Raw genomic sequence first — 405,159 nt, 5'->3', positions numbered from 1 at the left:
ACCAAGGGTGATGATATAGTCCGGCTACTGCGAAAGCAGATAGATAAACGTCAAAATCCGATGCCCTTAAAAGCGTGCCGGTTCGAGTCCGGCCTCCGGTACCACTACAAAAAAGCCCAGCTCATTGAGCTGGGCTTTTTGCTTTCTATTGGGGTAGACAAAATAAGCGCAACGTTTTTCGCTGTCCCAGGCTTGTAAGGGCGACAACAGGTGCTTGTTAACTGTCGTCTCGCGGCTCAAAACCAACCGTCCATCCAGTTATTACCTCACCCTTCCAATATTTAAACAAAGTTCCGAATATAAGTTTTACTCCGGTTTCTGAGCTGTAGCCGCTTAAGGCAATTTTGTAGACTATTTCCTTATTTCGAAATAGTTTAATAATAATTAGCCCATCATCGATTTTTAAATTTGTTTCCTTCTCATGGTAAGTATCCCATACCCCATCTTCAAGCTCGTAGCGAAACTTCACGGAGAGATCATCAGATATGAGCAACTCCATTTCTCTTTCAGGCTTATCAGCACCTAATTTTTTTAGTAATTCTAATTGCTCTTCTGAAGGGTAGAGTCTATGCGTCTTCCAAGCTCCAATGGCACTCTCTGCGTTGATAGTTTCGGCAAATGCTGGTTGAAGATTTAATAAGAGGATGCACAGTGTAAATATTTTCCTCATGAGGCTCCTCAGACAGTTAACACCTCAATAACCGGCAGCGTTGTGGCAAAGCCACGCTTTTAGCTGTCCGGCGCCGTAGGCGCGTAGTTAATTGAAACTTACTCGGACAAAACCTTAAAACTTGAAAATATTTGATTGAAAACCTCCCAACTCCTATCAATTAGTTGACTCTTGGTTGGGACATTACGAGCTGAGTTTTTACTAATGTCGATCTCTACCACGTAGAAATATTCTTCGCCAGCAACTAGAGACAATATGAGAAAAGAGCTTTCTGACTCATAGACACTATAGAATGCTCTCTTTGAGAGGTGATCAAACTGTTGCTCGGCGATTGGTCTGAGATTGCTGTTTCGACCTTTCGACTTTCCATCAAAAACTTTCTGGACGTACGGCTCCAGAGGCTGACTCGCTGACTCTTTAATAATTACAGCATGATATAAATTCAAGTCGAATGCTGCCGGGCCAAATACGGCACCCACGACTATGTTATCTTCGTTAATCTCATGTACTTTCGTATAAGTCCATTCATACCTATCATCCTTAGAACGCTCTGGCGGGTGGGGCAATATCACTGAAAATTCCCTGTTTTCAGATATATACTCCCCCTCCGAATTCACCTCTCCTTTTAGAAACTTTGGTGCAGGCACTAAGCCACCAATAATACCCCCAGTACCAGAGCATCCTGCCAAGAAGCAACTAATGACGAAAAGTAGAAATAGTCTCATGAATTACCCCTTGGGTTATAACATTGTAATAGCGAGCACGCTCGATTTATCATTTCTTTGATTTTCATACTGTCACCAAAACTTCTCTGCAGCTGGCATTGCAGGTTAGCGGCCAACAGCTCACAAAAACAAAACGAGCGTGCGCGTTAACCAACCAATTTCCTTTTGTACCTGGCTGGCTTGCATTCCAGCACTCAACACTTTTTATAGCAGACTACCGCAAGGAGTGGCCAGAGCCGGGAGACTGAAGCATTCACTAAATGCTGATATGCGCAAATTACTAGGCCAATCAAGCCAGAAAATTTTCGTCTTAAGAGCAACGATTTGTCATAGGACAAGAATCATACAGAAAAAATAAATTATTTTCTTTATTTTTCAATAGGTTACGAGGCCGCAAATAGCTGTGACGGATTCAAAATCCCCCGCCCTTAAAAGCGTGCCGGTTCGAGTCCGGCCTCTGGTACCAAATTACAAAAGATGCCTCGCACTAGCGGGGCATTTTTGTAATTGTAATTGTAGTTTCAGTCTGTAAAAACTGGGACTTGCTAAGATTGCGCTGCAAATTCATATGGGCGAACTTGCAGCAGAGACTGATGCTGACGAGCCACCCAGAGATCATAAGCATTTTGCAGCCTGAGCCAATGGTCTGCAGATGGTTTTTTAAATACCAATTCTAGCCGCAATGCCATTTCTGGAGTAATAGAACCCCGGCCATTTAAAACTTTAGATAGTGTTTTACGGCTTATATTCAGGTGCTCAGAGACATCAGTAATTGTTACACCGGTTGGCTCAATTACTAACTCCTTAAGAATTTCACCCGGATGAGCCGGGTTATACATACTCATTAGTGATAATCCTCATAGTTAACAATTTCAGTATCCTTACCGGTAAAACGGAAAGTAACTCTCCAATTGTCGCATTTATTACTTTACGAAACCGTAGACAGCTTAATAAAACCCAACACAAACGTAAGGGCAGCGAGAAGCACTGATCCCTACCTCCCCCTACCCTCCGTTAGGCACACAATCTTTTCAATGAGAAGTTAGGTTCTTGCTCCCTGCCCTTCTCATAATCTGCAAAGCCCATTAGACTGCACCCCCATAAAAATACGGGTATGAGCCTTACCGGAGAAGAAAATATGGGTGCTAAAACCTCACTGAGAGTCCTTAATTGCTTGCTAATCAGCGGCAGTTTGATTGCGGCAGCACACGCCGATGAATCACAGGAAAAACCAAAGAAAGAGCAGGCGCTAAAACTGGAAACCCTTTCAGTCACCGCCAACCGCATTGAGCGTGAAGCGCTGCAGGAAAGTCTTTCTATTTCGGTTATCGGCCAAGACGAAATTCGCAGTATCGGCTCCACCCATATCAATGAAATTCTAAACCGCGTACCCGGCGTTTGGATCAGCCGTGGCAATGGTCAAGAGCATCTCACCGCTATTCGTTCGGGCGTACTTACTGGCGCTGGCAGTTGTGGCGCGTTTTATTTTGCCGAAGACGGCATCCCCCTGCGCAGCCCCGGCTTTTGTAATGTAAACGAACTGTTTGACGCCAATAGCGAACAGGCGCAAAGCATTGAAGTATTGCGCGGCCCCGGCACCGCCGTGCACGGCAGCAATGCTCTGAATGGAGTTATTAATGTCATTAGCCCTGCGATTCCGGATGCTGGCGAAAAAACCGGCAATGTCGCCGTTGAGGCCGGCCCTCACGATTACGGCCGCATCAAATTACAGTATGGCGAAGGCCAAAAAGATGGCGGCATGATGCTGAGCTTTCACGGTGAAAGCGATAATGGCTATAAAGATGATTCCGGCTTTGACCAGCAAAAAATGACGTTGCGTCATTTACATAAAGGCGAAACGTGGAATATCACCTCGCAACTGGCGGCGTCTAATCTGAATCAAGAAACCGCCGGCTATTTAAATGGCAAAGACGCCTATAAAGATGACGATCTTAAAAAGCTTAACGGCAATCCCGAAGCCTTCCGGAATAGCTTGAGCGTGCGTTATTTCAGCCGCTTTGAGCGCGAAGGCAATAATGATAGCCGTCTGGTACTAACCCCCTATCTGCGCTACACCGAGATGGAGTTTTTGCAGCATTTTCTACCGAATACGCCGCTGGAAGAAAACGGCGAGCGTAGCGCAGGACTACAAACCATTTTCTTCCATCAGCCTTCAGAAGACCTGACTCTGCACAATGGTTTTGATGCTGAGCTGACCAAGGCCTATTTAAAAGAGACGCAATCAGCGCCAAGTTCTGGCGTTTTTCCTACGGGCAAACATTACGACTATGAGGTAGATAGCATCTATGCCGCTTGGTTTATCGGCAGTGATTGGCAGATTAACGAGTCAAATCAACTAAGCATGGGAATTCGCTACGACATTCAGTTATACGATTACGATAACCTGATGGTTGACGGCAATTTTGCTGAGGATGGAACGCCATGCCCTGTCACCGCTTCAAACCCAACGGGGGCCTGCCGTTTCTCCCGCCCATCCGATGATGTAAACCAGTTCCGCAACGCCTCTTACCGTATTGGTTATTTGCTGAATATGACCGACTACAGCGATTTATTCGTTAACGCCGCTCATGGCTTCCGCGCACCACAGGCCAGCGAGATGTATCGCCTGCAAGCTACTCAGCAAAGTACTGACCTGAATAAAGAATCGCTAGACAGCATCGAGCTGGGCCTGCGCACCAAGTGGTCACGCTTAAGCTGGCAGCTCAATGCTTACTTTATGGAAAAAGACGAGCTGATTATTCAGGACAATAACCGCAATAACTTTAATGGCGGTGCCACCCGCAGTCGCGGTGTGGAATTCAGTATGGATTGGGCACTGACCAACACGGTGAGCTGGGCCTTACAATCGGCCTATGCGAAACACACCTTTAATAATGATGTTCTGGCCAATAAGTACAATGATTTAACTTCTGCCCCGCGCAAAACCGCCAGCACCCAATTAAATTGGAAGATGACCGATTCCAGCCGCCTTACCCTGGAAGCGGCCTATACCGGTGAATATTTCCTCGATGACGCCAATGACCACACCTACCCCGGTCATACCTTGGTGAATCTGCGCTGGCAGCAGGATTACAAAAACAATGCCTACAGCATTATTCGCGTCAACAATTTGGGCGATGTGGATTACGCCGAGCGCGCTCGCTACTCCTTTGGTAATTACCAATATTTTGTTGGCGAGCCCCGCGCGGTATTTATCGAGCTAGGCTTACGCTACTAACAGTATTTCGGTAACCACAGCACAAATAAAAAGGGCTTCTAAATAGAAGCCCTTTTCCTTATATCGTGAACCAGCAATTAGGCGAACGAGGCCAAGCCCACTGCCTTGCGGGCCTTAGAAACCAATTTTGCCGCCTCAGCACGGGCTTTTTCAGCGCCCGCCGCCAGTACGGCATCTAGCTGGGTACCGTCTTCGATAATTTCTTCGTAGCGCTGGCGGGCCTCTGACAATTCACTGTTGATCAACTCAAACAGATCTTTCTTGGCCTGTCCCCAGGCAATGCCCTGCTCAAACTTTGCCCGCATTTCTTGGCGCTGTGATTGATCGGCAAAAGCGCACCAGATTTCAAACACGGTTGAGGTATCGGGATCTTTGGGTTCACCCGGCTCCAACAGATTCGTTTTGATTTTATTAATGTGTTTCTGCAGCTTTTTCTCTGGCAAAAACAAGGGAATGGTATTGCCGTAGCTTTTACTCATTTTGCGGCCATCAAGGCCGCTCAATACCGCTACATTGTCATCGATAACCGCTTCTGGCAGAGCAAAGGTGTCACCATAAATATGATTGAAACGCTGGGCCATATCCCGCGCCATTTCAATGTGTTGAATCTGATCACGCCCCACCGGCACGCGATTGGCGTTGAAGGCCAGAATATCCGCCGCCATCAATACCGGATAACTAAACAGGCCCATGGTGATGCCAAAATCAGCATCTTCGCCCTTGTCCTCGTTTTCCTGCACCGCCGCCTTGTAAGCGTGGGCGCGGTTCATTAAACCTTTCGCGCAAACACAGCTCAGAATCCAGCTTAATTCGGTAATTTCAGGCACATCGGACTGACGGTAAAAGGTGCAGCGATCGGTATCCAAGCCCAGCGCAATCCACGTGGCGGCAATTTCACGCGCCGATTGATGCACAAGTTTTGGGTCCTGGCATTTAATCAGCGCATGGTAATCGGCAAGGAAAAAGAAACTATCAAAGTCAGCACTCTGGCTTTCATTGATGGCGGGACGAATCGCCCCTACATAATTTCCCAGATGAGGCGTACCGGTGGTGGTGATTCCCGTCAGTACTCTCTGCTTTGCTTGCTCTACTGCCATTTCCAATCCTGTTATGAACTTCTTTTGCACGCCGTACTGCGCGCAAATTAAAAGCCGCTATGATACTCGCCCGTCCTGTACGGAACAATTAACAAACCGTGAAAGCACATTGTCGATACAGGCTTTGTATAGCGGAGCCAGCACCGGCCAGGCAAAACGCGCAACATCTGGCTGGGGCAAATCACCACCTTGCTTGTCTTGTAAACGCAGGAGCAACATCTCAAGCACAGCCTCCGCCCCGCCATCGTGTTGATAGAAATATTCTGAGTCAAACCATTCCGGGTAAACCAAGTGATTGGGCAATACTGGCGTACAGCCATGCGCTACCGCCTCTAGCACGGACAAGCCTTGAAAATCATGGAGTGCGGTGGACAACACCACATCGCAAGCAGACAGTAATTGCAGATAGGCTTGTGGTTTCTCGACAAACCCCCAGTCCTTCAATCTCAGACTAGAACTGCTTGAAATCACTTGGTGAATTTTTGAAAACGCCGGCGGCTGATTGCGGAATTGCTGCCCCACAATACTGAAATCCACAGCCAAGCCCGTACGATCACAAGCCTCAACAATCGACAACAACGTGTCTGGCCCCTTGTCATATTCCCAGCGATGATTCCACAGCACAGAGAGCTGTTCACCCGCCATACGCTTGCTCGGAGAAAGGCCGGCCCCAGCAACACCAACGGGAATCACACAGCTGTTTTGCAGTTGCTCATTTACCTTCTCGAAGGGCGCATGATCAGGCATTTTTTTCAGCAGTGCGGTCACACCCTGTATAAAACTCTCCCGGTTATAGTGGCTATTAAAGATCACACAATCGGCACTGAGCGCGCTGTATAGCGTGGTCATTTGGTTTTCCAAACGCCCTTGCTGTTGGCTGGATTCGGGGTAGGCAAACTGATTTTCGTGGCAATACAAGATATTAGGAATACGAGACAGGCTGGGAATAAAACTACGCAGGCCGGTGAGGTCGCACATCGAGGTAGCAATCAGTAGATCGTAGTCCTGTGATAGTATGTCGCGGTTTTCAAATGCCCAGCTCAGGCTATTACCGCGCAGTCGCCAATTAAAATAGCGCGGCGCTAAATGCAGCTCCGTCCAGGAATAGTCAGGAAGGCTTTGCTGCAAACCTTGAGCCCACAGCGCATGGCTTTGAGCGTGATAAGCAGAAAGTAATAAAACGCGCATAAGACCTCTGGGCAACCACAACTTTAGTGCGGTCACACTATACCGCCAAGATGATAAAAACGCTTTTTAAAGCCGGATTAAATAGTCAGTAGACTGGAGAACATAATGAGCCAATTCGACACCCTGAATTACAGCAAATCTGATGGACTGGTTACGATCACCCTCAACCGCCCCAATGCCGCTAACAGTATTAACCTGAAAATGGCAGAAGAGCTTTGTGAAGCGGCCATTCTGTGCGACAGCGATCCAGAGGTGCGTGCCGTTCTATTAACCAGCAATGGCAAAATGTTTTCCGCCGGTGGCGATCTGCCCTCTTTCATTGAAGCCGGCGCTGGCGCAGGTGCCTTGCTGAAAGCAGTAACCACCGCATTACATAGCGCCAATAGCCGCTTTGCTCGGATGCGTGCGCCCTTGGTTGTGGCGGTTAATGGTACGGCGGCAGGGGCCGGCTTAAGTTTGGCGCTATCTGGCGATATGGTGTTTGCCGCAGAGTCCGCCAAATTCACGCTAGCCTATACCGGTGTGGCTCTGAGCCCAGATGGTGGTGCCAGCCACTTATTGCCACGATTGATCGGCATGCGCCGCACCCAGGAAATGCTATATACCAATCGCGTGGTTAGCGCCGCTGAAGCGCTGGAATGGGGAATGCTGACTCGCGTTGTCGCCGATGCCGATTTACTGGAAGAAGCCAGCAAGCTGGCCAAGCAATTGGCACAGGGCCCTACTCGCTCATTTGGCCAGAGCAAAGCCTTGCTGCTGGAAAGTTTTGAAAATGGTTTTGAAAAGCAGCTAGAGCTGGAAAGCCGCAGTATTTCTGCGTTGATCGATGCGGTGGATGGTCAAGAAGGTATTCGCGCCTTTGCAGAAAAACGTAAACCCGTTTTCCAAGGTAAATAAGCTTAAGGGCAAATAAGTTTAGAGAAAGCCGCTCTGGGAAATCCGGAGCGGGTTCTTAAATACTAATAATCTCAAACCAGACGCTGATAAAACCCGCTCAGTACGCGATACAGGCTGCTAGCATCTTTGCTGCCCGCCAGCTCACGAATAGAGTGCATAGCAAAGGTTGGCACGCCAATATCCAGCGTGGCAACACCAATTGCCGAGGCCGTAATCGGGCCAATTGTACTGCCGCAGGCCATATCTGAACGCACCACAAAGCTTTGCACGGTTTCACCCAATCGAGAGCACAGCTCTCTAAAGCTCGCCATGGTGTCGCTGTTACTCGCATAACGCTGATTCACATTCACCTTAATTACGGCGCCCTTATTCAACAGCGGGCCGTGATTGGCGTCATGCTTGTCACTGAAGTTGGGATGAATGCCGTGGGCATTATCCGCAGAGATCATATTGGAGCGGGAAATAGCGCGCTGCCACGCTGTTTCAGTGCCGGCGATACGGCGCAGCACCGATTCCAGCATCGGCCCTTGCGCGCCACTGCTGGACATACTGCCAACTTCCTCGTGATCGTTACACACCAACACGCTGTGTTGGCTTGCATCGCCCTCAAGCAGGGCTTTCAAACCGATAAAACAAGACAGCAAATTATCTAAACGGGCGCTGGCGATAAATTCGTTTTCCCAGCCGATCAGCGCGGCACCTTGTCGGTCGTAAAAACATAACTCGTGAGCCAAGACGTCTGAAACTTCAGTCACACCCTGCTCAAGCAGTAATTGTTTTACCAGGGCAACAAAGCTGAAGTCATCATTGGGCTGACTAATCAATACCGGCAAATCGGTTTGAGGATTCACGCTACGGCTATTATTCGCCTCGCGATCGAGATGAATCGCCAAACTGGGCACCACACCAATGGCACGGCCACTATCAATCAGGGTGCTCTGCAACTGCCCTTTTTGATCGCGATAGTTTACGCGACCGGCCAAGCCGAGATCACGATCAAACCAAGGGTTCAATAATGCGCCGCCGTAAACCTCTACGCCGAGCTGTAAGTAACCCTGCTTTTTAATTTCAGGATTGGGCTTTACCTTTAAACAGGGGCTGTCGGTATGCGCACCCACCATGCGCCAGCCGCTCTCCTCTACCGGCGCGTTGCCGACTCGAAATGCGACAATAGAGCTATCGTTGCGGGTCACAAAATAGCTGCCCGGCGCTAAATCCCACTCAGCGGATTCTTGTAAGCGAACAAAACCCGCCTCGAACAATTGCCGAGACATTTCCGCCACACAATGAAATGGCGTTGGGCTGGCATCAAGGAATGCCAGTAATTGTTGATTAAAAGTATCGCGGGATAATTGGGTTTGAGTCATAGTTTTTCTTGATCGGCTTTTGTTCAAATCTATTTACGGGCAACACTACTATTTCTGACTTGTTGCTTGCAAAGCTAGCAGCAAACTCGAGGTGTCTTTACGCCCACCCCCTAAATTCTGCACTTGCGCATAAAACTGATCGACCAAGGCAGTAACGGGCAAGGATAGCTTTTGTTGGCGGGCTTCATCCAAAACATAGCCCAAATCTTTGCGCATCCAGTCTACCGCAAAGCCAAATTCAAATTCGCCCTGCAGCATGGTTCCAGCGCGGTTTTCCATTTGCCAAGATTGGGCGGCACCTGCAGAGATCACCTCTACCACGGCATTCATATCCAAGCCTTGCTGAGTACCAAAGTGCATCCCCTCAGCCAAGCCCTGCAACAAACCGGCAATACAAATTTGATTAACCATTTTTGCCAATTGGCCCGCGCCACTGTCGCCCAATAATTTATAGCGAGCAGAGTAGGATTTAAGCACCGGCTCAATGCGCTCAAAAGCCGCCGCCTGCCCCCCTGCCATTACGGTTAGTACGCCGTTTTCGGCCCCGGCCTGACCACCGGAAACCGGCGCATCAATAAAATATTTGCCTCTGGCACTGGCCACCTCGGCCATATCGCGGGCGAGCTGTGCGGATGTTGTCGAGTGATCAACCACAATGCCGTTCTCCGCCATTGCATCGAACACCCCGCCCTCGGCGCAAAGCACCTCGCGCACATCCTGATCGGCACCTAAGCAAATGGCAACCACATCAGCCCCTTGCGCGGCCTCAGCTATTGAACCGGCGACCACACCCGCATATTCGGCAGCCCAGCGATCGCGCACTGCAGGATTGCGGTTGAATACCGTCAGCTCAAAGCCCTTCTCTGCGGTGTGGCGAGATAAATGCCCCGCCATGGGAAAACCCATGGTTCCCAATCCGATAAAAGCGACTTTTGTCAGGCTGCTCATGATTACTTCCTGTCAGTTCATTAAAATCGCGAATAGCACCAACGCGAGAATCACCCGGTAAATCGCAAAGGGCATCATGCCAATACGCTCTATCCAACCCATAAACAAGCGAATACAAATATAGGCACACACCGCCGACACCACAAAACCCAGCGACAAATCAAACCAGTCGATCGGCATGGAAGACTGCACCAGCTCAAGTAGTTTGTAGCTGCCAGCAGCGGCGATAATCGGCATAGAAAGCAGGAATGAAAAGCGCGCGGCATCACGGCGATTCAAGCCCATAAGTAAGGCCGCAGTGATAGTAATCCCTGAACGCGAAGTGCCGGGCACCAAGGCAAGGGCTTGGGCAAAACCCACTATCAAGGCGATTTTTATGCCGATATCGGCAATATCCAAGCGATGGCTGGAGGTTTTATCTACCACACCAAGCACCACGCCGAAGACCAAGGTAGTAGTTGCCAGCACCCAACCCGAACGGAGCTGCGTTTCGATAATGTCGTTAAATAACAGGCCGGCGACAACTGCCGGAATGGTGGCGAGAATAACCAGCCATGCCAAACGGCTATCTGCATTGAGCTGGCGTCGCGCGATACTGCCACCCCAAGCCGTCAATAAAACCTGAACATCGCGACGAAAATACCAAACCACCGCTAACAGCGAGCCGACATGCACGGCAACATCAAACGCCAAGCCCTGATCAGGCCAGCCGAGCAATGTTTGCGGTAATACAAGGTGGCCGGAACTTGAGATCGGCAGGAACTCTGTAAGCCCTTGAATTGCCGCTAAGATGATTGCTTGAATCCAATCCATTTCGGTTTTATTCCTTATCTATTTATTTCCAAGCTCTCTATTTCCAAGCTTTTTATTTCCAGGCTCTCTATTTCCAGGCTTTTTATTTCCAAGCAACGCTATCACGCAGATAAACAGCCTGTGCCTGTTCTGGCGATTGCGCCTCTCCACGAAGAAAAGCAGCCAAGGCAATTTGCGCAACCGCAGAGGCTCGTGGAGACCAGTCAGGCAAAAGTGTTTCAATAGCCGGGCTTGTAGCTAAACGTGGCGCATAAACCCACCCGCTACCTAGCGCTGCCGCGTAGTCGGTGCGAGAAAAATCCCACTGCTCCGGCTTACACAGTCGATCTTCGCGCAGCGGCTGGCATAACTGCTCGCCAATAATAAATTCACCGCAATAGACCTCATCCATGCGCGCATCAAGACAGGCGATAATAGCCTCACCCTGACGATCGTGGCCGTATTGATCTGCCCACGCCTGAGCCATGCAGTGCAAGGTAGAAACACCAATCACCGGCACACCCGCAGCAAAAGCCAAACCTTGAACCGTGGCCACGCCAACGCGTAAGCCGGTAAACGATCCCGGCCCTGCGGTATAGGCTATGGCATCGAGCTGAGCAGGTTTGATGTTGGCTGCCGACAACATTTCATCAATCATCGGCAGTAAAAAACGCGTATGGGCGCGCGGTAACTCTCTGAAGTCTTCACGCAATTCGCCATCAATCAACAAGGCAACAGAACAGGCCTCTGTACTGGCATCGACAGCAAGAATTTTCGGTGTGGGATTCGACATGGGAAAAATCAGTGATATAACTGCACAAACCAGCGGATCATAGCACAGCCACATGAATAAGCCTCAGCAAAACACACACCCTTTCACCCTACTTATACTCGCCGGTGGCGAGGGCCGACGTATGGGGGGGATCGACAAGGGTTTATTAGATTGGCAGGGCAAACCCTTAATCTCTGGTGGCGTGAATGCCTTTACACAACTGGCCTCGCAAACCGTGATCAGTTGCAACCGCAACAGCGAACAATATGCGCGTTATGGCCAAGTGGTGAATGATGAGCTGCCTGGATTTAACGGACCTTTAGCGGGAATTCAGTCGGGATTACGACTAGCGAAGGAAAACTGGATATTAGTGCTGCCCTGCGACAGTCCCGCGCCGCCGAAATCATTATTGAATCGCTTATTCGACACCGCCAAGGAGAAGAATGCCTCGATCTGCTATGCCCACGATGGCGCACAGGGGCAATATTTATTCGCGTTGATAAACCGAAATACCCTGCCCGCTCTCGAAACATACTTGGCAGAAGGACAACGCAGTGTCCGGCACTGGTACCGCGATCAAGGGGCGGTCGCCGTCGACTTTTCAGATCAGCCGGATGGATTTAAAAATCTTAATACACCCGAAGATCTCAATTAAATTCGGCCGTTCGCTTATTAAATAAAAAAGGGAGCCTAAGCTCCCTAGCTTAAACCCCCTTTCAATTTTTTACTGCTTCGCTGAAATCTGCGGAGCAATTTTTACATTAGGCTGACGCTTTGGGCGCCGCTTTTTTAGCCGGTGCTTTTTTCGCTACTGCTTTCTTCGCAGGGGCTTTTTTCACTGCGGATTTAGCCGCCGTTTTTTTCGCTACTGCTTTTTTAGCTGGGGCCTTTTTGGCTGGAGTCTTTTTAGTCGCCACTTTCTTCGCTGGGGCTTTTTTCACTGCAGGTTTAGCCGCCGCTTTTTTTGCCGGAGATTTTTTCACTGCAGCCTTAGCTGCGGATTTTTTTGGCGCGGTAGTTTTGCTGGAGAGTTGCTTAACTGCTTGCTTGTGCTTAGCAACCAATTTCTTTTGAATCTGAGAAACTTTGGCTTTGTTTTCTGCCGCACGCTTTTTCATAAAACGCTTTTCAAACAGCGCGACCGCTTTCGCCAAATCCATTTCTGCTTTTTTAGCCAATGCCGCAGCGCGCTCCTGCACCTTCTGCATAATTGCTTGTTCAGAGGCTTTTAGTTTCGCTTCTGCTTTAGCCACAACAACAGCACGCTGACCCATAGTCAGTTTGGCACGGCTCGCTTTCAATTTCGCGCTGGCTTTTGTTGCTGCTGCCGCCGCACGTTTTGAGGCATTTTTGCTGGCTGCCGTTGCTTTGGTTTTTGCGGTGGCTTTAGCCGCTTCTAATTTTTGCTTGGCCGCTGCCAATGCCTGACGATCTTTTTCGATCATCGCTTCAATTTTTTTCAAACCTTGTTCCGCTTTTACCACAACCGGCATAGCCGATACGGAAACGTTCGCCGCAGCTTTTTTTGCTGCCGCACGTGGGGCTTTGGCTTTAGCGCGTACCGCTTTTTTTACAGTAGTGCTGGCTTTTTTAGGTGCGGCTGAAGCTTTACGTTTGGCTTTTGCTGCTGGCATTTTTATTCTCCTTACAGAATAAAGTTTGCAAATTTCTGGCTAAAAATAGCACAGAAAAAAATTAGTGCAAATTTTAATCAGAAAAATCAGAGAGTTTTGCCAACAATCTACACATAATAATTAGAAGGTAGCGCTAAGCTTTTAATGAATCCAAGAACGGCTTACACAATTCCAGCATCAAATCTTGATGTAATTCACTGTCGTTTAAACACGGCAAATATTGAAAACGCTCTCCGCCACTATGCCTGAAAATTTCCTGTCCTTCGCCGTCAATCTCTTCCAGCGTTTCCAAACATTCCACTGCAAATGCAGGGCAAATAACATCTAAGTTTTTTACGCCCCGCGCAGGTAAAGCTTCTAATGTTTTATCGGTATAGGGCTGTAACCACTCGGCTTTACCCAAGCGAGATTGATAAGTTACTTGCCACTGCTCTGCATTAAGTTGCAGTGCATCAGCCAAGTTCTGAGCGGTTTGTTCGCAATGTTGTTGGTAAGGGTCGCCTAAATCGACATTGCGCTTGGGAATGCCGTGAAAGGACATCAATAATTTTTCACCGCGCTCATTTTGCTGCCAATAATCTGCGACCGATTGCGCCAGTGTTTGGATATATGCGGGATGATCGTGGTAATTGCGAATCCAACTCCACTGGGGAATGTCGCGACATTTTTTAAAATAATCTGCCACGATATCCATACACGCTGCCGTGGTGGTCGCTGAATATTGTGGGTACAAGGGCAGAAATAAAAAATTTTCCACGCCCGATTCACGAAGTTCATCCAGCACGCTAGGAATTGATGGATTGCAATAGGTCATGGCGAGGCGAACTGTGATGTCGCGCTGTGGGTACTGCTCTCGGATTTTTTGTTCTACGCCCTGCGCTAGTTCCTGCGAAAAAAATTTGAGAGGTGAAATATCGCCAAACCAGATTTGCTTATAAGCCTTGGCGGCTTTTCCTGATCGAAACGGCAGGATGATTAAATAAAGAATCAACATCCACAGCAGACGCGGCACTTCCACAACTCGGCGGTCAGACAAAAATTCCTTTAGAAACGTTCTTACATATTTACGCTCAGGTTTGTCCGGTGTACCGAGGTTGATCAGAATAATCGCAGATTTCATTGTTGTGCTTTTCCCAGAAGCCGAGTTTAGCGTGCAGTACGCATTTTACTCAGTGACGGATGATCAAGATAAGACTTTGCTGAAACAAAAAAGGCACCGCAAGGTGCCTTTCTCAAATTACATGGTGAAAAAAACAATCAAGCCAGCGCTTCCAGTACGCGGCCAGTGATTTCTTCCACTGTTCCAACGCCATTAATTGAAGCGTACTGAGGTGCCTTGTCGCCAGACAGATCACTGTAGAACGCAACCAGCGGTTTGGTTTGCTCGTGATACACCTTCAGGCGGTTGCGTACTGTTTCTTCGCGATCATCTTCGCGCTGAATCAGTGCTTCGCCGGTTTCATCGTCCACACCTTCTTGTTTGGGTGGATTGAAAACAACGTGGTAGGTACGGCCAGATGCTTCGTGGGTGCGGCGACCGCTCATACGGGTAACGATATCTTCATCGGCAACTTGGATTTCAAGAACCTTGTCGATATCCACACCGGCTTCCAGCATGGCTTCAGCTTGGGGAATGGTGCGTGGGAAGCCGTCAAACAAAAAGCCGTTTTGGCAATCCGCTTGAGTAATGCGCTCTTTTACCAAACCGATAATGATTTCATCTGAAACCAAACCGCCAGTCGCCATGATTTCTTTAACCTGCAGGCCCAGCTCACTGCCCGCTTTTACCGCTGCCCGCAGCATGTCACCCGTTGAAATCTGGGGAATCGCGAATTTCTCGCAAATGAATTGGGCCTGTGTGCCTTTACCTGCACCCGGTGGTCCTAACAGAATCACGCGCATGGAGCGCCTCCTTCCAAAGATAAAAAAACGTTGGCTCTCAAAAGGACAGACCCTCTGAGGTCATTGATCTGGTGGCAATGAAAGCCGGACACAATACACAGCAAAGCCTAATCAAACAAGTCTACTTTTGTCTAAGCGGTGCTTGATTTTTGCTACAGAACCCAGCAAGAAACAGAATTTTAGCCGTCATTTGCGACATTTTCTGTTAGCAATTATGAATTTCTCAGGCCGACTATTAGCCGCTGAATTACAGTCCTGACTGCTTCGCCTCGGTCCAAAACCGATCTAATTGCGGGTTGTGGGTATTATCCAGCACCAAGCCCTGCTCCTTGGCCCGCTGTTCCACAAAGCGAAAACGGCGCTCAAATTTGTTAGAGGCAGCGCGAAGTACCGCTTCTGCATCTAACTTAAGGTGACGACACAGATTAATAGCGGAAAACAGCACATCGCCCATTTCATCTGCCAAGGCGTCTTTATCATTGCTGTGCAGCTCGGCTTCTAGCTCAAACAACTCGGCGCGCAGTGCAGCCACAACATCGCTTACATTCTGCCAATCAAAACCGATCTGGCTGGCGCGTTTTTGCATTTTACTGGCGCGGCTAGTTCCCGGCAGCGCCTTGGGAATATCATCCATTAGGCTGTGCAGTGCTTTTTCGCTGCGCTCTTCCTGTTTGATTTGCTCCCACTTCGCCCAGATTTCCTGCTCATTGGGTGCCTCGCCTTCACGCTGCTCGTCTAAGGTGCCGTTGGGGAAAACATGGGGATGGCGGCGCAGTAATTTGTCAGTAATGCCGTGTACTACTTCAGCAAAGTCGAATGCACCCTGCTCTTTACCTAGCTGGCTGTAAAACACCACTTGAAACAAGACGTCACCAAGCTCACCGGGAATTTGAGCTTGATCGCCTTGTTCAATCGCATCAATTAGCTCGTAAGTTTCTTCTAGTGTATAGGGCGCAATGCTGGCAAAGGTCTGTTTCAGGTCCCAGGGACATCCGGTTTCAGGATCGCGAAGCCGGCTCATTACCGCCAGTAAGTCCTCCATCTGATACATACTCAAGATTCCCTTACCCGCTTAACATTAATGACGTTGGGCAGGCCATTCAGGCGGTTAAACAAGTCGGAAAGCGCGGCAAGATCGCTAATTTCCATACGAATACGCATGGTGGCGGTATGCTCTGATGAATCGCTGAGTGTATTCATGGCGGTCACGTTCACCTTCTCGCTGGCGAGTTGATTGGTGATATCGCGCAGCAGACCTTGGCGGTCGTAAGCGACAATTTCCACATCGACCGGATAGGTGGTTTTCTGCTCGCTGCTCCATTCCACCGCGATAATGCGATGCGGCTCTACACTCTGTAATTGCAGCAATTTGCTACAGTCTTGGCGGTGAACGCTAACGCCACGACCAACGGTGATATAACCTGCAATAGCCTCACCCGGCAGGGGCTTACAACAACCGGCAAAATGGGTCATTAAATTACCGACACCACTGACCCGAATTTGGCCTTCTTTAGCGGAGCTCGGCAGTCGAATCTTGGGCGCAATCTCGTCTTTATCAACGTCCTGACCGGTTAAACGATAGGCCAATTTGATAAGTTGAGCGGTACTGATATCACCTGCCCCCAATGAGGCATAGAGGTCTTCGACGGTGGCGCAATTAAGCTGATCGGCTATGTATTTATAGTCGACGCTATTCAGCGCCAGACGTTTAAATTCTTTTTCGATCAGCGCGCGACCAGCCTGAATATTGTCTTCTTTGGCTTGCTGACGGAACCAGTGTTGCACCTTGCTGCGGGCACGGCTGGTTTTTAAATAACCCAGATTGGTTTGCAGCCAATCGCGACGCGGACTACTTTCTTTACCGGTTAAGATTTCAACGCGCTCACCGGTTTTTAGAGTGTAGGTTAAAGGCACGATACGCCCATTGACCTTGGCACCCCGGCAGCGGTTACCGACCTCGGTATGAATGTGATAAGCAAAATCTAGCGGCGTAGCGCCATTTTGCAAATTGACCACATGGCCTTCTGGCGTGAAAACGTAAACCCGCTCTAGGGTATGGCTGAATTGTTCCGCCACATCGCTGGAGCTGCCGGTCTCTTCATGCCAATCAAGAACTTGGCGAAGCCAAGCGATTTTTTCGTCGTAGGCGCTGGTATTGCGGGCGGTTTTATCGGTGCCCTTGTACATCCAGTGCGAGCAAACACCAAACTCGGCCTCTTCGTGCATGGCACGGGTACGAATCTGAACTTCCAAGACCTTACCGCCCGGCCCGATTACCGCCGTGTGCAATGAGCGGTAGCCGTTCTCTTTTGGGTTGGCGATATAGTCGTCAAATTCATTGGGGATATTGCGCCACAAACCATGCACCAAACCCAGTGCGCTGTAGCAAGATTTGAGGTCGGGCACCATCACTCGCACGGCGCGAATATCATAGACCTGAGAAAAGCCTATGCCCTTGCGCTGCATTTTGCGCCAAATACTGTAGATATGTTTGGCGCGCCCGGCGATTTCCGCCTCGATGCCATCGGCTTCAAGCGCCTTATGCAGGCTATCTATCACATCATCAATATAGTGCTGCCGGTCTAAGCGCTTTTCATCCAGCAGCTTGGCAATTTTTTTATAGGCCAGCGGCTCGAGGTAGCGGAAAGACAAATCTTCCAGCTCCCATTTGATATGACCGATACCCAAGCGGTGAGCCAACGGCGCATAAATATCAAAGACTTCACGGGCAACGCGCTCGCGTTTGTCGGGACGATCTTTTACCGCACGAATCGCCGAGGTCCGTTCGGCGAGTTTGATCAGTGCCACGCGCACATCGTCTACTAGCGCCACCAGCATTTTACGAATGGTTTCACTCTGAGCTTCAGACTGCCCCAATACCGGCGTATCGAGCTGGGCATTGACCTTGGAGATGGCCGCCATGCCCAACACGCCGTCAACCAGCTTGGCTTCAACAGCACCAAACTCATCGCGCAACTGTTCAATACTGAGCTGACCTTCCCGCACCGCACGGTAAAGCGTGGCAGCGATAAGACTCTGCTGATCAAGATGTAAATCGGCGAGGATTTCCACCATCTCAAGGGCGGTAAGAAAGCTGTCGGATTCGACATCGCCATGCTTTTTGGTGGACGGCAATTCGGCACAGCGTTCGGCAAGCTCAAAAGCGCGTTTGAGCTCTTCGCAATCAATATGCTGACGATCTATCGGCAGACGATCAATCCAGCGCTGCAGGTCTACCCTGCCATCTTCGTGCTGGGGATAATCTTCGCGAACTTTAACCATGTAGCTTAACCATAGGCCTTAGGGCTGGAGCGCATCGTTGAAAACACCCGTCGAAAGATAGCGATCTCCACGGTCACAAATAATGGCCACGATCACCGCGTTTTCAACTTGTTGACTCAATTGCAAAGCACCGGCCACCGCACCACCCGATGACACCCCACAGAAGATGCCTTCTTGTGCGGCCAAGGCCCGCATGGTGTTTTCCGCCGTTTGCTGGTCCATATCGATAATCCGGTCAACCCGCGGCGCCTCATAAATTTTTGGCAAATAGGCTTCTGGCCAACGGCGAATTCCGGGAATACTGGAGCAGTCATCAGGCTGCAAACCCACAATTTCGATTGCCGGGTTTTGTTCTTTCAAATAATGGGAAACCCCCATGATGGTGCCAGTGGTTCCCATCGAACTGACAAAATGGGTAATCCGCCCCCCAGTTTGCTGCCAAATCTCCGGGCCGGTTCCCTCATAGTGGGCGCGGGGATTATCACTATTGGCAAATTGATCCAATACAATTCCCTCGCCCCGCGCCTGCATCTCCAAAGCGAGATCACGCGCGCCTTCCATACCTGACTCCTGACTGACCTCAATCAGCTCAGCGCCATAGGCGGCCATGGCCAGCTTGCGCTCCAAACTCATATGGCTGGGCATAATCAGCTTCATTTTGTAGCCTTTGATCGCCGCCGCCATAGCCAAGGCGATACCGGTATTGCCGCTTGTGGCCTCAATCAGAGTATCACCGGGTTTGATATCACCGCGCTGCTCAGCACGACGAATCATACTCATAGCCGGACGATCTTTTACAGAGCCAGCCGGGTTATTGCCCTCCAGCTTAACCAGAATGGTATTGCTGGTTTGACCGGGCAAACGCTGCAGACGCACTAACGGGGTATTACCGACGTAATGCTCGATGGTGGGAAAATCAGCCATAAAAACAACAACCTTGAAGCACTGGCGGCATGGAGAATCCATCAGGGTGGAGTATGATAGTGCGGCCAAGTAAAAAGACGACACGATAATACCACTGCTAGAGGATTCGGCTCCAGCAATGCGCAAACGCCTGAGCATAAGAACACTGATTTTGTTAATGGGCCTGGTACCCATTACCTTGCTATGCCTGATTTTTGGTGGATTTATCGTCAACAACCAAATCGGCAATATCAATAAACTAATGAGCGACCGCGCCGAAGGTACCGTGCGGGAATTTAGCGCGCTGATTAGCCCCATATTGGAAGACACCAGCTCACAGGCGTCGACCAAAGCGGGACTCAGCCGCATGGCAAACAGCTTGCTGGAATCGCCGGGCACAAGAAGCGTGGCGATCTATGATGCTGAGGCCAAATTACTTTTACAAAGCGGCCCAGTGCTGCCCGCGCCAGAATTTACCGAGTCAGCTGAACTCCCCACCAATGAACAAGGCCGCTATTTTCAATTAACTCGACCCGTGTACGGCCCAGCATTAACCCAAGCCGATTTTCACGCGCCACTGGGCTGGGTGCAGATTGGATTCCACAATCACGATTACCAATTATCCAAATATCAGACCTTACTGGTCAGCTCGCTGGGTATTACTGCGGCCTTGTGTATCGCTGCAATACTGGCGCTGTATATCAACCTAAGACTGAATCAAGACACCAAATCTATTCGCCGCGCACTGGAACGACTCATTAAGGGCGAGCATAATTTTTACCTGCAAATTGCCGGCGACGACAGTCTCAGTGATATCGCCGAGCTGGTAAACAATCTACGTCAGGCGCACTTGCAAGCCTTGTCTGAGCTTGAGAACTCTATTCAGCAGGGCCACACCGACCTGCACAACACGCTGGAAACCTTAGAGGTTCAAAACATAGAACTGGATCTGGCCCGCCGGGAAGCGATAGAGGCCAGCCGTATCAAATCTGAGTTTCTGGCCAATACCAGCCATGAGATCCGCACCCCGCTCAACGCCATTATCGGCTTTAGTAATGTCTTGCTGAAAACCGAGCTGGATAAACGTCAGCATCAATCCACTGAATCCATTCGTATTGCGGCGGGTAATCTACTCACCATCATTAACGACATTCTGGATTTTTCCAAACTGGAAGCGGGCAAGCTGGTGCTGGATAAAGGCCCGGTTAGTATTCGTGATGTTCTGGAAGAAACCCTGCAAATGCAGGCCCCCGCCGCCCTAGACAAGCAACTGGATCTGATTCTAGATATTGACCTAGACGTGCCAGAAACTGTGGAATCTGATGCGCTCCGACTCAAGCAGGTTTTCACCAACTTAGTGAGCAACGCCATTAAGTTTACCCAGCACGGCCATGTCATTATCTCGGTCAGTGCGAGCCATTTTGAACAGGGCATGGTCACCCTTAATTTTAATGTCACGGATACCGGCATTGGACTTTCGGGCGAACAGCAGAAGAAGCTGTTTCGTGACTTCAGTCAGGCAGACGCCTCGATTACGCGCCAATATGGCGGCACCGGTTTGGGACTGGTCATCGTCAAACGCATTATTGAACAAATGCATGGCGAAATTGGGGTGGAAAGTGAAACCGGAAAAGGTGCCCTATTCTGGGTTTCACTCAACCTTCCCATTAGCAATACCACCTTAGAGCTGCGCCCATTTAACCGGCTGCAGAACAAATCTGTATCGCTCTATGCTACCCAGCCTCTGCAACAGAACGCCTTGCAAAAACTTCTGCAAAGTTGGGGGATCAAGGTTGTTGCCGCCGACAGTTTAGACGCGATGGACAGTCACACCGACTACCGCCTGCTGGCCTTGGGTTGCAATGATACCGAATCTATTTTGCCGCAAGTCGATCGGGATAATACGGTGGTTATTAGCCCCTGTCCCAAAACCGAATTACCCCAAAAAGCCGCCTTGCTTCCGGCACCAGTGAATCACTGCCAGCTTTTTGATGCGCTTTATCGCGGGCGAAAAGCCCAAACCAATGAACCGCAATTTAGCGGCAACCACGTGTTGTTAGTTGATGACAATCCAGCAAACTTATTGTTTTTGTCGGACGCCTTGAGCCAGTTTGGTATTGCTACCGTCACCGCAAAAAATGGCCCCGAAGCCATTCAACGCTGCCTTAGCGAACGCTTTGATTTAATTTTGATGGACATTCAAATGCCCCAGCTGGACGGCATTGATACCAGCACCGCGATTCGTCATCAGGGCGCGAACACCAATACGCCTATCGTCTTGGTCTCCGCCCACCTTGCGCCAGACGATCCGCTGCAACTGCGCAAGGCAGGCATTAACGACTTTATCAGCAAGCCGGTTACCGACACCCAATTGCGCGTGATCTTTGAGCGCTATTTATTGGTTAAAGAGGTCAATCCATCCGCATTCAATGGTGACACCACCGAGCGCCCAGTCGATATAGAACTGTGTTTACAGCTCGCCAAGCAGCGTCCGGCAATGGCAAAAGAAATGCTCGGCATTATGCTGAACGATTTACCCAGCCAATTGGAACAGCTTCGCCACGCCCAAAACACGAATGACTGGACTTCGATTAGCCAGATTAATCATCACTTAAAGGGCGCGTGTTGCTATACCGGGGTTCCGAAATTAAAAGCCGCCGTTGAAACACTGGAAGAATTACTGGGGCCGAGTTTGGGAAATAGCGTTTTCACTGAGTCCACGCCCGAACTGCAGCGGGCGCTAAAACTGGTTATTGATGAAGCAGAATTGCTCTGTCAATGGCGAGAAGAATTCGATCTAGACGTTCTTTTTGAATAATCAGGTGGATCTACTCAGCACCACAAAGGCGAGTACAAAGGGCGTTTCATCGCTCAGAGACACATGAGCATGGGTGACGCCCAGCGCGTTTGCTGTTTCTGCGGCCACTCCGGTGATTTGCAGGCTGGGAGCCCCAGATGCGCTTTTTACCACGGTAAAATCATGCAAATTTGCCTGCGCCCCAATCCCAACCGCCAGCGCTTTTGAGGCGGCCTCTTTCACAGCAAAACGCTTGGCTAAAAAGTTCAGCGGCTTGCTTGCACGGGCATATTGTTCGCGTTCTTGTTCATTAAGCACGCGATGCACAAAGCGCTGACCAAAACGAGAAACGGTCTGCTCAATTCGCTTTTGATCCAGTAGGTCTGTTCCCACCCCAAGAATCACAGTTTCATCCCCTCTTGAAATAAACGCCGGCTTTGCAGGGGTTTATCTCCCAGCAAGGGCTGCAGCGACATCTGTGTTAATTTTTTTGCCGCAGCTAGCGCCCCCGGTTGCGCCCAGTCTAAATCGCTAAGCGCCAATAGTACCGATCCGGCAAACACGACTTCGTCGTGAGTCTGGGCAGGCCGCAAACCCTGCTCTGGAATATAACAATACTGCCGCTCAGCCTGTACCGCCTCACCACTGTCGGCACACCACCCAAGTGAAAGACCGTAACCAATTTCTTCCAGCAAGGAAAACTCAAATTGACGAAGACAGGCAACCATTTGCAGTTTGGGGTCGTCAGAAAGTTTTAATTCGCCAAGGGCGTTAAGGCACGTTTTATAGGCGTGAAAAACTTCCGGGTGCGGATCGTAGCGATGCAGGGTGCGCTCAAGTAACTCATTCAGATAAAAGCCGCAATAAAGCGCCTCACCGCTCAGAGAAAACCGACTTAGCGGCTGCACATCCAATAGGGATTTCAATTCGCCACGCCCCTGCCAGGATAAGGCGCAAAGATTAAAGGCCTGCAAGGCAGCCCGCCAACTTTGGCGAGACTTACCACTGCCGCGCAGCCCTTTCACCACCAAGCTCAAACGGCCGTGGTGTTCGCTTAAAACATCAATGATGGCACTGGTGTCGCGGTACGGCCGGACGTGGAGGATGAAACAAGGAAGCAGGTCGACGCGTTGCACGGGAACTTATTTTATTTCGGTATAGCCCAGACTTTGCAGGGCGCGTTCATCGTCAGACCAGCCCGATTTGACCTTCACCCACAAGCGTAGCATCACCTTGCAGTCGAAGGCTTTTTCCATATCGCGGCGCGCTTCTGAGCCGATTTGACGCAGGCGGCTACCACCCTCACCAATCAGGATTTTTTTCTGCCCGGCCCGCTCTACCAGAATCAGCGCACTGATTTCCGTCAATCTCGGGCCCGCTTTAAATTCTTCAATTTCCACGGTCATCGAATAAGGCACTTCTTCCCCAAGCTGACGCATAATTTTTTCGCGAACCAACTCGGCCGCTAAAAAGCGCTCACTGCGATCCGTGATCTGATCTTCGGGATAAAAATGAATACCTTCGGGCAAATAGCGGGTGATCATGGCTTCCAGATCTTCCCGATTATGTCCGCGCAGGGCCGACACCGGCATAATATCGGCGAACTTATATTTTTCAGAATACTGCTGAATCAAGGGCAGCAAGGCATTCTTTTCTGCCAAGCGATCGACCTTGTTGATAACCAAGATGACCGGGCACTCCACACCTTGTAAATGACGAAGCACCAAATCATCTTCTTCAGTCCAGCGATCTCGGTCCACTAGGAATAGCACCACATCAACATCATTCAACGCCGAGCTGGCAGCGCGATTCATATAGCGGTTAATCGCCTTCTGCTCTTTCAGATGCAGGCCGGGCGTATCCACATAAATAGTTTGCACCTCGCCTTCGGTTTTAATACCGAGCACTTGGTGTCTTGTGGTTTGTGGCTTGCGTGAAGTGATGCTCAGCTTTTGGCCGAGAATATGGTTGAGCAAAGTGGACTTACCCACATTGGGACGACCGACAATTGCGACAAAACCGCAACGTGATACCGGCTCAACATTATCCATTCTGGCTACCTTCGAGGAGTTCTAAAACCTGTTGTGCCGCCGCCTGCTCCGCTTTTTTACGGCTGCTACCGGTAGCAATAACTGCATTTTTCAACGCAGCAACTTTACAGGCAATATGAAATTGTTGGGCGTGATCCGCCCCTTCACTGGCTTGTAAGGTATAGCTCGGCAAAGCCTTGCCCCTAGCTTGCAGCCATTCTTGCAGGCGCGTTTTGGCATCTTTTTGCGGCTCAGCGAGATCGATTTCTTCCAAGCGGGAGCCATACCAAGTCAGCACTTTTTGTTGTGTAGTGGCAAAATCGCTGTCGAGATAAATTGCCCCGATCACCGCCTCCACCGCATTGGCACGAATCGATGCCCGCTGGCGACCGCCGCTTTGACGCTCACCTTCGCCTAATTGCAGCACCGCGCCAAATTCCATTTCTGTCGCCAACTCAGACAGGGTTACGCCATTAACCAAATTGGCTCTGAGGCGACTGAGCTGCCCCTCTTTGACATCGGAAAAACGGTGAAACAGGCTCTCGGCAATAATCAGGTTGAGCAGACCATCACCGAGAAACTCCAAACGCTCGTTATTATCTGCACCACAGCTACGGTGTCTAAGCGCACGCAGCAACAGCTGTTCATCGGCAAATTGATAACCGATACGACGACAGAAATTTTCGAGCTCAGGAGTCATTAACGTCGCTGAATCTCATAGCGGACTTCTTCAAACTTCACCACCGCATCAATATTAAACAGCAGCGGCACACGCTTTTCATAGGACGCATCAACCAAAATCACATTGCCGTCAGGCTGAATGGTGATGTCGGAAACCTTAATGGTTTCAACGCGGTTGGTGGTGAACTGCTTGGAAATCGCAGTGCGCACCTGAGCCGGTGAGGTCTCAGTATTATTTTGCGCTTCCACAACTTGTTTCAAAATGTTGTTCAGCGACCAGTTATCAATGTACACCGGTGCTAGACGAACACTGCTGACACCCAGCGTTCCCATCACGGCTACAATGATCAAAATACCAACAAGGCCGACGCCTTTTTGTGAATGTTTCATGTGTTATCTCCCTTTTAAAACACCGCCGGTTTCCCAGCCCTTTTACACTTCCGCATAACCTTGCGGCGCTGCGGCACTGCACTCCATTGCGCTAGCGTATCCGTCCTACCCGATCAAAGCCCGGCAATTCCGAAAACGACTGCCAGTGCATCCAGATAGCAAAAGCTTTGCCGACGATATTCTCTTCCGGCACCTGCCCCCACACTCGGCTATCACTGCTATTGTCTCGGTTATCACCCATCATAAAGTAATGACCCGGCTCAACCACCACCTCAAAATCACCACGATAAATGCGTTTATCGTGATGAATCTGATGTTCTACAGTACCCAATTGCTCACGTAAAACTTGCGTAATCGGGTTCATCGGCGGCACTTCAGCCACCAAGGTTTGCGGCACAATTTCGCCGTTAATATAAAGTTGTTTGTTGACATAGCGAACCGTATCGCCCGGCAAACCGATTACGCGCTTGATGAAATAACGCTTGTCATCGGGCGGAAAAAACACCATTACATCGCCGCGCTGGGGCTCGCCCACCTCGAGAATCTTAGTGCCCACTACCGGCAAACGCAGGCCGTAATCAAATTTATTAACGAGAATATAGTCGCCAATTTCTAGGCTGGGCACCATAGAGGCGGAAGGAATTTGAAATGGCTCAACTACGAAAGAGCGCAAGACCAGCACCACCAACAGCACTGGGAAAAAAGAACGCGCATTCTCTGCAATGGGCAGTTGCCCACCAAAATCGTGTTTGAGCGCGGCCTGCTCGTCTTTCATGTAGTTGTGAATATAGGCGGCGACGTTACCCGCGTTTACAAAGGCCTCGCGGGCTTTTTGAAACACGAAACGATCAATAAAGGTGATGATGCCGGCCAAAATGGTTAACACCACCAAGGCCAAGGCAAAATCGCCATCCTTGATCATGACCACACTGATCACCCAAACAAACCAGGCGAAGGCAACTAAGCGAAAGCTCCACTCAAACCAACCAGGATAAGCTTGCAGGCGCAAGGTTGTCGCATCGGTGGCGGTTTTCTTTTCAACACACCACTTCAATGCGGTGCGCATCTGGCTTCGCCCTTTCACTTCTTGTAACACCCAAATCAACAGGGTCGCTACAGAAACCGCCAGTAAAATCAGATTGACCATCGAACTCAAATCCTTAGGAATCCACTTTCAATACAGCGAGGAAGGCTGATTGAGGGATCTCAACATTGCCGACCTGTTTCATGCGTTTCTTACCGGCTTTTTGTTTTTCCAGCAGTTTACGTTTACGAGAAACGTCACCACCATAACATTTTGCAGTCACGTTTTTACGCAGGGCTTTCACAGTTTGGCGCGCAATAACATGGCCGCCGATAGCGGCCTGAATGGCCACATCGAACATTTGCCGGGGAATCAGCTCGCGCATTTTGTCCACCAGCAAGCGTCCACGGCTTTGGGCAAAATCCTTGTGCACAATAATTGCCAATGCGTCTACGCGATCGCCGTTGATCAAGACATCGAGCTTAACCAAGTTGGCCGCCTGAAAACGGTCAAAACTGTAATCCAATGAGGCAAAACCACGGCTAACCGATTTCAATCTATCGAAGAAATCCAGCACCACTTCACTCATGGGAATATCCCAAGTCAGAGACACTTGCTGACCGAGGAACTGCATATCTTTTTGCACACCGCGCTTTTCTGCGCAGAGGGTTAATACATTGCCCAAATGCTCCTGTGGCACAAGGATATTGACCTTGGCGATAGGCTCACGGGTTTCTTCAATCTCACCCGGATCAGGCATGGATGAAGGGTTATCCACCATTACCACTTCACCGTTTTTACGCACCACCTGGTAGATAACCGTGGGGGCCGTGGTGATCAAATCGAGGTCGTATTCCCGCTCCAAACGCTCCTGAATGATTTCCATATGCAGGGTGCCAAGGAAGCCACAGCGGAAACCAAAGCCCAGCGCATCAGATGTTTCAGGTTCGTAAAACAGCGAGGCATCGTTCAGGGTCAACTTGCCCAGCGCATCGCGGAAGTCTTCATAATCATCGGTAGAAACGGTGAACAAACCGGCATAAACCTGCGGCTTCACCTTTTTGAAACCGGGCAGCGCGGGCACTGTTGCCGTGCTGGCGTGGGTAAAGGTATCGCCCACTGGCGCGCCGTGAATGTCTTTAATGCCGGCGATGACAAAACCAACTTCACCCGCTTTAAGAATGCCGGTATTGGTTTGCTTAGGGGTAAAAATCCCGACAACATCGACAACCTGAGGTTTGCCAATGGATTTGCTGATGATTTTGTCGCCGCGCTTGAGCTGACCGTTTTTCACCCGCACCAGCGACACCACGCCCTGATAATTATCGAACCATGAATCAATAATCAGTGCTTGCAGAGGTGCGTCGATATCCCCTTCCGGCGGCGGAATTGTGGCAACCAGATATTCCAGCGCATCATTAATACCCATGCCAGATTTGGCGCTCACGGGCACCGCGTGGCTGGCATCAATACCAATAATTTCTTCTACTTCCTGCTTCACCCGGTCTGGGTCGGCCTGTGGCAAGTCCATTTTGTTCAGGATCGGCAATACTTCCAAACCCTGCTCAATGGCGGTGTAACAGTTGGCCACCGACTGCGCTTCCACGCCTTGGGCGGCATCGACCACCAACAGCGCACCTTCACAGGCAGCAAGCGAACGCGAAACCTCATAGGTGAAGTCGACGTGACCGGGCGTGTCGATAAAGTTTAGCTGGTAAGTTTTGCCGTCTTGCGCGGTGTAATTCAGCGTCACGCTCTGGGCTTTAATGGTAATCCCGCGCTCGCGCTCAATATCCATACTATCCAGCACTTGCTCGGCCATTTCGCGCTCGGACAGTCCACCGCAAGTCTGGATAAAACGGTCAGCCAAAGTGGACTTACCGTGGTCAATGTGGGCGATGATGGAGAAGTTCCGAATCAGGTCGAGATTGGGCACGCTTGCAATACACCTAAGGGGCAGAAAAAACAGGGGCGGATTGTATCGCAAGCCCCGCTCCAGCGCTATGACGGCGAAGCAAGGTATTGATAAAAGAAGGAAAACTTAGCGAAGAGAAAACGGCCAGACAATCAGCCAAAACCGGCGTCAATGTTGAAAATCTAGGGTTTGAACGCCCGCCGCACGGCAGCGCCCAAGCAATACTGTTTGCGCGCGGCCACGGCGCTCCAACCAGCGGTTATAAACCCGCAACACCAGCAGGCCAAATACAAAACCTAAAGCCGCGCCCAAAGCCGCAATGCCATCACGGCTATCCCACTGGCTGATCAGCCCCATACCCGCGATCATGGAAAACAGCGGCAGCAGATACACCATCAAGGCACCAGAAAGCAGCGTCGATTCTTCTACGCCCATTTCGACCCGATCATCAATGGCAAAATCCGCAGCTGAAAACTCGCCCAGCGGCACCTTAAGCTGGTTGCGGCGCCCATCCATTACCCGATTCATCAGGCCCTGACCGCAGCCATTTTTAGCCGTGCAGCTACCACAGGTACTTTTTTGGATCGTTTCTATCCAGAGCGCCTGCTGCTCTATGGCAACAACTCGACCAGTTTCAACAATCATTTCTCGCTCCAGCGCATTGAGTGCGCCACTTCCCGCACAGTCACCAAGGGCACTTCGCCCACCACCGTGACCAGCACCTGCTGATCCGGATAGGCCACACTATAACTTACGGAGGCACCGTGACGCATACCCATATCACGACCGGGATAACGGCTATCCAAAGGTTCGATAAAAATTGAAATTACCGCCAAGCCATCGGTATAACTTTGACTCTGTAAATCACTTGTCGCCGTCTCAGAAAGCTTAAACCCTGCGGGCAACCAAGTAGGCTGCCAAGCCAAATCCGCTTGCTGTGTTTGATTAGGCATCGCTGAGTCCAACAATACTTCAGCTGCATCATCAATCTGCGCCGTATCAATATCCAACATAACAAATTGAAAACGCTCTAACGGATCGCCTTGCAGGCTCAAAATTTCGTTGCGCAGCATCAAACCGGTATCAGCATCGAGCACCATTCGGTAGCCATAGCGATAACTGTCTTTGGGTTGCAGCAGTAATTCCACTGCCTCACGCCCCGCCTGACGCCGATCACCCTGCATTGAAAGCTGATAAGAAGCGTGAAGACCGCCCTCAGATGCATCCAGTTTGACCCGGCGCAATAGTTGGCTATTGGTGTGCTCACAATCCTGCTCTTGGCGCTGCTTGTGAACTTCAGAAGACTGCCCATCCAAGGGCTCAAGACTCTCGTGTTCCTGACCATTTTCCAGCCAGTGGCGAACCCGAAAACTACTTAATTGCTCGCCAACTTGGTAGGTAACGATACCTTGATAGCTGAGCTGGTGATGACTTTGCCCCATGCGCTCAAGCCAGCTCAAAACCTCGCTGTCGGCGGTATTCTCAGACGCCGCTGTAATTAGCGAGAAGCCCAGTAATATTGCCGTCAGCAGTGGTCGCATTGATGTCACTCTGGCTGGGCCACTCGCGCGTAGGAAATAATTCCCTGCCCATTATTTAATGCCGCATTATCCGTGTGCTTACGCAACAGCGCTTCAAAACGCTCCCGCGCCTGCTGAGTCGCCAGCGCATCTGGCGCCGGAGCCGGTGCGATATTAGATTGATTAAGGGGGTAAATTGGCGACTGGCCAAACTCCGCGCTAACCGGAACATTGCCGGTCGCCATTGTCGCCGTAGCTGGGTATACCCGGCCAGAATCTGCCACTGTGGGATTGCCACCACCAAGCTGGCTCAAATTGCCGCCGAACACCACCACCGCTGCCACACTCGCCGCCACCGCCAAACCGCTTAGCGCCTGACGCCAAGTTTGACCGGACGACTCCTGCTTAACGGAATCCAGTTCAGCCATAACGCGTGAGGAAATATCCAAATTGGCGAAGGCCACAGGTTCATGCAGACTGTCGCGATGGCGATGCATTACCGCCCATTGTTCGCGCAGCGCCGGATCGTCACTCTTTAATAGACGGCGCAATTCCAGCTCACTGGCCTCACCATCCATCAGTGCCGATAGCGACTCTTTTAGCAAATCACTCATGCCATCACCTCTTCACCATTCATCTGGGCCTTCACCCGGTTTTCCACTGCTTCTCGGGCGCGAAAAATGCGCGACCGAACCGTACCTACCGGGCAGTCCATCACCTCGGCAATATCTTCATAACTCAGACCATCAAATTCCCGCAACGTTAGCGCAGAGCGCAAATCTTCTGGCAGGCCTTGAATCGCGGTTTGAACCACCCGCTGCAATTCATCACCAAACAGGCGATTTTCCGGAGTCTCGATGTCTTTTAAGGCCGAAGGCCCTTCAAAAAACTCGGCATCGCTGACATCGACATCGCTACCGGGCGGTCTGCGGCTGCGAGACACCAGATAGTTTTTGGCGGTATTAATCGCGATGCGATAAAGCCAAGTATAAAAAGCACTGTCTCCACGAAAACGCGGCAGAGCACGATAGGCTTTTACAAAGGCTTCTTGCGCAACGTCCTGAATTTCGTCCGCGTCTTTGACATAGCGTGAAATCAGGCTGAAAATCTTGTGCTGATATTTCAATACAAGAAAATCAAAAGCCCGGCGATCACCTTTCTTGGCCAGCGCGACCAATTGTTCATCTGTTTTTTCAGGCTGGCTCATATCCCCTCTCGAACCACCAGCCCAATCCAACTTGAGCTGCCACGCAGCGCGTCTGATGGGTAGACACAGGTATTAAATAAAAGTTCTGTCACTTGCATTTTTTGTTCAGCTTTTTTGGTTTGAGCCTATTATCGACTATGAGCCTTTGGTATGCACCCTACTGGCAGTATACTCAGCGCCTTGATTTTTGCGCCTTAGAGACAAAGATAACATGCAGCATTACCACCTCCACGACATTCTGGTGATTGGCAGCGGCGCCGCCGGCCTGAGCTTGGCCTTGCGTTTAGCCGACAAAGCCAAGATCGCCGTCATTTGCAAAGGCGAATTGACCGAGGGTGCCACCCACTGGGCACAAGGGGGTATTGCTGCGGTACTACACGATCGCGACAGTGTTGATGCTCACGTTGCCGACACTCTGGATGCTGGCGCCGGCCTGTGCCATGAAGATGCGGTGCGATTCACCGTAGAACACAGCAGCGAAACCGTGGATTGGCTGCTGGAACAAGGCGTGCAATTCACCCGCTTCCAAAATGATCCGGGCGAACTTCACCTCACCAGAGAGGGTGGCCATAGCCATCGCCGGATTATCCACGCCGCCGACGCCACTGGCCGAGCGGTGTCAAACACCCTGATTCAACAAGCCAGCAAACACCCCAATATCACCCTGTTTAATTTTCACGTTGCGGTGGATTTGGTGCGACGCAACCGCCGCTGCCACGGCGCCTATGTGCTCGACCGCAAGAGTGGCCACGTCGTGTTATTCCAAGCCAAAGCGGTGGTACTGGCTACTGGCGGAGCCAACAAAGCCTATCTATATACCAGCAATCCCGATGGCGCCAGCGGCGACGGTATTGCCATGGCTTGGCGAGCCGGCTGCCGAGTCGCCAACCTCGAATTCAATCAGTTTCACCCAACCTGCCTGTATCACCCCAAGGCAAAATCCTTTTTGATTACTGAAGCCATTCGCGGCGAAGGCGGCAAGCTATTACTGCCCAATGGCCAACAGTTTATGCATCGCTACGATGAACGCGGTGAATTGGCTCCACGCGATATTGTCGCCCGCGCCATCGACCATGAAATGAAACGTCTTGGCAGCGATTGTGTGTACCTCGACATTAGCCACAAGTCGCCAGAGTTCTTACTGGAACACTTCCCCACCATTCGTGCGCGCTGCTTGGAGCTGGGCATCGACATCAGCCGCGAACCGATTCCGGTCGTTCCCGCCGCCCATTACACCTGCGGCGGCATTATGGTGAACGAGCAAGGTCGCACCGACCTGCCCGGGCTATACGCTATTGGTGAATGTTCCTTCACTGGCTTGCATGGCGCCAACCGGCTGGCCAGCAACTCTCTGCTGGAATGCTTGGTGTACGGTGCTGCCGCCGCACGCGATTTATCGGAGCAACTTGCCACCCTGCCCGACCCTGAAATCGCCCCCATTTGGGATGAGTCTCAGGTAACTGATTCAGATGAAGACGTGGTGATTTCTCACAACTGGGATGAGCTGCGCCGCTTTATGTGGGACTACGTGGGCATTGTCCGCACCAATAAGCGCCTGCAACGCGCCTTAAACCGAGCCGTGCTGTTACAGCAGGAAATTGCCGACTACTACTCCAACTACAAGGTCAGCAATGACCTTTTGGAATTGCGCAATTTGGCCATGGTGTCGGAATTGATTATTCGCTCAGCACTTGAGCGCAAGGAAAGTCGCGGCCTGCATTACACATTGGATTACCCGGATCTTTTGCCCAGCGCGGATGACACCGTACTGACTCCAGCAAATTTTCCGGGCTAAGGCCCCCGTATGCTCCAGTCCCTGAATCTCTAGGTTCTTAAGATTCAGAACAAAGCGGCGCCGCATTGCAAAACACGCGAAGCTGGCGCCACTGTTCTGCAGCAAGCTGATCTCTAAAGATAGGGAGATAGCGTCGCCGCCATCGCTGCTGCTCATCCGGCGCTAGATGAAGTACCACAACCCAAGGCAGGATTCTCACTCCAAGCCAAACGCCAATCTGGCGCTCACCCTCTCGCGACATCAACTGCCATTCACCTTGCCGAAAACACAGGCCAATGATCGATCGCGGAAGACGGAGTCGAGCACTGCGCAAGGCCCGCAATAAATAAACCAAACCGCCACCCAACATCACTAGCCCTAGCGCAAGCAAGTGCGGTCGATCGCTAACAACGGTTAACCAACAAAGCAAAATTACCGAGAACACGCCCGCCACAAGCAGCAAGTAAATCTGCAAAATAAAAGAAGGACTTAAATCAAACCTTGGGCTGGCGACTAAACGCATTGATATCAGCCACTATACTGGCTAACTCAGGATCTTCGGGCTGACCTTTACCAAGGAACCACTGGAACAATTCAGTATCTTCACACTCAAGCAAATTAACAAAGCGCTGCTGGTCTTGTTCACTGAGCTGACGGAAGCGTTGCTCAAAAAATGGCACCATCACCAAATCAATTTCCAGCATACCTCGACGGCAGCCCCAGTAAATCCGCTTGATCTCGTTTTCTGAAAGCATTATTTTCCACTGCTTGAATTCATTTACACCTGTCGACAGGTGGTTTTCGCAAATCGCGAGATAATTATAGCGGCTGACACCTCATATCTCACCGATTTTCCGCGCCACACCTCCTTCGCATTACAAGATACCCATAGGACCTCTGCCAAATGGATCAATTTGTTGATCAACTTAAAAGCCAATTTCCTTCTAGCTCAATTAATCAACAGGGCTTTTGGCAAGTCGGTGGTGACTCTGCTGAGCTGACTGGCAAGATCAAACTGACGGTTTTAACCCAATACCAATTACTCAGTGTCATCGGCCCTGATAGCAGCAAGTTTTTACAGGGCCAAACCACCTGCGACTGGCGCGAAGTCAATCTGCAAACCGCTCGCTACGGCAGTTACTGCAATATTAAAGGCCGTATGATCGGCAGTTTTCTGGGATTCTCCCCCGCCGAGGACAATATTCAGCTGCGTATGCGCAGCGACATTATCGAAAGCAGTAAAACCACACTGGCAAAGTACATTGTCTTTTCAAAAGCCAAACTCAGCGTCAACAGTCATAACTTAGTGGGCTTTGGTATTAGCGGAGAAAATTGCAGTGAAGCTCTCAAGAGCTTACTCCAAGAACACCCAGAAGCGGCATTAAGCAGCAACACGGCGGAACAAATCACGGTAATTAAATTGCCGGGCATCGAGGAGCGTTTCGAGTGCTGGGTAGCACCAGAAAAAGCAAACGCAATATGGACAGCGCTCACCCAACAGGCAGAGATTGTTAGCAGCGATCATTGGGAGCTGGGTAATATTCAGGCGGGTATTGGCGAAGTCTGTGCCGCCACCCAAGATTTGTTTATTCCACAAATGCTGAATCACCAATTGATTGGCGCAGTGAGCTTTAAAAAAGGCTGCTATACCGGCCAAGAAATTGTGGCGCGTATGCAGTATCGCGGCAAATTAAAGCGCCATATGTATCTGGCAGAAAAAGCCGGCGCCCTGCCCAAGCCCGGCGATGATGTATTTGTCGATGAGAACAGCCAAAGCATTGGTAATATCGTGTCGGCAGTGAACAGTGGTGAAGGCGTAACATTACTTGCAGTTCTGACCAGTGATGCGGTCGCGCAGGGCAATATCCACCTCGCCAACGATAGCAATACACTAAACGTTGGCAGCCTACCTTATGCCCTAGAAGTTGAAGACTAGAAGTTGAAAATTAGAAACGACTATTCTGCCGGTAAGGACCAATCAATTACCGGCAAGCCTTGCGACTCAAGATACGCATTCGCTTGGGAAAAATGCTGGCAACCAAAAAATCCCCGGTAGGCGGATAGCGGTGAGGGATGCGGCGCACGCAAAACTAAATGCCGCTGCTTATCGATTACCGCGCCTTTTTTCTGAGCATGTGAGCCCCACAACATAAACACCAAGCCCTCGCGCTTGGCATTTAACGCGGCCACAATAGCATCGGTAAATTGCTCCCAACCCTTTCCTTGATGCGCGCCCGCCTGCCCCTGCTCCACAGTTAATACCGCATTCAATAACAGTACGCCCTGCTCCGCCCAGTGTTGCAAATACCCATGATGCGGTTCAGGAATACCGATATCCGTCTGCAATTCCTTAAAGATATTAAGTAAGGACGGCGGCGGAGCTACGCCGGGCTGCACAGAAAAACACAAGCCGTGCGCCTGCCCGGGGCCGTGGTAAGGGTCTTGACCCAAGATCACCACCCGTACTTTGTCAAAATCAATAGCATCCAGCGCCGCAAACCAGTGACTTGGACGCGGGTAAATCACCGCCCCCTGCTCACGACGCTGCTCAAGAAAGGCCTTAAGAGACTGCATATAGGGCTGCTCGAACTCGTCGCCAACTGCGTTGAGCCAAGAAGCGGATAATTGAATTTGTCGGGACATATAAAAAGAAAATGCTTGCAGGAAAATTCCGGCAAGCATAACAAGGAACGCGCCTAGACGAGAAATATCAGGTGCGGATTGCGGTCCAGAAATCCGTAACCAGTCTAACCGTCAAACCGGGCTCTTCCAGCATCGGCAGATGACCACACTCAGGCAGAATCACCGCATTGGACGTTTCTATTTGATCAAGAAAACCATCCACACAGCTAGAGTCCAATACTTGATCAGCATCACCCCAAAGGATAAAAGTCGGCGCTTTAATGCCGCCAAGACAATCCCAAGTTGGTACCAGCGAATCCACCAAGTGTGTGAAGATAAAATCATTCACTGACTTTCGATGCGGCATCTCGCCACCCGAAATCAGTGCCAACAACGCGCCCTGAACCCGGTGTCTGCGGTGCAGACAAATTTGAAAGGTGCGATGCACCCCGGCTCGATCCGCCGGCGAAAGATAATTCACCCCGGCGCGCAGCCCAGCTTCCAACAAGCTATTGTATTTAGCGGGGGCACCGGCGGCATTCATCAACACCAAACCCGCGACTTTCTGCGGATGGCGCGCCGCCAACTGAGCGCAAATACCGCCGCCCATTGAGCTGCCGGCCAGCAGAGTAGACTCGATGCCCAATTCGTCCAACAGCAATGCCAAGCGATCCGCCTGAATATCCAGACGATAATTGCTCTCGACAGAAAAGCTGGAGTTACCAAAACCGGCCAAGTCCGGCACGATCAAGCGGAAAGTCCGCCCCAAGCCCCGGCAAATATTGACCCAGTTTTCCTTGGAGGCACCAAAGCCGTGTACCAGTAATAGCGGCGGTCCATCAAGCTGACCACCCTGCCAAAAGCAAAGCTGCTGATCGCCAACGGCTACCGAATGGGTTCGCATTCCCGCCTGCATAGCCATAAACGGCTGCAAGCGATTCCACAGCGAGCCGGTTTTCGGCCGCCATTGTGCTAATTGCTGGAGATTGCATTGCGCCAAGTCGGTACCCATAAAGGTATCGACGAGGCTTTGTACTTCTGCGCGACCGGCCAAACTCGCTGCGGAGTTCGGCGCGGAAGTCAGTTCGGGATTTATCGTCAAGCTTGAGCCACCTTGTAGTTTTCAACCTGTTTAACCAAGTCGTCCACATTATCAAGAAAGCGGCGGTTATTGTGATCCCAAGGGTGAAATCCCGGTTTAAAGTAGTCAAACCACTCTTTTAGGGCGATCACCAAGGCGCCCGGCTTGATCCACAAAAAACTGAAGCAACGGCCCCACCCTTTCAGGTCAAACAGTTTGCCTTCGCGGCGCACCAAATCGATATGAATGGGAATACACAGGAACCAGAACAGGAACGTTGCCACAATCAGCGCCTGACAGCGGTCGATATAGCCAAACAGGGTTTTACCAAAAGTACGCTGATACACATCGTAAGCCACCGCTTTGTGCTCGGTTTCTTCCAGCGCGTGCCAGTGCCAAATCGCACCGAAGCGCTCTTCAGTTCCCGCCAACACCGCTTCTTTTTGCAGTAGCGAGTTAGCCAGAATGGCGGTCAGATGCTCCAGCGCAATGGTGGTAGAGAGCTGCATACGCTTAGGCACAAATTTTTGAGTGAAGCCCAGCAAGCCATTGATGATTTTCAGGTAACGGGCCACTGGCATGCCACGTTCGGCCAGGGCTTCGTTGTATTCTTCATGTTCGCGACCGTGCATGGCTTCCTGACCGATAAAGCCGCGCACTTGGGCTTTCAGCTCAGGGTCATCAATGCCGTCACGGTAATGGCGAACCGAGTCGATAAAGAAGCGCTCGCCATCGGGGAAGAACAGCGACATTGCATTAAAGAAATGGCTAGTCTGTACCCCGGCAGGGTGCCAATCTGCAATGCGATCCTTCGGTAAATTGAATTCAAGATTGCGGTGAACTGGCGTAATTTGAATGGTCATGTCTAACACCTCTTAAAGGAACATTTTATTATGTTACATTGTTAAATGTAATATTAATGTTACACGTTACGATGTCAAATAAAAAAAGATTAAATTTTATTCAACGAAATTAAATTGGCCCGTAGGCCAACATAGTAAAAATTGAGATCTGCAACCAAATAAACCTGATGTGTTGCAGCAGAAGACTACGGTAGTGCTTTGTTTTTATTATTTTAATTTACTGATAGTTCAGCTTTAACATTCAGCGGATCAAAGTCTTGGTACTTCGCCAAAGGCGCCCTTTCGCGCAGCCCCTGCAAACTATTAAAGGGGTTGTCGACCAGCATCATATTCACAATTCCCGAGGGCACAGAGCCGGCTGGGTCCATGTGCAGCTGATAAACCACCCGCGTTTTTTCAGGCGACAACTGTTGTAATTCGAAAAAACCCGTCAGCTCAGACACCCGCCGAAACTTACTTTTACCCGGCATTTTCGCCTTGGCCTCTGCGGGCAACTCGGCCTCATCAAAGGCCGAGAGATCAATGCGCGCATAGCCTTGCTCAAGGTCATAGCTGATCTTATTGCGAATAATCATATCCCGGTCTGTGGTCGGCCAGGGAAAGTCGATCACCATGTACTGCTGGCGATCTACCAGACTATATTTGTGAATCAGCTCTGACTTGGCGCAATTGTGCATCCACTCCGTAAAGGCTGGCGTATCATCCAGCGCGCCCAGAATTTGCAGCACGCCAGCGTCGATTTCCACCTCTCCACGGAAGGCCTTGACTGGCGAATTGGGCACTTCACGCAGATAAACCTGAATACCCTTGCTGTCTTTGGCTAGCTCCCAGCCGGCATCAAGCGCCCATACCGGCAGGCTCAACACCAACAGCAAGCCCGCACTTAAGATATGCTTTAGTTGTGCTTTCATCCCTGCTCTCCTCCGAATTCAGGCTTACTGCAAGCGATAAACAAACTGCAGCGCCACTGAGCGTGGTGGCTCATAAAACCCGGTGTGGCTGGTAGTGCCAAACAAGGTTTTTGCCAGCGGCGTATCGGCGGCGTACACCATCACCACTTCATCCGTCAGGTTTTTGCCGACCAAAGAAAGCTCCCAGCTATGGTCGATCGCACCGATACCAGCCTTACCATTGACCTTCATAAATCCATCCTGTTCCACACGGGGATCAAGGTTGGACGAGGGGTTGTAGCTGTCGGTGAACACAAAATCCAACGCAAGACCAATTGCCAACGTGTCAGAAATAGGGGCAACAAAGCCGGACATAATGGTGCCAGACCAGTCTGAAACGTATTGGTTCGACAGGCCGGTGTAGTCACAGTCACGACCATTAGGCGCGTCGGGCACTTGATCCTGACGGCACTGGCCATTGGTGAAATCAGTGAATTCGAAGTCGAGCAAAGCTAGCGCACCACCAATCGAGAAATAATCGGTAATCTGCCAACGACCATCAATCTCAATACCTTGGTTGATCGCTTCTTTGGCGTTACCCACTTGGAAGCCAATAGTGCCGTCAAACAGGCTGATTTGCAGATCGTTATAAATGGTATAGAACACCGCCATATTCAGTTCAGCCGCACCATCCAGCAGGCCGGTTTTGATACCCAATTCATAGCTGGTGGCTTTTTCTTCACCGTATTCAAAGGTACCGGCTAGTACAGTTTGGTTAGCCACAACCGCATTGGGATTGCGTGGCGTCAATTCCAGATCAGGGGTCGCATTTGAGCGCGCATCGTAGCCCCCGGCCTTATAGCCTTGACTGGCGGTCGCGTACATCATGCCCTCTGGCGAGAAATCCCATTGCAGATTAATCAATGGCGCAAATTGGGTTTCGCTGCGCTCGCCCTTCAGGTGGTGACGCTCCATCGCGAAGACAATGGCCGCCACAGTATCCACTTCACCGATAGGCAGTTCGTTACCATCCAGATCCGTAATGGTCAGATGACGATCACCGGTTTTTTCTTCATAGGTCAAACGGCCACCCAAGGTCAGGCGCAGTGCATCTTGAATATTGATCGTAGACTGTAAAAAAGCCGAGGCAATTTTGGTTTCACTGGTGAATTTACGCGGGCCAGCAATATCTGAAATCGCATTACCCGCATCACCAATACCGGCCAATTCACGCGGATCGAGCGCCAAGGTGAGCGGATCGATATCGCCCCAGCCGCCGCCTTCATAGAGGTCTGCTGCATTAATCAGGTCAACAACCTGGTTGGAGTCTTGTACCAATTTGTCTTCAAACAACAGATCGTTGTACTGGAAGTACAGACCACCGATAAACTCTACGCGTTCACCGGATGGTGACAACCAGCGAAACTCCTGACTGAATTGCTTATAGTCTTCATGCATTAAAAACTTAAACAGCTCCGCCGAGGTGGAGTCACAGTCACAGAGATCGTTATATTCGTAAGCCATCAAGCCGGTAATCGAGGTAAAGGTGTGGCCGTCCTCGTTATTGTGGGTGACATTAATGGTTATGTTACGGGTGTCATTCTCAGAGCTATTACCATTGCTAGAGGTTTTAAAGTCTTGATAGTTGTTGCGCACTGAGTCGTGCACATCCAGATCAAGAATCCCGGGAATGTAAGAACGATCAAGAATTTCGGCTTGGGTTCTACCCGCCAAGACAGGGTTGGCTGAGGTTGATGGCTGATCATTAAAAATTTCAGCCTGACGACCTACCGAATCAAAGCTACCCAATTCCAGCTTAGTGGTAATCGACGTTTGATCGGTCGCATCCCAATAGGTTTTCACGCGGAAGGTACCTTGATCGTAGGCAGGCCCAGTGCTGCCATCGAACAAGTTTTCCATAAAGCCGCCGTACTCACGCAGGCGAGCGGCAACGCGAATACCAAAGGTGTCGGTGAGCGGTGTGGAATACATCAGGTCTAACACCTTTTCGTCCATTTCCGGCTCATACAAAAAGGAGGCCATGCCATCAACTTCGCCATCTGGCGAAGCGGTAATGATATTGATCGCCCCGGCAATACTGTTTTTGCCCTGCAGAATATTCTGCGGACCACGCAGTACTTCTACCCGTGCTAAATCCAAGAATGGCGCCCGTGCCAACTGGGCACGACCGTAGTAAATACCGTCGACATACATGCCAACGGATTGCTCAAAGCCCTGGTTCATACCGGTGCCGATACCGCGAATATAAATATCAGTACTGATACCGCTCTCGGTCACCGTTAAATTAGGCACGTAAGCCTGTAAATCTTCCATGCGGTTAATACCCGCCTCCATCATTTTCTCGCCACCGATGGCGCTTACGGAAACTGGGACGTCTTGCAGGCTTTGCTCGCGCATTTGCGCGGTTACAACCACCTCTTCCAACTTTGCCGCATAGGCAGAATTAATGAGCACTGCCCCCAGCACCATGCCGGCAGGGACTGTCTTTACAGGGAAACGCATATGACAACCTCGGGTTTTATGGTTATTATTGTCTATTCAGAAATGATACAGACTATTATGTTACATTATGCTGTGTAATATAAATCAAATGAAATCATTGTCAACATCCAAGTGTTTAAAAATCGTTCGCACTCAATTTAGCGACATAACCTGACCAAAACGCTGACCTAAAATCTATGACCCGCGAAAGTATTGCCAAAGAAACCCTAGAATCCGTTGCCCAATTCCTGCCTCAAAGTCAGGCAAGTGAAAAAGCGCCGCGCAGCCAAGAGGGTAATAAGGAATACAGCGTTGAAGAGCTGGCGATCTCTGCCAATACTTCGGTGCGCAATATTCGCGCCTACCAAGATCGGGGCGTGCTCCCTCCCCCCGCATTGCGCGGTCGCAAAGGCATTTATTCCAGCCAACACCTATCTCGTCTGCGTCTTATCGCCAACTTGCTGGAGCGCGGATACACCCTGAGTAGCATCCGTGAACTGCTAAATGCGGTAGAAAACGGCGTAGGGATTAATGAAATTCTGGGGATGGAAACCGCGATCAACTCCCCTTGGGGCCGCGAAGAACCGATCACTGTTTCGATGGCGGAACTGGTAAAAATGTTTGGCACCAAACTCACCCCCGCAGCGTTAAAAAAAGCCTCTGACCTGGGGCTGTTTCAAGCCAGCGGCAGCAAGATGCGGGTGGAGAGCATGAACACGCTGGAAGTCGCGGCCAAGCTCTGCTCCACCGGTATTCCTCTGGAAGAGCTTTTAGAAATTACCGCCAATATGCGCGGTCATATTCAGGGGGTTGCCGACACCTTCGTTAAATTGGTTGCCGAACACGTGCTCAAGCCTTTCGGCAATCAACCGCTGCCACCGCGCGAAGAATTTCCAGCCATTGCGGATTTGGTTTGGCAATTGCGTCCGCTGGCCGAAATTGTGGTGGATGCCGAGCTGGGCCGGGCGATGGATATTGCCGCCGGACGCTTCTTAGGCGACCAACTCGAGCAAATTCTCAAACGCCTGCCCAGAACTGAGGTTCCTAGCGTGCCGGATGATCTCTGCTAAGACTCGCTTTTAGACGTAGCGGAAGTAAATCGATATTCGCTACTGGGAAAAACGGCCAAGCGCTCAAAATCAATAAACGCCGCGCAGCTTGTCATCATTTCTTCGACATGTTTTTGCAAGCGCTCCGACTGCCCTACCGCATCATAAAATGCTGCATCATCAGACATCGCCGTCAAAGGAAACGTCTCTTCGACAATGGCATCAAGCGCGGGAGATGCCGGTGACAACACTGCCAACACCCGATTTTGAATATAGCGCGTGGTTGCCTGAGTTTGAATCGCCACCGAGGTATGCACCTGTTTCCAGTGACCGTACCACTGTTGATAGCTTATTTGCTCGGGGCACTGCAGCAAAGCCACTTGCGTAAAACCCTGCTGCCGCTGACCTTTAACCGCATTTTCGGAAGACTCCAAGGGAATGGCTTCTTCAACCAAATAGCTGTCGTACTCCAGTCCATCAGGCAGCCGCTCTTGCAGCTGCAAGCAGCAACGTGAAGCCTGTGTTTGCGACGAATCTAACCAGAAGCTCAGCAGCGCTGAATAAGCGGCTTCGCCAATTCGACGACCGGCAGCATCGGCAACATCCCGATCGGCAATATTGATTTGCCAACGCAGGATGCCCTCAACTTCGCCAAGCCTTTCCTCTGCAAAGGCTGCCTCTAGAAATGGCTCCAGAGCCTGATTATCTCCGCGGCAAAGTAGCTGCACTTTCAGCACGACAATTTCTCCACAACACTTTCCCCACAACACAGGCTCGTTTTCAGCGAAGATCACACACCGATTGGGGGGGTTGCGGTTGATGCATTATCGATCAGCATTTCCGCTGCATTAACGAAGGAAGATTCATCCGAGGCCAAATACAATACCAGCGCCGCAATATCTTCCGGTTCACACATGGGGTGAGCTTCAGTAGATAAAGATTCGATTTCTTCGCGGGTTGCAGATTCAGCGCCCGTGGCCACTTTGAACACCATCGGGGTTTTTACACCATCGGGGTGGATGCTATTACAGCGAATTCCATTGCGGCGCTCGCGACAGAACAAGGCCACCGACTTGGTTAAGGCCGCCACCGCGCCCTTACTCGCGCTGTAGGCTGCCACAAAAGACATACCGTGAAGGGCCGCAACCGACGACATATTAATAATCGAGCCACCATTGCCCGCCGCTTCCATTGCTGGAATCGCCGTTTTACAGCCCAAAAACACGCCTTCACTATTTACCGCATTGACCCGGCGATAATCTTCAATCGTACAGTCAACTACGCTGCCCAGCGCCATCATGCCGGCGTTATTCACCAAGACATCTAAGCGGCCAAAGGTTTCAACCGTTGTCTGAACCACTTTTTTCCAATCTTCTTCACTGGTGACATCGTGGCGTATAAACAGCGCTTTTTCGCCCAGCGAATTTGCTACCGCCTGACCATCTTTCTCGTTCAAATCCGTGAGTACAACAGAAGCCCCTTCGGCAACAAGGCGCTCGGCGTCTGCTTTTCCCATACCCGATGCGGCGCCCGTTACAATGCACACCTTACCAGCCACTCTTCCCATCGTTTTCTTTACTCCGTTTTTGTACTATTTTTAACCCTAAATTGATCTGAATCTAAGAATCTTTACCCTCGCTAATGCGGTGTGACTCGCAGATGGTTAGAATGCAAATTCAGCTCTAATTTTAACTATGATCGCAAATAAAAATTCACGCCAAATTACTGAGCGACCAAAGGAAAAGAAATGCCTCAAACTGATTACCTCAACAAGATCCAGTAATGGTAATCACCAAGCAGAGCTTTCGAGGGCACATGGAAATGGTTAATGAATAAAACCGCGAGCGCCGCCCATTCCATCAGCTTGTTTAGCAAGCTGAGCCTATTATTGCTGCTCAGCATCAGCACATTAAGCTTACTTGCTGCAGGCTTAATTTATAGAAGCACGCTTGCTAGCCATGACTCTCAAGCTAGCGAAAGCATGATGCATTTAAAAAATGCGTTCTATCTTCAGCTCAATCGCTCGGATAAAGAGCTCCATAAAAAAGCGCGCATGTTGCACTCAAAGCCTGAGCGTGTCGCTCAAGCTCTGTTACCCAATAGCCGCATCTTTAGCAATGTGGACTCTTTTGCCCTGCTTACGCTTGATGGCAAAATCAACAACAGCATCCAATACAGCAACAGCACTTTAGAACCTGCCACACAAACATTGCGCTGGGCGGCGACTCGTATCGCTGAGACTGTACAACCGGTCAGCAACGTAAGTTGTAACAAGCAATGCATGCAAAGTGTATTTTCTCCGGTTGCAGATACCGACTCGCTAATCAACATCAACCGCGATATGGGCGAACTGCTGCGGGAATTTCAAGCCATTACCGGCGCAGAACTGCTTTTGTTCAGCGAACCATCACCCACGGCCGAACACTACCGCTTTTATACCAACCCTCTGAATCGACAGTTACAAAAGCACTATGCTGACTTAAGCAATTATGTCGCCTCAATTGTTGAAGCAAATAAAGGCGCGACAGATTGGGCGGCAAGCTCCGAGAATCTCGCGCTCCCCCTTGGCGAACAATATTTCCAAGTGAGTATTTTCCCGCTAAATACCGCTCAGGGCTTGCACGGCGTGCTTATCGCCGATACCAGCGAACTTCATCATCACAGCGCGCAAACTTTTAAGTACCTGTTATTCGGTGTCGCGCTACAGATTATCGTCACCCTAGGTATTTTATTTTATGTCTTGCGTCCGCCTCTGCAGCGGGTGGAAGCCTTAACCAATATTCTCAAACTGCTGCCGCAACGGGAACATGAACAGGCGGCCAAAGCCTTGTTCGAACTAAAACGCAAAACCCTGTTTCAAGACGAAGTAGATGATCTTCGTGACACCATGTCATTGGTCAATCAATCGTTGCAAACCCTCGACAGCATGCTCGAAAAAAATCGCACCACCCTGCGTAACAAGGTGAGCGACCTCTCCGCCGCCAATCAATTTACCGACACGCTGCTGAATAACTCGCCACTGGTCATTATTGTTCACGATGCCAAGGGCTTTATTCATAAAATCAACGCACTGGGCCAACGCCTTACTGGTATTGGCGAATTAGATGGCAGCGTAAATATTAATAACTACCTGCCGCAAAGCAGCACCGGTTGGAAACTGGCCAAGGAGCTAACGCCACTCCTCTTGGGTGAAACCCAGCAAATGCAGACCGAAACCCCGCTGCTCGGTGTGGACCAAACCTTCCGCACCCACCTGTGGGTACACAGCCAAACTCAGTTTTCCGGGCAAGATATGTTCCTCTCGGTGGGCATGGATATTTCTGAGAGAGTGGAAGCCCAAGAGAGTATTAATTGGCTGGGACAGCATGATCGTATAACGGGCTTGCTGAACCGAAACACCTTTATTGAAAGAGCGGCCGACTATATTCAGCGCCATCAGCATATTCAAAAATTACAGCTATTAATGCTCGATATCGATGATTTTGCCGCCTTTAATGACAACCACGGCTTTGAAAAAGGCGATCGTTTGCTGGGCATTATTTCCGAGCAGCTCTCCAATATTTTGCCTCTTGGCACGCTGATCTCTCGAACCGGTGCCGGCGAGTTTTTGGCTTTGATCCACGACCCTGACATTGAAGATGAACTGCTTAGCAGCCTGACCCAGCTACAGCTGCCCAACAATAATGAAACCATTCGCTGCAACCTCACCGGAGTGATTGATGAGTACAAAGCGGACATCGGTCTGATTGAAGAATGGCTATCCAACCTCACCTCAATTATGAGTTGGGCGAAATTAAAAAATCGCGGCAAGCTGTATCGGATTAACGACGAGGATCAGGGTAGCGATCATCGCAAACAGCGATACCAGATACGGGATGAATTGCTGAAAGCCCTTGAAGATAACCGGCTTATCCTATTCTTCCAGCCCATTTACGACATCGGCAAACAGCGTGTTAGCCACTGTGAATGTCTGGTCAGAATGCGGGACGAACACGGGCAATATGTGCCGCCCAATAAGTTTCTACCGGTTGCCGCCGAGTTCGGCATGTTGCCGCAAATTGACTTCGCGATTCTGGAAATGGCGATGATTCAGTTGCGAGCATGGCAGGAACAAGGCATTAAAACTGGCATTAGCATTAACCTTACTGCGCCCACTATGGAGCAATCTGATTTTCAGGATCGCCTGCTATCCCTTATTCAGCAAACGCAAGTTAATCCTGAAAAACTGATTTTTGAAATTGTTGAAACCGACACCATTGAAAATCTCAATGCCGCTAAAAAACTCTTGCAGGTCTTTAAAGATATCGGCGCCAAGATTGCGTTCGATGATTTTGGCGTGGGCTTTACGTCTTTTGAATATGTGCGCGAATTGCCGGTCGACTTCATCAAAATCGATCAATCATTTGTGCGCTTTATTCAAGATCGGGAAGAAGACCAAAAACTGGTGAAATCCATTGTGGAAATGAGCCATAGCCTAGGTAAAAAAGTGATCGCAGAAGGCGTGGAAAACCGCGAGGCCATGATGATCCTATCTGACCTCGGCGTGGAATATCTGCAGGGCTACTATCTGAGCCGCCCCATGCCCGCAGATAACGTCAATTTAAATCTAAAAATTTAAACCGGCCCCGATTACTCAGACGTTCGCACCCGGCTCACCGCTTTCTTCCAGCCGTGATAACGCTGCTCACGCTGCACAGCAGGCATTTGCGGTTCAAACATGGCCTGTCGCTGCCACAGTGCCGCAATTGACTCTAGGCTATCGAACAAGCCCGCCTGCAAACCCGCCAAATACGCGGCGCCCAGAGCCGTGGTTTCAGTAACTTGCGGACGCTCACAGGAAACCCCCAAGGTGTCGGCCAAACGCTGAACCAGCCAGTCGTTTACCACCATGCCGCCATCTACTCGCAAGGAAGCGATATTTGCGCCATCGCCGCGCATTGCTTCCAATAGGTCGCGGGTTTGATAACAAACCGATTCCAAAGTCGCTCTGGCGATATGAGCAATACCAGTATCGCGAGTCAGGCCCAAAATGGCGCCCCGCGCATCTGGGTCCCAATACGGGGCACCCAAGCCGGTAAATGCCGGAATCATATAAACACCGCCGGCGGTCTCCACACTTTCCGCCAAGCCTTGAGTTTCCGCCGCCGAACCAATCAGTTTTAAACCGTCACGCAACCACTGCACCGCCGCGCCAGCCACAAAAATACTACCTTCAAGGGCATAGCAAGGCTTGCCATCGAGTTGATAGGCAATGGTCGTTAACAAGCGCTGCGAGGAAACCAAGGCCTTATCACCGGTATTCAACACCACAAAACAGCCGGTGCCATAAGTGCTTTTCACCATGCCCGGCACAAAGCACGCCTGGCCAACCGTTGCCGCTTGCTGATCACCAATCATGCTTTGAATCGGTAAACTCGCGCCAAACAAGTCCGGATCAGTACGACCAAACTCGGCGCAATTATCTTTAACCTCGGGCAATATCGCGGCCGGAATATCAAAAATTCTCAGCAATTCCGCATCCCATTGCTGTCTGTGGATATTAAACAGCAAGGTTCGAGACGCATTGGTGGCATCGGTCGCGTGTGACTTGCCGCCCGTTAATCGCCACAACAAAAAACAATCTACCGTGCCAAAAGCCAGCTTCCCCGCCTCGGCACGCTCACGTGCACCGTCCACATTATCGAGAATCCAAGCCAACTTAGTGGCCGAGAAATACGGATCGAGCAACAAGCCGGTGCGCTGGCGAACAAATTCTTCCAAACCTTGAGATTTCAAACGCACACACTGTTCTGCAGTGCGCCGATCTTGCCAGACAATGGCGGGATAAACCGGCTCTCCGGTTTCACGATCCCACAACAAGGTGGTCTCACGCTGATTGGTAATGCCGACCGTCGCAATTTGCTCTGCGCTGATTTCAGCTGCGGCAATCGCCGCCCGACAACTGGCGAGCGTGGTTTGCCAAATTTCTTCCGGATCGTGCTCTACCCAAGCGTCTTTTGGATAGTGTTGAGCAAATTCTTGCTGACCGACACCGCAGTGCTGGCCGGCAGCATTAAACACAATCGCCCGTGAACTGGTCGTACCCTGATCAATGGCAAGAATAAAATCTGACATAACTATTCCTTATTCGTATTACTGGTCGAATACAAGCGCGCAATGACCCCTTTTGCAAGTCATATTGACCAGTTTCGACCTTGGCATCCAAGGTCGCTAATCCTACCTTAATGTGAAATTAAAAGAAGGCTGATTTAGGAGTCTAGTGTGAATTCAGCTGATGCATTCCGTCAGGAAGTACGCACCTGGTTAGAAGAAAATTGTCCCCCTTCACAGCGCCGTCCCATCGTGCGCGAAGAACAAGTCTGGGCGGGACGTAATAAAACTTTCCCCAATAATGATGCCAAACTTTGGTTTGAGCGTATGCGCGACCGTGGCTGGACGGTGCCTGACTGGCCTCAAGCCCTGGGCGGCGGCGGTCTCGACGAGCAACAAACTCGTATTCTGAAAGAAGAAATGAAAGCCCTGGGCTGCCGCACGCCGCTCTATGATTTAGGCATATGGATGCTTGGCCCAGCGGTATTAGAGTTTGGAACCGAAGCCCAGCAACATGAACATATTCCAAAAATTGCACGGGGCGAAATTCGCTGGTGCCAAGGTTACTCAGAACCCGGCGCCGGTTCCGACTTGGCCAGCCTGCAAACCCGCGCTGAAGATTGTGGCGATCATTTCCTCGTAAATGGCACTAAAATCTGGACGACAAATGCCGATAAAGCCGACTGGATTTTCTGTCTGGTTCGCACCGACCCGGCAGCAAAAAAACAGGAAGGCATCAGTTTTTTACTGATTGATATGAACGACCCCGGAGTGACCACCACACCGATTGAACTTATCAGCGGTGAATCCGAGTTTTGCCAGACCTTTTTTGACAATGTCAAAGTGCCTAAAGGCAATCTCATCGGTGAACTGAATAAGGGCTGGTCAGTCGCCAAAGCGCTGTTAAAACACGAGCGCAAGCTGATGTCTGAAATTGGCGGCGACACCCCCGGCCCCAGTTTTGGCCCGGTTCAAGCCGCGCTGGAATATATTGGGTTGGGCGAAGATGGCAAACTTAAAGACTTGGCGCTGCGCGACCAATTGGTTCGCCATGAAATGAATTTTCGCGCCATCGGCCTCACCCATTTCCGCAGTTTTGAAGAACGGATGCACGGCCTAGCCGACCCCAATGTACCGCTGATCATGAAATATGTCGGCACCGAAGAAACCAAAAATAAAGATGAATTATTAGTCGCTTTACTCGGTCATCAAGCACTGGGCTGGGGCGGAGCCGGCTTCAATGACGATGAAATTCTTACTACCCGTGGCTGGTTATTTTCCAAAGCCTTAAGCATCGCCGGCGGCACATCCGAAGTGCAGCTCAATATCATCGCCAAGCGGGCACTGGAATTGCCCGAACACAATGCACAGGCTTAGGAGAACAATATGGCTTTGGTATTAAACGAAGAACAACGCCTGCTTAAAGACACCGCCAAAGATTTTTTAAGCAGCACCATGCCGGTTAGCGAGCTGCGCGCCTTACGCGATTCCGGCGACACTCACGGTTATAAGCCCGATCATTGGCAAGCCATGTGCGAGCTCGGCTGGAGCGGTATTGTATTCCCCGAAGAATTTGGCGGGCTCGATTTTGGCTATCTGGGTTTAGGCGCGATTTTTGAACAAACCGGCCGCACCCTTGCCGCATCACCACTGCTCAGCACCGTGGTACTTTCAGCTTCGCTGATTCAGCTAGCCGCAAGCGAGCAACAGAAACAGGAATTGCTACCGGCAATAATCAGTGGCGAACTGACCTTGGCGCTGGCGCTGGAAGAAGGCCACCACCACGCGCCGACCGCCATTCAAACTCAGGCGGAAAAAACCGCTGACGGCTATATTCTTAATGGCCGTAAATCCGTGGTACTGGACGCCAGTAGCGCAGATAAATTAGTGGTTATTGCTCGCACAAATAAAGATAGCAACGGCAGTGAGGGACTGAGCGCTTTCTTGGTAAATAGCCAAGTAAAGGGCATCACCCAACACAGCAAGCAATGGGTAGACAGCCGCTCAGCCAGCGAAATCATTTTCGAAAACGTGCAGCTAAGCGATGCCGATTTGCTGGGTGAAGCGGATCAAATTTGGCCGGCACTTAATATTGCACTAGATCGCAGTCGTATTTGCCTAGCCGCAGAAATGCTAGGCGGCGCCTTGGAATGTTTTGAGCGCACCGTAGCTTACCTGAAAGAGCGCGATCAATTTGGCCAGAAAATTGGGAGCTTTCAAGCTCTGCAGCACCGTGCTGCCATTCTGTTTACCGAGTTGGAATTGGCAAAATCGGTAGTTTTAGATGCTCTGTCAGCTATTGATGATAAGCGCCCCGACCTCCCTCAATTGGCAAGTTTGGCAAAAGCACGGCTGAACGATGTATTTGAAAAAGTGACCTCTGAAGCCGTGCAAATGCACGGCGGCATTGGGGTGACAGATGAGCTGGAAATCGGCTTTTTCTTAAAACGCTCGCGGGTGGCAACGCAACTTTTCGGCAACTCGGGATTTCATCGAGATCGCTATGCGACGCTCTGCGGGTACTAAAATATAAGCCTGCTACAAGCGGATAATAAAATCTTTACCGTTACGCGGGCGGCCGAGAAAATCTTGCAGGCTTAGATACAATTCTGAATTAGCTTGCGGAGAAACCATAATGCTGCCAGTCGGCTTACCACCGGCTAGCGGCACTCTCACACTGCCTCTCACTTTGGCGGAATTGTCTTCGGCAATTTTCAAATTGATATTTCTACCCTGACAAACGAGGTCTGCCCGCAGTGGCGCAATTTGACTTACCCCGGCAAGATCACCGCTGAGTTGCAATAACTCCAGCTGGCCATCAAATTCGGTACAGCCCTGTTCGCCAAAAACACCGCTTAGCTCTGCACTTAAACGGCCATCAAAACCCATACTTGGCACACCGGCCAGATCCAGCACACTAGCCAGGCTGGCCTTGGCGGCTAAAGCATTCAGCTTTAGTTGCCCTTGGCTAAAGCCCAGCTCCGCATCAAGCTGTACGGGAAACTTAACTTTCAGTTTAAGTGGCGAACCTTGCAAGGCTTTGATCGGCTGTAATTGCCAGCTCACCTGCTCAAGGGTAATCCCCTGATATTGAACGGTACTAAACTCACCCTGCCACAGGCTTCCACTCGCGCTACCCAATTGCAGCTCAGGCGGCAAATGTGAATCAAGCGAATCAACTAATAGCCAAGCCGGCGCTCGCCAGATAACGCAAATCAGAAAAAACAGCAGTGCCGCACTAATGCCTAAAACCCGTTTCACTGCCCGCCCCCAAAGCTGGCACGCAGCGATACCGTTCCCGGCACATCAAGCTGATTCATACTAAGCGACTCTAGCGTCAAGCCCGCGCGCAGCAAAGCATCCACAAAATGCACCGCCGAATTGTAGTCAGCCGCACTTACCCACAAGGTGTAACGGCCGTTGCTCATCGGCTCTATTCGGGTCAAGGTGATGGTATGTTGCGCCGCAGCGGCGGTTATTTTTTGCTGCGGTGAACCACTGGCCACGGTTTTAGCGCCACCTTGGTTAGCCTTAATGGTGGCCGCAGATTGCTGCATCCATTCATAGGTTTGACGGCGTTGAAGCAGCTTTTCTTCGCCACTCGCACGCGCCTGCAACATGGGCTGCCATAGCGCCAACCAAATTAATAATGGCAAACCAAACACAGTACCCAGAATAAGAATCTGGCGCTCGCGCTCAGTACGGCTAGCGAAATATTGTTGAATCGATTTCATTAGCGGCCTCCCTTCACACTGATTTGACCACTAACGCGGTTACTGCCGCCCGCCTCTGCAGCAAAAGCGCCACGCTCAACGGTGAGCCCTTTGGCCTGCAACTTAGCGACCCAAGTATCAACGGCCTCATAACTCGGCGCAGACAGCGACAAGCGGATTTCTCCCGGTGTTGCTGCAAAGTTTAATTGACTAAACCGTATTGACTGACCGCCACCGGATGCCAGGGCAATGGTTTCCAGCCAAGGAAGAAAGCTGGAATCACTTCCGCCCTGCTCCAAGGCGTTCAATTTACTGCGCATCTGACTGCGAGCATTCACCACTCGCGCACCGGGGAAGGTATCGAGATAAACCTGATCAATGGCGCTCTCAAGTTGCGTAATTTCTTTATTTTGCGCAGCAATGGCCAAACCGAGATTCAGCCAATGACCAAACAGTAGCGCCAATAACAAAATAACGGGCCAACGCAGGGCTTTGACCAAAGCCGACTGCTCATCGCGCAAGGCAAACTCGGCACTCAATAGATTAGGCAGCCAAGGTGAGAAATTGGCGGCAATGGCATCGAGGCGTTGGGCAACGGAAAACACATTCTGTGACGGTAGGTTTTCTTTTAACACCACCTCGGCACTTGCCTCACAACAGGTATAGGCAGACATCTCTTCCACACCACCGGCCAACTTAGCCCACACTGGAAAGTTTTTTGCTTGCATTGCTGCCGCGGCAGAAACGCTGTGAGAAATCGCGCGGTGCTGGTCAAGTACCACAATATTTTCGGCAATAGCGCCGTAATCTGGATAAAGCGCTTTCACTTTCAAGCCGCTGTTAAGCAATAGCTGATGCCAAGCAGCCATCAATTCACGCTCCACAACCAGTACATCTGTGGATTGATTTGGCTTAATCACACTGTGAGCAAAATGCACGCCGGACAGATCGGAGCAGAGTCTTTCTTCGAGTTGAAACGGCAAGGCCGACAAACCCACTCGGCCACCTTTTGGCAGCACAATTTGATGACGGCTAACCAGCTCACCGGGGACTAAGGCGTAACAAGGCAAAGCGGAGAATTGATCGGCCAGAGCCGACAACTGCTCAACACTCACGCAGCCGCGATCGCGCACCTGAGAGGTCTCGACATCCCAAACCAGCCAGTTCAGCGTTTCGGGCTCGCCACCTTCCAAGCGGGCAGGCAGTTCGAGAAACAATTGATTACTCAAAAAACGTCTCCGTATTCACGCGAGTAGGCATAGACTTTAGTGCCTTTAATCACAAAGCGACTGTAGACTTTTAATTGGCGCTGCTGGTAAAACACATCCGCCAAGCCCATAAAATAATTCGATTTTACACCCAAAGCGTTCTGCATTTCTGCGCTCAAGGGTGTCTCCTCACTTAATCCCAACGACGCGACAAAGCTCTCCACATCGGGCCAACCTTGAGCGGGCCGACTTTCAAGCATCATTCTGGCTTGATCAACGGTGATCAAATTATCCAGCGCCGCCGCAAGTAGAGCGGCTTGCTCCACTTTGAGTGTGTTGATATTGAGTGTGGTATCCACTTGGGGCAACACACAAAAGTTAGGCCACAACTTGCCCTGCTCACCTTCTTCAAACTCTGCAAACAAGGTCAATTCGCTCAGCGAAGTGAGCAGCGCATTCGGCGGCATAAAGGGATAGTCGCCGCGGTTGTAATTCAAATCCTCCGCCCCGTATACCCCTTCTGGCGAGAAGTCTTCGTCGATCCAGTCTGCCACCCGACCCGCGATAAAATCTGCACGCTGCTGCGACAGCTCCAAATTGGTAAACAGATTTCGAAACAAACGTAACGGCGCCCGATCAGGATCTTCCTCTTCACCATCTTCAGTATTAGGTGGATACAAATTATTGAGGTTAAAACAGGCTTGCTGATCGACAAACCGCCCGGCGATTGAACCGCCATCAATGGGAAACAAAATATCCTCGCGCGCCCAATCTTGCCCCAAGTTCACCGTCTCTTCGTCGGCGATATCTTCTAACGCATATTTGGCTAAGGTTTCGCCGCCCAGGGCATACCAAAAACTCTGCTCCATAAATCGCTGGTTAAGCAAACGCTGACTGTTATAGCGCACCCCATCAACCAGCGACACAGACAAAATCAGCATCACCGCAACTAATAACAGCACCATGATTAGAGCCGCACCGCTCTGATTGGTCACGATTTGAGAAGAGCGGCTTTGCTTACGCGGCCGGAACATTACTCAATCTCCGGTAGCAAAATATTCATGGTGATATCAGGCCACTGAGCCACATCCATGACCACTCGAACGCCGTCGGGCTGGGTCGCGCTAATTTGTGTGTTGGGCGGCCAAAAACTGGTCCAGCGCTTCTCGTAATAAAACTCCACCACAAAGCGACTGACATCATCGAGCATCAGCTGCCGCTGCCACTCGGTATTAGTCGTTGGATCGGCAACGGCGGCGCTATAGCGAACGAGGCTGCCGTCTTCCCACTGATAGCGCACCCGTTCCAAATCACTTTGTAAGATTTGCCCCGGCAATATGCGCCGTCCACCGTGAACAAATTCCACCTCGCTGTGCTCGCCAATTTGCTCTGCACGAATGCGCGCTCTAAACGGATCGCCCTGTTGGTCACGGGGAATGCGCGGCGTGAGTTGCTCAAAATCTCGGCGGATAATTTGCAAGGCCAACGCCAGTTCTTCCAAACGCTGTTGGTGCAGCTCTATCCTTTCCTTATTGTTTAAGGAGCTGTTCAGCATAAAGCCGGCCAGACTACCTAATAAGGCCATTATCGCAACCGCGATAAGCAGCTCCACCAAGGTAAAACCCCGCTGGAGTCGGCGTATTTTGAAATAGCCCTCACTCATGGCTTAGCGTTCCAGATAAGCCGTTCGACTGGCCAGCCGATCGCCGTTTTCAGCGAGCTGGACCAATAAATCCACGCGTTGGATATTTGGGTGTGGGGTATCACTGATTTGGCGCGACCAGGTAAAGTTATAACCGGCCATGCTGGCTTCGCCACTGCTGCGATTTCCGTAGCCTTCGCGAAGTATATCCACCAATAAATTGCTGGCGACTAAATCTGCAAACTGACGCTCTTCAAGCGCCGAGGTGCTGTAAGCGCTTTCACTCAGGCTTTTGGTGAGCGCAACGGCAGCGGTAGCAAAAATCATCAGTGCCACCATCACTTCCAAAAGTGTGAAACCTTGTTGACTCGACAGGCGAGCAGAACGAGAAAACATTCAGCGCGCCTCCTCGTCATCAATCAGTCTCAAGCGTTGATCAAACTCGACAGAATTCGCACCCGCTGTAGACAGACGCCATTCAAAAGCGGAAACCTGACCATCACCAAGAAACACCAGCTGAGGGGTCAAAATCTTATTTTGGCCGCTTGATTGCGTTTCTATTAACTGTCCTGACAAGGTAATTTCCGAGTTAACCGAGGCATCTAGTTCGATGGTTTTAGCAAGTACGCCAGCGGTGATAGGCGCCCAACCACTGCGACTCAGAATGAGAAACCGACCCTGATTACTCTGCCAGAGCAAACCGAGACTGTGCCCACTAAACACCGCTTCTGCTCGAGCGGTGCGCAAAGCACCCAATAATTTATAGCGCTCCTGCACCAAGAGCTGTTCGCCACTGCGTGAGGGAATAGCTAACACAACGGCGGTGCTAAGCAGGCCGATGATGAAAACCACCACCATCAATTCCAGCAGGGAAAAACCCCGCTGGTGGCGTGAATTATTCCTGCCAGTTAACAATATCACCGGCTAAACCCTCGCCGCCCTCTTCGCCATCGGCGCCAGTGGAATAGAGGTCATAAGGGCCGTGCTCACCGGGTTGAATATAGAGGTAGGCATTGCCCCAAGGGTCGTCAGGCAGGCGTTTGATATAACCATCGCTGCGATAGTTTTTTGGCTTGGGTGACAAGGTGGGCTCTTTTACCAAGGCCTGCAGACCTTGATCGGTGGTGGGATAAACGTGGTTATCCAACTTATACATATCCAGCGCTTGCTCCAAAACAGAGATATCGGCGCGGGCTTTTTCAACCATGGCCTTGTCTTGGTTTTGTAAAACATTGGGGGCAACAACCGCGACCAGCAGACCCAAAATCACGATAACCACCATGATTTCCAACAGGGTAAACCCGCGCTGTTGTCTCCAGTTATTCGATTTGCTCATCACTTGCTCCTAAATTTATTAGAACTGTGTCAGATTATTGAGCTGCAGAATCGGCAGCATAATCGCCAACACGATAGACAGCACCACGCCGCCCAGAACCACAATCAACAGGGGTTCAAAGAGGCTGACAAACATTTGCACACGCGCTTGCAGCTCGCGCTCCAGATTGCTCGCCGCACGCTGCACCATGGTTTCCAGCTCGCCACTGGATTCACCACTGGAAATCATATAAATCGCCATTGGCGGCAATACGGCTTCATCCTGCAAGCAGCGGCTGAAACTTTTCCCTTCACGAACCTGATCCCGCACCCGGTCCATGCTTTGCTTTAGATGCAGATTACTCAGGGTATCTCCCGCCACTTTTAGCGTTTCCAAAAAAGGCACGCCGGAAGACAGCAAAATTGCCAAGGTGCGCAACATCCGCGAGGCGTCCAACTCCAGCATTAAATCTCCCCACACCGGCAGTTTGAGGATTTTCGCATGGGTCCATAGTCGGCGCTGATCGTCGCGCATCCACCATCGGGCAAACACAAATAACGCCACAATCAGGCCAAGCATCACGTACCAGTAATTGGCCAAACCATCACTGATCGAGATCAGAATCTGGGTCAAGGTTGGCAGCGCCTGATCGTAGTGAGCAAACTGGGCGGTGACTTTGGGCACCACAAATGTCATCAGTGCGGCGATAACGCCCACTGCCACAAAGGTCAGTACGATGGGATACAGCGCCGCCTGCATAATGACACCGCGCAGCTTCTGACTGTCTTCGGTGTAATCCGCTAACTGGTTCAGTACCAGCGCTAAGTCACCGGATTTTTCACCCGAGCTGACCAGCGCCCGAAACACGGTATTAAATACCTGCGGGTGATCATTGAGGCCATCCGCCAGTGAATGCCCTTCCAAAACCCGCGAGCGCAGATCGAGAACGATTTTTTTCAAGCTGGCTTTACGGGTGTGTTTGGCGGTTGCCGCCAGCGACTCCTCAACAGGAATACCCGATTGAATCAGCGTGGAAAGATGCCGAACAAACAGAGCCAGATCGGCAATACCAATACGCGCACCGCCAAAACCCTTGCGACTGCCGCGCTGTTTTTCACGGGTCTCTTTGATATCCAGTGGGAAAAGTTGCTGTTCACGCAGCTTCTGTCGGGCTTGCCGGGCAGAATCCGCCTCAATCAGCCCTTTTTTATTTCCACCACGGGCATCGAGCGCACGGTACTCAAAGGCCGGCATCACCGCCCTCTCGAACGCTGCGCAGCAATTCATCCAGACTGGTCTGCCCTTCCAACACTAGACGACGACCTTCAGACATTAGCGTAGTCATATTGCAGGCGGCATAACGCAGAATTTCCTGCTCACCGGCGCGGTTGTGAATCAGCTCTGACAATTCGCGGTCGATAACCAGCAGTTCGTAAACCCCCTGCCGACCGCGATAACCGGTATTTTGACAAGCCTCACAACCACAGGCGTTGTAGGCTGTTTTACCTTTGAGGGAAGCATCACCGAGCAGACGCGCTTCGGTTTCGTCCAAGGTTATGGCTTGCCGGCAGTCTTCACACAGGCGGCGCACCAAGCGCTGCGCCAGTACCCCTTTGAGGCTAGAGGCGATCAAATAAGGTTCAACGCCAATATCCACCAAACGGGTAATCGCGCCCACGGCGGTATTGGTGTGCAAGGTCGACAACACAAGGTGGCCGGTCAAAGAGGCCTGCACCGCAATTTCGGCGGTTTCCTGATCGCGGATTTCCCCCACCATGACCACATCCGGGTCTTGGCGAAGAATCGCACGCAAGCCACGGGCAAAGGTCATTCCGACTTTGGCGTGCACCTGAGTTTGGCCAATGCCTTCAATATCGTATTCCACCGGATCTTCCACGGTCAGAATATTGCGGCGGCGATCGTTGAGTTCCATTAAGCCAGCGTAGAGCGTGGTGGTTTTACCCGAGCCCGTTGGGCCGGTAACCAGAATAATGCCATTGGGTTGATGCAGCAGATCGACCAACTGCGTCAATGTCCGTTTGGGCATTCCCAGATGTTTTAGATCAATACGCGCCGCCTGCTTGTCCAGCAGACGCATTACCACCCGCTCGCCGTAATTACTCGGAATGGTAGACACCCGCACATCCACCGAGCGACCAGCGATGCGCAGTGATACGCGGCCGTCTTGCGGCACCCGCTTTTCGGCAATATCCAGCTTGGACATAACTTTTATACGCGAGACTAATAAGGGTGCTAGGCGACGATTGGGGGTGAGCACTTCTTGCAAAATACCATCGACCCGCAAGCGAACCGACATGGTTTTTTCGTAGGTCTCAATGTGGATATCTGAAGCATCGCGCTTCAGGGCTTCGCCAAACAGAGCGTTGATCAAGCGAATAACGGGCGCATCATCCTGCGCGTCTAGCAAATCCTGCGACTCGGGAATTTCCTCGGCCAAGCGATCCAGATCCACTTCGCTGGAAATATCACCCATGGCCGACATGGCATCGCCCTGCTGACGCTGGAAGGTGGCATTGATTTTTTCCAGCAGCGCCTCTTCGTCACTCAGTAACAACTGAAAATCGGAAGACAAAACCCGCTGCACCTCGGCCAAGGCCGCCGGCGGCGTAGCCGTACAACACAGCACAGACAGCGCGCCGTTCTGCTCCGCCTCTACCAATACCCGGTTATTGCGGGCAAAGGCATAACTCAGAATCTGCTCCGGCATAATCAGTTTGCCGCCGCCTCTGCGCGAGGCTCAGCATTTGGCGCTGCAAAAGCGGGCGTGTTAGCCATGGGCTCCGGAACAGGAATGACATTAGGACTGCTGGGCTCCAAACCCGTCCACTCCGGCAATACTTCCATTTTGGTAAAGGGAAATAGACTGATCCCGGCGGCCGCCTTAGCCAATTGCTCATTGCGGATAAAGCTGTATTTACGACCGCTAAGCTCAGACAGGGTTTGCTGATCGCGGACAATAGTCGGGCGGATAAACACCATCAGATTGCGTTTAGATTTAGCGGTGTTATCGGCCCGGAACAAGCGACCCAACAATGGAATATCACCCAGCAATGGCACCTTGGCGGTTTGCTCTGTCACCTGATCATCGATCAAGCCGCCGAGCACGATGGTGGCGCCATCTTCAACCAACACCGCTGTTTTGATAGTGCGCTTATTGGTAATAACATCAGCCGCCGTGGTAGACGGGCTCAGCGAGGACACTTCCTGCTCCAAGCTCAACTGCACCGCATCGCCGTCATTAATCTGAGGCGTGACCAGCAATTTGATACCCACTTCCTGACGCTCAATAGTCTGGAAGGGATTGGTATTGGTGGAGCTGGCCGTAGAGCCGGTAATCACCGGAATTTCCTGCCCCACCAAAATAGATGCTTCTTCATTATCCAGCGTCAGCAAACTGGGTGTAGACAAAATATTCGATTCTGAATCGCTGGAAAGCGCAGTTAACAAAGTAGCAAAACTAAAGCCATTATCACTGAGTTTGCCCAGACCAATTGCCGCGCCGCGAATCCCCGCTGCCGCCGAGGCCGCCACGGTTTCACCGCCAAGCAGGTTAAACACGCCGGGGCTGCTACCGGTACCCGATGCGCCGCCACCAAAGCTGATACCCCCGGCCGGCGTATTGCCCTCGTTGGAACCTTTAAACAGCCATTGCACACCTAGCTCGCGGGCTTTGCTGTCGGAAACTTCAATAATAATCGCTTCTACCAAGACCTGAGCACGGCGAATATCCAGATCATTCACCACCCTCATCAAATCGCTAATGATGTGAGGGCTACCAGACAGCACAATAGAATTAGTCTGTTCGTGGGCTTCAATATTAATGCTGGCCGAACCTACCGCCCCAGCCGCCTTACCCGCCGCCTGCTCTTCTTTAACAATGGTGTCGCTGATGCTTTTCAGTACGGTCACCAGTTCAGCGGCCTTGGCGTATTTCAGGTAAACCACGCGAATATTGGCTTGGCTGGTCACTTCGGTATCGAGATCGGAAACTAGACGGCGAAGATAGCTACGCGCCTCATCGTCGCCAAATAAAATCAGCGTATTGGTGCGCTGATCTGAAGACACTACTGGTTTAGAGGCACCGCGCTTGCGGGTTTGCTGAGACAACACCTTATTAATCACGCGTTCCACTTCTTCAGCGGAAGAATGTTGCAGGCTTACCGTTTCAATTAACTGGGCGTCAACCGAATTCACCGCTTCAATAATCGACATTAAACGGCGAACATTGGACTCACGGTCGGTGAGCAGAATGATATTGGAATCGGAATAGCTGGTGATCACACCCACTTTATTGTCCACCAGCGGACGCAGAGATTTGACCAATTCATCCGCATCGGCGTTTTGCAGTTCGGCTATGCGCGTCACAATCGATTCACTGCTGCCAATACTGGTGCGACCGGACTGTACTTCAATACCTTCAATCTTGGCGGCCTGATTCGGAATCACCTTAAGCATGCCATCGCCGGCTTCCACCACCGAGTAGCCCTCAACCCCCAATTGCAGCAAAAACAACTGGTACAGTTGATTCGCATTAAGCTGGCGCTGGCTTTGCACGGTAATGCGGCCTTTCACGCGACTATCTGCCACAATGGTTTTACCGGTGAGCTTGGCCACCGTATCAATGAACTCACCAATTTCCACATTTTGCATATCCAGATCGAAATGATCTGGCTGGGCAAAAACCGGTGTGGCGATAAGCAGGCTGATGACCAGCCCAAATCGAAGAATCAGTGTGCTCATAGTTCCAATCTTTTACTGAGTATGGTTCCGCTGCGTTCCACTAGCAGTTCAAAAGAACTGGTGTCGTCCAGCATTTCGAGAACTTCTGTCGTTGTCATATCGGCAACGTTTTGGCCATTAATCGACAACACCACATCACCGGGCTGCATATCGATCAGTTCAAATAGACGGGGGTCGCGCCCCGCAGAAACCGCATAGCCTTTAATCCTGCCGTCTTCATTCACTGGCGTAATAGACAGGTAACGCGCCAATTTTAAGGGGCTATTTTTTAAGGTCTCTCGTGGGTCGCCGATTAATTCCGTTACCGCACTATTATTGAGATCCACCAGCTCACCCGCTGAGGACAAACGGCTGCTCGCCATTGTTGACGAGCTTGTGGCAGGCTCAACAGCAGTGACACCGCGAGTTACCGTCTTTTTATCGAGTTCGATTTTTTCCTGCTTGCGGTTATTTTCAATGATGATGTGGTCGGCATAGACGGCAATCAAAATCACCGACCCCGGCACATCCAGCTTCTCGCCCACCGCATAAGCCTTGGTCTTACCGGAATAACTCAGCACCGCCACACCAGATTCACCATCGCCGGCAATTAGCCCTTCCACTTTGATTTTCAATGCGCTTTTACGCACATCTTTCTGGACTTCGGTGCTGGCGGCAACAGGAGCTGCCGGCTTCTCGCCAAATAAAGGCACTGACAGCAGGGTTTGGACACTGTACTGAGCATCCTGACCACCCAAGCGCTCGCCTTTAGCCATTACCACCGGCAATACGGGCTCACGCGCCAATTCTGCCCCCAACCAAACGGTTTTGGACAATTGCCACAAATTGAAAGCAATAAGCGCCAGCACGCTAGCTGTAATAAAGCCAGAATGGCGAAAGACTTTTAGGATTGGCAGATCTTGCACGCCGAACATCACCCCACAAACACGCAGCGCGCCATATTACGTCAGATTTATGACATTTTCCTTAATCGGCTCAGAAAAGGAAAAAACGACTCTCAATGGCGGTACGTTGTCATTATTACGCCCCTTCGACCGAGCGAAAGGCGCTTTTGTTCAATCGTGAAAAAAATGCCCCACAAAGTGTGGGGCACGTTATTTCAAGGAGAGACCACGCTTATTTAAAGGCGCAGCTATTTAAGTATTCTTTGGCCTCGTTGGCGCTCCAATCGCCCTTGGGCTTTTCGCTCAGCTTTTTACACCATGCTTCGCTACCCACCTCCGGGGCACAGGCCGCCAGTCCGAAACTCATTACACACAGCACACAAAGGATTGTTTTTTTCATATTCGCCTCGGCGTCAAATAGTACGCGTCTAGATTTGAACCATATCAAAGTCGTACTTGCTAATGCCACAATCGGGACATTCCCAATCTTCTGGCACATCGTCCCAACGAGTTCCGGGCGCAATGCCATCATCGGGATAGCCCTGCTCTTCGTCATAGACAAAGCCGCAGATAACGCATTCCCACTTTTTAAACCCCTCGCTCATCACACTCTCCTCTATTTATAGATCAGTAATATCAATACTGACCGCAGTATAAGCAACCCCGCGTCGAAAAAATATTAAGGAATATCAATGTATTCGACGGCAATGCCGAGAGTTTAGGGAAATAAAGTTGCGGCTTCAAAGGGGGCGACAAAAATAGTGTCACAATTCCACGCTAGGATGGTGGGCATTCATTCGCCCCATCCTCAGCAGGAACGCCATGCCCAAAGCCTTACGATGGCTACTCGCCACCCTAATTCTTGCCGCTGGCATTATCGGGGTAGAACGCTATTTAGGCTGGGCAGCACTATTATCGGCATGGCGAGAGCTTCCACTCTCCCACCTATTGGGGCTCACCGCTCTCACACTGTGCAGCTATATTTTGCGGGCATTCCGGGTTTATCGGTACTTTATTGACTACACCTCCGGCGCATTTTCCCAAACTTTGCGCCTCAGTTTGTTGCACAACGCGATAAATAATTTTCTACCCATGCGCCTTGGCGAAGCCAGCTTTCCGATTTTGATGAAGCGCCAGTTTTCGGTTTCGCTAAGCCAAAGCACGAGCGGCTTGCTGTGGATTAGACTTGCCGACCTGCACTGCTTGAGCACCTTATTTTTACTCAGCCTTGCCCCGAACCTTGGCCCGATGTTGTTTGTTCTAGCAGGACTTTGGCTACTATTACCCCGCGCCCTTTGGCTTATCTGGCAACGTGGCACACTTCACCTGCCACCAAAATGGCAATCGAAAATCGCCACATTACAGCAATTTTCTCCCACTAGTTTTCGCCAATGGCAGCGAATGTACGGACTCACCACCCTGGTGTGGCTGAGCAAATTATTCGCCTTGTGCGCCATTATGTTGAGTTTTATCTCTATCCCCCCCGCTCAGGCCCTGCTCGCCGTTATCGGTGCGGATTTCAGCAGTGTTTTACCCATACACGGCCTTGCCGGCAGTGGTACTTATGAAGCCGCCATGCTAGTGGCCTTGAGTCCTTTTGACTTACCGAGCAAAGACATTCTTGCCGCTGCGGTTAACGTGCATCTTTATTTATTGGGAACGAGCCTGCTTTCAATCCCTCTGGCTCTACTCATTAGTGAGCGAGCGAGAAACACCCTAGTCACTAATAATTAAGATAACTAATCAGTAGGCTAAATAAGCAGTAAGAATGGAAAAAAGCAGGCGCCACGGGAGGTAACGCCTGCAAAGAGTGTGGTTTTTGAGGCCCGAAGCCGGAGAGATAGTCGCCCCGAGCCATCTGTTTTGCACTATACACAGCCAAATTCCATTTATCAATAATAATTCTCATTTGTATTTATTATTTTTTTACCTCAAGCAATAAAACGGCAATAGAACCGTCACGGAGCTGTCGCTACTCGCCGATAAGATTGCTCGCGTTGTGCAAGACAGAGCTTTGGATCTGCCTTCGCCGTAGTAAATTGTGCGAGAAAATTGATGTCTGTTGTAAACCGCCCCAGCCTATCCATTGTTGTGCCCATGTATCGCGAGGAGGACAGCGTAACGCCGCTTCTTGAGCGCGTTCACGAGGCAATGGAAAGCTACGGAGGCGATTGGGAAATCATCTGCGTGGATGACGGCAGCCCAGACAAAACCACAGCGGCGTTAAAAGCTGGTCGTCAGCGCTACGGTCAGCACGTCAATATCATTGAGCTGCAACGCAACTTTGGCCAAACCGCCGCAATGCAGGCCGGTATTGATGCCGCGCAAGGCGAGCTGATCGTAACCATGGACGGCGATCTGCAAAACGACCCCAATGATATTCCCCGTATGGTTGATGAGCTGCAAGACCGCGATTTGGATCTACTCCAAGGCTGGCGTCAAAATCGTCAGGACGCGGCCATCAGTCGCAAGCTGCCCTCTAAAATTGCCAACCGACTTATTGCCAAGATCACTGGTGTTGAACTGCACGATTACGGCTGCAGCTTAAAGGTCTATCGCGCACAGGTTTTGAAACAAGTCCGCCTATTCGGGGAAATGCACCGCTTTATCCCAATTTGGGTCGCTGGCGTAACTGGGCCGCATCGCATTGGCGAAACGCCAGTTCATCACCATGCCCGGCAATTTGGCGAATCAAAATACGGCATCAGTCGTACGGTGCGCGTGGTCATTGATCTTATCTCCGCCTTCTTCTTTCTTAAATATCGCGCCCGCCCCGGTCACTTTTTCGGATCAATCGGCCTGTTTACCGGTGCGGTTGGCGGCATGATGCTGGCCTGGCTACTCGGTGTTAAATTTCTGCTCGGCGAAGACATTGGCCAACGCCCCATGTTGATGATGGCCATTTTGCTGCTACTTGCCGCTCTGCAACTGATCACTACCGGCGTCATTGCCGAAATGTTGAGCCGGATTTTTTTCCAAGCCTCCGAAGGACGCAATTTTTCAATTCGCCACCAAACTACGGATTCGCTTAATACCCACTGGAAGCGCCACACTCAATCCGTCGACACCTCTCAAGTCAACACGTTGGCAGAACAGGTATGAGCGCCGCAACTCGACTTAGCGGCCTCCCCTTTATTGGCGCCGCATGGCCTCTGCTGTTTTTGTTCTGTGGATTTCTATTCAATCTTTCAGGCGCCCCGCTTTTTGACCTAGATGAAGGCGCGTTCTCCGAAGCGAGCCGGGAAATATTAGAAACCAATGTCTGGTCAGCGACTTACCTGAATGGCGAGCCACGCTACGACAAACCCATTCTCACCTACTGGCTACAAGCCAGTTCGATGGCGGTGTTTGGCCTTAACGAGATCAGTATGCGGCTACATTCGGTACTGGCCGCAATGTGCTGGGGCTTGGCCATTTTTTTATTTTGCCGCGAGTTCTGCGACCGCAAAACCGCCACCGCTGCCCTGCTGATTTTCAGCAGCACTTTACTGGTTACCGTGATCGGGCGGGCAGCCACTGCCGATGCGCTACTCAACCTATTTATTGCACTGAGCTTTTTGGATATTTATCGCTACAGCCAAAGTCAGTCACGCAAGCATTTATTGCGTAGCTGGCTGTGGATCAGCTTGGGAATGCTCACCAAAGGCCCGGTCGCGGCCGGTATTCCACTCATTGCCAGCGGTCTCTGGTTTGCCAGTGAAAAGAATCTGCGCGAGTGGCGCCGCGCCATTTTCCATCCGCTGGGCTGGCTCATTCTTATCGCCATACTTTTGCCGTGGCTGCTGGCTATTTGGCAGGAACAGGGCAGCGGTTTTTTTAAAGGCTTTCTGCTAGACCACAATCTAGGTCGCTTCACCAATACCAAAGAAGGCCACGGTGGGCAGTGGTATTACTATATTGTGTTGCTGCCGATCGCGCTTCTTCCCTACTCCGGCATGTTGCTGAGTTTGCTGGGGCACTGGCGAAGCCTGTGGCGAAAACCGCTTGAACGCCTGCTGCTGATTTGGTTCGGACTAGTGTTTATTCTGGTCTCGCTCTCGCAAACACAGTTGCCACACTACGTGCTCTACGGCATTACCCCGCTGCTGATTTTGTTTGCCAAATATCGACATAGTTTTGCCCGCCACAATTGGCAGTTGCTGCTTCCCGTCTTGTTTTTCGCACTGCAAATCGGTCTCTGGTTTTTTTCCCAAAACGCCGCTGAAACTGAAAAAATCTCTATATGCAGGCACTGCTGACTCGGGCACCAATGTATTTAGATTCCGCCTATTTAATGGGTGCTATCGCTTGTTTATTCATTTGCGGCGGTTTGTATTTTCTACGAACACAGGTTTGGAAAAAGCTGATTATCTCAGGCCTTATTCAAACCCTGTTCTGCTTTAGCTTTTTTATTCCGGCGATTGCCGGCCTGCAACAAGACCCGGTAAAAGCGGCGGCGCTAAAAGCAAAGCAGTTGGAGCAAGACGTTATTGCCTACCGCATCAATATGCCCAGCTTTAGCGTTTATCGAGATGCGATTACCAAACGACGTGATCCATTACCCGGCGAGCTTGTGTTCACCCGCGCAGATAAGCTGGCCGACCTAAAAGCACTGTATCCCAACGCCGAGATAGACATTATTTTTAGCGACGGCGGTATTGTGCTGGCGCGTATTCCAAGCTCGAACGACTCCCCCAACTCGATCACTGAAGAAACCAGCCATGCGCTCATCCAGCCAATTTAAGCTTAGTAAGTCCTTCTCTGCATTGCGTGACTTGAGCAACGAAATGCGCAGAGAATTTCAACGCTCTCCGGTTTCAAAAAGACCTTTCCGCCATTTGCGCGAACTGCCACGCTGGAATTTCACCTGCGGACTTATTTTGGCCTACTGCCTAATAGCTTTTGCACTAGCGGCCGGAATTTATTTTAGCCAGGGTTATCACGGTTTATTTATTGACCTTAATCACGGCGGTGCCTTTCTAGGCAGCGAATTCTGGGCACAACTCACCGTCTTGGGAGATACCCGTGTTGCCTTGGCGCTTCTTCTCATTGTGATCTATCGCCACCCACAGCTGTTATCCGCCACCTTAATTGCTTGCCTTCCAACTACACTGATTATTCAGCTTTTCAAACGCACTACAGAAATCGCCCGACCCTCTGGCTTTCTCGATGCTGAGCTGTTTCACCAAACCGGCAAGGTTTTAAAAATGGGGAGTTTTCCCTCCGGCCACTCCGCCACTGCTGGTGTTTTATTCGGCCTAATGATTCTGATTGCCCATACGCGAACCAATAAAATTCTACTGCTGAGCACACTATTTTTGGTCGCATTAAGCCGCGTTATGGTTGGTGCTCACTGGCCAGTGGATATTTTAGTTGGAAGCAGCATCGGCCTACTGTGCGCAGTTTTTGCTTACTGGCTTAGCCATAAATATCGCCTGTGTTCTGCGGTCAGCAGTCAGTGGAGTGTGGTTGGCTTACTTATTTACGCTGCGATAAGTAACTTAAGCAGCGATAGCGGATACCCCCAAGCTCACATCGGTACTGTGGTTCTTTGCTTCTCAGCCCTCGCTATTTACCTTGCCCACTTTCTCGGTTTTCAACCAGATCGCCGCTGGGCACTGGGCATAGCGCGTTGATCGTCAAATTATGGCCAGCCAAACCTTGTCTAACCGAAATGAGTCGAACAGTACTGCGTCGAACAGCGCCGCCAAAGCAAACCCTTATGAGGTACTGTTTACCGAGCAACAACAACTCAATTCATCGCTGTTTCTCGCCTTTATGGCAGCAGTGGGCTTAAGCCTGTGTTACCGAATCTGGATTACCGCAGCGACACCAATCCCTCTATTTTTTGATGAAGCCTACTATTTGAGCTGGGCGCAACATCTGGACTGGGGCTATTACTCCAAACCGCCGATGGTAGCTTGGCTGATTGCGCTCACTACAGAATTCCTTGGCAATGCCGCTTGGGCGGTAAAACTCGCCGCACCAGTGCTTTATAGCATGGCCGCCATTCTGATCTACTTGTGTGGTTTGCGCTTGACCGGCAATGTCGCCGGTATGATGAGTGGGCTGATTTTTCTGTTTATGCCCTTGGTCGCATTTAATTCATTATTTATCACTACAGATGCACCGCTATTATTTTTCTGGAGCCTAAGTACCTACGCTTTTTTACGCGCCTTAGAAAGCGATGCGTGGATCTGGTGGTTGCTAGCAGGCTTGGCTGGCGGCTTTGGTTTGCTGTCGAAATACACCTTTGTGTTACTGCCAACCGGATTTTTACTTTGGGCCTGCTTCTCGCCATTGGGCAGAAAGCTGCTGCAAAACCCCAAGTTCTGGCTGGCCTGCACACTGGCGGCACTCTGCCTAATGCCTAATCTGTATTGGAACTATCAACACCAATTCATTAGCTTTCAGCACACTGCTGAAATTTCTAAGCAAGCCGACTCCGGCTTTAACCCCTTGGCTGCCTTGCTGCGAACGGGTGAGTTTATTCTTGGTCAAGCACTGGTATTTGGGCCGGTATTTTTTGTGCTTATTTCAGCTTATCTGTTCAAGAAAAATCAAAAAAGCCACGCTACTTCAGCCGCTGAAAGATTGCTTTGGAGTCTGTTTTTACCCTGTTTTTTGGTGATAGGCATTCAGGCTCTCAGCGCAAGAGCCAATGTAAATTGGGCCGCACCGAGTTATATCGCCGCCAGTTTGTTAGCCGGCTTAATATTGAGTAAGCGCGGCTTTGTCAGCCGCTGGTGGCGCTGGGGCATGGCCGTTAATTTGCTATTGATGCTCAGTTTTTATCACTTTGCCGCGGTGACCGATACGCTGGGTATCGAGCGCAAAAAAGGTAACGATCCCTTCAAACGGGTCTTGGGCTGGGACGAGTTGGCTCAGTCTATTCAAGCCGTGATTGACCAAAATGCCGAGCTGCCGATATTGGGAAACAGCCGCAAGGAATTGTCTTATCTCGGCTATTATCTGAAACCCCAGCATTTTGAGCCGCGCTATTTTGACGGCGGTGCCCATATCGACAATCACTACGAACTTAAATATGCCCTGACTCAACAGGATCAAGGCGAATTGCTCTATATCGGCAACTGGCCGCAAGCCCGTCTGGAAAGCTATTTTGAAAAAGTCGAGTTTTTAAGCCAACAGACAATTCAGGTTTACGGCAATTTCAGCCGCACAATCTCTGTTTACCGCGTACAGCAACTTAAGCCGGAGGCACAATGGACAGCCGAGTAAGCAGTAGCCGTAAAAAGGCAGACAGTCCACCACAAGATCCAGCACTACGCCCACCGCTATACCTACGCGTTGACCTGTATTTATGCCTAGCTTGTGCGCTGCTCTTTATACTTTGGCCACAGCTGGATCTCGATATCAGCAGTCGCTTCTACGACCCCATAAGCGGACACTTCAACCCCGACGACTCCCCCGCGCTGGAAGTGATTTATCGGGTATTTGCCAAAATTCACTTTCTGTTTTTATTGTTGCTGATTCCACTATCGATCTATTTTCATCGTCGTTATCGCGGCGCCACGACGCAGGCAGACAAACATAGAAAATACCTGCCCAGCTTATTGCTGTCAGCTCTGTTACTCGGCCCCGGCGTGCTGGGCAATGTGGTTTTGAAAGACAACAGCATTGGCCGTGCCCGGCCCAATGAGGTGGTGCAATTTGGCGGAGAGTCGACGTTTACCCGCGCATTTGAATATTCAGGCGCCTGCGACCACAACTGCTCATTTATTAGTGGGCACGCTGCCATCGGCTTTTATCTGATTGGTCTAGGTTGGATTTTTCGTTCGGCCACCGCCTATTGGCTAGGCTTTTTAGCCGGCGGGATTGTGGGGGTGACTCGAATCATTCAGGGCGGGCACTTTCTGTCCGATGTGGTTTTTGCCTTCTGGTTAATCCACTTCAGCTACGTTTGGCTGGGATATAAATTTAAGCTCGCCCACCCTCTCGGCCGGCAATTGCGCTGGGAAGATTTTGGAAAGCTGGGCAAGCGCTTCTCAAACCCAGACTAAGGCTAGACTTGATAAAACTCTCGATACCAACGAACAAAATTGTTGACGCCGGTTTCCACCGTTGTCGACGGTCGATAATCAACTCGCCCCTGTAAATCCAGCACATCCGCCCAAGTATTTTTCACATCACCCATTTGCATCGGCAGCAGATTTTTTTGTGCTGTCATGCCGGTTTCGCGCTCGATCAATCCAATAAAATTACCAATATGTACAGGCTCCCCACGCCCAATATTGTGAATGCAGTCTGGCGGCGTTGACGTGGGCGGCTTATCTAACACCGCTAAAACGCCAGCCACAATATCGTCGATATAGGTGAAATCGCGGGAATGGTCACCGTGGTTATATAGATCAATGGGTTCGCCTGCCAAAATCGCGCGCAGGAATTTAAACGGCGCCATATCGGGGCGCCCCCAAGGCCCATACACGGTAAAAAACCGCAGGCCGGTCATGGGAGTCTCGTACAAACGAGAGTAGGCGTGAGCCATCAACTCATTGGCTTTCTTGGTCGCGGCATAGAGGCTCACCGGTTGGTTGGTCGGCTGATCTACACTGAACGGCATTTCTGTATTGGCGCCGTAAACGCTGGACGATGAGGCATAGACGAGGTGGCTAACCTGATGATGCCGACAAGCCTCAAGAATATTGGTGAACCCCACTAAATTTGACTGGGTATAGGCACGGGGATTGTCGATGGAATAACGCACCCCAGCTTGGGCAGCCAGATTAATTACTCTCTCTGGCTGATGTTCAGTAAATATCTGCTCAACCAGCTCGGTATCTTCAAGACCACCGAGATAATCCTGAAAACCGTTTCTGACAAGTAAATTCGCCCGCCGCGCTTCTTTAAGCGAAACATCGTAATAGGCATTGTGGTTATCGAGGCCAATGACCGTATCGCCCCGGTCTAATAGTGCGTGACACACCGCATGTCCAATAAATCCTGAGCTTCCGGTAACCAGCACTTTCATCAATTGCGTCCCACGAAAATTGCCTGCACAAATCGGCATTGCAGATATGGGGCAATGCTATGACAGGCAGATGAACAGCAATGGCTGCCCGCTTTTCAGTAAAATGACAAAAGGAAACCGAGCCGACTTTTTTTGGAGATATTTTTGCAATATTGAGCGGAAATTAGCGCCTGACGCGCGTCTGCTGCTGACAAGCTCTGGCACAGCAGGACTTGCAAAAGCCGCCGCCGCACCATATAACACTGTCAACATTACATAATTTGAAACACGAAGATAAAAAATGTCTGTGACCAACCCCTCCAGCTACCACCATGGCAATTTACGCCAGGAGCTGATGACCCTTGCTGAAAAGCACTTGCTCGAAAACGGCAGCAATGAACTTAGCCTGAGAGCCTTGGCCCGCGAAATTGGCGTTTCTCAAACTGCGCCCTATCGTCACTTTAAAGATAAAAATGCCCTGCTTGCCGCACTGGCGACCGAAGGTTTTCAACGCTTTTTTGACTACTGCAAGGCCAGCGAAGAAGAACCCCGCAGCGAACTCGGTTTGATGTATTTCGGTTTGGCTTACGTCAAATTTTCCCAGCAGCATACCGCCCTGTTCCATCTGATGTTTGGCCCAGTTTTACAGCCTCGTAATCAATATCCCGAACTGTTTGCCGCTGGCCGTGAGGCCATCTACAAGGTGCGCCAGCAGGTTGAAAAGGGGATAAAGAATGGTGAGCTGCGCCCCATTGATAATATCGCCTCTGTCGCCCACACCGTTTGGGCAGCCGTTCACGGCGTTACCACCCTGCTGCTTGAACAGGGCGAGACCTTTGGTTATCAGCGCAACCTTGATTTACAAGCGGAGAAATCCCTGCGCATCCTGTTAAGTGGCCTGTGTATAGACCCCAGCATCATTGCCGAGCTACCCACTGAACCCACGGCCTATCCGCCGACAAAATAAGCCCCAAGGCTGTTATCGGCATGTAAAACCCCTAAAATAGCGCCAACAAAGGGGGATACATGCCGCAAAACCAGACACCACTCGCCACCGCCGACTCCAGCCAGCAATGGCAGCAATGGGACCAGCAACACGTTTGGCATCCCTATGCCTCTGCGATTAATCCACCGGTGCTATTCCCGGTTGTGGGCGCGGAAGGTGTTGAGCTGGAGTTGAGCGATGGCCGCAAACTGATTGATGGCATGTCTTCTTGGTGGTCGGCGATTCACGGCTACCGCAATCCGGCGCTCGATAAGGCCGCTCAAGCACAGCTACAACACATGTCTCATGTGATGTTTGGCGGACTCAGCCATGAACCTGCCGCCACCTTGTGTAAACGCTTGGTCGACCTCACTCCCGCCGCCCTGAGCCGGGTTTTTATTTCGGATTCGGGCTCAGTCGCGGTGGAAGTTGCCATCAAAATGGCTATTCAGTATTGGCACGCTAAAGGGCAGCCCCAGAAATCCAAATTACTCGCACTGAGAAATGGCTACCACGGCGATACCTTTGGGGCCATGGCCACCTGCGACCCGGTTACCGGTATGCACCATCTTTTCAGTGATGTGCTTCCAGAACATGTATTTGCCCCCGCCCCTATCAGTCCACCGGGGCAAACCCCAGCCCAAGAAGAATTAGACCAACTCGGCGAAATGATTCGCCAAAACAAAGATACGCTGGCGGCCGTGATTCTCGAGCCGATTGTGCAAGGTGCGGGGGGAATGCGCTTTTATTCCGCCGACTATCTCATTGCCATTCGCCAGTTTTGCGATGACTACGGCGTATTACTAATTCACGATGAAATTGCCACCGGCTTTGGCCGCACCGGTAAATTATTTGCCTGTGAACACGCGGGAATCAGCCCCGACATTATGTGTGTGGGCAAGGCCTTGACCGGGGGTTACCTTTCTTTAGCGGCGACGCTGTGCTCGGAAGATGTCGCCCAAGGTATCTGCGAGGGTGAAGCCGGCGTATTTATGCACGGCCCTACTTTTATGGGCAACCCGCTGGCCTGCAGCATTGCCAATGCCAGCCTCGAATTGCTGCTATCACAAGACTGGCAGGCCAATATTGCGCGCATAGAATCCCAATTAATCGAAGGTTTATCGCCGGCCCGCGACATCCCCGGCGTTGCCGATGTTCGCTGTTTTGGTGCCATCGGGGTTATTGAGTTGGAACAGGCTGTGGATATGAGCATTATCCAGCCACGCTTTGTTGAGCAAGGCATCTGGATTCGCCCCTTCGGCAAACTGGTCTACACCATGCCGCCCTATATTATTTCCGAGCAGCAACTCCAAACGCTGTGCCATAAAATGGTGTCGGTGATTCAGGACTATTTGTCATGAGCAATGCTGAGCTGAAGAAAAAGCTGTACGACATTATCTTTGGCACCGAGCCGGGGCCGGGACGTATTTTTGATGTCGCGCTGATTGTCATTATTATCGCCAGTATTCTGGCTTTGTTTCTCGACTCGGTCGCCAGCATCCACGAGCAATTCGGCGATATTTTGTTCGGTGCCGAATTACTGTTTACCGTGTTATTTACGCTGGAATATCTCGCCCGTATTTACTGCTCACCCAACCGTCGCGCCTACCTGACCAGCTTTTTTGGCATTATCGACTTAATTGCCACCCTGCCCACTTACCTTGCCATGCTGGTGCCCGGCGCCCAGCATCTACTGGTAATTCGCATATTCCGGGTACTGCGCGTTTTCCGGATTTTGAAATTATTTCACTATGTCGCAGAAGCCAATGTGCTGATGCGCTCACTGGTCAGCGCCCGCCATAAGATCTCGGTTTTTCTGATGTCGGTCACCACGCTGGTGATCGTATTTGGCTCATTGATGTATCTGGTTGAGGGGCCAGAAAATGGCTTTTCCAGCCTACCACGCAGTATTTATTGGGCGATTGTGACCGTCACCACTGTGGGCTACGGCGATATCGCCCCGCATACCACGCTTGGTCAAGCCATTGCCGCGCTAGCGATGATCACCAGCTACGCCATTATTGCCATCCCTACAGGTATTTTGAGTGCCGAACTGATTTATGAAAGTCAGCGCAAAATGCAGCGGATGCAATGCCCCGGCTGTGCACGTCGCGCCCACGACAGCGACGCACGCTTCTGCAAACACTGCGGCACTGCGCTTCCCGCAGCCGCTATCAAGCCAGAGGCAACTGCGTCGGAAACTCAAAGCAGCGAATAGCATTAGCGCCCCCACATTTGCAGGATTAAAAATTCGTTAAGCTGGGATTAATTTTGTCTCGCTATAGTAGACTCATCATTCACTACATTAAGAAGAACACTTTGCGATGAAACAACTACAGAAATTCTTCCTTATCGCCAGCCTTGGCTTCAGTTCATTGTCTGTACTGGCCTTGGAACAAGGTCAAAAACTGCCCGAGCTGGCGGTGGACAATAAAGGCGAGTTTGTCCTGAATGGCGACAAAGTGGACTACCGCCCGTGGAACAGCAACCAAATCACCACTGGCCGTCCGGCGCTGGTGTTTCACCTGCCTCCCCGCCTCTCAACAGAAAGCATGATTAATCCACTGCGCGACCGTCTTGAAGCGGAAAACTACGCAGAAGGGGCTTTCCAAAGCGTGACTGTGATTAACCTCAAAGAGGCCATGTGGGGCACCAGCGGCATGATTCTGAGCCGTTTGAGCGAAGATAAGACCAAGCACCCCTCGGCTACTTTCGTGATTGACGACCAGAATCGCGGCGTAAAAGCCTGGGATGTTGGAGCCCGCGATGTGGTGGTGGCTCTGGTCAATACAGAAGGCACGATTACGCATTTGCACACCGGTGAACTGAGCGCCGATGATGTCAACACCATTATGAGTTTGCTTAACGAGCAAATTGCCAAAGCCGACCAATTGGCCGCTAACTGATTTTTGTCGGTAGCTTTGCAAAACAAAAAGGCGCTTTAGTGAACTAAAGCGCCTTTTTTATACGGTAGCGTTTCGCATTAATGCGTTTTCGCACGCAGGTCAGTGAACGGTGCGATCCTGCTCAAAATCGTCCTCATCCTCTTCCAGCACTTCCGCCTGAACCACGCCGTTCATGGCTTCTAGTCCCGCCTGAATCATAATCCGCGCTAGCTCCATACCGGAACCCTGCATATGTTCTTTGGCTTCGTCTGAAAAACGGATGGTAACCAGTGGGGCTTCATCGCCGTCGCTATCCTGCAGGACAATATCGCCGTTCGCGAGCTCAACAAGTTCTAAATACGATAACACTGAAATTCCTATCTACCCCTTGAGGAGTGGGTGAAATACGTCCAATCAGAACGTCTAAACCAGTAGAACGCCTGAATAAGCAAGAACGCCTAGACGGGCTTAGTGTAACAAATCGGAGGGGTAGCGCGCTAATACTCCAGTAGGGTATTGCGATGACGAGTCACCAAGGCACTCAATTCGGTATGTAGGGTCTGTAAACCCGCCATATCATAAGGATTTTCAGCGACGGCCTCGGCACTGTCTAGCAGACCCGTAGCGCGGGTATCCGTGCCAATTAACTCCACGCCATCTGATTCCAGATAGGTTTTTTTCTTGCCGGGTTGCCGCAAATAGGCAAATCCGAGTAGGTCCTGTAACCACCCGGAAACCGCCTCTCGCTCCAGCAACTCACTGAATTCAGATGGGGCATTTTGCAGCTGTATCTCAGCGAGCGAGCTCGCCGTAAAAATACCGCAGGGCAATTGAAAACCGAGGGGAGTTAGCGTCAACAAATCCGCCAGATGAGCGCAGTACGCCAGTTGCAACTGGTGAATAATCGCCTCGGTTTGGGCGCGAACAAAGTGCCCTCCCCAGCCAGATTCTGACTCGGGAGAACTCAAATTTTTAAGATATTGCCCGGCAAAATACAGGTGCAGATTACACTGACCACGATAGGAGTCGGCAGCGGCCATAGTTTACTTCTTACTTGCCGCTTTACGGGTCGCTTTTTCACGCGCGACCCACTTACCGCCTTCGTAGAAAGCAGACCAGCCACTGGGCTTGCCATCAACTTCACTCTGCACATACTGCTCTTTGGTCTTGCGGCTGTAGCGAATTACCGTATCCCGCCCCTCTTTGTCTTCGGTTGGCGCTGAAAACAAGAAGCTGTATTTAGGATCGATTTCACTCTGATGCGGCAGAATTTCTTTTACCGTGGGTGCGCGGGTTTCACGGTTGCGCGGGAAGCCACTGGCCGCCAAAAACAGCCCTGAAGCACCATCGCGCAACACATAATGGTCATCGACCTTTTCGCAGGCCAATTCGGGCATCGGCACCGGATCCATTTTTGGTGGCGCCGCTTCACCATTTTTCAGCAACTTGCGGGTATTTTTACAGGACTCATTAGTACAGCCAAAGTATTTACCGAAGCGGCCTGATTTTAGCTGCATATCCGAACCGCACTTATCGCATTCGATCAGTGGGCCGTCATACCCTTTAACCTTAAAGCTACCCGACTCCAGCTCAAAGCCGGAACAGTCGGGGTTGTTACCGCAGATATGCAGTTTGCGGCTCTCATCAATAATGTAGCCTTCCATCGCTGCATTACACTTTTTACAGCGATGCTTGTTGCGCAGCACCCGAGACTCGGCTTCTTCATCTTCACTATCGATGCTGACGTATTCATCACCCGGAACGAGGTTAATAGTTTGCTTACAACGCTCTTTCGGCGGTAAGGCATAACCTGAACAGCCCAGAAACACACCGGTGCTGGCCGTGCGAATCTGCATATTGCGGCCGCATTTAGGGCAGGCAATATCCGTTTCCGTGGGTTCATTGTTGCGCATGCCACCGTCTGCCGCCTCGGCGGTCGCCAGTGTGGCACTGAAATCACCATAGAACTCGTTGAGCAAGGCCTGCCAATCTTTATCGCCGGAGGCCACGCTATCGAGGTCTTCTTCCATATGCGCGGTAAAACCGTAGTCCAGCAGATGGCTAAAGCTCTCAACGAGGCGATCGGTCACGATATCGCCCATTTTTTCGGCGAAAAAGCGGCGATTTTCGACTTTGACATAGCCGCGATCTTGGATGGTAGAAATAATCGACGCATAGGTAGAGGGCCGGCCAATGCCTCGTTTTTCCAATTCTTTTACGAGTGCGGCCTCAGAATAGCGCGGTGCGGGTTTGGTAAAGTGCTGGCTGGGATCAACTTTAACCAGCTCCAACACATCGCCCACTTTCACATCCGGCAATTCCTGATCTTCTTCTTTTTTACTTGCCGCTGGCGGCTGCACGCGCATAAAACCGTCAAAGCGAACCACACGGCCACGGGTACGCAGCTCAAAATCCCCTGCGGTTACCGTAACCGAAGTGCTGGTAAATTGCGCGGGCACCATTTGACAGGCAACAAACTGACGCCAGATCAAGGTGTAGAGCCGCTCGGCATCTCGCTCCATTCCAGAGAGCTGAGTGGGCTGTACATTGACATCCGAGGGGCGAATCGCTTCGTGAGCCTCTTGCGCTCCTTCTTTACTGCTGTAGAGCTGTGGCGATTCTGGCAAATAAGCGTCGGAGTAGGTCTGGCTGATATATTCACGACAGGCGGCGACCGCATCGGCGCTCAAATTGGTCGAATCGGTACGCATATAGGTGATGTAACCCGCCTCGTAGAGACGCTGGGCCAACATCATGGTTTTCTTAACACCAAAGCCAAGACGGGTACTGGCCGCCTGCTGCAAGGTTGAGGTGATATAGGGCGCGCCGGGGCGACTGCTAGTGGGTTTATCTTCCCGCCCGGTGACCTTGTAGGCATTTTGCTGCAGGGAGGCAACGGCCGCCATTGCAGCAGTTTCATTATCCGGACGGAAGTTTTCGCCCGCCTGTTTTTTCACTTCTAGACGCAACTCGCCAGCCTGACCGCGGTTGTCGGTGTGAATCTGCCAGTATTCTTCGGGTACAAAGGCGCGAATTTCTTTTTCCCGCTCGACAATCAGGCGTACCGCCACTGATTGCACTCGGCCCGCCGACAAGCCCCGCGCCACCTTGGCCCAGAGCAGTGGCGACACCATATAGCCCACCACCCGATCAAGAAAACGGCGCGCTTGCTGGGCGTTTACGCGGTTGATATCCAACTCGCCGGGATGCTCAAAAGCTTCTTTAATGGCTTTGCGGGTAATCTCGTTAAAAACAACGCGTTTGTAGCGGCTGTTATCGCCGCCAATGGCTTCCCGCAGGTGCCAAGCAATGGCCTCCCCTTCGCGGTCAAGGTCCGTTGCCAGATAAACGGTGTCGGCATCTTTGGCCAGTTTTTTCAGCTCACTGACCACTTTCTCCTTGCCGGGAAGAATTTCGTAATGGGCTTTCCAGCCATTTTCAGGATCGACACCCATTCGGGAGATAAGTTGTTCCCGAGATTTTTTTTGCTTATGCACCGCCTTTTCTTCTGGCGACATTTTACGCGTGAGCGCCGCCGCCTTGGCTCGCTCTTTGGGATCGACCGTTTTAGTACCACTGCCGCTGGTGGGCAAATCGCGGATATGGCCGACACTGGACTTCACGATGAAATCTGAGCCCAGATACTTATTGATGGTCTTCGCCTTGGCGGGCGACTCCACAATTACCAGCGATTTTGCCATTTTTGTCCTATTCGAGCTGTCTATGACCGCCAGCAGAACGCTGGCAAGGCCGACATATATAAGTGTTCATTTTAAGCGGGTCAAGGCCGAAGTCCCGATTCCCTGCCAGAGCCGTTAGCAAATTCAAGGAAAGCCACGGCTTAAAGTGCCTTGGTAATTTCCTCGGCCAGCGCAAAGCGCGGACGCTGTTCGCCATTGATTTCTATGGTTTCAATAAACATGGAGTACGGCCTAACCCACAGCTCACCCGCACCATAGAGCGGGCGATAAACCACTAAAAATTCTTCCGACTCACTGTGCCTAGCGACACCGTAAACCTGATACTCCCCGCCTTTATAGTGAATATAGCGACCCGGCGCCAGCGACGGAAGTTGTTGCAATGACTCAGTACTCAAAACCCAATTTCTCCAATATGTTTTTTAAGGCGACAGCCAATTGCTCAACCGAGCCCAGCTCTAGGCCACGCTCCAACCAATAAAGCCGCAAGGCTTGGCCAGTAAACTCCAATTGCAAGGCATCCTTTGGCCAGAATGCTTGCTGAGCTTCAATGATCGCCAATAATTCTTGCGGCAGTGCGGGAGCATCGTCCTCTGCTGCCGCAGCCTCGGAAAACCAATAGCGCCAAGGGGCCGTGCTATTGCGCTTTACCAGCGGCAGGGAATAGCACACGCCCTGCTCTTCCGCTTCTTTGCGAACTTTCTGCCGCCGGGTTTGCGGTTGCGCTAGCATCTGCACCTGCAAACCTAACTGTCTCGCCCGCTCGCGAAGCCGCGCCTGCTTGGCCTGCCGTGGCGTTGGAATAATCCAAACCAAGGGCGCCAGCATAAATGCGATAACCGCAATCGCAATCAGCCATGTCATAGGGCGAATAATCCTTTCAATTTACTGATCTCAATCAGTGAAACGCAATTTACAACAACACCTTGCTGGACAGCTCGGTTTGTATGTACCTTAATAGAAGCGATCTTATTTAGCATGCCCTCGAGGAGAATCGGCTATGCCCAATTATCACCGTATTTTGGTTGCCGTAGACCTGACCGAAGAAGCCACTCCGGTTTTGGAGCGCGCCGCCGGCATGGCCCGACAGCACCAAGCCGAGCTGCATTTGATTCACGTTGTAGAACCCCTCAGCCTCGCCTACGGTGGCGATATTCCAATGGATTTCTCAGGGATTCAAGAACAACTTCAAGAACAGGCCGAACAACGCATGGCGGAGTTTGGCGAGCTTTACAATATCGCCAAAGATAACCGGCACTTGATGGTTGGTCGCCCGGAAAGCCAAATTCATGAATTGTGCGAACAATACCAAATTGATCTGGTGATTGTCGGCAGTCACGGCCGCAAGGGGCTGGCCTTGTTATTGGGGTCTACCGCCAACGCGGTGCTACATGGCTCACAGTGTGACGTACTGGCAGTGCGGGTGGGCAGCCAGTAAGCCCACCTCTTATTCAGACAAGTCCATCCAGCGCTCCATTGCCTCATCCAACTGGCCCTGTAATGTGGCCAGTTGCTGCAAGACTTCGGTCACCTTATCTCCATCCTGCTGATAAAAGGCAGGATCGGCACTGAGTTCCGAAATACGCGCAATTTCACTCTCTAGCTCATCAATTTTATCTGGCAGGCTGTCTAGTTCGCGCTGGTCTTTGTAGCTTAACTTGCGTTTTGGCGCTGACGCTTTTGCCGCTGGCGCTTGTTCAGAAGTACTGGCAACTGTAGTCGGCTCCGGCTTTTTGTCTGCAACACCACCAGCCGCTTTACGTTTTGCCAGTCGCGCCTGATACGCCGCAACTTCGCTGAAACCGCCGACATGCTCAGAGATCACCCCATTGCCCTCAAACAAGAGGCAATTACTGGCCACATTATCAACAAAAGCCCGGTCGTGGCTCACCAAGAGTACGGTGCCCTCGAAATCCACCAGCAGACTTTCCAGTAATTCCAGCGTTTCCATATCGAGATCGTTAGTCGGTTCGTCGAGCACCAAAACATTGGCTGGCTGACTGAACAGGCATGCTAGCTGAACACGAGCGCGCTCGCCCCCGGAGAGCACCCGAAAATGACTGCGCGCCCGCTGTGGTGTAAATAGAAAATCACTGAGATAACTCATGATATGTCGGTCTTTGCCATTGATGGTGACCATATCCGAGCCCTGACCGACAATATCTACCACCCGCTGATCTTCATCCAAGCGATCGCGGAGCTGATCAAAATAGGCAATATTCAAATTGGTACCGGATTTAATGGTGCCCGAGTCCGGCTGTAACTCACCCAATATCAAGCGCAGCAGGGTAGTTTTGCCGGCCCCATTCGGGCCAATCAGCGCCAACTTATCACCACGTTGCAACAGCAGCGAAAAATTATTAACCAGGTTTTTACCGCCAATGCCGTAACTGACATTTTGCAGCTCCGCCACCATTTTGCCGCTGCGCTCGCCCTGATTAACACTTAGATTCGCAGTGCCCTGACGCTCACGGCGCTGGGAACGCTCATCGCGCATTGCCTTCAATGCCCGAACCCGGCCTTCATTGCGGGTACGGCGGGCTTTAATACCCTGACGAATCCAGGTTTCCTCCTGAGCCAAGCGCTTATCGAACAGGGCATTCTGCTCCTCTTCCACTTCCCATTTATGGGCGCGGCGCTCTAAATACGTTTGGTAATTGCAGTCGTAGCGTTCCAACTTGCCGCGATCCAACTCCAAAATCTGGTCAGCCAAGGATTCAATCAGCGCCCGGTCGTGGGTAACGAATAACACGCAGCCGGGAAAATCCCGCACACACTGCTCCAGCCAGAGAATGCCCTCTAAATCCAAGTGGTTGGTGGGCTCATCCAGCAGCAAAATATCCGGCTCAGACACCAAGGCCCGCGCTAAAGCAACACGGCGCAACCAGCCACCCGACAATCCCCCAATCCGTGCCTCCGGATTCAATTCTAAGCGAGAGAGAATCGACTCAATACGCTGCTGATAACGCCAGCCGTCCAAGGACTCAATTTCCCGCTGCAGGCTTTCCAGCTCTCGCAGATCATCCAATTCCGATTGAATTAGCTCGTGATAACGACGCAAGGTGCTGCCCAAGGCCTCTAAACCATCGGCCACCACATCAAAAACGCTGGCATCATCAGCGGCAAAATCCAAATTCTGGTGCATCCGCGCCACTTTCAGGCCCGGCTTGCGCCATACCTCGCCGCTGTCGGCCTGCGTACTGCCATCCACCACTTTGAGAAGTGTCGATTTTCCGCAGCCATTTCGCCCCAGCAAACACAGCCTTTCGCCAGCTCTGAGCGTTAAATCCAGCTGATCAAAAACAATTTGCTCACCGATATTGAGCTGAAGTTGAGAGAGGCGGAGCAAAGGCATATAGTGTGACCGATATGTAATTTCTTAGGTTTGAATACGGTTTAAATCGAGAATGGAGACAAGAGAAAACCAATTATGAGCATCCACCAGGGACGATTTCGCAAAGGCCTGTTTGTTCTACTGCCTTTACTTTGCTTTACCCAGTTCGGCCTGTCCCAATCTGTTTCGGACACGTCGTCCCCAGACCAGTCGACCCTGCAAAAGCAGCGCGAAGTATACCGCGAAGCCCTCTTGGACATAAGTCAGGGCAGACTAGAAAAAGCGGAAGCCGTCGGCCCGCAGCTCTACGACTACCTTCTCTACCCTTACTTTGAGCTAGAGCTCATCAAGGCTCAAATCGATACCGTTTCCAGTCAGACCATCAAATCTTTCCTCCAGCAATATGATGGCAGCTTGGTCGCCGAAAACCTGCGCGCAAGCTGGATCTACAAACTCAAAAAACATCAGCAATGGCCAGAGTTTTTAGCCTATGTCGGCGATAAGCCTCCCGCAAATTTAGAGTGTGAATATATTGCCGCCATTCGCAGTCAGGGCGATGAACAAAACGCCTTGTTGCGCAGCGAGAAGCTGTGGCACACCGGCGTACCACTGGATACGTTTTGCACAAACGTAGTCGATCAATGGCTGCAGACTCTAACACCCGAACAACAACAGCGCGCTTACTGGCGCCGCGCCGATATGGCTGTCGACAAAGGCTACGACAAACTCGCCAGCTTTCTGCTGAGTAAAATTTCCGGCACGGAACTCCAGCAACGCCTACTGAATCACCCAGAAGCGCTGTATAAAGAATCGGCAAAGATTAAGAACAACGCCTTCAACCATCAGCTTGTCGTATTCACATTGAAACGACTGGCCCGAGGTGACTATCTGGCCGCCAGCGAACTGTGGCAATCCCTGCAATTGCAATTTAATTTTAGCAGCGCCGAAAACTACAGCCTGCGCAATGCCTTTGCCCGGCAGATGATTGCCGACAATGGCCGACTGGCACGGCAATGGCTCGCCGAGCACGATGATGAATTTGAAGACGCTTACCTCACCGAGTGGCGCGTACGTTTAGCCCTGAAAGATCGCGACTGGAAAAAAGCACAACACTACATCGCCTCGCTACCCGCCGACTATCGCCAAAAGTCTGACTGGCAATACTGGTGGGCTCGAGCCGATAGAGCCATTCACCGCAAACTCACTGAACCCGCCAAAACAATATTGCAAAAACTCGCAGACGAACGCGGCTACTACAGTTTTCTAGCCGCTGACCTGCTCGGCCAGCCATACCAATTAGGCCATATTCCAGCGCTGCCCTCAGAGTTAAATGAGCCGTTCCAAGCCAATCTCGGCCTACAGCGGGCACGTGAATTCTACATTCTCGGCGATTACGGCAAAGCGAGTAGTGAATGGCGACGCGCGATCCAATTCTTCAGCAAGCCCGACCGGCTGGCTGCGGCAAAACTCGCCCTGGATTGGGGCTGGGCAAATCCCGCCGTTGTTGGCGCCATTCAGGCCGGCGCATGGAATGATCTCGGCTTGCGTTTTCCCCTCGCCTACCAAGATGACTTTGTAAGCAACGCCAAGGCCAATGAAATTGATTTAAAGTGGGCCTTCTCTATCGCCCGCCAAGAAAGCGCCTTTGCTGAAAATGCCCGCTCTCCGGTTGGCGCGCGGGGGATTATGCAGCTGATGCCGGGTACGGCTCGCGATACCGCTAAAGCGATGGGAGCACCCAAGCCAAGCAGTCAGGACCTAGAGAACCCGCAAATTAATATTGCTATTGGCACCTACTATCTCGGCTCTTTGCTGCGGGAATTTAACGGTAATCGCATTCTCGCCACTGCGGCCTATAACGCCGGCCCCAACCGGATAAAACGCGTATTGGAAAAACAGGAAGCAATACTGCCGGCCGATATCTGGATTGAAAATCTGCCCTATAGTGAAACCCGGCACTACATTAAAAACGTGCTGGCCTTCAGTGTGATATACGGTGAAAAACTGGAACTGAACCAGCCCTTGCTGAGCAAAAATGAAAGGCTGATACGGCCTAGCCAAGAATTGGCGCAAAATCAGTTTTAGTGATATTAACCCGGTCGAGGGCCTTATCTTAAAACCTCGACTAGCTTAAAACCTCGACCGGCATTCCCACTGTCAACAAACTCGTCTTCGCCGAACCCGAATCCTTAAAGCGCAGCAGCGCATTCTGGCCAAAATAGACCTCTCCATCGTCACCCAGACAATGCTGCCTTAACACCTGAAAGACCTCTTTCTGGCGTACGCCATCTTCAAGTCGAATCGTTGGAATAGCACATCGCGAACAAGGTTTAACTAACTCAAGCTCCATATCGCCAATGCGCAGGCGGGACCAGTTATTTTCTGCAAAAGCCGCCCCGCCATCGACCACAATATTCGGCCGAAATCGCCACATGCTAAGTGATTCCTTCCACCCGGTATCCGCAAGGCTACCCTGCAAAACGCGCAAACTTGCCATATTAGCGATTAATACCGGAAAGCCATCCGCAAAACCGACATCATCACCGGGCTGAGCGTACTTTAGATCAACTTGGCGATGAGTCATCGCAGGGAAATACACCAGCCTGACGGTGGCCTTCAAACGCGAGGAAAACCAAGCACTGATCTCATCGCCAGCATCTAGCGCCTCGACAGAATCGCCCCAGACCTGCACTTGAGTGCGCTCCGCGCCGCACAATTGATCTGCATTTATCATCACCGACTGATCACTAGTCAGACAATGCAGTTTTAGATAAACGCCGTGTTCATCCGCACTTTCAGCATGAATTCGGCAAAGCTGCGGAAACTGCCGCTGAGTAACAAACTTGCCCGCCTCATCCACCAGCATCCAACGCCGATCCGCAAAAGCTCCTCGCGCAGAAAATGCCAACTCATCCACGGGTGTTGCCGCCAGGGACTTCACCGGAAAAGCACACAGCCCGCTTACCAAAAGACTCATTTTGTATTTTCCGAATAAACAAAGCGGAGTACGGATTCGGCGTCAAACGGCCAATTCAGTTCTCGACCATCGGCAGCACTAGCGAGCACTGGAATACGGGTTCCGTAGCGATCAATCATGTCATCGCTGTCGGCAATATCAATCAGCTCAATTTGCCAGGGCTGTTCAACCAAAAATTGCGCTAGCAGCGCTTCCGCCTCTTCACAAAGGTGGCAAGCACTGGTGCCATAAAGACTCAGAGTAATAGTTGGAACCACATCAGACATCACATAATCCAAAGCAATAAAAAAGCCCGGACAATGCCGGGCTTTGACAAGCTATTAAAACGACCTAGAGATCATACCCCACTTCATTGTGACAAGTGATATCCAAGCCTTGGGTTTCTTCTTCGGCGCTTACCCGCAAGCCCACCATCATGTTCACAATTTTGAACAAGATGTAGCTCACTACCGCGGTATACGCGAATGTCGCCAGAATACCAATAACTTGTACTTTCAACTGATCGGCAATGGCAACGCCCTCGGCCAAACCTTGGCCGCTGAATAAACCCAACTCGCTCGAGGCAAAAATGCCCGCCATAAACGTACCGAGAATACCGCCAACACCGTGCACCGGAAACACGTCCAGCGAGTCGTCGATTTTGAATTTCTGCTTGATCGCCAGCGTGCAGTAAAAACACACAATACCGGCGACCAAACCAATAACCACCGCTCCAGCTGGGCCAACATAACCCGAAGCCGGAGTAATGGTACCCAAGCCCGCAACCATACCGGTTACTGCACCCAAGGCGCTGGGCTTGCCGAAACGTTTCCATTCGATCAGTGACCAAGTCAAACAACCGGTTGCCGCAGAAAGATGGGTAACCAGCATTGCCATACCGGCATCGCCATTACTCGCCAGTGCACTACCTGCGTTAAAACCAAACCAGCCCACCCAGAGCATACCTGCGCCGGTGAAGGTCATGGTGAGGTTATGCGGTGGCAAAGGTGTGTGACCAAAACCCTGACGCGGCCCCAAAACCAGGGCTGCAACCAGTGCCGCAACACCGGCGGTGATATGCACCACTGTACCGCCTGCAAAATCCAACAAACCCATTTGACCTAACCAGCCGCCGCCCCAAACCCAATGGGTTACTGGCACATATACGGCAAGAATCCACAGCGCTGAAAAAATCATGACCGCAGAAAAACGAATCCGCTCAGCAAAGCCACCAATGATTAGCGCCGGCGTAATAATGGCAAAGGTCATCTGAAACATAACAAACACGGTTTCAGGCATATCGCCGCTCAAGCTGCCTTCCATCACCTTGGCCAGCATGATGTTGTCGAGACCACCGATAAAGCTATTACCCTCAGAGAAGGCAAGGCTATAACCAACAACCAACCACAGCAGAGAAGCAAGGCAGGTAATACTAAAGCACTGCATCAAGATACTCAGTACATTTTTACTACGCACCAAGCCACCGTAGAACAGTGCCAAACCGGGCAAGGTCATAAACAGCACCAAAGCGGTCGCCGTTAATATCCATGCAGAATTACCGCTATCCAGACCATCAGCCAAACTGAGCTGTGGCAAGAACGCCAAAGCTGACACAGAGAGAGATTTTTTATTTAAAAAACGAGAAAACACAGCAAGTCCCCAATTCAATCAGAACCATTGGCACAAAAAAGCACCAAAATACGTCACGCGCACCATATTTGAGCAATATGATTTCGACAAAGAAAATCTATTTTTTATAAATATATCAATTAGTTAATAATTTATGACTAATATTTATACAATAATAGTGCACGATTTCACCACAAAAAGGCACCCCAAATCGAGCGCGCACAAAAACAAAGCAATATGCGTACCGTTTTTGTGCAAACGCACTATATTGATTCATTTCTAGCTATGTTTTATGTAGATCCTTTTATCAATTGCCGTAGTAAATAGCTTTTAACGCCCTTTTCGCCCTCTAGCCCAAGCCGCGCAATAATTTGCGCCGCTTGTTCAGAGCGGACTCCATAGGACTTTATTAACGCTTTTATTTTTTGTCCGGTCGTGCTGCTAGCAATACCTTTTAAGCAACGCGCCGCCGCCAACTCCTGCTCCGTAAAATCACAGCCAAAGGGATAGGGCTTAAGCTGCGCTGATGACTCAGCGACCTTTGCAGAAATAATGTGGGGATAATTTTGTTGCCGAGAAACCGGCAGTTGATAGCTCGGGCTCAATTTCCCCGCCGCCACAGCAGCCTTAATCAAATCGGCTTGAAAACGGGAGTCGGCAATTTCAATCAACGCCGCAGCAACCTCGCCATCGGTTTTGGCGCGCAAATCCGCAATACCGTATTCGGTCACCACAATATCGCGTAAATGCCTCGGAATTGTGCAAGCGCCGTATTGCGGCAAAATATTGGAGACGGCCTGACCATTCTGAACGCGACTGGCGCGAATCATTAATACCGAACGACCATCACCACTACTGGCGGCGGCCTCATCGAGCTGCGGCTGAAGCTGATGGGCCATAGCCACAAAATTGTATTGGCCACCCACACCGGAAACCACCTGCCCATTTTCCAGTGTGTCTGACGCCACCGCACCGTTAAGTGTGATATTCAAACCGGTATTAATAAATCGCGCGTCTCGGCGCTGAGCGCGGAACAGGCGCGGATTTAAATCGAGTTGATTGATTTTTTCCACGCCACACATGGCCAATTGCTGACGTTGTTCAGCGGGCATTTCGCGCAGGCAATCGTAAAACCATTGGCTGCCAAGGAAAAAACCACCGTGCAAAACACAGCCATTGCGCAGCGATTTACCGAGGCAGTGTTCAGCCATAAATTGCTGACTCACCGGATTGGCCATATTGGCAAAACAGGATTCACCGCTTGCGCTATAAAGCTGCCCCTCTGCATAGCGGCAATCGTCCCGGAAAAATCCGTGATATTGCAGTACTTCAAAATCCTTGCCGCGCAATTCGCGAACGCCTAGCTCAGCAAGTTGTGTTAGGTTCTCGGCAATTAAATGCTGGGGATCGCAGAGCCCGGTATTGATCAGGGTTTGCAGCGCCCAAAAATCAAACACCTGACGACGCAAAATATCCGCCTGATACAAATGCAGAAAGCCTTCAACAAACATTTCCGTTGCTGCATACAAGCCCTGCTCAAAAGGCGTCGTACCGCCCACCGCTGCAACCAGTGGCGCATTGTTTTTCAGCACTGCAAAGCGCTCTAACAATTGCTGATACGCGGCGTTGTTCTGATCACGCAATATTATCGACTGCACAATGGCATCCCCCATCGCACCGATACCCAGCTGCAAGGTGCCGCCATCCTTCACCAAGGTGCTAGCATTTAAACCAATGGCGTAATCTGCCGCCGGGATGGGCAATAAGCGCGGCACGGGAAATAAGGCTTGCCCCTGCCCTGCCTGCTCCATTACCAGATCAAATTCGGTTTCAGCTAACTCGGCATCGCCGTACATATAGGGCAAATCAGGATGCACAATTGCGATCGCCAAATGCTTGCGTCCCAGCATTTGCAGGCGCCGTTTTAGCTCGGCTGAGGTATCCGGGTTACAACTGGCGCTCAATTTTCCCGGCCGCTGTGGATCACGGGCGACCAACTGCATAAGCACATTGGCACCTCTCGCCGCCACATCGCGTGCGGCGTGACTGTAATTTGAAGAAATATAATCCGCTTGGGCTGAGGAATTACCGATACGGCTGCCCGCTTTAAAATAAAATTCGTGGACTTTTATATTGTCTGGCAAGGCCCCATTGCGTTGATCAGTTAAATATTGAGGCTCGCAATAATTTCCAAACAGACGGTCAAACACAGGATTTAACAAGCGCTGACGAATGGGGTCATGCTCAGAAGGTTTTTCCAAACTTAGTGCAGTGAGGATTTGCAAAGAAATAGTGGAATCTTTCGTGGCCCGTCGATACAGCGCATCCATCAAGCCGACCGGCTTACCCAAACCGAGGGGTAAAGCCACTCGAATATCCGTACCGAGTTCAGCGAGAATGCGATCAACACATTGCTCATAATGTATTTCCGCCTCGCCGCCATTACCTACTGGAGACCCATCGCTCACAGGAGACGCCATTGCTTATGTCCTTTTTAAAATTCATTTATAGACACTAGCTAGCGAGATCGTACTACGTCAAGGCAGGCGAGATTTTAGGTGCGGGGTAAGGCGTCGCGATTAAGGAGCTCGGTTAGCGAGCGCGCTTTTCGAGCATACGCTTGAGTGAACGCAGCATACTTTTTACGCCTATACGCAGCAGCGGACTCACCACTGGCATGATCACAAGGCTGACACCTTTGGGCTTCATCGCCATTGTCCAAACCAAGCGACAGCGATCTTCCGCCAAGGGCGTAATTTCATAGCGTTCGGCAAAAGAATCGACATTGGGCTTGCTGCAATGGGTAAAGCAAAACGCCATCTCGCGGCCGCGCTCCCAGGCAATAAACTCTTCATAGCCGGTCATACCGCCACTCATAAATACCGTACGCGTGGTGCCAATACCGAAGGGCTGGGGAGACGTCCATTCCACTTTCTGAATAGGTTTTGCCCAGCACGGCCAATCTTCAGCGCTCTGCAGAGAACTGAATAGGGTTTCTGAGCTCACCGCGATCTCCTCCTCTGCCACATAGACAAAGGGAGCGCGCTCAAAAAATGTCATATCAACTGGAGTACAAGCCAAACGCAACACGTACACAACCTCAATTATCTTATCTGCGTATGCTTAGATTTCAGACGCGATCTTCTGTAAAACCGGCCAAACTTATTCGGAATAAGCCATAATAGGAACAATCTAACACCAGCCTGATTTTTCGAACAAGATTTAGACGCAAAGATGACAAACTCTTCATCTGAAAGGCCTTCCATCCTGTCCTCAGAGACCACTATCGCCAAAGATGGGGGCACGGAAGAACACAATAGAAATACCTTGGTCGAAACCGAATCGTTAGAGATTCTTTACCGTGACGACTCACTGATTGCGATTAATAAACCCAGCGGTCTATTAGTTCACCGCAGCCCAATTGACCGCCACGAAACCCGCTTTGCAATTCAGTTGTTGCGCGATCAAATTGGCCAACGTGTTTATCCCGCCCACCGGCTCGACAAACCCACCTCCGGCGTATTGTTATTTGCTTTGGATAAAGACACGGCCTCTAAGATGGGCGAAGCGTTTCGGCAGCATCAGCTCAGCAAAACCTATTTAGCCGTTGTACGCGGCCACTGCCCGGATCAGGGAACGATAGACCACGCCCTGCGCGAGGACCCCGACAGCCGAATAAAGCGGCAAGAGGACGCACCCGCCCAAGACGCCATTAGCCATTACCGCTGTTTGGCGAAAACCGTATTAGATGTGGAAATTGAAACCTATCCGCAATCGCGCTATTCGCTGGTTGAGGTAGAACCAGAAACCGGTCGCCGCCATCAAATCCGGCGCCATTTAAAGCATATTTCACACCCGATTATTGGCGATGCCAAACACGGCCGTGGGCGACACAATCGCTATTTTGCGACCGAGCTGAACTGCCCGAGGCTACTGCTTCACGCCCAGCAACTGAAGTTTGATCACCCAATCACTGGCGCAAGTATGATCATCAACGCGCCACTGGATGATTGTTTTTATCAGTTATTGAAACGTTTTGATTGGCAGGATCGGGTGGAAAAGACATTCCACCCGGAAAAGTGACTCGGCTTACTTAGCCAATGCTCCCATCGCACCTTCTAGGCCAGCAAGCGTCAGCGGGTACATTTCCCCTTCCATGATCTCTTCAACCATGCGAATAGATTGAGTCCAGCCCCACTCCTGGGGAGATACCGGATTAATCCACACTACTTTATTGAAGGTTTCTAAGATCTGACGCATCCAAAAAATGCCCGGCTCTTCGTTCCAGTGTTCGACACTGCCACCGGCCTGAACAATCTCATAGGGCGACATGGAGGCATCACCAACAAAGATCACTTTATAGTCAGCGCTGTATTTATGCAGAATGTCCGCCAATGGCGTGCGCTCATTGTGGCGGCGAATATTGTTTTTCCACACTGACTCATAAATGAAGTTGTGGAAGTAAAAATACTCCATGTGCTTGAACTCACTGCTGGCCGCAGAAAAGAGTTCTTCACAGGTTTTAACGTGGGGATCCATCGAACCGCCAATATCAAAAAACAGCAACACCTTCACCGCATTGTGGCGTTCGGGCACCATTTTCAGATCAAGCAGACCGGCGTTACGCGCGGTTGAGGCAATGGTATCGTCAATATCCAGCTCTTCGGTCGCGCCGGTGCGAGCAAATTTTCTCAAGCGACGCAGCGCCACTTTAATATTGCGCGTACCCAGCTCGATACCGTCATCGAGATCGCGATACTGGCGCTGTTCCCAGACCTTCACCGCTTTCTTATTGCGGCTTTCACCGCCGATACGAATCCCTTCCGGGTTATAACCACTGTGACCAAAGGGCGAGGTGCCGCCAGTGCCGATCCATTTATTGCCACCGGCATGGCGCTCTTTCTGTTCTTCCAAGCGCTTTTTAAACTCTTCGATCAGCTTATCCAGCCCACCGAGCGATTCGATTTTGGCTTTTTCCTCATCGCTGAGTTGCTTCAAAAACTCAGTGCGCAGCCAATCATCGGGGATCAATGCCTCAATCACATCGTCCAGACTTTCCAGCTCACTAAAGTAAGCGGCAAAGGCTTTATCAAAACGGTCGTAGTATTTTTCATCCTTGACCATGCAGACCCGAGCCAGCTGGTAAAACTCATCCGGATCGAGAAACGCCAAACGCGCCTCGAGTCCGGCGAGCAAATCCAACAGCTCGCGAATGGTCACCGGCACGCCGGTGTTGCGCAGCCCGTAGAAGAATTGAACCAACATGGATTAACGGCTTTCCCGACGGTGCATAAACGCCAGACGTTCCAATAGTTGAACGTCCTGCTCGTTTTTCAACAGCGCGCCATACAGTGGCGGAATGGCTTTGCTGGCATCGCGGTTTTTGAAAATCTCGTCGGGAATTTCATCCGCCATCAGCAGTTTCAGCCAATCAATCAGCTCAGAAGTTGAAGGTTTTTTCTTAAGACCGGGAATTTGTCTCACTTCAAAAAACACTTCCAGCGCTTCCTGCACCAACTCTTTGGCAATATTCGGGTAATGCACGTCCACAATTTCCTGCATGGTGGCGCGATCAGGGAAATTGATGAAGTGGAAGAAGCAACGACGCAAAAAGGCGTCTGGCAGTTCTTTTTCGTTGTTACTGGTAATGATGATAATTGGGCGATGTTTCGCGCGTATGGTTTCGCCAGTCTCGTAAACAAAGAACTCCATACGATCCAATTCGACCAAGAGGTCGTTCGGGAACTCAATATCAGCCTTATCAATCTCGTCGATTAGCAATACCACTTGCTCATCCGCCGCAAAGGCTTCCCAGAGCTTGCCGCGCTTGATGTAGTTGGCAATATCGTGAACCTTGTCATCACCCAACTGTGAATCGCGCAGACGCGACACGGCATCGTATTCGTACAAGCCTTGTTGGGCTTTGGTCGTGGACTTGATGTGCCACTGGATCAGTTTTTTCCCCATGGCGGAGGCCACTTGCTCAGCCAACAGGGTTTTACCTGTGCCCGGCTCGCCTTTAATCAGCAGCGGACGCTGCAAGGTCACCGCGGCATTCACTGCCATGCTCAAGTCTTCGGTAGCGACGTAGGATTCGGTTCCAGTAAATTTCATTGTTCTCGACCTGTAAATTTGGGAGCAATCACACCCAGACATTCAAAATTAGCTAGTGCGCAAGTATACGCTAATGGCAGAGCTGACTAAACAGCACTGTTTAGTTATTGGCGGTGGCCGAAACTTCAGGCTGTCTCTTCAACCACTGATGACGCAGCAATACAAATACTAAGCTCAGCACGATTGCGCCAATTTGGGCAAACCCCATCACCAGTAAAATGGGCACGGTTTCTTTTAAACCATGACTCATCCAATGCATCACCATGGCAACACTACCCGGTACCAACAAGCCCTCTACATCTGGGTGGGCGACGGGTGTAAACAGGAATGCAACCGCCATCAGAATCAACAGCACTTTGAGACCGGTGACTTTCAGCTTCCAGATTAATAGCGCCCACAACAATACTGCTACGCCACCAACGGCCAGATAAATTTGCCAGGCAAATTTCACGTCTTCGGGATTCATCGATCTTTCCTTATTTTACCCAGCGCACAATGTAGTCTTGATAATCTTCATTTTCACCGACCTCAAGTTCACTGACACAGCGCTTTTTAATGGACTGCCCGGCCCGCAACACTGACACACTGTCACCGGAAATCAGCGGATGCCAGCTCTCTAAGCCTCGCCCTTCGGAAACCCGGCGATAGGCGCAACTTTCCGGCAGCCAACCCAAGTGGGCAACGTCTTCCGATTTGAGCTGCACACAGTCATGTACCTGCTCCAAGCGATTCGCATAATCACTGCAACGGCAGGTTTTTAAATCCAGTAATCGACAGGCGATATTGGTGTAGTAGACCTTGCCGGTATCTTCGTCTTCCAGCTTATGCAAACAACATTTTCCGCAGCCATCGCAGAGTGACTCCCATTCGGTCTCACTCATTTCCGACAGGGATTTTTGCTCCCAAAACCGGGGTTGCGCTGTCATTCTGGGCGATCTTCCCGAGGGTTTAACACCTCTGCCTGAGGCGGTAATTGCAGATAAAAACCCTGCTCGGCAATCGCCTCTAAGACCTTTGCGGCATCGGCACGCGCCAGTTTTTTCTCTGCATCAAGCAGCAACACCATGGCATGTTCAGCGCGACCAAAGCGTTTTAATAATGGCTCGGGGACACGGGTAAGCGCTTCAGCCTTATCCACATAAAGGTACATCCCCTCATGGGAAGCGCTGCGAAAAACACTGCAAATGCGTTTCATGGCTGATTATTCTCCAATAGGCCGCGCTCTGAACCCGCCCCCTGCTGCATACGCTCAAGTAGGGCATCACCCATCACGGGCTTTCGCCAACCCGAAAGGCCCGCAGGCAAGATTTTTTCCTGCACCAAGGCCTCCAAATCACGTTTCCGTACTAGCAGTTCAACGGGTAAGCCAAGGGCTTCCGCCCGCTGCTCACCAAATTGGCGCAGATCTTTAAACAGGCCTTTTTGGGGGCCATTCAAGGGTGTATTCACTGCCGGCAAGCCCGTTTGTTCATCGGCTTGAGATTGCTCGAGCAAGGCCAAAATAGTTTCACCATCACGGCGCACCGCCGCTGGCGGAATATTTTTTATACGCGAGAGAGAGCCCGCATCTCGAGGCTGACGAAAGGCAATATCAAAACAAATTTGATCTTTCAAAATACGTCCGCGCGGAATATCCCGGCGGCGAGCTTCGTGTTCGCGCCACTCACACAACATTTGCAAACTCAGGCGCTGCCGAGGACGCAACTTCCATTCATTTTTTATGCGCTGATAGTAATCCGCTAAAGGCGCAGGATTTTCGGCCTGATTAATAAGACGGTCGCACTCTTCCTGCCACCAGCCAAATCGCCCCTGCTGCTCAAGGGCTTGGCAAAGTTTTGGTGCAATGCGCTGTAAATACAGTACATCCAGCGCGGCGTATTCACACTGGCTTTCAGTTAGCGGGCGCTGTAACCAATCGGAGCAGGTCTCACCTTTATCAACGTAAAGTCCCAGCCCATGCAAGACCAGATTTTGGTAGCTTAGGCCAAAGCCCCAGCCCGCCATCGCCGCACCAATCTGAGTATCTAATAAGGGTTTAGGCAAGCAGCCCAGCAGGCGCTGAAAGACCTCAAGATCCTCACTGCAAGAGTGAATCAATTTGATCACATTAGGTGCGGTCAGCAATTCAATCAGCGGCGACCATTCTGTAATCGTCAGAGGATCAACGAGCGCACACTCGCCTTCGGCACCCAATTGCAGCAGGCCCGCGATGGGATAGAAGGTATCGCGGCGAATAAATTCGGTATCAATCGAAAGGTAATCGACGTTTATCCAACGTTGGCAAATCGCCGCCAAGGCATCATTGCTTTCTATATAGTGATATTCGACCAGCTTACTCAAAACGCTGCCGTCCCTTTAATGCGTGGGCTAACGTGCCACTGTCCACATATTCCAACTCACCACCAAGGGGGACACCATGAGCAATACGGCTCACCGGCACCCCTAGGCGGCGCATTTGTTCGCTAATGAAATAGGCGGTGGCCTCCCCCTCAACAGTGGGGTTGGTTGCCAGAATGAGTTCACTCACTCCCAAGGCTTTCACGCGCTCCACCAGCAGATCAACGCCAATATCTTCCGGCCCGATACCGTCAATGGGAGAAAGGCGGCCCATCAAAACAAAATACAAACCCCGATAATCGCCGCCCTGTTCAAAAGCCAACACATCAGCGGGCGACTCCACCACACAGATGGTTTGCTGGTCGCGCCTGGAATCGGCGCAAATGGGGCACTCTTCTCGTTCGGTCAGAGTACGGCAACTTCTACAGTGGCCCACTTGTTCCGCTGCTCTGGCCAATACTGAGGCCAAACGCTGGGCACCGGGTCGATTGCGTTCAAGCAGTTGAAAGGTCATGCGCTGAGCGGATTTGGGGCCAACACCCGGCAAGCACCGAAGTGCCTCAATCAACTCGTCAATCAGGGGACTAAACTGGCTCATACCATTGATCGCTTGGATACAGGAATTGGAGATATTGAATTAAAACGGCATTTTGAAGCCGCCCGGCATACCCATGCCCGACAACATTCCGCCCAATTGATCCTTGTTATTGGCTTCAACCCGACGCACCGCATCGTTTACCGCTGCTGCCAACAGGTCTTCCAACATTTCCTTGTCTTCGCTCAGCAAGCTGGGATCAATAGTGACCCGACGCACATCATGGCGCCCGGTCATGATGACTTTCACCAAACCGGCACCGGCTTCACCCGTCACTTCTTTATTGGCCAGTTCCTCTTGCGCCTTCTGCATTTTTTCCTGCATCTCAGCCGCTTTTTTCATTAAATCATTCAAATCTGCTTTCATATTTGTTCCTCAAGACTCCGCCAACCGCAGGGAATCCAGCTCGAGATGGGCATCAAATTCTACCAGCAGTCGCTTTACCTGCGGGTTGTTTTCTATATCGCTGCGCAACTCGGCCAGCTTTTCTTGCTGCCGTCTACGCGCATATTCGAAAGGCGTTTCCTCATTAAAATCAGCAACTTCAATTAATACTTTAAGCTCTAACTCAAAGTATTCGCCAAGCTGTTCAGCCAGCTTAAGCGGGTGCTGATCGTTGAGCAGCCCGGTGTTGCTTTCGCTGATCACAAAGCGAAGCTGGGTATCTTCCTTGCTCGCAATCTGACAGTGGCTAGCCACGCTACCCAACATACCCGACAGAGCAAAACTGGAAAACTGTTCTCGCCAAGTAATGGTTGTGAGCTGCGCATAGGCGAGTTTTTCCACCGGCGCCTCAGCTTCAGAAGGCGCCGCAGCTTCAGAAGGAGCCTCAGCGTCAGAAGGTGCTATAGCCTTCGCTTCAACTGATGCTGGAGGGGCCAGTTCTGGAGAGACCGGTTCTGGAGAGGCAGTATTTAGCGCGGGCGCACTTTCTATTGCGCGCTCCGGCTCACTGACCACCGATTGAGTTTGCTGTGTCGCGGTCGAAGTTATCGACGCACTAGACGGCTCCGCTAATGGCGACTCGCGCCCAAATTGCTCGGACGCAGAAGGCTCATGCTTTGAAGGTTCGAGCTTTGAAGGTTTAGCATCAAACTGAGCAAGCACTGCGGCGCGAGCATCATCAGCAGCAGGGTTATTGGTTTGAGGACGATCTGGCGGCGCACCAACAGTCGGTGCACTAACCGGCTTTTTTGCGGGGCTGGCAGCCCCCTGCCCTGCATGAATGGGTTCCTGCGGTGGCGTCAGTACGCCTTGCGGACAAAAAGCCAGAATGCGCAACAATAACATTTCTAGGCCCGCTCGCAGATCCGGCGCCAAGCCAAGATCACGGCGTCCGTTCAGTGCCATTTGGTAATAGAATTGAACTTGCTCACCCGTAAGGCTGGCCGCTAATGTTAGCAAGCGTTCCCGATCGCCAAGGCTATTATCCAGCCCCTCGGGTACGGTTTGGGCGATCGCCAAACGGTGTAACACGGTCAGTAATTCTGTAGCAACCGCCGCAAAATCTACGCCCAACTCGGCCAGCTCAGCAACAATCGCCAATAACTGCGCACCGTCGCGCTGGGCAAGCGCCTCAATCAAGCGGTAAACCGCACCGTGATCAATGGTGCCCAGCATCTGGCCTACATCGGATTCACCAAGCTTACCTGAGCCAAAAGCAATCGCCTGATCCGTCAAGCTCAAGGCATCGCGCATACTGCCATCCGCAGCGCGACCCAACAGCCACAAGGCGGGCTCGTCGTAGGCCACCATTTCTTGTTCAAGAACGGTTTTCAGGTAGTCGACAATGCGTTCCGCACTGAGATTTTTCAGGCTGAACTGCAAACAGCGAGACAGGATGGTCGCGGGAATTTTCTGAGGATCGGTGGTCGCCAGCAAAAATTTCACATGTGGCGGTGGCTCTTCCAGGGTTTTCAGCAGTGCATTAAAACTGCTGCTACTGAGCATATGCACTTCGTCGATTAGGTAAACCTTGTAACGCCCGGCGGTGGGTGCGTACTGAACATTGTCTAGCAGTTCACGGGTGTCTTCGACCTTGGTACGCGAAGCAGCATCAACTTCAATCAGATCGACAAAGCGCCCTTCCGCAATCGCCACACAAGACGGACATTGGCCGCAAGGCTCAGAGCTGACGCCGGTTTCGCAGTTAAGGCATTTCGCCAGAATACGAGCAATGGTGGTCTTGCCCACACCGCGGGTGCCGGTAAAAAGGTAGGCGTGATGGAGGCGATCGTGATCCAGCGCATTAATTAACGCTTTGAGCACATGTCCCTGCCCGGCCATTTCCCGAAAGGTTTTAGGACGCCACTTTCGCGCCAGTACCTGATAACTCATTAATACCCGCTGTTCTGCTATTTAAAATCGGTATCTGCAATAAATTGCGAGGAGTGAAGGATACACTAGAGCAGCTTTTCCAGAAAAGGAAAGCACGCAATAAAGCCATTACAGGAATGATTTAGAAACGAAAAAACGGGAGGGGGCGCTAATGGGTGGCGGTCCAAGCAGCCGCACCCCGGCACACGAGTCAATAACTACCGTTGCTCCCTTCCGGGCCTGGCGGGGTTCGCTATCTATCATTGCGAGGGGACCGATTGGACCACCATAACGTTCAAACTCGCCGCACTGTTGACTCGGCAAATTTGAGGGGCGCTATTGTCTTTGAAAGTGATGTGGCTTGCAAGCCAAGTTCGCCATTTCCCCGGCTATTTCTGCACCACGCCCGGAGGAAAGTTCTGAAGAATCGCCGCAACGGTCTCTTGAATATAGATCGCCCGCTCTTCTGGCGAGCCCATACTTAGCAGTCGACGCTGGCTTGAGCCTCGCCAAACCAGAGCCTTGGCTTCGGGTTCAACAAAATCAATAACGAGACTGTCTTCGTTATAGCTGCGCTGATCGTAGTAATCAAAACGCGAGCCATAATAAGGGAAATGCGCCGGGTGACGATAACAGGAATAACATGAATGAGGATAAGCCCAGTGCGAATCAATACCGTAGGCCCAACGATCTTCGCGCTGCTCTTCAATACCGCGATGATACGTTACCAATACGGAGTCAGCCGTGGGCGCATCTAATTTTTTCCAGCCACGAGCCTGTAGCTGGGCATCGATAGCGTCGACAATTCGCTGATGGCTAAGATCACTCTGCAACTCAATGTTCTGTGTGGCTGAAGCCTGCGGAGCTGGCGCCAACCAAACATAACTACCTACCCCGGCAAAATCATAACCCGGCTTAAAGTCGGTGGATACCGGCAAGGTACCGCAAGCCGAGAGCAAGAGGATAAATCCCGCTAATAGAAATCTCATTTCTTAATTTCTCCCGGCTGTAGACGATTTATTCGGCCTTTAAAACCACCCAAGTGGCATAGCGGCCCCGCACCACACGCAATAACATGGCTTCGAGATTCTGGTCAGCGACCTCTGCAAATTCGCGCAGATCTTTAACCCGCTGACGATTTACCGAGACAATAATGTCGCCGGCCATTAGCTTACCAAAGGCTTTAGCCTCCGGGCTAACTTCACCGACAACAATACCCTCATTGCCTTCACTCTCGCTAAGCGACACCCCGGTTAATAAGGGGTGTGAACTTTTACCCGCCGCATCAACGCCGCGATTTACCTCACCCAGCTCGGCTTTAATGACCTTAACCTTGCCTTCGCGCAGCACTTTCAGGCGGACTTTATCGCCAACCCGGCGCAAGCCAATTTGATTACGCAGCTCTGCCGAACCAGCCACCGGCTTATCGTCGATAGCAATAACGATATCGCCCTCTTTCAAGCCGGCCTTATCAGCCGCAGAGTCATCCTGCACATCGGCCACTACCGCACCACTACGCTGATCTTTCAGATCAAAGGCCTGCGCCAACTCCGGCGTTAAATCCTGAATCACTACGCCAAGCTGGCCGCGACGCACCTCACCGTGCTCGATTATTTGATCGATACTGGCCATCGCCATATTGATTGGAATCGCAAAACCAATACCCACGTTACCGCCGGATGGCGCCAGAATAGCGGTATTCACCCCAATCAGTTCGCCGCGCAAATTGACTAATGCACCACCCGAATTGCCGGGATTAATTGAGGCATCGGTTTGAATGAAATTCTCATAACCTTCAATGCCCAAACCGGTACGCCCCAGGGCGCTGACAATACCCGTGGTCACGGTTTGCCCAAGCCCAAAGGGGTTGCCAATAGCAGCGACAAAGTCGCCCACTTCGAGCTTTTCTGAATTGGCCAGTGGCAAGTCACTGAGTTGGTCAGCCTCAATCCGCAGCACCGCGATATCGACATCGGGATCGCTGCCAACCAGCTCTGCCTTAAAACTACGCCCGTCTTCTAGCCCGACTTTGATTTCATCTGCGCCTTCCACCACATGATGATTGGTCAGCACAATGCCCTTCTGCGCATCAATGATCACCCCTGAGCCCGCACTTTGGGTGCGCTGCTGCTTAGGCTGCTGTTGCGGCGGTACGTTGAAAAATCGACGGAAAAACGGGTCGTTTAACAGTGGATTCTGCTGCACCCGGCGAGTACCGAAGGTGGAGATATTCACCACGGCCGGATTCACCTTTTTCAACATTGGGGCCAAAGTTGGTAGTGGCTCCCCCTGAGAATCGGCACTGGGGAAAAAAGCATAGGAAGAGGAGCTAAACAGTACGGCAGCCGCCAGCATCAGGCTGATCGCCAATGCTTGCAATAATTTAGATGCCGGTGCTCGAGAGATAACAGTAGACATTGATGACCTCATTGTTCGAATTCCAAGCTTTAGAGCGGGAAAAAGAAAAATGTTTCCCGGCTAGGGAAAAATTGCGGTCAAAAAAATGAATTTCAAGATACCAGGACGGATGTTGGCGACGAAAAGCCTAGCAAATCAGACCAGCCTATAAACCTAAGCTTTTTAGCCCAATTTCTCTCGCAAGGCTTCGCGCACTGCGTTTTCGATGGTGCCACGCAGAGGGCGCATCATCATGCCGAGTTTGATATTCACCTCAACTTGCTGAGCGTCAAAGGTCAACATACCTTTTACACCCGTGCGCTGCAGGCTCACGGTATTTTCTGCCACCCAAGTGGGCACCAGTTGATAACGCTGTTCCATTTTATCCACCACCATCTGCACCAATTCCAGCAGTTCGGATTCAGAGAGAGTGTGAGTTTGGACAATGGCAATGTCTGACACGTTATTACCGCCTGATCAAAAAACATGAAGACAAAAAAAAGCCGTCCCAAACGGGACGGCTTTTTAATACTAGCAATTAACGCTAGAAAACTTGGTGGAGCTAGACGGGATCGAACCGTCGACCTCTTGCATGCCATGCAAGCGCTCTCCCAGCTGAGCTATAGCCCCAAGAGGCTGCGCATATTAATGAGCAAGCCGGGGCTTGTCAACAAATCCCCGGCAAAAAATACCGCGCCAAAGCACAGCCGGTATTTTCAAGTCGCCACCGATCCAGCTAGCGAGTAACTAGCTATATGTTTAGGCATATGTGTAGCTATGCTTGGCCGGCCTGCTGGTCGCCACCACGCAGCGCGTCTTGATAGGTTTTTTCAAGTTTTTTCAGGCGTTTTTTGCCAACGCCACCGAGCACTTCAATTGCATGGCGTAAGCGCGCACGACTGATCTCTGGCCCCAATACTTCCATAGAATCAACCACGGAAATCGAGGCAGTGGTACCGGCAATAGCGACAAACAAGGGCGGCATAAAATCTTTCATTTTTACGCCCAAACCGTTCGCCAATTGTTTAATGGCCTCAAACAAAACATCACGCTGCCAGTTTTGCTCAGCCTCAAAACGCCACAAGGTACATTGCAGCACCGTGACCAACTGCTCCTCTTCCAAAGCTGACACACTGAAATCTTCCGGCTTTAAGGGCAACATACCGGAAAGGAAGAAGCCGGCCAAAGGCGCGATATCGGTAAACACTTCAATACGCGGCTGTAGATGGGGAATCATCTTCATCAGCGTATCGCGATTCAGCGCCCAGTCTTGCAGGCGTTCAACCATCTGCTCCGGACTGAGGTTTTCGCGCAACCAAAGCCCGTTGAGCCAACGCAGTTTTTCCACATCAAAAATGGGGCCACCGAGACTCACGCGCTGAATATCGAAATTGGCAATCATCGTTGCCAGATCAAATTTCTCGCTCTCATCGGGCATTGACCAACCCATGCGACCCAGATAATTGAGCAACGCTTCTGGCAGGAAACCCATGCGCTGGTAGTACAAAATGCTGGTCGGGTTTTTACGCTTACTGAGTTTGCTCTTGTCGGGGTTGCGCAGCAGCGGCAGGTGGCACAGCACCGGCATCTCCCAGCCGAAGTATTCATACAGCAATTTGTGCTTGGGTGCGGAGTTGATCCACTCTTCACCGCGCAGCACATGGGTAATGCCCATTAGGTGATCGTCTACCACATTGGCCAGATGGTAGGTGGGCATACCGTCAGATTTCAGCAGAATTTGCGCATCGACCTGCCCCCAATCCAGCTCAATTTTGCCGCGCAGCAAATCATCAATCTCACAGCGACCGTCATCCTCAGGCACCACCATGCGAATAACAAAGGGCTCTCCCGCCGCCTCACGGCGCGCTTCCTCTTCCGCAGGCAAACGCAAGTCGGAAGGTTTCAGTGCGGTAAATTGGCCTTCTGCCTGACGGCTTTCACGCAGAGCATCCAGCTCTTCCGGCGTGCGGTAGCAGCGAAAAGCCAAGCCTTTAGCAACGAGCTGTTCGCAGTGCTCCCGATAAATTTCGCTGCGCTCACTTTGGCGATAGGGGCCGCAAGGACCGCCTACATCCGGGCCCTCATCCCAATCCAAACCCAGCCAACGCAGCGAATCTAAAATAGCTTGCTCTGATTCCGGCGTAGAACGCTGTTGGTCGGTATCCTCGATACGCAGCAAAAACTCGCCACCCTGACTTTTGGCAAAGCAGTAATTGAACAGTGCGATATAGGCAGTGCCGACATGCGGATCGCCAGTGGGAGAAGGCGCGATGCGGGTACGGATTGTCATGCGGAAGCATCCTTAAAAGGCATTAAAAAATAAGGGAGCGAGTTATAAGGGCTGCTAAAGCAATAAAGCCAATATAACGCCTCGCCGAATAAAGCCGGGTATTATACGTTGCCCGGCGCAATCAGCCAGCGCCATCATGTACAATGAGTGCATTCTCTTTTAGGTTACACAGTTTGAAACCCCCTAGCTCTTCACCCACTGACAGCTCGCACCGTCTCACCAATGGCAAGGCAGAAACTTTACTCAACCGCCGTTTTTGCGCCGCCCCGATGCTGGACTGGTCAGACCGCCACTGCCGCTACTTCTGGCGACAATTAAGCCAACACGCCGTACTGTATACCGAGATGGTCACGACCGGCGCCCTACTGCATGGCGACCCTGAGCGCCATTTAAATTTTTCGGCGGAAGAATTACCCCTCGCCCTGCAATTAGGGGGTAGCAATCCAGCGGAGTTGGCCCACGCCGCAAAAATGGCGGAAAACTGGCACTACAGTGAAGTAAACCTAAACTGCGGCTGCCCTTCTGACCGGGTTCAAAACGGTTTTTTTGGCGCCTGCCTGATGTCTCGCCCCGAGCTGGTAGCAGACTGCGTAAAAGCCATGAAGGACGCCTGCGATATACCAGTCACCGTAAAACACCGGATCGGCATAGATGATCAGGAAGGCTATGAACCCCTGCGGGATTTCGTTGGACAAATTCAAGCCGCCGGCTGCGATGCCATTATTGTACATGCACGTAAGGCTTGGCTGCAGGGATTAAGCCCCAAGGAAAACCGAGAAATCCCACCGCTGAACTACCCGATGGTCTATCAACTCAAACGGGATTTTCCCGAGTTGGAACTGATTATTAATGGCGGCATCAATACCTTGGACGAGGCTGAAGCACATCTGTCACATGTGGATGGCATTATGCTCGGCCGCAGTGTGTACCAAAACCCTTGGCTATTGGCTGAAGTTGACGCCCGCTTTTACGGCGAGCCACAAAAAAACCTCGACCCATTGAGCGTGGCCCGCCAAATGGGGGACTATATTGAACAGCAATTACAATCTGGCGCTAGATTGCACCATATTACTCGCCATATGCTGGGGCTGTTTAACGGCATGCCGGGAGCGCGCCAGTTCAGACGCCACCTCAGCCAACAAGCCTTCAAGCCGGAATCTGGTATGGAAGTATTGGAAGCCGCGCTAACAATGGTAGAGTCAGCGATTGCCCATAATGAGGAGCGCGCTTCACAACTGGCCCAGCGCGAACAGAACTAAGCAGAATTAAAGGAAAACAAGAATGAGCAGTAAACTGGATCAACTGCGTGGCATGACCGATGTGGTTGCCGACACCGGCGATATCGATGCCATTAAGCGATTCTCGCCGCAGGATGCCACCACCAATCCCTCGCTGATTTTAAAAGCCGCGCAACTGCCCCAGTACAAAGCCTTGATTGATGAAGTGGTTGCAGAAACCAAACCCAGCAGCGCGGATACCGCTTCAGTAAAAGCCGCCGGCCTACTACTCGCCACGCGTATTGGCGGCGAAATTACGCAACTAGTGCCGGGCAAGGTTTCTACCGAAGTGGATGCTCGACTGTCTTTTGACACTGACGCTACCCTTGCTGAGGCCCGCAAAATCATTGCTTTGTATCATGAGATGGGCATCGACAAATCGCGCATTCTGATCAAAATTGCCTCCACTTGGGAGGGCATTCAAGCGGCAAAAATTCTCGAAGCCGAAAATATTGAGTGCAATTTAACCCTGCTGTTTTCTCTCACCCAGGCGGCAGCTTGTGCCGAAGCGAATGCCACCCTGATATCACCCTTTGTTGGCCGCATTCTCGATTGGCACAAAGCGCGCGGACTAGAACCCTCCACCGCCTTTGACGACCCCGGCGTGCAATCGGTTAGCCAGATTTACAGCTATTACAAACAGCACGGCTTCAACACCGTGGTGATGGGCGCCAGCTTCCGAAATATCGGTGAGATTGAAGCACTCGCAGGCTGTGATCGACTCACCATCAGCCCTCAGCTACTCGAAGAATTGGCCACCGAGCAAGCCGAGCTTCCACGTCAGTTGAGCCCGGCTCAGAGCTTCGCGCCACTCCCACGGCTACAGCATAATGAAGCCGACTTCCGCTGGGCGATGAATGAAGACGCGATGGCCACCGAAAAACTGGCCGAAGGTATTCGCGCCTTCGCCGCCGACCAACAAAAATTGGAAGCCATGCTGATCGACTGGCAGGCGTAGATCGCAAACTATGTTTGATGTCATAAAGAAATTTTTCAGCGCTGATGAGGCGCCAGAAGAGAGCATGAGCCTGGCCTTGGCTGCCGGCGCCTTGCTAATGGAAGTTAGCAAGGCCGACTACAGCCAGGACGCAAGCGAAGTCGACAAAATTCGTGAGCTGTTAGTCCAGCACTACCAAATCTCCCTGCAGGAGATCGAAGGATTTATTGCCTCTGTACAGGGCACCGCGAGTGACAGCACCGCGCTCTACCCCTTTACCCGCTACATCAATGACAATTGCAGCATTGAAGAGAAGTACCAGCTAGTACACGCACTGTGGACGGTCGCAGCGGAAGATGGGGTAATCTGCAAATACGAGGAACATCTGATCCGTAAAATTTCGGATCTGATTTACTTACCGCATCGGGAATTTATTCGCGCAAAGCTGGACGTTACAGACTCGCTGTAAGCCTAGTGTCGACAAGACCAGCGCTGAGCATAAAGCTAGAAAGCGTAGTAATGCATCGGCTGAATCTATGAAGCGTTGACTCATATCGCGAATGAGTCAACGCTCCCCAGTTAAAAGCACTGGCCTTCTAGGAGGGTCACCAACTCTCGAAACTTAGCCTTATTACTCTCACTCAGGCCCATCAGTACCCGGTGGGCTTCCAGCACTTTATCCCGCACGCCCTCTTCATCGGAATCTAGCATAGGCAATTCGCCAAGATCTTCATCGTCTAGCAGCGGTTCCTGACGAATACGAAAGACCTTATCGAAGCCCATGCTTTCGAGCACGCGGGTAATATCGGGATTGGTCGAGAGAATCAGGGGAACAAAGCAATGTGCGGCTTTGGCCTTAATGGCCAGCTTAGCGAGCAGACCGAGGGTAGTGCTATCGACATTGACCGCATCGGCCAAATCAATAACCACACTGGCAAACCCCTGGCTTGCCAGCATTTCATCAAAAAACTCGTCCATGGTGGTACATAAGGTCAGGCGTACATCGCCCACCAGTTTCACCACAAACGCGCCATTATGTTCCGCAACTAGAATTTTACCAGGCTGCATCAGCCTATAACCTACTTACCACGAGAATGGCGATATCGTCCGGCGCTTCGTCCATTTCGTCAAGTCCGAAAGCCGTGAGCAATTCACTAGAACGCGTCTGCCCGTTTCCGAGTAATTCCAGCAGCGCATTTTCCTTTTTCTCCACGCTCTCTTCATCGATCACTTCAAGAATACCGTCAGAGAACAGGGTCAATACCGCCCCCTTGGGAAACTCAATAACGTGGTCGGTGTACTCGGCCTCGGCAAACAACCCCACCGGCAGGTCGTGCTCAGACAAAAACGTGGCTTCACCGTCAAGGGCAATTGCCGGTGCAGGCAAATGCCCGGCCACCGCATAACAGAGCTGATGAGAGCGTAGATCAAACACCCCTACGCACATGGTTACGTGCTTACCAATGCCCATTTCCAGCAATTCGCGATTAGCGATATTCAACATTTTGGCAGGCGACAAAATGGCCTTTGAATCGCGGTGCAAATAATCACTGCGCTTGCGGGCAAACAGGTTTTTCAAAAAGATAGTGACAAAAGCCGAGCTGGCCCCATGACCGGAAACATCGGCAATAAAAAAGGTCGCGTGGGTCTCACCGACTAGAAAATAATCGACAAAATCGCCACTCAAATAAAGCGAAGGCAAAATATGGAAGCAGAACTGATAATCCGCAATCTGCTTGGGCGTATCCGGTAACAGCACTTGCTGAACATGCTTGCCGGCTTGCTGATCCATTTGCAATAAGGTGAGGCTTTCCAGCAGGTCGCGGTTGGCGTTTTCTAACTTGGTTCGATAAGCGAGGTTTTCCCGCTTCAGTTCGCAGCGCTCAACCGCCCGGTTCAGCATATGCCGCAGCACATCGCTGCTTTCGGGCGGTAGCATCAGGTAGTCGGTGGCGCCGTGGCGAACAGCTGAAACCACATCGGCCACATTTTTGCGACGAGAAACGCCAATCAGGGGAAGTTCGCGGGGGTCTTCGGCCATTTCACCGAGCAGGTCGATACCCCAGCCCTCGGCGAGATCAATATCGATCATAACGCTGTCGATCTCTTCCTCGCGGAAACAATCGAGCGCAAGCTGCCTATCAGCCACAGAAATGACTTCGACATTTAATGTGTTCAGCGCATCAACCAGTGCAAAATGTACACTGTCCTGATCTTGAACAAGTAATAGCGTATGGGGGTTCATCGCAAAGTCGGTTCAGCTGCCAAAGACCAGCACCCGCCTATTAAAAATCATCAAAGGACTCAAAGTCCTCGCCACCGAAACTGTCTTGAAAAACACCATCACTGATTTCAAAGTCTCGCCGTTGCAGGTAAACACCTTTAAAAAAAGTATAGCGATCACCGCTAATCAATTCATCCGCACCCAGAAGTGAAGCACGAAGCTGTAATAAATCCAGTCCGCTCAGGGCATAACTGGCCGCTTCTGGATCAACCGCGCGATTAGGAGAAGTATAGCCATCGACACCACGACCGACACCGTCACGCAGTGTGCTTGGGCCAAAAAAGGGAATCACCAAATAGGGGCCACTTTCCACGCCCCAAACGGCAAGGGTTTGGCCGAAGTCCTCTGAATGACGCTCAAGCCCGATATTACCGGCAACATCAAACAGCCCCAAAACCCCAATTGTGGTATTGATTAAAAAACGCCCCACCGCCAAACCCGCCACGCTGGGCTTAGCTTGTAAAATGCCATTACCAAAATTGCGCAACTCTTCGAGATTATTGAAGAAATTACCAATACTTTGATCCACCACCGAGGGTGTAACTTCTTTATATCCCTTCGCCACGGGGCGCAGCACGTAGCGGTCGGCGGCGTCGTTAAACTCAAAAATTTTACGATTTAGGCCTTCCCAAGGGTCGCGGGGATCGTCACCGGCAAACGCAAAATTGCTACTGAATAGGGGCGCAAGGAGAAGTGAAAAAATAACGGTTAATAGCCGCGAACAGGCCATAGGGCAACTCAACTTAATGTGTCGTTTTCTGTTATTGATAACCGGGTTAAACGCTTAAACGTTGCCACACGTTAGCGCAAGTTCCGCCACTTTGCCATTACTTATCGGCAAGGTTGGAAAAATTACCGTTGGCGGTCTAGCAACAATATGTCGTTACGATAAAGCTGATGAAGTAGATCAAGGGCAAAACTGGAAATGGCAGACCAAGATTGGCCGTGGCGGTCGCAAAAATCTTCTAGTAACTGCCCCGCCGTTCGTTCCTGAGCAGGTTCGAATTCTCGTACCTCGAATTCCCTTAAAAGCAAGGCGGTGAATTGATTGATCGCCATAAACTTCACTTGCTCATCCCGATTGCGGTACACCACCAGAAAAGTCGCTTCAGCCGGCGGCATTTCCGGCTGAAAATCCGCGCCAATCTGCTGAACCGGAAAGCGGTAAGCCAGACTGTAAGCCAAAGGTGACAGGATCAAATTTGCATCGAAAATAGCCTTTTCATGCAGCTCTGGCTTTTCAGTTTCGAATTCAGCATCAGAAACATCCAACGCCAATTCAACCCATTCGTAATGGGCAAGCTCGTTAAAAAAATCGGGAACAGAAAGGTGTGCTTGCGACTGGTCGAGAAATTCAAGAAAGGTCTCGGCAATGCTTAAAAAATACGGACTGCGGCAAGGATGATCACGCATGAACTGGCGCACCAAGCTGCGCCACTGAGAATCACCAAGAACCCGCCGACATACCGGAAAGGCCTGACTCAAAAAATCGTAAAAATTATTAAAAAACAGATCCTGATAAATTTTCAGGCGGCGGGCCTCAATCCCCTCTGGCGAGTCAATATCCGGATTGCGAATAGCGCGACTGAGCTGCTGCTGACGTAATTGGAAGGATTCCATCACGCCCCTCTTCTCGCATCCACAGATCTAGCATCGGCTGAGCATAAACCTAAAGCCTTAGTTTGGGCCTGCCGGATACGATTAATCTCGGATAACAGCGAGACCATCGGTGGATAATTAAAGTCCCGCTCCAGCAAGGTGGGCACCGGGCCGCAACGCTGATAGGCCAGATCGAGCAAATGCCAAACCGGCTCGATTACATCACTGCCGTGGGTATCCACTCGCAAGTCCTCCGCCTCCACATAATGCCCGGCGATGTGCATATACCCCACCCGCTCCAGAGGTAAAGCATTCAGAAACTCACTGGCATCGTAGCCGTGATTGATACTGTTGACGTGGATATTGTTCACATCCAATAGCAGGCCGCAATCCGCTTCAGTTAACACCGCAGCAATAAATTCAGCCTCACTAAGCTCGGTAGCAAGCGGGGTGTAATACGAGGCGTTTTCGAGCAGAATTTCCTGCTCCAGAAAATCCTGAACCTGACGTACACGCTCTGCCACATGCACCACGGCTTCTTGGGTAAACGGAATCGGCATCAAATCGTAGAGCTGGGCCTCATCGGCACAGGCGGTGAGATGTTCACTGTAAAGTGCACAATCATAGCGACGAATAAAGTCGCGGATGTTGCCGAGCAAATCCCAATCCAGTGGCGCAAAGCCACCGATATTAAGAGAAAGCCCGTGCAGGCTGACCGGAAAACGCTCAGCCAATTCATTGAACTGGCGGCCAAACCGACCGCCCAGCCCAATCCAGTTTTCCGGCGCGACCTCAAAGAAATCAATATCACCGGTTTGAAGTTCACGAAAGTCAGGGATAAGTCCTCGCCGCAAACCCAAGCCGGCTTTTGCGCCGGTAAATTCCTTGGCTATGCTTACATACCGCCGCATTTAGCCTCGCCGCACTTGCCTTCCATCATGCCCTTGGCGTCTTTCATTTCTTTGCTGTGATCGCAACGCGCTTCACCGCAGCTTTCCTCACCGCAAATTTCGCTGCCGCATTTCGCTTCGCCACACTTACCTTCCATCATGGCCTTGCTGTGCTCACATTTACCTTCACCGCATTTTGCCTCGCCGCATTTGCCTTCATGAGCCGCCTTTTCAGCGCCGCATTTCGCTTCGCCGCACTTGCTTTCAGTCTCGGCCTTGCCGCCACAACGCGCTTCAGACTCTGCCGCTTTACCGGCATTGCTGCTGTAGTTAGCCAGATCATAGCCGGCGCTCAGCTCCGTAGCCGCAAAGGGATTGGTATCGGCCATAACTGGGGCGATAGCACCGCCGAGAATAACCGCACCAAACGCTGTAGCCAGAGGCTTCTTATTAAATGTTGCCATGTTGTTCTCCTGTTTGCGCTTTGCGCAGAGTGTAAAATTTAAGCGAATAATTTGCCGGTTCAGCCTAGCTATTCTTAAGATGCCTTGGCTAGCTGAATGTTACATTTGCGGCGATGTCTTTCCACAATATTTTTAGACGCTTTTCAGAAACTGGGGATTGGGTTCCCAAATTCTGGGCAAATAACGACACCCTAAATTCTTCGAGCTGCCAACGAAACTCGGCAACTTGTGCCGATTGCCGCAGCGCTTCTGGGTGTTTCTTTATTAACGTATCGAGCTTTTCCTGGAATCCATCTAGCACCAAAGTCCACTGCCGATCCCGCTGATAATTGCCATTAAGTTTGTCAATACGTTGCAAAATAGCTTGTAAATAGCGCGGCAAAGCCGCCAAGCGCTCACCTTCCAGTTCAGTGATAAAACGCTCGGGGAACAGGCCGGCAAGCTGGCGCTGTATATCGCTAATGCTGTGCATCATGGTCAGCACATTGAGTTTTTTTAAGGCTTTTTGAATCTGGGCCCGCAAACTCAAAATCTGTTCAAGCTCGTTTTTTAAACTGTCTGCCGCTGCCACAAATTCACTGCGCGACTGCTCCCAAAGTGCTGAGAAAGCCTGTGAGTCTCTGGGCAAAGTTTGCGCAGATAAGGCAAAGCAACGCATGGCTGCGGCCAATAACATCGACTCAATCCACGCCTTGCGATTTTCGCTAATAGTCGCAAATTGCAGTTGCGCCGCATTGCCTTGAAACCACTGACTGCGCAGGGTTTTACACTGTTGGGCTAACTTTAATAACAGTAGCCGAGCCACACCAAAGCGCGTGAGATATTGCGCTTCGGCTTCTGTTTCAGCCAAATCCAGCACGACTTTATCGCCCATATCACGCAAGCAGGGATACGCTGTTAAAGTGGCGCCCGCTTGTTTAAATTGATACTCGCGGGGCAGATCGCCAAATTCCCAAGCGGTGTACTCGCGCACCTCAAACCCGCCGGAGGTTTCTGTGGCGATACTGCGTTGTATTTGATCTGCCAACTGGGTGCGCAAACGCTGAAGATCACGCCCTTGCGCCAGTAATTTGCCCGCATCATCTAATACCCGAATATTCATCAGGTAATAGTCATCGATCTCGGCCCCGCCCCACTCCTTAATATCGACTTCAATACCAGAAAGCCGTTTTAAGGCGTGAGCCAAATCCGGCAGCAAAGCCTGTTCCGACGGTTTCAATTCGGTCAGCGCGCGGTCAACATAATCCGGCACTGGCACTAACTGCTTGCGCTGGGATTTGGGTAAGGCCTTGACCAAGGCAATACATTTATCCCGCAACATGCCCGGCACCAACCATTCCAGCGCGCCCTCTGGGACTTTATTGAGCATCGCCAAGGGAATACTGATGCTCACGCCATCGGCGGGATTACCCGGTTCAAAGTGATAACTCAGTGGATAGCTGGTACCGCCAAGGCGAATGGATTTTGGAAACTGCACCGCGCCAAACTGTTCGCTGCGCTGCATTAACATGCTGCGTTCCATAAACAGGCATTGCGAATCTTTTTGTTTGCCTAGCCAGCTTTCAAGGTGCTTGGCGGTGACAATTTCCTCGGGCAAGCGCTGCTCGTAAAACTGAAAAATTTCTTCGTCTGAAACCAGAATATCCCGCCGCCGCGCTTTGTCTTCCAGCTCGGCAATTTCAGCCATCAAGCCACAGTTATGGGCAAAAAACTTGGCCTTGCCTTTGTAGCGCCGCTCCACCAGCGCTTCACGAATAAATATCTCCCGCGCCAGCAACGGATCAATCGGCCCGTAATGCACCCGATGCCGCTCGCGAATTGGCAAACCGTAAAGCAGCGTCTGTTCAAAGGCCATCACCCGACCACTCCGGGCTTGATAGTGCGGCTCGGAGTAATTGCGTTTTAGCAAGCTGTCGTTAATGCCAAACACCCATTCGGGGTCGATGCGGGCCACACCTCGAGCATAGAGCTGCGTGGTTTCAGACAATTCGGCGGCAACGATCCACGCCGGCGATTTTTTGAATTGTGAAGAACCGGGAAAAATTCGCAGCTTTCTACTGCGCGCACCAAGGTATTGCCGGTCTTCATCTTTTTTGGCAAGCTGACCGAGAAAACCGCACAGTAATGCCCGGTGCAGCGAGTTGTAATCCGCCGGCTCGGCATTCTGTTTCAATTGTAATTGGCGGCACATCAAGCTGAGCTGATGATGAATCTCTCGCCATTCTCGCATCCTTGTCCAAGACAAAAACTCCTTTTGGCAGAGCTTGCGCCACTGGCTATTAGACAGCGCTTGTCGCTGCTCTTCGGCGTAATCCCACAAGCTAACGTAGGCGAGAAAATCCGATTCTTCATGCCAGAAGCGGCGGTGTTTTTCATCTGCGGCCTGTTGCTTGTCGGCTGGCCGTTCGCGGGGATCTTGGATACTCAGCGCACTGGCGATCACCAGCATTTCACGCAGGCAAGACTGCTCCGCCGCCGCCAACATTAAGCGCCCGATACGGGGATCAACCGGGAACCGAGCAATATCCTGCCCGGCTTGGGTAAGTTGATCTTTGTCTACCGCACCCAACTCCTGTAACAGGGCAAAACCATCGCGAATAAAGCGCGAGTCCGGCGGATCAACAAAAGGAAAACGGCGAATGTCTCCCAGGCGCATCTGCAACATTTGCAGGATAACGGCGGCCAGATTGGTGCGCTGAATTTCGGGGTCGGTAAACTCGGGCCGGCGCAGATAATCCTCTTCGCTATATAGGCGATAGGCAATCCCCGGCGCGACCCGGCCACAGCGCCCCGCCCGCTGGTTGGCACTGGCTTGGGAAACCGGTTCTATGGGCAAGCGTTGCACTTTACTGCGCACACTGTAGCGGCTAATACGGGCGGTGCCCGAATCAATCACATAGCGAATTCCCGGCACGGTCAATGAGGTTTCCGCCACATTGGTGGCAAGTACCACACGCCAGCCTCGACGCCCCTGCAGGTCAAAAATACGTTGCTGCTCGGCATTACTTAAGCGGGCATAAAGCGGGAGCACTTCCGCACCGGGCAGTTCCGCGCGGCGCAAATGTTTTGCAACATCACGAATATCCCGTTCACCACTGAGGAACACCAAGGTATCGCCGTCGCGGTGGCGGCCTTCGCGCATCAGCTCGCGCAAAACCTCCTCAACCCCCTGCCCCAGATCATTGTCTTCACTGAGTTCTTCCAGTGGGCGATAGCGGTATTCCACGGGAAAGGTTCGACCAGAAACCTCAATCACCGGCGCATTATCAAAGTGCCGGGCGAAGCGTTCTACATCGATAGTCGCCGAGGTGATAATAAGCTTAAGATCGGGGCGTTTCGGCAATAGGGTTTTCAAAAAACCCAATAGAAAATCAATATTGAGGCTGCGCTCGTGGGCCTCGTCGATAATGATGGTGTCGTACTGATTTAAAAAGCGGTCCTGCTGAATGGCTGCCAGCAAAATACCGTCGGTCATCAGCTTGATATAGCTATTCGGGGTACTGACATCTTGGAAGCGCACTTGATAGGCCACCGCCTCACCCAGCGGACTCTGCAATTCATCCGCGATGCGTTGGGCCACCGTACGCGCCGCCAGCCGGCGCGGTTGAGTGTGGGCAATCATACCGCTGATGCCGCGCCCTAATTCCAAACAGATTTTGGGAATTTGGGTGGTTTTACCCGAGCCGGTTTCCCCGGCGATAACAACGACCTGATGTTTGCTAATGGTTTCCCGAATTTCATCCAGCCGCTCGCAAACGGGTAACTCAGGATAACGAATTTCAGGAACACGCTGTCGGCGCTCAATCACGCGCTGCGCAGACTGAGCGATACGGTTTTCCAATTTGGCAATATCTGTTTCCGAGGCTTTGCCCTCGTCAAGCTTGCGAAATTGCTGCAAGCGGCGGCGCAGGGAAAATTGATCGGCCAGCATGCACTGGTCAATTCGGCTTTGCAGGGAATTCCAATCAGGTTTGTCGCTCATCGGCGCAGAAATACAACTCAATAGACATCATTTTCAGGCCATAAAAAAAGGCGCCGTAGCGCCTTTTTCACTTCAATGAAGTGGCTTAGGCAGATTCTGCCCTAAGCTTGGCCAACTCTTCATCACGCAGTGAACGACGCAGCACTTTGCCCACATTGGTTTTGGGCAGCTCGTCGCGCACTTCGATGTATCGCGGCATTTTATAGCCAGTCAAACGCTCACGCAAAAAGCCTTTCAGCTCGTCTTTGTCGATGCTTTGTCCCGCTTTAGGCGCAACAAAGATTTTTACTGCCTCGCCAGATTTCTCGTCGGGCACACCAATCGCCGCACATTCACCAATTGCGGGGTGAGAGCTGAGCACATCTTCAATTTCATTGGGGTAAACATTGAAACCGGAGACCAGAATCATGTCTTTCATGCGGTCAACAATCCGCATATAGCCATCTTCCTGAACCACGGCCACATCGCCGGTATGCAACCAACCGTCTTTAATGGTTTTGTCGGTTTCATCAGGGCGCTGCCAATAGCCCATCATTACCTGCGGGCCGCGTACACAAAGTTCACCGCGCTCACCAATCGGCATTTCTTCGCCGTTTTCACCGGCAATTTTGATTTCAGTGCCGACCACGGCAACACCGATGGTGCCAATCTGGTTGTGACCGCCGGAGTTGATCGATACCACTGGAGAGGTTTCGGTCAGGCCGTAGCCCTCGAAAATTTCCGCACCGGTCAATTCTTGCCAAGTTTTTGCGGCACCCGCGGTCAAGGCCATACCGCCTGACAGGGTCACTTTCACCGAGGAGAAGTCCAAATCTTTAAATTCTGGGTGGCTGCAAAGTTGCACAAACAGCGTATTGATGCCGCTCATACCGGTCCACTTCCAGCGCTTCATTTCCTTGATCACCGTATCCAGCTCACGAGGATTTGGGATCAGTACCGCCATATTGCCTTGCATCATGGTGCTAAAGGCCAGCATGAACGAATAAATATGATAAAGCGGCAACGGTGCGAGGAAGATCTCCTCACCCTCATTTAAACCATAAGATTCAAAATTCAGTTTGCTTTGCAGCACGTTAGCCATCAGGTTGCCGTGGCTGATCATCGCGCCTTTAGAAACACCGGTTGTGCCACCGGTGTATTGCAGCAAGGCCAAATCATCCAACACGGGAGCCGGCTTTTTAAATTGCCCTGACTTCCCTTTAGCCAGTGCCTTGCGCAAGCTCAGGCTGTTTTGAAAATGGAGTTTGGGCACCATTTTCTTAATGTATTTCACCGCGCCATTAATAACCGGACGCTTCCAGCCTTTATGTAGGTCGGCAATCTGGGTGGTAATAACCAATTCAACAGGTGTATCGGCAACCACTTTGGATGCGACTTCCGCGACGTTTTCCAATACCACTAGAGCCTTGGCACCAGAGTCATTTAATTGGTGTTTCAGCTCGCGTTCGCTGTACAGCGGATTAGTGTTTACCACAATCAAGCCTGCGCGCAGGGAGCCAAACAGGGCAACCGGATATTGCAGGATATTCGGCATTTGCAGGGCAATGCGATCGCCAACTTTAAGATTGGTATGGTTCTGAATAAAAGAAGCGAACTGGGCGGTCAGTTGATCAAGTTCAGCATAGCTCAGAGTTTGCCCCATGCAGAAAACCGCCGGCTTTTCCGGATATGTTTTCAAGCAGTGTTCAAACATTTCCACCAGATTCGGGAAAGCCTTCAGATCCGCGTCCTTGGGAAAACCGATTCGCTCTCGTGCTGCCTCAATTGCTGCGGCAACGCTGGTTATTTGCTCAGCCAAAATAAGTCCCTCGTCTTGTTATACTGGTTTCGCCCGAGGATGGGCTCACTACCGATGATTTCACAAACCCGGCAAGTTATCCATTATTGTAATCACTGTCAACACTGTGCTGACAGGCCTATTTACGTCACTTCGGCCAAGCCGCTTCGACGCACTTAACTTACAAACTAGCTTCCATATGCAGCGACAACAAGCGCCGAGTGTATTCATGTTGGGGTGACTCATACACCCGAGTCACATCATCGAATTCGACCCGCCGTCCCTTGTACATCACCGCCACCCGATCTGACATATGCCGCACCACCGCCAAATCATGGCTAATAAATAGCATAGCCGTGTTCTGCGTTTGTTGAATATCTTTCAGCAGCGCCAAAATTTGCGCCTGCACGGAAACATCCAAGGCCGACACCGCCTCATCACAAACCACTAATTTAGGTTCAACTATAAAGGCGCGAGCGATACCCACCCGCTGTCGCTGTCCACCCGAAAGTTCATGGGGATAACGGCCTGCGGCCGCTGAGCTAAGGCTAATACGATCCAGCCAAGCGCGCCCTTGTTGAAACGCAGTCTGTTTGGATTGGCCTTGTAGTAGCAAGGGCTCGGTCAGGCTATCTAAAATTGTGCGCCGCGGATTCAAACTGCTATAGCTGTCCTGAAATACCATTTGCACCACGCCGGAAAAGCGGCGGAACTCGGCGCTGGATGCGTGTAATTTCCGGGGCTGACCGCAGAGCAGCAACTCGCCCTGTTCTCGCGACTGCAATCCGGTAATGATGCGGCCCAAGGTCGATTTACCCGAGCCACTTTCACCGACCACGCCGACCACTTCGCCGGGCAAAATATCGAGATCGACATTATCAACGGCGACCTGTTGATCGCGCCCGCGGCCAAATACACAGCGCAGCCCTCGCGCCTGCAACACTGACCCGGTATTAGTCATGCTGAGCTCCCCTTACCTGCCCTTGCTGCGACAAATAGGTTTGGAAAGCCTCGTGCCAACGCCAGCAGCGATGATCGCCATTGGCATCGTGAAATAATTCCGGCGCTTGATCGCAAATTTCCATCCGCTGACTACAGCGGGCAGCAAAACCACAGCCCGATGGCGGCCTGCGTAAATCGGGAGGCTGCCCGGCAATCCCCTGTAACGGTTTGCCGCCGGATAAATCCGGCACCGCAGCTAATAGCGCCTTGCTATAAGGATGGAGCTCTTTTGTCGTACTACCCGTAAAAAAGGTTTCAACCGGCCCCTGCTCCACTACCTGACCGGCATACATAACCGAAACCGAGTCGGCAATTTTGGCGACAACACCAAGGTCATGAGTAATAAATAAAATGGCCGTACCCCGGCTTTCTCGCAACTCATTAAGCAAGCCCAAGACTTCCTGTTGCACGCCAACATCCAGCGCCGTGGTCGGCTCATCAGCAATCAAAATCTGCGGTTCACAGGCAATCGCCATTGCAATCATCACCCGCTGCAACATACCGCCGGAAAACTCAAAGGGATAACGGTGGGCACGCTTTTCCGCATCGGTAATCGCCAACCGCTCCATCAATTCAATTGCCCGCTGCCAAGCCTGACGCCGGCTCAAGCCTCGGTGAATACACAGCGGCTCGGCAATCTGCCAGCCCACTTTCTGAGTGGGATCAAGAGCGGTCATCGGATTTTGAAAAATCATCGCCAAGCGATTGCCGCGCAGTTTTCGCCATTGGCCATGATGTTGATTGGGAAGCGCCAAGTTTTCTAGCTGGAAACGATCCGCACGCCGTACCGATTTGGAAGGCAGTAAATCAAGCAGACTCAAACCGGTGATCGATTTACCACTGCCTGACTCCCCCACCAATGCGCGAAATTCCCCCTCCGCGAGTGAAAAAGACACCCCGCGCACCGCCTTAACCGAATTTGGTCCTCGACCAATCTCAACCTGAAGGTTTTCAACATTGAGCAAGTTCATGACAGCTCCCTCAAGCGGCTGTCGCCGGCATCGCGCAAGGCATCACCCAAGGTGTTAAACGCCAACACCGCAATGCTAATCATCGCCGCAGGCAGTAACATTTGCTGAGGATGGGAGAGCAAGGTTTTAATACCGTCATTACACTGCGCGCCCCACGACGTACTTGGCGGCGCCACACCCAAGCCAATAAAAGAAAGAAAAGCCTCAGTAAAAATTGCTGAGGGTACGGCAAAACTAAAACTCACCAGAATCATGGGCAAAACATTGGGCAGCATATGACGCACAATAATTTGCAATCGCCCCATCCCCGCCAATCGTGCTGCTTCTACATAGGGCTGTTGGCTTAGGCTGAGCACTTGCCCGCGAATCAATCTGGCGCTGCCCGTCCAACTCATCATCACCATAGCGAGAATCAGAGGAAACACACCGTCTTCACCCGGCCCTATACCAAAAGCGACCCGAAGCAAAATCATAAACAGCAAAAACGGCAGGGCGATAACAAAATCCACCACCCGCATGGCGACATTATCTAGCCAGCCTCCCGCTATACCGGCAAGCGCACCGTAAAGGCAACCAAAGGCGATAAACAAACAGGGCGCGATCAAGCCGACCATTAATGAGGTACGCCCACCGGCCATCAAGCGAGCCAGAATATCCCGCCCCAATGCATCGGTTCCCAGCGGATGCGCCGGCAATATCACTCTCCCACTCTGCTCTGGCAAGCCTTGTAACTGCGCTTCAAACCGAGACATCGCCGGCTCCGGCGTCACCTCCCATTCAGCAAGAACTTTATCTGAACCCTCGGCCTTCACCGTGTAGCGATAGCGAGTTTCTGCCAGTTGCAATTCATCTTGATAATACGCGACTCTGCTCACCGCCAAAGGAATACCTAAGCCTGACTGTTCGGCAAAATTGCGAAACACCTGATAAGCATGCACGCCTTCAACAGCGGGCCACTGCAAGCGCACAAATTCGGTGTTGGCGGAATGCACCACCGCTGTTTGAACCTCGCCACGGGGCTGCCAAAGGGAATCGTTATCTACCAAACGCGCGCTATTCGAAGCCGAAGGCCCCATCGATATTTGCGACAACCACTGCCGGCTGGGGTCTTGCTGCCAAACTAGCGGCCCGATAAAGACAAAAACCAGCAGCAAAACTATCGCCACTCCCGCCAACTTTCCGCTACGGCTAAGTGAGGGACTAGGCATCGCCAAGGGTAATTCGACACTTTCAGGCCCATTGCCGGAACAAGCTCCATCACCAGCTAATGGATAAGTAGTAGACAATGAATAGGGTCGAAACAGATCGTAAGAAAGAGACATCTTCATTAGCGCCCCCTGCTGTATCGAATTCTGGGATCAATGAGGCCGTAGGCAATATCCACTGCCACCACCATAATGACCAGAAAGGCACCATAAAATACGGTTGTGCCCATAATCACCGTGTAATCCAGCTGCTGCACGGCCTGTACGAAATATCGACCCAGACCGGGAATAGCGAAGATCAATTCCACCACAAAACCGCCAGTGGTCAGCGCCGCAATCGCCGGCCCCAATTCGGTAACAACCGGCAATAAGGCGTTACGCAATTGGTGCGACCAAAACAAGCGCCAGCCGTAAGCTCCCTTGGCCCGCGCCGCGAGAATGTATTCGCTATTCGTCACCTCCAGCATCGATGCGCGCATCAAGCGACTTAGATAGGCCATGGTGCCCAAGCCCAGCACCAGAGCCGGCACCCAAAGATGAGAAAAGCCACCCCAGCCAGCCACCGGGATCAACGGCTGACCAAGTCGATTATTAAGCTGCACAATAAGTAGCTGGGCCACCGCTGCAATCACAAACCCCGGCACTGAAATTGCCGCCACCACCGCCATCATCAACAATCGATCTGGCCATTGACCACGAAACTGGGCAGCGATGGAGCCCGCCGCGACTGCACCGATGAAGGCGATAAGTAATGCCGTGATCCCAAGCATCGCGGAGACCGGAAAATGCTCGCGAATAATATCGTTGACCCGGCGATTTTCCTGAGTAAAGGAAATTCCAAAATCGCCTTTCAACATATTGCCCAAAAACAATCGGTACTGCGTAACAAGGGGTTTGTCTAAACCATAACGCTGCTCTAACTGCGCCCGCACCGCAGGTGACATCGCCTTGTCCCGGGTCAGCGGATCTCCTGGTACCGCGTGCATGGCGAAAAAAGTGGCGGTGGCAATAAACCAGATCGTCACTGCGCCGGACAGCAGTCGTTTAAAGGCAAAAGTCCACATTAGCGCTTCCCCTCTGGGAGAGCGATCCACGCGTCGCGGAAATTAGGGTCACCGCCAAAAATAGAGCGCCGCACCCCGCGCAATTGTGGGTGCTGAACATAGAGACTGGCACTTTCGTAGGTTGGCAAAATCGGCACGTCCTCTACGACCAACTCTTGCAACTCGGCCATCGCCTGAAAACGCAATTTGGGATCAGCGGTATTCGCCGCCTGACTTACCAAGGCATCGTAATGAGGGCTGTTATATCGGCCCCGGTTATTGTCATTCCACGAAGAAAACAAATCGGCGAAGGTCATAATATCGTCGTAGTCTGGCCCCCACGCTGCCGCAACAATATCAAAATCGCCCCGGCGCATTTTTTCCAATCGCTGCTTAAAAATCTGCTGGTCGATACGCAGTTCCAAACCTAAGCCCCGCTTCAACACATACTGATAATACTCCGCCTCTTGCAATGCACGAGGGCTGTCGCCTACCAACAGATGCAAGGGTGGAAAGGCGGTAATACCCAGCTCTTTTTTGGCGCGCTCCAAATAATCTCGCGCTTGATCAAGATTGGCCGTCACCCGCCTCACTGGGAATTGATCGCGAAAGTAGCTTGCCTCTCCGGTTGACCTTATCGGCCCCGTGACCGTAGTTGGGAACAGCGAATAGGCCGGCAACACACCCGGCATACCCAAAATTTTATTCACCAATATTGACGGATCGAGCAAGGCTTGCAGCGCCTTACGGAAGGATTTATTGGCGGTAATTCGCCCCTTACGGAAATTAAATTCCAGGAAGAACAGCGCGCCGGTTTGAAATTGGTGAATATCAAATCCCTGCTCCACCGCCTTATCCAATTGCCCGCTATCGAGGCTAGCTAATGCAATGCGCTTATCTCGAAATAAATTAAATTGGGCGCTGGTATCGGCAGTGAAATACGGGAGGTCAATTTCCGCAATCGCAACCTCATTTCGCCCCCAGTAATTGGGGTTTCGACGCAAACGAATCGAGGCCCCATGAATCCACTCGCTCATAATATAGGGACCGTTATACAGCAGCTTATCGGCATCGGCAGCGTAGGCGCGCTGCCAGCGCTGAACCATATCTTCCCGCAGCGGCATATAACTCATAAAGGCGGTCAAACCTAGAAAGTACGGGCAGGGTTTCTCAAACTCAACGCGCAGCTCATGCGCACCAACGGCCCTTACCCCCAAATTTTCAACGGGCAATTCGCCGCGATTAATTGCTTCAGCATTGCGCAGCGGGTAAAGAATAAAGGCGTACTGTGAGGCCGTTTCTGGTTTAAGGGCATAGCGCCAAGCAAACACAAAATCGTCAGCGGTAACCGGCTTGCCATCAGACCAGCGCGCATTTTTGCGCAACCAAAACCGGGCGCCGGTTTCGGTCAATTCCCAGCGTTCCGCCACCCCGCCCTGCAAGCTGCCATCCTGCCCGTAGCGCAGCAGCCCTTCCATCAGGTGCGACAGCAAAAAATTGGCAATGGTATCGGTGGCTTGAGCGCTATTGAGGGTGGGTGGTTCGGTGGCCAAACTCAAAGTAATACGCGACGTCTGCGCATCAACGGCCTGCGCTTGTGCGTAAGGAGAGTGAGCAAAAAACAATGCGCCACAGAATATGGCGACAAAGAATATTAAGAACGGGCTTGGCCTCTGCCCCCAATGTGACTTCACTGATAAACTTCCTTCTGCCGTCGCAGCGCCGACCATCCCTGTCGATATTAATTGACACTATTCACTCACACGACGCTATTTGCAAAACTTACCACCTTCAGCATAGTAAAGACATTAACGTTGACACACTCCAAAGAATCCACCGCCGAAAATCCCTATGCCTTACAACCCGCCCAACTGGTGTGGAGCGAAGACGGTTTGCCCAGCGCAGAGGATTACGATGATGTGTATTTCTCAAGAGACAACGGCCTTGAAGAAAGTCGCTATGTTTTTTTGCAGCACAATCAATTGGAACAACGCTGGCGAAACCTCGACCCCGCCAAACCGGGCCGCTTTACCCTAGTCGAAACCGGCTTCGGCAGCGGCCTGAATTTTCTGTTGTGTTGGCAGCTCTGGTTACAAAGCGCGCCTGAAAGTTGGCAGTTGCAGTATTTGTCTTTTGAAAAGCACCCCATGCGCGGTGAAGATTTAGCCCGATCTCAAGCCTATTGGTCAGAGCTCGCACCTTTAGCCGGCATCCTTCAGCAAAACTACCCGCCACTGATTCCAGGCCAACACCGACGCTGGCTATCAAGCAATGCTTCTCGCCACCGCGTTTGTCTTAACTTGGTATTTGGCGATCTCCACGACACCTTGCCTGAACTGCTGGACAGCGACTGGGCCTTAATTAATAAAGACACCCTTAATAAAGACATCCACAATAAAGACACCCACTTGCCAGCACTAAACCGCCCGGTGGTGGATGCCTGGTTATTAGATGGCTTTGCCCCCGCAAAAAATCCCGGCATGTGGCAAGAGCCCCTGTTTAGTTGCATGAACTTACTTAGTGGCGAGCACACTACTTTTGCCACCTTTACCTCTGCCGGCATTGTTAAGCGCGGACTCAAATCAGCAGGCTTCAAAGTAGAAAAGGTGAAGGGCTATGGCCGCAAACGGGAGATGCTGTGCGGTAAGTGGCAGCCGGATTACGCCCTTACCGAACCCCCAGCAATACCCTCACCCGCCCTACCTTGGCACCAACCTTCAAGCCATGGCGAGATCAAGCATATTGCCATTATCGGCGCGGGACTGGCGGGCTGTAGCACGGCAGCAGCGCTAGCCCAGCGCGGTTATCGCGTCACAGTGATTGAACGCCATTCACAAACCGCGACCGAGGCCTCAGGCAATCCCCAGGGTATTTTGTACACCAAACTGTCACCTGACCCCGGCGCACTCAATCATTTCACGCTATCTAGCTTTCTCTATTCGCTAAACTATTACCGCGAATTGCTGGAGAATAATTCGAGCATTGAGGGTGAGCTTTGCGGCGTTCTGCAATTGGCGGCGAATGAAAAAGAAGCGCTCAATTTTGAATTGCTCGGGCAACAGTTAGCCGGGCAACATTGGCTGAACTTGCTGCCAGCAGAAAGCGATGCACTCAAAAATTTAGGCCTTAGGCCATTTAACCGCCCCGCTCATTTCTACCCAGATGCCGGCTGGTTAAATCCTGCCAGCCTATGTGCGCACTGGTTAAATCACCCCAATATTGAACTTTGCACCCAGACCGAAGCGCTGGCGATCACACTAGGCAACACTAACTGGAAAATTTCAGGGGCGCACGATTTCCAACTCGATGCCGATGCCGTGGTGATCTGCAACGCCAACGATGCCAAAGCGTTTAATCAGTCGGCGTATTTACCCACCCGCGCCATTCGCGGCCAGCTCAGTTATATCCCGGCAGATACTCTGCCGTCGCCACTAAAAACCGTGATCTGCCACGAAGGCTATATCGCCCCAGCGCAGGGCGGCCAATACTGTATTGGTGCCAGTTTTGATTTAAAAAATACGCACACGGAGTTGAACGACAAGGATCATCAGTGGAATCTGGAACAGTTGCGAGCGCTAATACCAGAACTGGCTGAAAAAGACATTCCCATTTTAGGCGGACGCGCCGCCCTGCGCTGCGCCAGCCCAGATTATTTGCCCATTGTCGGCGCCTTACCGAATATAGATGAGGTTGATCAGAGCTATGCTCCACTGCGTAAAGATGCGCGTAAGCACATAGCTGAGACCCCCGCAAATCTGCCAAATCTGTTTATCAATATCGCCCACGGTTCGCGGGGCTTAACATCAACCCCGCTGTGTGCTGAACTGGTCGCCAGCTATATTGCCGGTGAACTTCGTCCTCTACCGAGGAGTCTATGTGAACACTTGGCCCCTACCCGCTTTTTGATTCGGGATTTAATGCGCAACCGGCGATAGGATTCACCTTGATTAAACAGGCCCTTTTCTCAACCTTGTATTTTATTGCGCGACTTTGTCGAGTGGTTGGCTTTCCGCTGGCGGCAATGCTGCTCTGTTTCTCTGCGACCAGCTTTGCCAGCACGGCAACATCTAGCGAGATTCCCAAACTCGACTGGCGAATAATCCAGCAATATCCCCATCAGCCAGCCGCGTTTACCCAAGGACTGGAGCTGTATCACGGGCGTTTACTCGAAACCAGCGGCCGCTACGGCCAATCCAAGTTTTTCTCTCGCCCCTTCCCACCCAAAGACAGCACACCGGCAGAAGTGCGCGGCTTTGCCTTCCCGCCCCAATGGTTTGCTGAAGGCCTGACTATTTATCAGGGCAAGATTTACGTGCTGAGTTGGCGCGCCCAACGCGGGCTGATCATCGACCCAGAACATTTTTCTGTGCTCGGGCAATTCAGCTACCGCGGTCAGGGCTGGGGGCTTTGCTACCACCGCAATTTCGGCGGCGAAGATGGCGCTTTTGTGATGAGTAATGGTAGCGAGCAATTGCAATGGTACTCCCCCAAAAACATCGAATTACTTAAACAAACGCCAGTAGAATTTAATGGCCAACCACTGGATAAATTAAATGAGCTGGAATGCCACGGGGACTATATCTTGGCCAACCGCTGGCTCAGCAATGACATTGTTATTATTGAAGCGGCAAGCGGAAAAGTGATCGCAAAACTTGATCTTTCTGCACTGGTCGCACAAGAGCAACTCACCTGGAACAGCACTGAGCCACCTAAAACCCAACGCCGCGATGCGGTTCTTAATGGCATTGCCTATGACTCAGAAGACGACTCATGGTTAGTTACTGGCAAATTGTGGCGGCATATTTATCGCCTGCGATTTAGCTTGCCGAATACCGCCAGCAAGTAATACGACAGCCAGCAAGTAAAGTGCTAGGCTAGCAGCGTAAGCTGCTCAGCTATGACTCCCAAAATTAGGCCCAACAGAAATAAGGACCGCAATGAACCAAGCCCTCTCATCTGACTGTTTCGACAGCTTTGAACCCGTAAATCGCGAAACCATTACCGCATTGGGTATTGATATCAGTGAGTACCGTCACCGCAAAACCGGAGCCAGTCACTATCACATAAGCAGCGACAACCCTGAAAATGTCTTTATGGTTGCCCTGCGCACCGTGCCCGAAGACTCTACCGGTGTGGCCCACATTCTTGAACATACCGCGCTTTGCGGCAGCGAGAAGTTCCCAGTTCGCGACCCATTTTTTATGATGATTCGGCGTTCACTAAATAGTTTTATGAACGCGATGACCAGCTCCGACTGGACCGCCTACCCTTTTGCCAGTAGCAACCGCAAAGACTTCGACAATCTGCTTCAGGTGTATATGGATGCAGTCTTTTTCTCGCGCCTGCACCCACTGGATTTTGCCCAAGAAGGCCACCGCCTGGAATTCGCCGAGGCCGACAACCCCAACTCAGAGCTCGTTTATAAAGGCGTTGTTTTTAATGAAATGAAAGGTGCCATGAGCTCTATCAATAGCCGGCTCTGGCACACGCTCTGCAAATATCTCTTCCCCAGCGTCACCTATCACTACAATAGCGGCGGCGACCCGGAAGCCATTCCCGATCTGAGCTATGAACAGCTTCAGGAGTTCTACCGCACCCATTACCACCCCAGCAACGCCATCTTTATGACCTTTGGCGATATCCCCGCCGCCGAACACCAGGCCCGTTTTGAAGAGCTAGCTCTGTCGCGCTTTGAATTGCTGGAAGAACATATCGCGGTTCCTAACGAAAAGCGCTACCACGCGCCAATTCGCGCTGAAGAGGCTTACCCCCTTCCCGCCGAAGAAGACCCAGCCAATAAAACCCATATAGTGATGGCTTGGCTGATGGGCAAAAGCACCGATCTCGAAAGTCAGTTGGAAGCCCAGTTACTTGCCGGCGTACTGCTAGATAACAGCGCCTCACCACTGTTGCACGCATTGGAAACCACTCAGCTCGGCACGGCGCCATCGCCCTTGTGCGGACTGGAAGATTCCATGCGAGAAATGGTGTTGGCCTGCGGTATCGAAGGTGGCAATACCGATTCAGTAGAAGCCGTTGAAACCCTGATTCTCGACACCTTGAAAAAAGTTGCCAAAGACGGCGTTCCACAATCCGATGTGGAAGCCGTGCTTCATCAATTGGAACTGCAGCAGCGGGAAATTGGTGGCGACGGCTACCCCTATGGTCTGCAATTGATAATGCACGCCATTGGCAGCGCAACCCATCGCGGTAATCCCGCGGATGTTTTGAACCTAGATCCTGCACTGGAAACCTTACATCAAAAAATTCAGAACCCTGATTACATTCCCAACCTAGCCAAAGCGCTGCTCGATAATCCCCACCGGGTCACCCTGATCCTGCGCCCCGATCAACAGTATCAACAGCGCATGGAGCAGGCCGAAAAGCAACGCTTAAGCGAGCTAAAAACAGAACTCGACGACGCTCAAGTCGAAGCGATTCTGGCGCAAACTAAAGCCCTGCAGGAACGCCAAAATCTCAAAGAAGACGAAAGTATTCTGCCCAAAATTGGCTTGGACGATGTCCCCGCCGACATTCCGGTATTGGAGTTCGATCAAACCCAATTTGGCGAATTGCCCGTTACCCGTTATGCCCAGGGCACCAACGGACTGGTCTATCAGCAAGTGCTATTTCAATTACCCTCGCTAAACGACGCCGAAATTGAGTTGCTGCCCTTTTATTGTCGACTGCTTACCGAGCTGGGCCTAGGCGAGCAAAACTATTTGCAGGTGCAATCTCGTCAAGCGCAAGTGTGTGGTGGCATCTCCGCTTATTCGAGTATGCGCGGCGCCATTAATAACGAGCAGGAACTTGGGGCTTATTTGGTACTGTCTTCCAAGGCGCTATTACGCAATGCCAGTGAACAAGCGCAGCTAATGCGAAAAACCCTTGAGCAAATTCGCTTCACGGAAACCGAGCGCATTGTCGATGTCATCAAACAAATCAGCGCTCGACGTCAATCTTCGATTACCGGCAATGGTCACGGACTGGCAATGACCGCCGCCAGCGCGGGCATGAGCCCACTAGCCCGGATCTCGCAAAAGAACGCTGGACTCGAAGGCATCGCAAGCCTCAAACAACGCGTTACCACATTGGAAAATTCCGATTCGGTTAACGAGCTGAGTACACAACTTAATGCCCTGCACGAAAAACTCATGAAGGGCAGCCGTAGCTTACTACTCGTAGCGGACGCCGAACATATGACCGCCTTGAGTGCCGAACTGGAATCGCTGTGGCAAGGTTTTGAAGGTGCTGAAACTGCCGGGTTCGAGAGTCCCGAACTGCGAGAAACCCGCCGTCAGTTCTGGGTTGCCAATACCCAGGTTAATTTCTGCGCAGCCGCCTATCCCACGGTGCCATCCGCCCACCCTGACGCTCCTGTATTAACCGTACTGTCTGGCTATTTACGCAATGGCTACCTGCATCGCACCATTCGCGAACAAGGTGGCGCCTACGGCGGCGGTGCGTCTCAAGATTCTAATATTGCCGCATTCCGCTTTTATTCTTATCGCGACCCACGCCTGCAAGACACCCTAAGCGACTTTAGCGCCTCTATCGACTGGATGCTAAAAACCCCCGTCGACGAAGAAGCCCTCGAGCAGGCCATTCTTGGCGTGGTTTCCAGCATTGATAAGCCCGGCTCTCCCGCAGGTGAAGCCAAGCAGGATTTCCACAACCGCCTGTTTGGCCGCAATCCAGAACAGCGCAAGCAATTTCGCCAGCGAGTTTTAGAAACCACCGCCGAAGACTTATTGCGCGTGACTCGGAACTACCTCGAAGGCGTTACCCCGAGCATCGCGATTGTCAGCAATGATGCACAGGCCAGCGCACTTAAAGACTGGATTAGCGCCGAAGGACTGGAGATTAAGAAGGTCTGAGTCATAAAAAAGCCCGAAATGTCACCATTCCGGGCTTTTTTATTGCGTTGTAGAACTTATTTTGTCTTTGCCGCTTCCTGCTTGCGAGCATTACGCAAACGGTCGTACTCGTTTTTCTGGCGGGCATTCAACATGCGGTAAAATTCGCGCTGGGTATCCAACCAAGAATGGGTATGTGCCTTAACCACTTCACCCGACAGAGTGCTGAGTTTATTGATGGTTTCCACATCTAACTGAGAGATTTCAACGGTGCGCATCGCCAACTGCAATTTCAACGCCTGCGCTTGAATCTGCTTATGCTTCTGCTGGTATTTTTGCAGCAAACCATCTAACTGTTTTTTCTGTGGCTCAGTGAAACTCAGCTTTTGTGCAAGCTCAGCCAATTTCGGACTGTTATCAATAGAAACCGGCTCTTGGGCATAGGCAGGCACGGCGCTCAATGCACCACACAGTAACAATCCCAAAGTCGCTTTAAGCAAATGACGTTTCACAATAACTCCTTATTTATAGCATTCAGGTTTTCTGCACTTAAGACAGAATCTCATTAATAATACTGGGCGGAAATCCGCGAGAATATAAAAATCGTTGCTGCCGGGCTTTTTCTTTTTGGGCCTGCTTTAGGCCTTCCAGCGTCCGCTCCTCAGCTTGAGGTTTCGGCCAATCACCGAATTTCTTTAATCGGACTTGCTCGCAGCGTTCGAACCAATCTTCAGGGTGTTGCTGAAAATAGGCGTCACCTAAGCTTTGGTCAACACCTCGCTGAGCAAGTTCCATTTTTATTCGCAACGGGCCGTATCCTGACGCCACCCGCTGCCGGCAAAAAGCCTCCGCAAAGCGAGCATCAGACTGCAACCCATCTTCCTGGAGTTGAGCAATAACAACGGTGATTTCATCGCCACTTTCAAACTTGCGCAGCAGTTTATCTTTCAGTTCTTTAGCGCTATGCTCACGTAAGGCCAATAGGTCCATGGCTTTACGGCGTATTTCTACTGTAAAAACCATATGTTATAAAAAGCTCATAAGAATAATTGTGTAATTTAGCACTGACAATTTTCTGCCAAATTTCCTTCGGCAACTACCTATGGCAAAGGTTGTGTGCAAAGTGGATAGTAGCACCAGTGATTGAGAAAAACCCAGTGAAGTACTCGGTCATTCAATTTCAATATGGAGACAGTTAGATGAAAACTATTTTGAACAAATTGACCGCCCTGAAAAATGACGAACGCGGTGCTAGCGCGATTGAATACGCGGTAATGGCGGCGATTCTTGTGGTTGTTATTGCCTTTGCTATTTCCTTGCTTGGCGCGAAAGACGACACCACTAAAGGCATGGGCAAAAGCTTCAACGACATCGCCACTAAGATGAACCCTTAACATTTCCCTATTTTGTATATGACGGCAGGTAGCTTCTATTTATTACTTGCCATCATTGGGATTATAGATTGGCGCAAGCGGCGGATAGCAAATCTGATTTTGCTTCCGCTGTTTGCTGCTGGCCTACTTAAGACATACAGCGAAAACAGCCTGTCTTTTTCAATGACAGCAATCTGTATCGCTTGCGGGCTCGCACTCACCCTACCGGGCTATATCAAGGGTATTGTGGGTGGCGGAGATATAAAGCTAATGGTTGCGCTTAGTCCAGCGTGGCAGATACAGGAGCTTTTGTTTGTCTTTGTATCGGGTGTTCTGGTACTGGCTCCGATATTGTTTTTGGTTAAACCGACTGATTCCAAGGATCGTGATTTACCCCTCGGCACAGCAATCGCCCTTGGCGCATTTGTGCTGTTGGTTTTGCAGTTCGCCCTTCCAGAAAGCCATTGGATGGCAGAGCTAGGGCTTTACGGTTAGTCGCTACAATATTAGTCACTACAAGTATTAGTCACTACAACTAAGAGAATAATGTGGTTTGAAGGACAGAGGTTCCAAATGAACAATTCAGGAAATTCGTCATCACACCGCCCTATGCGTCAACGCGGCTCGGTTGCGATCGAGTTTGCCTTCGTATTCCCCATTTTTTTCTTGATCTTCTACGCTATTGTTTTCTACAGCCTTGCGTTTTTAGTCACCCAGAATTTCACTTTTGCCAGCGAAGAAATTTTACGTAAATCCCTCGCCGCCGGCGAAGAATTGTGCAATGAAGTCGGTTCAACCGTTTGCGATGCTTGCGGGGCCGACGACAAAGAATGTCGTATTGAAAAAACCATCGACGCGCTGCGCATTGAATATACGCAAAATGCCGCAACCAGTTTGATTGTATTTAGCAACGCGGGGCTTGAGTTTTACGGGAGTCAGGGTGCTGCTGCAGACAACTACTGCCAGCCCGCCACTTTTGACCCCAGCAATAATTTTATCTGCCACCTTGAGATTCGAGGACCGTCCCTCTTACCAGCTATAAATATGTTGGGGCTATCTTCGGTTTTCCCAACAACATTAAGTGGTAAATCGAGTCTTCTTTTATAGTTTTCTCGCTGAGAATAGTGAAAAATAAGGCTATTCCAAAACGCACTGCCATTGATAAAGGATGAAAGGCATGCAATCAAAAACCTTAAAAATTATTGCGGCGCTACTGATCATCAGCGCCGTTTTTATGGGGATCATTGGCTATAAGATTAGCCAACAAGAAATTCAACGGGTGGAAAATCAAACCACCAACAACAATACCCCCGCGACCAGTGGCAGTGATTATGTCTACGCGCAAAAATTGCTGATCTCAAATAAAGCCTTTAGCAAAGGCGAAGTCATTACCGCTGAGGATATTCAACTTATCCCCTTCCCCATTCTGGTTGAAGATAGCTACCAAAAAGCCGCAGAAGTGACCGGTAAACCGCTGGAAATTGATTTAGCCAAGGGCGCGATTATTCGCCGCAGCCATTTTGAAGAGCAAAGCACCCTAGCCCCAATTATTGCTCCGGGTTATCGCGGTCTTTCCGTTAAAGTCACTGAGGTTAGTGCTACTGGTGGCTTCCTCAAGCCCGGCGATTATGTGGATGTTATCTTTGCGGCCAAGGCCTCTAAAGAAACTCAGGAAAAGAGTATGACGCGGCGCATTTTGCGCAATGTCAAAGTACTCGCTTTTGGTGAAGCTATTGAGGCCGACAGTGGCCAAATTGTGGATGAAAGCGGCAGCAAATCCGCAAAAGCTAATGACAAGGATTCAGGCAAACGCAGCCGCTCCGCCGTACTAGAAGTCGCCCTCGATGATGTGAATATGCTGATTTTGGCTGAAGAACGCGGCGATTTACGCCTCAGCGCGGTGGGTGACGCCGATCTTGCCGCCGCACTGGAAGCCGATCCATCAGCAGAAGCTAGCGATGAAGAAGACAAAGCCACTTTTATTCGCGAAGTGACGGGGCTTAAGCCTCCCGCACCACCAAAATCTGTCTATGTTTATAACGGCGACAGTGTTGAAACAATTAGGGTACCGAAATGATCAGGCTAGGAACGGATTTTCTTATGAGCAAATTACGCGGCCTTAACCTTTTTGTTTTTGCAGCGCTGCTATTAAACATGGTGTCGATAAGCTTGGCTCAAGCGGAAGCGCCATTCAAAGTTATGCGGATGCTACCCGGTGAGCAGCGTCCACTGGTTACCCAGTACAGTGTTAAGCGCAGTGCGATTGGCAAACCTGACATTGCCACTCTCAAGGTACTTAACTCAAAAGAGTTTTTGATCACCGCCAAGCAAGTTGGCTCCACCCAACTATTGCTGTGGCAGAGCGGATCAACTCCCACGGTTATCCGCATTGATGTGGCCCCAGCCATTAATAGCGCAGCAAACCCCGGTGTAAAACTGGATGTGCGCGGCGATCAGGTCTTTATGGAAGGCCAGGTAAACTCGCTGCAGCAACATCAGCAATTGCTAAACAGCAGCGGCGAAAAATCCATCGACAATACCTTCCAGCCCGGCGCCATCCAGGTACAGACCGACGTTAAAATTGTCGAATACAGCCGCTCTAAACTTAAACAGATTGGTACGGCGCTAAGTTTTGTCGGCGGCGACACGTCAGCGGCTACAGGCTCTACCGCCCTACTCCCCTTGCTGGAAAGTAATCCAGTCGGCGCTCTGCTCGGCGGACTCACAACGGGCAAATCTGCATCCAGCATTTTAATCGGCCATGCCACCGACAATTTTAGCGCTGCTGTAAACGCGCTTCGTCAAAATGGCTATGCCTACACGCTAGCAGAACCATCGCTGGTTAGCCTTTCCGGGCAAACTGCCAGCTTCTTGGCGGGTGGCGAATTCCCCTACCCGGTTTCCAGCCGTGAAGGTCAGGTGCAAATTGAATTTAAAGAATTTGGTGTTCGCCTAAAACTGACCCCAACTGTGTTGAGTGAAAACAGCATTATGCTGAAGGTCGCCCCAGAAGTGAGTGACTTGGATTTCTCCAGCGGCGTGCAGGCCAGCGGTGTTTCTGTACCCGCCTTGCGAGTTCGTCGCACCGACACCTCAATTCAGCTTGCCCCTGGCGAGAGCTTTATTATCAGTGGTCTGATTAGCCGCACCACTTTCAACAATGCTGATCGAGTTCCCGGCCTTGGCGATTTACCCATTATTGGCGCCCTGTTCCGCTCTAGCTATTTCGAGCAGGACGATAAAGAACTGGTGATGATCGTTACCCCGCATTTGGTAAAACCCTTGGCCAAAGGCACTGATATAGGTGAATTACCGGGTGATATTTACAAGGATTACACCCCATCCTTTAGCTCTATGCTGTTTGGCGATCCTATGAAAGGGAATAAGCCAAAACGCAGCGATTCCGCAAAAAGCGCACCCGCTTCTGTCGGGTTTTCGAACTAGGAAAACATACTGAAATGAGACTGATCGATCGAAGAGCGCCGGAGAATATTGTCCCAGCTTCCGATGAGCACGAATCGCTCAAGGCGGCGCTGCACCAGTTTGTTATCGATCGCATCGAAGACGACAAAATTATTTACGACGATAATCAGCGCAAATTAGAGGAAGCCATCACCTCTTATATGCGCCAGTATTGCCGCATTTACGAGGTTAATTTAGGCCGCGAACAATTTCTCGCCCTAGAAAAACAACTGCTCGATGAAATTGTCGGTTACGGCCCGCTACAGGATTTACTCGAAGATCCCACAATCAACGACATCCTGATTAACGGCCCCCGCAGTATTTATGTTGAGCGCAGCGGTGTGTTGGAAAAAGCCAATATCCGCTTCCTTGATAATCGCCATGTGCTGCGGGTTATTCGCCGGATGATTTCTCCGCTGGGTCGCCGGATCGATGAATCCAGCCCCATCGTTGATGGCCGCCTGGAAGACGGCAGCCGGATTAATGCCATTGTACCGCCGCTGGCTCTCGACGGTCCCTGCCTGTCGATTCGTAAATTTCGCAAAGATCCTTTGCGCGCAGAAGAGTTGATCGCTAGTGGCTCCCTAACTCAGGAAGCCCTCGATTATCTGACCGATAAAGTCGTTCGTAAAACCAATCTACTGATTAGCGGTGCAACCGGTTCCGGTAAAACAACGCTGCTTAATATTCTTAGTCAATATATTCCCAAAACTGAGCGGGTGGTGACCATAGAGGACGCGGCTGAGCTGCAGCTGCGCAGTGGTCATGTGGTGCGCCTTGAAACCCGCCCCGCCAACAACGAAGGGGTCGGCCAAATATCAGCCACTGAATTGGTTAAAAACTCCCTGCGGATGCGCCCCGATCGCATCATCGTCGGTGAAAGCCGTGGCGGCGAAGTTTTAGATATGCTGCAAGCCATGAATACTGGTCACTCAGGCTCTATGAGTACCGTGCACGCCAACTCGGCGAAAGATGCGTTGACCCGCTTAGAGATGATGGTCGGGGTTTCCGGGTTTAAAGGGTCGGCTGAGCTGATTATGAAAATGATCGGCAGCGCCCTAGACATGATTGTGCACATAGGCCGTCGCGCCGATGGCAAGCGCCGAGTTATTCAAATTTCAGAGCTGCAAGTCATTAAAGGCGAAGTCTCACTTAAAGATATTTTCAGCTACGACGATGACCGCAACATTCTGGTTCGGGTTGATACCTTAAATGAGCCTCCTGCGTTTCTTGAAACACCCACACTGGGACAGAGAGGCCCGCTGGAATGATCTGGATCGCCGCGGCCCTGTTGCTCGCTGGTCTCGGATTTGTTCTGGTCGTTTTATTTCAGGACGAATCAGATAACACCCAGCCTGACGACGTCATTACTCGAGAGAAAAACGGCAAAGCCCCTGCGGCAATTGTGGAGTATCTCGCTGAAAATGGAGTTGAACTTCCGGCGCTGATCGTAAATGCCTCACTGGCTTTGATTGTGGCCAGTATTGCACTTAGTTTTATCCTCCTTCCTCTGAAGCTGGCAGCAATGGCCTTCGTTGGCATTCTTGCGACAGCTATACTTTTAGTCAAAGTTACCGGCAATAATCGCCGCGCAAAAATGCTAGAGCAACTGCCTTCATTCATCAATCAGGTGACCCGTCGCTTAAGTGCCGGCACCAGCGTCGAGAATGCCTTTGCTGATTCAGTGGAAACTTTGGAGGCTCCATTAGGCACAGTTATGCGCCGAGTAGTGCGCCGGGTACATTTGGGCTTTGACCTGCATCAGGCTTTTGAACGTGAAGCGCGCATGAACAAGATTAATGAATTTGACATGCTTGCCACTGCCCTACGGATAAACGAACAATACGGCGGCAGCATCCGCAATATTCTTGATGATATTGTCGATATTCTGCGTATGCAGGACAGTGGCCGCCGCGAGCTTGCCGCCATGACGGGCGAAACCCGATTTACCGCCTTGGTTCTCGCCCTAATGCCACCCGGCATTGCTGCTTATACTTTCGCTGACAACCCCGAGTTTCTCACTAATATGTGGAACAATGCTGGCGGCCAGCAAATGTTATTTCTTGCGGTGGGAATGCAAGTCACAGGCGTTCTTATTCTGTGGCGTATGGTTAAGGCGATAGGATAAACAGGGATGGAAACATATCACTTCTTTTATATTATTGGCGCCTTAATCCTGTGTACCGCACCGGTATTACTGCTGGCCTTTGCCCATGCAGAAAGTGCTCCCGATGAGCGGGAGGAGCAATTCGGATCGTCTTCAAAAGATATCTGGCGACAGCTACGTGAAGAAAACACCCATATCGCTTCGCTTTCACAATTACTGCGTCGCGCAGGCCTGTTTAATTCCGATCAACAGGTCAATGCCATTACTCTGACGTTAATTGCGATTATCGTTGTAACACTTGGCCTAGCGGTTTATTCCTATTTTATCAATGTACCGTCGACGACCATCCTGATCATTATTACTGCGGGCATTTTTGGCTTTGCTTACCTGTCTTACGCTTTACTGAAAAAAATGGCCGATGACCGGCAGGACAAGCTCGACCAAGAAACCTTAATGTTAGTACAGACAACGCGGATGCTTTGGCGGGTGGGTCTTTCTCTGCCCAAAACTCTTGCGATTATGTGTGACCAGCTTCGTGAACTGGCCCCCACTTGTTCACAAGAACTGCAATTGGCGGTAAACAAAATAGAAGCAGGCCAAAGCCAAGAAGAAGCCTTGTACGAGCTTCTTAACAGCACCAGCGCTGAAGGTTTTAAAGAATATCTGGTTGTGATTCGTCAACAGTCGATTACCGGCGGCAGTATCGATAAAGCCCTTGATGAACTGTACAAATTACTGCAAAACCGCCGCCGCCTAGAACTGATGGAAGCCGTTAATAAAATGTCGGGGAAAATGTCATTGGTCATGATGGCGTTCCTGTTTCCTGCACTATTAATCGTCGTTGCAGGTCCAGCATTTTTAACCATTTCACAGTCTTTAACCGGCAATTAATTAGGCACACAGATGATGCGCAATACTTTAGACACACACAAAAACGTCATCCAAAAGCTGGGTTTACTGTGCTTCAGCCTCGGTCTCTTTGCCTGCGCCTCAAGCCGTGCACAAGACGATTCTATCGCCATGCAAAATAACTGCGGCATACCGCTGGCCAAAGCTGACAATATCAAGCTTGATCTCATCGAGAATCAGGTCAATCAAAAACAATATTACGCCGCCCTCGCCTATCTGGAAAAAGCGATTAACTATCCTCGCGTATTAAAACTGCGCGGTGATGCCCAGCGCCATACCGGTCAACTCGATGCCGCCTTCGATAGCTACCGGGAACTCAGCATGACTTGTTTAGTTGCCGATGGTCATGCCGGCATGGCAAAAATATTGGCCACTCGCGGAGATATCAACCAAGCGCGCCTGCATATGCTAAAAGCTCGCCAGCAAGCCCCCGCTAATGCGGATATTCGCAATGACTTTGGTTTTATTCTACTGGCCTACGGCGACTTTCGCGGTGCACAAAGAGAATTTCTGACTACACTTGAACTAGCTCCCGGCCATTCAGTTGCAATACGCAATATGGTGGTGAGTCTGATTCTGGATCAAGATGTGGGCACCGCAAAACGCATGGCAAAGACCCATCATATCGAAGCGGAAGAATGGTATTCGCTTCTGGATCAAGCCAAAAATTTCAAAAAACCGGCTCTGGCTAATCGCCAGAAAAGTACTCAGGAGCCAACATTATGAGAGCTTCAGCCTTACTAATATTATCCAGTCTGTTGCTAGCCCCCACAGTCTATGCCCAAGATGGTAAAGACAGCGGCTACCAGAGCGAGCGCCCCAATACCCGGGTTGCACAATTAATGGAATTACAGCGCTCAGGCAAACAGGAAAGTAAAGAAGAGCAACATCTGGACGGCCAAACGCGCACTAAAGTTTATACCCGCTATGTCGATAGTTTTGATAGCCCAATCCCCGAACGCTTTACCGGAGACAACTTTACTGCGAGTGAATAGCAATGCAGCTCCGTCGCCTTCCCAGCCAATCTAATCGCCATCAACAGCGTGGCATAACCGCCATTATGGCGGCGGTTATGCTCACAACCGTAGTGGCATTTATGGCCTTGGCGACGGATACCGGCAGATTGTATTTTGAAAAGCGCAGCCAGCAGAAAAATACTGATATTGCTGCGCTTGAAGCGGCATTGCGATATTGCCGGGACAATAGCACCGTTGTTCAAACAGCTGCAACCGAAGCCCTAGATCGCAATTACTTCCCCGGCTTGGATGACGGTAATACCGTAGTAGAAGCGAATCTGAGCGGAGAAAATACCGTCCAAGTCATTGTTCGCCAAACCACCACTCCCTCTTTGTTCGAGCGTGTTATGAGCCTCGACAAAGAAAGCTTGGTATTGGTCACCACCGCGACCGCCAAATCATGTGAGCCCCGCGCCCAGCTTTCCATCAAGCCCAATATCGCTACCGTTGAAGATGGCGTCTTACTTAATTTACTTGGTGCGCCCGACGACTCTGTTGTCATTGGCGGGGATAATCTTGTCAATGTCGGGCTGAACTTACTCGACTTTTTAGATTTATTACAGGTCGAGTTGGGCGTTGCAGATTACAACAGCGTGCTTGGCACAGAAATCTCTCTACTCGACTTGCTCACTATCGCACTAGATGTTCTCCCTCCCGGAGATGCGGCCGATAGCTTAACGCTGCTACTTAATGAAATTCCCTTGGCATCAGTACCGTTCTCAGATATTACCTTAGGAGAGCTTCTTACCATCTCACCTAATACACCAAGAGCTGTTCTTGATACCACGATTGATTTACTACAACTGGTTCAGGGCAGTATTCAATTAGCCAGCGGGGATCACGTTGCAGATATTGATTTACCCGTTGTAGGTATCCCAGGCGTCGCCACTGTTTCCGTTAAAACTACGGTTATCGAACCTGCGCAAATCTCTGCAATCGGCAACCCCAATGAAGACGACATTTCTGTGCGTTCTGGACAAATAAGAGCCTTAGCCACTGTTGATTTAGGCGGCGTCAGCGGACTCACTACTGGTATTACAGATGCACTTTCTCCACTTTTAACTCCTATCGTAAATTTTTTGGATACCGCCGGCTTTGGCGGCCTCAATCTCATTGGCAGCGTTGGTAATTTACTTACTGACATATTTGAATTTTTACTTACTGTCTGCAACGGGAACTGCCCTCAAAGAAATGCAGCTTATGTAGAAGCCGTTTCTCAACCCCTACAAATCAGCATTGAGGGTGGCACCGCGCAAGCTAGTACGGGAACCTTAATAAGCAGCCCAGCTTACCTTTGTGAAGAAACCCGGGAACTCGATGTAGCCTATACAGCCAACCTTCTCAAAATCAATATTGGTGTGATGGATGAAGACCAAGTCTTTTCGAATAATGATATTGATGTGGAACCATACCCGATCGCTGAAATTGGTTACCGCAAAGTTCGCCCGAGAAGCTGCGTATTAATCCTTGGCTTGGGAAGCTGTTCAGATGAGCAATGGGAACAGGACAACGGCAGTTTTGTAACCGATGCTAAATCAACCGCCAAACGCTATGTTATTGCGGGATTAGGTTTACGCCTCAGCAACAATAATTCTGTGACGGACACAAGTACCCAACTACTATCCCCACCACTTTCCAGCCCAGACCTACCCAACGTTGGGGACGGCTTCGAATATCGAGAAACATCAGGGATTAGCCTTGGCGACGTGTTATCTCCAAGCGATATTGAAATAATTCCTTATTCCAGCTCAGAAGCAGGAACTTTGGGTGCAACTTTGAGCGGTACCCTTTCCTTATTAGATAGTGTAGTTGACGCATTATTAACAACCGTAGCTGGTGACGGTGGCGTTCTCGACATTCTTGCCCAAAGTATTGTTGACGAGCTATTAACTACGCTCGGTGTCGGTCTTGTTCAAACTGAAATTGGTGGCGCACTTACCTGTCAAAGCAGCACCGCCCGACTCATTCAGTGAGCTGTATCACTACCAACATCTCCCTAAGCGGCTACACTACCGGTTACTTTTTTCTGAGTAGTATCAATGACCTTTGACGAATACCTAACCATCCTTGCTAAAAACTCAGGCTCAGATCTTTACCTGAGTACCGGCGCTCCGCCCTGTGCCAAATTTCACGGCAAGCTGAAACCGCTGGAGAAGGAACCACTTGGCCCCGGTGAGATTAAAGATATCGCCTATAAGCTGATGGACGGGGAGCAGATCAAGGAATTTGAAGCTGAGCTGGAAATGAATCTGGCGTATAGCATTCCCAATATCGGTCGTTTCCGGGTGAATATTTTCCGCCAGCGCAACGAGCTTTCTATTGTCGCCCGGAATATTGTTACCGAGATCCCTAAAGTTGATGACCTCGGGCTGCCTCCGATTCTGAAAGACGTGATCATGACCAAAAACGGTCTGGTTTTGTTTGTGGGTGCAACCGGTTCGGGTAAGTCCACCTCTCTCGCGGCGCTGATTGATCACCGCAACAGCAATAGCAGCGGTCATATCATCACTATTGAAGATCCGGTTGAGTTTATTCACCGCCATAAGCGCTGCATCATTAATCAGCGTGAAGTTGGAGTGGATACCCGCAGCTATGAACAGGCGCTAAAAAACACCCTGCGCCAAGCACCGGATGTGATTCTGATTGGTGAGATTCGTGACCGTGAAACCATGGAGCACGCGATTGCCTTTGCTGAAACCGGCCACTTATGTATCTCTACCCTGCACGCCAATAATGCCAACCAGGCGCTCGACCGTATTATTAACTTCTTCCCCGAAGAGCGCCGCAATCAGTTGCTGCTGGACTTGTCGCTCAACCTAAAATGTTTTGTTTCCCAGCGACTGGTGCCCACCGTTGAAGGTAAACGCTGTGCGGCGATTGAGATTCTGTTGGGCACTCCCACCGTGGCTCAGGCGATTCATAAAGGCGAAGTTGAGTCGATTAAGGAAATCATGTCCAAGTCAGAAAACCTTGGTATGCAGACCTTTGACGCGGCGCTGTACAAACTCTATGAAGACGGCCGCATCTCGTTCAAGGAAGCAATCAAAAATGCCGACTCTGCGAACAATTTGCGCTTGCGAATTAAGCTGCATAGCAGTCGAGGGATTCCTGCTGATGCCGATGATGTAGAAGTTGAAGAAACCACGCCAAAGAAAATGGAATTGAGCCTGCAAATCGAGGATGAAGGCGACGAGCAGGAAATCTAAATAGCGGCGAAAGTGCAATCCCTTTGCCCTTTCCCCAAAAAAACAAAAAGCCCTGCATTGCAGGGCTTTTTACTACTGGCTTTCTGTCACGCTGAAGCCTATTACTCTTACACTTATTACTCTTCAGCCGCTTCCAGCTCTTCCACCTTCGCATTTTTTTGCGTTGGCTTAGGCAGCAACTGGTCGCGAATGGCCGCCTCAATCTCGGCTGCGATTGCTGGATTCTCACCTAGATATTTAGATGCATTCGCCTTACCTTGGCCAATCTTATCGCCTTTATACGCATACCAAGCACCAGATTTATCAACCAGCCCCAGCTTCACGCCGAGGTCGATAACCTCACCCATATGGTAAATACCTTGGCCGTACATAATTTGGAATTCAGCTTGTTTAAACGGCGGTGCAACCTTGTTCTTCACCACTTTTACGCGGGTTTCGTTACCAACGACTTCGTCGCCCTCTTTCACCGAGCCGGTACGGCGAATATCCATACGCACAGAGGCATAGAACTTCAGCGCATTACCGCCAGAGGTAGTTTCGGGGTTGCCGAACATCACGCCGATCTTCATACGAATCTGGTTAATAAAGATAACGAGGGTATTGGTTTGCTTGATGCTGCCGGTCAATTTACGCAGCGCTTGCGACATCAAACGCGCCTGGAGACCAACGTGGGAGTCACCCATATCACCTTCGATCTCAGCCTTGGGCACTAGCGCGGCTACGGAGTCGATAACGATGACATCCACCGAGCCTGAACGCACCAGCATGTCGGTAATTTCGAGTGCTTGCTCACCGGTATCGGGCTGGGAAACCAGCAGGTCGTCTAGGTTAACACCCAGTTTTTCAGCGTATTGAGGGTCGAGTGCGTGCTCCGCATCGACGATAGCCACGGTCTTACCCGCTTTTTGCGCTTCCGCCATCACTTGCAGACACAGGGTAGTTTTACCGGATGATTCCGGCCCGTAGATCTCAACAATACGGCCGTATGGCAGACCGCCAATGCCCAAAGCAATATCCAGCCCCAGCGAGCCGGTAGACACAGAAGGCATGATCTCACGCGAGCTTTCGCCCATTTTCATGATAGAACCTTTACCAAATTGGCGTTCAATTTGGCTTAAGGCCGATTCCAGTGCTTTTTGCTTATTGGGATCCATGTCTACCCACCCGTTTTGATTAAGTCGAAAAATTTAAACCGCTAATACAAAAGTGAAACTTCATTCGCGCTATTAGCGTACTTTTAGTCCACTTTGCGATACGATGATGGCCGTTAACCCGACCACGCAAACAACTGTATATATAATCAGTATTCAGCTTGAGCTTGTCAATGCCCACTGCCAATTATTTTTGCAGCCGCACAACAAGCCCTTGCTGGCGGCACCTCAGTGCATTCCGTAAAATAATTCGCTTGTTCAGCAAGCCATTACAACGCCAATACCGTCGATGAATTCCAGCGCCAACCTCTCCGATCACACGCCGATGATGCAGCAGTTTCTGAAGATCAAGGCGCAACATCCTCATGAGCTTCTGTTTTATCGCATGGGCGATTTTTACGAGCTGTTTTTTGATGATGCTAAGCGGGCGGCAGAATTACTGGATATTACCCTTACGGCTCGCGGCAAATCTGGCGGCGAACCCATTCCTATGTGCGGTGTGCCCTACCATTCGGTAGAGGGCTATCTAGCACGACTGGTCAAGCTCGGGGTTTCGGTAGCGATTTGCGAGCAAATCGGCGATCCCGCCACCAGTAAAGGGCCCGTAGAACGCCAAGTCGCCCGTATCGTGACCCCCGGTACTCTCAGCGATGAGGCTTTACTGGATGAGCGCCGCGACACGCTGTTAGTGTCGGTTAATCAAAACGCAGAGCAATTTGGTCTGGCCGTTTTAGATATGAGCACCGGGCGCTTTGGCGTGTTTGAAGTTGCCAATGAAGCCGCGCTAATTAGCGAGCTACAGCGCTTACGCCCCGCCGAACTCCTGATTTCAGAAGAGTTGTCGATTGCCGAGTTACCGAAAATGCCGGGGCTGCGCAAACTCCCGCCTTGGGATTTTGAATTCGATAGCGCCGAACGCGCCCTGTGTCGCCACTTTAATGTGCAAGATCTCAGCGGTTTTGGTATTGCCAGCCTGCCCGCTGCCATTGCTGCGGCCGGCTGCCTGCTCCTCTATGTAAAAGATACCCAGCGCACCGAACTGCCGCATATTCGCAGTATTCATTTTGAATCCCGCGACAAGGCGGTCGCCATGGATGCCGCCACCCGGCGCAATCTTGAATTGGACATCAACCTCAATGGCGGCGACAGCAACACCCTCGCCTCGGTTTTAGACCGCTGCCAAACCGCCATGGGCAGCCGCCTGTTCAAGCGCTGGCTGCATCGCCCCCTGCGCGACATGGAGATTCTCAATGGGCGCCAAAGCAGCATCGCGGTACTGATTGATAATTACCGCTTTGAAACACTGCGCGATGAGCTGAAACACATTGGTGATCTGGAGCGAATTCTGTCTCGGGTTGCCCTGCGCTCCGCTCGCCCCCGCGATTTATCTCGCCTGCAACATTCACTCGCCCGGCTACCTGCCCTGCAAGCCCAATTGCGGCCCCTAGAATTTTCGCATCTACAAAACCTAGCCGGTGATATCAGCGAATTTCCCGAGCTGGATGCACTGCTCGAAAACGCCATTACCGAAAACCCGCCGATGGTGATTCGCGATGGCGGTGTTATTGCCGAGGGTTACGATGCCGAGCTGGATGAGCTGCGCAGCCTCAGCAGTGATGCCGGTGATTATCTGCTGGAGCTAGAGCAGCGCGAGCGCGAAAAAACCGGCTTGAGCACCCTCAAAGTCGGCTACAACCGGGTGCATGGTTATTACATTGAAATTAGCCGCGCTCAGGCCGCACAAGCGCCGGTGGAGTATGTGCGCCGCCAAACATTGAAAAATGCGGAGCGCTTTATCACCCCCGAACTGAAAACCTTTGAAGATAAAGCACTGAGCAGCAAGAGCCGCGCGCTAGCGCGTGAAAAAATGCTCTATGAAGCGCTGCTGGAAACCTTAAATGAACAACTTGGTGCCCTTCAGCTTTGCGCTCACGCCCTCAGTGAATTGGATGTGCTCTGCAACTTAGCCGAGCGCGCCGTACAACTGGAGTTTTGCCAACCGCAATTCACCACCCAACCCAGTTTAAATATTGAGCAAGGCCGTCATCCCGTTGTTGAATCAGTATTAGATGAACCCTTTATCGCCAATGACCTCGACCTTCACAATGGTCGCCGCTGCCTAATTATTACCGGCCCCAATATGGGCGGTAAATCGACCTATATGCGCCAAACTGCACTGATTGTATTGCTGGCCCATATCGGCAGTTTTGTACCGGCCAAGGCGGTTAGCCTGAGCATTATGGATCAGATTTTCACCCGTATTGGCTCATCGGACGATCTTGCCGGTGGTCGCTCTACATTTATGGTGGAGATGAACGAAACCGCTAATATTTTGCACAATGCTACTGAGCGCAGCTTGGTATTAATGGATGAAATCGGACGCGGCACCAGCACCTTTGACGGCCTCTCTCTCGCTTGGGCCAGCGCTATTGAACTGGCCGACAAGGTGCGTGCTTTTACCCTGTTCGCCACCCACTATTTTGAACTTACGGTACTGCCCGAAAACCACCCCACCGCTGCCAATGTGCATCTGGGCGTGAGCGAATATCAAGACAGTATCGTGTTCCTGCACCAAGTAAAATCAGGCCCAGCCAACCGCAGCTATGGCTTGCAAGTGGCCAAACTAGCCGGCATTCCCGACTCCGTTATAAAAGCCGCGCGCAGCAAATTACAGCTACTGGAAAATCAGGCGGTCGCCGTTGCCAGCGCACCGACCAGCCAGCCGGACTTATTTGCCGCACCCGCTCTGTCAGCAGAGCAGCAGGCAATTTTTGATGCACTGGGCAGCGCCGATCTCGATGATTTAAGCCCACGAGAAGCGCAAACACTGTTATATCAGCTACAACAAGAGCTTAAGTCCAGCAAAGCAAAGTAGAGTATTGGGGCTACGCCGATGGGATTATTGGAAAACCCGATATGGCAAAGCTAAATTATTCTTAAGGTTTAGGCTGTACCGAAAAAAAACTGCGGTGTTACAATGCGGCCTCGCAAAAAAACTCCAAAAGATAAGGGGACGTCGATAAATGACTTTTGTTGTTGGTGAAAACTGTATCCGTTGCAAGCACACGGACTGTGTTGAAGTTTGCCCGGTAGACTGCTTTTACGAAGGCCCTAACTTTTTGGTTATTCACCCCGACGAGTGTATCGACTGTGCACTCTGTGAGCCGGAGTGCCCGGTAGAAGCCATCTTCTCTGAAGACGAGCTGCCCGAAGATCAGCAAGTATTCCTTGAGCTGAATGCTGAACTGGCCGAAGTGTGGCCAAACATCACCGAGATGAAAGAAGCCCCTGCCGATGCCGAAGAGTGGGCTGGTAAGCCAGACAAGCTGCAATATCTGGAACGCTAAGTTTCCGATTAGCTGCACAAGAACCCCGCCACCATGGCGGGGTTCTTGTTTATAGGCTCCGGCTTTTTCTTTATGCTAGCGCCTTTCTATTCCCAAGTAGCCCCAAGCCATGTCAAAAACTGCGCCCCGCTCCGACTCCAAAGAATACCTTGCCAAAAAAGAGCGGCTCGCACGTCAACTCACTATTTACGGGCGCAAACCGGTATTGGAAGCACTGCAAATGCCCTCGGTGCAATGCAGCAAACTGCATCTTGCGGAAAGCAATAAGCGCGACGGAATTATCAATGAAATTTGCCAACTCGCTGAACAACAAGGCATTGAAATAGCTTGGCACGACCGCCAAGGCCTGTCGCGTATTTCCAAAAACGGCAAACAGGATCAAGGCGTTGCTGCAGATTTGGAATTAGCCACTTATCGGCCCATCCGTGAATTTAATCTAGAAAGTGTCGCACCGGGCACCCGCCTGTTGGCGCTGGATGGCATTCACAATCCGCAGAATCTGGGCATGATTATTCGTTCGGCAGCGGCCAGTAATATTGCTGGCGTTATCCTACCGCGCAAGGGCTGCGCCGCCCTCTCGCCACTGGTGATTAAAGCCAGTGCCGGCACATTATTCAAAGCGCCGATCTTCCATTGTGAGTCTCTCACTGAGGCCCTACCGGCATTAAAAGATAACGGCATGGCCATTTATGGTTTATCGTCCCACGCCAAGACCTCGCTGTTTCAACCTTTAAGTGACAAACCCGCCGTGTTTGTTTTAGGCAATGAAACCGAGGGCGTTAGCCGAGACGTCAGCAAGCTGTGTACTGACATGCTGGCCATTCCAATGGCCAATGGCGTGGAGTCACTTAACGTTGCCGTGACCGCTGCATTGCTGGCCTTTGCTGGACAGTTTCAGCAAGGCTAAACGTTCACACTACCTCATCCATTTGCACTAGCAGCCGTTCATTTATCTATTATCAAAAGCGGCGCGCGTTTATTGTTAGCCCCACAATAACAACGCGGTTTTAAGCTTTTCGATGACTACCCTTTACGACTTTATTATTGTGGGCGCAGGCTCAGCAGGCTGTGCACTGGCAGAAAAACTCAGCGCCGATGGCAGGCATCAAATTCTTTTATTGGAAGCAGGCGGAAAAGACAGCAACCCGATAATCTCCATGCCTCTCGGTTTCGCTTTCACCATGAAAAACCCTAAATTTTCTTGGTGCTATAGCTCCGAGCCGGAACCTCATTTGAACGGTCGTCGCATCGACCAGCCACGCGGCAAAGTCTTGGGCGGCTCCAGCTCGATCAACGGCATGGTGTATATTCGTGGTCAGCGTCAAGACTACGACGACTGGGCTGCCATGGGCAACCGCGACTGGGGCTACAACGACCTTTTGCCTCTATTTAAGCGCAGTGAATGGTATCAGTGTGGCGCCAATGACTATCACGGCAGTGGAGGCCAGCTCTGGGTGGACAAACCCGGCGATATTTACGAGATGGCCCATATGTATATTGAGGCCGCAACGCAAAGCGGTATTCCCAGAAATGAGGACTTCAACGGCGAACAACAGGAAGGCGCGGGGTTTTACCAGCTCAATATTCGCAATGGACGCCGCCAAAGCACTGCGCGAACTTATCTCAAAACCGCATTAAAGCGCTCGAATTTAAAACTCGAAACTAACGCGCTTGCCAGCCATATTCTCTTTGATGGCCGCCGTGTTATTGGCCTGCAGTACAAAAAAGGAAATCAAAAAATCACTGCCCGCTGCCGGCGGGAAATCATTCTCTGCGGCGGCACTATTAATTCACCGCAGTTGTTAGAGCTTTCAGGCATTGGCCAGCAAGACGTATTGAGCCGCCACGGTATCAAAACCGTACACCACCTGCCCGGTGTTGGCGAAAACCTGCACGACCATTACACGGTAAACACCCAGCGCGCCTTTGCCGGTTTGCGAACCTTCTATGAAGATTCTCGCCCCATTCCGATGATGAAACAGCTTGGAAAATACCTTTTTCAGGGCAAGGGCATGTTGGCTCATCCGGCCTCACAGGTTGGGGTGTTTTTCAAAACTGATGAAACCCAAGAGCGCCCCGATGCGCAAATTCATTTCACCCCGGCAGCGGGTGATCAAGATGAAAACGGGCGCATGCTAACCGTGCCGGGCACCACCGCGACCGTCTGCTATTTGCGCCCTAAAAGCCGAGGATGGGTGCATATTCGCAGCGCGGCCCCTGAAACCCATCCAGCCTTCCTCAATAACTATCTGGCTGAAGAGGAAGATCAGCAACGCATGATTGCTGCAGTCAAACGCACCCGCGATATTTTTGAGGCACCGGTGTTCGATGCGTTTCGGCGCGAAGAGCTGGTTCCCGGCGCGCATATTCAAAGCGATGAGGAATTGCTGGAGTTTATTCGCAACACCGGGGAGTCGGTTTATCACCCGGTTGGCACCTGCAAAATGGGCAATGACGATATGGCAGTCGTTAGCGACCGTCTGAAGGTGCACGGCATTGAAGGTTTACGGGTTGCCGACGCGTCCATTATGCCCAGCATTCCCTCTGGTAATACCAATGCCACGTCGGTATTGATCGGCGAACGCTGCGCAGACTTTATTCTGGGTGGAGAATAGTTTTACTCGGCTAACAAGGTAAAACTATTCCTCTAACAGGAAGCCACGTGTCATTTCATTGAAAATCTGCGGATATTCGGCGTGCAGCCAGTGGCCGGCATCGGCAATGGTTTCAATTCTGGCATCGGGAAACTGGCGCATAATGCCCACCCGATTTTCCTCGCGGATATAGCCTGAGCTGCCACCGCGAATAAACAGAATTGGGCCGTCAAAATTGCCACTATCCGGCGCATCGCGCAGGTGGTCATAATTCTCGGCAATGGCGCTTAAGTTCATCTTCCACGCCCAGCTATCGCCATCGCGCATCAGATTTTTGAGCAGAAACTGACGAATCGGCAACTCGGGAACACTCTTGGCCAGGATTTCATCGGCTTGCTGCCGACTGCGCAGCGCCTGCATATCCATGCCCAATAAACCGTCGAGAATCGCGTCGTGACCACGCCCATAACGCACCGGCGCGATATCGGCCACGACTACTTTTGCAACCCGCTCGGGAAAGCGCACCGCCAAATCCATCGCCACCTTGCCGCCGAGCGAGTGGCCTAGAAAATGGGCGCGGGCAATATTCAGCTCATCCAAGGTATGAATCACATCGTCGGTCATCAGTGAGATGGTCATGGCATCGCGGTGCGGTGATTTTCCCTGATTTCGCAAATCCATCCGAATCACCTTAAAGTCCGGCTCCAGCGCACGAGCGACCGAAATCAGATTGCTGGCAGAGCCAAACATGCCGTGTAACAGCACCACGGGATATTGCCCCTCACCACTGATTTCGCTATGCAGTAAGACGCTGTTACGGCGCAGTTCACTTCTCATGCCCATCTCCGGTTGTTAGAATGCCGACGCAATATAACAAATAGGTGCCCCAGTGAAACGTTCTGCCCGACTTTCTATTTTATTTTTCATGCTTTTGCTCACCGCGTGCAGCAGCACCACCTATAACCCCACTGTGTTCAAATACTATATGAGCGACAGCGCCAAAACTCAGCCGATCAAGCGTGTTTTGCTGGCTAGCGTCAATGTCACCGGCGAACCCACCCGCTCTATCCTGCGCGACTCCGACGACAAGGTCGACGGCATGGTGGCTGATTATCTGCGTGAAAATGGTTTTGAAATTGCTTCACAACACCACTTCAACAATGCCTGGCAACAAGCCTTGCTGACCTACGGCGAGTTTTATGACCCTACCACTGGCCGGGTAAACCGCGAGGGCTGGCAGAAAGTTATGACCGCGACCCTGCAGGCACTTCAAAGCCAAAAAGACTGGGATGTCATTTTATTTACCGACCTGATTGAAGATGACGTTCAACACAGCGGTGGTATGAAGCACTACGCCCGCTGGTATGGCGTCACTCGGGAGCCGGCCACCCAAGGCGGCAGCACCTCGGTGTCGGTTGAATTTAATTGGTCACAAATTATTAAGGCAGGCAGCCTGATGGTGACGATGTTTGATCGCCAAGGTCAGCCGATATTCAGCAGCCGGGGCGGTATTGATACCCTCTACGGAATTGATACCCGCAAATCGCAAAAGGGATTTGTCCGCCGCAGCAAGATATTGAACAAATCCAGCTATATTGAGGAAGGGATTCAACTGGCTTTCCATCCTTTTATCAAAATGGATCGCTACCCTGCTCCTCCTGCTGAAAAAACGGCTGAAAAAATAGGGAAGGAAGCATAGTTTTGGCATTTGCCAACATTATTAGTTAGGGAAGCATCATAGGTTTGGCAGAAGCAGAGCTAAATCTAACACCCTAAAAAGACAAAGGCCTGACAAATCAACGAATTACGATTTATCAGGCTCTGTAAATCGCCACGCAACCGGTATAGATACCGGTTTTGATCAGATCAAACAATCGAATGAGGGACACACCGTTCATTTCCACTACTCAGGTTTGGCATAGAGCTGGTGAGATTCGTAAATACGCGGAATGCATTTAGCCAGCCCACACCCTTACCTTCTCATAGACAAAATCCATGGGCAAACGCTCTTGTTCTAAACGCGCACTGCCATAATCACCATTGCGCAGCATTCTAAAAAGCATCAGTTCGCTCTCAGTCAGCGCAACGGGCTCTCTTATTACCGACTCTGGCTCGTCAACCATCCTATCTCGGTAGGCCTTAACGGTCTCCGTGTCCATCATCAGCGGGATAACTGTACTCAACTTGCTGCGAACATCGCTGAGTATGGCAAGCCCTTCAGAATCGATATCGCCCCAATAGGCAACTCGTTTATTGGCAAGCCAATTTACCCTCATCCATGAAACGTTCTTGCCTCCTCCCGACACAGCGATAGTGTCAGGAATATTATCGAGAGACAGGCACGACTGCTCATTCTCAATCACAAGAATATTTTTAGCAGGCAAATCGAACTGCAATAATGTTTCAGAAGACATCCGTAACAATGGCAGTCCTCCGAGGGCATCTGCAGCGCTTTTACACAATGGCTTTACTAACAACCAATCTTTTGGCTTATTCCTGCAATCCAGCCAACTCAATAGACCCATTTCCTTTGCAGAACTGTCAAGGATGGCTGCGGTAACTGACTCAATAAGCTTCAGATTCTTCTCTATGTATTTTGTATCGACAAATATGACAGGAAGCGCCCTTAAATAACTTCCGCGCCCCATGCCCTTGTGAAGCTGGGGAATAAGTTTAACCAGCAATTCCAACTCTAATTTACTAAAGCCGGATAAGATTTCCAGATTCGCAACTAGTGTGGAGAACAATTCACGTTCATAGATTGATCTGATTGGGTGTACAGTGCGCTTAGCAAGTTCTATGGAGAGTGAATCAAAGATATATGAAATTCTGGACTGCCAGCCTTTAAGCTGCTGCTCTTCCGCATCACCAAGCATTCGAGCAAGCGAGCTGATATCAGGTATTGTCAAATAGGTTGGAACCTGCTGCTCAGAAATCGATCTAAATATTACCGTTTCCCAACGGACGTTAACTTGCATAGACTCATATTCAGCCTGTTCACAAAACGACTTCCAGGAATCCACAAACTCCTGGAAATGACTGATATTATTCAGGGCTGCATTTCCTTTTGGCGGCTTCAAAGATATCTGTAACGGAAATTCTGTGTTACCAGCAAGCAAGCTCTTTAAGGTCTTAGTATTCTTCCAATACTTAGCGCGCAAAAGTTCAACGGCATCTTGCTGGATAACCCCCCATGCTGGCCTGCTATTTTCTTCAGACATCACTGGGCTCAACTTCTGTGTTTCCCAGCTCCTTCAGCTCGATTTCACCCGCTATTTCCTTTAACCGGGCTGATTGCTTCTGCTTGGCCATGCGCTGATCTATTTCCTCCCATGTGACTTCGCACAAATGACTTTCATGGAGCGCCGGGTCACGCTCAGCAATGAGTAGCGATCGTGCAGACTCCCTTGCCAGGTTGAGATTTTTATAAGGCGTATTCAAATTAACGTGTATATGCAATTCCTTGAAGACTCGAAGAACTCGACGACTTACAGCTTCGGCAGTATTAGAAAACGCCTCATCCAGAAACACCGTACAGTAAATTGGCCTGTCGTATCCATCGGGTGTTAATACATAAGCAAGACTGGCCGCGACAATAGTGCCAGCAAATGACTCCTTCTCACCACCTGATTTTCCACTGCTTGATTCAAGCACATCTCGAACTTCAAGCGTCTGCGAGTCAATCTCTTCAGCAAAAAATGACATTTGATAACGCGGGTCCAGAAGCCTCTTGCTTTCTTCATTGGTGGATGTGCCCGGCGCACTCGCCTTATTAAGAATATCAACCACGTCAGATAACAGCCTGAATCGAGCTTCATGGTCATCGCTCGTTGCGTGGCTCAGTGCACTTCTGACTTTTCGCTCAAATTCCAGCACATGTGGATATTTTTCACGCTTGGAACCCAGCCTTAAATGGCTTCCTTGTTTAAATTCAGTGCGTTTCAAAACACGATTGATCGTATCTATTCTTTCTAAAATATCTTCTCTTTCAGATTCAAGCTTTGTCTTGATGCGTGCCAATGATTGAGTGGCATGCTTGTTCAAACGCTCTTTAAACTGATCGATTAGCTCCGGAAGCCCTTCCGTCTCAATATAGGTATAGTGCTCCAGATAATATTGAAGCCCTTCGAGCCCTGTAGGCCAGTCAACTGTGATAGGTTGCCACTTATCCTTTCCTCGGAACGACCCCATTATCCCGTTTGCGACATTCTCGGCTGTGCTCTTAGCGGTGCGTATCTTGTCTAATTCGCCATCAATAGCTTTTTCAAAGTCCGCTTGTCGATGGGCATCCTCTAATCGGATATCGCCCACCCTGGATTGAAGCACTTGCCTGACTTCATCGGTCATTCCGGCTGCGGCTAGCTGCTGAAATTTGTCCAGCTGTTCTTGAGCATGGGATTTATCGTTCCCTAGCGACCCTTTCTTCGTTAAAAGCTGGCCCTTGCTTTCCTGAATTTTTTGTAGATGGTCTTTAGCGGCATCCCATCGGCTTCTAGCCACTTCAAGATCACCACCCGATTTTTCCAGTGCATTCAAATCAGCTTTGACGCTTTCCAAGCGCCTTTGCCAGTAGGGTGCATTGATCTGTTCCCATGTGTATGCGCTCAGGCGTTCCCAAAGTTTCTCCTGATCAGAGATCTTCTGGAGTTCATCTAGTGATTTTCTATCCCTCTCTTTTAGCTCAGCACACACTTGCTCCAATTCATTCTTGTCATTGTGAAGAATGGCTAACCGTGATTTATTGGAAAAGCCAAGGTACCAGTCTCTCCTGTTGTCAATTCTGGTCTGGTCCTTTTTCTCAAACCGCCCTTTTTCCTTATGCACCAAACCCTCTTTGGTCATGGAAAAAGGAGTAGCATCCAATTCGTCTGTTCCGGCAACACACTGTAAGTCATATTTGCTCAGGTGCTTTTTAAGCCAATCCCGATAGGCGTGCTCTTTCCAGACAAGCTTGCGAAGAAACCCTTTTTCAGAGAATTCCACGTAGTCACTTTGATTTCCCAAAACAACCTGGACACGAACATGCAACCCCGTATGCCGAACATTTAACCAACGCGTCACCATGGAATAGCTTCTTTGGGGTACTAGCAACGTCAGCTTTAACCCTCCCAGAGCTCGCTCAATCGCGCCTTGCCAAGATCTCTCTTCCTCCTTCACATCCAAAAGCTCGCCGATAAAAACCAAGTCATCCGCTGGCAGGTTCAACGAATCGACGATTTGATCTCGCAGTTTCTGATAGTCTTTATGAATATTAGAATTGGGTCTCGCTTCTATTTCTCGAATGTCATTTTCAATTTCTTTGACAGTGTTTTTATTCCTACTCAGCTCGGCACGAACTTCTGCAAAGGATTCCAGCCCCTGATTTTTTAACTGTTCTAAGTTTTCAGCTTGCCCATCAGCCAATGTTTTATTAGCGAGAAAGGCTGACTCAGTAAGATCTGTACTTAATCCAAGGTTTTGACAATCGCGCTGATAGTTTGATGATTGCCGTATAACGCCTTCGAGGCTTTCCTGAGCATGCTTGATATCCTTCTTAAGCGACTCAACTTTATCGCCTCCGACATTAAGATATTCTTCATGTCTCTTCTCAAGGGATGACTGGGCATCACTTTCGTCAATTTCTACGCTGCGAATTTCCCTTGATATTGAATCTAGCGCTTTGCCTATGTCTTCTAGCTTTTCTGCCCAAAGAATTGAAAGCGCCTCACCAAAGTAGGTCGACAGGTTACTTTTTTCCAGCAGGAGTGAATCCAGGGACTTGGTGGCCTTTGCGATGGACTCGGCCAGCTCAGGCAACCTGCTTAAATGACTGTACTGCTCTTTCGCATCAACCAGCTGTTCATGTATTGCCACGAGGTCGGCAAATTCCTCAACAACATTTTTCGCCTCCTCCTTTACACCACTTGGTTCAAGCACTAACTCACGAATTAATTTGGTCAGATCATCAATCTTCTTTAGGCCAAGCGCTCGCGACAACAATGCAGGGGCGTTCTTGTTGTCCATATAAAGATGCTTTCGATATAGCTCCTGATAATCTGAGAAATTGCTATCGCAATCTGTTATGGCAGGATCGTCCCGTAACCACTGTTTGAGTTGCCTCGTATTACCTTCACCAAAAGCATCGAGAAGTTCCTTAAGTTGAAGACTTCGCTTGGCGACAAGATATACACGCTTTACTTCACTCAGTGTATTTGTAGCGCTTGTAGTCCAGAAAAGCGCCGCCAAAGTGATACAAGAACCATCGTCAGCTCGATAAAGCGCTCTCAGGCCGGTAACAACGCCTTTTTCCCGCTTGCTTTTTACTCGGGTTGATGCCCCATCATGAGCCGAACCAAAGCTTCCGCGCATATAAGACAGGAGAGAACGGTCGGAGCGATCACCTTGTGCTGCAGCAACATTGAATGTTGCTTTACCTGCCGGTAAAAGAAGCGCCATCAATCCATCAATAAACGTCGACTTGCCGGCGCCATTGTCTCCCGTTACCAATGTTCCTTCTGGGTCAATAGCTGCGGTATGTAATCCATGAAAAGACCCCCAGTTAAACACTGACAGTTCAGACAATCTTATTTGCCCCTGAGAAAACAAATCATTTCTGGAGATTGGGTTACCGGTCTCATTAGTAGAAGGCTGAGAGGCGTTTTCGAATAAATCAGTAGTCATTTCTGATCGCTCCCCGCAAGATCGGTTTCGTTGAGCTGCTCTTGGGCGAGCGCAGTGTATTCAGCCAACATTGTCTCTAAAAAACCGGCATTCACTACATAACGAATGATGGGAGTGATTTCGTATCGATCTTCTTCGCCTCTGATCGTCGACAGGACTTTCCGCTTAACCATCTCTTTTACTCTGACCAGCAGCTTTTTTCGATCTTTTGACGCGTGATCCGTTATTGGCAGGAAGGGCGTTAAATAGGATTCCAGGCGTTCGATATCAATCGTGATCTTTTGCTCTCCCGCCGACTCTCGATCCTTATAATGCTTTCTTAATACCAGTAGTATCAATGTATCAAGCAGGGAAAGGGTACGCTTCGGGATCAAGGTGGCTGACTCGTCAGCATCTGTCACTTCATCTTCCAGCCCATCATCTTCAACATCGCCAACATGCTCTGAGGCAATACTGGCCACAAATGCCACGCCAGACTTCTGATCAAGTACTAGCTGGAGGTAAACTTCAGATAGATGCTTACGTATTGCCAATTCATAGCGACAAAGCTGTTCAAATAGTTTCGGTTTTTGTGATGCCATAACGGAACCCTGCCGCATCAGATGAACCAAAATTCGCCGGGCATCATGTGGCATATCTGAATCACCGGATCTGACGCTCTCCGTTATTAGCCCTAGCCCGTCACTTTCCACTGACTGATCTTTGAAGCCTTCATTCGGAGCTTTTGAAGTTTGATCATCTGAAGCATGAGAGTCACCCGCTACCAGGCTGTTTCCTTCATCACCTTTGGTATGTAGCTCTTGATCGGAATTACCTGTCACCATCGAGAAGAAGCTATTGGGTGGCGTGTGGTTCGTCATTGGCTTTTCCTTGGCTACCCGCTAGAGGGCAAGCTCATCAATATCTTCTGGAAATAATTCGGCAGTTAATAGATAGGTGGGTATAGACGCCTTCAGCGTAATACCCTGCTTATCTACTACGATCACGTCCTCTTTTTCATCTAACATGGTCGCATCTACCGCTTTTGCTACTCGCAAATACGCAACCAGCTCTTCCAGCCCTGAGGTCAACGGGTTTTCGTCAGCCAGCCTAGCGATCGACATCGGGCCACGTTCTCTAAGGGTATTAAGAACCTGATAGGCCACTTGCCTCACCTGAACAGCATCGAGACAGTCAAGCACGTGAGCACTTGGCTCTCTTCTATTGGCGTTTTCTTCAACGCCGGATGTATCGAGCTTGTCGTCCGGGCTTCTCAATTTCATCGATTCAGGGGATTTGATCTCTATAGGGCCTACAGGAAGACTAAGCCCCGTTTCCGTTGTCAAATCCAAGCCTTCATCACGCAACAATACGGCTTGTCTCTCCAGCTTTGAAAGCAACCTATCAACCGCCTGATTTTCGGCGGCAGCGCCGCTTTCTATATAGGAACGCAGGCCCTCTTCAGTACGCCGCCTGACACGAAAGACTCTTTCGCTCTCGCGGCTCAACTCACGCATCAGGTGACTAAGAAACTGATGTTGACTACCGGATAACTGCTGACCTACAGGTCTACTCAGAATGCTACGGAGCTGCTCACGAAACTCCATCGAGCGGTTTTGATCACACAGCAACTGAAAAAAACCCTCAAACGCACTTCCTGCGTCAGTAGTGGAAAGCAATGCCTCTCTTTCCATTACGGATAGCAACACATCACCACGAGAGATATCACCCTCAATAATCTTCACTCTAAACTCTTTATCTAAAACTCTGATTTCATCTTCTACACGGCGAAAATCACCCGTCAGCACAGAAGCCAGTTGATAGATCTCTCGGATGCGCTCTCTTTGCTCTGATTCACTTAGAACTGGGACGATCCCCGCTTGAAGCGCCTCGATTTCGCGCTGAATCTCTGCCTTTTTGCTTTCGAGCAAAGTCACCCTTTCATCAACATTAGGGCTAATTGCAACCGCTAAATCACGAACAGCTTCTTGAACAATACGCAAATGTGAGGCAGTGGTGCCGGAATTGCGTTCATCGAGACCTTTACAGAATCTAAGCGCTATTTCACTCGCGTCAGTTTTAGTCAGAGAATCATCCATTTCTCGCAACCAGCCATTCTTAATCCATTGATTCAGATAGGTGGCTGCGGAGGTCTCGGTCGGCCAAATGCCGAGCTCGCGGCTGCGCTCAATCTCGGCATCCAACAAGATTCGGGCTCGACCGTAGGGAACTTCACTTTCTTCCGAAAAGAGATCCGCAATGAACGCAAGGATATAAGGCGCATTATCGACTTTTAACAACTTCCAAGCTGCGCTCTCGACAAATAGCCGCCGGTACTTGGCTTGCAATCCCTGGAAGTTCAATCCCTTTCCCTCATACAAATCTCTCTTTACAGCCTATGGACTCTGATTACCAAACAGCCGCTACGATCAAGAAAGACCCTATCATCATCATTTTGATTATGTCAATGAATACAATTGACACACACCTTGCGTAAATATTACGATCCAGTCTCGTTTCTGAGTACAAACATGCCCGCTATCGGTGAGTGCAGGTTTCAGGGCCCACAAGCTCCAGTCAAAAAAAGAGCATGGCCGTCTCATCAGGCATGTGGAAAGCCCGGCAACTAGAGGTAGTAATTTGAATAACTGCACCCCAACCAAACTTGAAGACATCAGCCAAGCGCAACAAGAGAGGCTATTCCACATAGACTTCAAACTACGTTTTCTAGGGGCGGTTAACAGAAATGATTTAGTCAGTCGGTTTGGCATCAAAGCAGCAGCAGCCACTCGGGATATTGCACTATACAAAGAGCTGGCTTCTCACAATCTTACCTACGACACGAAAGCTAAAACCTATATCGGAACAAACCAGTTTCAACCCCTGTTTCATTGCCAGGAAAGCCAGGCGCTATCTGCTTTGTGCTACGGACTAGGAGATGATCATGTTGCAGGGAGTAGTTCTTTAATTACGGCTGAGTCACCAACACAACTAAATCTTCCCAACCTGGGTGTCCTGGCTGAGATCACCAAGGCTATTCACCAAAAGAAGGCGATGGAAATAAACTACCGCTCACTGTCCAGCGGTTTAACCCAGCGAGAGATTGTTCCCTTTGCGCTGGTAGATAACGGCCTTCGCTGGCATATGCGTGCTTACGATCGCAAACGTAGTCGGTTCACCGACTTTGTGATTAATCGCATTGCCAGTCCGAAATTACTCAGTACCGAAATAACAAAGTCAGAAACCAAAGAAAGTGATATCCAGTGGAACCGTATTGTCGAGATGCACATCGTTCCGCACCCAAACCTTCAGCACCCAGACACGATAGAGACCGAGTACTGCATGACAAACGGGATGCTGAAAATACTGGTACGGGCAGCTGTCGCAGGATATGTGTTAAGGCATTGGAATATTGACTGCTCACCCAGCCATGATTTGCAGGGCCCTGAGTTTCATTTGTGGCTTAAAAACACACCCACCCTCTACGGCGTGGAAAATCTAGCAATTGCACCAGGCTATAAGCCCTCCAGCTAGTGGGCATACAGCCAATGTGCGACCACCTGACTATCGAACAATCTAAATCCCGAGGGCAGCGCCAAGGGGTGACGATTCACAGAAACCTATATGTAACAATGCGTTATGAAGATTATGTTTAATCTTTACTTACATTTTCCGCTACAACTATGGGTACTTCCCTAAAAACTACGGCTGCAAAGTAATGCTCAGTACTCAGAGTTCGCCGGAGCTACCCAGATCGGCGAACTCCAAGCCCGCTCTTGAATTGTTTTGCGATGCTCCGCACTACAACAAGCGGCAAACTCGGGTGCCACATTCTCGGGATCGGCACAATCCACCCCGGCTTTAATGCATAATTGCTGACTCCAACGACAGCTAGGCTGCTCAAGGACGCGCGCGTAGTAATAATTATTGGATTGCGGATCAAAGCTTGGGTCCTGCCAACGCACACAAAGCTGCTGACGCCCCCCACCAGACAATACGCATTGATCTGGATTAATCTCCCGTAAGGGTTCTTGGGCAATATCAATAACCTGCTCTGAGCGCTGCCCTTGTGCATCAACACTGCCTTTGATGATTTGAATACGCTGCAAACTTTGCGCCCCTGACTCTGGGTCTACCGCAGCGGCAACACTAAATACCGGCCCGGCAATATCAGCATCACCCAGTACTAATTCGCTCCCCATAGGCACACCATACTGGTAACCCGACTGGGCATAATCACTGGACGAGCAAATGTCCTCAGGCAAATCTGCACCAGCAAAAAATCGCAGCGTCATCCGCGACCCACTGGTGGCATAAACCTCTCGATTGCGCAGCGAATTAAAAATCGCCTCGCGAGAATTTTCCTCAGCCCAGACTGCCGCCAAGCCGCCTGGATTGTATTCCAAGTCATCGGGCAGCCCTTGTTGCTCGCCCTCTTCCGCCGGCGCACCCGCACCGCCATGACCGGGGAAGTTGGATTCCGATACCGCACCCGGCGCGCCCAAATGCGTATCGGTGCTAGCAATCATGCCCAAGGCGAAGGGGTTTACACCTAAGTCCGATTCAATCTGTAAGCCTTGACCTAGCACATCGCGCACATAGCCCGCTTCGGGTTTAGCCGCTTCACTTAAGGCAGGCAGGATCTTGCCGAGAAATTTATCTTTAAAGCGGGCATAAGATAATTGCTCAAAACTGCACAACTCATCCTCGCTATTGAGTGGCCCGTAGTAACATTCCGAGCTGCCCTTGTGCTGCATTACCTCAACCAAGCGCTCCAGCCGGGCTCGCTGCTGCGCGGTATCGCGATCAAGCGGGCTGCCATCTTCGCGAGTGCTTAAAAACATAAAGCCATCACTCAAATTGGAGTTATGGGGAATTACAAGCACATCGCAATCACCGTCTGCGTCGGTACACTGCTCATCCAAACGCTGCCACAACTGCTCTGCCGAAGGCGCATCGATAAAGGAGGTCGGTAAGCGCGGCACTTGTTCATTAGCAAAAATAATATTGCGGTGCAGATTGCCCAAATTCTCCGAGGCCCCTGTCCACTCATAAGCCACAAAACTGGTAAATTCGCAGGACTCTGTATCATTGGCTTGGGCTGCCGCCTGCTGGATATCCAACCACGGGCCTGCGCTGGCCTCGCGACAATACTGGCCCTCTTCGCCACAGAATCCCAGACGTTTAGTCATGGCCGCCGTAGTATTAAAAAGAAAGAACGCCCCTCTCGGCCAAGATCGATAAAAACGACATTGCCAACTGGTATAGCCAATTTCAGCAGGCGATTGGCAAATGTGAACCTCACCCAATAATTCCGCATGATCGGTGACTGCGGCGAAATCCAAAGGGCGATTTAATTGCAAATGACGCAGCGCGGTGCCATCGGCACGCCAAGGTTGAATACCTATTTCAGCACCTTTGGCAAAGGCGTAAGCCTGCTGTGGTGTAGTGCGGGTATTTTGGGTACTGGCATCGAGGGAATAGCGCGTATGAACATGAAGGTCGCCGAATAAAACCTGTTTATTGGCTTGGTAGTTCTGACAACGGTCGTTCGATTCCTGATTTGAGGTGTTTTTACTTTCAGTTGCTAGAACGAGCTGAGCGGACGCACTTAACAAAAGTAAAATCGCCACTCTGGCGATGAGTAAATTCACGAAACGCCCCCTACTTGGATTTATTTGGGGGCATTATAAGGAGAAAATCTTGCGAGTAAGTGCCGCAGGGCGGCACCTCATCTATTTGCAGCAGATTGGCAACACAAAACGCAGGAGGTTTTATTCACCATAGCGCGTTTTCATATCCGCAAACCAAGCCTGTAAGCGAGGGCAGCTATCTGGAATTTGCCGACGCCCCGCCCAGCCCGCAAAGCCGAGGGTCACGTACAAATCAATATCCGCCTGCGTTAGCTTATTACCCACCAGAAAATCCCTGTCCTGAAGCTCCTTATCCATATTGGCAAAGAAGGCATCCAAACGCAGATTGCCGCGAGTGATCAACTCCGGCAGTTGCGGCATATTAATTGGCCCCGGCATTCCACGGTCTTTAAATGCGGGATTACCATTGCGGAAAATCTCCGCCACCGCGGTCAGCCCTTGCATAAACAGGCGGTGGCACCAGCTCATGACTTTCGCACGCTCTACTCCCGGCTCCCCAAACAGGGCGTTTTCAGGATAGGTATCTTCAAGATAACTGAGAATACCGATAACCTCGGTCAACGCAGTGCCATCATCCAATACCAGCAATGGCACGGTCATATCCGGATTAATCTTGCCGAAGTCTCCCACTAGGTGCTCACCTTTGAGCAAATCCACTTGAATGGTTTCTACCTCAATGCCCTTGTGTTTAAGGTGTAGTAACACCCGACGCGGATTGGGTGCAAAATCATAGCTGTAGAGTTTCATTGGCATACTCCCCTTTGATGGTTATTGTTGTACAAATTCGTTTTTTAAACCTAAAACCAATTTCGGCGACGACTATTCAGTTTCGGTTCAGACACAACTGGCTACGATCTTATCTGAACTAAAGGGAACCTTAACTGAACAAAAAGGAACCGAAATGAGCCCTGCAGAAGGTCGACCATTTTCATATAATCGTCACCTATTAGAATTAACTGTAGATAAACTCACAGACAACACCGTGCTCCAGTGACAACTATGCCTAAATTCTTAAAAATTTTCCCGCTTATTGTCTTGCTTATTTCAAGCCATCAAGTGCTGATGGCAAACCCCTTGCTCAATGGCCTAAATCGCTCACTGGAAAATTCCGGGCTAGAGAACCGTTTTAATGCCAGCCCGGCAGCACCATCTATAAGTGCTCGCGAAGCCGTTGGTATTGCCGAACGGCGCTATGGTGGACGCGCGGTGGGTGCCCGTGAAATTAACACGCCCAATGGCCCAGCATATCGAGTTCGTATTCTTCAGGATGATGGCAAAATTAAAAATGTCATCATCGATGGCTAAAGCACTCTCTTCGCAGCAATAGGAAAATAAAAATGCGTGTACTGATTGTAGAAGATGAAGCGCTACTGCTGGATAAATTGAAATCAGAATTCAGCCGTGAAGGTTTTGCTTGCGACACCTGCGAAGACGGCGAAGAAGCCTTATTTCTAGGCCGTGAAACACCTTATGACCTCGCCGTGGTCGATATCGGTCTACCCGGTATTGATGGCATTACCGTGATTAAACGCTGGCGGGAAGAAGGCATTAAATTTCCCGTTTTGATTCTTACTGCCCGCGGATTATGGCAAGACAAAGTCGCCGGACTGGAGGCTGGAGCCGATGACTACGTCGCCAAGCCCTTTCAAATTGAAGAGGTGCTAGCCCGTGCCAATGCACTGATCCGCCGCTCCGCGGGCTTTGCCAGCCCCAAGCTACAGTTGGGCCCGCTCAGTCTAGACACGGGCGCCAAAAAAGCCGTGGTCGATGGTCGCACGCTGGAACTCACCGCCTTCGAATACAATGCATTGGAATATCTGGCTATGCGTACCGGCCAAGTCGTATCCAAAACCGAACTTACCGAACACCTCTACGATCAAGACTTTGATCGAGACAGCAATGTTATTGAGGTTTTTATTGCTCGCCTACGCAAGAAGCTCGATCCCGACAACTCCCTAAAACCCATCTCCACACTTCGCGGCCGTGGCTACCGCTTTGAGCTGAACGAAGGTTAGCCATTGATGGCAAAACGGCCCAGCTCCATCAGTCGGCGGCTTTTTACCGCAACCTTGCTGTCCATGCCTATTCTGCTGGCAATAACCGGCTTTGCCATTGAACGCGCTTTTTACAGTAGTTTGCTCAACGCCGAGCAGGATCGCCTGCAACTGCAATTTTTTGGTTTATTGGGAGCAATGGAGTGGCGAGAGGGCCGAATTGAAATGGCCGACCGCCTTAAAGAGCCTCGTTTCTGGCAATTCCGGTCTGGCCTTTATGGCGAGATTCACAATGACGGCAAGTCAGTTTGGCGATCCCTGTCTGCGGACACTGTCGATCTCTCAGCTAGCCTACCCAACCCAGCTCCCGGCCAAGCTCTGTTTGGACAAACCCATTTAGATAAAAACGCTTTTTTTTATTATCGGTTTTTAGCTATATGGGAAACCGAAGACGGTAAAGAAATACCACTACTTATTTCCTTATACGCCCAGCGAGACACCTTTCAGTCAGAACTAAACCATTTTCGCCGAGAGCTCGGATTATGGTTAACACTGGTATTAATTTTCTCGGTGCTGCTGAGTAGCTTTTTACTGTACTGGGGGCTTAAACCTTTACGCGGTTTAGCCAAAGATCTAGTGCGACTGGAGCGCGGTGAAAGTCAGCGCTTAGAAAACAGTTACCCTCGGGAATTATCCAGCCTGACAAAAAACCTAAACCGACTGCTGGAAACTGAGCAGCGACAACGCGAACGCTATCGAAATACCTTGGGCGATCTCGCCCACAGTCTTAAAACTCCACTCGCCGTTCTTAAGACTAACGCCGACGATTCCAATGTACGCCAGCAGCAAGTTGAGCGTATGGAAAACATCATCACCTATCAGCTTAATCGCGCGGTCAGCACCGGCCCTCACGCTCTACAACAAGGCACCGCCTTGTATCCGCTGTTACAGAGTCTCACAAATAGTTTGCTCAAGGTTTACCATCAAAAAGACTTGGCGATTGAACTCGCCCTCGCCACTGATTTTAAAGCCGCCGCGGATGAGCAGGACTTATTTGAAGTGTTCGGCAATGTGCTGGATAACGCCTGCAAGGCATGTCAGAAAAACATCCGCATCTCCAGCGAGGACAACTGGATTTTTATCGATGACGATGGCCCTGGCATCAGTGAGGAACAGGCCGAGAAATTATTGGATCGAGGACGACGCGGCGATCAATACGGACAGGGACAGGGTTTGGGACTGTCAATTGTTAGGGAAGTGATAGACAGCTATCAGGGCCAATTGAAAATATCAAAATCAAAACTAGGTGGCTGCCGGATAGCCATACGCTTTAAAGCTGCAGCCACCTAAACTCCAAGCGGTTTACTACCTGCTACAGCGGCTTATTAAAGCTACTTATTGCAACGAGTTACTACTAACTAGCTCGTACTACTTGGCCAACATTTTTACATCAACGTAAACATCTGTTGAGTACATTTCACCCGTAGTGCTGCTCAACACGTCTTTGTCACGAATCGCAAGTTCGAAGCGCTGCGAATCGACACCTTCACGCAACAAGAAGTTTTTGATGCTTGCCAATCGCAGATCAATAAGTTCGTCAGAGGCTCGGTCACTTGTGCCTTTCAGATACCGAATCCGCACGTGAATCTCACGGCTGCCTTTGAGAAAGCTCGCCAATTTACGCAACACGGGCACCGCATTCACTTTTAATTCTGCGCTAGCTTGCTCGAACTCCACCCCATTAAGTGGCAGGGCGTGATCTAAACTAATATGACAACCCCAGAAGAACGCAACCGCATCTGTCGGGGTATCGGGGCAGTAATCTTTTTCATCACAAACACCATCGTGATCAGTGTCTGTACACGACAAAGACTTACTTGTAGGCAACATAATCGTGGTGACTTCAGGTGTAATCAGCGCACCTTCAATATCGGTATTTTGCAGGAAGTCCATGACTAACTGACCATCATTACCATCGAGCAAGACTTGGCTCGGGTCAGTTGTATTGCTGTCGCTTCCATCTAATGGCGCGCCTAATAAAAGAATATCCTGACCGGAATTAAAGCCATCAAAAGAACCACCGAAGACACTGCCCACATCCGTCAAGCCTGCATCGGCTGGTGCACCCAACACCGAGCCACCCGCACTAGGAGCGGTAAATGGGCCGCCCAAGCTGCCGTCGATAATACCCGCAGGGATAACCTGGGCATTGGCAGACTGCATCTGCATGCAAAGCAGCATTGAAATTGCGGCTAACCCAGCTCGTTTTAACATGAAGACCGCACTGAAATTGACATCATTCTTATAAACATCGCAAAGAAGTCCTCTCTCATAGGAGAGTGGCATAAACCACAAGGTATTTCAAAGCAAACGCACACAGCGCTGAAACAAAAAAGCCAACCTTTTCAGGTTGGCTTTAAGCTGTAAAACGCTTAATTAATGGCGGGATTAAACGCCTGCGGCATCAGCCAGTGGCGCCAAAACCATGTCCAGAGGGGTACCAGTTGGGCCACCGCTAGAGTCGCCGCCAGCAGCGAGGATGATTACCAGAACAGAATCCAGAGGCGTACCGGTAGGACCACCTGCAGAATCACCTGAACCACCCGCAGCATCCATTAGTGGAGCTAAAAGCATGTCCAGTGGAGTGCCAGTGGGGCCAGTTGAACCACCTGAACCGCCAGCAGCGTCCATCAGCGGAGCAAGCAGCATATCCAGAGGCGTACCAGTGGGGCCAGTTGAACCACCTGAACCTGCACCACCTGCGGCATCAGCCAGAGGCGCAAGTACCGCATCCAGTGGTGTGCCAGTGGGACCAGCTGAACCGCCTGAACCTGCACCACCTGCCGCATCAGCCAGAGGCGCAAGTACCGCATCCAGTGGTGTGCCAGTTGGGCCAGTTGAACCGCCCGAACCTGAACCACCCGCTGCTTCCATCAAAGGAGCAAGAATCATATCCAGAGGCGTACCAGTTGGGCCTGCACCGGTGCCACCTTCAGAACCACCAGCCGCATCCATCAACGGAGCAAGTACCGCATCCAGAGGGGTGCCTGTTGGGCCAGTTGAAGCGCCGCCGCCAGTAGAACCGCTACCAGAACCACCAAAGATCATCGCTAGGCCATCGGCCAGTGGATCTTTAAGTGGGTTGTTTTCACCGATTGGGCCAGCAAGTTGGGCAATCACAGGAGACAATGGATCGTCTTGACCCAGAACCGCCATCAGATTCAAATACAGATCAGTAATTGCTAGCTGTAGAGAAGAAGTCACACCCAGCAGAGTAACTGGAGTGCCTTCTGGATTTGAAATCAGGCCGTCAACAACATCGGTCACTGCATCAGTCACACCATCGTGACCAGCAACGTCGTTCAGCAGTTCATCAACAGCATCGGTCAACAGCAGCAGGCTTTCTGGGCCAAAAGAGCTGCCACCGCCTGAACCTGAACCACCCGCAGCTTCCATCAGAGGAGCGAGTAACATATCCAGAGGGGTGCCAGTTGGGCCAGTTGAACCACCTGAACCTGAACCACCTGCAGCATCAGCCAGAGGAGCGAGAAGCGCGTCCAGTGGCGTGCCAGTTGGGCCAGTTGAGCCGCCTGAACCTGCACCACCTGCCGCATCAGCCAGAGGAGCGAGAACTGCATCCAGAGGCGTGCCAGTTGGGCCAGTTGAACCACCTGAACCACCAGCCGCGTCCATTAATGGAGCAAGCGCAGCATCCAGAGGCGTACCAGTTGGGCCACCCGCAGAATCACCGCCGGCACCAGCCAGAGCACCATCTACGGTAGTCAGAACACCAACAACGGGCTCAAGCGGAGTGCCGCCAAGTGCGTCAGCCAGTGGGTCGATTAGGGGTTGCAGCGGGCCGGAGACCGCAATTGTAGAAGCAGAGGCCAAAGCCACTGCCAATAATTTTTGTTTGAAACGCGTTTTCACAGCATGTCCTCCAGACGGATTGTTATAAAAGTCCGGGTTAGCCCAGATCTAATGTTTTTATTTCCCAGTCCTGATAATACGTAATAGTACGCATTGCGGAAAGAGGAGCGTATCACAGTTTAAATTTCTTTCTAACCATTTTTGTCTAGCTGCACGAAATCTTTTCCACTATGTCACCCAATACACCTTTCGTGCATTTTCAGCCTTCTATAGCAAGTACTTAAAATAAGACATTTATCTAACTGAAAAATAAAAACCCCGCTTTAGTTGCGGGGTTTTAATGACACTTTGATGAACAAATCTAGAGTATGAGTCAGCCTAGAAAACACACTTCAGGCTGATTTTCGATGAAGGGCTGCGAGAAGCTCTGCCTCTGATGGAGAAATACCGCATTGTTTGGCCAGCTGTGAAAGCTCCGCACCCTGTTCCAATAACGCGATTGCGGAATGATATTGACGCTCATCTAGGCGAGACTTATCTGACTGTGCTCGATTACCAACCATCTCCAAGTATTCTTCAAGAGCAAGAATGCGCTCGCCCATCAGGCTAATGGCCGTATTTTGCCAATCCAAGCGCTGCTGCAATGCGGCTACGGTTTGCTCCAAGCTCAAAGGCGCTTTTTTTTCAGCTCCGGCGTTACCTCTGTTTTTGTTAATGGCCGCCTGCTTTCTGCCTGATTGACGCTGTACCCACGGAATAACAATGCGACGTTGATGAATACTGAATAACAGCACCGCCACACCACTTAATACAACCAAGCCACCGATAAGCTCGTGAGTTTGAAGCTGAGTAAGACTGGCAGAAATTTGATTAAGCCATTGGTTAATATCCATTACCGTCTCCTGATGTATTCAATAGCGCTGCATTGATCTAGGAAAAACAATCTAGGCCGCAACCCAGTCACGCAAACGACTTTGTAAACGTACAATCGCCTGGCTGTGAATCTGGCAGACCCGCGATTCACTAACTTCCAACACTTCGCCGATTTCCTTAAGGTTAAGGCCATTGTCGTAGTACAAGGCCATCACCAATTTTTCTCGCTCGGGCAAGCCATCAATCTGCTCTGCCAAGGCGGACTGAAATCCCTCCTCCATTACCGCCTCAGCCGGAGTTGCGCTCTCCTCATCGGTAATATCCAGGGTCTCTTCGCCATCTTCACCAAAGTGATCCAAGCTAAATAAGCGAACCGAGCTGGTGTCTTGTAACAAACGATGATATTCGTCCAGCGAAATGCCCATTTCAGCCGCGATTTCATTGCCGTGAGCTTCTCGCCCTACGCGGCTTTCAATGCGGCGAACGGCATCGCCCATATCACGCAGGCCTTTACTGACAGATCGAGGTGCCCAACCATCATGGCGGAGCTGATCCAGCATAGCGCCGCGAATACGAATCGAAGCAAAAGTCTCAAAACTTGCGCCTTGGCCAGCTCTGTAGTTACTCCCAGCCTCTAGCAAACCAATCATTCCAGCTTGAATCAGATCATCCACTTCAACTGAAGCCGGCAATCTGGACACCATATGGTAGGCAATACGCTTTACCAATCCGGCATGCTGGTGAACTAGCTGCTCACGGCTACCGTGCTGAACATCGAGATATGCGTTGTGATGGCTCAAACAGCAGCTCCCATTGCTGAATTTGCAGAAACAACTCGGTCGACAAAAAACTCTACGCCGCCTTTAGCGCCAACCGGCAACGGCCATTTCTCAACGGTTTCCGCCAGTGTACGAAAGGCCAGCGAGGCATTCGCCCCCGGATACAACTCCGACACCGCCTTTTGTGCATGATCTGCTTTGATCAACAAAGGATCTCGAGGGATAAAACCGGTGTATTCCAAATTAACATCGAGAAAACGCTGCGCCACTTCTTGCAGGCGCTTAAACCCGTCCACCGCCTGCTCGCGGGTTTCCACCATATTGCGCAGAATCTTGAAATGCCGAATCCCGGCATCGCGGTGCATCACTTTAATCAAGGCATACGCATCAGCCATCGAAGTTAAATCATCGGTGACCACGACTAGCACGTAATGACTAGCGGCACTAAAGGTCACCACGCTATCCGCAATACCTGCGGCGGTATCTACAATCATGGTGTCGTAATCCGCACTTAGTGCACTCATGGCATTTACAATCGCCACGTTTTGATCAGCGCCCAAATCCGCCATTTTTTTAATACCGGAAGCCGCCGGAATAATATCAATACCGTTTGGCCCCTTGATCAGAATATCGTCGATACCACACTGGCCATCGAGCACATGGGCCAAATTCCACTTGGGGCGCAGGCCCAGCATAATATCCACGTTAGCCAAGCCAAGGTCGGCATCCATCAGCAAAACACGCTGGCCTTTTCTCGCTAATTGGCAGGCGAGATTCACCGACACATTGGTTTTGCCCACGCCACCCTTACCACTGGTAACGGCGATAACTTTTACCGGCTTGCTCATATATCGCTCTTCTCTCTTTCTTAAGGCTCTTACGCTATCGTGCAAATCAAACTTGGCTCAACTCAACAAAAGGCATTAAAGCTGCCGCTGGCTTTGGAGGTTGTCTCTTTAGATTGAGAAACCTCAAAGGGCCGCGCCATTTTTATGGCCAGATTGACCAACTTCTCTGCATTTGCAGAGGACAAATTATTAGGGACTTTAGGGCCATTACTGCACCACACTACGGGTAGGCGGTGTTGAATCAAATTGGACAAAGACGCGCCCAAGCGCATAGTTTCGTCTAGTCGGCTTAATACTGCGCCACTGGGTGACAGCGCGCTGTAGGCATTGATGATTTCACTTTGCACATAGGCTTCGCTATCGGACGGCAATACCAAAAAGCGATTTACGCCGGGCAATTGTCCGAGCAGATTTTCAAGCTCAGTAAGGCCCGCCTTGTCACGAAAAGACAAGCCAGTGGTATCCACTAACACCAGTGATTTGTTCTGCAGTAAGCGGAAGGTTTTTGCCGCCTCTTCATTACTGGCTGCGCTATACACAGGAATTTGTAGGATATTGCCATAGGCCCGCAATTGCTCTTGGGCGCCTACGCGATGCATATCCGCCGTTAAAATAGCAATATCATCGCGGCCGTGACGCATCACATGCTGGGTGGCTATTTTCGCAATAGTGGTGGTTTTACCTGCCCCTTGAGGGCCGACAAAGGCAATCGCGCCACGGCTGGGCGGCGTCATAATCGGCAATTTATTAATTAGTAACGCCTTCAACATTTCACGCTGCAAGCGAATATCTTCTTGCTCTGGAATTTCCTTAGCAATATTTCTGGCAACTGCAGGGTCGAGATCGATCGCTTCCATAAACCGGTTTAATTCGCGCTGAGCCGGCTGCTTCTGTGAAGCCTGATGCCAATCCTGTTCTTTTAATTGCCCCAACAGCATCGACTTCATAGCGGCTAATTCTTGTTTCATCGCCAGCAATTCTTGATCCTGTGACCAAGCTAGTTGAGGCGTTTGACGCTCAACTGCATTATCCGAACGCGCGTCGTCACCCATCTGCTGCTTTAACTGAGCGCGAATCGCATTGGCTTTTTGTTCGCCGCCTTTAGCTGCAGCTGAAGAAATACTGTCCGCCTGAGCCTCGTGTTCGCGAGCCTCATTCATGTGAGCTTTAAAGCTAGCTTGGGAATTGGGAAGTTCGAGCGGCGCTGTGCTGATTTCATCGAGGCTTACCACCACCTCCACACCACCGGGCACGTTATAACAGTCGAGGATTGCCACATCGGAGCCGTGGGCACGGCGGATCATTCGCATGGCTTGATCGCTGTTTGCCGCTCGGTATTTCTTTACATTCATCGTTCGCTCCTGTGACAAACCGCGTCACACCCTCTAATTCAATAAGTGCTGCTGTCCTATGGTGGCAAGTAGTTGTACTTGCTTGCTCTCAGGTATTTCGTTGTAAGACAGCACATTCAAATTTGGCACACTGCGGCGAGTAAACCGTGAAACCCACGCACGTATTGCCGGGGAGACCAAAACCACCGCCGGTTGACCGGCAATTTCTTGGCGCTGAGTAAATTCGGCTAGCTGGGTTTGCAGTCTTTCTGCAATGCCCGGCTCTAAACCGACCGCGCCATTGGCTCCTCGAAGCATATCCTGCAACATCTGTTCCAACTCTGGGTCTAGTGCCGAAACAGGGATTTCGTCCGCTAAGCCATTGATTTCCTGAACAATCATGCGTCCCAACGCGACCCGAACCCCTTCCAATAATTCGTCAGGGTTCTTGGTTCTTGGCGCTTGCTCCGCCAAAGATTCGGCGATCATGCGGATACTACGTATCGAGATGTTTTCCTTCAGCAGGTTTTGCAGAACCCGAACCACCACGCTGAGTGGCAATTGCTGTGGCACCAGTGACTCAACCAATTTGGGATCGGTTTGTTTGAGACGATCCAGCAATTGCTGTACTTCTTCATGGCCTAGCAGTTCGTGAGCATGTTGTTTTACAACTTGGCTCAGATGAGTGGCGATAACGGTACAAGCATCAACCACGGTGTAGCCCAGCGTTTGCGCGTAGTCACGCTGACTGGAATCAATCCACACCGCTTCCATACCAAATGCGGGGTCACGGGTCACAATGCCGGGTAGGTCACCCTGAACACCGCCGGGATTAATCGCCAAATCTTTGCCAGACTGAATATCGCCTTGGGCAATGGTGTCGCCCAGTAATTGAATGCGGTAGCTGGAAGGAGGCAATTCCAAATTATCGCGGATATGAACGGGCTGAATAAGAAAGCCTAAATCCTTAGACATTTTCTTGCGCACGCCGGTAATGCGACCAATCAATTCACCGCCCTGATTGCGATCCACTAGTGGAATCAAGCGATAGCCCACTTCCAAACTCACCACATCCATGGGCGTCACTTCTTCCCAATTCAGCTCAGTGGGTTCGTGATTTGCCGCCAGCATGGGCGCCGCTTCATCATCTTCTTCAACAATTTCAGGATGATTGCGCAGGCGCTGTTGAATCATCCAGCCGATACCGGCACAGCTACCACCGAGCAGCAAGAAAACCAAATTGGGCATACCGGGAATGACCCCGATCAAGCACAAAATCGCAGCGGTTAGGTACAGCACCTGAGGGTTGCCAAACATTTGTCCGGAAACTTGCTGGCCCATATTTTCTGAGCGAGAAATGCGGGTCACGATAATCGCGACAGCGGTAGACAACAGCAATGAAGGCAATTGGGCAACCAGACCATCACCAATGGTCAGCAGCGTGTAGTTATGCATGGCTTGAGCAAAGCTCAGTCCGTGCTGACCAATGCCCACACCGAGGCCGCCCAGCACGTTGATAAACAGAATAAGAATACCGGCCACGGCATCGCCGCGAACAAACTTACTGGCACCGTCCATAGAGCCGTAAAAGTCGGCCTCGGTGCGCACTTCTTCACGGCGCTTGGCAGCCTGTTCTTGGGTCAACAGACCGGCGTTCAAATCGGAGTCAATCGCCATTTGCTTACCGGGCATCGCATCCAATGTGAAACGTGCGGTTACTTCAGAAACCCGGCCAGCACCCTTGGTAACCACCACAAAGTTGATAACAACCAGAATGATGAAAACCACAATACCGACCACATAGTTACCGCCGATAACAAATTCACCAAAGGACTCAATCACCTTACCCGCCGCACCGGGGCCGGTGTGACCTTCCAGCAATACCACACGGGTTGAGGCCACGTTTAGCGACAAACGCAGCAAAGTGGTCAATAGCAGCACGGTTGGAAAGACCGAGAAATCAATAGGGCGTTCGATATAAACCACCGCCAAAATCACCACCAATGACAGGGTGATATTGAAGGTAAACAGCAGGTCAAGCACGAAGGGGGGCAGCGGCACAACCAGCATGGCCAAACAGGCAATCAGCAGAATAAGTACGCCCGCCCCACTGCTACTGAGGTTGCGAGTCCATGCGGGCAATGTAATGCTCTGTGCTGCCATGAATGTCTCTCTTAGCCGGAATTACCCGGTCTACAACAAATTTTTCAGATAAATATCATCAATTTCGGGCTGAGGCTGTTGTGGATAATCCCCACCCATGGTCTGCCAGCTACGCAACTGATAAACATAGGTCAGAATTTGAGCTACCGCCAAATACAGGCCACCGGGAATTTCCCGATCCAAATCTACGCTAGCGTACACCGCACGAGCCAGTCGTGGAGACTCCACAATGGTCACGCCGTTTTCACCCGCCACTTCACGAATTTTAAAAGCCAGTACGTCCGCGCCTTTTGCCACCAGCGTTGGTGCACGCATCCGCGCCTCATCGTATTTCAGCGCTACCGCAAAGTGAGTTGGGTTGGTGATAACCACATCAGCGGTAGGAATTTTTTCCATCATGCGACGGTTAGCCGCTGCTTGTTGCATCTCGCGCAACTTGGCTTTTACTTCAGGACGGCCATCAGACTCCTTGGCCTCATCCTTCAGCTCTTGCTTGGTCATGCGCAATTCTTTTTTGTAATTCCAAATCTGCCAAGGCACGTCTAAGGCTGCAATGACCACCAGCGGCAAACTGATATAAAAGAAAAACCACGCCAGCAAAGAGGCGCTACTCACTATCGCCTCAACCGGGTCCTGCAAACCCAGCGCCAGAATATCTTCAGCCATTAATTTCAGCAGTAGCCAGGCGGCAAAGCCGATAAAGCTCATTTTCAGAATCGACTTGGCCAGTTCACCCAAACTACGCAGGGAAAACAGTTTAGCCACGCCTTTGATGGGGTCGAGTCGATCCAGCTTTACGCTGAGATTAAAAGTCCAACCACCCAATACGGTATTGGCAATTATCGCCGCCAAAATAGCGACTAACAGAATCGGCCACATGGAGATAATGCCCGCCACCAGCAGCTCATAAAACTTACCGGGCAACTCCGCCGTTTGGGTCGAAACAATATATTCCGCAGAGAAATTGTGAACCATCATGGCTTCAGTTTGCTGAGCAAGCTGACCGCCAAAAGACAATAAGGCCAAGGCACCGGACACAGTTACCGCCATGGTCGCCAATTCTTTGGAGCGCGGTACCTGACCTTTCTTTCGGGCATCCTCCAGTTTCTTGGCGGATGCCTCTTCAGTGCGTTCTTGTCCGTCTTCGTTCTCAGCCACAGTGTCCCCCTATCGACCCAGCAGGCCTTGTACTGTGAATGAAGCGGAATCCAACATGGCCTGCAGCACCGGCAACAGATTTGGCACCAATTGATCCACCACCAGAAAACCGACCAGCATCGCCAATGGAAAACCGACCGCGAACAAATTCAGTGTTGGCGCAGCGCGGCTGACGACACCCACCGCCAGTTGCACAACCAGCAAAGCAATAATTGCTGGAATAGCCACCCGTACCGCCGCGGCGAATAAATCCGTACCGTGAGCAGCCACCGCCCACATTTGGTCGGCACTGAATGGCGCGCGACCAATAGGCCAATATTCAAAGCTGCGAATCAGCAGATTGAGAAAATCCAAATGGCCATTCAGGCAAACAAACAACAACATAATCAGAATAAGCAGGTATTGGGATAACACCGGCACTTGAATACCGCGCTGGGGATCAACCATCATCGCAAAGCCCAAGCCCATACCATTGGCGATTAACTGACCGCCTAAAATGATGCCGTCGAACACCAGCTGGATAATAAAACCCATGGCCAAGCCAATCACCAGCTCACTGGCCGCCATCAATATGGCCTGAAAACCCAGCAGATTAATCGCCGGCAAGGGCGGCAAAACAGGCAGCACCGCCGCAGTGACAAACAAAGCCACCATCAGCCGTACTCGACGAGGAATGGTGTTACCGCTGAATAATGGCGCGGTCATCATGGCTCCACCAATACGCACAAATGGCAGCCAGGCCGATGCCAGCCATGCCATGATTTGTGCCTCAGTGAAAGTCATCCGATTCGTCCTCAGCCTTAAAAAACCAGGGTGGGAATCATTTCAAACAATTGTTGGGTGTAATCAATCAATTGCCGAATCATCCACGGGCCTGTCAAGCCCAATACAATAACCAGCACCACCAGTTTTGGGATAAAGCTCAGAGTCATATCCTGAATTTGCGTGGCCGCCTGAAACATACCAATTAACAGACCCGCCGCCAGCGCCGCCAATAGCAGTGGCGCAGACAACATCACCACTACATTCATGCTCTGACGCCCAATTTCGATCACAGTATCTGGTGTCATCTTTGCCCCCTAGCGATAGAAGCTGGCCGCCAGCGAGCCCATCAGCAGCCCCCAACCATCCACCAGTACAAACAACATGATTTTAAACGGCAGTGAAATCATCATTGGCGACAACATCATCATACCCATCGACATCAGCACGCTGGCCACCACCAAGTCGATCACCACAAAAGGGATGAACAGCAGAAAGCCAATTTGAAATGCGGTTTTCAATTCACTGGTGATAAACGAAGCCATCAGAATGGAGAACGGCACATCTTCGGGTTTATCAAAGGTTCCTTTGCCGGTGATGTCGGCAAAGCGAGCAATATCTTCTTCACGAGTCTGGGCCAACATAAATTCACGGAACGGCGCAAAGCCGGTTTCTACCGCTTGTTGGAATGGCATTTCCTCGGCGATATACGGCTGAATCGCTTCGTTATAAGCGCGTTCACCCACGGGAAACATAATAAAAATAGTCAGAAACAAACCGAGGGTTAGCAGCACCTGATTAGACGGTGTTTGACCGGTTCCAAGCGCCTGACGAACAATCGACAAAACAATCATTACCCGAGTAAAAGCGGTCATTCCCAACAACAAGGCTGGCAGCAAGGTCAACGCCGTCATGATCGCCAATAGCTGCAGCGATACACTGTATTCGGTCGTACCATCGGCACCGACAGCACTGCTTACCGCAGACATGGACAGTGGCTCAGCTTGAGCGATAACGGGTAACACAAGTGCGCCGAGCAGACATACCGATTTGAAGGCTGTTTTCAAGACGCTCATGGCTGTTCTATCTTGGCTCATGGCTGTTCCACCGTTGGGGTTTTCAGCGCTGTTACGGTATTTGCAGTTGCGCCAAGAGTGGTGTTTTTGAGTAAGCGGGCAAATACCGGTGTTTTGGGCAGGGAATCTTGCTGCTCAGCCGGAGACGCCCAGCGGTGCAAAGTACGCATATTGCCAGCGGCATTGCCCACCAGAATTTTTTCATCGCCAATTTGCAGTACGAGCAGCTTTTCTTTCACGCTCAGCGGAATTTGACTAACGACACTCACTTCACCCGCCGCAGACGGTTGAACCAGCTTAAAGCGCTTCATCAAGAAACTGGCTAAAAATAGCAGGCCAACGATAGCCGCCAAGCCAACAATAGTCTGACTTAATTCGGCAGCACCCACGCCTACCGATTGAGCCGCCACGGGCGTGGCCTTCTCAACTGAATTTGTTGAACTTGCCTCAGAAAATACCGGCATTGAGACAAACATAGCGCCGAACAAAAGTGCGTGCGCCAACTTGATATTCGCTATTTTCATCGTCGCTCCGCTTTATGATTTAGTCTTCGCGCTCAGCATCGTTAACCACCTCGGTTAACATGATGCCGAATTTCTCTTTCACCACCACAATTTCACCTCGGGCTACCAAGGTGCCGTTTACCAGCACGTCCAGCGGTGTGCCCGCTGCACGATCCAGCTCGATAATGGCGCCCTGATTGAGTTCGCGCAGCTCGCGAATACTCATGCGGGCACGCCCTACTTCTACCGAGACATTGACGTTTACATCCATAATCTTGTCGAGATTCATATTGCCCGTCATTTTGTTTAACCCTTGCTTGATCGCGGCCTGAGCCATTTTGGTTTGTTGTTCACTGACTTTTGAGTCTGGTATTTCTGGTGACTGTTCAGTGGCTTGTTCGTGATTCTGCTGTTCTTGATCGCTCATCGCCGTCTCCCGCTATCCGTTTTCGTAGAGCAGCCGGTCAATTTGCAATGCCAGATTGCCGTCTCGGCTTCCGAGGTGGGCGCTAAAGAATGGGGTATCGCCAATTTTCAGATTGGCCTCACCCACACTGGCTAGCGGAATAAAATCACCCGCCTTCCAATTGGCAACTTGCTTTAGGTTTAGTCTTAGTTCCGCCAGTACCGCCACAACATCCACCGGCGCTTGCTCAAGGCCATTCACCATATCCTGTTGCCACTGGGCGTTATCCACACCACGGTTTTGCTTGTTTTCCCCTAGTGAATCCCGCACTGCATCAATGGCACTCCAGGGTACAATCGACCAAAAACCGCCACTGAATTCACCAATACTAATTTCAAAGCGTGTTGCGACCAGTGAGTCCGCTTCGTTAAAGCCGTCGAGCAAACGCGGATCGCTGCACAGCAGTGCCAGCTCCGGCTTGTCGCTCATAACACCTTTCCAGCTCTCAGAAATATCTGGCAGCAACTGCAAATGCAGCATTTCCATCAGATCGGATTCGGCCGTAGAAAGCTGCTCGCGACTTTCCACTTGGCTGGAACCGGTACCACCGAAATACAGATCAACTAGCTGAAAAACCAAGTCGGATTCAAAGGCGATAATCAAACCGCTGTTCAGCGGCATACCGCGCACTACCGAAATACTGCACGGCGCTTCAAGTACGCCCATCAGCTCTTCGAACTTCATTACAGTAATACGATCAGTGCGAACCGCATCCACCACCGGCACCAGGCCGCGCAACTGATCTCTAACCGCCGATGCAAATTGCGACTGAATCAGCGACAGCGCTGGAATCAGCCGCTGAACCGCATAGTCGTGGTGGGCAAAATCGAATTTGCCACTCGCCGATTGGGCACTCTCGCCTTCTTCGGCGTTACCACTCATCAGCGCTTCAATTTCTTCTGGCTCAAGAACACCGCTCACGCTAGTAACCTCACTGCACCACAAACTTGGTGAAATAAACGGCATCGACCAATCTTTCTTGGCCTTCAGACTCAAGCAGATCATTGACCTTGTCAGCCGAGGCTTGCTGGAGTTTTTCGCGGTCTTCTGCGGTAGAAATAGTCTCTTGGGTCTGAGCACTGAAAAGCATATTGAGGCCGTGTTGAATACCGGGCAGATATTCCTCAATGGTGTCTTTGGCACCGGTTTGCCGACTCATAAGCTCAACTTCAACCATCAAAAAGCGCATGGGGCGAGTGTCTTGCAGGTTGACCACAAAAGAGGGAGAAATCGAAATATATTCAGGCTTGGCCAACGGTTTATTCGCAGCGTCAGCGGCTTCCTCCCCCTCGGCGGGAACAGGCTCTGGCGCATCTGGTCTGGTAAACCACCACGTTCCACCGGCGGCGGCTAGCACCAACACCACTTGAATGACGATAAGGATAATTTTGTTTTTCATGGAATAACGTCCGAGTCCTGTATGTGTCAAAAATCCGCCCCAGAAGGCGTTTTCACACAGAATTCAGCAATTGTTATGCCACAATATTTTTTTCTTACTTATCAATATGTTACGAAATACAGGATTGCCAGAGACAAAAAATTGGCAAGCGTTATCTGACGATTAAATGGCGTCACCTAATGGATCTAATAAGGAGCCATGATCTAGGAAGGAAACCGATGCCGGACAACTCCGGCACCGATCATAGATATTGCGATTAAATCAGATTGCCTAGGCGTAATAATCCACACCCGGCTTAAGCTGAATATCTAGCTGTCGGCTCGTATCACCGAGCTCAGTGCCATTTGCACCCGCCGCCTGCCCGCGCCCACCCGCGCCAGACTGCTGTTCTTGAGATTGTCGTTGAGATTGCTGTTGAGACTGGGCCTGAGCTTGAGCCGCATTATCCTGAGAGGACTGGAAGCCGGCGCTGGCAAAATCTGGCTGATGGTTCACCTTGACCTGATCCAGCTTAATACCCTGACTCTCAAAGGCCGAGTGCAGTCGAGGCATTAAGCGCTCGATCATTTCACTGGTGTCGGCACTTTCCGCATGAAATTGCACATTGGCCTGACTGCCATCCATTTTCAAATCAATTTGAATATGCCCCAACTCCTGGGGATTTAAACGCAGTACCGCGCTGCCGACACCTTGACTACCCATCCAATTCAACCGCGCTGAAATGGCTTTATCCCAAGCGGGATCATTCAAGGCATTTTCAGAAATAGTAAATTGGGGCAGTGCCTTAGTTTCCGTCAGCCCGCCAACGCGGTCGCGAATTGCCGTCAGGCTATTTTGTTGATCATCCAATAATTGGGAAAAATCTCCCACCGCTGCGTCCATTTTTACGGTGGAATTCGCGGCAGAATCACCTAGTCCAGACGCTAGTCCAGCCGCCGTTTTGGTCTGTAACTCGTTGGGCAATTTTTCAAAGCCAAACACGCCACCCTCGACTTTGCCGCCCAGTGATTTCAGTAGCGACTGATCGGCAGAATCGTCACCTTCACCCGCGGAATTTGCCATATCGCCAAACTGGCCATGTTGGCTATTACCCGCCAAGGTAAATCCGCTAGTGGAAAGTCGTTCAAGCGCAGAGGCCTGCATAAGTTGATCGGGTGATAAACGCTTCACTTCTGGCAGCGCGTTAGCGCCCATCCCCAATAATCCACCCAGTGTCGCGACGGCTAGATTTTCAGCGGCATCAGATTCTTCACCCAGCAAGTCTTCCTCACTGGATTCCAACTCACTAGAAAGTTGGGTCAATAATTTAGGGTCGACCAGTTTTGACTCAATTAAGCTAGAGTCCTGACCTTCAAGCTGGGCGCTTAATTTGGCCAGGGCATTGCCGGTGAGATGTTGAAAACCGGGGGCTTCGGAATCGAGCAGGCTGATCTGACGTGCCGCAAGCAGCTCATTAAACGGCATTGCGCTTTCTTGGCCAGCGGCGAGTTTGCCCACGCCACTATTCCCACTGAGCGAACTAAAAATATCCAGAGCGTCTTTTAAGCCCTGATGAGCATTGATTGAACCTGTCATCGCCATATCCCGTTCCTTACCTAAGCGCCCCATCAAAGCGGCAAGATTTTGTCGCTTTGGGGCTTATGAACAGTATTTAGCAAGTCTTATGCCAGATGTTAGATAGAACAGCGATCAGGGTAAAAACACATTCGCCGCAGAATTAACACACAGATTCAGCGGCATAGAATGAGATTAGAAGAAAGGTAGAACTGAGGGAAAAAACAATCAGGCGTGGCTGTGTTGCCACACAAAGCGCTGATTATTCATATCATCCATAACTTTTTGTTCGATTCGATCCTGTTCACGCCGCTCTGCGTCGAGATAGCGCTCGGTTAAGGCATTGCGACTCATGGATTGTGAACGCGCCTGAATCCAGCGCTGACGCTGCTTTTTAACCGCCAATTCAGCATCTTTAACGGCAAATTGCTGGCTTTGGATAGCGTTGGACAGGTTTTGTAGAAAACGACGATTTTCCTGCAGGAAATTCAAATCTACATTGCAACGGCGGTCGACCGTCGCCGCTTGTGAATACTCTTTGTGGTATTGACGGAGTTCAGCCAGCTTTTGTTGCTGTTGTTCCACTTTAAGCTGAAGACGAGCCAGCAGTTGGGCCTGAGCCTCTTCTTCACGATCCGCAATCGCCTGAACGGTTTTCATTCGTTGGGATTTTTTCATGCCGCTACCACTCCTTTAGATACCCCACTATCTCCTCTAAAGGGCCGACAGGCTATCCGTGGATTTACGCATTCTGCTGGCTCAGAGCTTGCCACGCTAGTAAGCCACCTCGGCATCCTCACCAACCAACCGGCCTAGCTTGTCTAATGAACCATCCAAGCCTTCGGCCTGATCAAAATCCTGCTGCAAGAATTTCTGCACGCTGGGCCACAGACGAACCGCTTCATCCAAACGCGGATCAGCACCGCGCTGGTAAGCGCCAATGGTGATCAAATCCCGGTTTTGTTGATAGAGCGAATAGGTTTGTTTGAAATGGCGAGCCGCAACCTGATGAGGCTTATCGGTAATATCATTCATCGCTCGACTGACCGATTTTTCGATATCAATCGCCGGATAATGACCAGAATCCGCCAATGCCCGTGACAGTACGATATGGCCATCTAGAATCGCCCGCGCAGAGTCTACGATGGGATCATTTTGATCATCGCCCTCTGCCAGCACCGTATAAAATGCGGTGATCGAGCCGCCGCCCACCTCGCCATTACCGGCACGCTCAACCAGTGCGGGCAATTTGGCAAATACGGAAGGCGGATACCCTTTGGTGGCTGGGGGCTCACCGGTAGCCAGAGCAATTTCCCGCTGGGCTTGGGCATAGCGGGTTAATGAATCCATAAGCAATAAAACTTGCTTGCCCTGATCACGAAAATACTCAGCTACGGTCGTCGCCAATTGCGCGCCGCGCAGTCGCATCAGAGGTGGATGATCGGCTGGAGTGGCAATCACCACTGATCGACGCAAACCCTCTTCGCCGAGAATTTCGTCGATAAATTCCTTAACTTCCCGACCCCGCTCACCGATTAAACCCACTACCACCACATCGGCATCGGTGAACTTAGTCATCATGCCCAGCAACACACTTTTACCCACGCCACTGCCGGCAAATAGCCCCAAACGCTGACCGCGACCCACCGTGAGCAGTGAATTAATCGCTCTAACACCAGTGTCCAATGGCTCGCGAATCGGTTTGCGGGTCAGTGGATTAATCGCCTTGCCGTTAAGAGAGCGGTGTTCTGCGCACTGCAGCGGGCCTTTTCCATCCAGCGGTCTGGCCGAGGCATCAATTACACGGCCTAAAAGCGCATCGCCCATCGGCGCGTCTGAACCCTTGCTCAGAGGAACAACGCGTGCATTGGGGGTAACTCCGCGCAACTCACCGGTAGGCATCAATAAGATTTTGTCGGCACTAAAGCCAACCACCTCGGTTTCCAGCCAGCTACCGTCGACTGTTTCCACTTTGCAATAACCACCCAGAGGGGCGCGGCAACCCACCGCTTCGAGGGTTGTGCCGACAATGCGTTTCAACTGCCCTTCTACCGTGGGCACTTGGCTATTCTGATTAAGGCGCTGGCGATATTCTCTAAACACCTGGCTCAAGGCTTGGCTGCGTTCGGACATGCCTATTGATCCTCGTTCATCAGGCTGTCCAATAAGCCAGCCAAACGGGTTTCAATGCTGTCGTCCAAGGTAGAGTCACCACTGTGAATACGATAGCCACCCTGACCTAAAGAGGCATCGGCAATAAATTGCCACCCATCCGGTTTTTGCGCCGCTTCAGATTCGCTGCCGGCACACACCTCGTTCATGACCTCGAGATCGTTAGGATTGAGATAGATTTGACACTCTTTATTCAGTACTGGCAGTTGCTTGATCGATTTTTCAATCATACTTTTCAAACGCTCAGGCTGAATACTGAGCTCAGCGCGCAGCAATTGTTTAGCCAGTGCCACCGTCATCTGCAACAACTCTTCTTGCAGTTGGGCATCAATAACGGATTGCGGTTCGCGCAGTGCCGTCATCGCCATTTGCAGACGTTGACATTGCTCCGCCAAAATTGCCTTAGCTTGCGCCTCACCCTCGGCCAGACCTTGAGCAAAGGCTTCTTGGTAAGCCTGTTCTTTTAGCGATTCAAAATCGTGTTCTGGAGTTGCAGCGGGAGCTTGTTGACCACTCTGGGCCACAAACACCGTTTGATGAGTTTGCGGAACAAAGCTGCCATCCAGCACTGGCGGCAACCAGCGCTGAATATCAGGATCGCTAAATTGCGGCGCAGAATTGGCAGCATCTTCGGCGGGAATCAGCGTTTTCGCTTCATCGTCCAATTCGATTTTACGTGGCACAAAGGCCTGAAAAACCTCGGTCATAAGAAAACTCAAATATAATCGTCGCCGCCACGGCCCAGTTCAATTTGGCCGCTCTCACCCAACTTTCTGGCAATAGCCAGAATTTCTTTCTGCGCGGATTCAACATCGCTTAGTTTCATTGGCCCGCGGGTATCCATATCCTCTTCCAGCATTTCGCGGGCGCGCTTAGACATATTGCCGAGGATTTTCTCGCGCACCGCACCGTCGGCCCCCTTGAGGGCAACAGGTAGCAAATCAGAGGACACTTCACGCAACAGCATTTGCATGGATTTGTCGGGCAAGCTAGAAAGATTGCTAAACACAAACATCAGCTCGTGAATACGGTCAGACAGTGCCGTATCGATTTTGGCCACGGTTTCCAAAATACGGGTTTCAGAGGCGGTGTCCAAACCGTTGATAATCGATGCCGCCGCCTGAGGGCCATCCAGATTGCGTTTTTTCAGGCTGGTGGTGATCGACAGTTTCTTGCGCAGCACTTCCTCAAGCTGTTTCATGGCCGACTGGGGAATGGTTTTCATATTGGCAATGCGCAATACGATATTGTCTTGTACCTCTACTGGAAAATGCTTGAGTACTTGGGCGGCCTGTTCGTTTTCCATATGCGCGAGGGTGATGGCAATAATTTGCGGATGCTCATCCTCAAGCATACGTGCAATCATTTCTGGCTCTAACCAGCGCAGAGAGTCGATCTCGCGAATTTCTTCTTCGCCCAACACCCGGTCGGCCATATTCGCGCCTTGCTGCTCACCCAAGGTCGTAGTGAACAGCTTGCGCACATAACCCTGTACACCAATGCCCAGCGGGGTTTCTGCTTGCAGTGCTGAATTAAACTCAGCAACCACATTAGCGGCCCGTGCTTTATCCACACGGTTCACATTGGCCATGGCCAAGCCAATTTTCTCTACCACTGCAGGACTGACATGCTTCAATACATTGGAAGCATGGTCTTCACCCAACATCAGCAATAACAGGGCGGCTTTTTCACTTCCACTTATCATAGGTTCACTATTTCCTGCAGCTTGTGGAAATTGAGGCGCAGACGTTGCCGGTTTTGTAGATAGCGCAGCTTGACTCATTGTTCAGACACCCATTGATTTATCACTTGTGCAACCCGTTTTGGGTCTTGGTCCACAGAGCTTTTGACCTGTGTTACCTGTTCTTCTAAATTCACGCCGGCAGCCTGCCCCGGTGCGGCCAAAGCGGCCACCGGACGACCCATCACTTCGCCCTGCATACCCGCTTCCATCGCGCCGGTATTGCCCAGCGCCGCTACCGGACGGTTAGTGAGACTGCGAATAGCCGGACGCAGTACTACCAATACGATAAACAACACCGCCAGGCCAGTTAGGACTTGCCGTAATAGATTGGCAAACCAAGGCTGTTCCCACAGTGCTGGAGCTTCCAGCTCTTCAGTAAATTGATTTTCAATATTGAAATCAGCAGAGATCACAGTGACGCGATCGCCCCGCGCTTCATCAAAACCTACCGCATCTTTAACCAGCAGGATCAAGCGCTGAATTTCTGGATTGGATAGCGGTGTGCTTACGGGCTTACCCTTCTCATCTAGGCTGTGTTTATTGTCGACCACGACCGCCACCGACAACTTGCGAATATCGCCAGCCGAATTGCTGCGGTAGTTCAAAACCCGTTCAATTTCATAATTGCGAATCACCGAGCGGCTGGCATTAGGATTCGCGGCATCGGCCTCTTCTTTTGCCGCAGCCGTACCCAGAGGTTGATTGCTCAGTGCACCGGGAATACCCGCCGCAGTTTCATCTGGACTGGCAACGCCGCGCTCATTAATCTGTTCACTGCGAACAACTTGCTTATCCGGATTCCAGCTTTCACGGCTTTCCTGACTGCGGGTGAAATCCACATCAGCCGACACCTGAACTTGCAGGCGACCAACACCGGTTAATGGTTGAAGAAGTTTAACCAAGCGCTCTTCATAGGCTTGTTCCAATTTTTGGCGATAGGCAAATTGCTTGGTGCTCACTGCCAGCTCGTCTTCGTGCTCATCGGGGTTAGAAAGAAGCTGACCCTGTTGGTCAATGACCGACACATTTTCTGGCGCCATGCCGCTGATACTGGAAGACACTAAATTAATAATGGCTTCTACATTATTGCGAGCCAAATTGCTGCCGGGGAAAATATCGACGACGACCGAGGCACTGGGTGGCTTGCGATCGCGAATAAACACTGACTGCTTTGGAATCGCTAAATGCACTCGCGCACGACGAACTTGATGCAGGCTCTCAACAGTGCGCGCCAGCTCCTGCTCCAAGGCATACTGGTATTTCTTAGACTGCATGAACTCGCTAACACCAAAACCCTGCTCTTTTTCCAGCATGGCCATACCGCTGCCATCATTGGTCAAACCTTGGCCGGCAACTTTAATGCGCGCTTCGTGCAATTGATCCGCAGGAACTTGGATATCGCCGGTGGCATCTTCAAGGCGATAAGCGATTCCAGCAGCGGTCAAGGTATCAATCAACGCACTGGCGCGCTCCGGCGCGACCGAGGCGTATAAGGTGCGGTAGTCTTTGCCCTGCATCCAGAAAACCGATGCCCCGCCAATAGCCACACTGGCCGCGATACCGACTAGCAGTAGCAACTGACGCAACACATCGTTCTTTAACAAAGGTGCCAGCGGGCCCAGCATTCCGGGTTGCTTGCTTGTTTGAACTGCGGTTTCGGCCATGTTTGCTCTCTCAGAATCTATTTGGGTATTGCGTTACTTGTTAAAAATTATTCAATCACCGGCGCTTGCCAAGGGTGATTAAATCGACATCCGCATCACTTCGTTGTAGGCATCGACAAATTTATTGCGCACTTCCACGGCGGCCTTCATCGACACATCGGCTTTTTGCATGTTCACCATTACCTCGGTCAGGGTGACGTTTTTATCACCGCGCTCAAACGCAGCCGCACTTTGCGAGGAGCGCTGCTGGGCGTCATTTACACTGTCGATGGATTGTTTGAGCATGGCGCCAAAATCAACCCGATCACGTGGTGAAACTTCACCAATCTGACCGGTCTGACGAACATCCAAATCAACCGGATTTATTCCCGCTTGCTGGGGTGCGCCGGGCATGGTGGTTTGCTGGCGGATCGCCCGGATCTGATTTAGCAAACTGTCTACGCGCATATCTGACATGACTTACTCCCCCTTAAATCGCACAGCCCTGCTCACGCAGGCGGGCAATTTTGTAACGCAGGGTACGCGGGCTGATGCCCAAAATTTCGGCGGCATGTTTTTTTGATTTGCCTTCTTTCAAGGCCTGATCGATTAAACGCATTTCCTGATCACGCATCGCTGCGTCCAGTTGCGGCTCATGTGCGAACTCATCGGCAACCGTCAAACCCGTATCGCGATGAAAGCCTGTTTCACTCGGTGCGTCCTGGCGCGGCTCAGCAAAAGCATCGGTACTGGCAACCGCACTGTAGAGCGATTCATTGAAATCCAGACCAATATCAAACTGAATATCTTCCGCTTGAATGCGCTGCCCCTGACGCAGAATCAAGGCGCGCTGAATAACATTGTCCAACTCGCGCACATTGCCCGGCCAGTTATAGGCTTGCAGCTTGGCGATGGCCTCGCGGGTCAACATATTGTCGGGGTTATGCACATGGCGATCACGGCTAATGAAATAACTGGCCAGCGGCAAAATATCCGCAGGGCGGTCTTTCAATGCGGGAATCGCGATGGGGAAAACGCTTAGGCGGTAAAACAAGTCTTCACGAAACTCGCCGTCTTTTACCTGTTGTTTAAGATCGCGGTTAGTAGTGGCGATAAGGCGCACATCCAACTTAATGGTCTTAGTGCTGCCGAGGCGCTCAATTTCGCGCTCTTGAATTGCACGCAGTAATTTGGCCTGTAGACCAATATCCATTTCGGAAATTTCATCCAGCAATAGCGTGCCGCCATTGGCCTGTTCGAACTTACCTGGATGTGCAGTTAACGCGCCGGTAAAAGCGCCTTTCTCATAACCAAACAACATTGCCTCAAGCATCTGCTCTGGAATCGCCGCACAATTCACCGCAATAAAGGCTTGTTCACGGCGTGAAGAATGCGCGTGAATAAAGCGGGCGTATACTTCCTTACCAACACCGCTGTGACCGGCCAACAGCACCGTGGCATTGGTTTCAGCCACACGACCAGCAAGGCCTAACACCAATTGCGATTTGGGATCAGCAACAATAAGATTGCTCATGAACGGCCTCCAAAAACAACGGCCTTATCGCTCAACTTCTGGCTAACAGGGGCGGAGCGCGACAGTGATTTCAGAGCCTCAGTCAAAACCGCTTCGCTGTAAGACAATTCCTGCTGAAGCAGAAAATTGCACAGCAGTTCACTACTGAGTGGGGCGTTTGAATTCTGGTTTGGCGTTGCGCTCATCATGCTGCCTCTCTAAGGTTTACAGTCATGATTAAGCAAGGGCTATGCCATTATATTTTTCTATTTATTATCAATAGCTTAGTTAATTTATTAGACTCTGCGACAGTTTTTTGGCAGGGGAAAAATAGCCGCTAGCGGTAGGTTTTTGGCGTTAAAAACAGACGGGCGGAAATAGGGCCGTAGGCTGGCAAACAAGAAAATCTTGAACAACACTACCCGAAATAGATAGGGAGATATCCGGCGGGTAAAAGAGGAATACTCGGAGATAAAACAGACTGCCTTACTCGGCGTCAGCTAGAAATACCCAGCTTTTTCATTTTTTCGGCAAGCGTTGTGCGTTGCAGCCCCAATAACTGAGCAGCACGAGTAATCACGCCCTCTTCACGGCGCAGCGCTTCTTCGATATACCACTTTTCCAGATTTTGGATATGGTCTTTCAAATCGATGCCCGCCTCCGGCAATATTCTCTCCGGCTCACTTTTCTCAGGATGATCTAAGCCAGCAAATGCTTCACCATTAACTACACGCCCAATGGTTAGCGCATCCATCAACGCATCTTGATCCTCGCGTTCATCCAGCTCGTCATCATCAACCAAATCCAGAACGCGATACTGACGCGGTAAATCCTGTGCAGTGACCGTCTGGCCCGAATGGGTAATCGCCATGCGCTCCATCAGGTTTTCCAATTCGCGCACATTGCCCGGCCAGGCATAAATCTGTAAAGCGCGCATCGCACTTTTGGAATACTTGGGCGATTTCATGCCGCGACTGTGCAACTTGGCAATAAATTTACCCATTAGTAACGGCACGTCTTCAACGTGATCGCGCAGCGGGGGGACTTCAATCGGGAAAACATCTAGGCGAAAAAACAAGTCCTGACGGAATGAGCCGTCCTCCACCATGGTTTCTAAATTGCGGTGGGTCGCCGCCAGAATACGCACATCGCATTTACGCGGTTCATTACTACCGACGCGTTCAAAGGTACGCTCCTGCAATACCCGCAGTAATTTAACCTGCATGGGCAGGCTCATATCACCAATTTCGTCGAGAAATAAGGTACCGCCCTCTGCCATTTCGAAACGGCCTTTACGAGTGGCAATGGCACCGGTAAACGCGCCTTTTTCGTGACCAAAGAGTTCGCTTTCAAGTAGATCAGCAGGAATTGCGCCGCAGTTTACGGGCACAAATGGACGGCTGGAACGATTAGAGGCTTGATGAATTTTGCGGGCAACCACCTCTTTACCACTGCCGGATTCACCACGGATAAGCACCAGGGTATCAAACCCCGCAACTTGATTGACAAGCTGATCAACCGTTTGCATGGATGAGGATGTGTTGTCACCCCGATCCATTCGCTTGTCGCTCAATATGACCCCCTGCAAGCTGTCTGCCATTTGCCCCTAACCTAATCACTGCTTATTTCTCAGTATAGTGCAGTTGTCGCAAAGACAAGTTAATACGTAAAATTCCGTGCAGAACTAGGGGAAATAGATCCGATTTGTAGAAACCCACTGCACAAATAACAGCGCAGACAATAAGCAAAACCGGGGAGTTTGGAAAGCCTTACGGATTCAGCAGCCTGAATCCGCAAAACACAGAGGATGGGAAAAGACCGTAATCAGGAGTGCCTAACGTATTCGCCAAGCTGGCGGCCGTTATGACGCTGCTGCTCGCGCTCTTCGACCAGCTCGCTGCGCTGATGGTACAACATTGTGGAAACTTTGCGATCCAGCTCCAAAATCGCCTCAATCACCTGCCTCACTAAACCGCTGTCTTCGAGACTGGTTGGCGTGGAAAAGAAAGCATCCATGTTTTCCCGGCGAATGCGCTGGGTAGCCAAAGCCTGCTTCCATTCACCTTGCTCACCCAAGGTCAATATTTCTTCACTAAAGGCGTAAAGGTCAGCAAGCTGTTGCTGTCGAGCTGAACGTTGCTCACGGGGAGGAAATTGAATAACCATTGTCGCTATCTCTAAAGAATTCTTTGGTGTTTCTAACCTAGCCTAGGTAGACGTCGATCTTAGGCATTCGCCACCGCCATACGCTGCTGAGCACTTTCGCTCATGCCTTGATCCATTTGCGGCGGAATGGCATCCCAGGCTTCTTTCAGCTCGCGCAGCAAGCCGATAACTTCATCAATAATCTCGCAATCGTTATTGATATTGGCCAATAACAAACGGCGATTCATATAGTCGTAGAGATTTTCAAGATTGTTGCTCAGATCTGGATTCACCGAGTGATCCAAGCTCATACGCAGACCGTCAATAATGCCAATAGCGCGGGTGATGCTCTGGGTTTTATTGGCAATTTCTTTACGCACAATTTGACCTTTGGCAATTGCCATACGATCCAGCGCACCGTCCATCAGCATTTGAATCAGGCGATAGGGGCTTGCCGCCGCCAATTTCGATTGTACGCCCATATTGGCGTAAGCCTGGGTTGCTCTACCTGCTGAATAGCTCATTGTTGTTCCTCATAGGCCGCTGTTCTTAGTCTATATAACGGCATTTCTACGGCTTCCTTGATGGCTTTTTTCTAGGTAATAACCCTTAAAACCGCTTAACTTTTCTTAGTCATTCCCGGCAGATTCGACAACTGCTGAGTCAGAAAATCACCGGTGGTAGTCAGTGAACTAATCAGCGAATCCATGGCATTAAACTGTGCGGCATAACGCGCTTCTACAGCCAGCATTCGTCTGTCCAGCGCTTCACGCTGGGTGCCAATTCGACTAATCGCGGCTTCCAAACCGTCGGTGCGGTTATCGAGAATTCCGCCCGTTTTTGCAAAACTGTCAACCGCGGTACTGATTTTTGTGGCAAAGCCATTGTCGCCGCCAAACAGATCAGCAATCGCGTTAAAGTTAGTGTCCATCACCTTGCTCAAGCGGTCACTGTCCAGTTCGAGCAGGCCACCATCGCCGGTGGTAATCCCTATTTCCGCAAGTGAATCCAGTTCCGGATTCAAATCCTTAACCACGCCGCCAATTTCCTGCCGCAAGCGGCTGGCAATACTGCGCGTGGTAAAGTCCCCCTGCAATACACCGGCCGCACCGGTTTCGGGGTCGTAGGAGGTTAGGTTATTAAGGGTGGTCATCAAGCTGTTATAGGTCGACACAAAGTCTTTCACCGCTTTGGTGACTGAAGCGCTGTCGAGCTTTACTTCAAGATCGATGGTCTCACCGGGGCGGGCCTCTTTAATGCTGAAGCTAACCCCTTCAATCATACCTTCCAGGCTTAGGTTAGGGCTGGTCTGGGTAAAGCCATCGACAATCACAATGGTGTCTTTAGCCTCAACCTTCTCGGTCATATCCGAGGGATTAACACCGTCATAGGCAAGGCTGGCCAAATTGCCGGTGTCATTAATATCGGTGCTTGTAGAAATGCTAATGGCATTCGCCGTGCCGCTATCTTTTGCGGTAAACACAAGGTGTGCGCCATTTTCATCATTGACGATGCTGGCAGATACCCCGGTGTTGTCTTCGGCGTTATTGACCGCATCACGGATTGCCGTCAATGAATCACTGCCCTCTTCCACACTGATGGTGAAAGACTCGCCATCCACGGTAAAGGTCAAATCGCCTGTACCCACACTGGTGTCGGCATCAGTAAATGCGGCGGAGGCTAATTTATGCTGGGTTGCCAATTGCTCTACTTGCACCGCGTATTTGCCCGGCGCGGCATTGGCATCAGTGGTTACAGTGAAAACGTCTTTGTCGCTAATCAGGCTGCTGCGTTTTTGAAACGTCTCAGTACTTTTGAGCTTTTCCAAGCTGCTTTGAAAACTGTCCAGCGATGATTTAAGCGAACCAAAGGCAGACAGGCGCGACTGGGCCTTGGCCTCGCGAAGATTCAGGCGATTTTCCTGGGGGCTGCGCTCGGCCTCAACCAGCTGATTAACCAAGCTGGAAATATCGATACCCGAGCCAATTCCTGTTGCTGTTAAACCTGACATAATTCTGTCTCTTTCCTACGTTCAGTATCGCAATCAAATTGCGAGATCAGACCGGTATACCACTATTGTTTCCTGTGTGAGCGCGCCAAACCATCAGGGATTTCCGATGCCAGCCAACAAAATCTGCCGCAATAACGGCAAAAAATTGTCGCTTTGACTGACTTATTTCGGCATTTCAGCCCTTTTCCGACCATTTATCTAAATGAATGCAGTTACCGTACCAAGCCAACTATGAAGTAAAGACAAATCAAGCGTGGTCGTTTAACAGGCCGGTTTTTCCGGTAACGATAAACTCAGCTACCCGCAAGACTTCTTCAGAGGGAAACTGGCGAATCACTTCCTGACTTTGAGCATGCAAAACTTTAAGCACATTCTTACCGGTAGAGTCATCGATCAAAAACTCCAGATCGCGCTCACGGTCGCGCATTAGCTCATTAAGTTTTGAAATGGTGCTACTGGATTCCAGATCGTCGGTTTCGCCATCCAAAACTCGAATAATCGCCCTGGCCATCTCATCCACTTGCTGGCGCGTTTCAACAGAGGGCGCGGACGGCTGACTGGCGTGGACGCGATTTTCAGACGATAACTTCAAGTCTTTTTCCACACTGAAAGTCGAACTATTGGCCGGGTTCATCTCCTCTGCTTTGGAGAGTCTTCCCATACTGCCCACTTGGGTATTGTCGATGCGAACGTTCATCGTTTACCTCCACATCATAAAATTCGGAAACGCCAAAAGAGCCTCCAGGCCCCTCGCTTCCAAATCATTATCGTTTCTCATCGGAGTCAAAAACCCCGCGCCACTTACGCAGCGCGGGGTTTAGGCTTAGCCAAGCAAGCTCAGTGCAGCTTGTGGCAGAGAGTTGGCTTGAGCCAGAACCGAAGTACCAGCCTGTTGCAGAATCTGCGCCTTGGTCAGGTTGGCAGTTTCTGAAGCGAAGTCCGCATCCAGAATCCGGCCGCGTGACGCTGACAGGTTCTCAGAGATAGTCTGCAGGTTGGTAATGGTTGACTCAAAGCGGTTCTGTACCGCACCGAAGGTGCTGCGCAGATCACTTACTGAGCTCAGTGCAGAGTCAATACGGCGGATCATCTCGTTAGAGGCATCCACAGTGGTGACGTTGGCTGCGCTCAGGTTACCAGAGGCTGTCGCATCGCTCAGGCCCAGAGTGGCCGCATCAGTACCACCGAAGGTGATGCTTTCAGAGCCCGCATTGATAGTGAAGGTGCCGTCGTCATTCACTTCCGCAGTTGCATCGCTACCCAGCGCGGTGTTGATTGCCGCTACCAGATCATCGGTAGAGGTGTAGCTGCCAGCCGCTACTGATACTGCATCACCGTCACCAATCGCGATAGTCAGATCGCTTAGGGTTACGCCAGCAGCAACTGCGTCAGCACCATCAGTGCTTACTACGCTACCGGTGAAGTCCGCAACTGCACTTGCTCCATCATTATTAGGGTCATTGTCATAAGCATCAACAACGATAGCGTTACCTGATCCAGTAGTTAAATTAGTGATGGTTATGTTGTTACCATCTGCCGCTACTGAGTAACCACCACCAATTGTCGAACCTATATCTGCCGCCAACTGAGCTGCATCACCAGTGTAATCGGCAGTCAGGGTTACTGTGATTCCGTCGACATCAAATGAAACCTCATTGGTACCGAAGTTAGACAAGAGACCTGCAGCACTCGCATCAAAAACTGCAGTTGCACTAGTCGCAGCAGTACCCGCCATTGCTGAAGTCAGATCAGCTGAAGTGGCTGCAGAGATAGAACCCATTGAATCAAGGCGCATGCTGGTTTGCAGATCCAGACCGATGGTTTCACCCACATTGGCACCGATTTGGAAAGCGGCGCTACCGAAGGAACCGTCTAGAACTTTACGGCCATTGAATGAAGTTTGGCTGGCGATACGATCGATCTCAGCCAGACGCTGTTGCACTTCAGAATCCAGTGCGGCGCGGTCAGATGCAGAGTTAGTCGCGTTAGCAGACTGGATAGCCAGTTCGCGGATACGCTGCATGTTGTTGGTCATCTCGTCCAGTGCAGACTCACCAGTCTGGGCCAGAGAGATACCGTCGTTGGCGTTACGCACCGCTTGGTTCAGACCGTTGATCTGAGTGGTGAAGCGGGTAGAAATGGCCAGACCAGCCGCATCGTCTTTGGCACTGTTAATACGCAGACCAGTAGACAGACGTTGCAGTGAGGTACTCAGGGTATCCTGTGAACGCTGCAGGTTGCGCTGAGCGTTTAAGGACGCGATGTTGGTATTGATGCTAAGTGCCATAATGACTCTCCTTACACGGAACGTATAAAAGACTATCGTCTTTTCATCTAGCGCTAACCGTTGTGGTCTTTGCTTTCACCCTATACATCGGCCTTTGCTGGCAGTTCTTTATTCCGTAGAAACACCTATTTTTGCGTGAGGCTTACGTATTTTTGGGGCGTTTAAGAAGAAATTTGGCAGGTTTTTACTCCTTATCCCCTGATCGGCGGTAATTTCAAAATCTTTAGTTAAAGACATGGGCGCTATATAAAGCCGCCTATTCCAAAACAAAAAACCGCGCCGAAGCGCGGTTTATATTATTGGCTACGGCAAAGTAGCCATCAGGGGAATAATTGTCGATTAGCCCTGCAGTAGGCTCAGCGCTGCTTGAGGCACCTGGTTGGCCTGCGCCAAGACTGAAGTACCCGCTTGCTGCAGAATCTGCGCCTTAGTCAGGTTGGCAGTTTCCGCCGCAAAGTCTGCATCCAGAATACGACCACGAGAGGCAGTCAGGTTTTCCGAGATGCTTTGCAGGTTATTAATCGTCGATTCAAAGCGGTTTTGTACCGCACCAAAGGTACTGCGCAAATCGCTAACTTGGGTCAGAGCAGAATCGATACGCATAATCGCGTCATTAGAGGCATCAACTGAGGTCACCGACACTGAATCCAATGTGGTGCTATCCACCGCGATATTAAATGTTGCGTCTGCCGCGTTAAAGCCCAAGCGCGCAGTCTCACCGGTGATTTCAATACCCTCTGCCGCAGACAAGGTGATATTACCACCGATCACACTGGTGGTATCACCCACGGCGGCATAGCTATCGGAAGCGCCGTCATTAGCAATCACCGCCGCATCGGTAATACCTTGCGGGGTAGTATTGCCAGTGGTGTCCTGGTTGATTTCAATATTGCGGCCGTCCGCCGCTTCCAGAGTCAGCACACCACCAGTAAAGCTGGCGCGGACACCCGTATCATCGGCATGCAAATTAATGGCCGCAGCCACATCACCACCAGTGATATCGCCAGTAGGAATACTACCGTCGAATACATTTACGCCATTGATATTCAGCTCATAGCCGGCATCCGAACCTACTGCCGTAATGGGAGTAAACGCAAGATCCACCGAGGTATGCGCAGATGCTGTCAGCCCAGTGATACCGGCCGCATTAATCGCTTCTACTTTTGAGTAGGCGCTATTGGCATCGCGACCGGGACCACTGCTTGAGAAATCTGCACTGGCAGGAATCGCCACTGGATCGGAATTACCAATCGCAATCAGAGTGCCGCCATCTGTCAGCGCCGCAGAAGTATCAATACCAGCGAGTTGAGCGTCAGTGCTGCCAGAAGAAATCTGACCAATCTGAGAAGATTTCACTCCGGTGTTCAGGTTCACATCAATGGTTTCACCAACATTGGCACCCACTTGGAAAGCCGCCGTACCAAAACTGCCGTCCAGCAGTTTTTGACCATTAAACGAGGTTTGCGAACCGATACGGTTAATCTCCGCAATACGCTGCTGCACTTCTGAATCTAGCGCTGCACGGTCAGAGCTGGAGTTGGTGGCGTTAGCCGACTGTACTGCCAGTTCACGAATGCGTTGCAGGTTATTAGTAATTTCTTCCAGCGCGGCCTCACCGGTTTGCGCCAGAGAAATACCGTCGTTAGCGTTGCGCACCGCTTGGCCCAAACCATTGATCTGGGTAGTGAAGCGGGTAGAAATCGCCAGACCCGCCGCATCGTCCTTGGCGCTATTAATACGCAGACCAGTAGACAGGCGCTGCAGTGAGGTGCTCAGTGTATCTTGTGAGCGCTGAAGGTTACGTTGTGCATTCAGTGAAGCAATATTGGTATTGATGCTAAGTGTCATAATGACTCTCCTAAAAACTTTTTAAACTCTATTTCGTAAACCGCTACATCGGCTAAATTCTTACTCGGGCTGAAACTCATACACTATTCACTCCGCCCTCCTGCAACTTCGCAATTCGCTCATCGTCCCTCCGCTATAAATAGTTAAAGAGGGACAGGTTCTGCAGCTTTCCGAATACGGATTGCGCTGCCTCAAGGCCTGCCATCTGCTGGTTAAATCGAGAGATCGCCTCGGCGTAATCAAGATCTTTAATTTCACTGAGGTTTTCCTGAATTCGGATATTGGCACCGGCATTAATATCGGTCTGGGTTTCCAGAGCGACCATGCGGGCACCGACTTTTGACTGAGTATTAATCAAGTGATCAATCGCCTGATCGATATTGCTGATCGAATTATTTATCGCACTGGTGCGCTGACCCCGCGCCGAGGGCTGATCGATAGCAATCTCAAAGGCATCGGCGAGATTATCCAAAATGCTGAATACATCGGTGGCCTGTGCTGCGCGCAAGTGGAATTGATCACCCGCCGCAGGAGTACCAGAGATGCTCACTGACATGCCAGCCACGGTAAATTCGCTGCCCGCTTTATAGACGCCGGTTTCAACCACAGCGCCACCGGCATCCAGCAATCGATAGTTTTCACTGTCGATAAATTCGATGCTGAAATCACCGCCGGTAAAGGCCGCGTTGTCTACAACTTCGCCAAGAGCGATATAGGCATCACCGGTATTGGCAGCATCTGGTTCGGTAGCAAAACGACCATTGCCATCGAGAATACCCATAAACACTTTGGAGCCCGGATCGCTGTCACCCAGAGTCCGTGCAGGGCCAATTAGTAACTGGCGCTGTCCATCATCGCCGTTGTAGTTAATACCATTGGAGTCATAACTAAAGGGCGCTGCATTTTGGTAGCCACTGAAAATATAGCGGCCGTCATTATCTTGGGTGTTGGCGTAGGCCAGCAGGCTGTCAATTTCCTGCTTAAGCTGAACCAATAACGCGCCTTTTGACTCTTCACTGTGTACCGGATTATTGGCTTGAATAGCCATATCACGAACACGCTGTAGAATTTCAATACTGTTGCCAACAGTTTCCTCTTCGAGTCTTAGGCGACTGTCAAGAATATTAGAATTGCTGGAATACTGTTCGGTGCGCTCCAGTGAACGCCCCAAACCCTGAACCCGAACCGCGCCAATAGGATCATCCGCCGGATTTTGGATGCGGTTACCGGTAGCTAATTGCGCCTGGGTTTTTGAAAGTTGGCTTTGCTGATCCATCATGCTGCGGATACTGGCGCCATATATTTGACTACTTGCGATTCTCATCGAAAGGCACCCATCAGAGATTGGAACAAATCATTGGCGGTGGAAATCGCCTGCGCCGCCGCCGAGTAGGCCTGCTGATAACGAATCAGATTGGCCGCCTCTTCGTCGAGGTTGACGCCAGAAACCGAGGCTTGGCGCTCAGAGGCCAGATACTTCAGGTTTTCTTGAGCTTGAAGATTGACCTCGGTACTGCGGGTATAGACGGCAACTTTGCCGACCAGCGCACCCACCGCGTCATTGATACTTTGGGTGCCGCCCACCAGATTTTTCAGATCTTCAGTAGCCGCCATCGCCATCGCATTGCGGTTATCGCCATTGGCACCCGTGTTGGCCGCAATATTGAAGCTATCGCCGGCATTGGGGATACCATTGATGGTGACTTGATTGCCATTGATAACAATGGGATTGCCGGAGGTATAGGCAAAGCTACCTGCGCCGTTAATTTGATAGGTAGTGGCATCGATAAAGCTGATCGATACCGGATCCATTAAATTTGGATTACTTGGATCAACCACCAGAGTTTCGCTGATCTTGGCGCTACCAGTATTGCTTAGCACAGCTTCGCTGCGGGTTGCTGCTGCCGCCGCAATACGTGAGGGATCGGTCATCACCACACTGAAGCTGCCTGCAGCATCAACGGTAGGCTTGATATAGAAACGGTCACCGGCATTCGCCGCACCGCTAACAGAAATAGATACGCCATCAATCACAAAGGGATCTGCGACGGTACCACTACCGGTAAAACCAGTAATTTGCGCGCCCGATTGCTGATTAAAGGCTTGCCAACTGGCGCCATTAAAACGCAGCTCAATATCCTGTGCGGTTAAGGCGGTGGTATCGGTAATGGTTGCGGTCAGGGCTGCACCGCCGGTATTAGACGATGGCTGAGAAACACGAGGCCCAGCGATACTGAAAATATCCTGGCCGCGCTGGCCGTAAAGATCGAGACCGGCATTGTTCTGATCGTTCAGCGCCGTTGCTACCGAAACGGCAATGCGTCCCAATTCGTTACGGGTGACGTCAATAATTTCGCGCTGAAAACTCAAAGCGCCACCCAAGCTGCCGCCGTTTAGTGAGTCGGTCAGATCAAATCCGGTATTATTCGCCAGCACAATTTCCCGGCGCGCAGGGTCTTCGGCACTGCGAATAGTAGATAGCTCAGTAGAATTACCGCCGAGTACCAAAGCATCGCCACGGCCGATAAAAATATTAATAGAACCATCATCCTGCTCGGCACTGCTGATATTCACCAATGCGCTCAGTTTGAGAATGGCTTGGTCGCGTTGATCGAGCAGATCGCTATTGCCCCCACCCACAACCGCAGAGGACTCGCTGAGCAGCTTATTAATATCAGCTATCTGACTGGTTAAATCGTTAATTTCTGCAACGGCGCTATCCACGCGCTCAGAAATTTCCGCATCTAAGCTGTCGATTTGAGCGGAAACGTCGTTAAAGCGATTTCCCAAGGTCTGCGCTTCGGCCAAAAATAATTGACGCGCAGACAGTGACGCCGGCTCATTGGCCACGTCTTGAATTGAGTTATAAAACTGTGACAAAAAGGCGGTTAAACCCAGATCAGGGTCCGCCAGATTATTGTCCAACTGGGTAGCTAAATCGTGCTGAACTTCCAATTGGCTACTGGCCGCCGTTGCCGCACGCAGTTGCGAAATTGCAAACTGATCGTACATGCGACGAATTTCAGACACCTTAACACCCGAGCCGATAGTCAGCCCGCCGATGCTAGTGCCGTTCTGAGCAGAGAACGAGACTTCTTGCCGCGAGTAGCCTTCGGTACCCGCATTGGCAATATTATGACTGGTAGTCGCCAACGCGCGCTGGTTCGACACCAGTGACGATAATGCGTTGGACAATAAGTCAGCCATTCCGCTTTCCTCTATTTACTAACGGCAGTTTTTTGCCGCCGACCATGAATCATTAACTATCTGTTTTTCGTACCAGTTGGTTTTGAACTGCCATTCCCTCAGCGCTTAGGCTTGAAGCGGAATCCAGCGGCAATTTTTTGTCACTTCCCAACTGTTTCACTATGGTATCTGCAAGCCCTATGCCACCTTTTTCAGACAGACTTAAGGACAATTGCTGATCATGCATTTGCATATAGGTATCCATATTGCTGTTGTCGAACAGCCCGCCCTCTTGCACGCTGTCACGCATACTTTTCAGCATCATTTGTACAAACAGGGATTCGAATTGCTGAGCAACTTGTTTGACCGCCTGATCGGGAGCCTCTTCAATATTTTTCCGCATTTGCGAAAAAACACTAAAGTCATGGACGTTGCTGCCGATAGTATTAGTAAGCCCGCTGGACATAGCTGTTCTCCAGCCCCTTAGATCACAACCAGCTCAGCGCGCAATGCGCCAGCCTGATCGAGGGCTTCTAAAATGGCGACTAAATCGCCGGGAGCAGCCCCAACTTTATTAATGGCCGTAACGATTTCTTCCAGCGTTACACCGGCCTCAAGAAGGAACATGCGCGACTCCTTCTGACTGACATCAATACTCGACTGTGGAGCGGCAACAGTTTGCCCCACGCGGGAAAATGAATTGGGCTGACTGACCGCCACACGCTCGGTAATAGAAACCGTTAATGAGCCGTGGGTAACGGCGGCGGGCATCACCCGAACCTGACCACCAATCACGATGGTGCCAGTACGCGAGTTGATAACCACCTTGGCGCTCGCCTCTGCCGGATCAATTTCCAGACTTTCCAACATCGAAATAAAGGTCACGCGCTGATCGGCATTTTGCGGGCCGCGCACTTTTACCGTGGCGGAATCCATTGCACTCGCCGTTTCCAAACCAAAGCTGTCGTTGATGGTTTCAGCCAGACGGCGAGCCGTAGTGAAATCAGGTTTTTTCAAATTCAGTAGCACTTCACCATTTACCGCCATGGTGCTGGGTGCAGGACGTTCAACGGAGGCCCCGTTGGGGATACGACCCGCAGACGGAATATTGACGGTTACTCGTGAACCATCATTGCCAGAAACACCTAAGCCACCGACCAGCAGTGAGCCTTGTGCAATCGCATAGACTTGACCGTCCGCCCCCATCAAAGGTGCCATCAGCAAGCTTCCGCCGCGCAGGCTGGCCGCATTACCGATAGAAGAAACGGTGACATCAATCGTTTGGCCGGGCTTGGCAAAGGGAGGCAGGCTAGCGTGAACAGTAACCGCTGCCACATTCTTTAATTGTGGGTTTACATTGTCGGGAACCCGCACACCAAAACCAGTGAGCATATTGCGGATACTTTGGATGGTGAATGGCGCCTGGCTGGTCTGATCACCGGTACCACTCAAGCCAACTACCAAACCGTAGCCCACCAATTGGTTTTCACGCACACCGGCGATATTCACCAGATCTTTAACGCGATCGGCCTGAGCAGGAATGGAAATAATGGCGAAAACCAAGGCCACAACAAACACCTTGGTCGCCAACAGCAATACGCTTTCTGTTTTCAATTTCATATCAGTTCCTTAGAAAGGCGACAGCACAGATTGGAAAATGCGGCCCAGCCAGCCTTGGGCATTGGCATCAGCCAGTGCGCCTTTGCCGCTATAAGTAATGCGGGCATCCGCCACTTTGTAAGAAGGCACAGAATTGTCTGCAGCAATATCTTCGGGTCTGACAATACCCTTTAGGCGAATAAATTCTTCACCCTGATTAATCGTCACCCATTTTTCACCGCGAATACGCAGTGAGCCATTACGCAATACTTCAGACACAGTCACGGTGATGCTGCCACTCAGGCTATTGCTTTGACTGGAGCTTCCCTGACCGGAAAAATCCTGCGAGCTGCTGACGCCGGTTTCTAAAATCGGCACACCGTTATGGGTAACATTGCGCCCAAGAATATTGACGGTAGGGACAGAAATTGAGCTGTCTTTACCGGTGGCAGTGCTGGAGGATTTACTGGCATCGGTTTTTTCTTCCAGCAATACGGTAATCACATCGCCAACCTGACGCGCGCGGCGATCCAAAAACAGACTGATGCCATAACCAGCCTGATACACAGAGCCGTGGTTGGCATATTGATCCGACTGGGCAGATTCAACATCGGCTTCCCAGCTTTCATCGGGCTTTTGCGGCGCTTGAGCACAGGCGGCCAGCAGCAGGATGGCGAACAGTGAAATGGCAGTTTTAATCAAATTCACGGCGGCCACCTTACATATTGTTGTTCAGGAACTGCATCATCTGATCGCTGGTGGAGATGGCTTTGGAGTTCATCTCGTAAGCGCGCTGGGTTTCAATCATATTTACCAGCTCTTCCACCACGTTGACGTTAGAACCCTCAAGCGCACCTTGGGCGATACGCCCCAAACCGCTTAAACCGGGAGTGCCGGTTTGCGGCGCACCGCTTGAAGCCGATTCCATATACAGGTTCTCGCCACGGGCTTGCAGACCCGCTGGATTCACAAAATCCGCCAGCTGGATGCTGCCTAATTGAATCGGGGATGACTGCCCTGCCACTGTGGCGCTAATAACACCGTCGCGGCCGATGCTGATGCTGCTGGTACCGGTAGGAAAGGTAATGCCGGGCTCAACGATATAACCGCTATTGGTAACAAGCTGACCCTGATCATCTAGCTGGAACGCGCCATCGCGGGTGTAAGACATGCTGCCGTCGGGCATTTGCACTTGGAAAAAGCCACGGCCTTCAATCGCCATATCCAGATTATTGCCGGTTTGACTGAGCGAACCCTGCTGGAACATTTTCTCAGTGGACACCACGCGTACACCGGTACCCACATTCAGGCCGCTGGGCGCACGGGTTTGTTGTGAGGTCTGACCGCCAACCTGACGAATGTTCTGATAGAGCAAATCTTCAAAGGAGGCGCGATCCCGTTTAAAGCCAGTGGTATTCGCATTGGCTAGGTTGTTCGAGGTCACCTGCATCCGGGTTTGCTGCGCATCCAGACCGGTTTTAGCTACCCATAGTGATGAATTCATCGTCACGACTCCTATTCAATTCGCATCAGGCGCGCTGAGGTTTCTGCCAGGGTGTTGGCATTACTCATCACCTTGACCTGCATTTCGTACTGTCTGGCCAGAGAAATCATTTTCACCATGGCATCAACAGTATTTACATTTGAGTTTTCGATATGGCCGGTTCTAATACTGACACTGGCATCGGCGTCGGCTTGTCCGCCATTACGCAGCCGGAATAAACCGTCATCACCTTTGGCCAGTTGTTTGGTATCTGGATTCACTAAACGAATCCGATCTACGGTTACCAACGTTTCTGCACCTAGGCCTAGCGGCACAATAGAAACCGTACCGTCGGCACCAATACTCAGGCTTTGATGTTCCGGAATGGCGACGGGACCGCCATCACCCATCACCGGCTGACCGGCACCGTTAAGCAACATGCCATCGGTAGTGAGTTTGAAATCACCGCGACGGCTGTAGGCTTCATTACCATCAGAATCCTGAACAGCGAAGAAACCCTCTCCACTAATTGCCACGTCCAACGGATTGCCGGTGGAGACAATTTGTCCCGACTGAAAATCACTGGATTTGCCAACATTAATGGTATTGCTGCGAGTATCGAGGCCCACCCCTTCCACCGGAGCGGCCATCAACGCCTGAAAATCAGCGCGAAAACCGGCGGTGCTGGCATTGGCCAGATTATTGGCATTGATGGTTTGCGCCAGCTCAGTCTGCTTGACGCCGTTCATGCCGATAAAAAGAAGTCTGTCCATATCCGGGCCTCTACTACTCGTCGCTCAACTCAGCATCAGCGCATATTGATGATGGATTGAGTGACTTCATCCGAGGTTGAAATCATCTTGGTGTTAGCTTGGAAGTTACGCTGGGCGGTAATCATCTCAACTAACTGCTCAGTTAAGTCGACGTTAGACCCTTCCAGCGCACCAGCCTGCAGCAGACCAAAGTTAGATGTACCGGCTTCACCAACACGAGGGCCGCCAGACATAAAGGTTTCAGCCCAGGAAGTGTCGCCCTGCTGTTGCAGGCCATTGGGGTTAGAGAAGCTAGCCATGGCGATTTTGCCAAGCTGAGTAGACTGACCGTTGGTAAAGCGGGCAGACACCACACCGGTACTTGAAACCTCAATGCCCGTCATACGGCCAGTGGTGTAACCATCTTGTTGCAGATTGTTAACGCCAAACTCTTTACCGTATTGCGTGGTACCTGAGTAGTCGAAAGTCATATCAAGAGGGGCCGCACCAGTACCTGGGTCGTAACTGGGATAGGTGAAAGCACCACTCGCTGGAGCGGTGAGATTACCGAGGCTGTCAAAGGTCATGCTATTGGCAGCTCCAACCGCATTACCATCCACATACAAGTGCTGCTGCCAGGTGTTTGCCACAGCGTCTTTCACGAAGTACAGGGTGGCATTGTGGGTTGCGCCCAATGAATCGTAGATAGTCATTGAGGTGGCGTGGTTGTAACTATTTGATACCGATGGATCAAAAGGCGTCGCCGCAGGCACTGGCGCATTGGCTGGCAGGTTTACCCCGATTTCACCATCCACTGTCGCTTGTGGTGCGTTCTCACTTACCTGCAATTGCAGATCTTGGAAAGAGCCGGTCGAGAAAGAACCGTCTACTGAAGGTGGAAACACCTGTAGTTTTTCCAGATTGGAGTTAACAACGAAACCTTCACGGTCAACACTGAAAGAACCAGCGCGGGTGTAGTTCACACCAGAGGGACCTTTCATGGTGAAGAAACCCTCACCGCTGATCGCCAAATCGAGGTTGTTGTCAGTAAAGTCGATATTGCCCTGTGAGAATGTCTGGGCAATGGTGTTCAGACGCACACCGGCACCGGGCGTGGTAGCGGTGACGTCGTTGTTAGCGGTGGCGTAAACATCGGCAAAGGAAGCCCGCGAGCTTTTAAAACCCGTGGTATTCACGTTGGCGATATTGTGCGCCGTGATATCAAGATGAGATGAGGCTGCATTCAGACCACTCAGTGCAATTCGAAAACTCATAACTACTCTCCTATGCGATTTCCGCGGTTATTGCCGTGCGTAAAACGCCTCAGCTAATTTCTGCCAGATCGGTAATGCTGACGCTTCCCAATCCTTCAAGTTGAACCATTGGGCTACCGCCCGCCGTTGATACGCTGATACTTTTCACCGGGCTGCGAACCTGGGTTTCCAGCGCTTGATATGTATTGCCGTTGAGATAAGACGCTTGAATGACGTAGTTACCGGGTGGCAGGACTTCACCATCCAGACCGGTACCATCCCAGCTAAAACTGCTCGCGCCTGCGGTTTGTGGACCCATAGGTAACTTGGCAACCACTTCTCCGCTTGGGCTGAGAATTTCGATGTTTAAGGCTTGGGTGCTGACCGGCAGCTCTACCTGACCGGACACATCATTGCTGCCGTTGTAGTACGCGGTGCTGGAGTTGATCAGTACGTCTTTACCGATTAGCGAAGAGGCATCCAAAAGCTGGCTGGAATACATCGAGCCAGTCAGGCCAGCCAGATTTTCATTCATCTCACTGATGCTGCTCACCTGAGTCAGCTGCGCCATTTGGCTGATGAACTCAGTGTTATCCGTAGGCTTGAACGGATCTTGGTTTTTTAACTGCTGCAGCATCAGGGTCATAAAATCATCCTGACCCAAGCTCGACGCATCTTTCTTGGTGGTCGCCGCCTGACTGGCTTGCAGTTGTTCAAGGGTACGAATTTCCATCATTCAACCTCGTATTAATTGCCGAGCTGCAGTGTGCGCAGCATCAGAGTTTTTGTTGTGCTGTAAACTTCGGCATTGCTTTGAAAAGCGCGAGACGCCGAGATCATATTGGCCATTTCTTCTGCGGTATTAACGTTTGAGCCGTAGACATAGCCGTTCTCATCCGCCAGTGGATGACCGGGCTCATAGCGCTTGGGGATTTCTGCGTTGCTTTCAACGACTTGTGAAACCGCCACACCAGCATTGTTTCGCTGGTTATCTAGCAGTTCTGAAAACACCACCTGTTTTGAGCGATAAGCGTCGGCAGCGCTGCTACTCAGCGTTTCAGCATTGGCCAGATTGCTGGCCACGGTATTCAGACGCATCATTTGGGCGTGCATTGCAGAGGCCGCAATATCCATTGGGCTAGCCATAACTTATCGGCCTCCTTGAATCACGTTTTTAAGACTGCTGAAGCGACCACCCAAGAACTGCAGCGTGGCCTGATAGCGCATGGCGTTATCGGCAAAAGCGGCTTCTTCAACATGGGATTCCACAGTATTGCCATCTAAGCTCGGTTGCGTTGGAATGCGGTATTGCACTTGCGCGGCAAAGGGACGATCAGCACCCGCTTGAATATCAATATGATTGGCACTGGTTCTATCCAGCCCCAGACCACCTTGCTGAACATTGGCCTGAGACAGGGCGGCGCGGAAATCGATATCCTGCGCTTTATATCCGGGGGTATCGGCATTAGCGATATTGGTCGCCAGCAATTCACTGCGCTGCTGGCGTACAAATAAGGCGCTTTGATGTACTCCCAATGCCTTGTCAAAATTAATTGCCATATCATTCACCTAAAGTTTTTTTGTTTAGTGCCGACAATAAAATTAAGGCTTATCGACAAAAAACCGTTTCTTCAGGCTGGATAAAGCAACTGCCATGCCATTTTTATTTTTCTAATAATTTCATATAGATACGAATATAGTGACATTTTTCTGTCACCCTAACGGCCATGCATTGCCGCTTTAAACAATCCATTAAAAAAGCGGACACGCACCCATAAGGCACCTAATCTTCCGTCAAAAACAGCGCAATTAAGCCGCCAAAAATCGCCTTATACGTATATTCCACAGGTCGAGTCCGCATTGACACCCTATAACTGGCACGGCCATTGCTACCACTTGAGCAGATGACATTTTTTTGGCCACAGCAAACCCAATGGAGATGACTACGGCCTCACCAAAATGCGGTGACGCCCGAAATCGACGATGAACACTGTGATGAAACAGACACCGCGCAAGGGTCAGCTTTTAATTACCCTGCTCTTTACCCTGCTAGCCTTGCCAGTAAGCTCTACTAGCTTGGCGGCTGACGGCAGTAAAGAAAGCCATGCGCGAATCGCCGAGGTGGCGCGGCAATACATCGCCGCACGCAATCCCTGGCGGGATATGAAAAATAGAATTGAGGTGGGCCAGCTAGATCCTCGCTCCCAGCTTGCTAAATGCCCGATCAAACCAGAGGCCTTTTTGCCACCGGGGTCGCGCATTAAACGCAGAACAACAGTGGGGATTCGCTGCCCGGGTAATAATGGCTGGAAAATCTACCTGCCAGTCAATATCGCTGCCTACGCCAGAGTGATGGTCGCAAAACATCCGATACCACCCGGCACCCGGATTAGCGAGAGTGACATTAGCTGGAGCGAACGTGATATTGCCACCCTAAGCTATGGCTACTTGAACAATTTAGATGGTGCTGGCGGCTACAAAGCCAAACGCGCCATCAGCCAAGGGGCAGTTATCAGCACTAATATGGTGGAAGCCGATAGCATTATTGCCAAGGGACAGCGGGTTGAATTGATTAGCCAGCACGGCACGGTGAGTGTCAGCATGATGGGAATCGCGCTACAAGACGCTGCTCTAGGACAGCGAGTTTTGGTAAAAAACTTGAGTTCTGGCAAGCAGTTAGAAGGTATTGTTGAATCCAACCAGCGGGTGATTTTCAACTGAGCCACAGAAATTTATTTTTCTAAAGAAATGCGTTGAACTGCCGATATATGGGGCAGGAAAAGTTTAAGAGGACGAAGACATGGTTGATCGCATTACAAACTCAGGTATGGGCCCTACCCGTAAGCCTGACAGCGCTCGTACCAACGAATCAACAAATACCGAATCCGCCAAGACGGATTCAAGCCGCGATCTGAGCAAGGCCGAGCAAACTTCTGTCAGAAATACACTGACAACCGTCGATACCGGCTTGGTGAGTCGCACTCAAGAAGAGGTTAATGCCAGCGATGGTATTGATCGTGCCAAGGTTGAAGCGATTAAAACTGCCATTCGCAATGGCGAGTTTTCCATTGATGCCAAAGCCGTTGCCAAGGCCTTTGTTAATCTGGAAATGATGGCGTAACAGGAAGCATAGCGATATGAAACAGCTACAAAATACCTTTCAGCAGATAGAAGACCACGCCCTCGAGCTGGAAAGCTTGCTGCGGCAGGAAAGCGCGATTCTCAATAATCGCGAGCTGAGTTCCAGTGATCGCAGTGTGAAACTCGCTGATTTGGCCAATCGCAAAAATGATTTGGTGCAGATTCTCGACACCTTGGAAAAAAACCGCCAATTTTATCTGCGCAGCGAAAAAACGGACGCCGACCTTGACGCACAGTGGCAACGAGCGCTGAAAGTGTTGGCGAGTTGCCAGAAACTGAATTTGCAAAACGGCAAAGACATTGCCAGTCAGGCCCGCTATACCCGCCGTGCACTGGAGATTTTGGGTTTGGAAGATTCATCCAGCCCGGTGTATCACCAAGATGGACGCACCGCAGATTATAGCCGTCACAAAAATCTTGGCGTTGCTTAACTTCTCAGCGTTAACTAAAGCATCAGTTACCTAATTCATCAGCGCTGAAGTATAAATAGCCTAAGCCCTATTTTCTAAACTGCTGAAAATCGGGCTGACGCTTTTCAAAAATCGCCATCACCGCTTCAATATTCTCAGGGCTTCCGGCCAACTCCCTCATCCCTTCCTGCTCGGCGGCCATCGCCGCATTAATGGCCGGGCGGTGCACATCACGCAGAATTTTCTTGGTCGCCACCAAGGAGCGCACCGGCCACTGGGCAATTTCCCTAGCCTTATTCATGGCCTGTTGCAACAAACGGTCATCGTCAAACTGCGCGGTCGCAATCCCATATTCAACAGTTTGTTCTGCATTTAGCCAAGCTGCGCTATACATCAGCTCTGCCGCTTTACGGGCGCCGATGATCGCCTGCAATTGGTAACTACTGCCCCACTCCGGTACTAAACCTAAATTAGTAAAAGGAAAACGCAGCCGTAAACTTTCGCCCACATACACCACATCAGTATGAAGCAATAATGTGGCGCCACCACCTATCGCCACGCCCTTGGCGGCGCTAACCACCGGCTTATCAAAATCGATTAAGGCCTGAGCCGCGCTAACAAAGGGGTGCTCCTCTCCCGCTTCGGCAAAGTCATTGAGATCAACACCCGAGGAAAAATCTTTACCCGCACCAGTAATAACAACACAGGCCACTTTGGGATTGTGCTGGGCCTGATTTAGCGCATCGCGAAAGGCAAGCCACTGTTCAATATTAAAGGCATTCTTTTTTTCAGGACGATTGAGGGTCATTAATAACACCCCGTGATCGTCCAGCGTTTGAATTACGGTTTCGCTCATTATTTTTATCTCGCGACCGCCAAGTTACGGCGAATTGGAATGCTTCGATTAGTTGTATTGTTTAACCACGTCTTCAAAAATGGCGCGATCGGTCAGCGCTTTGTTTTCTGGTGCTGCGCCATCTTCAAAACCAAAGGAAATACCAAACATCAGTTTTTGTGACTCAGGAATATCCAATGCCTCACGAAGGGTATTGGCAAAAAAGCCCAGTGCGGTTTGCGGCACACTTGCAATGCCATGGGCGGCCATTGATAACATCAGGTTTTGGGCATACATGCCTAGATCTGCAGCCTCGCGTAGACCAAAGGGTTCTGGCAAAAACAGAAAGGCGCAATGCGGTGCGCCAAAGAAAGTAAAGTTGCGCATAAACTGCTCTTGGCGAGCGGGTTTATCACTGCGCTCAATGCCCATGGCATCGTAGAGCGTGCGCGCCGCATCATACTGACGGGTTTTATACACGCCTTCGTAGCTGCCATCGTAGGGAAAATCCATGGTCATGCCACCGGCTTGCCACACCTTGGGCAGCTCTGCGCGCAAACCCTCTAAGGTAGCACCGCTCACCAGCGCAACCTGCCAAGGCTGGGTATTGCAGTTGGACGGTGCGCGTTGCGCCAATTCAAATACGGTTTTCAGGGTGTGTTCGGGAACCGGGTTGGCCTGAAAAGCACGCACCGAACGACGCTGTTTAATAATCTCTGCAAAAACCGCAGCCTTATCCATAGTGAGCTCCTGAAGTGGGAATAGTTATAAGGGTCGGCTTAGCGCGATGGGGAGCTTTCATATACCGCGCCACTGCTGACTAAGCCGTTTATTCGCGCGTCATTAAACCCTATCTCACGCAGTATTTCACGGCTTCTACCGCCCTCCGCTTCGGGAGCATGGCCTATTTTGCCGGGCGTTCTCGATAAGCGCGGTGCCACTCCGGTTTGCAAAATTCCCTCCCGGCGGATGAGATTTTGTCGAGCTTGGTTATGCGGATGCAGCTCTGCTTCATCCATAGATAACACGGCAGTGACACAGGCATCACTGCCGTCAAATATCGCCAGCCATTCATCCTGTGTTTTTTCAGCAATGCGGGCGGCAATAGCGGCGGCCTGTTCTGGCCAGCGCGCTTTATCCAACTGCACACTGTAGTCCGTGCCGCCAAAGTCCAAATTCAGCAGTGAGAGAAGTTGAGCATAGAATTGAGGTTCTATCGCACCCAAAGAAAGATAGCCACCACAGCGGCAACGGTAGTTCTGATAGAACGGCGCACCGCCATCCAATACATTACTACCCCGCTCCTGCCCCCAGAAATTAATTCCCTTGAGGCCGTGTACGGTACTGAGCAGCGATGCCGCGCCATCACAGATGGCCGCGTCTACTACTTGCCCAGCGCCAGATGATTGTCGCTCAAGCAAAGCAGCAAGAATGCCCATAATCAAAAATAGAGAACCACCGCCGAGGTCACCAATGACATTTAATGGCACTGGCGGCGCGCGATCGGGTTCGCCCATGGCACCGAGCAAACCGGAAATGCCGATATAATTAATATCGTGTCCCGCCGTTTTTGCCAGCGGCCCCTTTTGCCCCCAACCGGTCATACGGCCATAAACCAAACGGGGATTGTGTTGCAGACAATCATCAGGCCCGAGGCCCAGCTTTTCCATAACGCCCGGCCGAAAGCCTTCCACCAATACATCGGCAGTTGCTAATAATTTAATCAGCACATCGCGGCCATCTTCAGATTTGAGATTGAGCGCCAGCGAGCGGCGACCACGGGAAGTCACATCGCCGGGATGACCACCGAGACCAGAGCCGGGACGGTCAATGCGAATAACTTCGGCGCCGAGATCGGCAAGTAACATGCAGGCATAGGGCCCCGGCCCGATACCTGCTATTTCAACAACACGAATTCCGGCGAGCGGCCCAGACAAGGTTTATTCCCCGGTAAATACAGCGGGACGTTTTTCCTTAAAGGCACGCATGCCCTCTTTGGCATCTTTAGAAGCAAACACCGGCCCGGCCAATTCATCGGATTTCAGCATCGCCTCATCTTCAGACAGGTGCTCGGTATGCTGGCGCAGAGACGTGGTTACGGCTTTCACCGCCAGCGGGCCATTCGCGCAGATTTTTTCAGCAATTTTCTTCGCCTCAGCCAAGGTTTGGCCCTTGGGCACAATGCGATTTATCAGCCCAAAATCCAGTGCTTGCTGGGCCGTTACATGCTCACCCAGCAAGAGGATTTCTGCCGCCAGGCAATAGGGAATTTGCTTGCGCAGGCGAATGGTTGAACCCGACATGGGGTACAAACCACGCGCCACTTCGGTCACACCAAAGATCGCGTCTTCCGCAGCCACACGAATATCTGTGCCCTGCAGAATTTCTGTTCCACCCGCAAGGGCGTACCCTTCCACCGCTAGAATCAGTGGTTTACAGGGGCGATTTTCACGCAGTAGCGCCTGCCAATGGACATTGGGCACCTTGCCCATGACTTCCATAAACTCTTGAGTGCTGCGTTGCTCAGCGCCCGCTTTTAAATCCATGCCCGCGCAAAAGGTATCGCCGTTTGCAGTAAGAATAGCGCAACGCAAATTGTCGTCTTCATCCAGCAAGCGCCATGCTTTATACAAGCCCAGTAGCATTTCGGGACTAAAGGCGTTTTTAGCTTCGGGGCGATTCAGGGTCACGATCAGTACGTGGCCCTCTTGTTCAACAATACAATTCTCAGTACTGATTGGCAGCTCAGTTGCCATGTGTGTCTCCAATTTTTGTTATTACACTCGACCTTGGCCAGACTCGGCGAAGGCTTTGGCGGTTTTATAATCGGGCTTGCCGCTAGGCTGACGGGGAATCTCACTAATCAGATGAATTTCACGGGGCAACTTGTAACCGGCAATATGCTTGCGGCAATGCTCCTGTACGCCTTCCAGATCCAGCGTCACGCCATCGCGCGCTTGAATAATGGCACTGACCCGACTACCCCAACGCTCGTCGGGTACACCGACAACCAACGCATCGAAAATGCCGTCGTGCGCCTTCAAGGCATCTTCAACTTCTTCGGGGAAAATCTTCTCGCCACCGCTGTTGATACAGTTGGAGCCGCGACCAAAAACGGTGATGCTGTCATCTTCTTCCAGCTTGGCTGCGTCACCGGTCAGCAACCAGGTTTTGCCATCGACCTCAACAAAGGTTTTGGCGGTTTTCTCGGGGTCGTTGTAATACCCCAGCGGGATATAACCGGAGCGGGCAAAAATGCCAGTCTCGCCTTTTTCTGCATGACGGCGCGCTTGCTCTGGCTCGTCGATAATCACATCCATAAACTCGGTGCGGGTGACATTACCCAGTCCGGTTACGCCTTTGCGACTGCCGTTATCCATGCCCATTTGACCGCCCTCGGAGGAACCAAAGGCATTGGTGATAAAGACATTGGGGAAGTGTTTTTTGAACGCATCTTGTTTGGCATCGGAAAAGATGGCGCCACCGGAGCCGATATTAAACACCGCCGACAAATCCCAGCGACCCGGATTGGCATCGAGAGCATCGAGCAGTGGAATCGCCATGGCATCGCCCACGATCTGAACCGCATTCACTTTTTCTTCGGCAATAATATTCCACACCTCTTCACCATTCAGTGAGCGATGAGGATTCAATACCAGTTTGTTACCCGCCAAAAGCTGGATACAGGCATACCACCACGAAGCACCGTGCATCAGTGGCGCCAAGGCAATACCGCAGAGAGGGAATTCCATGACCCGGTCAGTAATGTCTTCCGGGTTCACGCAGGGGCCATTTGGCGAAAAGTGTCCGCCACCACCCATGGCGGCAAAGAACACACTTTTGTGCGGCCACATTACGCCTTTGGGCATGCCTGTTGTGCCACCGGTATAGAGAACGAAATAATCCTGATCGGAACGCGCCGCAAAATCACGCTGCTCACTCTGACCTTGCTTAGCGCGCTGATAATCCACCGCACCAATGGTGTCGAGATCGATATCACTGCCATCGTCAACCGAAATCAAATACTTCAGTTTATCGACCTGGCCGCGCACCTTGGCAATATGCGGAATAAATTCCCGGTGGTGGATACAAGCAACAAGATCCGCATTATCAAAAACATAATGCAGCTCGTCGTTGACATAGCGATAGTTAATATTGATCGGCACCGCACGGACCTTAAAGCAGGCCAGCATCGCTTCAAGATATTCGTTGCAGTTGTACATATACAGGCCGATATGGTCGCCCGCCTGCACGCCGATACTTGCCAGATAGTGCGCCATTTGCGTGGCGCCCTTATCCAGCTCGGCATAAGTTGCACGGTCGCTGCCACACACCAAGGCCTCGCGATCCGCTACTTTATCGGCCACCGCTTCAAACAAATCCGCGAGGTTAAACGTCATGCTCATTGTGCTTTCCTTATTGTTGATTTGCGCGCAAGTACATTAGCCTTTTTCAGAGCTGACAACCCACATGGAATAAAACTGGGCGCCACCACCGTAAGCATGGCCCAACGCCGTTTTGGCACCGTCAACCTGATGACCGCCCGCTTGACCACGCACTTGCTGGGCCGCTTCCGCAAAACGAATCATGCCAGATGCGCCGATGGGGTTTGACGACAGTACACCACCGGAAGGATTCCAGGGAATATCGCCGTTTTCGTCCAGCGAAGTCGCACCACTCATGGTCAGTTCCCAGCCCTTACCCACATCGGCAAAGCCGAGGTTTTCCAGCCACATGGGCTCATACCAAGAAAATGGTACATAGACTTCAGCACAATCCAGATCCTTACGCGGATCGGTAATCCCCGCCTGCTTGTACACATCCTTGGCACAGTCGATACCCGCCTGGGGATTAACCTGTTCACGCCCGGCATACATGGTCGGTTCTGAGCGCATTGCTGTGCCGCGAATCCACGCTGGCGTACCTGGTGATTGGCTGGCCAATTCTTCATTGGTAATCACCATGGCACAGGCACCATCTGATGAGGGGCAGGCTTCAAGGAAGCGTAAAGGCTCCCACAGCATGGGACTGTCTTCGACTTCTTTCATGGTGATTTCAGGCAGCTGCAAATGGGCCAGCGGATTTCGTGCACCGTGCAGACGATCCTTAACCGCCACCTTGATGCCCGCATCGTAAGGTGCGTTAGAACGGCGTACATACTCACGAATAATCGGCGCAAAATAACCGCCCGCGCCAGCATTCAAATGCGGCGAAAACGGCTGCGGATTCGACAGGGCCCACATGGCATTGGATTCGGATTGCTTCTCGAAAGATACGGTCAAAACACGCTGAAACACACCGCTTTGCACATAGGATGCGGCAACAATGGCGGTGGAGCCGCCCACCGAACCTGCGGTATGCACCCGCAACATCGGCTTGCCATTACAGCCCAGCGCATCGGTCAGATACAGCTCGGGCATAATCACGCCTTCAAACATATCCGGTGCTTTACCCAGAATAACGGCGTCGATGTCTTTCCACGTTAAGCCGGCATTATCGAGGGCGTTTTGGGCGGCCTCACGGACCAAGCCGGCAATAGAAACATCCTTGCGTTTGGTTTTGTATTTAGTTTGGCCAACGCCGACCACTGCTGCTAATTGCGCCATTATTGAGCCTCCAATACGGTAACGAGGTTTTGCTGTAGAGCCGGGCCAGAGGTGGCATGGGCAACCCCTCTTTTACCTTCTCCCTTGATCAAACGCATGGCTACTTCACCAATGCGCGACAGGCCAGACGCCATCATCAAATTACCCGCCAACACACCGCCGCTTGCATTAACCACGGTGTCATTATTCAGACCCAGTGCTTTCTTCAAAATAATTTCCTGATGGCTAAATGGCGCATACAGCTCAGCAATATCCACCGGGCCATTACCTACGCCCACGGCTTCCGCAGCCAGTTCAGTAGACACCGAACGGGTTAAATCACGAGAGCCGATATGGTGAGTTTCAATACGGTGATCAATGCCTTTAATCACCGCGTAGGGCTTGCCCCACTCCTTGGCTTTCTCAACGGTGCAAATCACCATGGCACAGGCGCCATCAGAAACCGGGCAACAATCGTGCTTTCGCAACGGCGATTCATACATAGGCTCAGCCAGTAATTGCTCAACCGAGAATTCACCTTTCAATTGCGCGTGGGGATTGGCCAACGCATTGCGGCGCGAGCGAGCCACCACCTCAGCCATATCTGCTTCGGTGATTAAGCCCTTCTCCAGCATCATGCGCGCCTGCATTGCTGCAAAGGCAATGCTGTCGACCCACAATGGCGCCAGATAATACGGATCGAGCTGTTGTGACAGTACGATGGGCAATTCACCCGGAGAGGATTTACCAAAGCCGTATAACAGTGCGGATTCCGCCTGCCCTGTTTGAATTTTCAGCCATGCTTCATACAGTGCCCAAGCGGCGTCCATCTCAACGTGAGACTCTTTAATAGGCGGCACTGCACCCAGCGCATCTACCCCAGAAACAAAGGCAAAAGCCGCGCCTTGCTGGTAGTCACAACTGCCGGAGCAGGTAAAATCCACATCTTGAACATTGGTGATACCGGCCTGCTTATACACTTCTTGCAGTACTGGCATAATCAATTCAACTTCGTTTTGCGCCCCGGCATTGCCTTGGCAATCCGACTGGGCATAAGCAACAATTGCTACATCACGCATGGCGCTCACTCCCCTGATTTCTGTTTGCCAATTTGTTCAACCGGCATATCCGGCTCGTCAATTGGCTTAAAGTATTTGATGTTTTCCATGGCATAGCCCCACTCTTCCTTGGGCTTCCATACCGCCTCGACCCGCATACCAATACGCACATTATTGTTGTCACACTCGCTTAGAAGATGCAGGAAAGACAGATTGGCGCCATCCAAAACCAAGTTAGCAATAACGTAAGGCGGCTTGATTGGGTTGTTGGGAATAGGGATATAAACGATGGTGTAAGACTCCACCGTGGCCTTATTGGAAAGCTCAACTTCTTCCTCGGTTGGCACACCACAGGCGGCACAGGAACCACGAGGCGGAATGTAAACGTTGGCACAGTTGGGGCAGCGCTGCCCAACCAATTTGCCATTGCGCAACTGAGCAAGATAACGCGCGGTAGCCTTACCCGCGGTGAAGTTATAGGTCATATAACTTGGGCATTCGATACCAGAAATCGGCTCAAGCTCTGCATCCGACTCAACATAATCCGCCACCAGCGCAACAGCTTCGGGCACAAAACCGTTGATATCGGTGATAAAGCCTTTGGTTTCATTAGCCCAACGAGCCTTAACACGCATACCGGTTTTCATTGCAGATTCGTCACCGGCATCCACCCAATGCAACATGGCGGTATCGGCACCGTCCAGTTTGATTAAGGCCCAAGCAAAAGCAGAGTCACTGGGATGCGCTTTGCGTGGCTGACTCACCCACGTCCAACTCACCACCTCACCACAATCAGCGACATCGACAAACTCAGAGAGCGCTGCTGCATCGACCGGATCGTATTCCATAGGTGGCATTAATACGCGGCCATCGCTGCCCTTAATGCCGCGCATTTTTCTATCGCGCAATGCCGTAAGAAATTCACCGACAACTGGGCCGGTGGTACGGGTATAGGTATAGCCTAAGGTAAATTCCTGGCTGAGTAATTCTGCCGCTGCGGACATAGCGAACTCCCTAGTGAGTAACAAGGTGGATGCAAAGCACCCCTCATAAATCGTGTGTTAGGAGTATGGGTTTGGCAGAGTAAAGCGCTCAATGTCGTGCTTGATCAGGCCGCTGACAAAAACGATCAGAACAGTGTTTAGAAAAAGAAAAGCCCGCTTATTCCGCGGGCTTAGAGAATGTCAGGGATGACTAGGAATACCGGCAATACAATTAACAGCGCCAAGTAAGATGGCACGCGCCATCATGGAATAAACGCAGTTAATCTTTAAAACCACTAATATGCTTAGCGGCCTGATAAGCAAAGGTCATTGCCGGCCCCAGCGTAGAGCCAGGCCCGGGATACGTCGGCAATACCGCCGCACTACAATTGCCTGTGGCGTAAAGACCGGCAATGGCCTCGCCATTTTCTTTGAGCACCTGCGCATCGGGATTGGTTACCAAACCACCCTGGGTGCCGAAGTCACCGGCATCGACACGAATGGCATAAAACGGCGCTTCATCAATAGCGCCCAAACAGGGGTTGGGTTCAAAACGTGGGTCACCGTAATACCGGTCATAAGCCGAGTCACCGCGCTGAAAATCCGGATCGCTACCGGTTTTTGCGTAGCTGTTCATTTTAGCCACTGTGGCTTCCAAATTTTCTGCATTGATGCCCAACTGCTCGGCCAATTCCTTCACCGTATTTGCCTTACCCACCAAGCGCGTATCGAACCACTCTTTAGGAATCCGATTGTCCGGCTTGAGCTTGGCGGTCATCAGCGGGCCAACAATATAGTCGCGACGGAAACGGGCATCGAAAATTTGATACATCGGGGAGCATGGCACTTCACTGGTATGGGCTTTGTACAAATCTTTTTGAAACGCCATATAGTTTTGCGACTCATTGGCAAAACGCTCACCCTGCATATTCACCACACAGGAACCGGGAAAGGATTTTTCCATAATGCTTAAACGCGGCGCCGGCTCGCCCGGAACAGAAATGGTGGTACACCACCAAGCCCCATCCATTAAGCGCGTGGCCGCGCCCAAACGCATCCCTTCCCGAATCGCATCGCCGGTATTGCCCTCGACTCCGGCGCTCCAATCTACCGAAGTGGGTTCAGGCAGATAGTGCTCGCGCATCGCCTGATTTTTTTCAAAACCACCTGCGGCCAACACCACGCCCTTGCGCGCTTGAATCGATAAGGTTTTACCGCCCTTACTCACCGACAGGCCCACAACTCGCCCCTGATCTTCAATCAGGTTTTGCATGGCGGTTTCAGACCACAGCGGAATATTTCGCTTTTTGAGTGAATACCAAAGACGCGCCACACCCGCCGCACCAGTGCACACTTTTCGGCTATTCGGATTACCCTTCAAACGCCACAAAATATCAAAATAGAAACTGGCCATTAATTTCAGGGTAAGCGCAATCCAACCCTTGCCTTGAACAGTCAGTAACGCTGCTTCAACCTGAGTAAAATAAATACGGTCGAACAACCTCATCATATGATGGGAGGGACGCAGACGCTTCACATCTTCACCCAATAAAGAAGAATCGAAACGCTCGGGCTCCATCGAACGGTGCCCGGCCCGCGAACCCTCAATATTGGTGTAATAATCGGGATAGTGTTCAAGCGTTACATAGCGAACATCGCTGCGCTGGTGCAGAAACTCCACCATCTTGGGCCCATTCTGCAAATAGGCATCAACCATTTCCTCAGGCACTGCACCGTCGGGAGTGGTATTGAGCAGGTATTGTTTAGCATCGGCAAAGCTGTCTTGAGCACCTGCCGCTTTGGCATAACGATTATTTGGAATCCAAACACCACCGCCCGAAGTAGCACTGGTGCCGCCAATTAATGATGATTTTTCAATAATGAGAACGTCTTTTACGCCCATTTCATACAGACTGAGGGCGGCGGTCATCGCGCCGTTACCACTGCCGACAATGACCACATCGGCACTGTGATCCCAGTTTTTCTCTGTCATGGAATTCCCTTTTGAACATCCCCGCCACAGGGGTTTTTGTTATCGTTACTATCGTGTGACAGTTTGGGGATCATCATAGACATTCCCCACCAGCCCCCCTATCCTCCGTCTGTATTAGCCATTTAGAGAGAAAAAAACATGGCCGACGAATTTTCCCGATTCTGGCAGCGCGCATTGGAGCAACATGGCAGTGCCGAGGCTATTGATGCACGCCTGCCAAAAGCGAAAACCGCGAAGCAACTTTGCAAGGTGAGCGACGACCGCTATCTCGCAGAAATGGCCGCCTGTATTTTTCGCGCAGGTTTTGTATGGAAGGTTATTGAAAACAAATGGCCGGGCTTTGAAGAAGTGTTTAAATCCTTTCAACCACTTTGGCTGGCCTCACGCAGCCCGGAAGAAATTGAGGATATGGCGCGGGACACCCGTATCGTTCGCAATCTGAGTAAAGTTAAAGCCGTTCAGGATAATGCGTTGATGGTGCTAGATATTGCCCGCGAGCACGGCAGTGTTGGCCAATTTTTAAGTGATTGGCCAGCCGAGGATATTACCGGCCTATGGGCCTATTTGAAAAAACACGGCAGCCGCCTTGGCGGCAATTCGGGCCAATACTTTTTACGCTTTATGGGCGTTGATACCTTTGTGCTCAGCCGGGATGTTTTAAGCGCTCTCCAAAGTGTTGGCGTACTAGATAAGGCGCAGGCCAGCTCGCAACGCGATCTTAAAAAAGTGCAGGAATTCTTCAATCAACTCAAAACCGAAAGTGGTCGTCCATTTTGCGAGTTGAGCATGATTCTCGCCTTATCGGTTGGTCCATCATCAATGCGAGAACACTAAGCTCTGTTTGGCGCTGCAGTAAGATCAAGCTCCATATAGCTATGCCCCACAACTTCACCATAAGCCGAGCGCAAGCCGCCGGACCTAAACTCAATCGAGCGAAAACCCAGCCCTTCATAGAGCGCTCTGGCACGGGGATTATTTTCCGCCACATCCAGTCCAAGCCGGGTAAAACCCTGCTGCCTTGCGCGCCAAATCAGCTCGCCAATCAATTGCCGACCATAACCGCGACCACGGTATTCAAGCTTCATCGCCAAGTGATAAAGCAGGGCGAGCTCTTTTTTAGGCGGGCGAATCACCGTCTCGGTACGCAATCCGCGCCAAACAACCAAAATGCCCTGCCAAAACCCATAGAAACGAAAAATTTCCACAGCGGCCTGTACGGTAAAACCTAAAGTTTGATTGGATGTTTTTAAGGCACCGATCCCGGCAAGTTCGCCCTCAATAAAGAGCCCGATATGTTGTTGATAGCCCCACTCTGTTCGTCCCCGCTTGAACGCCGCATTTAAAAAACCGAGTACTTGCAGCGCAGACCTTGATGAAAACACATAGCGAAATGCGGATTCACCAGAGCTATAAATGAGTGGCACTGCCTGCGCCACATGCTCTGCTCTGCAGGCTTTGAACTCTAGAGTCATGGATAACATTGAACTGAATAGCTAAAGATTCATAAAGCTTAGCAAAGCCTTGGGGGATATAAGCAATAAAAAAGCCGATGGGGAATGACCTCACCGGCTTTTGGATGTTGTTGACAATGGCGCTTTCGAATTAATGCACGTGAGCCACTACGCCAACTTGTGGAAGATTCGCCAGACCAATATCACGCGCATGTTCTTCAAAATCTTTATTTTTCCAGAAGAAGGCACCGGGCATGGTCGTTGGCACCACCAACACATAGAACAGGCAGCGACCAATAATGGCACTCACAGAGGCAGAAACAGAGAGTAGCGCACCCAAGGCCAAGAGTGGCAGAGAAGCAGATTCCGCAGAAATAACCGCTAGCGCAACCAGCACATTGGCAAAAATCAACCCATTGCGGAGCAGATAGCTTTTGCCAAAAACGGTGCTTTGAATGTAGTGAGAAACACTGCCTTCGTTATTTGCGGTATTCATATCTCGAGCGTGGAAAATTAAACCCAAGCCCTCAAGCGCCGCACCAAGGGCAACTGCAATCGCCGCCACTTTTAATGCAGCCAAAACATCAGCGCCGGTGTAAAGCAAGGTCGCAACCGAAACAGCGCCAATTAACAGGCCGCCCAAAGTCAACGCACTGCCAGCAAAGCTGGTCGCGGTCTGCCAATGGTTCCAGAAGGGACGCGCCTTGATGCGGTAGCAGCGGTACATGTAATAAAGCCCAACCGCCCCACTAACCATCGCCAATACCGCCATGGTGTTGGCCAGTACCGGGAATGCTCCCCACTCACCGAAAAGTGAAATAAATACGCTGTTTTCAGGCAGTACCGCCAACAAATGCAGTCCCGAAAACACCATGTACAACAGCATTCCAAGGCCTTCCCGGCAAACAGGCGAGTGACGTAAATTATTAAAACCACGGTAGGCGCGAAGCGGTTTACCAAGGTGAGTGGCCGACATCAACATTCCCAAACCGGCCAGCGCAACAGTTACCGCAAGGAAAGGAATATACATGGCGGATTCACGCAACCACTGCAGGGTTTCAACACCAAACTGCGCGCCAAGGAATGCGATAAAAAATGCACCAAGTGATGTCTGACTGACGAGTGTAAAAATCACCAAGGGGTTTTCGCGGCTGCTGAGCTTGCCGACATTCCACTTTTTCTCAACGCCTTTTTTCTGATCCACTACCGGGCGGTAATTACCGTCTTCAGCCTTGTGGTATTTCACTGCCATACCATCGGTACGCGTCACCTCATCCGGCATACGCTTGGTTTGCTGGAAACGGATATTCGGGTGGGTAATTTCCGGGCTGGGGAAACCGGGAATGCTCAACTTAGCCTGTTCACGATTTTCAGGAAGATCCTCAACCACACCGAAGTTCAAAGCATTACCCAAACAAGCCGATACACAAGCGGGTTTGAGATTTACTTCTAGGCGATCCACACACATATTGCATTTGGACACCTGCCCCTTGATTGGATCAAGTTGCGGCGCATTATAGGGACATACCCAAGTACAGTAGCCACAACCAAAACAGGTTTCAGGATCTTGCAGAACCGCACCGTATTCCACGTGCTTGGTATAGGCGCGGGTTGGGCAGCCACGCAGACAAACAGGATCATCACAGTGATTACAGGCCATGGAGATATTCATGCGCTTGTAATCGGGATAGGTGCCGCCCTCAACATAACCCACCGAACGGAAACTGATGTGGGGGGGATTATCATTCTTCTCGCTACACGCCGCTTCACAAGCATGACAACCAATGCAGTTATCTGCGGTAAAGTGGAAGGCGTGCTGCTTATTACGATTTGGGTTGGCGCCGACCCCTGGCTCTTCGTTGATAAACATTTCCCGGCCAGCCGGAATCGCTCCACCACTACGCGCAATGAGATCAATCGGCGCTTCGTAGTAATTCACCTCGGGCGCTTTTTCCAAGCCCTTGAAGGGCTCTTTTAAAAACGCGTATTGAGGCTCGTCGTCTCTCACTTTCCACATAGATTACATCCTGCTATCAGCGCTGCATTCAACAGCCCGCGCTCTAAATTATTTGGCTTGTACAAAACTGAATTACGCAATTCAAAAATTAAAAAGCGCGCCGCTCTACATTGAGCTGAGCCGCCTCTTTCTGATCGATATGTTCAATTCGCACTGCACACTGTTTAAAAGCGGGCTGCCTTGAATAAGGGTCGAGCAAGCCCAGCGATAAGCGATTTACGCAGTCGTGGTAGTGCATGGGGATAAACACCATATTCCGCGCAACCCGCTGGGTTAGCTGCACCATGACTACAGCGTCACCACGCCGGGAAACCAGACGCACATATTTCTGGTGCTCAACACCCAACTCTCTGGCCGAGTCTGGATTCATTTCCATATAGGGTGTAGGGCTAAACTTGTTGAGGTTACCGATTTTTCCGGTCTTGGTTCGGGTGTGGAAATGTTCCACCACCCGACCACTGTTCAACCAGAACGGGAAGCTGTCGTCGGGTACTTCATTGTCCTCGATATAATCCATGGCCAGCAGATTCGCTTTGCCATTGGGGGTAGCAAATACGCCATCGCTATAAAGCCGTGGATTACCGGTTTCATCCCCTTCGCGCATTGGCCACTGAATACCGCGCTGAGCTTCGATTAAATCGTGGCTCATTCCCGAGATATCGAGGTTGCGCCCTTCGCCTTTGGAAAGCAGCTTCATTTCATCGAAAATCTCAGAACTGGTCTCCGGAAAACGAATCTGACGACCACGCTCAAAACGCTTGGCCAACTCATTGAAGATCCAGTAATCAGCTTTGGCATTGCCTGGTGGCTCAGTAAATTTGCGCACTAAGTTCACGCGGCGCTCAGTATTGGTTTGCACCCCTTCTTTCTCACCCCATACCGCAGCGGGTAGATACACATGGGCGAAATCCACGGTTTCACAGTCCTGATAACCATCCTGCACCACCATAAACTCCAATTTTTCCAAGGCCTTTTTAATACGTGGCTGATTGGGCATTGAAGTCAGTGGGTTGGTTGCGACAATCCACAGCGCTTTAATTTCACCCGACTCAATCGCCGGAAAAATATCGGTTTGCTGCAAACCGCGCTTGGCCGGAAAGAAGCTTTCATCAACCCCCCAAAACTGGGCAACCTCATCGCGATGCTGCTGTTTTTCCAGCATTCGGTAGCCCGGCAGACCCGAACAAGAAGACCACTCCCGCGTCCCCATGGCATTGCACTGGCCGGTAATCGATAAGCTGGTACCACCTGCCACACCGATATTACCGGTGATCAAATTCAGGTTATTGATGCCGCACACCCCATCGGTGCCATGGGTGCTTTGGTTAATGCCCATGGTCCAAATACTCATCGCCGACGGTGCTTTAGCATAAATACGCGCAACGTGTTTGATGGTGTCCGGATCAATCCCGCAAATCCGCGAAGCGGTGACCGGGTCGTATTTTTCAACGGTCGCTTTAAACGCTTCAAAATCATTGCAGTGGGCGTCGATATATTCCTGTTTTTGCAAACCCTCTTTCAGGATCACATGAGCCAGCGCATTAAGTAGAACCAAATCGGTTCCGGGGGTTATGGGCAAATGAATATCCGCAAACTGGGCAAACATCGTCACCCGAGGATCAACCACAATCAGTGGAAACTTGCGCTTCTCGAGTGCCTCTTTTAGCTTCCAGTAAATAATCGGGTGCTGCTCAGGCAGATTGGAACCGAAGGCCATCAGGCAAGAGGTTTCTTCAAAATCCGCATAGCAACCCGGAGGACCATCAGAGCCAAAAGAACGCTTATAACCCGATACCGCCGAGGCCATACACAAAGTGGTATTACCGTCGTAGTTATTGGTGCCAATAACACCGCGCACTAATTTACCCAGCGTATAAAACTCTTCGGTAAGCAATTGCCCGGTAGACACAATGGCGACGCTATCGCGCCCGTACTTATCCTGAATCCGTTTAAATTCAGAAGCGGTTTTATCCAGCGCCGTATCCCAATCCGTTACATTGAAGTTTTCATAAATGCGGTTGCGGATTAGCGGCTCTTTGCCCCGCCCCGAGGTTCCACTGAGCTCGTGTTCAAAAATACCTTTGATGCAAAGCTTGCCCTGGTTCACCGGGGCATTGCCCTTACCACGACTGGCAACTGGCTTGCCCTCGCTGTTCAAACCGACCTCTAAAGAACAGCCCGTTGAACAATAACCACAGACAGCGTATTTCCACTCCACCACTTTTTTATCAGTGATGCTAATTGGCTTGCGATTTTTTCTACCGAAAATCATGCCACCCTCTTTGCACTATATTTGAGCACTTAATTTTTTAGCCGCCTCAACTTGATGCACCAAAGTGGGACTTCAGGCAAAAAACGGCTTTCTACCCAATTAGATAACAAGAAACATGCCAAATACGGAGGTTTAAAAACGGCCGATTAAGATTCTGAAAATAGCGGCTTAGAAAGAGAAAAAGGAGGGAAATTGGGGCATAAAAAAAGGGGCCTTAAGGCCCCTTTCGATCAAGCTTTGAAGTCTTACTTGCTAACTTCAGCTTCAACTACTGCAACAACACGACGGTTTGCAGCACGGCCTTCGCGAGTCGCATTGCTTTCCGCAGGACGCTCTTCACCGTAACCAACCGCACGCAAACGGCTAGCAGCAATACCATACTTGTTGATCAGCTCATTGCGAACAGAATCCGCACGACGCTGAGACAATTGCTTGTTGTAACCAGCATCGCCTAGGCTGTCGGTATGACCTTCAACTACGGCACTAACACCACCGAATTTCTTCATGAAAGCAGCAACTTTCTCGATTTCACCCTGGTATGCCGCAGGAATCGCTGCAGAGTTCAGAGGGAAAGCTACTTCCATTTTGATGGTTTCAGTTGAAGTCAAAACGAACTTACAACCAAATTTGTCAACTTGACGACCGGCTGGCGTGTTAGGGCACTTGTCGCGGTAGTTGGGTACACCGTCGCTATCGCCATCCAGTGGGCAACCTTGCGCATCAACACCTACACCAGCAGGAGTGCCAGCACATTTATCGAAGCTATCGGCAACACCATCGCCATCTGAATCAGACTCAACCGGCGCTGGAGCAGGAGCTGGAGCAGCAGCACCCAGAGGCGCGCTCAAACCAACAGTAAAAATGCCTTCTTCGGTGCTGTCATCTACACCGTGCAGGTAGCGAACCTCTGCACGCAGACCCACCATTTCAGAGAACATCCAGCGAATACCGGAACCGAAATTCAGCTGGGTAAATTCTTCTTTATCAAAGGCGCTAGGGCGGTTGCCGAAACTGTAAGTGGCATGGCCAACACCACCAACAATATACGTTTCAACCGTATCGCTGATTGGCGAATAAAAAATACCGCCAATAGAAACTGAGGTGAATTTAGCATCGCCACCAACACCAGACTCATCATCCGGACGGCTAAATGCATTCCAAAATTCAACACCCCAATTTTTGTTCAAACGAGTTTCAACACCCAGTGTTACTACTGGTGACTCGTCCTCAACAAGAAACTGTTCATCAGAAGCTTTGTAACCAATACCTGAATTCAGGTACCACTTCGCTGGCTCTGCACTCGCCAGTGTTGGCGCAGCCACTGCGGCAGTCAGAGCAGCAACTTTCATTAAATGGCGCATATAATCTCCCCTCTAGGATTATCGCTATTACTAAAACAATAAGGAAAAACCAATACTACTGGCGTGAGATTAACATGAAGTGCGATCCATGCACTCATACTTTTGTGTAATTTTTCCAATTAACCTGTTCATTTTGTGGACTATTCCTCCCACACAGGTGAGCACACTCTAGCAGCACAGCAGCTCTTTTACCAAGGGAATGGTAATTTTGCGCTTTCTTTGTAGGCTTAAGCCATCGAGCTGATCGAGTAATTGCAGCAAGGAGGCAAAGTCCCGCTCAGTGCGACTCAGCAAATAATCGGCAACTTGGTCACTCACCTCTAAGCCGCGCTTTTGCGCACAAAACTGCAAGGCAACTTTACGCTCTTCTTCTTTAATGGGGGCAATGCCCAAAACTGAAAAGCTTTGCAATCTGGAAATCAGGTCAGGTAGCTGAAAAGCCAAACCAGACATGGGCAGCTCATCCGCCACAAGGATAGAAACACCCGTTTGCAGGGAAAGATTGTAAAGATTAAATAAGGCCTGCTCCCACTCGGCTTTACCAGCGATAGCGCCGATATCATCCAAGCAAATCAAATCCACAGCATCAAGGCCAGACAACACATCCACAGGCGAATACGCCGCCACGTCTTTTAAAGGAAGATACAGTGCCATGCGCCCTGCAGCTTGAGCAGAATTGCACACGGCCTGCAGCAAATGACTGCACCCCTGCGGCCCATGCAAGTAAAGCCACTGCTCTCCCTGCCCCGCAGCTTGCCGCCGCAGCTCCGCGATCGCCATAAGATTGGCTTCCACGGTAAAGAAATTATCAAAGCTCAGGGCCGAATCGAGTTTTAATCTCAGAGTTAACTGACGAGCCACACTCACTTGTCAGCCTCCGGTTCAGACTGCTGACCAGACTCTTTATTTGTCTCATCGTCGCACGCCACTTCAGCTTCTATCTCACCATTTTCCAGGTAAGACTGAGGGCCATACCAAACGCTGGTTAAATAAAACTCCCCAGCATGATCCAGCATCACCTTAATTACCGCCGCAATTGGTAAGGCCAGCAAGATACCAAGAAAGCCGAACAACTGGCCGCCGGCAAGCACGGCAAAAATCACCGCCACCGGGTGCAGGCCGATCTTCTCGCCGACTAATACTGGCGTCAGCCACATCCCTTCCAACAACTGACCAATGCCGAATACCACCGCAACCGCCACCATGGGCCAAACACTGTCAAACTGGAAAAATGCCGCCGCCTCAGAAGCGATAATGCCGACAATAAATCCCAAGTACGGCACCACACTGGCCAAGCCGGCCAACATGCCTAATACCAGCGCCATATCCAATCCCACCAATGCCAAACCAACGGTGTACACAACCGCCAGCGCCAACATCACCAATAACTGTCCGCGCGCAAATGCACCCAGCACCGAGTCACACTCTCTGGCGATTAAGGCAATTTTAGGTTCGTATCTGCGAGGTAATAAATGGTGGATACGGGCGACTAATATGTCCCAGTCGCGCAATAAATAGAACGCAACCACAGGAATCAACGTGAGATTGGCTAGCCAAGTAAAGAACAACAAGCTGGAACCGCTGAGCTTCTCCCAAAGAAAACCCAGCACCGCCCCGGCACTTCCCCAATGGCCGCTCAGCGCCTTACGCGCCGTTTCTATACTTGGTGTTTCATCCGCCAAACCCAGACTGACCCGCATATTCGGCCACAGGGTTTGCTGAATCCAAAGCGTCAGTTGTAATAATCGCTGCAGCAACAACTGCGATTGCTCAATTAAGGCAGGCAAGGCAATGACAAATGCCGTTAGTCCTACAAAACTCAGGCCGCAAAACACCACAACCACCGCCCCAGTGCGCGACAAGCCCTTTGCTTCCAACCTATCCGCCAGCGGATCACCGATATAAGCCAGTACCGCCGCCACCACAAAAGGCATCAACACCGGCGCCAAAGAGCTTAATAAAAAGTAGCAAAAAACTAAGCCAATAATGGCTAGCAAACCGGAGTTCACCTTGCTTGATTGAGGCGTAAAGCTCACCGGCCCTGCCCTCGCCAGCGATACCGGGCCTGCAGCATCAGCCCCGATTTAACATCGACACCGGAAGTCACGCCCAATAATGGCTGCATGCGCCCATCGAGAGACAAAAACCGCTGAGCCTTATCCAGAGAATCCTTCAGAACCAGCTCCAACACCATATCTTCGCCATCGGCCCAGACTAAATTTGCGTGTTCGACAACCGCCAAACCCTCAAGATAGGTCAGAATTTCAGCATACGTGGCAAAGTCGGCGACACCTTTTACGGCAATGAGGTTTGCTTGTGCATCCTGCCCGGTACCGGTCAATGCATACTGATCAGCCTGGCTGTCTGCAATAAAATCAATCACCGGCGCCAATACCTGATTAATGCCCATTCCTTGCGTGTCTAAACGCTGACTTTGCTCAGCCTCCAGTACCGCCCAACTAGCCAACCAGCTTCCCGATGACAAGGCTGTTGCCTTACCCATCAACACATAGGGTGCGCGGTAGCGCTCAGATGCCGTACGCACTTGATTGACCGACATAGACCAAAGCGCATCAACGCTTAGCGCACCGCGATCTTCTAAATCAAGCAGAGGAAATTGCAAAGCTAAACCGCGCCGGTAAGCCTCCTCTCGCAGAGCCTGAAGGGCCATGTCTGAATTTTCAGCGTTAAGAAATTGGCGCCCCTGTGCAGTGTCAATCACCATCCACACCAAAACCGCAGGGCGGTTCGACGACCACACGGGCAAACCCGCAGACTGCAAAGTGCCATTCACCTGACGAGGAGAGAAACTCATATCCAGAATCACTCGCTCCTGCCCCAACTCGTCTCGCTGTCGACGAAAATTGTACTGGCTTAGAAACGGCTTCGGATCAGCTAGAGCCTCGGCAATACCGGGTTCAACATCCAATTCAGACTCCCCGGAGACACGAACAAACACCTGACGGAGACCTTCACGAATCTGAACTTGGCTAAGCTCCGCCCGACCACTCTCCAAAGGCAAGGCAGCATCGTACAATTTTTGCACAACATCGGCAGACACCGGAGCAGAGACCAAGCAAGCCGCCAACAGTGCTATTAAAGGCAGGATAAATAAATCAGCTAAAGGCTTCTTCAATAAACCAGCTAAGGGCTTTTTCTTCACCAGACGGTATCCAAAATCAAAAAACAAATGGGCGACGGCATTGTAACAACGGCTCCGGTCCGGGCAAAGCAGCCCCTGCTTGGTTATTTTCCCGGCTTTGCTACTGTACTGAACCGCCAATCGCGATAGAATACGCGGCCTGCCATACCGAACCCCTGACGAGAACTGAAAGAGTGACCATGAGCGACGTATCGAAACCTTCCCTGAGTTACAAAGACGCCGGTGTTGACATCGATGCCGGAGACGCCCTAGTCGCAAGAATCAAAGATGTCGCAAAACGCACCCAACGTCCAGAAGTCATGGGTGGACTCGGTGGTTTTGGCGCACTGTGCCAACTCCCCTCAGGCTATAAAGAGCCGGTTTTAGTTTCCGGCACTGACGGCGTGGGCACCAAATTAAAACTCGCCATGGATACCGGCATTCACGACAGCATCGGCATTGATCTGGTTGCTATGTGTGTTAACGACCTACTGGTTACCGGCGCGGAACCCCTGTTCTTTTTAGACTATTACGCCACCGGCAAGCTAAATGTGGATATCGCCGCCAATGTTGTCTCCGGTATCGGACAAGGTTGCGAGCAGTCTGGTTGCGCACTGGTCGGTGGCGAAACCGCTGAAATGCCAGGCATGTACGAAGGCGAAGATTACGACCTAGCCGGTTTCTGTGTCGGCGTTGTAGAAAAAGCCAAAATCATTGACGGCAGCTCAGTAAAAATTGGCGATACCTTAATCGGCATTGGATCTTCTGGCCCACACTCCAACGGCTATTCACTGATCCGTAAAATTGTCGAAGTCAGCGGCGCCAAGTTGGACGAACCCTTTGGTGACTCCACACTCGGCAAAACCCTGCTGACCCCAACACGCATCTACGTGAAACAAATTCTGAATCTGCTCAAGCAATATCCGATTAACGCCCTAGCCCACATCACCGGCGGCGGCTTGCTTGAAAATATTCCACGGGTTTTGCCACGCAATACCAAAGCGGTCATTGATGTACGCAGCTGGGAGCGCCCTGCCATCTTTGATTGGCTACAAGAAAACGGCAATGTTGAAGACCGCGAAATGTACCGCACCTTTAACTGCGGTCTCGGCATGATTATGGCTGTCGACAAGAATGACGTTGAAGGCATTCTCGACCTTCTCCGCCAGCAAGGTGAAACAGTTGCTGTGGTCGGTCATATTGCCGCCGCAACCGAAGATGACGAGCGCGTTATTCTGGAAGGGCTGTAAGTCCCAATGCCCTGCAAAATCGTCGTTCTGATCTCTGGCAGCGGCTCAAACCTACAAGCCATTATTGATCAAGGACAAACGACCGGCAGCCATTACCAAGTGGCTGCCGTCATCAGCAATAAACCCCAGGCTCTAGGTCTAGTTCGGGCGCAAGAAGCCGGCATCGCTACCGCCTGTGTCGAGCACACCCAGTTCGACAGCCGCGAGTCCTTCGATATCGCTCTCAGTGAAGTTATCGACCAGTTCCAACCTGATTTGGTCGTGCTTGCCGGCTTTATGCGAATTTTAACGCCCGACTTCGTTCGTCGTTACCTCGGCCGCCTGCTTAATATTCATCCCTCACTACTGCCAAAATATCCCGGCTTGCATACCCATCAACGCGCTATCGATGCTGGCGACAGCGAAGCCGGTGCCACCGTGCACTTTGTGACCGAGGAGTTAGATGGTGGCCCACCAGTTTTACAGGCAAAAGTACCAATCTTGCCCGGCGACTCTGCAGAAACTCTCGCCAACCGGGTATTGTCCAAAGAGCATCTGATTTATCCTGCCGCCGTAAATTGGTTTGCGCAGGGAAAACTCACACTCAGGCACTCCGAGGCTTTTTTTGATGATGTACAGATTCCAGCAAGCGGACTGGCTTACGAAACAGCTTAAGCACGCCCTCACCCTGCTGTTATTGGCCGCACCGCTATTCAGCGCTGCCACTGAAACTGAGCAAATCACTTCTGAACAAGCAACGGCTATACAAGCCATTGAACAAAACGCGCCAAGCAGTGTATTACTGCCTTATACCGCCTACTACCGCATGCATCACAATGGCCTGTCGGCGGAAGCGAAAAGATCCCTAGTAAAGAATGGCGACAATCAGTGGCAGCTCAGCCAAAAAGCCAAACTATTTTTTATTCGGGTGAGCGAAGAGAGCCAATTAAAAGAGCATGACGGCCAATTGCGACCACTGTTTTACAACTACGAAAACAGTATTTCCAGCCGTCAAAATCAGCAAATCAATTTTGACTGGCAAAATCTGACCGCCAGCGATCAGACCTTTCGCAAACCTTGGCAAATGCCGCTGCTGCCAGAATACACCGACCAACTCAGCGCACAATTACAAATGCGTCAGGCACTGATTGATAATCGCTTTGCCGACAAGCTAGAGCAAACTATTCTCACCAAGGGCAAGATGAAAACCTTTGTTCTTGAGATCGCTGGCGAAGAAGTTCTCGACACACCGGCGGGCAAATTAAACACCATAAAACTGCGTCGCTACCGCAAAGACAAACCCGAAGACCGGGATAATGCCATGCTGGTTTGGCTAGCAAAGGATTGGAACTATCTGATTGTTCGGCTGGAAAGCCGGGATGAAGACGAGCTATTCATGCTTGAACTACTCAATGCCCAGCTCGCGGGCAAAGCGGTTGGCGCATAACGGCTAACCGCTCTCTTGACTCATCAGGTTTTTGGCAGGGTCACACCGGTCTGCCCCTGATATTTACCGCCGCGATCTTTATAACTGGTATCGCACACTTCATCCGATTCAAAAAACAACATCTGCGCAACGCCTTCATTGGCGTAAATTTTGGCAGGTAACGTTGTGGTATTGGAAAACTCCAGCGTGACATGCCCTTCCCACTCTGGCTCAAGCGGCGTGACATTCACAATAATGCCGCAGCGAGCGTAGGTCGACTTACCCAAACACACAGTCAACACACTGCGGGGAATCCGAAAATATTCCACCGTGCGCGCCAAGGCAAAAGAGTTTGGCGGAATGATGCAGTAATCGCCGGTAATATCGACAAAGCTGCGCTCATCAAAGTTCTTTGGGTCTACCGTGGCCGAATAGGTATTGGTAAACACCTTGAATTCATTTGAGCAACGCACGTCGTAGCCGTAGCTAGAGGTTCCGTATGAAATAATCCGGCCACCTTCATTTTCACGCACCTGACCCGGCTCAAAGGGCTCAATCATGCCCTGCTGCTCCGCCATCCGGCGAATCCACTTATCTGATTTAATCGACATACTCTTCCTATTCTGTTGAATACCGTAAATCGGTATCAATCATCGCTAATACTAATCGTCGGCGCTAGCTGCGCACCCTGTTTATTTCTACGCGCCAATTCTGCGGCCATCCCTCTAGCCACATTTAAATACAGGGCTGCGGCTTCGCCATTCGGATCAGTCACCATGACTGGCTGACCACTGTCCGCCTGCTCACGAATCTGCCGCGACAGCGGCAAAGAACCCAACATGGCAACACCATATTCAGCGGCAATCTCTTCACCGCCGCCCTCACCAAAAATCGCCTCGGCATGACCACATTGGCTGCAAATATGCATCGCCATATTTTCAACCACACCCAGCACCGGCACCGAAACCTTAGCAAACATCTCGATCCCTTTCTTGGCATCCAGCAGCGCAATATCCTGTGGCGTAGTCACCACCACACTGCCCGCCAGCGGCACCTTTTGCGAGAGGGTTAACTGAATATCGCCAGTTCCCGGCGGCATATCAATAATCAGGTAATCCAAATCCTGCCAATAGGTTTGATATAGCAACTGCTGCAAGGCACCCGTTGCCATAGGCCCACGCCAAACCATAGGTGTTTTCTCAGTCACCAAATACCCCATGCTCATAGACTGAATACCATGCGCGGTAATAGGTAAAAGATAATGCGTGCCGTATTGTTCCGGGCGAACACCCTCTGCCACGCCTAGCATCATTTGCTGACTCGGCCCGTAAATATCCGCATCCAGCAGCCCCACTTTGGCACCCTCTTTGGCCAGCGCCAAAGCCAGATTCACTGACGTGGTGGATTTACCCACGCCGCCCTTGCCAGAAGCCACCGCAATAATATTGCGAATGCTGTCGAGATTTTGCAGATTACCCTGAGCAGGATGCGCTGCAATTGACCACGTTATCGTCACATCGAAACGGGCCTCAGGAAACTGCGCCCCAAGCTGCTCGGCCAACCAAGCTTCATATGCCGTTTGCTGAGTTTGCGCAGGAAAACCCAACGTCACCAAAACGCTAACCTTGCCGGCTTGCTCAGCAAGCTCAAATTCGGCGCACTCCCCTAGCGGCAAGCTTAAACCCGGCAAAACCAGGCCAGAAAGAGAGGATGAAACTGACGTAGAAAGGCTCACTGCGTTGAAAATCCTTGAAATACCGGGTCGAGCGGGACAGTACCCGCGGAAGCCAGCGAGTATACGCCCACGCAGAAGTGGGTACAAATACCTTACACCGGGGTTTTGGAGCGGCTTTAGCTAATGCGCCGCAGCCACAAAAACGCTATAGTATTGCGCCTGAATTTTTACTCGTTACGACAATTCGTTTCACCAATAAAAGGCCAGCTTAACCTCAATTTGACAACGCGCACTTCGTCAATATACTTGACGACCGTTTGTCTTCTCACGCTGATGCCTTTACTGAACTTTACTGATAAGGACACTCCATGCCGCGCAAGATACTCGTCACCAGCGCACTGCCCTATGCCAATGGCCCACTTCACCTCGGCCATTTGCTGGAATCTATCCAGACAGATATCTGGGTACGTTTTCAAAAGCTGCGCGGTAACGATTGCATCTACCTCTGCGCCGATGACGCCCACGGCACCGCCATCATGCTCACCGCCGAAAAGCTGGGTATCACCCCTGAAGAACAAATCGCCCGCATCAAAGCCGAGCATGAGCGCGACTTAAACGGCTTTCTGATTCGCTTTGAAAATTATTACAGCACCCATTCTGATGAGTGCCAACACTACGCCGAAGAGATTTACAAAAAACTGGATGCGGGTGGCTATATTGAGCGCCGCGAAATTACCCAGCTTTACGACCCGGAAAAACAATTGTTTCTGGCCGACCGCTATATCAAGGGTAGCTGTCCAAAATGTAAAGCCGAAGATCAGTACGGCGACAACTGCGAAGCCTGCGGCGCAACCTATACCCCAGCGGAACTTATCAACCCGCGCTCTGCTATTTCAGGCGCGACGCCGGTAGAAAAAGCCTCAACCCACTATTTCTTCAAGCTGGCTGAATTCGACACCCTGCTGCGCAACTGGACTGGCAGCGACAGCCTGCAACCGCAAATTGCCAACAAGCTGCGCGAATGGTTGGACGCAGGGCTGCAGAGCTGGGATATCTCCCGCGACGCACCTTATTTCGGCTTTGAAATTCCCGGCGCGCCCGGTAAATACTTTTATGTCTGGCTGGATGCTCCCATCGGCTATATGGCCAGCTGTGCCAACTGGTGTAAAACCAGCGGCCGCAATTTTGAAGACTACTGGGGTGCAAACTCCGACGCCGAGCTGTACCACTTTATCGGCAAAGACATTATCAATTTCCATGGCCTGTTCTGGCCAGCCATGCTAGATGCGTCTGGATACCGCAAACCCACGGCAATTTTTGCCCACGGCTTTTTAACCGTGAACGGCAAAAAAATGTCCAAGTCGCGCGGCACCTTTATCAAGGCCGAGACTTACTTGAAACACCTGCCCGCCGAATACCTGCGCTACTACTTTGCCGCCAAACTGTCCGGCGCGGTCGACGATATCGACCTCAATCTGGAAGATTTCACCCAACGCGTCAACGCCGACCTAGTGGGTAAGCTCATTAATATCGCCAGCCGCAGCGCCAAATTTGTAACCAAGGGCAATGACTCCACTCTGTGTGGCAGCTTGCATAACCCTGAGCTCTGGCAACGCATTGTCGATGCTCGCGAGCCCATCGCCGCCAATTTCGAAGCCCGCGATTACAGTAAAGCGATTCGCGACATCATGGCGCTGGCCGATGCCACCAATGAATATTTCGATGCCTGCGAACCTTGGAAACTGGCCAAAGAAGAAGGCGGCGCTCTGAAAGCGGCCGAAGTCGCCAGCCAGTGCCTGAATAATTTTGCTGCGCTGGTTGCTTATCTGGCACCCGTTCTGCCTGAACTCGCAGAAAAAACCGAGGCCTTCCTCAATACCCGTTTGAGCTTGGCCACCGATCCCGCCCCACTGCTCAATCACCGCATTGAAAAATTTGAAGCGATGATGGCGCGGGTTGACCCCGATAAAGTACAAGCCATGGTAGATGACAGCAGTGAAACCACTGCGGCACCTGCCGAGAAACCTGCTAAAACGAGTAAGAAAGAAAAAGCGGCCTCAGACAGCCTTCCCGCTATCGCCGACACTATTGAGTTTCCAGATTTCGCCAAAATCGATCTGCGAGTTGCCAAAATCATTGCCGCCGATCACGTCGAAGGCGCAGATAAGCTGCTGCAATTGCAACTGGATCTGGGCGAACTCGGCCAGCGTCAGGTTTTTGCCGGTATTAAATCCGCCTATGCACCGGAACAACTAGTCGGCAAACTCACCGTCATGGTCGCCAATCTGCAGCCTAGAAAAATGCGCTTTGGCATGTCAGAGGGCATGGTGCTGGCCGCCGGCCCCGGCCAAAAAGAGATTTGGCTGCTCTCTCCAGACGAGGGCGCCCAGCCGGGAATGCGTATTCAATAAGCGTCTTATCGGTGAAAGCGATAAGGCTTTCAAGATTAAAAAGTTTTTAATTGAACGCTTGTTCGAAATAAAATAGTGTAATCGAAATTTATAATTATATTTCGCGGTGTCGCGTACCACATTGCGCCACTTTTACTGCGGGGAAATACAATGATTGCGGACTATTCAATTTTATTGATTAGCGCCATTCTGGTTAATAACTTTGTACTGGTGCAGTTTCTGGGCCTGTGTCCCTTTATGGGCGTGTCTGGCAAATTGGAAACCGCCATTGGCATGTCCAGCGCCACCACCTTCGTACTCACCCTCGCCTCTATTTGCAGCTGGATGACTTACGAATGGCTGCTACTCCCCCTTGGACTGGAATACCTGCGCACAATCAGCTTTATTCTAGTGATCGCCGTGGTGGTGCAATTCACCGAAATGGTGGTACGCAAAACCAGCCCACTGCTCTACAAAGTGCTCGGCGTTTTTCTACCCCTGATCACCACCAACTGCGCCGTACTCGGTGTGGCACTGCTGAACATCAATAAAGGCCATAGCTTCACCCAATCCGCCCTGTATGGCTTTGGCGCCGCGCTGGGTTTCTCACTGGTGCTGGTCCTGTTTGCCGCCATGCGTGAACGCATCAATGTGGCCGATGTTCCCGTGCACTTTAAAGGCCCCGCCATCGGCATGGTCACTGCCGGCCTGATGTCACTGGCCTTTATGGGCTTTGCAGGACTGGTGTAAGCATGATCGAATTTCTTACTGAACACGGCTTTATCTCCGCACTGATTGCGCTGGTCAGCCTCGGCTTGGTGTTTGGCGCACTGCTTGGTTTCGCCTCGGTTAAATTCAAAACCGAAGGTGACCCCATCACCGACCAAATCGAATCCTTACTTCCGCAAACCCAATGTGGTCAGTGCGGCTACCCCGGCTGCCGACCCTACGCTGAAGCCATTGCCGGTGGCGACGAAATTAATAAATGCCCTCCCGGTGGCGAGACCACGATCGCCGCGCTTTCGGATTTATTGGGCGTTGAAGCCAAACCACTGGACGCCGCCGAAGAAAACATTCCCTCGGTCGCCTTTATCCGCGAAGACGAATGTATTGGCTGTACCAAATGTATTCAGGCCTGCCCGGTCGATGCCATCCTCGGCTCTGCCAAGCACATGCATACCGTTATCGCCAGTGAATGTACCGGCTGTGACCTGTGCGTTGAACCCTGCCCGGTCGACTGCATCGAGATGCGCCCCATTGCCACCACACTGCAAACCTGGCACTGGCCAAAACCAACGCCTGCGGAAGACATTATCGCCAGCGATCGCGACCCGAATCGCGCTGTGGCTTAAGGTATAAGAATGAGACAGATTTGGGATATTCACGGCGGCATTCACCCCCCGGAAAACAAACATCAATCGCTGGGCGAAAAAATTCAAACTGCGGGCATTCCATCGCAATTGATTCTGCCTCTGTCACAACATATCGGCGCACCAGCAGCGCCAGTGGTGAATGTTGGCGACCGGGTTTTAAAGGGACAATTAATCGCCGAAGCCAAAGGCTTTGTTAGCGCGCCCGTACACGCGCCAAGCTCCGGCACCGTGGTAGCCATAGAGCCTCGCATTATTCCCCATCCTTCAGGCATGACCGCTCCCTGCGTCATTATTGAAACTGATAACAAGGATGAGTGGATAGCGCACAAGGGCCTGAGCGACTACACCGGCGAAACCAAAGAAACCTTATTAGATATTATCCGCAACGCGGGTATTGCGGGTATGGGCGGCGCCGGCTTCCCCTCCGCAGTGAAGCTGGCGGGCCATCCAAGCAAACCCATTGATACGCTGATTATCAACGGGACTGAATGTGAACCTTACATCACCGCCGACGATATTTTGATGCGCGAACGCGCCGAGCAAATTATTGCCGGGGTGAAAATTCTTCAATACATCGTGCAACCCAGCGAGCAGACGCTGATCGGTGTCGAAGACAATAAGCCCGAAGGCATTGCCGCACTGCAAGCTGCGGCAGCGGGAAGCAATATCGAGATCGTGGTTTTCCCCACCAAATATCCTTCAGGCGGCGAAAAACAACTTATTCAAATCCTTACTGGCCGAGAAGTGCCCAGTGGCGGCCTGCCTGCGGATATCGGTATTGTCTGTCAGAATATCGGCACCGCCGTGGCCATTCATCGCGCCATTGAATTTGGCGAACCGCTGATTTCACGGATCACTACTGTCACCGGTAATGCTTGCCAGCAACCACGCAACTACGAAACCCTACTGGGTACACCGGTACAGTATTTATTAGACAAAAGCGGCTTTGACTCCTCGCGCTGTTCGCGCCTAGTTATGGGCGGCCCGATGATGGGCTACACCCTCGAAGACACCGCAACCCCGATTGTAAAAACCAGCAACTGTGTACTGGCGCCCACTCGAGATGAATTGCCAGCACCACCACCTGCACAAGCCTGTATTCGCTGCGGCATGTGCGCCGAGGCCTGCCCGGTTTCACTGCTACCCCAGCAAATGTATTGGTTTTCTCGTGCGCAAGAGCACGACAAACTCGAAGAACACAATCTGTTTGACTGCATAGAATGCGGCGCCTGCAGCTACGCCTGCCCCAGCAATATTCCGCTGGTACAGTATTATCGCGCTTCCAAAGCGGAGATTCGTCAGGCCCAGCAAGACAAGGCCAAAGCCGACCGCAGCAAAGTGCGCTTTGAGGCGCGCAAAGAACGTATCGAGCAAGAAGAAGCGGAAAAAGAAGCCAAGCGCAAAGCGCGTTTGGAAGCGGCCAAGGCGAAACAAGCCAGTGCCGCCGCAGGCGACAGTAAAGCCGATGCCATTCAAGCGGCTATTGAACGCAGCAAAGCGAAAAAAGCCGCACAGGAAGGCGGAAACGCACCTACTGAAAATGCCAGCCCAGAAAATCTCGATCCCGCTCAAGCGGCAATTGCTCGCGCCCAAGCCAAACGCGCTGGCGGTGAAGTTGATGAAACGTCCGAGCAAAAAACCGAGCGATTGGAAAAACAGGTCGCCAGCACCGAAAAACGTCTAACTGCGGCCCAGCAAAAACTGACCCTTGCCCAAGAGCAAGGCGACGATAAAGTCGCGGCCTTTGCCACTGCGGTAGAAAAAACCCAGGCCAAACTAGACAGCAGCCGTCAAGAATTGGAAGCTCATTTGGCCAGCCTGAAAAGCGCGGCACCGGCAGAACCGCCACAAGCAGAGTTAGACCCCGCCCAAGCGGCGATTGCGCGCGCAATGGCCGCACGTGAAGCACAAGCCAATCTTAGCGAAACCGATAAGCTGCAACAGAACGTCAGCTCCTTGGAAACCCGTATCGCCAAAGCCGAACAGAAACTGGCTCAAGCGAAAGAACAAGGGGCAGAAACCGTTGGCGTGCTGGAAGACTCATTGGCCAAGCTGCAAGACAAGTTGGCAGACGCGCGCCAGCAACTCGAAAACCACAATCTAGAATCACAATCTTAAGGGGCTACTGAAAGCATGGCACTTTTAAAAATCAGCTCGCCCCACGCCCATGGCCCAATGAGCACCGCCAAGGTAATGCGCTTGGTAATTCTTGCGACCTTGCCCGGCATTTTGGCGCTTACGTGGTTCTTTGGTTTTGGCACCCTGAGCAATATTCTTTGGGCATCGATCTCTGCACTGGCTTTTGAAGCCCTTGCGCTTAAATTTCGCAGCCGCCCCATCGGCTTTTATTTAAACGATTGCAGCGCATTGGTAACGGCGGTTTTACTAGGTATTGCACTACCGCCCGCCTCCCCCATCTGGCTGATTTTAGTCGGCACCGGCTTTGCCATTCTGATCTGCAAACAGCTCTACGGCGGCATGGGTTACAACCCTTTCAATCCCGCTATGGCGGCTTATGTCATGCTGCTGATTTCCTTCCCAGTGGAAATGACCACATGGCTGCAACCCTTTGATGGCGGAGTAATGGGGAATAGCGCCCTGCTCGGCCCTATTGAAGCCCTGCAACACAGCCTGGGTCTTGGTAGTGTTGATGCGGTCACCGCCGCGACGCCTCTAGATATTCTTAAACAAAACAGCAGCGCCACCTTGGCTGAGTTGTGGCAGCAAACTCCGCAGTTTGGCCAATACGCCGGCATTGGCTGGGAATGGGCAAATGCGGGCTTTCTACTGGGCGGCGCCTACCTGTTGTATCGCCGTGTATTCACCTGGCATGCACCTTTAAGCATGTTGATTGCCCTGTCAGTAATGGCAGCGCTGTTTTATGACGGCGGCAGTTCAAATTCCGGTGGCTCTCCCCTGTTTCACCTGTTTAGTGGCGCGACCATGCTCGGTGCGTTTTTTATCGTCACTGACCCTGTGACCTCGGCGGTATCAAATCGAGGCAGAGTGGTTTACGGCGCCCTGATCGGTATTTTGGTGTACCTGATTCGCAGCTGGGGCAATTACCCCGATGCGATTGCTTTCTCGGTGATGCTGATGAACTTTGCCGCACCGCTGATTGATCACTACACCCAACCGCGCACTTATGGCCATAAAAAAAGCGCTAAGGAGTCCAACTGATGCTGGGTGAATCCATTGGCAAAAACGGCATTCTGCTGGGCCTGTTTGCGGTATTAACGACCGGCATTATCTCCGGCACCTACCTCTCTACGCGTGGAAAAATCAGCGACAATATTCGTCACGCAGAAGAAAAAGCCCTGCTGGAAATTATTCCCCGCTCGCGCCACGACAACAGTATGCTGGATGACAGCCTGCCCATTTCAGACTCCAGTCTTTTGGGCCTGCGTGAAGAAAAGCGCGTGTATATCGCCATGAATAAATCACAGCCAATTGCGGTGATTCTTCCCTCAACCGCGCGCGATGGTTACACCGGCGATGTCGACATGATTATCGGCATTAATCTCGACGGCAGCGTTGCCGGCGTTCGGGTTCTCAACCACCGAGAAACACCGGGCTTGGGCGATCAGGTGGATTACAAGAAAAGTCACTGGGTAGATGGTTTTATCGGTCACAGCTTGGAAAGCACCAGCACTGCCCAGTGGAAGGTAAAAAAAGACAAAGGTATCTTTGATCAATTTACCGGCGCAACCATCACCCCCAGAGCGGTGACCGCTGCCGTGCACCGGGCGCTGCAGTATTTTGACGCCAATCGCGACCAGCTATTTACCCAGTTAGCACTTGAACAAAAGCAAAGTGCAGGAGAGACAGCACAATGAGTGATATCAGCTACCGCGACATTTCGCTCAACGGACTTTGGAAAAACAACCCCGCCATAGTTCAATTACTTGGCCTGTGCCCACTGCTTGCGGTGACCGGCAGTGTGATTAACGCCATCGGCATGGGGCTGGCAACAACGCTGGTATTAACGGTATCCAACTCCTGCGTGGCAATGATCCGCAACTTCACTACCGATGCGATTCGTCTGCCGAGCTTTGTGATGATTATCGCCGCCGCCGTGACCTGCATCGAGCTGCTAATGCAGGCTTTCGCCTACGAGTTATTCACCATCCTCGGCATATTTCTCCCCTTGATTACCACCAACTGCGTAATCCTCGGCCGTGCCGATGCCTTTGCCAGCAAGAACAGCCTGCTGCCCTCGATGTGGGATGGCTTTATTATGGGGGTGGGATTTACCGGCGTATTGATCTTGCTTGGTGCAATCCGCGAGGTTGTGGGCACCGGCGCTATTTTCGCCAATATGGATCTGTTGTTTGGAGCAGGCGCCGCCAACTGGAAAATCACACTATTTGCGGATTATAAAAACGTGCTGGTCGCCATTTTGCCGCCGGGCGCCTTTATTTTTACCGGCCTGATCATTGCCATGAAAAACATGATTGATGGCCAGATTAAGAAACGCGAAGCCGCTAAGAAAGCCGATGAGCCAACCGTTAGCCGGCGCGTTCGCGTCACCGGCAACATTAGCTAAGGGCTAATTAAAACGATAAGAGTTAAAGCGCGATGGGCCGCAAGGTTGATAGGATTTCATCAACCGCGGCCCGATCCATATCGCGATCTTCTTCCGCGCAGGAATAGCTAATTAGTAATAATAAGCCGTGGCCGTAGAGAAACCACTCGCGGATGTAATCACCTTCTTCCTCGGTTTCATATTCCAGCCCTCGCCAACCCTCGCCAACTTCCACTGGCACGCCTTCACTGGCCTTGTAATCCAGTTGCTTTAGCAGTCCGAGTAAGGCGGCTTCATCGGCCTTTTGTCCGGATTCTGCCTGCAGAGTAGACAGGCTGATACAGCCCAGCTCGTCTTCATCAAAAATCAGAATACTGTCTTCGTCTTGCTCGCTATGCCACTGCTCAGGCAGAGCAATAAACCACCAATCACTTTCAATTTCGCGCATAGCCATTCCACATTGTGTTAAATATTATTCCAAGGGCAAATCTGCCGACATCAACACCGCGTGTTCATGCCCCCCATCTAAGGGGTAATAATTTCGTCGCAATCCATCTTCCGTAAAACCCAGCTTGCGGTACAAGGCGCGAGCAGAATCATTGGACTCTCGCACCTCCAGCACACAGCGCTGGGCACCGAACTGCTGCATCCACTCAAGACCGGCAAGCAGCAAAATTTTCCCTAAGCCCCTGCCACGCTGATCGCGATCAACGACGATATTCAGCAAGCTGAGCTCATCCAATACTAGGGAAAATGCCACCACCGCCAGTAGCGTTTCCTGCTCGTACAGCCCCAAGCAGGTATCACCTTGCAGGCTGTGTTTCCAATTCGCCAAACTCCAACTGTGCGGGTCAGAGTGTTTAGAAAAACGGTCGCATAATGCTAAGTCCGGCGAGCCAAATTCCCGCAGGCTGAAAGGCGCTGACACCAGCTCGGCCGCGGAAATATTCATTACTCAGTAACAGCAAAACGAATGGCTTTTAGCTGGCGCCAGAGCTCAGCTTTGCCATTGGGATTATTCAGAAGCTTGGCGGTGGGTTCACTGAAGACACACTGAACACCGTGCTGTTCAAGCAAGACGGTATCCAGATACGCCACCAACTCATCACCAAAAACCAGCAATAGCCGCTGAGGTTTCAATTCTAGGCGAGCCAGTACACTGGCGGTAAATGCCTCTCTGGCCGCCACCAAGCCTTGCTCAATACCGGGAATATTGTGCATCGGCCAGCCAAAATGAGCCGCGTTAAATTGCAGCTCATAGGGCAGCTGGTAATGCTTTACCGCAGCTTGGGCAATATTCGCCAACAAGCGTTTGCTGTCATTATCCAAGGGGCCAGCGCTCACCGGAGCAAGCATTAAAATACCCGCTCCGCTATCGACTAATGAGGCCTTAAATTGCACCGCAGCCGTATTTTCCTGCGCTGTAACAACAGGCTTGTCTACGCCACTCGCCTCAGTCTTAGCCACGGGCTTATCGCCCACAAAAGCCGAAAGTGATGCTCTACCTTGATCTCTAGCGTGTTCGCCAGCCTCGGCGTTCGCGCCTGCCTCAGTGCTAGGAATTGACTCCCCTTGGGAAGGATGCTCTCCATGAGAAGGAAGCTCTTTATGAGAAGGAAACTGCCCATCTATCTCTTGCTGAGTATCAAAAGCCAATGCGACCGAAGGCAAAGCGCCGGGCAGTACAAAACGCGGGACATAGTAAGAAATGCCCAAGCGCTCAAGATAGGCGAGTTGATTCGCCACTACACACCTTCGCGCTGAGGATGGGCACGCGCCTCATCATCGGCCAGCAGGTTCAAGGCATCCAAATAGGCTTTAACAGAAGCGACAATAATATCGGTATCTGCACCATTGCCGTTTACGATCTGGCCGTTTCGCTCTAGGCGAACTTGAACTTCCCCTTGCGAATCGGTGCCGGTAGTAATTGCATTAACCGAGTACAACTGCAATGTGGCGCCGCTCTCAACAGCGGATTCAATCGCCTTAAATGCCGCATCAACTGGGCCGTCGCCCACCGCACTGGCCAATTGCTCCGCACCGTTTATTTCCAAGCGCACATCGGCACGGGGATGATGGCCCGTGCGGGAGACCGCCTCCAAACCAAGGTATTGGAAGGGACGCGGACGATCCGCCGGCTGCATATCGTTCATTAACGCCTGCAGGTCTTCATCGAAGATTTCGTGCTTTTTATCCGCCAATTCTTTAAAGCGAGTAAAGGCAAGCTGCATGGCATTGTCATCGCCGATTTCAATACCCAGCTCTTCAAGGCGGGCTTTGAAGGCGGCACGACCGGAGTGCTTGCCCAGCACCAATTTATTATTGTGCCAACCCACATCTTGGGCGCGCATAATTTCATAGGTTTCGCGATGCTTCAGTACCCCGTCTTGATGGATACCCGACTCATGGGCAAAGGCATTGGCACCCACAATGGCTTTATTGGGCTGCACCGGAAAACCAGTGATAGAAGAAACCAGTCTGGAGGTCGGCACAATATGGCTGGTATCGATACCCACATCGACCGGAAATAAATCATGGCGCGTACGCACTGCCATCACAATTTCTTCCAATGCGGCATTACCCGCCCGCTCACCCAAACCATTAATCGTACATTCGACCTGACGGGCGCCATGCATTACTGCCGACAGTGAATTGGCCACCGCGAGGCCAAGATCGTTATGGCAATGCACCGAGAAAATCGCCTTGTCGGCATTGGGAATGGTGTTCAGCAAACGGCCAATCAGTTCGCCGTATTCACCCGGCTCACCGTAACCAACCGTATCAGGCAAATTGATGGTGCGGGCACCGGCGTTGATAACCTGTTCGATAATCCGGCACAGAAAATCAAACTCAGAGCGCGAAGCATCCTCACAGGAAAATTCCACATCGGCGACCAGATTACGCGCGTGCTTCACCGCCATTATCGCTCGCTCAACAACGGCGTCCGGCTCCATGCGCAATTTGTATTGCATATGAATTGGAGAAGTTGCAATAAAGGTGTGAATGCGTGAATTAGCCGCCGGTTTGAGCGCTTCTGCAGCCCGATCAATATCCTGAACGCCAGCGCGAGAAAGGCTACAAATGGTGCTCTCTGACACCGCCTCAGCAACCGCACGAACCGCCTCAAAATCGCCAACACTGGCAATGGCAAAACCGGCCTCGATAACATCGACGCCGATTTTTTCCAGCATTTTGGCAATGCGAACTTTCTCATCCCGAGTCATGGAAGCGCCGGGGCTCTGTTCGCCATCGCGCAAAGTGGTATCAAAAATGACTAGGCGGTCTTTAGACATAATGCACTCCTTCTGCGGCTGTTTCTGATCTTATCAGCCTAAAGGCGCATTATAAGCGCACACTGCCCGGATGGGCAGTGAAGGGGGAAAATAAGCCGCGTCTTAAACCGGATCAGGCATGCCAAACTCGATGAATTTCCAACACTTCCTCAATATTGGCCAAAAACACATCGACCAGCTCAGGATCAAACTGTCGGCCACGCTGATCGCGAAAATATTCCAGCACCTCCTCCATTGGCCAAGCCTCTTTATAGACTCGCTTGGTGCTGAGCGCATCAAACACATCCGCAATAGCAGTAATTCGGCCGTAGAACGGGATTTGGCCGCCTTTCAACTTGCGGGGATAACCACCGCCATCCCAATGTTCGTGGTGAGCACCCACCACATTTGCCGCCGATTTCAGCAGCGAACCATCCTGAGCACCCAGAATATTCTCACCGCGCTCAACATGGGTTTCCATCACCGCTCGTTCAGCATCAGTAAGCTTACCCGGCTTATTTAAAACTTCATCCGGGATCGCAATTTTACCAATATCGTGCAGAGCCGCCGACAATTGCAACTGCTCCAACTCTTTATCATTCAGCCCCAGTTGCCGCCCAATAATTAAGGCATATTCCGACACCCGGCGAACGTGGTTATTCAGCTCCTTGGAGCGCTCTTCCACGGCGGTACTAAGCAACAAGACCAAGCGATGCTGACTGTCCACCACCTCTTGATACATGGCGTGGTTTTCAAAGGCGATACCGATATTGTTGCAAAACATCTCGATCAAGCGACGATCTGCTACCGAGATTGGTGCCTCATTGGCGATATAAATAATATAGCGGGAGCCCGAACGAGTACTGAAAGACGCAACAAAGTACTTATCGCCAAACAACGGGTAATCTTCTTTTAAGGATTGAATAATCCGCTCGACCACGTCTTCTGGCAAAGCATCTTCAATCCGCATTCCTTCAGAATTTCCCTGACCACCGGCCGAAGCGATAATGCGTAAATCGCCGGTTTCACCCGACCCCACAGTAACACCGCGCACCATGAAAATATCTTCAGACACATAGAGTAATGCGGCAAGCTGGGTAAGAACCCCGCTGGCAAACTCCTGCATAGAGGGGCTTTTAAACAATGCCCCAGAAGCCTTGATCACCTTCTCCAAGCCAAGCCGGTTTTGTTTTAGCGCAACCAGCTCTCGATAGTGGCTGAGGCTGGTATGTAAGAGGGTGTGGAGTTTTTTCGAGGTCAGCTCGGTTTTTTCTTTGTAGTCATTAATATCGTATCGGGTGACCACTTCTTTTTCCGGTGCCTGTCCCGGCTGTCCCGTTCGCAAAACCAAGCGCACATCGGTATTACCCAACTCCTCCCGAATTCGCTCCACCGCCTGTAGGCCGGCGTGCTCACTCTCCATAACCACGTCCATCAAAACCAGTGCGATGTCGGGCTGCTCCCGCATAATCTCAACGGAGCTTTCGCCGGTGTACGCGTGTAAAAAACTCAGCGGGCGACCATGAACAATATTTTCACCAAGACTCAATTTGGTGACGCGATGAATTTCTTCTTCATCGTCAACAATCAGGATTTTCCACGGCGCGGCACCCGACTCATCCAGCTCGCCGTCGGCATCATCGGCAAAAATCAGATCATCATCGTTCAGGCTCATTATCTCTCTCCCAGCGCTTCATGTTCCGCAGGTGGCAAACATGGCAAGGTAATGGTGAATTGGGCGCCTTTACCCTCTTCACTTTCTATTTCGATGGTACCGCCCAATACCTGATGCACCAGGCTAAAGACAATATGCAAGCCCAAGCCGCTGCCGCCATTGGCCCGCTTGGTGGTAAAGAAAGGGTCAAATACTTTGGAAAGATAGGCTTTGGGAATGCCCTTGCCATCATCGATATAACTGAGAACAACTTGCCCATCTTCTGATTTGTGGGCGCGAATAATAATGGTACCCGCCTCACCTTCATCGTAGGCGTGAACTAAGCTGTTCATCACTAAATTAGTCAGAATTTGTGACAGCGCACCGGGCACAGTTTCAACTTCAATTTTATCTGGACAATCCACAACTAACTGAAGCTGAGTGCATTTGAGCTTGGGTTTGAGGCTGAGTAAAACCTCGTCAATGTATTTGGAGATTTCAATTTGCTGATGTTCTTCGCTGGACTGATCAACAGCAATTTTTTTGAAACTCTGAATCAACTCAGCAGCGCGGCGTAAATTGGTACTGAGAATATCGGCTGACTCGCGGGCGTTCTTAATAAAATCACCAAAACTGCTTTTGGTTAATTTCCCCTCTTGCATCGCCCGATCTATTTTCGAGATTTGCTCACTTAAGAAAGAGGCTGCGGTGACCCCAATTCCCAGCGGGGTATTCACCTCGTGGGCAACGCCGGCAACCAGCCCCCCCAATGAAGCCAATCGTTCACTTTGCACGAGCTGAGCCTGGGTATCTTTCAAGCGCTGCAAAGCGCGTTGGGTTTCTTGGAATTGCTGCTCCAGTGCCGCTTGCTGCCGCTTGCGCTCACTGATGTCGATAATCGAGACAATAACAAAGCGGCCTTCGGGGGTTTCAAGGGGATTGAGACCCACTTCTACCGGAAACTTGCGTCCGTCTTTGGCCTGACCGTACAAATCCCGACCGGCACCCATGGCTCGAGTGCTGGATTGCCGCATATATTTTTCACGGAGCTGGGGATGATGGCCACGCACATCTTCAGGTATCAGAATATCCACCGACTGCTGCTGCATTTCATCGCGGTGGTAGCCGAATTGTTTTTCAACTTGAGCATTTACATAGACCATCAGACCTCGATCATCCACGATGATCATGGCCTGTGGGGCGGCTTCAACAACCAATCGAAACTGGTTGGAAATATCGCTGATTCGGTTCACATTGCTCTTCCCTGTTTACTGCCCTTTAGGGCAATTACCCATGCCTGCGGACGTTTGCCTGACTCCATTAGTAACGCCTCAATTATCTAGGGATGAATAGTAGTCACAAATGTGATCGACTTATCATTCGTAAATGCGCGTATCAAAGCCCTCTGAGTAACAGAATTTTAGGTGAAAGCCCTCATTTCGCTACGGCTGGTAAGCAATTAGTCTGAAAAAGGATAAAGTTAGGTGATTTGTTTCTATACTGACTTATAAACAGCGACCGCATCGACAGTCGTATTGGCACTGAGATTACGCTAAATATGGCGAGAGAGGAACTCATGGCAGCATCAGCACAGCTACCTCGGCAAGCCCGAAAAATGACGGCCAATGAGAAATTTGCCGCGCTGCAAGAGGAATACCTCGCTAAAATCGACGAAAAATTTCTAGAAATTTCTGATAGTTGGCTGGCCTATTCCGAAAGCCAAGGCGAACGTGAAAGCTATCTGGAAAAACTCTACCGCCACCTGCACTCCATGGCAGGCACCAGCGGCATACTCGGCATTGACGAGGTATCAAACCTGGCCCGCAAAGCAGAAAATGTATTGATTGGAAAAAAACAGCTCGATGACGGCGAGGAAAAGCGGGTAATTGAAACCCTTGCCAAGCTGAATGAACTGATATCACAGGGCCAGATCGTGGCCAGAACGATTGATATTAACGCCTAAACAGTCTGCTAAGAATTCCCCGCGACGAGGCTTACTCAGACTCCGCTCGACGCCAGCGCTTTTGCGCAAATTGCAGCATCAGCGTTTTCGTCTTGGTATCTGGCAAGCGGTGAACCGGCCCCTGCTTGGAAAACACCTCGCCGTTATCATCCAGCTTTCTGAATACCCGACGACCCGCAATACCATACGCCAGTGACATATCCTTAAAATCGCGGGACTCTAGATCTTCATCCAGAATCTTAAGCAAGCGATGCTGGCGCTTATCCAGTTCAACCTGCTTGTAGAGCTCATCAATCTGCTCGCGACGTCCCTCCACCACTTGAAAGAAATCTCGCCCCTCACAGAGCATCATTCCAGTGAGTTGGTGCTCGGCACTTGCCCGTCTGAAATCAAACAAAAACTGCGGAATTGCACTTTCTTGCACAGCTCGAGGGGCCGCACTGACAAAGATGCAACGCACCAATTTATTATTAGATGACGCCTCGGACATAGGTATCGCTAACGATAGAAATAAGGGTTAATACCTATGATACATAAAACCATCGTTAGAGCAATAAAGAATACAAAATTTAGCCCTGCATTCTGACCAACAAAAAAAACCAAGGCAAAAAAAACGGCCACCCAAAATTGGGCGACCGCTTATCAAGTTATTGAAATTTATACGATTTTACAAATACGCCTTTAATTCGCGCAGCCAGGCCTGCAATTTGGCCATATTGTCTGGGCCTAGACGCCACATCCACTTACTGAGTGGGTCGGCATTTTCCAGCGCCGGATCAACATACTCGTAAAACACCTTGGGACGGTGTAATTGCGCCTGTGCCGGCAGTGGCTTGATGAAAAGCAGGTGATCAATGGCATCGCGCAATTGGAAGTCAAAGGAGTTGGGATTGCCTAATTCCTTATACGTTCCCTCAATCAAGGGCGACCAATTTTTGTAGTAAATTGCGACCCGTTTTGCATCCAAATTTGAAACCAAGCCAATCAGCTTATCCCAGCGCTTGCTGTTCTCTGGCGAGCTGACCATACCGTTAGAGGTATTGAGCACTTTAAAATCAGCCTTGGGGTAAAGCAGGGGCAAATTCTTGGTCGGCCATTTATAGCCCGCCAATTGATCCACCACCACAATCCACTTGCGCAACTGCTGATCTGGGCCGAGATAATCGGTCAGAGAAGGCGACAAATCGCTGACCGCCTCCCGCACCACCTCGTCGCTACCGCGAACACTTGCTGGCGCCGCCACCAGTGAATCGGTCTGTTCTTGAAAATCCTCTTCCTCCTCCACGGCCAGCACTTCTTTGACCTTGGTTTCAGCCGCTAATTCGGGCAGGGATTCGGGCGTGTTGGTCGTGCTGGGTTGAGGGTTTTCCTTCGAACTGAGATAAAACCATCCTCCAACTGCAATGGCTGCAGCAATGAGGACACCAGCGAGGATTTTTAAATTCATATTTTGCCCCAGATATTCTTGTTGGTATACGAAACACAAAATCACAGACGCAGAGGTCTGTTACTGCATGGTATATCTCAAAGATGGCGGGGTTCAACTGCTGCCCCGGAAAAGACTTACCGGGACAGAGTTTCTAAAGGCGAGACAGCCAATAGTGCGAAATAATTAAATGTCGAAGTCGTCTAATAGATCGAACTCTTCCATCAAACGTTTGCGCTCTAAGCGCTCTTCAATTTTGCGGCGAATACTCAAATCAGAGCCACCGGTGATAGCGCGATCAGGAAAAGAAGACTCCTCGTCTCCGTCAAAATTGTCTTCATCCAGATCATCGTCACTGCTGCTATCAAGATCTTTTGCCATGTAATTGCTCACCCTAAACCCAAAACGAATACAGAATGAACAACGCGTGATATCGCGCTCGTTCAGCGCACTATTTATCCCCGAAGCAAAGCGCTGTCAATTAAAATTTTTACTTATTTCCTAAGCGCTGAAACAGTGAGCCCGAACACTACAGAAATCCCCCATCAATACCCGGCCAAACGGTTCAAGCCATTCAAGGCCGCCGTGCGATAAGCCTCGGCCATGGTGGGGTAATTAAAGGTAGTGGTGACAAAATAACGCAGGGTGTTGCCGCCGTTTTCCTGCTTCATCACCACCTGCCCGATATGAATAATTTCCGCCGCTTCTGCGCCAAAACAATGGATGCCCAAAATTTCCAGAGTATCCACATGGAAGAGTAGCTTCAGCATGCCCACGGTCTCGCCACTGATTTGGCCACGAGCGGTGTCTTTGAAAAACGCCCGGCCCACTTCATAGGGCACCTTGGCAGCAGTTAATTCACCTTCGGTTTTACCCACCGAGCTAATCTCCGGCAGGGTGTAAATTCCGGTGGGCACATCGTCAACAAAACGGCAGTGCTCCTTACCCCGTGCCGAGGCCGCCGCCGAACGCCCTTGGTCATAAGCCGCACTAGCGAGGCTGGGCCAACCAATTACATCACCCGCTGCATAGATATTGTTCACCGCGGTTTGATAGTGCTCATCAACCTGAAGCTGACCTCGGTGATCCGCCTCTAAACCAATATTCTCCAAGCCCAAATCATGGGTATTACCACTGCGGCCGTTACACCAAAGCAGAGCATCAGCATGAAGTTGCTTGCCCGATTGCAAGGACATCACCACACCGGAATCGCTAGCTTCGACCTTGCTGTACTCTTCCCGATGACGAATCATCACGCCTAAGTGGCGCAGGTGATAACTCAGCGCATCGGAGATTTCATCATCCAAAAATTCCAGTAGCCGATCACGGGTATTAATCAGCTCAACCTTGATACCGATGCCTGAAAAAATCGAGGCGTATTCACAACCGATAACACCGGCGCCGTAGATCAGCAATTTTCGCGGGGTATTGGTCATCGCTAAAATGCTGTCGCTGTCGTACACCCTCGGATGGTTGAAATCGATATTGTCTGGGCGATAGGGGCGCGAGCCGGTGGCAATCACAAACTTCTTAGCGGTGATATATTCTTCCTGCCCTTCCGCCGAAATAATTTGCAGGCGATGGGTATCGGTAAACCGCGCATGGCCCTGAATCAGACGTATCTGGTTGCGATAATAAAACCGGCTGCGCATCGCCACTTGCTTATCAATCACCTGATTGGCATGGCTTAACAGCTTGGGATAGGTCAAGGTACGCGGGTTGCCAATATCCCTAAAAATGGGCGTGCGATTAAAGCGAATCGCTTGCCGAACCATATGCCGCAACGCCTTGGAGGGAATCGTGCCCATATGGGTACAAGCACCACCGACTGTCGCCATTTGCTCAACAATGGCAACTCGCTGCCCGTGTTTAACCGCATTTAGCGCAGCGCTTTCTCCCGCAGGGCCACTGCCAATAACTAAAAGATCATAATCGTACTGGCTCAAGGGAATTTCCTTAACTCGATGGGATGGATACATAAGTAACTGATTTATACTAACCCTTCAGCACCTATTTGGACATGCGACCTTTGGTTAAATCAGCCTTATCAAGCCATTATCGTGAATACTACGGCGTAACAACGTTGCTGGCCTCGCACCCCGCCTTGCGCCGTGCAAATCGCCACGCCCAATTTCAGCTGCACGGCAATAAGGTGTGGGCAGCCAGTTATTTAATGATGGCCTACCTTCAAGACAATCCCCTAGAGCACAATAGCAAGGTGCTTGAGGTAGGCTGTGGTGCAGGGCTAGCAGGTATCTACTGCGCCAAACACTTCAATGCTGAGGTCACCGCCAGCGACGGTGATCCGGCAGTATTGCCCGCGTTAGAGCTGCACACCGATGCCAATAAGGTGGCGCTGAACTGGCAGCCGGCATTATTTAGCGAATTGACCGAGACCGAGCTGGGGCAATACGACACCCTAATGGCTTGTGATATTTGTTTTTGGGATGACATGGCCGAAGACTTGGCCGAGCTGATTGATCGAGCAATCGCCGCCGGTGTCGCGCGAATCATCATCGCCGACCCGATGCGACCGCCTTTTCTTGCACTTGCCGAGTACTGTATTGAACGACATTTCGCTGAATTGCTGCCCATTCGGGCGGAAAGCGGGCGCCGTCATAAAGGCGCAATACTGCTAATTGAAAATAATTGAGCGCCGCAACAGCCCAGTTCGCGCTAACAGTGCAATAAAAACAACTAAAAACTGTCTCATAACTGCAATTATTTCGTCACCGTATTGAAAACAGCGAGGCGTAATCTTTTCCCTTAGAAGGAGATGATTATGCAATTGATTGAGTCTATAAATCAGTTCGATGCACGAATGCTTCTCGCCTGTGTTGGCACCCGCCACCAGCAGCAACTCAGTCGCATCGCTTACAGTGTGTCTAAAACTGGCGACGGCTATGCCCAAATTGCCGTGCCTGTTTCGCTGTATTTGCTAGGCGCAAATTACGGCAAAGAATTTCTTCTTGCCACCCTCATGGCCTTTGCTATCTGGCTGCCTATTTACTGGGTATTGAAGAACACTTGCCGCCGTCGCCGGCCACCGGCTGCCATCCCCTCGTTCAACGCCAGTATTATTGCCTCGGATAAATTCAGCTTTCCTTCGGGCCACACTGCCGCCGCCTTCTTGCTCGCCACACTGGCGGTGCTGTTCTTTGGCGCTGTCGCCGCCCCCTTATATCTCTGGGCACTGGCCGTTGGCGCCTCGCGGGTTCTGCTTGGGGTACACTTCCCTACAGATATTCTGGCTGGCGCAAGCTTGGGCACAGGCATTGCCCACCTCGCCTACGATCTACTGATGGTGGCCTAAGTCATACTATTCGAGCTTCACTTATGAAAATCCTTTACGGTGTACAAGGCACCGGCAATGGCCACATCGCCCGCGCGCGGATGATGGCCAAACACTTCTCCGATCGCAATATCGACGTTCAATATCTGTTCTCCGGCCGCCCCGCCGACAAATTTTTTGATATGGAACCCTTTGGCGACTATCAACTCCGCCACGGCCTTACCTTTGTCACCGAGAACGGTAAAATCAGCAATCTGAAAACCGTTATGGCAGCGCGGCCCCTGCAATTTATAGAAGATGTACGCGCACTAGACCTAAGTGAATACGACGTTATTCTCACCGATTTCGAACCGGTCACCGCCTGGGCCGGACGCCTCAAAGGCAAGCCGGTAATTGGCATGGGCCACCAATACGCATTTGGTTATCCCGATGTTCCAGAGCGCGGCGTAAGTGCGCACAGCAAATTCATCATGAAATATTTTGCCCCGGTCAATCACCGACTCGGGCTGCACTGGCACCACTTCAATGCACCCATCTTGCCGCCCATAATCAACCCGGAAGAAACCTTAAAAGCGGGGGGCAAACATATTGTGGTGTACCTGCCCTTTGAGAATCAGCAGCAGGTCACCGAGACCTTAAAAACCCTGCCAGATTGGAAATTTATTCAATACTCCCCCGAGCTGAGCGACGCAGAAGAAGGCAATGTCAGCCTGCGTAAAACCAGCTTGCACGGCTTTAAAGAAGACCTGTGCAGCGCCCGCGGAGTGATTTGCAACTCCGGCTTTGAATTACTCAGCGAGTGTCTGCATATGGGCCTCGCGGCGTTGACCAAACCCGTTAGTGGTCAATCGGAACAACTCGGCAATGCCGCCGCACTGGAAAAACTGGGCCACGCCCATGTAATGAATAACTTTGCCGCCCAGCCCATTCAACACTGGTTGCAAAATATTCCTGAGCAAGCACCTCAGCAATATCCCGATGTCGCCGCTGCCATTTGCGAGTGGTTGCTGGACGGCAACTGGAATAATAGTATTGGGCTGGTTGAATCGTTGTGGCAACGTACGGGCAGAGCACCATTGACCGCCTGAGATATACCAGTGCTTTATCAAGCAAAATTCTGATGACCGGACCTAACCTGCCCGATTTTTTCTCTGTGATGGCGCGCCTGCGCGGAAGCCTAGGCGGCCGTTTTTCAGAATTATTCGCCGTTGAGCAACTCTGCCAACAGGCCGGGTCGATGATTCAAACCCGAGTCGAAGCGCTGGTAGAACTTAATGGCCTGCAATTGCCAATTACCTCTTTAACCATTGGCAATCCTGAAACGGCGCGCAATTGCTTACTTCTTACCGGCGGTATTCACGGTGTAGAGCGAATCGGCACACAAGTTTTAATCGCCTGGCTGGAATCGGTTATTGAACGCTGTCGCTGGGATGCCCACTGGCAGCGCCAATTTGATGAAGAGCTGGCCATTGTCGCCCTGCCCATTGTCAATCCGGGTGGCATGCTGCAAGACATGCGCTGCAACCCTAGCTCCGTAGATCTAAACCGGCACGCCCCGATCGACGCTGAAGCCGACACCCCATTCTTGATCGGCGGCCACCGCATCTGGCGCAAACTGCCTTGGTATCGAGGCCATTGGCATCGCCATCAAGAAATCGAATTTGTCGCCCTGCAAAATGTGGTGTACCGCTGCACGCGCCCCGAAAGTCTGTGTCTGGTGGTGGATTTTCACTCCGGCTTTGGCTTTAAAGATCACCTGTGGATTCCCTACGCCTTTCGCAAAGAACCTATTGAAGACATTGCCTGCTATGTCGCCTTAAAGCTGTTGTGGGAGCGCAACTTTCCCCACCACAATTATCAGTTTGGGCCGCAGGCTATGCATTATCTGAGTCACGGCGATCTCTGGGATTACTTCCATATTCAAAGTCGCGAACACGGCGCCAAGCTACTACCTCTCACACTGGAAATGGGCTCATGGCTTTGGGTGAAAAAACACCCCAGCCAAATTTTTAGTTTTGCCGGCTTATTCAACCCCACCGTGCCCCACCGCCACGCCCGAGTGCTGCGCAGCCACTTAATCCTGCTGGATTTTTTAATGGCCGCCTGTCGCAATCCAAATCAATGGTTGGTGGAAGGAGAACACGCCCGACAATTGCAACAAATGGCTCAAGCTCTTTGGTACCGACACCTACCCAGTTGAGTGCTATGATGCCCAAAACATTGCGGCAGAAAAATGTGGCAAAAATAAAAAAGAGAAGCTTATGAGCCTACCCGTAACTTGGTTATTTCTACGTGGTCTCTCACGCGAACACGCGCACTGGGGTGACTTTCCTGAGCGCTGCAAACAGGAACTTGGCTGGAACTGTATCCACTTGGATCTAGCCGGTTTTGGTTCCGAAAATCACCGCTCATCGCCCCTCTCAATCCCGAGTATTCGAGCCGATCTACAAACCCGACTCAACACTGCCCCCCATGAAAAAATCGGCATTATCGCCCTCTCTCTCGGCGGTATGGTGGCATTGGATTGGCTGGCAACAGAGCCAGAACGCTTTAGTCACAGTATTCTGATCAATAGCAGCACTGCAGATTGCCCGCCCCTGCATCGCTTGCGTTTAAGCAACCTCAGCCCCATGTTGCGCAGCCTCGGCAGCCGCTCAGTAAAAGTACAAGAACGCAATATTCTGAATATGGTGAGCAACCAGAGCGATACCAGCGAAGCCTTGGAGCATTGGTGCCAAATTCGTCAGCAGCGGCCGGTATTAAAATCCAATGTGCTGCGCCAGCTCGCCGCCGCCGCCCACTTCCGCTCACCGGCGAAGCGCCTGATTGCGAACCCACCACTATTTATCGCCAGCAAAGCAGACCGCATGGTGTCTTGGCGCTGCAGCGAACGCTTGGCCAAAAAATACCGTAGCGCATTGTTATTGCATGAGAGTGCCGGCCACGATTTACCACTGGATGATAGCGGCTGGCTGATAGAACAACTGAAAGAAAACCTAGGGAGCCTCTAATTAATTACGACATTAATCAGAAGCTCTTAAATCAGAGGCTCTTATAGCATAAACAACTAGAAGTTCCTGACCCGCGATTGCGCGTCAGGATAGGATAGAAAGGCTTAATCCCCGAGATAGCGCTTGCGACGTAGGGGCTTCATCTTTTCCAGATCGACCAGCACCATGCCATCAATACAGTCGGCAAAATCCGGATCGATATTAAACGTGGCAAAACAAACTCCGCCGGGCTCGCACAACTCAGAATACTGTTTATACAGCGTAGGAATACTACCGCCGAGTTCCGTAACCTTGGCCTTGAGCTGAATAAATTCCTGCTTGTAATCTTCGCCAGTGAACGGGTTGTGCTCGCTTTCAATTTGGTAAGGCATGCTTGCACTCACCCAATCACTCTGATTGGGGAAATGCGCCTGATAAAACTGCACAATTAAATCTTTGGCGGGGCGCGGCATTTTATCGCTCAGGCTCACCGGCCCAAACAAATAGCGCACCTCTGGGTAGCGATTAAGGTATTTACCCAAACCCTGCCAGAGGTAATCCAGCGCATTTTTGCCCCAGTATTTTGGCTGCACAAAGCTGCGACCCAACTCGGCACCGTACTGCATAATTGGATCATCACGATCTAATTTGTAGTCAAACAGCGAGGCGGAATACAGACCCTGCTCACCTTCAAGGCTGGCCACTCGCTTTAAGCGGTAGGCACCCACCAACTCAAGCTGAGACTCATCCCACAGCACAATATGGTCATAATTCGCGTCGTAATTATCCACGTCACGGCGCAGACCAGTGCCCTCACCTACCGCGCGAAAACTGATTTCTCGCAGTCGGCCAATTTCACGCATGATGGTGCAGTCACCACTGTATTGATAACAGTACACCTCCATGCCATCGCGGGTTTCACCCAGACGCTCACAAGCCCGAATTGCCTTGCGCAACTCCTGCCGATCTTCCGGGTGGGCGACCGAACGGGCGTGAGGCTTAAAACAGGGTTCACCCTGATTATTACGGCGGCGGCCAATTTTGTAGATATGACGCTTAAACAAACGAACCTTGCCGGGCACCGTTAGCGGTAATTCTTTATAAACGTCAGCCTCGATCGCCGGGCCAACCGAAATGCGCACGGTGCGATTGTTCTGTTTAAACATTTCGCGGATTAGCCACAAGGTAGACAGCGGCTTCGCCAGCAGTGACAAGGCGTAGAAAAATACCGAGTTACGCGCACTGATATGCACCGGCAAAATCGGCGCATTATTGCGCTCGGCAAACTTCATAAAGCCATTTCGCCAGCGACCATCGCGAATGCCAGCGGGGCCAAATCGCGACACTTCTCCGGCGGGGAAAATAATTACCGCGCCATCATTGGCAATATGGTCGTGAATAGCTTCAAGGTTTTCCCGGCGGTTGCGCTTGCCACTCATATTGTCGACTGGCAGCAACATTGAACGCAGTGGCTTCAGAGCATAAAGCACTTCGTTGGCCACCACTTTCACATCGGAGCGAACTTCAGACACCATTTTCAACAGTGCCAAACCATCCAAGCTGCCGATAGGATGATTGGAGATGATCACCACCTTGCCAGACACCGGAATCCGCTCGCGATCGAGCGCGGAAACGGCGTAGCCAAAATCAAAGTACTCCAGCACCTTCTCAACGAAATCGAGACCTTTGAAGTTGGGGTAGTCGCGCTCAAATTGCTTGAATTCCGCTTCGTGAAACAGGTACTTCAACAGCACCGTTAAGGTTTTGCGGATATGGGGGTTGCCATTGGCGATCTTGGGAAAACGTTCAGCAATGACAGTATCTACAGAAATCATTTTTATTACTCCTAAACCCTTCGCGCCTTAACTTGCCCGGCGCAAAGGTAGAACCTCAGCCTCTGGTTCTTCGGTTGGCTTGCTCGCCAAGGTATCCATCACACTCTGGCGCTCAGTCCAGTTCAACAGCTCCATCACTCCCTCTTCGGTTTCACCGAGAACGGTACAGTTTTCAATCCAATCACCGTCGTTGCAGTAGAGAATGCCGTCGATTTCTTTCAGTGCGGGCTGGTGAATATGGCCGCAGATCACGCCATCCATACCGCGCTCTTTGGCCAATTCAACCGCCGCTTTTTCAAACACATCAATAACCTGGCGGGCGTTGGGAATGCGCTGTTTGATATAGGTGGCCAAGGACCAGTAATGCCAGCCGAAGCGGCGGCGGAAGTAATTAGCCCAGCGGTTGACGAATAGCAACAGGTCGTAGGCGTAGTCGCCAATCAGGTCTTCCCACTTGTTCAGGCGGATATGCTCATCCAAGCAATCACCGTGAAACATCAGCAAACGCTTGCCGGTGACTGTGGTGTGAATGGCTTCTTTTTTAACCTCAATCGGCCCAAAGATGTGGCCGACATAATCCCGGAAGGTTTCATCGTGGTTGCCCGGAATGTAGACCACGCGAGTTCCGCTATTGGCTTTACGGAACAAGGTGCGCAGTACATCGTGGTGGGAAGCCGGCCAGTACAGGGTGCGCTTCAGCGACCACAGGTCGACCACATCGCCCACCAAATAAATGGTGTCGCATTCAACCCGAGAGAGAAAATTGAGGAGGTATTCGGCTCGACAGTCCTTGAAACCAAGGTGAATATCAGACAGCCAGATCGTCTTGTAATAGACTTTTTCGGATGGGACTTTGCTTACAGGTGCTTCTACTTGAGGCGTCAACTCGGCCACAACAGGACTCTCCGTTCACATTTTGAATAATGGTACGGACAATCAGTGACACTAATTTTATCGTTTTAAGGCAGAAATATGACAGGTGATCTTAGCGGGTGATCGAGTTTTCCAACAAACCCGGAAAGCAATCCTCAATCACCTTGCGTAATTTTTCTTCTGTCAGTGGCTTGTTTTGAAAATTACTAATTTGCCTAATCTCACGGGCATGCTTTTCATCCGCAGGATTAAACGAGGTGGTCAACATCACCACCACCACACCGGCCTTTTGGTTGTCTTCTAAAAGATCGTATTGATCCAGAAATTCCCAACCGTTCATCACCGGCATATTGATGTCGAGAAACACTAACTCCGGCCGGGGGTATTCGCCATCAACCGCGGTTTTCAGGTAGTCAATCGCTTCCTTACCGTTGTATTTAGTAACGATCTGCTCGACAAAACCACTGGACTCCAACACCATCTGATGCAGGAAGTTAGTGGCCTCACAGTCGTCAATTAGCAGTGCAGTTTTCAAAGGTTTCGTCATCATTCGTCCATTATAGTCAAGCAGAAGCAACTTCCGCCATCCGTGGAAGTCTCTACCCAGATTTTTCCTCCGTGCATCTCTACCACTTTCTTACAATGCGCCAAACCAATGCCAGTACCCTCAATTTCATCGCGGCGGTGCAGGCGTTGAAAAATCAGGAAAATTCGCTCGCGGTGCTCCTCACTTATACCAATGCCATTATCAGACACACAGAACTGCCAGCCTTTATCAATGCGGGTGGCAAAAATTTTCACTACCGGCGGCACCCCGTCTCGGCTGAATTTCAGTGCATTACTAATCAGGTTTTGAAACAGCATACGCACTTCCGTAGCCTGGGCGCGAATCACCGGCATATCGTGAAACTCAAGGCTGCCGCGTTTTTCTGCAATTCGAGCCGCCAAATCCTGAGAAATCGACCCGAGTAAACTTTGCACGTCCACCTCAACCCGAGGCGCATCAACGCCAATGCGGCTGTAATTCAGCAAGCCAAAAATCAGCTCCTGCATGCGTGTGGTGGACTGAATAATAAAGCGCAACGCGGTTTGCCCATTGCCATCCAAGGCATCGGCATAATTCTTCTGTAATAACTCGACAAAACTTTTTACGGTACGCAATGGCTCTTGCAGGTCGTGGGAGGCGATGTAATTAAACTGCTGAAGCTCGGCATTGGCCTCAGACAGTTTTTTAACATTGCTCTCAACCTGTTCTTGGGCCAGTTTGCGCTCGGCAATCTCCGACTCAAGATTCGCCTGCCGCTGATCCAATTTTGTTAGTAGCTCGGAAAAAGCCTGAGCCAGTTCGCCCGTCTCACCGGGGGCATTCACCGGCAGCGGCAAATCAAACAGATTGGCTTTACGACGGGAGATACTTCGACGCATTTGTAAAATAGGCGCGGTGATATAACGAGTGACAAACAAACCTGCCACCAGCGCAACAATCAGCGTTAAGGTAATAATGTAGGCATTGCGCTGAAAGACATTTTGCCGAACACTCAGGGCCGCCAAGGTATCTGCAGACAGCACTACCGTTAAATGGCCGCTGTCGGAAAGCAGGTTATGGTTAATCGATTTCGCCACCACAATCTGCTTTTCGGAGATCAATTCAAACTCTGTTTCCAAAGCGTTTACAGGCGTACCACCCTCGCTAAAAAACAGCGGCTGCAGCTCCGGAAAGTCATCCACGATATTGCTGCGCTCGCCATAGTCAAACTGAAAGGCTTTGTGCGGCTCAGGGTGAAGCAAATATTCGCCGCCGGCATTGGTAATACGCAATTCGTGACTGGGACGCACCAGCTTCAATAAATCGTTAAAAATTTCATCAACGCTCTCGTTAATCACGATCACGCCATGCAACTTACCCTCATCGTTGTATACCGGCGTCGCTGCTCGAATCACGCCCTGTTGTGGCTGTTTAATCACGCCATTTTCGCGGTTAAGGTTGATGGCAGAAAGATACACATGGCCCGGCGGTAAGTGCTTGGCCTCGAGAAAGTAATCCCGTTTCGATTTATCCTGCAATTCATCAACCGGCACCACGCGCACCGAGTTATTGGGGCCAAAACGGTCAATTCTGACCAGTTCATGCCCATCTGCTAACAGATAACGAATTTGCACCCGGGTCGGCTTGGCGCTGAGCATTTCCGAATAAATAATCGCCAGCCGGTTTTTCCAGGCTTGCAGAGTAGAGTTATCGAGGGGATCGATGCCGCCATTGGCCTCAGCACGCATCATTCCGTCGATGGGTGGCAGGCCGCGCAACCAGGCGGTATCACGCATGAGTTCTCTAATGGAGGCTTGCAGTTGAACGCTGACAATATCCGTTTCGCTGTTCAAATCGCCCTTGAGGGAAAGCACCAGCTGTTCATCGAGCTGGTCAATGGTCGAGCTTAATACCACGAAATTACTGGCCAGAATCAACAAGACCATAGGCGCAAGAATGCGCCAACGAATGGAATTCAGTTGTTTCCAGAAAGCCATGACGGATAGTGAGACTCAGCAACGGGTTTGGCACAATGTACCCTGTCACTGCCGTTTGCACTATTGCGGCTAGCCAAAAACTGATCCGTGCTTACCCGTATTGCACAGAATTCGCTTTCTGAACTTATTCCGGTGAAGGTGCGCGCCGCAGCAACTGCAACATGCTCTGCTGAACATCCGGCCCTAGCAAGGCCACCCAGTTATGGGCGTAGGATTGCAGGCGATCATCAACCTCAATCCGGTCTTCGCCTTCAGCGCTTGTAATATGCAACAGATTTTCGCTAATCAGAGTATCTAAAAACCCACGGAACAGGGTTTTATCAAAATATTCCGGCGCTTCGCGCCCGCTCAAAATCGCCAAGCGCTGCGCCATTTCAATAATATATTTCTCAAGTTCGCTGCGACTGCTCGGCAACTCACCCACACCCAATTTTTGAGCCAACACCAAACTACTCATGGTGTAACGCTCAAAGGTTTCACGCAGAATCCGCCCTAATCCAATCAAAATAGAATAGGCTTCAGTGCCCACCTCTGGCCGCAATAAATCACTGCCCTCGCGGACTAACAGACCAAGACTCACCAGGGCATCAATCTGGTTTTGAACCCGGTTAGTTTCGCCCTGCGCCAATTCAGGCAGGAATAATTCCTTGCGCAAAAACGGATACAGCGGCAAACAGGAATCCAACAACGCTTGCTCGTTGACCCGCTGTTGATGGCGGAAGAAACGCGCAATCAGGCTGGGCAGCGCCAGTACATGCATGATGGAGTTGCGGTAGTAGGTCAGCATTACCGCTTCTTTGCCAGTCGCGGTAATGATCGCACCCCAGGAATGATCTATCCGAGACAGGCCCGCAGTGCGGGCGGCAAAGTCCAGAATTTCTCGGCTCGTGCCCTCTGGCAGGCTCACATCACGGCTGTAAGGCATCAGCTTGAGCAATTGAATAAAGGCGTCAATCTGCGCCAGCAACTCATCTTCAGCCATCGCTCGCTGCGGGCTACTCAACAAAATGGTCGACACCAATCCGATAGGGTTTACCACCGCCGCCGCATTAATATGCTCCATATTCTGCTGGGCAATTTGATCTATCGCCTTTTGTAAAAAGCCGTGATTGCCCTCGGCAAACTGACGCCGCCAAGCGGGCTCAATTCGAGCCAGAGCTTCATCAACTAAAATGGGCTCGCCAAATGAAACATGGGGGCTGCCGTAAGAAGATTTAAAAATCTTACGCGCTTTAAGCAGGCCGCTGGCCGACTCTTTTTGCTTGGTGGAACCACGCAGCTCCTTTGCATAGGTCGCGCCTTCAACCAATTTGTCGTAACAGACATAGATCGGCACAATCGCCACCTTGCGCGCCGGTTGTTGCACCAGACTTTCCAAGGTCATTTTCAACATGCCTTTCTTTGGCGGCAACAATCTTCCGGTGCGACTGCGGCCACCCTCGGGATAAAACTCCATGGAGTAACCGCGCCCCAGAATCACATCTAAATAGCTGTGAAATACCGCCGAATACAACTCTTGCCCGGCAAAGCTGCGGCGAATATAAAACGCTCCACCCCGGCGCAGCAAACCGCCCACCGGCCAGAAATTCAGGTTTACGCCAGCCGCAATATGCGGCGGCACCAAACCCTCTTTATACAGGGCATAAGAAATCAGCAGATAATCAAAGTGACTGCGATGGCTGGGCATATAAACCAGCTGGCGGTGACTGGCCAAATCACGCAAGCGTTGGTTGTGATAAACCTTGAGCCCGGTAAATAATTTTTGGAAGACCCAAGTCAGGGTCATCTCCAACACCCGCAGCAATCGAGAGTCGAAATTGGCCGCAATTTCATTGGCCATTTTGCGCGCCTGTTTTTCAATTTTGGCGGCATTGGCCTCGGGCTCCGCCGCCAACTTAGCCATCACCTCTTGCACCGGCTGTCGGCGAATCACCGCATCGGTAATTTGCTGGCGAGAGAGCAAGCTGGGGCCGAGAGTCGCGGTTTTGCGTCGGGTAAAGTAAAACGACAGAGTTCGTGCCAATAAGGTCGCAGCTTGCGCCGGTTCACGGGTGTGCGCGACCAGTTTTTCAAAACTGACGGGCTTGGCGATATGGACAACTAAATTACCGCGCTGGGCCAGAATAATCAGTAATTTTCGAATGGCACCAGCACTTTCACTGCTACCCACTAACAGGCGAAAAATCGAGGTTTCACTACCGGGGTCACGTCCCCAAAACAAAGAAACCGGCACCACCTGAATCGGCAAACCGGTTTCCACCGCCTCTTGTACGTAGGCTTCCATCGCTTTGCGGCCGCGCTCACCGCCGCGCCGCCCCTGTAAAATGGGCAAATACAGGCAGGTCGCCTGCTCCACGGTTGGCAGCACCCCCGGCTTGCCACCTAATACCGGCAAGCCCTGTTTTTTCAGCAGGCGTTCAAGCACAAAGCGATCGGTCCAACTGTGCTCACGCAGGACATAGCACACCGGCTTATCGGCAATATCCTCGATAGTGCCATCGTCGATCTGGAGAATTTTGGGTTCAATCCCACGAATCAGCAGCGCACTCATTAAGCGGCATAGGGCAAACCAAACTCGGGATAACCAGCTCATTAGCATTATGACTTCCATATTATTAGGCGCGTTAAGCGGCCATATTCGTCCGTGATTTTAACTGTTCGGTGACATACATTAACAGGGTAATTGACTACAATGACTTGTCAAAACACGCCAGAATACAAGCCCTGACCAGGCTCGCCTGTAGCGATACGCTCAACAACCACCCCGGAACTCACCGTGTTCAAATTTGACAATAGCTATGCCCAATTAGGCGAAAACTTCAGCCATAGCCAAACCGCCATGCCCGTGCCGGCACCGAAAATGATTCGGTTTAACTCGACGCTGGCACAACAGCTCGGCGCATCAGCGGACGCCTTGAGCGACTCAGAATGGGCGCAAATACTGGCCGGCAATCAGGTTCCCACGGGGGCAAATCCCATTGCCACGGTGTACGCCGGACACCAATTTGGCAACTGGAATCCCCAACTCGGCGATGGCCGCGCCCTGCTTATAGGCGAGATTCTCACCCCGCAAGGTGAGCGCTTTGATTTGCAATTAAAAGGCTCCGGCCCAACCCCCTTTTCTCGCAGCGGCGATGGCAAATCCCCACTGGGGCCGGTATTGCGGGAATATATCCTCAGCGAAGCCATGGCTCGCTTGGGCGTTCCTACCACGCGGGCGCTGGCGGCGGTCAGTACTGGCGAGTCGGTTTATCGAGAACGCGGCCCACTCCCCGGCGCCATACTCACCCGAATTGCCAGCAGCCATTTACGCGTAGGCACCGTTCAGTATTTTTATTCCCAGCAAGACCTTGCTGCCCTTAAAACACTGGTGGACTATATTCTCCAGCGCCACTTCCCAGAACAGCAACACGCCGATTCACCGGCACTGGCCCTGCTTGAGCAAGTCATCGCCAAGCAAGCAGAATTGATCGCCCGCTGGCAGGGCATCGGTTTTATTCACGGCGTCATGAATACCGACAACATGTTGCTCTGTGGGGAAACCATCGACTACGGCCCCTGTGCCTTTATGGATACCTACCACCCCGGCACGGTGTTTAGCTCCATCGACCACAATGGCCGCTACGCCTTTGGCAATCAGCCTGCCATTGCCAACTGGAATTTAGTCCAACTGGCCCAAGCCCTTTTGCCATTGATTGATGAAGATGAAAACCGGGGCGCCGAGCTTGCCCAAGCAGCGATAAATCAATTCCCGCACGCGTTTTTCAAGGCCTATCACCGGGTTATGGCTAATAAATTGGGGATCGAGAATTTCAGCAGCGACGATGAAGCACTCTACACCGATTTCTTGAATTTACTCGAAGTAGAAAATGCCGACTTCACCCTCGCCTTTCGCAAGCTGGCCGATTTGGCTGATGAAAACCGTACTTTAGAGAAAAACGCGCCTGAAAAGATTGGCGAGCTATTCCAGTTCTCCGAGGCCTTTACGCCTTGGCTGACAAACTGGCGGCAACGCCTCGCTAATGAAACCCAATCTGCACAGGACCGGCAACAACAGATGTATCTGGCTAACCCGGTGTTTATTCCTCGCAACCATCTGGTGGAAGAAGCCATTAACCAAGCCTATCAACACAATGACTTGAGTTTTTTCCAGCAGCTTGTGGATGTTTTAGAACAACCTTTTACCTATAAATCGGCGCTGCGCCGCTACGCCCTGCCTCCTCGAGAGGAGGAGCGGGTAGAGCGCACTTTCTGTGGCACTTAAACCAGCCACTAGGTAATTTCCACAGGCAATCTATTTCTTAAGATTTCCTTAATTTGACCTGCCTACTCTGGACTCATCAACGATATCCAGGAGTAGGCCATGTCGCTCTCACTACCCGTCAACAGCCGCCGCTTTACCGCCACTGAAAATACTCTGGGGGCATCGTCCTCAGCGCCCCAATTTTCAGTGATTACGGCCTTTGAACCCGGTAGAAAACTGAGTGAAAGCTATATTGCTGAAAAATTCCGCCTGAGTTACGGGGCCGAAATCAGTGAATTCATGCCTGAATTACTGCTTATGCACCGCGGAGCGATTAATAGTGGCTGCCAACAAGATTTGCGCGCAGCACTAGGGATGCGTCGCGGCACAGATAGCCGCGCCCTGTTTCTAGAAACCTACCTAGATGTACCAGCCGAAGTCATATTGTCAGAAAAAATCGGCAAAACCGTGTCCAGATCGGATCTTATGGAAATTGGCAATTTGGTTGCGACCCAGCGCGGCGCCAGCCAAATGCTGTTTACCGCGCTCACCTTATTGCTGTGTCAGCAGGGTGTAACTTGGGCGATTTTCACCGCCACCCCCGAGGTACAAAAATTACTTAATCGACTTAAGCTGAAGCAGTTTTTTCTTGCCGAAGCAGACCCCGCTCGACTCGGGGAAGCCCAAAGCCAGTGGGGCAGTTACTACCATTCCAATCCGGCGGTAATTGCCGTGAATGCCCGCAAAGCCCTGCAAGTTCTACAACGTCACCCGCTTACCGCCAGTATGTTGCAAAGCTGCGAAGCCAGCTTGGGCCAAGCACCGGTAATGCAGGCTTAGGAATCCATGATGAAGCCGCACGCCAAGCAAACAGCCAAGCAAACAGCCGTTCAACCTGCCCTACTTGCACATATTGCGCATTGGGCCAAGGAGCGCGGCGAAACCATTGCACTTAAAGGTATTGCACTTCACGGTGAACACAGCATGTTTAGCTACGCTGTGTTGTGGCAAACCGTTAAAACGCTCGCCGCAGAATTGAAGGCATTGAATGCCTCCACTATCGCCTTACTCGCCGATAATAGCCCGGAATGGATTGTGGTTGATCTGGCCTGTCAGGCAGCGGAAATTTGCCTAATCCCACTGCCCGCCTATTTTTCTGCCGAGCAGCGTCAAAACGCCTTAGACAATAGCCGGGCACAAATTCTGATTAGCGATACAGCGCCACAGGGCTGCGCACTAAACAGCCTGTCTACACTCCGCTATGTTCATCTGGATTCGGCGTCTTCTAGCTGTGTGGAATTTCCTCAAGGCACCAGCAAAATCACTTACACCTCGGGCTCAACGTCGCAAGCTAAAGGCGTTTGTCTTTCCACTGAAAATCAATGCCGCACCGCGAGCGCGGTAAATAGCGCGCTTTCCGGTCTCGGTCTGGAATCTCATCTGGCCGTGCTGCCATTGGCCACCCTGCTGGAAAATGTCGCCGGGGTTTATGCGGCACTACTACGTGGCGCCACGGTGTTTCTTCCCGGCTTAGCCACACTTGGTTGGGGCGGCAGCTCCAGTCTGAATATCAATCAGCTCGCTAATGCTTTAGACCACTACCGGCCCAACAGCGCCATTGTCTTGCCGCAAATTCTTAAAAGCCTGTGCGAGGCTTGCGAACAAGGCTGGCAAGCGCCCTCTTCACTTAAATTTGTTGCAGTCGGTGGTGCCAGAGTCGCGGTGAGTCAAATCCTGCAGGCTCGCCAATTCGGCTTGCCGGTATATGAGGGTTACGGCCTTTCTGAGTGCGCTTCGGTATTGACCCTGAATACACCCAATGCCGACCTACCCGGCAGCGCAGGCAAACTCCTCAACCACTGCCATCTGCGGTTTGAGCAAGGTGAAATTATCGTTAGCGGTAATAGCTTTCTCGGCTATCTGGGGGATGAATCAAGCCAAACCAATATCGAGGTCGCCACCGGCGATCTAGGCGAAATTAACAATGACGGCTTCTTGCTACTTCAGGGACGCCGCAAAAATGTGCTGGTCAGCAGCTATGGCCGCAATATTTCCCCTGAGTGGCTAGAGAGTGAGTTACTCGCCATACCCGGTATTGTGCAGTGCATTGTGGTCGGCGACGACCGCCCCTATTGCAGCGCTTTAATTTACCCAGCAATCGATGCCGAAACTGCTGCCGACACCCAAGCCATCGATCACGCAATTCAACGATTAAATAGCCGGCTACCCGATTATGCCCAGATCAAATGCTGGCTTGCCCTTGAACACCCTTTCACAACAACGAATGAACTGTTAACCGCCAATGGCAGACTGCGCCGGCCCAAAATTCTGGAACATTACGCCGCCGAAATTGACACCTGCTATGCCAACTACCCAGATTCATCTAAAGGAGAATACGATGAGCTTTTACGCACGCTTGCAAGCTGAAACCGCAGCAGAACGCCAATATCTGACGTCTCAGCCGTTTATCCAACGAGCTCTTACAGGTGGACTCAGCCGTGCAGATTACATCGCGTTTTTAAGTCAGGCTTTCCACCACGTAAAACATACCGTGCCGCTGCTCATGGCCTGTGGCGCTCGCTTGCCAGATCACCATGAATGGCTGCGTGAAGCGGTTGCCGAATATATTGAAGAGGAAGTTGGCCATCAAGAATGGATATTGAATGATATTGCCGCCTGCCAAGGTGACAAAGAGTCGGTACGCCACAGCCGCCCCGATAGCGCCGCTGAACTGATGGTCGCTTACGCTTACGACACGGTTACACGCGGGAATCCAGTCGGATTTTTCGGCATGGTCATGGTCTTGGAAGGTACCAGTATTGCCGTGGCAGATAACGCCGCAGCGGCGATTCAACAAAGTTTGAATTTACCCAATAAAGCGTTCAGTTATTTAAAGTCCCACGGCGCTCTGGATATTGAGCACGTCGCCTTCTTTGAAAAGTTAATGGACAAGATCACCGACGAAGGCGATCAGGCTGAAATCATTCATCGCGCGAAAATGTTTTATCAGCTCTACGGCAATATTTTCCGCGATCTGGAATCGGGCTCTGAACAACGTCAGGCTGCCTGAGCTACGCACAAGGACTTTAGCCATGAAACCATTAACTATCGTACTCACGGGTGCCACTGGCGGAATCGGGCAAGCTATTGCTAAAGAATTGGCCGCCGCCGGTCATCGCCTAGTGCTACTCGGCCGTAACGCTCATAGTCTGGCAAACCTGCAACAGCAATTGCCGGGGAATCACAGCTGTTTTACCGTTGATCTCAGCGATGAGGCTCAATTGCAATCGTGCTGTGAAAAGCTGACGGCACTACCACTGGATGCACTCATCAATAACGCCGGCTTATCTTGGTTTGGCGATATACAACAGGACGCTGACTCGCTTGAGCAATTAATGGCAGTGAATTTAATCGCTCCCATTCGCCTGACTCAAAACCTGTTGCCCACTCTGTTAAAAAGTTCAGAGGCGCGCATTATCAATATCGGTTCCAGTTTCGGCAGTATCGGCTATCCCGGCTTCAGTCTTTATTGCGCCAGCAAATTTGGTTTACGCGGCTTTACCGAATCTTTGCAGCGTGAACTGGCTGACCAAGCCATCGCCATCCACTATTTGGCACCCCGCGCAGTGAATACCGAAATGAATAGCCCGGCAGTAAATGCATTGAATAAGGAGCTGGGCAATCAAGTGGATGAGCCCAGCATTGTCGCCCATGCAGTATTGAAGCTAATAGAAAAAAGCCAAAGTCAGCACCATTTTCTCGGTTGGCCAGAGCGTTTTTTTGTCAAACTTAACGCCCTATTTCCATCCGTGGTCGGCAAGGCATTGAGCAAGCAACTGCCGATAATTCGTCGGCACTTCGCACTCAATAAATAAAATACCAAGGGATTGCGCAAGTGGCCGCGACAGGCTAAAACTCGCCTATGCGAATATTACTTATTGAAGATGATCTCTCACTGGCCGATGGCATAAGCACCGGCCTGCAGCGAGCCGGCTATGCCACGGATCATGCCGCCACAGCGCACAGCGCGTTGCAATACATGGGAGCAGGTCAATACGATGTACTCATTCTCGACCTCGGCCTGCCGGATCAGGATGGGCTGGAACTACTCAATCAGCTCCGCCGAGACAAACTCACCACACCGGTGTTAATTCTTACCGCACGCGATGGGCTCCAACAAAAAATTTCCGGTCTGGATGCTGGCGCCGATGATTACTTAACCAAACCCTTTGCCTTTGAAGAATTACTGGCCCGTATCCGCGTGCTGTGTCGGCGCGGCGGCCAAGTACAAACAACAGAAATACACATTGGTGAAATCAGCATTAATATCGCCAGCCATCAGGTCAAGCTGCGCGGCGAAGAACAAAAAATTTCGCGCCGGGAATTTGCGATTCTCCGCGCCCTTGCCGATCGTCCCGGCCAAGTGTTTAGCCGAGAACAACTTGAGGAAAAACTGTATAGCTGGGGCGACGAAATCAGCAGCAATACCGTCGATGTGCACATCCATAATCTGCGCAAGAAACTGGGCAGCGAATTAATTAAAACCATTCGCGGCGTCGGCTATATATTAGGGCAGGCAGAATGACCTCGCTGCGCCGCTTTCTAATCATCAGCATATTAGCCGTATTTTCTCTGGGCACCTTTCTCGCCTCTCTGCAGGGTTATCGCAGCAGTATGAATGAGGCGCAGGCCATTTTTGATCAACAGCTTCGGGCTTCTGCAGAGCGCCTGCTGGATACGCCCATTGCTCAACTAAGCACACCTGCTGCTCCAGCATCCGATATCGACAATGCCAGTGTTTTCCAGTTAATTGACGCTAACGGAAACATACTATGGCGATCCAGTCGCACACCGACGACCCCCATCAGTGCCGAAAGTGGTTTTAGTGAAGCTAATTTTGGCGGTTATCGCTGGCGCATTTTCAGTTTAGAAAACGAAACACAAAGCCGCCGAGTCGTGATTGCAGAGCGCAGCGATCTTCGTTATCGGCTCGCCGAGTCCGTGGTCTTACAATCGGTTATTCCTGTCCTGCTAGTACTGCCTGCCACCGCATTAATTATCTGGCTGATCATCGGCTACGGGCTGCGCAGTTTGCGCGACCTTGCCGAGCAACTAAAACACAAGGCAACCGATGATTTTTCCGCAATCAATCTTGAATCGCCGCCAGACGAACTCGCTCCAGTCGTAAGCGCGGTGAACCATTCTCTGCAACGATTGGGCGATGCTTTTGAACGCGAACGGCGTTTTTCCGCCGATGCCGCCCATGAGCTTCGCACCCCAATCAGCGCGATTTCAATGCACCTACATAATGGATTGGCACAACCTGAACACGCTGCCGAAGCGCTGACAAAACTGGCTCCAGATGTTGAACGACTGTCTCATCTGGTGGAGCAATTACTCCTGCTTAACCGCACCACGGCAGAAACCTTCCCCAGTCAATTTTTGCCAATAGAATTGCAAAAATTCTGTCGTGAAATCATCGCCAAACTGTATCCAGAGTTTGCCAAACGCGGGCAGCAGATTGCCCTACTTGGAGAATCTGCAACAATTCATGGCGATCGTTTTACCCTGCAAATCCTCATTGAAAACCTGCTGCGCAACGCTATGAAATATTGTCCAAACGGCGCACAGATAGAAATTGATATTCGCAATAGCAAAACGGTTACGTTAACCGTGCGTGACAATGGACCCGGCATTGAAGACAAGGATCGTGAGCGCATTTTTGAGCGTTTTTATCGAGCGGGCGGCGACCGGCACAACTCCGGTGAAAGCGGCTGTGGCTTAGGGCTGTCGATTGTCAGCCGAATTGCCGAACTACACAGTGCCAAACTCAGCGCGGGAAAAGGAATTGATCATCAAGGCTTGGCAATTCATGTGGATTTTCCCCAACCGCCCAAGACCAAACAGGAATCCTAAAAATGATCCGCGTGATGCCCTGTAAATCGAACAAGTTGCACACACTATTCTTGCTGAGCCTATTAATGATCATGGGTTCCAGCGCTGCGTACGCGGGCAAGCCGGTTTTTGAGTTGCAAATTCGCAATCATTTATTTGAGCCATCCACGCTTAGCATACCTGCCAACACCAAGATTAAATTGCTGGTTCACAATACCGACAAAACACCAGAGGAATTTGAAAGCTACGAATTAAATCGAGAGAAAGTCATTCTGGGTGGACAAAAAGCGGTAATTTTTATTGGGCCGTTACCGCCGGGAAAATATCCGTTTTTTGGCGAATTTAACCCCAAGACCGCCCAGGGCGAAATCATCGCAGAATAGGAACTGATCATGTTATCCACCAGTGTCATCATCCTACTGCGCGAAGTATTAGAAGCGGTACTTATCTTGAGCCTATTTATGGCAAGTGCGCAGCGCAGTGGACTTAATAATCGCTGGCTATTACCTGCCATTGGTATCGGTTTATTGGCCTCCATTGGCTATGCTTCCCAACTCAGTACTATTGCCAACCTATTTGATGGCGTGGGTCAGGAAATTTTCGACGCCTTCTCGCTAATCTTATTAAGCGTTCTGCTGCCCTTAACCATGTATGGGCACTTCATCAGAGTTAAAGAAAATTCACGCCCTGCCGGCAAACTCTACGCCCTGATGATTGGGGTAACCATTATTGCCATCGCCAGAGAAGGCGCCGAGATTTATCTTTATCTGTCCGCATTCATCCCCTCTCCCGAATTGCGCAATAGCCTGTTCGCAGGTTCTGCAATAGGTGTTGGCTTAGGCTTTAGTGTCGGCGCTTTATTCTATTTCTGGCTCGGCAGTTTTAAGGAACAGTACGGGCTGCGTATCAACGCCATTATTGCCAGCCTGATTGCGGCGGGCATGATACTGCAGGCTTGCAAAATGCTTATTCAAGCGGACTGGCTGCCCGATGGTCAGGTTTGGGACAGCAGTGGTTTGATCGCCGAAGACAGTGTGCTCGGCCAGTTGATGTATGCACTTATCGGCTACGAAGCCAGCCCTGCGCCTGTGCAAATTGCGGCGTATTTCATCGTATTACTGAGTAGTCTTGCGTTTCTTTTTAGCGGCCTTTATCAGAGTCGCACCAAGGCAGAAAAGGATGTAAACCATCCGCAAGCAAGGAATAATCATGCGGCGTAAACACCCTGTTTTTTTCATCTCTTTGCTCGGTTTAACAGCATCCAGCCAAGGCTTTGCCGACGGGCTCGCGGTAGATCGAGTTTACGAACCCTACGTCAATCCATTGGAAAAAGAACTGGAATACCGCCGGGTCGAGGTTAATCGCAGCGAATCCGGTCGCCAACGAGACAGTATTCAAAAGCTCGGTTTTGCCGCCGCTGTTTCCGACCGCCTAGCCTTAGAAGCCTATATTATTGATGATGATCTTGGCGAAAAAACGATTGATGCTTTCGAGCTTGAGGCCCGCTATCAACTGACCGAGCAAGGCGAATACAGTGCCGATTGGGGTCTGATGCTTGAATACGAAAAGCAGCGCGAAAACAAGGAAACCGAACTCGCGGCGACGGTGATAATAGCCAAACAAATTAAACGCTTTACCACTACCGTAAATGCCAGTCTGATTTATGAAAATCTGGGCAACGACAAAGTGGAATGGGACAGCCAATTAAACGCCCAACTGCGCTATATGTATCACCCCCATCTCGAACCCGCGATTGAATTCTACGCCGGCGAGGATTACCGGGGTATCGGCCCGGCCGCCATGGGCACCATCCGCTTTAGCAATGCCAATTCCCTGCACTGGCAGCTCGGCAGTATCTTTGGACTCGATCAAGACAGTGAAGATGTGGTTATTCGCTTTTTGCTGGAATACGAATTCTATTAGCCGCTCGGCCCGACAATTGCCGGGCCGAGATGGAATGATTTAAAACACTTCAAATAGCGCCGCTGCACCCATACCGCCACCAATACACATGGTCACTACCGCGTATTTTTCCTTGCGGCGACGCGCCTCTAACAAGGCATGGCCGACCATACGCGCACCACTCATACCAAAGGGATGGCCAATAGCAATCGCACCGCCATTAACGTTCAAGCGCGCATTATCAATGCCCAGTTTGTCTCGGCAATAAAGCACCTGACAGGCAAACGCCTCATTCAATTCCCACAGTCCAATATCGTCCACCTTTAAGCCGTGGCGCTGTAATAGTTTTGGAATGGCAAATACCGGCCCAATACCCATCTCATCGGCTTTGCAGCCCGCCACCGCCAAACCGCGATACGCCCCCAGGGGTGAAAGGCCCAATTGCTCTGCACGCTTGCTGTCCATAACGACACTGGCCGATGCACCATCAGACAATTGCGAGGCATTACCCGCCGTAATAAAACGACCTTGTTTTACCCACTCGCCGTCTTTCCAAACCGGTTCCAGTGAAGACAGACTTTCCAAGGTGGTTGACGGCCGATTGCACTCATCGCGATCCAGCATCACAGTTTGATAACTGGTTTCCTTGGTTTCTTTATTGAACACCGACATTCTGGCCTCAAAGGGCACAATCTCTTCGGCAAATAAACCCGCCTGCTGTGCTGCAGCAACCCGCTGCTGACTTTGCAGGGAATATTCATCCTGCGCCTCGCGGGAAATACCGTAGCGGTCCGCGACAATTTCAGCGGTTTCGATCATCGGAATGTAAGCGCTTGGATCTATATCCGTAACGGTTTTAGAGACATTGCGGTAGGCATTTTTATGCTTGGTCTGTACCAAAGAAATAGACTCGAGACCGCCAGCAACCGCCACATCCATTTCATTACACATTATGGATTTAGCCGCCCAGGCAATCGACATCAACCCTGAGCTGCACTGGCGCTCAATGGCCATACCGGCAACCGTGTCAGGCAGACCTGCCGCCACACCGCACAAGCGACCAATATTATAGGCTTGGGTGCCCTGCTGCGCCGCCGCACCCATAATCACATCATCAATACTCGCCGGATCAATGCCCGCTTTCTCTACCGCTGCGCGCACCACATGACCACCCATGGCTGGCGCTTCGGTATCGTTTAATGCGCCGCGAAACGACTTACCCATACCCGTGCGGGCGGTTGAAACTATGACGGCTTCTTTCATTTGATTTCTCTCTTTTCTTATTTAACCCAAAGTTCCTTGGTATTTGGTATTTGCTATCCCGTTTTTCCAAGGTAAATTGCAACCAACCTTTAATACAACCTCCGACGCGCTGGCGAGGCATCATTTTGCGAAAAAGCGGAATTTACATTGAGTAAATGAGCATTTTAAGCAAAGTGATAACGACGCCAGAGCTAAGGAGGAGGAGTTCAGGCGCGCTGGGAGGAACAACTGATAATCTCGCCGGTAAGATAGCTCGAATAATCGGAGGCCAAAAACATCATAATATTAGCCACCTCCCACACCTCCGCTCCACGGCCATAGGCCTCACGCGATTCCAATTCTTTCAACAATGCTTCGGGCGCTGATTTTTTCAACATCGGATGCACGGCCAAAGATGGCGCTACGGCGTTGATACGCACACCAAAATCAGCGGCCTCCAAGGCGGCGCAACGTGTTAGCGCCATCACCCCGGCTTTAGCGGCAGCGTAATGCGCTTGTTCTTTCTGTGCGCGCCAACCGAGCACGGAAGCATTATTAACAATGACCCCTTGCCCACGGGTTTTCATCACTCGCATCATCTGGCGGGTCATCCGCATAGTGCCATTAAGCGTGACATCAATAACTTTATTCCACTCGGGATCTTCCATATCGATCAGAAGTTTTGAAGTTCCCAAACCTGCGTTATTAATCAGCACATCGACACCGCCGGTCTGTTCCTCAGCAAAGGCGATTAGCGCTTGAACGTCTTCTTCAACCGCGACATTGCACACATTGCCCCAAACCGATTCCAAGCCGGTTTCGCTTTTCAGCTTATCCACCGCCTCGTTTAAGCGACCCTCGTGAATATCGCTGATTACAATTGCCCGACAACCCTCTTCTACCGCACGTGTTGCTGCCGAAAAACCAATACCGACCCCGGCCGCCGCCGTAATCAATACCGATTTATCTTTTAACAAACCGTGGCCGCTTACATATTCAGGGATATGGATATTCATCAGAACTCTCTTTATCTTCGCTTTTAATTTTTTCTTTACTAATGATTAGCTGTTTCTTTTTTTGTTTTGTTTTGTTTTTATTTTCCACCCAAACCTAGGAGTTTGTGATGGGCTTTCTGGCAAGGCGAAATGGGCTTTTTAGGAGGGAGCATACAAATAGTATGTGACCGACTAAAAAGGGTATTTCAACGCCGCCAGGGAGTTCATCACGAAGCCCGCGCTCCCCGTATTTCAACGCCGCCAAGGAGTTCATCACGAAGCCCGTTTTTCCCTCGGCATTCCAAGCCCCCGCTCCGCAATAATATTTCTCTGTATCTCATTAGTCCCACCATAAATCGTATCCGAGCGGGTAAACAAAAACAGCGACTGCAGGCGACTCAATTCATAGTTCTCGCCAGCGAGAATATCGGCATCTTCACCGAGAATATCCATCGCCAATTCGCCAAGGTCTCTATGCCAGCTCGCCCAGTACAATTTATAGATCAGCGCCTCTTTTTGCAGGCTGCCATCTGCACCGCCGGACAACATACGCATACTGTTATAGCGCATGATTTTCAGGCCGATATGGGCTTGCGCTATACGCTGACGCAATGCTGGGTCGCGATCTGCGCCCCGCGATTTGGCCAGTTTTATAACTTCGTCTAATTCATTTTGAAAGGCCATTTGCTGGCCGAGGGTAGACACGCCGCGTTCAAAACCCAGCAAGCCCATTGCCACTTTCCAACCCTCGCCCGGTGCGCCGACAATATCGTCGGCATCGCACACCGCATCATCGAAAAAAACTTCATTAAATTCTGAGGTGCCGGTGATTTGTTCAATGGGGCGCACGGTGATTCCCGGCTGATCCATTTTCATCAAAAAGAACCCCAGCCCTTTATGAGCGCTGGACTCTGGATCAGTGCGCGCAATCACAAAGCAGTAGTCGGACTCGTGGGCCAGAGAGGTCCACACTTTCTGGCCATTGAGAATCCACTTGCCGCTGGCCTCATCAAATCGCGCTTTGGTTTTTACATTGGCCAAATCAGAACCTGCTCCGGGTTCGGAATAGCCCTGACACCAAAACTCGGTGCCCGCTAAAATGCCCGGCAGGTATTTCTGTTTTTGCGCCTCGGTACCAAAGGCTAAAATGGTGGGGCCGGCCAAACCGTCGCCAATATGGCCCATACGCCCCGGCGCACCAGCGCGGGCGTATTCTTCATAGAAAATCACTTGTTGCTCAATGGAGAGTTCACGGCCGCCGTATTGCTTGGGCCAAGACACACAGGTCCAGCCGCCTTCCGCCAGCTTTTGTTCCCAGCCTTTGCGCTGCTCGGGAAACATATGCTCATCACCAGGGCCGCCGCGAAATTTTAGTTCTGCAAATTCGCCGCACAAGTTTTCCTGTAACCAGCTTGCGATTTCACCGCGGAATTGTTCGTCTTCGGGAGTAAAACTCAACTTCATTTTTCGGCTCCCACTAACTTCTTATCACTAAATAACGGCGTGTTACCAAATAACCGTTTTTCATCTAATAACATCGTGGCAATGCGCTCGCGGTGCTGAGCGCTATTACCTAAAAAGTGCTCGCTGGCTTTGGCCCGTTTAAAAAACAGGTGGACATCGTATTCCCAGGTAAAACCAACACCGCCATGCATTTGCAGGCAGTCCGCCGCATTTTTAAACGCGGACTCAGAACACCAGGCCTTGGCGATACTCGCCGCCTCTGCAAGACTTTCTGAGGTGCCGGTTCCCGCCAAATATTCATCGGCAATACAAGCGGCGTAATACACTGCTGAGCGGCCAACTTCGGTTCGCAGCATCATGTCTGCGGCCATATGTTTAATCGCCTGAAAGCTGGCAATGGGTCGATTGAACTGCTGGCGCTCGCCGGTATAAGCCACCGCCATATCTAATAGTTGCTGCATTAAGCCGACTTGCTCGGCGGCTAAGGCAATGGTGGCCAAATCCAACACTGCAGAAAATGCGGTGTTGGCATTATCGAACTGGGATAAACGCGTCGAGGCTGGCAGGCGCAAATTAGAGGCGCTTAGCCTAGCGCGATGACGGGTTTGATCCATGGTTGGAAGCGCTTGGACTTCCAGCCCAGCAGACATCCCGTCAACAAGAAATAATTGAATATCGTCCTGCTCATCACGGGCAGCAAGAATCAAAAACTCACTGCTAGCGCCGTCGATGACATGCTGATAGTCGCCATTGAGAATATAGTGGTCGCCATCTGCAACACAGCGAGCTACAACGTGATTGAACGACTGACTGCTGCCACTGGAGGAGTAAGCCAGTGTTGCGGTTTTACCCTCGGCGATCGCGCTGAGATAGCATTGTTTCTGAGATTCAGAACCCGCCAGCAATATCGCATTTGCCGCCAGTGCAACACTTGAAAAGAAGGGCGCACAAAGTAGGTAGCGCCCCATTTGTTCTGTTACTGCAAGCAATTCAACATAGCCCAAGCCCATACCGCCGCAGGACTCGGGCAGATGAATCGCCTGCCAATACATATCTTGGCAAATACTTTGCCAAAGTTCGGGGCAGTATCCCGTGTCTGTATCCATCACACGGCGAATCGATTCGCTGGTCGACTTATCCCTTAAAAAGGATTCGGCCGACTCTTGAATCATTAATTGCTCTTCGTTAAAGGCAAACTCCATCCCCACCCCATCTATTATTTTTACAGCCTTAACTGCAATCGCAGAAACAGGCCGTCATCAAATTCAAATTTACGCCCGCGTTGATCTTCAAAACGGATCTGAGCGACGCCCAGTTCAATGGCTGAATTCTGAAACAGGTTAAATTCCAGACTCGCCGAGGCCTCGCGGAAACCATCAACATCACTAAAAGATGTTGTACCCGGCGCATAAAACACGCCGCCACGCAGACGCAACATATCGTTAAGTGGCAGCGCCAAGTCACCGCCAAACGCCAGTGCCGCTCCGCTGTAATCGGTGTTATCACCAATCAAACCAACGGCTTTCACACCCATGCGTCCGGTGAGTGAGCCGCGCTTACCATTGGCAAACAAGCCGGTTGCCACCATATCGGCGTTATCGTCATCCCGGTGCAACCAATCAAATTGCCCGCTGGTTTCCGCCGACAAATTACCGGCTACAGAAAAGCCCAGGCTGTCGTCACCAAAACGAAAGGCCACACCACCGGCGTGACTTGCAGAAGCGGCGGTCATTACGCCAAGTAAGGCTAGGGCACGGCTTGTGCGAATCGCTTTTTTCATCATGTTTTCTCCCTGTTTATGAATGAAAATCATGATTATGCCGCAGCCCCAACAGGAAATCGGCTGATATCCCTGTGCCAATTCACATCTTTGCGTAATTTAACTGCCATACACTTTCTGAGCAGGAACCGCTTGTTCCATCAGTTTGGCCACCGCCTGCCCAACCTCGGCAGGCTGCCAGCGATCGCCCTTATCCACTTCCGGGCCGGTGCGCCAACCATCGGCAAGGGATATTTTTCCGCCCTCGGCTTCAAACACACAGCCACTGACATGGCTCGATTCGGCACTGGCAATCCACGCCAGCAGAGAAGAAACATTCTCCGGCGCGAAATAATCAAAGCTGCCATCCTCCGGCTTGGCCATACGCTGCGCCATGGCTTCAACACCCATGGTCATGCTGGTTCTGGCCGCTGGAGCAATCGCATTGGCAGTAATGCCATAGCGCGCCAACTCCGCCGCCTGATTCAAGGTCAGCGCCGCAATCCCCGCCTTGGCAGCGGCGTAATTTGACTGACCAACACTGCCCTGCAAGCCGGCACCTGACGTGGTATTAATAATTCGCGCGGCAACAGGTTTGCCCTCTTTTGCCTGAGCACGCCAGTAATGCACCGCGTGGGAAGACATACAGAAATGCCCTTTGAGATGCACTGACATAATCGCGTCCCACTCCTGTTCGGTCATGGAGGCAAACATACGGTCGCGATTAATCCCGGCGTTATTCAGCACAATATGCAAATCACCAAAGGCATCTACCGCCTGCTTAATGGCATTCAAACTGTCATCGTAGTTGGTGATATCTGAAGTATTCACCACCGCCTTACCACCGGCTGCGCTAATCTCATCGACCACTGCCTGCGCCGCCGCTTGATTGATATCGTTAACCACCACGCAGCAACCTTCTGCTGCAAATATCCGTGCGTGAGCAGCACCCAAGCCACCACCCGCGCCAGTGATAATGGCCACACGGCCAGCAAGAATACCCATGGTTTTCTCCAATTCTTTTCTATTATTTTTTAATACATCATCCGATCAGTAGATCGCCAGCCGTCAAAGCTGAAATTTTTTAGCTTTATTCCAAGGTTTCACCTGAGGTTTGCTGGGTAGGCGGAGTGGAGATTTTGTGAGGGAGCTTACAAACAGTAAGTGACCGATCAAAATTTTTGCTCCAACGCCGCCAGCGAGCCTCAGGTGGAGCCGCCAGAAGGAACCGCCTACAACCGTTCTAAGATGGTAACGTTGGCCTGCCCCCCACCCTCACACATAGTCTGAAGGCCGTAGCGCCCACCGGTACGTTCCAATTCATGCAGCAGCGTCGTCATCAGTTTCGTCCCGGTGGCGCCCAGCGGATGCCCCAGCGCGATGGCACCACCATTCACATTGGTTTTTGCGTGGTCATAGCCGGTCTCTTTCAGCCATGCCATCACCACCGAAGCAAAAGCTTCGTTAATTTCTACCAGATCAATATCGGCCAGTGTCATGCCCGCTTTTTTCAGTGCGTATTCGGTAGCGGGAATCGGTGCGGTCAGCATCCAGATGGGATCGTCAGCGCGGACGCTCATATGATGAATGCGTGCGCGAGGCGTAAGGTTGTAGCGTTTGAGGGCCGCTTCGCTGACGACCAGCACAGCACTGGAGCCATCACAGGTTTGGCTGGAAACCCCGGCGGTGACTTTGTCGCAACCGAACAGATAATCCAGCTCAGCCATTTTTTCTAGGGTTGATTGGCGCGGGGTTTCATCCATGCGCACATCGCCAAAGGGAATAATTTCCCGATCAAAACGACCTTGTTCAATAGCCTGCAGTGCTCGGCGATGGGACTCCAGCGAAAAAACCTCTAACTCTTTACGAGACAGTTCCCACTTGTCAGCAATCATTTGCGCAGATTTGAATTGAGTGGGCGGCTCTGCGCCGTAGCGGGCGACCCAGCCTTGTGAACCGGAGAACGGATCTTTAAAACCCAGCGGCTCGGCACACATCATCGCCGAAGAGATGGGAATCTGAGTCATGGTTTGTACGCCACCGGCCACGACCACATCCATGGTGCCCGACATTACTGCTTGTGCAGCAAAGTGAACCGCTTGCTGAGACGAACCACACTGGCGATCAATCGTGGTGCCGGGCACTTCCTGTGACAGCCCGGCGGCCAACCACGCGGTGCGAGCAATATCACCCGCCAAGGGGCCGATGGTATCGACACAGCCGAAAATCACATCGTCGTATTCATTATCGGGAATGCCATTGCGTTCAACGATGGCTTTAAGCACATGGGCACCCAGATCGGCACCGTGAACATGGGCAAGACCACCCTTGCGGCGTCCGGTTGGACTGCGCACCGCATCAACAATATAAGCTTCTGGCATTGTATTCTCCGTCGTATTTTAGAATTGGCCTCTGCCAATACTTAAAAAGTTTTTCCTGCACCTAGTTGTGCGCCGTCGTTAAAAATCGCTGTCGCCACCCGCTGCTTATGAAAACCTGCGGTGCCGTAATTACTGTTAAACGCCCAGGCGCGTTTCATAAAAATATGCAGATCAACTTCCCAGGTGTAACCCATGGCACCGTGCACCTGAATACTGTTTTTGGCGGCTAAATCCGCCACTTCGCAGGCGACCAATTTGGCGTGACTGACATTCTCAGAACTTGTTTTTAAGTCATTAGCTAACGCATAAGCTGCGCGATACACCGGGGTTTTGGCGTATTCCAAACGGAAAGCAATATTGGCCATATGGTGTTTAACCGCTTGAAAGCTGCCAATCGCCACACCAAATTGCTTGCGTTCACTGGTGTATTGCACGGAGAGATCGATCATCCGCTGGGCCAAGCCAAGAGCTTGTGCAGCAACACCTAAAGCACCGCGATTTAGGGCGCGCGTTATTAATTTCTGCGCTTGCTCGCCATCAGCCAGCAATACCGCTGTCGATGCTTCAAACTCCACGGCAAATAATTTGCGGCCCGGATCAACAGACTTATTTTCGCGCAGACTCGCCTCGGCGGGATTCACCGCATAAACCGCGCCCGCCTTTTCCAGCAGCAGTAAATCCGCACAGTGGGCATCTTCCACGAGTTTGTTAATTTCCAAACCAACAATAACTCGGGCCTCACCGGAAGCCATCTTGGCTAGCCACTCATCCGCAAGCTGAGTATTACCGGCCTCAATCAATAATGGCGCAGCCACCAACACACTGTTGACCAAGGGTTCTGACAAGGCGACATAGCCTGCTTCCTGAGCAAGCAATACAAAATCCAGCTCGTTCATCCCCAAGCCGCCATACTGTTCCGGCACGGTCATTCCGGTCAGCCCCAGCTCCGCCAATTGCGCCCAAAGTGCATCGCTGCGGCCGCTCTCGGTTTGCCAGAGCTCACGGATTTTTTCTGGCGTAACTTCGTTCACCAGAAAGTCACGCACGGATTCCTGAAACAGCAGTTGATCTTCGCTAAATGTAAAATCCATAAAACTTTTTCTTTCTCGATTTATTCGCGCTTAATGTTCATTAATCACTAATTTAGGGAATGAATATTTTCAATTCGTGGCTAGGCAAAACAGCGCACAGGGTGGGAGCGTATGGTTAATACGTGAGCAACCGAGCACTGTTTTAACGCCGCCACGGACAGAAAAGATCATTCCTTCACTTCCTAGGCATACCTAAAAGACGCTCAGCTATGATATTCCGCTGTATCTCATTGGTGCCTGCATAAATCGACCCCGACTGCGAAAACAACCAGCCATCTAGCCACTTACCCACCTCACCCGCATCGGGCGACTCCGGCTCTAATTCGCCGCGCGTGGCAAGAATTTTTAAACCCGTGGCGTGCATACGCTGATCCAATTCAGACCAGAAAATTTTATTGGTCGATGCCTCTGCACCGATCTTGCCGCCTTGCATTAATCGGCAAGCGGTTTGATAAGTGGTTAAGCAGTAAGCCTCGGCATCCATATAGGCGCGCATAACTTCATCGCGAATATTGGAGTCTTCATCGGCAGATTGCTGATTCGCTTTATACAGCTCGACCAAACGCCGGGCGGTTTCCTGAAAACGTGCCGGTGAGCGCAACATCAGGCCACGCTCAAACCCTGCCGTTGCCATAGCGACACTCCAGCCGTCTCCTTCACCGCCAAGCCGACAATCGACCGGCACTTTGACATTGTCGAAAAAGATTTCCGCAAATCCGGGCAGCCCATCCAACTGCGGAATTGGCCGCACGGTAATACCTTCGCTATCCAGTGGCACCAGAATAAAAGTCAGTCCGTGGTGGCGTTCAGATTCCGGGTCAGTGCGAAACATGCCAAAACACCAGTCCGCCCAAACCGCTCTGGTCGACCATGTTTTCTGGCCATTGATAATGTAGTGGCTGCCGTCTTCGCTGAGATCGGCCCGCGAACGAATCGCCGCCATATCGGAGCCGGCATTGGGCTCAGACCAGCCCTGACACCAAATATCTTTGCCCGTTGCCATGCCGTTGAGAAAACGCTTTTTTTGCTGTTCCGTGCCGTATTCCATCAAGGTTGGGCCGAGCAGAAAAATCCCGTTCTGGTTAACTCGCAATGGCGCACCTGCGGCGTAATATTCTTCTTCGAAAATTAACCATTGCAGCAAATCGGCACCGCGACCGCCCATCTCTTCAGGCCAAGTAATCATGCCCCAGCGACCTTCGTAGAGCTTGGCTTCCCACTCTCTGTGCTGCTGGAAACCTTCTTCGGTATCGAATGATTTCAAAGGTTCAGCCGGCACATTGGCTTTTAGCCATGCGCGCACTTCTTCTCGAAAGGCGTTTTGCTGTTCTGTGTATTCAAGCTTCATTGTTATTCCAGATAATTCTCTTAACGCTGCACAACCATCAGAGGATTAGAGAAAATAATTATTAGAAACGAGGAATTTTTCTTTGTGGCTAGGCAAAAAAGCGCACAGGGATGGCGCGTATAGTTAATACGCAACTGACCGAGCACTTTTTTAACGCCGCTACGAAGACAAATAACCGTTTCTTCAGAATTTTGCATCGCGTTTTTCGACAAAAGCCTGCTTCGCTTCTTGCGAATCCGGATCTGCGTACGCCTCTTGCGTGAAACCCTGCTCCCAACGATATTTATCTTCTAAATTGCCATCTTCAATACCGTTCAGCGCTTCCTTTGCCAGCTCGATCATGCGCGGTGATTTGGCCGCAACTTTTTCGGCAATCTCTCTGGCGGTATCGAGCAATTGCTCGCGCGGCACGACCCGCTCAATAGAACCGAGCCGATAGGCTTCTTGCGCATCAATCGCCTCACCGGTGAAATACATATAGCGAACTTTTTGCACTGGGAATAAACGCTGCAAATGCGCCCCGCCACCCATTGCGCCGCGATCGACTTCCGGCACCGCAAACGTGGCGCACTCGGAAGCCACCACAATATCCGCCGCACCGGAAATACCAATACCGCCGCCAAGTACAAAGCCGTGTACGGCCACGATCACCGGTTTGCGATTGCGATGAATGGCTTTAAAGGTGTCGTAATTACCCTTGTTTACCCGAGTAATCATGGCGGGATTCGCCGCCAGTTCTTTGATATCTACCCCTGCGCAAAAGCCACGACCTTCGGCGGCGATAATAATCGCCTTGACCTGATCGTTATCACTCAGCGCATTGAGTTCAGCGGCAATACTTAACCAGCCGGCGCTATTAAACGCATTAACAGGTGGCTGATTAAAAATCACTTCGGCAATGCCGGTTTCGGAAATAGAGGTGGTAAAAGGCTGGCTCATGAGTATTTCCAATCTGGTTTATTGTTTTGAAGTTTGGGCAAGACGATTGAGTGCGGACTCGGCTTCGCTAACGATCATCGCGATCAGTTCTTCACAGCTCAACAAGCGATCTATCACCCCGGCAACTTGCCCGGAGGGCAGAACGCCGAGATCTGGCTGCCCCTCAACCATCGCTTTTTGAATAATCATTGGCGCATTGGCAGACATAATGGCTTGGGCGGCGGTAAGTTCGCCCTCCTTGGTCATGGCCAATGCCGAGCGCAGCAAACTAAAAATGCTAGCGCCGGTGAATTTGCGAAATGCCAAACCATTTCGCAGGGCAATCAGTAATTTTTTTAGGGCGCCGGCGCGTTCTAATTCACTTAAAAACGGATTCAAAATCATCCGTTGCGGCAAGCCGTCTAAGGCGCTGGAGCGCACAATATCGCCGGGGTTATTACAGCTCAGATAACGCTGTTTGGTGGCCTCGGGGACGGGGCTTTCCTTGGTCAGAAGAAAGCGCGTACCCATGGCAATGCCATCGGCACCAAACGCCATTGCCGCGACCAAGCCGCGACCATCTTTAAAACCGCCTGCACCAAGTACCGGCACTTGCTCGCCAACGGCATCGACAACTTGCGGCAATAACAAGGTCGTGGGCACCGCGCCGGTATGGCCGCCGCCCTCACCCCCTTGAACAGTTACGGCATCCGCACCGAGTTCCACCGCTTTAATTGCGTGTTTTGGCAAACCCACGGTGGGCATACACACCACACCATTATTTTTTAATTTCGCGATCATGGCTTTGCCGGGCGAACGCGAATAACTCACGGCTTTGATGTTGTGCTTGATAACCAGATCAACTATGGCTTCAGCATTGGGCTGATACATATGAAAGTTGACGCCGAAATTGGCGTCGGTCAGCGACTTTACTTTCAGAATATCGGCTTCCATTTGCTCCGGCGGAATCGTTGCTCCGGCGAGAAAACCAAAACCGCCAGCATTGCCTGTGGCCGCAACTAAATGCGGGTCGGCCACCCAGCCCATTGCTGTTTGTACAATGGGATAGCGACAGCCAAGCAGATCGGTAATGCGAGTTTGCAGCATTAGCTACGCACTCCCGGAGGATTATCTTTAAGTTGTTTGGCACGCAGATTCTGCGGATCAATACGGTGAATCAATTCCAGTTGCGCCTCGGTGGGTGCCGCCGTCGTTGGAATATTCTCTGGAATATGTACCGGAAAACCGGTGTTTTCCTGCACTTCTTCTACGGTGACACCGGGGTGTAAGCTGACAATCTGCATTTGCCGATTGGGGCCGCGGAAGTCAAATACCCCCAGATTGGTATAGACCTGACGCACATCAATCTCATCAAAGTCATAACCTTTAGGAAGGCGCTCCGGGTTGTAACCAATGGTGCAAACCACATCACATTCGCCTTCCACAAACACTCGAGAGCTGTGTGCAGGCACCAGATAGCTATTGGCGTGACAGATGGAATTTCCGGGAAATCCGCGCACGCCCAACATTTGCACTTTCGGTTTTTTATAGTCGCTACCTAAAGCGGAAATATTCGCCTGTGCAAAGCGGTCGATCTGAGTTGGGCCGCCAGTGAGGTGACGCTTGCCACTCCACACATTGTCGAAAATGCGGCTAAAGCCCATCCACGTTTCATTTTTCTGTTTGAAATCCGCAGGGCGATTGCCCACCGGATTGGGCTCGGACAATAACCACGACTCGGAATCGGTCATCAAAATATCGGGGTTGCTGCTAAGCATCGCCAGACTGGCGGCGATACGCGGTAATACCCCAATTCCGGTAACGAGCACTTCGCCATCGTTGTCATAAGCACTGGCATTGGCACAAATCATTAATTCGGCCAGGCTGTATTCTGTTGCCATCATCAATACGTCTCCTAAACCGATTAATAAACAGGCAGCGGCAGTGCGCGAATGGCATCGAGCCCGCCCACGGCGGCCTGATATTCCTGCTCGGTTTTTCCCTGAATATAATTTTCAAAATACGCCGCGAATCCGCCCTCTTTAGCTGAGGCGTTGTAGGCTTGGAAGTGGGGAATATCGAAACCGTATAGCGGCGTGCAGGAGCTGGGATGCGCCCCACCGGGAACTTCGATTACCGCCTGAGTTTGGGTGCGCTCCCAAAATACAAAGCGCGCCTCATTTTCATCGGTGAAGGTTTCGCTATCGACCAATTCTTCACAGCTAACAATGGTGGTGTCCGCCGCGCGGGCCATCCAATCGTCCATATACAAATCAGGCCCTTTAATTTGGCAAACGCCACGGCGATCGGCACGATCGGCATGGATCAGTGCCACATCCAGTTTTAGCGCAGGCATGGCGACCCATTCTTTTTCGTCGTAGGGAGAGTCAATCACCTTAAGGTCGGGGTTATTGCGAATCACATCAGTGCCCAAGCCAATTTTGGTAGGAATAAATGGACAGCCCCATGCGGCCGCGCGTAAGCCGAGCAGCATCATGCCTTCGTCGATTTCCATTACCTCAAGCTCACCGTTCTGGCGCGCCTCACGGAAGTACGGCTCCAGCGGAATAAAGTCCAGCGACACAAACGCAAACACCAGTTTTTTAACTTTGCCCGCTGCGCACAACATACCCACATCCGCACCACCGTAGGAAACGATAGTCAGATCTTTTAAATCAGACTTGAGAATTTCACGCACCAGTGCCATGGGTTTGCGGCGTGGCCCCCAGCCTCCGATACCAATGGTCATGCCATCGCGCAACTGACCTACCAGTTGCTGAAGTTGCAGTTCTTTATTCACATTGCCCCCAGATTGATTACACCTGCTCATTGATAATTTTGAGCGCGGCGCAAGGTGTTCATAATTTCGGACGATTCGTATTTTTGTGGGCGTATTAATACGCAATTAATTAGTTATCACCATCATCAACTTTGACTATGCGCCCCATTCGATAGTCGTGCTTCACGAAGTCGACACCCAGTGAACACTCCGTTCTGCGCACCCCCGGCAGGCCGGTCACTTCGCGGCGAAGAAAGCTTGCCAGCTCGGCGTTGTCTTGCACCAAGGTGATTGCCAGCAAATCAAATCGCCCCAGCATTTTTCCGACAAAGCCAATTTCCGGCACCTGCGCCAGTTGTTCCGCCAGCGCATCGCACTGGGCACTGCGCTCCACTTCGATCCAGATATAAGCCAAGGTTGGGCTGCGCAGACGATCGATATTGGTGACCGCCGTGAGATGCAGTTGGCCCTCTTGCTCCATACGTTTTATACGAGAACGCACCGTGCCTTCGGTAATACCCAAATCCCCGGCAATTTTTCGGTTGCTGATACGGGCATCGTCGGCCAGCGCGGAAACTATGTTTCGATCCAAGTCATCAAGGGATTTTTTCAGCACGCCTCAAGCACCCCCGTCGTCTTATTATTTTTGTCGAAGGGCACCCAATTGGATTGGTTTTTCAGTACATCTAGCGCCACCGAGGGTTCCAGTCGCCGCACTCCCGGCACCGCCGCCAGTCGAGTCAACAGGCGCGAAATCCCCTCTTGATCCTGTGCTACGGCCAAGGTCTCAATATCCAGATGACCAACCACCTGACAGATGGAAAACACTTCAGGAAACTGCGCTAAATCTCTAGCCACATCCTCGGCTGGGCGGTCTTCTACCTGCACGCCCACCGCCAACATGGTGCTGTAACCCATCGCTTCATAATCCGTTACTGCCACCACGCGCAGGCTATTGGTTTCTTCCAAACGCCGCACCCGAGCACGCACCGTTACCTCGCTGGTCGTTAATGCGTCCGCCAAGGCTTTAAACGACATACGGCCATCACGGCGTAGGTATTCGATGATCCTAAAATCCATTTCATCGAGAGCGCCCGTATCCGCATTCATGCCTTAAGCCCCTTTAATGCGCGGGACTTCAATTCGGTTTTCAAGACTTTTCCGGAAGCATTCAGCGGGAGTGATTCGACAAATTCGATATAGAAAGGCTGTTTATAACGCGCCAGATTGTTGGCGAAAAATTGTTTTACGTCTTCGGTACTGAGTGCGCTATCTGGTTTGGCCACCACAAACGCCATACCCACCTCACCCTGGGGTTGTTTGGGCACACCAATCACCGCAACTTGCGCCACGCCCGCCAAGCCATAGAGACACTTTTCCACCTCCGCCGGGTAAACGTTCTCGCCATTCATGATGTACATATCTTTTAGGCGATCCGTAATACGCAGATAGCCGCGCTCATCGAGCACGCCAATATCTCCCGTGCGCAGCCATCCGTCTTGGGTAATGGTTTCAGCGGTCGCCTCGGGCATATCGAAATAACCCTGCATCACGTTGTAGCCGCGCACCCAGACTTCACCCTCGACACCCGCTGAAACGGGCGCCAAAGTCGCCGGATCAACACAGATCAACTCCACGCCGGGAATGGCTTTTCCCGAGGTAGTAGCAATGGTTTGCGCATCATCATCGGGCCGACAAATGCTGACCACACCCGTAGATTCAGTCAGCCCATAGGCGGTGACCACGGTTTCAAAACCCAGCACATCGCGCATATCGCGCACTAATTGCACCGGCACCGAAGCGGCCCCGGTCACGCCCAAACGCAAACTGGAAAGATCGTAATCCGCCCGATTTGGCGTAGCCAAAATCATCTCGTAAAGCGAAGGTGCACCCGGCAACATACTGACTTTTTCAGCTTGAATGGTTTGTAAAATCAGCTCTCGATCAAAGCGTGCCATTGGCAAAATAGTGGCACCGAAAATAATCGCGGCTAACCAGCCGGCTTTGTAGCCAAAGGAGTGGAAGAACGGATTAACAATAAGATAGTTATCATCGGCGCGCAGACCGACGGTATCGCCCCATGTTTTAAAAACGCGAATATTTTGCTCGTGGCTGCACAACACCCCTTTGGCTTTACCCGTGGTACCCGAGGTGAATAACATATCAGCCGTGTCAGTTGGGCTTACTGCGCGCTCAATGGCGATGTATTGCGCATTATCCGCACCGCTAGAACTGGCTAAAAAGTCTGACCAACTCAGCGCATTCTCGCCTTCACTTTGCAGTAAAATTGTGAGGCGACAATCGGGCAGTACATCATTTGCAAACGCCTGTAGAGGCTGGCAATTTTCCAGCGCAGGCACGGTAAGCAATACCGACACCCCAGCCCGCTGTAAAATATCCGCCGCTTCTGATTTGCCTAAACGGGTATTGAGCGGGACTAAAACCGCACCTAACGATTGCAGGCCAATCGCCGCCACAATCCACTCGTGGCAGTTCGGCGCCCAAATCGCGACCCGGTCTCCTTTCACCACGCCTTGCGCCATAAACGCGCGGGCGGCACGGCGTCGTAAATCATTTAGTTCACGGTAGCTGAGCTCGCGCCCCTGTTCTCGTATTGCTGTTTTATCGCCGAATTGCTGCGCCGCCCAGCCAATAAGCTGAGGCACAGTGAGGGGCACCGGAAAATCCGGCTGCAAAGTGGAAGACATGGGGCACACTCATTTCATTATTGTGTGACGAGTGTAGAAAGCCCCGCAAAGGACAACAAGCAGATTGCGTAATCCGTTCAGCGTATTTCTACGCAAAACGGCATTACAAACGACATAACAAGTTGCTCAAGTACACTTCGGCCACAAAAGCGTGGCCTCTGCGGGACAACCTACACTACGTTTCGGTTGCCCCTTAGCAGGGCGTTAGCCCTACCTATTCGGCCACGATGCCATTAGGCACACATTCTTGCTAGACTAGCAGTCCATGAAATCTATAAATTGGAATCTCGAAAAAAATCAGCAGCTTGCCGAGGAACGGGGCATCTCATTTGAGGATGTCGTCGTCTATATTCAGCAAGGTGAATTTCTTGATATTGTCGAGCACCCAAACCAGAAAAAATATCCAAATCAACGTATGTTTGTAATGAATATAGATGGGTACGTATATTTGGTTCCTTACGCAGAAAATCGTGAAGAGATTTTTCTCAAAACCATCATTCCAAGTCGTAAAGCTACGAAAATGTATTTGGGAGGTAAATAATGGGTAAGTTCAAACTTGATAAAGAAGAACAGGAAATACTAGATGCCTTTGAAGCGGGTGAGTTCAAGTCTGTAATGACGCCTACTCGAAAAAAGGCATTGCAAGCCGCAGCGGAAGAGACTTTAAAAAAAGACAAGCGTATAAATATTCGTATTTCTGGTCGTGATCTTGTTGCCTTGCAAAGACGGGCTGTGAAAGAGGGGATACCTTATCAAACACTTGTATCTAGTATTCTGCATAAATATGTATCTGGCAGTTTGCAGGATAAAATGGCTAACAAGTAAAGGCATTGAACAGCTAAAGCTGTCATTGCGTTAGGCTTCCTTTAAGCCCCAGATTGCAATCCATGTAATCAATTGGGTACATATAACTACAAACTGGAGAACAGGCTTTAACGATTCCCGTTAGGGCTTGGCCGCCGCTTGCGTGCGCCCTGCCCGCTGCGCTGATTTCTTGCTCCAGCAGAATTTTGGGGGCGAGCATTACCAGAAGCCGAGCGGTTTTCGGATGAGTTGCGGTTTTCAGTAGGTTTGCGGTTGCCACCATCCTGCCGCTTGGCTTGATTACCCTGATTGGCGGGCTTGCCTTGGGCGTTATTTGCCCCGCTTGCTGTGCGGCTATTGCCTTTGGAATTCCCCCCGGAATTACCTCTGCCATTAGCACCGGGCCTAGCGTTAGCAGCAGGCTTGGCGTTAGCACCAGATTTTGCATTTGAGTTGGATTTGGCATTTGAATTGCGGCGCTGCCCCTGACGCGCTTGGGCTTCGCCGGAAGCCTGTCCACCCTCGGGGCGAGGCTTGGGCTTTTTCGGACGCCGGGGTTTTAAGGGCCGCAACGGCATCCGCGATTCAGGCAGGTTGTGGTCTGGCTCAAAGCCCTCCATTTCTTCCCGTGGCAGTACCTGACGAATCAGCCGTTCAATGGCTTGTAGTTGATCGAACTCATCGGCGCTCACCAATGACACGGCCTCACCGCTGGCACCCGCACGGGCGGTGCGGCCAATACGGTGAACATAGTCCTCTGCCACATTGGGCAAATCCACATTCACCACGTGGGGAAGCTGGCTAATATCCAAACCCCGCGCAGCTATATCAGTGGCGACCAAGGCGCGAATTTCTCCGGCTTTGAATTCCGCCAGCGCTTTGGTTCTGGCGCCCTGACTTTTATTGCCATGAATCGGAGCGGAAGTAATACCGGCGTCTTCAAGCTGTCGGCTGAGTTTATTGGCGCCGTGTTTAGTGCGGGAAAACACCAGCACTTGCTGCCAGTTGTTCTCGGCAATCAGTTTAATTAATAGCGCGGGTTTGCGCTTTTTATCCACCGGCACAATCCACTGTTTGATTTTTTCGGCGGTGCTATTAGGTGGTGTTACCGAGACTTCTACCGGGTTTTTAACCAGATCGCGGGCCAATTTGCGGATGTCGTCGGAGAATGTCGCCGAGAACATTAGGGTTTGGCGCTGCTCGGGCAGCAGCCGAATAATTTTGCGAATATCGTTGATAAAGCCCATATCCAGCATGCGGTCCGCTTCATCCAGAATCAGCACTTCTAATTCATCAAAGCGCACCGCATTTTGATTGTAGAGGTCGAGTAGGCGGCCCGGTGTCGCCACCAGAATATCAACACCTTTGCGCAGCGCCATCATCTGCGGATTGATTTTGACCCCACCAAAAACCACATTCGAACGCAGTGGCAAATGTTGACCGTATTGGCGAACACTCTCGCCAACCTGCGCCGCCAATTCCCGTGTCGGCGTGAGCACCAGCGCCCGCGCTTTATTCGGTGAGGCACGGCGACCACCGCTCAAACGCTCCAGCAAGGGCAAGGTAAAACCTGCGGTTTTACCGGTGCCGGTTTGCGCCGCCGCCATCACATCGCGGCCTTCCAGCACGGGCGGAATCGCCTTGGCTTGAATAGGCGATGGCGTGGTGTAGCCGCTGTCGGCAATAGCATCGAGAATAGGACGGGAAAGTCCGAGGGATTCAAAATTCATGGAAGGAGATGGTCCTGCAAGGGGCGAACCCGCCCAAAAGCCGGGGGATTCGTTCAGTCAATCAGGCGCGCAGGGTACAGGAAATGGGCCGTTTCAGCCAGAAAAAACACGGTATGGCTCGCGCCTCAAATTCGGTTAAAAACTTAAATCAGAACCCAGTGACCGCCACTTTCCTGCGCCCGCCCCTCTTTTTGCAATTTGAGCAAATGCGCCCAGAGCGACAGCTTGGCAATTTCATGGATGGCAGGATCAACATCGTTATAGGCGTGCACCACCAAATCATCGAGATTACCCGCTAGCTGCTTCAGCACCCCAACAATTTTATCTTCGCGACCCTGCCGGTGTTTGATCAGCCCCTGAATTTCCTCAACAGGTGTTTCAATTACGCTGCCGTGACCGGGCGCCAAAGCCTTAACCGGATAATCCAGCAGTTTTCTTAGCGAGGCCATATAGTCAGCCATATCCCCCGCCGGCGGAATAATCACCACGGTAGAACCCTGCATAATATGATCGCCGGTAAACACCGTGCCGCTGGCATCATGTAAAAAACAAAAATGATTATCGACATGGCCGGGAGTGTGAATCGCGCGAAGTGCACTGCCATCATCCAGAGCGAATACATCATCGTGTTCAAGGTGGTGATCAGGATCAAACGCCGTGTCCTGATGGCCGTCATCAGCAATTACCCGACCCACCAAAGGCACCTCAAAACGCTCCGCAAGATGGCTCGCCGCCGGCGAATGATCCGGGTGAGTATGAGTGACCACCACTCGCTCTAGACTTGCACCTTGTTCTTGCAAGGCCTTTGCGATGGCATCCAAATGAGCGTCGATGGCTGGGCCGGGATCGATCACCGTAAAACGCTTTTCACCCAGCAAATAGGTATTAGTGCCGGGGCCAGTCATGATGCCGGGATTGGGAGCAATCAGCCGGTGCACACCGGGGCGCAGGGTTTGAAAAACAGAGGGGATCATGCGTTGAATCACTTCAATCATAGAGGGGGTAAATATAACGTTGAACAAATGTTACGCCAAGCCGAGGTATGACTAAAAACATTCTGGCCACCGCGACAATATGTCGCATTGCACCGATTCTCAATTGCAATAAACTCGCGCCCGTTATTAAAAGGGCTTGTGCGAGTTATTCATGAATTATAAAAAATCTATCCTGCTAACAACGGCTATTTTTGCATTAAATGCCGCCCATGCAGAACACAAAGATCGACTTGAACACGTACAAGTCTGGGCCGAAAAAAAAGACAGCCGTGCCGCCAACTATACCAACCCTACCAGCGTATTGACGCCTGAAGATCTAACTAGCGTCAACATTGCTACCACTGAGGATCTCGTCAAATACGAGCCCAGCTTAATCATCCGCCGTCGTTTTATTGGCGATTCTAACGGCACGCTGGGTATGCGCGGCTCAAATATGTTTCAAACCTCGCGCTCTATGGTGTTTGCCGATGGCGTACCGCTGCATTACTTCTTGCAATCACGCTGGAATGGCGCGCCGCGCTGGACTATGGTTTCCGCGAGTGAAATCGCCCAAGTAGAAGTGATCTACGGCCCATTTTCAGCCGAATACAGCGGCAATGCGATGGGCGGCGTGGTGTTAATTGAAACCGCCATTCCCCAAGAACAAGAGCTTCATCTTGATGCCAGCTATTTTGTGCAGGATTTTGATGCCTACGGCTTTGATGACTCGGTAAGCGGTTTCAAAACCTTTGCCTCCTATGGCGATAAAGTCGGCGATCTGAGCTACTACATTTCCTATAACCATCTGGAAAATGAGTCCCAGCCACAATCCTTCTATTACGGCGGTGGCAGCAGTGGCGGCGGTACGCCAGTGAGCGGCGCAATTCGGAGTAATGATGAGCGCGGTAATAGCCGCCTGTTTTTTGGTGACACTGGCATCATCGACTCCACCACTGACAATGTAAAATTCAAGTTGGGCTACGACTGGGCAAACTGGTCCGCCCTGTTAAACCTAGCCTTTGAAGATCGCAACTCCGTGGCCGACTCACCAAACAGCTATCTTCGTGATGCCAGTGGCAATACCGTTTGGAGCGGCAATTTCAGTCAGAACGGCCAAGAATTTTCTGTCCCCTCCAGTCGGCTCAATGTCAGCGAACAAGACCGTGAAAGCCTGTCGATTGGACTGCGAATCAAGGGCGAGCTCACTGAGCAACTACGACTTGAAGCCAACCTCAGCCAATTTGATATTCTCGAAGACGAGACTCGCAGCTCAGCCACCAACCCTAACAATCCCAGTTTTAATGGCAGTGGAGAAGTACTGGATTACGATGACACCGGCTGGAAAACCGCTGAAATCAAACTGATTGCCAGCGATATTCTCGGCGAAGGTTTAGACATTATTGCCGGCCTGCGCCATGAGCAATACCGCCTTAATACCGCCGTGTACGATTCAGACAATTACGCAGCGGGCAGTAAAACAGCAAAGACCAGCGCCAGCGGTGGCGAAACCCAAATTAACGCCGCCTTTGTGCAACTTAATTGGGATATTAATAGTCACTGGAACGCCTCCATTGGCGGGCGTTATGAGGAATTTGAAAGCCAGAATGGCTACTTTACCAGTGACGACCCTGCGACACCCCAGCTCGACGAGCTTGCCGTGCCCGGCAACAAGGAGAGCCAGTTCTCGCCCAAGTTCTCTGTGGGCTTTACCCCAGACAATCCATGGACACTGCGCTACTCACTGGCCAAGGCCTACCGCTTCCCAATCATTGAGGAACTCTTCAGCCAGTATCAGGCTTACAACGCCATTAGCCAGTCGAACCCTGATCTAAAGCCGGAAGACGGCCTGCATCACAATATTATGATTCAGCGCGATATCAGCGGGGGTTATCTCCGCGTCAACCTGTTTGCCGAAACCATCAAAGACGTCATCGAATCGCAAGCAACTGTACTTCCCGGCGGCAGCTCTGTACGCACCTTTGTTCCCGTTGATGAAGTGGAAATTCAGGGTATCGAATTGATTGCTAACATCATGGATGTGCTGCCAAAACTGGATATCCGTTTTAACGCCACTTACATTGATTCAGAAATTGTGGAAAATGCCGCAGACACCTCTCTGGAAGGCAATACCTTTACCCGCATGCCGGAGTGGCGCGCTAACCTAATGGCGACCTATCGGCTAAATCCCGCTTGGGATATTGGCGGTACGGTGCAATATGCCAGCGACAGTTTCGGCCGTTTGGATAATACCGACCGAGAAGACAATGTGTTTTCGGCGCAAGATGGCTATTTACGGTTTGGCTTGAAAAGTGGCTATCTGATTAATGACAACACCCACGTTTCTGTCGGCATTGACAATCTTACCGATGAAATTGCCTACGTTGCCCACCCTTGGCCGGGACGCAGTCTGTATCTGAATATTTCCTACGATTTATAATATTGGAATCCTGAGCCGTGATAACGCCTGCGCAGAATAAACCAAGCAGTACAACTAGTAGTACAACTAGCAGTAAAGCTAACAGCGCAGCAGCAGCGCTGTATCGCCGCATTTGGCGCTGGCACTTCTACGCTGGGTTTTTTTGCCTGCCTTTTGTGCTTACGCTTTCCGTCTCGGGCTTGATCTATCTGTTTAAACCGCAGATAGATCAGTGGGTGGAGCGACCTTTTCAGCATTTAGAAATCACCGAGAACCGCCACACTCCACAGGCGCAAATTGATGCCGCCATAGCCAGCCTGCCCGGCAGTAAACTCGTCAGCTATCAGTTACCGGATCACGAAGCTCAAGCCGTCGTCATCAATCTTATTGTTCAGGGTGAGCAATGGCGGGTTTACCTCAATCCCTATAATTTGGCCGTTTTAAAAAGCCTACCCTTTGAAAGTCAGTTTATTCGTCAGGTCAGAACCTTCCACGGTGAACTGCTGGCAGGAAATATTGGCTCGGTATTGGTTGAGCTGGCAGGCTGCTGGGCAATTATATTATTGGTCACCGGCCTGTACTTATGGTGGCCGAGAAATCGTCGTGGTCTAGCGGGCATACTGTATCCCCGCTGGCGAGCAGGCGGCCGAATTTTCTGGCGAGACATCCATGCGGTAACGGGCATCTGGATCGCGGCGGTCACTCTGTTCTTCCTGATCAGCGCCCTACCCTGGACACTGGTTTGGGGCACCGCCTTCAAAGAAGTTCGGCAATGGCACAAACCTAGTCTCACTCAAGATTGGAGCAGTGGCCGCAGCGCAGAGCGCCAGCTTGCACAGGCCAGTGGCGAGCATATTCACCACGGCTCAGCACCGATGCCCAGCCCGGTACTCCACCAAGCCATTCTGAACCAAGCTCAGCGACTAAACTTTACGTCACCGGTAGAGATTTCAGCCAATGCAGAGGGCAACTGGAAGATTAGCTCCCAGACGCAAAACCGCCCAAAACGGGCAGACGCCGTTGTGGATGCACAAAACGCCACACTGCTCTCAATTCGGCAGTTCGAGCAAAAACCATTGTTAGACAGAATTATCGGTATTGGCGTTGCCGCGCATGAGGGGCAGCTCTTCGGTTGGCTAAACCAGCTGATTGGAGTACTTACTGCGCTGGGCCTGATTCTTATCTCAATCAGCGGCTTTATAATGTGGCGCACTCGAAAACCAGACGGTCGGCTGGGCGCGCCCGCAGCGTTTCAGGGCTCAGAAGGCGAAGAATTCACGGTTGCCGTTTTTCCAAAACCGCTACTCGTCACACTGATTTTTCTGGCGCTGTTTTTACCCTTAGTGGGAATTTCTGTCATTGTGTTACTGATCTTTGAACGCGCCGTTGTCACTCAATTTCCAGGCTTTCAGCGCTGGCTAGGCATAACAAACTAAACCAATTCCCTTTAGGCACGGAAACTTGTGGCAAATTAAGAAGAAAATGGTAAATGCTGCAAGCGCCAGCGCAGTCGTAAGCCTAATAGAATTGCCGCACTGGTGAGTCCGGCAAACAAACCCAACCAGAAGCCGCTGGGCCCCATCGCTGGCACCAAAAGATCGGTGACGGCCAAACAATACCCTATCGGAAAACCAATGCCCCAATAGGCAATCAAGCCCATCAACATCGGCACCTTTGTATCTTCAAAGCCGCGCAAACAACCGTTGGCGGTCACCTGAATAGCATCAGAAATTTGATACAGGGCAGCAAATAACAAAAGGTAACTGGCCAGCGCGATAACCTCGGGGTTATCGGTATAAATATGGGGGATGCCGTGGCGGAAAACGACCAGCAAGATTGCCGCAGACACACCGATACACAGGGTAATCTGGAAAGCGACACGGATAGAGATACGCAATCCGTCGATATCTTCACGGCCGCGGGCATTGGCAATTCTCGCCGTAGCGGCCAAGGCAAAACTGAGCGGCAGCATAAAAATGAGCGAAGTGAAATTGAGCGACAACTGATGCCCCGCCACCACCTCGGCACCAGATTGAGAAATCAGCAAGGCGATCACCGAGAAAATACTCACCTCGAAAAAAATCACCATCCCCACTGGCAGTCCCAGCGTAAAAAGATAACGCAGAGTGGGCCACTCAAATTCTAAAGGCCAAAAACGCAAACGCTGATTGGCATAGGCTTTATCGAACAACACATAAAGCAGCATTAATATGCACATCAACCACATTACTGCCGCCGTGGCCCAGCCACAGCCAACGCCGCCCAGCGCAGGAAAACCGAGCTTGCCGTAAATCAGCGTGTAGTTAATAGGGATATTTGCCAGCAGACCAATCACACTGATCCAAAGTACCGGCCGGGTGTGACTCATGGATTCTGAATAGCTGCGCAGGCCCAAGACAATAGCAATGGCGGGCATACCCCAACTCAGGCCTTTAAGGTAATCGCGCACCATCGGCTGCATGGCAGCATCGACATCCATCCATACCAATAGCGGCTCGGTACTTCTGAGCAGGACAAATGCCACCAAGCCCGTTACCGCACACAGGTATAAAACCTGATGCATGATGGGACTGATGCGCTCCTTGGCACCTGCGCCAAGATTACGCGACAACACCGAGGTCGCACTCATTAAGAGGCCGGTCATAAACAGGAAAATCGGCACCCAAATGCTGGCACCCACCGCCACCGCCGCCAAATCTAAGGCCGACACCTGCCCCGCCATGACCGTATCGACAAATCCGTTCGCCGACTGCGCGAGCTGACCGCCGAAAATCGGCAGCGCAACCTGCAGCTGGGTACGCAACTCTTGGCGGCGAGCCGCCGCATTAGCTGCAGAAGTGGATTGAGGAACGGACATGACTTGGCCTGACAATAAAACTCGCGGCGCACTCTAGCCTAGCTCTGGCGCAACCGCAAACTACGAGTGGAACCACTGATTAATTACTGCGTTTGCAATCTCGATCGTCGGCGGTGCTCGAAATGCTCATTTATTCGCATATAAATTCCGCTTTCTGTGCTCCGGCGCCAACCAATCTTGCTGCACTCGCTACATTAATCATGCGGTTCCATCAAAGCTGGAGTTCTAGCAAAAGGCCGGAAACCCGTGGCGGCACTTGGGCGGTCATACTGTAGGTTTGCTTGCGGCTGGGCACAATGGGCGCAAAGGCCGAGCCGAAGACATCATCGTGATCTTCAAGATTTTCAACAAAACCTTCGAGCTTCCAGCGGGCGTCCTGGCTTTGCCAGATCAAACGAATATCGGTATTGCTAAACGCCTTCACCCGATCGATTGGATTACCCAAACCCCGGCGATCCATTTCATCTCGCCAAGCGACTTTAAGCTGCGGAGTGAGGCTGCCAAGCTCACCTAAATCAAAACGGTAATTGGCCAGCAAAGTGGCCGAGTATTCCGGTGCTGCGGTTAATTGCGCCCCGCTGAAATCAAAGGGATTTTCGGCGGTACAGCCCGCTTCGGCGCCGGTGTTTTCCCGTGCGGGGTCGGTGCCACAATATTCGTCATAGGTTGCGTCGGTCCAGGCAAAACTCGAACGAATTGATAGCGCTTCCATCGGCGTCCACTGCAACTCAAGCTCAAGACCATTAATGGTCGCCTCAGCGGCATTTTCGGTAAGCACGCCGCCCGGAGTGATCTGGCTAACTTGTAGATTTTGATAATCGTAGAAAAACGCCGCCAAACTCAGTTGCAGGCTATTTTGCAGAAACGCGGTTTTCCAACCCGCTTCCCAAGCGTCCAGCAATTCCGCATCAACCGGATTCTGGATCACGGTATTGTCGACCACCACGTTTTGGGCAAGCCCCGGCTTGTAACCGCGAGAAAATTTCAGATAGAGCATACCGGCATCGCTGTAAAACCAACGCGCGCCCAGCTCGCCAGTGGTTTCGACAAAATCAGCGAATTTTTCAATATCGCGCTCACTCACCAAACTTACCGGCCCCACCGCTAAAGCTGGAATCGTGGCTTCAATATCATTGCCGCCTACATTCTGATCAAAGTCATCCCAGTTTTGGCGCAAGCCCAAACTCAGTTCAATATTCGGCCCATCAAACAACTGGGCAAGACTCATATTTAGATTGGCAAACAGCGCCCGACTTTCATCAATAGTGCGCTGGTCGTCGATAAACACACGGATATTGGCCATGGTTTCGGGGAATGCGGGCAACTGTGAAACAACCGAGGCCGGCGAGATAAATTCCCGCACGAAGATTTCCATATCCCGCTGCTCCAGATAGCGAAACCAGAACGCGCCCAGCAGCCAGTCAAAACCGTTGTCGTTATTAGAGACAAAACGCAGCTCGGCGCTGCGGCGAATATCCGGCTCCATATAATTATGGCCGTCAAGAATCGGCTGTTCGGTGCCGTCGAGGTCATACACGGTATGCACTTTACGGCGCTGCTCGCCCGCCAAGAACACCGCATCAAAATCCCCTAACAACGGCACCGCGTTAAACGACCAGGTCAGATCGCCATCAATACGCGTGAAATGGTCGTAAGACTCCCCCAAATACTGAGCAGCACTGGCGCGCACTTGCAGCAGATCGTCTGGCAAGGGTTTGGCGCCCAGCTCTTCGAGCGTGCCACTGCGGCGGGTAGCCAAGGACGGCGTTAATACCAAATCATTTCCATGGGGATTGTTTTCGTAGCGAATAATGCGCAGGCCAAGATTGAGATTGTCGACCGGCTCGCTGGTGAAATACGCACGCAGAAAATGCTCATCGACATTGCCCGGATCCTCTTCCGGCGGCGCGTCCAGATTATTTAAGCTACCATCCATCTTGCGCGCCATTACGGCGAATCGGGCCAATAAGCCCGAGTTTCCCTCGCCCAATAGAGGAATATTGGCGAAGGCGCGGATCTGCTTATCTTCTAGGCTGGAATAACGCAGGTCACCACCTGCGCCGAACTCGGCTTCTGGCTTGCGCCATTTGACATTGATGGCACCGGCGGTGGCATTGCGACCAAATGCTGTGCCAGAGGGGCCGCGTAAAACTTCAATGGCAGACAGGTCGTAATAGGGCTCGCCACGCATCGCCAAAAACATATCGTTGATATGAAAGGCGACCGGTGATGGCCCATCCCGGCTGCGGGCAATCCCGCGAATCGACACTTCATCGCCGCCCGGTTCTTGGCGCTGCACCACCATGCCCGGAATCAAATCTGCAAGGCTGCGAAAGTCCTGAATATTATTACTGGCAATGGTATCGCCAGAGACTGCGGAGACACTGCCCAGCACGTCCTGTAGTGATTCGCTGCGCTTGGAAACGGTAACGCGCACCTCTTCTATCGCTAAACCCTGTTCGGTATGACTGGGCAACACTTTGCGTTCTGTCAGCTCAGTTTCAGCTTGAACCGCCAGCGCAAACAGCAGCGATAAGCAAAACGCAGCAAAGGAAAAAAAGGGGGGGCGACACATCGTTATTATTAATCTCAAACAATAACGCCAAGCTCCGCTTTGACCTAGCAAAGCTGAGTGTGGCGTGTGAAATAACAGAGCGGGCCAATACTACACTAAGCTGCTCTTAGGCCGCTAATAAACGGGCTAATAAACACAGTGTCGGAGAGTTTTTAAGAGGGCGCACATAAAGGTAATTATGTGCCATAGCGTTTGTGGCAGCGAAAACGTACCGCCACCACAAACACTAAAAAGACTAAGCTATGGCGGGCATTGCATCCGCCATTTCGCGAAGTTTGTTTTTGGCGACTTTTTCCAGCGTGGCGCGGGGCAAATCGTCGACAAAATACACGGCGCGAGGCACTTTGAAATCCGCCAGATTTGCCTTGCAGTGGTCGATAATCGCCTGTGCAAAAGCGGCTTCATCTTCCGGCGCACCCCAGCCTTTAATCACAAAAGCGACCGGCACCATATCCAGCATATCGTGGGATTTCGCCACAATCGCCACTTCGCCAATGCCACCGCCCGGCACCTGCATACACACCTCTTCCACCTGTCGGGCAGAGACATTTTCGCCGCCAACCTTGAGGGCATCCTTATCGCGGTCAGTGAAATAGAAATGACCGCCCTCGCCCACATGCACCATATCACCGGTTTTAAACCAGCCATTGGGCGTAAACGACTTGTCCATCGCCTCAGGATTTTTGTAGTACTCGAGGAAAATATTTACGCCGGGAATACCGTGTACCCACAATTCACCAATCTCGCCTTGCTTACACATTTCTCCGGTTTCCGGATTCACCACCGCAAGGTGATAACCGGGAGTTGGTTTACCAATAGAGCCCTGCGGCCACTCTTGGGTAAAGTCTGAGCGGGTGGCGTGAGTTACGGTTTCAGTCATACCCCAACTGGCGAAGGGTTCCGCCTTCAGCCAACCGGCAATCTCTTTCCAGATAATGCCCATTGGCATAATTTTCAAGCTGTGCTGCTCTGGCACCGCTTCCATGGCAATGGCTTTGAACACAAAGGGGATCATTGAACAGTGGGTCACCTGATGCTTGGCGATAACCTCCCAAAACCGGCTGGCGGAAAACTTGGGTTGTAATACCGCCGTACCGCCCACACCCAGCGCGCCCCAAAATGCCCAGCTCTGACAGTTAACATGGAAAAACGGCAAGAAGCCCAGATACACACTGTCGGTATCCATCGACATACTTGCCGAGCCCATTTTGCCAGACCACAGTGCATTGGCGTGGGTATGCACCACCGCTTTGGGCAGCGAGGTTGTCCCGGAGGTAAACATGATACCCGCCGGCAGCAATGGTTCTGCCGGGCGAGATTGGAAACTCGCCGCCTCGGCGTACAGGGTTTCAAATAACGGAAAGCTGTGGGCTTCTTCGGCAACTTCTCCAGAATTATCTGGAGTCACCACAATCCAGCCCACGTTCTTGGCGTTGTTCTTAATTTCTTCCGCAAACTTGGGCTGGGTGATCACACCCACCGCCTCGGTGTGCGCGGCAAAATATTCAATCTCGCCACCCACACAACGAGTATTGGTGGTAACGCCCACCGCACCAACCTTGGCACAGGCATACCAGGCCAATACCATTTCTGGGCAGTTTTCGGCGTGAATCATCACCTTGTCGTGTTTTTTTACACCCTTGGACTGCAGGCCCGCCGCAATCTTGGTGGTTTCTTCATCAAAGGTTTGATAACTCCAGCGCTGTTCTTCACCACTGCGCGGCTCCCAAATCATGAAAGGATGATCGGGTTTGGTCTGGGCCCAGTAGCGCAGCCGTGAGGGAATATCCTGATCAGCAAAATCAAAGGCCGCAGCGCCCGCGTTTAAGTCCAGATCGAAAGCCATGCTCCACTCCTGATAATTATTTTGTGGGTATTAATTGGGTCATTTTACAAGCGATACTACGCCGCCCCTGTAACGCGCCCTATGACATTTCCACTCAAGCCACTGGCAAATGTGCGCCGTTCCCGGCAGGCTGCTAGAATGCGCGAAATTTAACGAACATAAGCCCGAATTTCATGAGCGATACTTCTCCTAATCTGCCCTCTGCCACCCTTGAGTTAGCCTGCCAACTCATTGCCCGCCGCTCGGTCACTCCCGATGATGATGGCTGCCAGGCGCTGATGATGGAACGCCTTGCCGCGATTGGCTTTCAATGTGTGCGTTTGCAATTTGGTGAAGTGGAAAACTTTTGGGCCGTGCGCGGCGATGCCGGCCCAATTCTGTGCTTTGCCGGCCATACCGACGTGGTACCCACCGGGCCAGAAGCAAACTGGCAACTCGCGCCTTTTGAGCCACAAATTGTCGACGGCATGTTGTGCGGGCGCGGTGCTGCGGATATGAAAGGTAGCCTCGCCGCTATGGTCACTGCTTGTGAGCGTTTTGTTGCGGCTCACCCCAATCACGACGGCCGCATTGCTTATTTAATTACCAGCGATGAAGAAGGCCCCGCCGTGAATGGCACGGTAAAAGTGGTGGAATGGCTGGAACAGCAAAATGAAAAAATTACCTGGTGTGTGGTTGGTGAACCCTCGTCAACCAATACCGTAGGTGATGTTATTAAAAACGGCCGCCGCGGATCACTGGGCGCAGAGTTAACCGTAAAAGGCGTTCAGGGCCATGTAGCCTACCCTCACCTAGCCAAAAACCCGATTCATTTGGCGGCACCCGCGCTGGCCGAATTAGCCGCTGAAAAATGGGACGACGGCAACGATTTCTTCCCCGCCACCTCATTTCAAATTTCTAACATCAACGGCGGCACCGGCGCGACCAATGTGATTCCCGGCGCGCTGGATGTGGTATTTAACTTTCGCTTTTCAACCGAGCTGACCGCTGAAGATTTAAAAACTCGCACGGTAGCCATTCTCGACAAGCACGGTTTGGATTATGAAATTAAGTGGAATTTGAGCGGCCAGCCGTTCCTGACCGCCGAAGGCCCATTGGTTGAAGCCGCCCAACAAGCCATCAAAGAAGTCACCGGCACAGCCACGGTGCTTTCAACTGCGGGCGGCACGTCTGACGGGCGTTTTATTGCCCCCACCGGCGCGCAAGTGGTTGAACTCGGCCCAGTGAATGCCACCATTCACAAGGTCGACGAACGCATTAGCGCCGCCGACCTCGATACTCTCAGCGAGATGTATGAAGGGATTCTTAAAAAGCTCTTATCGTAATAAACCGGTGATTATTCATTCACGTTACGAGCGACGCAATATTAGCTGCCGCCGGAGCACAGGATGCGGAGTTCGCCTAAAGCGCCTACTGTTGGTATATGTTAATAAATGAGCAATCCGAGCACCGCCGGTAGCTGATAGTGTGAGCGCAGTAGTGAATGATTAATCACCCGCTAATGGGGAATATAATCCCCCCCATTAACATCCAACGCCGCTCCGGTCATCGCCCGCGAATAATCTGAGCCAAGGAAAATCGCCGCCTTGGCGCAGTCGGCATCATCAGGGATCACCCGCAGCGGAATATTTCCCGCCACCGCCGCTTTTTGTTCTTCAACCGATGGCCCGCCATTGTCAGCCATGATCTGGAAATAACCTTCTACTGAAGGCCCCCACATCCAGCCCATATACGCTGAATTTACGCGAATATTGTAAGGCCCAAGCTCTAAAGCCAGATGCGCAGTCGCGCTGGCCAAGGCCGCTTTTGAGGCGCCGTAACCCGCTTGGGTCGGCATCGGCTTGCGAGTCACCATCGTGTTGATCATCACAATGGCACCGCCGCCTTGCGCTTTCATATGCGGAATCACTTCCAGCGTCAGCCCCATAGTGCCGAAGAAATTCACATCCATCGCCGTGCGCCAGCCATCTAGCTGCGCGTGTTCAATAGGCGCAAAATCACCGGGGTTGTAAGCGCTATTGATCAGCACATCAAGGCGACCAAACTCAGCGATAGTTTGCTCAACTAGGGCTTTGCATTGCGACTGATTGGCAATATCCGTAGGCACTTTTAATACGGGGTTTTGCAAACCTTCTGCGCGAATGAGTCGCTCCGCATCGTCTAATTTACTAACTGTGCGTGCGCACATCACCACTTTGGCGCCCTGTCTGGCGGCCTCTAGTGCCAACTCTTGCCCAAGTCCGGGACCAATACCCGAAACCAGTACCACCTTGTCTTTAAGTAGCATAAAAGTTTTCCTATTATTGTTTAGGCTTATCCTAGCCAAGCCACAAGAGCTCAGATACCACCCATTGGGGTGAGAGCAACTAACTGCAAACTCGTACACCAAGGTTTTTTATGCGTCATTTTTTAATCCTCCTGCTTCTTATCAGCCCAACCAGCTTCGCCGGCGTTAATCTCGGCGTACAACTTTCTACCTTTGGCGGTGGCTTGGAACTGGGTTGGAATCCTTCGGATTTTTGGCAGTGGCGAGCGGGCAATCTCCACGGTGATCTAAAAATCGATTTCCAAGGCGAAAACAATAACGGCGTTGAGGGCGATGAACTCAGCTATAACAGCGATATCAGCCTAAAGAACTTCTATGTCTTTGCTGACTGGCACCCCAGTGGCAAATATTTCAAAGTGAGTGGCGGCCTGATTCTGAACAGTAGTGAAGCCAATATTATTACCCGCTGCGATGCCAGCTCTCCCTTTCCCGGCGCGGCCACATGCGAATTCGGCTACTCTCGTTTTTCACCTACCGTATTGGGCGAAATTCATACCGCCATTGATTTCGCCCCCGTTGCACCCTACCTCGGCATTGGCTGGAGTAAGAACGTAGAGCGAGGCTTTAATTGGGGCATTGATCTTGGTGTGGCTTACGTGGGCGAAGCCAATGTGTCGATCAGATCAACCGGCAGTTGTGATCAAACCGCGGAATGCCGCGAGCAAATCGCGCAAGAAGAAGAGGAAGTTAAAAACGAACTGAGTGATTATGAATGGCTGCCGCTGGTTAAACTGGCACTAGCGTACCGCTTCTAATTGTTAAGGCTGGAATATGGAGCACGAATTAACCACATCCTTTTTTCTGATTTTTTCCGGTGCGGCGCTACTGGCGTCCATCGCACTGGTCACCCGGCAGCCGCTGTTAATTGCCTATATCGCGCTAGGAGCGCTGATTGGCCCCTACGGTAGTGGCTGGGTAACGGATACCAATCTTTTGGCTGAAATCGCTGAATTCGGCATTATTTTCCTGCTATTTCTGCTGGGGCTGGATATGCAGCCCAAATCCCTGATCGCCACCCTGAAACAAGCCACCTTTGTCGCTCTGCTCAGTTCCTTAGCCTTTTTGGCAATTGGCTATCTGGTGGCGATTAATTTCGGTTTCACCCAAACCGAAGCGGCTATTGTTGGCGCCGCCATGATGTTTTCCAGCACCATTATCGGCATCAAACTACTGCCCACCACCGTTCTCCACCACAAACACACCGGCGAGCTAATGGTGGGCTTGTTGCTAATTCAAGACATGATCGCCATTGTGGTTTTGCTGGTGTTATTCAGCATGAGTGAGGGTCAATTCTCCGCCAGCAGCCTGTTTAAAACCGGCCTCTCTCTACCCTTAATTGTGGCCGCCGCCTTCGCCGGCGTGAAATTTATCCTACTGCCATTGCTGCAGCGCTTTGACCGCTTTCATGAATATATCTTTCTGGTCGCCATTGGCTGGTGTATGGGCATTGCCGAGCTGGCAAAAATCAGCGGCTTATCACTGGAAATGGGCGCGTTTATCGCGGGCATTAGTCTGGCCACCAGCCCAATCTCCCAATACATTGCCATTAGCCTAAAGCCGCTGCGGGATTTCTTTTTGATTCTGTTTTTCTTCTCGCTTGGCGCCCGCTTCAATCTGGGTTTACTGGGCGAAATTTACATCCCCGCCTTGGTCTTGGCCGCGCTATTACTGGCTCTGAAACCCGTTATTTTCCGCTACCTGATTCACGGCATGTCTGAAAGTAAAAATCTGGCGTGGGATTTGGGCTTTAGAATGGGGCAAATCAGCGAGTTCTCACTGCTGATTGCCTATGTGTCGGCGGAAATGATGCTGATTGGGCAGGCAGCATCGCATTTGATACAGGCTACCGCCATCCTGACCTTTATTGTCTCGTCTTACATCGTAGTGCTGAATTACCCCAGCCCGATTGCGATCTCCGACAAACTTAGACGAGACTAATAACAAAATTTTAGGCATTAAAAAGCCCGCGAATGCGGGCCTTTGGCTTAGCTTTTACGAATACTTATTTAAACGTAACGTTAAACGTTACCGGCACCACCAAATCAATACAGCCTAGCTTGGCAATATCTTTAAGAATGCCGATGCCAGTCTCTAGGGCGAAATTCATCGCCGAGACAAAACCCGGCTTTAATGTAGCCACTTGCAAGCTGCCATCTCTCAGCCGGGTTACCACAACCTCAAAGCTCACTTGCGCCGTCTCGCCGTGCAAATCCAGCGTTCCATCTAGCGTTAAGGTATTTTGCTGGCCATTTTTCATTTTTTTCAGCAGCGCAACATCAACCTTGGCGGTGTAAACCGCTTCCTTGAACTTGGCCGTCTCAAACAGGAATTCCTTCATGCGCGAATCGCGGATTTCAATGCCGCTGTCTACGCTAGCGAGATCAATATGAATTTCAGCCTCGCCGGACTTCTCATCAAAGCTGCCCCACAGTGTACGGAAACTCATTGCCTCGGCAATGCGATCGTTCTTCACGGTAACAAAATTCAATTGCGAACTTTCCGCCTGTAAATCCATTGCCGAAGCCATTTGGGACAAACCAGCGAATAACACAGCAAATGCCGCACTTTTTACCCAGCTATTTAGTTTCATGGTGTGCACTCTTTTTTAGAACTGACTTTGGAATTAATTTTTTCAAGTAAACCACAGCAAGCGAAATGGAAAAACAACAGGCATAAAAAAACCCGCGCTCGGCGGGCTTTTTTGAATTGGTATAAGGCGTCAACTTACAGCGCTTTATCCAGTTCAGGTACTGCTTCAAACAGGTCAGCGACCAGGCCGTAGTCAGCAACTTGGAAGATAGGAGCATCTTCGTCTTTGTTGATGGCAACGATCACTTTAGAGTCTTTCATACCTGCCAAGTGCTGAATCGCACCAGAGATACCAACCGCAACGTACAGGTTTGGCGCAACGATTTTACCGGTTTGACCAACCTGCATATCGTTAGGAACAAAGCCCGCATCAACCGCAGCGCGTGAAGCACCTACAGCGGCACCCAGCTTGTCAGCCAGCGCGTACAGCATGGAGAAGTTATCGCCATTCTGCATACCACGGCCACCGGAGATTACGATGTCAGCCGCAGTCAGCTCAGGACGGTCGCTCTTCGCCAGCTCTTCGCCAACCCAGCTTGAAGTGCCCGCATCGTGCGCAGCGCCTACAGCTTCAACAGCGGCAGAACCGCCTTCAGCCGCAACCGCGTCGAACGCAGTAGTACGTACAGTGATTACTTTGATCGCATCGCTAGACTGAACAGTCGCGATAACGTTACCGGCGTAGATTGGACGCTGGAAAGTATCCGCGCTTTCTACAGAAGTAATTTCAGAAATCTGGGCAACATCCAGCAACGCGGCAACGCGTGGCAGTGTGTTTTTGCCAGTAGTGGTCGCTGGCGCCAGGATGTGACCGTAGTCTTTACCCACTTCAGCAATCAGCAGGCTAACGTTTTCAGCCAGTTGATGACCGTAGGCGGCGTTGTCTGCAACCAGTACTTTGCTTACACCGTCGATTTTGGCAGCAGCTTCAGCAGCGGCACCGCAGCCTTCGCCCGCAACCAATACGGCAATGTCACCACCAATCGCTTTGGCAGCAGCAACAGTGTTCAGGGTAGCCCCTTTGATTGAGGCATTGTCGTGTTCTGCAAGGACTAAAATGCTCATTAGATTACCTTCGCCTCATTCTTCAGTTTCGCAACCAGTTCAGCAACGTCTGCAACCTTGATACCCGCTTGACGCTCTGCAGGTGGCTCAACTTTCAAGGTTTTCAGGCGTGGCGCCACGTCTACACCCAGCTCGTCAGGAGTCAGTGTATCCAGAGGCTTTTTCTTGGCCTTCATGATGTTTGGCAGAGACGCGTAGCGCGGCTCGTTCAGACGCAGGTCAGTGGTTACAACCGCAGGCAGGTTCAGCTTAACAGTTTGCAGACCGCCGTCGATTTCACGGGTTACGCTAACTTGCTCACCTTCAACGCCAACTTCAGAAGCAAACGTGCCCTGTGGCAGACCTGCCAGCGCAGCCAGCATTTGGCCAGTCTGGTTGTTGTCGCCATCGATCGCCTGCTTACCCAGGATAACCAGCTGAGGCTGTTCTTTGTCTACAATCGCTTTCAGCAATTTAGCAGCGGCCAGTGGCTGGATTTCAGCGTCTGACTCAACCAGAATGCCGCGATCGGCACCCAGTGCCAGTGCAGTGCGGATTTGCTCTTGCGCCACTTTAGGGCCGATAGAAACGGCAATAACTTCGGTGGCAACGCCCTTCTCTTTCAGGCGTACGGCTTCTTCCACAGCGATCTCGCAGAATGGATTGATCGCCATTTTGACATTATTCAGATCAACGTCAGTACCGTCCGACTTGGGACGCACTTTTACGTTGTAGTCAACGACTCGTTTGACAGCAACAAGAACCTTCATGGATTCCCCAGTAAACGTGTAATTAAAAGAAAATAGCTGCGAATTTCTCCAGAGGATGCCAGCGTTACACTGACCTGAGAACGACAGCCCCTTAAAAAAAGCGCCGCTATATTGACCTTATTACCGGCCAAGGTCAACCAAAGTAGGCTATTCACAGCGCCTATAATGTGCATTTAGCCAGCGATTTGACTTCGCCTCCCCTTCTCTATCTAGACAACTTGTTGAGAATAAGTCGCATCAAATATGCGAATATTCCCTTGATTTACAAGCGATTTCAGCCAGTTACAAAGTGGCCTTTTGCGCCATCAAGCCCTATAATCGCGGCCTGCTGTGTAAAACATCTAAGCCCAATACGGGTGCGTAAAAAAATCCGATCAATATAGGAGAGAGTCTGTGGAACGTGAATCTATGGAGTTTGATGTACTTATCATAGGTGCAGGCCCTGCAGGTCTGGCGGCGGCATGTAAAATCCGCCAACTGAGTGAAAGTACCGGCCAAGACATTAGTGTCTGTGTTGTTGAAAAAGGCTCCGAAGTCGGCGCGCACATCCTCTCTGGTGCGGTTTTCGAACCCACCGCGCTGAACGAACTCTTCCCAGACTGGAAAGAAAAAGGCGCACCACTGAACACCGCCGTGACCGGCGATGACATTTACTACATGACCAGCCCCACCGCCGCCACCAAAGTGCCCGGTTTTGCCGTACCCAAAACCATGCACAACGAAGGCAACTACATTATCAGCCTCGGCAATCTGTGCCGCTGGTTGGCCGAACAAGCGGAAGGCATGGGCGCCGAGATTTATCCCGGCTTTGCCGCCGCCGACATTCTCTTCAATGAAGATGGCAGCGTTAAAGGCGTGGTGACTGGCGATATGGGTATCGGCCACGACGGCACCCAAAAAGACAGCTATATGCCCGGCATGGAGCTGCACGCCAAATACACCCTGTTTGCTGAAGGCTGTCGCGGCCACTTGGGCAAGCGCCTGATCGAGAAATTTGATCTGGCTGCCGGCAAAGATCCCCAGCACTACGGCGTGGGTATTAAAGAGCTGTGGAAAATCGATCCAGCCAAACATAAAGAAGGTCTGGTACAGCACGCAACCGGCTGGCCGCTGTCTGAGAACGGCGCCTTCGGCGGTAGCTTCCTGTACCACATTGAAGACAATCAGGTCAGCATCGGTCTGATTACCGATCTGTGCTACGACAACCCTTGGCTGTCACCTTTTGAAGAATTCCAGCGCTTTAAACAGCACCCTGTTGTTAAGCAATATCTGGACGGTGGCGAGCGTCTGTCTTACGGTGCCCGCGCCATCTCTAAAGGCGGCCTGCAATCACTGCCTAAAATGACCTTCCCCGGTGGTCTGCTGATTGGCTGTGACGCCGGCACCCTGAACTTTGCCAAAATCAAAGGCAGCCACACCGCTATGAAGTCCGGCATGATCGCCGCAGAAGTGGTACACAAGGCGCTGACCTCTGATGGCAAAACTGGCGAAGAGCTGAACGAATACACCACCGCGTTTGAAGCGTCTTGGGTTTACAAAGAACTGTACGCTCAGCGTAACTTCGGCCCTGCCCAACACAAATGGGGCAACTTTATCGGTTCAGCCTACGCGTTTATCGACATCAATATCTTCGGCGGCAAACTGCCTTGGACCATGCGCGATGATCACGCTGACTACGCTCAGATGAAGCCCGCAGCGGACTGCAAAAAGATCGAATACCCCAAGCCAGACAACAAAATCAGCTTTGACCGTCTGACCTCGGTATTCCTGTCAAACACCAACCACGAAGAAGATCAGCCCTGTCACCTGACACTGAAAGATCCAGAGCTGCCGATCCGTGAAAACCTGCCCAAGTACGCCGAGCCCGCTCAGCGCTACTGCCCTGCAGGTGTTTACGAAGTGGTTGAAGACGAGAACGGCCCACGCTTCCAGATCAATGGCCAAAACTGTGTTCACTGCAAAACTTGCGACATTAAAGACCCGTCGCAAAACATTGTATGGGTAACACCAGAAGGTTTGGGCGGTCCAAACTATCCCAACATGTAGACGAAAATTTTTATAATTTTCAATAAATTAGAGCGGCATAGCGCGAGTTAGCCGCTCTTTTTTTGCCTGCTTTTTGCCCGCTTATTTTGGCAATGCTTTAAGCGGATAAAGATCAAAACGTACCGCCTTACCAGCCACAGCTAATTGCGGACGCGGTAAATCCGCCCTCGCCTCTCCCAATACAGGAGCTTTTGGTGGCCGCTTTACTACCACGCGGTATTCGGCTTTTTGCAGTGCCAGCGCCAGCAGTTCATCGGCGTCGTCATCCTTGCCCACCAAATCGTGAAATAAGCGCATTTCCTTTTTAACCAAGGCCGATTTACCCGACTCGGGAAACATGGGATCGAGATAAATAATGCCCGGTTTTTCCTGCTCGTTTATTGAGTTGAGGTAATGGCTGGCTGAATCACGGATCAGCGTCATGCGGCTGACAATCTCGGCAATGTCAGGTGCGCTTTGTTCGCCTCTTAACAAACCGTCCTGCAACAAAGCGGCAACAACAGGATTACGTTCGCATAGGGTCACCTGCGCGCCGTAACTGGCCAATAAAGCAGAATCTCGCCCCAGCCCTGCCGTCGCATCCACAATTTGCATACCCGGCTGGCGACCGCCAATGGCTTTTAAGAGTAACTCTTTACCGCGCTGGCGATTGCCCAACAAAGCGGCAAAATCCACACACACCGGATGTTCCCGCTGGGCGGGAGATAAGCCTACCGACAAACAATCTTGGTGATAAAAAAGATATTGCTGATGCTGGTCTGATAGCCACTCATTACAAATAGAAAGCCCTGTTTGCACGGCAAGTTGCTGCTCGCGTTCACCGGGTTTCGGGCTGTAAATAAGTGGCGTCATATCAATGCTAGCGTTTTATAAAAAGCGCCAGCATAGCGGCTTAAACGCCAAACTCCCAGCGAAATGCCAACTCAAGCGAGCGACCCGGCTCAGGTGCGGCATCGCGAATAAACGAGCTACTACTGCGAATTTCCTCGTCACCTAAGTTACGCGCCTTCAGCGACCAGATATAACTCTGCGACTGATACTGCCAGCGCCAACTAATATCGGCATCTACCCGGTTATAACTCTCCGTCGGGTTTTCATTTGCGCCGGGCTTATCCTGTTTACTGGCGTGCAAGTAATCAATCGACGCTGACCAATCCTGATACGACCAACTCAAAGCCAAACCATTTCTGCTTGGCGGCAAACGCGGCACATCCTCACCACTGGCAAGCTCAGCACTGATACGATCACCGTATAAACGCAGCTCAATTTGGTTGTTGTAAGACGCCGGTAGTAGCGCGATTTTTAGCTCGTACTCCACGCCCACAAAGTCCGCATCTTGCTGCTGGTAAGAAAGGATTGGGGCCTCATCCTGCTCCAGCCCGGTATTTTGCAGGTAGATAAAATCGCTGAACTGATTACTAAAAACATTGAGTTTTGCCGTAATGCGATCCATATCTGCTCGCAGACCCAACTCAATATTGGCTGATTTTTCCCGACCAAGATCAGGATTACCCAACTCAACCGAACCAGTAGCACCGTGCACGATATATTCATCGCCCGGTTCGATCATGATATTGGAGTAGCGCTCCTCCGCCCCCGGCGCACGGCGGGATTCCGCATAAGAGGCCGATACGCTCCAAACACTATTCAAATCATAGATTGCCGCCAGTGAGCCACTCGCGCCAAAATAATTATGTGCCTCTAAATCAGCTTCTGCGCTATCCAGTTCATCACGATCTACACGCAAACCGGCTTCAAATTGCCAACGGTCTAGATGATAGTCCTCAAGCCAAAATATCCCGAGGTTACGATTTTCAGTTTCGGGCACAAAGGATTCCTCTCCCAAGGCCGAAAAATCCGACTGCAAGTACTGCAACCCGACAACCCCATGCATATTGCCAACTTCGCGATGGCTTAACTCCGTGCGCAGCGCCCAGGCATCTCGGCTAAACGTCGTACCTACCGCGCCATCGCCTTCCAGCTCTTGATGCTGGTACTCCGAATAGCTTCCCCGCCAGCGTAGCAGCTCCCAGAAACCCTCATTATGGACATCGCCAGCAACATCCCAGCGACGCTGCTCAATAGCGAGATCAATGCCCTCTTCTTCCTCATGCTCAGGTTCTACCGGCGCACCAACGACCGCCTCTTCATGATGATGGTGCACACCACTTGGAATACCGTAAAGGTTGCGCAACTCAGAGTAACTAATCCCTGCATAACCACCATCAAAGTGATAAGCACTACCGAGGGTAAAGCGTCGAGTGCGCCCATCGGCATTACCAATTACCCCATCTGAGCTTTCTTCAATGGCCTCAGCGTCCGCATAACGTTCATTGACCGACAATCCCGGAATTTCCGGTTCTTCCCAATCACGGTACAAGGCATCGAGGTGAAAAACCCAGGTGCCGTTACCCATATCCAAGCGGGCAACACCAGCCCGACCGTTATCAACCGAGTTGCGGCGCAGCTCAACCGCGCCCTCAACGCCATTGATGTGCTTACCGGGAACCCGGTTATCAATCACATTGACCACGCCGCCAATTGCTCCGCCGCCGTACAAAAGGGTCGACGGGCCACGAAGCACTTCAATACTCTCAGCTAAGACGGGTTCAACCGATAGCGCGTGATCCGCACTATTGGTAGACACATCTAGCGCCGGCAAACCATTTTGCAAAACAGCAACGCGTGGCCCCTGCTGACCGCGAATGACCGGCTGACCCACTGCGGGGCCAAAGCTACTGCTGGCCAAGCCGGGGCTGCCATTTAAGGTGTCGCCGAGGGTCATCGCCGCCTGCTCGCGCAATGCGTCTCCGCTTAACACGGTTACTGGCAGGGCGGTACGCGCTTCTTTTTTGTGTACCGGAATGGTGACCAACACATGCTCAAGAGGATGTAGTTCAGTTTTTTGAGTTTCAGATTGAGCAGACTCTGACTGTGCTTCTGCGCTAAAACAGAATGCAGCCAAACCCGCAAAAAACAGCGGTTTTTTCATAATGAGATTCCTATTGTTAATCCATGCTAAGCCACACCATCTGGGGTCGTTAAGTACCAGATAATGCGGAAATAAAAGCCAAACTGGATGCTGAGCCTTAGCTCAGAACAATAGGAGGGGCGCGGGTTTGCGGGAGTAATCTTGGGCTAGCGTAAGATGCTTGCTCAAGAAGTGGAATATCAACGTTATCGCTAAGGATAACGGGAGAGAACGATTCGCCATCACCAATAGCAGCTGTAGCGCTGTAATGGCAGGCTAAACACTCGTGAGATACCGAGTCAGAAACATGAATATGCTCCGCCTGAAACCAAGCACCGCCAAGCAGACACAATAATAGTGTCAGCTGTAATAGGCGGTGTTGCGTCAGACGGCGAATATCCACTTTAAAGCAGGCTCAGGCTCAAACTTAAGTTTAGACTTAGGCGTCGAAGTTCATGCCAAGGCGACGGCCAACCAGCTCATAGGACTCAACCACATTGCCAAGGTCTTGGCGGAAACGGTCTTTATCGAGCTTTTCGCGGGTTTCTTTGTCCCAGATACGGCAGCCATCGGGCGAGAATTCATCGCCGAGATAAATTTCACCGTCGCTGAACACACCGAACTCCAGCTTGTAATCCACCAGCAACATGCCCGCGTCGAGGAACAGCGCTTTCAGCACATCGTTAACTTGGAAAGTCAGCTCACGCATACGCGCCATTTGCGCATCGGTGGCCCAGCCAAAGCTACGAATATGCGATTCGTTGATCATGGGATCGTGCAGGGCATCGTTTTTCAAGAAGGTTTCAAAGGTTGGTGGATTGAGCTCCAGACCTTCCTGCACACCCAAGCGCTTAACGATTGAACCGGCGGCCAGATTGCGTACCACGCACTCAATAGGCAGCATATCCAGACGTTTTACCAGTGCTTCGGTATCGTTCAACAGGGCTTCAAAGTGGGTGGGAATCCCTGCCGCCTGCAGCTTTTGCATGATAAAGGCATTGAACTTATTGTTGACCATGCCCTTGCGATCAAGCTGCTCCACTTTCACGCCATCAAACGCGGAAGTGTCGTTGCGGAAGGTCAAAATATAGCGATCCGGATCATCGGTTTTAAATACCGATTTGGCCTTACCCGAATACAACTCGTCGCGTTTTTCCATGATAGTCCTCAAAAATAATCACCGCCGGTTTGCCCAAGGCAACACAGGCGCAATTCTACGCTATTTCCAGCCAATCAAAACCAGATTCTTGATCTGCGCTAAGCAATGCTTCACTGCACTCTAGGCGCGGCGCTACCGCGGCCCGTGCTAATTCTGCAGTATTGTTCTGTTCGCTCAGGTGCGCCATCACCACATGCTGCAGCCTGGGTACCTCACAGCTTTCCAGCAAGCTGGCGGCCTGTTCATTGTTCAAATGTCCCCAATCACCACCCACCCGGCGTTTCAAACTCGGCGGATATGGGCCAACCCGCAGCATCGGCACATCGTGATTACACTCTAATAACAGGGCATCACAGTTTCCGTAATGGGCGCGAATATGCGGGGTAATGCTGCCCAAGTCAGTTAATAATCCAAAACGCCGCTGACGATGTTCAAAGATAAATTGACACGGTTCACGTGCATCGTGGGGAACCACCACCGGGGTAACAGCAATACCAGCAATCTGCTGAACGCTATCTAAAACCAATCCGCGCCAGCATTCCTGTGCACGCATACCATCATATTCAGCGGTACCAAAACTGCTGTACACCGGCAGTTTATATTTGCGCGCCAAGGGCAGTACGCCTTTGATGTGATCACTGTGCTCGTGGGTCACCAAAATAGCACTGAGGTCGCTGGGGGAGCGACCGAGCCGCGCCATACGCCGCTCAGTCTCTTTAATGGTAAAACCGCAATCGATCAGCAAACAGCTTGAGTCGGTTTCCAGTAGCGTGGCGTTACCCTTGCTTCCACTGCCAAGGGAGGCAAACCGCATTAATGGGTGTATCCCATAATCCGGGTCAACATACGCTCACGATCTTCATTACTAAGGCGACGACCCTGCTGGTAGTTGAGCAGAATAAGGGATTCACGGGGGCTTAATTCCTGCATTTCTACCACGTAGCGACTGGTCACTTTATCGGCACCAAGCTTTCTTGCAAGCCAACCGGGCTGACGGTCTGGGTCAACATAGCTAACCCAGTATTTGGCAACATTGCGGTGAGCTTCTTCAACTTCAAAACCGGCCTTTTCCAACGCCAAGCCCAATGCCGCCCAAGCGCGCTCTGAGGGAAGGAATAGACGCAGATATTGCTTTTCGCCCTCGCCCTCCAAGAAGATTTTGCCCTTATTGCTGGCGGCCACATTGCGAGCCAATACCGAAACAGTAGTCTGTACTTGGCTGTCGGCTAGATGCTGCGCCAGTGATTTAACAAAAGCCGCTTCGCGGGGAGCATCGGTGGATTGCTTGGGCCAATCAGTTCTCGCACCGGTTTGCGCCAGCACACTGATTTCAGTGGTTTTGATTTGCACACCCTGTTCAAGGGTAAAACGGAAACGCTCCAGAGGGCGCGACGAATCCGGGCTGCGCCATTCGGTTTCTAAAATACCCTGCTCGCCATTGGCGTAAGCCAATGTCAAACCAGCGTAATTCATAAACTCGCGCACGCGGCCCCACACTTCGCTGGGAGAACCCTCGGAAAGAATCCACGTCTTAGCGCCCAGTTTCTGGATGCGTACTTCTGCATAACCCACATTTTTGGCTAGCCCGTCTGGGCGTGGAATAACAAAATCGCCATCCAGCACTTGGTGCTGGGCAATACCCGGCACCGCGTAGCGGTCCTTCAGAGTTTCCGACTGCACGCCAGGTGGCAAGCTCAGCGGGGCTTCCAGAGAGGCCTTGCGATAATCATTTGAACGGTCGTGGAACAGGCCACAGGCACTCAGCACAACAGTCGCACTCAGCAGCAGCGCGGGCCTAAGCAGGTTTGGCATCAAACTTTTCTTCTCGTTAATTTTTTAAGCGTCCAGCAGTCCAGCGCGATCCAGCGCCGACCGCACCGTGGGCTGGCAGGCCTCACTCAGCACAGTCAAAGGCAAACGAATGCCATTTTCCATCAAGCCCATCGCATACATTGCCCATTTCACAGGAATCGGATTGGACTCAATAAACAGTACTTTATGCAATTCAAGCAGCGGCGCATTAGCCGCCTCAGCTGCAGCGCGATCACCCGCCATAGCGGCATCACACACGGCTTTCATTCCCGCAGGTGCAATATTGGCAGTCACTGAAATATTGCCCTTGCCACCCTGCAGCATCAGCTCCATCGCGGTGCCGTCATCGCCAGACAGCACGTCCAGTTTGCCGCCCACCGCATCAATCAGAGCTTTGCCGCGAGGCACATCGCCAGTGGCGTCTTTGATTGCAATAATGTTGGGATGTTCCGCAAGACGCACAACGGTGTCGTTGCTCATATCACAACCGGTACGGCCGGGCACATTGTAAAGAATCTGGGGAATATCCACTGCGTTAGCAATCGCCGTGAAATGCTGAAACAAGCCCTCTTGGGTGGGCTTGTTGTAATAAGGCGTGACCAACAAACAGGCATCTGCACCCACATCGTGGGCGGTGGCGGTTAACTCGATGGCTTCCGCCGTGGAGTTGGCCCCGGTGCCAGCAATGACTTTCAAACGACCCGCAGCCTGATCGACACAGGCCTTAATGACCATTTTGTGTTCGTCCATCGCCAGGGTGGCGGATTCGCCGGTGGTCCCCACCGCAACAATACCGTCCGTGCCCTGTTCAACATGCCACTCCACCAAACGCGACAACGCCTGCCAATCGACACTGCCGTCGTCGTGCATGGGGGTAACCAGAGCCACAATGCTGCCGGAAATCATCACTAAAACTCCAAAACTTTTGCAAGCCGCCAATGGTACTGGCCGGGGCCTTACAGCTCAAGCAGGAAAAGTGGTTCAAGTGCCGGAAACTGTTGTCATTGCAACGGGTCAAAGTGCTGCAAACCCGGCATAATAGCCGGCGATTTTCACCAAGACCGACAGTTACCGGTCAAATTTGGAGTTTACAGCGTCATGAATCACCGCCTATTAAAACTATTTCTTCTGTGCCTACTGCCTCTGGCCGGAAATATGGCGCTGGCCGATAAATGGCGTACCGACCCGATTACTCCGCTCGATCGTGGTTATATGGAAAGCACCCAGCGCGAATTAAACGAATTGGTACAGATCAAACTCGGCCGCAGTTTCGGTCACGGCCGGGATCAGGATTTACAACTCATCCAAGAGGTTCTCGACCGCAAGCTGGTGCGCTCCGATGATATGCGCCTGCTTCAAGGCATGGGCATTATGCTAGGCGACTACCTGCGCAAGGAGAACGGACTCAAATGGGTTATCTACAGCGATAAAATTGGCCGCAGCCGCGCCTTGGAAGTTCCGACTAAAGATCAGTTCCTATTCCCCGTTACCCAGATTTCCAATCGGGTACGCGTTGATGCCGATGTGGATGTGAAGGCGATTTACCAACGACTGGAAGAGGATGTTGCCCGCATCAAGAAGATGATCATTATCCGCTAACGCCCAAATAGATCAGCAAAAGTGGAATGGTGATGAAACTTAATACGGTAGAGCTCACCACCATTCCCGCTACCGCATTGGGGTTACGGCGGCTTTGCAGCGCAAGCAAATAATTAAACACCGCAGAAGGCGTTGCGGCTTGCAGCAAAATGACTTTGCGCAATAAACCGTCTAAATCCAATAACCATACCGCAGCAAAACCCGCCGCCAATCCAATCCCCAGCCTTGCTAAACCCATAAGAAAAGAACGAACAAAAGCGCCGCTATGCAGGCTATTCAAGGAAATTCCCAAGGTAATCAGCATCAAGGGAATCGCCATACCGCCCAAAATATGCAGACTGTTTTGAATCGCCAGTGGCAACTGCCAATTGCCCAACACCATCCATGCGGCGAGAACGCCCGACCAAACCAATGGCGAAGCAAAGGTGTATTTCAACGCCTGGCGACCGTTTAACACCGCAACGCCCAGCGAGAAATGGGTGGTACTGGTGGTAAGAAATACCCCAAGCGCAAGGGTCAGCCCGGCATCACCGAAGGCAAACAAACACAGCGGAAGCCCCATATTCCCGGTATTGCCAAACACCATAGGCACCAGAAAATCCCGTACGGGCAAGCGAAAGATCACCAGAAAAACCAAAGAGATCACCGTGGCGCAGGCCAACATTGTCAAACAGGCGACAACCGATTGCTGTAGCAGCTCGGCACTGATTTGAGTTTGCCCGAGAGTTCCGACGATCAATGCCGGCGCGCCGATCCAGATAACCGAACGCCGCACAAATTCCGCATCGTATGGCTGTTTAAAGCGCGCCCAAAACACACCGATGGCGGCGCAGATCAATACCGGCAACATAACCGGAACGAGCGGGGAAAATAGTGACGTCATAACAATGGGGAATACCGGGCAAAAATGGCGCTTACGTTCAGATCATACCGGTGCCCGGCCCCGGTGATCTAGTAGGCTATGAATCTGCGGGACCTAAAAACTGTCTGGCCGCAACATGGCATCGTGACCGCCATCGATAAACAACACCGAGCCACAAATATAGCGCGCTTGCTCACCCAATAGAAAAAGCACCACATCGGCAACTTCAGCAGGCTTGGCAACGCGACCAATGGGGACACTTTCGCAGAATGCCTTGGTCACTTCGCCCAGCTCTTTATCGGCCAGTACCTTGTCACTCAAAGGGGTATCCACAAAACCGGGCGCCACCGCATTCATTAAAATGCCGTTCCCCGCCAAAGCCAAACAATGGCGGCGCATCCAACATAACAGCGCATGTTTTGAACCAGCATAGGCACTTTGCGGATGTTGCTCGGCAATAAACTCGCAGGCTTCCGTTTCCTTCCCCGCCAGCATCAAATCAACAAAGTCATCGTGAGGTGCCATGGGGGCAGAGTTAGAGCCGATCATCACAATACGGCCACCGGGTTTAAGCAAGTCTTGCAAACCTTCAACAAAACTCACCGCGCCAAAATAATTGACCTGTGTTATCAGCGCGGGTGACTTAACCGAAGGCCCCAAGCCCGCGCAGGGAATAATGCCATCCAAGGTATTCGTCAGCGCCCTTACCCCGGAAACCGCTTTTGCTCGCCCAGCTTCAGTAGACAAATCGGCACAAATATCGCCTTCGTTTAAATCTACAACAATGACCCGATCACCACGGGCCAGCAAAGCTGACTTAATCGCCGCACCAATTCCGGTAGCGCCACCGCTGAGGGCATAAACCGCCATGAAAAAATCCTCGTTATTATTTTTATTTCTACTTCGCGAAAAACCGCTTAATTCGCAAGTTCGTTTAAAAAGCCAAGGCATTGCTCTGCCAATTCGGCCTTGCTGGCTATATCCGTCATCAATGTCGGACGCACCTTCACGGCCAGCCCGAGTGTATCGAACTCCGATGCCAACTGCGCATCACTCGTATCGATGATGAACCCCTGCAATAAGCCCGGATAACGCTGCTGGTAATAGCGCGCCACTTGATCGGCGCTTACCGGCATATTTAATTCCTGCATTAATTTTGCCGCCGGGCCTTTCACCGCCAGCCCGGCTACGATTGGCGACACCGCAATCACCGGCACTTGGCTTTCAATAATGGCCGGCAACATTCCGGGAACCGCAAAAATGGGATCAATGCTCAGAAAAGGATTCGACGGGCAGAGAATAATCCCGCGCAAATCGGGATCAGCTAAAGTAGCCAAGATCGCAGCCGTAGGTTTGGCAGACTCCACCCCGGCAAATTCCAGCGACTTTACTACCGGCGCACAGCGCTCACGCACAAAGTACTCTTGAAACCCAAGCTGCCCCTCACTGCAATGCACCTGTGTTGCCACTGCTTGCTCCGTCATCGGCAGTAAGCGGGCCGGCACATTCATACTCTTGCAAAGCCCTTCTGTGATCTGTGTTAGCGTTTGACCCTCACGCAAACGTTGGCTGCGAAACAGATGGGTCGCCAAATCCAAATCACCTAACTGAAACCAATTCTCGGCGCCAAGATTCCCCATGGCATCGAGGGTCCGCCAGCTTTCATTCTGCAAGCCCCAACCCCGCACAGTGTCGTTACGATCGGCCAAGGCATACATCACCGAATCCAGATCAGGGCAAATTCGCAGCCCCCAATAATCAAAATCATCGGCGGTATTCACCACAATATTAAGCTGCGCTGGCGCAAGAACTTCCGCTAGGCCTCTGGCTAATTTAGCACCACCGACACCGCCACTCAGAGCCAGAATTTTGCCATTGCTGATTGCTGTCATTAGCGAAACATGTCCTTGGCAGGGTCGCGAATCAAACTCTCAGAGCCTTGTTCAGAAGCGCGTAAATGAGCACCGCGAATTAACACTACCGGTGCCGCTTCTGCTGCTTGCCCCATTAAAAAAGACGCCGCCGCGGCCAACTCATCTGCCACTGCCACCTCGGTAATTTCTAATTCGCGGCCAAACAAATCCGGCTCACCAATACGATTTTCAACGGCTTCGAATCCCGCCGTACCCAGCGCAAAACCCAGTGTGCCGTTGCGCCATGCCCGCCCGGCGCTATCGTTGATAATAATATGGGGCGCAATACCGGTTCGAGTTTGAAGTCCCTCTCGAAGCCGCTTGGCGCTGTTATCTGGCTGTTCCGGCAACAGTAAAACCCGAGGGCGTTGTTCATCGCTCTGAATATTGGATTTATCGATTCCGGCATTGGCATGCACATAGCCATTTCGGTGCTCGACAATCACTACGCCTTGGCGGCGGCGCAATACACAACGCGACTCACGCAACACCAATTCCATTTGGCGAGGATCTTTATCGCACTCAATCGCCAGCATCACCGCCTCCGAACTGGGCTCGACCTCATCGAGATAGGCATAGCGATTTTCAGATTTAGAGATAATTTTTTGTGCGATAACCAGCACATCTCCCGGCTGTAAACTCAAGCCCGTCAATTCGAGAGACTGCACAAGAAGATCAATCAGGTTATCACCGGGCTCAACGAGGGGAATTCCCGCCAGCACATGCAAACTGAGTTGCGGTTGGACCATACTCACTCCAAAGTGAATCAGTGTTAAATCAACACAAACGGCTTATTTGCCTCACCAGCGCGCTAGTGTATATATCTTTCTATAAGACAACATCCTCCGCACGGAGAAGCGCACAGATAAGTGCACAGATAAAAACAAAAGAGGTTTTCATGCAGGATCGACTGAGCTTTGCCGGTAAAGTCATTATTGTCACCGGCGGCGGCAAAGGTGTGGGGCGCGGTATTAGCGAGCGCTTTTTGCAGCAAGGCGGAAGCGTGGTGATTTGTGGCCGCACCGAACCAGAAACACTACCAAAACACGGCGACAAGCAAGCCGACTTTTTTGCACTGGATGTGCGCGATGCCGACGCCGTGCAAGCCATGGTCGATGCGGTAAAAACCCGCTACGGCCGCATTGACGTACTAATTAACAATGCCGGTGGCGCCCCCTACTGCAATGCCGCCGATGCCTCGCCGCGCTTTTCAGAATCTATTATCAAGTTGAATTTGCTGGCACCGCTGCTTTTCGCACAGGCCTGTAACGCGGTTATGCAAGAGCAAGACAATGGCGGCGTGATTTTGAATATTGCCTCGGTAAGTGCCACCCGCCCTTCCCCCGGCACAGCGGCCTACGGTGCCGCCAAAGCGGGCTTATTAAATCTGACCACTTCGCTAGCTGTTGAGTGGGCACCCAAAGTGCGCACCAATGCGATTATTGGCGGACTGATTCGCACCGAACAATCCCAACTCCACTACGGCGACGAAGCCGGTATTGCCGCCGTAAGCAAGACCGTGCCACTGGGCCGCATGGCCCTTCCAGAAGATATTGGCGACGCCTGCGTATTCTTAGCCAGTGATATGGCCTCTTATATCAATGGCGCTGCCCTCGCCCTTCACGGCGGCGGCGAACGGCCGGCTTTTCTCGACGCTTCCAACTCTGGGAATTAATTTCGGCTATTTGCGGGCGATGGAAAGATGCGAATACCCCATCAAATTACTACAGTCTCTGCATCATTTTTAGCGAGAAGAGAAGGCTCCTTGCTTCTAAATAGAGACGAAATTATCTCCGCACTCGACTTTTTACTGACAGGCATTTAGCGCCTGTAGCTGCGGAAAATTGCAAGCGCAGCGAGTAATTTGACCGGCAGCCTACACTTGTTAAACGCTTTACAGTGCGCATGACCATGCGCATAATAGCAAGCATATAGACTTTTGAGCACCCGAATATGCAGCCTTTATTTGACTTGAAAGCCCCAAAGAAACCCACAAACCTGAGTTTAAATAGCGACTTATTGAAAAAATGCAAGGCACTGAACATAAATCTCTCTGCCACCCTGGAGCAAGCTCTTGTTGAAAAGCTGGCTAAATCCAGCTCCGAGAAATGGGCTGATGAAAATAAAAATGCTATACGCGCCTACAACAAGTTCGTTGAAAAAAATGGATGCTTTGGAGATGAGTTCAGGGAGTTTTAATGGCTCAGTTTGATGTTTATGAAAACCCAAGCTCAAATACCCGAAAAGCATTTCCGTATATCGTTGATATTCAAAGCCCGGTAATAGAGGACATCTCTACTCGAATTGTTGTTCCCCTTGGAAAGCTACAAAGTTTCAAAAACCAAGCTATGACAAAACTGACTCCCGAAATTAACTATGAAGGTGAGCACTTCTTGCTTCTTGTTCCACAGATAGCGGCCATTCCTGCGGAATATTTGAAAACTCCCATTGGCTCTTTAGCTCATTTTCGCGACGAAATTATCGCTGCATTGGACTTTGCTATCACTGGCATTTAACGCTTGGCTTTGCGGTGTACTGGAGCGCCCGCCAACAGCCACTGGTTATGTGATGGCAGCTCAATCTGGCAGTACCTCGAATTTTGGCAGTCCCTCTAACCCCTCGTCCCACACAGCTTTGCTGGATAAAAAGATGTGCGCTATAGGAACCATAGAGATTTCAGTGTCCAAGCACCCTGCGGGAACGACTAGCAAGCCCGGGATCTGAGTGCTCGGCATTGCTGAGCCACACAACTTACAAAAGCTTTTGTTATGACGAGTGCCTGGAAGCGTAAAGGACGTCACAGCATCTGCACCCGATCGCCAGACCAATTTAGCTGACTGTGAGAATATATTTGCCGCATGAGCCGAGCCTGTATCCTTTTGGCAATGCTGGCAATGGCATAGGTAAAAGCCATCGAAGTCACCTTTTACCCCAAAGCTCACGGTGCCACACAGACAAGAACCGGAATGATCAGCCATCAAAATCTCTTCCATGGCATGCGGGTGAAATACACATAACGCCGCGCTCTGCCGCTTGTCGGCAGCAGTGCCTTGTTATGCGTGACGTTACTGCCCATTTTCGATTGCCCACTTAATGACTGGAGCAACCGTATCAGCAGTAATGCCACGCTCTTTGCAATAATTAGAAAGCAGCCAATCAGAGAGCCTTTTCTGCCCTTTACTGGCATTGCAGCCTCGACAGCAAAGACAGATATTATCACGAGAAATTATCGAGGCATCGTTGATGATGTGCTCCCAACTCGCAGATGCCTTTACCGACTCTTTATGTGACAGAAATTCATTTCCGCAGTAAACACAGGCTTGATCTCTTTCCCTGACTTCCTGCTCCAAATCAGCAGGAATATTCCAATTATTCGCCATCGCCCCCACCTGGCTCCTTACGCATAACAGTTTTATTATGTGTTTGAACTAACACTAAAAACACCAAGCCCCCAAAAAATAATAAATGCCAAGCTGATGAAGGCAGCCAAAGCACGTAAACCAAAATTCTGGGCCTCCGTGTTATACATGCTACCCCATACATACAGCGTACGATTGGAGATGAAGCAGTAGACGATACAAGCCGCTATTAGCGACACAAATAAGGCTAGGAGTATTTTGAGAAAATGAGGGTCACCTGCTGCCGAAGCTTGCACACTACCCATTAAAATCAGTAGAGCCATGAATGATATTGCAACACGCTCAAATAGCTTGTTAACTGAGCGGCCTTCAGAGACAGAGAATATAATGTGCTCAGCCTCTTTTTCGTCCCTAACTGATTTTAATACTCCAAAATATCTCATGGCTTGGGTCTCTAATGCACACAGCTCCTCAATCAGTCGTCGCCGCAGGAGTCGGCTGCATTGACTTGTTAAGACCTACGACTTCCACTGAATGTCCAATTTCCTATGCTGGTTAGCACAATCTCTCAATTACACGTATGGACGATACCGTCCACCAATTGTGCAAAGCTGGCATTGATGACTATCCAGCCACTTGCTGATCTACACGGGTGTTTGATTTAGACAGAATGCCAACACCAGATTTGAAATAGCCGTAATTTCTAAAGTGACGCCATGTCGATAACAAAACGATACTTAACATCGCTTTTTAATACTCGCTCAAACGCTTCGTTAATTTCCGCCATTTTGATCATTTCAATATCCGCACCAATGCCATGCTCAGCGCAGTAATCGAGCATTTCTTGGGTTTCGCGAATACCGCCAAACATGGAACCGGTAACCACTTTACGCGCGGCGGTGGCGAAACTGCTTAAGGCCAAAGGCTGGTCTGGCAGACCCACTAAACATAGGGTGCCATCACGGCGAAGTTGGCGCAGATAGACATTGATATCGTGCTGGGCCGAGACGGTATCCAAAATAAAATCGAAACTGCCCATATTGGCCTGCATCGCGGCTTTGTCATTAGACACAACAACCTGATGCGCGCCCAAGCGCTTGGCATCCTCTGCTTTGTTGGCCGAGGTAGTAAACAAGGTCACATCAGCGCCAAAGGCATTGGCAAACTTCAGCCCCATATGGCCCAAACCACCTAAGCCGACAATTCCCACCTTCATACCGGGGCCAACTTTCCAGAACCGCAGTGGTGACCACGTGGTAATACCCGCACATAACAGGGGCGCGGTCGCCGCTAAATCCGCCTTGGGAGAAACCTTCAAGGCGTAGGGTTCGGCCACCACATAATTATTTGAGTAACCGCCATAGGTCAGCAGTTCTGGCACTTTGCGATCTGGCGCGCCATAGGTCATGGTCGGCCCTGAGACGCAGTAGTGCTCATCGCCATCGTGGCAAGCAGCGCAGTGGCGACAGGAGTCCACCATGCAGCCAACACCCGCCAAATCCCCTACTTCAAATTTGCTGACTTTACTGCCCACAGCAACGACACGACCAATAATTTCGTGGCCCGGCACCAATGGATAACGGGTGCGCCCCCAGTCATTGCGCGCTGAGTGGATGTCGGAATGACACACCCCGCAATACAGCACCTCTAACTGAATGTCTTCATCATCCATTTGGCGACGTTGAAAATCATAGGGCGCTAGTGCGTCTTCTGGCGTTTGCGCCGCATAACCTTTGGCAGACAGCATAATTTGGTTCCTTATTCATTTTATTCGTTTTAATTTTGCGCCAAAGGCTATTCGGCTGCCGAAAAGCGCTGAAAATCTGTTACAGAAAATTTCTGGCGATAAGCGCGGGGCGTCATCCCCGTTTTACGTTGAAACAGTCTACTAAAGGAACTCACGTCCTCGTAACCCACTTGCAGAATCAATTCCTCAATGGGCAGCCCTGTAGTTTCAAGCAAGCGCTTTGCCGTTTCTATTCGCAGGTTTTGACTATAGCTGGTCGGCGTTACCCCGAGCACCTGTTTGAAGCGGCGTATCAAGGTTCGGGAACTCACCCCCAATTGCTCTGCCAACTGTTCCAAAGACAGCGAATCTTGCAGGTTTTTCTGCAGGGCTAGCTGGGCTGCTGAAACCAAAGGGTCATTGTGTTGCTGCTGGCTTTGCAGAGTGAGATACGGCGCTTGCTGGGTAAGATTGGTATCGACTAACAGGGTCTTGGCAGTCTGAGCAGCAATGCCCGGCCCCATATATTCTTCAACCATCATTAGTGCCGTGAGCTGTTCTGCCGTGCTTGCGCCACCGGTAATACAGGCCTCCTCACGCAATACCAGTTGGTCAGCTTTAAGATGAATTTTTGGATACCGCTGAGCAAACTGATCGGCCAACCACCAACTGGTGGTCGCCGTACGCCCGTCTAGCAAACCGGTCTCGGCCAAAATAAAACTGCCGGTACAGTGGCTACACACAATACAACCGCGCTGATATTGGCGACGCAGCCATGCCAGCTCAATCTCCATGCTGGCAAGGCGCTGACTGAATAGACGGCTACCGGGATAGTTCATACCAGGAATGATAATAATACTGCCCGGTTTGAGGTCTTCCAAATCGCCGTCCACCATCACCCGTAAGCCGGTTGCAGTCACCACCGGTGCGGCGTGCTTAGAGAGAGTTCGCCAGCGAAACAGGCCTTCCTTGCTATGCCCCTGATCACGCCAGTGGGCATTGGCGATAAAGTACAGATCTTGATGACAAGCGAGACTGCTGGCATAGCAGTGGTCATAGGCAAGAGTCACGATATTGGGCATAAACAGGTTCTTTTAGCAGTTTTCGATTTAACAACCGAACCATTTTTCCACAGTTTTGGCCTATTTGTCATTTTTAGCCATTTAACTGTCAATTAAGACACTACTCATGACGCCTTGTCCTCCGTAAAGTGAGATCCACTGAATCAACTCTAGGTGAACTCTCATGGCATTACCCGAAAGCCTCCAAAACCGCTTGCGCCTGCCCTCCGTAGCCGCCCCGATGTTTCTTGCCTCTGGCCCGCAACTGGTTATTGAAACCTGCAAAGCCGGCGTCATCGGCTCGTTTCCGGCCTTGAACCAGCGCAGCAGCGAAGGTTTTGAAGCTTGGCTGAATGAGATTAACGGCGCCCTTTCTGACTATGAAAAAGAAACCGGCAAAACCCCGGCTCCCTTCGCGGTTAACCTGATTGTGCACAAAACCAACCCTCGCCTGCAGCAGGATTTAGAGCTGGTGGTTAAGCATAAAGTACCGATTGTTATCACCTCACTCGGCGCAGTAAGCGCAGTGATCGACGCCGTGCATAGCTATGGCGGTCTGGTATTCCACGATGTGATTAATGTGCGGCACGCCAAAAAAGCGGCGGAAGCTGGCGTGGATGGTTTGATTGCGGTAACCGCCGGTGCCGGTGGCCACGCGGGTACCATTAACCCTTTCGCATTGATTGGTGAAATTCGTCAGTTCTGGGACAAAGCCCTGCTCTTATCCGGTTCCATTTCACGCGGTAGCGATATTGCTGCTGCACTGGCAATGGGCGCTGACCTTGCTTATATGGGCACTCGCTTTATCAACACCCGCGAAGCGCTGGTACAAGACAATTATAAGCAGATGATTCTCGACAGCAGCGCCAGTGATATTTTCTATACGCCGAATATTTCCGGGGTGCATGCCAACTTCCTGCGCCCGAGCATTGTTGCGGCAGGCTTGGTGCCTGAGCAGCTTGAGCCCAAAACTGAAACCAATGTAGCGGAAGAGTTAAGCGTAGACGCGGATCATCAACAAGGTGATAAGACCCAAGGCGCGTGGAAGGACATTTGGTCTGCCGGCCAAGGCGTGGGCAATATCCACAATATTCCTACCGTGGCCGAGCTGGTGGATTCGTTGGAAGCGCAATATCAACAAGCCATCGCGCAGTTTCGCTAAGCCATTTTTTTGCTAGCCCACAACTGATAAAGCTCAAGGTGTGACCATAACGCTGAGAGCTTTACCAAAGCCCGAAACCATCACCCAATAATTTCAGGCCGACAATAAACAAGAAGAAATAGCAGATGCGATATATCTGCTTTTCATCAACCTTGTGCAGTAGAAAATAGCCCAGCCGCACGCCGATTGGTGCCAGTGGCATCAGCACCAAGGCGGTGAATAAGTTCTGTGTTGCCAAATTGCCCTGTAAACCATAGGGCAGCAGCTTGATTAAATTAACCACCGCAAAAAACACGGCCATGGTTCCCATAAGCCGGGTTTTCTCCATGCGCTGTGGCAAGAGATAAATGCTGATGGGCGGCCCGCCCGCGTGAATACCAAAGCTGGTAAATCCGGCAATGGTGCCCCAGAAACCGCCGCGCAAAACACTTGGCCCCGCCGCTGCCAATACCGGACGAAACCAGTAATCCAAGCAGAAAATGACCGCGATACTGCCTATCAATATGCGGATCATATGTTCGGAAAAAAAATGAAAGCTGAGGCTGCCGAGAAAAATCCCCAGTATTGCGCCGGGAATAATAATGCGTAGATTTGCGCTATCCCAACGGCCGCGAAAGCTCCATAAGGCCACCCCATCCATCACAATGAGAATGGGTAATAAAATCGATGCGGCCTGAACCGGCGACACGGCAAGGCTGATAAGCGGCACCGAAATCACCGATACGCCACCACCAAAGCCGCCCTTGGCCATACCAAAAATAAGCACGGCTGGAATTGCGCAGAGATAAAAGAAAGGGTCGCTAATCACCGCTGCGGCACCGTGGAGATTGGCGGGGATTTCAGCGCAATTTCCATATTGTGGGCGATCGTTGCCGCAATCCGTTTGGCGCGTTCCGCCTTTTCTCCGGCAAAGTTTTCGTCAACGGTGTCTACGAAATAGCGCAACCACTGAGCGAAATCCTCCGCATGCAGTGTTTGCTTGCTGTGAAGTGCCCGGTGGATATTCATGGTGTGACGGTGATAATCGTTTTGCCCCAGCAGTAACTTTTCCCAATAAGCCTGTATCCGTGGGAAATGCTCGCGTACATCAATGCCCGCAACATCAACAAAAATAGGGCCGAGCTTGGCATCAGCCAAGAGCCGGGCATAAAAGGCCTCGACAAAGGCGGCAATGTTTTCAGACGAATTGAGATCCGGCTTGCAGGAAGAATCACTCATCGTTCAGCACAGGGTGACAAGCACCCTATTTCTTTTTCTTTGAGTTCTTTTGAACGAATTTAACTAGACGGCGCTTGCGCTCAACCTGCCGCTTAGTCAGCTGGTTTTTTCGGCCTTCGTAGGGGTTTTCAGAGGTTTTGTACTCGATGCGAATCGGCGTACCAACCAGCTTTAATTCACGGCGGTAAACACGCTCAAGATAGCGAGTATAGTTGTTAGGCACTTTGTCGGTTTGATTACCGTGAATCACGATAATCGGCGGATTGTGTCCACCGGGGTGAGCCAGTCGCAATTTAATTCGGCGGCCATTCACCATCGGCGGCGCATGATCAAATACCGCCCCTTCCAAAATCATGGTCAAGTTGCGGGTGTTTAACTGGCAATTTGCAGAAGCGTAAGCTTTCTCAATCGATTCATAGAGGTTGCCAACACCGGTGCCATGCAGCGCTGAAATAAAATGCAGCTCGGCAAAATCGATGAATTGTAAACGGCGATCTAGCTCGATCTTAATTCGGTCTTTCTGATCTTGGCTGAGGCCATCCCATTTATTGATCGCCAGCACCACCGCGCGACCGGAATCCACCACCTGCCCTAGCAAGTGCAAATCTTGATCAACAATATTTTCTCGGCCATCCATGACCAGAATAACCACGTGGGCGTCTTCAATCGCCTTGAGGGTTTTAACAATAGAGAACTTCTCTACGGCTTCGTTGATATTGCGACGCTTACGCACCCCGGCAGTATCAATCAGCGTATAGGCTTCGCCATCGCGCTCATAGTTGATGTACACACTATCGCGCGTGGTACCGGGTTGGTCGTAAACCACCACCCGCTCTTCGCCCAACATGCGGTTAACCAGTGTCGACTTACCCACATTGGGGCGGCCAACCACGGCGATTTTTTTACCGCGAACTTCTTCTTCCGCAGCGGTTTCCGCTTCCGGAAACATTTCCAACACATCACCCACCAGCTTGCGCACCCCTTTACCGTGGGTGGCGGTCATGGGATAAATCTGGGCCGCACCGGTTTGGTAAAACTCGGCCATGGCAACGTCGGGGTCTGTACCATCAATTTTATTGGCGACAAAAAACACCGGCTTTTCACAGCCGCGCAAATGTTTAATCAGGGCTTCGTCAGAGGGGGTTAAACCCGCGCGGGAATCGAGCAAGAGCAAAACCGCATCGGCCTCATCAATCGCCAGTAGCGACTGCTTGGCCATGGCCTCGTCGATGCCTTCTTCATCGCCATTGATACCGCCAGTATCAATCAGAATAAAGCGGCGACCTTCAAAGTCGGCATCGCCATATTTGCGATCGCGGGTGAGTCCCGGAAAATTGGCTACCAGCGCATCTCGACTTTTGGTGAGTCGATTAAACAGCGTGGATTTGCCCACATTTGGGCGCCCTACCAGGGCAATTACCGGAACCATTTGGAAATCTCAAAAACTCAAAAATTAGCGTTGCACAATACGATAGGCTGCCAGCTTACCGTCATTGCTGTACACATAAATGCGCTCTGCATCCGAGGCCATCGGCGCTCGCATCCCCGAACTGTCAATGCGGTCACGACCTTCCAGATGGCCATCAATCTGAGCAATCAGATGCAGATAACCTTCGTAATCACCCACCACGATACTGCCGGATTGTGCCAGCGGCTCACTCAGCTCGCGGCGCGCCAACTGGGTTTGTGTCCAGTTAATAGTGCGACCACCGTCAGACACGGCACTGATTGTGCCCTGATCATCTACCACATAAATATTGCCCAGCGCTTCGGTAGCACCGACATAGCTCGATGCATCTTTCGCCCACAACGGACGGCCACCGGCAATATCAACCGCTAACAGCTTGCCCTGATAAGCCGTGGCAACCACGATTTGATCACCCTCGGTCAACAGCAGGCGACCATCAACATCTACCAGACGTTCAATTTCCGTGCTGCCTTGGGGTACTGACACACGCTGTTCCCAACGCACACTGCCGCTGTCTACATCGAGCGCAGCAACACGGCCATTGGCCAAACCGACCAGCACCGTGTCGCGCACAATCACCGGCGTGCTGGTACCGCGCAGGGTCAATCTCGGCACTTGAGCGTTATAGGTCCACAGCATTTTGCCATCGACAATGTCAAAGCCGTGAACTTGACCGCTATAGGTTTGAGCGACCACTACACTGCCATTACTGGCCGGCGCACTTAACACTTCGCCTTGGACTGCTGTTTTCCAAACAATGTCACCAGTCAGACGATCTAGGGCCACAACCTCGCCGTCGGAGGTGCCAACAAATACCATGGCACCACCCACGCCTACGCCACCAGAGATATTCAGGTCGTGGGAGCGCTTCCACACTTTTTTACCTTTTGCGGTGGTATACGCAGCAACAACACCGTCGTGGGCCGCAATGAAAATTTCCTCGCCATCAATCACCGGTGTAATGCGGTGATAGGCTTTGCCTTGTCCGTCACCAATTGAGCGCGACCAAACTTTCTTTAGGCGCTTTTCTTCTTTGAAATCCACCAATTTGGCGGGTTCTGAACTACTTGGAGTAGAAGAACATGCGGCCAAACTCAATCCCAGAAAGATGGCGGCCAGCAACCGCACTGCCTGCGCCATTTTCATTATTTTGTCTCCTGCGCAACCGTCACCGGCTTCTGTACGTTTTTCAGATTGCTAATTTTCATTGGCAGCAGCGGGTTGTTCGACGGCAGTTCTTGCGCACGATTTAATGACTGTGCTTGAACATAAAATTCCAGAGCGGCTTTTTCATCGCCTTCCGCCAATGCAATATCACCGCGCAGCTCGGCAATTTCAGCGGCATAACCCGACTTAATCGCGTCTAATTGACTGCGTGCTCCGGCATAATCCGCCTGCGCAAATTTAATTTGCGCCAAACGCATCTGCGCCTGACCAGCCAACTCTACCGCGGGCTTTTTCGCAAGCACCCAATTCAGTTCAGCTTCGGCGGTAGCGTAATCGCCTTCCTGCACAGCATATTTCGCCAACATCAAGGCGCCATACTGACCGTAGGCCACAGAGGAAAATTCCGATTTCAGCGCAGCGGCCAGTTGCTTAGCGGTGCCCAGCTTGCTGCCATCGCGGCGTACAAATTCATCCGCCTGCATCAACTGATCAAAAATAACCGAAGCATCCGCCGAGCGTTCCGCGCTATGGCCCTGCCAAAATTTCCAGCCAAAAACGAGACCCAAGGCCAGAGCAATACCAATTACGGTTTGCTTGCCGTTGTCGCGCCACCAGCTCTTGATCGCTTTTACTTGTTCTTCTTCTGTACGATAGGTTTCCACTGCATTCACCACTTCAATTTGAAAAATATTGCTGGCGCAGCATGTCGGCTACCTCATCCAGCATAATCGTTTGTTGCGCTTTGTCGGCATCGCGCAATGCTTTAACGGCGACCTTGCCCGAGGCCAGCTCATCTTCAGCCAGAACCAATGCAACAGCCGCACCGCTTTTATCTGCTTTCTTAAACTGGCTTTTAAAACTGCCGCCGCCACAGTTCAGTAAAACATTCACTGAAAGTTGGTCGCGTAACTTTTCAGCCAGAGTTAAAGCCGCCAGCTCGGCCGCATCACCAATTGCGACCATATAGACATCAGCCAGCGCAGGAGTTTCCGGCGCCACTGAAAGGGCTTCCATTAATAAGCAGAGGCGCTCTACACCCATGGCAAAACCAACGGCGGGGGTCGGCTTGCCGCCCAATTGTTCTACCAGGCCATCGTAACGGCCGCCGGCGCAAACCGTGCCCTGCGCACCCAGCGCATCGGTAGTCCACTCAAACACGGTTAAGCCGTAATAATCCAGACCGCGCACCAACTTGGTGTTTAAGCGATAGGACACCCCAGCCGCTTCAAGTCGGGCACAGAGCCCATCAAAATGCTGCTTGGAGGTTTCATCCAAATAATCAGAGAGCACCGGCGCATCTTTGAGCAAGGCCTGGGTTTCCGGCACTTTGCTGTCGAGAATTCGCAGCGGATTGCTACCCAAGCGGCGACGGCTGTCTTCGTCTAATTGTGATTCAAATTGGCTGAGATAACCCAATAAGGCTTGACGGTAAGCCTGACGCGACTCACTGGTGCCAATGCTGTTTAGCTCCAGCGTTAGCGAATCCAAAATGCCCAATTCCCGCCACAAACGCGCGGTCATAATAATCAGCTCTGCGTCGATATCCGGCCCGTTCATGCCAAAGGTTTCTACACCGATTTGGTGAAACTGACGCTGACGCCCTTTTTGGGGACGCTCATGGCGGAACATTGGCCCCTGATACCAGAGCCGTTGCTGTTGATTGTGCAGCAGGCCGTTTTGCTCACAGGCGCGTACACAACAGGCGGTACCTTCGGGACGCAGTGCCAGGCTGTCGCCATTGCGATCTTCGAAGGTATACATTTCTTTTTCGACGATATCAGTGACTTCACCAATAGAGCGTTTAAACAGTTCGGTCTGCTCTACGATAGGAAAACGAATTTCCCGGTAGCCGTAGCGCGCCAGCAATACACGCACCTTTTCTTCAAGGTACTGCCAGCGTGGGGTTTCGTCCGGCAGGATATCGTTCATGCCGCGAATAGATTGAATACGTGCCAAGTTGTTTACCGTAAAACCAAATGTTCTAAATTAAGTGGCCCGTACCCCGCAGATACAGGCCGATTGTTCTTATCCGCGCGCGATGAGCGACTCGTCTTGTTGCTGTTTTTCCGCCACTTTATCGCGAATCAATTTTTCGAGGTGATCCACTAGTTCGGCGTTCTGCACCTTATGGGATTTTTCACCGCCCATATAAACAAGGTTGCTAGGCGTGCCACCGGTCAGACCAATGTCCACTTCTTTCGCTTCGCCCGGGCCATTTACAAAGCAGCCAATCACCGCCACATCCAGCGGCGTTGTCACATCTTCAAGACGGGACTCCAGCTCATTCATGGTGCCGATAACATCAAAGTTCTGACGAGAGCAGCTCGGGCAGGCAATAAAATTAATGCCCTTGGTGCGCAGCTTGAGGCTCTTCAAAATCTCGTAGCCCACTTTGATTTCTTCTACCGGATCAGCGGCCAAGGAAACACGAATAGTGTCGCCAATGCCATCCATCAGCAACATACCCAAACCCACGGCGGATTTAACGGTGCCGCCTCGCAGGCCACCTGCCTCAGTAATACCGAGGTGCAAAGGCTGTTCAATCTGGCTGGCAATTAAGCGATAGGCCGCCACTGCCATAAATACATCTGAGGCTTTAACGCTCAGTTTGTATTCCTGAAAATTGAGGCGGTCGAGAATATCGATATGGCGCATGGCCGACTCCACCAGCGCTTCCGGTGTAGGTTCGCCATATTTACGCTGCAGGTCTTTCTCAAGAGAACCGGCATTCACCCCGATACGAATCGGAATATTTTTATCGCGAGCAGCGTCTACCACCGCGCGTACTTTGTCTTCGCGGCCAATATTACCCGGATTAATACGCAGGCAATCTACACCGTATTCCGCCACTTTCAGGGCGATTTTGTAGTCGAAGTGGATATCCGCAACGAGCGGCACATTCACTCGTTGACGAATGGCTTTGAAGGCTTCAGCGGCCTCCATGCTGGGCACAGAGACGCGCACAATATCCGCGCAAGCCGCTTCCAATTGATTAATCTGGGCAACCGTCGCCTCTACATCGCAGGTGTCGGTATTGGTCATACTCTGCACCGAAATCGGTGCATCACCACCAACCGCAACCTTGCCGACATGAATTTGTCGGGATTTACGGCGCTTGATGGGAGATTCCATTTTCATAATTCACCTATCCGTACACGAATTGCATTGTTTGATGATGGCTCGGCCACCCGCTCAAATTTTACCGGATAATTGTTGTAATCCATTGCTACACCCGGCCAATTTAAGGTGCCCAATTCAACCGGGCCCAGCACTGTCAGTCTTAAATCTTTACCGCCTTCCTGAACGCCGCTCAGCACAATATTGCCGTTGTTATCGCGCAATTCGATCCAAACGGTATCACTGAAATGCAGACGCACTTCCGCCAACTGCCCTTCCGCTTGTTCAGCGGGCTCAAGGGTTTGGGCGGTCTCTGTTTCATAGCGGTTCAAAAGCACATTACCGAGTAACGGCGCTGGAGATTTTTGAGGCCCCTTTTGAGATTCAGGCTTTTGGTTTTCTAGCTGATTGGGATGAATAACCTCTAACAGCGTTACTTCCAGATGAGAATCCGCTTTATCAGTAAAGAACCAAACGCTCAAAATCCAAATAATTAGCGCCAGCACAAAAGCCATAATCAGCGGCGCATTACCCGGAGCCTTGGCGATACCAACTCGGCGATCGTCCCGCGCCTTGCGCTTATCTTCCCGCGCACAAACCCGCTCACAATCGCGCAGCAAAGGTTCTTCGTCCAATCCCAAATAACGGGCGTAGGCTTTGATGTAACCTTTGGCGAACAGTGGCGAATTAAAACGGGAGTAGTCGTTGTCTTCCAGCGCCTCAACGTAGCGAATCAGTAAATTTAAGGCGTCAGCAGTCTCTGGGATTGATTTTCCAGCCTGGAGTCTCGCCTCGCGCAAAATTGCACCCGGCGGGCCTTCTAGGGGGTGAGAACTACTCATTTACGCTGCCACTTGTTGCACTGTTTCAGAATCTTGCCAGAAAACTGACTTATCTTGGTTGCTGAGATTGGCGATACAGCAGATATTCTTCCGATTTTGGATACAAGTTTTTCAATGCCAAGGCGTAACTCGACGCGGCGTCCTGATCGCCAAACTCCCAAGCGAGGCGAATACCTAACCACAAAGATGCTGCAGTTTGTTGCGGCACTTGCGCTCGATACGCATCATAAAATCCCTGCGACTGCGGGTAGTTGCGATTGAGGTAGGTCACTTCAGCCATGGACGATAAAACCAATGGCGATTTTTGATCCATCAAGTAAGCGCGACGAAAGGTATTTTCAGCATCTTGTAGGCGATCCAGTTTCAGGTAGCAACGGCCCAAGTTAATAAAGGCTTCCACACGGCGCTCGTAGAGTAAATCGGTGGCTACCACTTCCAACTGAGACGCCGCCGCTTGATAGCGACCTTGGCTGTAAAGAAACGCGCCATAGTTGTTGCGGATACGCATTTGTTTAGGCGCAGAGGCAACAGCACGGCTGTAGTACTGATCGGCGATTTCAATTTCGCCGGTATTTTGAAAAACCAGAGCCAGCGCTTCCAGCGTTTCAGGATTATTTTTTTCTACCGACTCGGCGTATTGCAGATGGCGCTTGGCCTGATCCCATTGGCCGCTGGCAATATAGGCACGCGCCAACTGCAGCGAAGTTTCGTAGGCCTTTTCCTCGTCGGCCTTGGCCGCAAAGCCACCTGTTTGAGTGGTAACACAACCGGACATCAGTGTTAACAGAACGACTATCGCAAGTTGACGTAGTGGTGCCTGAGCGTTGCGCATTAGGTTTCCTTAAACTAGGCGTATCGTCTGGGTTTGTTCTTCCGCTTGGCGGCGATAACGCTCGCTGCGACGGGTGCGATCTTGTACCAAACCGGCGAGCTGACCACAGGCCGCATCAATATCATCACCACGGGTAGTACGCACAGTGGTGACATAGCCCGCATCGTTCAAGATTTGCCAGAATTTAGAAATCGCCGTTTTAGAGGGGCGTTGATAATCTGACAAGGGGAACGGATTAAACGGAATCAAATTAATTTTACAGGGCAATACACGGAGAACTTCGGCCAACTCGTGAGCGTGCTCAAGACGGTCATTCACGCCGGCAATCAAGGTGTATTCCACTGTTACCACGCGGTGGCGATCTGCCTGCTTATCAAGATAGCGCTTACAGGCAGCCAGTAGTTCAGCAATCGGGTAGCGTTTATTGATGGGTACTAATTCGTTGCGCAGAGCGTCATTAGGCGCGTGTAGAGATACCGCGAGTGATACCTCGGAGACATCGCCGAGTTTGTCCAGCATTGGCACCACACCCGAAGTACTCAGGGTAACCCGGCGCTTGGACAGGCCGTAGCCAAAATCATCCATCATCAGGCTGGTGGCATCGACCACATTGTCGAAATTAAGCAGGGGTTCGCCCATGCCCATCATCACCACATTGGTGACGACCCGGCCTTTACCTGATTGGAACGCATCAAAGGATTTCAGTGCCAACCACACTTGTCCGATAATTTCGGCGGCGGTCAGGTCGCGCATAAAACCCTGTTTTCCCGTTGAGCAAAAGCTGCAATCTAAGCTACAGCCTACCTGCGAAGACACGCAAAGTGTGCCCCGGTCGCCATCGGGTATAAAAACCGTTTCAACCAAATTGCCGCCGCCGACCTGAACCGCCCATTTGCGGGTGCCGTCGACAGAATCCAGTTGTCGCTCCACCAAGGGTGGACGAATTTCAGCAATCTCACTCAGCTTGGCCCGCAGGGCCTTACCCAGATTGCTCATATCATTGAAATCATCCACACCGGTGTGGTGAATCCATTTCAGAATTTGTTGGGCGCGGAACGGCTTCTCGCCAATGGAGACCAACCAGGCCTCCATTTTCGAACGTGACATACCCAGCAGATTGACCTTTTCGGTCTCCGCTGACGGGCTGACTTCATTCACAAGGTTTTCCCCCACGCGCCCTACTCCCGATGCCTAATTAGGCGCGGTCGCAAATTTCGCTAGTTGCAAAGAAGTATGCAATTTCGCGCTCAGCAGAAGTGGCAGAGTCAGAACCGTGTACCGCGTTGGCGTCGATAGACTCAGCAAAGTCAGCACGAATAGTGCCAGCCGCCGCTTCTTTAGGGTTAGTTGCACCCATCAGCTCGCGGTTCATCAGAATAGCGCCTTCACCTTCCAGCACTTGAACAGTCACTGGGCCAGAGGTCATGAAGTCTACCAGCGCAGGGAAGAAAGGACGGCCCTTGTGCTCTGCATAAAAACCTTCGGCTTGCTCGCGGCTCAGACGCAACATTTTTGCCGCCACAATCCGCAGACCGGCTTTCTCAAAACGGCTGTAGATTTCACCAATTGCATTCTTGGCAACGGCATCAGGTTTAACGATAGACAGGGTGCGTTCAACGCCCATGGGACTTTCTCCAGTATGCTAAAAAACAAAGTCGGCAGTAGCCAACAGAAACAAGCAGGCTTACGGCCAATAAAACCGCAGAATTATACGCGCATTGGGCGTAAATAGGTATTCTGACCGCAAGACTTGTAAAGGATTCCCGCTTCCCGGCACGAAAGCCCGAAAAGCGGAATCAGAAAGGATTAATCGCGCTCGTCGAGCCAAGCGCTTTGAATGGCTTCAAGTACTTTTTCACCGCAGCGAGCGGGATCATCATCGAAATCATCCAGCGCCATAACCATATTGCGCAGGTCTACAAAATTGATATAGGTCGGATCCTGATCGGGAAATTTTTCCGCCAGTTCGATACCAATATCCAGCACATCTACCCACTTCAAGCCCATGATTTACCCCCCATTAATGGCGTTCGGAAACCATATTGATGGTGTAGCGCGGAATTTCAACCACAAGGTCTTCAGTACCCACTTGCGCCTGACAGCTCAATCGAGACTCAGGCTCTAAGCCCCACGCCTTGTCGAGCATATCTTCTTCCAGCTCATCCGCCTCATTGAGCGAATCAAAACCCTCACGTACCACCACATGACAGGTGGTACAGGCACAGGATTTCTCGCAGGCATGCTCTAGCTCAATGCCATTGGCCAATAACACATCACAAATAGTCTCACCCGTTGGCGCTTCAATCAGCTCACCGTCCGGGCACAATTCCTGATGCGGCAATACCACTAATCGCGGCATGTCCCAACTCCTTTAAAGATCGTCGACTCGCCGTCCGGCGAGGGCTTTTTTAATACTGGCATTCATTCGGCGCTCAGCAAAAGTCTCGCTGGCCTTGCCGACCAATTCGATCTGATTCGCAATGCTGGCCGCCGTACCCTGTTCACGCTCGTTATGCAGCTTTTCCATATCGGCCAACAAGGCCTTTTGCTCATCTTCGCTAAGCAGCGCTTCACCATCTGCCAATAATGCCGCTGATAGTGCCTGCAACAAAGCCTCTGCCTCAACCTGTTGCTCGCGAAGAGCACGCGCTTCTTTGTCTTCACCCGCCGACGCCCACGAGGCCTTCAACATATCGGCGATATCGCCATCGCTCAGGCCGTAAGCCGGCTTTACTTGTACCTGACTTTCCACGCCGGTGGTTTCTTCTTTGGCAGCGACTTGCAATAAACCATCGGCATCAACCTGAAAGGTCACGCGAATACGCGCCGCACCCGCCACCATCGGCGGAATACCCTTTAATTCAAAACGCGCCAAGGAGCGGCAATCTTCCACCAATTCACGCTCGCCCTGAACTACGTGAATAGCCATTGCTGTTTGGCCGTCTTTAAACGTTGTAAATTCCTGAGCCATTGCCACCGGAATCGTGGTGTTGCGATGGATAATTTTTTCCGTCAAACCACCCATGGTTTCAATACCCAGCGACAGCGGAATCACGTCTAGCAATAACACCTCATCGCCCTGACGATTACCCACCAATTGCTCTGCCTGCTGCGCAGCACCGAGGGCAACAACTTTGTCCGGATCAATAGACGTTAGCGGCTCACGACCAAACCACTCCGCCACGCGTTCACGAACGCGAAGTGTGCGAGTTGAACCGCCCACCATCACCACATTGAGAATATTATCCGCGCTTAGGCGGGCATCTCTCAGGGCGCGCTTACAGGCGCGAATACAGCGATCAATCAATGGATCGAGCAAGGCATTCAACTGCTCGCGAGTCAGTAATTTTGACTGCCCCAAAACCTCAATCTCAACTTGATTCAGTTCGGGATTTGCGAAGGTTTCTTTTGCTGCTTTACAGGCATTAAGTAACTGACGACGCTGAGCGGCAGACAAGGTAGCAATAGACTCGCCGGCAAACCAGCGCGCTATTTCAACGTCAAAATCATCACCACCCAGGGCAGAATCACCACCGGTTGCAAGCACTTCAAACACGCCTTTTTGCATTTGCAAAACAGAGATATCGAAGGTCCCACCACCCAAATCAAAGACCGCAACCGCGCCCTCTTCTCGCTCGTCCAAACCGTAGGCGACCGCCGCTGCGGTGGGCTCATTTAATAAGCGCAGCACTTTCAAACCGGCAATTTGGGCGGCGTCTTTAGTCGCTTGGCGCTGGGCGTCATCAAAATAGGCGGGCACGGTAATTACCGCCCCATCCAGCTCACCACCAAGGGTTTCTACTGCCCGCTCAGCCAGAGTTTTTAGAATTTCGGCAGAAACCTGTACTGGCGAAATATCCCCGACACGGGTTTTGAGTTTGACCATATCCTCGCCGCAATCAACAAGGGTATAAGGCGACAGCACATCAGCTTGTGCCACATCACGATAACTGCGCCCCATCAGTCGCTTGATCGACATCAGGGTATTTTCGGCATCCTCACCCGCTACGGCCAAAGCAGCATTACCCAATAACATCTGCCCCTGCTCACCGTAGTGAACCACGGAGGGCAATAAATGCCGCCCATCAAGATCAGGCAGTGTCTGCACCGAACCATTGCGAAAACTGGCCACCAGCGAATTACTGGTTCCTAGATCGATCCCAACCGCCCGTTTACGCTGATGGGGAGCGGGAGCTTGTCCCGGCTCGGAAATTTGCATTAAGGCCATAACAACTTTTCCTGTGCCCAGTGCTTGGGCCCACGGTCGCTGGAATTGCTTCCAGCATCAAAATTAATAATCTAGAAGGCTCGCTTCTTTCTGCTCCGCCTCATGGCGCAGCTTGTCGAGAAAGTGCATTTTCGCCAATACATCACGCGCCGCCATATAATCGCCCGCTTGATAATGCCCAGCAAATGCCGCCTGTTGATTTGACGCTGCAGTATCAAGCTCACGATAAAACTTATCCAGCGCTGCCTCAGGATCACTCGCCGAACTCAATTCGGAAAGCTCTTCGCGCAACATCATTTGCTGCATCAGGAAGTCGGTGTCGCGAAAGGTAGCCGAAGACAAATCGCTGTCCACACCCGCTAATTTCAGCAGATATGCCGCTCGCTGAGTTGGCGAACGCAGCACTTCAAAGGCTTCATTAATCTGCGAAGATTTTTGCACCGCCAACAAACGCTGACGCTCACCCTCAGCGGCGAAGCGGTCGGGATGAACTGACTGCTGTAATTGCCGATAAGACTGACTCAGCTTGGCCTGATCAAGCTCAAACTGCTGAGGCAAGCCAAGTAATTGGAAAAAGTTTTCTGTGGGATTAAAGTCAGTCATGACGCTTAAAAAAATGCCGCTGAACGGGCACGCCGCCAGCGGACTTAATTTGTCTTTTCAATGGCTAGAAAGCTAAACCGTAAAACTTTCGCCACAGCCACATTCAGCAGAGACGTTCGGATTATTGAATTTCAGCCCTTCGTTCAAGCCTTCTTTAACAAAATCCAGTTCGGTGCCGTCGAGGTAAACGAGGCTTTTGGGATCAACAAATACGGTTGCACCATCGCACTCAAACGCTTGATCTTCGTCCTGAAGCTCGTCAACAAACTCCAGCACATAAGCCATACCAGAGCAGCCCGAGGTGCGCACACCCAGACGAATACCCAAGCCGTGACCACGGCTGGAGATTTGATTGCGGATATGCGCGGCGGCGGCAGAAGTTACTGAAATCGTCATACTATCTCCGAACTCGTTCCCAGCTCAGAAAGCGACCTGAATCAGGCCTCTCCCTTCTTCTTACGGTAGTCTGAAATCGCTGCTTTGATCGCATCTTCAGCCAAAACCGAGCAGTGAATTTTCACTGGCGGCAAGGCCAGTTCCTGAGCGATTTCAGTGTTTTTGATGTGCTCCGCCTCGTCCAGCGTCTTGCCTTTAACCCATTCGGTCAGCAGCGAGCTAGACGCAATGGCGCTACCGCAGCCGTAGGTTTTGAACTTGGCGTCTTCAATCACACCACTCTCATTTACTTTGATTTGCAGGCGCATAACGTCACCACAAGCTGGCGCACCAACCATGCCGGTACCGATATCATCAGACTCGTCAAACTTACCGACATTGCGTGGGTTTTCGTAATGATCCAGAACTTTTTCGCTGTAAGCCATGTTGCTTTCCTCCCATAGTTACCAATCAGAGGTAACCATTCGTAAAATTAGTGTGCCGCCCACTCAATGGTGTTCAGGTCGATTCCGTCTTTGTACATATCCCAAAGTGGCGACAATTCGCGCAACTTGTCGACGGCTTTACGCACCTGTGCCGCCGCGTAATCCACCTCTTCTTCAGTGGTAAAACGGCCAAAGCTGAAACGCAGTGAGCTGTGCGCCAATTCATCGTTCAAGCCCAGCGCACGCAGTACATACGAAGGCTCAAGGCTAGCTGAGGTACAAGCAGACCCCGAAGACACCGCCAAATCTTTCAGCGACATAATTAGCGACTCGCCTTCGACAAAAGCCAGACTAATATTCAGATTGCCCGGCAGACGGTTGTTTGCATCGCCGTTGATGTGCACCTGCTCGATATCGCTCAGGTTATTCCAGAAGCGTTGACGCAGGGCCAAGCTGTGAGCGGCATCTTTTTCCATTTCCAAACGACAGATTTCAGCCGCTTCGCCCATACCCACAATCTGGTGAGTAGGCAGAGTGCCGGAACGCATACCGCGCTCGTGACCACCACCGTGCATCTGTGCTTCCAAACGCACCCGTGGCTTACGACTTACATACAGCGCACCAATGCCTTTCGGGCCATACATTTTGTGAGCCGACATCGACAGCAGATCCACTTTCATGGCTTCCATATCGATAACGATTTTGCCCGCACTCTGCGCAGCATCCACATGGAAAACGATCTTGCGGTCGCGACACAATTCGCCAATGGCGGCGATGTCGTTAATCGTGCCGATCTCGTTGTTCGCATGCATGATGCTGACAACGGTTGTATCTTCGCGCAATGCGGCTTCAACCGCAGCCGGGGTGATTACACCGTTAGCATCGGGATCGAGATAGGTGACTTCAAAACCTTCGCGCTCTAGTTGGCGACAGGTATCGAGTACAGCTTTGTGCTCAATTTTAGAGGTGACAATATGTTTGCCACGCTTAATCAGAAAGTGCGCCGCACCTTTGATTGCGAGGTTATTTGATTCAGTCGCACCGGAAGTCCACACGATTTCACGGGGATCGGCATGAATCAAATCTGCGACCTGACGGCGGGCATTTTCCACCGCCTCTTCCGCTTTCCAGCCGAACAGGTGAGAACGCGACGCCGGGTTACCAAAATTGCCATCCTGGGTTAAACAAGCACAGATCTTCTCAGCAACACGGGGATCTACCGGTGTTGTCGCGGAATAATCCAGATAAATCGGCAACTGCATATTTCTACTCCACACTAAACTGGCAACAGCCAGTACATATCGCTCTATTCTTGCGGTCGATTTAGCGGCTCAACAGCCCTAAACCGCCTTAACTTTCTAATGCCCGCAGGCTGATTTTGTCGCCAGCAAAGCTCGCTTCCAGCTCAGCCTGACGCTGCCGCGCAGAGATACTCTGCACATTGTTGCTTTGCACCAAACTCGCCAGGCTGATATCACTCAGAAAGTGGTGAATTTTGTCGCTCAGATCCGCCCATAAATGATGAGTCAGACAGGTCGTTCCACCATGACAGTCGGCATTACCCGCGCAACCGGTGGCGTCTACCCGCTCATCAACGGCATCAATAATCTCAGCCACGTAAATCTCTTCCAGAGGTTTGGTCAGGCGATAACCACCACCGGGGCCACGCACACTCTGCACCAAATCTTTGCGCCGCAGCTTGGCAAATAACTGCTCTAAATAAGAAAGGGAAATATCCTGCCGACTGGAAACGTCAGCCAAGCTGATGGGGCCCTGCTCGCCGTAAAGCGCCAGATCCAGCATCGCGGTTACCGCGTAACGTCCCTTCGTTGTCAGTCGCATAATATTCACCCTTGGATAGTCAAATTATCCAATAACCGAGTATTTTTATCAACTATATATCCTAGTAGATTACTAGGTTTTAATAAGGAGGGACGGCGAGCATTATACTTAAAATAGAAGGAGAGTAAATTTAGGCAATTTGAAACTTGTCGCGCGACACACTACAATCATCATTAATGCAAGGATGCAGAAATGATCAAAAGCATCAGACACAAAGGGCTAAAGCTGTTTTACGAGAAAGGCGTCACCAAGGGAATACGCACAGATCATATCGATCGCCTCCGTGACCGATTAACCGTATTGGACTCCGCTACCTCTTTAGATGATATTGCCGCCGGGAATTGGGGGCTACATCCTCTAACAGGCAAGCTGAAAGGCCAGTACGCCATCAAAGTATCTGGTAATTGGCGATTGTTCTTCGAGTTCCAAGACGGCCACATTTACTTACTTGACTATGACGACTATCACTAACAGGGAAAGTAGCATGTCTATGTTTAACCCTTCACACCCCGGCCGCATCATTCGCCAACGCCTTATAGAGGATGAAGACGGTCAGAAAATTAATAGCGTGGCTGTAGTGGCTGAACGACTGGCTTGCCATCGCAACACGCTTAATCGCGTTATAAACGGCAGCGCTTCCGTTAGCCCTGAAATGGCGCTGGCTTTAGAACAGGCCGGAGCTGGCAATGCTGAATTTTGGCTGGCCATGCAAGCCAGCTATGACTTGTTTCAGCTCCGCCAAAATCAGGGCGCAGCTTAAAACACACTCACCACTCAGAGGTTGTGAATTTAGTCCGCATTCTTTTGCTCTTGCTGAGCTTTGGCTTTGCCAACCCACTGCTGAGTCGAGGTGAGGATGCCACGCAGGAGATTAACTTCCATCTCGTCTAGTCGAGTGCGCTGATACAAGCGGCGCAGGCGAGTCATGAGTTTTTTGGGGGCCTCGGGGCGCAAAAACTCCAGGTCTTTGAGGGTTTCTTCGAGGTGAACCAGATAGCGTTCCATCGCTTCATTGCCGGCCGGTGGTTGATCCCAGCCCTGCATGGCATTGCCGTCCAACGACTCTGCAAGTAACTGCATACGAAGTTCATAGGTCAGCACCTGCACCGCCATACCCAAATTCAGCGAGCTGTATTCCGGGTTTGCCGGAATATGAACGTGCAAATTACAGCGCTGCAGCTCTTCATTGGTGAGGCCCCGATCTTCGCGACCAAATACCAAAGCAACTTCGCAGCCTGCATCGGCTTCTGCCAGTGCCTGCCCCATGCAATGACGGGGATCGAGCAAGGGCCACGGCACGGTGCGCTCGCGGGCGCTGGTGCCAATCACAAGCTGACAATCTGCAATCGCTTCTCCCAAGGTTTCAACCACTACGGCTTTTTCAAGCACATCTTCGGCATTGGCTGAACGCCACAGTGCTTCATCGTGGGGGAATTTTTTGGGAGCCACCAAGTACAGGCGCGACAGGCACATATTCTTCATTGCCCGCGCCACCGCCCCAATATTGCCGGGGTGTGAGGTGTTTACGAGAACGATACGAATATTATCCAGTGCAGTGGAATCAGTCATAGGAGTAAGGCAATTAAGGCTGCTTAAAAGCGGCGTATTCTACCAGAGCCCCACCAGAAGTCTGCCCTGCTATCACAATCGATTTAGCGAGACGCATTCCACTGCAATTGCCAACCGCCATCGCCTTTAAAACCTTCACAAATGGCAAAATCTGCAATGGCCGCTAATTCACCATCGCAAAAAATCAGAGGGACTTGTTGGCGCCGCCACTGGGGAATACCCCATTCCTGGAAGAGTTTTTTTAGTGCTCGGGAATGAGATTCACCTGCCAACTGACAGCGCATACCCGGCTCACGCCAGCCAATACTCACCTCACCCTTCGGGCAAAACTCGCCACCGAAAGTGGCGATTAAGCGGCTCTCTCCCAACGCCAGTGGAGTGGCCAAATCTGGCCAAAGGATTGGCGTAGCCATTCCGTCAGGCTTGCTATCATGAGGAGCAGAGAAACAAAGCCGTTGCCGATGGCGCCGCAGAATACCCTGCGGAAATACCCATTCAGGTTGTCGATCAGGAGCAGCAAAACACTGTTCCAGCAGCTCCGACAATTCCGCACGCTCAACCTCAATACCAAAACTCGCCAAAAACGCACGCAACACCACGCGTTGACGCTCAGTTGAAAATTGAACCAAGCCTGCCAAATCCAATTCTCCAGCGTCTCTCAGTAATTGCTGAAGATCGGCCTGCACATACTGGCTGAGCAGGATATTGGTTTCTGCTTGCAGCTCGGCAATTTTACTTAAGCGCGTCGAGCCATCCGGCCAGCGTTCAGCCAATACCGGCAACATTCGGTGCCGCACAAAATTACGATCAAAACTGGTATCTGCATTACTCGGATCATCAATCCAAGACAGTCCACGCAAACGAGCCTCAGCTTCAATTGAAGCACGCGTTTCATTCAAAAGCGGCCGCAATAAAGTCCCCGCTCCAACAGCCCGACTTTGCGGCATAGCACTAAGCCCGCGAACTCCGGCGCCACGCATCAAACGCAATAACAGGGTTTCAGCTTGATCGTCTTGATGATGGGCCATCAATAGCAGTTCGGCTGCACCCAATTGCTGTTCAAAAACCCGATAACGCGCTTGCCGAGCAAGGTTTTCCAGCCCCTGACGCGCGCCAGCAAGTTCAACGTTATGCACTTTCAATGGCACGCCCAACGCCGCACACCAATTTTGGCACTGCTGGGCCCATTGCCCTGAGTCGGAATGAATACCGTGATCGATATGAATCGCTTTGAGGGTGGGAGCAGACTGATTTGAATTCAGTAAAGACCGGCGAAATTCCGCAGCTAATTCCAGTAATAGCCTCGAATCACAGCCGCCGCTAAAGGCAATAACCCACGCAGAACGATCCCGCCATGGCATCATTGCCTGACGGAACCGCTCACTCAAAGGGGGCATTGCTAAGAGGGGAATAGCTTACGCCGTACCAATAGCCATCAGGCGCTGGTAGCGAGCGTCGAGCATTTCTTGCTCGGGCAAACTTTGAAGATGCTTCAACTGCTTGAGCAGGTGCTTTTTCACACGACTGGCACTTTCATCCATATCCCGGTGCGCCCCGCCCTGCGGTTCTTTAATTGTCGCATCGACAATACCCAGCTCCTGCAGAACAGTAGAAGTCACACCCATGGCCTCGGCAGCATCGGGAGCAAACTCTGAGCTTTTCCAAATGATATTGGCGCAGCCTTCTGGCGAGATAACAAAGTAAGTTGCATATTGCAACATGGCAATATGGTCGCCCACGCCAATACCCAAGGCACCGCCGGAGCTGCCCTCACCAATCACCACGCAGATAATCGGGGTTTTCAAACGCGACATTACCGCTAGATTCTGGGCGATGGCCTCACTGATACCGCGCTCCTCACTGTCGATACCCGGATAGGCCCCCGGGGTGTCGATCAAGGTAATCACTGGTAAGCCAAAACGTTCAGCCAGCTCCATCAATCGCAGAGCTTTGCGATAACCCTCTGGCTTGGGCATGCCGAAATTGCGCTTAACTTTATCTTTTACGCCCCGACCTTTTTCCTGGCCAATGACCATTACAGGAATACCGTCCAGCTTGGCAATGCCGCCCACAATGGCCGAATCATCGGCAAAATGGCGGTCGCCATGCAGTTCGTCAAAATCGGTAAAGATGCGGCGAATATAATCCTGCGCGTAAGGACGCATAGGGTGACGCGCGATTTTAACAATGTCCCAAGGGGTCAAATTGGCGAAGATTTTCTCGGTGAGCTTGCTGCTTTTTTCTTTGAGCTTGGCAATTTCGTCAGAAATATTCAGCTCATTATCGTTACCGACAAGCTGAAGCTCCTCAATTTTGGCCTCCAGCTCGGCAATAGGTTGTTCGAAATCCAGATAATTGGGGTTCATTAGGTGGAGTTTTCCCTGTTTTTGTATTGGTACGACTGTCAGTGAGGCTTCTTTGAGCCTTTTTGTCCTGCTAGGCGATCAGTCTAGCTGACCCCCTAAAATGCGAGTGATTATACTTAATTATAGGTAATAATCACGTTCTTTGAGCCACACTGTTCTTCCAGACGCGCCAGTAAATCATCGCTGGGCAGCACCCGCCAGGCTTCGCCCAATCGAATTCGACCCTGACCCTCTGCCTGTCTAAAACGAATCACCACCGGGCAACTCCCGCCGGTTGCGGGCGTCAGTGCCGACTTCAGGCGGCTCACCGCCTCATCATTAAAATTGTCACGATCAAAGGCGACTTCCAGCTCACGCGCGTATTGCTGGCGCGCCTCGGCCAAGCTGCGCACGGTTTTCACCCGCATTCGCTTGCCACCGCTGAACTCATCGAAACTACACACGCCTTCAACGACCAGCACCGCGTCTTTTTCAAGCTTGTCGCGATACTGCTCGTAGGTATCACTGAAAAGTGAAACCTCTATTCTGGCGCTGCGATCATCCAGCAACACAAAGGCCATATTGTCGCCGCGCTTGTTTTTCATGGTGCGCATACTCATGACCACACCGGCGATGGTTTGCGACTGTTTGTCTGGATTCAAATCGGAAATTCGCTTGGGCACAAAGCGGCGTAACTCGGCCTCGTAATCGTCAATGGGGTGCCCGGTAACATAAAGGCCCAAGGTTTCTTTCTCGCCGAGCAAGCGCTCCTTGGTATTCCAGCTCCGTACCTTGCGGAATTCCTGATACACATCCCGCTCTTCTGTCGCCAAGGTTTCGCCGAACAGATCCACCATACCGGCATCGGCATTTTTCGCGGCCTGCTCAGCCACCTGAACCGCTTCCGCCATCGCGGCCATTAATACTGCGCGATCTTCACCCAGATCATCAAAAGCGCCGCTGCGTATCAACGCCTCAATGGCACGCTTATTTACCTTACGCGGATCGGTGCGCTCGCAGAAATCAAACAGGTTTTTAAATGGGCCACCCTGATCGCGAGCGGCAATAATATTTTCAACCGGCCCTTCACCCAAGCCCTTGATAGCACCCAAGCCGTACACAATCTGGCCGCGATCATTTACGGTGAACATATACTGCCCTTCATTCACCGAAGGCAATTTATAGTCCAGCTTCATGTTGCGGCATTCTTCGATAAACACCACGATTTTGTCGGTGTTATCCAATTCCGAACTCATTACCGCGGCCATAAACGGCGCTGGATAATGGGTTTTCAGCCAGGCCGTTTGATAGGAAACCAAGGCATAGGCGGCCGAGTGAGATTTGTTAAAACCGTAGCCGGCGAATTTTTCCATCAGGTCGAAAATATTCGAGGCCAGATTTTCACTAAAGCCTTTTTCCACCGCACCGGCCTGAAACAAGCCGCGCTGCTTCTCCATTTCTTCAGGCTTCTTTTTACCCATTGCGCGGCGCAGCAAGTCTGCACCGCCGAGGGTATAGCCGCCCATTTCCTGAGCGATCTGCATTACCTGTTCCTGATACAGGATAATGCCGTAGGTTGGTTGCAAGATCGGCTGCAAACATTCGTGCTGGTATTGCGGATGCGGAAAAGCCAGCTCGGCGCGGCCGTGCTTACGGTTGATAAAGTCGTCAACCATGCCGGATTGCAGCGGGCCCGGACGGAACAGGGCCACCAGTGCGACAATATCTTCAAAACAGTCGGGCAGCAGCTTTTTAATCAGCTCCTTCATGCCCCGACTTTCCAACTGGAAAACCGCGGTAGTTTCAGCGGACTTGAGCAAGCTAAAGGTCGGCTGGTCATCCAGTGGGATGGCCATAATATCGAGTGGATCTTTGTCGACCTTGGCGCGCTGGGCGTTAATAATTTTCAAGGCCCAATCGATAATAGTCAGGGTGCGCAGACCGAGAAAGTCGAACTTAACCAGCCCCGCCTCTTCCACATCGCCCTTATCGAATTGAGTTACCAGACCGCTGCCGGTTTCATCACAAAACAGCGGCGCAAAATCGGTCAGCTTGGAGGGTGCAATCACAACACCCCCGGCGTGTTTACCCACACCGCGCACCACCCCTTCCAACTGCTTGGCCATATCCCAAATTTCTTGGGCCTGTTCGTCGTTGGCCAGAAAGTCACGCAGCGCCTCTTCCTGCTCAATCGCCTTGTCTAGGGTTATGCCCACTTCGAAGGGAATCAGCTTGGAGAGTTTATCGGCAAGTCCGTAGGATTTTCCCTGCACCCGCGCAACATCCCGCACTACCGCCTTGGCCGCCATGGTGCCAAAGGTAATAATCTGGCTTACCGCATCGCGCCCGTAGTTTTCAGCGACGTAATTAATAACCCGGTCGCGCCCTTCCATACAGAAGTCGACGTCAAAGTCAGGCATCGACACCCGCTCGGGATTGAGGAAACGTTCGAACAGCAAATCGTATTCGATAGGGTCAAGGTCGGTGATTTTTAGCGCATAGGCCACCAGTGAACCGGCACCAGAACCCCGACCGGGGCCAACTGGAATATCGTGATCCTTGGCCCACTGAATAAAGTCCATCACGATCAGGAAGTAACCGGGAAATCCCATTTGCAGGATAATATTCAGCTCGAAGTCGAGCCGTTCCCGATACTCTTTTTCCTTTTCTGCAAAGTCTGGCGCGCTGCGATCAAACAGAAAATCCAGGCGCTCGGTCAAACCCTCGTGACTGATTTTGCGAAAAAACTCATCCTGAGTCAGGCCTTCAGGAATCGGATATTCGGGTAGGTAATAGGTGCCCAAGCTAACGGTGAGATTACAGCGCTTGGCAATTTCCACCGAGTTTTGTAGCGCTTCGGGAATATCCGAAAATAGCTCACACATTTCTTCCGAACTGCGCAGATATTGCTGATCGCTATAATTGCGAGGGCGACGCGGATCATCAAGAACACGGCCATCGCGGATACAAACCCGGGCTTCATGGGCTTCAAAATCGGTCGGCTTTAAAAAGCGAACATCATTGGTCGCCACCACCGGACATTGCATTTTATCGGCCAGTGCGACCGCCCCATGCAGGTAGTCATTTTCGTGCTCGCGCCCGGTGCGCTGTAGCTCCAAATAATATCGATCGGGAAACAGCGACATCCACCACTGCAGACGCTGCTCCGCCAAGTCAGCTTTACTGGAAAGCAATAACTGACCAACATCGCCCTCTCGAGCGCCGGAAAGTGCAATCAAGCCCTCGGCGGCCGCCTCTAGCCAGCTTCGATAAACATAGGCGCGGCCCTGATATTGGCCTTCGAGATACGCGCGGGAAATCAGCTCAGTCAGATTGTGATAGCCGGTTTCGTTCTGAATCAAAAGGCAAAGGGTACTGACTTGACTGGGATCTTCATCATCGCGAACCAATAAGTCGCTGCCATAAATCGGCTTTATGCCCGCGCCCTGAGCCGCTTTTTGAAATTTAATCAGACCGTAGAAATTACTCAGGTCAGTCAGACCTACCGCCGGCATTTGCAGCTCGGCTACCTTGCCGCACAGACCTTTTACCCGAACTAAACTATCGACCAGCGAAAATTCCGAGTGCACCCGAAGATGAACAAAGCGCGGTTCACTCATAGCTCGACTCCTTCGTTCAGCAAGTGCGGACGCGCCACCAGTGCATCGCGAACTGGCCCATAGCTACGCCGATGAATAGGCGTAACACCAAGCTTTTCGATGGCTTCAACATGCAGCTTGGTGGGATACCCTTTATGCCCCGCAAGGCCATAACCGGGAAAGCGCTTATCGAGCTCTTTCATTTCCCGATCTCGGCATACTTTGGCCAAAATTGAAGCCGCCGCAATAGCCGGCACTCGGCCATCGCCCTTCACAATCGCTTCAGCTCGATAAGACCATTTTGGCAGGCGATTGCCATCTACTAGCACAAACTCGGGCTGAGTCTGCAAGCCCTCCACCGCGCGGCGCATGGCTAGCAAGCTGGCGTGTAAAATATTGAGTTCATCAATTTCGTCCACGCTGGCGCGGGCGATGCAAAACGACAAGGCTTTGCCTTGAATTTCGTCAAACAAAAGCTCACGGCGCTTTTCGGTTAATTTTTTAGAATCATTAAGACCGGAAATGGGATTGGCAGGATCGAGAATCACCGCCGCCGCCACCACATCACCACACAAGGGGCCGCGTCCGACCTCATCCACCCCAGCTGTCAGTGGTGGGTAATCATCACTGGCAAACAGGTCCATATTTTGGGGGACAGGGCTTTCAGGCATCGGTCGTTCCCGATTTTGGCAATAGCGAGATAACAACGTCGGCGGCACGGTCACTGGCATTGCGGCGCAAATCCCTGTGAATCGCCTGAAAATCAGCCACTAGCGCATCCCGGTGGCGAGTATTATTCAGCTGCTCCAATACTAGCGGCGCAATAACCTCTGCACACACATCATCCTGAATCAGTTCCGGTACTAAGGACTTTTTCGCCAGTAAGTTAGGCAGCGAAAAGTACGGTGTTTTCACCAGGCGAGAAAGAATGGCGTAAGACCACTTACCAAAACGATAAGCCACAACCATTGGTCTTTGCAGTAGTAAAGCCTCAAGACTGGTTGTACCCGAGGCCATCAATACCGCATCGGAGGCGGCCATAACGGTACGCGAGTTGCCGAGCAATACCCGCACTGGAAGGTCGCCACCACGCGCCTCAATCACTTTGAGAATTTCCTTTTTCCTCGCTTCATTGGCGGCGGGAATCAAAAATTCAATATTGGGCAACGCCCGGCGCAATTGTTGGGCGGCATCTAAAAACGGCTGAATTAACTGGCCCACTTCGGTGCTGCGGCTGCCCGGCAGAATCGCCAGCACCGGATGCCCCTCTGCAATATCCAGTTCACGACGCGCGGGCTCACGCTGATCTTCCAAAGGAATCTGGTCGGCAAGAGAGTGGCCAACACAGGTTACCGGAACCTGATTATCCTTATAAAACTGCGCTTCAAAGGGGAATAAGGTCAACATATGGTCAACCGCACGCGCAATGCCCTTGATACGGCCACGGCGCCACGCCCAAACCGACGGGCTGACATAGTGCACAGACTTTATGCCGCGCTGGCGCAACCAAGCCTCAATATTGAGATTAAAATCAGGGGAATCGATGCCGATGACAATATCCGCTTTCCAGTGCAGCAAATGTTGCTTCACATGGCGACGAATTCGCAGTAACTCAAACAGGCGTTTGAGAGGCTCAACCAAGCCCATCACCGAAAGCCGATCCATCTCGCAGAGCGAATGAAAACCTTCAGCGATCATCAGAGGGCCGCCAATACCTTCAAATTTGGCATTGGGGTAATGCTTTTTCAGGGCACGCATCAGATCAGCACCGAGAATATCTCCAGATGCCTCACCCACAACCATGCCAATTTTAGGGGAGTGCCCAGCGCCCATGATGTTTGTTCCGCTTGCCGCCGCCGCATTGGGCGCCGAAAAAGTGATTGTTAGCGCACAATCCCGCGACTGGATGTACGGAGAGATTCCGCCATCGGCGCTACCTCAGGATGTTCTGCTGCCAGTTCATCCAACTTCACTAGCGCTTCGTCTACGGTCAACTTGCGGCGGTAGATAATTTTGTAAGCCTGACGAATAGCGGCAATGGCCGGTTCAGAAAAACCCCGGCGTTTTAAGCCTTCTACATTGACTGTTTTGGCTTCAGCGGGACTGCCACTGACCATGACATAGGCCGGCACATCTTTACCGATATGGCAGCCAAACGCCGCAAAACTATGGGCGCCAATATGACAGAACTGGTGAATCAGTGAATAGCCACTCAGAATCGCCCAGTCACCCACAATCACATGGCCAGCAAGCGAGGCGTTATTCACCAGAATACAGTTGTTTCCCACCACCGAATCGTGGCCGATATGCACATAGGCCATCAGCAGATTATTACTGCCAATTACCGTTTCGCCACGATCTTGCACGGTGCCACGGTGAATGGTCACGCCTTCGCGAATGACATTATTGTCGCCCACAATCAAGCGCGTAGGTTCGCCCTTGTATTTCAGGTCGGGGGTATCTTCGCCAACTGATGAAAACTGGAAAATCTGATTGTTTTTGCCCAGTACAGTGGGGCCTTTCAGCACCACATGTGAGGCAATACGGCAGCCCTCACCAATTTCAACATTGGCGCCAACAATCGTCCAAGGGCCAATTTCCACATTGGCGGCAATGACCGCCGTGGGGTCGATAATGGCCCGCGGATCAATCTTTGCAGATGGATCAATACTGCCGCTCACTCGCCAACTTTCCGGTCGATACACATAATGTCAGCAGACGCGGCCAGCTTGTCGCCCACATAGGCTTCGCAGGCAAACTTCCAAATTCCGCGACGGTCAGACACATAATGTGATTTCAAAATAAGCTGGTCTCCCGGCACTACCGGACGCTTAAAACGCGCGTTATCTACGCCAGTAAACATGTACAGGGAGCCGTCAGACGGCTTTTTGCCCATGCTTTTGAAGCCGAGAATACCGGCTGCCTGAGCCATCGCTTCAATAATCAACACACCGGGCATAATCGGCATTTCAGGAAAATGGCCGTTAAAGTGGTTTTCATTGCCGGTGACATTCTTGATCGCAGTAATCGACTTACCCAAGTCAATTTCCAGAACACGGTCTACCAGCAGAAATGGGTAGCGTTGGGGCAGGTACTCACGTACCTCCATCAGATCCATTTCCATGGTGATCTTTCTTCCTCGTCAGTCTTAAGTCAGGGAAAGGTTTGGAAACGCAGGCATAACACCCACGCAGCAAGCCCCCAATATTTTTTATGAACTTAAACGTTAACTCGCGGCACAAGACACCGCTAAATTACGCAAAAGCGTCTTAATCTTTTTGTTTCTTTTCCAGCGCCATCACTCGACGGAACAACTCGTCGAGGCGAGGCAGCCTAGCGGTATTTTTCCGCCATTGTCCCGATTCCATCATCACCGAGCCACTGGAATAGGTTCCCGGAGTATCGACGGATTTACTCACCACGGTTCGCGCAGTGAAATGCACACCGTCGCAGATAGTAATATGCCCCACCACCCCGACATTGCCGGCGAAGGTGCAATTCTTACCGATGACCGCACTGCCGGCAACCTGACAGCAGCCCGCCATGGCGGTATTGTCGCCAATCACCACATTGTGGGCAATATGCGTTTGATCGTCGAGAATTACGCCATTACCTATTGTGGTGTGTTCCAGCGCGCCGCGATCAATGGTAGACGCAGCACCAATCTCTACCCGCTCACCAATTCGCACCCCACCCAGTTGGTGAATTTTGGTCCAACCATTTTTACCCGGTGCAAAACCAAAACCATCGCCGCCAATCACAACACCGGAGTGAAGTACCGTTTCTCGACCAAGCCAAACATCATGGTAGAGCGTGACATTGGCATGCAAATAACAAAAAGCACCAATCCGGCATTCACGTCCCACTACCGTACCGTGGGAGATGACCGCCCCCTCACCTATTTCCGCCCCCTCCTCAATCACGCAATTAGCGCCGATAGAAGCGGTCTTGTGAATTTTATCGGAGAGCACAACCGCACTGGGATGAATACCCGCTCGGGGTTTATCCAGGGGATCGAATAAGGCGGTAGCTGAGGCATAGGCTAGGTAAGGATTGTCGGCAAACAGACAATCACCCGCCCATTGTTCAGCAAGATCGGGATGAATAATCAGCGCACCGGCAGAGCAGTCTGCCAGTTGCGCTTTAAATTTAGGATTGGCCAGAAAACTTAACTGCTGCTCATTGGCCGCGGTCAAGGGAGCAATACTTTGCAGCACACGCGCCGCATCACCCCGGAATGACAGCCCCAATTCCCGAGCCAGATCGCCAAGCGTTTGCGCGCGCTGCACGATAAAACCTTACCTAATTCTTACTTAGCGCGGTTCAGGCGGTCAGCCACTTTGGCAGTGATATCATAGCTGGCATCGGCGTGCATAACCGCTTTGGCTGGCAACAGCAGGCCAATGTTTTCTTCTTTGATAATTTCAGGTAGCAGCTTTTGCAGTTTTGGACCCACTTCTTGCAGAATTTGCTGAACTTCTTGCTGCTTGGCAGCTTCGATTTTACGAGCCAGATGCTCGAGGTCAGCGCGCTTACCGTCGATTTTGTTTTTAGCGAATTGGCGCTGCTCGGCGCTCATGATTTCCATGTCTTTCTGGAACTTCTCAACCAGCTTTTCGTAGTCTTTGTTGATCTTTTCCGCTTCAGTAATGCTCTCTTTGAAGTCCTTTTGATTTTTCAGGGCTTCCAAACGGTTTTTAGCAACATCGGTATTCAGTACCGCTGCATCCAGATTGAATACCGCAATACGACCCTCTGCCATGGCGCTGCTACCCCATGCTGCAGCCAGAACCAACAGGGCAATTTTAATCGCTTTCATGTACTACATCTCCCAGTGAAAATTATTCGGTTTATTGTTAAACGGAATTAAAAAGTTCTACCCAACGAGAATTGGAAAATTTCTGTCTCGTCAATTTGCTCATCATTCAAAGCGCGACCCAAGCTAAAGGTCAAAGGACCAAAGCCCGTAATCCAAGTCATACCCACACCCACTGAATAACGCAGTTTGCCAAGATCTGGGCCATAGCAATTAACCTGCGTGGCGCCGCAATCCGTGCTAAAGACGTTACCCGCATCAAAGAACAGACCGCTACGCACAGAGCGCTGATCTTTAACAAAAGGCAGTGGGAATAGCAGTTCAATACTGCCTTCCATCAACACGTTACCGCCAAAGGGGTCGGTATTAAAGCCCAGGGCGCTGGCTTGCTGAACCGCCAATTTACCGGTGATGGGATCGAGGACATAAGCCGCTTCCGCCGATACCGCCGTTGCATTGCCATTGGCATCAATCGCGGTCGCCGCTTGGCTAATAGAATAAATATCGGCTGGCGAACTGCGCGGCCCCAAGGTATTGCTGCGGAAACCGCGCACAGAACCAAAACCACCGCCGTAGAAGTGTTCGAAGAACGGCAGTTTTTCCAAATTGCCATAGCCGCCGCCATAGCCAAGCTCGGTGCGCACCCGCATGGTCCAGTTAGTGGTCAACGGAATATAGAGCTGACCATTATAGGTAAGGCGGTAGTATTCCAGATCTGAGCCCGGTACTGAAAACTCCAAACCAATCGAGTTAGACGCACCCCGGGTTGCCAGCAAGCCACGGTTTAACGAGGACTGACGCCAGCTCAAACCGGCAGTAAAGTTATTAAAGCGATCCCCGTATTCATCGAGGAAACCCGGCTCACCCGGATCAGTCAGAGCAGCGGGGTCAAGAGTCGCAATGTCTTCCAAGACTTCTGCCGTGGTATAGCGAGCGGTACTTGAGTCGTACTGGCTTTCAAAGAAATATTTCACCGCATCAAAAATACGGGGGCTGCTCTTAATTTCTTGAACCGCACGCGCACCCGCATCAATTTCGGTGCGGCTGTAACCAAACTCAAAACCTAGGCGAGTGGTTTCTGAGAGCGGATAGCCAAAGTTCACACTGGAACCGTAGGTATCGGTGGTATAGCTGGCAATATTGACCTCTTCAAAGTCTGTCGCACGGTAAAACAGTGAGAAGCCGCGACTTACACCATCAACGGTGAAATACGGATCAACATAATTAAAGCTGGCGCTGGTCAGGTAATCACTGCGCGATACACCAAAGCCAACCGACTTACCTGTGCCGAAGAAGTTGTTTTGCTGAATATTGGCGCTGAGCAGCAGACCGCTGTCTTGAGAGAAACCTACGCTAGCACCCAAGCTGCCCGAGCTTTGCTCTTCAACGCTAAACTCGAGGTCAATTTGGTCATCCACACCGGGCACTTCCACGGTGTCGACTTTGGCTTCCTTGAAGTAGCCCAAACGCTCCAAGCGTACGCGAGAAAGCTCAATTTTATCTTGTGAAGCTGGCGCCGATTCCATCTGACGCATTTCGCGACGCAGAACATCATCCGCGGTGCGTGAGTTACCTTCAAAGCTAATCCGTCTTACATAAGTACGCTTGCCGGGGTCGACAAAGAATTTCAACTTAACGATGGAGCCATCGCCCTCTTCGTCAATCTCGGGAATACCTGTGACCTTGGCGAAGTTATAACCCTCATTACCTAGGCGCTTGGTCAAAAACTCTTCTGTGCTGGTCACCAAGGCCTGTGAGAACACCTGACCTTCACGCACCAAGACAAAGCGCTCTAAATCTTCTTTGGGCAATACCAAATCACCGGAAAGCTCAGCACCACTTACGGTGTACTTATCGCCCTCTTCCACGTTTACGGTGATGTAAACCCACTTTTTATTGGGGCTAATTGCCACCTGAACAGAGTCGGCATTGAATTTGAGATAGCCACGGTCCAGATAATAGGAATTCAGCTTTTCCAGATCGCCCTTCAGCTTTTCGCGAGAATATTTATTGCTAGAACTGAAAAAGGAGAAGAAGCCGCCAGTTTTGAGTTCAAACAGGTCGAGCAACGTTTCGTCATCATAGACGCTATTGCCAACCACATTAATGTGTTTGATGGTGGCGGTACTGCCTTCATCGATATTAATAGACAGCGACACCCGGTTGCGCGGTTCGGCAACTACATCGGTTTCAATCGTGGCATCGTAACGACCTTGCGATACGTACTGACGCACCAGCTCCATACGCATGTTTTCAAGGGTTGAGCGTTTAAAAACCTGCCCTTCCGATAGACCGGCGCTTTTCAAACCGTCCATCAGCGCTTCGGTTTGCAGAGCTTTGTTACCCTCGATAATGATTTCACTGATAGCCGGGCGTTCAATCACGTTGACCACCAGAATCTCGCCGTCGATACCAATACGAATATCATCGAAGTTGCCGGTGGCAAACAGGGCCCGCGAAGCCATCGCCGCAGTCTGGTTATTGAGGTAGTTTCCTACACTGATGGGCAGTGCTGAAAAGACCGTTTCAGCCGAGATACGCTGTAGGCCCTCTACCCGAATATCGCTGATTCTGACACCGGCTTCATTACTTGGAAGGGGCTGCGCGTTTGCCGCAGACAAGGCCAAACCAAAGGTCGCCAGCAGCAACAGGAAAGATCTGAAAATAGCAGTGTGTTTCATCAACAACAAAAACCAAGAATTCATCTACTGCAGCACGGCCACAACAGAGGAATTAGCCAAAATTTATATTGCAGAGTTCTGGGATCAGAGACGCAATATATCGTTATAAATAGCAAAAATCATGACGACGCCAACCAGCGCCAGCCCAATTTGGTTTGCCCAATTCTGAATCTGTTCAGAAACCGGACGCCCACTGAGCCCCTCCACTAGAGCGTAAACAATATGGCCACCGTCCAAAATTGGAATCGGCAGCAGATTTAACACCCCGAGGCTGATACTTAACAGAGCCAGCAGACCAAGCCATGCCACAAAGCCATACTGGGCCGAAGAGCCCGCCACTTTAGCAATGCTTATGGGACCACTCAAGTTTTTCGGCGACAGCGCGCCGCTAATCATCTTGCCGATGGACTCCAGCGTGAACGCGCTCATTTGCCAGGTTTTATGAGCCGCTGCCGACACGGCACCGAACACCGAATAGGTCATCGTGCGCTGCATCGATTCGGGCCAAGACGGGATTGCGACAGAAACCCCGGCAAAACCGATAGCCACACCATTATCTTCCAGCTTGCGCTCTGGTATCAGGCTCAATTCAAGCACCTGCTCACCGCGCTGAACTTCAAGCGCCAGGGCTGTGCCCGGATTATCTCGAACAACTTGCACCCAAGTTTGCCAATCCGGCATCGACTGCGCATCTGCACTTAAAATCAGATCGCCTTTTTGCAGTCCGGCGCGCTCGGCTGCACCGCCAGCCACCACCTCATCGAGTTCGGGTAACAGCTTGGGAACAAACAGCTTTACCCCTAACTCTTGCACCGGGTTTGGCTCTTCGAGCCCCTGCATCCAATCTTGCAGGTGAATATTGTAATCGTGGACCACGTCAGAATCGGGAAACTTAGCCGAGACCGTCATCAAGCCAGATTCACCGATGCGATTCAGCAACTGTAACTGGAGCGCTTCCCAAGTCGGGGTTGACTCACTGTCTACCGCCACAATTTCTTGGCCCAATTGCAATCCGGCACGCTCGGCCAGAGAACCGGTTTCCAAACCATCAACGATTGGCGCCACACCGTTAACGCCGTTGAGGAATATCGCCCAGTACACCACCACCGCCAAAATAAAATTGGCCAGCGGCCCAGCAAAAGCAATCGCCATTCGACGCCAAGGCGTTGCGCGATTAAAAGCTTGTGCTTTGAGCGCCTCAGGAACATCCGCCTCGCGCTCATCCAACATTTTTACATAGCCGCCGAGCGGAATACCGGCCAACACATACTCCACGCCATCGCGCCCAGTCCAACTCAACAAGGGCTTGCCGAAACCGACCGAGAACCGCAGCACTTTTACGCCACAACGACGGGCGACCCAAAAATGGCCAAATTCATGAACAGATACCAACACACCCAGGGTGACGATGGTAACCAGTAGAGTTTGCAATAATTCCAACACGAGCGATCGAGACCTCGGAATATCGTCAGCGCGTTATAGCGCTTGTATCAAGCGGCTAGCGCGCTCTCGCGCCTCCGCATCGGCAGCTTGGACAATGGCCAATGTCCGGGGTTCACAATTTTCCTGACTTTCCACCACCTTTTCTAGAATTTGGGGAATAGCGGTAAAAGCAAGCTGCCCGTCAAGAAAGGCCGCGACCGCCACTTCATTCGCCGCGTTTAAAATCGCCGACGCCGTACCACCGGCCTCAGCCGCCTCACGCGCGAGTCGCAAACAGGGAAAGCGCTGTTCATCCGGCGCTTCAAAATCCAAACGCGCCTGTGCAATTAAATTCAGACTGCCTACCCCCGATGCAATCCGCTCGGGCCAGGCCAAGGCGTGAGCAATGGGAGTTCGCATATCCGGATTGCCCAACTGGGCCAGAACCGAGCCATCCACATATTCCACCATAGAGTGGATCACGGACTGGGGATGAACCACCACATCAATGCGCGACGGCGGACAGCGAAACAGCCAGCAAGCCTCAACCAACTCCAAGCCTTTATTCATCATCGTAGCGGAATCGACCGAAATTTTACGCCCCATACTCCAGTTGGGATGGGCGCAGGCTTCGTCTGGCGTTACCGTTGAAAGGGTCGCAATTGGCCGCTGGCGAAATGGCCCACCGGAGCCGGTTAAAAGAATTCGGCTAACACCGAGTTCATCCAAACCATTGTCGACAAAGCGGGGAAGACACTGAAAAATCGCATTGTGTTCGCTATCGATAGGCAATAAACACGCGCCACTTTCGGCTACGGCATCCATAAACAGTTGCCCAGCCATCACCAACGATTCTTTATTGGCCAACAACACTTTGCGCCCAGCGCGCACTGCACTCAAGGTCGGCATTAAACCCGCCGCACCCACAATTGCCGCCATACAAACATCGGCTTCTGCGGCCACCTGACATAGACCCGCCTCGCCATACAAAACCTGCGTAGACAAGCCATTGTCTTTTAGACGCGTAAGAAATACCTCTGCCTGCGATTCAGATTGCACCACCGCATAGCGTGGCCGATGGGCCAGCACCTGATCAAACAGCGCATCAAGACGAGAATTTGCCGTTAAGGCGTAAACTTCAAATCGTTCTGGGTGACGCGCCAACACATCCAGCGTACTACACCCAATTGACCCGGTCGCACCGAGCACCGTGACGGTTTGCACAGAGGACATCAATACAAACCTACAGCAATAAGCCCAAGAGTGAACACCGGCGCAGCAGCGGTGAGGCTATCTACTCGGTCCATCACGCCACCATGGCCCGGCAGGATTTGGCTACTGTCTTTAATACCGCGGTGACGTTTGACCATACTCTCCAGCAAATCACCCAGTACCGAGGCCAATACCGTAAATGCCGCCACAAACATCATTGGCAATAACGCCACAGACAATTGCGCCGAAAATACCAACCAGACCACGACCATCACCAATAGGCTGGCGGTAACGCCGCCCCAAAATCCCGCCCAAGATTTACCGGGGCTGACATTGGGCGCCAACTTGGCCACGCCCCATTTGCGCCCAGCAAAATAAGCACCGATATCCGCAGCAGCAACCAACACAATCAACAATAGCAACAGCCAAACGCCATGATGCAGAAGTAATAACCAAGCGAGCGACAGCCACGCAGGAACCAAAACCAATACGCCCATCACACTGCGCACCAGCGTATTTCCCCAATAGGGGGTACTGGCCGGATAGCCTTTGACCCAGAGCAGGCCAACCGCCCACCATGTACAGGTAACAACCAGCAGTTGGCGCATAGGCTCGATACGAGGGGAGGAAAGCAATTCTACCTGCCACATTGCCGCAATCATGCCAACACCGCAGAGCATCACAAATAACACACGAGAAAACAGCGAGCCGATACCGGCCAGATTTGACCATTCCCATGCCGCAATCAGCACCACCGCAGCAAACACTAAGAGTTGCGCCTGAGTTGGCAACAAAAACAAGGTCGCCAGCAGTGCCAAGACCAACACCACTGCCGTGATGACCCGCTGTTTAAGCATGTAGACGTACTCCCCGTACAAATTGATTTTTTATTGTGTGCACGTGTATCTCGTTATCAGGTCGAACTGTCTTTGCGACCACCAAAGCGCCGATCTCGATTGGCAAAGGCCGCCAAAGCTAAATCCATTTGCTGCTCGTCAAAATCCGGCCAATAACAATCACAAAAATAAAATTCGCTATAGGCCAGTTGCCACAGCAAGAAATTACTTACCCGCTGCTCACCTGCCGTGCGAATACACAGATCCGGCAGTGGCAGATCGGCCAGTGCGACATGGCGACCGAGCAACTCGGCGTCAATATCATCGGGCTCCAGATTACCCGCCTTCACCTGTACCGCCAGTTTTTTTGCCGCCTCGGCAATATCCCATTGACCGCCGTAATCCACAGCCAATACCAAGGTGTTTTGCTTGTTAAAGCGGGTGAGCTGCTCACTGTAGTGAATTTGCTTCTGCAGGGCTGAGCTGAACTGATCGCGGCGACCGATAAAACGAATGCGTACGCCGTCCTCATGTAACTGCTTGGTTTCGCTATCCAGATAGTGCGAGAAAAGGCGCATTAAGGCCTTCACTTCAATACTGGGGCGCCCCCAATTTTCACTGGAGAACGCAAACAGGGTGACCACTTCGATTCCCCGCTCCCGAGTGTGACGCAGCAACCCGCGAATCACTTCCACGCCCGCGCGGTGTCCTTCTGAAGACTTCAAACCGCGCTGCTTAGCCCAGCGATTATTCCCATCCATGATGATGGCAACATGACGCGGGACTGCCGCAGCCACATCGCCTTTATTTGCTTCTGACATCGTTTGAACGCCGATCAGATTTCCATCAAGTCAGCTTCTTTGGCGGTCAGCGCCTTATCCACTTCTGCCACATACTGGTCAGTGATTTTCTGCACATCATCACCGGCGCGGCGCTCATCGTCTTCACTGATCTCTTTGGCTTTTTGCAGTTCTTTGATATCAGACAGCACATCGCGACGAATATTGCGGATCGACACCCGAGCGCTTTCTGCTTCTTGGCGAGCCTGTTTGATATAGCCCTTGCGCGTTTCTTCTGTCAGCGGCGGCATGGGAATGCGAATTACCGAGCCCGCACTTGAAGGATTCAGGCCCAAGTCGGATTTCATAATGGCCTTTTCGACATCGGGAACAATGTTCTTTTCCCAAGGGGTTACCGTCAGGGTGCGCGCATCTTCAATACCGATATTGGCAACCTGAGACAACGGCGTTTCCGAGCCATAGTAGGACACGCGAATACCATCCAGCAGACTGGGGTGAGCGCGGCCAGTACGGATTTTATTGAAGTTATGACCCAGCGCATCTATCGCTTTGGCCATACGTTCCTTGGCATCTTCTTTGAGTTCGTTAATCACCCGACAACTCCTTTAGTGCTATAACACTTAGTACTATTTCAAATTCGTATTAATTGCGTGAGGGCGCAACCAAGGTACCCTCGTTGCCACCGACCACAATATTCAACAAAGCACCCTGCTGCTCCATGGCAAATACCCGCAGCGGCATGCTGTGATCACGACACAAGCAAATGGCGGTTAAGTCCATCACTTCCAGTTTCTTGTCGAGCACTTCATCGTAGGTCAGAAAATCGTATTTCACCGCATCGGGATCACGCATGGGGTCGGCGCTGTATACACCGTCTACCTTAGTCGCTTTGAGCACCAGATCCACATCCACTTCAATACCGCGCAAGCAGGCAGCGGAATCAGTAGTAAAGAAGGGATTGCCGGTTCCAGCGGCGAAAATAACCACCTCACCCCGAGACAGAGCGCGGATTGCCTTGCGGCGGTCATAGTGATCAACCACGCCACTCATTGGAATGGCCGACATCACCAGAGATTTGATATTGCTGCGCTCGAGGGCATCGCGCATTGCCAGCGCATTCATAACGGTGGCCAGCATTCCCATATGGTCGCCAGTAACGCGATCCAAACCAGCCGCTTGCAGGGCCGCGCCACGGAACAAATTTCCACCGCCAACAACCAAGCCAACCTGAACGCCAATACCGACCAACTGCCCCACTTCTAGGGCCATGCGATCCAGTACCTTGGGGTCGATACCAAACCCCAAATTTCCCATCAGGGCTTCGCCGCTGAGCTTGAGCAGGATGCGCTTGTATTTTTTGTCGCGACTCTGACTGGACATGCTTTCCCCAAACTGTGCTGTCGATAAAATGCCAAGCATTCTACAGCAAAACGGGGCCAATAGGCCCCGTTTTTACGCTTTCTTTGCAGGAGAAAATCAGCCTTTCAGCTGAGCAGCAACCTCGGCAGCAAAGTCCACTTCTTCTTTCTCAATACCTTCACCCACTTCAAAGCGAATGAAAGATTGAATGTCAGCACCGCCGTTTTTCAGCAGCTTGCCAACAGTCAGTTCTGGATCTTTAACGAAAGGCTGATCAACCAGCGCATTCTCAGACAGGAACTTACGGATACGACCTTCGATCATCTTCTCAATGATCTCGGCAGGCTTGCCGCTGTCTTGTGCTTGAGCAGTAAAGATTTCGCGCTCTTTCTCGATCTCTTCCGCAGGCATATCGTCTTGCTTGGCAACACGTGGGTTAACTGCCGCAACGTGCATAGCAACGTCTTTTGCCAGTTCCGCTTCGCCACCTTGCAGGGCAACCAGAACCGCAATGCGGTTGTTGGAGTGAACATAACCGTCAACTACGCCGCCAGCCGCCTCAACGATCTGTACGCGACGAACACCAATGTTCTCACCAATTTTCTGAACCAGTGCTTCACGCGCCGCTTCCAGCTCGCCCGCCATCAGTGCAGCCACATCAGCTTCACGGCTAGCAAACGCCTTGTCAGCCACTTTAGCAACAAAGCCCAGGAAACCATCATCACGCGCAACGAAGTCAGTTTCGCTGTTAACTTCAATCACCACGCCGTAGCTGCCATCTTCAGCAACTTTCACCGCAACCACACCATCAGCGGCAGTACGGCCGGCTTTTTTAGCTGCCTTCATACCACTAGACTTACGCAGCTCTTCAATTGCCGCCTCAATATCGCCATTGGATTCAGTCAGTGCTTTTTTGCACTCCATCATGCCAAGACCGGTACGCTCACGCAGTTCTTTTACCAATGCTGCTGATACAGCCATGTCTAAATCCTCTTAGTAGACCACTCGAAAAAATTACGCCCGAGCAGTTAAACAGATGAATATTAAAAAAAGGGGGCAGCGCCCCCTTCGAATACATCTTTCTTCAGCTCGCCTTACTCGGCAGCTGCTTCACCTTCTTCAGCGTTAACTTCAACGAAGTCATCCGCATTTACCGCTGCACCAGCAGAAGCATTCAGAACGGTGTCAGCAACAGCAGTCACGTACAGTTTGATTGCACGGATTGCGTCATCGTTGCCAGGAATTACAAAATCAACGCCATCTGGGTTGCTGTTGGTATCAACGATACCGAACACAGGAATACCCAGTTTGTTAGCTTCTTGAATCGCAATGCGCTCGTGATCAACGTCGATAACGAACAGCGCATCTGGCAGACCAGCCATATCTTTAATACCACCGATGGAGCGCTCAAGCTTCTCCATGTCGCGGCGGCGCATCAGCGCTTCTTTCTTGGTCAGCTTGTCGAAAGTACCGTCTTGGCTCTGGGTTTCCAGCTCACGCAAACGCTTAACTGACTGACGAATAGTTTTGTAGTTAGTCAGCATACCGCCCAACCAGCGGTGGCTAACAAAAGGCATACCAGCGCGAGCAGCTTGCTCAGCAATGATTTTGCCCGCAGCGCGCTTGGTACCAACAAACAGGATTTTGTTCTTGTTTGAGGCCAGACGAGAAATCGCGTCCAGAGCGCTGTTCATCGCAGGAACAGTGTGCTCCAAGTTGATGATGTGAATTTTGTTGCGCGCGCCAAAAATAAATGGCGCCATTTTGGGGTTCCAGTAGCGAGTCTGGTGACCGAAGTGAACACCGGCCTGCAGCATCTCGCGCATGCTTACATGAGACATGATAAATCCTTGATTTTCATCGGGTTAAGTCTTGCAAACACCCCGCCTTCCAACCCGGCTTTACGCCAGGGCACCCAGGAAAACGTGCCGGTGTTTACGCGTCGTTTTTACCCGTCAAATACGCTGGGCGCATTTTCGGGGCGCGCATTTATACCACAAACCACAGATTCAGGCAAAATTTAATCGCAACAAATTATCGAGCGCCAAAGCTCAGCCCCCGCGCCTATTCAAAAGCGCCAACGGCTTTTTCCATTTGCGCTTAGTAGTTTACAATACCGCGTCTATGGTCTGAGCCGCTTGCTCAAGGCCTCACCCCACTCACCAAAGCCTCTGGGATTTATGAACGTCATTATCAAAACGCCGGCCGAGATTGCCGCCATGCGTGAAGCGGGCCGCCTTGCCGCTGAAGTTCTCGATATGATCACGCCTTATGTGAAGCCCGGTGTCAGCACCGGCGAGCTGGATCGTATCTGCCACGACTATATTGTCGATGTGCAAAAAGCCATCCCCGCGCCACTGAATTACAACGGCTTCCCCAAGTCGATCTGCACCTCGGTCAACGAGGTCATTTGTCACGGCATTCCCTCCGACACCAAGATTTTGAAAAACGGCGACATCCTCAATATCGACGTGACCGTCATAAAAGACGGCTGGCACGGCGATACCAATAAGATGTACTACGTGGGCGATGTTGCCCCCCACGCTAAACGCCTGTGCGAAATCACCCAAGAATGCCTCTATCAAGCGATTGAACTGGTGCGCCCGGGCTGCAAGCTAAGCGATATTGGCAATATCATTGCCAAACATGCGCGCGGCAACCACTACAGCGTAGTTGAAGAATACTGCGGCCACGGCATCGGCCTCGGTTTTCACGAGGACCCACAAGTTCTGCACTACGGCGAAGGGTATCGCCGCAGCAATGATCTGGAGTTGCAAGAAGGCATGACCTTCACCATTGAACCAATGATCAATGCTGGCAAGAAGCAAACCAAACTCAATACCAAGGATGGCTGGACGGTCACCACCCGTGACCGCCGACTCTCCGCCCAATGGGAACACACAATGGCGGTAACCGCGACGGGCGTGGAAGTTCTCACTGCCCGCCCAGATGAACCCTTCTATAAAGCCTAATTACCAATGAGTGACACCCCCCTGCTCAACGCCGAACAACTCCACGAGGCCGCCGCCAAGGCCAACTCAGTTATCCCGGTTTACAAAGACTATTTAAAGTCTCTAAAACGAGAACTGAAAGCGCGCTTTGACAGCAACGCCCCGATTGAGGAATTGGTGCAACTGCGCTGCCAGCATATTGATGTATTGCTGAAAAACATTTGGCAGAGTTTTAACTGGGGTGACGACATTGCCATGATCGCCGTTGGCGGTTACGGCCGGGGGGAGCTACACCCCTACTCCGATATCGACTTGCTGATTCTTACCGACAACGACAGCGCCGATTACGCCAGCAATATCGAGCGGCTCATTATGTTGTTGTGGGATATTAATCTGGACATTGGTCACAGTGTGCGCAGCATGGACGAATGCGTTAACGCCGCCACTGACGACATCACCATTGTCACCAATCTGATGGAATCGCGGCCGCTGGCAGGCAATGCCGCTTTACACCAGCAATTAATGGACCGCACCGGCCCGGATTGCATTTGGCCCAGCATCGACTTTTTTCGCGCCAAATGGGACGAGCAAATCGCCCGCCACAAAAAATACGCCAACACCGAACACAATCTGGAGCCCAATGTAAAAAGCTCGCCCGGCGCCCTGCGCGATATCCAGATGATCGGCTGGGTGGTCAAGCGTCACTTTGGTGCGCAATCTATTGACGAGCTCCGCGACCGCCAGTTTTTGAGCCAGGAAGAACTCGACCTCATCAAAGACGGCCAACAATATTTATGGCGTGTGCGCTTTGCCCTTCACTTGCTCGCCGAACGTGAAGAAGACCGGCTACTCTTCGATCACCAACGCACCCTCGCTCGCCAATTCGGATTTGAAGACAACGACACCCGGCTGGCGGTTGAGCAATTTATGCAGCAGTACTACCGCTGGGTACAAACCATTGGCGCACTGAACGATGTGCTAATGCAGCATTTTGACGAAACCATTCTGCGCGCCTGCGAAGCGGAAACCATTATTGATGTCAATCCGCGCTTTAGAATTCGCAACGGCCACGTGGAAGTCACCAACAATAAAGTCTTTGAAAAAACCCCCTACGCATTGATGGAAATTTTTGTGCTAATGGCACAAAACCCAGCCATCGACGGGGTGCGCGCCAGTACCATCAGACTGATCCGCAGCTCATTGCATTTGATTGATGACAAATTCCGCGCCGACCCAAGAGTCAAGGCGCACTTTATGGATCTGCTGCGCTCCCCAAGCCGCATCGCGCTTAACCTGCGCCGCATGAAACGCTTTGGTGTACTCAGCAAATTTATTCCCGCTTTCGGCAATATCGTCGGCCAAATGCAGCACGACCTGTTTCATATTTATTCGGTCGACGCGCACACGCTGGAACTGATCAAAAACATCAGCCGCTTCACCTATCCGGACATGATGGATAAATTCCCCATGGCCTGCCGGATTATGCAGCGACTCAACAAACCTGAGCTGCTGTATTTAGCCGGCTTGTTCCACGACATTGCCAAAGGTCGTGGCGGCGATCACTCCACCTTGGGCGCGGTAGATGCCCGTGAATTTTGTGAATACCTCGGCCTGTCCGTTCGCGACGGCAACCTAGTGAGCTGGCTGGTAGAAAAGCATTTGGAAATGTCTTCGGTTTCCCAGCGCAAAGACATTCAAGATCCAGACGTCATCCGCGACTTCGCCCTCACTGTGGGCGACCAGCAACATCTGGACTTTCTCTTTTGCTTAACCATTGCCGACATTAACGCCACCAACCCCACGCTGTGGACATCGTGGCGCGCCTCACTGATGCGTCAGCTCTATGCTGAAACCCGCCGCGCCCTGCGCCGTGGTTTGGAAAATCCCATCGACAAACAAGAGTGGATTGCCGAAACCCAGCAAAGCGCCATTGAAAAACTGGAAGACTACGGCTTCACCGAAGACGAAATTCGCGAACTGTGGGCCAGCACTGGCGAGGATTATTTTATCCGCGAACAAGTGGACGATATCGTTTGGCAGACCCGCGCCATCGCCCAGCGTTCACGCAAAGACAGCGCGGTCGTTTTGATTAAAGAAGGCGGCCTGCTGGATCACGTCGGCGCCACTCAAATCTTCGTTCACACCCGTGGCTGGACCGGCTTATTCGCCCTGTTAGCCGGCGCATTGGAACAACTCAATCTCAGCGTACAAGACGCCCGCATCTACGACAGCGGCACCGGCTATACGTTGGATACCTTTTATGTACTGGATGCGGATGGAACCAGCATTGGCGACAATCAGGATCGCATTAACCACATCATCAAATTCCTGAAAGAGCAGCTAGCCAATCCCGAGCAAGCGCTGGCGGTGAACCGTCGCACGCCACGGCAAATGCGTTTGTTTTCTACGCCAACTCGGACCAGCATGGCCACCGACTTGAACAAACAGCTCACGGTACTGGAAGTTATTACTCCTGACCGCCCCGGTCTGCTCGCCAAAATCGCGCTTATGTTCAATAAATTTGGCCTGCACCTGCACACCGCCAAAATTGCCACCTTGGGCGAGCGCGTGGAAGACGTATTCTTCCTCACCGACAGCCGCGCGCGTCCGATAGATGATCCGGCACTGTGCGAAGAAATTCAAAAGGCGATCTGTCGAGAGCTGGATGAGCAATCACCCACGCAAACCCCGACCAAGCTCAGCCCAGAAATTATTTAAGAAAAAAGAGAGATTGCATGAACCCGCGTTTGCAGAGCCTGCAGGCCTACCCCTTTGAGAAGCTGCGCGCCCTGCTGGGCACTAGCGCATCCAGCCTGCCCCATATTGCGCTCTCTATTGGCGAACCCAAACACCCGGCACCAAAGTTTGTCGCCGATTGCCTCACCGACAACCTCAGCGGCCTGAGCACCTACCCCAATACCAAGGGCATTCCAGAACTGCGCAACACCATTGCCGACTGGCTAAAACAACGCTTCTCCCTAGAAGCGGTCTGTGCGGAAACTCAAGTCCTGCCCGTAAACGGCACCCGTGAAGCGCTGTTTGCCTTTGCGCAGGCAGTGATCACCCCGAGCACAGAAGCCTTGGTATGCAGCCCCAACCCCTTCTACCAAATTTATGAAGGCGCGGCCCTGTTAGCGGGTGCAACACCAGAATTTTTAGCCTGCTCGGCCGAAAATGGCTTTATTCCAGATTACGATGCAGTTGCTCCCGAAGTTTGGCAGCGCTGCCAATTGCTATACCTGTGCAGCCCCGGCAACCCTAGCGGCGCAGTCACCGATATTGCCACCTTACAAAAGCTGATTGCCCTCGCGGATCAATACGATTTTATTATCGCCAGTGACGAATGCTATTCAGAACTGTATTTCGACGAAGACCAGCCACCACCGGGGCTACTGCAAGCCTGCGCAGAAATGGGGCGCAACGACTACCGCCGCTGCGTGGTTTTTCACAGCCTGTCTAAACGCTCGAATTTGCCCGGCCTGCGTTCCGGTTTTGTGGCGGGCGATGCATCGGTGCTCGCTCCATTTTTGCTTTACCGCACCTACCACGGCTGTGCGATGCCGGTTCAACATCAACAAGCCAGCATTGCCGCTTGGCAAGATGAAAGCCACGTTATTGCCAACCGTGAACTGTATCGGCAGAAGTTTGATCAGGTTTTAGCCGAGTTGGATGGCTGCCTTGAGGTTGAACGCCCAGACGCCTCGTTTTACCTCTGGGCCAAAACCCCGATTAGCGATACCGAATTCGCTCGCGGTCTATTTCAACAGGAAAACGTCACCGTTTTAGCGGGCAGTTTTTTGTCTCGCGAGGTCGAAGGCATCAACCCCGGCGCCAACTATATTCGCATGGCCTTAGTCGCTGAATTGGATAACTGTCTGGAAGCGGCCCGCCGTATCAAACGCTTCACCCAAGGTTTATAAGTCATGCTTAAAAAAGACCGGGTGGCGTTTATCGATCAGCGCTTACAAGAACTCTACCCGACCCAGCCAATTCCACTGGATCACAAAGACCCTTACACCCTGTTGGTTGCGGTTTTACTTTCCGCCCAGTGCACCGATGAACGAGTCAACCAGGTCACGCCCGCACTCTTTGATCTCGCTGACAATCCCTTTGATATGGCCGGGCAAGACGTGGAAAAAATCCGCGAAATTATTCGCCCCTGTGGCTTATCACCGCAAAAGTCCAAAGCGATTAAACGACTGTCAGAAATCTTGGTCGAGAAATATCAGGGCGCAGTGCCAGAGGATATGGCGGCATTGGAAGAGCTACCCGGTGTCGGCCATAAAACCGCCAGCGTGGTGATGTCTCAGGCCTTTGGTGTACCGGCTTTTCCAGTCGACACCCACATTCACCGCCTAGCCCAGCGCTGGGGTTTAAGCAGTGGCAAAAATGTCACGCAAACAGAAAAAGATTTAAAACGACTGTTCCCAATCGAACGCTGGAATGCCTTGCATTTGCAGATTATTTACTACGGTCGAGAATACTGTAGCGCCCGAGGCTGCGACGGCACCGTCTGCGATATTTGTCGCACCTGCTATCCCGAGCGCAAAAACCCAAAGAAAACCCGCAAGGCCTGACTCAATCTCACCTAACTGAATCACACCTTGCGGAACTCGCCGTGCAGCTAACGTTAACCGGCCGCAGCCGATGACGCCTTACTCACTTTGCGGTGACTTCTCACCTTGGACTTCACCGCCGTTTTCGCATTGATCTTTTCCGCAGCGTCTTCCAGCTCAACGAGCGCATCTTCCAAATAATCCAACATACGCTGAACGCTTGGCAGTGCTTTGCGGCAGGCAATCAGACCAAAATCCACCGCATCGTGACGACTGATCAAGGTGATATTCAGCGCGGCGCCATCCAATAGCAGAGACATTGGATACATACCCGACAGCTTGGCACCCTGCCAGTACATATCCTGCTGTGGCCCCGGCACATGGGAAATCACCACACCGCCAAAGCCGCAGTCTGGCGCAAACTTCAGCACGGAATTGAGTATTCCCGGCATAATTTTCAATGTGGAATAAGCGGCAATCTGGCTAGGCTCCAGAGCCCGCATATGCTTTTTGTTATTGTCCATGCAGCGCTTGATCGCCCACATGCGCTCTGCCGGATCTTCAATATGAGTACCCAAATGAATTGGCGCAAACGCCACCTCATTGCCGTAACTGGTATCTCCTTCCATTCGAGTAGATACCGGCACGCCAGCCATTACCGGGCGTTCAGGCAAATCATTCAACGACATCAAGTATTTGCGCACGGCGCTGCCGCACATTGCCAGCACCACATCATTGGTGGTGGCATCAAAGGCTTTCGCAACAACTTTAATCCGCGCCTTGGAATAAGACTGCGCCGCAAAACGACGAGTTGAACTGATGGATTGAGTCAACGCGCAATTGGGGCTGAGTCCCAACATCACGTCTTCGCTGTTTTCCCGGTAATCTTGATAAGTAGCGTACAGCTCCTTGGCCAAGGCCATCGGCGAACGCGCCGACTTCGCCCCTTCCTTCAGCAGAGAGCGCAGAGCTGACATGCTGCCGATACTGGCCTGTGGAATCATGCTGGCCTTGCCGCTGGAGTGCTCTACCGGCAAGTCCCAAAGCGCCGGCATGGTCTTGGAAACTTCTTGATCCGGCGACATTGCAGAGAGAATCGTGCGCATCGCCGCACCGCCATCCACCAGCGAGTGGTGCACCTTGATATAAAGTGCAAAGCGGCCGTCTTCCAGCCCTTCAATCAAATGAATACGCCACAGTGGATACATGCGATCCAAGTGAGCGCAGTGAACCCGAGACACCAGCGCCAATAACTCACGAATACGGCCGGGCTTAGGCAGAACCGTGTGTACAAAGTGGTTTTCCAGATCGAAATCGTCGTCCTCTTGCCAGTAGTGCAATCCTTTCTTTTTCACCAATAGCCAGTTAAAGGGCTCGGTGGTCTCAAGGCATTGGCTCAGGCGATCGTAAAGGTCGGAGGCAAAATTGGGGCCGGCATCGGCAGGTGGCTCAAACAGCATCAACATGCCGATATGCAGCGGGGTACGGCGGCTCTCAAGACGCAAAAAAGAATCATCAATCAGGGACAGGCGCTTCATTATTCTCTCCATTTACCACAACTAGACCTCTGCGCGAGGCCCAAATTTATTATTAGTCGCTCACTATGTAACAAATTTCACAATGTGATACAGACTATACCGCGAATTCTTTCCCTAGGGCAGAAATCGAAACCTGAACCCATTAAAAGTTTTTGTTATCATTCCCGGCCTTCAACGCACTATTAACAGGCAATATTCAGACCATGTCTAGCACTCTGTACGGCATTAAAAATTGTGACACGGTAAAGGCCGCTAGAAAATGGCTGGAGACGCAGAATATCGATTATGTTTTTCACGATCTGCGCGACAATCCTATTGCCGAAACACAGTGGAATAACTGGCTGAGCGAACTTGGCCTTGATCTAGTAAACAAACGCAGCACCACTTGGAAGCAACTAGACGAAACCCAGCGCAACAGTTTGACCGAAGAAAACGCGGCACCGCTATTGGCAGCCAACCCAACCCTAATGAAGCGCCCCCTTTTAGATACTGGCAGCGCGCGGCACATCGGCTTTAAGGCCGAGCAATACCAGCAGTTATTTGCCCAGCACACCCTTTAATTCTGATATTTAAACAATTATAGAAGCGAGACATAGCATGACAACGACTCTTTTCAGCCTCGGATTAGGCACCGGCAGCAAAAACAGCAAAGGCGACTGGCTGGATATTTTCTACCCACAACCCATTACCGGCGCAAGCAGCGCAATCGCCAATGCCCTCAAGGAAGCATTGGCTTACGAGGGCGGCAACCAAGCCATCGACGTTAGCACCACGCAAATGGCGAACTTAGCCGGCCAGCTTGAAGCGGCGGGCGAAACAGCCCAAGCCAAAATTGCCCAGCAACTTTCAAATAGCTCGCAACCATTAGTGGTAACCGCACTGGCCGAAGACAGCGATCCCGCTTCTGTGCCCGAGGCCTACCTGAAACTGCATTTGCTATCTCACCGCTTGGCCCGCCCTCATACCTTGAACCTGAATGGCATGTTCGGCGTACTGCCCAATGTCGCGTGGACCAACCAAGGCCCGGTCGATCTTGCAGAACTGCCCCAGCGCCAATTGGATGCCAGAATGCGCGGCGATTTACTGGAAGTGATGTCCGTTGATAAATTCCCCAAAATGACCAACTACGTGGTTCCCACTGGCGTTCGTATTGCTCATACTGCCCGCGTTCGTCTGGGTGCTTATTTGGGCGAAGGCACCACCATCATGCACGAAGGCTTTGTCAACTTTAATGCTGGCACTGAAGGCCCCGGCATGATCGAAGGCCGTATTTCTGCTGGCGTAATGGTCGGCTCAGGTTCAGACCTCGGTGGCGGTTGCTCCACTATGGGCACCCTGTCTGGCGGCAACAATATTATTATCTCGGTTGGCAAAGAGTGCCTGATCGGTGCCAATGCCGGTGTTGGTATTCCACTGGGCGATCGCTGCACTATTGAAGCGGGCCTGTACATTACCGCAGGTTCGGTGCTGACCATGATTGATGACCAAGGCGCCGTAGCCGGTACCGCTAAAGCCCGCGAACTGGCTGGTCAATCCGATTTGCTGTTCCGCCGCAACTCCAAAAATGGGGCAATTGAAGTGCTGACCAATAAGTCAGCTATTGCTCTGAACGAAATGCTCCACGCCAACAACTAAGGTCGAGACACCAATATGGAAATTCAAATCACCAGTCTTTGGGGCTTGCTACTGCTCATCGCCAATATCTGGGCCATTATCAATATCGTTCAGAGCAAAGAAGGAACAGGCAGCAAGGTATTGTGGACGCTGCTAATTTTGATCTTGCCGGTATTAGGCCTGGTCATCTGGTGGTTTGCCGGCCCCAAGAAAAGCTAGCCGGACATCTTCATCTTGGCGCTAACTGCGACCATCTTTAAGGCCGCCGTGGATATCAGCGATATCCGGCGGCACTACTATCGCCAGCATCGCCTGACGCTGGCTCGCCATCCTTCCGAAACTGACGAACGCATGATGCTGCGCCTATTGGCGTTTGCACTATTTGCCAACGAGGAACTGCATTTCAGCCGTGGTCTAAGCAATGATGACGAGCCGGATTTGTGGCAAAAAAGCCTCAGCGGGGAAATTGAACTTTGGATCGAACTTGGCCAACCCAGTGAGAAGCGCCTCAAGCGCGCCCTGGGTCTATCCAAACATGTGGTAATCCTGAATTACGGCGGCCAAGAAGTGCAAAACTGGCAACAGCAATTTGCCGCTACCATTCAGCGCGAGAGCAAATTAACCGTGCTGTCATTCTCGCCGCAACAAAGCCGAGCCCTCGCTGAGCTCGCCCAGCGCAATCTGAGCTGTCAGTTCACCTTTGACGAAAGCAGTATCTGGGTATCGAGCCAGGATTCGACCATAGAGCTCCAGCCCCTGTGGCAAACCGAGGTTTTTCTGCCCGAATCAAGCCACTGAGCTATAAATGACCACACCGCCTAGCACCGCCAGATTGCATCTTCATTACAAATTTCCACATCCCCGAATATTTCATAAAGATGAAATATTACTGCAACAAAACATCCGCATAATTGCCGCCAGCTTGGGGTTATTGACTATTCAGTGATCCCACACAATTTTTACTACTTGCTGACAGGTTAGACCTGTGAGGATGAAAACCATGAAATCAAAACTGCTGGCCGCTGCTGCCCTACTGGTGTCTTTCTCTGCTGTTGCTGAAGAGCCTTGGGTAATGCTGGAAGAAGTTGTGGTTGTTGGCGCGGTTCGCACCGGCAATGCCGTCGTTGCCGACATCAATGTGGCTGGCGATGAAGCCATGCAAGAAATGCCCGTCGCTTACGAATAAGTTGACACCTTTCGGGCTATCTTAGGCCTCTCGCGTTCAATGTCGAGAGCCCTGACGAGAGCCCGCTCTACTCTGGCCTTTGCGACTACTGGCGTGACTTAAGCTGCACCGCGCTATCTATTGATATTTTGTGCAGCTCAGCATTAATCCTCAATACATCTTCCTGCCGTCCATCACTCAAACCCAACGCAATATAACCGGCATTAAACTCGCCTAAGCCACTATCAAAGCTTTGCCAGTGCTCCCCGGTCCACGCCTGCACCCAAGCGTGGGGAACAAATAAAAATCGTCGCCCCAGAAAACGCTCATTGTTATAGGCCACACCAAAAACCACCCGTGTAGGCACCCCTGCCGCCCTGCCCAATGCCGCCAATAGCAGCGCATGCTCAGTACAGTCGCCTTCACCACTGCGCAAACCTTCTAGCGCGGTGCCATAACCGGCATAGCTCGGCGTAGTAATACGCCGCTCAACAAAATGGGTTAAACGCCACATTACTGACTCTGCACTGAGCTGTCGCTCCGGCAAGGTTTCGGCTATTACTGCTTTTATCTCAGGGTGATTCAGAGGCAGCCAGTAATTAGCTGTCAATGCGGCGCTAAGCTCAGCGTCTGTCGGGGCAGGTTCATCTCCGCAATCCTCACAGACCGTGATTGTCCAGCCCGTCTCAGTTTGATCTGCTTTTTGCTCGAAAGTTGATGGCGGACTCACATTAAACTCACCGCTAAGCTGGTAGCGAATTTTTCCTTTGAGTGCTGAATCGCTAATACGATAAGGCGAGCGAATTAACTGCCGATAAACATGGGTCGAGGGCGAAAACCAGCCGGTGGCGTCCTGCTCGGTACTCCCCAGCAAAACCATTTCATCACCGCCCGTTGGGCTAATTTCATGGAGCGGATGAAATGTCTGATCCAGCAAAACCAACGTGCTACCGGCTCCTGCAGTATCAAGATTGCGGCGCTCGCCCAACCAAAAAATCTTCTTGGCATCTACCACCAATTCAGGCCGGCTACGCAGTATTTCAGCCAAGGCTTGCGGCTCCACCCGTTTAAGACTTAAACGCATGGCCTGAAAACGCTGGGCACTAAAACTCCAATCGTGGTAATTCAGCTCGCGAACATCTCCTTGCTGAGACGATAAAACACGCTGAACCCCAACCCGCATAAGAAAATCATTCGGAATAACAAACTTCTGCCGCTGACCTGGGTGCAAATCACTTTCCAGCCACCAGCTCCCCGCTTCACGCCACGCCCTCAAGGTCTGGTTGGTGCTATCGCCAAGTAAGCGTTTTGTTATGGAGCGCGGCTCACCATTTTCAGCTTCACGGGCGTCCAGCGTAGTGATGCTTTGTCGAAGCGGCGCTCCCGGCTGCTCAAAGGTTAAATGAACACTTTCTCGACTCAAGATGTCTTTGTTTTGCCGCCACTGCGTAAGTTGGCGATAACCCACTTTATTGCCACCCAGAAACACCGACTGCCAGTCTTGGCGAATGATCTTGTTGTTATCAACCTCAAAATCCGCTGGAGAAACTACAGGTCTAGAAGCACAAGCCGAAAAACTGATGGCCACTGTCATGACTAGCAACAAGCGAAAGAAAGGAAAGCGCACAAGTATCGAAATAAAAGTCATCGTTTTATATTTAGGGGAAGCTACGGAACCAGATACTATCCATTGTATGGTATATCTGGTATGAAAGAAGTCTCTGAGCCAAGCTAAGAATATGACAGAAAATAGTAAAGCCCATGCCGATCGTATTTCCTCTGCTTTAACCAAAGTGGAGAGACACGCATTTATAAAAAATGAACATGCCGATCTAGTTGCTGGCAATAGCATTCCACCCAAAGACGGCTTGCGCCGTATGCTAGACATTACTCACTTTGGGCCTGAGGCCAAAGCTCTCCATATTGGCGCCGGCTCTGGATATGTTACCGCAGTGCTAAGCCAGCTTAGCCACAAGGTTATCGCCTTTGAAATTAACAAAACGCTATCTGAAGCAGCCTCACAACTCCTGAAAACCCAAGGTTATGAGAATATCGAAATTCGCAATCTTGATGGCTCACGAGGCGCCCCTGAAGATGCACCCTTTGATCTGATTATTGTTTCAACGCCGGCCATCCACGACAAAACGCCCCTTCTTAAACAGCTGAATAATTTTGGGGAATTAATCTGCCTAGAATCCGGCGAAGCCTCAAAGCAAATTCTGGTGCGCTATACCAAGCAAATCAATAATCACATTCTGCGCAGCGAACACGGCTATATCGACTTTCACCCTTATAAAGAAGAGATGCTAGTCGAGCTGGGCATTATTGAACCGAACACACTTGCTGAGGCGCGAAAACAGGCCAAGGCCAACGGCAGCCTGATTATTGATGAAATTCGCAAACTGCAGAATTTAGACGAACAAAAGCTCTATAAATCACTCGCCAAGCAACACAGCATCCCTCTTGAAACGGTTTCAAGCATTGGCAAGAAATTAAATCTCACCCTGTTCGATAAATTTTCAAAGGCGTTTCTGGATCATCAGCATGTACTGCCTGTCTATATTGATGATCTAAGCCTGCATGTCGCCACCAGCAATCCCAGCGCGTCAATGCAAGAAATCCAGGCAATGTTCCCCCGCCACAAAATCGCAAAAATATTAGTCACTCCCACCGACTTTCAGCGCTTGTGGTCCACCCTTGATCGCTCCATGGGTGAAAAAGGTATTCAAAGCAGTCGGATAGAGCAGCAGTCACCGGGATATGACCAAGACCTGTTGGATAACAGCCACATCATTGATGAAAGTCGCCCCATCGCACTTTGGGAAGCACTTTTGCTGGATGCCGTCGCCGACAAGGCCAGTGATATTCACTTGGAAAAATACGGTGATAAAATTCGAGTTCGACTGCGCATTGACGGCAGTCTGCAAGATTTATCCCACTACCATATCAGCCCCGCCGAGTTTCTCGGCCTAGTCAACGTTATTAAATTACGCGGTGATATGAATATTGCCGAGCGGCGCCTGCCACAAGGTGGACGTTCTCAGATAAGGATGGGCGAACAGCATTTTGACCTGCGTATTCAGATCCAGCCCTCCTTGCACGGCGAGCACATTGTTGTTCGTTTATTACCGCAAAACTCCCAGCTCATCAGCATCGATGCGCTCGGCATGCCAAAAATCATTGCAAACCAATACAAGCGCCTGCTGCAAAACCCGGCCGGTTTAGTACTTGTTGTTGGCCCAACTGGTTCAGGTAAAAGCACAACGCTCTACGCCGGTTTACAGTTAATGGCTGAAGATACCAGCCGCAAAGTTATTACGGTTGAAGACCCCATTGAATATTCCATCCAGAATATTCAACAAACCCGAGTTCGCCCCGGTATTGGCTTCACCTTCGCCGACGCCATGCGCTCCTTTGTTCGCCAAGACCCCGACGTGATTATGGTCGGAGAAATTCGCGACCACGAAACGGCGCTGGAAGCCCTGCGCGCTTCCCAAACCGGCCATATCGTTTTATCCACACTGCATTGCAATGACTCGGTAGATGCCGTGCAGCGTTTATTTGACCTAGACGTTCACCCCAACTCACTCGCCAGCGAGTTACTTGCCGTTATCGCGCAGCGTTTGGCCAAAAAAATCTGCCCGCAATGCAAAACCCAAGTTGACCCCGACCCCAATATTGTTAACGAGCTATTCCCAGTGGCCGTACCCGACAATTTTGTTTGCTTCGAGGGTAAAGGTTGCGAGCACTGCAATGGCACCGGCACCAAGGGCCGCATTGGGGTTATTGAATATCTACATCTCAATCCGGATTTACGGGTCAGTATTTCCAAGCGAATTCCGATTGGCGAGCTGCGTTCCCAAGCGCTGGATTCCGGGCTTACTACAATGCGCGACAGCGCACTGGACCATGTTATCCAAGGCACAATTCCTTTATCCGAATTGCCTCGCATATTGCCGCAGGAACGCATGGCACCAGAAAAACGCGGGCAATGGAAAGCATAACGAAACGGATTACATTTGATGCAAAAGGATTCAACAACCAATAAAACCATTCAGCGCCCCAGCGCTGAAGTGCTGTTTCAAGAAGAGCTGGCTAAACTCAAAGCACAGGACAAAACAGCGGCGCCACCGGGCTGGCAGCTCTCTCCGCTAATGGTAGAAAAATTTGTACTGGGCTGCCCGGAACTGAATATTGAACGCAAATTGGTCGCGCCGCAGGAATTGGTCACACGCATCATTATTGCAATGGCAACCAATCAAGGCGTGATGCTGATTGGCGAACCCGGCACCGCAAAATCGTGGCTATCGGAGCTATTGAGCACGGCCATCTCCGGAGACTCCAGCCTCACCGTTCAGGGCGGCGCAATCTCTCACTATCAACAATTACTGTACGACTGGAATCCGGTGCTTAGCCAAACGCTGGGGCCCTGTCGAGAATCACTGATTCCCGGCCCGGTATTCAGAGCGATGGAATCTGGCCAGTTACTGCGTTTTGAAGAATTGTCGCGCTGCCCGCAAATTGTTCAAGACGCGCTACTTTCCATTTTGTCTGAACGCAAAATTCACATTCCAGAACTCAGTGGCGATGACAGTGTTGTGTATGCCCGAGAAGGTTTTAATCTGATTGCCACGTCCAACTCTCTGGACCGCGGCCTTTTTGATATGAGTGCGGCGCTAAAGCGGCGACTCAATTTTGAAACCATTCCTCCGATTGCCAAAATTGAAGATGAACTGGATATTGTCCAGCGCGAAGCCAAGAAGCTCACCCGCCAGTCTGGCATTGATATCGAGCTCGATACCCAAACTACCGAAATGTTGGTCACCATTTTCCATGAATTGCGCAATGGACAAACCGTAAGTGGCCGCAGTACCGACCGCCTAGCCGCTGCAGTGATGTCGACCGCCGAGGCCGTTGCCGTAGCCCATGCGCTGTGCGTTTACGCGTTTTATTATCGAGAAGGCAAAATCGAGAAACGCGATTTACTTAACTTCCTCGTGGGTGCATCAATCAAAGACAATCCGCAGGATCGCCGTCGGGTACTGCATTATTTCGACACAGAAGTTGCCACGAAGCCCGGCAAACATTGGCAGGAACTTTATCAACATCGCAAGGTGTTGGTGGAATAACCCAGCCCTAATTCAGGCTGGGCAAAGCGAGGTAAGTCGCAAAACTATTTATAAACCCAAAAAACGCTGATTCATGTCACGAGAGTAGTAATGAATCAGCGTTTTTTAAAGTAGTTCGGTCAAAATAGACTTACTCACACCCACTGAACGAGATGCTTGAAATGCTGGACCGGTGAGCTGTTCGATCTTGCCACCCTTGGCCATAAATTCTTCGATTTGACGCGAAATTTCAGCGCGAATCGACTGCTGATGTGGATTGGAATAAAGAGGTTGCGGCTGATTGCGGCGGTTCATGTCTCTATCCTTTTGCCATTTAGTGTTTTTTTTGCGCAACCATAGAGTCTGGCTGCACAGGAATCGTATACAGGCTAGATGACAAAATGCGGATAGTAATATGACAACTTAAAAACAAAAAAGCCGGGGTAAACCCGGCTTTAGACAACTGACTGGTGGCTTACACCAAATTCGCGATCGGTACGACCGGATCGACGTCCGCCTCGTAATCCACACCGCTCAGACCAAAACCGAACAAGCGCAAAAACTCCGCTTTATAACCGGCAAAATCAGTTAGCTCGGCAATAGTTTCAGTAGTGACTTCATTCCACTTGGCCTCTACCGCCGCCTGAATTTCAGGGCGCAGCTCCAAACCATCGGCACGCAGACGGCCTTCATCGTCGAGCTTGGGCTCGGCGCCATACAAACTGTCGCGGAACAGGCCATAAACCTGCTCGATACACCCTTCGTGGCTGCCATCAGCCTTCATCACTTTAAACAACAGCGCGAGATACAGCGGCATAATTGGAATCGCGGAACTGGCCTGAGTCACCACGGCTTTCAATACTGAAACTCGCGCATCGCCGCCCTTGGCCGCTAGCTTTTCACGGATATTGATAACCCGCTTATCAAGGTCTTTCTTCGCCTGACCGATGGTGCCGTGCCAGTAAATATCCCAAGTGATGCGATCACCCAAATAGGTATAAGCAGTGGTTTTTGCACCATCAGCCAATACACCGGCTTCATCCAGAGCATCAATCCACATCTGCCAGTCTTCACCACCCATAACCGCAACGGTATTGCTGATATCTTCTTCAGTGGCCGCGGGTAGAGTCACTTCCTCAATCATTTCCTTATCGGTATTGATGCCGCGCTGGGTCACATCCTTGCCAATAGGTTTGAGGGTAGAGTTAAACAATTCGCCGGTTTTAGGATGCTGACGACGCGGAGACGCCAAGCTGTAAACCACCAGATCTACCTGACCGAGATCGGCCTTAATCTGGGCAATAGTTTTTTCTTTGATTTCATCAGAGAAGGCATCGCCATTAATGCTCTTGGCGTAAAGCCCTTCCGCCTCAGCAAATTTGTGGAATCCGGCCGAGTTATACCAACCCGCTGTGCCCGGCTTTTTCTCTGAACCTTCTTTCTCAAAGAAAATCCCCAGTGTCGCCGCACCACAACCAAAGGCCGCTGATATACGTGACGCCAAGCCGTAACCTGTTGAAGCACCAATCACCAACACGCGCTTGGGGCCATTGGCAATTTCGCCCTGGGATTTAACATAATCAATCTGCTCTTTAACGTTTGCTTCACAACCAGTGGGATGGGTTGTTACGCACATAAAACCGCGTACACGAGGTTTGATAACCATAGGATGTCCTTAACGGGTAGGTTCTGAAAGTTCTAGGTTCTGAAAGTTCTAGGTACTAATAAGTAATCGAATCTGAAACGAATATAGCTCGCATTATACCTGTACCGCCGCCGATGAATAATACTCAGCGTCAACATCTCCCGCCGCAAATCAGCACCAGCGCACAGTTCTATTTCACCGGCGCATAAGCCGGATGCAGTACTAACCTAGATCGGTTCATCCGTTAAGCTCTGCATATAAAAATAACTGTAATGAGTCCGCAATGAGTCAGCCAAAAATTCGTCCCTCTAAACCTCTTTCCAGCGAATCCATAAGCCAGTGGGATATTGAAACTGATATTGCCATTGTCGGCTTTGGCGGCGCCGGTGCCTGTGCCGCGATTGAAGCCAGCGACGCCGGCGCCAGCGTTAGTATTTTTGAACTGGCCAGTGCCAGTGGCGGCTCCACTGCGCTTTCAAGTGCGGAAATCTATATGGGCGGTAATGGCGGCACGCCAGTGCAGCAAGCTTGCGGCTATGACGACAGCACCGAAAATATGGAGAACTATCTCAAAGCCTGTTTCGGTAATCAGGGCGATGAAAACAAGATTAAAGCCTACTGCGAAAACAGCATTGGCCATTACGCGTGGCTGACCAGCATGGGCGTGCCCTTTAAAATGAGCGAGTTGAAAGAGCGCGCCATTATGGCGCTGACTGATGATTGTCTGCTCTATACCGGCAATGAAAAGGCGCATCCTTTTCCCGATTACGCCAAACCGATTCCTCGCGGCCACAATCTCTACATTGAGGGCGATAACGGCGGCCCGCTGCTAATGAAAATTCTCACCGAGCAAGTAGAGAAGCGGGATATCAATGTTCACTACGAAAGCCGTGCCCTCACCCTGATCCGTAATAGCGCAGGCGCGGTCGAAGGTTTAGTGGTACGCATTAACCAAGAAGAAAAAACCGTTCGTGCCAAACGCGGAGTCATTCTCTGCGCCGGTGGTTTTTGCATGAACGAAGACATGGTGCGCCATTACGCGCCGAGCTTTGATTGTGGCCTCACACCGATCGGCAATCCCGGCGACACCGGCAGCGGTATTTTAATGGCCCAAGGCGTCGGCGCCGGCACGGTAAATATGCACGAGTGCTTTGTCAGCCTGCCCTACTATCCACCCTCGTCACTAACCTACGGCATTCTAGTTAACGATAAGGGCCAGCGCTTTATCAATGAAGACAGCTATCACGGCCGGGTCGGCTACAACACCTTAATGCAGCACAAGTTGTCTAAACGCATCTATATGATTACCGATGTAGACGGCTACGGCGACTATGAAAAAATGAGTTATCTCGGGGCGCAAGTTGCGGCTACCGGAGAGAGCATTGCCGAGCTGGAATCCGAACTTGAATTACCCGAAGGCAGTTTGCAGTTCACCTTGGAAACCTATAACCGCCATGCGGAAAAAGGCGATGATCCCTTATTTCATAAGGCCGCACCGTGGCTGCGTGAAATTAAGCCGCCCTTTGTCGCATTGGATTGCACACTCGGTCGCGGCCCGTTCTACCCGTTCTTTACCCTTGGTGGACTAGACACTTTGGCCACCGGCGAGGTACTCACACCCGAGCGCGAGATTATTCCGGGGCTGTTTGCTGCGGGTCGAACCACTGCGGGCATTCCAAGAACAGCGGCAGGTTACGCCAGTGGTATGTCGGTGGGTGATGCGACTTTCTTTGGACGACTCGCTGGGAAACAAGCTGCCACAAATTAATCGCGGCGCTTTTTTACTGCCCCGCGCTTTGCCGTTGCCGAGTTTGCTGCTGATTTTGTAGGAGTGGCTTTTTTCGTTGGCGCGGCCTTGGCTTTTTTAGCGGGCTCGGTGTTTTGCATCGCTAATTCCAAATACAGCATGGAATCCACATAGCTGACAAAACGATTTAAATAATGTGTGGAGAGATCACGCATTTGCATTAGCGATTTAATCGCCAACATTTGCGGATTTAACGGCCCCGGATCTTCCGGGGCTTCTTCAATCGCCTTGTTCACCAAGGAGCTGGCATAGCGTTTCAATCGCTGTTCTTCAAACCAGCGCGCTGCTTTCAAGCCCTGCTCACCTTGCTTACTAAAGTTGGGCAATTGCACATCCCCAGACTCGCCTTCTCCTGACTCACCGGCCCAGGCCTGCAACACCTCGCTCTCTTGTTGGCGCAGATATTCATCAAAGGCCAGACCTATTGAGGCTTTTTCGGGGAAATACTGCTCCGGCTCCAGCAATTGCAAAATGGCGTGCAATTCAGAAGAAGACGGACTCTGGGGAAGCAGAGAGGATTCCGCTACTGCGTGCTCCGCGCTGGATTCATCGAGAGATAAATCATCCAACCGAAGCGCAATACGCTGGATTAATTTCTCTGCAACCGCAAAACGCGAGCGTGAAAGTTGGCTTTGGGCCCGTTCAAGCAAGGCGTTTAAATGGCAAACCTCAATGGCGCTTTTCGCAGGCGATATGGCAGTCAAGCGCTGCTGAAGCGCGTGTAACTGCTCCTTCAGATTATCCACCTCACCCACTGGAGTGCCGCTCACTGGTATCACTAGCCAGCTCGCTGGTATCAGTCGCCGCTGAGGAGTTTGAATTTTGGCTGGCTCCGGCGCGCGGCACCGGTGCCATTTCCACCCGACGGTTTTGCGAGCGGCTGGCATTATCAACATTTGGCACCACCGGCTGTTGATCGCCAAAGGCCGCCGCAAAAACCCAATCCGGCGCCATGCCCGCTTCGATCAAGGCGCGGGTAACCGTAAGCGCGCGTTGGGCTGACAGTTCCCAGTTATCCTGATAATGCAAATTGCCTTTTTGAATGGGCAGGTCATCAGTGAAACCGCTGACCATCAGTAATTGATCGCGCTCGCCTAAATACATGGTCAAGGGCTTAACCAAACTGCTTAGCAACTCACGGCCCTCTGGCTGTAATTCAGATGAGTTAAGCGCAAATAGCACGCTACCGCTAATGCCAATGCGGCCATCTCGCAGTGTCACTCGGCCCTGCGCTAGAGGATCAGCCAGTGCTTGTTCAAGGGCCACCCGGCGTTGTTGCTCCGCCTCGCGCTTTTGAATTTCCTGCTTCAGGTTTTGTGCCAGCTCTAGCTGAAAACCCAAGGCCCAGACGAGGATTAATACAAAGACGCCGACCAGCCCGGTCATCAGATCGCCAAAGATCGCCCAGATGGGCGGTTCATGGCTCAGTTCATCATCAATTTCTGACATGGCGAGACTCAAGCCTTAGCCAACTGCTGCAGGTGACTGATCATCTCCTGCTGCGACAACATATTCACATCGATAATCTCGCGGGCCTGAGCAACGTAATACGCCATTTGCTCATCACTGCGCGCCCCGGACTGCTGCAATGTTTGTTCGATGCTCTCCAAGCGCGCCATTAAGGCGCTATTGGTTTCGCTGAATTGGTTTACTGCGCCGGCAAAAACCTCGCCCATCGCGGCCAGCTCAACACTGTCGGCACCAAAATTATCGCCGGCCTCTTTCAGTTGCTGCAGCCCCTCACCGAGGTGCTGATCAAAGCGCTGGGCCATGTCGGTAAGAATGGATTCACTGCTAGAGAGCAATTTATCCAGCGCCTCACTTTGAGACTGGCTGGATTCAGACAGCGCCGATGACAGCGAACTCAAATCTTGTAACAGGGCCGCCCGATCTTTCAAATTGGCGTTGTCGCGTTCTAAGCTATCGCTCATTTCCTGACGCAGTTTTTCCAGCAACTCTGCCGCCGCTTTTGGCGTTTCCGAAGCGACAGCCAGCAAATTACCCACCGGTTCTTCCAGCGCCTTGCCAAGGCTAGCAAGCTGCTCGCCCGCCTGTTGCTGCAACTCGACCATGCCCGCTTGCCAATGGCCTTGACGCTGTTCGTCTTGCTTGGTCAGTTGCTCGATTAATGCGCTCTGCTGTTGCTCCAGCGAGGCCAGCAATGCTTGATGGCTTTCCGCTTGGCTAGCCAAAATTTGCGACCAACTTTCTGAATGGCCTTGAGTCGATGCGGCAAGCAAGGCACCGGTTTGCTCCAATTGCTGTTTAACCAACTCGTGCAAATCGAGTTGATGTTGTTCTGAGCGCACCGCCATATTCTGCAAAATATTGCTGACTGCAGGCTCGATGCTTTCGCCCGCCAGTCGGCCACTTTCACTGAGGCTGGTTTCCAGCGTTGCTTTCACCGATTCCGCCAACTGCAAATAATGTTGCTGAGCGGCCACCAAAAATTCCTGCTGTTGCTCTCGCAAGCGAGTATCCAGCTCAACACCTGATAACTGAACATTCCCGGCTAACTGCTGGGCCGAACTGCCCAAGCGCTCTGCCAATTGCGCGCTAGAGTTTTCCAGTTGCTGTGCGAGCGATGTGGTCGATGTCTGCACATGTTCAACCATCGACGTGGTAGAGCCGCTTAACTGGGTCGCCAACTCACGGCTATTCTCACCCAGCTGCACCGCCATGGTATCCAAACGCGTCACCAATTCACTGAGCTGACTGGCAATTTGCGGCAGCGCCTCAGCCTGATTTTGCAGAGCGCGGTAAGTATTCAAACGATTTTGAGCCAGTGAAAAACCGGCCAATTCCCGACTGACTTTTTGATCCAACTGACGTGAGCTATTCAGACGCTGGCGACGACAAAGCGTAGACACCAAACCCAATAATGCCGAACTGCTGATACCCGCTACCGAGGTCGCAAAGGCCAAGCCCAAACCCCGAATTGGCGCAGCTAAACCCTCGCGCACCGCTTCCAGTTCGGTATTTCCTTCCAGCGCCTGAACCGCACCGTGCAGGGTATCGACCATACCGATAAATGTACCCAGCAAGCCCAGCATGACCAATAAGCCAATTAAATACGGCGTTAATACCGGCGCCGGCAGGCCAACATGCTCGTCTTCTACACGCTTGCGTACCGTGTGGCGCAAACCTTCGGGCACTTTTTGTAACCACGGCTCGAGGGTATCTGGCGTGTCGCTTAATTGATCCAGCGCGATGGCAAGTGCATCGGTTTCACGCTGGTAGCGCCACAACTCACTCGCCCCCATCAGGAAAGCACCGGCGATCAGCGCCATGACCAATAATGCCAAGCCGCTGTGGATCACACCTAAGCCCATCCACAAAATCACCGCCATGCCCAACACATAGGCAGCGAGCATAAAGGGCTTATTGTTCGTTGTTTTCAATCTTCAATCTCCTGGGCTTCAACCAGCCCGAGCACCGGCAGCAATCGCACTTCCAGTTCTGCCAGTAATAAACTCATCATTTCTTTATAAAAGCAGTCCAGCCAGCCGCCGACGGCGGTCCAGCTATCCATATCGCTAACATTCTCTTCTTTAACCTGATAATCCCCCGCCAAACGGACAAAGCGCCGCGCTAGTAATCGGGGAATCTGGGCAAATACCCGGCGGTGATTCTCAGCCAGTGTGTCACCTATGGCCGAATCCAAAACAGCTAAGCGCGCCAGACGTTCAGAGTGAGCGGAAATCTGCCGCCTTACCTCGCCGCGCAATTTCAGAATCTGAAATTCCATCTCACTCTGATGCAAAGCATAAAAGCGCTGAAATGGCTCAAAGGATTCAGCGGGCTTGGTCAACATTTCCTGACGCAGAGTTGGCAGGATAAAAGGCATATCTTCATCCTGACTATTAAAGCTGCGGCCAATAAAGGCAACCCGCTCCTGACGGCGCTGCAAAAACAACTCCTTCAGATCCGGGCTACTCTCTGATTCCTGTGGAATTACCCCTTGCCGGCTCAAGCCACGCAGACGTTCAGACAAGCTGATCGCCTCTGAGAGATCGACCAATCCCGCCAGTTTTTCAACAAAATTACGGTGGCTTAGCTCGACAGAACCCACAGACAAATCGACCAGCAAGCGGGTAAGCCGGGTGCCAGTCGCAGACGCCGTTGCCACGGGGCGCGCAGCCGAGGATTTCGCAGGTGTGGATTCAGTCAATGATGGTGTTGCCTAGTACCAAGGGTCTCACGCAGATTCGCGCCGTTCTCAAGCCGAGAACATCGGGCTCAAGCCCTGTTTTTCTGTGCCCATTATCGCTGATCCACCCTGACAATCAAGATTGACGCCCGCACCTGCAAACGTGTAGGCAGCCAAGGCCCCTAGCGGGTTTAACAATAGGCCCATGGCGGGTTTTACCATAGGCCCCCTGCCGGGTTTAAGCTCAGCCCCTGGCGGGTTTAGGCGGCGCAAGGTAACACCAATCATGGACACATCTTGAGCCAAATATGGCTCTGGCAATTATGTTATCTTGACGACCATTTAACGCCTGAAGCCAATTAAGTGGATACCTAATATGAAAGAAACACCTGACGCCCACCGACTGATTCTCGACAACTACCCCCATATTCTGACCATCGAAACCCGCTACGGCGATATGGATTCCTACGCGCACCTGAACAATAGCGCGATTGGCCGAATCTACGAGAACAGCCGGGCCCAACTGCATATGGGCATTTTCGACAGCACCAATTTTCACCGGGCAGATTCGCCAGCCAAAACTTTGCTGGTCGAGACGCGCACCCGCTTCTTTGCCGAAGGCCACTACCCCGGTAGCGTGACCTTAGGCACCGGTATTGGGCGCATAGGCAATAGCTCCTACCAGATTCAGCAGGCGCTGTTTCAAGACGGCCAATGTCTGGGCGTTTGCGATGCCACCATGGTTTACACCGTTGATGGCAAGCCCACTGCACTAGAAGGTGACTTGAGACTGGCTTTTGAAAAAATGCTGATCAAAGCCTGAATTGACCGGATTTAATTTGACAACACGCGTCCTCAGAAATAAAGTGATGACACCTGTAATCAGATGCAATCTCAATAAGCATAAGCTCAATAAACATGAGCTCAATAAACATAAGCGCATAAAGGGTGTCTTCATATGAAAAATTTCAGCAATAAAGTGGCCGCCGTCACCGGCGCCGGTTCGGGTATTGGCCGTGCACTGGCACTGCAACTCGCCAAGGAAAACTGCAATCTGGCACTGGCCGACATCAATGCCGCTGGTCTGGAAGAAACCTGTGAGTTGCTTAAGAGTGCGAACGTCAAAGTCACCAGTCAAACGCTGGACGTCAGCGACAAAGACGCGGTGTATCAGTGGGCAGATCAAATCGTTGCCGATCACGGCGCGGTGCACCTGATCTTCAATAATGCTGGTGTGGCACTGGCAGGCACGGTTTCTGGCTTGGAGCTGGACGATTATCGCTGGATTATGGATATCAATTTCTGGGGCACCATTTACGGCACCAAAGCCTTCTTGCCGAAATTGGAAGCCGCTGGCGAAGGCCATATCATCAATATCTCCAGTGTGTTTGGCCTTACCGCCCAACCGCTGATGAGCGGTTACAATGCCAGCAAATTTGCGGTGCGTGGCTTTACTGAATCACTGCGACAAGATCTGGCCCTGACCGACTCCGTGGTCAGCACGACCTGTGTTCACCCCGGCGGCATCAAAACCAATATCGCGCGCAGCTCGCGTATGAATTCCAGTGTGGCCAGCGCAACCGGCAGTAGCGATCAGGCTTCGGTAAAAGATTTTGAAGCCATGTTTATGACCACCCCAGCACAAGCGGCAAACACTATTCTCAAAGGGGTAAAACGCAATAAACGCCGAGTATTGATTGGCCCAGATGCGCGCCTGTTTGACTGGCTGGTAAGATGCTTCCCCACTGGCTACCAGCGCCTGTTTACCTGGTCTGTAAAAGCCAAGGCCAATAAGAAAAAAGCAAAATCCCCACAAGCGGCGAATTAATAAGGAAGTCCCCATGACTTACAGCACCATTAACTACGAGGTGAAAGATCGTATTCTCACCATCACCCTAAACCGCCCAGATAATCTGAATGCGTTTACGGTGGAAATGGCAGATGAGCTGGAAGAAGCGTTCAAGCGCGCCAGTGAAGACGACAGTGTCGGCGCCATTGTGGTTACCGGTGCCGGTCGCGCCTTTTGTGCCGGCATGGATTTATCCATGGAAGGCAATGTGTTTGGGCTTGATGAAGACTTCCGCCCGACCCTTGAGGATATGACCTCACGCTTAGATGAACCTACCATTGCCCGTGGCGTTCGCGACACTGGCGGCAAGGTGGTGCTGGCGATTTACGATTGCAAAAAGCCCGTGATCGCCGCTATTAATGGCCCCGCTGTTGGTATCGGCATCACCATGACCCTCGCCATGGATATCCGCCTTGCCTCAGACAAGGCCCGCATGGGCTTTGTGTTTGGTCGTATTGGCCTGGTGCCGGAAGCCTGCTCTACATGGTTTTTACCGCGAGTTGTCGGCATTGCCCAAGCACTGGAGTGGACGTATAGCGCCGAGGTATTTGACGCAGAGGAAGCCAAGCGCGGCGGGTTGGTTAAAGATATTTATCCCGCCGACAGCTTGTTAGATGAAGCCTATGCCATTGCCCGCAAGCTGGCGAAAAAATCACCCGTAGCGATAGCCCTCACCCGGCAAATGCTGTATCGCAATGCCGCTCAAGCACACCCGATTGAAGCGCATCGCATCGACTCACTGGGAATTTTTTACCAAAGCATTGGCGAAGCAAAAGAAGGTATTGCCTCGTTTCTTGAAAAACGCGATCCGAACTTTGAAAGCAAGGCCAGCGAGATGCCGCCGTTTTATCCGTGGTGGGAAAAATAAGGTCTTCTCGAAAGCATAACGGGGGCCTTACAGCCCCCGATTAAAACGCTCATCGCTGGGCGTATCTTTGAAATAAATGCGGAATGGCATATCGCTGTTTTTATCCAGATAGATATACATTCCGTAGCGATCGTCGCTGTAGTCCTTCACAAATTTGTAGCGCAAGGTCTGATTCCCCTCAGGCTTTTCCGGCCGCTTCGCGGTAACCAGTACCTCTTCCACTTCCAATGCTTCCTTACCATCGCCAGCAGGAATAGACACCAATACTCGAGTTTTACCGGTCCAAAAACTTTTATCGACAGTCTCTACCCTTGCGCCCGAGGCCGGATCTTCAAAACCCGCTTCCGATTTTATTTCTCCGGTGGGCTCGGCAATCGCAAAACTCACTGCACACACGCTGAGTGAAATTGTCGCTAATACGTTTTTTAGGCCTTTGGCTTTATTTGCAACACTCATGTGCTGTCATCCTTTATGGGTTTCTTCCGATGCTAACACCGAAATTATTTTATGCCAGCCAAACCGACACAAACTTATAAAGGGTTGATCTAGCACAAAACTTAAATATCTAGGACCGTACTGGCAGCGCGCTCCAAAGAACAGCGCTATCGGCAGAAGGCTTGGCCATCGGCAATACTGGCTCCCAAGCTCGCCAAACCTTCCGCGCTATTGCCCAACACCATTTCGTTATGGCGCAGCCAAGTGCAATACCGCCACAGCGGATAATCCCGGTCGATGCCCATACCGCCGTGCAAATGCTGAGCGGCATAACTGACCCGGTGTCCGACATCGCCCGCCCAGATTTTAGCGATTTGCACCTCAGTGCTCGCCGCTTGATTGGCATCTAATAAACTCACCGCCTGATAGGTGTTCAGGCGCAGGCATTCCACATCAATAAAGCAATTGGCGGCGCGATGCCCCACTGCCTGAAACGTCGCAATCGGCACGCCAAATTGCTGGCGCTCGGCCGTATAGGAGGCCGTCATGCGCATGGCTTTATCTGCTGCACCAAGTTGATGAGCGCATACCGCCGCGCGGCTGCGTTCAGCTATCCATTGCATGGCCGCGGCACCTTCACCACGCACCAGAATATCTTCAGCAGCAACCCAAACCTGATCGAATTGCAGATGATATTGCGGCTCGTATTGGGTCGCCTCTACCGCTTGTAAACGCACACCCTCCGCCTTGGGATCGAGCAAGACCACGGTCACACCCTCGCCTTCTTGCACTGCCAGCAAAATGCGCTCGGCCTGCTTGGCAAAGGGCACGGCAAATTTTTCACCGCTGATGCGCAAGCCGTTGCCATCCGCTTCGGCGCGACTCAGTTTCGGTGCAGCCGCTTCGCTGTGAAAACCTTCCTGCAAGGCAGCCGTCAGCAAGAACTCGCCATTTGCCGCACCGGGCAACCAACGCTGCTTTTGCTCGGCATTGGCAAATTGCTGAATCGGTAACGCCGCAGAGACCAAATGAGAAATTAGGGGTAGCGGCGCAATTGTTCGACCCGCTTCTTCAACCAACAACGCAAGCTCAAAAAAGCCAAAGCCCATACCGCCATATTGCTCATCAATCGCCACGCCCAGCAGGCCCGCCTGCGAGAGTTGCGCCCATAGCTCACGGTCAAAACGCTCGGCCTTGTACTGATCGTATTGCGCCAATTTTTCTACCGTCACTTGCTCCGAGAGAATCTCCCGCGCCAAGTTCTGCACATCGCGTTGCTGTTCTGAGAATCCAAAATCCATAATCGTGTCTCCGCTCTTAACGAGAAGCCCGTGGCATCCACAGGCCCGCCGCAGAAATAATGTCGCGTTGAATTTCGTTGGTGCCGCCACCAAAGGTAATTATCGAAGCGGTGCGATACAGCCGCTCAATGCGTGAGGCGAGAGGATCAGCGCCCTCAGTACGACGATTCACCAGTGCCGCTTGGCCCAATACCTCACCCAATAAACGGTAGGTCTCAATAAAAAATTCCGAGCCGTATACTTTCGCGGCAGAGGCATCGGCCATTTCCAAATTGCCCTCGGTCATTGCCCACGCCTGCTTGTAGCAAAGTAATTTCAGCGCTTCGACACCAGCCCGCACCTTGGCGAGATTCATCTGCACCCAAGACACATCAATGAGTTTTTCACCGCTCGGCAATTCCGACTGCTGCGCCCAGCGCACCGTGCTGTTAAACAATTCGGCAGTGGGGCCAAAATTCACCAAACTGAGACGCTCGCGATTCAGCTGACTGGTCACCAATTTCCAACCGGCGTTTTCCTCGCCCACCATGGCATGCTGGGGAACTCGAATATTGTCGTAATAGGTTGCATTGGTGCGCACACCGCCCAGTGTCACCACCGGACTGCAACTCCAACCGGGATCGCTGGTAGGCACCATAAACATGGAAATACCTTTATGCGGTTTAGCCGCATTAGGATCGGTACGACAGGCCAGCCAAACGTAATCGGAAAAATGCGCAAGACTGGTCCACATTTTCTGGCCATTAATAACCCACTCATCACCATCGCGCACCGCCGTGGTTTTAATGCTGGCCAAATCCGTGCCGGAACCCGGCTCTGAGTAACCAATAGCAATCAAACATTCACCGGCGAGAATCTTGGGTACGATCTCTTTTTTCTGCCACTCATTACCAAACTCCGCCAGCTGCGGGCCTACCGATTCGGTGGTTAAAAATGGAAACGGATAACCGCAGCGCATCACTTCTTCAACAAAGATAAACTGCTCAATGGGACTTAAACCCCGGCCGCCCAGCTCCTTAGGCCAACCAATCCCAATCATGCCGTCGCGGCCCATTTGCCGCAGTGCCTCACGCCAAAGCGGGCCACCACCCTCGCCCAAGGCCTCATCACATTCGGCCTTGAGTTCCGGGTTCATCATGTTTTCAAAATAGCGGCGAAACTCCTGACGCAGCGCATTCTGCTCAGCGGTAAATTCAATTTTCATTGCCTGCCTCAAACTAAGATCAATGCTTATCGCCATGCTCGCCCCCGTCCACCAGAGCAACAAGTGCAAAAGTTCTCACGCCGCTGACAAATCGCGTCATCTCGAAAACACGGTTTATCAAACAGTTAGGCATCAACCATTTAGACGATTGGGACAAACACCGGGGTTTGGGAATATGTGCTCACAAGAAATGTGGAGATCACCATGACGGGTTCAAGCCCCATTGCGGCCATCGACGGCTGGTATAGCCTCGATTCAGAGCAGCCCCACCTGATTGGCAGCCAATGCCAACAGTGCGGCACTTATTACTTTCCCAAGCAAAGTAGCTATTGCAAAAACCCCGGCTGCGATAGCGAGGCTTTTGATGAAGTACCCCTGAGCCGAGAGGGCAAAATCTGGTCGTATACCAATGCCTGTTATCAGCCTCCAGAACCCTATATTGCCGCCGAGCCGTTTGTTCCGTTCAGTATTGCGGCGGTCGAGCTGGAAAAGGAACAAATGATTATTTTGGGGCAGACCATCAGCGGCATTACCCCGGAAGATATGAAGGTAGGGCAAGCGGTAGAGCTGGTATTAGAGCCCCTACACGATTCCGAAGAAGGCGAAAAGCTGATCTGGAAATGGCGTCCGCTGTCGTAATTCGACAGAACTAAAGCACAAGGAAATGAATTAATGAGTAACGATATCGCCATTCTTGGTGTAGGCATGCACCCTTGGGGAAAATGGGGTCGCAACTTTACCGAATACGGCCTTCACGCCGCCCGCGCCGCCCTTAAAGATTCCGGCGTAGACTGGCGCGATGTACAGTTTGTCTCCGGCGCTGCCACTATGCGCTGCGGCTATCCCGGCTATGTCGCCGGGGCTACCTTTGCCCAAGCCTTGGGTTGGCAAGGTGCGCAAGTGAATACCTCTTACGCCGCCTGCGCCTCGGGCTCGCAAGCCTTGGCCGCCGCCCGCGCCAAAATCTTAGCGGGTGAATGCGAGGTCGCCTTGGTTATTGGTGCCGACACCACGCCCAAAGGCTTTTTAGCGCCTGCAAAAGGTTACCGCCCTGAAGATCCAGACTGGGTTCGCTTTTATCTGGGCATTACCAATCCCACATATTTTGCCCTTTACGCCCGCCGCCGCATGGATTTGTACGGTGACACCGAAGAGGATTTCGGTCTGGTCAAAATAAAGAACAGCGAGCATGGTTTTACCAATCCCAATGCCCGCTATAAAAAGAAGTTCACCATGGAGGATATTAAAAACTCCGCCATGGTTGCCGATCCTTTGCGCTTGTTAAATATCTGCGCCACCTCCGATGGCGGTGCAGCTATGATTGTCTCCAGCATGGATTACGCCAAGCGCATCGGCAAAGGCGATGCAGTCAAAGTGTCTGCCATTTCTACGGTCACACCCAGCTTTGCCAGTGCCGTGGTAGAGATGCCGGATATCGCCACCGATTCGGCAGCCGCTGCAGGCGTAGAGGCCCACCGCTTTCGCGCTGCCCTGCCGGTAAAAGCCTATGAAGAAGCGGGCATTGGCCCCGAAGATGTCAGCGTTGCCGAGATTTATGACCTCAGCTCAGCGCTGGAGCTGGATTGGTATGAAGACCTGCAATTCTGCGGTCGCGGTGAGGCTGCACAATTGATTCGACAAGGCGAAACTAAACTCGGCGGTCGCTTGCCCGTAAATCCCTCTGGCGGCCTCGCCTGCTTTGGTGAAGCGGTTCCAGCACAAGCCTTGGCACAAGTTTGTGAACTGACGTGGCAGCTACGCGGGCAGGCCGGTGAACGGCAGGTAGAAAATGCCAAGGTCGGCATTACCGCAAATCAGGGGCTGTTCGGTCACGGTTCATCCGTTATCGTCCGCCGATAATTCATTCAACAGCGCCGGAGTATTGAGCTTGAAGGCTAGGAAATTTCCATTAAGCTGCTGATATGAACCTATTAATTATTCTCGGGCTGCTGTTCCTCAGCCTGTTTCTTATTATTCCGCTACTGGAAAAACGCGCGCCGCAGTTGTCCAGCGAACAGCAGCAGCGCCTAAGTCGCTGGATACTGCCGCTGGTGGGTTTGAGCCTCGTTATCGCCTTATTTAAGCATTTTCTTAGCTAAGCACTAGCAGAGGCGAATGCTGGCACCAGAGACACCGTTTCTACCGGTGTCATTTTTGCCCAAGCCTTCTCGTGGAAGTAGAACGCCACGGTGTTAACCGCCGGCTCTACCAAAGCCATTAAACCGCCGACAACCACGCTGCCGGTCATCAGGTAGGCCACCGAAAATGCAACGGCAAAATGCATGGCGGCAAAACTAATGGTCTTTTTCATGTCACTCGCTCCTTTTCGATAGCGTTTCAAATAATCGTATTCTCTAGCTCGCAAAGCGGTTTTGCTTAACGATGGAGCCACTTTAATCGAGAATAATTATCATTTAAAAACGATTGGAGTGATGAAAAAGATTGGCAAAACCTATAGCAAGGCAAACAAGGCATTGATTTCCGATTCTGGCACATCGCTAATTGTGGCGTAACACCAGTGCGGATCTCGATCCTTACCAAGCAATCTCGCCCGCACCCCTTCTGAAAATTCCGGGTCGCGAATACGCTGACTAACCAAGCCTAATTCCAGCCGCAATACTTCTGCCAAACCGTGGTGTTCGCAGTGTTTTTGCAAGCGATAGAGAATTTTCTGCGAGCTGGCTGCCGCACGCCTAAAACCCTGTGCGGCCTGCGTCAACCAAGCATCGCCAGTCGCTGACTCAAGCTGCACATCCAAAGCCGATAAACTACCTTCACAATGCTGATCTACCCATTCGCGATGGGCTTTTAACTCAGAACCCGGCAAGCTCGCGCCCAGCTCCGCTTCAATATCGCTGAGGTATTCGGTTAATAGTTCGGCATTGGCTTCGGCATCTTCCTCCCAATCCAAATCAAGCAAACCTGCCAACACCGTTGATTTTGCATTTGAGTCAAAACAGTAATCCGCCAAACCGCCATAAAGCAGGTCAGCTAAATTTAATTGAATGCCGGTGAGTGCGGTAAATAAACCTAATTTACCCGGCATTTGATGAAGAAAGTAATTCAGCCCGGCGTTAGGAAAAAAACCCAAGCCGGTTTCTGGTAGCGATGCCGCCACTGCGCTACCCACAACCCGGTGGCTAGACGCCGCTAACACACTCAGCCCACTGCCCATAGTGAAGCCATCTGCCCAGCACAGCACCGGCTTTGGACACTGGTAAATCAACTGCACAAGCGCAAACTCACTGGTGAAAAACGCCTCGGCCTCTACCGCCTCGCCACCGGGATTGGCCATAGCGGATTCGCGAATTCGGCGCAAATCGGCGCCCACCGAAAACGCCTTGTCAGTGGTGCTATCAAGGATCAAACCCAAGGCCTCAGGGTCTTCAATAAACAAGCGCAACTGCCGCAATAACAGCTCCGCCATTTCATGGCACAGAGCATTAAGCTGCGTAGGCGCATTCAAACTGAGTTGCACTAAATAACCGCCACCGGGCAGCACATGCCGCTGGCTAGTGAATCCGATTTGCATAGGTAAGTGGCTCCTACTTCAATCGCACAATCATAGATTTGCCAGTATCCCTCTCCCGGCTCAGGGTCTCAAGTACAAGGCAATGCCCCATGTCACGACCGGAATTGCTCAAGCTGATTTGCAAACTGATTGACCGCAGCGCCAGCCCGGCCACTTTTAAGCGGCCAATTGCCTACAAAAACAAATGGCATACCCTCCGCGCTGTACTTTTTAGCCACGAGAAGCGTAACGTTAAAACTCGCTTCCCAGGCCGGACCAAGCCGTTGGGCAATTCAAGGAATACCACTATGACTACGTTCAAAGCACCGCTGCGCGATATCGATTTCGTTCTCAATGATGTGCTGGATTATCAAGCGCATTACAAAACCATTCCCTGTGGCGAAGAAGCCACCCCGGATATGGTCGAAGCGATTATTTCCGAAGCCGGTAAATTTGCCGAGGAAGTGCTATCGCCACTGAATCAGGTTGGCGACCAGCAAGGTTGTCAGTGGAAAGACGGTGAAGTCACCACCCCCGACGGCTTCAAAGAAGCCTACCAAATGTGGATTGAAGGCGGCTGGCAAGGGCTTTCGCACCCTGCGGAATACGGCGGTCAAGGTCTGCCCCTGTCGATGGGCCTGATTAAATCTGAACTGGTCGGCACCGCTAACTGGTCTTGGGGCATGTACCCCGGCCTTAGCCTCGGCGCCATGAATACGCTGTACGTGCACGGCACTGAAGAGCAAAAACAGGTTTACCTGAGCAAACTCTGCGAGGCCACCTGGAGCGGCACCATGTGTTTGACCGAGCCACACTGCGGCTCTGACCTCGGTTTAATGAAAACCAAAGCCGAACCCCAGCAAGATGGCAGCTATCACATCACCGGCACCAAGATCTTTATCTCTGCCGGCGAACACGATATGGCGGAAAATATCGTCCACATCGTATTGGCTCGCACCCCCGGCTCACCAGAAGGCACCAAGGGCATTTCGCTGTTTATCGTGCCCAAATTCCTGCCCAATGCCGAAGGCGGCGTAGGTGAGCGCAATGGCGTTAGCTGCGGCAGCATCGAACACAAGATGGGCATTCACGGCAACGCCACCTGTGTGATGAACTTCGACAACGCCACCGGCTTTATGCTCGGCGTGGAAAACCAAGGTCTGGAAGCGATGTTCACCTTTATGAACACCGCGCGCGTGGGCACCGCGATTCAAGGTCTGGCCGCTTCTGAGCTGGCCTACCAAAACGCCCTGCCCTATGCCATGGAGCGCCATTCTATGCGCGCCCTATCCGGCAAGAAAAACCCCGAAGTGGCCGCAGACGCGATTATCCACCACGCCGATGTACGCCGCATGCTGCTCACCGCCAAAGCCTTTGCCGAAGGTGGCCGTCTGATGATTTACGATGCGGCAAAATATGCCGACCGCATGATGTTTGCGGAAACGGAAGAAGAGCGCGACGAGGCAGAAAACGAGCTGGGCTTCCTGACTCCCATTCTGAAAGCCTTCCTGACCGAAACCGGCCAGGAATCAGCCAGCTTGGGTATGCAAGTGTTTGGCGGCCACGGCTATATTGCCGAACACGGTATGGAACAGATTTACCGCGACGCTCGCATCTCCACCATGTACGAAGGCACCACCGGGATTCAGGCTCTAGATCTTATTGGCCGTAAAGTGGTTCTGGATGGTTTCAAACTCTACGCGGCCTTTAGCAAAAAACTGTATAAATTCGGTTTCAAAACCCTGTTTACCGGCAAGCAGCGCGGCTATGGCGCCAGCATTATTGGCTATACCCTGTGCTGGAACTGGAAGACCGTAAAAATGCTGGCCCGCGCCGCACGCAACCGCGATGCAGTGGGCGCCGCTTCGGTCGACTTCCTGATGTACAGCGGTTATCTGTCTATGGCCTATTACATGGCTATGGCCGCCGAAGCAGCACATAACAAGCTGAACAAGGGCGAAGGCGATACCGAGTTCTTGAAAAGCAAGCTGGAAACGGTGGAGTTCTACTTCAAGCGCCTGCTGCCACGAGCCAAGGCTCACGCCGCCTGCATGGACAGTTCAACCGATAGCGTGATGGGAATGGAGCTGGGCCGTTTCGAGCTACGCTAAGTAGTCACAACTGCCAGCCATAAAAAATGCCGCTCTAATGGGCGGCATTTTTTTGTCTTTTAAAAATTAAGACCCCGTTAGTTAAACGGCGCTATTCATCGACACCTGCGAAACCTGAATAGACTCTGGAGAACTCATGCTGCATGGGTTCGCCACTTCTACCACTTGGCCGGGCTTAACCGCAAAAGGGTGCATACTTAAAATCGGGCGCTGACCGGCATCGGTTTTGTAGTAGGTGAAGACGCCGCTCACTTCTGAGGAGCAATGATTGCGCACTAAAAACCGGGTGCTGGTTTTTTCTGGATTGTAGAAAGAGCAGCTTGAGGCATCGGAATCGGAGGGAATGGAATCCACTTTCCAGTCCAGGCAACGATCTGCCACTGACCCAGACTGCTCAGATTCACCACCAAATGACAGCGTTGTGCTTAATGTTAGAAATGCGGCCAACGCCATTTTGCGGTACGACATATAATCACCTAAACATGCTTTTCACCCGACACAGGCTCAAGACTAGACCAATTAGTTAGATAGTAACAGTGCGAGCAAAGTTCTAACAGTGTGAATTTGTCTCGGATTTTACTAATACATTCAATTAGATAAGCTCAAATAATCGCGCCTAACACTTTTTGTTATTTGCGACACGCATCAAACTTTTTGCACGAATTTTTCTCGCAAATTCTATACGTATAAACCCGCAGTCCACGCTTTGACTCATATCAATCTGACGCGTTAACGACTCTGCTAGCCTTGACTAAAATCCTGATCAGGGCAGTCCACGACCATGAATGCAGCCAGCCAAACCGAGAATTCAACGATCATTGCAATTGAAAGCGTCACGCCTACCAGCTTGATCGAGAAATACCGCTGCGAAGGTCCGCGCTATACCTCCTACCCCACGGCGCTGCAATTTAGCGAGGCATTTACCCCGGCACAGCATCTGGATTTACTTAAACATAGCGGCCAACAAGTTGCGCCCCTATCGCTTTATGTTCACCTGCCCTTCTGTCGCTGGCTTTGCTATTACTGCGCCTGCAATAAAATTGTGACCAAAGACCCCAGCGCCAGTCGCCGATATCTGGATTATTTAGCAAAAGAAATCGAAATGGTTTCTAGCGCCATCGGTAAACATCGACGCGTTGTTCAACTGCATCTTGGCGGGGGCACGCCCACCTATTTTGATGACGCTGAACTGACCGAACTCATTCACATGCTCTCTAGCCATTTTCGTTTTGCCGATGACCAGAGCCGGGAATACGCGATTGAAATTGATCCTCGCACTGTGGATGGCGACCGACTGGCGCTATTAAAAGGACTCGGATTTAACCGCTTAAGTTTTGGCGTTCAAGACAGCGACCCTGCGGTACAGAAGGCAATCAATCGGGTTTGCCCAACAGAAAAGCTAGTTAGCTTATTCAAGCAAGCCAGAGAGCTGCGTTTTAAATCGCTGTCGGTGGATCTGATTTATGGCCTGCCCAAGCAAACCTGCACTACGCTGGAACACACCTTGGATGAAGTGCTCGAGCTGGCTCCAGATCGCATCGCTTTTTACCACTACGCCCACCTCCCCGATCGCTTTCCGCCGCAAAAAGCCATCGCCAAACAAAGCATTCCCGACAGTGCAGAAAAACTGGCCCTCTATCAACTCGCTACCCGTCGATTTGAAGAGGCCGGCTATATCCATATTGGTATGGATCACTTTGTAAAACCGGATGATGCGCTGGCCCAGTATCAACAAGAGGGGCGCCTGCAACGCAATTTCCAAGGTTATTCGACCAGCATGGCGCCCGACACCTTGGCCTTGGGCGTGTCTGCAATTAGCTCTTTAGATGGTAACTTCAACCAAAACCATGTGCAGTTAGACGACTATTACCGCGCACTGGATGAAGGCCATCTGCCTACGGCCAAAGGTTTAATCTGCAATGAGGAAGATCGAATTCGCCGCGCGCTTATCTCGGCATTAATCTGTAATCTGCAACTAGACATTCCTACTTTTGAGCAACGTTTCCAAATCAATTTCAACCGCCACTTTAAGCGCGAGCTGGAGGCGCTTCAGCAACTAGCCAATGACGGTCTGCTAACCCTTTCCGAGCAAGCCATCACCGTTACCCAAACCGGGCGCAACTTCCTACGCAATATTTGCATGACTTTTGATACGTATTTGCACGGAGTAGAAGGACGCTTCTCCAAGACTTTATAGTGCGCGTCTCACCGATGGCAAAGTGCGTCATTGCAAATGGTTTTCGCTTACCGAAAAAAATTTGGCAAGAGCAAAGTGTTTGCCTTAGGATCATTTATATCCAAGGAATGAGCTAGATGCAGTTGATGAAAGCGGAACTTAAACAACACTGCCCGAATGACGCCAACGTCAATTGTGCTAACTGCCGCCTAAACAGTATTTGCCTGCCCTTGGCCCTGCGCCAAGATGAAATTACCCAACTCGACGATATTGTGCAGCGTGGCCGTCCCGTTCAAAAAGGCCAACACCTCTACCGTCAGGGTGAAAACTTCCAGTCTATATACGCCGTACGCTCCGGCGCGATCAAAGCCTATAGCACCACCGACGATGGCGAAGAGCAGGTCACCGGCTTTTATTTTCCCGGTGAAATTCTTGGCATGGACGGCATCGGTCAAAATCGTTACGCCAGCTCTGCACAAGCCATGGATGTCTCCGCAATTTGTGAAATTCCCTTTCACCGCATGGAAGAACTCAGCGGTAAGCTGCCCTCCATGCAAAAGCATTTCTTTAAATTGCTCAGCCAAGAGATTGTCGAGGATCAGCGACACATCACCTTATTGAGTAAAAACTCCGCCGAAGAACGTTTGGCTGCACTGCTGGTGAGTATCTCGGCGCGCCATGCACGCCGTGGATTGTCGGCAACCTCATTCCGGCTGCCAATGTCGCGCGGAGATATCGGCAACTTTCTGGGCCTGACTATCGAAACGGTAAGCCGGGTGTTTACCCGCTTTGCCAAACAGGGGCTGATTTCGATTGCCAATAAAGATGTCACCCTTATCGACCTGGAAAAATTAAAAGAAACCGCTAATGTGTTTTAACAATTAATGAGTTTTAGATAAAAAGTATTTTGTAAAAAAGCCCGGCAGTTAATCCGCATCGCCATATAGCAACGAGGGCGATCTGGTTACGGGAGCAACTTTATTGATGCGTATCAACGTACTGTCGCAGAAAGTTGGTACATTGCCCGAAACCTAAACTGAGAGGCGCAACTCCGTGGCCACCTTTACCAGCAATCCATTGGGGTTTCTTTTTACCCCGCGTTCTCAATGGCAGAAACTTGCCAATGCCACCGATGGCGAATTTGCCGGCAAACTCCTTTACCCGCTGATAATGGCGCTCGGCCCCTGCCTTGCCTGGTATTACGGCTCCAGCCAGATTGGCTGGCGGGTGGGCGATAGCGAAACCGTGCTAATGACCCCGGATAGCGCCCTGCATATTGTTATCGCCTTTTATTTCGCCATGCTCGGTTCACTGGCGGTGATCGGCTATTTTGTGCACTGGATGTCTGAAACCTACGGCAGTAGTTCGTCGATCATTAAAGGCACCGTGATCGCCAGCTACACCGCCACGCCGCTGTTTCTCGCGGGCCTTGTCGGCTTTTACCCTCTGTTCTGGCTGGATTTATGTCTTGGCATTTTGAGTCTGGGCTGGGCGGTTTATCTCTTATATATCGGCATTCCCCAGGTAATGGGTATTCCGCAGGAGCGCGGCTTTCTCTACGCCTCGGCGGTGGTCGGTATCTGCATGGTGATTTTTATGGCGCTGATGGGCGCGGTCGTTATTCTCTGGGATATGGGAATGGCACCAGTGTTTATCGACGCTCACTAAACAATCGAATGCCCACACCGGGCGGATTTATAAATCGTTAAAAAGCGAAAGGCTTAGGATATGGAAACCAAACTCAGCCACCCGGATTACAACTACACCGTAGTCCGGCAATTCACGATAATGACGGTAGTTTGGGGCATTGTCGGCATGGCGGTCGGTGTATTGATCGCCGCCCAGCTGGTGTGGCCCGCCCTGAATTTTGATCTACCGTGGACCAGCTTTGGCCGACTGCGCCCACTGCATACCAATGCGGTGATTTTTGCCTTTGGCGGCAGCGCGCTGATTGGCTCTTCATTTTATGTGGTGCAGCGCACCTGCCAAGCACCGCTGATTTCCAACTCACTGGCGGCCTTTGTCTTCTGGGGCTGGCAATTAGTTATCGTGCTAGCGGCAATTACCCTGCCCCTAGGCTGGACCTCTTCGAAAGAATACGCCGAGCTGGAATGGCCGATTGATATTCTGATTACCATTGTCTGGGTAGCTTACGCGCTGGTGTTTTTCGGCACCATTATGAAACGCCGCACCCACCACATATATGTCGCTAACTGGTTTTACGGCGCCTTTATTATCACCATCGCGGTGCTGCATATCGTTAACAGCCTCGCGGTACCGGTGACTCTCGGCAAATCCTATTCCGTCTACGCCGGCGCGGTCGATGCCATGATTCAATGGTGGTACGGCCACAACGCGGTGGGCTTTTTCCTCACCGCCGGCTTCCTTGGCATGATGTATTACTTTGTGCCCAAGCAAGCCGAACGCCCGGTGTATTCTTACCGCCTTTCCATCGTGCATTTCTGGGCGCTGGTCTCCGTCTATATCTGGGCCGGGCCTCACCATTTGCATTACACCGCGCTACCCGATTGGGCGCAAAGCTTAGGCATGGTGATGTCATTAATCCTATTGGCGCCAAGCTGGGGCGGCATGATCAACGGTATTATGACCCTGTCCGGCGCCTGGCATAAATTGCGCACCGACCCGATTTTGCGCTTCCTGATTGTGTCTCTGTCTTTCTACGGCATGTCGACCTTTGAAGGCCCAATGATGTCGATTAAGACGGTGAATTCCCTCTCCCATTACACCGACTGGACCATCGGCCATGTGCACTCCGGCGCACTGGGCTGGGTGGCGATGATTTCCATTGGCATGGTGTATCACCTCGTTCCCGTACTGTTTGAAAAAGCCAAGATGTACAGCATTCCCGCCATCGGCCTGCACTTTTGGTTATCAACAATCGGTACCGTGCTGTATATCGCCTCAATGTGGGTTAACGGCATTGTGCAAGGCCTCATGTGGCGCGCCTATAACAGCGACGGCAGCCTCACCTACAGCTTTGCCGAATCGGTACTCGCCAGCCATCCTGGCTATGTGGTGCGCTTCCTCGGCGGTCTGATGTTCCTCTGCGGCATGATCATCATGGCGTGGAATGTGTGGATGACCATTCGCAAAGAACAATCCATTGCAACTGCTGAAGTCGCGGAGGCAACGGCATGAAACACGAAATAGTTGAGAAAAATATCGGCTTGATGATTGTCTTTATTATTGTGGCAATCAGCTTCGGCGCACTGGTTGAAATTGTGCCGCTGTTCTTCCAAAAGCAGACCACCGAGCCCGTTGAAGGCTTAAAACCCCTCGGCGCACTGGAGCTGACCGGACGCGATATTTACATCCGCGAAGGCTGCAATGTTTGTCACTCACAGATGGTGCGCCCCATGCGCTCCGAAACCGAACGCTACGGTCACTACTCAGTTGCCGGTGAGTCGGTTTACGACCACCCCTTCCTGTGGGGCTCTAAACGCACCGGCCCAGACCTTGCTCGTGTCGGCGGCCGCTATAGTGACGAATGGCACCGCGCCCACCTGTTTAATCCGCGCGATGTAGTGCCGGAATCCATTATGCCCGCCTACCCCTGGCTGTTTGAAAACGACATAGACAGCCAGTTAGTCGGAAAAAAAATGGCCGCATTGCGGAAAGTTGGTGTGCCCTATACCGATGATGATATCGCCGGCGCCGCTGCCAAGGTCGAAGGTAAAACCGAAATTGATGCGGTTGTCGCCTACCTGCAACAACTCGGCACCCTGCTGAAATATCGGCGTTAGTTGGGAGGAAATATGGAACAAGACAGCCTGAGGGCACTTTCAACGCTGCTGATATTTTTAGCCTTTATCGGCCTGACTTTCAAAGTCTATCGCCGCAGCAGCAGTGAATACGACGATGCCGCCAACCTGCCTTTTGCCGACGAAAACCGTCCGCACAGTGGCAAACACGCTCGCAATGGGGAACACAATGACTAGTTTTTGGAGCGCTTGGATAATTGTTTTAACGGTCATTTCGCTAGTACTGGTTTGCTGGGTACTGTTCAGCAATCGCAAAACCACGGTACAGGATAAGGACAATCCCACCACCGGCCATATTTACGACGGTATTGAGGAATACGACAATCCCCTGCCCGGCTGGTGGTTCAAAATGTTTGTCATCACCATTATTTTTGCCATCGGCTACTTAATCGCCTACCCCGGCATGGGTAATTTTAAAGGACTGCTAGGCTGGACCTCGGTTGGCCAATGGCAGGCCGAAGTTGATAAAGCCGAAGCCCACACCGCCGAGATTTTTGCCGAATATCGCAATACCTCAGTGGAAGCACTGGCCGACAACCCTAAAGCCATGCGCATGGCGCGGCGTATGTTTGCCAATA

The 405,159-nt window shown here is 51.3% G+C and carries 391 protein-coding genes, 1 tRNA gene and 1 other RNA gene (1 of these 393 cut by a window edge); 125 read left to right on the top strand and 268 right to left on the bottom strand.

Translation table 11 applies throughout. From position 1 onward, the window contains the following. Positions 1-198, top strand: a 198-nt coding sequence (locus IB286_RS15415; protein WP_223826141.1) for a hypothetical protein, incomplete at its 5' end; no start/stop codon positions are given. 19 nt (positions 199-217) lie between these two features. Here the strand turns inward: IB286_RS15415 and IB286_RS06220 are convergent. The 3 genes from IB286_RS06220 to IB286_RS06210 form a co-directional block, all read right to left on the bottom strand. Beyond that, the gene (locus tag IB286_RS06220; protein WP_190763573.1) at positions 218-670 is read right to left on the bottom strand and encodes a hypothetical protein; all 453 of its coding nucleotides are present in this window, start codon (positions 668-670) and stop codon (positions 218-220) included. Between the two features lie 98 nt (positions 671-768). Next, a complete protein-coding gene (locus IB286_RS06215) occupies positions 769-1,395 on the bottom strand; it encodes a hypothetical protein (RefSeq protein ID WP_190763571.1) in 627 nt (208 codons plus the stop codon). A gap of 545 nt (positions 1,396-1,940) precedes the next feature. Next, positions 1,941-2,240, bottom strand: a complete 300-nt coding sequence (locus tag IB286_RS06210; RefSeq protein WP_190763569.1) for a HigA family addiction module antitoxin — start codon at positions 2,238-2,240, stop codon at positions 1,941-1,943. Between the two features lie 269 nt (positions 2,241-2,509). On the opposite strand from IB286_RS06210, the gene IB286_RS06205 reads away from it, so the two are divergent. Next, the gene (locus tag IB286_RS06205) at positions 2,510-4,633 is read left to right on the top strand and encodes a TonB-dependent receptor (protein ID WP_190763567.1); all 2,124 of its coding nucleotides are present in this window, start codon (positions 2,510-2,512) and stop codon (positions 4,631-4,633) included. A 77-nt stretch (positions 4,634-4,710) separates the two neighbouring features. On the opposite strand, the gene IB286_RS06200 is transcribed toward IB286_RS06205, so the two are convergent. Both IB286_RS06200 and IB286_RS06195 read right to left on the bottom strand, forming a co-directional pair. Beyond that, positions 4,711-5,730 carry a tryptophan--tRNA ligase gene (locus IB286_RS06200; RefSeq protein WP_190763565.1) on the bottom strand — a complete coding sequence of 340 codons (1,020 nt, stop codon included), beginning with the start codon at positions 5,728-5,730 and terminating at the stop codon, positions 4,711-4,713. Positions 5,731-5,787: 57 nt separating this feature from the next. Then, positions 5,788-6,918, bottom strand: a complete 1,131-nt coding sequence (locus IB286_RS06195) for a tRNA-queuosine alpha-mannosyltransferase domain-containing protein (protein WP_190763563.1) — start codon at positions 6,916-6,918, stop codon at positions 5,788-5,790. Positions 6,919-7,023: 105 nt separating this feature from the next. Between IB286_RS06195 and IB286_RS06190 the strand changes: the two genes are divergently transcribed. Beyond that, the gene (locus IB286_RS06190; RefSeq protein ID WP_190763561.1) at positions 7,024-7,815 is read left to right on the top strand and encodes an enoyl-CoA hydratase/isomerase family protein; all 792 of its coding nucleotides are present in this window, start codon (positions 7,024-7,026) and stop codon (positions 7,813-7,815) included. A 71-nt stretch (positions 7,816-7,886) separates the two neighbouring features. Here the strand turns inward: IB286_RS06190 and IB286_RS06185 are convergent, their stop codons facing one another. The 4 genes from IB286_RS06185 to tsaB all read right to left on the bottom strand — a co-directional run bounded on the left by IB286_RS06185 (position 7,887) and on the right by tsaB (position 11,715). Further along, a complete protein-coding gene (locus IB286_RS06185; RefSeq protein ID WP_190763559.1) occupies positions 7,887-9,182 on the bottom strand; it encodes a M18 family aminopeptidase in 1,296 nt (431 codons plus the stop codon). Positions 9,183-9,230: 48 nt separating this feature from the next. Next, complete coding sequence (locus IB286_RS06180) at positions 9,231-10,130, bottom strand: NAD(P)-dependent oxidoreductase (protein WP_223826140.1); 900 nt, start codon at positions 10,128-10,130, stop codon at positions 9,231-9,233. Between the two features lie 12 nt (positions 10,131-10,142). Further along, entirely contained in the window at positions 10,143-10,943 is an 801-nt protein-coding gene (locus IB286_RS06175) for an undecaprenyl-diphosphate phosphatase (RefSeq protein ID WP_190763557.1), read from the bottom strand. Positions 10,944-11,025: 82 nt separating this feature from the next. Next, a complete protein-coding gene (gene tsaB / locus IB286_RS06170) occupies positions 11,026-11,715 on the bottom strand; it encodes a tRNA (adenosine(37)-N6)-threonylcarbamoyltransferase complex dimerization subunit type 1 TsaB (protein ID WP_190763554.1) in 690 nt (229 codons plus the stop codon). Between the two features lie 52 nt (positions 11,716-11,767). On the opposite strand from tsaB, the gene mobA reads away from it, so the two are divergent. Continuing rightward, a complete protein-coding gene (gene mobA / locus IB286_RS06165) occupies positions 11,768-12,349 on the top strand; it encodes a molybdenum cofactor guanylyltransferase MobA (protein WP_190763553.1) in 582 nt (193 codons plus the stop codon). A 106-nt stretch (positions 12,350-12,455) separates the two neighbouring features. Here mobA and IB286_RS06160 read toward each other — a convergent pair whose 3' ends face one another. The 6 genes from IB286_RS06160 to cysM all read right to left on the bottom strand — a co-directional run bounded on the left by IB286_RS06160 (position 12,456) and on the right by cysM (position 19,436). After that, a complete protein-coding gene (locus tag IB286_RS06160) occupies positions 12,456-13,328 on the bottom strand; it encodes a hypothetical protein (RefSeq protein ID WP_190763551.1) in 873 nt (290 codons plus the stop codon). A 133-nt stretch (positions 13,329-13,461) separates the two neighbouring features. Continuing rightward, a complete protein-coding gene (gene hemH, locus IB286_RS06155; protein ID WP_190763549.1) occupies positions 13,462-14,448 on the bottom strand; it encodes a ferrochelatase in 987 nt (328 codons plus the stop codon). A 137-nt stretch (positions 14,449-14,585) separates the two neighbouring features. Further along, entirely contained in the window at positions 14,586-15,230 is a 645-nt protein-coding gene (gene adk, locus IB286_RS06150) for an adenylate kinase (RefSeq protein WP_190763547.1), read from the bottom strand. 247 nt (positions 15,231-15,477) lie between these two features. After that, the gene (gene mazG / locus IB286_RS06145; RefSeq protein WP_190763545.1) at positions 15,478-16,281 is read right to left on the bottom strand and encodes a nucleoside triphosphate pyrophosphohydrolase; all 804 of its coding nucleotides are present in this window, start codon (positions 16,279-16,281) and stop codon (positions 15,478-15,480) included. Between the two features lie 2 nt (positions 16,282-16,283). Continuing rightward, positions 16,284-18,512, bottom strand: coding sequence for a GTP diphosphokinase (relA, locus tag IB286_RS06140; protein ID WP_190763543.1), 2,229 nt, complete (start codon positions 18,510-18,512; stop codon positions 16,284-16,286). 18 nt (positions 18,513-18,530) lie between these two features. After that, positions 18,531-19,436, bottom strand: coding sequence for a cysteine synthase CysM (gene cysM / locus IB286_RS06135; RefSeq protein ID WP_190763541.1), 906 nt, complete (start codon positions 19,434-19,436; stop codon positions 18,531-18,533). Between the two features lie 118 nt (positions 19,437-19,554). Between cysM and IB286_RS06130 the strand changes: the two genes are divergently transcribed. After that, positions 19,555-22,233 carry an ATP-binding protein gene (locus IB286_RS06130; protein ID WP_190763539.1) on the top strand — a complete coding sequence of 893 codons (2,679 nt, stop codon included), beginning with the start codon at positions 19,555-19,557 and terminating at the stop codon, positions 22,231-22,233. Here the strand turns inward: IB286_RS06130 and acpS are convergent, their stop codons facing one another. From acpS to rpoE, 11 genes are all read right to left on the bottom strand, one after another. Then, positions 22,234-22,617 (bottom strand): holo-ACP synthase, encoded by a 384-nt coding sequence (gene acpS, locus IB286_RS06125; protein ID WP_190763537.1) that lies wholly within the window; start codon positions 22,615-22,617, stop codon positions 22,234-22,236. Further along, a complete protein-coding gene (gene recO / locus IB286_RS06120) occupies positions 22,614-23,348 on the bottom strand; it encodes a DNA repair protein RecO (RefSeq protein ID WP_190763535.1) in 735 nt (244 codons plus the stop codon). The genes acpS and recO overlap by 4 nt, the downstream gene beginning before the upstream one ends. Positions 23,349-23,354: 6 nt before the next feature. Then, a complete protein-coding gene (gene era, locus IB286_RS06115; RefSeq protein ID WP_190763533.1) occupies positions 23,355-24,263 on the bottom strand; it encodes a GTPase Era in 909 nt (302 codons plus the stop codon). Next, the gene (rnc, locus tag IB286_RS06110; protein ID WP_190763530.1) at positions 24,256-24,942 is read right to left on the bottom strand and encodes a ribonuclease III; all 687 of its coding nucleotides are present in this window, start codon (positions 24,940-24,942) and stop codon (positions 24,256-24,258) included. Before rnc ends, era begins: the two co-directional genes overlap by 8 nt. Then, the gene (locus IB286_RS06105; RefSeq protein WP_190763528.1) at positions 24,942-25,313 is read right to left on the bottom strand and encodes a DUF4845 domain-containing protein; all 372 of its coding nucleotides are present in this window, start codon (positions 25,311-25,313) and stop codon (positions 24,942-24,944) included. The genes rnc and IB286_RS06105 overlap by 1 nt, the downstream gene beginning before the upstream one ends. Positions 25,314-25,404: 91 nt before the next feature. Beyond that, a complete protein-coding gene (gene lepB / locus IB286_RS06100; protein WP_190763527.1) occupies positions 25,405-26,460 on the bottom strand; it encodes a signal peptidase I in 1,056 nt (351 codons plus the stop codon). 13 nt (positions 26,461-26,473) lie between these two features. After that, positions 26,474-28,273 (bottom strand): translation elongation factor 4, encoded by a 1,800-nt coding sequence (lepA, locus tag IB286_RS06095; protein WP_190763525.1) that lies wholly within the window; start codon positions 28,271-28,273, stop codon positions 26,474-26,476. A 147-nt stretch (positions 28,274-28,420) separates the two neighbouring features. After that, complete coding sequence (locus tag IB286_RS06090) at positions 28,421-28,897, bottom strand: SoxR reducing system RseC family protein (protein ID WP_190763522.1); 477 nt, start codon at positions 28,895-28,897, stop codon at positions 28,421-28,423. Next, the gene (locus IB286_RS06085) at positions 28,894-29,793 is read right to left on the bottom strand and encodes a MucB/RseB C-terminal domain-containing protein (RefSeq protein WP_190763520.1); all 900 of its coding nucleotides are present in this window, start codon (positions 29,791-29,793) and stop codon (positions 28,894-28,896) included. The genes IB286_RS06090 and IB286_RS06085 overlap by 4 nt, the downstream gene beginning before the upstream one ends. Before the next feature lie 5 nt (positions 29,794-29,798). Then, on the bottom strand, positions 29,799-30,386 hold the full coding sequence (locus tag IB286_RS06080; protein WP_190763518.1) for a sigma-E factor negative regulatory protein: 588 nt from the start codon (positions 30,384-30,386) through the stop codon (positions 29,799-29,801). Beyond that, entirely contained in the window at positions 30,383-30,979 is a 597-nt protein-coding gene (gene rpoE, locus IB286_RS06075; RefSeq protein WP_190763516.1) for an RNA polymerase sigma factor RpoE, read from the bottom strand. Before rpoE ends, IB286_RS06080 begins: the two co-directional genes overlap by 4 nt. Positions 30,980-31,190: 211 nt before the next feature. Between rpoE and nadB the strand changes: the two genes are divergently transcribed. Then, positions 31,191-32,774 (top strand): L-aspartate oxidase, encoded by a 1,584-nt coding sequence (nadB, locus tag IB286_RS06070; protein WP_190763514.1) that lies wholly within the window; start codon positions 31,191-31,193, stop codon positions 32,772-32,774. Positions 32,775-32,811: 37 nt separating this feature from the next. On the opposite strand, the gene IB286_RS06065 is transcribed toward nadB, so the two are convergent. Together IB286_RS06065 and IB286_RS06060 are read right to left on the bottom strand one after the other, a co-directional pair. Continuing rightward, positions 32,812-33,276 (bottom strand): protein YgfX, encoded by a 465-nt coding sequence (locus IB286_RS06065; protein WP_190763512.1) that lies wholly within the window; start codon positions 33,274-33,276, stop codon positions 32,812-32,814. Further along, positions 33,248-33,508 carry an FAD assembly factor SdhE gene (locus IB286_RS06060; RefSeq protein ID WP_190763510.1) on the bottom strand — a complete coding sequence of 87 codons (261 nt, stop codon included), beginning with the start codon at positions 33,506-33,508 and terminating at the stop codon, positions 33,248-33,250. The genes IB286_RS06065 and IB286_RS06060 overlap by 29 nt, the downstream gene beginning before the upstream one ends. A 149-nt stretch (positions 33,509-33,657) precedes the next feature. Between IB286_RS06060 and ygfZ the strand changes: the two genes are divergently transcribed. Further along, positions 33,658-34,689, top strand: coding sequence for a CAF17-like 4Fe-4S cluster assembly/insertion protein YgfZ (ygfZ, locus tag IB286_RS06055; RefSeq protein ID WP_190763508.1), 1,032 nt, complete (start codon positions 33,658-33,660; stop codon positions 34,687-34,689). Positions 34,690-34,709: 20 nt separating this feature from the next. On the opposite strand, the gene ung is transcribed toward ygfZ, so the two are convergent. The 5 genes from ung to IB286_RS06030 all read right to left on the bottom strand — a co-directional run bounded on the left by ung (position 34,710) and on the right by IB286_RS06030 (position 40,732). Then, positions 34,710-35,396 carry a uracil-DNA glycosylase gene (gene ung / locus IB286_RS06050; RefSeq protein ID WP_190763637.1) on the bottom strand — a complete coding sequence of 229 codons (687 nt, stop codon included), beginning with the start codon at positions 35,394-35,396 and terminating at the stop codon, positions 34,710-34,712. Positions 35,397-35,463: 67 nt separating this feature from the next. Beyond that, positions 35,464-36,477 carry an alpha/beta fold hydrolase gene (locus IB286_RS06045; protein ID WP_190763506.1) on the bottom strand — a complete coding sequence of 338 codons (1,014 nt, stop codon included), beginning with the start codon at positions 36,475-36,477 and terminating at the stop codon, positions 35,464-35,466. Beyond that, entirely contained in the window at positions 36,474-37,319 is an 846-nt protein-coding gene (locus tag IB286_RS06040; protein WP_190763504.1) for a metal-dependent hydrolase, read from the bottom strand. Before IB286_RS06040 ends, IB286_RS06045 begins: the two co-directional genes overlap by 4 nt. A gap of 212 nt (positions 37,320-37,531) precedes the next feature. Further along, on the bottom strand, positions 37,532-38,230 hold the full coding sequence (locus tag IB286_RS06035) for an START domain-containing protein (protein WP_190763502.1): 699 nt from the start codon (positions 38,228-38,230) through the stop codon (positions 37,532-37,534). Positions 38,231-38,254: 24 nt separating this feature from the next. Continuing rightward, positions 38,255-40,732 carry a TonB-dependent receptor gene (locus IB286_RS06030; RefSeq protein WP_190763500.1) on the bottom strand — a complete coding sequence of 826 codons (2,478 nt, stop codon included), beginning with the start codon at positions 40,730-40,732 and terminating at the stop codon, positions 38,255-38,257. 176 nt (positions 40,733-40,908) lie between these two features. On the opposite strand from IB286_RS06030, the gene IB286_RS06025 reads away from it, so the two are divergent. Next, positions 40,909-41,781, top strand: a complete 873-nt coding sequence (locus IB286_RS06025; protein ID WP_190763498.1) for a MerR family transcriptional regulator — start codon at positions 40,909-40,911, stop codon at positions 41,779-41,781. Here the strand turns inward: IB286_RS06025 and IB286_RS06020 are convergent. Together IB286_RS06020 and IB286_RS06015 are read right to left on the bottom strand one after the other, a co-directional pair. After that, positions 41,778-42,497 (bottom strand): EthD domain-containing protein, encoded by a 720-nt coding sequence (locus IB286_RS06020; RefSeq protein ID WP_190763496.1) that lies wholly within the window; start codon positions 42,495-42,497, stop codon positions 41,778-41,780. The genes IB286_RS06025 and IB286_RS06020 overlap by 4 nt on opposite strands. 53 nt (positions 42,498-42,550) lie before the next feature. Then, positions 42,551-43,327 carry a glucose 1-dehydrogenase gene (locus tag IB286_RS06015; RefSeq protein WP_190763494.1) on the bottom strand — a complete coding sequence of 259 codons (777 nt, stop codon included), beginning with the start codon at positions 43,325-43,327 and terminating at the stop codon, positions 42,551-42,553. 261 nt (positions 43,328-43,588) lie between these two features. Here IB286_RS06015 and IB286_RS06010 point away from each other — a divergent pair, with 261 nt between their 5' ends. After that, on the top strand, positions 43,589-46,378 hold the full coding sequence (locus tag IB286_RS06010) for a putative bifunctional diguanylate cyclase/phosphodiesterase (RefSeq protein WP_190763492.1): 2,790 nt from the start codon (positions 43,589-43,591) through the stop codon (positions 46,376-46,378). An 11-nt stretch (positions 46,379-46,389) separates the two neighbouring features. Here IB286_RS06010 and glpK read toward each other — a convergent pair whose 3' ends face one another. Continuing rightward, on the bottom strand, positions 46,390-47,874 hold the full coding sequence (gene glpK, locus IB286_RS06005) for a glycerol kinase GlpK (protein WP_190763490.1): 1,485 nt from the start codon (positions 47,872-47,874) through the stop codon (positions 46,390-46,392). A 147-nt stretch (positions 47,875-48,021) separates the two neighbouring features. Between glpK and IB286_RS06000 the strand changes: the two genes are divergently transcribed. Both IB286_RS06000 and IB286_RS05995 read left to right on the top strand, forming a co-directional pair. Beyond that, positions 48,022-49,227, top strand: a complete 1,206-nt coding sequence (locus IB286_RS06000; protein ID WP_190763488.1) for an acyl-CoA dehydrogenase family protein — start codon at positions 48,022-48,024, stop codon at positions 49,225-49,227. A 9-nt stretch (positions 49,228-49,236) separates the two neighbouring features. Continuing rightward, complete coding sequence (locus IB286_RS05995; protein ID WP_190763486.1) at positions 49,237-50,376, top strand: acyl-CoA dehydrogenase family protein; 1,140 nt, start codon at positions 49,237-49,239, stop codon at positions 50,374-50,376. A gap of 12 nt (positions 50,377-50,388) precedes the next feature. Here IB286_RS05995 and gspN read toward each other — a convergent pair whose 3' ends face one another. The 14 genes from gspN to IB286_RS05925 all read right to left on the bottom strand — a co-directional run bounded on the left by gspN (position 50,389) and on the right by IB286_RS05925 (position 61,978). Beyond that, positions 50,389-51,111: a type II secretion system protein N gene (gspN, locus tag IB286_RS05990; RefSeq protein ID WP_190763485.1), complete on the bottom strand. Its 723-nt coding sequence runs from the start codon at positions 51,109-51,111 to the stop codon at positions 50,389-50,391. Further along, complete coding sequence (gene gspM, locus IB286_RS05985; protein ID WP_190763483.1) at positions 51,108-51,584, bottom strand: type II secretion system protein GspM; 477 nt, start codon at positions 51,582-51,584, stop codon at positions 51,108-51,110. The genes gspN and gspM overlap by 4 nt, the downstream gene beginning before the upstream one ends. Beyond that, the gene (gene gspL / locus IB286_RS05980) at positions 51,584-52,792 is read right to left on the bottom strand and encodes a type II secretion system protein GspL (protein ID WP_190763481.1); all 1,209 of its coding nucleotides are present in this window, start codon (positions 52,790-52,792) and stop codon (positions 51,584-51,586) included. The genes gspM and gspL overlap by 1 nt, the downstream gene beginning before the upstream one ends. Next, on the bottom strand, positions 52,789-53,805 hold the full coding sequence (gene gspK / locus IB286_RS05975) for a type II secretion system minor pseudopilin GspK (protein ID WP_190763480.1): 1,017 nt from the start codon (positions 53,803-53,805) through the stop codon (positions 52,789-52,791). Before gspK ends, gspL begins: the two co-directional genes overlap by 4 nt. Continuing rightward, positions 53,805-54,434 (bottom strand): type II secretion system minor pseudopilin GspJ, encoded by a 630-nt coding sequence (gspJ, locus tag IB286_RS05970; protein ID WP_190763478.1) that lies wholly within the window; start codon positions 54,432-54,434, stop codon positions 53,805-53,807. The genes gspK and gspJ overlap by 1 nt, the downstream gene beginning before the upstream one ends. 3 nt (positions 54,435-54,437) lie before the next feature. After that, on the bottom strand, positions 54,438-54,809 hold the full coding sequence (gspI, locus tag IB286_RS05965) for a type II secretion system minor pseudopilin GspI (RefSeq protein WP_190763476.1): 372 nt from the start codon (positions 54,807-54,809) through the stop codon (positions 54,438-54,440). Then, entirely contained in the window at positions 54,810-55,334 is a 525-nt protein-coding gene (locus tag IB286_RS05960; RefSeq protein WP_190763474.1) for a GspH/FimT family pseudopilin, read from the bottom strand. Further along, complete coding sequence (gspG, locus tag IB286_RS05955) at positions 55,309-55,749, bottom strand: type II secretion system major pseudopilin GspG (protein ID WP_190763472.1); 441 nt, start codon at positions 55,747-55,749, stop codon at positions 55,309-55,311. Before gspG ends, IB286_RS05960 begins: the two co-directional genes overlap by 26 nt. A gap of 18 nt (positions 55,750-55,767) precedes the next feature. After that, positions 55,768-56,982, bottom strand: a complete 1,215-nt coding sequence (gspF, locus tag IB286_RS05950; RefSeq protein WP_190763470.1) for a type II secretion system inner membrane protein GspF — start codon at positions 56,980-56,982, stop codon at positions 55,768-55,770. Further along, entirely contained in the window at positions 56,969-58,456 is a 1,488-nt protein-coding gene (gene gspE, locus IB286_RS05945; protein ID WP_190763468.1) for a type II secretion system ATPase GspE, read from the bottom strand. Before gspE ends, gspF begins: the two co-directional genes overlap by 14 nt. A 2-nt stretch (positions 58,457-58,458) precedes the next feature. Continuing rightward, entirely contained in the window at positions 58,459-60,489 is a 2,031-nt protein-coding gene (gspD, locus tag IB286_RS05940; protein WP_190763466.1) for a type II secretion system secretin GspD, read from the bottom strand. Further along, entirely contained in the window at positions 60,486-61,394 is a 909-nt protein-coding gene (gspC, locus tag IB286_RS05935; RefSeq protein WP_190763464.1) for a type II secretion system protein GspC, read from the bottom strand. Before gspC ends, gspD begins: the two co-directional genes overlap by 4 nt. A 211-nt stretch (positions 61,395-61,605) precedes the next feature. Then, positions 61,606-61,773: a DUF3012 domain-containing protein gene (locus IB286_RS05930; RefSeq protein ID WP_190763462.1), complete on the bottom strand. Its 168-nt coding sequence runs from the start codon at positions 61,771-61,773 to the stop codon at positions 61,606-61,608. 28 nt (positions 61,774-61,801) lie between these two features. Then, positions 61,802-61,978, bottom strand: a complete 177-nt coding sequence (locus tag IB286_RS05925) for a rubredoxin (RefSeq protein ID WP_190763460.1) — start codon at positions 61,976-61,978, stop codon at positions 61,802-61,804. A 217-nt stretch (positions 61,979-62,195) separates the two neighbouring features. Between IB286_RS05925 and IB286_RS05920 the strand changes: the two genes are divergently transcribed. From IB286_RS05920 to IB286_RS05890, 7 genes are all read left to right on the top strand, one after another. Further along, positions 62,196-63,107 (top strand): lysylphosphatidylglycerol synthase transmembrane domain-containing protein, encoded by a 912-nt coding sequence (locus tag IB286_RS05920; protein WP_190763458.1) that lies wholly within the window; start codon positions 62,196-62,198, stop codon positions 63,105-63,107. A gap of 321 nt (positions 63,108-63,428) precedes the next feature. After that, complete coding sequence (locus IB286_RS05915) at positions 63,429-64,475, top strand: glycosyltransferase family 2 protein (protein ID WP_190763455.1); 1,047 nt, start codon at positions 63,429-63,431, stop codon at positions 64,473-64,475. Then, entirely contained in the window at positions 64,472-65,611 is a 1,140-nt protein-coding gene (locus IB286_RS05910) for an ArnT family glycosyltransferase (RefSeq protein WP_190763453.1), read from the top strand. The genes IB286_RS05915 and IB286_RS05910 overlap by 4 nt, the downstream gene beginning before the upstream one ends. Then, on the top strand, positions 65,596-66,096 hold the full coding sequence (locus IB286_RS05905) for a hypothetical protein (RefSeq protein ID WP_190763452.1): 501 nt from the start codon (positions 65,596-65,598) through the stop codon (positions 66,094-66,096). The genes IB286_RS05910 and IB286_RS05905 overlap by 16 nt, the downstream gene beginning before the upstream one ends. Next, positions 66,074-66,988 carry a phosphatase PAP2 family protein gene (locus IB286_RS05900; RefSeq protein WP_190763450.1) on the top strand — a complete coding sequence of 305 codons (915 nt, stop codon included), beginning with the start codon at positions 66,074-66,076 and terminating at the stop codon, positions 66,986-66,988. Before IB286_RS05905 ends, IB286_RS05900 begins: the two co-directional genes overlap by 23 nt. A gap of 10 nt (positions 66,989-66,998) precedes the next feature. Beyond that, a complete protein-coding gene (locus IB286_RS05895) occupies positions 66,999-68,591 on the top strand; it encodes a glycosyltransferase family 39 protein (RefSeq protein WP_223826139.1) in 1,593 nt (530 codons plus the stop codon). Next, positions 68,576-69,373, top strand: coding sequence for a phosphatase PAP2 family protein (locus IB286_RS05890; protein WP_190763448.1), 798 nt, complete (start codon positions 68,576-68,578; stop codon positions 69,371-69,373). Before IB286_RS05895 ends, IB286_RS05890 begins: the two co-directional genes overlap by 16 nt. Positions 69,374-69,375: 2 nt before the next feature. On the opposite strand, the gene IB286_RS05885 is transcribed toward IB286_RS05890, so the two are convergent. Further along, the gene (locus tag IB286_RS05885; protein WP_190763446.1) at positions 69,376-70,341 is read right to left on the bottom strand and encodes an NAD-dependent epimerase/dehydratase family protein; all 966 of its coding nucleotides are present in this window, start codon (positions 70,339-70,341) and stop codon (positions 69,376-69,378) included. A 19-nt stretch (positions 70,342-70,360) separates the two neighbouring features. Here IB286_RS05885 and IB286_RS05880 point away from each other — a divergent pair, with 19 nt between their 5' ends. The 5 genes from IB286_RS05880 to IB286_RS05860 all read left to right on the top strand — a co-directional run bounded on the left by IB286_RS05880 (position 70,361) and on the right by IB286_RS05860 (position 74,211). Continuing rightward, the gene (locus tag IB286_RS05880; RefSeq protein WP_190763444.1) at positions 70,361-70,600 is read left to right on the top strand and encodes a hypothetical protein; all 240 of its coding nucleotides are present in this window, start codon (positions 70,361-70,363) and stop codon (positions 70,598-70,600) included. Between the two features lie 21 nt (positions 70,601-70,621). Next, entirely contained in the window at positions 70,622-71,287 is a 666-nt protein-coding gene (locus IB286_RS05875; RefSeq protein ID WP_190763442.1) for a TetR/AcrR family transcriptional regulator, read from the top strand. Between the two features lie 59 nt (positions 71,288-71,346). After that, the gene (gene bioA, locus IB286_RS05870; RefSeq protein WP_190763440.1) at positions 71,347-72,666 is read left to right on the top strand and encodes an adenosylmethionine--8-amino-7-oxononanoate transaminase; all 1,320 of its coding nucleotides are present in this window, start codon (positions 71,347-71,349) and stop codon (positions 72,664-72,666) included. Beyond that, positions 72,663-73,523 (top strand): ion transporter, encoded by an 861-nt coding sequence (locus tag IB286_RS05865; RefSeq protein WP_190763437.1) that lies wholly within the window; start codon positions 72,663-72,665, stop codon positions 73,521-73,523. Before bioA ends, IB286_RS05865 begins: the two co-directional genes overlap by 4 nt. 106 nt (positions 73,524-73,629) lie before the next feature. Beyond that, a complete protein-coding gene (locus tag IB286_RS05860) occupies positions 73,630-74,211 on the top strand; it encodes a YtfJ family protein (RefSeq protein ID WP_190763435.1) in 582 nt (193 codons plus the stop codon). Between the two features lie 99 nt (positions 74,212-74,310). On the opposite strand, the gene IB286_RS05855 is transcribed toward IB286_RS05860, so the two are convergent. The 5 genes from IB286_RS05855 to IB286_RS05835 form a co-directional block, all read right to left on the bottom strand. Further along, positions 74,311-74,559 carry a hypothetical protein gene (locus tag IB286_RS05855; protein WP_190763433.1) on the bottom strand — a complete coding sequence of 83 codons (249 nt, stop codon included), beginning with the start codon at positions 74,557-74,559 and terminating at the stop codon, positions 74,311-74,313. Between the two features lie 128 nt (positions 74,560-74,687). Further along, complete coding sequence (locus IB286_RS05850; RefSeq protein ID WP_190763431.1) at positions 74,688-75,230, bottom strand: hypothetical protein; 543 nt, start codon at positions 75,228-75,230, stop codon at positions 74,688-74,690. A gap of 3 nt (positions 75,231-75,233) precedes the next feature. Next, entirely contained in the window at positions 75,234-77,891 is a 2,658-nt protein-coding gene (topA, locus tag IB286_RS05845; RefSeq protein WP_190763429.1) for a type I DNA topoisomerase, read from the bottom strand. 140 nt (positions 77,892-78,031) lie between these two features. After that, positions 78,032-78,286, bottom strand: coding sequence for a DUF1653 domain-containing protein (locus tag IB286_RS05840; protein WP_190763427.1), 255 nt, complete (start codon positions 78,284-78,286; stop codon positions 78,032-78,034). Next, complete coding sequence (locus tag IB286_RS05835) at positions 78,276-78,752, bottom strand: hypothetical protein (protein ID WP_190763425.1); 477 nt, start codon at positions 78,750-78,752, stop codon at positions 78,276-78,278. Before IB286_RS05835 ends, IB286_RS05840 begins: the two co-directional genes overlap by 11 nt. A 136-nt stretch (positions 78,753-78,888) precedes the next feature. Between IB286_RS05835 and IB286_RS05830 the strand changes: the two genes are divergently transcribed. After that, the gene (locus tag IB286_RS05830; RefSeq protein ID WP_190763423.1) at positions 78,889-79,326 is read left to right on the top strand and encodes a universal stress protein; all 438 of its coding nucleotides are present in this window, start codon (positions 78,889-78,891) and stop codon (positions 79,324-79,326) included. Between the two features lie 9 nt (positions 79,327-79,335). Here the strand turns inward: IB286_RS05830 and IB286_RS05825 are convergent, their stop codons facing one another. Beyond that, a complete protein-coding gene (locus IB286_RS05825) occupies positions 79,336-81,243 on the bottom strand; it encodes an ATP-binding cassette domain-containing protein (RefSeq protein WP_190763421.1) in 1,908 nt (635 codons plus the stop codon). Between the two features lie 75 nt (positions 81,244-81,318). On the opposite strand from IB286_RS05825, the gene IB286_RS05820 reads away from it, so the two are divergent. Continuing rightward, on the top strand, positions 81,319-83,307 hold the full coding sequence (locus IB286_RS05820; RefSeq protein ID WP_190763419.1) for a transglycosylase SLT domain-containing protein: 1,989 nt from the start codon (positions 81,319-81,321) through the stop codon (positions 83,305-83,307). 40 nt (positions 83,308-83,347) lie between these two features. Here the strand turns inward: IB286_RS05820 and IB286_RS05815 are convergent, their stop codons facing one another. From IB286_RS05815 to IB286_RS05795, 5 genes are all read right to left on the bottom strand, one after another. After that, positions 83,348-84,199: an MOSC domain-containing protein gene (locus IB286_RS05815; protein ID WP_190763416.1), complete on the bottom strand. Its 852-nt coding sequence runs from the start codon at positions 84,197-84,199 to the stop codon at positions 83,348-83,350. Further along, on the bottom strand, positions 84,196-84,465 hold the full coding sequence (locus tag IB286_RS05810; RefSeq protein WP_190763415.1) for a glutaredoxin family protein: 270 nt from the start codon (positions 84,463-84,465) through the stop codon (positions 84,196-84,198). Before IB286_RS05810 ends, IB286_RS05815 begins: the two co-directional genes overlap by 4 nt. Positions 84,466-84,529: 64 nt before the next feature. After that, on the bottom strand, positions 84,530-85,828 hold the full coding sequence (locus tag IB286_RS05805; RefSeq protein WP_398284693.1) for an ammonium transporter: 1,299 nt from the start codon (positions 85,826-85,828) through the stop codon (positions 84,530-84,532). A gap of 269 nt (positions 85,829-86,097) precedes the next feature. Next, positions 86,098-88,275 (bottom strand): acetyl-CoA hydrolase/transferase C-terminal domain-containing protein, encoded by a 2,178-nt coding sequence (locus tag IB286_RS15690; protein WP_190763413.1) that lies wholly within the window; start codon positions 88,273-88,275, stop codon positions 86,098-86,100. A gap of 124 nt (positions 88,276-88,399) precedes the next feature. Beyond that, positions 88,400-88,867 (bottom strand): SRPBCC family protein, encoded by a 468-nt coding sequence (locus tag IB286_RS05795; RefSeq protein WP_223826138.1) that lies wholly within the window; start codon positions 88,865-88,867, stop codon positions 88,400-88,402. Positions 88,868-89,041: 174 nt separating this feature from the next. Here IB286_RS05795 and IB286_RS05790 point away from each other — a divergent pair, with 174 nt between their 5' ends. Continuing rightward, positions 89,042-89,890 (top strand): tRNA pseudouridine(65) synthase TruC, encoded by an 849-nt coding sequence (locus IB286_RS05790; protein WP_190763409.1) that lies wholly within the window; start codon positions 89,042-89,044, stop codon positions 89,888-89,890. Between the two features lie 6 nt (positions 89,891-89,896). Here IB286_RS05790 and IB286_RS05785 read toward each other — a convergent pair whose 3' ends face one another. The 15 genes from IB286_RS05785 to gltX all read right to left on the bottom strand — a co-directional run bounded on the left by IB286_RS05785 (position 89,897) and on the right by gltX (position 101,856). Then, positions 89,897-91,072 (bottom strand): vWA domain-containing protein, encoded by a 1,176-nt coding sequence (locus IB286_RS05785; RefSeq protein WP_190763407.1) that lies wholly within the window; start codon positions 91,070-91,072, stop codon positions 89,897-89,899. Between the two features lie 3 nt (positions 91,073-91,075). Then, complete coding sequence (locus IB286_RS05780) at positions 91,076-91,921, bottom strand: AAA family ATPase (protein ID WP_190763405.1); 846 nt, start codon at positions 91,919-91,921, stop codon at positions 91,076-91,078. Positions 91,922-92,021: 100 nt separating this feature from the next. Continuing rightward, positions 92,022-92,387, bottom strand: a complete 366-nt coding sequence (locus IB286_RS05775; RefSeq protein ID WP_190763403.1) for a hypothetical protein — start codon at positions 92,385-92,387, stop codon at positions 92,022-92,024. 10 nt (positions 92,388-92,397) lie between these two features. Next, complete coding sequence (locus IB286_RS05770; RefSeq protein WP_190763402.1) at positions 92,398-92,847, bottom strand: YcgN family cysteine cluster protein; 450 nt, start codon at positions 92,845-92,847, stop codon at positions 92,398-92,400. Next, a complete protein-coding gene (locus IB286_RS05765; RefSeq protein ID WP_190763400.1) occupies positions 92,844-93,116 on the bottom strand; it encodes a YcgL domain-containing protein in 273 nt (90 codons plus the stop codon). The genes IB286_RS05770 and IB286_RS05765 overlap by 4 nt, the downstream gene beginning before the upstream one ends. Then, a complete protein-coding gene (gene rnd / locus IB286_RS05760; RefSeq protein ID WP_190763398.1) occupies positions 93,113-94,261 on the bottom strand; it encodes a ribonuclease D in 1,149 nt (382 codons plus the stop codon). The genes IB286_RS05765 and rnd overlap by 4 nt, the downstream gene beginning before the upstream one ends. Further along, entirely contained in the window at positions 94,254-94,856 is a 603-nt protein-coding gene (gene recR / locus IB286_RS05755; protein WP_190763396.1) for a recombination mediator RecR, read from the bottom strand. The genes rnd and recR overlap by 8 nt, the downstream gene beginning before the upstream one ends. A 39-nt stretch (positions 94,857-94,895) precedes the next feature. After that, positions 94,896-95,219 (bottom strand): YbaB/EbfC family nucleoid-associated protein, encoded by a 324-nt coding sequence (locus IB286_RS05750; protein ID WP_190763394.1) that lies wholly within the window; start codon positions 95,217-95,219, stop codon positions 94,896-94,898. A gap of 9 nt (positions 95,220-95,228) precedes the next feature. Beyond that, a complete protein-coding gene (gene dnaX, locus IB286_RS05745; RefSeq protein WP_190763392.1) occupies positions 95,229-97,190 on the bottom strand; it encodes a DNA polymerase III subunit gamma/tau in 1,962 nt (653 codons plus the stop codon). A gap of 162 nt (positions 97,191-97,352) precedes the next feature. Continuing rightward, positions 97,353-97,449: signal recognition particle sRNA small type (ffs, locus tag IB286_RS05740), an RNA gene on the bottom strand. Between the two features lie 109 nt (positions 97,450-97,558). Next, entirely contained in the window at positions 97,559-98,158 is a 600-nt protein-coding gene (locus IB286_RS05735; RefSeq protein ID WP_190763390.1) for a DUF4136 domain-containing protein, read from the bottom strand. Between the two features lie 28 nt (positions 98,159-98,186). After that, a complete protein-coding gene (locus tag IB286_RS05730; RefSeq protein ID WP_190763388.1) occupies positions 98,187-99,587 on the bottom strand; it encodes a DegQ family serine endoprotease in 1,401 nt (466 codons plus the stop codon). A 162-nt stretch (positions 99,588-99,749) separates the two neighbouring features. Further along, positions 99,750-100,028 (bottom strand): polyhydroxyalkanoic acid system family protein, encoded by a 279-nt coding sequence (locus IB286_RS05725; RefSeq protein WP_190763386.1) that lies wholly within the window; start codon positions 100,026-100,028, stop codon positions 99,750-99,752. A 92-nt stretch (positions 100,029-100,120) separates the two neighbouring features. Then, positions 100,121-100,196: transfer RNA gene (locus IB286_RS05720), tRNA-Ala, on the bottom strand. A 145-nt stretch (positions 100,197-100,341) separates the two neighbouring features. Further along, positions 100,342-101,856: a glutamate--tRNA ligase gene (gene gltX, locus IB286_RS05715; protein WP_190763384.1), complete on the bottom strand. Its 1,515-nt coding sequence runs from the start codon at positions 101,854-101,856 to the stop codon at positions 100,342-100,344. A 173-nt stretch (positions 101,857-102,029) separates the two neighbouring features. Between gltX and dusA the strand changes: the two genes are divergently transcribed. Genes dusA through IB286_RS05700 form a run of 3 tightly spaced genes read left to right on the top strand, consistent with a single transcriptional unit; the run spans position 102,030 to position 104,539 of the window. Continuing rightward, the gene (dusA, locus tag IB286_RS05710; protein WP_223826137.1) at positions 102,030-103,115 is read left to right on the top strand and encodes a tRNA dihydrouridine(20/20a) synthase DusA; all 1,086 of its coding nucleotides are present in this window, start codon (positions 102,030-102,032) and stop codon (positions 103,113-103,115) included. 22 nt (positions 103,116-103,137) lie between these two features. Further along, positions 103,138-104,091, top strand: coding sequence for a transaldolase (gene tal / locus IB286_RS05705; RefSeq protein ID WP_190763380.1), 954 nt, complete (start codon positions 103,138-103,140; stop codon positions 104,089-104,091). Between the two features lie 10 nt (positions 104,092-104,101). After that, complete coding sequence (locus tag IB286_RS05700; RefSeq protein WP_190763378.1) at positions 104,102-104,539, top strand: tellurite resistance TerB family protein; 438 nt, start codon at positions 104,102-104,104, stop codon at positions 104,537-104,539. 110 nt (positions 104,540-104,649) lie between these two features. On the opposite strand, the gene IB286_RS05695 is transcribed toward IB286_RS05700, so the two are convergent. The 13 genes from IB286_RS05695 to IB286_RS05635 form a co-directional block, all read right to left on the bottom strand. Beyond that, positions 104,650-105,138 (bottom strand): STAS domain-containing protein, encoded by a 489-nt coding sequence (locus tag IB286_RS05695; RefSeq protein WP_190763376.1) that lies wholly within the window; start codon positions 105,136-105,138, stop codon positions 104,650-104,652. Between the two features lie 4 nt (positions 105,139-105,142). Continuing rightward, the gene (locus IB286_RS05690) at positions 105,143-106,315 is read right to left on the bottom strand and encodes a PP2C family protein-serine/threonine phosphatase (protein WP_190763374.1); all 1,173 of its coding nucleotides are present in this window, start codon (positions 106,313-106,315) and stop codon (positions 105,143-105,145) included. A 40-nt stretch (positions 106,316-106,355) separates the two neighbouring features. Beyond that, positions 106,356-107,084 (bottom strand): MlaA family lipoprotein, encoded by a 729-nt coding sequence (locus IB286_RS05685; protein WP_190763372.1) that lies wholly within the window; start codon positions 107,082-107,084, stop codon positions 106,356-106,358. A 122-nt stretch (positions 107,085-107,206) separates the two neighbouring features. Beyond that, positions 107,207-107,974 carry an HvfC family RiPP maturation protein gene (locus tag IB286_RS05680; protein ID WP_190763369.1) on the bottom strand — a complete coding sequence of 256 codons (768 nt, stop codon included), beginning with the start codon at positions 107,972-107,974 and terminating at the stop codon, positions 107,207-107,209. After that, the gene (locus IB286_RS05675; protein WP_190763367.1) at positions 107,974-108,864 is read right to left on the bottom strand and encodes an HvfB family MNIO-type RiPP peptide maturase; all 891 of its coding nucleotides are present in this window, start codon (positions 108,862-108,864) and stop codon (positions 107,974-107,976) included. The genes IB286_RS05680 and IB286_RS05675 overlap by 1 nt, the downstream gene beginning before the upstream one ends. Next, positions 108,849-109,307 carry an HvfA family oxazolone/thioamide-modified RiPP metallophore gene (locus tag IB286_RS05670; RefSeq protein ID WP_190763365.1) on the bottom strand — a complete coding sequence of 153 codons (459 nt, stop codon included), beginning with the start codon at positions 109,305-109,307 and terminating at the stop codon, positions 108,849-108,851. The genes IB286_RS05675 and IB286_RS05670 overlap by 16 nt, the downstream gene beginning before the upstream one ends. Before the next feature lie 88 nt (positions 109,308-109,395). Continuing rightward, positions 109,396-113,289, bottom strand: coding sequence for an ATP-dependent RNA helicase HrpA (hrpA, locus tag IB286_RS05665; protein WP_190763363.1), 3,894 nt, complete (start codon positions 113,287-113,289; stop codon positions 109,396-109,398). 85 nt (positions 113,290-113,374) lie between these two features. Beyond that, the gene (locus IB286_RS05660) at positions 113,375-115,087 is read right to left on the bottom strand and encodes an AMP-binding protein (protein WP_317889710.1); all 1,713 of its coding nucleotides are present in this window, start codon (positions 115,085-115,087) and stop codon (positions 113,375-113,377) included. Between the two features lie 160 nt (positions 115,088-115,247). Continuing rightward, entirely contained in the window at positions 115,248-116,027 is a 780-nt protein-coding gene (locus tag IB286_RS05655; RefSeq protein WP_190763361.1) for an ATP-binding cassette domain-containing protein, read from the bottom strand. Continuing rightward, entirely contained in the window at positions 116,020-117,039 is a 1,020-nt protein-coding gene (locus tag IB286_RS05650; RefSeq protein WP_190763359.1) for an ABC transporter ATP-binding protein, read from the bottom strand. The genes IB286_RS05655 and IB286_RS05650 overlap by 8 nt, the downstream gene beginning before the upstream one ends. Continuing rightward, positions 117,036-118,367, bottom strand: coding sequence for an ABC transporter permease (locus tag IB286_RS05645; RefSeq protein WP_190763357.1), 1,332 nt, complete (start codon positions 118,365-118,367; stop codon positions 117,036-117,038). The genes IB286_RS05650 and IB286_RS05645 overlap by 4 nt, the downstream gene beginning before the upstream one ends. Then, positions 118,367-119,308 (bottom strand): ABC transporter permease, encoded by a 942-nt coding sequence (locus IB286_RS05640; protein ID WP_190763355.1) that lies wholly within the window; start codon positions 119,306-119,308, stop codon positions 118,367-118,369. The genes IB286_RS05645 and IB286_RS05640 overlap by 1 nt, the downstream gene beginning before the upstream one ends. Continuing rightward, on the bottom strand, positions 119,308-120,981 hold the full coding sequence (locus IB286_RS05635) for a peptide ABC transporter substrate-binding protein (protein ID WP_190763353.1): 1,674 nt from the start codon (positions 120,979-120,981) through the stop codon (positions 119,308-119,310). Before IB286_RS05635 ends, IB286_RS05640 begins: the two co-directional genes overlap by 1 nt. Positions 120,982-121,101: 120 nt before the next feature. Here IB286_RS05635 and mnmC point away from each other — a divergent pair, with 120 nt between their 5' ends. The 3 genes from mnmC to IB286_RS05620 all read left to right on the top strand — a co-directional run bounded on the left by mnmC (position 121,102) and on the right by IB286_RS05620 (position 127,164). Then, positions 121,102-123,222 (top strand): bifunctional tRNA (5-methylaminomethyl-2-thiouridine)(34)-methyltransferase MnmD/FAD-dependent 5-carboxymethylaminomethyl-2-thiouridine(34) oxidoreductase MnmC, encoded by a 2,121-nt coding sequence (mnmC, locus tag IB286_RS05630; protein WP_190763352.1) that lies wholly within the window; start codon positions 121,102-121,104, stop codon positions 123,220-123,222. An 8-nt stretch (positions 123,223-123,230) separates the two neighbouring features. Continuing rightward, positions 123,231-124,133 carry a glutaminyl-peptide cyclotransferase gene (locus tag IB286_RS05625; protein ID WP_190763350.1) on the top strand — a complete coding sequence of 301 codons (903 nt, stop codon included), beginning with the start codon at positions 123,231-123,233 and terminating at the stop codon, positions 124,131-124,133. 91 nt (positions 124,134-124,224) lie between these two features. Further along, a complete protein-coding gene (locus IB286_RS05620) occupies positions 124,225-127,164 on the top strand; it encodes an insulinase family protein (protein ID WP_190763348.1) in 2,940 nt (979 codons plus the stop codon). A gap of 56 nt (positions 127,165-127,220) precedes the next feature. Here the strand turns inward: IB286_RS05620 and IB286_RS05615 are convergent, their stop codons facing one another. After that, a complete protein-coding gene (locus IB286_RS05615; RefSeq protein WP_190763346.1) occupies positions 127,221-127,655 on the bottom strand; it encodes a Spy/CpxP family protein refolding chaperone in 435 nt (144 codons plus the stop codon). Between the two features lie 37 nt (positions 127,656-127,692). After that, complete coding sequence (locus IB286_RS05610) at positions 127,693-128,166, bottom strand: regulatory protein RecX (protein ID WP_190763344.1); 474 nt, start codon at positions 128,164-128,166, stop codon at positions 127,693-127,695. A 176-nt stretch (positions 128,167-128,342) separates the two neighbouring features. Between IB286_RS05610 and IB286_RS05605 the strand changes: the two genes are divergently transcribed. From IB286_RS05605 to IB286_RS05550, 12 genes are all read left to right on the top strand, one after another. Beyond that, positions 128,343-128,537: a Flp family type IVb pilin gene (locus tag IB286_RS05605; protein ID WP_190763342.1), complete on the top strand. Its 195-nt coding sequence runs from the start codon at positions 128,343-128,345 to the stop codon at positions 128,535-128,537. Positions 128,538-128,555: 18 nt separating this feature from the next. Next, positions 128,556-129,011 (top strand): prepilin peptidase, encoded by a 456-nt coding sequence (locus IB286_RS05600; protein ID WP_190763340.1) that lies wholly within the window; start codon positions 128,556-128,558, stop codon positions 129,009-129,011. Positions 129,012-129,089: 78 nt separating this feature from the next. Beyond that, complete coding sequence (locus IB286_RS05595; protein ID WP_190763338.1) at positions 129,090-129,623, top strand: TadE/TadG family type IV pilus assembly protein; 534 nt, start codon at positions 129,090-129,092, stop codon at positions 129,621-129,623. A 70-nt stretch (positions 129,624-129,693) separates the two neighbouring features. After that, positions 129,694-130,593: a Flp pilus assembly protein CpaB gene (cpaB, locus tag IB286_RS05590; protein WP_190763336.1), complete on the top strand. Its 900-nt coding sequence runs from the start codon at positions 129,694-129,696 to the stop codon at positions 130,591-130,593. Between the two features lie 23 nt (positions 130,594-130,616). Next, the gene (locus IB286_RS05585) at positions 130,617-131,960 is read left to right on the top strand and encodes a type II and III secretion system protein family protein (RefSeq protein ID WP_190763334.1); all 1,344 of its coding nucleotides are present in this window, start codon (positions 130,617-130,619) and stop codon (positions 131,958-131,960) included. 14 nt (positions 131,961-131,974) lie between these two features. Next, positions 131,975-133,249 carry a CpaF family protein gene (locus IB286_RS05580; protein ID WP_190763332.1) on the top strand — a complete coding sequence of 425 codons (1,275 nt, stop codon included), beginning with the start codon at positions 131,975-131,977 and terminating at the stop codon, positions 133,247-133,249. Beyond that, on the top strand, positions 133,246-134,106 hold the full coding sequence (locus IB286_RS05575; protein WP_190763330.1) for a type II secretion system F family protein: 861 nt from the start codon (positions 133,246-133,248) through the stop codon (positions 134,104-134,106). Before IB286_RS05580 ends, IB286_RS05575 begins: the two co-directional genes overlap by 4 nt. Before the next feature lie 6 nt (positions 134,107-134,112). Then, a complete protein-coding gene (locus IB286_RS05570; RefSeq protein WP_190763327.1) occupies positions 134,113-134,976 on the top strand; it encodes a type II secretion system F family protein in 864 nt (287 codons plus the stop codon). A 12-nt stretch (positions 134,977-134,988) separates the two neighbouring features. Then, positions 134,989-135,720 (top strand): tetratricopeptide repeat protein, encoded by a 732-nt coding sequence (locus tag IB286_RS05565; RefSeq protein WP_190763325.1) that lies wholly within the window; start codon positions 134,989-134,991, stop codon positions 135,718-135,720. Next, complete coding sequence (locus IB286_RS05560; RefSeq protein ID WP_190763323.1) at positions 135,717-135,989, top strand: DUF3613 domain-containing protein; 273 nt, start codon at positions 135,717-135,719, stop codon at positions 135,987-135,989. Before IB286_RS05565 ends, IB286_RS05560 begins: the two co-directional genes overlap by 4 nt. Before the next feature lie 77 nt (positions 135,990-136,066). After that, positions 136,067-137,983: a hypothetical protein gene (locus IB286_RS05555; protein WP_190763321.1), complete on the top strand. Its 1,917-nt coding sequence runs from the start codon at positions 136,067-136,069 to the stop codon at positions 137,981-137,983. Between the two features lie 66 nt (positions 137,984-138,049). Beyond that, positions 138,050-139,216, top strand: coding sequence for a PilT/PilU family type 4a pilus ATPase (locus IB286_RS05550; protein ID WP_190763319.1), 1,167 nt, complete (start codon positions 138,050-138,052; stop codon positions 139,214-139,216). A 116-nt stretch (positions 139,217-139,332) separates the two neighbouring features. Here IB286_RS05550 and recA read toward each other — a convergent pair whose 3' ends face one another. After that, entirely contained in the window at positions 139,333-140,370 is a 1,038-nt protein-coding gene (recA, locus tag IB286_RS05545; protein WP_190763317.1) for a recombinase RecA, read from the bottom strand. A 286-nt stretch (positions 140,371-140,656) separates the two neighbouring features. Between recA and mutS the strand changes: the two genes are divergently transcribed. The 4 genes from mutS to IB286_RS05525 all read left to right on the top strand — a co-directional run bounded on the left by mutS (position 140,657) and on the right by IB286_RS05525 (position 146,329). Continuing rightward, positions 140,657-143,242, top strand: coding sequence for a DNA mismatch repair protein MutS (gene mutS, locus IB286_RS05540; RefSeq protein ID WP_223826135.1), 2,586 nt, complete (start codon positions 140,657-140,659; stop codon positions 143,240-143,242). A 148-nt stretch (positions 143,243-143,390) separates the two neighbouring features. Continuing rightward, the gene (fdxA, locus tag IB286_RS05535; RefSeq protein ID WP_190763315.1) at positions 143,391-143,714 is read left to right on the top strand and encodes a ferredoxin FdxA; all 324 of its coding nucleotides are present in this window, start codon (positions 143,391-143,393) and stop codon (positions 143,712-143,714) included. A 109-nt stretch (positions 143,715-143,823) separates the two neighbouring features. Further along, positions 143,824-144,621: a 23S rRNA (guanosine(2251)-2'-O)-methyltransferase RlmB gene (gene rlmB / locus IB286_RS05530; RefSeq protein WP_190763313.1), complete on the top strand. Its 798-nt coding sequence runs from the start codon at positions 143,824-143,826 to the stop codon at positions 144,619-144,621. Positions 144,622-144,733: 112 nt separating this feature from the next. Continuing rightward, positions 144,734-146,329 (top strand): GMC family oxidoreductase, encoded by a 1,596-nt coding sequence (locus IB286_RS05525; protein ID WP_190763311.1) that lies wholly within the window; start codon positions 144,734-144,736, stop codon positions 146,327-146,329. A gap of 24 nt (positions 146,330-146,353) precedes the next feature. Here IB286_RS05525 and IB286_RS05520 read toward each other — a convergent pair whose 3' ends face one another. Then, positions 146,354-147,145 carry an alpha/beta fold hydrolase gene (locus tag IB286_RS05520; RefSeq protein ID WP_190763308.1) on the bottom strand — a complete coding sequence of 264 codons (792 nt, stop codon included), beginning with the start codon at positions 147,143-147,145 and terminating at the stop codon, positions 146,354-146,356. A gap of 52 nt (positions 147,146-147,197) precedes the next feature. On the opposite strand from IB286_RS05520, the gene IB286_RS05515 reads away from it, so the two are divergent. Beyond that, positions 147,198-148,007 (top strand): hypothetical protein, encoded by an 810-nt coding sequence (locus tag IB286_RS05515; protein ID WP_190763306.1) that lies wholly within the window; start codon positions 147,198-147,200, stop codon positions 148,005-148,007. A gap of 256 nt (positions 148,008-148,263) precedes the next feature. Here the strand turns inward: IB286_RS05515 and IB286_RS05510 are convergent, their stop codons facing one another. The 4 genes from IB286_RS05510 to IB286_RS05495 are packed head-to-tail and all read right to left on the bottom strand — an operon-like array spanning position 148,264 to position 155,310. Further along, positions 148,264-149,529 (bottom strand): Wadjet anti-phage system protein JetD domain-containing protein, encoded by a 1,266-nt coding sequence (locus IB286_RS05510; RefSeq protein ID WP_190763304.1) that lies wholly within the window; start codon positions 149,527-149,529, stop codon positions 148,264-148,266. After that, positions 149,522-152,968, bottom strand: coding sequence for an ATP-binding protein (locus IB286_RS05505; protein ID WP_190763302.1), 3,447 nt, complete (start codon positions 152,966-152,968; stop codon positions 149,522-149,524). Before IB286_RS05505 ends, IB286_RS05510 begins: the two co-directional genes overlap by 8 nt. Continuing rightward, positions 152,965-153,828 (bottom strand): DUF4194 domain-containing protein, encoded by an 864-nt coding sequence (locus tag IB286_RS05500; protein ID WP_223826134.1) that lies wholly within the window; start codon positions 153,826-153,828, stop codon positions 152,965-152,967. Before IB286_RS05500 ends, IB286_RS05505 begins: the two co-directional genes overlap by 4 nt. A gap of 21 nt (positions 153,829-153,849) precedes the next feature. Continuing rightward, entirely contained in the window at positions 153,850-155,310 is a 1,461-nt protein-coding gene (locus IB286_RS05495) for a DUF3375 domain-containing protein (protein ID WP_190763300.1), read from the bottom strand. Between the two features lie 277 nt (positions 155,311-155,587). On the opposite strand from IB286_RS05495, the gene IB286_RS05490 reads away from it, so the two are divergent. Further along, positions 155,588-156,481 carry a WYL domain-containing protein gene (locus tag IB286_RS05490; RefSeq protein WP_190763298.1) on the top strand — a complete coding sequence of 298 codons (894 nt, stop codon included), beginning with the start codon at positions 155,588-155,590 and terminating at the stop codon, positions 156,479-156,481. Between the two features lie 188 nt (positions 156,482-156,669). Here IB286_RS05490 and IB286_RS05485 read toward each other — a convergent pair whose 3' ends face one another. Together IB286_RS05485 and IB286_RS05480 are read right to left on the bottom strand one after the other, a co-directional pair. Next, the gene (locus IB286_RS05485) at positions 156,670-158,601 is read right to left on the bottom strand and encodes a DUF3604 domain-containing protein (RefSeq protein ID WP_317889709.1); all 1,932 of its coding nucleotides are present in this window, start codon (positions 158,599-158,601) and stop codon (positions 156,670-156,672) included. Between the two features lie 120 nt (positions 158,602-158,721). Beyond that, a complete protein-coding gene (locus IB286_RS05480; protein WP_190763296.1) occupies positions 158,722-159,348 on the bottom strand; it encodes a glutathione S-transferase family protein in 627 nt (208 codons plus the stop codon). 252 nt (positions 159,349-159,600) lie between these two features. On the opposite strand from IB286_RS05480, the gene IB286_RS05475 reads away from it, so the two are divergent. Genes IB286_RS05475 through IB286_RS05465 form a run of 3 tightly spaced genes read left to right on the top strand, consistent with a single transcriptional unit; the run spans position 159,601 to position 161,945 of the window. Beyond that, complete coding sequence (locus IB286_RS05475) at positions 159,601-159,906, top strand: PepSY domain-containing protein (protein WP_190763294.1); 306 nt, start codon at positions 159,601-159,603, stop codon at positions 159,904-159,906. A 32-nt stretch (positions 159,907-159,938) separates the two neighbouring features. Further along, on the top strand, positions 159,939-160,616 hold the full coding sequence (locus IB286_RS05470; protein ID WP_190763292.1) for a response regulator transcription factor: 678 nt from the start codon (positions 159,939-159,941) through the stop codon (positions 160,614-160,616). Positions 160,617-160,622: 6 nt separating this feature from the next. Further along, a complete protein-coding gene (locus tag IB286_RS05465; protein ID WP_190763290.1) occupies positions 160,623-161,945 on the top strand; it encodes an ATP-binding protein in 1,323 nt (440 codons plus the stop codon). A 78-nt stretch (positions 161,946-162,023) separates the two neighbouring features. Here the strand turns inward: IB286_RS05465 and IB286_RS05460 are convergent, their stop codons facing one another. From IB286_RS05460 to flgB, 42 genes are all read right to left on the bottom strand, one after another. Further along, positions 162,024-162,824: an OmpA family protein gene (locus tag IB286_RS05460; RefSeq protein WP_190763288.1), complete on the bottom strand. Its 801-nt coding sequence runs from the start codon at positions 162,822-162,824 to the stop codon at positions 162,024-162,026. A 219-nt stretch (positions 162,825-163,043) separates the two neighbouring features. Beyond that, a complete protein-coding gene (locus IB286_RS05455) occupies positions 163,044-164,525 on the bottom strand; it encodes a hypothetical protein (RefSeq protein WP_190763286.1) in 1,482 nt (493 codons plus the stop codon). A 332-nt stretch (positions 164,526-164,857) separates the two neighbouring features. Continuing rightward, a complete protein-coding gene (locus IB286_RS05450) occupies positions 164,858-165,358 on the bottom strand; it encodes a DUF2802 domain-containing protein (RefSeq protein WP_190763285.1) in 501 nt (166 codons plus the stop codon). Positions 165,359-165,409: 51 nt separating this feature from the next. Continuing rightward, on the bottom strand, positions 165,410-166,138 hold the full coding sequence (locus IB286_RS05445) for an RNA polymerase sigma factor FliA (protein WP_190763283.1): 729 nt from the start codon (positions 166,136-166,138) through the stop codon (positions 165,410-165,412). Continuing rightward, complete coding sequence (locus IB286_RS05440) at positions 166,135-166,965, bottom strand: MinD/ParA family protein (protein WP_190763281.1); 831 nt, start codon at positions 166,963-166,965, stop codon at positions 166,135-166,137. Before IB286_RS05440 ends, IB286_RS05445 begins: the two co-directional genes overlap by 4 nt. Positions 166,966-167,027: 62 nt before the next feature. Then, positions 167,028-168,317, bottom strand: coding sequence for a flagellar biosynthesis protein FlhF (flhF, locus tag IB286_RS05435; protein ID WP_190763279.1), 1,290 nt, complete (start codon positions 168,315-168,317; stop codon positions 167,028-167,030). Positions 168,318-168,350: 33 nt separating this feature from the next. Further along, positions 168,351-170,459 carry a flagellar biosynthesis protein FlhA gene (gene flhA / locus IB286_RS05430; RefSeq protein ID WP_190763278.1) on the bottom strand — a complete coding sequence of 703 codons (2,109 nt, stop codon included), beginning with the start codon at positions 170,457-170,459 and terminating at the stop codon, positions 168,351-168,353. 30 nt (positions 170,460-170,489) lie between these two features. Beyond that, on the bottom strand, positions 170,490-171,617 hold the full coding sequence (gene flhB, locus IB286_RS05425; RefSeq protein WP_190763276.1) for a flagellar biosynthesis protein FlhB: 1,128 nt from the start codon (positions 171,615-171,617) through the stop codon (positions 170,490-170,492). A gap of 9 nt (positions 171,618-171,626) precedes the next feature. Then, positions 171,627-172,400: a flagellar biosynthetic protein FliR gene (gene fliR, locus IB286_RS05420; protein ID WP_190763274.1), complete on the bottom strand. Its 774-nt coding sequence runs from the start codon at positions 172,398-172,400 to the stop codon at positions 171,627-171,629. A gap of 17 nt (positions 172,401-172,417) precedes the next feature. Further along, positions 172,418-172,687, bottom strand: coding sequence for a flagellar biosynthesis protein FliQ (fliQ, locus tag IB286_RS05415; protein WP_190763272.1), 270 nt, complete (start codon positions 172,685-172,687; stop codon positions 172,418-172,420). Between the two features lie 9 nt (positions 172,688-172,696). After that, positions 172,697-173,476: a flagellar type III secretion system pore protein FliP gene (gene fliP, locus IB286_RS05410; RefSeq protein ID WP_223826133.1), complete on the bottom strand. Its 780-nt coding sequence runs from the start codon at positions 173,474-173,476 to the stop codon at positions 172,697-172,699. Continuing rightward, positions 173,473-173,979, bottom strand: a complete 507-nt coding sequence (locus tag IB286_RS05405; protein WP_190763270.1) for a FliO/MopB family protein — start codon at positions 173,977-173,979, stop codon at positions 173,473-173,475. The genes fliP and IB286_RS05405 overlap by 4 nt, the downstream gene beginning before the upstream one ends. 19 nt (positions 173,980-173,998) lie before the next feature. Further along, complete coding sequence (fliN, locus tag IB286_RS05400; RefSeq protein ID WP_190763268.1) at positions 173,999-174,385, bottom strand: flagellar motor switch protein FliN; 387 nt, start codon at positions 174,383-174,385, stop codon at positions 173,999-174,001. 12 nt (positions 174,386-174,397) lie between these two features. Next, entirely contained in the window at positions 174,398-175,345 is a 948-nt protein-coding gene (locus IB286_RS05395; RefSeq protein ID WP_190763267.1) for a flagellar motor switch protein FliM, read from the bottom strand. Between the two features lie 10 nt (positions 175,346-175,355). Continuing rightward, positions 175,356-175,823: a flagellar basal body-associated FliL family protein gene (locus tag IB286_RS05390; RefSeq protein WP_190763265.1), complete on the bottom strand. Its 468-nt coding sequence runs from the start codon at positions 175,821-175,823 to the stop codon at positions 175,356-175,358. Positions 175,824-176,093: 270 nt separating this feature from the next. Continuing rightward, the gene (locus IB286_RS05385; RefSeq protein WP_190763263.1) at positions 176,094-177,398 is read right to left on the bottom strand and encodes a flagellar hook-length control protein FliK; all 1,305 of its coding nucleotides are present in this window, start codon (positions 177,396-177,398) and stop codon (positions 176,094-176,096) included. A gap of 207 nt (positions 177,399-177,605) precedes the next feature. Continuing rightward, positions 177,606-178,055: a flagellar export protein FliJ gene (fliJ, locus tag IB286_RS05380; protein ID WP_190763261.1), complete on the bottom strand. Its 450-nt coding sequence runs from the start codon at positions 178,053-178,055 to the stop codon at positions 177,606-177,608. 96 nt (positions 178,056-178,151) lie between these two features. Further along, the gene (gene fliI / locus IB286_RS05375; RefSeq protein ID WP_190763259.1) at positions 178,152-179,510 is read right to left on the bottom strand and encodes a flagellar protein export ATPase FliI; all 1,359 of its coding nucleotides are present in this window, start codon (positions 179,508-179,510) and stop codon (positions 178,152-178,154) included. Between the two features lie 2 nt (positions 179,511-179,512). Next, positions 179,513-180,256, bottom strand: coding sequence for a FliH/SctL family protein (locus tag IB286_RS05370; protein WP_190763257.1), 744 nt, complete (start codon positions 180,254-180,256; stop codon positions 179,513-179,515). Between the two features lie 8 nt (positions 180,257-180,264). Further along, positions 180,265-181,254 carry a flagellar motor switch protein FliG gene (gene fliG, locus IB286_RS05365; RefSeq protein ID WP_190763255.1) on the bottom strand — a complete coding sequence of 330 codons (990 nt, stop codon included), beginning with the start codon at positions 181,252-181,254 and terminating at the stop codon, positions 180,265-180,267. Between the two features lie 74 nt (positions 181,255-181,328). Continuing rightward, positions 181,329-182,957, bottom strand: a complete 1,629-nt coding sequence (fliF, locus tag IB286_RS05360) for a flagellar basal-body MS-ring/collar protein FliF (RefSeq protein ID WP_190763253.1) — start codon at positions 182,955-182,957, stop codon at positions 181,329-181,331. Positions 182,958-183,035: 78 nt separating this feature from the next. Beyond that, on the bottom strand, positions 183,036-183,413 hold the full coding sequence (gene fliE, locus IB286_RS05355) for a flagellar hook-basal body complex protein FliE (protein ID WP_190763251.1): 378 nt from the start codon (positions 183,411-183,413) through the stop codon (positions 183,036-183,038). Between the two features lie 13 nt (positions 183,414-183,426). Next, positions 183,427-184,470, bottom strand: a complete 1,044-nt coding sequence (locus tag IB286_RS05350) for a sigma-54 interaction domain-containing protein (RefSeq protein ID WP_190763249.1) — start codon at positions 184,468-184,470, stop codon at positions 183,427-183,429. Then, a complete protein-coding gene (locus IB286_RS05345; RefSeq protein WP_190763247.1) occupies positions 184,467-184,658 on the bottom strand; it encodes a hypothetical protein in 192 nt (63 codons plus the stop codon). The genes IB286_RS05350 and IB286_RS05345 overlap by 4 nt, the downstream gene beginning before the upstream one ends. Before the next feature lie 287 nt (positions 184,659-184,945). Beyond that, positions 184,946-186,022, bottom strand: a complete 1,077-nt coding sequence (locus IB286_RS05340) for a sigma-54 interaction domain-containing protein (RefSeq protein ID WP_223826132.1) — start codon at positions 186,020-186,022, stop codon at positions 184,946-184,948. Positions 186,023-186,273: 251 nt separating this feature from the next. Next, the gene (locus tag IB286_RS05335) at positions 186,274-186,615 is read right to left on the bottom strand and encodes a flagellar protein FliT (RefSeq protein WP_190763245.1); all 342 of its coding nucleotides are present in this window, start codon (positions 186,613-186,615) and stop codon (positions 186,274-186,276) included. Between the two features lie 59 nt (positions 186,616-186,674). Continuing rightward, on the bottom strand, positions 186,675-187,118 hold the full coding sequence (gene fliS, locus IB286_RS05330; RefSeq protein ID WP_190763243.1) for a flagellar export chaperone FliS: 444 nt from the start codon (positions 187,116-187,118) through the stop codon (positions 186,675-186,677). Between the two features lie 95 nt (positions 187,119-187,213). Beyond that, entirely contained in the window at positions 187,214-188,605 is a 1,392-nt protein-coding gene (fliD, locus tag IB286_RS05325) for a flagellar filament capping protein FliD (RefSeq protein WP_190763241.1), read from the bottom strand. 247 nt (positions 188,606-188,852) lie between these two features. Continuing rightward, entirely contained in the window at positions 188,853-189,302 is a 450-nt protein-coding gene (locus tag IB286_RS05320; RefSeq protein WP_190763239.1) for a flagellar protein FlaG, read from the bottom strand. Positions 189,303-189,428: 126 nt separating this feature from the next. Beyond that, on the bottom strand, positions 189,429-190,892 hold the full coding sequence (locus IB286_RS05315) for a flagellin N-terminal helical domain-containing protein (protein WP_190763237.1): 1,464 nt from the start codon (positions 190,890-190,892) through the stop codon (positions 189,429-189,431). Positions 190,893-191,231: 339 nt separating this feature from the next. Then, positions 191,232-192,740, bottom strand: a complete 1,509-nt coding sequence (locus tag IB286_RS15685) for a flagellin N-terminal helical domain-containing protein (protein ID WP_190763235.1) — start codon at positions 192,738-192,740, stop codon at positions 191,232-191,234. Between the two features lie 133 nt (positions 192,741-192,873). Further along, positions 192,874-194,064: a flagellar hook-associated protein FlgL gene (gene flgL, locus IB286_RS05305; RefSeq protein WP_190763233.1), complete on the bottom strand. Its 1,191-nt coding sequence runs from the start codon at positions 194,062-194,064 to the stop codon at positions 192,874-192,876. After that, the gene (gene flgK / locus IB286_RS05300) at positions 194,061-195,947 is read right to left on the bottom strand and encodes a flagellar hook-associated protein FlgK (RefSeq protein WP_190763231.1); all 1,887 of its coding nucleotides are present in this window, start codon (positions 195,945-195,947) and stop codon (positions 194,061-194,063) included. Before flgK ends, flgL begins: the two co-directional genes overlap by 4 nt. A gap of 52 nt (positions 195,948-195,999) precedes the next feature. Continuing rightward, a complete protein-coding gene (locus IB286_RS05295; protein ID WP_223826131.1) occupies positions 196,000-196,392 on the bottom strand; it encodes a rod-binding protein in 393 nt (130 codons plus the stop codon). 17 nt (positions 196,393-196,409) lie between these two features. Further along, positions 196,410-197,546: a flagellar basal body P-ring protein FlgI gene (locus IB286_RS05290; RefSeq protein ID WP_317889708.1), complete on the bottom strand. Its 1,137-nt coding sequence runs from the start codon at positions 197,544-197,546 to the stop codon at positions 196,410-196,412. Between the two features lie 9 nt (positions 197,547-197,555). Then, positions 197,556-198,233, bottom strand: a complete 678-nt coding sequence (flgH, locus tag IB286_RS05285) for a flagellar basal body L-ring protein FlgH (protein ID WP_317889707.1) — start codon at positions 198,231-198,233, stop codon at positions 197,556-197,558. A 10-nt stretch (positions 198,234-198,243) separates the two neighbouring features. Next, complete coding sequence (gene flgG / locus IB286_RS05280; RefSeq protein WP_190763229.1) at positions 198,244-199,029, bottom strand: flagellar basal-body rod protein FlgG; 786 nt, start codon at positions 199,027-199,029, stop codon at positions 198,244-198,246. Between the two features lie 11 nt (positions 199,030-199,040). Beyond that, positions 199,041-199,781 carry a flagellar basal-body rod protein FlgF gene (flgF, locus tag IB286_RS05275; RefSeq protein ID WP_190763227.1) on the bottom strand — a complete coding sequence of 247 codons (741 nt, stop codon included), beginning with the start codon at positions 199,779-199,781 and terminating at the stop codon, positions 199,041-199,043. A 35-nt stretch (positions 199,782-199,816) separates the two neighbouring features. Continuing rightward, positions 199,817-201,034 carry a flagellar hook protein FlgE gene (gene flgE / locus IB286_RS05270; protein ID WP_190763225.1) on the bottom strand — a complete coding sequence of 406 codons (1,218 nt, stop codon included), beginning with the start codon at positions 201,032-201,034 and terminating at the stop codon, positions 199,817-199,819. Positions 201,035-201,083: 49 nt separating this feature from the next. Next, entirely contained in the window at positions 201,084-201,749 is a 666-nt protein-coding gene (locus tag IB286_RS05265) for a flagellar hook assembly protein FlgD (RefSeq protein ID WP_190763223.1), read from the bottom strand. A gap of 11 nt (positions 201,750-201,760) precedes the next feature. After that, on the bottom strand, positions 201,761-202,159 hold the full coding sequence (gene flgC, locus IB286_RS05260; protein WP_190763221.1) for a flagellar basal body rod protein FlgC: 399 nt from the start codon (positions 202,157-202,159) through the stop codon (positions 201,761-201,763). A gap of 3 nt (positions 202,160-202,162) precedes the next feature. Next, entirely contained in the window at positions 202,163-202,573 is a 411-nt protein-coding gene (gene flgB, locus IB286_RS05255; protein WP_190763219.1) for a flagellar basal body rod protein FlgB, read from the bottom strand. Between the two features lie 435 nt (positions 202,574-203,008). On the opposite strand from flgB, the gene flgA reads away from it, so the two are divergent. From flgA to IB286_RS05240, 3 genes are all read left to right on the top strand, one after another. Further along, on the top strand, positions 203,009-203,734 hold the full coding sequence (gene flgA, locus IB286_RS05250; RefSeq protein WP_190763217.1) for a flagellar basal body P-ring formation chaperone FlgA: 726 nt from the start codon (positions 203,009-203,011) through the stop codon (positions 203,732-203,734). A 79-nt stretch (positions 203,735-203,813) separates the two neighbouring features. Then, entirely contained in the window at positions 203,814-204,134 is a 321-nt protein-coding gene (flgM, locus tag IB286_RS05245; protein WP_190763215.1) for a flagellar biosynthesis anti-sigma factor FlgM, read from the top strand. A gap of 16 nt (positions 204,135-204,150) precedes the next feature. Continuing rightward, positions 204,151-204,585: a flagella synthesis protein FlgN gene (locus IB286_RS05240; protein WP_190763213.1), complete on the top strand. Its 435-nt coding sequence runs from the start codon at positions 204,151-204,153 to the stop codon at positions 204,583-204,585. 67 nt (positions 204,586-204,652) lie between these two features. On the opposite strand, the gene IB286_RS05235 is transcribed toward IB286_RS05240, so the two are convergent. The 9 genes from IB286_RS05235 to IB286_RS05195 all read right to left on the bottom strand — a co-directional run bounded on the left by IB286_RS05235 (position 204,653) and on the right by IB286_RS05195 (position 215,018). Beyond that, on the bottom strand, positions 204,653-205,420 hold the full coding sequence (locus tag IB286_RS05235) for an enoyl-CoA hydratase/isomerase family protein (RefSeq protein WP_190763211.1): 768 nt from the start codon (positions 205,418-205,420) through the stop codon (positions 204,653-204,655). Between the two features lie 48 nt (positions 205,421-205,468). After that, on the bottom strand, positions 205,469-206,140 hold the full coding sequence (locus IB286_RS05230; RefSeq protein ID WP_190763209.1) for a nitroreductase: 672 nt from the start codon (positions 206,138-206,140) through the stop codon (positions 205,469-205,471). A gap of 38 nt (positions 206,141-206,178) precedes the next feature. Further along, complete coding sequence (locus IB286_RS05225; protein WP_190763207.1) at positions 206,179-207,336, bottom strand: CaiB/BaiF CoA transferase family protein; 1,158 nt, start codon at positions 207,334-207,336, stop codon at positions 206,179-206,181. Between the two features lie 3 nt (positions 207,337-207,339). Then, positions 207,340-208,155 carry a crotonase/enoyl-CoA hydratase family protein gene (locus IB286_RS05220; protein ID WP_190763205.1) on the bottom strand — a complete coding sequence of 272 codons (816 nt, stop codon included), beginning with the start codon at positions 208,153-208,155 and terminating at the stop codon, positions 207,340-207,342. 21 nt (positions 208,156-208,176) lie between these two features. Next, positions 208,177-209,805 (bottom strand): acyl-CoA synthetase, encoded by a 1,629-nt coding sequence (locus tag IB286_RS05215; RefSeq protein WP_223826130.1) that lies wholly within the window; start codon positions 209,803-209,805, stop codon positions 208,177-208,179. Between the two features lie 36 nt (positions 209,806-209,841). Then, positions 209,842-211,005 carry a thiolase domain-containing protein gene (locus tag IB286_RS05210; protein WP_190763203.1) on the bottom strand — a complete coding sequence of 388 codons (1,164 nt, stop codon included), beginning with the start codon at positions 211,003-211,005 and terminating at the stop codon, positions 209,842-209,844. Continuing rightward, complete coding sequence (locus IB286_RS05205; RefSeq protein ID WP_190763200.1) at positions 211,005-212,063, bottom strand: thiolase domain-containing protein; 1,059 nt, start codon at positions 212,061-212,063, stop codon at positions 211,005-211,007. The genes IB286_RS05210 and IB286_RS05205 overlap by 1 nt, the downstream gene beginning before the upstream one ends. 5 nt (positions 212,064-212,068) lie before the next feature. Further along, the gene (locus tag IB286_RS05200; protein WP_190763197.1) at positions 212,069-213,046 is read right to left on the bottom strand and encodes a Zn-ribbon domain-containing OB-fold protein; all 978 of its coding nucleotides are present in this window, start codon (positions 213,044-213,046) and stop codon (positions 212,069-212,071) included. 259 nt (positions 213,047-213,305) lie between these two features. Next, positions 213,306-215,018 carry an FAD-binding protein gene (locus IB286_RS05195; RefSeq protein WP_190763195.1) on the bottom strand — a complete coding sequence of 571 codons (1,713 nt, stop codon included), beginning with the start codon at positions 215,016-215,018 and terminating at the stop codon, positions 213,306-213,308. Between the two features lie 138 nt (positions 215,019-215,156). Between IB286_RS05195 and IB286_RS05190 the strand changes: the two genes are divergently transcribed. Next, positions 215,157-215,852: a DNA-3-methyladenine glycosylase I gene (locus IB286_RS05190; RefSeq protein WP_190763193.1), complete on the top strand. Its 696-nt coding sequence runs from the start codon at positions 215,157-215,159 to the stop codon at positions 215,850-215,852. On the opposite strand, the gene IB286_RS05185 is transcribed toward IB286_RS05190, so the two are convergent. From IB286_RS05185 to IB286_RS05155, 7 genes are all read right to left on the bottom strand, one after another. Continuing rightward, positions 215,849-216,454, bottom strand: coding sequence for a GNAT family N-acetyltransferase (locus tag IB286_RS05185; RefSeq protein ID WP_190763191.1), 606 nt, complete (start codon positions 216,452-216,454; stop codon positions 215,849-215,851). The two genes, IB286_RS05190 and IB286_RS05185, sit on opposite strands and share 4 nt — an antisense overlap. A 166-nt stretch (positions 216,455-216,620) precedes the next feature. Next, positions 216,621-218,486, bottom strand: a complete 1,866-nt coding sequence (locus IB286_RS05180) for a DmsC/YnfH family molybdoenzyme membrane anchor subunit (RefSeq protein ID WP_190763189.1) — start codon at positions 218,484-218,486, stop codon at positions 216,621-216,623. Positions 218,487-218,574: 88 nt separating this feature from the next. After that, positions 218,575-220,758 carry a molybdopterin oxidoreductase family protein gene (locus IB286_RS05175; protein WP_190763187.1) on the bottom strand — a complete coding sequence of 728 codons (2,184 nt, stop codon included), beginning with the start codon at positions 220,756-220,758 and terminating at the stop codon, positions 218,575-218,577. Positions 220,759-221,003: 245 nt separating this feature from the next. Then, entirely contained in the window at positions 221,004-222,119 is a 1,116-nt protein-coding gene (locus IB286_RS05170; RefSeq protein ID WP_190763184.1) for an OmpA family protein, read from the bottom strand. A 168-nt stretch (positions 222,120-222,287) separates the two neighbouring features. Then, complete coding sequence (gene hda / locus IB286_RS05165) at positions 222,288-222,986, bottom strand: DnaA regulatory inactivator Hda (protein ID WP_190763183.1); 699 nt, start codon at positions 222,984-222,986, stop codon at positions 222,288-222,290. Continuing rightward, positions 222,983-224,155, bottom strand: a complete 1,173-nt coding sequence (locus IB286_RS05160) for an AI-2E family transporter (RefSeq protein WP_317889706.1) — start codon at positions 224,153-224,155, stop codon at positions 222,983-222,985. The genes hda and IB286_RS05160 overlap by 4 nt, the downstream gene beginning before the upstream one ends. Beyond that, positions 224,152-225,282 carry a DUF2066 domain-containing protein gene (locus IB286_RS05155; protein ID WP_190763181.1) on the bottom strand — a complete coding sequence of 377 codons (1,131 nt, stop codon included), beginning with the start codon at positions 225,280-225,282 and terminating at the stop codon, positions 224,152-224,154. The genes IB286_RS05160 and IB286_RS05155 overlap by 4 nt, the downstream gene beginning before the upstream one ends. A 179-nt stretch (positions 225,283-225,461) precedes the next feature. Between IB286_RS05155 and purM the strand changes: the two genes are divergently transcribed. The 3 genes from purM to IB286_RS05140 are packed head-to-tail and all read left to right on the top strand — an operon-like array spanning position 225,462 to position 227,937. After that, a complete protein-coding gene (purM, locus tag IB286_RS05150) occupies positions 225,462-226,511 on the top strand; it encodes a phosphoribosylformylglycinamidine cyclo-ligase (RefSeq protein WP_190763179.1) in 1,050 nt (349 codons plus the stop codon). A 6-nt stretch (positions 226,512-226,517) separates the two neighbouring features. Further along, positions 226,518-227,165 (top strand): phosphoribosylglycinamide formyltransferase, encoded by a 648-nt coding sequence (gene purN, locus IB286_RS05145; RefSeq protein ID WP_190763176.1) that lies wholly within the window; start codon positions 226,518-226,520, stop codon positions 227,163-227,165. Next, positions 227,119-227,937 (top strand): DUF3108 domain-containing protein, encoded by an 819-nt coding sequence (locus IB286_RS05140; RefSeq protein WP_190763174.1) that lies wholly within the window; start codon positions 227,119-227,121, stop codon positions 227,935-227,937. The genes purN and IB286_RS05140 overlap by 47 nt, the downstream gene beginning before the upstream one ends. Before the next feature lie 23 nt (positions 227,938-227,960). Here the strand turns inward: IB286_RS05140 and dcd are convergent, their stop codons facing one another. Beyond that, positions 227,961-228,527 carry a dCTP deaminase gene (dcd, locus tag IB286_RS05135; protein WP_190763172.1) on the bottom strand — a complete coding sequence of 189 codons (567 nt, stop codon included), beginning with the start codon at positions 228,525-228,527 and terminating at the stop codon, positions 227,961-227,963. Between the two features lie 35 nt (positions 228,528-228,562). After that, positions 228,563-229,651: an iron-sulfur cluster carrier protein ApbC gene (gene apbC, locus IB286_RS05130; protein WP_190763170.1), complete on the bottom strand. Its 1,089-nt coding sequence runs from the start codon at positions 229,649-229,651 to the stop codon at positions 228,563-228,565. Positions 229,652-229,959: 308 nt separating this feature from the next. Between apbC and metG the strand changes: the two genes are divergently transcribed. From metG to IB286_RS05095, 7 genes are all read left to right on the top strand, one after another. Then, positions 229,960-232,002, top strand: a complete 2,043-nt coding sequence (gene metG / locus IB286_RS05125) for a methionine--tRNA ligase (protein ID WP_190763168.1) — start codon at positions 229,960-229,962, stop codon at positions 232,000-232,002. Between the two features lie 150 nt (positions 232,003-232,152). Next, on the top strand, positions 232,153-232,731 hold the full coding sequence (gene rsxA / locus IB286_RS05120) for an electron transport complex subunit RsxA (RefSeq protein ID WP_190763165.1): 579 nt from the start codon (positions 232,153-232,155) through the stop codon (positions 232,729-232,731). A 2-nt stretch (positions 232,732-232,733) separates the two neighbouring features. Beyond that, entirely contained in the window at positions 232,734-233,333 is a 600-nt protein-coding gene (gene rsxB, locus IB286_RS05115) for an electron transport complex subunit RsxB (protein ID WP_190763163.1), read from the top strand. A gap of 9 nt (positions 233,334-233,342) precedes the next feature. Beyond that, a complete protein-coding gene (rsxC, locus tag IB286_RS05110) occupies positions 233,343-235,472 on the top strand; it encodes an electron transport complex subunit RsxC (RefSeq protein WP_190763161.1) in 2,130 nt (709 codons plus the stop codon). 15 nt (positions 235,473-235,487) lie between these two features. Next, the gene (gene rsxD, locus IB286_RS05105) at positions 235,488-236,534 is read left to right on the top strand and encodes an electron transport complex subunit RsxD (RefSeq protein WP_190763159.1); all 1,047 of its coding nucleotides are present in this window, start codon (positions 235,488-235,490) and stop codon (positions 236,532-236,534) included. Next, entirely contained in the window at positions 236,534-237,190 is a 657-nt protein-coding gene (gene rsxG, locus IB286_RS05100) for an electron transport complex subunit RsxG (RefSeq protein WP_190763157.1), read from the top strand. The genes rsxD and rsxG overlap by 1 nt, the downstream gene beginning before the upstream one ends. Next, complete coding sequence (locus tag IB286_RS05095) at positions 237,187-237,900, top strand: electron transport complex subunit E (RefSeq protein ID WP_190763155.1); 714 nt, start codon at positions 237,187-237,189, stop codon at positions 237,898-237,900. Before rsxG ends, IB286_RS05095 begins: the two co-directional genes overlap by 4 nt. A gap of 22 nt (positions 237,901-237,922) precedes the next feature. Here the strand turns inward: IB286_RS05095 and IB286_RS05090 are convergent, their stop codons facing one another. The 6 genes from IB286_RS05090 to IB286_RS05065 form a co-directional block, all read right to left on the bottom strand. Continuing rightward, positions 237,923-238,327, bottom strand: a complete 405-nt coding sequence (locus IB286_RS05090; protein ID WP_190763153.1) for a hypothetical protein — start codon at positions 238,325-238,327, stop codon at positions 237,923-237,925. A 24-nt stretch (positions 238,328-238,351) separates the two neighbouring features. Continuing rightward, on the bottom strand, positions 238,352-238,831 hold the full coding sequence (gene rimI / locus IB286_RS05085) for a ribosomal protein S18-alanine N-acetyltransferase (RefSeq protein ID WP_190763150.1): 480 nt from the start codon (positions 238,829-238,831) through the stop codon (positions 238,352-238,354). Next, positions 238,831-239,625, bottom strand: coding sequence for a hypothetical protein (locus IB286_RS05080; RefSeq protein ID WP_190763148.1), 795 nt, complete (start codon positions 239,623-239,625; stop codon positions 238,831-238,833). Before IB286_RS05080 ends, rimI begins: the two co-directional genes overlap by 1 nt. Further along, entirely contained in the window at positions 239,625-241,172 is a 1,548-nt protein-coding gene (locus tag IB286_RS05075; RefSeq protein WP_190763146.1) for a 2-isopropylmalate synthase, read from the bottom strand. Before IB286_RS05075 ends, IB286_RS05080 begins: the two co-directional genes overlap by 1 nt. A 112-nt stretch (positions 241,173-241,284) precedes the next feature. Further along, on the bottom strand, positions 241,285-242,826 hold the full coding sequence (locus IB286_RS05070; protein WP_190763144.1) for an HD domain-containing phosphohydrolase: 1,542 nt from the start codon (positions 242,824-242,826) through the stop codon (positions 241,285-241,287). Then, positions 242,826-244,058, bottom strand: coding sequence for a sensor histidine kinase (locus IB286_RS05065; RefSeq protein ID WP_190763142.1), 1,233 nt, complete (start codon positions 244,056-244,058; stop codon positions 242,826-242,828). Before IB286_RS05065 ends, IB286_RS05070 begins: the two co-directional genes overlap by 1 nt. Before the next feature lie 323 nt (positions 244,059-244,381). On the opposite strand from IB286_RS05065, the gene IB286_RS05060 reads away from it, so the two are divergent. Beyond that, on the top strand, positions 244,382-244,768 hold the full coding sequence (locus tag IB286_RS05060; protein ID WP_190763140.1) for an Hpt domain-containing protein: 387 nt from the start codon (positions 244,382-244,384) through the stop codon (positions 244,766-244,768). A 31-nt stretch (positions 244,769-244,799) separates the two neighbouring features. Here the strand turns inward: IB286_RS05060 and IB286_RS05055 are convergent, their stop codons facing one another. The 4 genes from IB286_RS05055 to sthA all read right to left on the bottom strand — a co-directional run bounded on the left by IB286_RS05055 (position 244,800) and on the right by sthA (position 248,140). Further along, entirely contained in the window at positions 244,800-245,258 is a 459-nt protein-coding gene (locus IB286_RS05055; RefSeq protein WP_190763138.1) for a BLUF domain-containing protein, read from the bottom strand. Between the two features lie 177 nt (positions 245,259-245,435). Further along, a complete protein-coding gene (locus tag IB286_RS05050) occupies positions 245,436-246,215 on the bottom strand; it encodes a DUF3014 domain-containing protein (RefSeq protein WP_190763136.1) in 780 nt (259 codons plus the stop codon). Between the two features lie 165 nt (positions 246,216-246,380). Next, positions 246,381-246,575 (bottom strand): PA3496 family putative envelope integrity protein, encoded by a 195-nt coding sequence (locus IB286_RS05045; protein ID WP_190763135.1) that lies wholly within the window; start codon positions 246,573-246,575, stop codon positions 246,381-246,383. A 164-nt stretch (positions 246,576-246,739) separates the two neighbouring features. Beyond that, a complete protein-coding gene (sthA, locus tag IB286_RS05040) occupies positions 246,740-248,140 on the bottom strand; it encodes a Si-specific NAD(P)(+) transhydrogenase (RefSeq protein ID WP_190763133.1) in 1,401 nt (466 codons plus the stop codon). A gap of 83 nt (positions 248,141-248,223) precedes the next feature. Here sthA and IB286_RS05035 point away from each other — a divergent pair, with 83 nt between their 5' ends. The 5 genes from IB286_RS05035 (at position 248,224) to IB286_RS05015 (ending at position 252,497) form a co-directional block, all read left to right on the top strand. Further along, on the top strand, positions 248,224-248,847 hold the full coding sequence (locus IB286_RS05035) for a class I SAM-dependent methyltransferase (RefSeq protein WP_223826129.1): 624 nt from the start codon (positions 248,224-248,226) through the stop codon (positions 248,845-248,847). A 129-nt stretch (positions 248,848-248,976) separates the two neighbouring features. Continuing rightward, positions 248,977-249,507, top strand: a complete 531-nt coding sequence (locus IB286_RS05030) for a phosphatase PAP2 family protein (RefSeq protein ID WP_190763129.1) — start codon at positions 248,977-248,979, stop codon at positions 249,505-249,507. A gap of 23 nt (positions 249,508-249,530) precedes the next feature. Beyond that, positions 249,531-250,574: an MJ1255/VC2487 family glycosyltransferase gene (locus IB286_RS05025; RefSeq protein WP_190763127.1), complete on the top strand. Its 1,044-nt coding sequence runs from the start codon at positions 249,531-249,533 to the stop codon at positions 250,572-250,574. 32 nt (positions 250,575-250,606) lie between these two features. Further along, positions 250,607-251,686 carry a M14 family zinc carboxypeptidase gene (locus IB286_RS05020; protein WP_190763125.1) on the top strand — a complete coding sequence of 360 codons (1,080 nt, stop codon included), beginning with the start codon at positions 250,607-250,609 and terminating at the stop codon, positions 251,684-251,686. Positions 251,687-251,747: 61 nt separating this feature from the next. Beyond that, positions 251,748-252,497 (top strand): alpha/beta fold hydrolase, encoded by a 750-nt coding sequence (locus tag IB286_RS05015; RefSeq protein WP_190763123.1) that lies wholly within the window; start codon positions 251,748-251,750, stop codon positions 252,495-252,497. A gap of 104 nt (positions 252,498-252,601) precedes the next feature. On the opposite strand, the gene IB286_RS05010 is transcribed toward IB286_RS05015, so the two are convergent. From IB286_RS05010 to plsB, 5 genes are all read right to left on the bottom strand, one after another. Next, positions 252,602-254,311 carry a GNAT family N-acyltransferase gene (locus tag IB286_RS05010; RefSeq protein WP_190763121.1) on the bottom strand — a complete coding sequence of 570 codons (1,710 nt, stop codon included), beginning with the start codon at positions 254,309-254,311 and terminating at the stop codon, positions 252,602-252,604. 27 nt (positions 254,312-254,338) lie between these two features. Beyond that, positions 254,339-255,205 (bottom strand): UDP-2,3-diacylglucosamine diphosphatase, encoded by an 867-nt coding sequence (locus tag IB286_RS05005; RefSeq protein WP_317889705.1) that lies wholly within the window; start codon positions 255,203-255,205, stop codon positions 254,339-254,341. A gap of 91 nt (positions 255,206-255,296) precedes the next feature. Continuing rightward, positions 255,297-255,731: a response regulator gene (locus tag IB286_RS05000; RefSeq protein ID WP_190763119.1), complete on the bottom strand. Its 435-nt coding sequence runs from the start codon at positions 255,729-255,731 to the stop codon at positions 255,297-255,299. After that, positions 255,731-257,707 (bottom strand): sensor histidine kinase, encoded by a 1,977-nt coding sequence (locus IB286_RS04995; RefSeq protein WP_190763117.1) that lies wholly within the window; start codon positions 257,705-257,707, stop codon positions 255,731-255,733. The genes IB286_RS05000 and IB286_RS04995 overlap by 1 nt, the downstream gene beginning before the upstream one ends. Before the next feature lie 124 nt (positions 257,708-257,831). Next, positions 257,832-260,300: a glycerol-3-phosphate 1-O-acyltransferase PlsB gene (gene plsB, locus IB286_RS04990; RefSeq protein ID WP_190763115.1), complete on the bottom strand. Its 2,469-nt coding sequence runs from the start codon at positions 260,298-260,300 to the stop codon at positions 257,832-257,834. Positions 260,301-260,483: 183 nt separating this feature from the next. On the opposite strand from plsB, the gene IB286_RS04985 reads away from it, so the two are divergent. From IB286_RS04985 to IB286_RS04940, 10 genes are all read left to right on the top strand, one after another. After that, positions 260,484-261,971 (top strand): protein adenylyltransferase SelO, encoded by a 1,488-nt coding sequence (locus IB286_RS04985; RefSeq protein WP_317889704.1) that lies wholly within the window; start codon positions 260,484-260,486, stop codon positions 261,969-261,971. A 99-nt stretch (positions 261,972-262,070) separates the two neighbouring features. Next, positions 262,071-262,790, top strand: a complete 720-nt coding sequence (locus IB286_RS04980; RefSeq protein ID WP_190763113.1) for a thermostable hemolysin — start codon at positions 262,071-262,073, stop codon at positions 262,788-262,790. A gap of 6 nt (positions 262,791-262,796) precedes the next feature. Next, positions 262,797-264,377 (top strand): AMP-binding protein, encoded by a 1,581-nt coding sequence (locus IB286_RS04975; RefSeq protein WP_190763112.1) that lies wholly within the window; start codon positions 262,797-262,799, stop codon positions 264,375-264,377. Next, on the top strand, positions 264,349-265,020 hold the full coding sequence (locus tag IB286_RS04970) for a TenA family transcriptional regulator (protein WP_190763110.1): 672 nt from the start codon (positions 264,349-264,351) through the stop codon (positions 265,018-265,020). Before IB286_RS04975 ends, IB286_RS04970 begins: the two co-directional genes overlap by 29 nt. Positions 265,021-265,042: 22 nt before the next feature. Beyond that, complete coding sequence (locus IB286_RS04965; RefSeq protein WP_190763108.1) at positions 265,043-265,825, top strand: SDR family oxidoreductase; 783 nt, start codon at positions 265,043-265,045, stop codon at positions 265,823-265,825. A 47-nt stretch (positions 265,826-265,872) separates the two neighbouring features. Next, positions 265,873-266,535 (top strand): response regulator, encoded by a 663-nt coding sequence (locus IB286_RS04960; RefSeq protein ID WP_190763105.1) that lies wholly within the window; start codon positions 265,873-265,875, stop codon positions 266,533-266,535. Beyond that, on the top strand, positions 266,532-267,866 hold the full coding sequence (locus tag IB286_RS04955) for an ATP-binding protein (protein WP_190763103.1): 1,335 nt from the start codon (positions 266,532-266,534) through the stop codon (positions 267,864-267,866). Before IB286_RS04960 ends, IB286_RS04955 begins: the two co-directional genes overlap by 4 nt. A 2-nt stretch (positions 267,867-267,868) precedes the next feature. Further along, positions 267,869-268,228 (top strand): cupredoxin domain-containing protein, encoded by a 360-nt coding sequence (locus IB286_RS04950; RefSeq protein WP_223826128.1) that lies wholly within the window; start codon positions 267,869-267,871, stop codon positions 268,226-268,228. 9 nt (positions 268,229-268,237) lie between these two features. Beyond that, entirely contained in the window at positions 268,238-269,065 is an 828-nt protein-coding gene (locus IB286_RS04945) for an FTR1 family protein (protein ID WP_190763101.1), read from the top strand. After that, a complete protein-coding gene (locus IB286_RS04940; protein ID WP_190763099.1) occupies positions 269,055-269,768 on the top strand; it encodes a hypothetical protein in 714 nt (237 codons plus the stop codon). The genes IB286_RS04945 and IB286_RS04940 overlap by 11 nt, the downstream gene beginning before the upstream one ends. A gap of 39 nt (positions 269,769-269,807) precedes the next feature. Here IB286_RS04940 and IB286_RS04935 read toward each other — a convergent pair whose 3' ends face one another. From IB286_RS04935 to IB286_RS04860, 16 genes are all read right to left on the bottom strand, one after another. Beyond that, positions 269,808-271,010, bottom strand: coding sequence for an acetyl-CoA C-acyltransferase (locus IB286_RS04935; RefSeq protein WP_190763097.1), 1,203 nt, complete (start codon positions 271,008-271,010; stop codon positions 269,808-269,810). 206 nt (positions 271,011-271,216) lie between these two features. Next, positions 271,217-272,005 (bottom strand): SDR family oxidoreductase, encoded by a 789-nt coding sequence (locus IB286_RS04930; RefSeq protein WP_190763095.1) that lies wholly within the window; start codon positions 272,003-272,005, stop codon positions 271,217-271,219. Positions 272,006-272,257: 252 nt separating this feature from the next. Continuing rightward, on the bottom strand, positions 272,258-273,448 hold the full coding sequence (locus tag IB286_RS04925; protein WP_190763093.1) for an acyl-CoA dehydrogenase family protein: 1,191 nt from the start codon (positions 273,446-273,448) through the stop codon (positions 272,258-272,260). Then, entirely contained in the window at positions 273,445-274,650 is a 1,206-nt protein-coding gene (locus IB286_RS04920; protein WP_190763091.1) for an acyl-CoA dehydrogenase family protein, read from the bottom strand. Before IB286_RS04920 ends, IB286_RS04925 begins: the two co-directional genes overlap by 4 nt. Positions 274,651-274,670: 20 nt before the next feature. Continuing rightward, positions 274,671-275,231 (bottom strand): YfaZ family outer membrane protein, encoded by a 561-nt coding sequence (locus IB286_RS04915; protein ID WP_190763089.1) that lies wholly within the window; start codon positions 275,229-275,231, stop codon positions 274,671-274,673. Positions 275,232-275,327: 96 nt separating this feature from the next. Further along, on the bottom strand, positions 275,328-276,212 hold the full coding sequence (locus IB286_RS04910; protein WP_190763087.1) for an SDR family oxidoreductase: 885 nt from the start codon (positions 276,210-276,212) through the stop codon (positions 275,328-275,330). A gap of 227 nt (positions 276,213-276,439) precedes the next feature. Continuing rightward, positions 276,440-277,588, bottom strand: a complete 1,149-nt coding sequence (locus IB286_RS04905; protein ID WP_190763084.1) for an acetyl-CoA C-acetyltransferase — start codon at positions 277,586-277,588, stop codon at positions 276,440-276,442. Positions 277,589-277,629: 41 nt separating this feature from the next. Next, positions 277,630-278,679, bottom strand: a complete 1,050-nt coding sequence (locus IB286_RS04900; RefSeq protein ID WP_190763082.1) for an acyl-CoA dehydrogenase family protein — start codon at positions 278,677-278,679, stop codon at positions 277,630-277,632. Positions 278,680-278,854: 175 nt separating this feature from the next. After that, positions 278,855-280,027, bottom strand: coding sequence for an acyl-CoA dehydrogenase (locus tag IB286_RS04895; protein WP_190763080.1), 1,173 nt, complete (start codon positions 280,025-280,027; stop codon positions 278,855-278,857). A gap of 183 nt (positions 280,028-280,210) precedes the next feature. Further along, positions 280,211-280,966 (bottom strand): enoyl-CoA hydratase family protein, encoded by a 756-nt coding sequence (locus tag IB286_RS04890; protein WP_190763078.1) that lies wholly within the window; start codon positions 280,964-280,966, stop codon positions 280,211-280,213. 18 nt (positions 280,967-280,984) lie between these two features. Then, the gene (locus IB286_RS04885) at positions 280,985-282,052 is read right to left on the bottom strand and encodes an NAD(P)H-dependent flavin oxidoreductase (protein ID WP_190763076.1); all 1,068 of its coding nucleotides are present in this window, start codon (positions 282,050-282,052) and stop codon (positions 280,985-280,987) included. Then, positions 282,052-282,849, bottom strand: a complete 798-nt coding sequence (locus tag IB286_RS04880; protein WP_190763074.1) for a CoA-transferase subunit beta — start codon at positions 282,847-282,849, stop codon at positions 282,052-282,054. The genes IB286_RS04885 and IB286_RS04880 overlap by 1 nt, the downstream gene beginning before the upstream one ends. Positions 282,850-282,869: 20 nt before the next feature. Beyond that, the gene (locus IB286_RS04875; protein WP_317889703.1) at positions 282,870-283,745 is read right to left on the bottom strand and encodes a CoA transferase subunit A; all 876 of its coding nucleotides are present in this window, start codon (positions 283,743-283,745) and stop codon (positions 282,870-282,872) included. Between the two features lie 109 nt (positions 283,746-283,854). After that, positions 283,855-284,340 carry an Lrp/AsnC family transcriptional regulator gene (locus IB286_RS04870; protein ID WP_190763070.1) on the bottom strand — a complete coding sequence of 162 codons (486 nt, stop codon included), beginning with the start codon at positions 284,338-284,340 and terminating at the stop codon, positions 283,855-283,857. Next, on the bottom strand, positions 284,334-284,834 hold the full coding sequence (locus tag IB286_RS04865; protein WP_190763068.1) for an Lrp/AsnC family transcriptional regulator: 501 nt from the start codon (positions 284,832-284,834) through the stop codon (positions 284,334-284,336). The genes IB286_RS04870 and IB286_RS04865 overlap by 7 nt, the downstream gene beginning before the upstream one ends. Then, the gene (locus tag IB286_RS04860) at positions 284,831-286,432 is read right to left on the bottom strand and encodes a FadD3 family acyl-CoA ligase (RefSeq protein WP_190763066.1); all 1,602 of its coding nucleotides are present in this window, start codon (positions 286,430-286,432) and stop codon (positions 284,831-284,833) included. Before IB286_RS04860 ends, IB286_RS04865 begins: the two co-directional genes overlap by 4 nt. Before the next feature lie 265 nt (positions 286,433-286,697). Here IB286_RS04860 and IB286_RS04855 point away from each other — a divergent pair, with 265 nt between their 5' ends. Both IB286_RS04855 and IB286_RS04850 read left to right on the top strand, forming a co-directional pair. Beyond that, on the top strand, positions 286,698-286,973 hold the full coding sequence (locus IB286_RS04855; RefSeq protein ID WP_190763064.1) for a BrnT family toxin: 276 nt from the start codon (positions 286,698-286,700) through the stop codon (positions 286,971-286,973). Continuing rightward, positions 286,973-287,257 (top strand): CopG family antitoxin, encoded by a 285-nt coding sequence (locus IB286_RS04850; protein WP_190763062.1) that lies wholly within the window; start codon positions 286,973-286,975, stop codon positions 287,255-287,257. The genes IB286_RS04855 and IB286_RS04850 overlap by 1 nt, the downstream gene beginning before the upstream one ends. A gap of 107 nt (positions 287,258-287,364) precedes the next feature. On the opposite strand, the gene IB286_RS04845 is transcribed toward IB286_RS04850, so the two are convergent. After that, positions 287,365-288,966, bottom strand: coding sequence for a DEAD/DEAH box helicase (locus IB286_RS04845; protein ID WP_190763060.1), 1,602 nt, complete (start codon positions 288,964-288,966; stop codon positions 287,365-287,367). Between the two features lie 143 nt (positions 288,967-289,109). Beyond that, positions 289,110-289,988, bottom strand: a complete 879-nt coding sequence (locus IB286_RS04840; protein ID WP_223826127.1) for an MBL fold metallo-hydrolase — start codon at positions 289,986-289,988, stop codon at positions 289,110-289,112. Between the two features lie 124 nt (positions 289,989-290,112). Here IB286_RS04840 and IB286_RS04835 point away from each other — a divergent pair, with 124 nt between their 5' ends. Beyond that, positions 290,113-292,377, top strand: a complete 2,265-nt coding sequence (locus IB286_RS04835; protein WP_190763058.1) for a TonB-dependent receptor — start codon at positions 290,113-290,115, stop codon at positions 292,375-292,377. A 17-nt stretch (positions 292,378-292,394) separates the two neighbouring features. Continuing rightward, positions 292,395-293,792, top strand: a complete 1,398-nt coding sequence (locus tag IB286_RS04830) for a PepSY-associated TM helix domain-containing protein (RefSeq protein WP_317889702.1) — start codon at positions 292,395-292,397, stop codon at positions 293,790-293,792. 35 nt (positions 293,793-293,827) lie between these two features. Here IB286_RS04830 and IB286_RS04825 read toward each other — a convergent pair whose 3' ends face one another. The 3 genes from IB286_RS04825 to IB286_RS04815 all read right to left on the bottom strand — a co-directional run bounded on the left by IB286_RS04825 (position 293,828) and on the right by IB286_RS04815 (position 299,634). Continuing rightward, a complete protein-coding gene (locus tag IB286_RS04825) occupies positions 293,828-295,213 on the bottom strand; it encodes an MATE family efflux transporter (protein WP_190763056.1) in 1,386 nt (461 codons plus the stop codon). 211 nt (positions 295,214-295,424) lie between these two features. Continuing rightward, a complete protein-coding gene (locus tag IB286_RS04820; RefSeq protein ID WP_190763054.1) occupies positions 295,425-297,788 on the bottom strand; it encodes a TonB-dependent receptor in 2,364 nt (787 codons plus the stop codon). Between the two features lie 235 nt (positions 297,789-298,023). Then, positions 298,024-299,634, bottom strand: coding sequence for a class I adenylate-forming enzyme family protein (locus IB286_RS04815; RefSeq protein WP_190763052.1), 1,611 nt, complete (start codon positions 299,632-299,634; stop codon positions 298,024-298,026). Between the two features lie 173 nt (positions 299,635-299,807). Here IB286_RS04815 and dapE point away from each other — a divergent pair, with 173 nt between their 5' ends. Continuing rightward, on the top strand, positions 299,808-300,959 hold the full coding sequence (gene dapE / locus IB286_RS04810) for a succinyl-diaminopimelate desuccinylase (RefSeq protein WP_190763050.1): 1,152 nt from the start codon (positions 299,808-299,810) through the stop codon (positions 300,957-300,959). Positions 300,960-301,132: 173 nt separating this feature from the next. Here the strand turns inward: dapE and IB286_RS04805 are convergent, their stop codons facing one another. Further along, positions 301,133-301,921: an SDR family oxidoreductase gene (locus IB286_RS04805; protein ID WP_190763048.1), complete on the bottom strand. Its 789-nt coding sequence runs from the start codon at positions 301,919-301,921 to the stop codon at positions 301,133-301,135. Between the two features lie 110 nt (positions 301,922-302,031). Between IB286_RS04805 and IB286_RS04800 the strand changes: the two genes are divergently transcribed. Both IB286_RS04800 and IB286_RS04795 read left to right on the top strand, forming a co-directional pair. After that, positions 302,032-302,715 (top strand): hypothetical protein, encoded by a 684-nt coding sequence (locus tag IB286_RS04800; protein ID WP_190763046.1) that lies wholly within the window; start codon positions 302,032-302,034, stop codon positions 302,713-302,715. A gap of 16 nt (positions 302,716-302,731) precedes the next feature. Beyond that, positions 302,732-303,898, top strand: a complete 1,167-nt coding sequence (locus IB286_RS04795) for a cation:proton antiporter domain-containing protein (protein WP_190763044.1) — start codon at positions 302,732-302,734, stop codon at positions 303,896-303,898. A gap of 64 nt (positions 303,899-303,962) precedes the next feature. Here IB286_RS04795 and IB286_RS04790 read toward each other — a convergent pair whose 3' ends face one another. The 3 genes from IB286_RS04790 to IB286_RS04780 all read right to left on the bottom strand — a co-directional run bounded on the left by IB286_RS04790 (position 303,963) and on the right by IB286_RS04780 (position 306,363). Beyond that, entirely contained in the window at positions 303,963-304,550 is a 588-nt protein-coding gene (locus IB286_RS04790) for a YceI family protein (RefSeq protein ID WP_190763042.1), read from the bottom strand. Between the two features lie 134 nt (positions 304,551-304,684). Then, entirely contained in the window at positions 304,685-305,614 is a 930-nt protein-coding gene (locus IB286_RS04785) for an electron transfer flavoprotein subunit alpha/FixB family protein (RefSeq protein ID WP_190763040.1), read from the bottom strand. After that, positions 305,614-306,363 (bottom strand): electron transfer flavoprotein subunit beta/FixA family protein, encoded by a 750-nt coding sequence (locus IB286_RS04780; protein WP_190763038.1) that lies wholly within the window; start codon positions 306,361-306,363, stop codon positions 305,614-305,616. Before IB286_RS04780 ends, IB286_RS04785 begins: the two co-directional genes overlap by 1 nt. 393 nt (positions 306,364-306,756) lie before the next feature. On the opposite strand from IB286_RS04780, the gene IB286_RS04775 reads away from it, so the two are divergent. Continuing rightward, positions 306,757-308,409, top strand: coding sequence for an electron transfer flavoprotein-ubiquinone oxidoreductase (locus IB286_RS04775; protein ID WP_190763036.1), 1,653 nt, complete (start codon positions 306,757-306,759; stop codon positions 308,407-308,409). Positions 308,410-308,490: 81 nt separating this feature from the next. Here the strand turns inward: IB286_RS04775 and IB286_RS04770 are convergent, their stop codons facing one another. The 7 genes from IB286_RS04770 to dapA form a co-directional block, all read right to left on the bottom strand. Beyond that, complete coding sequence (locus tag IB286_RS04770; RefSeq protein WP_190763035.1) at positions 308,491-309,261, bottom strand: class I SAM-dependent methyltransferase; 771 nt, start codon at positions 309,259-309,261, stop codon at positions 308,491-308,493. A 40-nt stretch (positions 309,262-309,301) separates the two neighbouring features. After that, positions 309,302-311,401 carry a TonB-dependent receptor gene (locus IB286_RS04765; RefSeq protein WP_190763032.1) on the bottom strand — a complete coding sequence of 700 codons (2,100 nt, stop codon included), beginning with the start codon at positions 311,399-311,401 and terminating at the stop codon, positions 309,302-309,304. Between the two features lie 97 nt (positions 311,402-311,498). Next, positions 311,499-311,783, bottom strand: coding sequence for a hypothetical protein (locus tag IB286_RS04760; protein WP_190763030.1), 285 nt, complete (start codon positions 311,781-311,783; stop codon positions 311,499-311,501). A 36-nt stretch (positions 311,784-311,819) separates the two neighbouring features. Further along, complete coding sequence (purC, locus tag IB286_RS04755) at positions 311,820-312,539, bottom strand: phosphoribosylaminoimidazolesuccinocarboxamide synthase (RefSeq protein ID WP_190763029.1); 720 nt, start codon at positions 312,537-312,539, stop codon at positions 311,820-311,822. A 55-nt stretch (positions 312,540-312,594) separates the two neighbouring features. Next, the gene (locus IB286_RS04750; protein WP_190763027.1) at positions 312,595-313,353 is read right to left on the bottom strand and encodes an MBL fold metallo-hydrolase; all 759 of its coding nucleotides are present in this window, start codon (positions 313,351-313,353) and stop codon (positions 312,595-312,597) included. Next, positions 313,353-314,351: an outer membrane protein assembly factor BamC gene (gene bamC, locus IB286_RS04745; RefSeq protein ID WP_190763025.1), complete on the bottom strand. Its 999-nt coding sequence runs from the start codon at positions 314,349-314,351 to the stop codon at positions 313,353-313,355. Before bamC ends, IB286_RS04750 begins: the two co-directional genes overlap by 1 nt. Positions 314,352-314,375: 24 nt before the next feature. Next, complete coding sequence (gene dapA / locus IB286_RS04740) at positions 314,376-315,257, bottom strand: 4-hydroxy-tetrahydrodipicolinate synthase (RefSeq protein ID WP_190763023.1); 882 nt, start codon at positions 315,255-315,257, stop codon at positions 314,376-314,378. On the opposite strand from dapA, the gene IB286_RS04735 reads away from it, so the two are divergent. Both IB286_RS04735 and IB286_RS04730 read left to right on the top strand, forming a co-directional pair. After that, positions 315,241-315,390, top strand: coding sequence for a hypothetical protein (locus tag IB286_RS04735; protein WP_190763021.1), 150 nt, complete (start codon positions 315,241-315,243; stop codon positions 315,388-315,390). The genes dapA and IB286_RS04735 overlap by 17 nt on opposite strands. Before the next feature lie 59 nt (positions 315,391-315,449). Continuing rightward, positions 315,450-315,950: a DUF3806 domain-containing protein gene (locus IB286_RS04730; RefSeq protein ID WP_190763019.1), complete on the top strand. Its 501-nt coding sequence runs from the start codon at positions 315,450-315,452 to the stop codon at positions 315,948-315,950. On the opposite strand, the gene IB286_RS04725 is transcribed toward IB286_RS04730, so the two are convergent. The 4 genes from IB286_RS04725 to cofE all read right to left on the bottom strand — a co-directional run bounded on the left by IB286_RS04725 (position 315,940) and on the right by cofE (position 319,474). After that, positions 315,940-316,833 carry an AEC family transporter gene (locus tag IB286_RS04725; protein WP_190763017.1) on the bottom strand — a complete coding sequence of 298 codons (894 nt, stop codon included), beginning with the start codon at positions 316,831-316,833 and terminating at the stop codon, positions 315,940-315,942. The two genes, IB286_RS04730 and IB286_RS04725, sit on opposite strands and share 11 nt — an antisense overlap. A gap of 93 nt (positions 316,834-316,926) precedes the next feature. After that, entirely contained in the window at positions 316,927-317,682 is a 756-nt protein-coding gene (locus IB286_RS04720) for an SDR family oxidoreductase (RefSeq protein ID WP_190763015.1), read from the bottom strand. 47 nt (positions 317,683-317,729) lie between these two features. After that, positions 317,730-318,704 (bottom strand): 2-phospho-L-lactate transferase, encoded by a 975-nt coding sequence (cofD, locus tag IB286_RS04715; RefSeq protein ID WP_190763013.1) that lies wholly within the window; start codon positions 318,702-318,704, stop codon positions 317,730-317,732. Continuing rightward, on the bottom strand, positions 318,704-319,474 hold the full coding sequence (cofE, locus tag IB286_RS04710; protein WP_190763011.1) for a coenzyme F420-0:L-glutamate ligase: 771 nt from the start codon (positions 319,472-319,474) through the stop codon (positions 318,704-318,706). Before cofE ends, cofD begins: the two co-directional genes overlap by 1 nt. A gap of 149 nt (positions 319,475-319,623) precedes the next feature. On the opposite strand from cofE, the gene IB286_RS04705 reads away from it, so the two are divergent. From IB286_RS04705 to IB286_RS04695, 3 genes are all read left to right on the top strand, one after another. Beyond that, complete coding sequence (locus IB286_RS04705) at positions 319,624-320,400, top strand: SDR family oxidoreductase (protein ID WP_190763009.1); 777 nt, start codon at positions 319,624-319,626, stop codon at positions 320,398-320,400. Positions 320,401-320,678: 278 nt separating this feature from the next. After that, the gene (locus IB286_RS04700) at positions 320,679-320,924 is read left to right on the top strand and encodes a type II toxin-antitoxin system CcdA family antitoxin (RefSeq protein ID WP_190763007.1); all 246 of its coding nucleotides are present in this window, start codon (positions 320,679-320,681) and stop codon (positions 320,922-320,924) included. Further along, entirely contained in the window at positions 320,924-321,241 is a 318-nt protein-coding gene (locus IB286_RS04695) for a CcdB family protein (RefSeq protein ID WP_190763005.1), read from the top strand. Before IB286_RS04700 ends, IB286_RS04695 begins: the two co-directional genes overlap by 1 nt. A 60-nt stretch (positions 321,242-321,301) precedes the next feature. Here the strand turns inward: IB286_RS04695 and IB286_RS04690 are convergent, their stop codons facing one another. The 5 genes from IB286_RS04690 to IB286_RS04670 all read right to left on the bottom strand — a co-directional run bounded on the left by IB286_RS04690 (position 321,302) and on the right by IB286_RS04670 (position 324,892). Then, the gene (locus IB286_RS04690; RefSeq protein WP_190763003.1) at positions 321,302-321,703 is read right to left on the bottom strand and encodes a GFA family protein; all 402 of its coding nucleotides are present in this window, start codon (positions 321,701-321,703) and stop codon (positions 321,302-321,304) included. Between the two features lie 87 nt (positions 321,704-321,790). Continuing rightward, complete coding sequence (locus IB286_RS04685; protein WP_190763001.1) at positions 321,791-322,105, bottom strand: HNH endonuclease; 315 nt, start codon at positions 322,103-322,105, stop codon at positions 321,791-321,793. A 35-nt stretch (positions 322,106-322,140) separates the two neighbouring features. Next, a complete protein-coding gene (locus IB286_RS04680; RefSeq protein WP_190762999.1) occupies positions 322,141-322,527 on the bottom strand; it encodes a hypothetical protein in 387 nt (128 codons plus the stop codon). A 260-nt stretch (positions 322,528-322,787) separates the two neighbouring features. Further along, positions 322,788-323,831, bottom strand: coding sequence for an NAD(P)-dependent alcohol dehydrogenase (locus IB286_RS04675; protein ID WP_190762997.1), 1,044 nt, complete (start codon positions 323,829-323,831; stop codon positions 322,788-322,790). Positions 323,832-323,878: 47 nt separating this feature from the next. Next, positions 323,879-324,892, bottom strand: a complete 1,014-nt coding sequence (locus tag IB286_RS04670; RefSeq protein ID WP_190762995.1) for a GlxA family transcriptional regulator — start codon at positions 324,890-324,892, stop codon at positions 323,879-323,881. Positions 324,893-325,055: 163 nt separating this feature from the next. Between IB286_RS04670 and IB286_RS04665 the strand changes: the two genes are divergently transcribed. Continuing rightward, a complete protein-coding gene (locus IB286_RS04665; protein WP_190762993.1) occupies positions 325,056-326,033 on the top strand; it encodes an NAD(P)H-dependent flavin oxidoreductase in 978 nt (325 codons plus the stop codon). Positions 326,034-326,094: 61 nt separating this feature from the next. On the opposite strand, the gene IB286_RS04660 is transcribed toward IB286_RS04665, so the two are convergent. The 19 genes from IB286_RS04660 to iscR all read right to left on the bottom strand — a co-directional run bounded on the left by IB286_RS04660 (position 326,095) and on the right by iscR (position 342,171). Further along, on the bottom strand, positions 326,095-326,841 hold the full coding sequence (locus IB286_RS04660) for a sulfite exporter TauE/SafE family protein (protein WP_190762991.1): 747 nt from the start codon (positions 326,839-326,841) through the stop codon (positions 326,095-326,097). Then, the gene (locus IB286_RS04655; protein WP_190762989.1) at positions 326,838-327,251 is read right to left on the bottom strand and encodes a group III truncated hemoglobin; all 414 of its coding nucleotides are present in this window, start codon (positions 327,249-327,251) and stop codon (positions 326,838-326,840) included. The genes IB286_RS04660 and IB286_RS04655 overlap by 4 nt, the downstream gene beginning before the upstream one ends. Positions 327,252-327,276: 25 nt before the next feature. Continuing rightward, on the bottom strand, positions 327,277-328,680 hold the full coding sequence (der, locus tag IB286_RS04650; RefSeq protein ID WP_190762987.1) for a ribosome biogenesis GTPase Der: 1,404 nt from the start codon (positions 328,678-328,680) through the stop codon (positions 327,277-327,279). A gap of 24 nt (positions 328,681-328,704) precedes the next feature. Next, on the bottom strand, positions 328,705-329,865 hold the full coding sequence (gene bamB, locus IB286_RS04645; protein ID WP_190762985.1) for an outer membrane protein assembly factor BamB: 1,161 nt from the start codon (positions 329,863-329,865) through the stop codon (positions 328,705-328,707). After that, complete coding sequence (locus IB286_RS04640; RefSeq protein WP_190762983.1) at positions 329,865-330,548, bottom strand: YfgM family protein; 684 nt, start codon at positions 330,546-330,548, stop codon at positions 329,865-329,867. The genes bamB and IB286_RS04640 overlap by 1 nt, the downstream gene beginning before the upstream one ends. Positions 330,549-330,561: 13 nt before the next feature. Further along, a complete protein-coding gene (hisS, locus tag IB286_RS04635; RefSeq protein WP_190762981.1) occupies positions 330,562-331,842 on the bottom strand; it encodes a histidine--tRNA ligase in 1,281 nt (426 codons plus the stop codon). A gap of 69 nt (positions 331,843-331,911) precedes the next feature. Beyond that, positions 331,912-333,024, bottom strand: coding sequence for a flavodoxin-dependent (E)-4-hydroxy-3-methylbut-2-enyl-diphosphate synthase (gene ispG / locus IB286_RS04630; protein WP_190762979.1), 1,113 nt, complete (start codon positions 333,022-333,024; stop codon positions 331,912-331,914). After that, positions 333,021-333,845 carry a helix-turn-helix domain-containing protein gene (locus tag IB286_RS04625; RefSeq protein WP_190762978.1) on the bottom strand — a complete coding sequence of 275 codons (825 nt, stop codon included), beginning with the start codon at positions 333,843-333,845 and terminating at the stop codon, positions 333,021-333,023. Before IB286_RS04625 ends, ispG begins: the two co-directional genes overlap by 4 nt. Positions 333,846-333,894: 49 nt before the next feature. Then, on the bottom strand, positions 333,895-334,677 hold the full coding sequence (gene pilW, locus IB286_RS04620) for a type IV pilus biogenesis/stability protein PilW (RefSeq protein ID WP_190762977.1): 783 nt from the start codon (positions 334,675-334,677) through the stop codon (positions 333,895-333,897). Between the two features lie 9 nt (positions 334,678-334,686). Then, positions 334,687-335,835 carry a 23S rRNA (adenine(2503)-C(2))-methyltransferase RlmN gene (gene rlmN, locus IB286_RS04615; protein WP_317889701.1) on the bottom strand — a complete coding sequence of 383 codons (1,149 nt, stop codon included), beginning with the start codon at positions 335,833-335,835 and terminating at the stop codon, positions 334,687-334,689. A 37-nt stretch (positions 335,836-335,872) separates the two neighbouring features. After that, positions 335,873-336,301 (bottom strand): nucleoside-diphosphate kinase, encoded by a 429-nt coding sequence (gene ndk, locus IB286_RS04610; protein WP_190762976.1) that lies wholly within the window; start codon positions 336,299-336,301, stop codon positions 335,873-335,875. 182 nt (positions 336,302-336,483) lie between these two features. Continuing rightward, complete coding sequence (gene iscX, locus IB286_RS04605) at positions 336,484-336,684, bottom strand: Fe-S cluster assembly protein IscX (protein ID WP_190762975.1); 201 nt, start codon at positions 336,682-336,684, stop codon at positions 336,484-336,486. A 13-nt stretch (positions 336,685-336,697) separates the two neighbouring features. After that, positions 336,698-337,036 carry an ISC system 2Fe-2S type ferredoxin gene (gene fdx, locus IB286_RS04600; RefSeq protein WP_190762973.1) on the bottom strand — a complete coding sequence of 113 codons (339 nt, stop codon included), beginning with the start codon at positions 337,034-337,036 and terminating at the stop codon, positions 336,698-336,700. Between the two features lie 12 nt (positions 337,037-337,048). Then, positions 337,049-338,905: a Fe-S protein assembly chaperone HscA gene (hscA, locus tag IB286_RS04595; protein ID WP_190762971.1), complete on the bottom strand. Its 1,857-nt coding sequence runs from the start codon at positions 338,903-338,905 to the stop codon at positions 337,049-337,051. 63 nt (positions 338,906-338,968) lie between these two features. Continuing rightward, on the bottom strand, positions 338,969-339,508 hold the full coding sequence (gene hscB, locus IB286_RS04590) for a Fe-S protein assembly co-chaperone HscB (RefSeq protein ID WP_190762968.1): 540 nt from the start codon (positions 339,506-339,508) through the stop codon (positions 338,969-338,971). A 72-nt stretch (positions 339,509-339,580) separates the two neighbouring features. Further along, positions 339,581-339,904 carry an iron-sulfur cluster assembly protein IscA gene (iscA, locus tag IB286_RS04585; protein WP_190762966.1) on the bottom strand — a complete coding sequence of 108 codons (324 nt, stop codon included), beginning with the start codon at positions 339,902-339,904 and terminating at the stop codon, positions 339,581-339,583. A 41-nt stretch (positions 339,905-339,945) separates the two neighbouring features. Beyond that, positions 339,946-340,329 (bottom strand): Fe-S cluster assembly scaffold IscU, encoded by a 384-nt coding sequence (iscU, locus tag IB286_RS04580; RefSeq protein WP_190762964.1) that lies wholly within the window; start codon positions 340,327-340,329, stop codon positions 339,946-339,948. A gap of 47 nt (positions 340,330-340,376) precedes the next feature. Continuing rightward, positions 340,377-341,591 carry an IscS subfamily cysteine desulfurase gene (locus IB286_RS04575; RefSeq protein ID WP_190762962.1) on the bottom strand — a complete coding sequence of 405 codons (1,215 nt, stop codon included), beginning with the start codon at positions 341,589-341,591 and terminating at the stop codon, positions 340,377-340,379. 88 nt (positions 341,592-341,679) lie between these two features. Further along, the gene (gene iscR, locus IB286_RS04570) at positions 341,680-342,171 is read right to left on the bottom strand and encodes a Fe-S cluster assembly transcriptional regulator IscR (RefSeq protein ID WP_190762959.1); all 492 of its coding nucleotides are present in this window, start codon (positions 342,169-342,171) and stop codon (positions 341,680-341,682) included. A gap of 192 nt (positions 342,172-342,363) precedes the next feature. Between iscR and IB286_RS04565 the strand changes: the two genes are divergently transcribed. Next, a complete protein-coding gene (locus IB286_RS04565; RefSeq protein ID WP_190762957.1) occupies positions 342,364-342,642 on the top strand; it encodes a type II toxin-antitoxin system RelE/ParE family toxin in 279 nt (92 codons plus the stop codon). A 13-nt stretch (positions 342,643-342,655) separates the two neighbouring features. After that, the gene (locus tag IB286_RS04560; RefSeq protein WP_223826126.1) at positions 342,656-342,931 is read left to right on the top strand and encodes a HigA family addiction module antitoxin; all 276 of its coding nucleotides are present in this window, start codon (positions 342,656-342,658) and stop codon (positions 342,929-342,931) included. A gap of 29 nt (positions 342,932-342,960) precedes the next feature. On the opposite strand, the gene trmJ is transcribed toward IB286_RS04560, so the two are convergent. The 19 genes from trmJ to rpsB all read right to left on the bottom strand — a co-directional run bounded on the left by trmJ (position 342,961) and on the right by rpsB (position 364,651). Continuing rightward, the gene (trmJ, locus tag IB286_RS04555) at positions 342,961-343,740 is read right to left on the bottom strand and encodes a tRNA (cytosine(32)/uridine(32)-2'-O)-methyltransferase TrmJ (protein WP_190762955.1); all 780 of its coding nucleotides are present in this window, start codon (positions 343,738-343,740) and stop codon (positions 342,961-342,963) included. 83 nt (positions 343,741-343,823) lie between these two features. Further along, positions 343,824-345,128 (bottom strand): tRNA lysidine(34) synthetase TilS, encoded by a 1,305-nt coding sequence (gene tilS, locus IB286_RS04550; RefSeq protein WP_190762953.1) that lies wholly within the window; start codon positions 345,126-345,128, stop codon positions 343,824-343,826. Positions 345,129-345,155: 27 nt separating this feature from the next. Continuing rightward, positions 345,156-346,106, bottom strand: coding sequence for an acetyl-CoA carboxylase carboxyl transferase subunit alpha (accA, locus tag IB286_RS04545; protein WP_190762951.1), 951 nt, complete (start codon positions 346,104-346,106; stop codon positions 345,156-345,158). Positions 346,107-346,222: 116 nt separating this feature from the next. Then, positions 346,223-349,705 carry a DNA polymerase III subunit alpha gene (gene dnaE / locus IB286_RS04540; RefSeq protein WP_190762948.1) on the bottom strand — a complete coding sequence of 1,161 codons (3,483 nt, stop codon included), beginning with the start codon at positions 349,703-349,705 and terminating at the stop codon, positions 346,223-346,225. After that, positions 349,702-350,328, bottom strand: a complete 627-nt coding sequence (rnhB, locus tag IB286_RS04535; RefSeq protein WP_223826149.1) for a ribonuclease HII — start codon at positions 350,326-350,328, stop codon at positions 349,702-349,704. Before rnhB ends, dnaE begins: the two co-directional genes overlap by 4 nt. Before the next feature lie 19 nt (positions 350,329-350,347). Beyond that, positions 350,348-351,517 carry a lipid-A-disaccharide synthase gene (gene lpxB / locus IB286_RS04530; RefSeq protein ID WP_190762944.1) on the bottom strand — a complete coding sequence of 390 codons (1,170 nt, stop codon included), beginning with the start codon at positions 351,515-351,517 and terminating at the stop codon, positions 350,348-350,350. Between the two features lie 50 nt (positions 351,518-351,567). Continuing rightward, positions 351,568-352,365 carry an acyl-ACP--UDP-N-acetylglucosamine O-acyltransferase gene (gene lpxA / locus IB286_RS04525; protein WP_450097554.1) on the bottom strand — a complete coding sequence of 266 codons (798 nt, stop codon included), beginning with the start codon at positions 352,363-352,365 and terminating at the stop codon, positions 351,568-351,570. Further along, a complete protein-coding gene (gene fabZ, locus IB286_RS04520; protein ID WP_190762942.1) occupies positions 352,362-352,808 on the bottom strand; it encodes a 3-hydroxyacyl-ACP dehydratase FabZ in 447 nt (148 codons plus the stop codon). The genes lpxA and fabZ overlap by 4 nt, the downstream gene beginning before the upstream one ends. Positions 352,809-352,953: 145 nt before the next feature. Next, the gene (lpxD, locus tag IB286_RS04515; protein ID WP_317889700.1) at positions 352,954-353,973 is read right to left on the bottom strand and encodes a UDP-3-O-(3-hydroxymyristoyl)glucosamine N-acyltransferase; all 1,020 of its coding nucleotides are present in this window, start codon (positions 353,971-353,973) and stop codon (positions 352,954-352,956) included. Positions 353,974-353,993: 20 nt separating this feature from the next. Then, positions 353,994-354,503, bottom strand: coding sequence for an OmpH family outer membrane protein (locus tag IB286_RS04510; protein ID WP_190762940.1), 510 nt, complete (start codon positions 354,501-354,503; stop codon positions 353,994-353,996). 47 nt (positions 354,504-354,550) lie between these two features. After that, on the bottom strand, positions 354,551-357,181 hold the full coding sequence (gene bamA / locus IB286_RS04505; RefSeq protein ID WP_190763588.1) for an outer membrane protein assembly factor BamA: 2,631 nt from the start codon (positions 357,179-357,181) through the stop codon (positions 354,551-354,553). 84 nt (positions 357,182-357,265) lie between these two features. Then, the gene (gene rseP, locus IB286_RS04500) at positions 357,266-358,624 is read right to left on the bottom strand and encodes a sigma E protease regulator RseP (RefSeq protein WP_317889699.1); all 1,359 of its coding nucleotides are present in this window, start codon (positions 358,622-358,624) and stop codon (positions 357,266-357,268) included. 33 nt (positions 358,625-358,657) lie between these two features. Beyond that, entirely contained in the window at positions 358,658-359,836 is a 1,179-nt protein-coding gene (gene ispC, locus IB286_RS04495; protein ID WP_190762938.1) for a 1-deoxy-D-xylulose-5-phosphate reductoisomerase, read from the bottom strand. Next, positions 359,836-360,672, bottom strand: a complete 837-nt coding sequence (locus IB286_RS04490; RefSeq protein WP_190762936.1) for a phosphatidate cytidylyltransferase — start codon at positions 360,670-360,672, stop codon at positions 359,836-359,838. The genes ispC and IB286_RS04490 overlap by 1 nt, the downstream gene beginning before the upstream one ends. A 56-nt stretch (positions 360,673-360,728) precedes the next feature. Further along, the gene (gene uppS / locus IB286_RS04485; protein WP_190762934.1) at positions 360,729-361,472 is read right to left on the bottom strand and encodes a polyprenyl diphosphate synthase; all 744 of its coding nucleotides are present in this window, start codon (positions 361,470-361,472) and stop codon (positions 360,729-360,731) included. A 14-nt stretch (positions 361,473-361,486) separates the two neighbouring features. After that, the gene (gene frr / locus IB286_RS04480) at positions 361,487-362,044 is read right to left on the bottom strand and encodes a ribosome recycling factor (protein WP_190762933.1); all 558 of its coding nucleotides are present in this window, start codon (positions 362,042-362,044) and stop codon (positions 361,487-361,489) included. A 49-nt stretch (positions 362,045-362,093) separates the two neighbouring features. Continuing rightward, positions 362,094-362,831 carry a UMP kinase gene (gene pyrH, locus IB286_RS04475; protein ID WP_190762931.1) on the bottom strand — a complete coding sequence of 246 codons (738 nt, stop codon included), beginning with the start codon at positions 362,829-362,831 and terminating at the stop codon, positions 362,094-362,096. A gap of 96 nt (positions 362,832-362,927) precedes the next feature. Then, complete coding sequence (tsf, locus tag IB286_RS04470; RefSeq protein ID WP_190762929.1) at positions 362,928-363,791, bottom strand: translation elongation factor Ts; 864 nt, start codon at positions 363,789-363,791, stop codon at positions 362,928-362,930. Positions 363,792-363,904: 113 nt separating this feature from the next. After that, positions 363,905-364,651: a 30S ribosomal protein S2 gene (gene rpsB, locus IB286_RS04465; RefSeq protein ID WP_190762926.1), complete on the bottom strand. Its 747-nt coding sequence runs from the start codon at positions 364,649-364,651 to the stop codon at positions 363,905-363,907. A gap of 339 nt (positions 364,652-364,990) precedes the next feature. On the opposite strand from rpsB, the gene map reads away from it, so the two are divergent. The 4 genes from map to nth are packed head-to-tail and all read left to right on the top strand — an operon-like array spanning position 364,991 to position 370,338. Next, on the top strand, positions 364,991-365,782 hold the full coding sequence (gene map / locus IB286_RS04460; protein ID WP_190762924.1) for a type I methionyl aminopeptidase: 792 nt from the start codon (positions 364,991-364,993) through the stop codon (positions 365,780-365,782). A gap of 6 nt (positions 365,783-365,788) precedes the next feature. Beyond that, the gene (gene glnD, locus IB286_RS04455) at positions 365,789-368,479 is read left to right on the top strand and encodes a [protein-PII] uridylyltransferase (protein WP_190762922.1); all 2,691 of its coding nucleotides are present in this window, start codon (positions 365,789-365,791) and stop codon (positions 368,477-368,479) included. A 17-nt stretch (positions 368,480-368,496) separates the two neighbouring features. After that, positions 368,497-369,681 (top strand): succinyldiaminopimelate transaminase, encoded by a 1,185-nt coding sequence (gene dapC, locus IB286_RS04450; protein WP_190762921.1) that lies wholly within the window; start codon positions 368,497-368,499, stop codon positions 369,679-369,681. A gap of 3 nt (positions 369,682-369,684) precedes the next feature. Next, complete coding sequence (gene nth / locus IB286_RS04445) at positions 369,685-370,338, top strand: endonuclease III (protein WP_190762919.1); 654 nt, start codon at positions 369,685-369,687, stop codon at positions 370,336-370,338. Between the two features lie 53 nt (positions 370,339-370,391). Here the strand turns inward: nth and IB286_RS04440 are convergent, their stop codons facing one another. Then, on the bottom strand, positions 370,392-371,855 hold the full coding sequence (locus IB286_RS04440) for a WS/DGAT/MGAT family O-acyltransferase (RefSeq protein WP_190762917.1): 1,464 nt from the start codon (positions 371,853-371,855) through the stop codon (positions 370,392-370,394). Between the two features lie 203 nt (positions 371,856-372,058). Here IB286_RS04440 and IB286_RS04435 point away from each other — a divergent pair, with 203 nt between their 5' ends. The 5 genes from IB286_RS04435 to IB286_RS04415 all read left to right on the top strand — a co-directional run bounded on the left by IB286_RS04435 (position 372,059) and on the right by IB286_RS04415 (position 374,655). Then, positions 372,059-372,415, top strand: a complete 357-nt coding sequence (locus IB286_RS04435; RefSeq protein WP_190762915.1) for an ArsC family reductase — start codon at positions 372,059-372,061, stop codon at positions 372,413-372,415. Between the two features lie 37 nt (positions 372,416-372,452). Next, complete coding sequence (gene dapD / locus IB286_RS04430; RefSeq protein ID WP_190762913.1) at positions 372,453-373,490, top strand: 2,3,4,5-tetrahydropyridine-2,6-dicarboxylate N-succinyltransferase; 1,038 nt, start codon at positions 372,453-372,455, stop codon at positions 373,488-373,490. A 15-nt stretch (positions 373,491-373,505) separates the two neighbouring features. Next, positions 373,506-373,688, top strand: coding sequence for a PLDc N-terminal domain-containing protein (locus IB286_RS04425; RefSeq protein ID WP_190762911.1), 183 nt, complete (start codon positions 373,506-373,508; stop codon positions 373,686-373,688). A 15-nt stretch (positions 373,689-373,703) separates the two neighbouring features. After that, positions 373,704-374,267 (top strand): YaeQ family protein, encoded by a 564-nt coding sequence (locus IB286_RS04420; protein ID WP_190762908.1) that lies wholly within the window; start codon positions 373,704-373,706, stop codon positions 374,265-374,267. Between the two features lie 202 nt (positions 374,268-374,469). Beyond that, positions 374,470-374,655 (top strand): hypothetical protein, encoded by a 186-nt coding sequence (locus IB286_RS04415; protein ID WP_190762906.1) that lies wholly within the window; start codon positions 374,470-374,472, stop codon positions 374,653-374,655. An 85-nt stretch (positions 374,656-374,740) separates the two neighbouring features. Here IB286_RS04415 and IB286_RS04410 read toward each other — a convergent pair whose 3' ends face one another. Then, the gene (locus IB286_RS04410; RefSeq protein ID WP_190762904.1) at positions 374,741-376,228 is read right to left on the bottom strand and encodes a transglutaminase domain-containing protein; all 1,488 of its coding nucleotides are present in this window, start codon (positions 376,226-376,228) and stop codon (positions 374,741-374,743) included. A gap of 145 nt (positions 376,229-376,373) precedes the next feature. Between IB286_RS04410 and IB286_RS04405 the strand changes: the two genes are divergently transcribed. Together IB286_RS04405 and IB286_RS04400 are read left to right on the top strand one after the other, a co-directional pair. Next, a complete protein-coding gene (locus IB286_RS04405; protein ID WP_190762902.1) occupies positions 376,374-378,638 on the top strand; it encodes an ATPase, T2SS/T4P/T4SS family in 2,265 nt (754 codons plus the stop codon). An 18-nt stretch (positions 378,639-378,656) separates the two neighbouring features. Continuing rightward, positions 378,657-379,763 carry an ATP-binding protein gene (locus IB286_RS04400; RefSeq protein WP_190762900.1) on the top strand — a complete coding sequence of 369 codons (1,107 nt, stop codon included), beginning with the start codon at positions 378,657-378,659 and terminating at the stop codon, positions 379,761-379,763. 105 nt (positions 379,764-379,868) lie between these two features. Here IB286_RS04400 and IB286_RS04395 read toward each other — a convergent pair whose 3' ends face one another. Next, positions 379,869-380,057: a hypothetical protein gene (locus IB286_RS04395; RefSeq protein WP_190762898.1), complete on the bottom strand. Its 189-nt coding sequence runs from the start codon at positions 380,055-380,057 to the stop codon at positions 379,869-379,871. Positions 380,058-380,217: 160 nt separating this feature from the next. Further along, complete coding sequence (gene fabV, locus IB286_RS04390) at positions 380,218-381,408, bottom strand: enoyl-ACP reductase FabV (RefSeq protein ID WP_190762896.1); 1,191 nt, start codon at positions 381,406-381,408, stop codon at positions 380,218-380,220. 262 nt (positions 381,409-381,670) lie between these two features. Here fabV and IB286_RS04385 point away from each other — a divergent pair, with 262 nt between their 5' ends. Beyond that, positions 381,671-383,155 (top strand): FAD-dependent oxidoreductase, encoded by a 1,485-nt coding sequence (locus IB286_RS04385; RefSeq protein WP_190762894.1) that lies wholly within the window; start codon positions 381,671-381,673, stop codon positions 383,153-383,155. Here the strand turns inward: IB286_RS04385 and IB286_RS04380 are convergent. Genes IB286_RS04380 through IB286_RS04365 form a run of 4 tightly spaced genes read right to left on the bottom strand, consistent with a single transcriptional unit; the run spans position 383,152 to position 387,365 of the window. After that, the gene (locus IB286_RS04380; protein WP_190762892.1) at positions 383,152-383,964 is read right to left on the bottom strand and encodes a DUF2894 domain-containing protein; all 813 of its coding nucleotides are present in this window, start codon (positions 383,962-383,964) and stop codon (positions 383,152-383,154) included. The two genes, IB286_RS04385 and IB286_RS04380, sit on opposite strands and share 4 nt — an antisense overlap. Next, entirely contained in the window at positions 383,942-384,643 is a 702-nt protein-coding gene (locus tag IB286_RS04375; RefSeq protein ID WP_190762890.1) for an OmpA family protein, read from the bottom strand. The genes IB286_RS04380 and IB286_RS04375 overlap by 23 nt, the downstream gene beginning before the upstream one ends. A gap of 8 nt (positions 384,644-384,651) precedes the next feature. After that, entirely contained in the window at positions 384,652-386,595 is a 1,944-nt protein-coding gene (locus IB286_RS04370) for a hypothetical protein (protein ID WP_190762888.1), read from the bottom strand. Then, the gene (locus tag IB286_RS04365; RefSeq protein WP_190762886.1) at positions 386,592-387,365 is read right to left on the bottom strand and encodes a DUF3348 family protein; all 774 of its coding nucleotides are present in this window, start codon (positions 387,363-387,365) and stop codon (positions 386,592-386,594) included. The genes IB286_RS04370 and IB286_RS04365 overlap by 4 nt, the downstream gene beginning before the upstream one ends. A 355-nt stretch (positions 387,366-387,720) precedes the next feature. Between IB286_RS04365 and IB286_RS04360 the strand changes: the two genes are divergently transcribed. The 3 genes from IB286_RS04360 (at position 387,721) to IB286_RS04350 (ending at position 390,061) form a co-directional block, all read left to right on the top strand. After that, complete coding sequence (locus tag IB286_RS04360; protein WP_190762884.1) at positions 387,721-388,167, top strand: acyl-CoA thioesterase; 447 nt, start codon at positions 387,721-387,723, stop codon at positions 388,165-388,167. A 135-nt stretch (positions 388,168-388,302) separates the two neighbouring features. Then, positions 388,303-389,172, top strand: coding sequence for an SDR family NAD(P)-dependent oxidoreductase (locus IB286_RS04355; protein WP_190762882.1), 870 nt, complete (start codon positions 388,303-388,305; stop codon positions 389,170-389,172). 13 nt (positions 389,173-389,185) lie between these two features. Further along, positions 389,186-390,061: a crotonase/enoyl-CoA hydratase family protein gene (locus tag IB286_RS04350; RefSeq protein WP_190762880.1), complete on the top strand. Its 876-nt coding sequence runs from the start codon at positions 389,186-389,188 to the stop codon at positions 390,059-390,061. Between the two features lie 27 nt (positions 390,062-390,088). Here the strand turns inward: IB286_RS04350 and IB286_RS04345 are convergent, their stop codons facing one another. The 3 genes from IB286_RS04345 to IB286_RS04335 form a co-directional block, all read right to left on the bottom strand. Next, positions 390,089-390,517 (bottom strand): hypothetical protein, encoded by a 429-nt coding sequence (locus IB286_RS04345; RefSeq protein WP_190762878.1) that lies wholly within the window; start codon positions 390,515-390,517, stop codon positions 390,089-390,091. Positions 390,518-390,663: 146 nt separating this feature from the next. Beyond that, positions 390,664-391,797: an acyl-CoA dehydrogenase family protein gene (locus IB286_RS04340; protein ID WP_190762876.1), complete on the bottom strand. Its 1,134-nt coding sequence runs from the start codon at positions 391,795-391,797 to the stop codon at positions 390,664-390,666. 16 nt (positions 391,798-391,813) lie between these two features. Next, a complete protein-coding gene (locus IB286_RS04335) occupies positions 391,814-393,001 on the bottom strand; it encodes an acyl-CoA dehydrogenase family protein (protein WP_190762874.1) in 1,188 nt (395 codons plus the stop codon). Between the two features lie 204 nt (positions 393,002-393,205). On the opposite strand from IB286_RS04335, the gene IB286_RS04330 reads away from it, so the two are divergent. From IB286_RS04330 to IB286_RS04320, 3 genes are all read left to right on the top strand, one after another. Continuing rightward, a complete protein-coding gene (locus tag IB286_RS04330; RefSeq protein ID WP_190762872.1) occupies positions 393,206-393,640 on the top strand; it encodes a Zn-ribbon domain-containing OB-fold protein in 435 nt (144 codons plus the stop codon). 33 nt (positions 393,641-393,673) lie between these two features. Then, positions 393,674-394,861 (top strand): lipid-transfer protein, encoded by a 1,188-nt coding sequence (locus tag IB286_RS04325; protein WP_190762870.1) that lies wholly within the window; start codon positions 393,674-393,676, stop codon positions 394,859-394,861. Positions 394,862-394,923: 62 nt separating this feature from the next. After that, positions 394,924-395,100 (top strand): hypothetical protein, encoded by a 177-nt coding sequence (locus IB286_RS04320; RefSeq protein WP_190762868.1) that lies wholly within the window; start codon positions 394,924-394,926, stop codon positions 395,098-395,100. On the opposite strand, the gene IB286_RS04315 is transcribed toward IB286_RS04320, so the two are convergent. Then, the gene (locus tag IB286_RS04315) at positions 395,097-395,312 is read right to left on the bottom strand and encodes a DUF2061 domain-containing protein (RefSeq protein WP_190762866.1); all 216 of its coding nucleotides are present in this window, start codon (positions 395,310-395,312) and stop codon (positions 395,097-395,099) included. The two genes, IB286_RS04320 and IB286_RS04315, sit on opposite strands and share 4 nt — an antisense overlap. Before the next feature lie 141 nt (positions 395,313-395,453). Then, the gene (locus tag IB286_RS04310) at positions 395,454-396,533 is read right to left on the bottom strand and encodes an enoyl-CoA hydratase/isomerase family protein (protein WP_190762864.1); all 1,080 of its coding nucleotides are present in this window, start codon (positions 396,531-396,533) and stop codon (positions 395,454-395,456) included. 287 nt (positions 396,534-396,820) lie between these two features. Here IB286_RS04310 and IB286_RS04305 point away from each other — a divergent pair, with 287 nt between their 5' ends. Further along, complete coding sequence (locus tag IB286_RS04305; protein ID WP_190762862.1) at positions 396,821-398,623, top strand: acyl-CoA dehydrogenase C-terminal domain-containing protein; 1,803 nt, start codon at positions 396,821-396,823, stop codon at positions 398,621-398,623. 81 nt (positions 398,624-398,704) lie between these two features. Here the strand turns inward: IB286_RS04305 and IB286_RS04300 are convergent, their stop codons facing one another. Further along, on the bottom strand, positions 398,705-399,091 hold the full coding sequence (locus IB286_RS04300; RefSeq protein ID WP_190762860.1) for a hypothetical protein: 387 nt from the start codon (positions 399,089-399,091) through the stop codon (positions 398,705-398,707). 313 nt (positions 399,092-399,404) lie between these two features. On the opposite strand from IB286_RS04300, the gene hemN reads away from it, so the two are divergent. The 7 genes from hemN to ccoP form a co-directional block, all read left to right on the top strand. Then, complete coding sequence (gene hemN, locus IB286_RS04295) at positions 399,405-400,820, top strand: oxygen-independent coproporphyrinogen III oxidase (protein WP_190762858.1); 1,416 nt, start codon at positions 399,405-399,407, stop codon at positions 400,818-400,820. Between the two features lie 125 nt (positions 400,821-400,945). Beyond that, positions 400,946-401,677: a fumarate/nitrate reduction transcriptional regulator Fnr gene (gene fnr / locus IB286_RS04290; RefSeq protein WP_190763585.1), complete on the top strand. Its 732-nt coding sequence runs from the start codon at positions 400,946-400,948 to the stop codon at positions 401,675-401,677. Between the two features lie 175 nt (positions 401,678-401,852). Further along, positions 401,853-402,467, top strand: coding sequence for a Yip1 family protein (locus IB286_RS04285; protein WP_317889697.1), 615 nt, complete (start codon positions 401,853-401,855; stop codon positions 402,465-402,467). Between the two features lie 60 nt (positions 402,468-402,527). After that, entirely contained in the window at positions 402,528-403,958 is a 1,431-nt protein-coding gene (gene ccoN / locus IB286_RS04280) for a cytochrome-c oxidase, cbb3-type subunit I (protein WP_190762856.1), read from the top strand. After that, entirely contained in the window at positions 403,955-404,563 is a 609-nt protein-coding gene (gene ccoO / locus IB286_RS04275; RefSeq protein ID WP_190762854.1) for a cytochrome-c oxidase, cbb3-type subunit II, read from the top strand. The genes ccoN and ccoO overlap by 4 nt, the downstream gene beginning before the upstream one ends. A gap of 12 nt (positions 404,564-404,575) precedes the next feature. Beyond that, a complete protein-coding gene (locus tag IB286_RS04270) occupies positions 404,576-404,758 on the top strand; it encodes a cbb3-type cytochrome oxidase subunit 3 (RefSeq protein ID WP_190762852.1) in 183 nt (60 codons plus the stop codon). Further along, positions 404,751-405,159, top strand: the beginning of a protein-coding gene (gene ccoP, locus IB286_RS04265) for a cytochrome-c oxidase, cbb3-type subunit III (protein WP_190762850.1). Its footprint extends 497 nt past the window's final position; 409 of the gene's 906 nt are visible here — the first part of the coding sequence; its start codon is at positions 404,751-404,753; its stop codon lies beyond the right edge, outside the window. Before IB286_RS04270 ends, ccoP begins: the two co-directional genes overlap by 8 nt.

Origin of the sequence: Spongiibacter pelagi, from assembly GCF_014705705.1 — a bacterium.
GTDB lineage: Bacteria > Pseudomonadota > Gammaproteobacteria > Pseudomonadales > Spongiibacteraceae > Spongiibacter > Spongiibacter pelagi.
The sequence above is the reverse complement of the archived record's forward strand: the minus strand, read 5'-3'. Positions and strand labels throughout refer to the sequence as shown.

Bases quoted from the DNA above. Each gene is read 5' to 3' on its own strand.
- IB286_RS06220 (WP_190763573.1), bottom strand. From the start codon at position 670: ATGAGGAAAATATTTACACTGTGCATCCTCTTATTAAATCTTCAACCA.
- IB286_RS06215 (WP_190763571.1), bottom strand. From the start codon at position 1,395: ATGAGACTATTTCTACTTTTCGTCATTAGTTGCTTCTTGGCAGGATGC.
- IB286_RS06210 (WP_190763569.1), bottom strand. From the start codon at position 2,240: ATGAGTATGTATAACCCGGCTCATCCGGGTGAAATTCTTAAGGAGTTA.
- IB286_RS06205 (WP_190763567.1), top strand. From the start codon at position 2,510: ATGAGCCTTACCGGAGAAGAAAATATGGGTGCTAAAACCTCACTGAGA.
- IB286_RS06200 (WP_190763565.1), bottom strand. From the start codon at position 5,730: ATGGCAGTAGAGCAAGCAAAGCAGAGAGTACTGACGGGAATCACCACC.
- IB286_RS06195 (WP_190763563.1), bottom strand. From the start codon at position 6,918: ATGCGCGTTTTATTACTTTCTGCTTATCACGCTCAAAGCCATGCGCTG.
- IB286_RS06190 (WP_190763561.1), top strand. From the start codon at position 7,024: ATGAGCCAATTCGACACCCTGAATTACAGCAAATCTGATGGACTGGTT.
- IB286_RS06185 (WP_190763559.1), bottom strand. From the start codon at position 9,182: ATGACTCAAACCCAATTATCCCGCGATACTTTTAATCAACAATTACTG.
- IB286_RS06180 (WP_223826140.1), bottom strand. From the start codon at position 10,130: ATGAGCAGCCTGACAAAAGTCGCTTTTATCGGATTGGGAACCATGGGT.
- IB286_RS06175 (WP_190763557.1), bottom strand. From the start codon at position 10,943: ATGGATTGGATTCAAGCAATCATCTTAGCGGCAATTCAAGGGCTTACA.
- tsaB (WP_190763554.1), bottom strand. From the start codon at position 11,715: ATGTCGAATCCCACACCGAAAATTCTTGCTGTCGATGCCAGTACAGAG.
- mobA (WP_190763553.1), top strand. From the start codon at position 11,768: ATGAATAAGCCTCAGCAAAACACACACCCTTTCACCCTACTTATACTC.
- IB286_RS06160 (WP_190763551.1), bottom strand. From the start codon at position 13,328: ATGCCAGCAGCAAAAGCCAAACGTAAAGCTTCAGCCGCACCTAAAAAA.
- hemH (WP_190763549.1), bottom strand. From the start codon at position 14,448: ATGAAATCTGCGATTATTCTGATCAACCTCGGTACACCGGACAAACCT.
- adk (WP_190763547.1), bottom strand. From the start codon at position 15,230: ATGCGCGTGATTCTGTTAGGACCACCGGGTGCAGGTAAAGGCACACAG.
- mazG (WP_190763545.1), bottom strand. From the start codon at position 16,281: ATGTATCAGATGGAGGACTTACTGGCGGTAATGAGCCGGCTTCGCGAT.
- relA (WP_190763543.1), bottom strand. From the start codon at position 18,512: ATGGTTAAAGTTCGCGAAGATTATCCCCAGCACGAAGATGGCAGGGTA.
- cysM (WP_190763541.1), bottom strand. From the start codon at position 19,436: ATGGCTGATTTTCCCACCATCGAGCATTACGTCGGTAATACCCCGTTA.
- IB286_RS06130 (WP_190763539.1), top strand. From the start codon at position 19,555: ATGCGCAAACGCCTGAGCATAAGAACACTGATTTTGTTAATGGGCCTG.
- era (WP_190763533.1), bottom strand. From the start codon at position 24,263: ATGGATAATGTTGAGCCGGTATCACGTTGCGGTTTTGTCGCAATTGTC.
- rnc (WP_190763530.1), bottom strand. From the start codon at position 24,942: ATGACTCCTGAGCTCGAAAATTTCTGTCGTCGTATCGGTTATCAATTT.
- IB286_RS06105 (WP_190763528.1), bottom strand. From the start codon at position 25,313: ATGAAACATTCACAAAAAGGCGTCGGCCTTGTTGGTATTTTGATCATT.
- lepB (WP_190763527.1), bottom strand. From the start codon at position 26,460: ATGGTCAATCTGATTTTACTGGCGGTTTCTGTAGCGACCCTGTTGATT.
- IB286_RS06090 (WP_190763522.1), bottom strand. From the start codon at position 28,897: ATGATTGTTGAAACTGGTCGAGTTGTTGCCATAGAGCAGCAGGCGCTC.
- IB286_RS06085 (WP_190763520.1), bottom strand. From the start codon at position 29,793: ATGCGACCACTGCTGACGGCAATATTACTGGGCTTCTCGCTAATTACA.
- IB286_RS06080 (WP_190763518.1), bottom strand. From the start codon at position 30,386: ATGAGTGATTTGCTAAAAGAGTCGCTATCGGCACTGATGGATGGTGAG.
- rpoE (WP_190763516.1), bottom strand. From the start codon at position 30,979: ATGAGCCAGCCTGAAAAAACAGATGAACAATTGGTCGCGCTGGCCAAG.
- nadB (WP_190763514.1), top strand. From the start codon at position 31,191: ATGCAGCATTACCACCTCCACGACATTCTGGTGATTGGCAGCGGCGCC.
- IB286_RS06065 (WP_190763512.1), bottom strand. From the start codon at position 33,276: ATGCGTTTAGTCGCCAGCCCAAGGTTTGATTTAAGTCCTTCTTTTATT.
- IB286_RS06060 (WP_190763510.1), bottom strand. From the start codon at position 33,508: ATGCTTTCAGAAAACGAGATCAAGCGGATTTACTGGGGCTGCCGTCGA.
- ygfZ (WP_190763508.1), top strand. From the start codon at position 33,658: ATGGATCAATTTGTTGATCAACTTAAAAGCCAATTTCCTTCTAGCTCA.
- ung (WP_190763637.1), bottom strand. From the start codon at position 35,396: ATGTCCCGACAAATTCAATTATCCGCTTCTTGGCTCAACGCAGTTGGC.
- IB286_RS06040 (WP_190763504.1), bottom strand. From the start codon at position 37,319: ATGACCATTCAAATTACGCCAGTTCACCGCAATCTTGAATTCAATTTA.
- IB286_RS06035 (WP_190763502.1), bottom strand. From the start codon at position 38,230: ATGAAAGCACAACTAAAGCATATCTTAAGTGCGGGCTTGCTGTTGGTG.
- IB286_RS06030 (WP_190763500.1), bottom strand. From the start codon at position 40,732: ATGCGTTTCCCTGTAAAGACAGTCCCTGCCGGCATGGTGCTGGGGGCA.
- IB286_RS06025 (WP_190763498.1), top strand. From the start codon at position 40,909: ATGACCCGCGAAAGTATTGCCAAAGAAACCCTAGAATCCGTTGCCCAA.
- IB286_RS06015 (WP_190763494.1), bottom strand. From the start codon at position 43,327: ATGGGAAGAGTGGCTGGTAAGGTGTGCATTGTAACGGGCGCCGCATCG.
- IB286_RS06010 (WP_190763492.1), top strand. From the start codon at position 43,589: ATGAATAAAACCGCGAGCGCCGCCCATTCCATCAGCTTGTTTAGCAAG.
- glpK (WP_190763490.1), bottom strand. From the start codon at position 47,874: ATGTCAGATTTTATTCTTGCCATTGATCAGGGTACGACCAGTTCACGG.
- IB286_RS05995 (WP_190763486.1), top strand. From the start codon at position 49,237: ATGGCTTTGGTATTAAACGAAGAACAACGCCTGCTTAAAGACACCGCC.
- gspM (WP_190763483.1), bottom strand. From the start codon at position 51,584: ATGAAATCGATTCAACAATATTTCGCTAGCCGTACTGAGCGCGAGCGC.
- gspK (WP_190763480.1), bottom strand. From the start codon at position 53,805: ATGTTCCGGCCGCGTAAGCAAAGCCGCTCTTCTCAAATCGTGACCAAT.
- gspJ (WP_190763478.1), bottom strand. From the start codon at position 54,434: ATGAGTGAGGGCTATTTCAAAATACGCCGACTCCAGCGGGGTTTTACC.
- gspI (WP_190763476.1), bottom strand. From the start codon at position 54,809: ATGTTTTCTCGTTCTGCTCGCCTGTCGAGTCAACAAGGTTTCACACTT.
- gspG (WP_190763472.1), bottom strand. From the start codon at position 55,749: ATGAGCAAATCGAATAACTGGAGACAACAGCGCGGGTTTACCCTGTTG.
- gspF (WP_190763470.1), bottom strand. From the start codon at position 56,982: ATGCCGGCCTTTGAGTACCGTGCGCTCGATGCCCGTGGTGGAAATAAA.
- gspE (WP_190763468.1), bottom strand. From the start codon at position 58,456: ATGCCGGAGCAGATTCTGAGTTATGCCTTTGCCCGCAATAACCGGGTA.
- gspD (WP_190763466.1), bottom strand. From the start codon at position 60,489: ATGAGCACACTGATTCTTCGATTTGGGCTGGTCATCAGCCTGCTTATC.
- IB286_RS05930 (WP_190763462.1), bottom strand. From the start codon at position 61,773: ATGAAAAAAACAATCCTTTGTGTGCTGTGTGTAATGAGTTTCGGACTG.
- IB286_RS05925 (WP_190763460.1), bottom strand. From the start codon at position 61,978: ATGAGCGAGGGGTTTAAAAAGTGGGAATGCGTTATCTGCGGCTTTGTC.
- IB286_RS05920 (WP_190763458.1), top strand. From the start codon at position 62,196: ATGCCCAAAGCCTTACGATGGCTACTCGCCACCCTAATTCTTGCCGCT.
- IB286_RS05915 (WP_190763455.1), top strand. From the start codon at position 63,429: ATGTCTGTTGTAAACCGCCCCAGCCTATCCATTGTTGTGCCCATGTAT.
- IB286_RS05910 (WP_190763453.1), top strand. From the start codon at position 64,472: ATGAGCGCCGCAACTCGACTTAGCGGCCTCCCCTTTATTGGCGCCGCA.
- IB286_RS05905 (WP_190763452.1), top strand. From the start codon at position 65,596: ATGCAGGCACTGCTGACTCGGGCACCAATGTATTTAGATTCCGCCTAT.
- IB286_RS05900 (WP_190763450.1), top strand. From the start codon at position 66,074: ATGCGCTCATCCAGCCAATTTAAGCTTAGTAAGTCCTTCTCTGCATTG.
- IB286_RS05895 (WP_223826139.1), top strand. From the start codon at position 66,999: ATGGCCAGCCAAACCTTGTCTAACCGAAATGAGTCGAACAGTACTGCG.
- IB286_RS05890 (WP_190763448.1), top strand. From the start codon at position 68,576: ATGGACAGCCGAGTAAGCAGTAGCCGTAAAAAGGCAGACAGTCCACCA.
- IB286_RS05885 (WP_190763446.1), bottom strand. From the start codon at position 70,341: ATGAAAGTGCTGGTTACCGGAAGCTCAGGATTTATTGGACATGCGGTG.
- IB286_RS05875 (WP_190763442.1), top strand. From the start codon at position 70,622: ATGTCTGTGACCAACCCCTCCAGCTACCACCATGGCAATTTACGCCAG.
- bioA (WP_190763440.1), top strand. From the start codon at position 71,347: ATGCCGCAAAACCAGACACCACTCGCCACCGCCGACTCCAGCCAGCAA.
- IB286_RS05865 (WP_190763437.1), top strand. From the start codon at position 72,663: ATGAGCAATGCTGAGCTGAAGAAAAAGCTGTACGACATTATCTTTGGC.
- IB286_RS05860 (WP_190763435.1), top strand. From the start codon at position 73,630: ATGAAACAACTACAGAAATTCTTCCTTATCGCCAGCCTTGGCTTCAGT.
- IB286_RS05850 (WP_190763431.1), bottom strand. From the start codon at position 75,230: ATGGCCGCTGCCGACTCCTATCGTGGTCAGTGTAATCTGCACCTGTAT.
- topA (WP_190763429.1), bottom strand. From the start codon at position 77,891: ATGGCAAAATCGCTGGTAATTGTGGAGTCGCCCGCCAAGGCGAAGACC.
- IB286_RS05835 (WP_190763425.1), bottom strand. From the start codon at position 78,752: ATGACATGGCTGATTGCGATTGCGGTTATCGCATTTATGCTGGCGCCC.
- IB286_RS05830 (WP_190763423.1), top strand. From the start codon at position 78,889: ATGCCCAATTATCACCGTATTTTGGTTGCCGTAGACCTGACCGAAGAA.
- IB286_RS05825 (WP_190763421.1), bottom strand. From the start codon at position 81,243: ATGCCTTTGCTCCGCCTCTCTCAACTTCAGCTCAATATCGGTGAGCAA.
- IB286_RS05820 (WP_190763419.1), top strand. From the start codon at position 81,319: ATGAGCATCCACCAGGGACGATTTCGCAAAGGCCTGTTTGTTCTACTG.
- IB286_RS05815 (WP_190763416.1), bottom strand. From the start codon at position 84,199: ATGAGTCTTTTGGTAAGCGGGCTGTGTGCTTTTCCGGTGAAGTCCCTG.
- IB286_RS05810 (WP_190763415.1), bottom strand. From the start codon at position 84,465: ATGTCTGATGTGGTTCCAACTATTACTCTGAGTCTTTATGGCACCAGT.
- IB286_RS05795 (WP_223826138.1), bottom strand. From the start codon at position 88,867: ATGACATTTTTTGAGCGCGCTCCCTTTGTCTATGTGGCAGAGGAGGAG.
- IB286_RS05790 (WP_190763409.1), top strand. From the start codon at position 89,042: ATGACAAACTCTTCATCTGAAAGGCCTTCCATCCTGTCCTCAGAGACC.
- IB286_RS05785 (WP_190763407.1), bottom strand. From the start codon at position 91,072: ATGTTGGTTCAATTCTTCTACGGGCTGCGCAACACCGGCGTGCCGGTG.
- IB286_RS05780 (WP_190763405.1), bottom strand. From the start codon at position 91,921: ATGAAATTTACTGGAACCGAATCCTACGTCGCTACCGAAGACTTGAGC.
- IB286_RS05775 (WP_190763403.1), bottom strand. From the start codon at position 92,387: ATGAATCCCGAAGACGTGAAATTTGCCTGGCAAATTTATCTGGCCGTT.
- IB286_RS05770 (WP_190763402.1), bottom strand. From the start codon at position 92,847: ATGACAGCGCAACCCCGGTTTTGGGAGCAAAAATCCCTGTCGGAAATG.
- IB286_RS05765 (WP_190763400.1), bottom strand. From the start codon at position 93,116: ATGAAACGCATTTGCAGTGTTTTTCGCAGCGCTTCCCATGAGGGGATG.
- recR (WP_190763396.1), bottom strand. From the start codon at position 94,856: ATGAGCCAGTTTAGTCCCCTGATTGACGAGTTGATTGAGGCACTTCGG.
- IB286_RS05750 (WP_190763394.1), bottom strand. From the start codon at position 95,219: ATGAAAGCAGATTTGAATGATTTAATGAAAAAAGCGGCTGAGATGCAG.
- dnaX (WP_190763392.1), bottom strand. From the start codon at position 97,190: ATGAGTTATCAGGTACTGGCGCGAAAGTGGCGTCCTAAAACCTTTCGG.
- IB286_RS05735 (WP_190763390.1), bottom strand. From the start codon at position 98,158: ATGAGATTTCTATTAGCGGGATTTATCCTCTTGCTCTCGGCTTGCGGT.
- IB286_RS05730 (WP_190763388.1), bottom strand. From the start codon at position 99,587: ATGTCTACTGTTATCTCTCGAGCACCGGCATCTAAATTATTGCAAGCA.
- gltX (WP_190763384.1), bottom strand. From the start codon at position 101,856: ATGACAATCCGTACCCGCATCGCGCCTTCTCCCACTGGCGATCCGCAT.
- tal (WP_190763380.1), top strand. From the start codon at position 103,138: ATGAGCAGTAAACTGGATCAACTGCGTGGCATGACCGATGTGGTTGCC.
- IB286_RS05700 (WP_190763378.1), top strand. From the start codon at position 104,102: ATGTTTGATGTCATAAAGAAATTTTTCAGCGCTGATGAGGCGCCAGAA.
- IB286_RS05695 (WP_190763376.1), bottom strand. From the start codon at position 105,138: ATGCAGCCTGGTAAAATTCTAGTTGCGGAACATAATGGCGCGTTTGTG.
- IB286_RS05690 (WP_190763374.1), bottom strand. From the start codon at position 106,315: ATGAACCCCCATACGCTATTACTTGTTCAAGATCAGGACAGTGTACAT.
- IB286_RS05685 (WP_190763372.1), bottom strand. From the start codon at position 107,084: ATGGCCTGTTCGCGGCTATTAACCGTTATTTTTTCACTTCTCCTTGCG.
- IB286_RS05680 (WP_190763369.1), bottom strand. From the start codon at position 107,974: ATGGAATCCTTCCAATTACGTCAGCAGCAGCTCAGTCGCGCTATTCGC.
- IB286_RS05675 (WP_190763367.1), bottom strand. From the start codon at position 108,864: ATGCGGCGGTATGTAAGCATAGCCAAGGAATTTACCGGCGCAAAAGCC.
- IB286_RS05670 (WP_190763365.1), bottom strand. From the start codon at position 109,307: ATGGCAACATTTAATAAGAAGCCTCTGGCTACAGCGTTTGGTGCGGTT.
- hrpA (WP_190763363.1), bottom strand. From the start codon at position 113,289: ATGAGCGACAAACCTGATTGGAATTCCCTGCAAAGCCGAATTGACCAG.
- IB286_RS05655 (WP_190763361.1), bottom strand. From the start codon at position 116,027: ATGACTAATACCGGGTCAGTGTTGCAGGCGCGAGGGCTGCGCTGTGTA.
- IB286_RS05650 (WP_190763359.1), bottom strand. From the start codon at position 117,039: ATGAACTTGCTCAATGTTGAAAACCTTCAGGTTGAGATTGGTCGAGGA.
- IB286_RS05645 (WP_190763357.1), bottom strand. From the start codon at position 118,367: ATGAAGATGTCTCTTTCTTACGATCTGTTTCGACCCTATTCATTGTCT.
- IB286_RS05640 (WP_190763355.1), bottom strand. From the start codon at position 119,308: ATGTGGACTTTTGCCTTTAAACGACTGCTGTCCGGCGCAGTGACGATC.
- IB286_RS05620 (WP_190763348.1), top strand. From the start codon at position 124,225: ATGAACCAAGCCCTCTCATCTGACTGTTTCGACAGCTTTGAACCCGTA.
- IB286_RS05610 (WP_190763344.1), bottom strand. From the start codon at position 128,166: ATGGTTTTTACAGTAGAAATACGCCGTAAAGCCATGGACCTATTGGCC.
- IB286_RS05605 (WP_190763342.1), top strand. From the start codon at position 128,343: ATGAAAACTATTTTGAACAAATTGACCGCCCTGAAAAATGACGAACGC.
- IB286_RS05600 (WP_190763340.1), top strand. From the start codon at position 128,556: ATGACGGCAGGTAGCTTCTATTTATTACTTGCCATCATTGGGATTATA.
- IB286_RS05595 (WP_190763338.1), top strand. From the start codon at position 129,090: ATGAACAATTCAGGAAATTCGTCATCACACCGCCCTATGCGTCAACGC.
- cpaB (WP_190763336.1), top strand. From the start codon at position 129,694: ATGCAATCAAAAACCTTAAAAATTATTGCGGCGCTACTGATCATCAGC.
- IB286_RS05585 (WP_190763334.1), top strand. From the start codon at position 130,617: ATGAGCAAATTACGCGGCCTTAACCTTTTTGTTTTTGCAGCGCTGCTA.
- IB286_RS05580 (WP_190763332.1), top strand. From the start codon at position 131,975: ATGAGACTGATCGATCGAAGAGCGCCGGAGAATATTGTCCCAGCTTCC.
- IB286_RS05575 (WP_190763330.1), top strand. From the start codon at position 133,246: ATGATCTGGATCGCCGCGGCCCTGTTGCTCGCTGGTCTCGGATTTGTT.
- IB286_RS05570 (WP_190763327.1), top strand. From the start codon at position 134,113: ATGGAAACATATCACTTCTTTTATATTATTGGCGCCTTAATCCTGTGT.
- IB286_RS05565 (WP_190763325.1), top strand. From the start codon at position 134,989: ATGATGCGCAATACTTTAGACACACACAAAAACGTCATCCAAAAGCTG.
- IB286_RS05560 (WP_190763323.1), top strand. From the start codon at position 135,717: ATGAGAGCTTCAGCCTTACTAATATTATCCAGTCTGTTGCTAGCCCCC.
- IB286_RS05555 (WP_190763321.1), top strand. From the start codon at position 136,067: ATGCTCACAACCGTAGTGGCATTTATGGCCTTGGCGACGGATACCGGC.
- IB286_RS05550 (WP_190763319.1), top strand. From the start codon at position 138,050: ATGACCTTTGACGAATACCTAACCATCCTTGCTAAAAACTCAGGCTCA.
- recA (WP_190763317.1), bottom strand. From the start codon at position 140,370: ATGGATCCCAATAAGCAAAAAGCACTGGAATCGGCCTTAAGCCAAATT.
- mutS (WP_223826135.1), top strand. From the start codon at position 140,657: ATGAATTCCAGCGCCAACCTCTCCGATCACACGCCGATGATGCAGCAG.
- fdxA (WP_190763315.1), top strand. From the start codon at position 143,391: ATGACTTTTGTTGTTGGTGAAAACTGTATCCGTTGCAAGCACACGGAC.
- rlmB (WP_190763313.1), top strand. From the start codon at position 143,824: ATGTCAAAAACTGCGCCCCGCTCCGACTCCAAAGAATACCTTGCCAAA.
- IB286_RS05525 (WP_190763311.1), top strand. From the start codon at position 144,734: ATGACTACCCTTTACGACTTTATTATTGTGGGCGCAGGCTCAGCAGGC.
- IB286_RS05520 (WP_190763308.1), bottom strand. From the start codon at position 147,145: ATGAGAAGTGAACTGCGCCGTAACAGCGTCTTACTGCATAGCGAAATC.
- IB286_RS05510 (WP_190763304.1), bottom strand. From the start codon at position 149,529: ATGTCTGAAGAAAATAGCAGGCCAGCATGGGGGGTTATCCAGCAAGAT.
- IB286_RS05505 (WP_190763302.1), bottom strand. From the start codon at position 152,968: ATGACTACTGATTTATTCGAAAACGCCTCTCAGCCTTCTACTAATGAG.
- IB286_RS05500 (WP_223826134.1), bottom strand. From the start codon at position 153,828: ATGACGAACCACACGCCACCCAATAGCTTCTTCTCGATGGTGACAGGT.
- IB286_RS05480 (WP_190763296.1), bottom strand. From the start codon at position 159,348: ATGAAACTCTACAGCTATGATTTTGCACCCAATCCGCGTCGGGTGTTA.
- IB286_RS05475 (WP_190763294.1), top strand. From the start codon at position 159,601: ATGCCTAAATTCTTAAAAATTTTCCCGCTTATTGTCTTGCTTATTTCA.
- IB286_RS05470 (WP_190763292.1), top strand. From the start codon at position 159,939: ATGCGTGTACTGATTGTAGAAGATGAAGCGCTACTGCTGGATAAATTG.
- IB286_RS05465 (WP_190763290.1), top strand. From the start codon at position 160,623: ATGGCAAAACGGCCCAGCTCCATCAGTCGGCGGCTTTTTACCGCAACC.
- IB286_RS05460 (WP_190763288.1), bottom strand. From the start codon at position 162,824: ATGCAGATGCAGTCTGCCAATGCCCAGGTTATCCCTGCGGGTATTATC.
- IB286_RS05450 (WP_190763285.1), bottom strand. From the start codon at position 165,358: ATGGATATTAACCAATGGCTTAATCAAATTTCTGCCAGTCTTACTCAG.
- IB286_RS05440 (WP_190763281.1), bottom strand. From the start codon at position 166,965: ATGAGCAAGCCGGTAAAAGTTATCGCCGTTACCAGTGGTAAGGGTGGC.
- flhF (WP_190763279.1), bottom strand. From the start codon at position 168,317: ATGAATGTAAAGAAATACCGAGCGGCAAACAGCGATCAAGCCATGCGA.
- flhA (WP_190763278.1), bottom strand. From the start codon at position 170,459: ATGGCAGCACAGAGCATTACATTGCCCGCATGGACTCGCAACCTCAGT.
- fliR (WP_190763274.1), bottom strand. From the start codon at position 172,400: ATGACTTTCACTGAGGCACAAATCATGGCATGGCTGGCATCGGCCTGG.
- fliQ (WP_190763272.1), bottom strand. From the start codon at position 172,687: ATGACACCAGATACTGTGATCGAAATTGGGCGTCAGAGCATGAATGTA.
- fliP (WP_223826133.1), bottom strand. From the start codon at position 173,476: ATGAGCCAAGATAGAACAGCCATGAGCGTCTTGAAAACAGCCTTCAAA.
- IB286_RS05405 (WP_190763270.1), bottom strand. From the start codon at position 173,979: ATGAAAATAGCGAATATCAAGTTGGCGCACGCACTTTTGTTCGGCGCT.
- fliN (WP_190763268.1), bottom strand. From the start codon at position 174,385: ATGAGCGATCAAGAACAGCAGAATCACGAACAAGCCACTGAACAGTCA.
- IB286_RS05390 (WP_190763265.1), bottom strand. From the start codon at position 175,823: ATGAAAAACAAAATTATCCTTATCGTCATTCAAGTGGTGTTGGTGCTA.
- IB286_RS05385 (WP_190763263.1), bottom strand. From the start codon at position 177,398: ATGACAGGTTCAATCAATGCTCATCAGGGCTTAAAAGACGCTCTGGAT.
- fliJ (WP_190763261.1), bottom strand. From the start codon at position 178,055: ATGAAAAAATCCCAACGAATGAAAACCGTTCAGGCGATTGCGGATCGT.
- fliI (WP_190763259.1), bottom strand. From the start codon at position 179,510: ATGTCCGAACGCAGCCAAGCCTTGAGCCAGGTGTTTAGAGAATATCGC.
- IB286_RS05370 (WP_190763257.1), bottom strand. From the start codon at position 180,256: ATGACCGAGGTTTTTCAGGCCTTTGTGCCACGTAAAATCGAATTGGAC.
- fliG (WP_190763255.1), bottom strand. From the start codon at position 181,254: ATGATAAGTGGAAGTGAAAAAGCCGCCCTGTTATTGCTGATGTTGGGT.
- fliF (WP_190763253.1), bottom strand. From the start codon at position 182,957: ATGGCCGAAACCGCAGTTCAAACAAGCAAGCAACCCGGAATGCTGGGC.
- fliE (WP_190763251.1), bottom strand. From the start codon at position 183,413: ATGTCAGATATGCGCGTAGACAGTTTGCTAAATCAGATCCGGGCGATC.
- IB286_RS05350 (WP_190763249.1), bottom strand. From the start codon at position 184,470: ATGAGCAATCTTATTGTTGCTGATCCCAAATCGCAATTGGTGTTAGGC.
- IB286_RS05345 (WP_190763247.1), bottom strand. From the start codon at position 184,658: ATGATGAGCGCAACGCCAAACCAGAATTCAAACGCCCCACTCAGTAGT.
- IB286_RS05335 (WP_190763245.1), bottom strand. From the start codon at position 186,615: ATGGTTATTCAATTTCCTCCCCGTGAGCAACGTTCAGCTCGACAGCAA.
- fliS (WP_190763243.1), bottom strand. From the start codon at position 187,118: ATGAGCTATTCAGCAGGTAGAGCAACCCAGGCTTACGCCAATATGGGC.
- fliD (WP_190763241.1), bottom strand. From the start codon at position 188,605: ATGTCAGGTTTAACAGCAACAGGAATTGGCTCGGGTATCGATATTTCC.
- IB286_RS05320 (WP_190763239.1), bottom strand. From the start codon at position 189,302: ATGAACGTTCGCATCGACAATACCCAAGTGGGCAGTATGGGAAGACTC.
- IB286_RS05315 (WP_190763237.1), bottom strand. From the start codon at position 190,892: ATGGCACTTAGCATCAATACCAACATCGCGTCCTTAAACGCTCAGCGC.
- IB286_RS15685 (WP_190763235.1), bottom strand. From the start codon at position 192,740: ATGACACTTAGCATCAATACCAATATTGCTTCACTGAATGCACAACGT.
- flgL (WP_190763233.1), bottom strand. From the start codon at position 194,064: ATGAGAATCGCAAGTAGTCAAATATATGGCGCCAGTATCCGCAGCATG.
- flgK (WP_190763231.1), bottom strand. From the start codon at position 195,947: ATGGCTGACTTATTGTCCAACGCATTATCGTCACTGGTGTCGAACCAG.
- IB286_RS05295 (WP_223826131.1), bottom strand. From the start codon at position 196,392: ATGTCCAGCGGGCTTACTAATACTATCGGCAGCAACGTCCATGACTTT.
- IB286_RS05290 (WP_317889708.1), bottom strand. From the start codon at position 197,546: ATGAAATTGAAAACAGAAAGCGTATTGCTGTTGGCGACCAAGGTGTTT.
- flgG (WP_190763229.1), bottom strand. From the start codon at position 199,029: ATGAATTCATCACTATGGGTAGCTAAAACCGGTCTGGATGCGCAGCAA.
- flgF (WP_190763227.1), bottom strand. From the start codon at position 199,781: ATGGACAGACTTCTTTTTATCGGCATGAACGGCGTCAAGCAGACTGAG.
- flgE (WP_190763225.1), bottom strand. From the start codon at position 201,034: ATGAGTTTTCGAATTGCACTGAGTGGTCTGAATGCAGCCTCATCTCAT.
- IB286_RS05265 (WP_190763223.1), bottom strand. From the start codon at position 201,749: ATGATGGAAATTCGTACCCTTGAACAACTGCAAGCCAGTCAGGCGGCG.
- flgC (WP_190763221.1), bottom strand. From the start codon at position 202,159: ATGGCTAGCCCAATGGATATTGCGGCCTCTGCAATGCACGCCCAAATG.
- flgB (WP_190763219.1), bottom strand. From the start codon at position 202,573: ATGGCAATTAATTTTGACAAGGCATTGGGAGTACATCAAAGCGCCTTA.
- flgA (WP_190763217.1), top strand. From the start codon at position 203,009: ATGAAACAGACACCGCGCAAGGGTCAGCTTTTAATTACCCTGCTCTTT.
- flgM (WP_190763215.1), top strand. From the start codon at position 203,814: ATGGTTGATCGCATTACAAACTCAGGTATGGGCCCTACCCGTAAGCCT.
- IB286_RS05240 (WP_190763213.1), top strand. From the start codon at position 204,151: ATGAAACAGCTACAAAATACCTTTCAGCAGATAGAAGACCACGCCCTC.
- IB286_RS05235 (WP_190763211.1), bottom strand. From the start codon at position 205,420: ATGAGCGAAACCGTAATTCAAACGCTGGACGATCACGGGGTGTTATTA.
- IB286_RS05230 (WP_190763209.1), bottom strand. From the start codon at position 206,140: ATGGATAAGGCTGCGGTTTTTGCAGAGATTATTAAACAGCGTCGTTCG.
- IB286_RS05220 (WP_190763205.1), bottom strand. From the start codon at position 208,155: ATGGCAACTGAGCTGCCAATCAGTACTGAGAATTGTATTGTTGAACAA.
- IB286_RS05215 (WP_223826130.1), bottom strand. From the start codon at position 209,805: ATGAGCATGACGTTTAACCTCGCGGATTTGTTTGAAGCGGTGGCCGAT.
- IB286_RS05210 (WP_190763203.1), bottom strand. From the start codon at position 211,005: ATGGCGCAATTAGCAGCAGTGGTCGGCGTTGGCCAAACTAAATACAAA.
- IB286_RS05205 (WP_190763200.1), bottom strand. From the start codon at position 212,063: ATGCGTGATGTAGCAATTGTTGCTTATGCCCAGTCGGATTGCCAAGGC.
- IB286_RS05200 (WP_190763197.1), bottom strand. From the start codon at position 213,046: ATGTCCGCAGCGGCAGAATTACTCAGCCAGGAATTTACCTTAGGCTAT.
- IB286_RS05195 (WP_190763195.1), bottom strand. From the start codon at position 215,018: ATGACAGAGAAAAACTGGGATCACAGTGCCGATGTGGTCATTGTCGGC.
- IB286_RS05190 (WP_190763193.1), top strand. From the start codon at position 215,157: ATGGCCGACGAATTTTCCCGATTCTGGCAGCGCGCATTGGAGCAACAT.
- IB286_RS05180 (WP_190763189.1), bottom strand. From the start codon at position 218,486: ATGTGGAAAGTGAGAGACGACGAGCCTCAATACGCGTTTTTAAAAGAG.
- IB286_RS05175 (WP_190763187.1), bottom strand. From the start codon at position 220,758: ATGATTTTCGGTAGAAAAAATCGCAAGCCAATTAGCATCACTGATAAA.
- IB286_RS05170 (WP_190763184.1), bottom strand. From the start codon at position 222,119: ATGCGCCATTTAATGAAAGTTGCTGCTCTGACTGCCGCAGTGGCTGCG.
- purM (WP_190763179.1), top strand. From the start codon at position 225,462: ATGAGCGACGTATCGAAACCTTCCCTGAGTTACAAAGACGCCGGTGTT.
- purN (WP_190763176.1), top strand. From the start codon at position 226,518: ATGCCCTGCAAAATCGTCGTTCTGATCTCTGGCAGCGGCTCAAACCTA.
- IB286_RS05140 (WP_190763174.1), top strand. From the start codon at position 227,119: ATGATGTACAGATTCCAGCAAGCGGACTGGCTTACGAAACAGCTTAAG.
- dcd (WP_190763172.1), bottom strand. From the start codon at position 228,527: ATGTCGATTAAATCAGATAAGTGGATTCGCCGGATGGCGGAGCAGCAG.
- metG (WP_190763168.1), top strand. From the start codon at position 229,960: ATGCCGCGCAAGATACTCGTCACCAGCGCACTGCCCTATGCCAATGGC.
- rsxA (WP_190763165.1), top strand. From the start codon at position 232,153: ATGATTGCGGACTATTCAATTTTATTGATTAGCGCCATTCTGGTTAAT.
- rsxB (WP_190763163.1), top strand. From the start codon at position 232,734: ATGATCGAATTTCTTACTGAACACGGCTTTATCTCCGCACTGATTGCG.
- rsxC (WP_190763161.1), top strand. From the start codon at position 233,343: ATGAGACAGATTTGGGATATTCACGGCGGCATTCACCCCCCGGAAAAC.
- rsxD (WP_190763159.1), top strand. From the start codon at position 235,488: ATGGCACTTTTAAAAATCAGCTCGCCCCACGCCCATGGCCCAATGAGC.
- rsxG (WP_190763157.1), top strand. From the start codon at position 236,534: ATGCTGGGTGAATCCATTGGCAAAAACGGCATTCTGCTGGGCCTGTTT.
- IB286_RS05095 (WP_190763155.1), top strand. From the start codon at position 237,187: ATGAGTGATATCAGCTACCGCGACATTTCGCTCAACGGACTTTGGAAA.
- IB286_RS05090 (WP_190763153.1), bottom strand. From the start codon at position 238,327: ATGCGCGAAATTGAAAGTGATTGGTGGTTTATTGCTCTGCCTGAGCAG.
- rimI (WP_190763150.1), bottom strand. From the start codon at position 238,831: ATGAATATTTCCGCGGCCGAGCTGGTGTCAGCGCCTTTCAGCCTGCGG.
- IB286_RS05075 (WP_190763146.1), bottom strand. From the start codon at position 241,172: ATGTCTAAAGACCGCCTAGTCATTTTTGATACCACTTTGCGCGATGGC.
- IB286_RS05070 (WP_190763144.1), bottom strand. From the start codon at position 242,826: ATGAGCCTGAACGATGATGATCTGATTTTTGCCGATGATGCCGACGGC.
- IB286_RS05060 (WP_190763140.1), top strand. From the start codon at position 244,382: ATGGCAGCATCAGCACAGCTACCTCGGCAAGCCCGAAAAATGACGGCC.
- IB286_RS05055 (WP_190763138.1), bottom strand. From the start codon at position 245,258: ATGTCCGAGGCGTCATCTAATAATAAATTGGTGCGTTGCATCTTTGTC.
- IB286_RS05050 (WP_190763136.1), bottom strand. From the start codon at position 246,215: ATGAATTTAAAAATCCTCGCTGGTGTCCTCATTGCTGCAGCCATTGCA.
- IB286_RS05045 (WP_190763135.1), bottom strand. From the start codon at position 246,575: ATGGCAAAAGATCTTGATAGCAGCAGTGACGATGATCTGGATGAAGAC.
- IB286_RS05030 (WP_190763129.1), top strand. From the start codon at position 248,977: ATGCAATTGATTGAGTCTATAAATCAGTTCGATGCACGAATGCTTCTC.
- IB286_RS05025 (WP_190763127.1), top strand. From the start codon at position 249,531: ATGAAAATCCTTTACGGTGTACAAGGCACCGGCAATGGCCACATCGCC.
- IB286_RS05020 (WP_190763125.1), top strand. From the start codon at position 250,607: ATGACCGGACCTAACCTGCCCGATTTTTTCTCTGTGATGGCGCGCCTG.
- IB286_RS05015 (WP_190763123.1), top strand. From the start codon at position 251,748: ATGAGCCTACCCGTAACTTGGTTATTTCTACGTGGTCTCTCACGCGAA.
- IB286_RS05010 (WP_190763121.1), bottom strand. From the start codon at position 254,311: ATGATTTCTGTAGATACTGTCATTGCTGAACGTTTTCCCAAGATCGCC.
- IB286_RS05000 (WP_190763119.1), bottom strand. From the start codon at position 255,731: ATGACGAAACCTTTGAAAACTGCACTGCTAATTGACGACTGTGAGGCC.
- IB286_RS04995 (WP_190763117.1), bottom strand. From the start codon at position 257,707: ATGGCTTTCTGGAAACAACTGAATTCCATTCGTTGGCGCATTCTTGCG.
- plsB (WP_190763115.1), bottom strand. From the start codon at position 260,300: ATGAGCTGGTTATCCCGAGTTTGGTTTGCCCTATGCCGCTTAATGAGT.
- IB286_RS04980 (WP_190763113.1), top strand. From the start codon at position 262,071: ATGTCGCTCTCACTACCCGTCAACAGCCGCCGCTTTACCGCCACTGAA.
- IB286_RS04975 (WP_190763112.1), top strand. From the start codon at position 262,797: ATGATGAAGCCGCACGCCAAGCAAACAGCCAAGCAAACAGCCGTTCAA.
- IB286_RS04970 (WP_190763110.1), top strand. From the start codon at position 264,349: ATGAGCTTTTACGCACGCTTGCAAGCTGAAACCGCAGCAGAACGCCAA.
- IB286_RS04965 (WP_190763108.1), top strand. From the start codon at position 265,043: ATGAAACCATTAACTATCGTACTCACGGGTGCCACTGGCGGAATCGGG.
- IB286_RS04960 (WP_190763105.1), top strand. From the start codon at position 265,873: ATGCGAATATTACTTATTGAAGATGATCTCTCACTGGCCGATGGCATA.
- IB286_RS04955 (WP_190763103.1), top strand. From the start codon at position 266,532: ATGACCTCGCTGCGCCGCTTTCTAATCATCAGCATATTAGCCGTATTT.
- IB286_RS04950 (WP_223826128.1), top strand. From the start codon at position 267,869: ATGATCCGCGTGATGCCCTGTAAATCGAACAAGTTGCACACACTATTC.
- IB286_RS04945 (WP_190763101.1), top strand. From the start codon at position 268,238: ATGTTATCCACCAGTGTCATCATCCTACTGCGCGAAGTATTAGAAGCG.
- IB286_RS04940 (WP_190763099.1), top strand. From the start codon at position 269,055: ATGCGGCGTAAACACCCTGTTTTTTTCATCTCTTTGCTCGGTTTAACA.
- IB286_RS04935 (WP_190763097.1), bottom strand. From the start codon at position 271,010: ATGAAAGAAGCCGTCATAGTTTCAACCGCCCGCACGGGTATGGGTAAG.
- IB286_RS04930 (WP_190763095.1), bottom strand. From the start codon at position 272,005: ATGAATATCCATATCCCTGAATATGTAAGCGGCCACGGTTTGTTAAAA.
- IB286_RS04925 (WP_190763093.1), bottom strand. From the start codon at position 273,448: ATGAAGTTGAGTTTTACTCCCGAAGACGAACAATTCCGCGGTGAAATC.
- IB286_RS04920 (WP_190763091.1), bottom strand. From the start codon at position 274,650: ATGGAGTTTGCCTTTAACGAAGAGCAATTAATGATTCAAGAGTCGGCC.
- IB286_RS04915 (WP_190763089.1), bottom strand. From the start codon at position 275,231: ATGATGAAAAAAGCGATTCGCACAAGCCGTGCCCTAGCCTTACTTGGC.
- IB286_RS04910 (WP_190763087.1), bottom strand. From the start codon at position 276,212: ATGGGTATTCTTGCTGGCCGTGTGGCCATTATCACTGGCGCGGGTGGT.
- IB286_RS04905 (WP_190763084.1), bottom strand. From the start codon at position 277,588: ATGCCAGAAGCTTATATTGTTGATGCGGTGCGCAGTCCAACCGGACGC.
- IB286_RS04900 (WP_190763082.1), bottom strand. From the start codon at position 278,679: ATGGATTTTACATTTAGCGAAGATCAACTGCTGTTTCAGGAATCCGTG.
- IB286_RS04895 (WP_190763080.1), bottom strand. From the start codon at position 280,027: ATGAAGCTTGAATACACAGAACAGCAAAACGCCTTTCGAGAAGAAGTG.
- IB286_RS04890 (WP_190763078.1), bottom strand. From the start codon at position 280,966: ATGAGCCAGCCTTTTACCACCTCTATTTCCGAAACCGGCATTGCCGAA.
- IB286_RS04885 (WP_190763076.1), bottom strand. From the start codon at position 282,052: ATGCTGCAAACTCGCATTACCGATCTGCTTGGCTGTCGCTATCCCATT.
- IB286_RS04880 (WP_190763074.1), bottom strand. From the start codon at position 282,849: ATGATGGCAACAGAATACAGCCTGGCCGAATTAATGATTTGTGCCAAT.
- IB286_RS04865 (WP_190763068.1), bottom strand. From the start codon at position 284,834: ATGAATGCGGATACGGGCGCTCTCGATGAAATGGATTTTAGGATCATC.
- IB286_RS04860 (WP_190763066.1), bottom strand. From the start codon at position 286,432: ATGTCTTCCACTTTGCAGCCGGATTTTCCGGTGCCCCTCACTGTGCCT.
- IB286_RS04855 (WP_190763064.1), top strand. From the start codon at position 286,698: ATGAAATCTATAAATTGGAATCTCGAAAAAAATCAGCAGCTTGCCGAG.
- IB286_RS04850 (WP_190763062.1), top strand. From the start codon at position 286,973: ATGGGTAAGTTCAAACTTGATAAAGAAGAACAGGAAATACTAGATGCC.
- IB286_RS04845 (WP_190763060.1), bottom strand. From the start codon at position 288,966: ATGAATTTTGAATCCCTCGGACTTTCCCGTCCTATTCTCGATGCTATT.
- IB286_RS04835 (WP_190763058.1), top strand. From the start codon at position 290,113: ATGAATTATAAAAAATCTATCCTGCTAACAACGGCTATTTTTGCATTA.
- IB286_RS04825 (WP_190763056.1), bottom strand. From the start codon at position 295,213: ATGTCCGTTCCTCAATCCACTTCTGCAGCTAATGCGGCGGCTCGCCGC.
- IB286_RS04820 (WP_190763054.1), bottom strand. From the start codon at position 297,788: ATGTGTCGCCCCCCCTTTTTTTCCTTTGCTGCGTTTTGCTTATCGCTG.
- IB286_RS04815 (WP_190763052.1), bottom strand. From the start codon at position 299,634: ATGGCTTTCGATCTGGACTTAAACGCGGGCGCTGCGGCCTTTGATTTT.
- dapE (WP_190763050.1), top strand. From the start codon at position 299,808: ATGAGCGATACTTCTCCTAATCTGCCCTCTGCCACCCTTGAGTTAGCC.
- IB286_RS04805 (WP_190763048.1), bottom strand. From the start codon at position 301,921: ATGCTACTTAAAGACAAGGTGGTACTGGTTTCGGGTATTGGTCCCGGA.
- IB286_RS04800 (WP_190763046.1), top strand. From the start codon at position 302,032: ATGCGTCATTTTTTAATCCTCCTGCTTCTTATCAGCCCAACCAGCTTC.
- IB286_RS04795 (WP_190763044.1), top strand. From the start codon at position 302,732: ATGGAGCACGAATTAACCACATCCTTTTTTCTGATTTTTTCCGGTGCG.
- IB286_RS04790 (WP_190763042.1), bottom strand. From the start codon at position 304,550: ATGAAACTAAATAGCTGGGTAAAAAGTGCGGCATTTGCTGTGTTATTC.
- IB286_RS04785 (WP_190763040.1), bottom strand. From the start codon at position 305,614: ATGAGCATTTTAGTCCTTGCAGAACACGACAATGCCTCAATCAAAGGG.
- IB286_RS04780 (WP_190763038.1), bottom strand. From the start codon at position 306,363: ATGAAGGTTCTTGTTGCTGTCAAACGAGTCGTTGACTACAACGTAAAA.
- IB286_RS04770 (WP_190763035.1), bottom strand. From the start codon at position 309,261: ATGACGCCACTTATTTACAGCCCGAAACCCGGTGAACGCGAGCAGCAA.
- IB286_RS04765 (WP_190763032.1), bottom strand. From the start codon at position 311,401: ATGAAAAAACCGCTGTTTTTTGCGGGTTTGGCTGCATTCTGTTTTAGC.
- purC (WP_190763029.1), bottom strand. From the start codon at position 312,539: ATGGAAAAACGCGACGAGTTGTATTCGGGTAAGGCCAAATCGGTATTT.
- IB286_RS04750 (WP_190763027.1), bottom strand. From the start codon at position 313,353: ATGCGGTTTGCCTCCCTTGGCAGTGGAAGCAAGGGTAACGCCACGCTA.
- bamC (WP_190763025.1), bottom strand. From the start codon at position 314,351: ATGCCAAACCTGCTTAGGCCCGCGCTGCTGCTGAGTGCGACTGTTGTG.
- IB286_RS04735 (WP_190763021.1), top strand. From the start codon at position 315,241: ATGCTGCCGGAAATCATCACTAAAACTCCAAAACTTTTGCAAGCCGCC.
- dapA (WP_190763023.1), bottom strand. From the start codon at position 315,257: ATGATTTCCGGCAGCATTGTGGCTCTGGTTACCCCCATGCACGACGAC.
- IB286_RS04730 (WP_190763019.1), top strand. From the start codon at position 315,450: ATGAATCACCGCCTATTAAAACTATTTCTTCTGTGCCTACTGCCTCTG.
- IB286_RS04725 (WP_190763017.1), bottom strand. From the start codon at position 316,833: ATGACGTCACTATTTTCCCCGCTCGTTCCGGTTATGTTGCCGGTATTG.
- IB286_RS04720 (WP_190763015.1), bottom strand. From the start codon at position 317,682: ATGGCGGTTTATGCCCTCAGCGGTGGCGCTACCGGAATTGGTGCGGCG.
- cofD (WP_190763013.1), bottom strand. From the start codon at position 318,704: ATGACAGCAATCAGCAATGGCAAAATTCTGGCTCTGAGTGGCGGTGTC.
- cofE (WP_190763011.1), bottom strand. From the start codon at position 319,474: ATGGTCCAACCGCAACTCAGTTTGCATGTGCTGGCGGGAATTCCCCTC.
- IB286_RS04705 (WP_190763009.1), top strand. From the start codon at position 319,624: ATGCAGGATCGACTGAGCTTTGCCGGTAAAGTCATTATTGTCACCGGC.
- IB286_RS04700 (WP_190763007.1), top strand. From the start codon at position 320,679: ATGCAGCCTTTATTTGACTTGAAAGCCCCAAAGAAACCCACAAACCTG.
- IB286_RS04695 (WP_190763005.1), top strand. From the start codon at position 320,924: ATGGCTCAGTTTGATGTTTATGAAAACCCAAGCTCAAATACCCGAAAA.
- IB286_RS04690 (WP_190763003.1), bottom strand. From the start codon at position 321,703: ATGGCTGATCATTCCGGTTCTTGTCTGTGTGGCACCGTGAGCTTTGGG.
- IB286_RS04685 (WP_190763001.1), bottom strand. From the start codon at position 322,105: ATGGCGAATAATTGGAATATTCCTGCTGATTTGGAGCAGGAAGTCAGG.
- IB286_RS04680 (WP_190762999.1), bottom strand. From the start codon at position 322,527: ATGAGATATTTTGGAGTATTAAAATCAGTTAGGGACGAAAAAGAGGCT.
- IB286_RS04675 (WP_190762997.1), bottom strand. From the start codon at position 323,831: ATGCTGTCTGCCAAAGGTTATGCGGCGCAAACGCCAGAAGACGCACTA.
- IB286_RS04670 (WP_190762995.1), bottom strand. From the start codon at position 324,892: ATGCCCAATATCGTGACTCTTGCCTATGACCACTGCTATGCCAGCAGT.
- IB286_RS04665 (WP_190762993.1), top strand. From the start codon at position 325,056: ATGGCATTACCCGAAAGCCTCCAAAACCGCTTGCGCCTGCCCTCCGTA.
- IB286_RS04655 (WP_190762989.1), bottom strand. From the start codon at position 327,251: ATGAGTGATTCTTCCTGCAAGCCGGATCTCAATTCGTCTGAAAACATT.
- der (WP_190762987.1), bottom strand. From the start codon at position 328,680: ATGGTTCCGGTAATTGCCCTGGTAGGGCGCCCAAATGTGGGCAAATCC.
- bamB (WP_190762985.1), bottom strand. From the start codon at position 329,865: ATGAAAATGGCGCAGGCAGTGCGGTTGCTGGCCGCCATCTTTCTGGGA.
- ispG (WP_190762979.1), bottom strand. From the start codon at position 333,024: ATGAAAATGGAATCTCCCATCAAGCGCCGTAAATCCCGACAAATTCAT.
- IB286_RS04625 (WP_190762978.1), bottom strand. From the start codon at position 333,845: ATGAGTAGTTCTCACCCCCTAGAAGGCCCGCCGGGTGCAATTTTGCGC.
- pilW (WP_190762977.1), bottom strand. From the start codon at position 334,677: ATGCGCAACGCTCAGGCACCACTACGTCAACTTGCGATAGTCGTTCTG.
- ndk (WP_190762976.1), bottom strand. From the start codon at position 336,301: ATGGGCGTTGAACGCACCCTGTCTATCGTTAAACCTGATGCCGTTGCC.
- iscX (WP_190762975.1), bottom strand. From the start codon at position 336,684: ATGGGCTTGAAGTGGGTAGATGTGCTGGATATTGGTATCGAACTGGCG.
- fdx (WP_190762973.1), bottom strand. From the start codon at position 337,036: ATGCCGCGATTAGTGGTATTGCCGCATCAGGAATTGTGCCCGGACGGT.
- hscA (WP_190762971.1), bottom strand. From the start codon at position 338,905: ATGGCCTTAATGCAAATTTCCGAGCCGGGACAAGCTCCCGCTCCCCAT.
- hscB (WP_190762968.1), bottom strand. From the start codon at position 339,508: ATGACTGACTTTAATCCCACAGAAAACTTTTTCCAATTACTTGGCTTG.
- iscA (WP_190762966.1), bottom strand. From the start codon at position 339,904: ATGACGATTTCAGTAACTTCTGCCGCCGCCGCGCATATCCGCAATCAA.
- iscU (WP_190762964.1), bottom strand. From the start codon at position 340,329: ATGGCTTACAGCGAAAAAGTTCTGGATCATTACGAAAACCCACGCAAT.
- IB286_RS04575 (WP_190762962.1), bottom strand. From the start codon at position 341,591: ATGCAGTTGCCGATTTATCTGGATTATTCCGCGACAACACCGGTAGAT.
- iscR (WP_190762959.1), bottom strand. From the start codon at position 342,171: ATGCGACTGACAACGAAGGGACGTTACGCGGTAACCGCGATGCTGGAT.
- IB286_RS04565 (WP_190762957.1), top strand. From the start codon at position 342,364: ATGATCAAAAGCATCAGACACAAAGGGCTAAAGCTGTTTTACGAGAAA.
- IB286_RS04560 (WP_223826126.1), top strand. From the start codon at position 342,656: ATGTCTATGTTTAACCCTTCACACCCCGGCCGCATCATTCGCCAACGC.
- trmJ (WP_190762955.1), bottom strand. From the start codon at position 343,740: ATGACTGATTCCACTGCACTGGATAATATTCGTATCGTTCTCGTAAAC.
- accA (WP_190762951.1), bottom strand. From the start codon at position 346,106: ATGAACCCCAATTATCTGGATTTCGAACAACCTATTGCCGAGCTGGAG.
- dnaE (WP_190762948.1), bottom strand. From the start codon at position 349,705: ATGAGTGAACCGCGCTTTGTTCATCTTCGGGTGCACTCGGAATTTTCG.
- rnhB (WP_223826149.1), bottom strand. From the start codon at position 350,328: ATGGACCTGTTTGCCAGTGATGATTACCCACCACTGACAGCTGGGGTG.
- lpxB (WP_190762944.1), bottom strand. From the start codon at position 351,517: ATGGGCGCTGGGCACTCCCCTAAAATTGGCATGGTTGTGGGTGAGGCA.
- fabZ (WP_190762942.1), bottom strand. From the start codon at position 352,808: ATGGAAATGGATCTGATGGAGGTACGTGAGTACCTGCCCCAACGCTAC.
- IB286_RS04510 (WP_190762940.1), bottom strand. From the start codon at position 354,503: ATGAAAGCGATTAAAATTGCCCTGTTGGTTCTGGCTGCAGCATGGGGT.
- bamA (WP_190763588.1), bottom strand. From the start codon at position 357,181: ATGAAACACACTGCTATTTTCAGATCTTTCCTGTTGCTGCTGGCGACC.
- ispC (WP_190762938.1), bottom strand. From the start codon at position 359,836: ATGTCCTCTGTGCAAACCGTCACGGTGCTCGGTGCGACCGGGTCAATT.
- IB286_RS04490 (WP_190762936.1), bottom strand. From the start codon at position 360,672: ATGCTTAAACAGCGGGTCATCACGGCAGTGGTGTTGGTCTTGGCACTG.
- uppS (WP_190762934.1), bottom strand. From the start codon at position 361,472: ATGTCAGAAGCAAATAAAGGCGATGTGGCTGCGGCAGTCCCGCGTCAT.
- pyrH (WP_190762931.1), bottom strand. From the start codon at position 362,831: ATGTCCAGTCAGAGTCGCGACAAAAAATACAAGCGCATCCTGCTCAAG.
- tsf (WP_190762929.1), bottom strand. From the start codon at position 363,791: ATGGCTGTATCAGCAGCATTGGTAAAAGAACTGCGTGAGCGTACCGGT.
- rpsB (WP_190762926.1), bottom strand. From the start codon at position 364,651: ATGTCTCATGTAAGCATGCGCGAGATGCTGCAGGCCGGTGTTCACTTC.
- map (WP_190762924.1), top strand. From the start codon at position 364,991: ATGAACGTCATTATCAAAACGCCGGCCGAGATTGCCGCCATGCGTGAA.
- glnD (WP_190762922.1), top strand. From the start codon at position 365,789: ATGAGTGACACCCCCCTGCTCAACGCCGAACAACTCCACGAGGCCGCC.
- dapC (WP_190762921.1), top strand. From the start codon at position 368,497: ATGAACCCGCGTTTGCAGAGCCTGCAGGCCTACCCCTTTGAGAAGCTG.
- nth (WP_190762919.1), top strand. From the start codon at position 369,685: ATGCTTAAAAAAGACCGGGTGGCGTTTATCGATCAGCGCTTACAAGAA.
- IB286_RS04440 (WP_190762917.1), bottom strand. From the start codon at position 371,855: ATGAAGCGCCTGTCCCTGATTGATGATTCTTTTTTGCGTCTTGAGAGC.
- IB286_RS04435 (WP_190762915.1), top strand. From the start codon at position 372,059: ATGTCTAGCACTCTGTACGGCATTAAAAATTGTGACACGGTAAAGGCC.
- dapD (WP_190762913.1), top strand. From the start codon at position 372,453: ATGACAACGACTCTTTTCAGCCTCGGATTAGGCACCGGCAGCAAAAAC.
- IB286_RS04425 (WP_190762911.1), top strand. From the start codon at position 373,506: ATGGAAATTCAAATCACCAGTCTTTGGGGCTTGCTACTGCTCATCGCC.
- IB286_RS04415 (WP_190762906.1), top strand. From the start codon at position 374,470: ATGAAATCAAAACTGCTGGCCGCTGCTGCCCTACTGGTGTCTTTCTCT.
- IB286_RS04410 (WP_190762904.1), bottom strand. From the start codon at position 376,228: ATGACAGTGGCCATCAGTTTTTCGGCTTGTGCTTCTAGACCTGTAGTT.
- IB286_RS04405 (WP_190762902.1), top strand. From the start codon at position 376,374: ATGACAGAAAATAGTAAAGCCCATGCCGATCGTATTTCCTCTGCTTTA.
- IB286_RS04400 (WP_190762900.1), top strand. From the start codon at position 378,657: ATGCAAAAGGATTCAACAACCAATAAAACCATTCAGCGCCCCAGCGCT.
- IB286_RS04395 (WP_190762898.1), bottom strand. From the start codon at position 380,057: ATGAACCGCCGCAATCAGCCGCAACCTCTTTATTCCAATCCACATCAG.
- fabV (WP_190762896.1), bottom strand. From the start codon at position 381,408: ATGGTTATCAAACCTCGTGTACGCGGTTTTATGTGCGTAACAACCCAT.
- IB286_RS04385 (WP_190762894.1), top strand. From the start codon at position 381,671: ATGAGTCAGCCAAAAATTCGTCCCTCTAAACCTCTTTCCAGCGAATCC.
- IB286_RS04375 (WP_190762890.1), bottom strand. From the start codon at position 384,643: ATGTCAGAAATTGATGATGAACTGAGCCATGAACCGCCCATCTGGGCG.
- IB286_RS04360 (WP_190762884.1), top strand. From the start codon at position 387,721: ATGAAAGAAACACCTGACGCCCACCGACTGATTCTCGACAACTACCCC.
- IB286_RS04355 (WP_190762882.1), top strand. From the start codon at position 388,303: ATGAAAAATTTCAGCAATAAAGTGGCCGCCGTCACCGGCGCCGGTTCG.
- IB286_RS04350 (WP_190762880.1), top strand. From the start codon at position 389,186: ATGACTTACAGCACCATTAACTACGAGGTGAAAGATCGTATTCTCACC.
- IB286_RS04345 (WP_190762878.1), bottom strand. From the start codon at position 390,517: ATGAGTGTTGCAAATAAAGCCAAAGGCCTAAAAAACGTATTAGCGACA.
- IB286_RS04340 (WP_190762876.1), bottom strand. From the start codon at position 391,797: ATGGATTTTGGATTCTCAGAACAGCAACGCGATGTGCAGAACTTGGCG.
- IB286_RS04335 (WP_190762874.1), bottom strand. From the start codon at position 393,001: ATGAAAATTGAATTTACCGCTGAGCAGAATGCGCTGCGTCAGGAGTTT.
- IB286_RS04330 (WP_190762872.1), top strand. From the start codon at position 393,206: ATGACGGGTTCAAGCCCCATTGCGGCCATCGACGGCTGGTATAGCCTC.
- IB286_RS04325 (WP_190762870.1), top strand. From the start codon at position 393,674: ATGAGTAACGATATCGCCATTCTTGGTGTAGGCATGCACCCTTGGGGA.
- IB286_RS04320 (WP_190762868.1), top strand. From the start codon at position 394,924: ATGAACCTATTAATTATTCTCGGGCTGCTGTTCCTCAGCCTGTTTCTT.
- IB286_RS04315 (WP_190762866.1), bottom strand. From the start codon at position 395,312: ATGAAAAAGACCATTAGTTTTGCCGCCATGCATTTTGCCGTTGCATTT.
- IB286_RS04310 (WP_190762864.1), bottom strand. From the start codon at position 396,533: ATGCAAATCGGATTCACTAGCCAGCGGCATGTGCTGCCCGGTGGCGGT.
- IB286_RS04305 (WP_190762862.1), top strand. From the start codon at position 396,821: ATGACTACGTTCAAAGCACCGCTGCGCGATATCGATTTCGTTCTCAAT.
- IB286_RS04300 (WP_190762860.1), bottom strand. From the start codon at position 399,091: ATGTCGTACCGCAAAATGGCGTTGGCCGCATTTCTAACATTAAGCACA.
- hemN (WP_190762858.1), top strand. From the start codon at position 399,405: ATGAATGCAGCCAGCCAAACCGAGAATTCAACGATCATTGCAATTGAA.
- fnr (WP_190763585.1), top strand. From the start codon at position 400,946: ATGAAAGCGGAACTTAAACAACACTGCCCGAATGACGCCAACGTCAAT.
- ccoN (WP_190762856.1), top strand. From the start codon at position 402,528: ATGGAAACCAAACTCAGCCACCCGGATTACAACTACACCGTAGTCCGG.
- ccoO (WP_190762854.1), top strand. From the start codon at position 403,955: ATGAAACACGAAATAGTTGAGAAAAATATCGGCTTGATGATTGTCTTT.
- IB286_RS04270 (WP_190762852.1), top strand. From the start codon at position 404,576: ATGGAACAAGACAGCCTGAGGGCACTTTCAACGCTGCTGATATTTTTA.